This is a genomic window from Sphingomonas limnosediminicola (assembly GCF_039537965.1).
GTDB classification, from domain to species: Bacteria; Pseudomonadota; Alphaproteobacteria; order Sphingomonadales; family Sphingomonadaceae; genus Sphingomicrobium; species Sphingomicrobium limnosediminicola.
Genome location: NZ_BAABBM010000001.1, coordinates 1,113,626 through 1,567,760, shown reverse-complemented (window position 1 = coordinate 1,567,760; position 454,135 = coordinate 1,113,626). Strand labels below are relative to the sequence as shown.

The following is a 454,135-nucleotide window of genomic DNA, read 5'->3' as shown; positions in this document are numbered from 1 at the left end:
AACCTCGGCGTCGATTTCGTCGGAGGACAGGTCGTACGCGTGACGTTCGCACAGCCGGTAAATGTCGAGCAGCTCCGCGGGCAGGTCGACGGCCTCCACCTTGGCGAGGCCAGCATCCAGGAATTCGGCAGCGCGAAGACGGTCCAGATCCGCCTGCCCAAGCCTTCGGGTGGCGACGCCGCCGCGAATGTCGCCGCGACGCAGGTGAAGCAGCTGATCGCCAAGGACTATCCGGGCGCCCGAGTCGACTCGGTCGACACCGTGTCCGGCAAGGTCAGCGAAGAGCTGGCAGAGGACAGCGCCAAGGCGATCGTCTTCGCCATGCTGGGCATCGCCATCTACATCTGGTGGCGGTTCGAATGGCAGTTCGGGGTTGGGGCGCTACTGACGCTCGCCCACGACATCGCGATGACCCTCGGCTTCTTCGCTTTCACGCGGCTTCAGGTCGACTTAAACGTCGTCGCGGCCTTCCTGACCATCGTCGGTTATTCGCTCAACGACACCGTCGTGATCTACGACCGCATCCGCGAGAATCTGCGCAAGTACCGCAAGATGGCGATCCTGCCGCTCCTCAACCTCTCGCTCAACGAGACGCTGGCGCGGACGGTCGTCACGTCGCTCACCGTGCTCATCGCGCTCGGCGTGCTGATGCTGATCGGTCCGGAAGTCATCTTCGGTCTCGCCATCGCCATTTTCCTGGGTGTCCTGATCGGCACCTACTCGTCGATTTACATCTCGGCGCCCGTCCTCGTCTGGCTCGGCGTGCAGCCGGACAGCTTCCTGAAGGGCGACGAGAAGGAAAGCGACGACAAGGAGGCGCAGCCCGCCTGACCCGTTCAGGTGAGGCCAAGCTTTGGCGCTTCATGCCATGCTTGGCCTGCCCCAGCGCCCACGCTAATGAGGATATCATGTTGAAGCCCAACCGTACCGCTTACCTCCTCCTCGCCTGCGCCGCAGCGGTCCCGCTCGCGGGCTGCGCGCACGGCAGCAAGGGCAAGGGCGATACGGCCTACGTCGCCCGCGACGTGAGCTCGCTTTACACCGCCGCGCAGCGGTCGATGAAGAACAAGGACTACGAACAGGCGGCGAAGTTGTTCGACGAGGTCGAGCGCCAGCATCCTTATTCGGTATGGGCGCGCCGCGCTCAGATGATGAGCGCGTTCAATTACTATCTGGCGGAGAAGTACACCGACTCCATTTCGTCGGCACGCCGCTTCCTCACCATCCACCCCGGCAATGCAGAGGCGCCTTACGCGCAATATCTGATCGCCATGAGCTACTATCAGCAGATCGCCGACGTGACCCGTGACCAGTCGACGACGCAGTCGGCCGCCGATGCCTTCGGTGAGCTGATCCGTCGTTACCCGGACACCCGCTATGCGGCCGACGCGCGGCTGAAGCTTGACCTCATCAATGATCACCTCGCCGGCAAGGAAATGGAGGTCGGCCGCTATTATCAGCGCTCGGCGCAGTGGCTTGCCGCGACTTACCGCTTCCGCGAAGTCGTCGAGAAATATCAGACGACCACCCACACGCCCGAGGCCCTCGAGCGCCTGGTCGAATGCTATCTGGCGCTCGGCATTCCTGACGAGGCGCGCAAGTCGGCGGCCGTGCTCGGCGCGAACTACCCGGGATCGACCTGGTACAAGCAGTCGCTGAAGCTGCTGAACATGGAGCAGCGCCAGACGCGGCGGACGGCCTCCAACAAGTGATTCCAGGCGGGCGGGCGCCATGCTGAGGCAGCTCGTCATCAACAATGTCGTATTGGTCGAAAGGCTCGAGCTTGAGTTCGAGCCCGGCCTTGGCGTGCTCACTGGTGAGACCGGCGCGGGCAAGTCGATCCTACTCGATGCGCTGGGCCTGGCGCTAGGTGCGCGTGCGGACACGGGATTGGTTCGAGCGGGCCAGGACATGGCGAGCGTCACGGCCGAGCTTGACCTTGCCGATGACCATCCGGTGCTCGGCCTGCTCCGGGAACAAGGGATAGCGCCGGACCCGGGCGAGCCGCTGATCGTTCGGCGGACCGTCAAAAGCGACGGCGGAAGCCGTGCCTTCGTCGCTGGAAGCGCTGCGCCCGCGAGCCTGCTTCGAGACCTTGGCGCGCTCGCGGTGGAAATTCACGGGCAGCACGACGACCGGGGCCTGCTCAACCCGAAAGGGCATCGAGCATTGTTAGACGCCTTCGGCCGCCTCGATCCGAGTGCGGTTGCGGCGGCCTGGAGCGATGTGACGCGGATCGAAGCTGAGCTCGGCGAAGCGCGCGCTGCCGTCGCCGCAGCCGAGCGCGACCGCGAATATCTGGAGCATGCCAGCGCGGAAATCGAGAAGCTTGCCCCGGAAGAGGGCGAGGAAACGACGCTCGCAGAGGAGCGCGCCACCATGCAGGCCGGCGCGAAAGCGGGAGAGTCGCTGACCGGCCTCGATGAGTTGCTTGGCGGGTCGGATGGCGCCTTGGCGCAGTTGCGGCAGGCGGCGAGGCGGATCGAACGCGGCGCCGCAGATCATCCGTTGCTTGGCGAGGCGCTTGCGTCGCTCGACCGCGCGGTGATCGAAGCAAGCGAGGCCGAAGAACGGATCGCGCGGGCCGCGGACGCGCTCGCGTTCGATCCGGCGCGACTGGATCAGGTCGAAGCCAGGTTGTTCGACATCCGCGCGCTTGCCCGCAAGCACCGGGTCGAACCTGACGCGCTTGCAGCGCTTGGTGCGCAGATGCGGGAGCAACTCGCCGCGATCGAGGCTGGTGGCGATCATATTGCCGAGCTCGATCTTGCGCTGGTCGCCGCGCGCGAGGTCTACTCGGCTGAAGCGGCGGAACTGAGCGCTGCGCGCCGCGAGGCCGCGGCGAAGCTCGACGCCTCCGTCGCCGGCGAGCTGGCGCCCCTCAAACTCGACGCCGCTCGTTTCCGCACCAGCTTCGCGGCCGCCGAGCCAGGCCCGTCGGGCACCGATCGTGTCGACTTTGAAGTTTCGACCAATCCGGGCGCGCCGTTCGGGCCGCTTACCCGAATCGCATCGGGCGGGGAGCTTTCGCGCTTCATACTCGCGCTGAAGGTTGCCTTGGCCGAAGCAGGCACGGCGGGAACGATGATCTTCGACGAAGTCGACCGCGGCGTCGGTGGCGCGGTGGCGAGCGCTATCGGTGATCGGCTCTGGCGCCTCGCACAGAGCTCTCAGGTGCTCGTGGTCACGCACTCGCCGCAGGTCGCCGCGCGGGCCGCGCATCATTACCGGATCGAAAAGAGCCACGGGTCGGACGGCACCCGCACCAGCGTTCGCAAACTGAGCGACGCCGAGCGGCGGGAGGAAATTGCGCGGATGCTTTCGGGAGCATCGATCACCGAGGAAGCGCGGGCGCAGGCCTCCCGGCTCCTCGACGCGGCGTGACGGCCTACGTCGGGCTGCTTCGGGCCGTGAACGTCGGCGGTCGCCAGATCAAGATGGACACGCTCAAGCAAATCGCCGCCGATCTCGGGTTCGAGAAGGTCCAAACCTTCATCGCCAGCGGCAACCTGCTGTTTATCAGCGCCAGGCGCGAGCCCGAAGTGAAGGCAATGATCGAGGATGCGCTGAAGGACATTTTTCGCGCGCCCGTCGAAGTCATGGTGCGAACCGCCAAGGAAATGGCCGAGGTCGAGGCGGCCAACCCCTTCGCCGATGAACCGGGCAACCGCGTCGCCGCCATCTTCTTCGACGCCAAAGCGGACGCTGGGCAAATCGAAGCCGCGAAGAACATAAGCGATGAACGGCTGGCGCTCGGCACGCGCGAAATCTATGTCCATTTTCCGAGCGGGCAGGGCCGATCCAAGCTCAAGCTTGGGGGTAAGGCGCCTGGCACCGCGCGCAACATGAACACCGTGTGCAAGCTGGCTGAGCTTGTGAGGGAGATGGCATGAGTAAGGACCGCGCAGTTCGACACCAGTTCGAGGGTGAGCAGCTAGAAAGCGTCTTTGTCGGCCGGCGCGACGGCGCGGCGCGACCGACCGTCGTTCTCATCCCCACGGTGATGGGCGTTTCCGACCTGGAGATCGGCTTTGGCCGCCAATTGGTCGAACTCGGTTACAATTCATTTGTCGCCGACCTGTTCGGAATGAAATTCCGCGGCGCAGATCGCGACACGATGTTCGGCGAGCTGAACCGCCTGAAGTCGGATCGCGCGGCGCTTCGCCGCCGCCTTCTCGCAATGATCGACCTTGTTCGCGATCTTGCGGAGGTGAAGGACCAGCAGATCGTGGTGGCCGGCTATTGCTTCGGCGGCATGTGTGCGCTCGACATTGCCCGCGCCGGGGCCGAGGTCGCCGCCTGCGCATCCTTCCACGGTCTGTTCGACCCGCCTGGCCTCGCACCGGAGAAGATCAACGCCAAGGTCGTTGCCTTCCACGGTTGGGACGACCCCATGGTGCCGCCCGATCTGGTCGTTGCGCTCGGCAAGGAGCTGACGGAGGCCGGCGCCGACTGGCAGATCCACGCTTACGGCCATGTCGGCCATGGCTTCACAAACCCGAACGCGCACAAGCTGCAGATCGAAGGCGTCGCATACAACGCGCTGGCCGCTGAGCGGTCCTGGACAAGCTTCATCAGCCTGCTCGAGGAACTCTTCGCCGGGCATGACTGACGATGCCGGCGAGCTGACCGAAGCCGAGGCCGCCAACCGCCTGATGCGGCTGGCGAAGGAAATCACACGGCACGACAAGCTCTATCACGACCGTGACGCGCCGGAGATCTCCGACGCAGCCTATGACGCGCTAGTGCGCGAGAACCGCGAGATCGAGGCTCGCTTTCCGCAGCTCGTCCGCGCGGACTCGCCGTCGAAGCGATTGGGAGCGGCACCGACCAGCGCGCTTGCTAAGGTCGCGCACGCGCGGCCGATGCTCAGCCTCGACAACGCCTTCTCCGACGAGGAGGTGCTGGAGTTCGTCCGTCGAGTCCGGCGCTTCCTCAACGTGCCCGAGGAAGAACCTGTCGTCCTGACGGCAGAGCCGAAGATCGACGGGCTTAGCTGTTCCCTGCGCTATGAGCGTGGACGCCTCGTCCTGGCGGCGACCCGCGGCGACGGCACGGTCGGCGAGGACGTGACAGCGAACGTCCGCACCATCGGCGACATTCCGCAGCACATCAGCGCCGCCCCGGACCTGCTGGAGGTGCGCGGCGAGGTTTACATGTCGAAGGCCGACTTTGAGGCGCTCAACGAGCGGCAGGAGGCGAGCGGCGGGAAGATCTTCGCCAACCCGCGCAACGCGGCGGCCGGCTCGCTTCGGCAGAAAGACCCGGGCATTACGGCCGCGCGTCCCTTGCGCTTCCTTGCCCATGGTTGGGGCGAGCTGAGCGAGCCGCTGGCAACGATGCAATTGCTGGCGATGAAGAGGCTCGAGAAGCTCGGCTTCCCGGTCAGCGACCTGCTGAAGCGCTGCGAGACCGTTGGGGAAGCGCTCGAACATTATCGCAAGATCGAACATGAGCGCGCCGAGCTGCCGTACGATATCGACGGCGTCGTTTATAAGGTGGGCCGCCTAGACTGGCAGGAGCGGCTCGGCTTCGTCGGGCGCGCGCCGCGCTGGGGCATCGCGCACAAGTTTCCGGCGGAGAAGGCCGAGACGACGCTCGAGGCGATCGACATCCAGGTCGGCCGCACCGGCAAGCTGACGCCGGTTGGCAGGCTGACCCCCGTGGGCGTGGGCGGCGTCATCGTGCAGAACGTGACCCTCCATAATCGCGACGAAATCCAGCGGCTGGGACTGAGGATCGGCGACCGCGTTCGTATCCAGCGCGCGGGCGATGTCATCCCGCAAGTCGTGGAGAACCTGACGCGAGACGAGCTTCGGCCGGCTTACGAATTCCCGGCACGCTGCCCGATGTGCAATTCGGAAGCCGTAGCCGAGGAAGGCGAGGTCGATGTCCGCTGCACGGGCGGCCTCATCTGCCCGGCCCAGCGGTTCGAACGTCTGCGCCACTTCGTTAGCCGCGGCGCGCTCGACATCGAAGGCCTTGGCGAGAAGTCGATCGCCGAGTTCATCGACCTCGGGTGGCTCAACTCGCCCGCCGACATCTTCCGCCTGCGCGATCACCGCGATGAGCTGGTCGGCCGCGAAGGCTGGAAGGAGAAGTCGGTCGACAACCTCCTTGCCGCGATCGAGGCCAAGCGGCAGCCCGACGGCCCGCGCTTTCTATTCGGGCTCGGCATCCGCCACGTCGGCATCGTGACTGCTCGCGACCTGCTCAAATGTTTCGGGACGGTCGAGGAACTGCGCCGCGCCGCGATGGCGGACGGGGGCGAACTGGAGCTTTCGTCAGTCCAGGGCGTCGGCCCCGTCGTTGCCGAGGCGCTCGTCGATTTTTTCCACGAGGCGCACAACCGCGAGGCGCTCGACGACCTGTTGTCCGAGGTCGTGCCGAAGCCATTCGTCAGCGATGCCCGCGAGACCGAATGGACGGGCAAGACCATCGTCTTCACCGGCAGCCTTGAAACCATGAGCCGCGACGAAGCCAAGGCACAGGCCGAGCGGCTGGGCGCGCGGCCGGCAGGCTCCGTCAGTGCCAAAACCGACCTAGTGGTCGCCGGCCCAGGCGCGGGATCGAAGCTGAAAAAGGCCGAAGAACTCGGCATTCGCGTGATCAATGAAGCCGAATGGGCGCAAATTGTGGCCGGGGCTTAACTAATCACCTCTCGGCTCGAGAGGGGATGTTGCCGGCCTTCCTCTTAAAGTCATTAAAGTCACGGTGAGCGGTGCTTTTCCCATGACCTTATCGAGCCTCTGGCCCAGCTGAGCGATGAACGATGGAAAGAGCCTTGCCGCGATGCGGCGCGCGGAAAAGTGGCAGCCAAATTCCTATTTTGGAAGCTTGCGGCTTATGGCAGCTTTGGGTGAGCGGACGCTAGGCGATGCCGAGCGCCGTCCTGTGGCGGGACCGCCGGATGGCCAAGCCCAGACCGCCAAAGCCAAAGAGCATCAGTGCCCAAGTCGCCGGTTCGGGCACGCTACCGCCAACATCGCCGGTTGTGATGGTCGTCGCGGCAAAATCTGCGATCTGGAAGGAAGGCGAGACGGCGAGCTGGGTGAAGCCCGTGGGCGAACCGATGGTCTGGCTGAACACGTCGTCCAGCGTCGCGAACGACGCCAGATACACCTCGTTGGGAGCCGCCGCATCCACGCGAGACTCCAGCAGAACCTGATAGATCGTGGTCGTCGCGGCCGCGGCCACGCCCGCAAGGCTCAGGAAGATTGCGCCGAACATGGCGCCGATCCCGGAAACACAATTTATCCACGCGACGGCGGCAAACGCATACCCGGACACGCGAAGTGTGAGGGGCAAAGTCGAGGCCGGGGGGTCGCGTTCACGCTAGCGAACGACGCTTCCTACCGCGCCCCGCTCGTCCGTCGGATGAAATCCGCGACGTCGTTGTGCAGCTGCACCAGCGTCGGCGGGTGGACGTAGACCATGTGGCCGGACTCGTAATAATGATACTCGATGTTGCCGCGCAGGTTCGCCGGGACCGGCAGATGGCGAAGCTCCATCTTGCCTTCGAAATAGGGCGTCGACACGTCGAAATAGCCGCCGTTGACCATCACCTTCATGTCCGGGTTCTGCTGCATCGCTGACGCGAGGTCAGGAAGGACGTTGGGTAGCGCAATCATCGGCTGGTCGGCGCCGGGCGGCTGATGCTTGTAGTCCCACTTCGAATAGATCGGGATGCCTGACTTATAGGCGATGTCGGGCGTGTAACGCAGGCTGTTGCGGACGTAGTTCTGCCAGGCGGCAATATAGGCCGCGCCGATCGCCGAGCCTTGCGGATCGTAGCTCGCAACCTTGCTCAGGGGATCGAGCGTCGCGCCGACGAAGCGCGTGTCGAGGGTGCCGGTGGTCAGGCCCTGCTCGCCGAGCAGCTCCTTCTGGAAGGCGCCATATTCGATGCGCAGGTTCGTCTTCAGCAGGTACGGGACGGGTAGGCCGGTGTAGGCGGACAGCCGCTGCGCTACGCGCTGCCGCTCGGCATCGGGCAGGTCGTTGCCCTTGATCAGCGCCTGTTGGTAGTCGGTCGTCGCGAACTGCTCCACCTCGGCGAGGAAGGTGCGGAGGTCGGCCGGGCGGTTGCCCAGTTTCTTGAAGTACCAGGCGGTCGCCGCATAGGTCGGCAGCGCGACGACGTAGGGCATGTCGATGCCCGGGTTCAGCTGCGGATCGTCGGGCATGAAGTCCCAGTTGAGGATGTCCGACAACAGGATGACGCCGCTGAGGTCGACGTCCGCCTTCTGCAGCGCGAGCGTCATGCCGGCAGCGCGCATCGTCCCGTAGCTTTCGCCGAACAGATATTTGGGTGAGCGCCAGCGGTCGTATTTGGTCAGGAACTGGGTAACGAAATCGGTGAAGGCGTGGATGTCCTGGTCGACGCCGTAAAAGGCCTTTTCCTTGTCCTTGCCGGCGATTCGGCTGAAGCCGGCGCCCGGCGCGTCGATGAAGACGAGATCGCTAGAATCGAGCAGGCTCTGATCGTTGGCGACCACGCTGTAGGGCGCGGGCGTGTGCCGTCCGTCGGTGGTGACCACGCGGACGGGGCCGAACGCACCCATGCGGAGCCATACGGTGGAGGATCCGGGACCGCCGTTGAACAGGAAGGTGATCGGCCGCGTCGCGCTCGGCACGCCCTGCTTGAAATAGGCAGTGTAGAACATCGACGCTTCGGGCTTGGGACCGGCCTTGTCCTTGTCCGTGGACTTGACGGCATCGGCCTCGACCGAGTCCGTATCCTGCCATTCCTTGGCGTGGACGACGAGCGTGCCGGCAATCGCGTCATAGGCGATCGGTTGGCCGCCGACCGTGACCGTGCCGGTTGAGCGGGCATCGCCTGGCTTGAACAAGGCCTTGGCCTGGCCGCCGGCGTCCTCCTTCGCGGCGCTCTCGGCGCGGGGCGGCTTGATCGCGTGTGGCCTGGCGCGTGCGGCGCTGGTCGGCGCGGCGAAAGCGGGAGCGGTTGCAAGCAGGGCGACGAGCGCCAGCGTGAGCGAGGTTTTCATCGGCAACCTGTTGCAGCGGCGGTTAGGCGCTGCAAGCGCATTCGCCGGTCAGCCGCCCCGTTGGCAGACGAGCACCGGCCATTCGCCGACGCCGCGATCGGTCACTGTGAGGCCTTCAGCCTCGTAGGCTTTGGCGACCGCATCTGCCTGCGTGTAGAGAAGGCCCGCGAGGATGACCGTGCCTGTCTCGCCGAGCGCCTTGGCGAAGTTCGGCGCAAGCTCGATCAGCGGGCCGGCGAGGATGTTCGCGATGATCAGGTCGAAGGGCGAGCGGGCAGCGAGCAACGGCGAGTCCATGCCGTCCGCAACGCCGAGCAGAAGTTCGCGTGCGCCGTGGCCGAGCTTGACGCGGTTGATCGCCGCATTTTCGCGCGCGACGTCGATGGCGATGGGATCGATGTCGGTCGCGATCGCCTTTGCGGCCGGCCACAGGGCGAGGGCGGCGAAGGCGAGGAGGCCGGTTCCCGTACCGACGTCGGCGACATTGGCGAAGCGCACGCCCTCACGCTCAAGCTTGTCCAGCGCGTTCAGGCAGCCGCTCGTCGTCGCGTGCTGGCCCGTGCCGAAGGCGAGGCTCGCATCGATCTCGAATGGAATGCTGCCGGGCGGAACGCTCGCGTGGACCGGCGTGTGGACGTAAAAGCGCCCCGCGCGGATCGGATGCAGCCCAGCCTGGCTCATCGTCACCCAGTCCGCTTCGCCAAGTTGCTCGATGCGCGGTTCGCCATTGCCGAGCGCAGCAAGCACCGCCAGCTCCTCAGGGCGCGGCTCGTGCTCGAAATAAGCATGGATCAGCCAGTCGTCTGGCTTTGATTCGTCGGGCTCGTCGGCCACTAGGACCGGCGGATCGTCGGCGCCGGGGAACAGGTCCTCGGCTTCGGCGATCGCTTCGCCCTGCGCGCGATTGCACGGGATGGTGATCCGCCAGCTCAATGGGCGGCGGCTTCCTTGGCGAGCCGATCGTCGAGCTTTTTCGTGAGGCCGGCGGCATAGTCGCGGCAGGCGTTGCGGTTCTCCAGCGGCGCGCGGCCGGCGAACCGATCGGGCATGCTGCTCGCCGATGGGTGAGGCGTGATCAGGATGTCGCAGTCGAGACCTGTGACCTTGGCGATGCTGGCGCGATAGGCCTGCAGATAGGCCGCGTGGTCGCTGAAGCGATAATCGTCGCGGCTGACCGGCGACAGGCTGTCGGCATAGACGATCTGGCGGCAAATTCCGCCGTCGCAGCTGCCCCAATGCCAGGTCAGCGCGCCCGGCGTATGGCCCGGCGTCGTAACCGCGATCAAGATCGAATCGCCGACGCGGACCATCTCGCCATCGCGGATGACGCGGTCGACGTGGGAGGGCGGAAACGGCTTGTTGATGCCGAACTGCGGATCGTCGCGACCGGCAACGCCGGTTCTGAGGACAGGCGCCGCGGCTGCCGAAGCCAGCACTTCCGCGCCCGTCAGCTGCTGAAGCCGGGCGATGCCGCCAACATGGTCGAAATGCTCGTGGCTCTGGAGCAGAACCCTAACGTCCCGAAGCCTGAAGCCGAGATCCTGGATGTTGCGGGCGATCAGGTCGGCGTCCGCCTCCGTGCCGCCGTCGATCAATATGTGGCCTTGAGGCGAAGTGATCAGGATCGAACTGATGCCGCAGGTGCCGACGAAGTAGGTGTTGCCGAAAATGCGAACAGGCGGCGCGGGTTTCTCCCAATCGTCCGACCCGCGGCAAGCCTCGTCATAGGCCGGCCCGGCGATCTCGATCGGGGCAATCGGCTGCTCAACCTGCCGCGGAGCCTTGCCCAGCGGCACGACGATGTTGGTCGGGAATTGGGCGGCGACGAGAAGCGCGAGGCTAGCGAACATAGCTGGCGCCGTTGACGTCGATCACGCTGCCGGTCGCCGACGCGGGGGCATCGGTTGCGAGCCAGCGAATTACCTCGGCCACCTCGTTGGTGTTGGCGACGCGTCCGAGGGGAATGTCGGCGATGATCTGCGCGCCGCCGCGGCCCTGAAGATATTCCTCGGTCATTTCCGAGACGGTGAAGCCCGGCGCGACCGCGAAGGCGAGGACATTTTGCGCCGCATATCCGCGCGCGATCGATTTGGTCATCCCAATTATCCCCGCTTTGGAGGCTGCGTAATGCCAATGCTGGGGTGAATCGCCCCTGTACGCGGCGCGGCTGGCGATGTTGACGATGCGGCCGCCTTCTTCCCGTTCGCGAAAATGACCGACCGCGAGGCGGCAGAGGTCGGCCGAAGCCTGCAGGTTGATGGTCATCGTCCGCGCCCACGCGGCGTGCCATTCCTCGTCATCGGCATCGTCGCCGACATTTTCATAGATGCCGGCATTGTTGACGAGGGCGTCGATGCGCCCGCCGAGCCGTGCAAGGGCGGCTTCCCAGATCCGGCGCGGCGCCTCGGGATCGGCAAGATCTCCAGCGATCAGTTCATCGCTGCCGCGCGTGGAATGACCCAGCACATTGTGACCGGTCGACTTGATTAGCGCGTAGGCGGCTGCGCCGATGCCGCGGCTCGCTCCGGTGATCAGGATATTCATGGCTCCCGCCTAGCCGCATGGGCCAGGCGGGGAAAGAAGTCAGGCTGCGATGCCGGAGACGAACGCCTTGGCGCTTGACTTGAAGTTGGCAATCTCTTCGCTGAAGCGCCCGAAGCCCTGCTCGACCTGGTCGATGTCCTTGGCGACATTCTCGGTGTCGCTCCGGATCGCGGCGATGGTGGAACTCATCGAGTCGGCGGCAAGCGCGGTCTCGTCGACGGCGGCGGTGATCATCGTCACCGTCTGCGCCTGAAGCTCCATCGCCTGACGGATGCGGTCGGCGGAGCTTTGCACTTCCTCGACCGTGCCCTGGATCGAGCCGTTGGCTTCCACGGTCTGGCGGGTCGCCTGCTGGATCGCGGTGATCTTGGCGGTGATGTCGTCGGTTGCGCGCGCGGTCTGCGAGGCGAGACTCTTCACTTCCTGCGCGACGACCGCGAAGCCGCGGCCGGCGTCACCGGCGCGTGCTGCTTCGATAGTGGCGTTGAGCGCGAGGAGATTGGTCTGGCCCGCGATGTCGCGGATCAGGCTGAGGATCGATTCGATGGCTTCCACGTGCGCGGACAGCGCCTGGCTGACCTTCACGGCCTGGCTGGCCTGGTCGCCGGCGCGGGTTGCGACGCCCGCCGCCACTTCGACTTCCGAACGGGCGTCCTCGATGGCGCGAATGAGACCGGCGGCGGTTTGCGCGGCTTCGCGCATCGCGACGGCTGATTGTTCGGCAGCGGCGGCGACTTCGCTGGTCTTGCCGAGCATGCCGCGCGCCGAAGAGGCGGTGGCCCGGGTGCGCTCGGTCAGCGTCGTTGACTGCTCGGTGCTGGCGCGGACGAGTTCGGCAACCTTGCGCTCGAACTGGTCGCTCTCACGGCCGCGGATTTCGGCGGCCTCGATCGCTTCGAGAAGGGCGACCTGTGCGAGGATGATGTCGGTCTCGAAGGTGTTCATGCGCTGGAAGGCGGTGAGGCACTGTTCCAGCATCGAACTGTCGTCGGCGTAGCGCTCGATGATGCGGCGGATGACGCGCGAGGCGATCTGCGAGCGCGCGGCGATGTAAACGGCTACCGGCGTGCGGTCGCGATAAATTTCCCGGCCGTAGCCGGCGATGCCCTGAACCCATTCGGCGCCGACCTTGCCGGCATAGATGGTGGCGTACCGCTCGGCGCGTTCCGGACCGAACTGGGCGACGACTTCGGTGGCGATCAGGTCGGCGACATTTTCGCGAAGCAACTGGACGTCGCGGTCGAGGGCGCCACCGGGATTGTAAGCGGCAAGCCTTGCGCTCACCTGCTCGTCGGTCAGCTGTTGCAGCCCGCCAGTTTCGCCACTCATCAGTCCGCTCTCCGTCAAATCCGCTCTTTGCGGTTGTCAGGCTGTTTGGCGCAGAATGGTTAAGGGTGGGTTAGGCGCGGCTGGGAAACTTGCCTCCAAAAGACCGTCGCCCTAAGCGGCTGGCGGCGCATCTGCGCCAAGTCGCATAGTGTCGCACAACAATATCGAGCGCTCGATCATGGCCGCTACCAATCCACGACCCTTATCTCCCCACCTGTCGATCTGGCGGTGGGGGCCGCACATGGTGGTCTCGATCCTCCACCGCGCCACCGGTGTTGCGCTCACCATTGGCGGCCTCGCGGTGCTGACATGGTGGCTCATGGCGTTGGCCAAGGGAGCGGAGACCTACGCCGACTTCACGAAGGTCGCGGGAAGCCCGATTGGCCTCGTGGTGCTGATCGGCCTGACCTGGTCATTCTTCCAGCACCTGCTGTCCGGCATTCGGCATCTCGTCATGGACACGGGCGCGGCGTTCGAGCTGGGCGTCAACAAAACCTTCGCGGTCCTGACGATCATCGGGTCGGTCCTGCTGACCGCGGTGGTCTGGTTCTATATTCTGGGAGTTCGGACATGAGCCTCGGCGACAGCGCATCCCCGATCGGCAAGGTTCGCGGCCTCGGCTCCGCGCGCGAGGGCGGCGAGCATTGGCTGACGGAGCGGGTGACCAGCATAGCCTTGCTCCTCCTCGGAACCTGGCTGGTCGCGTCGTTGCTGTTCCTGCCGAACCTCGACCGGCAGACGGTACTCGAGTGGCTGCATGCGCCGAGCGCGGCCGTGCCAATGGCGCTGCTGGTGATCGTCGGTTTCCGCCATGCGCTCGACGGGATGAAGGTCGTCGTCGACGACTATGTCCATGACGCTGGCAACAACTTCGCCTTGAACACCCTGTTGCTGTTCCTCGCCGTTGCGGGTGGCGCGCTGGCGCTGTTCGCGCTCGGCACCATCGCGTTCGGAGCGATTGCGTGACCGCCTATCCGATCATCGACCATACTTACGACGTCGTCGTCGTCGGCGCCGGCGGCTCCGGCCTTCGCGCCACGATGGGCGCCGCCGGCCAGGGACTGAAGACGGCCTGCGTTACCAAGGTCTTTCCGACGCGCAGCCACACCGTAGCGGCGCAGGGCGGCATCGCTGCAAGCCTTGGCAACATGGGCCCGGACCATTGGACCTGGCACATGTACGATACGGTCAAGGGTTCCGACTGGCTCGGCGACCAGGACGCGATCGAATATCTGACCCGCGAAGCACCGGCCGCAGTTATCGAGCTGGAGCATGCCGGCATGCCGTTCAGCCGCACGGCCGAGGGCAAGATCTACCAGCGCGCGTTCGGCGGCATGACCCAGAACATGGGCGAAGGCCCGGCGGCGCAGCGCACCTGCGCGGCGGCCGACCGTACCGGCCATGCGATGCTTCACACGCTCTATCAACAGAGCCTGAAGTACGACGCCGACTTCTTCATCGAATATTTCGCCATCGACCTGATCATGGAAGATGGGGTTTGCCGCGGCGTTATCGCGCTGTCCCTCGACGACGGCTCGATGCACCGCTTCCGCGCGCAAGCCGTGGTGCTGGCGACCGGCGGCTACGGGCGGGTCTATTTCTCGGCGACCTCGGCGCACACCTGCACCGGCGACGGCAATGCGATGGTGCTACGCGCGGGATTGCCGCTGCAGGACATGGAGTTCGTCCAGTTCCACCCGACCGGCATCTACGGCGCTGGCGTGCTCATCACCGAGGGCGCGCGCGGCGAGGGCGGCTACCTGACGAACAGCGAAGGCGAGCGCTTCATGGAGCGCTACGCGCCGTCAGCGAAGGACCTCGCCAGCCGCGACGTCGTCTCACGCTCGATGGCGATGGAAATCCGCGAAGGCCGCGGCGTGGGTGAGCACAAGGACCATATCTTCCTTCATCTCGACCATATCGCGCCGGAGATCCTGGCCGAGCGCCTGCCGGGCATCACCGAAACGGCAATGACCTTCGCCGGCGTCGACCTGACCCGCCAGCCGATCCCGGTCGTGCCGACCGTCCACTACAATATGGGCGGCATCCCGACGAACTATCACGGCGAGGTCGTCACGCTGAAGGACGGCATGCCGGACACCGTCGTGCCGGGCCTGTTCGCGGTCGGCGAGGCGGCGTGCGTTAGCGTTCACGGCGCCAACCGGCTCGGCTCCAATAGCCTCATCGACCTCGTGGTGTTCGGCCGCGCCGCGGGCATGCGACTTGGCGAAGTGGTCAAGTCGGGTGCGTTGCAGGACGAGTTGCCGAAGAACAGCGCCGACCTTGCGCTCGGGCGTCTCGACAAGTTCCGCCACGCGGAAGGCGCCAGCCCGACTGCCGAAATCCGGCTAGAGATGCAGCGCACGATGCAGGCCGATTGCGGCGTGTTCCGCACGGACCGGACGCTCGGCGAAGGCGTCCAGAAGATCGACGCCGTGTTCTCGAAAATGGCCGACGTGCGTGTCAGCGACCGCAGCCTCATCTGGAACAGCGACCTTGTGGAGACGCTTGAGCTCGACAACCTGCTCGCGCAGGCGGTTGTCACCATGCATTGCGCCGCCAACCGCAAGGAGAGCCGCGGCGCGCACATGCAGGAAGACTATCCCAAGCGCGACGACAAGAACTGGATGAAGCACACGGTCGCCTGGTTCGACGCCTGGGGCGGCCGCTGGCCGAAGGGCGGCGTGCGGATCGACTACCGGCCGGTCCACGAGTTCACGCTCACCAACGACATCCAGTATATCAAGCCGAAGGCGCGGGTTTACTGATTAACCGTTCGTCGGCTCGTCGACCGCAACGGCGGGCCCGGCGAGTTTCGCTCTCCTCCTAGACTAGGGAGCGTTACGTCTCGCCCATTCGGGGGAGATGGCTCATGCGCTTGATGCCTGTCGTTACGATGTCGCTGCTCGCGGCCAGTGCATTAGCGGGAGCGCCGGCGCCCTATCTGCTCATCCCTGGTACCTTCGAGGAGGGGCGCCAGCCCGACGGCAACAGCATCATCCTCGACGCGCCCGGCGGCCTGATTGTCATCGACACCGGCCGCCACAAGGTGCAGCACGACAAGATCCTCGCAGCAGCGAAAGCACGCGGCAAGCCGATCGCGGCGATCATCAACACGCACTGGCATCTCGACCACACCGGCGGGAACCAGGAGATCCGGACAGCCTATCCGAAGGCGCGGGTCATCGCGTCGAACGCGGTCGCGGGTGCGCTGTCGGGATTCCTCAAGGACAGCCGCAAGGACGCGGAGGAATATTTGGCGAGCGGCGAGGTTGCGCAGGCGCAGAAGGCGGAGATTCTGGGCGACTTCGCCGCCATGGACGATCGCGCGGACCTGATGCCGACGGATCCGGTCACGGCTTCGGGCAAGCGCATGATCGCGGGCAGGCCGCTCGAGCTTCACCTGGCGCGCTTTGCTGCAACCGAAGGAGACGTCTGGGTCTACGATCCGAAGACGCGCACGGCCTATTCGGGCGATCTCGTCGTCGCCTTTGCGCCCTTCCTCGACACCGCATGTGTGGATGGGTGGTTCAAGGCGCTCGACCAGATTGAAGCCTCGTCCTTCGTCACGCTCGTTCCCGGGCATGGCGCGGCGATGAGCAGGAGCGACTTCGCGCAATGGAAAAGCGCCTTCCGGCACTTCGTCGATTGCGCGGACAGCGATGCGCCCGAGGAACAATGCATCGCTGGGTGGAAAAAGGACGCGGCGCGGTTCATCGCGCCGCTGGGCAAGCGGAACCTCGACGACCTGCTTGGCTATTATCTCGACAAGCGGCTCCGCGTGCCGCCCGCCGAGCGAAACAAATATTGTCCGGCGGCTAGACCGTCTTGAGCAGCGCGGCGTAGCGCGCGGCCTTTTCCGCGTAATGCGCGGCGGAAACGCGTAGGCCCTGCCGTTCCTCGTCGCTGAGCTGCCGGACGACACGCGCGGGCGAGCCGACAATCAGGCATCCCCGCTCGAATCTCTTGCCCTCGGTAATGAGCGCGCCCGCGCCGACCAGGCATTCCGGCTCCAGCACCGCGCCGTTCAGTATCCGCGCGCCCATGCCGATCAGGCAATCGTCGGCGATCGTGCAGCCGTGAAGGATCGCCTGGTGGCCGACTGTCACGCGCGCACCGATAGTAAGCGGGAAGCCCGGATCGCTGTGGCCGATCGCGCCATCTTGGATATTCGATTCCTCGCCGATGACGATCGGCGTGTTGTCGGCGCGGATGACGGCGCCGAACCAGACGCTTGCGCGCTGGCCGAGGCGAACATCGCCGATGAGATCGGCAGACGGCGCAGCCCAGGCCCCATCCACTAGCTGAGGCGAAAGATCGCCGATCGAATAGAGTGGCATGCGCCCACGCTAGCGCGGGTGACCGCTTCAGAAAAGGAAAGGCCCGGCAGTGCACGAAGCACCGCCGGGCCACCCCCTGTTACGCTACTGAGGGTTAGAAGCCGAGCGTGAGTGTCCCGGTGACCGCACGCGAGGCAACCGGCGTGAAGCGCGGCGCGCTGTTGCCGAAGCCATAGGCATTGATGCTCGTCGACAGGTTCCCGAAATAATGCTCGTTCAGGAGATTGATGACGTTGAGCTGCACATAGGACTTCTTGCCCGGGATGAAGTCGAGCCCGACGCGAGCGTCCATGTCCACGGTCGTATAGCCCTTGACCTTCACGTCGTTCACGTCGGTCGCCCAGCGCGCCCCGACATGTTTCGCCTGGATGCCCACGGTGACCGGCTTGAAGTCGACTTCGACGCGTCCGCCGTACTGCCACTTCGGCGTCTCGACGACGAACTTGCCGTCCGTCTTGCCGCAAACGTTGACCTTCTTGGTCCCGGTCGTCGGGATGGCGCTGCAGTAGAACTCAAACGGGCTTAGCGTCGATGCCGGAGGCGGGCTCGCGCTGTTATAGTTCACCGCGCCGATGAGGATGTCATCCTTCAGCTTGGCGTTGGTGTAGCTGAGCAAGCCGATGAGGTTCAGGTGGTGAACCGGCTTGACGCCAAGGCCGCCATCGAAGCCCCAGCTGCTGACCTTGCCGACGTTGCGGTCGATCGAAGTGTTCGTATCCGGGTCGTAAGACGTCACGATCCGGTTCTTGTAGCTGATCTTCCACAAGGTCGCCTGAGCCTGGAAGCGGCCCGATATGTAGCGGGTGCCCAGGTCGAAGGAGTCGGTCGTCTCCGGCTTCACCGAGATCACCGGCTGGCGATAGAGGTTATCCGTGCGCGGCGCGGACAGTCCCTTCGCATAGCTGGCGAACACGCTGAGACCCTGGTTGATGGCGAACGTCGCACCGATGTTCGGCAGGATCTTGTGATACTTGTACTTCGCCTTGAACGGCGCCCACAGGTCCTTGGAGCCGGCAGTGGTGGGGTCGATATCGGTCGGAACGATATGGTATCCGAGCGCCACCGGGTTCGCGATGCAGAGCGGGAAGCCCGAGCCCGTGACCGGCGTGTAGCAATGCTGATCGAGGTCGCGCACGAACCACGGCGAACGGACGCCGATTTCCAGGCGAAGCCGATCGTCAATGAACTTGCCGATATACTGACCCGACAGCTGGTTGAGCAGCGCGATCGAGGTACGGTCGCGGTTCTGCAGAACATCACCCGTCGCGGAGAGCAGCGGCGTGCCGTTCCGTCCAAAGAACGGATTGGTCAGATTGAAGTTCTCGTTGGTGTACGAATATTCGCCCGTCTGACGGTGATGAGCGCGATCGTAGGTGTAGGCGACGCGGAACGTGTTGTTCGGATCCATCCTCCACACCAGCGAGCTGAGCACCGTGATGCGGTTGGTATTCGTGATCGACGGGCGGCCGACGAGGAGCGTGTCCAGGTAGTCGCCATCGCGGTTGAGGTCGACGCCCTGCGAACCCGCGACACCCTGCTTCAGTAGGTCGTCACTTTCCTTCAGCAGCGCGCCCTGACCGCCGCCGTTGGCAAGCACGTACTGGTAGGTCGGATCGACCGTCAGCACGAGACCGTCGGCGAGGGTGAAGCGCGACTGACCGCGGATGTTGCCGGTGTTCGACGGGTTGATCTGCACGCCCAGCAGGTTGGTGACCGCCTGGCTCGCGAACGGACCGTCCGGCGTGTAGCAGACGTTGGTCGCGCTGGTCGCGCCGGTGCCCGGATCGGATTGCGCCGTTCCGTTGACGCCGACCGGACGGGTGACCGGATTGCCGCTCGCGTCGCGGCAAACGCCGGGATACGCGATGCGATTGATCTGACGCCATTGCGAGCTGCTGTAGTCGCCGACGACGACCGGGAACTCGGTCGGGCTGGACGGGACTTCGGTGGTGCCGAATAGCGTGCGGAGGTCGCTCAGGTTCGGGTTGTTATAGTTGTTGTTGCGGTTCTGGTTGTAGTGACCGGCAAGCGAGATGAAGTCGCCGCCCGAGCCGAGCGCCTGATAGATCTTTGCGTTCACCTGCCACTTGTCGATTTTGCCCGAGCCGCGCCACATGTCGTAAATGTTGCGGCTGCCGGCGATCCAGGCCTTGGTGCCGTACGGTCCGAACGCACCGGTCTGGACCATGCCGAAAACGCGGCGGAAATCGAACGTGCCGTACGAAGCGTCGGCGAGAACGCCGAAATTGTTGCTCGGAATCAGCGAACGGAAATTGACCGTGCCGCCCGCGGCCGAGGCCGTCGGCGAGTCGACGTCGGTCGCACCCAGGTTCACGTTGATCTGCTCGACCAACTCCGGATCAAGCTGCTGGTTGGGGTAGACGGCGTAGTTGCCGCTGTCGTTCAGGGGCACGCCGTCGAACGTCACGCTGACGCGGTTCCCGTCGAAGCCGCGGATGCGCAGGTTGCCGCCCGAGCTGCCGTACGGGTCGTTCTGGGTGAAGTTGACGCCCGGGATGTAGTTGATCGTGTTGAGCAACGTCTGCCCGGGGCTCTGCTTCGCAATATATTCTTGCGTGACCAGGCCCTTCGCCTTGGTCGAGTCCTGGATCACGATACCGTCGGTGCCCTTGCGAGCACGAGTGCCGGTGATGACGATGGAGTCTTTTTCGGTTTCGACCGTTCCGGTCGACTGAGCGTAAGCGGCAGTTGGCATGACGGCCATTGCCGTCGTGCAAAGCAGTACAAATTTCTTCACGGGTCCCCCCAGGACTGGACAAAGTTTTTGGGATGAGCGGGCCGCTATTCGTCGAATGCGACCGCTCGATTGACTTGCAGTGACGGTAAGAATTGAGTTGTGTTTCAGTTGAGTGACAGGCGGCCCGCTAACAGGCTCACGCTGAGTCATGCAACTGTCGCCCAGACCGCCTAGCGGCCTGACAACGCCCGATTCTTCAAGGATTCAGAAGCTTCTCCGATGTGCCGTTACCTGATTGCAACAGCCGCGCTTTTTTTGCTCGGGGCGGGTTCGTTCCCCGCTTCAGCCGCAAGGGCCGCCCGCCCAGCGCCGATCGACGTTCAAATCGTCGCGTTCAACGACTTCCATGGCAACATCGAGTCGCCGCCTGACGTGCCGACGATCGGCCTGGCCGACGGGACCGAGCTGAAGCAGCGGCTCGGCGGCGTCAGCGCGCTTGCCGCGGCGGTCCAGCGACTGCGGGCAGGGCACAAACGTACCATCACGGTGTCCGCCGGCGACCTCATCGGCGCCTCGCCGCTGGTATCGGCCTACTTCCTGGACGAACCGACGATCGACGCGATGAATGCGGTCGGCCTGAGCCTGAACGCGGTTGGCAATCACGAATTCGACAAGGGCCCGAACGAGCTGACCCGCATGCAGCGCGGCGGGTGTCAGAAATATACGACCAGGATCCCGTGCCGGCTCGAGCCGTTCGGAGGGGCGCGCTTCTCTTTCCTGGCCGCCAATGTGTTCGACAGATCGGGAGCGACGATTTTTCCGGGCAGCGCGGTTCGCCGGTTCGGGCCCGTTCGCATCGGTTTCATCGGCATGACGCTCCAAGGGACCGGGACGCTGGTGACTCCTGCGGGCGTAGCCGGCCTGACCTTCGCGGATGAGGCCGCAACGGCGAATGCGCTGGTCCCGAAGCTGAAGGCAGCCGGCGCGGATACGATTGTCCTCCTGATCCACCAGGGCGCGAAGGCGCCGACAACTTTCCAGCAATCTGGCTGCGAGGGAATTGCCGGGCCGATCTTCGACGTCATGGACAAGCTGGATCCGGCGATTTCGGTGATCGTCTCCGGCCACACCCATTATGCCTATGTGTGCAAGTTGAAGCGCGCGGGCGCGGAGCGGCTGCTGACGAGCGGCGGCAAGTACGGCTACCTCGTCACCGACATCCGCCTCAAGTTCGACCCGCGCACGCACGCGCTGCGCGACTCGTCCGCCATGAACGTTCCGGTCAGGCCGGAGCTTGGCGGCGACCCGCAAATTGCCTCGCTTGTGAAGCGCTATGCGGAAGCCGCCGCGCCGGCCGCGGCGCGCGTCGTTGGCCGGCTTCGCAGTCCTGCCCCCAAGTCCGAGACCGATGAGGAATCGCCGGCAGGGGACCTCATCGCCGATGCCCAGCTCGCCGCGACGTGGCCGCAATCGCGGGGAGCCGCCGATCTGTCGTTCACCAATGCGACCGGTGTGCGGACCGGGCTTCAAACCCAAGCCGACGGGACGGTCACCTACGGCCAGATCTTTGCCGTACAGCCGTTTGGAAACAATCTCGTCGTGAAGTCCCTGACCGGCGCGGAGTTGAAGGACCTGCTCGAACAGCAGTTCAAGGTCGAGAATGGCCAGCCCAAGCTTGCGTCGATGCTCCTGCCTTCATCGAACTTCCGTTTCAGCTACGATCTGTCGCGGCCGGAGGGGCAGCGCATCGTGTCGATGACGCTCGACCGCAAGTTGATCGATGCGGCACGTCGCTATCGCGTGACCGTCAACAACTTCCTCGCCTCGGGCGGCGACGGCTTCTCCGTCTTCGCGCGCGAAAAGGACGCGCAGGATTCGGGCCTCGATCTGGATGCGCTGGAAGCTTACCTTGGCGGCAATCCGGCAATCGTCGGCGGCCGCGTCACGAGGATGGAGACAAGCCGATAGTCGCTGAAGAGCGATGGTGCCCAGGAGAGGACTCGAACCTCCACGCCCTTGCGAGCGCCAGCACCTGAAGCTGGTGCGTCTACCAATTCCGCCACCTGGGCACGGTGCTCATCGTTTCTGGCAGGCGGCGGCGCTTAGGGGCCGCTGACCCGCCTTGTCAATCTAGGAACGCAGAGGCTATCGCGCCACCCCATGATCGAACGCGCGGACGAGCTTGTAACGGTATTTGGCGGCGGCGGCTTCATCGGCCGCTACGTCTGCGAAGCGCTGATGAAAAGCAGGGTTCGCGTTCGCGTCGCCCAGCGCAACCCGCGCCAGGCTTACAGCATCCAGCCGTTAAGCCAGGTCGGTCAGCTCGGCTTCGTGCGGGCGGACATCACCGACAGTGAGAGCGTCCGCCACGCGGTCCGCGGCGCAAGTACGGTCATCAACCTGTGCGGGGTTTTCGGCCGGCAGATGCGCGCGGTGCATATCGACGGCGCGCGCAACGTAGCCGAAGAGGCGCGCGACGCGGGCGCAGAGGCGCTCGTGCAGATTTCCGCCATTGGCGCCGACGTCCACTCGCCCTCGCTCTATGGCGAATCAAAGGGCGAAGGCGAGCTTGAGGCCCGCAAGGCCTTCCCGAACGCGACGATCATCCGGCCTTCGCTGGTCTTTGGGCCGGAGGATAATCTCACCAACCGGTTCGCCGGAATGGCGAGCCTGCCGTTTCTCCCGGTGATTGCCGGCAATCGCAAATTCCAGCCCGTCTTCGTCCGCGACCTTGGCAAGGCAATAGCGCTTGCGGCGATCCAGCCGCAGAAGTTCGGCGGCAAGACCTACGAAATTGGCGGCCCGCAGATCATGAGCATGGTCGAGCTTCACGAGGCGATCCTCGATCTGACCGGCCAGCGCCCGGACATCGTTCCGCTGCCCGACCTGTTCGGGCGGTTGCTGTCGAGCTTCGGCTGGCTGCCCGGCGCGCCACTCACCCGCGACCAGTGGCTGATGCTCCAGCGCGACAATGTAGCGTCGGGCGAGCTGCCCGGACTCGAAGCATTCGGCATCGACGCCACCCCGCTAGCGGCCGTCGGCTACGAATGGCTCGGCCGCTTCCACAAGGGCGGCAAGTTCGCCGGGCGGCGAATTCATTTGACCGCCACCAACTGAGCCTTGCAGCCCTAGCCGATGCCAATCCTCCTGATCGCGATCATCCTCGGCATCGTCGAGGGCGTCACCGAATTCCTCCCAGTCTCGTCGACGGGGCACCTCATTCTTGCGACCGAGCTTCTCGGTTTCGACGCCGACAAATGGGCGGCGTTCAACGTCATCATCCAGCTCGGCGCGATCCTTGCGATCGTCGTGCTCTATTGGCGAACCTTCTGGGCGGTGCTGGAAGGGATGTTCAAAGGCCAGGCAATCTCCTGGCGTTTCGTCCGCAACATCCTGATCGGCTTCCTGCCCTCGGCGATCCTCGGCTTCCTCCTGATCAACAAGATCGAATTGCTGCTCGGCAACGCTATGGTCGTGGCGGTTGCCTTCATTGTGGGCGGCATCGCCATCCTCGTCATAGAACGCATGGTGAAGGAGACGCCGATCGTCGGCGTTGCGGAGATGCCGCTTGGCACCGTCATCGGCGTCGGCATCGTCCAATGCCTGGCCATGATCCCGGGTGTCAGCCGCTCAGGCGCAACGATCATGGGCGGGCTCAGCCTTGGCGTCGAGCGGCGCACCGCCGCCGAGTTCAGCTTCTTTCTCGCGATCCCGACGATGGTTGGCGCGACCACGCTGGAACTGGTGAAGCATCGCGACACGCTCATGGCCGGCGCAAGCGGGATTGGCTTCAGCGCCGTCGCCGTCGGATTCGTCGTCAGCTTCGTCGTCGCGGTCGTCGTGGTGAAGGCCTTCGTTCACTACATCTCGCGCCACGGGTTCGGGCCCTTCGCCTGGTACCGCATCATCGTCGGCACCGTCGCGCTGGCATGGCTGGCGATGCGCTGAGTTTATTCTGGACGCAGCCAATGCTAAGCTGCGGCCATGCGTAAGCTCTTGATTCTCCTGCCGGCACTGATGTTTGCGACGCCCGCGATCGCGCAACAAGCTCCTTCAGCCCCGAACACGATCCAATTGCCCCCGCAGCTCACGGACCCTGCGACGATCAACCGGGTGACGCGCGGGATGCAGGCCATGTCGAAGGCGCTTCTCGACATCCGAGTCGGCGAGCTCCAAGCCGCCGTTGAGGGCAGGGAAGCGACGCCGGCTGAAAGACGCATGACGGTTCGCGACGTCGCCCGGCGCGACGATCCCAACTTCGAACGAAATCTGCAGCGGCAGATCGCGCAGGCGCAGCCGATGATGCAGCAGGCGGCCAGGACGCTGAACGAGGCGCTCCCCGCGATGATGGATGGCCTGCAGCAGGCGAGCAGGGCGATCGAACGCGCCGCCGCAAATATGCCTGACCCAACCTATCCGAAGCGCTAGACGCACCGCGCTCACACGCTAAAGCTGCCCCGCCATGTGGCAGCTTTTCCAGTTCCCGCTTTGCCCCTTTTCAAGGAAAGTCCGGCTCGTCCTCGCAGAGAAGGGGGTGGGCCATGAGCTCGTGCGCGAAAACCCGTGGGAGAAGCGCGACGAGTTCATCGACCTGAACCCCGCCGGCGAGACTCCTGTGCTGGTCGAGCCCGATCAGGGCATCACGCTGATCGGCTCGCAGCCTATCGTCGAATATCTCGACGAGACGGTCGATCGAATGCCGATGATCCACGGCAACGCCCAGCTCCGCGCCGAAATCCGTCGCGTCGTCGAATGGTTCGACATCAAACTCTATCGCGAGGCGGTCGAGCCGCTGATGAACGAGCGGATGAGGAAGCGCATCGTCAGCCGGGAGAGCCCCGACACGCGGATATTGCGCGAAGCGATGCGTGTCGCTTCCGAGCATCTCGATTATCTCGACTATTTGCTCGACCACCGCCGCTGGCTTGCCGGGCCGGGCCTGAGCCTCGCCGACTTCACCGCGGCCGCGCATTTGTCGGTGATCGATTACCTCGGCGCGCTCGACTGGCGGGGGCACAAGCAGACCAAGGACTGGTATGCCGTGATGAAATCACGGCCCTGCTTCCGGCCGCTGCTTGGCGAGCGGATGGAAGTGATCGTGCCGCCCGGCCATTACGACAAGGTGGATTTCTAAGCGCTAGCGAAGGCGAGGCGCTTGATCAGCTTCTGCACCTTCAGCGCAGTAAAGGTCGCAGCCAGCAACAAGGCGGTCGAACCTAGGCGGGAGCCGCCGCGACCAGAAAATTCAATCTTACATCGTCGCTGAGGTGGAGACCCTTAGTCGGGCTCCAGGCGATGCCCTCGACGTCGAGGCACTTGAGACCAGCCCCGGACAGAAGAACCTGCAATCGCTCCGGCGAAAGAAACTTGTCGAAGTCGTGGGTACCCTTCGGTATCTGACCGACGCGTTCGCCGATGGTGATCATCATCAGGCGCGACCAGCCGGTGGCGTTGGGTGTCGACATGATCAGCAGACCGTTGGGTGCGAGACGCGTCGCCAGCGCCTTCACGAAGGCGCCTGGGTCCGCGACATGTTCGACCACTTCCATGCAGGTTATAAGGTCGTACTTGCCGTCCAGCGCCTGGACGTCGCCCGAACGATAATCGATCTTCAGGCCGACGGCCGCGGCATGCTGTCGAGCGATTGCGATGACTTCGGGGGATGCATCGATGCCGGTGACCGTCGCGCCCAACCTCGCCAATGGCTCCGCCAGGAGGCCGGCACCGCAGCCGACGTCGAGCGCACTCTTTCCCTCCAGCGGCCGACGGTTGCACTCGTCGCACTGCCAATGCTGGTCGACCATGTCGCGGACATATTTGAGGCGAACCGGATTGAGCTTGTGGAGCATCGCCGACGCGCCGTTCGGGTCCCACCAATCTGCGGCGAGCTTGCCGAAGTGCTCGGCCTCCGCGGGCAGGATGCTTGTCTGGACCATGCGCCACCCCTAACAGGGCGCCGCCTCTCACCCAAGGAGCTTCCTGGCCCGAATGCCGCGCATCGTCATGAAATTCGGCGGCACGTCGATGGCCGGCATCGAACGTATCCGCAGCGTTGCGCAGCGCGTCCAGCGGGAAGCGGCGACAGGCAACCAGGTTCTGGTGGTGGTGTCGGCGATGGCGGGCGAGACCGACCGCCTCGTCCAGCTGTGCCGGGAAGCCGCGCCGCTGCACGATCCAACCGAATATGATGTGGTGGTCGCCAGCGGCGAGCAGGTGACTGCCGGTCTTCTCGCGATGACCTTGCAGGCGGCGGGATTGAAGGCGCGCAGCTTTATGGGCTGGCAGCTAGTCCGTGCCTCCGGCATCCATGGCAACGCCCGCGTCGAAGCCGTTGAGGCAGTCACGCTCGACGAGGCGCTGACCGGCGGCACGGTCGCGGTCATTCCCGGCTTCCAGGGTGTCTCAACCGATGGCCGGCTTGCGACCCTGGGCCGAGGCGGGTCGGATACGTCTGCCGTGGCGATCGCGGCGGGGGTCAAGGCCGACCGCTGTGACATCTACACGGACGTGGATGGCGTCTACACGACCGATCCGCGCATCGTGCCGAGGGCGCGCAAGCTGACGCAGGTGACCTTCGAGGAGATGCTCGAGCTCGCGGGCGTCGGCGCCAAGGTGCTGCAGGTGCGCTCGGTCGGGCTCGCCATGCGGGAGAAGCTGCCGTTGAGGGTGCTATCCGCATTCGAGGACCTGCCGGGCACCGATATCGTTGCCGAGCTTTCGGGAGATAACATGGAACGGAACTCAATCGCCGGCATCGCCGCGGATCGGAACGAGGCGCGGATCACGCTGACGGGCGTGCCGGACAAGCCCGGCACCGTCGCGCAGGTCATCACGCCGCTCGCCGATGCCGGCATCGCCTTCGACATGATCGTCCATGCGGCGACGCCCAACACCGGGTCGTCCGACCTTACCTTCACCGTGCCTCGCGCCAGTCTTGCTCAAGCCATGTCGGTCATCGAAGGTCTGAAGACCAAGATCGGTTATGCGTCGCTCGTCCATGACGATGCGGTGGCGAAGGTTAGTATCGTCGGCGTCGGCATCCGCTCGAACCCGCAATTGGCCGCGAAGATGTTCGAGGTTCTGGCCGAGCGGCAGATCAATTTGCTCGCCGTCTCCACCAGCGAAATCAAGGTCAGCGCGCTGATCGGCGAGCAGGAGCTGGAGCTCGCGGTGCGCGTGCTTCATTCCGCCTTTGGCCTCGACACGGAGCGCGCGGCATGAGCGGCGAGGGGCTGATCGCCGAACCACGCGCCGTCCACGCTTCGATGGGCCATGAGCGTCTCAAGGAGCTGATGCATCGGGGTACCGAGTTCCTCGGCTGCGACGTCGCGATCATGTGCGGCGCGATGAGCTGGGTATCGGAGCGCAACCTCGTTTCCGCCATTTCCAACGCTGGCGGGTTCGGGGTGATCGCGTGCGGCGCAATGACGCCCGAGCTGCTCGACACCGAGATCACCGAGACCAGGGCGCGCACCGACCGGCCCTTCGGCGTGAACCTCATCACCATGCACCCGCAGCTGAGCGAACTGATCGACACTTGCGCGAAGCATCGGGTCGGCCACGTCGTGCTCGCGGGTGGCCTGCCGCCTTCCGGTGCGATCGACCGCATCAAGGCAAGCAGCGCGAAGCTCATGGCGTTCGCGCCGGCGCTCGCGCTGGCGAAGAAGCTGATGCGCTCCAAGGTCGATGCGTTGGTGATCGAGGGAATGGAGGCTGGCGGCCATATCGGGCCGGTGTCGACCTCGGTCCTCGCGCAGGAAATCCTGCCCGTCGTGGCGAAGGACATTCCGGTGTTCATTGCCGGCGGTATCGGCCGCGGGGAGGCGATCGCTGCCTATCTGGAAATGGGCGCGGTGGGCGTTCAGCTCGGCACCCGCTTCGTCTGCGCCACGGAGAGCATTGCCCACGCCAACTTCAAGAAAGCGTTCATCCGGGCGTCGGCGCGCGACGCCATTCCGAGCGTACAGATCGACCCGCGCCTGCCCGTCATTCCAGTCCGCGCACTGAAGAACCGCGAGATGGAGAATTTCGCTGCCAAGCAGCGCGAGGTCGCGCAAAAGCTGGACGAAGGCGCAATCGAGATGGCTGAAGCGCAGCTCCAGATCGAGCATTATTGGGCGGGCGCCCTCCGCCGAGCGGTGATCGACGGCGACGTCGAATCCGGATCGGTCATGGCCGGCCAGTCGGTCGGCATGGTGACTCGCGAGGAGCCCGTCGCGGCAATCATCCGGGAATTAATCGACGAAGCGGCGGCCGCACTCGAAAGTCGGGGCTAGACTTTGCACACAAGCGCCGAAATGGCGAACGGTTGAATCATCCCTCAAGTTCGGTCTCTGCTCAGCAATGAAGACATCGGTTCCCAAGCTTAGCGATTTCCTGCGCTTGGATCAGCTCGAGCTCGAGCTGGTCGAGAGGATGACGATCGAGACCCGCCAATTCCGGCGGCACGATATCATCCGGGCGCAAGGGGAACCGGCACGGGAGATATTCTACCTCGCGGAAGGCTGGGTCGGCGCATGCGTCGATATCGCGGCGGGTTCGCGGCAGATGGTGAAAATCCACCTGCCGAGCGACCTGCTAGGGACGCCGAGCCTGGTCCTCGATGGTGCCGCCGAAACGCTACTCGCTTTAAACGCGGTCACGGTCGAAGTGATCCCGGCGAGCGAGTTCGCCAAGCTGTTCATGAGCGTGCCACGCCTTGCGTCCGCCATGTTCCTCGCCGCCCAAAAGGAGCGCGTGATGCTGATGGACCGGCTGACCTCTGTCGCGAGGACGACCGCCATGCAGCGCCTGGCGGCCTTTCTGGTGCTTCTCCACCAGCGGCTTGCCGTCATCAACGGCAAAGCCGAGCCGGCCTTTGACCTTCCGCTGTCCCAGGAAGAGCTGGCGGATGTGCTTGGCATCACACCGGTTCACGCTAATCGAACCGTCGCGCAGCTTGATGAGACAGGCCTGATCGAACGGAAGGGCCGCCGGATCACGATCCGCGATCTTCCTGGCCTCCGAAGCCTCGGCGCGGTTCCGGAACGCCGGTTCGAATGCGACCCGCAATGGAAGGTCACGGTGCCCGGCACGGGGTGGCGCTCCGCGCGAGCATAGCGACGAACACCTAGTCCGTGGCATCGCGGCGGCGCATCTGATAGCCGATAGAAATGCCGCTTACCGCCGCCGCTTCCGCTCGCGAGATCCTGACGGGTCTTCACGAGGTCATGGCCAAGCGCGGCTCCGCGCAATCAAAGCTCGACCGCGTCGTCGACCTGATCGCCGAAGCGATGACCAGCGACGTCTGTTCGATCTACCTCCTACGCGACAATTCGCTCGAGCTGTTCGCGACCCACGGCCTGCGCAAGGAAGCGGTGCACGTCACCAAGCTCCGCATGGGCGAGGGTCTCGTCGGCACGATCGCGGCATCTGGACGTATTCTCAACCTCGCCGAAGCCGCCGAACATCCCGCCTTCGCGTACAGGCCGGAGACGGGCGAAGAACGATTCCATAGCTTCGCGGGCGTGCCGATCGTGCGGCTTGAGAGCCCGATCGGCGTCCTCGCTGTCCAGCACGCCGAGCCGCGTCGCTACGAGGAAGTCGAGATCGAGGCTCTGCAGACGGTGGCGATGGTGCTGTCGGAGATGATTGCCGGTGCCCGGCTGGTCGACGGTGCCAAGCGCGGCCGCCTGCGCAGCGCCGGTCCCCTACGACTGACTGGCTTGAGATTGGTAGCAGGCATGGCCCGCGGCGAGGCCGTATTCCACGAGCCGCGGGTGGTGGTCGAGCACACCGTCGCCGAGGACACGGAGGCCGAGCGGGCGCGCGTCTATTCAGCATTCCGTCGCATGCGCGAGCAAATCGACACCATGGCCCGCGAGGCCGAGTTCGGCATGACCGGCGAGCATCAGGAAATCCTCGAGACTTACCGGATGTTTGCCTACGACGAAGGTTGGTCGCGGCGAATCAACGAAGCGATCGACAGCGGCCTGACCGCCGAAGCTGCTATCGAGCGGGTTCAGCAACGCACCCGTGCCCGCATGCTCGATATCGACGACCCGCTTCTTCAGGAGCGGATGCACGACCTTGAAGATTTGTCGAACCGCCTGCTTCGTATCGTTTCCGGCCGGCTCGGGACGGCGGCGCAGACCGGGCTGGCGCGCGACACCGTGTTGATCGCCCGGAACCTCGGGCCCGCCGATCTCCTCGAATATGACAAGAGGCGGCTCAAGGCGGTGCTTTTGGAAGAAGGCTCGCTCACCTCGCACATGACGATCGTTGCGCGCGCGATCGGCGTTCCGGTCATCGGCCGATTGTCCGATATTCGCCATAGCGTCGAGGAGGGCGAAGCGATCCTCGTCGATGGCGACGCGGGCAGCGTCATCGTCCGCCCCAACCGCGCGCTGGTATCCGGTTTCGAGCATCGCATGGCGATGAGCCAGAAGCGGCAGGCGCAGTTCGCCGCGATTCGAAGCCTTCCGGCCGAAACGAGCGACGGCGTCCACGTCAGCGTAATGGTCAATGCGGGCCTTGCCGAGGATGCAGCGACCCTGTCGATGTCCGGCGCAGACGGGATCGGCCTGTTCCGCACGGAGTTCCAATTCCTCGTCTCTGCGACCTTGCCGGGACGCGAACGGCAGCAGCGGCTCTACACCAAGGTTCTCGACGCGGCGGGCGACAAGCCGGTCGTTTTTCGCACGGTCGACATCGGCGGCGACAAGGCGCTGCCCTATCTCACCGACATCCAGGACGAAGCCGAGAACCCGGCGATGGGCTGGCGCGCGCTTCGCTTGTCGCTCGACCGCACGGCGTTGATGAAGTCGCAGGCCCGCGCCCTCATTGAGGCGGCGCCGGGCAAGGTCCTGCGAGTCATGTTCCCGATGATCTCGGAGCCGTGGGAGTATGAAGAGGCGCGGGCCCTGTTCGAGGAGCAGATCGCCTGGGCGAGAAAGGCAAAGAGGGCGATGCCCTCACGCATCGAATTCGGCGCCATGCTGGAGGTGCCGAGCCTTGCCGAAATGCTCGACCAGTTGCTTCCGCGCGTCGATTTCCTGTCGATCGGGACGAACGACCTCACGCAATTCCTGTTTGCGGCCGACCGCTCCGATCCGCGTCTTGCCCAGCGCTATGACTGGCTGAGCCCGGCGATCCTTCGCTTCCTCAAGCGCGTGCTCGACCAGGCGCGCGCGGCAAATGTGCCGGTGCGGGTGTGCGGAGAGATGGCGGGGCGGCCGCTCGAAGCCATGGCACTCGTCGGCATCGGCGCCGAGAATTTCTCGATCACGCCGGCGGCCGTCGGCCCCGTCAAGGCGATGGTGCGCTCGCTCGATGCGGCGGCCATCCGCAACAAGCTCGACCGGCTATTGGTCAAGCCACCGCGCGACATGCGCAAGACGCTGACCGACTGGGCGCGCCGCCACAGCGTCACAATCAGTTGACAGCTTCGGCTCAGCGCTCAAACAGGACCTATGCCCAAGCGCGACACTGAAATCGAAGCGATCGACGAGCAACTGACCGAAGCCGAGGTGCCGACAGTCGGTGAACAACTCCGCACGGCTCGCGAAAAGACCAAGCTCTCCCTCGACGACATCGCGGCCCAAACCCGCATCCCGCGCCGGCATCTCGAAAGCATCGAGAATGCCGAGTGGGATGAGCTTCCGGCGCCGACCTACACGATCGGTTTCGCCAAGAGCTATGCGAGCGCCGTTGGCCTCGACCGGGTGGAGATCGGCGACCAGCTCCGGGCTGAAATGGGCGGACAGCGTTTCACCGCCAACACGATGGAGTCGTTCGAGCCGGCCGATCCGCGCCGAACCATGCCCAAGTCGCTCGTGCTTGGCATGATCGCTGCCGTGATCGTCCTCATTGCGCTGATGAGCTGGCTGAACCAGCGCTCGCTTCAGCAGCCCGACGAACCGATGAATACGGCCGCCGAGGGGCCCGCAGCTGAGACGAGCGCGCAGCCGCAAGCCGCCGCGCCGTCTGCACCGGCCCAGGGGCCGGTAGTCCTCACCGCAACGGCGCCGGTCTGGTTCCAGGTCAGCGAGAAGGGCGGCGCGTCGCTCTTCTCCGGCACGCTTCAGCCAGGGCAGACATACGCGGTGCCGGCGACGGCCACGGCTCCGATGCTCAAGACCGGCAAGCCCGAAGCGCTCCGGATCAACGTCGGCAATGCCGTCGCGCCGCCCGTCGGCCCTCCAGCGACGACGGTGAACGTCAGCCTGCTGCCGGCGAGCCTTTTGCATCAGGCAGACGCTGCCCCGGCAGCCGCGCGACCCGCGCCCCAAGCGACGACGCCTGCCCCGCCGCCGAAACCGCGGGTCGGCCGCCCGCGTGTCGAGCAACCCGCACCAGCGCCCGCTGCGCCGCCGCCAGCGGAGACCACGCCGGCAACGAGCAACACGGGCGAATAGATTCATCGCCGCGAAAGCCGCGGCGGCTCACAATCGCGTGACAGGGTAAGCGTCGGGGAATCATCGTGAAGTCATTGGGTTCGATTACCGTTCTGGCGGCTGCCACGTTCGCGCTGCTGCCTGGCTCCGCAGCCTTGGCCCAGCGGCAGCAAGTCACTCCCGAACAGCGTATCGAGCGGCTCGAGCGGCAGGTCGACCAGGTTCAGCGCCAGGTGTTCCCGCGCGGACGGCCCGCAGACACGGCCGGTTTCTCCACCGAACCTGCGGCGACGCAGTCGTCGGTTGCGACTCTCGACCAGCGCCTCGACGCGCTCGAACGACAGATGGCCGACCTCCTCCGCCAGTCGGAGGAGAACGGACACCGACTGCAGTCGCTGGAAGCCGATGTCGCCAAGTCCCGGACCGATCAGGATCAGCGCATTGGTGCGCTGGAGCATCGCGTCAGCGCGGCGGCGACCGTCGCGCCTGTCGTCCAGCCGGTCGTCCAGGAGCCGGCGTCTTCGAAGCCGACAGCCAAGCCGGGCACGACGAAGCCGGCGCCGGGCAAGTCCGGAACCAAGGCAGAGCCGACTCCTGCATCCGTATCGACCACGACGGCCGCAACGCCAGAAGGCGATCCGGGCGAGGTCGCCTACACGCAGGGATTCAAGCTCTGGGAAGCGGGCGATTTCGACGGCGCGATCGCGTCGCTTCGCTCTTTCACCGCGGCTTATCCCAAGCACCGCCGAGTCAGCTACGCCAACAACCTCATCGGCCGTTCGCTGATGAGCAAGGGGAAGATGCAGGACGCTGCCGCAACCTTCCTCGCGAATTACCGTAACAACCCCGCAGGCGAGCGCGCCGGCGACAGCCTCTACTATCTCGGTCAGGCAGCAATGCAGCTCGGTCAGCCGGGACAGGCCTGCAAGGTCTATCAGGAATTCGATGCCATCTACGGATCGAAGGCGCGCGCCGACCTCAAAAAGCAGGTCAGCGACGCCAAGGCACAGGCGCAGTGCAGCTGATGTGCTAATGCGGCCGGGATGGTACCCGACGCCGCACTGGTCGAACGCTTCAAGGCCGACCTCGACAAGTTAATCGATCCGCGCGAGCGCATTGGAGTCGCGGTTTCCGGTGGCCCGGACAGCGTCGCGTTATTGCTTCTTGCTGCAGCGGCCCGACCGGGAAAGGTTGAAGCCGCGACGGTCGATCATGCGCTTCGTCCCGAAAGTGCTAGGGAAGCAGCGCAGGTCGCTGAGCTCTGCGAGAACCTGAACGTTGGCCACCAAATCCTCACCGTGGACTGGCCGCAAAAGCCGGAGACTGGGATCCAGGAGCGGGCCCGCGCGGCGCGCTACAAGCTGCTGGGAGCGTGGGCGCAGGATCGCGGGCTGCGGGCGGTGGCGACCGGGCATCACCTCGACGACCAGGTCGAAACGCTAGTCATGCGGCTCAATCGCGGGTCCGGTGTTCGCGGCCTCGCGGGTATGGGTGCGAAAGGAGCGGTACCAGGCTCGCGCATTCTACTGGTTCGCCCTTTGTTGGGCTGGCGGCATGTGGAGCTCGAGCAGCTATGCCGCGACGCTGGCTCGCTTACGGCTCACGATCCCAGCAACGACGACACCCAATATGAGCGCGTGCGTGTCCGCCAGGCGCTGGACAGAGCAGACTGGCTTGATCGGGAGGGTCTCGCCGCGAGCGCGACCAATTTGCGGCGCGCCCATGCCGCATTGAATTGGGCCAGCGCGCGTGAATGGGATCATTCGGTGTTCGATGCCAACGGCGAGCTGCTCTACCGCGCCGGCGACGCACCATCGGAAATCCGCCGCCGGATCGTCGCGCGGGCCATCGGCCAACTCGCGACCGAAGGGCGTGGCGCAGAGCTTAGGGGCCGCGAGCTGGACCGTCTCCTCGAGGCTCTCGCCGGTGGTGAGACGACGACGATCCGAGGCGTGTTATGCTCGGGCGGGAAAGACTGGCGGTTCTCCAAGGCGCCGCCGCGGCGAGGCGGCTAAGCGACCACCGCAGCCGCAAAGGCCGCCGGTTCATCCTCCTCGGACAGCTCAAGCGTGTCGTCGGCGATCACCGGCTCTATGCGCTGGATCGGGTCGAGCCTGTCGGGCTGGCGGGGCAATGGCGCCCATTTTCCATCCTGCTCGCGTACCAGCAGGATGTGACAGCGCTTGCAGTCGCTGATCCAGAACTGATGCTTTTCGTCGAACGCCGCCCGGCTTGCGGAGCGGACGTGGCCGAAAAGGTGACAGCGTAAGGTCATTGCGAAAAGCGGCTCCTCACCGCACAACCTGCGAGTCTCTGGGAAATGTTCCGTGAGCGGATTTGTTTCGTGAACTGCTGTTCAGCTTGCTGCCATGGGTCATGGTGCGCCAGGCAAAGGGGGAAGCATGCTGACTGCAATCCTGGTTCCGCTCGGCCTGGCGATACTGTTCTTTGCGGTCATTCTCGTTCGTTCGGCCTTGGAGAAGCGCGCGCTGCCTTCCCTGGAGGCTGCAGCGGTGGGAGCGATCGTCAGCTTCTTCGATACTTTGGGTATCGGCTCGTTCGCGCCGACTACGGCCTGGCTGAAGCTTCGAAAGCTCGTTCCTGACCGCCTTATTCCGCCTACTCTGCTGGTAGGCCTGACCCCGCCGGCAATGGCCGAGAGCATCATCTTCCTCATTCTACTCGGCGTGCTGGTTGATCCTGTCCTCCTGTTCGGATCGTCCATCGCGATCCTTCTTGGTGGCTTGCTAGGCGCACCTTTGGTGGTGCGGACGCGGGTGTGGATCGTTCAGATGACGGTTTCGATCGGCCTTGTTCTGGCAGCGGCAGCCTACGCCGGGTTGAATCGGCACTGGTTTCCTGGTGGGGGTACCGCGTCGTCCCTCTCTCCGACGCTCACTATCGTCGCTATTGCGGCTAGCTTCGGCTTCGGGATTCTCCTGAACTTCGGCGTTGGGAATTACGCGCCGACGCTAGTGATCCTCAGCCTGATGGGTATGGACCCGCGCCTCTGCTTCCCCATCATGGCCGCCGGTGCATGCTTGTGCGGTGCGGGCGCCAGTGTCCGGCACATCCGAATTGGGCAGATCGACCTCAGGGTCGTGCTCGGACTTGCGATCGGCGGCATTCCGGCCGTGCTGGTCGCCGCCTTCATCGTAAAGAGCATGGAAGTAGAGACCCTGCGGTGGCTGGTAATCGTGGTCGTCCTCTATGCCGCAGCGATCATGGCGCATTCGGCGATCAAGGGCCGGCGTGAGCACAAGGCCGAATCGGCGACGGCAGCCGTTACGCCGGCATGACGCGACCGCGCGCCTTCAATCGAGATTTCAAGAAATACGACCAGGTTCGCAAGGCGCACACCTATGGCCTGGCCGAGCATGAGAGTGATGAGTTCGACGAAGATTATGAGATTGCGACGCTCGACTTGGAGCCGTTCCTGCGCGGCGACGCCTCCGACCGCGAGCGTTTCGCGGTGGAATTCGGCGCCGCATTACAGGAAATCGGCTTCGCGGTCCTGACCGGACACGGCGTCGATCCCGCGCTCTATCAAGACGCCCACGACGACACGCTCGACCTCTTCGAGTCGACGTCGCCTGAGCAGAAGATGCGGTTCCGGGCCGAACGTCACGGGAGTGTCAGCCAAGGCTATTTCCCGATTGAGCAGACGAGCGAAATCCATCCCGATCTCGTCGAAGGCTGGGTCTGGTGCCGCCGGGCCTTCGATGTTCCGCAGCGGCGGACGAGCGCCTTTCGGGTTGAAGACTATTGGCCCGTTGCCGGCTACGAACAACGCTTTCGTCGGCTGGTGCTGGCGCACGAAGCCCTCTTCAGGCCAATCGCGCAGGCGATGCTTCAGGGGATCGGTTGCGACCCTCATCTGCTCGACGACAGGCTGACCGGCACGAATTTCGGGCTTCGTCTCAACTACTACCCGCGAATGACGGAGGATCAGGTGCGCTCAGGCGCCGGCCGCCTGCTTGGCCACGAGGACGTCGACCTCTTCACGATCCTTCCGGCCACCAGAATCGACGGGTTGCAGGTCTGGAATCACCGCTCGGGGAAATGGGTACGGATGCGCGCGCCGACGGGGTCGGTCGTCATTAACACGGGCGACTACATGCAGCGCCTGACCAACGACCGGCTGCCGTCGACCACCCATCGCGTCGGCAAGCCCAGCGACGGCTCGCATCTTACCACCGCCCGCGTGTCGTTCCCGACCAACGTCTATTTGTGGGAGGACGAGATCCTCGCCGTTTTGCCAGGCCTTGGCCCCCCGAGATATGAGCCGATCCAGGCCATCGCCTTCCACACCTTGAGCACGGCAAAGTTCTACGGCGACGACTATGCGGTGGACGCGACTACCAAGGGGGCGGAATGATCAGGCCGCCTGCTTGCTGCTTTCTCTGTCGTCCACTAAGCGCCCTGCCGGTCTAAGGGGAAAAGAATGTTCGCTTGGTTTCAGCGGCTGCTGCCCAAAACGGGCGACTTCTTCGGTATGTTCGAAGCGCATGCGGCGACGCTGGTCAGCGCCTCCAAGTCGCTCTCGAAGCTCGTCGATGGCGGCACGCCGCACAAGGAGCATATCGGGGACATCAACCGCTTCGAGCATCAGGCCGACGAAATCATTCGTCAGGTGCTCCGCACCGTCCGGCGCACCTTTTTGACGCCGTTCGACCGTGGCGCGATCACTTCGCTCATCGGGGCGATGGACGATGCCGTCGATGAAGTGCAGGCGACGGCGCGGGCCATCGACACCTACGATATCGCCCGCTTTACGCCGGAGATGAAGCAGATGGTGGCGATGATCGCGGAGCAATCCTCGCTCGCCGCTGAGGCAATGCCGCTGCTGCGCGACATCAGCAGCAATGGTGCCCGGCTCCACGCCATCACCGAGAAGATCGTTCGGCTGGAGGGCGATGCGGACGAAGCCCATGCGGCCGGTCTCAAAAAGGCTTTCCAGGAGAATGCCGGAGAGCCGATGCAGTTCATCGTCGCGCGCGAAATCTACAAGCATCTGGAGCGCATCACCGACGCGGTCGAGGACGTCGCTAATGAGATCGACGGCGTCGTCATCGATCATGCCTAAGACGGCCGGCTGATGCACGAGCTCGCGCTGCCGCTGCTGATCGGCCTGATCGTCGTCGCGCTCGCATTCGACTTTCTCAATGGGCTTCACGATGCAGCCAATTCGATCGCGACGGTGGTCGGCACGCGGCTTCTGAGCCCTGCGCTTGCCGTTGCGTTCGCGGCCTTCTTCAACTTCGGCGCCTACTTCCTCGCGCTGCAATGGCCGGAGCTTCACAAGGTTGCCGACACGATCGGCAAAGGCCTCGTCGACAAGGATCTGATCACGCCCGCCGTCGTCTTCGGCGCGCTCGTCGGCGCTATGTTCTGGAACGTGGTCACCTGGCTTAAGGGCATTCCGTCCTCGTCGAGCCATGCCTTGGTCGGCGGAATCGTCGGCGCGGGCGTCGCTCATGCAGGCATAGGCAGCATTCAATGGGCCGGCCTCAATAAGACGCTCATCGCCATCGTCCTTTCGCCGACGCTCGGCCTCATTCTCACCATGGCGATCATGCTGGCGACGAGCTGGATGGGCGTTCGCGCCAGTGTCAGGGGCGCAGAGCGAACGTTTCGCGGTCTCCACCTCGTGTCGGCGGGCGCCTATTCGCTGGGTCACGGCCTGAACGATGCCCAGAAGACGATGGGTATCATCAGCGTGCTTCTCTATTCGACCGGCCATTTGAACGGCGAGTTCCACGTGCCCCATTGGGTGGCGCTTAGCTGCTATGTGGCGATCGGCCTGGGCACCCTCACCGGAGGGTGGCGAATCATCGAAACGATGGGCACGCGCATTACCAAGCTCAACCAGCACCAGGGGTTCTCCGCCTCCGCTGCCGGGTCGGTGATGCTTTTCGCGGCGTCCTACCTCGGCATTCCGGTGTCGACGACGCACACGATCACCGGCTGTGTCATCGGCGCCGGCGCGGCGCGGCGCGCTTCCGCGGTTCGCTGGGGTATTGCCAAGACCGTGATGGTAGCATGGCTCATCACCATTCCCGCCTCCGCGATCGTCGCGGCGCTGTTTTACTGGCTGGCGAGTGGGGATTTCGCCCGGGTCGGGCTCAGCATCGTGGTGTTGGCGCTCATCGGCTTCGCCTATTTCGTCTGGCGGGAGGTAAAGCTGCACCGATCCGGCATGGGCCGGCACGTCGGAATGGCGGCGAGCTTCGCGCTGGTCGCGGTCGCGATTGCGGTGCTTTTCGCCGCCCTTTCCTGAGGCTTAGAGACCGATAATCCGAGCCAATCCGGGACTGCCCCGTTCACCAGCCCCTAAGGCCTGCATTGTTATTGGCCTGATTGCGATTATTTTAGAGGCTTGAGGGCCTTCTGCCCGGAAAGACGCTTTGCAATGAACGACAAGGAAAAGAAGCCCGGCAACCCCTGGACGAAGAGCCTGCTGATCTGGGTCGGCGTCTTGTTCGCGCTGGTCCTGTTCGTGCAGATGATCGACGGCGGCTCAAAGAGCCAGACCGGCCAGGCCATGGCCTATTCCGACTTCGTTCGGCAGGTGAACGAGAATAGCGTTCGCGCCGTCACCATTGCGTCCGGCGCGGGCAGCAATGCCCAGATCACCGGCAAGCTCGCCAGCGGCGAGACCTTCCACACCACCGCGCCTGCCGACGCCAAGGTCACCGACCTCCTGATTTCAAAGGGCGTCGCGGTCCAGGCGAAGGGCGAGGAAGGCTCGAGCATCTGGCTCTACATGCTCTACAATTCGCTGCCGTTCCTGCTCATCCTCGGCATCAGCTTCTTCGTAATGCGCCAGATGCAGAAGAACGCCGGCTCGGGCGCCATGGGCTTCGGCAAGAGCCGCGCGCGCATGCTGACCGAGAAGCAGGGCCGGGTGACCTTCGCCGACGTCGCCGGCATTGATGAGGCTCGCGAAGAGCTTGAGGAAATCGTCGAGTATTTGAAGGACCCGGGCAAGTTTGCGCGCCTCGGCGGCAAGATCCCCAAGGGTGCGCTGCTGGTTGGCCCTCCGGGCACCGGCAAGACGCTGCTCGCCCGCGCCATTGCGGGTGAGGCAGGCGTTCCCTTCTTCACAATCTCCGGCTCGGACTTCGTCGAGATGTTCGTCGGCGTCGGCGCCAGCCGCGTCCGCGACATGTTCGACCAGGCTAAGAAGTCCGCGCCGTGCATCGTCTTCATTGACGAAATCGACGCCGTCGGCCGCCACCGCGGCGCCGGGCTCGGCAACGGCAATGACGAGCGTGAACAGACGCTCAATCAGCTGCTGGTCGAGATGGATGGCTTCGAAGCCAATGAAGGCATCATCATCATCGCCGCGACCAACCGTCCGGACGTGCTCGACCCGGCGCTGCTGCGTCCGGGCCGCTTCGACCGCCAGGTCGTCGTGCCGCGCCCGGACATCGACGGCCGCGAGCAGATCCTCAGCGTTCACATGAAGAAGGTGCCGCTGGCGCCCGACGTCGATGCTCGCGTGATTGCGCGCGGCACGCCCGGCTTCTCCGGCGCCGATCTCGCCAACCTCGTTAATGAGGCAGCGCTCCTCGCTGCCCGCAAGGGCAAGCGGCTGGTCGCGATGCACGAGTTCGAGGAGGCCAAGGACAAGGTGATGATGGGGACCGAGCGCCGGTCCATGGTCATGACCGAGGACGAGAAGCGCATGACCGCCTATCACGAGGCCGGTCACGCCATCGTCGCGCTTCACGAGCCGGCATCCGATCCGATCCACAAGGCGACGATCATCCCGCGCGGCCGTGCACTTGGCATGGTCATGCGCCTGCCGGAGCGCGACAGCTACAGCTACCATCGCGACAAGATGTACGCGAACCTCGCTGTCGCCATGGGCGGCCGCGTCGCCGAAGAAGTGATCTTCGGCTACGACAAGGTGTCTTCGGGCGCGTCGTCGGACATCCAATATGCGACGCAGCTGGCGCGTGACATGGTTACGCGCTGGGGCATGTCGGACGCGCTCGGGCCGCTGCAATATGCGGAGCCGGACGAGGAAGTTTTCCTCGGCTATTCGGTCAACCGCACGCGGCAGATGTCGAACGAAACCGCGCAGGCGATCGACAACGAGATCCGCAAGGTCGTCGAGGACGGCTATGCGCGCGCCAAGCATCTGCTCGACGAGCACCGGGCTCAGCTCGAGACGCTCGCTCAGGCGCTTCTCGAATTCGAGACGCTATCGGGCGACGAGATCAAGAAGCTGATGGCCGGCGAGACGATCGATCGCGGCGGGACCAAGGGTCCGGCGCTCCCCGCTGCTGGCTCTTCGATCCCGAAGGCCAAGCGTCCGAAGGCGGGTACGATCGGCGGGCCAGCGGCCGCCGGCGCCTAGTTCACCTGTCGTTCAAGGCTAAAAGCCACTCTGCGGCGTGGTGCTGTGGAGTGGCTTTTTTATGCGTAAATCGATCCTTGTGGCAGTGGCCGTTTCCATCGCCGTTCCGGTCCTGGCCGCGCCGCCCGGAAGCGCGCAGAACTTCCTCGACCGCGCCAACCGGCTGAAGGGGAAGGGGCCGTTTGCGCTGATGGACAGCGACTACGGACGGCTCAAGGCCGAGGCCACCGCGGTCGGCAAGTCGATCGGCGATGAACGCCGCGCGGCTGAGCGCGCCGGAAAGCCCGTCCTCCACTGCTCGCCAACACCTCGCGCGCAACTGGGCTCGTTCGAGTTCATCGATGGGCTGGAAGCCATTCCGGCCGTCGAACGCGTGCGGATGAGCCTGCGGGACGCGATGCTCCGCATCCTTCAGAAGAAATATCCCTGCCGTCGCTAGCTGCTTGCGCCGATGGCGGCGATTGTCGCCGCGAACAATGCAGCTGCGATGATGGCAAAGGTGACAAGGGCCATCGTCCGCATGATCGCGCTGAACCGGCCTAGCCCGTACGCCTGCTTGAGCTGGCGATACATGTGGAACGGCGGGACGAAAAACAGCAGCCCGGCCAGGCCGGTCAGCCCCGCACTGACCAGCAATCCGCTGGCGATCACGAGCATCATCATGAACGACAGCGAGTAGGTCACGAAAACGGCGTGATCGTAGGTGTTGAAGCTTCGCCGGAACGGGAACAGCAGCCACATGAAGGGCACCGAAAGCGGGATTAACATCCAGCTGTATTTCGACGCCGCATCCTGGACCTTCATCGTCACGACCTCCGGGTTGTCGCGCGCGTTTTCGATGAAGGGCCGAAGCCAGCCGGGCGTGCCGTTGTCGATATCGCCGGTGACTAGGGGCGTTCCGCTCAGCATCTTCGCCGTCTCGGCGATGTCTTCCTTCCGCTTGGCGATCTTCTTGTCGAGTTCCGCGACAGGCTTCCCGGCAGCGAGGTCGGCCTTGCGCTGAGCCTCCAGCTTCACGATTTTCGCCTGCGCGTCGACGATTTCGGTCTTCAGGCCTTCCTTGAAATTCTTGGTCGTACCGGAGCCGAGTGCTCCGGTATAATTCAGCACGGCGAACATCGCGAAGACGGTGAACAGATAGAGAGCGACCGGCGAGATGAAACGTGCCCGCTCTCCGGCAATGTAGCGGCGGGTCATTTCGCCAGGCCGCCACGCCAGCATCGGCAGCGTCCGCCAGATCTTGCCTTCGAAATTGAAGAGGCCCTGGACGAAATCCTGCAGGAAGCCCCTCACCGAGCGGTGGACGTGCGACTTTTGCCCGCAGGCGGAGCAATAGGGCCCGATGAGCTTGGTGCCGCAGTTAAGGCAGTTCTTTTCATGGGTGTGGCCGCCTGTCTCACCGGCCTGAGGCTCGACCGCACGCGCCACCAAACCGCCCGTGATTGCGTCGCCAATCGCTTCGAATTCGCCCATTCTAACCCCCGCGCGGATATTAGGCGGGCACGGGGCCTCATGCTAGCTGCTGTTCGATGGCGCGCATCGGTCTCCTTGGCGGCTCCTTCAACCCTGCGCATCGGGGGCACCGGCGCATCAGCCTCGAGGCGATGCGGACGCTCGGGCTCGACGAGGTCTGGTGGCTGGTGTCGCCGGGAAATCCGCTCAAGGAAGGTGCCCGGGACATGGCGTCTTTCGAAGCGCGCTTCGCTTCCGCCGAGCGGATGGCGCGCCGGGCGCCGATCCGGGTCAGTGATTTCGAACTACGGGAAGGCACGCGCTACACCGTCGAGACGGTGCGAAAGCTCAAGACGCGCTACCCGCAAGACCGCTTCATTTGGTTGCTTGGAAACGACACCCTGCCAAATTTTCACTTATGGCGCGATTGGAGGGGCTTAGCGCGCGAAGTGCCGATTGCGGTGATTCGCCGGCCCGGTTATGATTCAGCTGCCCACGCGGCGCGCGCGATGGGCTGGCTTAGAAGGTTCGTCCGGCCTCCTAGCCAGGCAAATGACTGGACGGAGTGGAGTGCACCGGCGATCCTGTTCCTTCGCCTGCCGCCTGACCCCACGTCCGCAACCGCTATCCGCGCGCACGATCCCAGCTGGTATAACCGAACGCCGAAATCCGCTAAGACGCGCGGGCGTCTGGCTAAACCCCTGTTCGCCAGGAGACCCCTTGACTGACCATCCCAATGAGACTTCCGGCGCGCCGGCAGGCACGCCCGTTGAGGTCGAGGAGCTGCACAAGCTCGTCCTCCAGTCGCTGGACGATGATCAAGCGCAGGAAGTCATCTCCATCCCGCTGACGGGGAAGTCCAATATCGCCGACCATATGGTGATCGCCTCGGGTCGCTCGACACGACAAGTCGCGTCGATGGCGGTTAAGCTTGCTGACAAGATCAAGCAGCAATTTGGCCGCAACGTCCGCATCGAAGGGCTCCCGGCAGCGGACTGGGTGCTAATCGACGCGGATGATGTTATCGTGCACATCTTTCGTCCAGAGGTTAGAAATTTTTACAATTTGGAACGAATGTGGGCGTTTGGCGACGATTCAGGCGTGAGTGCTACGGCACGCGGGTGAGGGCCATGCTACCGAGAAACCGTCTTGTTGCACTGCTGGTGTCAATTTCGGCGTTCGTCGCGCAGCCCGCGGCGGCGGCGTCGTCCGCGAGCCTCGTCAGCCTCGAACAGCAATTGAGCTACCTCGTTGCCGGCAAGTCGGCCGACGTCGGAATCGCCGCGCTCGACCTTAACAGCGGCGAGACGGTCAGCATCAAGGGCAGCACGCCGTTCCCGATGGCCAGCACGGTAAAGGTCGCGGTCGCCGCGCTTTACCTTGCACAAGTCGACCATGGCCGGCGCTCTCTAGACGACACGATCAATGGACAGCCGGTGCGCAGCCTCATGCGCCGGATGCTGATCCATAGCGACAATGTCGCGACCGACATCATCCTCAAGGATCTCGGCGGCCCGACCGTTCTTCACAATTGGCTTACCGATAACGGCGTCACCGGCCTTCGCGTCGACCGCACGATCGCGCAGTTGCTAAGCGCCAAGCGCGACCTTTGGGACCGCCGCGATTCCAGCACGCCGACGGCAATGGTCGACCTGCTTCGCCGCATCTACAAGGCTGAGCTGATCAAACCGTCGAGCCGTAATTACCTGCTTGACCTGATGTCGCAGTGCGAGACAGGCAAGAACCGCATGAAGGCGCTGCTGCCCAGCGGAACACCGGTCGAGCACAAGACCGGGACGCTGACTGGCCTCGCCGACGACGTCGGCTTCATCACCATGCCGGACGGCCGCCGCATCGCCGTTGCGATCTTCACGCGCGGCGGCGCGGATCGCCCGCGGACGATAGCCGAAGCAGCCCGTGCGATCTACGATGGCTTCAAGTCGGCCTTCACATGGCCGTTCCGGCCGGCTCTCACCGCACAGTAAGTGCTTCTTCACATCGTTGCGCGCGGGAAGATCGGCCGCTCTCCGGAGGCCGAGCTGGTCGAGCGTTACGTCAAAAGGATCGCTTGGCCGACCAAGCTGACCGAGCTTCCCGACAAAGGCGGTAGTCTTGCCCCGCTTCCCGGCAATTCGGTCTCCGTTGTCCTCGACGAGCGCGGCTCGACAATGACGTCCATCGAACTGGCGAAGAAGCTTGAGGCATGGCGCGATGCCGGAAAGCGGGAATGCCGGTTCCTGATCGGTGCCGCCGACGGGCACCCCGAAGAGCAGAGGCAGGACGCTGACCTGCTTTTGTCCTTCGGCGCCGCGACCTGGCCGCACCTTTTGGTGCGCGCGATGCTGGCGGAGCAGCTGTTCCGCGCAACGGCGATCCTTGCGAACCATCCCTATCACCGCGAAGGATAGGACATGCGCCGGTTCGCCCTCGTCCTGATTGCCGTGCCGCTGCTGGTTGCGGCAAGCGCGCCGGTGGTCACGCCGGCGAGCACGCCCGATAGCGATCTTCAACGAGCGCAATCGGAGCAGGCTGCGGCCGAAAAGGAAGCCGGACGCCTCAGCCAGCTTGCGGCCAACGCCCGCAACGAAGTCGATCGAGTGCGCGCCGAGCAGGCTGCCGCAGCGCAGGGCATGGAAGCTGCCGAAGCGCGCATCACAGCTGCGGACATCCGGCTCCGGATGGCGTCGGCTTTCGTGGCCGCGCACCAGCGGAAGTTGGCGGAGGAACAGCGACCGGTCGCCTCGCTGCTCGCTGGCCTCGCGGTGATGGCGCAGCGCCCGCCACTATTGGCGATCGCCGACCGCGGAAGCGCCGACGAGCTTGTGAAGGTCCGGCTACTGCTGGACTCCACACTGCCCATCATCCGCGCGCGGACCGCCAGGCTTTCCGTTCAGCTCGACGAGAGCAGGCGTCTGGAGGCGAGCGCCTTGGCCGCGCGGTCGGAACTGGAAGGCAGTCGCAAGGACCTTGGCGCCAAGCGGCAACGCTTTGCCGCGCTGGAGCAGCGCGCACTCCAGCTCGCGGCCAAGTCTGGCTCGGCCGCGCTCGGCGCCGGCGATGTTGCGATCGCGGCATCGGAGAGTGTCGAGCGGCTTCGCGGATCGGAATCGAGTAGCCGGAGCGCTGCCGCGCTTGCCGGACAGCTAGCCGGCGAGGACGCTGCTCCGCCACGGCCGACGGCAGGCGAGGGGCGTTTGACGCCACCTCCGTTCGCCTATCAGCTGCCCGCTGCCGCCGCGGTCACCGAAGGACTTGCTGCGGTAAACGAGAGCGGCGTCCGCGCGCGCGGGCTGACGCTCGCAACCTGGCGCGGCGCGCCGGTCACCGCGCCCGCGGCCGGCACCGTACGCTTTTCGGGCCCCTTCCACGATTATGACGGGGTTTTGATCATCGACCACGGCGGCGGCTGGCTCAGCCTCCTCGTCAACATCTCCTCGGCGCTCAAGCCAGGCGACCGGGTCGCGCTCGGCGAGGATGTCGGTCGGGCGCTTGGACCGCTGCAGGTCGAATTGTCCCAATATGGACGTCGAATCTCGCCTGCTATCATCGCAGGTTCATCTCAAAGCCTGTCAAAGGACCCTAAAGGCAGCTAAATGTCTGGGAAAAGCCCCTCAGGACGCGACGTCATGAAAAACATCCGCAAATATCTCCCGCCGCTCGCCGTGCTCGGCGCTCTCACGCTTGTGCCCGCGGCGACCAGCTCCTTCGCTGCCGCCGACACGACGAATTACCAAGAGCTCGAGAAGTTCATGAGCGTCTATGAGCGAGTGAAGGCGAACTATGTCGACAAGGTCGACGACAAGACGCTGATCAAGGGCGCCATCGATGGCATGCTCTCCTCGCTCGATCCGCACTCGAGCTACGTCGAAGCGAGCGACTTCGATCAGCTGAAGACCACCACCGACGGCAATTACGGCGGTCTCGGCCTCACCGTTTCCATTGAGGACGGCGCGGTAAAGGTCATCGCACCCACCGAAGATACGCCGGCGTGGCGCGCCGGCGTGAAGGCCGGCGACTATATCACCCACATCAACGGCGAGTTGGTTTACGGCCTCAGCCTTGACGAAGCCGTGTCGAAGATGCGCGGCGAGCCGGGTACGCCGATCAAGCTGACCATCGTTCGTCCGGGCCGCGACAAGCCGCTCGACCTGACCATGAATCGCGAGCGGATCGAAGTCCGCGCCGTGAAGTGGGAGATCAGAGACGGTATCGGCTACATCAACATCAACACCTTCTCGGGCAACGTCGCCGACCAGACCAAGGCGGCGCTTGTTGCGATCGACAAGGCTACGGGCGGGCACCCGCTCGGCTATGTCGTCGACCTCCGTTCGAACCCGGGCGGACTGCTCGACCAGGCCGTCGACGTCAGCGACGCTTTCCTTGAAGGCGGCGAGATCGTCTCCCAACGGGGTCGCGAGAAAGACGATATCGAGCGCTACTACGCCCGTCCGGGCGACCTCGCGCACGGCCTTCCGGTCGTCGTCCTCGTAGATGCCGGCACCGCTTCGGCGTCGGAGATCGTCGCCGGCGCACTGCAGGATCACCGCCGCGCGCTGATCATGGGTGAAAAGAGCTTCGGCAAGGGCTCAGTCCAGACCGTCGTGCAGACGGGGCCGGATGCGGCGCTCCGTCTAACCACGGCGCGTTACTATACGCCCTCGGGCCGCTCGGTTCAGGCGGGCGGGATCGATCCCGACATTGCCGTGCCGCAGCTGACCGACCCGGACTATAAGGACCGCCGCGTCGTCCGCGAAGCCGACCTTCGGCGCCACCTGCTCGCGCAGTCCAAGGTCGAGGACAAGCTGCTGGAGGGTGACGACACGCCCGATCCGCGTTTCTCGGCGAAAGCGGACGAGCTGGAGAAGAAGGGCATCAAGGACTTCCAGCTCTATTATGCGCTGAACACGCTGAAGCGGCTGGCCGCGCCTGCGGCGGTCGCCTCCGCCGCGCCGCAAAAGAAGTCGCGATAAGAGCCTGATGAGCGAAGCGATCGCCGTTCGGGGCAGCTCCTCCGCCTGGTCGCCGGCCGCGGTCGCGCGGTTGATTGCCTTGCTTCTGCCGGTCGCGCTTCTGGGCGGCGCATTGGGCTCGCAGTATCTCGGTGGGCTCCACCCTTGCGAGATGTGTTACTGGCAGCGCTGGCCGCATGGCGCGGCGATCCTTCTCGCACTGCTCGCCTTCACGGCGCCGGCCGAGACCAAGCGCTCGCGCTCTCTCACGATGTTGGCCGCGCTTGCGATCGCGGTTTCCGGCGCGATCGGCGTCTACCACGCGGGTGTCGAAGCCAAGGTGTTCGAAGGCTTCACGACCTGCACCGCGACAATCCACGGCACCAACACGGCCGACCTGCTCAAGCAGATCACGCACGCGCCGCTCGTCCGCTGCGACCAGATCCAGTTCACCTTCCTCGGCATTTCGATGGCCGGCTGGAACGCCATCCTTTCCCTGAGTGGCGCAGCGATCATCTTTCTGCTCAGTTTGCGCGGCGCGCGTCGATGATCGGCTGGCGGCCCGGAGATCGGCGGCCAGACCGCGCGTCAATGATCCGTGTCGACCATGCCGGCGAATATGGCGCGACCCGCATTTACGCCGGGCAGCTCGCTGTGCTGCGCCGCAACGGCACGGAAGCCAAGTTGATCGCGCGCATGGCGGCGCAGGAGGAGCGGCATCTGGCGCGCTTCAACGTGCTCGTCGCTCAGAGGCGGGTTCGCCCGACCGCGCTTCAGCCGTTCTGGAACGTCACTGGATTTGCGCTAGGTGCTGCAACCGCACTTATCTCCGAGGAGGCCGCCTTGGCCTGCACCGACGCGGTCGAGACGGAGATCGACAAGCATTACGCCAGCCAGCTCGCCGAACTGGGCGATGACGACCCGGAGCTTTCGGGCGACATCGCGGAATTCCAGGCGGAGGAACTGGAACACCGTGACACGGCCCGCGCCGCCGGCGCGACGAATGCGCCGGCCTATCCTCTGCTGACCGCGGCGATCCGTGCCGGGTGCAGGGTGGCCATCGGACTGTCGAAGCGGATATAAGGAACTTGGGGCGTCTCTCGCCCGCTGGAGCCCTGGAAAGGACGCGTTAGAGCAATGACGAAGCTGATCATCACCCTCGCCGCGGCGGCAAGCGCCACCGGGGGTCTCGTCGCCCTGCCAGCGCCCGCACTTGCCCAGGCATCGTCGAACGTCGCCGAGATTGTCGTTTACGGCAACGATCCCTGCCCGCGCTCGACCGACGATCAGGTGGTCGTCTGCGCACGCCGCCCGGAGGCTGATCGCTTTCGCATCCCGGAGAAACTGCGCCCGAGCGGCACCCGCCAGCAGACCGAGGCCTGGGCCAACAGGTCCAAGGCGCTTGAAACCGTCGGCTCGACCGGAATCAACAGCTGCTCGCCCGTCGGGCCGGGCGGCTATACCGGCTGCCTGACGCGCGTCATTCGCGACGCGCGCGAACAGAACCAGCAGAAGTCGCCAGACACCACTCCGCCCGAGCAGTAAGGCTTCAGGGAACCGGATTGCCACGCAGCGGCGTTGTGCCTGCGTGGCGACCGACCTGACCGAACAGAGCAAGTTTCAGTGGCTGGCGAGGTTCGGCCTCCTCGTTCGCGGCCTTTTGTACATTGTCATCGCGCTGCTGGTGATCGCCACCGGGCGAACCGAGGATCTGACCGGCGCGATGGAATATCTCGACCACGGCTTTGGCCGCTGGCTCACCATCCTGCTGGTCGTCGGAATGACCGGATACGGCTTCTGGCGAGCATGCGACGCTGCGTTCGGGATGGATAGCGGCCGTCATCACCCCAAGGCCTGGCGCCGGCGCATCGCAGCCGCCGGCAGCGGCGCAATCTACCTTTTCCTCGCCTACAAGGCGGCGCGCATCATGGTGCAAGGCCGCGCCAATTCCGGGGACGCGCACGAACATATCGCACAGGCTCTTCACCTGCCAGCGGGCGCCCTAGTTCTCGCTGTCGCCGCGGCCGTCCTATTCGGAACCGGCGCGGTGCAGATCTACAAGGCCTTCAGCTGCTCTTTCCTAAACCATCTCGACGATGCGGCCCGTCGGCCGTCCGCGCGCTGGCTTGGCCGCATCGGCTATGCGGCACGGGGCGTGATCTTCATCACCGTCGGCTACCTGCTCGCCAAGGGCGCTTTCTATCATAGCGCGGCGGAGACGGGCGGGCTCGAGCAAGCGCTCGATACCTTACGCGGCCCGCTGCAAGTCCCGGTTGCCGCAGGGCTTCTGCTGTTCGGCGTCTACTCGATGATCGAGGCGCGCTACCGCTCGATCAACAAGCCCCCCACCGACCACATCAAGCGCAAGGTTCAGAAGGCGATCGCCGCTTAGGCTTTCGCTTTCTCCGCGGCGATCCACGCGTTGATCCGCGTCTCGACCGCATCGAGCGGCAGCGGGCCCTGCCCCAGCAGCTCGTCGTGAAAGCGGCGCACGTCGAACTTTCCGCCCAGCTCCTTTTCCGCCTTCGCCCGAAGCTCGCGATATTTCAGCTCGCCCAGCTTGTAAGCGAGCGCCTGTCCGGGCGTGGAGATGTAGCGGTTGACCTCGGCGTCGATATTCTCGTCGGTCAGCGCGGTATTGTCCTTCATGAAGGCAACCGCCTGCTTCTTGGTCCAGCCCTTGGAGTGGATGCCCGTGTCGACCACCAGCCGGCAGGCGCGCCACATTTCGTAGGACAGGCGGCCCATGTTCTTCTCGGGCGTATCGTAGAGGCCCATCTCGATACCGAGCCGCTCCGAATACAGTCCCCATCCTTCGACAAAGGCCGTGAAGAAGGTCGTGTACCGCCGCCACGGCGGCATCTCTAGCTCCTGCTGTAGCGCGATCTGGTTATGGTGGCCCGGCACGGCTTCATGCGCCGTCAGCGCAGGCAATTCCCACAGCGGCCGCTGGTCGAGGTGGGTGGTATTGACGAAGTAGGTGCCGGCAATCCCAGCGTCCGGACTGCCGGGAATATAGTAAGCGGTTGTGTTGCCCTCGGCGGTCTCGGCCGGAATTTCCTTCACGCCATAAGGAAGGCGCGGAAGACGGCCGAACAGGGTCGGCATCTTGCCGTCGAGGATCTTTGCCTGGAGCGCGGCCGCCTCCATTAGTTCGTGCGGCGTCTTGGCGAAATATTTGGGGTTGGTCCGCATCTCGGCGATCATCGCCTGACGCGAGGCAAAGCCGGCCTTCTTGGCGACATCGTCCATCTCGGCGCGAATGCGCGCAACCTCGCTGAGGCCAAGCTGGTGAATCTCGTCCGGTGTCTTGCCGGTCGTCGTGTGGAACCGGACGAGCCAAGCATAATAATCCTTGCCCTGGGGCAGGGAGGAGGCGCCGATTGTCCTCGAACAGCGCGGGATGACATCCTTGGCGAAGACCGCGCCGAGGTTGGTGTAGGCGGGGTTGATCTGCCCGCCGACGATGTCGCGGGCCTTCGCCTGCATCGCCGCCCAGTCGGCCGGCGCGATCGTCGCTGGGCGAACACCGGTGAACGGTGCGTAGAAGCGCGACTTGGTTGGGTCGGCGGCTACGACACCGGTGATGGTCCCGGCGAGCCGCGTCTCGGTGACACAGGGCTGCACATAACCCTTGCGCGCCGCGTCCGCGCTCATCGCGCCGTAAGCGTCGATGCGCTGCTTCAAGAACGCGAGCCGCGATAGATAGTTGTCGTAATCCGCGCGCGTGCGCAGCGGAAAGGATGTCAGCTGGTCAAGCAGGCTGTTGTGGTAGCTGCCGTTCGACGAATATTGCACCATCCGCTCGCCGAAGCGATTGAACTCGATGCTGTTTTTCAGCTGCCCGCGCAGGATCGCATAATTGGCCTGGTCGGCGGCGGTCAGCGATGCTGGAGGAATGGCTTCGAGCCGTTTGAGGAAGCCCGCCGCCTCGGCCGTCTGCCGGTCCATCGCGACAGTGCCGACCTCGTCGAGCTGCGCGTCATACTCATGGACGCCCGCCTGGCTTGCCAGCAACGGCGACTCCTTGAGCAACGTGGCCCAGTACTGATCCATCAGCGCGTGAAAATCTTCGGTCGGCCCGGCGAACGCCGGCGCCGAAATCGACAATACGGCCGCGGCCGCGAGCAACGTTGTCAACTTGCGCATCTGCCCATCCCCCAAGCAGTGTGGGGCGGAGCCTAAGCGCGTTATGGCTGATTGCAACGCCGGTTCGTCGACTACCGCTAAATGCCTGTATGGACATAAAAAGTCCAAGAACATAAATAGAACACATGGCCCAGTTGGACGTCCAGGCAAAGCTCGCGATCCTTGCTGACGCGGCAAAATATGATGCGTCCTGCGCATCGTCCGGGACATCGAGCCGCAACAGCAAAGGCGGCAAGGGCGTTGGATCGACCGAAGGCATGGGCATTTGCCACGCCTACGCGCCCGACGGACGCTGCATCTCGCTTCTCAAGATCCTGCTGACCAACAGCTGCATCTTCGACTGCGCCTATTGCATCAATCGCAAGAGCTCGAACGTCCGTCGCGCGCGGTTCACGGCGGAAGAAGTCGTCCGGCTCACGCTGGCTTTCTACAAGCGCAACTACATCGAAGGCCTGTTCCTCTCTTCCGGCATTATCCGCTCGTCCAACTACACGATGGAGCAGATCGTCGAGGTTGCCCGCAGTCTGCGTGAGGACCACGACTTTCGCGGGTACATTCACCTGAAGACGATTCCCGACGCCGACCCGGAGCTGGTTCGGCAGGCTGGCATTCATGCCGACCGCATTTCGATCAACGTGGAGCTTCCGACCGAAACCGGCCTCACCAAGCTGGCGCCGGAGAAGGATGCCGCCCGGATCGAGAGCGCAATGCGCGACATGAAAGCGTCGATTGCTGATGCCGGGGACGCGGCGAAGCACTTCAAGTCGGCCCCAAAGTTTGCGCCTGCAGGACAGTCGACGCAGATGATTGTCGGTGCCGACGCCGCAAGCGACGCTGACATCGTCGGCAAGGCAAGTACGCTCTATGTTCGCTTCGGTCTGCGCCGTGTCTATTACTCGGCCTTCTCGCCGATCCCCGACGCCAGCGCGGTCCTACCGCTCCAGCGCCCGCCGCTGATGCGCGAGCACCGACTTTACCAATCCGACTGGCTGATGCGTTTCTATGGCTTCGCGCCGAAGGAGGTGCAGAGCGCGGCCGACGAGCATGGCATGTTGCCCCTCGACATTGATCCCAAGCTCGCCTTGGCGCTCAAGTTCCGCGAAAGCTTTCCGGTCGACGTGAATCGGGCGCCAAAGGAGATGTTACTGCGCGTTCCCGGGCTTGGAACCAAGGCGGTGGAGCGCATCCTTTCGTCACGGCGTTGGCGGAAGCTTGGGCTCGACGACATCGCCCGTCTGACCTTGTCGATCACGAAGGTGCGCCCGTTCATCAGCACGTCGGATTGGCGGCCGACCTTGGTAACTGACCGAGCCGACCTGCGCATGCTGATTGCGCCGAAACAACATCAGCTGGAGCTGTTTGCGGCCTGATCGTGTTACGCGAAGGCCCAATGATCGATGCGAATCGCGTAACGCTCCCCGCGCCCGACGATTTCGACGGTTGGCGCGACGCCGCGCGCGACCTCGCCGAAGCGGGCGTTCCCGCAAGCGCGGTCGTCTGGCAGGTCGAAGGCGGCGAGGCGGACCTGTTCGGTTCGGACGTCGAGCCGCCGCCGGCGCCGAGCTTCCCCGTCCCGCGCGCTTTCGTCGACCTTGCCAAGTCCGTCATCTGCCATTTGGACCCGGAACGGTTCGCGCTGCTCTACGCGATGCTCTTAAGGCTGAAGGCCGACCGTCACGCGCTGGACGACCAGGCCGATCCGCTCGTCCGCCGCCTGCAGGATCTCGCGAAGGCCGTCCGGCGCGATATTCACAAGATGCACGCCTTCGTTCGCTTCCGGGAAATCGACGATCGCTTCGTCGCCTTCTTCGAGCCAGAGCATCACATCGTCCGCCGGGCCGCGAACTTCTTCGTCAATCGCTTCACCAACATGCGCTGGTCGATCCTGACCCCGGAGCTGTCGATCCATTGGGACGGCGAGAGGTTGACCGAGGGCCCCGGCGCCACGCGAGCCGAAGCGCCGGCTGGCGACCCGCTGGAGGAGACGTGGCGCACCTATTACGCCAGCATCTTCAATCCGGCGCGGCTGAAGGTCGGCGCCATGCTCAAGGAAATGCCGAAGAAATATTGGCGCAACATGCCGGAGACCTCGCTCGTTCAGCCCCTGATCGCCGGAGCGCGGCACAGGGAGCTGGAGATGGTCGACCGGTCCGTCGCCAAGGAAGGGTTGCAGCACGCCCTTGAAGCGGAGAGCCGCATCGAGCCCGGCGGCAATCTTCGCGCATCGTGGGAAGCCCTGCTGAAGGGCGCGCGCAAATGCACGCGCTGCGACCTCTACAAGCATGCGACCCAGACCGTGTTCGGCGAGGGCCCGCTTAACGCTTCGATCATGTTCGTCGGCGAGCAGCCGGGTGACCAGGAAGACCTCGCCGGCCGTCCGTTCGTCGGCCCGGCCGGACTGCTCTTCGACGCAGCGTTGGAGAAGGCCGGGATCGACCGCTCGACGACCTACGTCACCAATGCCGTGAAGCATTTCAAATTCGTGCCGCGCGGCAAGAAACGGATCCACAGCAAGCCGGGCGCCGGGGAGATCGAAGCATGCCGCTGGTGGATCGAGCATGAGCGCGAGCTGATCCGCCCGCCGGTAACCGTCGCCCTAGGTGCAACCGCCGCGCACAGCCTGTTCGGCAAGACGATGGCGATCGGCAAGAACCGCGGTGTCCCGCTCCAGCTCGCCGACGGCAGCGAATGCTGGATCACCGTCCACCCCAGCTTCCTTCTTCGGATTCCCGAAGAAGACCGCCGCCGCGAAGAGCGCGCCCTGTTCGTCCGCGACCTCAAGCGCATCAAGGACCGCGCCGCGGAGCTAGCGGGCTAGAAGCTGTAGCCGACGGTGGCCTTGATCGTGCGGGGTGCGCCCGGCGCGATATTGTTATCGGCGTTGGCGGTCGGGAAATAGTGCGCGCCAAGGAGGTTCTCCAAGTTGATCTGCGCCTCGACCCCGCGCGGCAGTGTGTAGAAGAGGGCGCCATCGACGCGGGCGTAGGCAGGCAGCTTCACCGCGTTGCTGATAGTCGCGTAGGTCTTCGATCGAGCGATCAGGCCGACGCCGACGCCGAACTGTTTGGTCAGGTCATAGCGGTTCCAAAGTGAGAGGCTGTGGCGCGGGACGAGCGGCACTTCGCGGCCGGCTGACGCAGCAGTCGTGGTCTTGGATATCTCCGCCTTTTGGAGTGAGTAGCCCGCCGAGACGAGCCAGCGGCTGGTGATGCTACGCTCGAGCCCGAGCTCGATGCCGCGGCTGCGCTGGGCGCCGGTGAGCACGATACGCGTCGGGTCGGTGGGATCGGTCGCGCGGGTGTTGGTGCGATCGAGCTGGTAGAGCGCCGCTGTCGCCAGCAGGCCATCGAAAATCTCCCACTTCGCGCCCGCTTCGTAATTGTCGAAGCGCTCCGGTGTAAGGCCTTTCGTGATGCTGGTGAGGCCGCTGAACTGGTCTCCCGATTGCGGTAAATAGGAACGGCTGTAGCTCGTGTAGATCGACAGATTGTCGGCCGGCTTGAAGACGATTCCGAGGCGCGGAGACCAGAGGCTGTCGCGACGGTTGAACGTGCCGGGGCTCGTCGGCCGCAGGTCGTCGACATGGGTGTTGAAGCTATCGAAGCGAATCCCGGCGACGATCTCGAGCCAACTCGCTGGGCGCAGCTGCTCCTGGATGTAGGCTGCGGCGACACTTGCTTTGACCCGATTGTTGGCATCGCTGGCAATCGGCGCCCACACGGCTTCGACGTCGACGGTGGGATCGCTAAGCGGCACCGCATTGCCATCGATGAGCTTGGATCCGGATAAGATGCCCGTGTTGCGGAGATTGCGTGACTTCTGATGGCCGATTTCGAAGCCGACGAGCAGTGTCTGGTCGATGCCGGCGAGACGGTTCTCCCAGATCAGATCGGTCTGGCTGAAGAGGTTCGTGCGGTCGTTGCGGTTGTTATACGCGCCAAGACGGACGCGTTCGGGCAGCGTCGCTGTCGCCGGCAGGACAGCACTGTTGGCGAAGATGTTTTGGTAGAATTTCGCGAAGTTGCCGAACATCGTGCGGTTTCGCAGCGTCAGGCCCTCGTTGAAGCTGTGTTCGATGCCGAGCGTCGCGACGTTTGCACTGACCCGTGCGTAGCTGTCGTTCGGGTCGCCGAAGAAGGTGCGGGTGAATCCGCGAACCGGCTCGCCGGCCAGCGACGGCACGCCACGATCCGCGGTGCGGCGGTCGTGGAAATATTCGTACGAGAGGTCGATGCGCGTGTCCGGGCCGATCATCAGCGCGGCGGTCGGGTTGATGCCATAGCGCTTCAGGTCGACATGGCGGCGAAAGCTATTGCCGTTCTCGTACATACCGTTGAGTCGGACATCGACGGTGCCACTGAGAGGCTGATCGGCGTCGCCGGCGAGGCGGAACCCGCCGAAGCCGTCGCCCGACGCCGCTAGCGACCGCGCGGTGTTGAACCTCGGCCGCTTGAGCACGCGGTTGATGATGCCGCCACCACCGCCTCGACCGAAGATCATGGCGTTGGGGCCTTTGAGCACCTCGACGCGGTCGACGTTGTAGAAGTCGCGGAAATACTGGACGTCGTCGCGCACGCCATCGACGAAGAAATCGGCGGTGCTGGAATTGCCGCGCAGCACCAGCGTGTCGCGATTGCCTTCACCTGAATTGTAGGAGGCGCCGGGCACGAAATTGAGGAGGTCCGAAACAGACCGCAGTTGCTGATCTCCGATTTGCGCAGCGGTGATGACCGTCAGCGCCTGAGGGATGTCCTTGATGTCAGTGTTCGTCTTAGTTGCAGTGCTCGTCTTTCGAACGCCATACTGCACGCGCTGCCCTGTTACCGTAATCGTCCCTTTGTCCCCGGCATCGGCCGTTCCGGCATCTGCAGCAGCGTCAGCGGCGAAGGCGCGCCCGGCGCTGCAGGCGAGAAGTACGGCAATTGAACCGGCAAGCAGGCGAGTCATTGTTTCCCCTTTGGACGATGCAAAGGGGTTTAGTGTTAATGATAGTCATTCGCAATAGCGGATTGATCACTCTGCTGCGAGCAGCGTTTCCGCACCTCCCAGGTCGACGGATACGAGGCGGCTGACGCCCTTTTCGATCATCGTAACGCCGTAGAGCCGGTCCATCCGGCTCATCGTCACGGCGTTGTGCGTAACGATGAGGTAGCGGGTATCCGTTTCCTGCGTCATGCGGTGGAGCAGTTCGCAGAAGCGCTCCACATTGGCGTCGTCGAGCGGGGCATCGACTTCGTCGAGCACGCAAATCGGCGCCGGGTTGGTCAGGAACAAGGCGAAGATCAGGGCCACCGCCGTCAGTGCTTGCTCTCCGCCGGAAAGGAGGGTCAGCGTCGACAGGCGCTTCCCCGGGGGCTGCGCCATGATCTCGAGGCCGGCCTCCAGCGGATCGTCACTTTCAACGAGCTCCAGATGCGCCTGGCCGCCGTCGAACAGCGTCGTGAACAGGCGACGGAAGTGGGCGTCGACCCTCTCATAGGCTTCGAGCAGCCGAATCCGGCCTTCGCGGTTAAGGTTGCCGATCGATCCGCGCAGGCGATTGATCGCCTGGGTCAATTCTTCGGCCTCCTCGGCGCCCTTGGTCCTCGATTCGTCGAGCTCGGCGAGCTCCTGCTCGGCGACCAGGTTCACGGGCCCGATCCGCTCGCGTTCTGCCGTCAGCCGTTCAAGATCGGCGGACTCGACATTGGCGTCGCGGACGACATCGGCATCGAAGCCCAGCTTTTCAGGCAGCCGCTGCGGGACGCATTCGAAGCGATCGACGCTGGTCGCAGCAAGCTCCGTGGCGCGAGCCTGCTGCGCCTCGGCGCGAGCGGAGGCGGCGGCGCGGCGCTCGCGGGCGTCCGCGACCCGCTCATTCGCAGCAGAGACTTCCGAGCCGGCCGAAACCACCGCTTCCTCGGCGGCGCGCTCGGCAGACGCCGCTTCGCCCACCTTGACCTGGCTTTCGCTGTTGGCGCGTTCAAACGCACCGATCTGCGCGTCGAGTTCGGCTGGCTCCTTTTCGAGCTCCGCCCGCTCGGCGCTTTGCTGCGTCTGCCGTTCCCGCGCGCTGCCCAGACGCTTCTCTGCGTCAGCTTGCCGCTTGCGCCAGTCGCCTTGCTCACGCGATGCGGCGCTCAAGCGTTCGCGATCGGCGGCGGTTTCGCGCGCCTTCATCGCAGCCTCCGCCCTCTTGTCGGCAACCTGAGAAGCGGCCGTGGCGGCCCGGCCTCGCGCACCTTCGACCTTATGCTCGAGCGCCGCGGGATCAGGAAGCGCGCCAAGCGCGCGCTCTGCAGACGCAACTGCCGCGCTTGCGGCCTCCATAACGGGTTCGAGGTCCGCCTGCCGCTGTGAAAGCCCCGCGCGCTGCGCCTCGATGCGCTCCAGGGCAGTGGACGCCGCGTCGCCCGCCCGCGTGGCGTCGCGCGCATCGCGTTCTGCCGACAGCGCCGCGTTGCGCGCTTGCTCGGCCGCAGTGCGGCATTGCTCCATTTGCGCCATGGCCGCGTCGCGCTCGCCGGACGCCGATTCAACTTTGCTCTGCAACGACGGCAGTTCTGCCGCCAGTGATGCGAGGCGGTTCACCCGAAGGAGCCGCTCAGCGGCTGCGGCGCCCGAAACTTCTGCGACGAAGCCATCCCACCGCCGCAGCCGGCCGTCGAGGGTAACGAGCCTCTGGCCAACGGCGAGAGGCTGCCCATTGTCCTGCTCAACGACGGCTACTTGCCGCAAGCGCCGCAATAGCTGGGCCGGAGCCGTCGCGCGATCAGCCAGGCAATCGGTGCCGGCCGGCAAGGCGGGATCGGACGCAAGCGTTTCGCTACCCTGCCAGCGGCGCGGACTGTCGCCTTCGCCGACCGCTGCGTCCGCGTCCTCGCCAAGTGCAGCAGCGAGCGCCCGTTCGTATCCCGGCTCGGCCTTCAGGCTGGCGATCGCCGCCCCGCCGCCTTGGTCGAGCGCGCGTGCCAAGGCATCATGCTCCGACTTCGCTGCAGAGGCTGCCGCGCGCGCGGCGGCAAGCTTGCTCTCGGCGCCATCGCGGGCTTCGGCGGCGGCCGAACGCCCCTGTTCGGCATCGACCCGCTGCTGTTCGGCGATCGCGAGCGCTTGCGCAGCGGCCTTCGCTTTAGCCTCCGCTTCGCTTCGCGCACGCACTTCCTCACTGCCGTCGCCAAGCGAAGCGAGCTGCTCGGCGAGCTTGTTTCGCTCCTGCTCGGTGCGGGCGCGCTGTGCGCGCGCCGCCTCGAGTGCAGCCTCGGCGACGCGCCGTTCGGCACGCATCGCCGCCTGCCGCGCGAGGATTTCGGCGAGGGCCGCTTCTGCTTCCCGCGAAGCGGTCTCCGCCGTGCTCAGCTCGGTCGCGATCCGCGCAGCATGGTTCTCGCTGTCGGCCAGACGCTGCTCGATCGCAGTCCGCTCGTCCTCCAGCTGTGCGATGGTTCGCCCGGCATCGTTCTGAAGCGCTTCCTCGCGCGCGATGTCGCCGGACAGCGAATCATCGAGCCGGTCGATCTCGGCAAGCCTGCGGGCAACGGTGTCGCGGCGTGCGCGAGCGGCGGCGAGCTGGTGCGCCAGTTCGTGACCATGCTCACGAAGGTCCTCCAGAGCTTTGCGCTTCTCGGCCAGCGCGGCGTTCGCTCGGTCCTGCGCGGCATGCGCCTCGACGATTGCAGCCTGGATAGATGTTACCTGCTCGCCAGCGGCCTTCGCTTCGGCATTGGCGGCTGCGGCTGTCCGTTCCGCCTCGGCCCAGCGGGCGTGGAGCAAACGCGCTTCGACCGCGCGGATCTGGTCGGTGAGTTTGCGGTAGCGCTCCGCTGCCCGCGCCTGCCGCCGCAGCTGCGACGCGCGCTGTTCCTGATCGCTGAGGATCTCGCCGAGCCGGGCGAGGTTGGCCTCGGTCGCGCGCAGCTTCTGCTCGGCGTCCTTGCGTCGCGCGTGGAGCCCCGAAATGCCGGCTGCTTCTTCAAGTAGCTGACGCCGCTCCACCGGCTTGGCGGCAATGACTGCGCCGATCTTGCCCTGGCTGACGAGCGCGGGCGAATGCGCACCGGTCGCTGCGTCAGCAAACAGGAGCGAAATGTCCTTGGCGCGGACATCGCGACCGTCGAGCCGGTAGGCCGAGCCTGACCCGCGTTCGATCCGGCGCGTGACCTCGCTTTCGCCGCGCTCTCCGTCCTCGCCAGTCTGGTGCTCCAACAGGATCGTGACTTCGGCGAAGTCGCGCGGTGGTCGCGTTGCGGTGCCGGCAAAAATAACGTCGTCCATGCCGCCGCCGCGGAGCGACTTGGGGCTGGATTCGCCCATGGCCCAACGGATAGCTTCAAGGAGATTGGATTTGCCGCAGCCGTTGGGGCCAACGACGCCGGTCAGCCCCGGCTCGATCCGCAACTCGGCGGGTTCGACAAAGCTCTTGAAGCCGCTGAGCTTCAGTCGCCGGATGCGCAAATTAGCCCCCCTGCGGTCACCCTAGCTTCCGGCCTCCTTCAGGAACGGCTCCAGCGACGCCCAATCGAACGCCGGCACTTTCTTGCCGTTGACGAAGATCGTCGGGGTGCCCTGCACGCCAAGTTCCTCGCCGCCCTTGATCATCTGCATGAGGCCGTCAGCCTGTGCCTGGCTGGTCAAGCACTGCTGCGCCTTTGCGGTCGGGATGCCGTGCGATGCCGCAATCGGCAGAAGCCCGGTCGTCTTCGCGATGCTGACCATCATCTGCGGCTGGGGCAAAGCGTTGAGCTTGTCCTGATCCGCCTGCGATAACTTTTCGACCTTTCCGCTCCACGTCGGCTGCGTCGCGTAAAGCTGGTCAGCCATCGGGAAGAAGTGCGCCGGCCCATTGCAGCGCGCGACCAGCGTTGCGGCAAGGTCGATCCCGTTCAATACGAAGGTGCGGAACTCGTAGCTCGCCTTTCCGGTGCGGACGTAATTTGCGAGCAGCGGCTTCACCGCGGTCGCGGCAAAGTGCCGGCAGTGCGGGCAGGTCAGCGAACCATATTCGATGACCTGGACCTTGGCCTTCGGATTGCCGACGACATAGCCGCCAGCGCTCGTCGTGCCGAAGGTCCGCGTCCAGTCGACCTTAGCGACAGCGCGCTTCGGCGCCGGCTTGGCGACGAGCGCACCCGCCGGCACCGTGATCGCCAATGCCGCCGCGACTAAGCGGCAGACGCGCGTCATTTTACCGCAGCCTCGAGCAACGGATCGAGCTTCTCGAACTCGGTCACGTCCTTGTCGGCCATCTTGCCGTTGATGATGAACGCGGGCGTGCCGGAGAATTCTGGATATTGATTGCTGACGTCGGCGGTGAACTGAACCTCATTGTCGATCATCTTCTGGTCGGCGAGGCACTGGTTGCTCTTGGCCTGCGGCACGCCCCGTGCGGCCGCCCAATCCTGCAGGCCCATCAGGTTCGCCATCTGCACGAACACCTGGTTCGTCGGCAGGTTTTGGGTCTCTGCGAGCTTGTCCTGCGGAACCGCCTGGATCTTGTCCAAAAAGGCCGTCTGATCCTTGTAAAAGGCCATGCTCAGCGGGAAGAATGACTTCGGGCCATTGCAGCGGGCGATGATGTTGGCTGCCATGTCGAGCGGCCCGTGAATGACGTAAGGCCGGAATTCCCAGCTGACCTGGCCATTCTTCACATATTTTTCGATGAGCTTGGGCGCGCCTTCTTCCTCAAACTTCTTGCAGTGCGGGCAGGTCAGAGATCCGATCTCGACCAGCTTCACCTTCGCCTCGGGGTTACCCATCATGAACCCGGCGGTGGTCGCGTTGACCACGTCGCCCCAAGTGCCGCCCGGCGGCGGTGCGGCCTGCGTGATCGTCACCTTGCCGCTTTCGGCGACTGGCGTGCTGCCTTCGCTGCCACTTTGGCTCTTTTTGCAGCCGGCCAATGCCAAGGCGGCCATCGCGCCGGCGAGAAGAATGCGGACCTTCATCGGTTCATTTGCTCCGGTTGATCACGGGTATGGGCTCTTCGCCGTCGCTGGATAGCGCGGGCGGGCCGCTGGTAGCGGCAATTTTTGCGCCAAGCGACTCCAGGCAGGCGCGAAGCTCGGGATCGGCGATCTCACGCAAACCTTCGCCAAGCTCCTTGGGCACCGGGAAAAGCTGAGGGCGCTCCGGGCGGGGCGGGGCGGCGGGCGGCTTGCCCTGCTTGAAGACGATGCGGTTGATCGCGGCATAGCCGAAGAAGCGGTTTACACGGTCGACGATCATCGGCGTCAGATGCTGGATCAGCGGCGCGTGGGCCCCGTCTACGAGCAAGGTCAGGCAGCCCCCTACCTTCTTGCCGGCCGGAAACTTGATCGATTCGGGTGATGAGACCTTGGAATATCGTTCGCCGACGATCTCGGACCAGCGGCTGACGATCGAGCTTTGGACGAAGCCAAAGCGGCGGAAGGAAACGCCGCCGATCGCGCCCAGCAGGTCACCTGCCGCCTGGGCGCGGCAACTGCGCGGCGAATCTTCCTGGGGCTGCTTTCGCTTCGACATGAACGTCGAGCATGCCATAGCGAATATGTGACCGCCAATACCGCAGCGCTGCTGATCCAACATTATGTGGATAACTTCAGGCGCTTGCCGTGGCGCGCGGCGCCCGGCGAGCCGGCGCCCGAACCTTATCGCGTGTGGCTGAGCGAGGTGATGCTTCAGCAGACGACGGTGGCGACCGTGCGGCCGAGATTCGAGCGCTTCGTCGAGCGTTGGCCGACGATCGAGGCGTTGGCGGCTGCGCGCCACGAGGATGTGCTCTCCGAATGGGCGGGGCTTGGCTATTATGCCCGGGCGCGGAACCTGATCGCTTGCGCCCGCGCGGTCGCAGAGCGGGGAGGGTTTCCCAGCACATCTGTCGAGCTCCGCCAGCTCCCCGGGATCGGCGCCTACACAGCCGCCGCGATTGCGGCGATTGCGTTCGGTGAGCGGGCGCCTGCCGTTGACACGAATGTCCAACGCGTCATCGCCCGCCTTCATAGGCTGCGCCACGCGCCGCGCGAAATCATTGAGCCTTTGCTGCTCGACATGTTGCCGGCGGCGCGTCCCGGCGACCTGATCCAGGCGATGATGGATCTCGGCGCGACAATCTGTAGGCCGCGAAGTCCGTCGTGCCAGGAGTGCCCGCTGCGAAGCGAGTGCGCCGCCTTTGCCAGTGGGGCGCCAGCGCAGTTTCCGGCGCCGAAGGTGAAGCGTGTTCGTCCTCACCGGCATGCCGCCGCCTATTGGACGGAGTGGAATGGCCAGGTTTGGCTGGTGCGCCGTCCGGCGAAGGGCCTGCTCGGCGGCATGGCGGCATTGCCGACGAGCGAAATGACCGAGACTCCGCCGCGGAACCTTAATTCCATCGGCGTGGTGCGGCACGTGTTTACGCACTTCTCGCTCGACCTTCATATCATTGTCGCTTCCGAGACGGTTGGCGATGGATGGTGGCAGCCGGTCGCCGGGATCGACGAGGCCGGGCTCCCGACCCTGTTTCGGCGCGCTGCCGAGCTGGTGATGAGCGCAAGCGAGCGCCGTGCCGCCTAAGGCCTTTTTCGCAGGGCCGGGCCTCGACCGCGCCGATGCATTGCGCGCGTCGCCACACGGGCTCGCCGAGCTTGGCGCCCGCCGCGACGGGCGCGAGATGGTCTGGCGCGACGGGCTTCCGGCGATGGACGACAACGGCAAGCTGCAGTGGCGGCCGGTGGCCGACGGGTCATTGTTCCTGGGGCTCGATAGAGCGGGCGCACCGCATTTTTCCGCTATCGCCGAACCTGCCGCGATGGCGTTCAGCGTCCTTCCGCTCATCGCCCAACTCGACGATTCGGACGCACCCTTATTTGCTGCCGCGTTGAGTCTTGCCCGCTGGCACGTACGCCACCGTTTCTGCGCCAACTGCGGCCATTCGAGCGACATCGTCCGCGGCGGCTGGTCGCGTCGCTGCCCGCAATGTTCGGCTGAGCATTTCCCACGCGTCGACCCGGTCGTGATCATGCTTGCCGAGCATGAGGACAACGTCCTGCTCGGCCGCCAGCCGCATTATCCCGCCGGCCGCTACTCCGCGCTGGCGGGCTTCGTCGAGGTCGGCGAATCGATCGAGGACGCCGTGGCGCGCGAGGTGAAGGAGGAGGCGGGCATCGATGTCAGAGACGTCCGCTATGTCGCCAGCCAGCCGTGGCCGTTTCCATCCTCGCTGATGATCGCCTGCCGCGCTCAAGCGCTCGGGACAGACCTGACCATCGATACGATGGAACTTGAAGATGCCCGCTGGTTCTCTCGCGATGAGGTGCAAGCCGCGATTTCCGGCGAAGAAGGCGCGGCGTTTCAGCCACCGCCGCGCACCGCCATCGCAAGGACCTTGCTGGAGGAATGGCTCGGTGCTTGAAGCCTCGCATTCTCGCCCTTAAAGGCGGCGCAAATCCATTCGCTCGCGCTCGCGGGAAAACCAGGGAAACTTCATGGACGACCGCTTCAATACCATTGCCGGCTGGACGCTGTTCGCAGGAATTGTGGCGTTAGGCACGTCGATCGTCGCGGGCGAGATGTTCGCCAGCGAGCGGCCGGAGAAGATGGGTTACCCGATTGCCGGCGTTGAGCAGGAAGGCGAAGGCGGCGCAGCCGAGGCCGAGCAGCCGATCGAGGCATATCTTGCCAAGGCCGACGTCGCCAAGGGCGCGCAGGTCTTTAACAAGTGCATGGCCTGCCACAACGCCGACAAGGGCGGCGCCAACCAGCTTGGCCCGAACCTGTGGGGCGTGCTTGGTGAGCCGATCGGTCAGGGCAAGGGCTTTGCCTTCTCCGACGCGCTGGCGAAGAAGGGCGGCACTTGGAACTGGGACAATCTGGCGCAGTGGCTGAGCAGCCCGAAGGCGTTCGCGCCAGGCACCAAGATGACCTTTGCCGGTCTCGGAAGCCCGCAGGACCGGGCGAACGTGATTGCCTTCCTCAACACCAAGAGTGACAGCCCGCTGCCGCTTCCGGCAGCGCCCGCGGCAAAGACTGACGCATCGGCCGAGAAGCCGGGTACGGGTGCTGGCAATGGTCCACAGAAGGCGGAGAAGGAGCCGACGCTTCCTGCCAGTGCGGCAGGCAAGTCGCCGCAGACCAGTGGCGGCGATGCCGGTGGCGCGGCGGGCACGAAGAAGCCGTAAGGCTTACTCCGACGGCCCGGACTGCTCGCGCGCCGGCACCGGGTCTTCCGCATAGAAATTGTTGACGAAGTCCCAGCCATCTTGGGCGCTTTCCGTCCAGTGGATGAGATCGAGGTCGTGCGGCGCCACGACTCCTTCCTCGACCATTGCCTCGAAATTCACGACGCGGTTCCAGTAATCCTTGCCGTACAGCAGGATCGGCAGCGGACGGACCTTGCCGGTTTGGATGAGCGTCAGCAGCTCGAACATCTCGTCAAAGGTCCCGAATCCGCCCGGGAACACGGCCACCGCCCGAGCCCGGAGCAGGAAGTGCATCTTGCGAAGCGCGAAATAATGGAACTGGAAGCTTAGCCCGGGGGTCACGTAGCGGTTCGGCAGCTGCTCGTGCGGAAGCACGATGTTGAGGCCGATCGATTCCTTGCCGACCTCCGCTGCGCCGCGGTTCGCGGCTTCCATGATCGACGGCCCGCCGCCCGAGCAGACGACGAAGTGGCGCTTGCCCTCCTCGTCGCAGCCGCAGGTGCTGGCGAGCTTCGCAAGCTCACGCGCCACTTCGTAATATTGCGACTTCGCCTTCAGCCGCTCGGCGATCTTCTCCTGCTCCGGATTGGTCGCTGCCGCCAACAGAGCATCGGCCATGTCCGGCGCGGGAATTCGGGCCGAGCCGTAGAACACAAAGGTCGAACCGATCTCCGCTTCGTTGAGCAGAAGTTCGGGCTTCAAAAGCTCGAGCTGGAAGCGGACCGGCCGCAAGTCTTCGCGGAGCAGGAACTCTTCGTCCTGGAAGGCCAGCTTATAGGCGGGGTTCTCTGTCTGCGGTATCGACGGCACATGCTCGGCGGCACGTGCGTCGACCTCGGACGTTGGAAAGATACGCTTGGGCGGTACTGCTTGAGTAGTCATCGGACGCCGCCTAGCGACAAACTTTCGGGGCGTCACGCCGCGGATTTCACCTCCGCTTCCTCACGCCTCGCGCCCCAATCGATGCGGCGCGTGGCATACATCACGCCGGCAAGCGCCGCGAAGAGCAGCAGCGAGCCGATCAGCAGCGAGTAAGCCTCAAGGCTGAGCAGGATGTAGAGCACGGCGTAGAGCCCGACGAGCATGGCGCCGATGAACCCGGCCCGCCGCCAACTATGCAGCACGGCGGCGGAATAAGCGGTGTTCAGTCCCGCGATTGCGGTCGAAGCGAGGACGTAGGCGGGCGTGAAGCCGATCACTTCCGCGAAGGCGAGGAGTAGCACGAAGAAAAGCACCAGCGCCGCGCCCATCAGAAGATATTCGACCGCCGACACCGTCACGCCGCCGATGACGTCGAACATCAGCAGTGCGAGGAAGGTGAAGCCGATGAACAGGAAGCCGTACTTGGTCGCCCGGTTGACCTGCGAATAGAGGTCTATCGGGCGGATCAGGCTGATCTGCGCGCTTTGCGGCGTTCCCCCATTGTTGTTGACATAGGGAGCCATATCGACAGCTGGCGCCTCGACCTTGTCGGCAGGCGTCGGCTCACCGGCGTCCGCCGTGCTGACCAGCGACCGGCCAAGCGCCAGGTTGCCGATATTGTAGGTCGCTTCGAAGCCTTTCTGGTCGATTTTGCGGGTGCCGGGCAGGAAGCCGCCGCCGAAGCTCGGGCTCGACCATGACGAGCGCACCTTCCAGCGCGTGTCGCCCGCGTCAGGCGACAGGCTGAGCGCTTCGTTGCCGCGCAAGTTGAAGGCGAAGTCGATCACCAGCGGCTTCTTGGTCAGTGGCGTGGCGTCGACCCAGGCGAAGAAACCGCGGCCGCCGCCGCTGCCGCCGCCGGGCTGCAACCGCTGCGGCTGACCATTCACCGAGACGGAAGGGTTGGCGCCAAGGCCGCGTGGGTCGGTCAGGCCGAAGCGCAGTTCGGCGCGCGAGAAATCCATTTGCGATGGGTCGACGCCCGTTCTCGCCAGGTCGGGCGGGAAGGCGAAGCGCGCCTTGCCCCCGAACTTGGCGTCGTAAACGACCGCCTCATAGATCGACCGTTTGCGCACCTGCGGATCGATGTCGGTCGACAGTTCGACCGCCTCCGGCGCCAGCGTCAGCTCGCGATTGACCTGCTTCATCGTCGTTACATTCTTGCCATTCTGGACCACGGTCTCCGTGGCCGTCGCGTGGTAGGGTATGACGAGCAGCGGCCCGGTCACGGCCTGCTCCGAACCCCAGCCCGCGGTGATCGAGGAAGTCGCTTCGCGCGACTGCGACTGGCGGTCGTAATTGAGGAGGTAAATCGAAAAGAGCGGGATGGTGAGGAGGAGGCCGATTGCGATTGCCAGCGCCAGCTTGCCGCCGGGCGTTCGTGTCGCTCTAAAACCATCCATCGCGCATCTCCATCATCGACTTAAACTCAACTCGTCTACAGAAATGCACGGTTCATCGTCAATTTGTAGGCACTGCTCGGCGCTCGGCGCTGTCGCCCGCATTCGCTGCAAGTCAGTTCATTTGCCGATGTCGGACCTCTCGATCTTCGCTCAGAATCGCAGAGTCATGATTGCTGGAGGCCATAAGATGAAGATCGTCCAGACTAGGTTCGTCGCATTAGGTCTCGCTCTGGCAAGCACGTCCGGCGGTTTCTGCCAGGTTGCTCACGCCGCAACTGCCGCGCAGCTCAACGCGGACGGCAGAGCCGCACTTCAGCGCCTCTACTCGCAATCCGCTCGAGCCGTCCGGTACGGCAGAGATGCCCGCGCAATTCTCGTGTTTCCCAAAATCGTGAAAGCGGGTTTCATCGTCGGTGGGCAGGGCGGCGAAGGCGTCCTTTTCGTTCGCGGCCGGCCGACTGCCTATTACAAGATTGGCGCGGTCTCTTACGGCCTACAGGCTGGAGGGCAGTCGTTCAGCTACGCGCTGTTCCTGATGAACGACAAATCGCTTCAATATCTGAGCAAGAGCGGTGGATGGGCGATCGGCTCCGGGCCTAGCGTGGTCGTCGTCGACAAGGGCAAGGCGATGAGCACGACATCCACGACACTTGCAAACGACGTTTACGCGTTTCCGTTCGGGCAGAAGGGGTTGATGGCTGGCATAGGCCTCGAAGGTTCGAAGATCACCCGTATAAACAGGTGAATGTCAGCGATGGGTGCGATCAGTCCCGGCAGGTCTGCTCCGAGGTGCGCTGGATCGAATTGACGGTGCCATGGCGCGAACCCACGATGATGCACTGGCGTGGGGAGTGCCTCCACATGGTCGTGTAATGGCCGTTGCCGGTGTTCTTCGTGTCGCGCACCACGAACCCGCGCTGCGCGAGCCTGCTCATGACGTAATCGCGGTCCCGGCCTTGCATTTCCCGGAAGTTGTCCTGCGTATTGTAGGTCCCGTGAGGTTAGTCGCCGAAGTTGCCGTACGGACCATAGTCGCCGTCGTCATTGCCGCGGCGCGCGCGCCGCCCTTCGGCGAACCCATCCTCGTAGGCGCTGGAGTTGTTGTAATTGTTATAGCCGCGGCGGTTGATCCCGTCGTCGTAGCCGCGACGATATTGCGAGCTGCCCTGATGATCGTAACGGTTGTGGTCGTGCATCTGGCTTTGCGCGACGGCGCCGACGACCGCCGCGGTTCTAAGGATGACGGCTGCCGCGGTGGCGGCGCCATTGCCGCTCCTTTGTTTGCAGTCGGCGTGAGAGGCGACCGTCACATCCTCGAAGTGGCCATCATAGGTGGCGACGCGAATGCATTCCTTGGTGTTGCCGTTCCACCAGTAATTGATCTTCCGCCCGTTGAGCGTGGTGCTCGACGCGATAGAAAAGCCGCGCGTTTCGAGCGTGGACTCGCCGCCCGCGGCGCGCGCTCCGGGCAGGTCGCGCACCGAGCCGGGCAGCTCGGCGGCGGCAGCAGCAGACTGAAGCAGCACTACCCCGCACAGCAAGCTTGTAAGCAATTTCCGATTGAACCTCTTCATTGATGACGCCCGCGCTGCCCCCGACATCATCGGCGGGCAGATAGACATGACGCCGACAGTGTCGGCACCGAACGCGACTGGACCACCCGCTACGCAGTGGTCGTGGAAAGGCCTTCAGTCCCCGAGGACGAAGGCATCGGGAATGCGGTACTGCTCGCGGCCGACCGTCACGATCGTCCAGTCGGACTCCCGACGGGCACTGCTCTGGAGCGCTGCGGAGCCGTCCGCCTGTGCGCTGGCATGAGTGATGAACTTACCTTTAGGGTCGAACAGCAAGACGCGCGTCATACCGTCCGGGAGCTTGATTTCGACGGCAATCTGATCGGAGGATCGGATCACCCCCGCGTCACAGGTTGGCGATGATCCTCCGACGTTCTGGCAAGGCACTGCCGCCGTGGCGTTATACTTCGTGGCGGGGACTTTGGCGTCAGCGTCGGCGGGATGAAGCGTGTCGCCGTTCGGCGCCGATATCAGGATGATGCCGCGCACGTTGCCGACCACCTTGCCCCGGATGTGCGCTGCGCTCTGTCTGCTCGGGCAGCCGACGAGCGTTGCGCTATCATCGAGGAAGTCCACCGTGGCCGGGGTCTCGCCGACGCGGCGGCAAGGATCTTCCGAATGAGGGTAACCGTTCTCGACCCGGAGCTCTTTCGGCCAATGCGCATACGGCTTTGCCGTTGCGCTACCGATCATGGAGCAACTCGCGCAAACGGCGAGGATCGCCAAACTTACGCGTGCATCCATCATCTCGGACTCTCTTTTTCGGAATAATGAAATAGCCCACCTGACCTTCTCTGGTCGCTACGGTAATGTAACGATAGACTTTTTGCCGTACCGGGCTGTGACGGGCGCTAGAGCGGCGTCGATGACCAGCGGACCGACGCGAAAGCTCAACCGTCCCCCTCGATGCGAGAGGCAGCTTCGATCCACTGCCGACCCAATCGAGATAAACCCCGCTATCTTTGCCGCTCTCCAAGGTGTAGGGCTGTTACATCGCCGGAATCATACTAGCTGCCGGTGCCTGAGAGACAGTTGCGCTCCCGCTGATGAGGAGACGCAATTCATGTCGACACACAACGAGCCGAACACCGGCACCATCATTTTCAGCTTCATGGATGACGCTGTCTGGGCCACCTGGCCGGGCCAAGACGCGGCGGTGAAGCTGGGACCATATGACTCCGTCACCTATATGATGCGCGACTTCCTAGCCCAATGTGACCTAGCCGAACGCTTAGTCCCGCGTCGCGCGAACGGGTAACACCCGCCCTCTACGCGAACCTGCCACCGGCCGAGCGTCAGGGTTTCAAACGCTGGTGACGCCCACGCAGGCTTACCTTCGTGCGGGTTCGCCACCCATTCTGCTTTAATGACGAACGGAGGATTTATGCGCAGGCTCACAGACGGTCGGTATCGCACTGCGGCAACAGAGCACCGCCCGGCTCGCGCCTATGTGATCGACAGCGGAAAAGCCTACTTCGTCACCGAAGAGGCCTACCGCGCCAAGGATCTTCAGCCTCCTTTCGAAACGCTACCTACCGAGGACCAATATCACGCCTAGGCCGACAGCGGCTTAGTTCGGTTTTCGAACCGTTGCAGCATTAGCCGGATGCCGGATGCGAAGCGCGGTCTTTGGACTTGCCGCCGCCCGTTGCGGAGGTTCGCTACGGATGCGACACTGCGCCAGTGCGTTATGTTACCATCATCGCGGCTCTCACCCTAAATTCTGGAGCGGCTTCCGCGGCGAATTTTTGGCAGGAATGCCAAATTGAATCGGTCACGCTTTGCGCCCCGAACGGGTGCAGGAATGTCGCGCCAACCCTCAAACTATATTTGGGCGATTTCGCGACCTCACAGGGCAAACGCGCCGGATATTATTATCGCTGCAGGCGGGAGGGAGCCTGCGACAAAATCGAAGATCCGTGGATCGGCCGTAACGCCAGATACCGGGTCTTCGTCATTCGCCAAGCAGCGGTCATTTCTCGGGTCGATCCGGACGGCAAGATCACGGACGTAGCCTCACTCGGCGATAATGTACTGATTTCGCGCGGGACTTGCTGGAATACCAGACCCCAGCGGCACAAAGGGCAAGTTCCACCAGCGAAGTGATGTGTCGACGGGCCAGGTATTCAAAGTGTCGGCACTGCTTGGAGTGACTCCAGTGGCCACCGTGCTCTTTCCGGATGCTCCTAGCCGATCCTACGTCGCGACTTGCGTTCGAATGGCGCTAATCAGCTTTCGGCACCTGCGCGCGATTTTTCTCAGAGCTTCTGCTTCAGATTTGGATTCTGACTTGGCTGCGCAGTTTTCAACTTGGTCAGCGAGCGAATGGAGCTTTGCTGCGCGCAGGAGCAGATTGACGGACCCCACGCATGCATCGAGCCCATTGTCATCGCGGACGAGCTTCAGGAATGGGCGATCACGGTTTTGGCGTGACGCGCGTTGCTCATGTGTCTCCGCAGTTCGAGAGCGCAAGATGGCATGAGCGACATGGTTCGTGATCATGGCGATCGCTTCGACTTCATCGGCCGACGGATTGCCGATCGTTCGATGATAGATCGCGAATGTGCCCAGGATCGTGCCCTGCTCGTCCCGGATGGGAGTCGACCAACACGACAACAGCCCGTGCGGCAGCGCGAGATCACGATAGTCGGCCCAGAGCGGATCGGTTGCGATGTCGCTCACGTAGATGGGCCGGCCGAGATATGCGGCGGTGCCACAAGAGCCCGCGCATGGCCCAATCTCGCCCCCATCGATTGCATCGCAATAGGATCGGGGCAGGCGAGGCCCTGCCCCGTGCCACAGCCGTCTTCCGTCTGCGTCGAGCAACAGGATTGACGTAATCGGATCGCCGTCTGAAATGGCCTCCACGGCGAGCAGGTCTCTCGTGAGCACGCTTTCGAGGGCATCTCCGTTCGCGAGTTCGAGCGGAATCCGACGCTCGCGAATGCGAAGTGAAGCCTGCAGCGCCACGGCAAGAGCCATCTTCTATCCCTTCGGGCTTCTTCAAGGCCACGCGACCTATCCGCTCTTAGACCGCACCGAGTGAGCAGATCGTTGCCATTGTTTCCAGATCAGCAGCAATGTCTGTCGGGAAAATCACCGATAAGCGGATGCGGGCTGGCATGTATCAACCTGGAATAGGCCTTAGACGGAATCTCTTGATTTGCTCCCACAGGAGGTCACGTCACAACCCCTTCGGCAAGCTTGCGACGATTGCAGTTCCAGGCTGCAAGTTGCGAACGGTTAGTCGAGCGCCGATCTCGGCCATGCGCGAACGCATGCTTGCCAGGCCAACGCCGCTGCAACCCCCAGCAAGCGCTTCCGGCTTTATTCCGACGCCGTCGTCCGCAATGACGAAATGAGTCGCGGAAGCGCGGCAAAAGATCTGAACTCGGATCCGATTTGCATGCGCGTGACGATGGACATTCGAGAGAGCTTCCTGAGCGAGTCGGTAGATCGCGGCTTTGGCTGTCGCTGAAACGGGATCATATTCACCCAGGATCTCGAACGAGGCTTCGAGGCCGGTGCGGCGAGCAAATCCCTCAGCCAGGAGCTTCATGGCATTTGCCAGGCCCAGCTTGTCGAGCGCGGGGGGGTGAGCGAGGTAGGAGATCGAGCGGATTTCCTGATGGGCCTCACCCAGAAGCTCCTGCAGTTCTTCGACGAGAGCGGACGTTTGCGCGCTGAGTGGCTCTCTTTTCAGGCGACAGATTAGCAGGCCGATCGCGGTGAGAACTTGCGAGGTGCCGTCATGCAGTTCTCGTCCTAATCTTAGCCGCTCACTGGCCTGGCCTTGTTCCAGCGCCCGATTGAATTCGGACTTTAGCCGGCGAAGTTCGTTGATTTCGGTCAGGTCGAAGCGCGTGACCAATGTAAAGTTGTTGTCACCTCGAACGATGCGATGGAAGCAGATCTGGAAATCGCGCCCGTCCCAGCGCTCTCGACCATTGTAGTTCAGTTGCCAGAAGCTGTGCTTGCCTGAACGTAGGCCATCAAGAGCTGCAACCGCTTCAGCAGCGGGCTCATAGCCCGCTGCGGCATGCTGGGCACAAACCGTGTGATAGTTGTAGCCAGGCAAGGCGTTGACGTAACCATGCCGCGTTACGACGTCCCTCCAGGCGCGGTTCACCGCCAGGATGTTGAACCCGTCATCGAGGATCGCGATTTGCTCCGGCAAATCGTCGATCAACTCCTGCATTGTACCTGCAAAGGCAGATCCCAGCAGTTGAGCTGTGCCATCATCCGCTGTCAGCGGAATAGCTGCCGATGGTTCGATCGGTCTCAATTTTAGAAGCGGATCCCGTGTCATTTGCCCCCCGGAAATCATCACCTCCGGGACGCACGAACTGGGAGGTCACCACTATTCTAATGGTGGGATAAACCCTGACTGTATCAGTAAATGCCCGTATCCGAAAATGATGGTTATTCTTGCGCAAAGCCTTGTGCGCTGATCCGGACAACTTCGCAGCGCGTGATCAGGTGACGGACGATGTTTGCCAACTTCCCAGCGAGTAGTGGATAGCCGCGCTGGAAGATGACCGGTGATAGACGCCGCCGTTCACTTGCGGCCACCCGTTGTTCGTGAGAATTCTCGTTCGTGCTGATCGGGGGCTCCACGACTGCAGAAGCGGGCCGAGCGGTGAGGCCCACGCGCTCTCTAAGGCCGGGCCGCCTAGGCGGGGCCGCTGTCGCCTACTTCGTCACGCTTCTGTTCTTGCTTTGGCCGTTCACCGTCAATGGCGGACCTTTCTACATGGAAGACAGCACAAGCTATCTCCGTGGCGGAGCCTTGGGATTCCATACCGGCCTGCTCATTCTCGATAATTGGTGGCAGTCGTTGTTCGGTGCGCCAGCCGTCCACCAAACGGGCGCAGATCCGCGCGCCGTCGTCACCGTGCTGATTTCGCAGTCGGGCGGGGTTAGGTCACTTATCTACAGCGTCGTCACGTACATCCTGCGCGGTCCTTATGACGCGCTTGTCCCGCTCGTTGTCGTCCAGACCGCGGCTGTTGCGCTGGTCATTTCCTTCCTCAAGCGGCTGGTCGATCCCGACGGGGGCGTAATGACCGCCGTGCTCGTCGCGGCGGGCGCCGCCTTTCTCACCTCGGCGCCATGGTATGCAGCTTATGCAGTGCCCGACATTCTTGCCGGGGTGATGATCGCCGGCGCAGTGGCGCTGACCGTTTTGTTTGAGCGCACGACCCTGGCCATTCGGTCGACGCTGGTGTTGCTGGTTGCATTTTGCATGACGACGCATGGCAGCCATTTGCCTCTTGGACTTTGCGTGCTCGTTGCAGGTGCAAGCGCCAATTTTTGGCTGCATCGAAATTCGCCGGAAAGGCGCCTCAAGCGTCTCGTATGGTTTTCCAGCCCCTTCGTTCTGGCTGTCGCGGCACTCCTTGGGACTTCATACTTCGCTTTCGGCCAAGCGAGCCTTTCACCCAAACGCTACCCAATCCTGCTTGCCCGCTCCGTCGCGGATGGACCGGGCGCGTGGTATCTGCGGGAACATTGCGCGACAGAGCGCTACGCCATTTGCGAAGTCTTCGGACCGAATCCGCCGCGTAAAGTGGGTGACTTCCTTTGGTCGAAAGGCGGCGTCCGGTATCGCGCGAGCTCCGAACAGATGGAGCGGATTCGCGCCGAGGAGAGCGTCATCGTGCGGCGTGCCGCCTTTGAATATCCGGTGGAACAGTTTCGCCGGTCGGCCGGAAACGGCCTAAACCAATTGGTCAAATTCGGGCCGCAGGGTCTCATATTCGGCGTGAAGCTGGTTGGCGGGGAAGATCCGACACTCGTTCAGGTACGGGCCGACAGGCCGCTGCTCCGGAACATCGCCGAGGTGGCGATCTACATTGGCTTCGCAGCAAGCATCATGCTTCTCTTGGTTTTTCGCGGACGACTAACGCGGGTCGAAATTGCCGCCGTCGGCGTCGCCACTGTCGGGTTGATCGCGAACGCTGCCATATGCGGTGCACTTTCGGGCGTAACGGATCGATATCAGGGGCGCGTGGCCTGGGTTCTGCCCGTGCTGGCGATGATCATCTTGCTGCGGGCGCTTTGCGAGAGAAGGCCGGTTGCCACCAGCAGGAAAGTGGCGCTCGCATAGATGTGATAACACCAGTGCAGGAAACTTCCTGCGACTGCCAGTCGTGCGCCGCCGTGCTTGTACAGAAAGGCGAGAAAGTTGGCGTTGAGAGCCAAGTAGCCGCCGATCGCTATGGCGGGCGCGGGCCACCAATTCCAATTCCATGCCGCCGCAGCAAGTGCGGGCACGACCAGCTGCGCTGCGACGGCCGAGGCCCGCTCCCGCCGCGAAATATTCAGATCGTCAGCGCGTCCGCGCTTGTCCTTGATAAGCCGCGCCCAAGGGATCGCTCGCTGGAAGATGTCCGTGGTCCACAATTGGAGGACACCCCAATCCTTGTGGTGAGCGCCAAGTGCGTCCTTCACGAGCATGATGCGGCCGCCGCTTTCGATGATGCGGATACCGAGATCGATATCCTCGATGCTTGGCTTGGCGAACGCCGTATCGAAACCCCCGTGCGCACGAAAAACGTCTGCTCTGATTGCGCCCAAGCCGCTCCAGAATGTGAATGCCTCGGTGCGGCCATGCTGGTGCACCCAATGATGGCGCAGATTGGCGTACAGGGCCGCGATCCGGCGCGACTTCGGGCTGTCGTCATAGGAACCGAAAGTGGCGACTGCCCGGCCGGCCGCGATCGGTGCTTCGAGCTTGCCGAGCGCTTCTGGCCCGACCTCTACGTCCGCATCGACGAACACGATGATCGAGCCTGCGGCAGCGGCTGCGCCGAGGTTGCGGCCAGCCGCGGGGCCCTTCGCGGGCCTTTCGCCGCTGATGACCTTGGCGCCGTAGAAGCGCGCGATCTCCGCGGTGTCATCCCCCGAACCATCGTCGAACAGGATGATTTCGTCTGATCGGCGTCGCGACTGCGTCAGTGCGGCGAGGCATGCGGGCAGGGTAGCACCCGCATTATAAGCGGGGATGACGACCGCGAGTTTGCTGTGAGGGATGTCGGCGGAAGTGGTCACTCCGCAGCCAGCGCCGCTTTCGGATGCTTGTGACTGACCTCGAACTCCTCGTGATACGAACGCTCGACATTCACCTCCCACAGATCATGCTGCTCTCCCATGATGTTGCGCACCGCCAACATCGCAGTCAGCATGGAATGATCCTGGTTGTTGTAGCGATGCATGCCGTTGCGGCCGATCACCTGCAGATTCTCGAAACCGCCGATCCAGTCGCGAATAGTCGCCAGAGCCTGCGAATAATCGCGATCATAGACGGGATAAGCTCTGGGCTGACGGATCACCGTTCCATCGACCACCGAGCCTTCGCGCGCTAGTCCGAGTTGCGCCAACTCTTGCCCGGCGAGCGCGATCAGGTCGGCATCCGCCATGTCCCATAGCTCGCTGCCGGCGTTGCAAAAATATTCCATGCCGATGCTCGCCTTGGCCGGATCCGGAACGAGATCCGGTGACCATGCCCTGAAGTTCTGAATGCGGCCGACCCGCTGCTCGGGGCTGTGAACATAGATCCAGTTGTCAGCGAACGGATCGGGATGGTCGAGGATCAGCACAACGATCAGGAAGTCGCGATACTTCAGGTGTTTCGCTGCTTTCCGGACCGCGAGGGGCGGCGGCGGGTCCATCGCGCGCACCAAGTCGCTAATGGGCATCGAGGAGATGAAATGATCAGCTTCGAGCATGTAGGTCGAGAAGCCGGCTTCCGTTTCATGGAGCACCTCGACAGCCTCAACCTTGGCGTCGCCGTGCACGATGCGAACCACCCGATTGTTCATCCGGACTTCGTGGCCAAAAGCCCGCACGCGGTCGCGGAACTTCTCCCACATCATGCCCGGGCCCAGCCTCGGATAATGAAACTCTTCGATCAGGCTGGTGCTATTGCTCTTGCCCGTGAGCGTGCTGAGCGCCGCCTCCTTTAGCGACAAGCTCTTGATGCGTTGCTCCGCCCAATCCGCTCGAATTTCGGCGCACGGAATGCCCCAGACCTTTTCGGTGTAGCTGCGAAAGAAGTGCTGGAAGAGCCGTCCGCCGAACCGATTCATTACCCACTGCTCGAAATTCTCCTCGACCCGATGAGGGCGCACTTGCCATTTCAGATAGCTGAGAATGATCCGCACCGTTTCGTACACACCGACGTTGCGAAGGGCGTTCAAGGCTCGCAGCGGGTAGTCGTAAAACTTCCCCCGGTAGAAAATACGGCTGAGCCGCGGACGAAGGAGAAAATCGTCCTGGCAGACGGTGTGCCAGAGTTCTTCGACCTCCTTCACTTTCGTGAAGAAGCGATGGCCGCCGATGTCGAACCGAAAACCCTTGTACGTCTCGGTTCGGGCAATGCCGCCGACATGGCCGCTTTCTTCAAGCACTATCGCGCTGTGCGATTGGCTTAGCTTGCCAAGTTCGTACGATGCGGTGAGTCCGGCCGGCCCGGCGCCGATGATGACCACGGACTCGCCCGCCGCGGTGGCGCGGCTGTCGCCTGGATGCGGCTCGCTCCGGCCGAACGTTCGGTAGTCGCGATCAGCCAATCGAACACGCCCCAATGTTCCCCTCAGCAAACTACGCATTAACGGTGAGTTTTGGAACTACGGCATTTCAGCGCGTCTCATTGCGAGACCGCCGCTTCCATCAATGGGCACGAACTCACCGTTGGCATTGAGCACCACGGGCAGATGGGCGAAGACTGCAAGCGATGGATTATGCGCGGCTCGGCGGATCGGAACTGGTCTCCAGCGTCATTGGACTTGGCGGAGGAAGCAGCAGTCGCTTCGGCCTGGTGAAAGGCGCGACGAAGTCCGACGCGGTGACCCTTATTCGTACGGCTGTGGACGAGGGAATTACCTTCTTCGACGGTGCAGGCATCTGCGGCGGCGTTGATGAATTGCTTGCCGAGGCTCTCGCCGATTGCCGCGATCGCGTCCTTATTTCAACGAAAGTGCATATCGGCCCGGCCGTGTTTCCGTTTGCCCGGATGAGGCGGGCAAATCAGGTATCATCCTGGATTGCCCGGCGGAGCGGGTGGAGCTGTTCAGCGGGCGTATTGCGGAAGCGCGTGGAACAATCGCTCAGGACATTGCGCACGGACCGGATCGACATCCTCCATCTGCATGCCGTTTCGCCACAGCAGTATTCCTCGGCGGTTGCGCGCGTTGTTCCCGAGCTGCTCAGGATGAAGGATGAGGGAAAACTCCGGATGGTCGGCATCACAGAGGGTTTTCTTAACGACCCAGGTCACTCCATGCTGAGCGCCGCCCTCGATGACTCATGGGCCGACGCCATGATGGTCGGGTTCAGCTTGCAGAACTCGAGCGCGGCCCGCGTCCTCATTCCGCGGGCCAAAGACAAAGGCGTGAGCGTCATTGGAATGTTCGCGCTGCGCGGTCTTTCAAAGACGCAGGACGGCGAGGAAGGAATTGCGCTCGCAGAGCTGCTGGAGGAAGCGGGCGCGGCTGATTTGTCTGAGCTCGCGTACCGCTATTGCCGCCATCAAGATGGGATCGATGTCGTCCTGACAGGGACCGGTAACGCGGCTCATCTCCGGCAGAACATTGCCGCTGCGTTGGCGCCCCCGCTTCCCGACTCAGTGCTGGAACGGTTGGACCAGCTGTGGCGAGATCAGGTGGGCGTATCGACGCGATAATGATGGGTGCTGACCAGCGTCCAGGTCACTCCGCCAGCCAGGCCCACCACCAAGCGCAAGACGCCGAACGCAATCGACAGCGAAAGTGCGGATTCTGCGTCGTTGCCCGCTGCCCCTAGCAGATAAACGAATGTGACTTCGCGAACGCCCCATCCCCCAAAGGAGATTGGCACCATTGCGATGAGCAGTGCTGCAGGGACCAGCGCGAACAGAGTCGCCAGCGGGATGTGCAGGCCCAGGCCTGCGGCGAGGCAGGCCAAAATGCCAACTCGCAACCCATGCTGAGCGAGCGCAGCCAACCACAATATGCCGCTGCGCAAGCTCGGGGCGAGCAGCCTCTGGAAATCGTCTGAGAGCGTGCGAAACTTGCGCACGAGCGACCATCGTTCGGGCCATTGCCTCGGCCGAAAGCAGGCCAAGGCAAGCACAGCTCCCAACGCCGCCGCTAACACCGTTGCGAGGAGCACGACGTCACGATGGTTCTCAAGTCGGCCAATCGCGATTGGAAAGCCTATAAGCATGACTGCAACGAGGCTCGTGAATGAAAGCAGCCTCATCGAGACGATGACGCGGACGGCGGTCGCGATGGTTGTGCCCGCCCGCGATAATTGCACCGCGCGGAATATGTCTCCCCCGACCGTCGAAGGCGCGACATTGCTGAAGAACCAGCCGACGAGGCTGTAGATAAGCGCCGTCCCGAACGGGATCCGGCGCTCGAAATTTCGCAGGATACCTTCAAGAAGCATTGCGTCGGAGACAACGATCAGTGCGGTGAGGGCGAGTGCCGAAGCTGCCGCGACAGGGTCCAGTCCCGAGAGCAGCTTCGAGACGGCGCCGACGTCAACGCTGCGGAACGCAGCCCATAGCAATCCAGCCGTCACGACGCACTTGATCGCGAGCTTCAGCAGGCCGCGGGTGTCCCACTTACGCACTCTCACGCTTCAATCCTTGCGAGAATTTGTTCGCGTAAAGCTGTATCACAGGCGCTGAAACTGCTCGCTTAGCGGTAGGGGCAACGGCCACATATGTCTCATTTGAAAGAGGATAGACAGGCCGCGCCAAGGCTGATGATGATCGGCCTCGACGCCGTGAGCTTGCCGTTCATACTGGACAATATCGGTAAGCTGCCCACCCTCGCCTCGCTGCTGGAACGTGGCGAGCTGCGCAAACTTGAGACGCCGGCCCGCTTTCTTTCGGCGAGCGTGTGGCCGACTTTCTCCAGTGGCACGCCTCCCGGGCGCCACGGCCAGTATTTCCCCTTTCAATGGTCGTCAGCCAACACCTGCTATCGCCGGGTAAGCGATCCGCGCTGGTCGATGCAATTTGATTGCCAGCCCTTTTGGCACCGGGTGGCCGAGGCTGGGATCCCGACGATTGCTTTCGATATAGCCCACGCGCTTCACGACGAGCGCGCGCCCTGTCTGCAAATCACCAATTGGTCCTATCAAAGTTCTGGCGAGGCCAAATCGTCGGACCCGCAGGTACTCAAGGATTTGCGGCGGCGGTTCGGCCGTCGACCGATCGGGCCCGAGGTCCCTGTCGCCAAGACGGCGGCGCAGTGCGCAGCAATTCGCGATCAACTGATCGCCGCCGTCCGTGCGAAAGCTGACGCGACGTTACACTTGATGCAAAGGCCGTGGGGTCTGTTCGTCACCGGTTGGTATGAAGCTCATCGCGCGGGGCACAACCTGTGGCCGGTCGAAGGCGATTTCGCCTCCGCTGCATCACCCGACGCCATACTCGCCGTTTACGAGGAAACCGACCGCCAGTTGGGTCGGGTGCTCGCGGCTTTGGACGACGCGGGCAGTGAGACGTCGCTGATCGTCTTCGCGCTTCACGGCATGGAGCCCAATCGCGCGCAGGATCATTTTCTGACCGAAATCCTGTCCCGGCTGAACAAGCTCTATCTTGGAAAGCCGTTCGCAGAGGACAGCAAGGCTGCCGCTTTGAATGTCATGGCATTCCTGCGCAACGCGCTTCCGCCGACGCTGCAATATCGCGCCGCGAGCATGTTGGGGGAACGCGTTCAGGACGTGGTGGTGAATCGGGCTTTGACCGCAAGGCGAAGGTGGGATTCGACGCCATCTTTTCCAATTCTTAGCGGCGGCGAAGGCCTGATCCGCTTGAACGTCATCGGTCGGGAAGCAATGGGTTTCTTCCAACCCGGCAGCCCGGAACTGGTGAGTTACGTCGAATGGTTGAAGGACCGCTTGCTGGAACTGAAGCTGCCCGCGACAGGCGAACGCCTCATCGAGAAGATCATCGATGTCGATGAGGCATTGCCGGGCTCACGACGGGATTTCCTACCCGACCTCATTCTACAATGGGCACCCGATGCACCTGGCGATCGAGTTTGGTCGCCTGACATCGGCGAAATCGAAGTGACCCTCGCTACCGGCCGGGGAGGCAATCACAACGATGACGCGTTCATGGTGGTTAGAGGGCACGATGCCTTTATCGAAAGCGTTGCTCCCGTTATCGACATTGCCGACCTCGGGCGGGCCGCTGAGCAATATTTGCTCCACGCTTCCTCGGCTCCCTCGCAAGTCGATGCATCATCGAGTGCAACTCAGCCTTGCGGACAGTTACATCGCTGACACTTGAGCGACCAACGCCGCTGTCCCATTTCCCTGCCATGATCGACATCCGAAAATTCGATAGCCTCGGCCACGCCGACCACGGGTGGCTGAACGCCCGCCACCATTTCTCGTTCGCGAGCTATCATGACCCGCGCCGCATGGGCTGGGGCAAGATCCGCGTGTGGAATGACGACCAGATCGCGGCGAAGAGTGGCTTTCCGCCGCATCCCCATCGTGACATGGAAATCGTTACCTACGTCCGCACCGGCGCGATCACGCATCAGGATTCGATGGGCAACAAGGGCCGCACCGGCGCCGGCGACGTTCAGGTGATGAGCGCGGGCACGGGCGTCACCCACGCCGAATATAATCTCGAGGATGAAGAGACGACGCTTTTCCAGATCTGGATCGAAACCGACAAGCCGTCGGCGCAGCCGGGCTGGGGTGCGATGCCCTTTCCGAAAGACTCTCGCGAAGGCGCGTTCCAGCTGCTGGCGAGCGGCCGTCCGGACGACGGCGTGCTCACCATCAACGCCGACGCGCGGATCCTCGGCGCGACGGTCAAAGCCGGCAATTCGATTGCAATCGACGCCCAGCCGGACCGGCACCTCTATCTGGTTCCGAGCGGCCGCGTTCGCGTCAACGGGGTCGAGGCGGGTCCGCGCGACGGAGTCGCGATCACCGGCGAGAGCAACCTCGCGATCGAGGCGCTGGAAGATGCCGAATTGGTGCTGGTCGACGCCCGGTAAACGGGCCGGGTTTCGACGCGGTTCATCCGACATCTGCTTGAAAGAGAAGCGTTCGGCGGGCATGTGCCTGTCGCGCCGCGGCTATTTGGCGCGATTCACGAACAGAGACGGGGAGAGAATGCGGGGCGCCTGGCGCTTGTCGATTGCAATTTGGGCTGCCGGGCTGCTGATCCAGCCCGCGATTGCGGCTGCGCAGGAAACGCCTTCGTCGACCTCCAACACGCCCGCAACCGACGCCGTCGGCCCGCGCGAGCTCCAGAACTTCAGCTTGCCCGGAACGGTCACCCGACCCGCCGATCAGCCCGCCACCGGAACGCCCGCGCGTACGACGCCACCGCCCGCCGCACGTTCGCCGGAAGCAGCAACGGAGACGGCTCGACCCGCTCGCCGCGCGACTCCGGCAGAGGAGCGCGCCGCTCCTTCTACACAGACCGCCCAAGCGACCGTGCCGCGTGCTTCGACGCCGATCGAGCAACCGCTGCCGGCCCCGACGATCTCACCCGGATTGCCGCCCGCCACATCAACGCCCTTGGCGACCGCGCCGTCGACATTTGCACCGGAGCCGGAGGCCAGCAGTTCCCGTAGCGGAGGCCTGAAGTTTCTTCCGTGGCTGCTTGCTGCTCTGGCGCTAGGCGCGGGCGGAGCTTTCCTCTTCTACCGCAGCCGTTCGCGTCCAGCGCTGGCCGGTGGCGCCCCGATCGACCTGTTCGTCGCGCCGGAGCCCAAGGCGCCTTCGATACCACCGGCCCCGCGTCCGGCCCCGGCGGCCGTTCAACCCAAACCTGCGCCGGCGCCGCAACCCCTTCCGCAGCCCAGGCCGACATCGCCGGCCTCGCTGGGAGTCGTTTCGACCCGCCTGCGCCCGTGGCTCGAGCTCAGCATGGTTCCACTGCGTTGCATCGTCACCGACGACACAGTGACGTTCGAGTTCGAGCTCGACGTTTTCAATTCGGGCAATGGGCCTGCACGCTCGATCCTCATCGAAGCGAACGTGTTCAACGCCGGCCCGTCGCAGGACCAGGCCATCGCGCGTTTCTTTGCTGAACCGGTGGGCCAAGGCGAGCGGATCGACAGCATCCTGCCGCTCAAGCACCTGATCTTCCGCACGCAGGTTGTCACCCCGCGCGCCAATATCCAGGCGATCGACGCCGGCGAGCGGCAGGTATTCGTGCCTCTGATCGCCTTCAACGTCCTATATTCGGCCGCGTCGAACGACGCGCAAACGTCGCTCAGCTACCTGGTCGGCCGTGAGGGGAATGGCGAGAAGCTGGCGCCGTTCCGGCTCGATCTTGGTCCGCGCCTGTTCCGCGGTCTCGGCGCTCGGCTTCTGCCCGGCGGCGTCCGCCGCTAGAGCACGTCGCTATTGTAGCTGTGCCAGGCGAGCACCGCGGCGGCCCCGCGATAGGGGCGCCATTGCTCCGCCATCTCGCGCAGCTGCTTCTCGCTCGGCTTCTCGGGCAGGCCCATCAACCGGCCTAGCTCGATCAGCACGGCGAGGTCGCCAGCGGGAAAGACGTCCGCCCGGCCCTCGGCGAAGAGCAGGTAGATTTCCGCCGACCAGCGGCCGATGCCTTTGATCTTGGTCAGCAGCGCGATCGCCTCCTCGTCGTCCTGCGGCAGGTTCTCGAGATCAAGTTCCCCGGAAAGCACCAGCCCCGCGAGGCTGCGGATATAGCCCGACTTCTGGCGCGACATGCCGGCGGCGCGGAGTTCCTCGTCGGTCGCTGCGAGCAGCCGCTCAAGATCCGGCGGCGATCCGAACGCCGCTTCCAGTTTAGCCCACATTGAGCGGGCCGCGGCGACACTGACTTGCTGGCCGACGATAGTGCGGAGCAAGGTCTGTGCGCCGCGGTCGCTTGTCCGAGGTTCGGGAACGCCATGCTTCGCAATCACGCCAGCAAAAGCCGGTTCGCGCTTCGCCAGCGCCTCGACATGTTCACGGATGCTGCCGGCAGTGCGAACCATCAGGACACGCTTGCGGCGTAGAGCGCGATAGCCGCAGCGTTCGAAACATTGAGGCTTTCGATGGCGTTGGTGATCGGCAGGCGGGCCAGAGCATCGCAGTGCTCGCGCGTGTTTTGCCTCAGGCCAGCGCCCTCGGCGCCCAGTACGAGCGCGACGCGGGGCGGCCCCAATGCGTCCTTTAGATCGGTGCTGGCGTCGCCCGCCAGGCCGATCCGCCAGAAACCCGCTTCGCCGATCTCCTCCAGCGCGCGGGCGAGATTGACGACGCGCACCCAGGGCACCCGCTCGAGCGCTCCAGATGCCGCCTTGGCGACGACGCCGCTTTCCGGCGGCGAGTGACGGTCCTGCGTGACGATCCCGACCGCGCCGAATGCTGCCGCCGAGCGAAGGATGGCGCCGACATTATGCGGATCGGTAACCTGGTCGAGGACGAGGAGCACCGCCTTCTCCTCGCCAGGTTGGAGGACTTCGTCGAGCCATGCTTCTTCCAGCGGTTCGACCTCGATGACTACGCCTTGATGCGGCGCGTCATGCGGAACGAGGCGGCCAAGGTCGGCAACGTCCGCCAGCGTGACGGCGACGTCCTTCGGAAATTGCATGACCCCTGCGGCATCGCGCGTCGCCCAGGCGCGAAGGACCTTGCGATCGGGATTGTCGAGCGCGGCTGTGACCGCGTGCTTGCCCCACAGGCGGGGCCGGTTCGGGGTTCCATGGCTCTGGTGCGATTTCTTGCGCCGCGACATTCGTCCCCATTGGGGGCGTCGCGCGCGAGGTGCAACCGGCTTAGACGCTGATCGCCCGCCGATGCTCTTCGTTCAGACGGCGATGCCGACGCCACGTGCCGATCGCCAGGATCAGCACGATGGGATAGGCCCAGAAATTGAGCGCGGCCCCGTAGGCGCGCGGTAGCAACTCGCTGTCGATTGCCTTCAGCACATGGCCCAGCATGGTCGTCAGCTGGAGGCCCGCGACCCACAATGGCCAGAAGCGGTCGGAGCGCAGGGCCACCAGCAGAAATCCGGCGAACACTGCAATATCGACCAACATCACCGGCGTCTCGACGCCTTCGAACCGCTGCGAAAGCGGCGAAATGACGAGATGCGTGGTCAATGCGCCCGCGACGCAGATGAGCGCCACGATACGCTCGTCACGGCTTCCGCGCAGGAACGCGTAAATCGCAACGAGCGCAAGCAGGAGTCGGAAGAGGTTTGGGGCCATTACAAGTCCTCAACCGAACATCGGCGCCCGCGTCCGGTCAATGCCTTGCTTCACGCCACGACGCGCAAATTGGCTCGGGCCGTCTGAGGACAATCCTCATCGCCGAATCCGACCGTACGAAGGCCAGGCACCTTGCCCTTGGCGTCCGCCAGCTCTGCATGGCAGGCCGCAATGGCTCCGCGTGCCGCGACCATGCTGCTAAGTGCCGTCGAAAGCTCGACCAGCGCCGGATTGGCGGTGCCGTAGCCGGCATGGGCAATTGAGCTCGCGCGGATCAGCCGGCTCTGCAGCTCGGCAATTTCGCTCAACGTTGTGTCGATCGAATCTTCCACGGCACGAACTTGCGTGGCGACTTCGTAAGCGGCGTTCTCAATCTGATGCTTGCGCATATGACTGCTCCTTCCCGCGGCGACGACAATCGCGCGGATATGCTTGCCGGAGTGAGAAGGAGTATGGTTTCGCTTAGCTCTTCAGAAGCCTGGCGAGGCTTTCGAGTCCGGCGAGATACATGCCCGCCGAAAATGCTGCACCGGTCGCAATTGCAACGACCCAGAACAGCCTCTGGCCGACACTCATCTCATTCCGCGGGTTGTTCCTCGTAGCGAACGGCGGTTGCAAGGAAGGCCGGAGTGAAACGGGCCTCTGCTCGGTTAGGAAACCAGCTTCCCCGACCTTCCCTGCGCGATCAGCGTGCCGAATCTGATGACTGACCGCGGCTTCTGGGTGGTCGGTTTTTGAGTCTGCGGGAATGTACGGCGATTGATGTATCAACCGTTGATATGGGTCTACGCCGGATGCCGCGTACTGCGCGACGAGGCGCGCGGCCTGTGCACGACGTTCGACGCCCAGGATCGCAAGCGACTGTCGGATACGCTGGTCGACCGTGTGCGGAGATATCTTGAGCTCGGTCGCGATTTCCTTGGATGAGAGGTGCTGGCCGACAAGGCGCAAGCAGTCGAGTTGGCCGGCCGTCAGGCGGCTTACGCGACGCGCCATGTCGTCCTCGCGAGCGGGTTCATCTTGACCCCCGGCGGTGTCACTCACGACCCCCGCCTCCTTTAAAGCTAAGCCCCCGCGAAACATAGCGGTACTCCCCGAGCAACGAGTCCGTCGGGGACATTATGCCAATCCTCACAGGATAGCCAGTTTTCTGCGGATTTTCGGCAATTTCAGTTGCACTCATGTCAGTAACACGCGGCGTCCTAACCAAGGTTAGTCCGCTCGCCGACGCTTCCGGATGACAGAGGGATGGTGGAGAGGGCTGGATTCGAACCAGCGTACGACAACGTCGGGCAGATTTACAGTCTGCTGCCTTTAACCACTCGGCCACCTCTCCACGAGGTTGCCACGCACAAACCATCCGCTGGATGGGCGAGCGTGGCTACGGCAGGCGCGCCACATGGCGGCGCTCAATTGCTGTGTCAACGCGCTCCATGAAACGCGGTGCCAAGTCGCCGCCGGGCAACATGCCCCCGGCATGTCACTTATCCGGCGCGCTCCACTTCAAACCAAATGGTTGAAGTGGAGCGGGTGAAGGGAATCGAACCCTCGTCGTAAGCTTGGAAGGCTTCTGCTCTACCATTGAGCTACACCCGCTCGTGAAGCGGCCATTGCCATCGCATGGCCGAACGCGTCAACCGATTAGCCGGGTTGACCGTGCGCAAGCCACTGCCGTACCAAGCGATTCGCATGACGTACCTGAACGCCATCGCTGCAACCTCGACCGTTCACCTCTGGTGGCGTGGATCGACCTTTGCGGCGCGATGGCGCGACTGATCGATTAGCCAAACGATCATCGACTGCCCGCCCGCCACTGGCGGGCTTTTTTGTTTCAGGTGAAATTTCATGTCCCAAGGTTTGACTCTTCGGAAGGAGGTTGCCCCTCCTCACGGTTCGGCTGTCCCGGTCGACATTCCGGTTCCGAATCCCTTGCCCAAGCTCCTGTCCGGCGAGGACCTGCCGGCGGAAGATGCCGAGCATCTCTTCGAGCGGCTGGTCCTCGGGCGCCTTGAACCCGCCGAAATCGCCGGCATGCTGATCGCGCTTCGGATGAAGGGCGAAACGGCCGACGAAATGATCGGGGCCGCGCATGCCTTGTTCGCGGCTGCCGAGCCGTTCGAGCGGCCGGATTATCTCTACGCCGATTGCTGCGGCACGGGCGGCGACGGATCGGGGCTGATCAATGTGTCGACCGCAACGGCGTTCGTCGCGGCAGCAGCAGGCTTGCCAATAGCCAAGCACGGCAATCGCAGCGTCAGCTCACGCTGCGGCTCGGCGGACGTGCTCGAAGCGCTTGGCGCGCGGATCGACGTTCCGAGCGACAAGGCGCGATCGCTTCTCGATCAGACCGGCTTCTGCTTCCTCTTCGCGCCGGCCTATCATCCGGGCATGAAGCACGCGGCACTGGTTCGCCGCCAGCTTTCGGTGCGAACGGTGATGAACCTCCTCGGTCCGTGCGTAAATCCGGCGCGTCCGCCGGTTCAATTGCTCGGGGTTGCCGATCCGAAGATGCTTCGGCGGATCACGCAGACGCTCGATGCGATCGGGGTCGAGGAGGCACTTGTCGTCCATGGTTCCGGGCTCGATGAGGTCGCACTCCACGGTGAAACGCGGGCGCTCCGATTGTCCAACGGCGCCATTACCGAACTTGAGATCACACCGGAGGACGCCGGGCTTGAACGGGCGCCGCTGAGCGTCGTGACTGGCGGCGATGCGGCAGAGAATGCGGCGCGGCTTCGGGCTTTGCTGGAGGGGCGCGGAACGCAGGCCGACAACGACATCGTCATCCTCAACACCGCTGCGCTTCTTCACACGGCGGGCAAGGCGGCGACGTTGAAGGATGCGGCGGGAGAAGCACGTGAAGCGTTGCAGTCCGGCAAGGCGGGTAAGGTGCTCGACAATTATATCGAGGCGAGCCGTGGCTGAACCGGTTGGAGTTCTAGGCAAGATCGCCGATGCAAAGCGTATTGAGCTGCGCGAGCGGTTCAATGGTGCGTCGATCGACGCGCTACGCTTACGCGCGAAGCCGACCGAGCGTAGCCTCCTGATGGCGCTCGCAAAGCCCGGCGCCCGTTTCATCCTGGAGATCAAGAAAGCCTCTCCGTCCGGCGGCGCAATCCGGCCGCACGCGAACTCCGCTGCAATCGCGCGCGGTTATGCCGGCGTTGCCGACGCGCTCAGCGTACTCACCGACGCGCAACACTTCGGCGGGTCGGTCGACGATCTCGCGGCCGCGCGTCGCGAGTTCGAAGGGCCGATCCTTGCCAAGGACTTTTTCATGGACCCCCGGCAGGTCGTGGAGGCGCGTATCGCGGGGGCCGACGCAGTGCTCGTCATGCTGTCATTGCTCGATGACGAGCATGCGCAGGAGATCATCGCCGAGGCCCGGCGTTTTGGCATGGACGCGCTGGTCGAAGTGCATGAGGAGACCGAGATGCGCCGCGCGCTCGCGCTTCGTGCGCCGCTGATCGGCATCAACAACCGCGACCTACGCGACCTGAGCATCGATCTGCGGACGACGGAGCGGCTGGCGGCAATGGCACCGGATCGCGTGCTGGTGTCCGAATCCGGCATCAACACGCGGGCCGACGTCGATCGCCTCGCGCCGCGCGTGGACGCCTTCCTGGTCGGCTCGTCGCTAATGCGCGCGAGCGATCCCGCGCAGGCGGCGCGCGAACTGATCTTCGGGCGCACCAAATTGTGCGGTTTGAACAGCGGTGCCGACATGCGCGCCGCCCGGCCGGCGGCATTTGCCGGCTTCGTCTTCGTTCCCGGCAGCCCTCGCCACGTGACCGCAGACGAAGCCGCGCCGCTGGCCGGTACTTCAAGACTGAGCGGAATCCTGCCGGTTGGCGTTTTCCGTGATGCTCCCCTTGGCGTGGTCACGGACATTGCGACGCTGCTGAACCTCCATGCCGTTCAACTTCATGGCCATGAGGACGTTGAATATGTCCGCGCACTTCGCCGCGAGTTGCCGAGCGCTTGCGAGATATGGACCGCGCTCAGCGTCGGACGAGAACCGCTCACGAGACGCGGCGGCGACCGGCTGGTGTTCGACAGTGCGGAAGGCGGTAGTGGACGCAGCTTCGACTGGTCGCTGGTGAAGGATCATCCGGAGCTCGATCGCGCTTTGCTCGCAGGGGGGATCGGCGCGCAGAATGCGCGGGCCGCGCAGCAGCTCGGCGCCTACGCAATCGATATCGGTTCGTCGGTCGACCAGCGGCCCGGGTTCAAGTCCGCTGACAAGATCAAGGGCTTGTTCGATTTTCTCCGTGCCGACTGTCGCCAGCGATTACGCGAATGCGCCTAAGCGGTCGCTTCGGCCGGTTCGGCGGCTGCTACGTTCCCGAAATCCTCGTCCCCGCGCTCGAACAGCTCGAGGCGGCCTTTCTTGACGCGCAGGGCGATCCGGCGTTCGTGGCCGAGCTCAATGGCCTGCTCGCCAATTATGCCGGCCGCCCAACACCGCTGACGCGCTGCCGCAATCTGCCCGGCAACATCTATTTGAAGCGAGAGGACCTGCTTCACGGCGGCGCGCACAAAACGAATCAGGTGCTCGGACAGGGGTTGCTCGCAAAGCGCATGGGCAAGACCCGGCTGATTGCCGAAACCGGCGCCGGTCAGCATGGCGTGGCCACCGCCATCGTCGGCGCGCTGTTGGGCTTCGAAACGGTCATTTACATGGGCGCCGAAGACGTGGCCCGGCAGCAGCTCAACGTCTTCCGCATGGAGTTGATGGGCGCGAAGGTCGTGCCTGTCGAAAGCGGCGGGCACACGCTGAAGGACGCCATAAACGAAGCGCTTCGTGATTGGTCGGCAACCTTTGCCGACACGCATTATTTGCTTGGGACCGCCGCGGGCCCGCACCCTTTCCCGACGATGGTCCGCGAATTCCAGCGGATCATCGGCCGCGAGGCGCGTGCGCAAATGATCGAGCAGTTGGGTCGTCTGCCTGACGCCGTAATCGCCTGTGTCGGCGGCGGTTCAAACGCTATCGGCCTGTTCGCCGATTTCATCGACGATGACGTTCGGCTCATCGGCGTGGAAGCGGCAGGGAAAGGTCTCAACGGCGCCGATCACGGTGCCACGCTTCTGCGCGGCACGCCCGGCATCCTCCACGGCGCCGAAACCTACGTTCTGCAAGACGGCGACGGGCAGATCACGGACACCTGGTCTGTTTCCGCGGGCCTCGACTATCCGGCGGTCGGGCCGCAGCATGCGTACCTGAAGGACTGCGGCCGGGCGGACTATGTCGGTGCCACCGATGACGAGGCGCTGGCCGCGTTCACAGCATTGGCCGAGAAAGAGGGCATTCTATGCGCTTTCGAGTCAGCGCACGCGCTCGCTCATGCCCTGGAGCTTGCCGAGGCTGAGCCCGAAAGCGCGATCCTCGTCGGCCTGTCCGGGCGCGGTGACAAGGACGTCGCGCAGGCGCAGCAGCTGCTCGGCCTTTCGGCATGAGCCGATATGCTGCGATGTTCGACCGCCTTGGGGACGAAGGCGCGTTCGGAGCATTCCTCATGCTCGGCGATCCGGGCCTCGAGACCAGCGCCAGCTTGCTCGACGCCGTGGTCGAGGGCGGTGCCGACATGGTTGAGGTCGGCATTCCATTCTCGGATCCGGTCGCGGACGGGCCGGTCATCCAGGCGGCTGCCCAGCGTGCGCTGGCATCAGGCGTTCGAGTCGGCGACTGCTTCGACCTGATCGCGCGATTCCGCAGCCGGCATCCCGACGTGCCGGTCGGTATCCTGACTTACGCCAATCTCGTCGTGGCCCGCGCGGGCTTCATGCGAGACGCCGCGGAAGCGGGCGCCGACAGCCTGCTGATCGCCGACGTTCCCGCGCTGGAAGCTGAACGCTTCGCGTTGGAAATGGAGCAGGCAGGCGTCGAACCTGTCCTGATTGCCGCGGCCAATACGCCGGAGCCGACGTTGAATCAGATCGCGCAGCTTTCGAAAGCCTACACTTACTGCGTTAGCCGCGTCGGCATCACTGGCACGCACGCCGGTGGTGAATTCGACGTTGGCCTCGTCGAGCGGCTGAAACGATCCGGTGCACCGGCGCCCGTTTTCGGCTTCGGCATCTCAAAGCCGGAGCACGTACGTGCAGCCCTCGACGCCGGCGCCAGGGGCGTCATCTGCGGTTCGGCGATCGTCGACCTTGTCTCGCGCGGCGGCGACGTCGCCACCTTTGTGCGCACACTCAAAAACTCGACACGGAACGAGTCGACGGCGCATTGATTGAATCGCCCCACAAGAGGAGGCGAATGTCATGGCTGCGCGACCGATCTGGCGAGGACAAATCCGGCTGGCGCTGGTGTCCATCCCTGTCGAGCTTTACTCGGCCACCAAGAGTGGGGCGGCGATCCAGTTCCATCAGGTGCACGAGCCCAGCGGCAAGCGCATCAAATATGAAAAGGTCGTGCCAGGCATCGGGCCGGTCGATCGCGACGAGATCGTCAAAGGCTATGAGGTGTCGAAGGGCCATTACGTCCTGCTCGACCCCGAGGAGATCGAGAGCGTCAAGCTGGAGAGCCGTAAGACGCTCGACCTCGTCGAGTTCGTCGACACCAACGACATCGACGCCATGTATTACGACAAGCCCTATTTTGTGGTGCCTGCCGACGATCTGGCTGAAGAGGCCTATGTCGTCCTTCGTGACGCGCTGAAGGCGGCGAAGAAGATCGGCGTCGGCCAGCTTGCCATGCGGGGCCAGGAATATGTGGTCGCGATCAAGCCTTGCGGGCGCGGCATGTTGCTGGAGACGCTGCGTTACGCAGACGAGGTCAACAAGTCGCAGTCTTATTTCCGAGAGATCGGCGACCATGAGCCGGATGCCGACCTGCTCGACATGGCGGCGATGCTGATTGAGCGGAAGACCGGCAAGTTCGATCCGAGCGAGTTCCACAATCGCTACGTCGACGCGCTGCACAAGCTGATCGAGGAGAAGCAGTGCAAGAAGGGCGAGAAGGTCATTCAGGATCCCGACGCCGACGAGGGCCCGCCCAAGGGTTCGAACGTCATCGACCTGATGGCGGCGCTGAAGAAAAGCCTCGGCGACGACAAGACGGCCAACGACAAGGGAACGGCCAAGAAAACGACCGCCAGGAAACCCGCACCGCGGCACGCGCCGAAAAAGGCGCCGGCCAAGAAGGCCGCGGTTGGGGGACGGAAACGCTAGGCCATGGCCCGCAAGGTTCCGCTCGATATCGAGACCTACAATCGCAAGCGCGACTTCTCGAAGACCAAGGAGCCGCGTGGGCGGAAGCTGAAGGGCAAGGGCGACAGTTTCGTTGTCCAGAAGCATGACGCGTCGCGGTTGCACTGGGACTTCCGGCTGGAGCTCGACGGCGTCCTCAAGAGCTGGGCAGTGCCCAAGGGCCCGAGCCTCGACCCGGACGAAAAGCGACTTGCCATGCGCACGGAGGACCACCCGCTCGACTACGGTACGTTCGAGGGCACGATCCCCAAGGGCGAGTATGGCGGCGGGACGGTGATGCTCTGGGACCAGGGGCGCTGGATCCCCCAGCTGTCCAAGGACCCGAGCAAGACGATCGAGGAGGGGCATCTCCACTTCACGCTCGAAGGCGATCGCATGAAGGGCGAATGGGTGATGTTCCGGCTCAAGCCGCGGCGCGGCGAGAAGGCAGAGCCGTGGATGCTGAAAAAGGTGACCGATGATTATGCGGACCCCGACGACGGCAACGCACTCGTCGACAATTGCGTGACGAGCGTCACCACGGGGCGGACGATGGCGGAAATTGCGACGGGCGAGGATGTGTGGCGCTCCAACCGCGGCGGTCAGAAGGGCGGCCGTGGCAAGCGAAAGGCGAGTGCGGCGCCGCCTGCGTTCGAACAGCCGCAGCTGGCGACGCTCGTCGACGACGTGCCCACCGGCAACGGCTGGATCCACGAGTATAAGTACGACGGCTACCGCTTGCTGCTGGCGGTCGGCGACGGCGTCGCAACGGCGTGGACCCGCAATGCCAAGGACTGGAGCGACAAGTTCAAGACGCTGGTCAAAGCCGCGGCGAAGCTGCCTGCCGGGTGCCTTATCGATGGTGAGGCGGTCGCGATCGACGACAATGGAAAACCGAGCTTCCAGCTTCTCCAGTCGACGCTGAAGGAAGCCAAGGGCGCCAACCTCGTCTTCTACGCTTTCGACCTGTTGGTCGATCGGGGAGAGGATATCCGCAAGCTGCCGCAGATCGAACGCAAGGCGCGGCTCGCGGCGATGCTCGAGGGCGTGTCGCCGCCGATCCTCTACGGCGACCATGTTGTCGGTCGGGGCGAGGCCCTGTTCAACGAGGTCTGCAAGCAGGGCGGCGAGGGCATTGTCTCGAAGAAGGCGGACGCACCATATCGCGGCACGCGCACGCGCTGCTGGTTGAAGGTCAAATGCATTCAGCGCCAGGAATTCGTGATCGTCGGCTGGTCGGAAAGCGACAAGCGCCTTGGCTTCCGCGCGCTGCTGCTGGCGGCGAAGGAGAAGCGCAAGCTGACATATGTCGGTAAGGTCGGCACCGGTTTCAGCGGCAAGCTCATCGAAGAAATGATGGGCCGAATGAAACCGCTCGAGGTCGACAAGGCGCCTGTCGAAGTGCCGCGCGCAGACCGCAAGGGTGCGCACTTCATCGAGCCGAAGCTGGTTGCCGAGATTGCCTTCACCGAATTCACCAACGAAGGTATTCTTCGCCATCCGAGCTTCATCGGGCTGCGCGAGGACAAGCCCGCCAAGGATGTGGTCGTCGAAACGCCGAAATACCTGAAGAAGGCGGAGAAAAAGTCCGAACGGCCAACGGCCGAAAGTCTGGGCATCAAGATCAGCAGCCCCGAGCGTGTGATCTATCCCGAAGACGGCCTCACCAAGCTCGACCTCGCCAATTACTACGCCGCTGTCGACCCGCTCATCATGATCGACGCCGCACGTCGGCCGATGACTTTGATTCGCTGTCCCCAGGGCCGTGCCAAGAAGTGCTTCTTCCAGAAGCACGACAGCGGCACCTTCGGGCCGGACGTGAAGCACATCCCCATCAAGGAAAAGGATGGGGAGATGCAGGACTATCTCTATTTCGACGACATCAAAGGGCTGCTTGCCTGCGTGCAAATGGGCACGGTGGAATTCCACGGCTGGGGCAGCAAGGTTGACAAGATCGAGTATCCCGACCGGCTGGTATTTGACCTCGATCCCGACGTCGGGCTCGACTTCGCCAAGGTGAAGGAAGCGGCGCTGCGGCTGAAAGCGCTGCTCGGCGACCTGGGGCTCAAGACCTTCCCATTGCTTTCAGGGGGAAAGGGCATCCACGTTGTCGTTCCGCTAGATGCGTCGAAAGATTGGCCGACGGTCAAAAGCTTTGCCGACCGCTTCAGCCGCGCTATCGCCGAGGCCGAGCCGGAGATGTTCACGGCGAACATCCGCAAGGTGCAACGGCAGGGCCGCATCTTCCTCGACTGGTTGCGCAATCAGCGCGGCGCCACGGCGGTCATGCCCTACTCGGCGCGCGCCCGAGAAGGCGCGCCGGTGTCAGCACCCATCGCATGGGAAGAGCTCGACCGGTACGATAGCGGCGGCCACTTCAGCATTCGCGACGCCGACGAGCTGATCGAGCGCGCGGGATCGAAGCTGCTTGCAGGCTGGGGCAAGGCGAGCCAAGCCTTGCCGGATGCGTAAGTCTTTCGCCGCCGCACTCTTCCCGCTCCTCCTCACCCTTACCGCAGCGACGCTGCCGATCCCTCAGCACGGGATGCGCGAGTGGAGGGAGCGGGCGGCGCGCGTAACCATCGTGCGCGACGATTGGGGCATCGCGCACATCCATGGGAAAACCGACGCCGACGCAGTCTTCGGCATGATCTATGCGCAGGCCGAGGACGACTTCCCGCGTATCGAGGCTAATTACCTGACAAGTCTTGGACGCACGGCCGAGGCGGAGGGCGAGGACGCGATCTGGCAGGATTTGCGCGCACTGCTCTACGTCAGCGAGAACGAGCTGAAGGCAGACTACCGGAAAAGCCCGCAATCGATGCGGCGGCTGATGGACGCGTGGGCGGATGGACTGAATTACTTCCTCGCATTGCACCCGCAGACGAAACCGCGCGCCATCAAGCGCTTCGAGCCATGGATGGCGCTGAGCTTCACCGAGGGCAGCATCGGCGGGGATATCGAGCGCATCGACCTCAAGCAGCTCCGCGCCTTTTACTCGGGCAAGCCGATGGTCGCCGCGCTCGCGCCGTGGACCGAGCGTCAAGGCTCCAACGGCATCGCCATCGCGCCGAAAATCACCGCGAACGGTAACGCGCTGCTCCTGATCAACCCGCACACCAGCTTCTACTTCCGGTCGGAACAGCAGGTGACGAGCGGTGAGGGACTCAACGCCTATGGCGCGTCCACCTGGGGCCAATTCTTTATTTACCAGGGCTTCAACGCCCATGCCGGCTGGATGCACACGTCGAGCGGCGTCGATAGCGTCGACGAGTTTGCCGAGAAGGTGGAGCGGCGCGGCAAGGGTTTCTGCTACCGTTACGGAGCCGAGTGCCGGCCGCTGACTGTTCGGCCAATCACTATCAAATTCCGGAGGGCGGACGGCAAGTTCGTCACGCGCAGCTTCACCACTTATCGCACGCACCACGGTCCGATCGTCCGCGCCGCTAATGGCCGCTGGATCGCGTTTGCCATGATGGATCGCCCGGTCGTGGCGCTGCAGCAGAGCTTCCTCCGGACGAAGGCGACCGACCTAGCCTCGTTTCTGCGCATCGCGGACTTCAAGGCGAATAGCTCCAACGACACCCTGTTTGCCGACGACCGCGGGGAGATCGCCTATCTCCACCCGCAGTTCGTTCCGATTCGCAACGACCGTTTCGACTACACTAAGCCTGTTGATGGCAGCGATCCCGCAACGGACTGGCGGGGCAACCATGCGCTCGGCGAGCTGCCGAGCGTGCTAAACCCGGCGAGCGGCTGGGCGCAGAACACCAATGCGTGGCCCTATCGAGCCGCTGGGCCGGACAGCCCGAAGCAGGTGCGGTTCCCCCGCTACATGGACACCGACGGAGAGAATTATCGCGGGCTCCACGCGCACCAGCTTCTGACTGGCGGCAGGGGTTGGACGCTCGAGAGGCTGCAGTCAGCCGCCTACGACAGCTACCAACCGGGCTTCGCAGTGCTCATCCCCTCGTTGCTGCGCGCTTATGACGCGCTTCCGAAAGACGGTCGCAAGCTGACGCTTGCAGGGCCGGTCGCGGTCCTGCGGTCGTGGGACTATCGCTGGAGCGCGGACTCGGTCGCGCAATCGGTCGCCGTGCTCTGGGGAAAATATCTCCGTGAAGTGATCGCTGAGCCCGCCAGCGAGCCCGGAAACAGGAAGATGATGCGTCTTGCGCGCGACACCTCTGACGAAGACAAGCTGCGAGCGCTTGAGCAAGCGATGAACGAGTTGCGCGACATCGGTCACGGCCGCTGGCAAGTCCCGTGGGGCGAGATCAACCGCTTCCAGCGGGCTTCCAACGCGATCGTTCAGCAGTTTAGCGATGCAGCGCCGAGCATCCCCGTCCCATTCGCTCCGGCAGCCTACGGCTCGCTTGCGTCTTTCGAGCAGCGCACGCCTTCCGCGACCAAGCGCACCTACGGCACTTACGGCAACAGTTTCGTCGCGGTCGTGGAGTTCGGAAAGCGGGTTCGCGCGCATGCCATCACCGCCGGGGGCGAGAGCGGCGATCCCGCGTCGAAGCACTTCAACGACGAAGCGCCGCGCTACGCGGCGGGCAATCTACGCGAGGTCTACTTCTATCCGGACCAGCTCAAGGGGCACACGGAGCGGACTTATCACCCGGGCGACTGATCAGCGGGTTCGAGGATCCGTGTGAGCGGCTTCTTAAGCGCGACGATGACCAGGGCGCTGACGAGCGAGATGGCGGCGTCCATCGTCCAGAACGCGCCATTACCCATCTGGTCGTAAAAGCTGCCGACCCAGCCCATGATCGCGGAGCCGAAGAACAGCGCCAGATAGGTTCCACCCATCAGCGTCGCATTCACCTTCGGCGGCGCGGCGCTCGACACGAGCGAGAGCGCGATCGGCCAGTACCACATGAAGCCGACGCCCATGCCGAACCAGCCGAGCAGAGGCCAGACGACCGACACGCGCCCGTCGCTTCCCGCCGTCAGACAGCCGAGGGCCAGGAGCAGCGCGGACAAACCGGTTATAAACGCGCCGAGCGCGATCTTGGTGATGCTTACCGGCTCGGACTTGCGGCGCGCCTGCCATGCCCAGAGCGCAATGAGAACTGGTGCGATGACAATGCTCGCAAAGCTGTCGACCGAGTTGAACCAACTCGCGGGCACGGTTCCGAACGGCGAGGCGAGATCGACATGGCCGTCGACCCAGACCACGCCGATGTTCCAGACCATCGTGTACGTGACGCTGACCGGGATCATCAGCGCGATAACGGCGAGCAGGCACCAAGTGCGGACTGTCTCGTCGTGCGTCAGTGGAGGGTGGACGACCTTCTCCGATCGCACTTCGCGGTGGCTCGGCAGCGTCCGCGACCCGATCAAATAGACGATCAGCGCCAGCAGCATCAGTGCGGCCGCAAGCGCGAAACCCGCGTGCCAGCCATAAACGATCGCCGTCGTTCCCGTCGCGATTGGCCCTGCAACGGCGCCGATGTTGATCGCGGTCGAGAAGATCGTGAACCCGCGCTCGCGCAGCGACTCCGCATCCTTGGGATAAAGCGTGCCGACCTGCGCGGCGATGTTTCCTTTCAGGAATCCCGATCCGACGATCAGCAAAATCAGGGCGATCAAGAAGGTCGCGTCGAGCGACATGGCCAGATGGCCCGCGCTCATCAGCAGCGCGCCGGCGACGACCGTGCGCTTGGTGCCTAGCCAGCGGTCTGCGACCCAACCGCCGATCAGCGGCGTGAAATAGACGAGCCCGCCGTACCAGCCATAAATCAGCGACGCGAATGCCTGATCCGACATCGGCCCGCGGAACTCGAAGAGATGCCGGAGGCCCGCGAGTCCGATCACATGTTCGACGTGGCCGGGGAGAAGCAGCTGCTTGCGCATGTACAGCGCCAGAAGCGCCGTCATGCCGTAGTACGAAAAGCGCTCTGCAAGCTCGGTTCCGGCGAGGACGGCGAGCCCGATTGGATGCTTGCCCCTCACGCTCCCGAGCGCCGGCCTATAGCCCGGCGAACTTGTCGGTAGCTCGCACCAAGCCGTCCAGCACGCCAGGCTCGCTGAACAGATGCCCGCCGTCAGGAATGATGTTCAGTTCGACCTCGGGCCACGCCTTCTTGAGCTTCCACGCGGCGACCGGCGGTGTGCAGGTATCGTGGCGGCCCTGGACGATGACACCGGGGATGCCGCGCAGCTTCTCGGCGCCGCGCAGTAGCTGGCCTTCCTCGAACCAGCCGTTGGTGGCCATGTAATGGTTCTCGATCCGAGCGACCGCGACAGCGACTTCGGGCGAAGTAAAATGCTCGATTGTCGAGGCACTCGGAAGCAGTGTGACTATGTCGCCTTCCCACTTGCTCCACGCTTGCGCGGCACGAAGCTGCTCAGTCTTGTCGTCGCCGGTCAGCCGCTTGCGGTAGGCTTCGACCAGGTCGCCGCGCTCGGCCTCCGGGATCGGCGCCAGGAATTCATCGAATTTGTCCGGATAGATCTGCGACGCGCCGCCATCCTTGTACATCCAGTCGATCTCATACTGATCAAACAGGAAGATGCCGCGAAGGATGATTTCGGTCGCGCGCTCCGGATATTTCTGGGCGTAAGCGAGCGAGAGCGTCGAGCCCCAGCTGCCGCCGAATACCTGCCATTTTTCGACTTTGGAAACCTGCGTGCGCAGCTTCTCGATATCGTCGACCAGGTCCCAGGTCGTGTTGTTCTCGAGGCTCGCGTAAGGCGTCGACTTGCCGCAGCCGCGCTGGTCGAACACCAGGATCTTGTACTTGTCCGGGTTCCACTGCCGCCGATGGTCGGGGCTCGAGCCGCCGCCCGGACCGCCGTGAAGCATCACGGCCGGCTTTCCGTTGGGATTTCCGGTCAGTTCCCAATAGAGCTTATGGCCGTCACCGACGTCGAGAAAGCCCGTCTCATAGGGCTCGATCTCCGGATATAGGCTCCGGCGCGTGGTGGCTGGCATGTCCATCAGAAACTGAATTCCTCATAGATGTGGGACAGCTCGCCGCCCCACTCCTGCTCATACTTCTGCAAAAGGCGGTCGGCGGGGGTCATGCCCATTGCAACGACGTCGCGCAATGGATCAAGGAAACCGCCCTCATTGTCGCCGGCGCTATTGAGGCGCGCGCGGCGCGTGAGGCCGTCCGCGGAAACATTCAGCACGCGACGTGCGAAATCGCGCATGGTCTCACCGTCGGGCGTAACCGCTTCAAGCGCGAGGCGGGGCACGTCATGGCGCAGCTTCTCGCGCCCGTCGATGCTCCAATGTTTCACGAGATCCCACGCTGCATCGAGCGCCTGAGCGTCATAAAGCAAGCCGACCCAGAAAGCGGGAAGGCCGCAGATCCGGCTCCAGCGTCCACCGTCCGCGCCGCGCATTTCGAGGAAGCTCTTCAGCCGCACTTCCGGGAAAGCGGTCGAGAGGTGATCGGTCCAGTCGGTAATGGTCGGCTTTTCGCCCGGAAGCTGCGGCAACTTGCCATCGAGGAAATCGCCGAATCGCTCGCCCGCGACGTCGATGTACTTCCCGTCGCGATAGACGAAGTACATCGGCACGTTCAGCGCATAATCGAGGTAGCGCTCGTATCCGAACCCATCCTCGAACACGAAGGGCAGCATGCCCGTGCGATCAGGGTCCGTGTCTTCCCAGATGTGGCTGCGGAAACTCTTGAAGCCGTTGGGCTTGCCTTCCGTGAAAGGCGAATTGGCGAACAGCGCGGTCGCCACCGGCTGCAGTGCCAGGCCGACGCGGAATTTCTTCACCATGTCGGCTTCGGACGAATAATCGAGGTTCACCTGGATCGTGCAGGTGCGAAGCATCATGTCGAGGCCGAGGCTGCCGACCTTCGGCATGTAATTGAGCATGATCGCGTAGCGGCCCTTAGGCATGATCGGCAGCTCGGCGCGCGTCTTGTCGGGCCACATGCCGAGACCCAGGAAGCCGAGACCGAGCCGCTCGCCGATTGCTTTGCATTGATCGAGGTGGCGCGCCGCTTCCGCACAGGTCTGATGGAGGTTTTCGAGCGCGGCGCCGCTGAGCTCGAACTGGCCGGCAGGCTCCAGGCTGATGTTCCCATCTACCCCGCTAAGCGCGATGACGTTGCCGTTCTCGATGACCGGCTCCCAGCCATATTCGGTGAGGCCGTTGAGCAGGTCCCGGATGCCGCCGGGCTCGTCGTAGCTCGGCGCGCGATGGTCGGCGAGGCGATACACGAACTTCTCGTGCTCGGTACCGATGCGCCAGCGTTCGGCGGGTTTTTCGCCGCGCGCGAAGACCGACAAGAGGTCGTCACGGCTCTCGATGAGCGGGCTGGCACGGTCGTCGGTTCGCGTTGTCATTTGCAACGCGCCCTAGCTTCGCCGCTGCGTCAGCGCCAGTCGCCTGCTGTTGTCATGTAAGCGGCGATGGCCGCGAGGGCAGCTGTCTCGGCCCGTAGGATACGCGGACCGAGCGAGATGGCGACGCTATTCGGCGCGGCGCGGACAAGCGCGCGTTCGCCGTCGGTGAACCCGCCTTCGGGTCCGGTCAGAATCGTGGACGGGCCGGGCTTGAATGACGCAGCGGCAGCCGCGCCGCCGTTTTCGTCGGCGAAATAGAGGGCACGTTCCTCATCCCGATCCGCGAGAAAACGGCTCAAAGACACTGGCTCCGAAACGTTTGGGACGATCGTGCGTCCGCATTGCTCCGACGCTTCGATCGCAATGGCCTGCAATCGTTCGAGCTTCACGCGCTCGGCGACCGTTCGCTGGGTCATCACCGGCAGCAGGCGAGCAACGCCAAGCTCCGTGGCCTTTTCGATGAGCCAGTCGGTTTGTGTGCGCTTCACGGGTGCGAAGGCGAGCCAGACGTCGGGGATCGTTTCCGCCTCCCGCGTCTGGCGCTCGACGCTGAGCGTCATCCTTTTCTTGTCGGCATCGGCGATGCGCGCGAGCCACTCGCCGGACTTTCCGTCGAACACCAGCAGCTCAGCGCCCGCGCCGAGGCGCATCACATTGCCGAGATAGTTCGCCTGGCCCGCATCGAGTTCGACGCTCGCGCCCTCGCTGAGCGGCGATCTTACGAACAGGCGGGGGAGGCTCTTTGGCGGCCAAGCGGGCGTCGCGGGCATATGCGCGGCTTAGCGGCTGCTCGCGCCCGCCGCTACGCCGTCTGTCCCTGCGCGGGACGGTTAACGGGCAACGGCTCCCGCGCCGCAATGGATAATGTAGCTTTCACCATCTTGCAGAATGGGAGCGAAACATGGGCTGGGGTAAAGAAGAGCAAAGGCGCGAGAGGCGCCGGCCGGTCGACCTGGTCGGTCTGGCGTTCCGTCCGGACGGCAGCCGGTCGGTTGTCGAAGTCTCGGACATTTCGTTCGAAGGCTGTCAGTTCACTGGTGACAAGTTCGGGCCGCAAGAGGCGCTTCGCCTCGTCATACCCGACCGCGGCGAAATGGACGCGAAGGTTCGCTGGGCGTCGAACGGTAAGATCGGCGCCTGCTTCGATTCGGCCGAGGGGCTGGAAGGCGCGGTATCGACGCGTGAGCGCAAGGCGCTGAATCAGATCCGCTCGCTGAATTATGGCTCTGGCCGTGTGTTTGGCCGTCGAGGGCTCGCTTAACCGCCACTCCATTCCCTTGGGCTGACGGCCAAGCTGCACTCGGCTAGGCCGTCAGCCCATGGCCGCTAATACCGACATCGTTCCCGACAGCGAGCGGCGCGGATTCATTGGCGCGTTGCCGCCGCGCATTCGGCCGTTCGCGTCGCTGATGCGGCTCGACCGGCCGATCGGAACCTGGCTGCTCTATTGGCCGTGCGCGTGGAGCGTCGCGCTCGCTGGGGTCGACGGCAGATGGTTCTTGTTCCTGTGGCTGGCGCTCGGCGCTTTCGCGATGCGTAGTGCGGGTTGCGTCTACAACGACATCGTCGATCGGGAGCTTGACCGGAATGTCAAGCGAACGCGGCTGAGGCCGTTGGCGAGCGGGCGCGTGTCGCTCGGCGCTGCCTGGCTCCTCATCGGACTCTTGTGCGTCATCGGCGTCATCGTGCTGCTCCAGCTCAACGTCACAGCCGCGATCATTTCGCTCGTGAGCATTCTACCGGTCGCGTCGTACCCGTTCATGAAGCGCATCACCTGGTGGCCGCAGGCCTGGCTCGGCCTGGTCTTTTCCTGGGGAGCGCTGGTCGGATGGCCGGCCGTGACGGGAAAGCTCGAATGGCCGGCGATTCTTCTTTGGCTTGGCAGCGTGGCTTGGGTGGTCGGCTACGACACGCTCTACGCGATTCAGGACATCGAGGATGACTCGCTGGTCGGCGTAAAATCGTCGGCGAGGCGTCTTGGTAACAAAGCTGCGGTTGGTGTTGGTGCCTGTTACGCGGCGGCATTGCTCCTGTGGTGCGCGGCGGTGTGGTCCGTCCGTTCCGACTGGCTGGCCATTGTTACATTGGTACCGGCGGCGCTCCACCTCGCCAACCAGTCCCTACGCGCGGACCCTCAGGATGGCGAGCTGGCGCTGCGGCTGTTCCGGTCTAACCGCACCTGCGGCTTGCTCGTGTTCCTCGCGATGCTGGTCGTCGGGCTCACCTCGCGCTAGGCGCCCCGGCCATGCAAGTACCCGAAGACGCACAACGGATCGCCGAGTCCCTGGTCGAACGCGGCATTGCCGCCGGCGCCTCCGCCGCAGACGCCCTTTACGTCGGCGGCAGCTCGTCGAGCGTCGAAGTACGCCTTGGCGAGCTCGAGGCTGTAAGCCGATCGGAAGGCGAGCAAATCGGACTGCGGCTGTTCGTCGGCCAGCGCTCGGCGACGGTGGCCAGTTCCGATTTGTCCGACGAAGTGCTTGGCACGCTGGTCGAGCGCTGCCTCGCAATGGCTAACGAAGCACCCGAGGATTCCTATTCGGGGCTCGCACCTGAGGTACTTTTGGAGCGTGGCGAACTGCCGTGGCTCGACAGCTACGACCCGTTCGAGCCCGATCCGTCCGAGTTGAAATCGCGCGCGTTGGAAGCGGAACGCGCTGCACTGGCCGTCGAGGGCGTGACCAACTCAAGCGGCGCGAGCGCATCCGCCTCGGGAAATATCATGGCCTTAGCAACTTCGGGCGGCTTCTCGGGCGCCTATCGCAGCAGTGGGCATGGCTGCTCGGCGTCAGTGGTGGCGGGGGAGGGCGCAACGATGCAGCGCGACCACGCCTGGCACAGCGCCCGCTTCCTCGAAGACTTGGACAATGTGGCGGAAATCGGTGCCAAGGCCGGTGCCCGCGCGGTCGCGAGGCTCAATCCGACCCGGCCAAAACCCGGCAAATATCCGGTCATCTTCGACCCGCGAGTGTCGTCGAGCCTTCTCAGCCACTTCTCCGGCGCGATCAGCGGGTCCTCGGTCGCTCGCAAGACGAGCTTCCTGCAGGACAAGATGGGCGAGGCGATCTTTGCCAGGGGTGTGACGATCGTCGACGATCCCTTGCGACTTCGCGGGCTGCGGTCACGCCCCTTCGATGCTGAAGGCGTGCACGTCGCCCGGTGCGAACTTGTGTCGAACGGTGTCCTAAAGAGTTGGATTGCAGAGAGCGCGTCAGCCCGGCAGCTGGGCATCGAGCCGACCGGTCACGCCGCGCGCGGGGCGGGCGGTGCGCCGGGCGCCGCGCCCAGCAATCTCTATATCGAAGCCGGACAGCGGAGCCGCGAGGAATTGCTCTCCGTCTTTCCCGAAGCGGTGCTGATTATCGAGCTGATCGGGCAGGGCGTGAACGCCGTGACCGGCGACTACAGCCGTGGCGCCGTCGGATTCATGGTCCGGGGCGGCGAAATCGCGGAGCCGGTTGCCGAGATCACGATCGCTTCGAACCTGATCGACATGTTCGCGACGCTAGAGCCGGGGGCGGATCTCGAGTTCCGGCGCGGAATCGACGCGCCGACAATCCTCATACCGGAAATGACGGTCGGCGCGGCTTAGGCGTCGGCGGCGATTCGCGGGACTCGCAGCCGCGGAATTTCGATTTTCGGGCAGCGGTCCATCACGACCTTGAGGCCGGCTGCCTCGGCACGGGCAGCAGCTTCCTCGTTGATCACGCCGATCTGCATCCATACCGCCTTGGCGCCGACGAAGATCGCCTGTTCCACCGCCTCGGCCGCCATTTCAGGCCGACGGAAGATGTCAACAATGTCGATCGGCACGCCGATCTGAGCCAGCTCCCGCCAGACGAATTCGCCAAGCACATGCTCGCCGGTGATCTGCGGGTTCACGGGGATGGTCCGATAGCCCCAGTCCTGCAGGAACTTCATCACGCCATATGATGGTCGATTGGGGCGGTCAGATGCGCCGACGACCGCAATCGTTCGCGCATTGGTCAGCAACTCGGCAATGTCTTCGTCGCGGGTCAGGGGCATCGAAACATTCCTCTCGCCGCGCTCAATGCGCCACGGCGGCCAACAGTTTCGCGGCGATGGCGGCAAAGATCTCTTCCTCGGCGGCGAGCGGCTGACCCGCGTCCGACGCCTCGCGGATCGCAAGCGACAGCGGCAGACGTCCGAGGAACGGCACGCCCATCTCCGCAGCAGCATCTTCAGCGCCGCCCGTGCCGAACGGGTGCGACGCCTGGCCGCAATGCGGGCAAACGTAGGTCGCCATATTCTCGATCACGCCGAGTATCGGCACGCTGGTCTTGTTGAACAGGTCAACCGCACGCCGGGCGTCGATCAGCGACAGGTCCTGCGGCGTGGAGACGATCACGGCGCCCGCGGGCCGAGAACGCTGGATCAGCGATAGCTGGACATCGCCGGTGCCAGGAGGAAGGTCGACGAGTAAGACCTCGGTGTCGCCCCAATCCGCGTCAATCAGGTTTGCCAGCGCTCCCGTCGCCATCGGGCCACGCCAGGCCAGCGCGTGCCCTGGAGAAACAAGCTGGCCAAGAGACAGGAACCGAACCCCATGCGCCTCGACGGGAAGCAGCTTGTCATCTCGGCCCTCAGGCTTCGAATGATTGCCCAACAAGGTGGGCTGCGATGGCCCGTAAACGTCGGCGTCGATCACGCCGACCTTCTTGCCAGCGCGCGCAAGCGCCACGGCCAGGTTGGCCGTGACGGTGGACTTACCGACGCCACCCTTGCCGCTGCCGATTGCGATCAGCGTCCGTGCGGTCTGTGTGGCGGTGAGCGCCACACGCGCTTCACTGACGCCAGGCGCGTTCATCGCGGCAGAGCGCAATTCGTCCTCCAGCGCCTTCCGCTCGGCCTCGCTGAGCCCCGTCGCGTCGGCGATGATTGTCGCAACGCCGCCGCTCAGCTTTCGCGAGCGAACGCGGTCCTCGTGGGGCAAATTGTCCAGAGCGTCGGCCATCTCGCGCGACATAGGAGCCGCCGCGCGGCTTGCCACTGTTTTTCGCCGTAACCCTCTCTATATTCGCGCTCGATGAACATCATTTCCGGGTGGGGCAGCCGCGTCCGCGGCCTGTTCGCCGACACAAAGGGGCCTTGGGGCTCAGGCAGTGGCTCTGGCAGCGGTGGCGGTTCCGAACCGCCGCCTGACGATGGCCAGGGCGCAGGTCCGTGGGGCGAGCCGCCGCGCAAGCGCCGGGCGGGCCTCAACCCTGCGGCCAATGTTGCATCGCTCGACGAGTTGCTGCGCAAGCGGCTCCGCTTCGGCGGTGGTGGCGGCGGCGGCGGCGGATTGCCGACACGCCCGAGCGGCGCCTTGATCTTCTGGGCCGTGCTCGGATTCATAGCCCTCTGGCTCGTCTTCACCTCGATCCACTCGATTTCGCCGGGGCAGCGCGGCGTCGTCCTCCGGTTCGGCCGTTACAGTTCGACCCTTGGTCCCGGCGTCGGGATCACGCTTCCCTCGCCGATCGACCGCGTCACCAAGATCGACGTCGAGAACATTCGGAACATCGACCTGGGATCTGACGACGCCAACGACCTGATGCTGACGGGCGACCAGAACTTGATCGACATCGCTTACCAGGTCCGTTGGAACATCCGCACACCGGAGCTCTACCTGTTCCAGCTTGCGCAGCCGGATGAAACGATCCGCGAGGTCGCCGAAAGCGCGATGAGATCGGTCGTTAGCCGCGTCAGCCTGAACGACGCGATGGGCGACCGCCGCGCCGAGATCGAGGCGCAGGTTGCCGAGAGCATGCAGCGCATCCTCGATTCGTATCGTGCCGGCATCCAGGTGCAGGGCATCGCAATCAAGCAGGCCGACCCGCCTGCCGCAGTGAACGACGCCTTCAAGCAGGTGACGGCGTCGCAGCAGAAGGCGCAGTCTTACATCAACGGCGCGAATGCCTACGCCCTTCAGCTTCGCCAGAAGGCACAGGGAGACGCGACGGCGTTCGACAAGGTTTACGAGCAATATAAGCTCGCTCCGGAGGTTACTCGCCGCCGCATGTATTACGAGACGATGGAGCAGGTCCTTTCGAAGGTCGACAAGACGATCATCGAAGCGCCGGGCATCACGCCTTATCTGCCGCTGCCGCAGGTCCAGAAGTCCACCCAGCAGCAGGAGGCGCAGCAGTGATGGATTTCATTCATCGCCGCCCGCTTATGGCGGCGGGCCTTCTGGTCCTCTTGCTTGGACTGTTGCTGTCGGCCTTTCCCATTATCCCTGAAACTAAACAGGCGGTGGTCGTCCGCTTCGGCAAGCCGGTGGCCGTCCTGAACCAATTCGAGGCAGGCAGGCCGATCGGGGCCGCAGGCGCTGGCATATCGTTCCGAATCCCCTTCATCGATCAGATCGTGTGGATCGATAAGCGCGTTCAGGACGTCGACATGCAGCGTCAGCAGGTCATCTCGACCGACCAGCGTCGCCTCGAGGTCGACGCATTCGCGCGCTATCGCATCGTCGACCCGCTGCTGATGTATATCCGCGCCGGCACAGAGGCGCAGCTGACCGAACAGCTTCGCCCGATCTTGGGGTCGGAAGTGCGCAACGAGCTTGGCCGCATCGAGTTCGCCCAGCTGCTGACGCCGGAACGTCAGGGCATCATGGACAGCGTTCGTACGTCGTTAAACAAGATCGCCCGGCAATATGGCGTCGAGGTGCTGGACGTCCGCATCAAGCGTACTGACCTGCCAGACGGTGCTCCGCTCAGTGCGGCGTTCGATCGCATGCGTACGGCGCGTGAGCAGGAGGCGCGCTCGATTCTTGCCGAGGGAGGCAAACAGGCACAGATCATTCGTGCCCAGGCTGACGCTGACGCTGCGAGGGTATATGCCGCAAGCTTCGGCAAGGATCCCGATTTCTACGATTTCTACCGTGCGATGCAGAGTTATCAGATCACGTTCATCGGCGATGGCCAGGAGAAGGCTTCGCCGACGACCATCGTCTTGTCGCCGCAAAATGATTATCTGAAGGAGTTCTCGGGGCGACCACGATAGTTGGGGCGTTCAAACAGCATTAAGCCGCTGCAGCGATTAGCGCCTTGCGCCCACTGCCAACATATGGAGTATCGATGAGACTGAAGGAGTCCGGAAAAGTGCGCTACGCATATGGGGTCGCAATGGCCCTGCTCTTGGGAGGAACGGCCTTCTCCCTCGCAACGGGGCAAGCGGGCGCTCAGGTGGCTCAGAACTCGCCATCGAGCCTTGCTTCCGCGCCGCGCGGGGCGCCAATGTCGTTCGCCGACCTTGCCGCTCGCTTGCAGCCGGCTGTCGTCAACATCTCGACCAAGCAGCGTGTGCCGGTGCGCACGCAGGCCGACCCGTTCGAGGAATTCTTCAAACGCTTCGACCCCAATTCGCAGGGTCAGAGTCAGGGCGGTGGCAGCGGTGCGCAGCCGCGGACCCGCGAGGCCGGTTCGCTCGGCTCCGGCTTCATCATCTCGCCTGACGGCTACATCGTCACCAACAACCACCTGGTTCAGGGCGTCAACGGCTCCGGCACGGTCGACACGGTCACTGTCATCACGACGGACCGGAAGGAGTATCCGGCCCGCATCATCGGCCGCGACGAGACGTCCGACCTTGCTGTCCTCAAGATCGAAGGACGCAACCTGCCCTATGTGAACTGGGGCGATAGCACCAAGGCGCGGGTCGGCGACTGGGTCCTCGCGATCGGCAATCCCTATGGCCTTGGTGGCACCGTCACCGCCGGCATCATCTCCGCGCTCCACCGCGGCATTACCGGCACTGGCGCCTACGACCGGTACATCCAGACCGACGCGGCCATCAACATGGGCAACTCGGGCGGACCGATGTTCGACCTCAACGGCAACGTCATCGGCATCAACTCGGCGCTGATTTCGCCGACCGGTGCGTCGGTCGGAATCGGCCTCGCCATCCCGGCGGAGCTTGCCAAGCCGGTCGTCGATTCGCTGATGAAGGGCCAGCGGCCGTCGCGCGGCTATCTCGGCGTCGGCCTTCAGCCGCTCGACGAGAACCTCGCGCCGAGCCTCGGCCTTCCCAAGGACAGCGGCGAAATCGTGCGCTCGGTCGTTCCGAACGGTCCGGCGGCACGCGGCGGACTGCAGCAGGGCGACGTCATCGTTCGCGTCAATGGCCAGCCTGTTACGCCCGACCAGACGGTTTCCTACCTTGTCGCCAACACCACTGTCGGCTCGCGGGTCCCGCTTGAGATCGTGCGCGGCGGGCGCCGGATGGCCGTAACCATCCAGGTTGGCGAACGGCCCACGGAGGAAGCCCTGGCGAAGCTCAGCGGTGGCGACACCGGCACCGCCGGTGGCGGCACCGGCTCGACAACGGTCGCACCGCAGAAGGCGCTGGGACTGTCGCTAGCGACGCTAACGCCTGAACTCGCCCGTGCAGCGAGCCTGCCCGCGACGGCACGTGGCGTCATCATCACCGCGGTCGATCCTAATAGCGACGCTGGCGACGAAGGCCTGCAGCGCGGCGATCTTATCGTGTCGGTCAACAATCAGCTGGTGACCACCCCGGCCCAGGTGGTCGGCGCGGTCGACGCGGCGCGCAAGTCAGGACGCTCCAGTGTCCTCCTGCTCGTCAAGCGAGGCAACTCGCCTGAAGCATTCGTCGGCGTCGACATCAGCGGAAAGTAAGCATCCGCTCCCTTGGGGCGGATGATATGAGAAAGCCGTCACGGGATTCGCTCCCGTGACGGCTTTTCCTTTTCCTCGACTAAGCTGCGTTCGTCGTGACGGCCTTATCCGTCGCTGCGGCAGCCCCGAAGCCGCACTGCTTCTGCTCCATCGGGATCTGCTTGGTAATGCGGGTCGCATTCTCCGCATAGGCCTCCGTCACGGAGCCCTGGTTGACCGTCTTGCCCTTCAATGGGCTCACGCCTTTGCAGATATGGAAGACGTGCGGCGTCGCGGCTTTCTTCGCGCCATTTTCCGGCGCGATCCAGTAGACGACATCCTGACCGTTCGGGTGCGCGGCGTCCTTCGTCGCGTCGGCGACCGTCTTGGAGTCCGCGGCGATGGCTTTGGCTTGCTCGGCAACCTCGGGCGAACAAGCCGTCGTGGGCTGGTTGGCTTTGATCTGCGCCGCGCAGCTGTTCATGTCTTTGGTATATTGCTCGACCGATGGCGGGTTGAAATCGATGCCGATGAAGGTCGCCGCGGCGGCCAGCACGATGCCGATGCCGCCGGCAATCTTCTTGTTCTTGGTGTCCATGTCCTTGTCCATGAGGATCAGGACAATGAGCGGCAGGAAGGCGATCACCGTGATGATTGCGCCAAGCTGGTTCTGGAAGAAGAACCTCGCCGTGTCGGACTGACGCGCCGGGTCGTGCTTGTTCGCTGCCTTCCACATCAGGCTCCCGCCGATGGCGAAGACCGCGATGACGACTAGCAGACCGATCAGCAGCGGAAGATTGCCGTGGTCGAACCTATGCTGCCGGAGCATGACGATGCCGGCGATTTCGGTACCGATCGCAATGAACCAGGCGATGGCGGCGAATATGCGAAGGCGCGCGGCAGCGGACTTTTGTCCGTGCGTCGCACGCCATTCCTTGGTGACGTCGACCTCTTCGACCGGTTTTTCGTCGGGCATGATCAGATCCCCCATAAAGGCGCGTGCACCTCGAACGCGGAACGGGGACCTAACCCGTCACGGGTCCATGGTACGCTTAACAGGGATTAGGCTACGGTAGCGGACGAGGCTCCGCAATGGCGGAAGCGATAGCTCGGTTTACGGTAGCGCAGGGGCCTTCGATGAGGCAGGTTCCAGAGCGAAGCCATGAAGAAGACGCTTGCCCTTCTTATTGCAGCCGCCGCCCTGCCCTGCAGCGCAGCAACGCCCTTGCCTTCACCAGCCGGCCTGTACGAGACGCACCAAATTGAGGTCGCGGCCGGTCTAGAGCTCAAGCCAGACGGCCATTTCCGATACGGTCTGTCCTATGGCGCGGTCGATGAGGAAGCGGAAGGTACCTGGAGCACCGCGGGCGCGGATGTGACGCTGACCAGCAATCCGATGCCGAAAGCGCCGGCTTTCGAATTAGTCCGCGACGACCCCGCGCCGAAGGGCGAGTTGTACATGACGCTAGAGGATCCAGGCTTTGAATGGGGCCACCCGCTGGAGGCTATCGCGTCCAGTGACTCGAACGCGGGATTCGAGATCTCCGCGGACGATTCGGGCCGCGTCGACGTTTCAGGCCACGCGCCGATCAAGGCGATTGCGCCGGAAATGCCGGTCTACGGTCCCACTGGGCAGGTCTTTCCACTGTCGCCAGATAGGGGCCACCGGCTGTTTTTCCGCTTTCATCGCAATGACTTGGGGAAAGCGCGCTTCGACGGGGAGAAGCTCAAACGCGAAGGCGACGCGCTTCTCATGCAGCGTTACGACACAGTCTTTCGTTTTCAGAAAGTTCGGCCCTAAAGAGGCTTGGGAGAACGTACTGAGTGGGTTGTAAAAGTTGCCAGCTAATCGAAGGGCTTGAGCGCGAGTGGCGCGATGCCCTGTGCAGCAAGGACATGGACCGGCTGCGCGCGTTGGTGCACCCCGATTTCGTGCTGATCGGCACGCGCTCGACCGGCCCCTTCATGATGCATCGCGATGAGTGGTTGGACGCGATCCAGCGCCGTGACGTCGATTCGATCGAAGTCGAGGTGCAGGACGCGACCGCGCTCGACGAGGTCATGGTCGGCACCATCCGCGCCACCTGGCGGGTCAAATATCTCGGGCGGGTGATCGAAGATTGCGTGCTGCTCACCGACGTGTGGGTCAAAGACAAGGGCGAGTGGCGGGCGCTGCGCCGCCATTCGACGCCGGCACCTGGCATTTGACGCCGGCATTTATCCAAGGGGAAATCTGAATGTCGGTAGATCAGGGCCTGCGGGCGGGCGAGAACGTCAAGGAACTGACGATCCGGGGCATCGTCCTCGGCGCGCTCATCACCGTCGTCTTCACCGCCGCCAACGTCTATCTCGGGCTGAAGATCGGCATCACCTTCGCGACATCGATCCCGGCCGCCGTGATCTCCATGGCCGTGCTCAAGGCCTTCCGCGACACGACCATCCAGGAAAACAATATCGTCCAGACGATCGCCTCGGCGGCGGGAACGCTTTCGGCGATCATCTTCGTGCTGCCCGGCCTGATCATGGTCGGTTGGTGGACCGGCTTTCCTTACTGGCTGTCCGTCGCCGTCATCGGTATCGGCGGCATCCTCGGCGTCATGTACTCGGTGCCGCTGCGGCGAGCGCTCGTGACCGGCACCGACTTGCCTTACCCGGAAGGCGTAGCCGCGGCGGAAGTACTGAAGGTGGGTTCTGGCGTCGGTGGCGCCGAGGAGAACAAGCGCGGCCTCGCGCTCATCGGTGGATCGACGATCGTCGCCGCTGTCTACTTCCTCCTCGCCAAGACCCGGATCGTCACGGACACGGCCGCAAAGGTCTTTCGCGTGGGTGCGGGCGCGTCGGGAATGTCGGCTAGCCTGTCGATGGCGCTGATTGGCGTCGGCCATCTCGTCGGCGTCGCGGTCGGCCTTGCGATGGTCGTCGGCCTCATCATCAGCTGGGTCTTCATCGTTCCGCATTGGACGCAGGATCCCGGGCTCATCGCTCAAGCGGCAGGCGACCTCGAGAAGCTCGTGAGCACGGCATTCCGCACCAAGGCCCGCATGGTCGGTGCCGGTACGATCGGCGTCGCCGCTATCTGGACGCTGCTCAAGATCATCGGGCCGATCGTATCGGGCATCCGCTCGGCGCTGCTTGCCGGCCGCGAACGCAAGGCGGGCCGCGCTGACCAGCTGCCGCTTACCGAGCGCGACATGCCGATCGGCATTGTCACGGGCGTCATCCTCATCTCGATGATCCCGATCGGGCTGTTGCTCTACGCCTTCGGCAACACCGCCCCGATTTCGAGCAGTCCTGGCGCCACCGTCGGCATTAGCATCGTCTACATCCTCATTGCCGGCGTGGTGATCGCCGCGGTCTGCGGTTACATGGCCGGGCTGATCGGCGCGTCGAACAGCCCGATTTCGGGCGTCGGAATCCTCTCGGTGCTCGGCATATCGCTAATCCTCGCGGCGATGTTCCGCGGAGCGGGGGGCGACGAGACCAAGTCGCTGGTCGCTTTCGCCTTGTTTGTGACCGCCATCATCTTCGGCGTCGCGACGATTTCGAACAACAATCTTCAGGATCTGAAGACTGGCCAGTTGGTCGACGCCACGCCGTGGCGGCAGCAGGTCGCGCTGGTGCTCGGCGTCGTGTTCGGCGCTCTCGTCATCCCGCCGATCCTCGACCTTATGAATACCGCCTTCACGTTCCAGGGGGCGCCCGGCGCACGGGCCAGCGCATTGCCGGCGCCGCAGGCCGCGATCATCTCGACGATCGCACAGGGCGTGCTCGGCGGTAGCCTCGACTGGGGCCTGATCCGCGAAGGCGCGATCATCGGCGTCGTCGCCGTTATCATCGACGAGGTTCTCAAGGCATCGTCAGGCAAGCGCATGCATCTTCCGCCGTTGGCTATTGGCATGGGCATTTACCTTCCGATGGAAGCCACCTTGTTCATCCCCGTCGGGGCGGTCCTCGGCTGGTTCTACAACCGCTGGGCTGTTGGCTCGCGCAGCCCGGAATTCGCCGAGCGGATGGGCGTGCTGATGGCGACCGGTCTGATCGTCGGCGAAAGCCTCATGGGCGTCGTCTACGCCGCGGCTGTCGCCGGTGCCGAGAAAGCGGGCTCAGCCGACAGTGCCAGCGTGTTCGCGTTGATCGAGCCATATTCGGCGGTAAATTACGTCAGCTTGGTCGTGTTCGCCGTCGCCGTGATCGCGCTCTACTTGTGGACGAAGTCGCGCGCCTCCGACGCTCCGGCGCCGGACGATCATGCTGCGATGCCTGAGCCGGAAGCCTCGTTCCGCTAGCGCTTCAGCACTTCGCGGCGGAGAGCGGTCGGCTCCCACGGCTTGGCCCCGGCTTCGGCCCAACGGATGAGTCCGACGATGGCCTTGTTAACGGGGGCTTCGGTACCCAGCCGGTCGGCCAGGCGCACCAACTCGCCGTTGATATAGTCGATCTCCGTCTTCCTCCCGGAGGCGAGGTCATCGGCCATCGATGAGCGCGCGCGTTCGTCGATCTTCCACGCCTTCAGGAACAGCTTGTTAAACAGCCAGTCGGGTGATCCGATGACGAGCGGCAACAATGATGGAGCAACGGCGCCGACCTTCTTCGGCTTAATCCGGGCGCGCCGCAGTATGCGTAGGCCCTCGCGCTGGGAGGCGGCGACGACGCGGCGATAGTCATGCTCGCTCAACTCCTCGAGCAGCGTGCGACCGGAGAGAGCATTGACCGCATTGTTCAGGTTGATGAGCAGCTTGCCCCAAGCAAGCCCGAGCATGTCGCGAGAGAGCGAAAGCGCCGCCGGTCCATCGCCAATCGCTTGCGCGAGTCGGCGCGTCTCGGGTCGGTCTTCAGCGAAGAGTTTGCCCGCCACGCCTTTGTGGAAGCGGCCGCCGCCGAGATAGGCGACATTGTAGGGGATCATGCCGGGCACGATTTCCAGCCAGTCCCCGAGTTCCTGCCGCAGCATGTCGGCATTTCCGACCCCATTCTGGAAGCTGATGATTGTCGCGCCTTTGCGACTGCGTGCTCCGATCTCGCGTGCCGTTGCCGCGGTGTCAGCGCTCTTCACGGTGAGGACGATGATGTCGCACTCGCCGATCACGGCCATGTCGGTGCGATAGTCGACGTCGGGCAGGTGCGTCTGCCAGCCGGTGTAGTCGCTGAGCGTCAGGCCGTTGGCGCGGATGTCCTCGGCGAGCTTCTCGCGACCGATGAAGCTGACGGGCAGGCCGGCCGCCTGCCAGCAGCCGCCGATGAAGCAGCCGACCGAGCCGGCACCGACGATCGCAACCTTCGGCAGCTCGGCCAATCAGCCGCGCCCTCGATAGGACGCCACGCCCTGGTCCGGCAGCCACAACCCCTCGGGCGGCGGGCCGGACTGCCAGAAGACGTCGATCGGCATGCCACCGCGGGGATACCAGTATCCGCCGATGCGCAGCCATTGCGGCTTCATCTCATCCATCAACCGTTGCCCGATCCCGACCGTGACGTCCTCATGGAAACCGCAATGATTGCGGAAAGAACCGAGGAAAAGCTTAAGGCTCTTGCTCTCGACGATCGTATCGGCTGGCACATAATCGATGACGAGATGCGCAAAGTCGGGCTGGCCGGTCACTGGGCACAGCGATGTGAACTCCGGCGCCGCAAAGCGGACGAGGTAAAGCGTGCCGGGCCTCGGGTTCGGCACATAGTCGAGAACCGCCTCTTCGGGCGAGGCGGGCAGGGCGCTGGGCTGGCCTAGGTGACGCGTTTCCATCGGCGGCTAGCTAGCAGGGGACGCCGGTTAAGCCTATCCTTGCGCCATGGACTCACTGGTCTCAACCGAATGGCTGGCGGAGCATCTGGGCGAGCCTGACCTCGTCGTGGTGGACGCCAGCTGGCATATGCCTTCCACCGGCCGGAGCGGCCGGGCTGAGTTCCTCGATCAACATATACCGGGCGCCCGATTCCTCGACATCGACGAGGTCAGCGACCGGTCCAATCCTGCGCCGCATATGCTTCCGAGCGCCGAGGTGTTCGGCGAGGCGATGGAGCGGATCGGCGTCGGTCGCGAAGACCGGATCGTCGTCTACGATCATTCGGCGACGCGGAACGCGGTGCGGGGCTGGTTCATGTTCCGGCATTTCGGCGCACGGCATGTGGCAATTCTGGATGGTGGATTCGGGAAGTGGCTTGCGGAGGGCCGCCCGACGGAGAACGGGGAGCCCGCTCACCGGCCGGCGATGTTCGATGCCGAAGAGGATCGGTCGGAAGTCGTGACCAAGCAGCAAATTCTCGCCGGCATTCCTGATCTATTCATCGATGCGCGGGGCAAGGCACGGTTCGAGGGGAGCGAGGCCGATCCGAGACCGGCGGTTGGTGCAGGTCATATTCCGGGTGCTCGGAACCTGCCGTTTGCGGCGCTCTACAACGAGGACGGCACGTTCAAGTCGAAGGACGAAATCCAGCGGCTCTTTGCGGAGGCTGGAGCGGACCCTCAGCAGCCGTTCATCGCGACTTGCGGGTCGGGCGTGACGGCCAACAGTCTGATCTTTGCGGCGCACTTGCTCGGCAACGATTCGGTGCGGCTGTACGACGGCAGCTGGAGCGAGTGGGGTGCCGATCCGGCGACCCCGAAGGCGATCGGTCCCGCTTAAGCGAGAATCAGCCGGGAGACTTCGGCGAGCTCGCGCTGGATTTGCGCGACCAGCTCACGGCTCGCTTCGGCGTGAGGCGCACGACCAGCTTGGCGTTCCTCGAGCAGGGCCTCGACGCCGGCAGCGGTGGCACCGACGAGCCGAGCCGAGCTCTTGTCGAACCAGCGGCGCTTTGCCTCGCCTGCCGAACCCCAGTGAGCCGCGACGTCGAGGTCGTTCTCGGCATCCGAGGCTGGGCCACCGGCGAACGGATCGACGAGCCGCAACGCGTGGCGAACGCTCGCCAGCCGCGACACGGCCTCTGAATAGGGCTCCGACGTCGGCTCAAACGCTGGATCTGGAAACAGGTGCAGCATTGCTCCGGGCTAACCGGAGCAGGGCTAACAAATGTTTAAAACCTGACGGTCGAAGCGCTTAGGCGCCGCTCTTTTCGTCGATGTCGCGAAGAATCCAGCCGCGCTGCGGAATCGTCTCGATGAACTCGGCGCCGCCGCTCGCATTGCGGAGCTTCTTGCGGAGCTTGGAGATGAAGACGTCGATGATCTTGGGCTGCGGCTGGTCGTCGGCGCGGCGATAGAGATGCTTCAGGAGCATCGCGCGGGTGACGACATTGTTGCGCGCGAAAGCCAGCAGCTCGAGCACGCGATATTCCATCTCGGTGATCCCGATCGGATGGCCGTCGATGCGGATCAGGCGCTGCACCTGGTCGACCGACAGGCGGCCGCCGCAAAGGCTTTCGGGCATTTCGCCGCCGGTCGCCTTGAGCGACGACAGCAACCGCGACGCCGCTTCCTCGCTGTCCTCCGGCGAGATGCTGCGCGGGCTACCGATCAGCGCCTGCTGCAGGTCGGCGAGAATGCGGTGAGCGTCCTCGACCAGCCGGACGCCTTCTTCGAAGCGCCGGCGCGACCGGTCGAGCATGGATTCCACCTCTGCGAGGCGTGCGGTGAGACTTTCTTCGGCCATCAAAATCCTAAGGTTGTGCCCCGCTGAATGGATGAACGCGTTACTATAGCTGGTTATTGCGCCTGCGCCGAGGCGAGACTGGAATCGGCCTGCGGCGCATTGAGGATCGTCACGGTCATCGGCCCCTTGTCGACGACGCGCGTGTTGGGATCGCGGACGGTCGAGCGGATGCCGAGCTGCGCGCTATCGCGGCCGGCGACGTCAAGCATGCTCATCTCGCCAAGCGGGCGCGGCGCCGGGCCGCCGAACAAGGCGTCGATCGCCTGCTGTTGCGCTTCGCCCGCGCTGATTCCGGCGGTGCCGGCGACCGGCGGCGCGAGGTTGAAGTCCGGTGGCACGATCAAAGGCGCATTGCGCGCGACCGCAAATTCGTCCGGCGTCTGCTTGTGGGCGCATGCGCCAACGGTAGCGGCGGCGGCCAGCACGACAGCGACGGCAAAGACTTTACGCATGTTCGATTGTCTCCTTGGGGCCTTCCTTACGGGTCAGGAACGCGCGCAGCAACAGGATCACCACGGCAATGCTAATCGCGGCATCGCCAACATTGAATATCAAAAACGGCCGCCATTCGCCAAAATGAAGGTCGGCGAAGTCGGTGACATAGCCGTGGCGGACGCGGTCGAGGATGTTACCGAGGGCGCCGCCGAGCACCATTCCGAGCGCAATTTGGTCGACACGGTTCTTCTCGCGCGTGATCCAGACGCCGACGGCGAGCGCGATAGCAGCGGTCACCGCGACGAGCATCCACCGACCAACTTCGGTCGTCGCGTTGAACAGGCCGAGCGAGATGCCGTTGTTTTCGGTGTAGGTAAAGTTGAAGAAGGGCGTGATAGTGAGCTGGTCGCCGATGCGGTCGATACCGAGCGACCCGGTGACGACCCACTTCACGAGCTGGTCGAGCGCAAACACGATCAGCGCAACGAAATATCCGGAGCGGAAATTCATGCCGCTGCCCCGCGGATGTTCCCGATGTTCGCAGTGACGCGCATGTTTCTGACTTCCGGTTCCGAACGCGACGTTGTCCGGCGATTGCTGGCAGCATGCACGGATGCCGCCCTGTAGGACAGCCATAGCTTAAGCATTCAGGACTTCCTCGCAGCGATGGTCGAGCTCGCCGTCGGCCTTCACTTCGGGAAGGAAGCGCCAGCAGCGGCCGCATTTGTGATTTTCGGTCTTGGTCACCCCGAACGCGTCGCCTTGGCGAACGGCCGAGACGATGAACAGCTCGGCCAGTTCTTCGGGCGAGGCCGGAAGGTCAGGCAGCGTGACTTCGGCTTCGAGGCTGGATCCGACGATCTTGTCGCGCCGCATGGGCTCGATCGCTTCGGTCACCGAGGCGCGAAGTTCGCGCAGCCTGGCCCATTTCATGTCGTCGGCGCCGACCTGCGGGATTTCCGGCCACACCAGGAGGTGCACCGAGCCGGCTTCCGGATAGCGCGTGCCCCATACTTCCTCGCTCGTGAACACGAGCACGGGCGCGAGCCAGCGAACGAGGGAATGGAACAGGGTGTCGAGGACGGTGCGGTAGGCGCGGCGCTTGTCGGTTTCGAACCCTGTCTGCGGGTTCGTCTCGCAATAGAGGACATCCTTGCGGATATCGAAATAGAAGGCCGACAGGTCCTCGTTGCAGAAGTCGGTCAGCGCGCGGACATAGGTGTTGAAGTCGAAGTCCGCGACCGCCTGGCGAATCTTGGCGTCGAGCTCGGCGGTGAGGTGGAGCATGTAGCGCTCCAGCTCCGGGAAGGCAGCGACGTCGGTCAGGCGGTCAGCCTCGCCGAACCCGTCGAGCGCGCCGAGCAGATAGCGGAAGGTGTTGCGGAGCTTGCGGTACTGGTCGGCGACGCCGGCGAGGATTTCCTTGCCGATGCGGTGGTCCTCGGTGAAGTCGACCGACAGCGCCCACAGCCGCAGGATGTCGGCGCCATATTCCTTCATCAGGTCGAGCGGGTTGACGGTGTTGCCGAGGCTCTTGGACATTTTCATGCCCTTTGAGTCCATCGTGAAGCCGTGGGTCAGGACCGCGTCGTAAGGTGCTCGGCCGCGGGTGCCGCAGCTTTCCAGAAGCGACGACTGGAACCAGCCGCGATGCTGGTCGGAGCCCTCGAGATAGAGGTCAGCGGGCCAGCGCTCTTCGGGCCAGTGGCCGCTTTCGAGCGTGAAAACATGGGTGCAGCCGCTGTCGAACCAGACATCGAGAATGTCGGTGACCATTTCGTAATCGTCGGGGTTGCGCGCGTCTCCGAGGAAGGCGGCGGCGTTGGTCGGGTCCCAGGCGTCGACGCCGTTGGCGGTGATCGCCTCGACGATGCGCTGGTTGACCTCGCGGTCGACAAGCAGCTCGCCGGTCTTGCGCTCGACGAAGAGCGCGATCGGCACGCCCCAAGCGCGCTGGCGGCTGATTACCCAGTCGGGGCGGCCTTCGACCATCGAGCCGAGGCGATTGCGGCCCTTTTCGGGGACGAAGCGCGTCTGGCCGATGGCGCGCATCGCGAGATCGCGCAGCGTCGGGCTGCTCGACGGTTCGTCCTCGACCGGGTTGACCCCGCCGCCTTCATTCTCCCAGCGCTGCTCGGGCCGAGTGATCGGCGAAAATTGCGCGATGGGCTTGTCCATCGCGATGAACCATTGCGGCGTGCAGCGGTAGATGACCTTGGCCTTCGAGCGCCACGAATGCGGGTAGCTGTGGACGAAGTCCGCGCTGGAGGCGAGCAGAGCGCCTGCCTCGCGCAGGTCCGAACAGATCGGGCCGTCGGGGGCGTTGAACTTGGCGTTGATGACGCTGCCCTGGCCGCCGAGCCACGCCCAGTCGGGCCGGTACATGCCGCCCGCATCGACGGCGAAGACGGGGTCGATCCCGTTCGCCTTGCACAGTTCGAAATCGTCCTCGCCATGGTCGGGCGCCATGTGGACGAGGCCCGTGCCTTGGTCGGTGGTAACGAAGTCGCCGGGCAGGAACGGACGCGGCTTGGCGAAGAAGCCGCCAAGCTTGTGCATTGGGTGGCGGGCGAAGGTACCGGCGAGGTCGGAGCCTTTGAAGGTCGACCCATCTGAGTCCAATATAAGTTCAACGTCGCCAGCTGAGGCGGTCGCCTTTTGCAGGCGCTTTTCGACTTCTGAAACCAAGTCACTGGCGAGCACTAGGCCGGACGCCTCCGCAAGCCAGGGAAATGCCTCGGCCACTATATCGTGAGCTGCCCGAGCCGACGTTTCGGATCCGTCAGTTCCTCCCACGCCCCACGTGTAAATGCCATATTCGACGTCAGGCCCGTAAGCGATTCCTTGGTTGACCGGGATCGTCCACGGCGTTGTCGTCCAGATGACCGCATGCGCGCCGACCAGTTCCGGGATCGGGCTCTCGACGATCTCGAACGCCACGTCGATCTGGGTCGAGGTGATGTCCTCATATTCGATTTCGGCTTCGGCGAGCGCGGTCTTCTCGACCGGCGACCACATCACCGGTTTGGCGCCGCGGTAAAGCTGGCCGCTCTCGGCGAACTTGAACAGTTCGGAGACGATCGTGCCTTCGGCAAAATAGGCCATCGTCAGATAGGGCTTGTCCCACTGCGCGCTGATACCGAGGCGCTTCAGCTGCTCGCGCTGAACATCGACCCAATGCTGGGCGTAGGCGCGGCATTCGGCGCGGAATTCCTTCGCCGGGACCTCGTCCTTGTTGAGCTTCTTCTTTCGGTACTGCTCCTCGACCTTCCACTCGATGGGGAGGCCGTGACAGTCCCAGCCGGGCACGTAGGGGGCGTCCTTGCCGAGCAGGGTCTGGGTGCGGACGACCATGTCCTTGAGCGTGTGATTGAGCGCGTGGCCGATGTGGATGTCGCCGTTGGCGTAGGGCGGGCCGTCGTGGAAGATGAACTTCTCGCGGCCTTCGCGCGCGGCGCGGATCTGCTGGTAGAGGCCTTCCGATTCCCAGCGCGCGGCGATCGCCGGCTCCTTCTGCGGCAGGCCGGCCTTCATCGGGAAGTCGGTCTTGGGCAGGAAGACGGTCGGGCGGTAGTCGGTCTTGGTCTGTTCAGGGGCGTCGGCCATTGGCGCGGGCTCTAGCGGTCACTCATCAGATTGCAAATGTGAGGGATTAGTCGAGCGCGAGCAGGCGCCGCGCCTTGGCCTCGTCGTCCTTCATATGGGCGATCAGCGGCTCGATGCCATCGAACTTCAATTCCTCGCGGATGAAGGCGTGGAGCGCGACCTCGATCTTGCGGCCGTAAAGATCGCCGTCGAAATTGAAGAGGTGGGCCTCGAGCAGCTCCTGCGGCGGAGTGAAGGTGGGGCGGACGCCGAGACTGGCGACGCCTGGGTGCTCGCTGCCGTCGTCGAGGGTCACGCGGACGGCGTAGATGCCGTACTTCGGGCGGAGATAGTCGCCGAGGACGAGGTTGGCAGTCGGATAGCCGAGCTGGCGGCCGCGCTGGTCGCCCTTCTGGACGATGTCCTCGATCGCGAAGTCGCGGCTGAGGAGGTGGGTGGCGTGGCCGATGTCGCCGCCTTTCAGCGAGTCACGAATGCGTCCGGAGGAGACGCGCTCGCCGTCGACGAGGACGGGCGCGACGGCTTCGGCGATGATTCCGGAATGAGCACCGAGCGTGCGCAGCGTCTCGACGTTTCCGGTGCGGCCCTTGCCGAAGCTGAAGTCGTCGCCAGTGACGACGCCGGCGGCGCCGATCTTGCCGGCGAGCAGCCAGGAGACGAACTCCTCGGCGCTCGTCTCGCGCAGCTTCTCGCCGAATTCGAACACCAGCATGGCGTCGGCGCCGGCGTGGGCGAACAGCTCCTCGCGCTGGTCGAGGGTGGTGAGGCGAAAGGGCGGGAGGTCGGGCTTGAAGTAGCGGACGGGGTGCGGCTCGAACGTCGCGACGATGACCTTCCGCCGCTCGTGGAAGCCGCGCTGCACCGCGCGTCCGACCACCGCTTGGTGACCGAGATGAAAGCCGTCGAAGTTGCCGAGGGCGACGATGCTCCCCTTCAGGTCGTCGGGGACGTCGTCGATGGTCGCGCGCTGCATTGGCAGGGGCCTTATCGGCCACGCGCCGACGCTGCAAATCAGCGGAGGCCGACGATCCTTTTGACCAGGCGGTACTCGTGCCAGGCGAGGGCCATGACGATCACGTCGAGCAGGCTCAGGATGATGAGGCCGGGGTCGCGCACGTAGACGTAGCGTTGCACCTGATAGGCGATGAACAGGCTCAGCACCGCGAAGGTGGCGGGATAGGCCCACAGCTTCTCGCGCAGCAGGCCGACGACGATGACCAGGTTCGCCAGGCCGTGGCTGATCAAATAGAATGCGTAATAGCGGTGCTCGTTGGGGGTGAAAAAACGGGCGAAGGCGTCGTGCCGGTCGACGCGATAGAGGAGCCGGAGGATCGCGTCGGTGCTGAACAGCGACAGCGCGATGCCGCCGGCGATCTCGGCGAGCGCGTGAAGCCCCTTCAGCGCGACACTGATCTGATACAGCCGATGGATGTTCCGTTCGTGCATTTTTGCCCTTGAGCCTCAGCACCTTGACTCGCGCAATAGCGAATCCTATTTGCCTTCTATCCCGATCCACCGGTTCCGGCGGCGCATTCGTGCGCGCGTCGGTTTTTTCGTTAGGTTTCGGGACTTTTAAGCGACGAGATGGGGCGACGGGCGCCCTGTGGAGCTTGAAGAAGGATAACGAATGGCTCGTATTGCCGGGGTCAACATCCCCACCAACAAGCGCGTCGAAATCGCGCTGACCTACATCCACGGTATTGGCCGCACGACGGCCAAGAAGATCACCGAGCAGCTCGGAATCACGTCCGAGAAGCGCGTTCAGGACCTGACCGACCAGGAAGTCCTGCACATCCGCGAAGCGATCGACAAGGACTTCACGGTCGAGGGCGATCTTCGCCGTGAGACCGCGATGAACATCAAGCGACTGATGGACCTCGCCTGCTACCGCGGGCTTCGCCATCGCAGGGGCCTCCCGGTTCGCGGCCAGCGCACGCACACCAATGCGCGTACCCGCAAGGGCAAGGCCAAGCCGATCGCGGGCAAGAAGAAGTAAGCCATCCGGCTCACCTCTTCCGACCGACCGTCAGCAGCTCAAGATTGTAGGAAATTAGAATGGCACGCGAACCGCAGCGTCTCCGCAGAAGGGAGCGCAAGAACATTTCGGCCGGCGTGGCTCACGTCAACGCCAGCTTCAACAACACCATGATCACCATCACCGACGCCCAGGGCAATGCTATTGCCTGGTCGAGCGCCGGCATGATGGGCTTCAAGGGCAGCCGCAAGTCGACCCCCTATGCCGCGCAGGTCGCCGCAGAGGACGCGGGCCGCAAGGCTGCCGAGCATGGCGTCCGCACGCTCGAGGTCGAGGTCAAGGGCCCCGGATCGGGCCGTGAAAGCGCGCTTCGTGCGCTGCAGGCCGTCGGCTTCCAGATCACTTCGATCCGCGACGTGACCCCGATCCCGCACAACGGTGTCCGTCCGAGCAAGAGGCGTCGCGTCTAAGCGTCAGGCGCGCCGCTGCCGCGGCCTCGCAATGCCGCGGCGAAACACAATAGTATCGGCGGGAGACGTCCCGCCAAAGGGCAGGAAGACATATGGCCGTCAACGCAAAGAACTGGCAGGAACTCAAGAAGCCCAACGCGCTCGAGAAGAAGCAGTCGGGAGGCGACAGCCGCCGCCGCGCCGCGTTCGTCGCCGAGCCACTGGAGCGTGGCTTCGGAATGACGTTGGGCAACTCGCTTCGCCGCGTGCTGCTGAGCTCGCTCCAGGGCGCCGCCGTCACGTCGATCAAGATCGATGGCGTTCTCCACGAATTTTCGAGCCTGACGGGCGTCCGTGAGGACGTCACCGACATCGTGCTCAACGTGAAGCAGATCGCGCTTCGCATGGAAGGCGAGGGCCCGAAGCGCCTTCATCTTTCGGCCACCGGCCCGGCGGAAGTCACCGCGGGCATGATCGCAACGTCGGGCGACATCGAGGTCACCAACCCCGACCTTGTGATCTGTCACCTGGACGAGGGCGCGACGCTCAACATGGAGCTGACGGTGGACATCGGTAAGGGCTACCAGCCCGCCGCCGCCAATCGTCCGGCCGACGCGCCGATCGGCCTCATCCCGGTTGACGCGCTGTACAGCCCGGTCCGCCAGGTTGCGTACAAGGTTGAGAACACCCGCGTCGGGCAGGAGCTCGATTATGACAAGCTCACGCTGACGATCGAGACCGACGGAACGGTCGCGCCGGAAGACGCGCTCGCTTACGCCGCACGCATCCTGCAGGACCAGCTTCAGCTGTTCGTCCACTTCGACGACAGCCAGGTTCGCATGGCGCCGTCGCCGATGATCGGAGGCGCGACTGCGGCGATGCCGGTCGAAACGCAGACCGACACCAACCAGCTCAACCGTTACCTTCTCAAGAAGGTCGACGAGCTCGAGCTGTCGGTGCGCAGCGCCAACTGCCTCAAGAACGACAACATCATCTACATCGGCGACCTGGTCCAGAAGACCGAAGCCGAGATGCTGCGCACGCCGAATTTCGGCCGCAAGTCGCTCAACGAGATCAAGGAAGTGCTCGCGTCGATGGGCCTTCGCCTCGGCATGGACATCCCCGGATGGCCGCCGGAGAACATCGAAGAGATGGCCAAGAAGCTCGAGCAGGAAATGCTCGGCTAAGCGAGCTTCGGTTTTGAAGAATTAGAGAGGGCCGTCCCGCTGGGGCGGCCCTTTTTCGTTGTGAGTTTGGGGCAGCTTTCGACCCATTCCGAACACTGGACGGTTCGTTCTGTGTCGGACTCGTTGCGGGTACCAATTGCGAAGTCCGATGCGCGCTTGATCTCACTGGGGGTTGCGCTTGACGGGTCGCGCTCGGCATCCTGCGATCGATGGGGGATCGCGCCGACGAACAGGATGAAAGTCTCGTCGCTGCGGCGGCTGCGGGAGATCGCGCGGCGTTCGAGGCTCTACTTCGCCGGCACTACGATCGCATTCACGGCATTGCCTGGCAGCTGACCGGATCGCGTGCGGATGCCGACGACATCGCGCAGGAGGTTTGCTGCGCGCTGGTCGAGAAGATCGGCAGCTTTCGCGGCGAGGCCAAGTTTACGACATGGCTGACTGGGATCACCTTCAATGCCTGCCGCGACTTCCGGCGGCGGCGGCGGTCGCTTGGCGGGTTTCTCGACAAGCTGACGGTGCTTGCCGGGCTGTCGAGGGAAGAGCCGCACCGCGACCCTTATGACGGCGTGTGGTTGAAGAGCGCCATTGCGCGCCTCTCGCCCACGCTGCGCGACACCGTTGTGCTCGTCGCGGGGCAGCAGCTTTCGCATGCAGAGGTCGCAGCAGTACTCGGCATCCCCGAGAAGACCGTGGCCTGGCGCATGCATCAGGCGCGCAAGCTTCTTTCCGCCGACGAAAAATAATCCGCGACCCATCAAAGGTTTTCCCTCGCCGCCGCGTCAGAGTGTGTGGCGGGCAATCAGGCGCGCCATGTGAAAGGGAGAACATCCATGTGGCGCCAACAACGAGCCACCGGCCTGGCTCTGGCCGTCATGTTCCTGGTGTCTTGCGCCAAGTCGGCGGTCGAGGCGCCGGTGGCATCGCCCGTCGACGCAGCGCAGGAAGCAAAGTCGGGAGAGATTGTCCTCACCGGTACGCGGGTCCCTCCCGCATCGGTGAGCCAACGCGCGGATTCCCTGGCGATGATCGCGCCGCCGCCACCTCCTCCGCCGCCGCCCCCAATGGCGCCGGGCATGTACGTCCCCCAGAATTGGTCGCCCCCTTATCATGACGTCGGACGCGACAAGTTCACGCATGTGGACGAGAACCCGTTCAAGATCGCGCAGGAAGCGCCGGTTTCGACCTTCTCGATCGACGTCGACACGGCGTCCTATTCCTGGGTGCGGGCGTCGCTGAACCAGAATGTGCTGCCGCAGCCGGCGTCGGTCCGAACCGAGGAAATGGTGAACTATTTCCCCTACGATTATGCCGCCCCTCGCTCCAAGGAGCAGCCGTTCGCAACAAATGTCACGATCATGCCCAGCCCGTGGTCGGCCGGGCGCAAGCTTATCCGCATCGGCATCAAGGGCTATTCGGTGACGCCGGCAGCGCGGTCGCGCACGAACCTCGTCTTCCTGATCGACACGTCGGGTTCGATGCAGGAGCCGAATAAGCTGCCGCTCGTGAAGCAGTCGCTCGAGATGCTGCTCGACAAGCTGGCGCCAACCGACACGGTCGCGATCGTGACCTATGCCGGTAATGCGGGTACCGCGCTGGAGCCGACGATGGCGCGCGAAAAGCGCAAGATCGAGGCGGTGATCGACTCGCTCGGCGCGGGCGGAAGCACAGCGGGCGCGGAAGGTATCCGCCAAGCTTACGCGCTGGCCGAGGCCAATCTCGATCCGCACGGCGTCAATCGCGTCATCCTGGCGACCGACGGCGACTTCAATGTCGGCATCACCGACCAGGAGGAGTTGAAGGGCTATATCGAGCGTGAGCGCGAGAAGGGCGTTTTCTTGTCCGTGCTCGGTTACGGCATGGGCAATTACAACGACGCGCTGATGCAGGTGCTGGCCCAGAACGGCAACGGTACCGCAGCCTATATCGACACGCTTTCGGAGGCGCGGAAGACGCTGGTCGAGGAAGCGGGATCGACGCTGTTCCCGATCGCCAAGGACGTGAAGATCCAGGTCGAGTTCAACCCGGCGACGGTCGCCGAGTATCGGCTGATCGGGTACGAGACCCGCGCGCTCAATCGCGGCGACTTCGACAATGACAAGGTCGATGCGGGCGACGTCGGGTCGGGCCAGACGGTCACGGCGATGTACGAGATCGTGCCGGTCGGCGGACCGCGGACGATGAGCGACCTTCGCTACTCGGTCCCGGCGAGGTCGATTGCGTGTAGCCGCGGCGAATATGGCTTCGTGAAGATCCGCTACAAATTGCCGAAGTCGAACACGAGCCGGCTGATCTCGACGCCGGTCGGTCGTGGCGTGGAAGTCGCCAGCCTCGCCGCAGCGCCGCAGGACGCACGCTTCGCGGCGGCGGTGACCGGCTTCGCCGAGCTTCTGCGCGGAGGGAAGTATAGCGGAACTCTGACCTATGACGACGTGCTGAAGCTGGCGGCTTCTGCGCGTGGCAAGGACGAGTTCGGATACCGGTCGGAGTTCATGCAACTGGTGCGGGCTGCGAAGAGCGCCCGGACGCTCGCGAAGCTGGAGGAGTGACGGCCGGTGTGGCCGGCGGCAGATGGCCTGCCGCCGGCCATGCCTTTCTTATGGGTTCGACGGAGCGGCGATTGCCGCTATTTGAGTGAGCGATGGACGGGACGCGATAGATGGCGGCGGAAGAGGACCACTCGGACTGGCTGCCACAGCCGCCGCCCCCGCGACCCGCGCGGCGCGACGAAGCGATCAACGCCGCGATGCGCAAGTTCGACGGAGAAGAGCAGCATGCTGCAGCCCACGAGCGACCGAAACGTTCGTGGGCGAGCACGCACCGGCCGCAGGTGGCGGCGCTCGCGTCGGCGGCGCTGCTGGTCTTCGTTGGCGTACCGGCGGCCTATGTAGGGCTGCAGAATGCGCCGCCGGAGCGCGAGTTTCCGCCGGTGCCGGCGCAAGCGCCCAGGGCTGAGGCGCCGACCGCCCCCGCCGCGCAAACGCCAGCCGAGAGGTCGGCGGTGACTGTGCCTTCGGCGCCCCAACCGTCGGCCCCTGCTGCCGCTAAGTCCGGGATCGCGAGCCAGGGTCTTGCCGACGCGAGCGGCGCGGTGAGCCAGAGCGTTCCCGCCCAGGAAGTTCAGGAAGCACCCGCCGCTGCCCCGCCACCGCCACCGCCACCGCCACCGCCGCCCCCTCCGGCGCCGGTGAGCGAGGCCGCGACCAGCAACGACATTATTCTCACCGGCTCGCGCATCCCCAATCGGGCGCTCGCCAAGCCGCGGGGCTTCGAGGCGAAGTCGGCGGAACGGGTGGCGAACCGCAGCGACGCAGCCTCTGCGAAAGTCGATCCCAGATATTCGGCCTTTCTGTCGCGACTGCAGGCGGCCACGCGCCGCAACGATCGGCGGGCGATGGTTGGTCTGGTCGGCTTTCCGCTGCGCGTGAACGAGGGTGGCGGCAGCCGGACCTATCGTGACGCGAAGTCGGTCGAGCGCGACTTCGACCGCATTTTCACCGCCGAAGTCAGGCGGGCGATCGCCGCTCAGCACGCCGACCGGCTTTTCGTTCGCGACCTAGGCGCGATGATTGGAAACGGGGAAGTCTGGTTCGACCAGACTTGCATCGACGCCGCCTGCTCGAAGCCAGGTCAGGTACGCATCACCGCGGTCAATCCGTAGCGGTTCAGCTTTTCGAGGCGGCGAGGAAGACCTGATACTGGGCCTCGAAGGCGCGCTTGAAGGCGGGCCGCGCCTTGGCTCGTGCAACATAAGCGGCGAGGTTCGGGTAATCGTCCAGCAGGTTCGAGCTGCCGAGACGGATCAGCACTTCGATCATCATCAGGTCACCGGCGCTGAAGTCGCCTTCGAGCCAGTCGGCGTCGCCGAGAAAAGCGGACAACTGATCGAGGCGGTCGCGAACGCGCTCGATGACGAGCGGCAGCCGCTCCGAGCTCCAGCTTTTGTCCTTCTCGAAAAATGCGGAGACTTCATACTGGATGACCGGCGGCTCCATCGTGCTGAGCGCGGCGAACATCCACATGATCGCGCGCTCGCGGGCGTTCGGCTCTTCGGGTAGGAGGCCGGCGCGGGTAGTGGCGATGTGCAGCATGATCGCGCCCGTCTCGAACAACGTGAGGTCGCCTTCCTCATAGGTTGGGATCTGGCCGAACGGCGAGCGGGCGAGGTGCGCGGGCTCCTTCATCTCCTTGAAGGTGACGAGGCGCACGTCGTAGGGCTGGCCGACCTCTTCTAGCGCCCAGCGCACGCGCATGTCGCGCGCCAGGCCCCGTCCGCGATCGGGCGAATTGGCGAAAGCGGTGATGATCGGCTTCATTCTCTTCTCCCTCGTGAAGGCTCTAGGCCATTTAATTCCGCTTTGTCGTATTCCTGAGGCCTGCGTTGCCGACAGATCGGCTTGTTTCCTCGGCGAAGCGAACTCGCGCGACTGGGAAAAGCACTGCACCCTCCGGCACTTAGGAACTCGAAGAATCGGGGCGGGGAGGTTCCAGAATGGCTAGCTCGGTCAAGTCGCTGTCAAATCATTACGAGGTGCTCGGGCTGTCGCCGACGGCAAGCCAGGACGAGATCAACCAGGCGTTCGCGAAGAACATGGGCATGTTCGGCGCGCGTCCGTTCGCCGAGGCCGCGAAGGTCAGCTTGGCTTTCGAAGTGCTCCGCGATCCGGCCAAGCGGCGTGAATACGATCGCTCGATCGGCCTGAAGGCTAAGCCCGAGCCATACAAGTGGACCTTCGCCGTGGCGCCGCAGCGTGGGCTGCCGTTCGCCGTCGCGGCCGTGCCGAAGGTCGTCGCCGAGCCGACGGCGCCGAAGCCGCATGTCACCCAGGCGGAGGCAGAGGCGAAGCGCGCGGAAGACAAGCTCGCATCGCTGATTCAATCGCTCCGCGATCTTTCGGAGCCGACTGCACCGCAATCGGCGCCCGAGAAGCTGCCGACGGCGAAAGAAGCCGTCACGCCTCAGCCGGAAGTCAATGACGCGCCGCCCCCGTTGCGTGTGCCGTTGTTCGTGAACCTGGAGATGGCCGATGATTCGTCTGAACGTGAATTCCTTCGGCAGGATTGGCGACGGCCGGTCTATGTGTTGGGCGCGCTGCTCGTCGGCACCGGGATCCTCGGCGCCGTCGCCGGTCTATCGGTGACCGGCAACAATAGCGAAGCTCAGGCCGAGCCCGCGGTCACCGTCGCGGTTCCTACGGCTAAAGTGCGGACACCGGCTGCGAATGAGGCTGTCGATCCGGCCTTGGCGGCCGAAACGTCCGCGGCACCGCAACCGGCACCCTACATCGAACCGCGGCACCGCATTTCACGACCGCAGTTAGCTGCGTCGAAGGTCGAGGTTCCGGAAGTGACGCAAGAAGCCGCACCAGTTGAGGCTGCGGCTGCCGATCCACTCGCGCCGCAGCCGGAGGTAACGACCGCGGTCGCAGCCAAGTTGCCACTGTCCAATGCCGTCATCGCCCGGACGATCAGCCGTATCGGCTATGCTTGCGGCTCTGTTTCGTCGGCGACCGCCGTCGAAGGCTCGCCCGGCTCGTTCAACGTGACCTGCACGTCGGGCCACTCCTATCGCGCCGCGCCCGTGAAGGGCCGGTATCGCTTCAAGCGCCTGGGCTGATCCCCCCTCGGCCCAGGCGCTTGTTGTGCTATTGCGCGGCGGGTGAACGGGAGGACGACATGAGCGAACGGTTCGAGCGGCACCGGCAGCCGTGGCGGCAGGACGAAGTCCAGAAGCTGCACCAGCTTGCGGGCAAGGGCATGGCGTTGAGGGCGATCGCCAAGGCGCTGACGCGCAGCGAAGAGTCGGTAAAGGATCGCGCCAAGCTCGACCGGCTCAAAATCGTGAAGTTGCGCTAGCGGTCCGTCGGCTGCGCTAGAGCGCCCGAGCCATCGCTACTCTTCGGTGCGAACGAGAACGGTTTCGCCGATCAGTAGGAATAACAGGAATGGCGCCCAGGCAGCGATGAAGGGCGAGTATGCGCCGGCATTGCCCATCGCGAGGCTGAAATTGTCCGCAACGAAATAAGCGAAGCCGAGCGCCATGCCGAGGCACGCGCGAAGCAGGACCTGGCCCGAGCGCGCGAGGCCGAAGGCGGCCACCGCCGCGAGCAAGGGCATGAGCAAGGTCGACAGCGGCCCGCTGATCTTGTGGGCGAGGCCGGCCCGGGCTTCGTCGGTCGGCCGGCCCGCGGCTTCGAGTTCCTTGATCCGGCGCTTAAGCGTCCAATAATCGAGCTCGGAAGGGTCGACCTTGGCTAGGGTGAGCTGGTCGGGCGTTACGCCGCCTAGGCCGGCTGAGACCGGCAATCGTCGAACGACATTCATGTCGGCGTCGTAGACGCGAACATTTTCGAACCGCCATTCGCGGGAACCTGGCTGCGGCGTGGCGGTGTCGGCGACTAGTACGCGGCGAAGGACGCCGCCCGACCGGTCGTAGACACGGACCTGCCGAGCAACGAGCCGGTTACCGCGGCCGTTGACGATACCGGCGCGGATGAGGTCGTCGCCGTTCAGCACCCACACGTTCGTCAGGATGCCCCGGTCGGGTGGGAGGGGTTTATAGTCGTTGTCCGACCAGGCGTTAACGATGCGAGCACTGTTGACGACGATCGTTTCGTTGAAGGCGAACAAAGCGGCGGCAATGCCGATGCTGGCGACCACCAGCGGGGCAAGGATCTGGTGCGCGGACAGGCCTGCCGCCTTCATCGCCACGACCTCGCTATTCTGGTTCAGCCCGACGAACGCGATCAAGGTACCGAGCAGGACCGAAAAGGGCAGGAAGCGCTGGATCAGCAGCGGGATGCGCAACGCGACGTAGCGCCACAACTCGGCATCGCCATTGCCGGGCACGGCGAGGATCTTACCGGACTCGCCGAGAAGGTCGAGGGTCATTAGCACCATCACCAGCGCGATGAGCACGCCGAGGCTGCGCGTGATGAACAGCCGGACCATGTAGAACGCGAGCCGGCGCGACGGAAAGAAGCTGAGGTTGATCAAGCCGCGCGCGCCTTTGGCAGCAGGTTACGTATGCGGCGCGCGGTCTTGGACGCGAACCATTCGAGCGCGCCAATCGGCTGGCCGCCCGGCTTGTGCGCGAGGATGTGGTACATCCACAGAATCATCGAGGCGAACAGGACGAGCGGCACCCACAAACCGACGACGGCATTGATCTGCCCGTTGGTCGCCGCCTGCTCCGCATATTGGTTCACCTTGTGATAGGCGACGACGATCAGGATGCCGAGGAAGATGCCGAGGGAGGAGGAGCTTCGCTTGGGCGGAACGGCGAGCGCGATGGCCAGCAACGGCAGCATAAGCATCATCATCACCTCGACAAGGCGGAAGTGGAAGGCGGCCTGCGCTTCCAGCTTCTGATGCTCGTTGGGTGCCTCTCCCCCATAGCCGGCCTGCCATAGCTCGTGGAGGTAAAGCTCGTCGGACACGGTCCCGCCACGGCGCCGGAACTGGTCGATAGCGGGCAGGTTGATCGGCAAGGTGTAGAGGTCGAAGGCGAGGGTACGGGGCACCGGGAACTTGGGCGAATCCTGAACGAGGCGGCCCTTGGTCATTCGGAACAGAATAAGATTGGGGTCGTCGGTAGACAGGAACTTGCCGTTCTCGGCGGTGGCAGCGACCGCCATGCCCTTCGGGTCGTCCATCTGCACGAAGATGCCGTGGAGTTGGGTGCCCTTGTTCTCGCTGCGCTCGATGCGGAGCGTCAGGCGCTTGCCGAGGTGGTTGAACTCGCCGACCTTTATCGCTGCGCCGAGCGCGCCCGAGTTGAGGTCGAAGCGAAGCCCTTCGTAGCGATAGTGAGTGTAGGGCTCGAGGTAGCCGACGATGAACAGGTTGATGGCGGCAAGCGGGATTGCGTAGGCGTAAGGAACCCGCAGCAGGCGGCTGTAGCCGAGACCGACGCCGCGCATTGCATCCAGTTCCGACGTCAAAGCTAGCCGCCGGAAGGCGAGCAGGATGCCGAGCATCAGGCCGATCGGGATGCCGAGTGCCAGATATTCGGGAAGCAAATTCGCAAGCATTCGCCAAACGACGCTGACCGGTCCGCCCGCATCGACGACATATTGGAACAGCCGGAGCATCTTATCGAGCACGAGAAGCATGGCGGCGAGCAGCAGCGATCCGACCAGCGGCACGGCGATGGAGCGGGCAAGATAGTGGTCAAGAAGCGCGGTCTGGCGCAAATAATGTCGTCCCGGCACCATCATTTGGCCGCAAAGGCCGGCCATACCCAATAACGGACGGATGCACTCGGGCTCTGCCGGGCGCTTCCGACCATTGAGAACCCTATAGCAAGCGGTCCCGGGAATTCATGCCGAAAGTGATGGCAAGCGTAGAAGGAGGGGAGGCGTCGTCGGAGGATTACTCCATCGCGTCGCAGCTCGCCGTCCGCGCGCCCCGCGTCCGCATCGCATTGCTGTCCAATCCGCGCTCGACCGGAAACATCGCCCAGTTGCCGCGCATCCGGGCTTATTGCGACGAGCACCCCGACGTCTTCCACTATGAGGTCGAAGAGGCCAGCCAGATCGGCGAAGCGATGAAGGTCATCGCCCGCGTCCGGCCGAAAGTCCTCGCCATCAATGGCGGCGACGGGACGGTGCAGGCGGCGCTGACGGAACTTTACAACGGCGGGCATTTTGGCGACACGCCCCCGCCGGTGGCTGTGCTTCCGAGCGGCAAGACCAACCTGATCGCGCTCGACCTCGGCGCGCGGGGGGACCCGATCGCGACGCTCGAGCAACTGATCGAACTGGCACGCACCGACCACCTTGCGCCCTACACGGTCTCGCGCGAGCTGATCGCGCTGCGCCATCCCGGGAGTCCCGACCGGCCGGTGATCGGCATGTTCCTGGGCGGCGCCGGCCTTGCCGACACGATGCTTTACTGCCGTGAACGCATTTATCCCCTGGGTCTCCCGAACGGTATCGCGCACGGCATCACGGCCTTCGCAATGCTCGCCAAGATGTTCTTCAAGATGAAAAGCAGCTTCCTGCCGCCAGATCCCGAGCCGCTGAACATTTCGATGAGCGACGGCGGGAACCGGCTTTCCGGCAAGTTCTCGCTCCTCGCCGTGACGACGCTGGAAAAGCTTCTGTTGAAAAGCGACCTCGGAACGCGTCGCGCAGGATCGCTCAGGATCCTTGCGGTGGAAGAGCGGCCGATGTCGATCTTGCGCGGGATCGCCGCAAGCATCGCAGGTAAACTCGGGCAGGCTTCGCTGCGGGGCGTGCATTTCGAACAGGCCGATGAAATCACGATAGAGGGCGATCGTTCAAACCTCATCCTGGATGGCGAGACGTTCCGCACCGAGGCCGGTCGCCCGATCAGCCTGCGGCCGGCGCTACCGCTGTCGTTCGTCAAGCTGGCGGCGTAAACTCGCACCATGTCCGAGCTGCGCAAGCTCGTTGCCGAGGAATTGGCGACGCCCGTCGATCCGCGCGTGCGGGCGATGGCACAGGCCATTGCGGCCAAGCACGGCCAGGCGTCGCGCGCGGTGCTTTTCTACGGCTCATGCCTGCGCGAGAAGAAGCTCGAAGGGCTAATGCTCGATTTCTACCTGATCGTGTCGAGCTATCGCGCCGCTTATCCGAAGCGGTGGCTCGCGGTGGCGAACCGGTTGATCCCGCCGAATGTTTTCTACTTCGAAGAACACGAACTCGTGGCCAAATATGCGGTGCTGAGCGAGGCCGACTTCCGTCGCCTGAACGGGCCGGAGACGAGCAGCGTGTCGGTGTGGGCGCGCTTTGCGCAGCCTTCGCGGCTGGTGTGGGCGGCGGATGCCGAGGCTCGCGAAAGGGCTATCGATGCGGTCAGCCGCGCGGCGCCCACGTTGCTGGGGGCGGCCGGTCAGCGAAAGGGCGAGAAGCCGCTCGACTGGTGGCGGCGCGCATTCGTGCTGACCTATTCCGCGGAACTTCGGGCGGAGCGCAAAGGGCGGAGCGTGTCGGTCGTCGATGCCGATCGGCCACGCTACCAGCGGTTCACGGGGCCCGCTGCTGCGGAGATTGAGCGTGGCTCCAGCGGAAGTTGGCGCTGGCGCCGGATCGAGGGAAAGACTCTGTCCGTGGTGCGCCTAGCGAAGGCCAGCGCGACCTTTGCCGGCGGGGCAGACTATATCGCCTGGAAGATCAATCGCCACGCAGGAGTCGAGATACGATTGAAGCCGTGGCAGCAGAAGCATCCGCTGCTCGCGGCGATCAGCCTGCTCCCCCGGCTGCTGAAGTCCGGGGCGGTTCGCTAGCTGTCCGCGCGAGGGCGGCGGAAACGGCGCTCGCCAGGGCACCGACTGTGAAGGGCTTGCGGAGTAGTTCATGCCCACGAAGGTCGTCGCTTTCGCCCTCGCCGACGTAGCCCGTGACGAACAGCACCGCGAAGTCGTGGGGTGAGGTGCGCTTCAAGTAGCGGATTAGCTCGGGCCCCGTCATCTCGGGCATGATCACGTCGGTGATGACGAGGTCGAACACCTGTTCCTGGAAGACGCGGATGGCGTCGGCGCCGCTGCTGCACGCGATCGGGTCGTAATCGAGGTCTTCGAGCGCATCGACGGTCGCCGCGCAGACGCGCGGATCGTCCTCGACGAGGAGGATGCGAGCGCCGGGAACGCGAGCGTCCGTGTCGGCGCGCTGGGCTGACGTCGCCGGATGGATACGTAGAGGCGCCGCCACTTCGGTGCGGGGCAGGTAGATTGCGACCGACGTGCCGCGCCCGACTTGGCTGTCGATTCCGACCTCGCCGCCCGACTGGTGCGCGAAGCCGAAAATCTGGCTGAGGCCGAGGCCAGTGCCCTTGCCGACCGGCTTTGTGGTGAAGAAGGGTTCGAACGCGCGCTCGAGCACGTCCGGCGGCATGCCGCAGCCGGTGTCCGTGACGCTGATCTTCACATAATCGCCCGCACGGATGTCGCCAACGGCGTTGGCCGCAAGCTTCACATTTTCGGTGGCGATGCGCATCGAGCCTTGGCCATCCATCGCGTCGCGCGCGTTGACCGCAAGGTTGAGGATGGCGTTTTCAAGCTGATGCGGGTCGACGTAGGTGGGCCACGTCTCCGGCGCCCTGTCGACTTCGATGCGGATGCGCTCGCCCAGGGTACGATCGAGAAGGTCGGACATGCCGCCGATCAGCTCGTTGCTGTCGACGCGCTCCGGCAGCAGCGGTTCGGAGCGAGCGAAGGACAGCAGGCGCCGGGTCAGCGCAGCGGCGCGCGTGGCGCCTTCCATTGCATTGTTGAGGTGCATCATGACTTCGCGGCGAGGACCGTTCAGGCGGCGCAAGGCGAGGTCGATACCGCCGACGACGACGGCGAGCATGTTGTTGAAGTCGTGCGCGATGCCGCCGGTAAGCTGGCCGACGGCCTCCATCTTCTGGACCTGGCGCAGCTGCGCCTCGGCCGCTTCGCGTTCGGCCGCTTCGGCCTTGAGCGCCTGGTTAGCCTCCCAAAGCTCCTGCGTCCGCTGGCGGACCGCCTGTTCAAGCGCTTCGGAGCGTTCGGCTTCGCTCTCTATCTGGCGGCGCGCGGCGGCGTTCTGGCGCAGCGCCTGGACCGAGACGACCCCAAGGAAGATGGCGCCGAGCCCGACGATGAAGCCAATCCAGCTGAGGTAGTCGCTCCGGCGGCTGGCCTGTTCGGAGAAGAACTGGCTGGCCTCGATCCGCGAGCGGAGCGAGGAGCGCTCGGCGCGGATGATTTCTTCGAGCTTGTCGTCGAGGCGCCTGCCCGAGCCCTGCGTCGCGGCTTGGTAGAAATAGCTGATGCCGGCGTCGCCCTGCTTCTGGAGCGCGGCACGGGCGGCGAGCGACAGCTCCTCGCCGCGCTTGCGGTAGAGCTGGCGAAGCTCGGCAACGCGGCGCAGCTGTTCGGGGCTCGTGCGCATCAGGTTGCTGAGCTGGTCGATCTGGAAGCCGGCGAGCTGCCAGTCGCTGGCATAAATGTTGCCGCTCCCCTTCACGTCTTCGTCGAGGACGAAGCGGGCGAGGGCGGCTTCGGAACGGGAAACGTTGGCGCTGACGTTGCGGACGACGAGCGCGACTTCATACGTGTGGCGTTCAGCCGCCAGTGCGCGTTCTCGGGAGTCGTTGGCGAACTTGACGAGGAAGATCATCGCGAGGAGCGCAAGCGCAGCCAGAAGGCCGGCTACAGCGGCACCGCCGCGGCGCCAGTCAAACCTCACTTCTTCTTCGTCCCCAACCCCAATCATCGGGTCAGTTTAGCCCCGTTAACCTTTGAACGGAACCCAAAGGTTCCACGAAAAATGTTCAGCTTATACAGCCTGTTGCACGTCCCGCCGCAGCAAACATGGTTAATATCTCTCCGACCTGCTCCTCGCTGTGCAAAGCGCATAGCGAGCAGCGTAGCAAGGTCATGCCTGCAGGGGTCGCCGGCGGACGGGCGAGGTTCACGTAGAGGCCCTCCTGCAGAAGGGCCTCCCACATCGCGGCGCCGGTCTCGAGGTCGGGCATGATGACGGCGATGATGGCCGACTGCGCCTCTTCGGTGCCGAGCGTGAAGCCAAGCTGGCGAAGGCCGGCGTGGAGCCGCTTGCTATTCTCCCACAGGTGAGCGCGCTTGTCGGCGCTGTCCATCAACTTGCGGATCGAAGTGGCGGCGGTCGCCACGACGCTCGGCGGGAGAGAGGCGGTGAAAACGTAGGGACGGCAAACCAGTCGCAGAATCTCGAACTTCGGGTGGTTGGAGACGCAGAAGCCGCCGACCGTGCCGACTGACTTCGAAAACGTGCCGATGATGAAGTCGACGTCGTCGATGATGCCCTGCGCCTCGGCGACGCCACGGCCGTGCTCGCCAATGAAGCCCATCGAATGCGCTTCATCGACGAGGACCATCGCGCCGTTGGCCTTGGACACGGCGACCATCTCCTTGAGCGGCGCGATGTCGCCGAGCATCGAATAGACGCCTTCGAGGACGACAAGCTTTCCGGCGTCTTCGGGGATGCGCTTGAGCCGCTTTTCGAGCGCTTCGATGTCGTTGTGGCGGAACGGCACGATCTGCGCGTTGCCGAGCGCGCATCCGTCGTAGATCGACGCGTGGCTGTCGATGTCGAGGACGATGTAGTCGTCCTTCCCAGCGATTGTCGAAATGATTCCGAGGTTCGCCTGGTAGCCGGTCGAGAAAACCATGGCGTGGTCCATGGCGTAGAAGTCGCACAGCGCCTGCTCGACCGCCTTGTGGCCGCCATAGGTGCCGTTGAGGACGCGGCTACCAGTCGTGCCGCTGCCGAATTCGTCAAGCGCCTTCTTGCCCGCCGCAACGACGTCGGGGTCGAAGGTCATCCCCATATAATTGTAAGTGCCGAGAAGGATCGTCCGTCGGCCGTTGCAGATGGCGACGGTCGGACTCTCGACCCGCTCCATCACCAGGTTGAACGGGTCGGTGACGCCAGTCGACAGCAGATCCTCGCGCTGCTGGATCAGCGGGTCGAACTTGGAGAAGAGGTCGGTCACTTGCCTGCGGTGAGCCGCTGCAGCGCGTCGATCAGCTGGCCGACGGTCTCGATCTCCGCCTGCATGTTCATGCTAATGATGACGTCGAATTCGTCTTCGATGTTGGCGACGAAGTCGAGGACGGTGAGGCTGTCCCACTCAAGATCCTGCGCGAAGCGCGTGGCTTCGGTGACGGCGACACCCTTTTTGTTGAAGGGCTCGACGAGTTCGAGGACTTTGGCGGCTATCTGCTGGCGGTCGGACATGGGGTTTTCCGTTAGTGCGGGGAGAGAGGCTTCGCAACGCAATGGGGCGCGAATGGGGCGTTCCCGTGGCGGTTGGCAAGCGCGCGCGATCGAAGAACTCGCTGCCGCTCCAAAACCAGGCGGCCGATTCCGGGTCGCAGCGACTAGAGCCAGTCCTTCTTCCGGTACCAGTCCCCCGTTTGGCGAAGTCCGTCTTCACTCTGAATTTGCGCCTGCCACAGCGACGGGGGCGCGCCGAGCTTCGGGTCGACGACCCAGTTGCGGTGTGAGAAATAAGCGGCGCGGTCCACCGTCAGCTTCGCCTTGGGGCCGCGGAACAGCTGATCGGCGCGGGCGGCTAACTTGAGAAACATGCCGGGCGCCGACACGATCGCCGGATTGGTGCCGACGGCGCGGCCGAGGGCGCGGGCGAACTGGCGGTGAGTCCAGCCGCCGGACTTTCCGTCATCGGGTTCGATCAGCAGGTTCGACGGCGCACTTGCGCCACAGAGCGCGAGAAGAAGCCGGGCGAGATCGTCGACATGAATGAGCGAGACCTTGCCGTGTGGCGGCATGAGCATCAGGCCGAGCTTGGCCATGCGGAACAGCTCCAGCGTCTCGCGGTCGCCGGGGCCGTAGACGGCAGGCGGACGGACGATTGCCCATTCCAGGCCGGACGAGCGCACCAGCTCCTCAGCCTTGGCCTTTGAGGCGCCATAGAGCGACAACTTGGGCTCGCGGGCGGCCAGCGAGGAGACCTGAATGAAGCGGTGAATGCCGCCTGCTGTGGCTGCGGCAAGCATGGCCAGCGTCCCTTGGACGTTGCCCTTGCCGAAAGACTCGGCGTCCTGCGCGTTGATGACTCCGGCGACATGAATGATCGCGTCGGCGTCGGTCACCAGCTGGTGCAGAGCGGTTCGGTCTTCGAGGTCGCCGCCGATCCATTCGACACCATTCCGCGGTGGTTGTTCGCGACGGGTCAGCGCTTTTATCTCATGGCCGGCCGCGAGTGCCTCGTCGATCAGGTGCGATCCTACGAAGCCGGTGCCGCCCGTGATGGCGAGCTTCATAGTGGCGACCAGAATCTTTCGTCGTTGGACACAACGGACTCTTCGCGGGCAGCGTCGCCGAGGCGCTCGATCACTGCGTCGAGCAGCGGCTCCATCCCTTCGTCGATTGGCGCGGAAATGGGAAATACGTGGGCGCCGGTTTCCTTTTCCAGTGTTTTCACAAGCTTGGCGCGCTGGTTTTCGTCGAGAAGGTCAGCCTTGCTGAGCGCGATGATCTCGGACTTTTCGTCAAGGCCGGCGCCATAGCTGTCGAGCTCGCCGCGGACGATCCGCCACGCTTCGATAGGATCGTCGCCGTCAGCGGCAATCAGGTGAATGAGTATTCGCGTGCGCTCGACATGGCCGAGGAAGCGGTCGCCGACCCCGGCGCCTTCGGCTGCGCCCTCGATCAGTCCGGGGATATCGGCAAGGACGAACTCGCGCCCCTTGTGGCGAACCACGCCGAGCTGTGGGCGTAGCGTCGTAAACGGGTAGTCGCCGACCTTGGCCGAGGCGTTTGTGACGGAATTGAGGAAGGTGGACTTGCCAGCGTTGGGAAGGCCGAGAAGGCCGACATCCGCCAGCAACTTGAGGCGCAGCCAGAGCCAGAGCTCTTCGCCCGCCTCGCCGGGCTGGTGCTGGCGCGGTGCGCGGTTGGTCGAAGTCTTGTAGCTGGCATTGCCGCGGCCGCCCAATCCGCCCTTGAGGAAGGTCACTCGCTGGCCCTCCTCCGTCAGGTCGGCGAGCAGGGTGCGCTCCTCGTCGTCAGCAAGAATCTGCGTTCCCACAGGCACCTTGATCACGAGGTCGGCGCCCCCCGCGCCCGTCTGGTTCGAGCCGGCCCCGCCTTTCCCGCGCGGCGCGCGGAAGTGCTGAGTGTAGCGGAAGTCGATTAAGGTATTGAGGCCGGGCACTGCTTCGAAGACGATGTCACCGCCCTTGCCGCCGTCGCCACCGTCCGGCCCGCCATATTCGATGAATTTTTCGCGCCGGAAACTGACGGCTCCGGGGCCGCCCGCGCCGGAGCGAACAAAAATCTTGGCCTGGTCGAGGAAATGCATGTCGGGAGTGCAGTTAGGCGATGTGTGATGGCAGGGGAACCTTCGCGGCAAGGCGAAGGACAAGACAAGCCGATATCTGACCGTAACGATTGCCTTTTTCCGGCGCCAAACTTTACGTTTGTTAAGTTAACGTGCTATTTGTCGGGGGCCGGACAATGCCGGCGAAACAGACAGGGGAATTCACCGTGAGGAAATATCTCCTTGCAGCGGCTGCCGCCGCTGCAATCGCTGCGCCAGCCGCGGCTCGTGACCATAGTGGATATGTCGGCGTCGACGCCGGTGTGATGTGGAGTGATAACCACGCCCACATCAATGCGACCGATAGCTATTACTGCGACTATTTTAGCTACTATTTCAGCAGTTGCAGCGTTGGCATAAGCAACAGGAACAAGCTCGGTTACGATATCGACGCCAGGGGCGGCTACGATTTCGGCATGTTCCGCCTGGAGGGCGAGCTCGCGTACAAGCACGCCAAGCAGAAGGATAAGACCTTCGGTGACCCGGCGATCGCCGCCATCGGCGTCGATGGGAAGACCAGCAACTTTTCCGCCATGGTCAATGGCCTCATCGATTTCGGCAACGACGACTCGTTCAACTTCTCCGTTGGCGGCGGCGTCGGCTGGTCGAAGACGAAATATCACTTCAACTTCAACACCATCACCGCCGGCGGTGATGGGAGCTACTATTTCGACAACTTCGGCGGAAGCTTGAGCAAGAGTAAGTTTGCGTGGCAGCTGCTTGCCGAAGCGCGTTATGCCGTCTCGCCGCAGGTCGATGTCGGCCTCAGGTATCGCTACTTCAACGCGGGGAGCCTCAACCGCTCGTTCGTTGATGGCGACGGCGGTGTCATTCGCGCCAATGCGAAGTTCCAGAGCAGCAGCATCATGGCGAGCCTGATCTACAACTTCGCGCCGCCACCGCCGCCACCGCCGCCGCCTCCGCCACCGCCGCCACCACCGCCTCCGCCGACGCAGACATGCCCGGACGGTTCGGTGATTGACGTGTCGGCGACGTGCCCGGCTCCACCGCCGCCACCGCCGCCACCTCCGGCGCCGAGCGGCGAACGCGGCCAATAGCCTAGTTCGACGATCGAAAGATTTGGGCGAGGCGGGCGACCGTCTCGCCCTTTTCTTCGGAGCGGCTCAGTCCGCCCAGTGGTCCAGAGCGGGTCCGAGCGCCTGCTTCAGTCCGCCCAGCCAAGGCTCGTAATCGCGCCAGACATCCACGCCCGCGCGATTGATCGGGCGCCGCACCTGTTCGGCGCTGGGCGTACGTATCGCACGATCGGTCTTGTGGAATTCGAGACAAGCGGGGTCGAACGGAAGGCCGAGATGGTCGATCATGCGGCGCACTTCGGCTTCGGGTTGCTCGATCAACTGCTCATTGATCATCCGGCAGACGACACCCGGCTGCACCTGCTCGAAATGCTGCATGAAGCGCCAGTAATCGCGGTAGAATGCGCCGATCCACCGAAGATCGTATGAGAAGCCGAGGCCGGTGGCGTAATTCTGCTTAAAGTTTGAAAAGCCGCACGCCATCGGATGGCGGCGGGCGTCGATCACATGCGCGTTGGGCAGCGCGGCGCGGATCAGCGCCAGGTTCATCCAATTGGACGGCATCTTGTCGACGAAATAGGGGCGATCGGTCTGCCGGAACGGGCGCGTGCGGTCGATATATTCCTCGCCGATGGCCCGCATTTCCGATGGGCTGACCGCCGCAATGGCTTCGACCGCGGACAGTCCGGAGGAGCGGCTAAGGCGATCGCGAATGCTCCGCATGACAGGAAGCTCGGTCGTGCCTTCGATGAGAGGGTGGCTGGCGAGAATCTGTTCGATTAAGGTCGAGCCGGACCTATGGAGTCCGACGACGAAGATCGGGCTCCCGTCAGTGTGGCCGCTGCCGGCGTGCCGTTCGAAGAATTCCGGCGTGATCGTCTTGAGCGACTCATCGACGAAGTCCGTGACCTCGACCTGGTCGGGGCTGAAGGTGCGCGCGCGAATGGCATTTCCGGCCGCGTAATGGCGAAAGCTCTGCTCGAATTCGCGGCGATCCTCGAACGCTTTCCCCAGTGCGAAATGAATGTGCAATGCGTGGTCTTCGCCAGGCCTGCTGCGAAGCGCTGCCTGCATCCGTCCGATATCGGCGGGCAAGAACTTGAACGATTTGAAATTGGCGAGCGTCCACCATGCATCGCCGTGCGCCGGGTCCGCGCGGATCGCCTTCTGCAGCGCCTTGATGGCATCGTTCGTGCGGCCGACGGTCTTCAGCGCGTTGCCGAGGCTGACCCAGACGCCCGGGTTGCCGGGCTGATCACGCAGCATCGACTTGTACAATGCGATCTGGCGGTCATGCATGCCGAGCGCGCCGGCAATGCCGCTTTCGACCGCCTGTACCTCAAAGTCGTTCCGCACCGACTGAGGCAGTTGCTCGATCTCCGCCAGAGCATGCGCCGGCGCGCTTTTCTGGAGATGGAAAACGAGCGCCAGGCGGCGGTTTACCGAAGGATCGGCGGCAAGAGCGCGGCGAAGCAGGATCGTGGCTTCCTCGGTCGAGCGTTGGTTTGCCGCAATCTCGGCGAGGATACTCAGGGCGTCCGCATCGTTGGGGGACAGCAGAAGATGGTCCTGAAGCATCTGACGCGCCTGCGCGAAATTCCCGCCGCGCATGGCCGTCGCAGCAAGCGTCAGCAGCGCTCTCGATCCACGCGCTTGATCCGCCAGAGGTGAGCGCAGGACCAAAGCGTCAGGGCCGGGCGTGACGCGGTTCGTAAACGCCCTTGTCCATCCAAGGAACCTCCATGACGTCGCGAAGGAGCACGCGATCGGCGTCCTCATCCTTCCTGAAGATCATCACTTGTGCGCCGCTGAACATGGCCGCTCCCGTTCCCAACCGGCGGTCAGCCGCCGACCGCTTCATTCTGCGGGTGATGGGGCACCAGGATCAAGGTGCTTCCTTCAACGCGCCAGGATTCGAGCTTCGACAGGAAGTTCATGCCAAGAACGTCGAGATCGCCGAGGCCCGGCGCGGTGACGATGCGAAGGTTGCGGGCGACGATATTGCCGGCTCGAAGCTCGTCGACGCTGCCGGTTTCCGCGGGGGTTGAGCCGTTGGCGGTACGGAGAACGACTGGCGCGAGACTCCGACCGGAATCGATTTTTGCCGCACGTGCCGTCCGCTCGGAAATGGCGGTGATGGTCGCGCCGCTGTCGATCAGCATCCGGCGCGGAACGCCGTTGACCGTCGCGTGGACCCAGAAATGGCCGTCCTCACCCATCCTCACGCGAAGTTCCTTGCCCGCAACCTGCTGGTCGTCGAGGCCGAGACCGCCGGTCAGCCGGGCGAGTTCGGGCTGATAAGGTGCCTGCTGCAGCACGATGTAGAACAGGAAGGCGAGCAGCCCGAGCGAGAAGGCAACGCGGATGAGGCGGCCTACCACCGGGATCCGCTGCAACAGCGTGATCAGCAGCGCTGCGCCGAAAGCGTATAGCGCGAGGGTCTGCCATTCGGGGACGGGTGTCGGCATGTTCCGATGACGATATGAGCCGCCACGCGCCGGCTTTCCAGAGCCGCGACGTCGCTTCGATCCGGCACACAAACGATGTGAGAGCGAAACGCTCGGCACTTCAATGAATTGCGGGCGTTTAGATTAACATATGTCGGTTACAGGACAGTTTGTGAATCAAGAACGCATCGTTGCAGTCGGTTTGCTTACGCGGCGCGACCTTGGGCTTCTCGGGCCGACGTTCGATCGCGCTTGGCCGGTTGAGGAGACGCCATCCTTCAGCGAGCTCCTAAGGGCGATCGATGATGCCGATCGGAAGCTCGCAGATCGCCGCCCCGACAAGCCGCACCAGAGCTAGTCGCCGCTCATCCGGTTGAGCAGCCGATCGACGGTATCCTCGGTCGTCTTTTCCTTGCTTGGCTGCTGCTTCGCATATTTCTCGAGCGCCGATCGGACGAGCTCTATCTGCTGATCGGTTAGATGCTCGATCCCGATGAATTGCTCGCGCGCCTTGTCGACCGCGCGGAGAAGCTCGTCGAGCTTGGCCTGCATCGCGGTGGCGTCGCGGTTTTGACTATTCTGGATAAGGAACACCATCAGGAAGGTGACGATGGTGGTCCCGGTATTGATGACCAGCTGCCACGTGTCCGAATAGTGAAACAGCGGGCCCGTCACTGCCCAGATGACGACAATCGACATCGCGATCGCAAACGTCAGCGGCGCGCCGGCAGCGGTTGAGGTCTTCGCGGCACAGACGTTGAAAAACTTTCGCATGCGCCCGTAACGCACGTGAAACGGAGATAGTGCCCGCCGTCAGCGCAGTTTAATCGGCGGTCCCCGCTTGTTCGAGCTCAAATCGTGTCCGCAAGCGGTCCGCCGCGAGTGCCCTGGCCGTGTCCCGGGGAAGGCCTAGCGCTCCGGCGAACAGCGGGCCGAGAAGCGAATCGCCGAGCGCATTGAGGCAAAGGGCGAGGGTGCTTTCCGCCACATGATGCTCTTCATGACCGACGCTGAGCTGAGCGACGAGCGCGCGGATGGAGTCGAGTATCGGATTGAGCGCATCGCGATTGCCGGTGAGGATCATCCAGGCCGCAAGCGCGCCGGCTCCCTCCCGCCCAAAGGCGTCGAAGGTCTGGTCGACGATGTCGCGGGCATCGGTCTCGCCCGCGCGGGCGCGTTCGACCGCTTCGGCAATGCTGGCCGTGACCGCATCGGCGATTGACCGGGCAAGTTCGCCCTGAAGGCCGGCCGCGGATCCGAAATGGTGGAGCAGATTAGCGTGGGTACGGCCGATCCGGGCAGCCACAGCCTTGAGCGTGACAGCCGACGGGCCCTCGGTGAGCAACAGGTCGCGCGCGGCGTCGAGCGCGGCGGAACGGCTCTCTTCCGGGCTCAGGCGCCTTCTTATTGACATTGATGTCAGTTGCGTTACCTTCTCAACATGACTGCGACGACTCTGCCGACTCCCGCCGACCTCAGCATCACGCCGCGCGACCGGCGCTTTGGACGCGATGCAGATCTGACTCGCCTTTGGCACGGCGGGCGCGTCGAGGCGACCGCAATCTATAATGCTCTATCGGCGACTTTCCCGATCGGGGAAGCTTATTTTGTCGAGAGCGTCCGTGCCTTCCGTGAGGGCGCGCCACCCAAGCTCGCCGAAGAGATCAAGGCATTCACGACGCAGGAAGCGATTCATAGCCGCGAGCATGACGCCTTCAACAAGCGCGCGGCGGTTTCGGGCTACGACCTTTCGAAGCTCGAGCAGCGCGTCAGCGACCGGCTGGCGATCACCAAGTCGCGTCCGCCGATCGTCAATGTCGCCGCGACCATGGCGCTGGAGCATTTCACGGCGATCCTGGCGCATCAGTTGCTCGCCAATCCCAAGCATCTCGAGGGCGCGGACCCGGAGACGGCGGACCTGTGGCGCTGGCATGCGTGCGAGGAAATCGAGCACAAAGGCGTGGCTTACGACACTTGGCTCTATGCCACGCGAGACTGGCCGCGCTACAAGCGTTGGAAGGTCAAGGCGAAGGTGATGTTGCTGGTAACGCGCAACTTCCTGGTCGACCGCACTGCCGGTTCGCTCGAGCTCATGCGGCAGGACGGCGTCACCGGGCTGCGCGCATGGACATTGCTCCTGACCTACTTGTGGGTCCGGCCGGGGATGTTCCGGAAGATCGCGGGCGCGTGGTTTAAATATTTCCTGCCGGGCTTCCACCCGTGGAACGAGGACGACCGGATTCTCCTCCGCGCTTACGACGCGACGGCGAAGGTCGAATCGAGCACCAAGCGCAAGGTGAGGCGCGCGGCTTAAGCGGCCAGCGCCTCCTCATCCTGCTCTTCGACAGTCACCGCAGAATCCAACCGTAGCCGCATCAGCCGGGCCGGGACGTCGGTGCCGCGCGCACAACTCAAGCGCGGCGCGATCAGGCCGGTAGGCTCGAAGCCGAGCTTCTCGAGCACCCGCGCGGAAGCGGGATTGTCGAGGAAGTGCGAGCCTTCCAAGGTGGCAAGCCCCAGCATCCGAGCGATCTCGACCAGCGCCGCACAGGCTTCGGTGGCTAACCCACGACCCCAAAAGGGCCGGGCAATCCAATAGCCCATCTCGACCGCGCCGGAGGGCCGACGGCCGAGGCCGCAGGAACCGACGAGTTGGGGCGCGCCATCTGTCCGCTCGAACATGAGCAGCGAGGGGAGAAAGGGATCGCGCGGGCTGGCGAGGAACGCTTCGGCGTCGCGCATGCGATAGGGCCACGGCACCGTCGCCAGATTGCGAACGATGGTCTCGTCCGAAATCGCGGCAGCAAGCGCCGGCGCATCCTCCGGGAAACCCGGCCTCAGCAGCAATCGTGGCGTTCTCGCGAACATCTCGTCTTCTCCTCGATGTCCGGACGCCTAGTCGGCGCCCGTGACAGTTCCGGGAGAAGATAAAGAAAAAGGGGAGACCCCTTCCGAGGCTCCCCTTCTCCCTTTGTTGGTCTTGATCTTTTTAGGATCTCGTCCGGGCCGCCCCTTCTGGGAACGGTCCCTTTATGACCGTTCCTATGCTGTCGCTTCCGTAATCGGCATGACGTGGACGTATTTGCGACCGAGCTTGCCGTCACGAAACGTGACTTGCCCGTCGGTAAGCGCAAAAAGGGTGTGATCCTTGCCCAGGCCGACGTTGTCTCCCGGGTGCCACTTGGTGCCGCGCTGACGCACGATGATGTTACCGGCGCGAGCCGACTGGCCGCCGAACAGCTTCACGCCGAGCCGCTTGCTCTCGCTGTCGCGTCCGTTGCGGGACGAGCCGCCTGCTTTCTTATGTGCCATGACGAAATACTGCCTGGATTAAGTGAATAGTTGCTTACTTGGCCTTGGGGGCCTTCTTGCCGCCCTTAGCAGGTGCAGCATTTTCTGTCGACCCGGTTTCAGGCTTTGCCTTGGCCGGCGCAGCCTTCTTGGCCGCGGGCTTTTCGGCGCCTGCCGCCTTGGCGCTATCGGGTGCCGGGCTTTCGGTCGGGGTGCCGGCGACGTCTGCGCCAACCGTTTCATCGCCCTTGGTGACCTTGCCCTTCGCGGAGGCAGCAGGCTTCGCCGGCGCATCGGACGCCGGTGCGGCAGCGGCCTTCGGCGCTGCATTCTTGCTTTCCTTCTGATCGCCGATCGCGACGATCTTGAGGATCGTGTGCTGCTGGCGATGGCCCTTTTTGCGGCGATAATTGTGACGGCGGCGCTTCTTGAACACCGTCACCTTTTCGCCCTTGGCCTGGGCCAGGATCTCGGCCGCGACGGTCAGTCCGTCGGTCGACTTGAGGTCCGAGCCCTCGCCGGCGAGGAGAACCTCACCCAAGGTGATCTGGTCACCCGCATTGCCGTCAAGCTTTTCGACGACGATCTTGTCTCCGGGGGCGACGCGATATTGCTTCCCGCCCGTGCGCACGACTGCGAACATTGGCTTTTCTCTTCGTTACAGAATTTCGGTTCCCACGCGCGTGTGGGCGCAAAGCCGTGGCCCGCGCGGGAAAGCGAGCCGCCTATGGCAGGGGTGGGCAGGTGTCAACCTTGGGGGCACTAGTGGCGGTGCACGGGCCTCAAACGGTACCGGCCGCCTTCCATGCGATCGAACATGGTGCCGATGGCCGGGTGGTCGACCGGTTCATTGCTCTCGTCGACGATCAGGTTCTGCTGGCTGACATAGGCGACGTAGGTCGTCTCCGCATTCTCGGCGAGGAGGTGATAATACGGCTGCTCCTTGGCCGGGCGGATCGCCTCGGGGATTGCCTCATACCATTCGTCGCTGTTGGCGAAGGCGGGGTCGACGTCGAAGACCACGCCGCGGAAATCGAAGATCCGGTGACGGACGACTTCGCCGATGGCGAAACGGGCCCGGGGCATGTCGATTTTCTGTCCCACGGGGTTCAAACGATCAAACACTGACATGGCTGCCTATCTAGGGTCGCCGAAAGGCTAGGCAACCGCTTGAGCCGCTGCTAGAGGGCGCGCCTTCGACCAAAGGCCGGCATCGTTCGGCAAGCGTCTTGCGAAAGCAGCGGGTCTCCGGAGAGGTGGCTGAGTGGTCGAAAGCACCGCACTCGAAATGCGGCGTACGGGCAACCGTACCGTGGGTTCGAATCCCACCCTCTCCGCCACCTAGTCAGCCTATTGAGAGAACCGCGTTTCCGGCGCCGGAGGTCTCCCCGGAAAGGGCCACTTTTCCCGCCGATTCGAGACCGGAGAGAGGCGAGTTCTCAGGTTGAACCGGCGCGAATCCTGCCTTTTCTCTGAAGCCGAAATTCGAGGTACGGAGCGCGTCGGAATCAACAGCCGGACGATTGCGGTGAGTCAGACGAACTGACGTTCCCAACGAGCAGGCACCGCGTCGGGCGCGGTGAGGCGCTTGACCGTCAAATGCGTGGGGAGCGTGCCTTCGATGACGCTTTTGAGCATTGCTGGGGACAGGAAGGCGAGACGCACAATTCGAACAACGTAGGCTGCCGTCAGCCCTTCGCGCTGCGCGAGGTCTTCGATGGTCAGCGCGGTATCGGCCTGGAGTTCTCGCCACCAGTTGCGGGCCTGAACGATCGCCTTGACAAGCGTCCGGTCGACAGTTGCGGAGGCGGCGCTGCCGTCCCGCTGAATGAGCCGCGTCACATGGCCGCTCCGCTTTAGCCGACCGGCGATGTCGACCTTGATGAGTACGCGGGCAATTTGAATGCCAAGCAGCTTTTCCAACTCAGTCGGATTGAGTTGGATGCTGACCTGCTCCTGGCCTAGTCGCACTTCACTGATAAGGCCGCGCAGCCGATTGGCGGCTTGTGCCCGCGGACCGGTAAGCGCCGATGCTGCTTCCTTGCTTCGCTCAGCGAGGAGATTGAGCTCGGCCGGCGATGGCATGTCGTTGGTCACCTGCGCGAGCAGCTCAACCGGATCTTTCAGGAGGCCGAGAAGTCTTGTCCTGACCAGCGGTTCTATTTCCCGCGCAGGTAAACGCCAACCATCGGGCAGAGCGCGCATCGCCTGAGTGGTGCAAATCGCGGCTCACATAGTAGCGGTATCGAACCGTGCCCTTGCAGGCATGGGTGGCCACCATCGGCGCTGCGATGATCGAAGAGCTTTCGAGCGAGCAGGCTAGACTCGGCGATCCGAGGACTGAATCCCACATTCACAATGACAGGAATCGGTGGAAAGCTGCCATTCAAACGCTATTCTGAAGCCGATGGCGGCCCGCTCAGAACAAATCCCCGTCCACATGCGAATTGTGATTGAGGCGCCTGTTCCGGGCATCCGGCACAGCCTGCAATCGAAAGACGGTCACCCGCTCGACCCCAAGGTTTCTCGGTCCGGGGAACCGCTGGCCTTCGATTTTCCGGTCCGTGTCGCACCGGGGCCAAAGTTCTATGGCGACCAGGTTCGGCGGGAAGGTCCGACCCGTCGCTTCGTCTACATTCGGATCGGACAGTCAGCTGGCGACCCTTCGTCTCCATGGTCCCGCCGGATGAAAGTTGACATTCACGGTTTAGAGCAAACCTTGCTCGATCGCGCGACTGAAACTGGGGGTGTCGTGGAAATAGTGGTCAATGGCACTGGGAACGATGGTTCTCCCGCCTGTGCGACCGTGAGGCTAATCCGCACAGGCTTGGCCTAGGGGCAGCTTTGGGTGGAAAGCGGACATTGAAGTTATGCGGCTCAGCCAATGTCGAGTGGCATTAAGCGCCATGAGGCTATTAATACGGTCTACTTCGGCGAGTGACGCGAGCATTTGGGTCCGGCTGGAACCGTCGAGCCGGCGGTCGAAGCCCAGCGGGGTCAGGCTTGCGGCTGCCTTCGCTTCTTCCTTCTCGAGGGCGTCAAATTCGGCGACTTGTCCATAGAGGGCGGAAAGATCCCGCAGGTGCGCAGCATCGGCGACGCCCTCCACAGTTCGGGGCCTCCCGGAGATGGTTCGAATGATCGCGAATGCGGCCCTGAAGACACGGCTGGATAATCAGTCGCTCGTAAGCGACTCCGCCGGCGTTCAGGAGCTCTTCTTTGAATGCTTGATTTGCCGTGTTGGCCTCTTCGCGCCAGTGCCATTGCTCAATCAGGCTCTGAGCGCCGAGTGCGATCAGGACGCCAATGACGATGATTGCTATTTCACCAGCAAATTCGCGCCAGCCGTGCAGCGGCTTCGGTAAATGGAAATGCATTCGAATGGCCCCCGAGCCGAGCGTAGTTCATCACCGGCGGAAAGCCAGTGTCCGCAATGGGTCGAAAGCTGCCACAGGCGGACGATCCGCTACCGGCCAAACTTTGCCGTTGACGTCGGATGAGTGCGTGAGCACGTTGCTCGTCGGAGAACTGAATGCCGCATTTGGAAGAGCGCCGCACTGAAATGTATCGGCTGGCCGCCAAGGTGCTTGGATCTGCGGAGAATGCCGAGGATTGGATGCGCCACCCGGCTCTAGGACTAAACGGCCAAGTTCCGGCGGAGCTGATCGGAACGGCCGAGGGCGTCGAGCTGGTCGAAACTCTTCTCATGCAGATTGAGTACGGCGTCTACGTCTGAATTGCGTCGCTGGCGTTGATATGCCGACAGTCAGCTTCCGGCCATTTGCAGTCAGAAGGCAGGTCACTCATGCTCCCGAATGAGCGGATGCCGACGAAGGAAAGATATGAAACCTGTTGAACGAGCCCGCGAGTGGGCATTCAAGCTCTTCCACTCACAGGAGGCGGTTGACCGGTTCATGAACAGGCCAAGCCGTCGTTTCGGCGGTAAGGCTCCGATTAAGATCGCTCGGACGCACCAAGGTGCTAACTGGGTCATCGAACAGTTGACCGACGCGGCCTACGGTTCCCCGGTTTTGCCTAGCAAGCCGAACGGCAAAGCCCCCCGACCGCCGGAGCTGTGACTCAATCGGCATTCTTCCACGAGCTCTACGTACTCAAGATTGGCGACGTCCGCTTCTGCGTCTTCGAATGACAAGGCGGACATTCCGCGTTCGGCCAGCTTCGTCCACGCACTAACCGCGCAGTAAGCAGCTACGAGGTAAGGCGGCACCGATGAGGAAGCGCTGGCGCAATAAGGGCAGGGTGATTCAATCGGTGCGACAGCGTCCTTGGACGCAAGCCGAACGCTATGCGCCGATACGCCCGAAGCGGGTCTCATTTGCGACTTCTATTCTGCTTGGAGCCGTGTTCGTTGGCCTGACCGGCGGTTTGGTCTGGACCAATTGGCCCCAAAAAAGTGCGACCTCACCAGCCCCCGCCATCGAATGGAATGTCGTCGCGTCTGTCCCGACAAGGACGCCCGATGCCGAGGACCTCGTTTGGGAGCAACGAGCCGCCACAGCGGACTCTAGCGTAATACCGGCTTCCGCTGCTTCTTTTCAGCAAGCTGCTTTCGGCTTCTGTCACACAGGAGGTGGGACGAACTGCGTCGTCGATGGCGATACCATCTGGATCGGCGGTCAGAAGGTCAGGGTGGCCGACATCGATGCGCCCGAGACCCATGACTATCGTTGTCCCGAGGAAAAGGCGCTCGGCGATCGCGCCACTCAACGGCTAATCCAGCTCGTGAATAGCGGACCGGTTACCTTGCAGCCGATTGATCGGGTCGAGGATGTCTACGGTCGTAAGCTAAGGTTGGTCATGGTCAACGGGACCAGTGTCGGGGAAACTCTCGTTAGCGAGGGTCTGGCACGGTATTACGAAGGCGGTCGAAAGCCCTGGTGCTAATGCCCGCTTTCGACCCATTTGAGCCACTGCGGTGCAGCTGGGGGTCGCCAATAAACGGACGTTCGTTCAGCCCGAAGCTAATAGCAGGTTTCGACCCAAACCTGCCATTAGCGCCGTAGCGGCGACATCCGACCCATACCCGCCACTGGTGGGGGGAAACCGGTGCAATCCCGTACGAACGCCAGGGCTCGTCAGTATGTTAACCACGTTGTAGTTAACAAATTATTAGCGTATGGAAACTGGTCGCCCCACGAGACGACGACAATGGCCGGCGGGACTGCTGGCCTGTTGAAAAGGGGGTTCCAATGAAGAAGTTAGGCGCTCTTTGCGCGACAGTCGCAATGGTCTTGTGCTCCAATGCTGCACAGGCCGTTCCGTTTTCCAGCGGCGACATCTTCGCCGCTATCAGCAACGGAAAGGTGGCCCACTATGATCATGGCGGAACCCTTCTCCAGACCCTGGATAGTGGCCTGGGCGGCTACACAACCGGCATGGCGTTCGACGGGTCGGGCAACCTCTACTCGACCAATTTCAGCGCGGGCAGCATTACGCGATACGACGCCAATGGCGCCATTCTGCCGCCCAACCCATATATTTCCGGGCTCGCAACACCCGAGTCTATCGCGTTCGCAGCGGACGGTTCATTTTACGTCGGCACCCTCGGGAGTTCGACGCAACACTACTCGAGCGCAGGAACGCTCCTCCAAACGTATAGCATGGGGCGTACTGACTGGCTCGATCTCGCGGCCAACCAGACTACTTTGTTCTACAATGACGAAAGCGGCACGATCAGGCGCTGGGATCTCACCACCGACACCGCCTTGCCGGACTTCGCGAATAATAATTTGAACGGGGGCACAGAATCCTTCGCGCTCCGCATTCTCGCCAATGGTGATGTTTTGAGCGCAGCGGACTCACTGATCACGCAATATGACTCGGCGGGTCTCTTTCTTGGCAGTTATGACGTTACCGGCGTTGACGGATTCTTCGCGCTCAATCTCGATCCGGATGGAACCCATTTCTGGAGCGGCAGCTTCGAGAATGGGTCCCTGTACGAGTTCCTGATCGGCGGTTTCGGCGCCGATTCATCCATCACGTCGTTCAACACTGGTGTGGGCAGCAGCGCTCTGTTCGGCGTCGCGCTCGCGGGCGAAATCACCGCTGGCGGGCCGCCGACAGATGGTGCTGTTCCGGAGCCGTCCACGTGGGCGATGTTGCTGTTGGGCTTTGGTACCATCGGGTATCAGATGCGCAAGACGAGAAGCATCAAGGTCAAATATCAATCGGCTTAGTGTGCGAATATCCGAAGCGCCGCTGGCTGCATTGCCGGCGGCGTTTTTGCTGTGCCGCCAAAGGGCAGCTTTCCAACCATTCCGGTCGCGCCACACTTCGACACTAAGCTGATTCAGGACGGGGCATGGAGCTTTGGCAGCCATCGTGTGCATGACTGAAGCAGCCAAAAAGTGTAAGAGTATCTGGTGAATTGGAACTCACCGGGGAGTACCTGCTATGAACGCGATCATCGCTGTTGCCGTAACCGCAAGTCAGCTGGCGGCCCAGCAAGCGAAGAAGAAGCTTGCTCCTCGCGAGACGACGCCTTTCAGTCGTCCGCGTTGAAATTAGCGGGCAGCGCGCCTGTGTTCAGCACATTGCAGACAGTCGACCGACCTTAGGCGTTGCAGGCCTCGCCGAAAGTATCGAAACTTCGACCACTGGCGGCCTGCCACCGCAGGCTTCCGTTTGGCGCCGTTACTCGCCGCGGGAAGCTCCTGCCTCTTAGTGCTTCGTTCCATTTGCTGATTAGCGGCCGGAGGTAGTTCATCGGATACTCCACAGCGATGAGCCCGCCCACAGTCCCACGATAACGAGGTTGACACTGCGGCGTTCCTGAATCGTGAAAATGTGTGCTTTCCAGCCAGAACTGCCGCAGCGAACATAAGGACGATTGCGGATGTACGGCTCAGGCCAACTTTGCTGAGGTTCAATTGCGGCGGAACCTTCATGGGCTACCCATACCTTTACGCCCTGTCCCTTTTACTGGCGCTGATCGCCTCGTCATTTTGGCTCAGCGCATCCCGAGCTTTAAGACAGAACGACATCCACGTACTGCGCCTGTTGGTCCGTCGTTGCGACCATCCGAACGGCTTCTGGGCCGCCTTCCTCTTATGCGCTGCGATGTCCCTGCTGACCGGAATGGTGGCACTGGCTGTTTTCGGCTTCGCTTTCTTTCCGCCCTGAAACACTGAACGCTGGTGGCAGGAATGGGTCGAAGGCTGCTGCGGCCGGAACGGTTGGAAAAGAGACATTGCAAAAAGGCATCGTCACTGGCTTGAGATGCTTAAAGCTAGGTGGCGTGGAGCCACTTCTGTGAGGTGCTTTGATGCTCCCTGTGCCGAAGACCCCAATGGAAGCACTCGCGATCTTCCGCAGGCCGGACGCAGAAGACTGGGAGCGCGACTATGCCGCTTTGATGGTTGGTTCGCTCGATGAAGCGCTTCCTGACCTAGTGGCGATGGCGCGAGACACCACAGCAAGCGAGATGTTGCAGCAGAGAGCGGCAGAGGCTCTTTCGTTCGCCTGGAGGGATCGCGGCATTCTCTGGACAGCCGATATATCTGGCTTCACCCCGACCGCGCGTCAGGAAATACTTTTTCGCCGAGGCGAGGGGCCCGCGTCCGAGGCTGATCCTCAATGTCCGTAATGGGCGGAAAGCGGCCATTCCGCGCCGATGGCAGGTTTGGCTAAAACGCTACTAGTCGGACGCGAAATGTCACAGCTACAGCATCGTTATTGCGATCGCGTTCCGTCGGGCAGCCCCTTCGCCGTGCCCAGGCGGCGTTCGACCTGGGCGCCATAAATCGTGCCGGCCTTCCAACGCTGAAGAACTACAGGTGCGCTCTCGTTGACGAGGACGCGGCCCGTGGCATCGCCCTGCCGGGCTAGGCAGGCGCCCCGCCTATTGACGACCCAGGCGGACCGCCATGCTTGGTCGGGATAGCGTTTCCGTATTATCGGCGCAGCCTGATCGAGCAACGCCATTGCTTCCGGGAAGCGCCGCTTGCCGCAAAGCAGATCGGCGAGATCAGTCTGAATGGGGGCGATCAACCGATTGTCATGAACCTGCGCCGACTTAAGGGCGCGTCGGAATAAGGCCTCGGCGCCCGAACTGTTTCTGCTTTCGCCAATGTCTGCATTGCGTCGAAAGCTGCCACGGCAGTAGCGGCAGGAATGGGTGGAAAGCGGACGCCAGAGATGCTCAGACGCAGGGATGGACATCCTCGGCCATCTCGCACTTGCGGTATCTTTGCAGCTACTCACGCGGCACCTTACCGTCAGCTGGATGGCGGGCGCACTGGTCGCTAGCGCGTGGGCCGTCTCGCGTGAGATTACAAAAGCCGAATACCGCTGGATCGAGTTGTATGGCGGTGGCCTTAGGGCAAATATGCCTTGGTGGGGTGGGCTGGACCCACGCGTTTGGGAGCGGCTCGATCCGTGGCTGGATTGGACCTTGCCGACATTGCTGGTCTGCGCACTGGCGCTAGCCGGTCGAGCAAGAGCGCGGGGAGATGCACAGCTAACTTCTAGATACTGGTTGGGAGGGAAAGCGGACACAAAGTCCCTTTACGGATCGATGGCCCGCTTGCGGCCGGCAGGTCGCCAGTGTTGTTTTACTAGGCCAAGACGGTCTAGCCGGTCGAGAATGCTCGGCAACCACTTCGCGCGGCGGTTCGCCAGCGGTCTCCAGGAGAGGAGGTGCAAGCCGGTCCACGGCAAGAACGGCGTGCGGCGCACGTAAGCCCAGATTTCAGCACGGACCGTGGGCCGGTCGCAGCTGCCGCGGGCGTGGAAGCCGCAGGTGTCGATCACCACTAGCGTATTCGAGGGCACAGCAAGCCGCGTCGGCTCGGGTAAACTCAGCGTTGGCAGCTCGTCGGGCCGAATGCGAAGCGAACCGCGTTGGGAAAGACGGTCGCTGTCTTTGATGGTGATGCTCCGCGCCTTTTCCCAAGCGAGCCGGGCGGGCGTCAACTTGTGCGATCCCGCCACGTAGGTGAGTGGCGCTTGGTCGTCGGTGACGTCGGTAAGGAACAGCCACGCCTTTAGCGATGGGTGGAACGTGTCGGCGTGCAGCTCAAGCTGAGGGTCAGGCGCTCCGGACGCGTGGCCGCTGACGATCGTCTGAACGTAGTAGAGTGGCTCGGCGCGCGTGCTCGCGACATAAGCGAAAAGCGAGCGCAATGAGCGGTCCTCTACCATCTTACGGAGCTCGGGGACGTTGCGTAGCAATCCAGGGCCGACCGGTACTCGGCGGGTAATCGCGTCGCCCTGCTGCTGTTCGCGGCCGTCAAACTCGCGGCTAGTCAGACTCTGTTGCAGACGCTCAAAGATCTCGGTGGGAAGGAAGTCTCGTACCTCGACATAGCCGTCTCGGTCGAAGCGTTCGCGCCAGACCGCGGGCACCGCAGCCGCGAGGCGGCGGCGCCTCCACCAGGCAAGGCGCTGCGCAAGCTTAAACCGCGCCGCGTGGAGGCCACGCCGGTTGAGCGCTTCCGAGCCGAGGATCGGGTTATCAGCGAAGCTTTTAGCACCGGTCGCCAGCGCGACGAGCCAAAAGGGCGCGCGCCACAAGAGAAGAAGGTTTTTCAGTCGAGCCCGGTGACGGTTATCTTGTGCCGGCGACCGCCCAGGGCACCTCGTGCGCTTCTTCGGGGCGGCTGCTCAAAAACATCAGGGAAGTGTAACATGCGCTCGCCGGTTGTGCACTCTTGTTCGCGGACACTACTGCTCAGGCACTTCCGACATTACTAAAAGTCCAGTTAGAACTAATGTTGCTATATGTAGAAAGCTCCCACTCCGCTGGTGGCCGTTTTCTGGTAGAAGGCGGGCATTGCATTCTATCGGACGAGTGCTGTCCAGTTAGTCTCGGCTGTCTCGTGCGACAGCAGTGTAGGCTCCACTGTATAGCCAAGGGTTCGGAAAACATGCTCGTGGCGAGCGTAGATGGCCGCTGCGCTATCGGACGGTATGAGCGTCTGCCATAGGCCGGGTCGACCTTGCCAACCGTGTCGATTTGGCAGTGCCTTAAACATTTCGAGCGAATTTGCAGACAGCGCCTCCGGCAACCGGTCTTTGAGAGCGTTCAGCTGATCAGCAAGCGTGTCAGCCACTGATGTCGTAGCGGTGACGAAATCCTCATAGCGAACTTTTATCGCTGAGGGATCGTGCCACCACTGGTAAGTTATGGAGAGAAGGTTCTCACTGCCAAAGCTCAGTGCATATTCGAGGAATTCTTCCGACGCTGGGGATCGCCCCACTAGCCGGCTCGGAATCACACAATTGCCGTTGAGCCATCTCGCCGTGGCCGGCTCGTATCTGACAAAATGCAAAACGGAGATAAGTACGTCGAGCGGGTGGCGCGCCAGGGTGACAATCCGAAATCGATGCTTCGCGAGGAAATCTTGGAAGTTTGGCTCACGATACCAATGGAGCTGAAACACGCACCGTTCAGGCAGGAGGTCCGCTTCGAGATAGTTGTGGACGGCGACTTCCTGCAATTGGAAGGCGTCTCTAAGAACACACCGGAGCCATGTGTTCCCGCTACGTGGCGAACTAACGATCGCAATGCGCATCGGGGCTGAATGGCGCGCTAAGCTAGTGTCCGCAATGGGTCGAAAAGCGCCAAGGCAGGTTTGGGGGGTAAATTCTCGCACGTTTGGGCTATCGCGCTAGCCCCAGATGTTCTCCGGGACGAAAATCTTTCCGTCGGCGTATTTCAAGAAAAGTTGCGCGTACGACTCATGCCCTCTGGGGGGCTGCCTTAGAACGCTGAGGTCTAAAGGCGATGGAAGCCAGGGGCATAGTCCGGCCCCCAGCGAACGCTGCCACCACACTCCCTGGCGACAAGAATGAGTGGAAGCAGACCCAGTCAGGATATCCAGCTCGCCGATGTGGCGACCAGCCGAGGGCCACACCAAAGCTCCCGGCGCTTCAAGGGATGAAGGGTGCGCGCGGCTTCGATTGCTTTGGTGTCGTCCTCTGCGCCCACAATGACCGCCCAAGGCGCTGGAAGGAGGTCATCGAAAACAAGTAATTTGTAAGTGTGCCATGCTGGCCCGGGCAGGGTAGAAGGGCGCGGTGACGTATCGCGGCGGGTTCGCTGACGCGTACTCATCGCCAAACGATCATCGCATTTTTGGTGACCTACTATCCGGAACAGCCCCGATGTCGGCTCAACGCTTCTCAGGCGTTGGTGTCTGCAATGAGCCGCAAGCTGCCACTCCGCTAGCGGCTGGAATGGGTCGAAACCAGGCGCAGCAAGTTTGGGTGGAAAGCGGACACTAGCTTCCAGCGCGAGATGCGCCCAACTGTAGCCGCCTTCGCGGCCGGAGGTGGGACATGAACGTCTTGCGATGTCATCGGTTTGCGTGGGCGGCTTCGGCAACAATAATCTTTAGCCAGCCGTCACTGGCTGCAATCCCAGCCCCCGCGGATCAGACCGTCGATGAGCGGGCGGTCTTGGCGGCAGACGCGCAGCAGCGGCTGGCTGTGGCATCAAAGGACATCATTGCGATTGGCAGGATCTCAGATCCGCATTTGCGCGTGAACGCACCCAATAATCGCATTCTGACGCGAGAAGACTTGATGAGAATGGTTGCGTCGGGCGAAATCCGAAACGAGGTATTCGAGCGCACGCCCGAGGATGTCGTCATCACAGGCGATGTCGGTGTGGTGATGGGCCACGAGGTAGTCGTCCCAGCCGCGGCGAGCGAGCAGGCCCGCATGTATGGTCGCAAGACCCTGAACCGACGCTACACCAACGTCTACATTCGTACTGGCGAAGGTTGGCGACATCTCGCCCGCCACGCCAACATCATGGTGAGTGTACCTTCACAGTGATGTCCGCTTGGGTGGAAAGCTGCCGTTAGCTAAAGCTTCGAGCGATCCGCCGGATTCCATGCCGCTGGCTCCACATTTCTGCGGAGCAAACGCAGTCCCATTCCGGCGCCGGTGCCGATGGCAATTGCGATCGTCAGATTGCTGAGGACGGTCAAGATCATCGTCATGAAGAAGAGCGCGCGATCGCCCGGTCGCAGGCTCATGCGTTCGCCCCACCGCGTGGGTTCGCTCATCAGCCATGCAGTCACGACAAGCAGGCCAGCAAGCGCTGGCATGGTGAGATAGCCCGCGAGTGGAGCGGCGGCGAGCGAAATGGCGAGGATCGTCGCCGCGTGTACGATGCCGGCGACTGGAGTTCGTCCTCCGGCGCGAACGTTTGTCGCGGTTCTTGCGATCGCGCCTGTTGCCGGCAACCCGCCGAACAAAGGCGAAATGATGTTTGCGGCGCCTTGACCGAGCAATTCGGCATTTGACCGGTGGCTGCTGCCGATCATCCGGTCCGCGACAATGGCAGAGAGAAGCGACTCCACCGCCGCAAGGAAGGCAATCAGGAACGCGGAGGGCAACAGCTCGCCGATCCGTGCAATGCTCAAGTCGGGGATGTGTGGTGGCGGCAGGCCGGCAGGAAGCGGACCAAAGCGCGAGTAGATCGTATCCACGGGCAGAGGGAGCAATGCCACGAGCGCAGATGCGGCGGCGACGACGAGCAAGGAGCCGGGGAACCACGGAATGCGGTGGCGGAGCAGTGCAATGCCCGCGATTGCGAATGTCCCGACGGCGAGTGCGGTTACATTCACCTGGCTGCGTGCGGCCCAGAGAGCGGGCAAGCCGTGGATGAGATCAGCCGGGACACGAGCGGTGGAAAGCCCCAGCAGATCCTTGAGCTGACTGACTGCAATAATCAGCGCGATACCCACCGTGAATCCTTCGATCACGGGCTCCGGCACAAGCGAAATGAAACGTCCCGCTCGAACGAGGCCGCCGACGACGAGGATGAATCCTGCAAGAAGGGTCGCCAGTAGCAGCCCGTCGAGACCAAACTGAGTGATGACAGATGCAACGACGACGATGAAGGCGCCGGTCGGACCGCCTATCTGGACCCTGCTGCCGCCGAGCAATGAAATGAGGAATCCACCAACAATCGCGGTGACTAGACCGGCTTTCGGCGTGGCCCCGGACGCAATGGCTATGGCAATGCTGAGCGGCAGCGCGACGAGTGCGATTGTGACACCGGCGAGCGCATCACCCACGAACAAGCGCCAGGAATAATCATGGAGGGTCGTCAGGAGCTTGGGCTTCATCGGCTTCCGCTAAGGCGAGAAGGCAACTCCTTCAACGGAATGTAGAGAATGTTCGCTTTGGGTTGAATGCGCACGCGTCGCTTGTGGCAGCTGTGGGTCGAAAGCTGCCATTAGCTATGGCCTGGTAGAACGTCCGTTAAGGCTCCGCCCAGCGGCCTGCTACGACCGCGATGGACACGATGAAGCCGTTGAAGTCATCCGGTCTCGGCTCGAATCGGTGCTCCCGAGATCATTTGCTCCTGCGCCTTCCAGCGAAACGGCACCGGTGCTCTCATAAGGTCTTCGAGCCGCAATCTGGCTGGTTGGTGACCGGCAAGAATGTCGCGTTGGATGCGCGGCGACAGAAACGCCAACCGCATCAGCCGGACAGCATATCGGGGCTGCGGAATGCCTTTCACCGTGGGAAGGCGGGCGCGATCCCGTTCGACGAGGCGATGCGCGGTCCTGAGACCCTGGATCAGCACCGGATCGCGATTTGGCGCATGGCCCGCAACCGCCTGAACCTTGGCTCGCCCGCCACGCGGTTGCAGCACGGCCGGAATGCTCCATCGCATCAATTCGGGATTGCCGTCTTCGGCCGACACGCACTCCGCGTCGGCAAGCGCTGCACGGACGCCCGCCCGCATTCGAATCGGAAGCACCAGCTCGGATCCTACGCGGAGAAGTACAATAGGACCATTGCGCAATCGGCCCTTTGCTAACCAAACGCCCCGAACGCCGAACGCTGCAAAGACCACCTGACAGCGGAGACGAGAACTGGAATGGCAATGACGGTTGTTTGTGTCGCTGGGGTGCAGCGCATGTGGCAAGAGTGTCTCGGTTCAGGACAAATGCGTCGTTCGATTTCTGGCGGGAACGGATTCATTATCGTTCGGTTAATGCAGCGACAGTAAAACGCGGTGCGGGGATTACAACTGATGCCAACGATTACCGGAACTGAAGGCACAGACGTCCTGTCCGGCGGCGCTGATGCCGATACGATTTTGGGTTTGGGCGGCAACGATTTTTTGACGGGAAATGAGGGCAACGACGTCATCGACGGCGGTTCGGGCGACGACACAATTACGGGGAGCAGCGGTGCTGACATTCTCACTGGCGGAAGCGGCGTCGATGTCTTCAGAGATAAAGCCGCGGGTCTGAACGGCGACCGGATCACCGATTTCCTTCCTGGTGACCGTATCCAAATCACTGACCTCAACATCCAAACTGCAACGATCGGTCTCAATGGATCGACAATTACCTTCAATGGCAATTCGCTCACCGTCGACAACCTGGGTCCCGGTCGTTTGGTGGTTCGAGGTATGCAAGAAGGCGGAGTTGAAATCCGTCTTCAAGGCGTGGCTCACAACGACTTCGATGGAGACGGCATCAGCGATTTCATGTGGCGTGATGCCAGCGGGACCATGTCCGAGTGGACGGGCACGAAGAGCGGCGGGTTCCAGTGGAACTCCTCGACAAGTTTCGCGGTCGGCAACGACTGGACGATGCTCGGTTTTGGCGATTTTACCGGCGACGGTCACAATGACATCCTGTGGCGGCAAACGAGTACCGGAATGGTCCAGGAGTGGGCGTCCATCGACAACGGCGGCGCTGGAAGCTTTGCTTGGAAGGTCGACTATAATCTCCCGACGACCCAGCAATTCCAGACGATTGGCGACTTCAACGGCGATGGTCGACAAGATGTCATGTGGCGGACCACCGATGGCACCTTGTCGGAATGGCTCGGCCAAGTTGGTGGCGGCTTCCAGTGGAACCCCTATTCAGCATTCAACGTGACCAATGACTGGAAGGTCATCGGCTCGGGCGACTTCAACAATGACGGTCACGACGACCTGCTTTGGCGCCAGGATAATAGCGGCATCGTGATGGAGTGGCTGGGGAACGATCAAGGTAGCTTCGCCTGGAACGTCAATTTCGACCTACCGACAAGCTATCACCTCGTCGGCACCGGTGATTTCAACAGCGACGGCGTCAGCGACATCATGTGGCGCAACAGCGACGGGCGCTTGTCAGAGTGGCTCGGTCAGGGGAATGGCGGCTTCCAGTGGAACCCGAATGCGTCCTTCGCCGTCTCCAACGACTGGCAGGCTGCTGGCATCGGCGACTACAACGGGGACGGCCTCGACGACATCATGTGGCAGACCAGCACTGGCCATGTTTATCAGTGGCTTGGTCAGCTAAACGGCAATGTTTCCACCTTCGCCTGGAACCAGGCCGTGCAGTACGACGTGGGCACCAATTTCCATGCCCAACCACCATCCGATCACTTTCTGTAAGGCGGCTAGGTCAACAACCAGCCATCTGCAGCATGGAGTGCCGTTTTCGGTTCAAAAAGGGATCGGAACCTGGGTGATCAGTAGCCCTTGTTGGACTGCTGGCGGCACGATAAGGGCATGCAACGTAATTTGCGGGATTGGGAGTTTTGATCAGTATCTTAGACCGTGTCCTGGCGCGGATAACGATGGTGTCGAGAGCACGTCGTCTCGGTTCCGTATTTCTTGTGACAGCAAGTTTGACCGGATGCACGGCGGTAGGCCCGACCGCGAAAGAGATTGAGAAAGCGCCACTGTCCGCCGTTCCGGGCGGCCTCAAGGTCATTCCCGTCACGGATCAGATCGCCGAGCGAGTGAACGTGGCAGACGTAGCCGGGGATTTCGCGACCCGGTTGGGCAACGCAACCCCGATCGGCACGCGGGTAGGTATTGGCGACACTCTGGAGGTAACGATTTGGGAAGCCGCCCCGGCAGCCCTGTTCGGGACCGCGATCATAGACAATGGCATCGGCTCGGGCGTTGCGACCAGTCACCCAAGCACGCTGCCGGGCATCCTCGTCGGACCCTCAGGTGCCATCACGATTCCTTTCGCCGGGCAGGTCCCTGCTGCAGGACGGACGCTGCGCGACATCGAACAGGAGATCGTGCGCCGTCTTCACGGACGCGCCCACCTGCCGCAGGCGATGGTTCGAATTGCGCATAACGCAACGGCGAACGTGACCGTTCTCGGTGACGTTAAGAGCCCACAGCGCGTCCCGCTTACGCCCCGCGGCGAACGCGTTTTGGACGCAATCGCCGAAGCAGGTGGCACAAGTCAGGCACTCGACCGGATGACGATCGAGATCACGCGAGGCAGCATCGTGCAGCGGATGGCCGCGCGCGATCTCATCCGTGATCCGCGCCAGAATGTCGTCCTTCGCAGCGATGACGTTATCAACGTCCTTTATCAGCCCTACAGCTTCACTGCGATGGGGGCGACCGGTCGTAATGATGAATTGCGCTTTGAGGGCGTGGGCCTAACCTTGGCGCAGGCACTCGGCCGGGTCGGTGGACTTCAGGACATGCGGGCAGATCCCCGCGGAGTATTTCTATTCAGGTGGGAGAAGCCCGAACTGCTGGGTGCTATTTCGCAGGGCCTGCAGCCCAATGCGAACGGACTAGTGCCAATCGTCTACCAGGCTGATCTTAAGCAGCCCGAGACATATTTCGCCGTCCAGCACTTCCGGATGCGAGACGGAGACGTAATCTACGTTTCGAACTCGCGCACGGCCGAACTGCAGCGGTTCGTGAACATCGTGAGCTCTTCCATCATTCCGGTCGCGACTGCACGCACGATTGTGCCCTGACGAGGCAGTACATCGACGACGCGCCTTTCCTGCTTGATGTCACCCGATTGATCTGGCGCCGCTGGGTCGGCCGGCAACCTACGGGTATTGATCGTGTGTGCCTGGCTTATCTCGAGCACTTCGCGCCCAATGCCCAGGCCGTGGTCCAGCACCGACGCATCAGGCGCATTCTCGATCGATCGGCATCCACGCGATTGTTCGACCTCCTCGCTCAACCTCCGGCGAGATTTCGTCGAGCCTTAATCGGCGGCGCCATCGGTCGCAGCTTTGGAGGCCGCTGTGTTGGGGGCGGCCGGCTTTACCTCAACATTGGTCACACCGGACTCGATCAGCCCGGCTTCAGGCGATGGTTAGACACAACGGACGTGCGGCCGGTCTATTTCGTGCATGACCTGATTCCGATCTCTCACCCGGAGTATTGTCGTGCAGGCGAGCAGGCAAGACATCGGCTCCGCATGCTCACTGTTCTGGACACGGCCGTCGGTGTAGTCGGCAACAGCGCTGCCACGCTCGCTGAGCTTCGCCTCTTCGGGCATGAAGAAGCGCGTACGTATCCACCCGCGATCGCAGCGTTACTGGGAGGTGAAGCGCTTCCAGCCGTTCCTTACAACGCGAACAGGAGTGACTACGATGCTCCGTCCTTCGTCGTGCTCGGGACGATCGAAGCGCGGAAGAACCATTGGATGTTATTGCAGCTTTGGAGCCGGCTGGTTGAGAAATTTGGTGAAGGCGCTCCGCAGCTCATCATAATCGGGCAACGCGGATGGGAATGCGACCAGGTGTTTGACGTTCTGGATCAACCTGGCCGCATTCGAGGAAAAGTCGCGGAACTAGGCCGCTGCTCGGACCAAGATCTTGCGATTCAACTAGCGAAAGCGCGTGCCGTGCTCTTCCCGAGCCTCGCCGAGGGCTACGGACTACCTTTAGCCGAATCGCTCCGGGCCGGCGTTCCGGTGATCGCCAGCGACTTACCCGTATTCCGGGAAATTGCCGGAGAAATTCCAGAGTATCTTGATCCGTCCGACATCCAGGCTTGGGAAGACGCTATCATCGACTATTCGGATAAAAAGCATAGTCGGCGCGTTGCTCATCTGGCGCGCCTAAAGGACTTCAACGCACCGACTTGGCAAAGTCACTTCGCCGCCATTGACGCCTGGATGGCAACGCTCTGAACCAGAGGTTGCGAGCAGAGTCTCTCAGCCAATCCCTCTACGAGGGTAGCAACCGCAGATTCGCTTGCGAGACCACCGCGGACGAGGCAACGGTCCACCAGAACCCGACGAAAGTCCTTGTATAGTCCGGGTTCGGGTGGGGTTGGCCTCAACCAGAATGTATCGAGATGCCCCTGGTGGGTAAGTCCGGGCATATCGTAAATGGCCTCGCCAATCGTGCAGACCGGTGTGTCCTTGGCCAGCGCCAGCGTCGCGGAAGTGCTATTTACGCAAACCAGCCCCCGCGCGCATGCGACCATGTCATCCAAGTCGCCACCGTCGACGAAATGAAGTCGCTGTGTAAGTCCAAGCCGTTCTGCATGAGCTTGAACGAACTTATCCCAGCGGAAGAAGCTGCAATCGAGCGGATGCGCTTTGAGCAGAAGATGCACGTCCTCCGGCGCATGCGCTGCAAAGCTCTCGATCACAAAGCTCGCGGCACCTTGCATGTCCGGAAAAGGTGAGTGCGCGCGGATTTGGAAATCACCGGAGAGTTGCAGCGGAAGAACAAATAGCGACTTGCTCTTCAGCGCGCGCATCACAGCTTGTGCACGTTCCCGCTTCTTCTTCTCGCACGCGAACTTCCAGAGCCATCCCAACCCCTCAATGATTATTGGGGAACTGCGATGCGGCCGATAATGAGGGAAGCGGAGCAGCCCTGTGACGATGGCATGATAATGCCAGTAGGAGTCTCGCGCGCGCCTGCGAAAGCTAGCCGTCACAGGTGCGAGGTTTGGCTCAACAGATAGTCGGCGGGCCTCTTCTCGGAACCACGTCTTGTCCCTGCTCAACGTCGAACGCGCGTTTACGCCTTCCGGCTCGAGCGTCATCCAATGAGGCCGAAGATAGCCTTCCTCGAGCACGTGCGTCCGAACATGCCGCATGCCCGCAACCCCGTGCGCGGACACGTGATAAGGGCGGCAATCACCGAAAAGCACGATATCGGTGATGCGATGCTCCCGGAGGAACTTGTCGAAAAAAACCGGCCATTGCGAAAAGCGTCCGCAAAAGTTTGCCGTCGGATCCCGCCAGTCGCGGAGATCACCCCCGTTCAAGTTGATCCGATAAACCGGATAGCCCTGTTGAGAGATCCGCGCGCCAAGTTTCCTGAATAATGGACCGGGCGGACCCTGGAGAAACAGAAAAGCGCGGTGGGGAACCGGGGCGCCAATGCGGCGTGGAGGGACGAGGGCCTTCAGATGAATCGGATCGCCAGCAGGCACAAGTGCATGCACTGGGCTATTCATTGGACCACACTCCTTAGGCGACGCATCAATCGGCCTTGAAGCTTACGTATCAAGACGATGAGACTTGGATTCCCGGTTGTTCCGCTACTCAGCCGGTCGACCACGATTTCTGCTGGGCATGGGAGGCCCGTGACTGGGTCAAGGTAGCGCGGATAAATGAGCAGCGTGGCTGCGACGAGCTCGTCGATCGATCGACGCGCGGTACGCCTGTCCGGCACGGGACCAAGGTCTTGGGTCAGTCCCCACCCGGCATAGAACGGCACGCCGTAGGTCGTCACAGTCTTGCCGCGAAGCAACGCCTCAAACCCCGCGAGAGACGTGTTCACGTGAACCTCGTCGACCATGTCGATCAGCGAAACGATTGATAAATCCGCGACGATCTCGTCCGCATGCTGCAGGCAGAGCTGAGAAACTAACGCCCCGCGCCGATGGCCCGCCAGCACGTCAGGGTGAGGTTTGTAGACAATGTAGGCATCTGGCGCCTGCGCACGCACGCGAGCCAACAACTCTAGGTTTGATGTGAGTCCACAGCCGCCCGTTTTGACCGCGCGATCATCCTCAACTTGCCCGGGAACAAGGATGTGCTTCCGTGAGCCAGCACGCCGATCAATTTCAGCCCCGTCGCCGCGATGGTACTTGCCGAGCTTTGCCTCCACGATGGCTCGTCGCAGTCGCCGAGCCCGTTCGATCGTCGTTGCGTCGAATTGTTCGGTTTCCAAAAGAAGCTCAAGCTCGCTCGGCTGCGCTGGATCGAAATGCCCGCCGAGCGCATCGACCGTGATAGACAAAGGCGGCACACAGTCGGCGCCGAGCCCATCGGACCGGAGGAAGCCATCCTCGACTTCTATCAAGGGTACGGCCGCGCGAGAGATTTCGGCCAGCTGATCGGCTGGTGCCTTAGTGCGCCAGATAGCCAGCGATGCTGCGGTGCCGACCTCCTGCAAATCGGTAAGGAATGCAAAATCGCCCGCCCCACCCCACAGCAGTGGCGCAATGTGAGCGCGCTTCCAGAAAGCGAATCCCAAACCACCCGCAATCGTCCGATTCTTGTCGATCAGCCGTCGCCAAAATCCCGATAGCTCCACTGCTTGCCGGGTAGTCATCAGTTCCCCGGTGAACGGGTTCTCGTAGGACCCAGCCAAAACGCCAAGGAGCAGTGTCGAGGGATCGCCTTCGAAAGTTACTAAGCCACCCGAGGCTGCATTCAGAAGCTGAATGGGAACACCGAGGAGCGCCGCAATAACCACGACGTCATCCACCTGGTCTGTTACGAAAACCGTCGCACCGGCGAGCATGTGCCAGGGATCACATTGCCCTACGACATTCCGTGTTTGAGCTTGTCCAGTTGGCTCATCAGTCCACAAAACGATTGGCAGGCCATCAGCCGAAACGGCCAGGTCCGGCAGCCGTCGAACGAGGACATATTGCGGCGGCAAGGTCGGTCGTGCCGCCCAATAACTTCCTCCAACCCGCAGCTCGCGGACCAGCCCGACTAATTCGTCGTCTTGAGCAACCTGCTCGCCGACCGATAAAAATGCCCTGACCTTGGCGTGCGGGAAGGGCGGGACGCTCAGAAAGGAGCCGACGACGGCAGCTTCCGGCTGCGCCTGAGATCTCGGCGTTGCGACAAGCCGTGAGCGGTTCGTCACTTCCGAATTCCGCTTCACTATCAATGTGGTATCGACGGCTCGCCCGTCCACAGACACCCCCAATCGAGCCCGCCGATCTCTATAGAAGGAGACCTCACAGTCAAGGTTTCCCGAGATATTCAGAGCTGCTGATTAGGCTAGAGGTGTTAACGCCTTACGATAAACGGCGACTGTGTCCGCGACGCAACTTTCCCACGAATACTTTTTCGCTGTTTCAAAGCCGCGGGCCCTCAAATGGGCACGCAGTTGCTCGTCGGTGAGGCATTCCTCAAGAATTAGCGTGAACGAGGCACGGTCATCGGGATCCACGTAGCGAGCGGCATCTCCGCAGACCTCTGGAAGGCAGGAACGGTTTGACACCACCACAGGCGTGCCGCTGGCCATCGCTTCGACGGGTGGGAGGCCGAAGCCTTCATATATGGAGGGATAAACGAACAGCCGCGCTCCGGCGTAGAGTTGTTGTAGTGTCACGTCATCGACGAAGCCCAAATGCCTGAGCCAGCCTTCGGACGCCGCTTCGGCAATCCTCTGGTGAAGATCTTCGTTCCTCCACCCTATCGAACCTGCGAGCACTAGTGGGTGTCGCGTGCGCAATGGGTGCGGCAATCGGCCCCAGGCGTCGATAAGCTCCTTGATCTTTTTCCGCGGCTCGAAAGCCGCCACGCTTAACCCATAAGCGCCCGGGGTAAGGGCGAGGCGGTTCATCGCGGCCTCCATGGCGGCCTTATCTCGGCCGTAAAAGCTTCGGTCGACTCCCAAAGGCACTGCAGTCACGACCCGTGCGGGGAGAGAAAACATATCGCAGAGTTCCCGCCGTACGGTTTCAGTATCGGTGATCACTGCGACTGCCCGCGAAAGCGACGAAGTGAACAGCCGCTCAAAAGTTTCGACCCGCTCTCGGGGGTGAGCGGCCGGGAAGTTGAAGACAGATAGATCATGGACAGTGATCACGCCTGTCTCTGCCATTTCTGGGAGAAAGTAATTCGGCGCGTGCACCACCGTCGACCGAAGCGTCCGTCTCACCCTGCCCCATTGCGTCCAACGCTTCAGACGTATGTCGTGCGGGAGCCGACGGATCTCGAGGAGCATGCGAGGGTCATCCAGGAAGATGCCCCCACGATAGGCGAGGAGTTCTGAGACGCCTGGCTGGCGTTGCAGCCCCTGCCACAGGTGCCAGGTGTAGCGACCGATTCCGGTCAGCTGCGGCTGAAGCGCATCGACGCACAGTGTGACGCGCATGACCTCAGGCTTCGAGCATCCATCGAAGGGTTTCTTCCATGGGTATCGGCTGGATGGGCCCAATTACCTCCTCGAGTGCAGACTTCGAACCGCGGAGGACCCGCACCTCGTTCGAACGCACGAGTGCCGGGTTGACCCGTACTTCCATGCTGTGTCCCGACAGGCTCCTCACCAGTTCAAGAATCTCCTGAAGCGTGATGGACTCCCCCGAACACACGTTGAGCGTCTTGCCGGGCGCCGTGGGCGCATCAAGAAGTCGAGAATAAACATCAGCAACCATGCGGACATCCGAGAAATCTCGACCGACGTCGAGATTGCCAAGCTCCACCCACGCGGCGCGCTCCCGCGAGTGATTGATGAGCTTTGGTATCAGAAACTGAGAGGACTGGCCCTTCCCTGTATAGTTGAAAGGCCGGACAATCGTCAGCGGCAGTCGATCGCGGTACAAGGATGTAACAAATTCCATCGCCACCTTGCTCGCGGCGTAGTCGTTGACCGGAGCGAAAGGCGTCGTCTCCCGGAGTTCGCCCTCTAGCGAATTTCCGTACACATTCGCACTGCTTGCCAGGAGCACCGACCGGGGTGGCTTTTTGAGCCCTGCGAGGGCCTCGAGCAGTTGGCGGGTGCCAACGACATTTGACCGATAGATCTGCTCAACGTCCGAATGGCCGACGAACGCGATGCCCGCGAGATGAACCACATGATCCGGGTTCACCGCAGCCACAACTTCGGCGATTGCAGCACCGTCCGCCAGGTCCGCCTCAAAGAGGCGAACCGTGCCTTCGATCGCCTGACCGTCATCGACGTGAACGACGCCGTGAACCTCGTGCCCCTGCTCCGCCAACAATCTTGCGACGTAGCGGCCGGTAAATCCCCCGGCGCCCGTGAGAAGGGTCCGCCTCATGCGCGTGGCCTGCAATCAATGATCAGAACGAAACGCCATTTTCACTGCGGCGCAGATCGGCTTCGACCATCATCTGGCACAATTCCTCCAAGCTCGTTCGCGGACTCCAGCCAAGCTTCTCCTGCGCTTTAGCGGCATCGCCAATCAGCAAATCCACCTCCGCGGGACGGTAAAAACGCGGGTCGACTTGCATAACCGTCCTTCCGGAAGCGACGTCGACTGCAGTCTCCAGCTCCGCGTGGCCCGAGAACTCGACCTCGATTCCAGCCGCCTTGAAGGCCATTCGCACGAAATCGCGAACAGTCTCCGTCCGGCCGGTCGCAAGTACGAACGTGTCGGGTTCGTCAGCTTGCAGTATCATCCACATGCCTTCGACATATTCTTTCGCGAAACCCCAGTCGCGTTTTGCATCGAGGTTCCCAAGCGACAAACGGTCGAGCTTGCCGAGTTTGATCCTGGCAACAGCGTCCGTGATTTTCCTAGTGACGAACTCGACTCCCCGTAGCGGGCTCTCGTGATTGAATAGGATCCCGCTGCTCGCGAAGATTCCGTAGCTCTCGCGGTAATTGACGGTCATCCAGTGCGCAAACAGCTTCGCCGCTCCGTATGGACTTCTCGGATAGAATGGTGTCGACTCCGACTGCGGAACTGCCTGCACCTTCCCGAACATCTCCGAGGTGCTCGCCTGGTAGAACCGGATCTTGGGGTCGATGATCCTAATAGCCTCGAGCAGGTTTACCGGACCCACGCCGGTGATATCTGCCGTTGTGATCGGTTGCTCGAAAGACACGCCGACATAGCTTTGAGCGGCGAGATTATAGATTTCCGTCGCACCTGATCGCTGCAGCAACCGAATTGAGGCAGACAAGTCGGTGACGTCATGCTCCACCAGAACGAGGTTCGGGTGACCTGCAACGCCCAGCTCTTCCATCCGCCAGAAGTTGACCGAACTGGTCCGACGATAGGTGCCATAGACCTGGTAGCCCGTTGAGAGAAGCAGGTCGGCGAGATACGCGCCATCCTGACCCGTGATTCCTGTAACTACTGCAGTCTTCATGTGTCCCCTAACCAACATTACACGCTTTTGGGCGGCGGACCGGTCTCGGCTACTGCTCCGCTTACCTGCTCTCAGGGAGGAGAAACAGCCAACGCGCTGCTGTTTCCCGCTGCAAAGTCAAAGGCGATGAGTCACGCGATGCGGGTCGCCACCGCCATCTCTCCATATGCTCCGATTTCGTTAATCGAAGACCATTGCAGATCGAAGCCGAGCCCCTCGAGCAAGTCGATGATGTACGACTTCCTGAAGCCCAATTCCATCCAGCCGAAGTTGCGGATTGCCCATACGGCGTGACCGTCGAGCCGAAGCCCCCACGGAAATGGGAACCAATCATCGTAAAACGGCTCCGCAGCAAAAAGAATCTTGCCACCAAACTTGAGTGAGCCACGAAGCTTGTGGAGCAGCTCCACATGATTGATGCAATGATGGAAGCACTCGAAGAAGACGAATGCATCTATGCTTTCATCAGCGAACTGCGCTTCTGCGAAAGAACCGTGGAAGCTTCCGATTGGCGACGCGCCAGGAAGCGCCAACTGTCCGAGAAGGTCGAGGAACCGCCGCTCGATGTCCACGGCTGTCACGTCATACCCGAAATTCGACAGCATCCGCGTGAGGTGGCCGTATCCGACCCCAAACTCGACAACTGTTGCGCCTGGCGGCAAATCGAGGTGCCGGAAGATGTTCGCAATGGCCAAGAAGTAATTTCCTACTTCAGCCGCATTACCAGAAGTGAATGGGTAGCTCGCTCGGACATTGGGAGCGTCGGGCACATAGTTGTTCTGCTCGCAATCCTCAGGCGTGTAGGAGGCACGTCCCGAAACGATCCTCCAAAGTTCGCTTTGGTAGCCAAGATATTCGTCCGACTTTGGATCAGCTGTAATTCCAGGATCGTATTGGAACACGTACGAATTCACAAACTCGTGCCAATCCGCGTGACTGGTTTTGATAATCTGATCCGACTGCTCGACGAACTGGGTGATTGCCTCTTCGCTGACAGGTACGTGCTTCATGCTTCGCAGTTCTCAGCATCGGAGGGGCCGCGGGCGAACACAACGCGGTACAGAATGATCTGATCGTCGTTGCTTCGTGGGTCTCGGTCACCGGTCGGCTCGATCAAGAGGACGCCGCCTTTCAGGCCTTCCAAGACCACGCGAAAGCAACCTCCAGCGTGAGAGTAGAGGTTGGCGATTTCCTCATCGTCGCCATAGCGAACGCGCGCATGGCCGCTCCACGGATGACCCCACAGGATGACGTTCGCACGAGTCATGCCATCCGGAACGTCAACCCAATATGCGCTCCCCGGCCGAAGCATTCCGCCTTGAGCATTGCCAAGCAGATTCAGCGGCTCTGCGGCATTTCCACTGACCCGCGCCTCGGACCAGTCCACGACCGCAATCGACGACGGTTCCAATTTGAGGGAGCCTGACTTCCGAACGACGCCGATCAGGCTCGTGGCGTCTTGCGGTTTGTTACGGCAGGTCACCGCCCAAGACTCGCCGACATCTTGCGGAACAAGCTTGTCCAGCGCCGGGATAATGGACTGATTGAACCCGAGATATTCCACTGGTTCGAAAAAGCGCTCGAGATAGTCTCGGAACTCCTCGAAGTTCATGAGTGCGACGTGCTCGAAGCCAACACACCAGCGAATCTTAAGTTGACGATAGGTCCAAGGGTCGCCGTTGGGCGTCGTAAAGATGGCCAGCCCACCCGGTTTGAGGACTCGATAGACTTCCGCGAGAAAGGCGCTGCTATCTTCTACATGCTCGATGCACTCGCCGCAGAAGAAGACGTCCACGAAGTCGTCCGGCAACTGCATCGAGTAACCGAGCGATACATAGTAGTCTACGGTCTTACCTGTGAGCGCCGGATCATTCGCTGAAACCTCAGCGCTTTTGGCGAGCGCGGCTTCTGCGATGTCAAACCCTATCGCGTGGCGACATTCTTTCAAGCGCGGGTAAATACAGCCAAACCCCCAAGACCCGACGCCATAGTCTACGACCACGGCATCCGAGAGCTCTGGCAACTTGATCGCGTCGAGCAGTTCCATCCGACGATTGTGTGCGATTAGATCAAGGCCACTCAGCGGCTCATAGAGCTCACCATCATTCTCCGAGAACATCTCGTCGTAATGAGCTTTCAGATTATTGGACATAATATACGCCTTTTCAGGACCTTACGCTTTGAGGGTCGTGGCTGCGGCAAAAGCCCGGCGGTGGACCAGACGTTGGTAAACACTGACCGTATGAACGGCGCTGTTCCTTGCACTCAGATCATTCACCCGCCTCCGAGCGCCGTCCGAGAGGCTGCCACGGAGATCTTCGTCAGCGAGGATACGGCCAACGGCCTTGGCGAGAGCAGCTGAGTCCTCTGGTTCGACCAAAATGCCCGATACGCCATCCTGTACAACCTCGGGAATCGCGCCCGCTCTCGTCGCCACGACCGGGCAACCGTGTACAAAAGCCTCAAGCGGAACCAGACCGAAAGACTCGTAGCGCGACGGAAATAATACGCACTGAGCGTGGGCGAGCAGCTTCTCGCGCGTGCCATCCGAAACCTCGCCAAGAAAAATGATCCTTGCCTGCAGCTGACGCGGCAACGCCTCGCGGAACCTCGATTCCCAATCGTCTGGATCGCGGCCGCCGAAGACCAGGATGGCTTTTGGATTATCAGCGAGTATCTCCGGGGCGGCCTCAAGGATCATATCGATCCCCTTTCGGCGCTCCAGACGGCCGATGAATAAGACGATTTGAGCGCTTTTCAGTTGTGCTGATCCGAGCAACTCTAGCTCCGGAAAGTCGTCATATCCGGCGTTGACGTCGAAGAATGGCCAAGGTGCGATCCCGCAATGGCCCGTCGACCATCTTGCGTCCTGGTTCACGCCATGGGTCTTCATGACGGTCGCGGCGATGGTCCGGCTAATCGGGATCACGGCGTCGGCGCGCTGGACGAGCGTGCGCTCCCCTTCCATGAAGTAGTCCTGTTGTACGGGCGACGGGTTCCAGCCATTGATCGACGCCGACACAGAAAAGGGCGTAACCAACCGAACGACGAGCGGCGGCCTGTCCTCTAGAAGGCTGAACGCAAGGGTCTCGGCATCCCACAACGCGCTGTCAACGATGTCGATCGGCCGCTCGCGATGAATCGCAGAGAGCTTCGCTAGTGCACTCAACGACCAATCGACGTTGCCGCTAAAGCCATTGTCATTGACTGGCAGCGAGAAGGTTCTTTGAGTGGTGAAATAGATGGACAGGCGCCCTTGCCGATGAAGCCGATCCTCCCCACCAGGCACGATGGCCGACACGTGATGGCCCATCAGGAGAAGTTCGCTCGCCAGATGATAATAGAGGGTGCCAACGCCACCCGAGCCAGTGAAAGGGGGCAGTTCTTTTGAAACGATGCAGATATGAAGGGGAGCACAATCGCGTAACACGGCAGGGCGATCGCGCCTCGTGGCATAGCAAAGAAAATCGCTCGGCCGCTCCTTAATCGCTCGGGTCCGAGGCCAATGCGCGGCATCGTTCAAGCCCTTCTTCATGCCGTCCCAAATGGCCTGGACGTGGCGATCTCGATCGGCGGCAGACAGCTCGCCATCGCGAAGAGCCTTGTCGAGCGGAGCAACGCGCTCAACCTCGAAGCGCTTCGTAAGGAAGTCTTCGAGCTTCTTGCCCTTTAGACCTCCATTCGTCGCCACAAAGTATGCCGAGTTCTTGCAGATCGTAAACCAGTTGTAATTGAACTTGCCGGATCGGTTGTGGCTCTTTGCAAATTCGTGCCGAACAATCACTTCGGGAGCGTAGCCGATCAGCCATCCTGACTTTTGCAGGCGCAGGCACAGTTCGGACTCATCCAGAAAGTAATCGTATTGTTCGTCGAAGCCATCGACCTGAACCAGCGCCTCTCGCGCGAATGTGGCGTTTGTACCGGTGTTGTACCGATACCAGCCGTTTCGCCCGATCTCCCTGCTGTCGATGCTAACCTTTACCTGACAATCGTTGCTTATCCCATTGTCTTCTGCCTGAAACCACAAACTGCCTGCGTAATAGGCCGGCCCACCAAGGCCAGCGGTTGTCAGAGTGCGGCCGTTGTATTCCTGCAAAACACGGTCGACCCAATCATCGAAGGGAAGCGCATCGTCATCAATAAAAGCAACAATGTCGCCGGCTGCTGCATCGATTCCCAAGTTCCGTGACTTCGATAGATTGCGCTCCGGGTTCTTCACCACCTTGATGCATCCGCGGTGGCGCGCCAGCACCTCCGCGGTGCCATCATCCGAGGGCCCGTCAACCACGATGACTTCAAAGTTGTCATTCGACTGATAGGTCAGGTAATCGAGGCAGCGCTCAAGATAATCCTTCCTGTTGTACGTGCAGATGACCACGGACACAGAGGTGAAACTGTCTTTCGCCGGAACGACGGGTTGCAGGGCGTCGAAAAGCCGCCGTGAGATCATACTCCTCGAGTACTTCCGAGCATTTTCTTGCTGCGATTTCAACAGATCGGCGCGTTTTGCTCGGTCCCTACTCAGCTCGATAAGCGCCTTCTCCAACTTCTTGAGATCTGGATAAGCGCCAACGCCGCCCATCGTCTCGCCCACGGCCGCCCGGTCGAGCGCCAAGGTGGGAAGCCCGGCAAGCGGCGCCTCGATGAGAGGAACTCCAAAGCCTTCATGCTCGCTCAACGAGACGTAGAAATCCGAGCCCGCGAGGATCCGATCGCGCTCCTCATCGGTAATCTTGCCCAAGATGTGGATGCAATCGCCACAGTCCGTCTGCGAAACAGCCACCTTCAGACGCTCGACATAGCCCTCATTCGGATCCGATCCGCCAACCAACGTCAGCGTCTTCGCCAATTGAGGGTTGCGCTTCCTGACGCGGGCGAACAGCTCAACCAGGTCAATCTGCCCCTTGTTGGGCGCGATGCGCCCGACGAACGCCCAGTGCCCGACTGTATCCTCATCGTGCTGAAGCGCAGTCATCTCCTCGACAACGATCGGCAGCACGGCCGACCGGGCGGCAGGGGCGCCCAGCTTCAGCAGATCGTTGAGGTTGAACCGGCTTACCCCCCACACGAATTGAAAGGACGGCAGGATAGCCTTGAGTTGCGTCAGCCCATTCCGGCAGAAATCGCGAGCTTGTGCATTGTCAGCAAAGAAGCCCTCAGGCGTGATGTTGTGATACAGCAGAACCTTCGTGCAATATTGTTCGCCAAGCCATTGCTCGAGACCGTCGTTGTAGCCGTAATAATGAACAATGAGGACATCGCGCTCGGTGAGTTCGAGGCGTTCCCGCTTGACGATAAGATGATCACGGTCAGGATGCGCGAAGCGCGCACCGATCAACGTTTGGAAGCCCTGCTCCTTCAGGAGGCCATCTAACGCGATGACTTGGTTCGAGACTGCATCGAAACGGTCGAGCGCGTCCGTAAGCTGAACAATTTTGCCTTGGAAATCGGTCGAGAAGTACATTCGAGGGGCTCAGCGGCCATTGCGCAGAGTCTGCGCTTCCATGGATGATTGGACGCTATCGCGAAGCTGCTCTATGAATTCAGCAGCGCCGTTTGTGGGCCGCATCGGTATGCCGCGCTTGATCGAGACTGGCACGCCCTGGACGTAAACGCCGGCGTCGCGGGCGGGCCCCATCCGAAGGCTATTCTCCAGTTTGGCCTGAATCTGCTCCAGAGAAGATTCCATGCGGTCGAGGCGATCTGCCAAGGAATTGTGCGCCTCCCCGATGCTGTACTCAAGCCGATTAAGCCTGCGTTTAATGGGCTTCGCGCCGCCGATGAACGACCATCGCCTCTCGCGATCATGCGCTCTGCTCAGTTCCGAGAAACCGTCAATCGATGCCCCGGCAGCTCGGGCTTCAGGCGAAGTCGCGACTGCTACGAGCACGTCCTCTTTTGAAAATCCGGCCTGAAGGCGGGCAACATAATGGTCCCGACCCGCGCGATCAGGGGATCGCTTTAGGAACACTCGATACAGCGCATCCACGAAGGCTGAGCCATTCAACGCCAGAAGAGTGCTCACATGCCTTTGTTCATTCACCGGAAGATCCATTCCACGTTCCTGAGCGGTTTCGCTCGATGATTGTTCTGAAGGTAAGGGCCGAGCAGCGAGGGAAACCTCGAGCCGTTTCGGCAACGCCCCGCTCTCAGAGACTAATTGGGCCGGGAGCAAACCGAGCCGCCTTGCGAGCCGGCCACGCTTACTCCCGAAGATTGTTGTCAACGAAGCGCGCGCCTCGGCAAGTTGCAGGTCCAGCCGGCATGCCTCCTCTCGGACGGCCGCCAGCGAACTGGCATATTCGTCTATGATCTCCTGGAGTCGGGCGCGCTCCTTCCCGCTCTGGTCCTCTTCCTGCGCCAGTCGGCTCCGCGCGGCTGCAATTTCGTCCTCGAGAGAGGCTATACGACCGCCCAGCTGAGCGCGTTCGCTTCCAAGTTCCGAACTGAGGGAGCGGACACGATGGCGCTCTTCCGCGACCTCGAACTGGAGAGTCGAAAGTCGGTCCGACAGGAAACCGATTTCAATACTTCGCGACTCTTGTCCCGCAACAAACTGATCGATGGCGAACTCGCGTGCAGTCTGAAGCTCTTGCCTCAACGATTCTAGTCGTACGGTGACCGCGGCGTACGCGATACCGGGCTGCAGCCATTGATCGGTGCGAGAGAACTGGACACCAGAGTCCTGCGCGCCGACCAAGGTCGAGATCTTGTTGAGTTCCGCATTGATCTCTGCTCGGGCTTCGCGCTCGGAGCGATGCCCTTCTCTGAGCTTCTGGACCTCGGCAGCGGACTGGCGTTCGCGATCTTCAAGTTGCCCGACCTTAGCGCGTTCGACGGCTAGCTCGGTCTCAGCTTCACGAAGTCGCAGCCGCACCTCGGCTGCGTCGTCCTTCGCGGCCTTCAATTCTTGCGCGTTGCGGGAACGCTCCCCTTCAAGCTCCGACTGGTGCGCTCGAAGAGATTCCCGAAGCTGCAAGATGTCGAGACTGAGCGCCGCTACCCGAGCCTCGGACAGCTTCTTCTGTTCTTCTGCTTCGTCTTGCGTCAGCCGCGCGGCGAAATGTCTCGATGTGATCTGGAAATCATCGAAGATATTTGCTGGCTGTCCGAGACGCTCAGCCAGCTCGCGATGGCTCTCGTGGACGAAATACCGGCTCAACCCGTCGAAGAAAGCCTCTTCGTAGCCGCGCTCCTGGACCTGATCGATCCATTGCTGCTCCGTAGTCTCGCGCGACATTGGAAAGGTCGATTCAATGACGAGGACCCACGGGCGTTTGGGGCTCTCGCCCCAACTGCGAAGCACGTCGGCTTCCATGCCCTCCACGTCGATCTTCATCCAATGAACGTCACCGTCACTAAGATCGAGCAGATGATCCAGGCGAACAGTTGGGACGAGCATCGACCGAGGTTCATGACCGTTCCGGCGATGATGCTCCGCAACATCTTTGCACCCTGAAGAGAGCCCACCCAGTTCGTACAAGGTGATCGGTCCCGGTGCATCCGTCACCGCCGCCTCGATTACCGTTTCGTCCGGGCGTGCACTCCGCAAAAGCGTCGCGTAGGTCGGGGTTGGCTCGACGTGGATCCCACGCCAGCCCAACCGGTAAAACGCCAAACTAACCGAATCGAGCTCAGGCTCCTGAGCGCCGATGTCGAGATACCTACCGCCCTCCACGTCCTGCAGAGCGCGCCACAATATTACATCCTCAAAATTCTGTGCGTAGGAGACGAACGTCACGATGCAATCCGCAACAGCGGCCCCTGCGACACCTCGCTCCGATTTATGAGGCCCAACGTTTCAAGCAAGCCGTCGACGCAGCCGGCCCACGTCTGCAACTCCGCGGCGGGAGCGGCGGTATTGCTGACCTCGACCAAACGCGTGACTTCGCTCGCAAGCGCTTCCGGGCGGTCGTCGCTGAAATACAAGATGTTCGGTAGCCCCTGCTCTCTAAAGACCGGCAAATCGCGCGCCAAGACGAAGCGGCGGTGCATTGCCGCCTCGACGAGTGGCAGGCCCCATCCCTCGCCCCTTGAAGCCATCAACAAGCCGCTGCACGAATCGTAGAGAAGGCAGAGGCCTTCGTCGCTCATCTGGTCGAACCAGTGCAGACGTCTTCCAAATTCTTTGTGCGATCGAATGTCCGCTTGAAGCGCCGGTGTCTTCCATCCCGGCTTGCCGACAATGATGAGATCGGGTGCGTCCGCGCGCTCATGCCACAAGTGATCAAACGCTCGCAGCGCTGCTTCATACCCCTTTCGCGGCTCCACTGTTCCGACCATCAAAACGGCGGGGCGAAAGCGGGTGTAATCAAGGATACGTCTCAGGTCGTCGCACACACCACTGGAGGGGATTGTAGCGGCGATGTCGGCCCCTAACTGAAGCCGCCCCAACGCGGGCATTCTCGCGCCATGAAGCTCAATTCCCTTCCGCACGTCCTCACGGACCTGATTTGAGATGCAGATCGCTTGATCTGCCTCCGTCTTCACAACGTCGAACCATTTGCGGAAGTTTGAGACGGCCGAATCTGTAAACCATGCCGGTCTCTGTAGCGGCAGCAGATCATAGACGATGAGATGGACTGTGGCACCATGGTTACGCCAGGCGCGAAGCTGCTGCCGGTATTTCGGCAGAAGGTGCGCTGACAAGTCGAGCCCCAGGAATTTATCACCCGCGTCGACCCGCACAGGTTCAAGGACGACCGCAGGAGAGAGCTTTCCATCATGATCGGCGACGGCATAGCAATAGCCGTGTTTACTGGTGGCATAGACGGGAATGACGTCGAACCCGGCGCCTCTCCGTCTATATAGCTCGGACCAAACGGCGCGCACGACACGCTGTATCCCCGTCTGAGCATCGTGCCGGATGATGGCCGAAACGTCGACCAGGAGCCGAGGACCCACGACGGCGCCGGTTCCGCCGAAAATGGCGCGGTTCCGCCACAGCCATGCTTGGCGCGCGCCCATGGTTGCCGCTCGTCGAAACATGATCATGCCGCCAGCGCTGTCTGATCATTGTAGAAAGCGTACGCTTCGGCCGGATCGTCGAAGTGGTATAGTTCTCCACCGGATAAAACCGCCGCGCGGTTGCAATGCTCGAGAATGTAATTCGCCTGGTGAGAGACAATGATCATTGCCCGATCACCTCGTTTGACGAACAGTTCATGATTGCACTTCTCGTGGAAGCGCGCATCCCCGACCGCGATGACTTCGTCGATTAGAAAGCAATCGAACTCGATGACCATCGAAATTGCAAAAGCGAGCCTCGCACGCATGCCCGAGGAGTAAGACTTCACCGGTTCCCGAAGGTAGCGGCCAAGCTCTGAGAATTCCTCAACAAAACCAAGCTGGCGTTCTGGATCCACGCCGTAAATCCGGCAGATGAATCGGAGGTTGTCGAGGCCAGTCAGTGAGCCCTGGAATGCCCCGCCGAATGCAAGCGGCCAGGACACGCTCATATGCCGCTCGACGCTGCCACTAGTCGGGAACTCTGCCCCGCTAATCAGTCTGATCAGCGTCGACTTGCCCGCCCCGTTGCGCCCCAGGATTCCGATGCGCTCACCGGGCGCTACCGTCAGGTTCACGTCGCGCAGGATCTGAGCGCCGCCGCTGCGCGTCTGATAGACCTTATTGATGTTGGAAAGGCTTATCACTCCGGCACCACCGTCCGGCTCACCTTGCGGGTCAGTGCCAGCCCCAACATCGTCAGCACGGCATTGACGGTAATCATGTAGGCAACGTCGAAATGCGTCACGATGCTCGAACCGAAATAGCCGTGGCGCAGGAACTCCACGCCGTGGACCATGGGCAGCACGAGGACAACTTTCTGCGCGGCCACCGGTAGCGCGTCCACGAGGAAGGCCGCTCCCGAAAGCGGAAAGAGAAGATAGGCGAGCGGGTGCCACAGCTTCTCGATCGTTTCGGAAATTTCGGAAAGCGATCCGAGGAAGATCGCGAGGGACATGCCGAACCACGCCAGCAAGACCCAAGCGGCGGCGACCTGCAGTACATCCTCAGGCAATTCTAGCCAGCCGAGTGCGTGAAAGAACAAAGTGAGGAAGACGAACGACATTGTCGCTCCTGCGCCTTCGAGTATCAGGCGCGCGAAGTAGATATCGATGGGCCGAACGTTGCGGTGATAAAGCAGCGATAGGTTCGGCTCCAGCGAACCGATGCAGCGGCCTGGCATGTTCCGCCAAAGCAAGACGCTTGAATATCCTGTCACTGCGAACGCGACGATCGGCAGGTTTGAGCCGTGGACCGACTTCGTGGCGGTCCAAAGTGTCGTGATCCCAAGCGTGAACAGCATTGGTTCGACGAACAACCACAGAAACCCGATATTGTGACGCCCGAACCGTGTCATCATCTCGCGCAGGACGAGCGCCCAGATGACGCGCCGCTCGACGCGCCAGGACTGCGCCAGGCTCACGCCTGTGCTGTGACGTTCGACTGCCATCAGCCGTGGTGTTCCCGAACACCTGCAAGGAGCATTGTCAGAATCGCCCACGCCACGAGCCCGAGGACGAACGTCGCGAGTATGCCACGGAACCTGCGTGGTTCCTGAGCCTCATCCGGCAGGCTAGGCTGAGCGATCCGCTCAACATATGCCTGCTTGCGGCGCGATTCAGCGCGTGCGTCCTGCAATGAGGTCATTGCTGCTGCAAGTCGCTTGTCGGCAAACTCACGATCCAGCTGTAGCCGTTGGTAGCGAGCCGCCGTTGCGGAGAGGGAGCGCCTGTTTCCGGCGACAAGTCCAAGCTGGCGATCGATTTCACGCGCCAAACCGGCGACACGAACCTGCAGTATCGGCACCTGCGGGTTCCCCGGCGCCATTGCGCGGAGTTGGAGAAGCTGCATGCGGGATCCAATCAACTCGTCCTGCAGCTTGGAGATCATTTGCAGCTGGACTGCTGCCTGCTTCTCCGGATCGATGATGCCGCTCGCGTTTCGGAATTCGGCAAGCGCGAGGGCGGCACGACGCGCCGCCTCCTCCGCATCCTGAATCTCCTGTTCGGACAGTGCGATGACGTCGGTTCGACCACGACGGTTGAGACGGTTCACCTGGTCTTCTGCAAGCTCAAGCAGTTGCCGGTTAAACTTCTGCGCCTCCTGCGGATTGTAGGCGCGTACAGTCAGCGTCGTGATCGAAGATGTGCTGTCGAACCCGACGCCGACCTTCTTGCGGAAATAGTCGAACAGGCTTTCGAACGATCCATCGAATCCAAAGGCGTTGAATCGGTCGAAGATCGAGACCTGGCTATTGCCGTAAGCGCGGACGACGGAACCGTCGCGGTTCAAAGCGCGGAGAGCATCCCGCGACTGAATGTAATCGTCGGCAGCATAGATCTCGTCGCCGGAGTTGGAGAAACCTGCGCCCTTCAGAAGCACACCAAGACCCGACACTGACGGTTTATCGGGGCTTCTCACAACGAACCGCGACTCCGAAACGTAGACGTTCGAAGCGAGGAATGCGAAATAGATCAGCGCAGCTGCTGTCGGGATCACGATGGTTGAAAGGAACAACCAATTCGCTTTGCGCAGCCGTTTCTTCGCTCCCAAGTTTGAGAACGACCATTTTGAAATCGATTGTTGGTACACGTTAATCGCGCAGTCCTTCGTACCACTAGCTTACAAGGCGGCGCCGCTTGCCGCCCCAATGGTTAAGCAACCTTCAAGTCCATCGCCGCGAGCAACCCTTTGACCTCCTGCGATCGCCCCCGCGGAAGAATCAAGAGCTTCGATCCCGCCGAAACAACGATGAGGTCCCGCAGACCAAGCGCAGCAATCTCGACAGCCTCGCTGCGGATGTAACAATTCTCGCAGTCCACGGCGGTCACTGGGCCCGTTTCGCGCCCGTTACCGATGATTTCCACAAGCGCATCCCAGCTGCCCACGTCAGACCAGCCCGGTGCCATGGGCACGGTAGCAACGCGTGAAGACAATTCCATCACGGCGTAATCAATTGACTCACTTGGGCACGAGGCGAGGCTGTCGGCGTCCGGCATCAGACGAATACCGTCCGTCTGACTTGCCGCGATCGCCATGGAGGCGGCTTCGGCGATCGCCGGACATGTTCTTGCAGCTTCATCCAAGAGGGTGGAGGCGCTGAAGAGAAAGATTCCAGCATTCCACAAATAATCGCCGCCTGCGACCATAGCTTCGGCGACGTCCACCTGAGGTTTCTCGACGAAGCGCGCGACATCCCTGACGCCAGGTGCTCCTGGAACTTCGTTGCCAGTTTGAAGGTAGCCGTAACCGGCATCAGCGGAACTTGGGCGGATCCCGAATGTCACCAATCGGCCCGCGCGCGCCGCGGCCTCACCAGACCTGATCGCGCGATGAAACTCCTCGACGTCGTCGATGACATGGTCACTGGGCATCACGAGTAGCACAGCGTCTTCGCCATGGAGATCTCGGACAACTATCGCAGCCATGATTATCGCTGCGGCCGTGTTCCGCGCGATAGGTTCGAGGATCACACGCGCTTCTTTCCCGTAAGCAGCCAACCCCGCCTCGCAGAATTCGGCGTGATCCATGCTGCCCACAACGACTGGAGCTGTGAACGACCTTGCGTCGCGGACGCGGTCAAGCGCCTGCTCATAAAGAGTGCGGTCGCCAACCAGAGGGAGAAACTGTTTTGGGGTTTGCTTCGTCGAATACGGCCATAAGCGGCTACCACCGCCCCCGCTCAGAACAACCGGAACTACCAGTCCTTGCATCGCCTTCGAGGCCCCATATTCATGACCACCAAAGCGCCCTTCGCGCAGAAGCTCTTCCGCGCCCGCACCCTCCGCGTTGAATTCCATTTCCCACCCCTGAAACACTACCTGCTGCTGCACATCACACGTGCGAGCACCGGAGAATTTTCCGGCAGCCGCACAAATACTGGGGCCACCTGAACAAAGTCCGAAGGGTGTTCCAAGCAACACTCAAACTCTCGGCTAAGCTTCTTCCGTAACCGAAGGATTGGACCGCCATCCGTCGCGTTCGCGGACAGCATGGGCAATCTGTTCGAATTACCAATGTCTTACGTCGCCAACTCGGCGTAATGGGAACGGATGTCAAGGGCTCAACAAGACCTGCTTCGCTTCCTTTGACCGCCAGGCCCACGATGTTGCGTAGCCGCAACAGAAATCCAAATTCCGGCCGTTGCGGGGAACTCATCTTGACTGTCCTGCGTCTCGCTTGCTGCATAGGAGCAACTTCGGATGTCTGGTTTTCGGGCGCAATATCCATCGGCGAAGTAATGAATTGTTCACAAAGGCAGTAGATTTAGCTGGCATTTCATTAGTTCAATGTTCACTTGGTAAGTCCAAACGTTTGTTGAACGAAATGTTAGAGAAACGAATAACAACGTCCCACAGTAGAAAAGGGGAATGCGAATGACGTTTGTACGTAAGAGCGCCTTAACGGCGCTGACACTGGTTTCCGTTTTGGCCGCGCAAGAGGCCAGTGCGCAGGGCCTCCGCGGCTTCCGCGGAGAGCTTCAGGCTGGTTACGACCAGTTCAATTCTGAAGGCGAGCATCATGGAAAGCTCGGCGTTGGCGGTGCCCTCGGCGTCGACTTCGACCTCGGCGGCTTCGTCTTGGGCCCGGAACTGACCTATTGGTGGGCACCGAACGAGAACCGCACCGTTGAGGGTGGTGGTCTCGCAGAGCGCAAGTCGTTTCAGGAATGGGCGCTTGCTCTTCGCGGCGGCTTCATGGTTACGCCGTCCACACTGATCTACGGTAAGGTCGGGTACGTTAAGAATGAGCAGCGCAAGCGCTTCACCCCGATTACTGCGACCGGCGCGCTCGATAGCGCTGCGCCCGGTTATTACTACGACCACTTCAAGACCGATGGTTGGCAGTGGGGTATCGGCGCCAACCAGATGCTGACGAACAACATCTACGCCAGCCTCGAAGGCCGTTACTCGAACTATAAGAACAAGGACGGTCTTGGCGGTACCCATCGCCTCGTCGGCCTCGTCGGCGTTGGCTTCCTGTTCGGTGGCGCTGTTGCAGCTCCGCCGCCGCCGCCGCCGCCGCCGCCGCCGCCGCCTCCGGCAACGCAGACTTGCCCGGACGGCAGCGTGATCCCGGCGACGGACACGTGCCCGACTCCGCCTCCTCCGCCTCCCCCGCCTCCGCCGCCGGCTGAGCGCGGCGAACGCGGCTAAGCTTAGGCAAGACGCAAAACGGAAGGGGCTGGCTTCGGCCAGCCCCTTTTTTTCTTCACTCGTGGCCCTCTGCAATGCGGCTGATCGTTCGCAGTTGGGCTTTGGAGGAAACGAAGATGCTCGGTCATGTCCTCTTGGCTCTGCTGATCCAGCAGTCCGTTCGGGGCGTCTCACGTAGCTGGTGGGCTGGAACGGCGGCAGCTTGTGCATGGGCGATCTCTCGCGAGATTACGCAGGCCGAGTATCGCTGGATCGAACATCTTGGCGCGGGAAAGCGTGCGAACATGCCGTGGTGGGGAGGGATGGACCTCCGAGTTTGGCAGCACCTTGATCCCTGGATCGACTGGATTGCTCCATGTGTCGCGGTCTCCGGCCTCGCACTGATCGCCCATTGGCTCAATCATTTGCGCCGAGGTTCGGGGGATGGTTCGCGAAGCGCGCGAACCTAAGGGGGATTTATTGCGCCGCGTTATCCACGAAGACCAGGTTCTTCAGCACGAAGTAGTTCGCGAGCGACACGAAAAGGATCGAGACAATCCCGGCGACATAAGGCGACGCGATCACCCTCGAGGCTCCAGCAAGACTGGCGAGACCGAGCACGTAGTTGAATGCGTATGAAAGTACGAACCGTCGCTTCGAGGCTTGGGTCTCTGCGAAGGTATGGCGGCTGTAGGTAAAATAATTGAACGCAACGCCGAGGACGTGCGCCATCAGTTGCGCGGCGTACATCCAGACGCCAACGGTGAGCAGCACGGCATAGATGCCATAGCCGAACAGGGTATTGACCATCCCCGCCTGGTAGTATCGCCAGAGCTGCTTCATTCGTCTTCCGTGAAATTTACGCGCTCCCGCTCGATGACCAGCGGCGTGCCCCGGGTCCGGTCGGAGATTGCGCGGATCTGCACTCCGACGAGACCGAAGAACAAGAAGAGCAGGCCGAACTGGAGCTCGAGCAGTCCCGCAAATAGCCACATCAACGGACTGAGGCCGTGCAGCGCTGTCCATATCGCTCCAACGAACGACAGGACTGTGACGCTCAGGGTGACGAAGCCGACGTAGAGTGGGACGCGCAGCAGACCGCGAGACGATCCGGCTAGGCCGGAGAGCGCGAAGTCGAGCAGCGAGAAGAAGTTGTTCTTGGTCTTCCCGCCGGCGCGTTCGGGACGCTTGAACGCAATGGTCTCGATTGGAAAGCCGGTCTCCACCAGCAGCGCGCGGAAGAATGGTTCCGGCTCATTCAGCGCCTCGACCGCGCGAACGACGCTCGCGTCGTAAAGGCCAAAGCCGGTCGCGTTCGGAATGATCGGATAGTCGCCGAACTTGCGCTGCAGCGCGTAAGATGCGTTGCGGCAGGCAGTCAGGACTGACCCGGACTTCTCCGTTTCGCGCACGCCCAAAACGATTTTCGCACCTTCGTGCCAGCGGCGGATGAACTCAGGGATGAGGGCTGGAGGATCCTGGAAATCCGCGCACATGTTGATCACGGCGCGGCCCTTGGCCTGGTATATGCCATGTGTCGGCGACCGCATCTGGCCGAAGTTGCGCGTGTTGGCGATCAGCTTCACGCGATCGTCCCGGTGGCAGATCGAGCGGATGATTGAAACGGTCTGGTCGGACGAGCAATTGTCGATGAAGATCAACTCAAACGAGCAGCCGGTCTTCTCCACCTCCGCAATGACCGCGTCGCAGATGGCCCGCGCATTCTCCTCCTCGTTGAGGCAAGGAATGACGATTGAGATCTCCGGTGCCGACGTTTTCTTAAGCATGTGTCTGGCGCTTTTTGATGTGGGGTTTTGGTTCGAAGGATGCCGCAGTCTCGGCAACCTGCTCCGCAAAGGGGACATGATCGACGCCATATTTGCGAAGCAATTGGCGGTAATGGGCATCGTTGCCGACATACTCATCAAGCGTGCCGGTCTTGAGCGTCGGACGCGAAATCCGAACCGGACCGACGGTTTCCGAGACGACTTGGGCGATCTCCTGCATCTCCAGCCGCTCGCCACCGGTCGAGAAGCGTAGCACGTCGATGGTCTCGTCGAGCATTGTAGCAAAGACGAGCGACATCAGCTCTCGGATTGCGACATATGAACGATAGACGGGAAAATCGGCGCGAATCGTGATCGGCCGTCCGGCGATGGCGTCCCCAATGAATGAAGCCAAAGCGTAGGTCTCAGGCTTGTTGATATGCGGTCCGGAAAGGGCGAAGATCCGCCCGATTGTTACACGTTGGCCGTGCTCCACGGCCCACTTCGCGAACGCGTCCTCGTCAGCTTTCTTGAGCGCACCGTAAAGCCGCATCGCGGCCGATGCTTCAGGAACTGCTGCGAGTTCGGCCGCGCCTGATGAGGCGACGAAGGCCGCGGTCGCGCCGATCATGTCGAGGGCTTCGAGGACGGTGTGCCTCAGCCCCTTGTTCAAGCGCCGGTACTCGGCCTCGTCCATTCCGGCGACCTTGTCCTTGGTGAGAAAGGCAAGATGGGCAACGAGCGTCGGCTGGCAGGGAAGCGCGAGCAAGGCGGGCAGGGGCCGCTGCTGGATCGTGGCGGCCCTGAAATCGATGACTCGCGAAGTCGACCCGAAGGCGAAGACACGCTCGGCGAAAGGCTGCGCGCCCAGCGTGTTGTAAAGCAGTTCGAGCGTGGCCCTGCCGATCCAGCCACTCGCGCCCGTGATGACGATGCGCTCGCTCGCTGTCCGCAACAGGTCGGCAGCCGGTCCGCTGAGTCGGGCGGAGCGGGTCATCGCCTTGCCGTTTCGAGATTCCGGACTGCTTCGAACCATTCCTCGGGCAGGTCCGGTGTCATGCGGTCGATCGGGTTCGACTCCATTGAACCAGTGGCGGTGATCCGGCTGCTGATCTTAGGGAAATAGGTTTGCTCCGGATCGATCGGAACGATGTATGCCTGAGGTCCCTCGCTCTCGAGCCGGGAGAGGAAATCCTCGTTGCTATCGAAGTCTAACGGGAGTTCCATCACTGGAATGTCCCACGCGCCGAATAGGCGCGACCACGTGGGCAGCCCAAGCCCGGTTTGCCGGTCACAGCCGAGATAGTTGCCCTTGAAATAGCTGCGCTGCGTCATGCGGATCGACGCATGGCCCTGGTCGTGGAAGATGAAAATCTTCAGATTGCACTGGTTGACCATTACGGTCCCCAGTTCCTGGAGGTTCTGGGCAAAGCCGCCATCGCCTTCGACCAAGAAGGCGCGCTTGTCCGGACGCGCAACCGACGCGCCGATCGCACCAGACAGACCATAGCCCATCGACGCGAGCGACTTGTTGGTCAGCATGCGCTGGCCGTACTTCTGTTTGTAGAGCTGCATGGAGAGGGTGAAGGCGCTGCCGCTGCTGCACGGGATGATGAGGTCGTCGGCGCGCGTCAGTTGTTCGAGGCGCACGATGAAATCAAAGGGAGAAATGTAGCCTTGGCCGGTGTTGTTGACGTTCTCGACGCGAGGAATTGCGGCCCGGATTTTTTGGGCGTGCTCCAGCCAGCCGTCTTTCGCAGAAAGGTTTTCGCCAACGAACCGAGCGAGGAAATCGTCAGCGTCAGCTGCATAGCCGTGGTCGACGACCGGATGGCCCTTGTTTAGCTCGCCCTCGTCGATTTCAATCTGCACGATCGTCGCTTCACGGCCGAACTCCTGCCAGTTGAAGCCGGTCTGCTGCATGCCGAGACGCGTGCCGACAGCAATGATCAGATCCGATTGCTGAATGATGATGTTCGAGCTGCGCTGACCCCACGTATTCGGCCGGCCCAGGTAGATAGGATCGTCGCCGTCGAGGCGATCCGCTCCATTGTAGGTAGTCATCGTCGGAATGCGCTTGGCGAGCATCGTTTCGCGCAGCCGCTCGGCCGCGGCGTACGACACGCCGCCGCCGACGAGAAGGATTGGGCGCTCGGCTTTGTTATAGAGTTCGACGACGCGCTGAAGCTCGCCTTCCCGGATCGCAGGAAGCGCGGGGGCCATGACTGCTGGGAGAGATTCGCGCTCGACCGTCGCCGCCTGCACGTCGAGCGGGATTTCCAGGAACACCGGGCCTTTGCGCGGAGTCCAGCTCACGGCGACCTTCGACAGGAATTCCGTCGCGGAGATCGGCTTCATGAAACGGTAAGCGAGCTTGGTCGTGGACTCGACCAGTGCCACTCCATCGATCTCCTGGATGCCGCGCGACCTGATCTCTCCGCGGGCGAGATCGGTAGTTTTCACCTGGCCACCGATAACGAGTAGCTCGCGGCTTTCGAGATATGCCCCGGCCATCGCAGTGACGATGTTGCTCAGCCCCGGCCCCGCGGTGACGAGCGCTAAAGCCTTCGCCGGCGCAGCGATCTCGTTGAAATATTCCGCGGCGATGCCGGCAGCTACCTCGTGAACGACCGGAACGCCCTTGAGATAACGGTCAAGGCTCTCGGTCAAATGCATGATATTGCCGCCGCCCACGTAGAAATAGTGGGTGTAGCCGGCGGCCTTCAGCCATTCGCCGATCTGATCACTGTACTTTAGCTGATCCATTGGCCTGCAGCTTCAGCATGGATTGGATGATCGCCAGAACCTGATGCTGGCTGAGGCTCCTGTCGCCATTCGAATCGTAGCCCCAGTCCGCGTGGAGCGGCAGGTGGACTTTACCCTCGAACGGCTCGAGATGGTGGTTCATGTCGTCGACGTAGACGGTGAGATGCTTGCCGTCGTCGAGCCAGCCATGAGCCCGCGCTACGTCGATCTTCGAACCCTCGCGGCGAATGTCTTCCTGTCCGCAAATCGGGATTTCGCCCGCGCCGTAGAAGCTCATCGTCCGAGAGATCGACTTGGTGTCGCGCGTCGACAGCACATGGAATCGGTCCGGGTGCTGCGACATCAGCGGCTTCAGTAAGAAGAAGAAGTCGTACGGCGACATGACCTTGGGCCAGTCGGGATTCTCCATCATCCTTTTGCGCGCCTCGAAGAACCGCTTCGCGAACAGCCAATCGTGCTCGTCCGGGGCGATTTGCGGCAGCTGGTCAAAATGACGATTGAATACCGACTTATCGTAGAGCCGCCGGTACTGCCACGCATCAGTGACATAGGCGCGGAACTCGAGGAACTCCTGGAAGTCGACCTGCTCTCGGAAGTCGCCGTCGCCCTCGACCGTGTGGTTGCAAACCGAATAGGCTTCGAACGCGCTGTTGAAGAGCACGCCGTCGAAATCGAGGACGATCTTGAGGTCCATGGCGCCGCTCAGAGTCTCGACCGGATCGAACTGTGGCGTTTGCTCATTGCTGCAAGTGACGTCTGCATCGGACGCATGCGGATCTCGAGCAGCTCGCACTCGGCCTTGATCGAGTCCTCGAACGTGCCGTCGAGCATGAACTGATCCATGCGCATGACGATCTTACGTGTCTCGACGGCGTCGAGCAGTGTCGCGAGCTCGTGACCTTCGCGCATGATCTTGCGCGTCATTGCGTCGACGCTCCCGCCCATCGTGACTTCGAGCCCGCGGGCCTTGGCGGCGCGCGCAACCTTGAGCGTCTTCTCCAGCGTCTCCGGGCAGTTGGTACCGCTGCCGCCGAACGAGGCGGTGAGGTCCGAACGGCCGATGGTGACGTTGGTGAGCTTGGTGCCCGCGTCGAGGATCTGGTCGATCCGCTCGACCGCATAGAAGGTCTCGATGGTGACGCCGACATGGTCGAACGCACCATCAGGCAGCGTGTCCATGTACTTCGACATGGCGAACGGACTTTCGATCATCGGCGCGACCAGGCTGTGGATGCCCAGCTTCTGCAGATAGTCGACGTCCGACTTGGCTTCGCAGCCGCCGATCTTGACCAAATAATCGAGCCCACGGCGCGCGGCCCAGATGGCTTCTGCCGCCATTTCGACGCGGTTCAGGCCCTCGGCCTCGAACTCGCCCTTCAGCGATGCAAAGCGGCTGAAATCAATGCCTAGAGGCTCGACGTGGCCGAGCGGCTTTGCATTGTCGGTGTTGATTAGCGCGAAAGACATTCGCTGATCCTTTCGACGGTATAGGCGATATGGTCGGTGCCGAGCCCCGGATAGAGTCCAATCCAGAAAGTGCGCTCCGTCACGATATCGGCGTTCGTGAGGTCGCCCACGACGCGGACGTCGCGGCCGCGCATGTACGGCTGGCGGAGAAGGTTGCCGCCGAACAGGAGGCGGGTGCCGACGCGATTAGCGTCGAGATATTTCACGATGTCGTCGCGGGCCACGCCAGCGCCTTCGCGCAGCGTGATCGGATAGCCGAACCAGGACGGGTCGCTGTTTGGCGTGGCTTCCGGGAGGATCAGCCGATCCTCGAACGGCTTCAGCAGTTCGGTCAGCAAATCGAAGTTGCGGCGGCGCGCGTCGATGAAGTCGTCGAGGCGGTCAAGCTGGGCAACGCCCACTGCGGCCTGCATGTCCGTGATCTTCAGATTATAGCCGCAGTGGCTATAGGTATACTTGTGATCGTAGCCCTCGGGCAGGTCGCCGAGCTTGCGGCAGAAGCGCTTGCCGCAAGTATTGTCCATGCCCGGCGCGCACCAGCAGTCACGGCCCCAGTCACGCATTGATTCGATGACGCGCTTGAGGCGCGGCCTGTCGGTGAACACCGCGCCGCCTTCACCCATGGTGATGTGGTGGGCCGGGTAGAAGCTGAGCGTGCCGATGTCGCCGAACGTGCCGACGTTGCGGCCGTCATACTTGGCGCCGAGCGCGTCGCAGCAGTCTTCGACAACGAAGAGGTTGTACTTCTCCGCTACGCGCATGACCTCGCCGAGGTCGAACGGGTTGCCGAGCGTGTGCGCGACCATGATGAGTCGAGTGCGGTCGGTGACCGCGGCTTCGATCATGTCAGGCTTGATGTTGTAGGTCGGGATGTCGGTGTCCACGAACACCGGCACGATGCCGTACTGCAGTGCGGGGTTCACCGTCGTCGGGAAGCCGGTCGCGACGGTGATCATCTCGTCACCGGGCTTCAGCGCCTCGCTGCGGAGATAGTGCGAGGTGAGCGAGGAGAACGCGAGCAGGTTGGCGGACGAACCGGAGTTGGTCGTCAATGCGTTGCGGACGCCGATCCGCTCGGCGAGCTTGAACTCGAACTCTTCGTTGAAGCGGCCCGTCGTCAGCCAGAAGTCGAGCGCGGAATCGACGAGCTTCTGCATGTCAGGCGCGCCGTAGACCTTGCCGGAAACGGGGACCGGGCTTTGGCCGGGGACGAACTCCTTTGGCGCGTGGTGGCGACGTGCATATTCACCGACGAGGTCGAGGATAAGCGCGCGGAACTGCGCCTCGTCCTGCGCTTGGTCGGCCACCGCCTGCAGCGGGGAAGATTGGGTAATCGTATTCATGCTGCACGCGCTTCATTCACCAGGGTCTCCCCCGACTTTTCATATGCGCTGAGCTGGCGCAGGCTGACCATGCGGGCGTCTTCGCCAGCAGCGACGGCGATGTGCCATTCAATGATCTTCTGAAGAGCTTCCTTAAGGCGAAAGCGGGGCCGCCAACCGAGCTCGGTACGCGCCTTACTGGAGTCCAGCTTGAGCAGGACTGCTTCATGCGGCTGGACGCCTTCCGGATACTCCCAGCCAATCCGCTCCGGCCATGCCGCGAGCATCTGGTCGACGATCCAGCTGACAGGCTGAGTATCGTCGTCTGACGGGCCGAAATTCCAAGCGCATGCCGATGCATCGTGACCCGCGAGCAGCCGCTCACCTATCATCAGATAGCCTGACAGGGCTTCGAGCACATGCTGCCACGGTCGGATCGAGTCCGGATTTCGGATTTGCGGGGACTGGCCCGCAAGCAGTGAGCGGATGATGTCCGGTAATAGACGATCGGTCGCCCAATCGCCGCCGCCGATGACATTGCCAGCGCGGACCGATGCAACCCGTGCGCCCGTCCCGAAGTAGCTGCGGCGGTAAGCGGAAATGACGAGCTCGGCAGCGCCTTTGCTGGCGCTGTAGGGATCGTGGCCGCCCATCGGGTCGGCTTCGCGATATGGCCAGAGCCACTCGCGGTTCTCGTAGCACTTGTCACTCGTGACGCAGACGATGCCCTTGACGCTGTCCACCTTGCGGCAAGCCTCGAGGACGTGAACCGTGCCCATGACGTTCGTTCCGAATGTCTCGACGGGCGCGTCGTAGGAGTAGCGGACAAGCGGCTGCGCGGCGAGATGAAAGACCATCTCGGGCCGGGTGTCGCGGATGACGGCGTCGACAGCGGCTTGGTCGCGGACGTCGCCTTCGACATGGCGGACCAGTTCGCCAAGGCGCGCTTGTTCGAAGAGGCTCGGCTCAGTCGGCGCCGGCAACGAGAAGCCGGTCACGTCTGCGCCCAGCTGGTTCAGCCACAGTGACAGCCAGCCGCCCTTGAACCCGGTGTGACCGGTGACGAGGACGCGGCGGCCCTGCCAGGATGCGGGGCTCACCAGCATTTCCACGGAGCTCCCTCAGCCCACAGGCCTTCGAGGTGAATCTTGTCGCGCAGCGTATCCATCGGCTGCCAAAAGCCATCGTGGTGGTAAGCGGAAAGCTCGCCCATCGACGCCAATGCCTCGAGCGGCCCCTGTTCCCAAACGGTATCGGGACCATCGATCAGGTCGATGACCGACGGATCGAGGACGAAGAAACCGCCGTTGATGAGGTCGCCATCGCCGGCTGGCTTCTCGCAGAAGCTCTTCACCTTTTTGGCATCGCCGTTGAATTCGAGCTTGCCGAACCGTCCCGGGGGCGCAACCGCCGTCACGGTTGCCTTGCGGCCCTGTTCCTTGTGAAATTCGATGAGTCGCGAGATGTCGACTGCTGCAACACCGTCGCCGTAGGTGAAACAGAAGGGTTCGTCAGAGCGGAGATATTTGCTGACCGCCTTCAGGCGGCCGCCGGTCATCGTTTCAGCGCCGGTTTCCACCAGCGTGATCCGCCACGGTTCGCTCCAATTTTGGTGGATCTGCGTTGTGTTGTAACGAAGGTCAATCGTGACATCGGCGGTGTGGAGGAAGTAGTTCGCGAAGAACTCCTTCACGATATAGCCCTTATAACCGAGGCAGACGACGAAGTCGTTCACGCCATGGGCCGAAAAGATTTTCATGATGTGCCAGAGGATCGGCATCCCGCCGATCTCGACCATTGGCTTGGGACGGACTGACGTCTCCTCTCCCAATCGGGTGCCCAGACCCCCCGCAAGAATAACCGCCTGCACTAAGCCCTCCCGAGGCACCGGATAACGGCCGGCCTATGAGTAAGGGCTAGGTGGATATGGTTTATTTTGGATTAATGACGCCAGTGAAAAGGACCTCTTAGTCTTTCAGGCGCTGGCGCAATTCCGAGACTTCCCATTCGTCATTGCGGCTGAAGGGCAGAAGACGCCGGAGTTCAACGTAGGTGCTTCGGCCGAGCCCTTGCTTGAGTTCGCGAAGCTCCTTGAAGGCAGCCCTGATCTCGGCCTTGTCGAATTCGGCATCGCCGGCCGCTTCTTCCATCATGGTCTCTTCGGCTTCGGCAACGATATAGGCCTGGAGTTCCCAATAGCGACGAATGCGCTGCGCCTGGTCGGCGTCCGAACGCTGGGCCAGGGACGCAATCTTTCGTCCGGCGGGTCCTTCGGGCCATTTGCCCGACCGAAGCGCCTCCAGCTGCCTCTTGTGCTCGGCGGATTCAACGGTCAGCCATTGATGCGTTTCGGTCGTTCCGAAGTTGAAGATCGCCATTAGCGCGATCGGCGCGAACAGGGCGGCCCCCATCATCGCAAGCATCGGTCGTTCAGGGAATTGGTTGAAGGTGGTGTGGAGCGCGACGGCGATCAGATAGCCCGGCAGGAACCACCACAAACGAAAGTCGAAATCGCCCGACGCCTCGCGCGTCTCGCGCTCGGCAAATTCGTGCGCGGTTGCGGCCAGGATGGCCAACGTGGTTCCGTGCATGACTGCAGTGCCGAGCCCACGGACGAGCCAAGTACCGGGGCCGTAATCGGGGAAGCGGACGAGGTAGAAGATGTTCTCGACGACTGAGAACCCAGCGCCGATCGCGAACCCTGAAATGACCGCGTCGAGCTTGTAGCCGATGCGGTTCAAGCGGAAGAGGATGATGATGATTGCCGCCTTGATCGCTTCCTCGATCCAGGGCGCGACGAACCGGCTGTAGTTCGAGAAGCCGATCGGAAGCGTGTCGAGCATGCGGCCCGCGAGCGGCCACGCGGCGAGGGCGCCGACACCACCGAGCAGCAACAGGAAGACAATCTCTCGGAAGCTCATCAGCTTGAAGGCGTCGAGCCAGACGAACATGCCGAGAAGAACGAGAACGGGGAAAAGCGCGAGGCCCCAGTGTGCCGATTGAGTCCAGAGCTCGGCCATCGTCACATGATCTTCAATGACGCGAGGAATTCGGTCTTGCGGTAATTTCCGTCCTGCCAGCCGCCGGCCGCGCCGATCGAAAAAACCATCGGCAGGCGCAGAGCGACGGTGAAGTTGAGATCGAGCTGCGCGCCGAGATCGTAATAATTGTGGTTGCTGCCATCGGGCGCGTGGGTCGCCATACCGCCGCCGAAGAACGCAGGGCGGACATAACTCAGGTAAAAAGCGGGTGTTCCCACTTCGGCGAAACGGATCGGAGGAAGGTTCACTTCGCCGGTAAGCTTGGCGAACCGGCGCGCTTCGATCTCATCGATCTCAAAGCCTGGGAAGCTCTCCATCTCACGATAGCGTTTCTCTGGCCGGTTATCGACATAGTTGTTGCGGAAGGACCCGAAATAATAGGCTGCAAGCGGGCTCTTGTGCTTGCCACCAGCTACGCCGGCGCTTGCGTACATCCAGACGGAACTGTTGCTCCAGGGCAGCGCCGTGCCGAGGTCGAACCCTCCATACAGCTTGGGATACACATCTCCCTGTGCCTGGTCCGCGGCGACGACGATGCGGCCCGCAAAGCCTTTCTCATGGTCGACCCCGCCCAACGCCTTTGTCGTATTGGTATAGCGAAGCCCGATTTCGGCTGACCGAAGGTTGCTTGGGCTCGCGATGTTCTGCGCGTTGGGCAGCTGGTCCAACCCGAAATATGCCGCCGCCGATCCGAACACGTCGAGCTGCCGCGGCGGATCGTAGATGATGGGGCGTGAATATTCAGCGATGAAAGCGTCCCCCTTGCGACCGCGAAGGACAGGGCCCGCGAAATCGTACACGTCTGCATGATTGTGCCAGTAAGTGAGCTTCCACAACGTCGTCTGGTATTCGAGGTCGAGGTGCAACCGCTCGCCACCGTGGACTTTGTTCAACGGGGAAACCGCAACCGTCGCGCTGAGCTGGCTGAATTGCAGTGGGTCGGCGATGTGGAAGTAGTAGCCGAACGCAGGTGACTGATCGTAGCTCGTCACGATCGGATAGTGGGCATCGAAGCGCATGCGCTTCACGGAATCGTAGGTGCCGCGCTGGGTGATCAGTTGATCCAGCGGGACTTTGGCCGGCGAGCCCACGCCCCACTGCTTGAGCTCGGGACGTGCGTTGACGACCTCGGTGCCGAGGAAGTTGATCGTCGCCAGATCGTCGCGAACCTGCGGCTGGATGATCGACGGATTGAACCCTTCGCCCGTGTAATCATAGACGAGCAGCGATCCGTCGGGCCGAAGCTGCGGACGGAAGAAGCCGGTCGAGGCGTTTGTCAGGGCGTCATAGTTGCCGCTGGCGATATCGAACCGGAAAACGTTTGAGACGCCGGTGTAATAGGAATTGCCAAGCAGCGCCTTGCTGTCGGGTGTGAAGGTGAAGTTCTCCGGCACCGAAGGCGGCAGCGATAGGGTTGCAACGGGATCGTCTGCATTGCCTTGTTCAAGGTCGGCGCGCTTCCAGACTTTCAGCGACTGCTTGCCGTCGACCGTTCCGTAGGACCCCGAAACGAGTTCGCCATCGGGGGAGACGTCGAGGTCGAAGATGATTTCTCCGTAGCGGAACGTCTTGATCTGGTTGAAGCTGGTGTATGGCGCCGGGATCCGAACTAGCGTCACGAATCCATTTTGGTGACGGATGCCCCAGAGGCTCTTGTCAGCCGCGTTGAAGGCAAGATCGCCGATACGAGCATCGGTCAGCAACCGGCGCTTCTTCCCAGTGTCGACGTCGATCGCGTTGAGGTCCCGGTAGGCGTAATTCTGGTTGGTGTAGAAGGCGGTCCGGGAGGAGGGGTCGAAGGCGACGCTCGTGACCTTGTACAGCATCATCCCGTCGAGATCGGTCAGATGCGTCACCTTACCGGTGGCGAGGTCCATCTTGCCGAGAAAGCCGATGCGTCCCGGATAGCGGAAGGCAGCGATCAGGCTGTTGGTCTTCTCGTCGACAAAGCCGCGCGACATCGACCCGAGTCCGCGCGGCGAGAGGTGCTTCACCTCCGTCAGCGGATATTGCGCCAGCTTGGCGAGGTTGGCCTTCTGGAACTTGTGTTCGAAAGCGATCCAGTCGGACCAGACGGAGTCCAGCGAACGGCCGAATACATGTTTGAACTGGCGTGCGTAGAACGCCTTGGAATCCTCCGAGCGGCGGAGCCATTCGACGGTCTTCTCGACGCCGTACGTCAGCGCCAGGTAGGAATAGAAGCGCGTTCCGTAGAGGTAGGAGTTGGCGCCGACCTGAAAGTCGACCTGCGTGCCTTCGCTCTCCAGGCCCAGCGGCGAGAAGAAGCGCAAATTGTCGCGCACCTTCGCCCGGAACACCATTTCGTCATAGCCGCCCTGCGCGCGCCCGAGGCCACCGGCCATCCAGGTTTCGAAGAAGACAGCGCTGCCTTCCATATACCAGCGCGGCGTCAGGTTCCGCGGGCTGGTCAGGAAGTTGTAGAGGATCGATTCCGGATGCTTCTGTAGCGGTACCGGCTTGCCGCCTAGGAAGCGCCTCCAGAACGCGTCTTGCGAATTCCAGACGTCGATCGCGGCGACGTGCGCGAGTTCGTGATTGTTGAGCGTGAAGAAGCGCTCGCCCGGCGAGAATGTCTCCATCGACAGCGACAAGGGCGCGACGTCTAGCAGCACCATGTTGCTCGGCGAGGCCAGCGCGGCCGCATTGCCGTAGTCGGAGAAATCCTTGAGCAAGATCGTCGTCCGGTCCCACGGCGTCCAGTGAAACTCCTTCTTGTGGAAGGCGAGGGCGTTTTCGAAGGCCCGGGCGAGATAGGGCGTCAGGTAGGTCTGGACCGGGTCGATATAGAGAAGTGACAGGTTCTTGGTTTCGAGCGTCGACAGATGGAAGCCTGACGCGTCCTGCGGGACATGATCGCTGTCCTGCTCCGGCGCGTTAGGCTTCGTCGGCGCTGGCGTCACCGGCTCCGCAGGCGGCGTCTCCTGTGGCTGCGGCGGAATGGCGTCGGGCTTTTCCACCACCGTCGTCGTATCGGAAGGCGGGGGTGGGGGTGGTTGCTGCGTCGCCGTCTGCGCGAGTGCGGCAGTAGAGGAAGCAGCAAAAAGAAGCGCCGCCATGCTTGATGCAAGGCGGCGCTTACTAGACCACTCTTCCCCCATTAACGGCCCCCAGACCGGCGGATCAGTCGGCGTGCGACTGAGAGGCGCCAGCCTGATTAAGCGCTGCGGAAAAACTGGGGTTGGCCATCAAGGCCGCCAGGTTCGGTTGCGCAGCAAGTGCCGAGAGCGCTTTCTGGTTCGAGGACAACGTCGCCATCGCGGCCGCCTGTTGGCTGACCGACGCGAACGCTTGCGGATTGGCCGCCATCGCCGCGAACGCCTGCGGGTTTGCAAGCGCTGCCTGCGATGCCGCAGCGTTGAGGTGGCTTGCCGCCGCCGCCGACGCGACCAGCGATTGGGCATTCAGCGCCTGAAGCGCTTGCGACGCTGCGCTCAGCTGCGCCGCGTTGGCCGCCATGCTCGAAAACGCCGATGCGTTCTGGCCCATGGCAGACATCAGTTGCGGGTTCAGCATGTGCGCGCTGCTGGCGATGCCACCGAATGCCAGTGCATTATTGCCGATGGCGGAGAAGACGCGCGGGTCGGCCGACAGCGCCTTCATTGCTGCATTGTCGCTTGCCAATTGCTGGAATGCCGAGGCGTTGCGCGCCATGCGCGCGTCGGCCGCAGCCTTCGAGGCGGCGTCACGGAACGCGTTGGCGTTCGATGCGAAGCTGCTGAACGCCGAACCGTTTGACAGGATCGCCGCAAGTGCCTGCGGGTGGCTGGCCAGCGCCGCAAACGCGTTCGAGTGCGAGGCGATCGCCGCGAGGGCCTTGGGCTGCCCGGCAAGGGCCGCGAAGGCCGCCGGGTTGGCCGCAAGCGCCGACATTGCTGCGTTCGAAATGCCAGCGGAACGAAGCTGGCTCGCCGCTGCGGCAGCGCTGTTGACGGCCGCCGCAAGCGCCTGCGGCTGGCCAGAAAGCGCCTTGAACCCGGCCGCATTGGCCGCAAGAGCACTGAACACTGCCGAATCGGCTTTCAGCGCTGCCATGGCCTTTGTGTCAGAGGCGAGGCTCTGGAAGGCCGCCGCATTGTTCGCGAAGTGATCGGTCGAGCCTTTCCCAGCCGCAGCAGCAGACTGGAAGGTATTTGCATTCGACGCGAAGCTCGCGAACGCCTGTGGATTCGCAGCAATCGCAGCCAAGGCCTGCGGGTGGCTGGCGAGCGCCTGTAGGGCTGCCGTGTGGGCGGCGACCGCACTCAGCACAGCGGCACTTGCCTGTTGAGACTGTGGCGCCAGCGCCGACGCGCTACGGGCCGCATTGGCCACGCCGGCAAAAGCCGACGGGTTAGCCGCGAGCGACGCGAATGCCTTCGGGTTTGCCATGAGAGCCGCCATCACTTGCGGCTGTCCGGCCAGGGCTTTGAAGCCTGGGCTGGCCGCGAGCGCACGGAAGCTCGGATCCTTCACCATGAGTTCAAAAGCGTCGGTCTGCATCAGCTCCGGCACTGCCGTATCGCCGAGCGTGACGTCGCCCTCGCTTACCTGACTCGACACATAGCGCTGCGCCGGAGCGACAGTGCCTGCACTCGGTCCGAGCGGCGGATAAACGCGCCCGAGCCCGTATGCGCCAATCCCCACCACGAGGACGAGCGCCGTCGTTACCAACATACGATTCTGATTAGAAATTGCCGTAGCCATGGTTGCCCCCTTGCTATTCAGCGAGGGGACTTTGCAGCGTCGTTAACCAAGAGTCAATGAATGTCATCTTTCCGACACAGACTCTAACTCGCTGAAAAGTCAGGGAAAAGATTCCATTTCGTAACCCGGCAAAAGCCGGATTCTGTTAACGATATTAACCATTTACGCGGAAGAATTATCAACCATGATGAGGTTATGTCGGTGCGTTCGTAGTGGAGATGGAAATGAAGTGCCGGCTGATCGCCATTGTCACCGCGGCAAACCTGGTTGCGAGCGCAGCATTCGCTGAGCCGCCAAAAGCCGCTGCATCTAACTCCGCACCCGCCCAGCCTGCGTTGAAGCAGGTCGTATTCGCTTCCGCTGATAGCGTCCAATCGACTGCGCCAGACCACGGGCAACAGGCGGCGTCCACGCCGAAGCGGCCTCGGGCGGCGCGCGTAACGACCTGCCGCTGCGGTGACCCGCAGCCCCCCGTCACCGACGAATAGTTATCGCTTTGCGATCTGCTGTTTTGAGCGGATCACCGGAATTTCGCCATCGCCAACCACGGCGAATGCCGACCAGTAGAACGGGTGCGACGTGTTGGGATCGTCCATCAGCTGGCGCTGGGATAGCCGGAGCGCGGTCACCGTCGGCGTTCCCGGCGGCGCCGAAAACAGGCCTGTGATCAGCCGCTGTGTAGCATTGAAGTCGTCCGGTACCGGCCAGTGGCTGGCGATCACCAGTCGGCCGCCCGCCCCGACGAATGCGCGGACAAGCCCGTCCAGCGCAACGTCGCCGCCGGTCGCAAGGCCCGCCGACTGCGTTGCCGCGACGCTTGCCTTGCCGGCGGTGTCGCACGCCGACAGAATAACGAGGTCGGCGTCGAGTTTGAGGTCGAAGATCTCACGGAAGGTCAGCAACCCATCCGACCCGGTTCCGCCGAAGCTGGTCAGCAATGCCGGCTGCGACGGACACTTCGGCGCACGCGAAGTAACCACTCCATGCGTCGCGAAATGGATAATGCGATAGTCGCTCAGATCGGTACGCTGCTCGAGGCCCGTATCGGTGAAAGAGTCACGGGTGATCACCTGGACGCCATTTGGATCGAAACGCGAGACAATGTCGGCGGCTACCTGAAGCTCGTGGGCGGAGATCGGTTTCGCCCATGACGACAATGGCAGCATGCAGTCGCGGTCGGCGGCGGCCGGGACCAGTCCAGCGGCTGCCGTCGATGGCGGCGTGTTTTCGCCGAGGCCAAGATAGTCCTTGGTAGCGAGCGAGGGCGGTGCGCTGCGCATTTGCGCGAACGAACGCGGGCTAACCGCCGTGCTGATGTCGCGATCGCGGCCGAGCCAGTTGATGCCACGGAAATCGAACTCCGCATCGCCGCCAGCTGTAGCGCGCTTCTTGTATGCATCGACCGATGCCTGATCGATGACGAGCACGTTGGCCGGAAGCCGCAGCATCCCGCCATCCGGTTCGAAGATCAGGTGCTTAACATTTGCGATCTCGCCACTGAACGGCCCGAGCAGTTCGGAGTAGAGCTGGTGCGACAGGCCAACATCGAAAGCATAGGTAATGCGCTGACCGTTCTCGACAGTCGAAATCGTGTCGCGCAAAGCCGTAACCTGATCGTCAATCTGCTTGCCGGTCGTCTCCAGCTTCGCGGCGTGAGCGGTGGTCGGGGTGATCAGCATGGCATAGGCGTGGTCGCCGACGATCGTCATGCGGTAATATGCCTCACCCGGCCGAAGCGACTTCTGCAATTCGGCGAGTGAGATAACGCCTTCCGAAACGGCGCGGTAGCGCGGGAAGCTGCCGAGCGCCGATTGGGTCGCCAACTGCTGCTGCTGAAGCTGGGCGAGGGACGCCTTGAGCAGGCGCGCCCGAGTGGCGTCGGTCGGTGTCGGTTTGGATATGTCTTCAACGCGCGCGAGGTCGATCCGCGTGCGCTCGACCTGGCGCGTCAACGTAACCGACTGCCTGAACAGCCGCGACGCCTCGTCAGTGCCGCCGCTCAACTCGCGGGCCAGGACCGCCTGCGTCTGCGCGAGGCCCGGGCGAAGCATCAGCTGTGACGCGGCGAAGATTTCGGCATTGGCCGCAGGGTCGTTACCCTTTTCCAGCAGGACGTCGATGTAGGGCCGAAGCACTTGCGCGAACGATGGCGGCAAATTGGCGGCGTCAGGCTGCGAGTGGACGATATCGCGGAACATTGCTTCGGCGGCGGGCGCCTGGCCATTGCGCGCGAGATAACCGGCCAGCCGTGCCCGGGCGCTCAGCAAAGCTGCCGAACCCGGATAGTTGGTCTCCAGCAGCGCGACGCCTTGCCGATACAGGCGATCGGCTTCGGCAGGCTTTTTCGATTCCTCCGCGATCGCGGCGAGGTCGCCAAGGATCTGCGCACGCATCCAGACGACAGACGTCACCTTGCCGCCACGCATCGCTTCCAGCTTGGCTTCGGCGCTGCGAAGCGCGCCGTTCGCCGCCGCCAGATCGCCGGTCAGTCGAAGCGCGGTGCCGCGAAGCTGCAGTGCCTGCGCGTCGAGAATCTCGACCTTTTCGGCCGGCAGCAATTCGTCACTATCGGTCCCGAGTTGTTGGCCAAGGCGATTGTCGGCGTTCAGCCGCTTCGACGTGACCGCGTCGATGTTGAGGCCGGACTTGTCGTTGCCGGCACCCTGCGCCGCCTTCGGCAGGGGCTTGTCCAGTTCGGCGAGCGCTGCCTTCGGGTCATTTTGGTTCAGCAAGTGCATCGCGCGATAATTGCGCAACCGCCGTGCGACCAGGGGGTCGGTGTCCAGCTGTTCCGCGGCGCGCGCAAAGAGGGAGTCCGCCTCGGCGTAGCGGCCCAGGTTCGATTTCTGGAGCGCCTCATTGGCGAGCCCTTCGGCGCGGCTTAGTGGCGCGTCTGTCGCGTTGCTGACGGTAGCGAAGAACTCCGCGGCCTCAGCGTAGCTTCCCGCATTGTTGCGGCGATAGGCTTCGGCCAACGCCTTGCTCGGGTCGAGCGTGCCGGCCTGGACGCGCGCGAATGCGGCCGGATCGCCGGCACCGGTTGTGGCGATCGAAATTTCACCCTTGACCGGTTCGTCGGCGACGATGCTGCGCAGTCCGAGCTGAAGTGCGCTGTCGTAGCCGGTCAGACCTTCGGCGGCGTAAAGCAGCTTGCCTTTCTGGTACTGGTAGACGCGATAGCCGATGTCGGCGCTCTTGAGCTTGCAGTCGATGACTTCGACGCGGCCGAGGTCCTGAATGTTTCCGGATGTCGGCGCCGAGCAATCGGCAAGTGCAGCACGGGCAGCAGCGAGCCGAGCCGGTGCGTCAGCCGCAGTTCTGAGTTTGTACATCTTGCCGACGGGCGCGGCAGCGTCGCGGCAGGTGACAGAATAAGCGACGTCGAACATGCCCTTCAGCGCCGGGTCCGATGCATTGTTCTGCGCCGAGCAGAAAATCGTGCCAGAGGTTCCGATCCGAAAACTGTCGCGGACACTCAGCGGCGTCGCAGGCGCGGATGCAGCAGCGCCTAGGGACGCGAACGCGACTGCAATGGCAATGGCTGACTTGCCCATCTTAAACCTCCGCTCAGTTCGGTCCGCCTCCGCCGACCACGACGTCGCCGCCGCTCGTCACCGGATCATCAATCTGGTGGTCGAGGTTGACCGGTGCCGTATTGATCAGCTTGAGCGACGGATCCGCTGACGATGCGTCTTCACTGTCCGCATCGCTCTGGTCGTCATCGCTGTCATTGTCGTCGCCGCTGACGCCGCCGACCACTTGCGAATAATCGAAGGAGAAGGCGAGCTTATCGCAGCTGCCCCCGCCAATGGCGCAACCGTTCACCTCGGAATCCGTGGTGAAACCCGCGGTGCCCGACAACTGAACGCCACCTAGGAAGTCTTCGTTGGTGATCACTTGTCCCGTCGATAGCGTTTGACGGCCGTAAGCGATCACCGTTGCCGGAAGCGTTCCGGTGCTGGTCAGCGACAGGCCGCCGTCGCCGGTATCGATTCCCGCGAAGAGATCGGCCGTTCCGCTGTTCTGGATGAAGAACGAGTCAGCGACCGATGCAGTGATCGTGCCGGCGCGCAGATAGCCGTCTGGGTTGTCCGCGCCAGAATGCGTCGCGAGCGCTGTGTCGCGGCCCGAGAAGTTGGGATCTCCGGCAAGCTGGTCGAGCAGCGCGCCATCACCGACCCAGATATCGCCGGCTTGAAGGTCGAGCGTCCCCGACAGATGCCCTGCGGAATCGGTCATCACGATGCTGCCGGTGTCTGTGTCGACAATGATCTTGCCGCCCGCCTGGATGCTGATCTTGTCGGTCGATGCGGCGTCGATGAAACGGACATCGCCGAGGATCGAGACGGAACCGTCGGTCTGAAGCGTGATCGACTTCAACTCGCCGCCGTCGCCGGCGCTGCCTTGAAGGTCCGCGCCATATACGAGGATGTCCGGCGCAGCGCTGTCACCGCGGCCCTTCGCGTGGAGCTCAACCGCTTCCGAGTGGATGTCGCCGTCCTCCGACAGTACGTACTGCCCCTCCGACGGATTGCCGCCCTCGCCAAGGATGATGGGCCGATCACTGACCGCGTTGAGCGTCAGCATCTTAGTGACCCCTGAAACGCCGAGCGACGCGCCGTCAGCAACGTTGATGTCGCCGGAGGTCACAGTGATCGTTGGTGCGGAGACCGTTCCGAAGAATGAGGCGAGGCCGCCTGCGGTGAAGCTGGCGCTATCGGACGCTTCAACATCCTGAACGAAGAGGTCGCCTCCAGCATCCATCTGGACGGTGGTAGGGTCGACATCGCCGACGTGAATGTCGCCCTTAGCATTCAGACGGACAGCGCCTGTCGCGGTGATATCGCCGAGGTTGAGGTCTCCTTGGCTCCACATCGTCACGTCGACGCCGGTGATGCGCGCGATATTGAGTTCGCTGCCGGTAATGCGCATCAATTTCGACGACACGCTGTTCAAGTCGGCAGCTCCTGCAACGTGTACGTCAAGCGAGTTGGTTGCGTCGAGATCGCCGGCCACTAGGTTGATCCCGGAGGTCAGGAACGCCGTGTCGGTCGCCGTGACGTCGCCAAGCGTGGTATAACCGACGGCGGTAATGATCGCGTTGCCGGCATGGACATCGCCAGCGACCAGATCGCCGGTCAGCGCTACCGCGTTCACGCTCTCCGAGCTTAGATCACCCAACTGGACCGCGCCTAGCGCAGCGACGCGAAGGGAATGCATCGCTTTGAGGTCGCGGCCTAAGATATCGCCGCCCGCGTCGAGTGCGATCAGGTCTCCTGCGTTAAGGTCGCCGACGGTGAGGTCCCTTTTTGCAGAGAAGCGCACGATGTCCGCGATAACCGGAGCATCGTCGAGGATCGTCATCGCGTTCAGACCGATCACGTTTGCACGCAATACGCTCGACGACCCGTCAGAGTGCAACCAGGCTGTTTGCGCGGCGTAACCCTGCATCGTGCCGGATATGTCGATATCTGCTCCGCCTGCGACAAATACATCGATGTCCTCGCTGGCGATGAGAAATAGACTGTCCGCCGAGATCCCGCCGCCTTCGCCAAGGCTCGCGGCTTGCAACGAAAACTGCTCTCCCTCGCCGCCGCAGTCACAGCTCCCGGCTGCAAGGAAGATGCTTCCAGTGCCTGATGCACGGAGGTCGGCCTGACCCAGACTGATCGTCGATCCGGAGTCGGTCACGACGGCAATCGTTCCATTTATTCCGTCTGGCCCGTCGCCCTTAATCAGGGTCGAGCCGAATGAGAGGGATCCCGGATTGCCCTCCCAGCCACTCGCAGCCTCTAATAAAACATACCCGTCGAAATCGCTGCCGACCGTGCGAGCGACGAGCGAATCTGCGCTGATCGACCCGCCATCTGCAGCAACGATAATTTCGTTGCCGGCGACGAGCTTAGCTGCACCATTAATCGTGATCGTCTCACCGTCACCGGCAAGCACACGGATCGCGGGGCCCGCGATCAGGTTGAGGTCGCCGCCAAAGCGCAACGTCCAACCGCCGCCGTCGGCGTCGATCCATCCGGTCGCCTTGCCGGTCACCGAGGAACTGAAGTTACCTCCAGAGAAGCTGATTGAACCGAGGCCATTTGGCTCACCTTCTGCCGGTTGCGGCCCAAAGTTTCCGCTCGACAAAATGATTTGTCCGTTCTTGACGGACGCGGTCGTCGCATCGAAGCCGACATCGCCGCTCAGCAACATCGTCATCGCCTGGTTCTTCGGAACCGCGACCATGTAGATGCTGTGATGATCCGCCGGTGTTTCGTTCGCGGGCCCGGTCGTCCTTCCCGTGTGAACCACGCCGTTATAGTCGTCGGTTCCGGCATCGACTGCGATGTCGAACAGACCCTGGTTCATCGTCATCGTGACGGCTTGCGCGCCGACATAAGCGGCCGAGCCATTCACCCGCACCGTTCCGTTTTGCTCGACCCGTGGCGCTACCAAGGCAACGTAGCTGTTCCTTTGGAGCGCATTGATCTGCGCGCCGTCAGCGATAGTCACTGCGCTGCCCGGGTTCGTCGCGCTGAACGACGCCGAGAAGCCACTCGGGTTTGTCGACAGGTTCGTCACGTCGGCGCTGGTCAGCAGCAGACCGCCGACATCGAAAACGGCCGTGGCGCCGACGACGATCCCGCCGGGAGTCGAGAACCAGACTTTGCCGCCGGTGGTGCTCGTGCCCTGCAGCGTCGAAATGACGTGCCCGTTGAGCGAGATCGGCGACCCGCCGGCCGAAATGCGGTTGAGAACCGTATAGTCGGTCACTCCCTCAGCGCTGGTGAAGGTTGCGGTGCTTCCGCTGGGGAGAAAATTGACAGAGCCTCCCGACGGTTGGCCGGTCGCAGTCCAGTTGATGGTTGCGGTGCTGGATCCGACAGTGATCGTCTCGGTCGTGCCTGTTGTCGGCGTACGGACGACACCGCCGGTCGAGGAGCCAATTGTCCCTTGGAAAGCTTGCGCGGAAGCCTTTTGGGGATGTGCCGCGACAACGGCCAGTGCGGCCGATGCGCAGGAGAGCATCAGCTTGCGATAAGGCCGAGTGCGGCGGCTGGTGTCGAAATTGGCTGTCTGGGTCATCAGTAGCTCCATGGCCAGAGCCTGCTTGTCAGCGAGACGAGGAACCTGGGGTCGGGGCGACGGTCGTCGATCCCGATGCGGGTAAGCGGTACGGCGAGCGCAGCGTCGAGCGCGAAGCGGTCGAAATTGATGCGGGCGCCTGCACCGACGGAGTCGAGATGTTGGCGTCCAATCGGATCAATCAGGTGGTCGCGGTTACCAACTGCGGCATGATCCCAGAAAGCGTAACCTTCGATTGCCGCGCTCCGCGCACTCTGCGGCACGTGGCTGCCGTACCGGATCTCGGCCTGCGTTCCGAAACCTTTATCGCCGAGCAGTACGCCCGGATCGTAGCCGCGGCCGACAGTGTAATTGCCCGCGGAGAATTGCTCGAAACTCAACAGCGGCTTCCACGCATATTGGGCCAGCAGGCCAAGCGAGAAAGTCAGCTTAGGCACAGGGCGAAATTCGCCAAAGGTGGTCGAGCGAAACACTGTGGCCGTGGGATGCCCAACCGCGCGGCTGGGTGGGACGTCACAGTTAGACCCGCTCGATCCGCAGTAGGGGCTGGCGCCAAGAATGTCCAAGCCCTGACGGAGAGCGAACAGACCGGTGACGCGCCACCTGGGTTCGGCTTGTGAAAAATTGCCGTCCGAATAATCGGTGCTCATCAAGTCGAAGCCGAGGCGGGCGTAGGCGACGCGGAGGTGGTCCCGGGTCAGTTCGATATGGTCGAGATCGACGCTCTGGTTGACGTAGTCCATGCCGATCGCCCCGCGGATCGTCTGTGACTGACGGCGGACGAACGGATAGCCGACCTCTACCGTTGCGAGCAGCGTTCTGGCGAGGACGTTAGCATCGGGAATTGACGGGCGCTCCCAGGCGTAAATGAAAGAGCCGGAAACGCTGAGGCCGTCAGGGCCGATGTGAAAGTCGTGACCGATCTGCAGCGTCTGCTGCTCGTGAAAGTCCGCTGTGCTGTAAGCGGCGAGGGTGGTGCGGTCGCCAAGGCCGGTGAGGCCGTACAGCTGCGCGCGAACGACACCGCCCCAACGACCGATCTCCCGTGATCCGCTGTTCTGGATATTGGCGTCGACATAGGCCGGCTGGCGCTGGACGGTGACGTCGCCGATGACTTCGCCTGGCGTCGTGCCTGCCGGCCGCAACGTCAACCGCACGGTGTACCCCGGCAAGTCACTGGCCAGCAGGAGATAGCGCTCCGCATCGAAGCGATTGAACACTGGTTCTTTAGTAAGCTTGTTCAGATAGCCGGCAATCGTCCGTTCTGCGCCGACGGCGTCACCGCGCACGTGAATCTGCGCGAGGTGCGCCATCAGGACACGGAAGTGGATGACACCATTGTCGATCTTCTGCTCCGGCACCTGAACGGCTGCGACGTAGCCGGCGTCGCGCAGGATGGTCGCGGCGCGGTCGCGTATTTCGCAGACGACTGAGATAGGCTGTTCACGTCCGACGAACGAAGCGTAGGCGGGCGTGAGGTCTGCTGCGGACAGCCCTTGCAGCCCTTCGAATTCGGCAGCGCGAAGGGTCAGTCGAATGTTCTGATAATCAGGACCGTCGAGCGCGCAGGGGGCGCGCTCGATGCCGCCTTCAACCTCCAGTCGCGACGGCCGACGCTGCTGGACCGGCGCAACGGGATGAGTGATTTGCTCGCGCGTCGTCGGGACGATTTGAGAAACAGCCTGGCCAGAGGCCGGGCTCGTCGCGGAGGCAAGAATCGAGGTCAGGAGCAGCCGCTTCGCGGCACCCCAAGTCGAGCGGCTCGAGCCGCAAATGAGTCTCCAAACCAAGCTCACCGGGGCGCCCCCTTCCCGGTTGAAAGTGCCGAGTCGCCGGCACAAACAATAAGCTTAAGACCATTTTAACCAAAGCGCGGCAACGGAAAACTAACAGCCGTTATACTCCTGAGCCCCTCCATTGTGTTTCGAAACGGGATTTCGCTCGACGCGGAACCGGCTGTCGGCGAGGGCTTTGCAGCAGACTGTAAGAAGCCCTCTAGCCAATCGAGACCGGTGCGTGCCCAACGCGCTTCCGCCATCACCTCCCGCAGCCGAGATTGTCGTGACTGGCGCTGCCTTGCCTGAAGCAAGGGCGGAGAGCGCTTACTCAATCAATCTCATCTCAGGGCGCGAAATCGAGAGTTCGCCGAGTCACGCTCTTGACCAGCTGCTGAAGGACGTCCCCGGCGTTCAACTGTTCCGGCGGTCAGACTCGCATAGCGGACATCCAACGAGCCAGGGCGTCACGCTGCGCGCACTTGGCGGCAATGCGTCGAGCCGCGCCTTGCTCATGCTCGACGGGGTGCCACAGACGGACCCGTTCGGCGGCTGGGTCAATTGGCCGGCATATGATCCGTTGGGCCTTCGCCAGATCCGCATCGTCCGTGGCGGCGGAAGCGTCGCCAACGGCCCGGGCGCTCTGGCGGGGACGATCGAAATGTTCAGCCGGTCCGAGCGCGGGCTTTCAGGCGAGGTCGATGCGGGCAGCCGGACGTCGGCCGAGGGCAGGGCATATGCCGGCATTGCCACGGGCGATGGCGTTCTCAGTTTGTCTGGACGCGCTGAGCGTGGCGGCGGCTTCGTTCCGATAACGGAGGCGACCCGTGGGCCGGCCGACCGACACGCGCCTTATCGAGACTGGAGCGCCCGGGCGCAGTGGAACTATCGCATTGCCGCCGACATCAAATTACAAGTCAGCGCCGACGGCTTACATGATTGGCGCACCCGGGGGACAGACTTCAGCATCAATCGCACCAACGGGGCAGACGGATCGGTCCGGCTGGTCGGGCACGGGCGATGGCAGTGGAGCGCGCTCGCTTATTGGCAGTGGCGCAATCTGATGAGCAGCTTCGCAAGCGTCGGTCCGGGACGGGCGATAGCAACGCGCGTGTCGCTTCAATATTCGGTACCGTCCAACGGTGTCGGGGGCAGCTTCGAGTTACGCCCCCCGATGCCGAAAAATATGGAGCTGCGGATTGGCGCCGACACCCGCCGAACGACCGGGGAATCGCGTGAGCTGTACAATTACGTCGCGGGCGAACCCAAGCGGCGGCGCTTCGCGGGCGGCGTGGCCTGGACGGCCGGAGCTTTCGCCGAAGCGACTGTTGATTTTGACCCGGTGACGCTGACGGGCGGAATGCGCATCGACCACTGGCAGGTAAGCAATGGACATTTGTTCGAGCAGCTAATCGCCACCAGCGCCGTGCTTCGCGACGACCGGGACCCGGAACGAGGCGGCTGGTTGCCGACGGCGCGCGGCGGCGTCATCGCCCGGCTTGGTGGTGGCTTCCGACTTCGCGCGGCCGGGTACCTCGGGTGGCGCATGCCGACGCTGAACGAGTTGTTTCGGCCGTTCCGTGTCGGCCTTGACGCGACGGCCGCAAATGCAGATCTCGCTCCAGAGCGGTTGTTCGGTGCCGAAGCGGGGGTCGAATATGCGCGCGGCAATGTGGAGATCTCGCTGACCGGCTTCGTCAACCGGCTAAGTGATGCGATCGCGAACGTCACGCTCGGCGCGGGGCCTGGCAATTTTCCCGGCGTCGGCTTTGTTCCGGCTGGCGGGACGTATCGCCAACGGCAGAATGTCGATGCTGTCGACGTGCACGGTCTTGAAGCTGCAGCACAATGGTCGCGCGGCGGTTGGCAACTGCAAGGCGGTCTGAGCTGTACGCACGCACGCATGCGCTCGACTGGCGCGGCTGCGTTCCTGGATGGACCTCGACCCGCGCAGACGCCCGATTTCGCGGCAACCATAGGGGCTGGCTACGATGATGCAGGCAAAGGCGCGCAAGTCATCGTGCGACATGTCAGTGCGCAGTTTGAGGACGACCTCAATACGCGCAAACTGAATGCGGCAACCACGGTCGACGCCTTCGCCTCATGGCCTCTCTCGCCGCGCCTGCTAATTGTGGCGCGCGCTGAAAATCTCATGGACAAGCTGGTCATGGCGGGCATTAACGCCGACGGCTCGATCGAGCGCGCGACGCCGCGCACTTTATGGATTGGATTACGCCTGCGTTAAACCGTCATTGATCTGCATTTACGCACTGAATCAATGTCAAAATTTGCGCGTCGAATCGCCCGACTGAAGTTCGTCTTAACCTCAATCAGCATTGTGAACCGTGAGCGCCGAACCGCGTTTTGGCGACCACCAGAAAGGAGGAAGAGGATGCCATTGACCAAAAGCGGATCGAAGCGCGGCTTTGCCGCGATGGATCCCGCGAAGCAGCGCGAGATTGCCAGCAAAGGTGGCAAGGCGAGTCACGGCGGCGGCCGCAAGGCGAGTTCCAGCAGATAGCGTTCAGAGAGCACGCGTGCTGGCGCCGGACGTACTTCCCCCCACGTCCGGCGCCTGTTCCAATGTTGGATACGGCAACGCGCGACTGCTATTGGCGTTGACCGGGGTGAATGTACCGGTCCAATCTCGATACGAAAGACAAGAGCGGCGCGATCGCGGCAGTGATTGCGATCCACGCTGCGCTTTTGTTCGCCTTCCTGCACTTATCGGGCCGTATCGATCTGACGGACCCGCAGGCGGCCCTTCGCGTGTTCGACGTCATCGTGCTGCCGCCACCGACCCCTCCGCAACAACAACCGCAACCGCGACCTGATCAGAAGGCCGGCGGCTCGCCGAAGAACATCAAAAGCGAGGCGACGCCGGTCGTCGCGCCGAAGCCCCGAATCGTCACACCGCCTGTCCCTCAAATCGCGGCGACTGAAACGCCGCGCCAGGGCGCCGCATCAACTCAGGGTGCGTCCGACGTTCGTGGACCAGGCACCGGCGCTGGTGGGACGGGGAATGGAGAAGGCGCCGGGAACGGCAGCGGAGCAGGATCGGGCGGGGGCGCCGCCACGCCTGTCAGCCTGGTCCGGGGTATCTCCGCCCGCGACTACCCCGACGCTGTGATGCGCGGCTGGCCTCGCGGCGGCGCCATTTTCCTTCGCTTGCGGATCGAGCCGAACGGCCGTCCGAGCCGCTGCGACGTCATGCGTTCCTTCGGCAATCCGAATGCCGATCAGTGGACCTGCAGCCTGATTGTCCAGCGCGGGCTGTTCCGCCCGGCGCTCGACGCGCGCGGCAATCCGGTCGCCGCATGGTTCGGCTACAAGCAGGTGGACGTTGGCCGCTGAATCCGACAAGGGGCCAGCCATGATCGAAGCAGAATGGTGGGAATATGACTCGCTCGACGAGCTGAGCGACGCGGTCGCCGGCGACGTCGGATTCATCATCGACAGCGCTGTCGAGGCGCGCAACGCGTCGCTGATCGCGGTGCCAGGCGGCACGACTGGTCCCGCCGTCTTCGCCAAGCTGGCGAAGCAAAAGCTGCCATGGAAGCGCGTTACCGTGATCCCGACCGACGACCGCCTGGTCGCCGTCGACAACGACCTTTCCAACGTTCGGGAAATCGCGCGCGCCTTCCTGCCGACCGGAGCCCGGGTGATCCCGATCGTCAGCGGCGGCGCCGAAGACGTTCGCGCGGCAGGCAATGCCGCCGATGCTCGCCTTCAGGACCTGCCCTGGCCGCCGGATCTCGTCTGGCTCGGAATGGGCGCTGATGGGCACACGGCCTCGATCTTTTCCGGTCCCGACCTTCAGGCGGCGCTGGATGCGCCAAAAGCGCGTCGCGCCATCGGCGTCACGCCCGACCCGCTGCCCCCGGAAGCGCCGGTGGCTCGCGTTACGCTGACGCGCGCGGCGATCCTGTCGGCGCGCACCATCCTGATCACGATCACCGGCGATCAGAAGCGGCAGGTGCTGGAACAGGCGATTGCCGACGGCCAAAGCTCAAAGCTGCCGATCGGCCGCGTCCTTGCCGAGGTCGAACAACCGATCGACATCCACTGGGCGCCATAACGCCTCAGTGATGGTTGAGCGCGCGCCCCGCGGTCTCTTTCAGGAACAGGAGCGAGACGACCACGGAAATCGCCGTAAACACGACTGCGTACCAAAGCCCCTCGAACATGTTTCCCGTGATCGCCACCAGCGCGAAGCTGGTCACCGGCAGGAAGCCGCCAACCCAGCCCGTGCCGACATGGTAGGGGAACGACATGGCCGTGTAGCGCACGCGCGTCGGGAACATCTCCACCAACGCCGAGGCCTGTGGGCCGTAGAGCGCCGTCGCCGCGACCACGAATAGCAGCAGCAGGATGATGAGCAGCGTCATGTTCGCTTGCTTGGGATCCGCGCTCTTGGGGTAGCCGGCGGCTTGCAGCTCGGAGCCGATCGCATCCGTCGTCCTGGTTTTGAGCGCTTTCACGTCCGCGCCGCTCAGGCCTTCGCCGCCGCTTATCGGCACAGCCTCGGTGCCCACGACTACTTGAGTCCGACCATCACGCGAAGCTTGCGTGGAGAAATTGATGCCCTTGGTGACCAAGCTGCTCTTCGCGATGTCGCAGGCGCTAACGAATTTCGCGGTGCCGACGGGGTCGAACTGCACGGCACAGGTGGCGGGATCAGTCTCTACGACGACGGGCGTTGCGCGTTGGGCTTCGATCAGTTGCGGGTTGGCCGCCGCGGCAATCCAGTGCGATGCGGGGAAGTAAAGCGCGAGCGCCAGCAGCATCCCGCCGACCATCACTGGTTTGCGCCCGATGCGGTCGCTGAGCCAGCCGAAGTAGACGTAGAGAGGGGCGCTCACGACGGTCATGACGATAAGCAGCAGGTCTTTGGTCTGGCCGGGTAGCCCGAGCGACTTTTCGAGAAAGACCTGCATGTAGAAAAAGGTGAAGTACCAGACTGCGCCCTGCGCGCACATGATGCCGAAGAAGGCGATCAGCACTTGCTTCAGGCTTTTCCAATTGCCGAACGCCTCGCGCAGCGGCGCCTTACTGATCTCGCCCTCTTCGCGCAGCTTGGCGAAAGCCGGGCTCTCAGCCAGTTTCACGCGCATCCAGACGGAGATCGCGAGCAAGATCGCGGACATCAGGAACGGAATGCGCCAGGCCCAGGCGTTGAATGCATCGTCTCCGACGGCCGTTCGGGTGGCGACGATTACGAGCAGCGCGGCCAGCAAGCCGAACGAAGCGGAAGCCTGGATCCACCCCGTCGAGGCGCCACGCTTTTGGTTCGGCGCATGTTCCGCGACGTAGATCGCCGCGCCGCCATACTCCCCGCCGAGCGCAATGCCCTGCAAGATGCGCAGGATGATCAATAACGTCGGTCCGAGTGCGCCGACCTGCGCGTAAGTCGGCAAAAGCCCGATCAAGAATGTCGCGCCGCCCATCAAGCTCACGGTGACGAGGAAGGCGCCTTTGCGGCCAAGGCGGTCGCCGACCACGCCGAAGATCAGGGCGCCGAGCGGGCGGAAGGCAAATCCGGCAGCGAACAGGCCGAGCGCCGCGAGCAGCGCAGAGGTCGGTTCAAGCCCGGCGAAGAAGACCTTGGAAATGACCGGCGCGAGGCTGCCGAAGATGAAGAAGTCATACCATTCGAACGCCGTGCCGGCGGACGAAGCGATGATAACTCGCGCCATTGGCCACGGCTTTTGTTCGTGACTGTCTGCAACCGTGGCCATTCTTCCCCTCCGCGCGATCACGGATAGCAAAGCGGCTGGTTCAGTCCAGCTTGCGGATAACCTCCTCGAAGCGCGCGACGGTGATCCCGAACCGCCTCACCCGCATGCTGTTCGAAACTTCCCGGGCATTTTTCGGCGTCAGCAACTGGTCGAAGTTCAGGTGATTCTTCCCTTGGTAACGAATGCGCACCTGGTCGCCTTTGACATCGACGCGGACGGGACTGGCGGCATCGGTCAGCGTTCCTTCGAAGCGGTTGGCGCCGGTCTGCCGAAAACGCCAGTAGCGCACGCGCGGCGGCTTCTCCTGCTCGTGAATGGTTTGCTTGAGAAGCAGCGAACCGTCTTTCTCGGCAACGCCTTCGCTGTCGACCGAGATTTTGGTTTGCGACTGGAAAATGACCTTGAGCAGGCCGTCGCCATGCGTCTTGCCGCGAAAGAATTCGACCGGGTTGAACGCGGCTTGCGCCGGAGCCGCCGCAAGCAGCAGCGCAATTGCGATCGCGTTCTTCATTGGCGGCCTGCCAGAAGCGCTTCGACGACGCTCGGATCGGCGAGTGTCGAGGTGTCGCCGAACCCGTCGGTCGCACCCTCGGCGATCTTTCGCAGGATGCGGCGCATGATCTTGCCCGAACGCGTCTTCGGAAGCGCGAGGGTGAAGTGGATCTTCTCGGGCGCCGCGAGAGCGCCGATGTCGTGGCGCACTTCCTGCACCAGCTCTTTGCGCAACTCGTCGCCGCCTTCCTCGCCCGCATTAAGCGTCACATAGGCGTAGATTGCCTGGCCCTTGATATCGTGCGGGAAGCCGACGACCGCCGCTTCAGCGACCTTGGGGTGCGACACGAGCGAGCTTTCGACCTCGGCGGTGCCGATGCGGTGTCCGGAAACGTTGATTACGTCGTCGACGCGGCCAGTGATCCAGTAATAGCCGTCCTCGTCGCGGCGGCAGCCATCGCCGGTGAAATAGAGGCCGGAATAGGTCTTGAAGTAGGTTTCGAAGAAGCGAAAGTGGTCGTTCCACACTGTACGCATTTGTCCGGGCCAGGAGCCACTAAGACAGAGGTTGCCGCTCGCCGGCCCTTCCAGAACCCGATGCGCCGCATCGACCAACAGCGGATGGATGCCCGGCAGCGGCTTGGTCGCTGAACCCGGCTTCATCTCCGTCGCGCCGGGGAAGGGCGAAATGAGGATGCCGCCCGTCTCCGTCTGCCACCAGGTGTCGACGACCGGGCAGCGGCCGTCGCCGACTACGCGCCAATACCATTCCCATGCCTCCGGGTTGATCGGCTCGCCGACCGTGCCGAGCAGGCGGATCGACTTGCGACTATGACGCTTCACGGGCTCATCGCCCTCGCGCATCAGCGCGCGGATCGCGGTGGGCGCGGTGTAAAAGATGGTAACACCAAGCCGGTCCACCGTTTCCCAAAAGCGGCCGAAGTCCGGATAGTTCGGCACGCCGTCGAACATGACGCTCGTCGCTCGGTTCGCGAGCGGGCCGTAAACGACATAGCTGTGCCCGGTAATCCATCCGATGTCCGCCGTGCACCAGAAGATATCGTCCAACCGGTAATCGAAGATCCAGTCGAACGTGGTCGCGGCCCACGTCGCGTAGCCTCCGGTGGTGTGCACCACACCTTTGGGCTTACCGGTCGAACCTGAAGTGTAAAGAATGAAAAGCGGGTCTTCGGCGCGCATGATCTCGGGATTGCACTCCGTCGACAGCCCCTCTCGCACGTCGGCGTAGCGGATATCGCGCCCGTCCTTCATCGCAACCTCGGCACCTGTTCGCGCAACGACGATCACGGTAGGCACATCGCGCGTTTCGAGCGCCGTATCGACGTTCCGCTTGAGGGGGATCTTCTTGCCGCCACGCACGCCTTCGTCGGCGGTAATAACGGCGCAGGCGTCGCAGTCCGCGATACGGCCGGCGAGGCTATCCGGCGAGAACCCGCCGAACACGACCGAATGGATCGCGCCGATCCGCGCGCACGCGAGCATCGCCGCTGCCGCCTCCGGGATCATCGGCATGTAGATCATGACGCGATCGCCTTTTGCGACGCCGCGCGACTTCAGCAGGTTGGCGAAACGGCAAGTCTCCTCATAAAGTTGGCGATAGGTCCAGCGATGCCCCTCACCGGGCTCATCCGCCTCGAAGATCAGCGCGGTGCGATCGCCATGCTCGGCCAGGTGCCGATCAAGGCAATTGACAGACAGGTTTAGCTCACCGTCGGCGAACCACTGGATGTGGAAATCGTCTTCTTTGAACGACCAGTCGCCGGCTTTTGTCGGAAACTTGTTCCACGTCAGCCGGCGGGCCTGGTCGAGCCAGAAACGGTCGGGATCGGCATTCGCGAGATCGTTGAGTTCGTCGAGCTCGCGAGCGCCGATCCGGGCATTGAAATCTTCAGGAACCGGGTGAACCGATTCGCTCACAGGCCCTTGCTCATGTCGATCACGAAACGGTAGCGAACGTCGTTCTTGAGCAGGCGCTCATAGGCTTCGTTGACCTGGTTCATCTCGATGAATTCGCAGTCGGGGTAAATGCCTTTGGCAGCGCAGAAATCGAGCATCTCCTGCGTTTCCGGGATGCCGCCGATCGCGGATCCGCCGACTGCGCGGTTCCACCAGATTATGTTGAAGCCGGTGAAGCCTGGCATCGGCGTCAGCGCGCCGACAATGACCATGCGGCCCGAGCGGCCCAGCAGATTGAGATAGCCGTCGATCTCATGGCTCACCGGGATCGTGTTGAGGATAAAGTCGAAGCGGGTCGCCGCGTCGCGCATCTGCTGCTCGTCGGTCGAGATGATCACGTCGTGGGCGCCAAGTTCCCGCGCGTCCTTGCCCTTGCTCGGTGTCGTCGTGATCATGGTGACGTGCGCGCCCAGCGCAGCGCCGAGCTTCACACCCATGTGGCCAAGGCCCCCAAGCCCGACCACGGCCATCTTGGTGTTCGGCCCGACATTGTATTGCCGCAGCGGCGAATAGGTCGTGATACCGGCGCACAGCAGCGGTGCGATCTTGCTGACGTCCATGCCTTCCGGGACCTTGAGGCAGAAATGGTCGCGGACGACGACATGGTCGGTATAGCCGCCCTTGCTGATGGTATGATCGTGATAGTCTTCGCTGTTGTAGGTCTGGACGCAGCCCTTGCGGCAGAAGACCTCCCAGCCCTCCAGACACTGGTCGCACTCCATGCAGCTGTCGACCATGCAGCCGACGGCGACGGTATCGCCGACGCGATGGCGCGTGACTTCGTTGCCGATCGCCGTGACGGTGCCGACGATCTCGTGGCCCGGTATGACCGGGTAGCGAGTTCCGCCCCAGTCGTTGCGCGCCGTGTGGAGATCGCTGTGGCAGATGCCTGCGTAGGTGATCTGGATCGCGACGTCGTCCGGGCGAAGCGCCCGGCGCTCGAACTCCATCGGGTGAAGCGGCTGATCAGGCGCGTCGGTGCCCCAGCCCTTCGCCTTGGTCGGCCCGCCCGCGGCCTCGGCAGTGGTGGTTGGACTGGGTTCTGCCGTGGTTGCCATGATGAAATCTCCTATCGGGCTCGTTCGAGAATACGCCTTGCCTGCATGAGGTGGGGGCGATCGATCATTTTGCCGTCAACGGACAACACCCCAGCGTCGGGATGTGCCTCGAACGCGGCGACGATTTCTTCGGCGTGCTTCACTTCCTCCTCGGAGGGCGTGAAGGCGAAATTGATGACGGGCACCTGATCTGGGTGGATTGCCAGCTTGCCGGTGAAGCCCTCGCGGCGGGCGGCCTCGGCCTCCGAGCGGAGCCCGTCCTCGTCGCGGAAGTCAGCGAAGACGCCGTCGACAGGCTGGACTCCCGCCGCGACAGCGCCGGCCAGGCAGAGCGAGCGGGCGAGCTTGTAGGTGAAGCTAAGTTCGCCGCTCGCGTCATATTTGGAGGATGCGCCGAGCGCTGCGGAGAGATCTTCCGCGCCCCAACTCATGGCCGCGAGCGTCGTCTTGGGATCCCGGTAAGACAGGAGCCCGAACAGGCTGGCGGCGGTCTCGGTGACGATGGCGTGGATCGGAATGTTTCCGGTGCGGTGAGCAAGCTGAGTCACATCGGCGCCGCTTTCCGCCTTTGGCAGCACGATGCCGTGGACATAGGCACTGCTGATCAGCTTCAAATCTTCCTTGTGGAACTCGCTGCCGAGCGGGTTCACGCGCACCCACCACTGCGGGCCGTTGGATCGTTTCGGCAAGTTCTTGAGGATGTCGCGGGCGGTTGCCTTCTGCACGGGAGCGACGCTGTCTTCGAGATCGAAGATCACGGCGTCCGCATCGCTTTCGAGCGCCTTGGTGATCTTCCGCTCGCTATCGGCCGGAACGAACAACCAGGAACGCGGCTCGGTCATTCGGGCTTCTTCAGGAGAAGCGCCGTGCGGGTGCATTCGCACACTAGTTCACTGCGCTGGTTGAAGCTCCGATGCGCCCAAGTGACGATCCCCGCGTTCGGACGCGACTTGCTCTCGCGCAGTGCGAGGCACTCGCTTTCGCTCCGCAGCGTGTCGCCGGCGAATACGGGGTTCGGGAAAACGAGCTTATCGTAGCCAAGGTTGGCGACAAGTGTGCCGAGCGTCGTGTCGTGGACGCTGACGCCGACCATCAGGCTGAAAGTGAAGCAGCTGTTGACGAGAGGCTTGCCGAATTCGGTCGCGGCCGCCGCTTCATAGTCGAGATGCAGCGGCTGCGGGTTATGAGTCAGCGTGGTGATCAGGACATTGTCCGTCTCGGTCACAGTCCGCGTGATCGCGTGCTGCACGCGGTCGCCAACTTGCCACTCGTCGAAATAACGCCCGGCCATGCTTGGCCTCTAGGCAGGCAATAGCAGCTCCGCAACGGCTTCGGTGATCGCCGAGCCATCGAGGCGGTAAGCGGCGTACAAGTCGGCAAGGCTGCCGGTCTGCCCGAACTTCTCCACGCCGAGCGGCGCGACCCGCTGCCCGAGGACGCCGCCAATCCACGAAAGCGATGCGGGTGCCGCGTCGGCGATCGTCACCAGCCCGGCGTGACGGGAGAGGGCGGAAAGCAATTTCTCGATGTGGCTTGGCGCGTGATCTCCCTTCCAGCGGGCGGCCTGTGCTGCAGTCCAGCCGCGGTGGAGAAGGTCGGGTGAAGTGACGGCCAGCAAACCCAGGCCGGGAATGTCCTCGCGTAGTTCTTCCCACGCTGCGAGCGCTTCAGGCATCACTGCGCCCATTGCGGCAATGGCGGCCTCGGCATTCTCGCCTGGCGCGCGGAGCCAATAAGCGCCTTGCAGCGAACCATCGCGCCAGCGGTCGTCTTCGCGCACAACTTGCTGGATCGAGCGCGTCGAGAGGCGGAGATAGGTGCTTTCACCGTCCGGATCGTCGATCAGGCGAAAGGCCAGCTCCATCATTGCTGCGAGCTCATCGGCGTAGGCCGGCTCATAGTGGCGAAGGCCGGGCTGACCGAGCGCAATTAGCGGCGGGTTGATCGACTGGTGGGCGCCGCCCTCGGGTCCGAGCGTGATGCCGCTCGGCGTCGCCACGAGCAGGAAGCGCGCGTCCTGGTAGCAAGCGTAATTCAGGCTATCGAGGCCTCGGGCAATGAACGGGTCATAAAGGGTGCCGACCGGGAACAGCCGCTCGCCCCACAGGTCGCCTGACAGTCCAGCTGCAGCGAGCATCAGGAACAGATTGCTCTCGGCAATCCCGAGTTCGATATGCTGGCCTTGGTTGTCGGCGCCCCACTTTTGCGCTGAAGCAATTTTTGCTTTCGCGAAGACATCCGGGCTTTCTGCACGGCGGAAGAGTCCGCGCTGATTTACCCATGCGCCGAGATTCGTCGAGACGGTAACGTCAGGCGAAGTGGTCACGATGCGGTCTGCAAGGTCGCCGCCGGTCTTCGACAGATCCAGCATGATCCGGCCGAACGCGGCCTGAGTCGATTGCTCATCACCAGTCGGCGCGGGGAGCGCTGGGACGATGACGCCTCCGAAGTTGCGCGCGCGCTTCTCGCGCATGATGCGGGTGCGTTCGAGCACCGCTTCGACGCCCGGCCTCGCATTGTCGCCAATGCCTTCGAGCTCATCCCACTCATGCCCGTCGCGCACACCCATCGTGTCGCGGAGAGCCGCGAGCTGCGTGGGGTTCATCAGCCCGGCATGATTGTCCTTGTGCCCCGCGAACGGCAGGCCGAAGCCCTTGATCGTCCACGCGATGAACAGGGTCGGGACATCGTCTTGCGCGGCGTCGAAAGCTTCCACCAGCGTCGCCATGCAGTGTCCGCCAAGGTCGGTGAACAGAGCCGCCAGGCTAGCGTCGTCATAGTCTTTGAGGAAAGGCGCAGCCTCCTTTCCAAGCTCCGCCTCAATCCTGCTCCGCCAATCCGCTCCGCCCTGATAGTGAAGTGCCGAAAGGTCGGCGTTCGGAAGTTTCTCGAACCAGTTCTTGAGCTTCGGATATTTGGCGAGCGCGGCCTGCAGCCGCTTTCCATAGCGCACTTCGACAACGCGCCAGCCGCAACTGCGGAAGATCTCGTCGAAGCGCTCGAACATTCGGTCCGTGCTGGTCGCGTCGAGGCTCTGACGGTTGTAATCGATGATCCACCACAAGTTGCGGACATCGTGCTTCGCGCCTTCGATCAGCGCCTCGTAGATGTTGCCTTCGTCGAGTTCGGCATCGCCGATCAGCGCGACGAATCGTCCGCGGTCGCTTTCGTCGAGCCAGCCGTGCGCCGACAGATAATCCTGCACCAGGCTGGCGAAGAGCGTGATCGCCACGCCAAGCCCGACCGAGCCCGTCGAAAAATCGACGGGGATCTTGTCCTTGGTCCTGCTCGGATAGCTCTGCGCGCCACCGAAGCCGCGAAAGTTCTCAAGCGCCTCCCGCGACTGCGAGCCGAGCAAATAATGAATTGCATGGAGCAAGGGCCCAGCATGCGGCTTCACGGCGACGCGATCGTTGGCGCCGAGCGCATGGAAGTAGAGGGCCGCCATGATCGCGCTCATCGATGCGCAGCTCGCCTGGTGACCACCGACCTTCAGCCCATCGTCGCTGGAACGTATGTGGTTGGCGTGGTGGATGGTCCACGCCGACAGCCAGCGCAGCCGCTCGTCCAGAATTTTCAGCGCTTCAATGTCGGTGGTGACGGGCTTCAGCATGCGGCCGCTCTAGCGCTGCCGTCGCGGCTCGGAAACAGCCTCAGGCCTCGGGCAGGTGCGTGAAGGCCGCAATCGTCTCGAAAATCTTTGAAATGCCGGCCTGCTCGTTGGCGTTTAGCTCTGGCCGCCAGATATCGAAAAGCAGCACGATGCGCATCTCACCGCTGTCGTTCTTTGCCTCATGCTCAAAGCTGTCGTCGAAGATCATTAACTCGCCCTCCCGCCACTGCCGTGTTTCGTTTCCGACACGGAGCCAGCAGCCATCAGGCACGATCAGTGGAAGGTGGCAGATAAGGCGGCAATTGAGCATGCCGCGGTGCGGCGGGATGTGCGCGCCGGGCGTCAGGCGCGAGAACAGGACTGAGGGCGTCTGGCCCTGGATCTTCGTCATCGGAACATGCTCGAGCGCCGCCATCGTACGAGGGCAGCGGTCGGCGTTCACTGCGACCGGTTCGCCGTTTCGCCACAAGTAAAGCGCGGTCCAGCTGGCGTCACCGTGGAGACCATGAAACTCGCGGCGCGGACGGTCGGCGTCGTCTTCGACATAGGGCTGGAAGTCGGCGCTTTCACGCAGGAGCGCATGAAGCTCCGCCTGGATAGCCGGCGTTTCCGCCTCAAGTGCCGGAACCCAGTCGAATTCGTCGCGCTCGAAAAACTGACGGTGCGCGAGATAGGGGAAATGCAGCACGCTTGGCGCCTGCATGAACAGTTCTCGCTCTCCAGTCAGGATCTCCACCGCGTGTCGCAGCCTGTCGGTTCGGCCTACCCCGGCAGGACGGTCCAAAACGACTTGGCGAAGCAAAGTCTTGTAGGTCTCAGCCTGTGCGCGGACGTAACCGGCCGCTTTTTCGAGACGCGCGCGGGTCGGCTGGTCGACTTCGAACGCATGCGACGCAGCTTTCAGCGCCGCTTGGTAGAAGCTCACGGATGCCTTTATGTCGGCTTTGGCGGCGTAATCGTCGCCTCGATCGAGCAGCGCCTCGACTTGCGTTCCCCCCGCCGTCGAGTTCACGCAGCTTCGGCCTTGTCCTGCTCGGTATCGAAGCGCGCGTGGGCGCGGTGGATCGCCTCGACATTGTCGAGCGCCCATTGCGACAACGCATTGACGGGCTTCAAGAGCGAGCAGCCGAGGTCAGTGAGCGCGTAATCTACGCGCGGCGGAATCGATGGGGTGACCTTGCGGCTCACGAGCCCATCGCGCTCGAGGTTGCGGAGCGTAAGCGTCAGCATCCTCTGCGACACGCTAGGGATCTCGCGACGCAGTTCGTTGAAGCGCCGCGGACCCTCGCCGAGCGTCGACACGACGAGCACCGTCCATTTGTCGCCGATCCGCTGAAGCAAGGTGCTGATTGTCCGGCAGACGGGGTTTGCTGGATCTCTCATCGGTACCCTTCCTGTTCCCGCGTACACGCATGTTCGCGGCTCACAAATTTGTTCTTCACCCACAAAAAAGTGCGTTCTTGCGGGCGAAACCTTGGTGGTTATCTAGCGTGCCTTCGGTAATAATTCCATACCTAGGAGGCAATAGTGACCATCCTTCATCTCGACGCCAGCATCACTGGCGAAAATAGCGCGAGCCGGGCCATTTCGCGCTCGATCGTCGACCAGTTGAAGTCGGGGACTTATAGCGAGGTCATCTATCGCGATCTCACCGCCAACCCGCTCCCGCACCTGACGCTCGACGCGTTTGCCGACACCAGCGTGCTCGACGAATTCCTGGATGCCGACGCGATCGTGATCGGTGCGCCGATGTACAATTTCACGCTTCCGACGCAGCTTAAGTCCTGGATCGACCGCGTCCTCGTGGCGGGCAAGACCTTTCGTTACGGCGAGAACGGCCCCGAGGGACTTGCCGGCGGCAGGCGGGTCATCATCGCGCTCGCACGTGGGGGCATCTACAACGCTGGCTCCCCGGCGGCTTCGCTCGAGCATCTCGAGACTTACCTGCGCGGTGTCTTCAACTTCATGGGGATCGAGCCCGAATTCGTCGCAGCCGACGGTCTGAACATTGGTCCCGAGCAGCGCGAACAGTCGCTCAAGCAGGCGCTCGGCGAGACGGTCCGCCTCGCGGCGTGAACGATCCCCAAGCGGCCGCACATCGGCCGCTTTCGGGCCCCGGTGCGTGTTCTGCCCCTCCCTCGCGCGCCGGGGCTCGATCATTAAAAATGCGAACGCGATGGCGATTGCGGCGTTGTAGCCCTGAAAGGAGCACCCAATGTCCGAACTCAGCGAAAAGCAGCGCGACAGTCTCGATGAGGACCAGTTCGCTTTCCCGAAAGAGCGCAAGGAACCGCTCAGCAACGCCAGCCACGTCCGCAATGCGATCGCTCGTTTCAACCAGGTCCGCGACGTCTCAGACGACGAACGGGATGCCGCGTGGGGCCGCATCAAGCGCGCAGCGAAGAAGCACGGCGTTGAAGTGAACGAAGATAGCTGGCGAGACCTTCGCGCGAAGAAGTGACGGCGATCGCCGTTCGAATGGGTCCGGCGGAGTTCGTGGGCGCAACCCCAACGCCCAAAGAAATAGGCCTTAGGCGCTAAGCAGCCGCAGCGGGTTCTCGATGTAGCCTTTCAAGGTCTGCATAAAGCTCGCCGCGTCCCAGCCGTCGATGACGCGATGGTCGCACGAGAGCGACAGGTTCATGTGCTTGCGGACTTCGATTTCGCCATTGATGGGGACGAGCTTCTCTTCGAGCTTGTTCACGGCGATGATCGCAACCTGGGGCGGATTGACGACCGGCGTTGAGGTGATGCCGCCCATCGGGCCCAGGCTCGAAACTGTGAAAGTCGCGCCGCTGAGTTCGTCGCGCGTGGCCTTGCCGCTTCGCGCCGCCTCAGAAAGCCGAAGGATCTCTGATGCGAGTTCCCAAATCGACCGCGATTGAGCGTCACGGATGGTTGCCACCATAAGACCGTTGGCGGTCTGCGTTGCCATGCCCATGTGGACGGACCCGTACCGCGTGACGACCATTGCCTCGTCATCGAAGGTCGCGTTCAGCATCGGCCATTCGGCGAGGCCACGCGATAGAGCGGTGATGAGGAATGGAAGCAGTGTAAGCTTGGGGTTGGTGCCCCGGTCGCGGTTCATCATCGCGCGCGCTTCCTCAAGAGCGCTGACGTCGAACTCCTCGACCAAAGTGAAATGCTGAACGCGCCGGTTCGCTTCGGCCATGTTCTCGGCGATCTTGCGGCGAAGGCCGACGACCTTGACGCTCTCGTCCGGGCGCGCGGTCGCTGCACCGCGGGTCGAAACGCTGCCGCCGTTGTAGAGAAGATAGGCGTCCAGGTCTGAGTGACGAATGCGATCCGACGTGGTCTTCACTTGCGCCAGGTCGATGCCGAGGTCGCGAGCGCGAGCGCGAACGGCAGGGGAAGCGAGGACGTGAGCACCGCTCGGCTCCATTTCCGCAACCTCTGGTTCGACGCGCGGGGCTGGAACTGGCTTCGGCGCCTCGGCCTTCGCGTCGACTGAGACGATGGGGATTTCTTCCGCCTGTTCAGGCGTCGCCTGAACCGCGCCGTCCGCGAGCGGCCGTTCATCACGGCTGTCGTCGGCAGGCTCGGCAGCGCGATCCGCGCCTTCTGTCTCGATTACGGCGAGCACGGACCCAATCGGAATCTGATCGCCGACGTCGCCCGCGAGCTCGACCACCTTGCCGGCTACCGGCGATTCCATCTCGACCGTCGCCTTGTCGGTCATCATGTCGGCGATCTGCTGGTCTTCACCGATCATGTCGCCGACCTTGACGTGCCAGGCGACGATCTCAGCCTCGGCAATGCCTTCGCCGATGTCGGGCAGCTTGAATTCGTATCGAGCCATCAGTCAGCCATCACTTTTTCGAGGGCGCGCTTCAAGCGCTTCGGGCCCGGGAAATAGGCCCATTCGTAAGCGTGCGGGTAAGGCGTGTCCCAACCGGTCACGCGCTCCACCGGCGCTTCGAGATGATAGAAGCAGCGCTCCTGCACGAGCGCGGAAAGCTCGGCGGCGAAGCCGGAAGTGCGCGGCGCCTCCTGCGCAATCAGGCAGCGGCCGGTCTTCTCAACCGATTTCTCGATTGTCTTGATATCCAGTGGAACGAGCGTGCGCAGGTCGATGACTTCGGCGTCGAGACCTTGCTCCTCGACCGCGGCGAGCGCGACGTGCACCATGGTGCCGTAAGCGAGGACGGTCACCGCATCACCTTCGCGGACGATCGACGCCTTGCCGAGCGGGACGGTGTAATAACCCTCGGGCACTTCGCTGGCCGGATGCTTGGACCAAGGCTTCACTGGACGGTCGTGATGCCCGTCGAACGGTCCATTATAAATGCGCTTGGGCTCGAAGAAGATCACCGGGTCGGGATCCTCGACCGCCGCGATCAGCAGGCCCTTTGCGTCATAAGGCGTCGACGGGACGACGACCTTCAAGCCCGCGATGTGGGTGAAAAGAGACTCCGGCGACTGGCTGTGCGTCTGGCCCCCGAAGATGCCACCGCCATAGGGGGTGCGGATGACCATCGGCATAGCCCACTCGCCGGCGGTGCGATAACGCATCTTGGCCACTTCGCTGACGATCTGGTCGTAGCCGGGGTAGATGTAATCGGCGAACTGGATCTCGATCAGCGGCTTGATGCCGTAGGCGGCCATGCCGACAGCGGTTGCGACAATGCCACCTTCGCTGATCGGTGCGTCGAACGCGCGCTGCTTGCCGAATTCCTTTTGCAATCCTTCAGTGACGCGAAACACGCCGCCGAAGTAACCGGCGTCCTCGCCGAACACGACAACATCCTCGTCGGCGCGCATGACGACCTTATGAGCGTCGTTGAGCGCCTGGATCATGTTCATCGTCGGCATCAGTCGCGTCCCTCCGACAGCGCCTGCTCGCGCTGCTCGGCGATGTGCCACGGCACCTCGGCATAAACGTCGTCGAACATGGTCTCGACCCCGTTCTTGCCTTGCTCTGGAAGAATGCCGAGCTTTTCAGATTCCTTCTGTGCCGCACGGACCGTGGCGTCGGCCTCGGCGTTTGCTGCCGCATGGCGTTCATCGTCCCATTCGCCAATGGCGATCAGGTGCGCCTTCAATCGCTCGATCGGATCGCCGAGCGGCCAGGACTTGGCCTCGTTGGTTGGGCGATAACCCGAGGGATCATCGGACGTGGAATGGCCTTCTGCGCGGTAGGTAAAGAACTCGATCAGTGTCGGGCCCTGATTCGACCGGGCGCGTTCCGACGCCCACTTCGTCGCCGCGTACACTGCCAGCGCATCATTCCCATCTACGCGCAGCCCGGCGATGCCGTATCCCACCGCTCGCTGCGCGAAGGTCGCGCGCTCCGCGCCAGCGATCCCGGAAAAGCTCGAGATCGCCCACTGGTTGTTCACGACAGCGAGCACGACCGGCACGTTGTAGACGGCAGCAAAGGTCAGCGCCGAATGAAAGTCGCCTTCGGCGGTCGCGCCGTCACCGATCCAGCCCATGGCGATCCGGCTGTCGCCCTTGATAGCCGCACCCATCGCCCAGCCGACGGCTTGCGGGAATTGCGTGCCGAGGTTGCCGGAAATCGAGAAGAAGCCGAACTTCTTGTCCGAATACATAATCGGCAACTGGCGCCCGCGAAGCTTGTCGCCGCGGTTGGAGTAGATCTGATTCATCATTTCCGTCAGCGGATAGCCGCGCGCGACGAGCAGGCCCTGCTGACGATAGGTCGGAAAGTGCATGTCCTCGCGGTCGAGCGCGGTCTGCGCTGCAATAGCGATTGCCTCTTCGCCCGTGCACTTCATGTAGAAGCTGGTCTTCCCCTGCCGCTGTGCGCGGTACATGCGGTCGTCGAATATCCGCACCGTGATCATGTCACGGAGCATCTTACGCAGCGTTTCGGGGTCGAGCTTCGGGTCCCATGCGCCGACCGCCTTGCTGTCGTCGCCGAGCACCCGAACTAGCTGTGTCGTCAGCGGATGCGTTTCCGCTGCAGGCGCCGCAATGTCAGGGCGCGGCGCACTGCCGGCGGCAGGAATCTTCAGCGAAGAAAAGTCCGGCGCATCACCCGGACGGAACGGCGGCTCCGGAACGTGCAGCGCCAGCTTCGGCGCATTACGGCGCAGCGATGGATCCTTGTCACTCATGTCTGGCGCGAGCGCTTAGTCCTGTCTCGGCGAGGCGGCAACTGCCACTGTCAACGTTACTGGACATTATATACTTGACGTACTAACGGTGTGGGAGTAGATCGGTCTCAAGAGGAAAGACCGATGAACCTTACCAACCCCATTTATCAGGATGCGGACAAAGCCCGCGAGCACATTGAGGCCATCCATTGGCCGAATGGGCCGGTCTGCCCGCACTGCGGCTCGGTCGAGAATATCAAGAAGCTCCAGGGCAAATCGACCCGCAAGGGCGTGTATAAATGCAACGCCTGCACAAAGCCGTTCACGGTCACTGTCGGCACCGTCATGGAAGACAGCAAAATCCCGCTGAACAAGTGGCTCATGGCGTTTGCGATGGTCAACGGTTCCAAGAAGGGCGTCTCGGCTCACCAGCTACATCGCCAGCTTGGCATCACGTACAAGTCGGCTTGGTTCATGGAGCATCGCATCCGCGAGGCCATGAAGCAGGATTTCGAGCCGATGGGCGGCCCCGGCATGGTGATCGAGGCCGACGAAACTTTCTTCGGCAAGGATAAGACTGCCCCGAAGAGCCGCATGGCAATCCGCAACATGAATAAGATCGTGAGCCTCGTCGATCGCACGACGGGCCGCGCAGTCTCCTTCCACGTTACGGACAATCTGAACGCCGATACGATCAGCGGCATCCTCTACACGAACGTGCGCCGCGCAAGCCGCCTAATGACTGACGAAGCGCACTACTACATGCGCCCCGGCCTTGAGTTCGCTTCGCATCAGAGCGTCAACCACAGCGCCAAAGAGTACGTGCGTGGCGACGTTACGACGAACACGATTGAAGGCTTCTTCGGCATCTTCAAGCGCGGCATGAAGGGCATCTATCAGCATTGCAGCAGCAAGCACTTGCAGCGCTATCTCAACGAGTTCGACTTCCGGTACACGTTCCGCGCCGCGAACGGCTACGACGACGCAGCCCGCACCGCAGAGGCACTGAAAGGTGCGCGTGGCAAACGCCTCATGTACCGGCAACCTGACTTCGCAGCAGCCTAACCACTACCGAGCGTCGCGCGTTTACGGAGAGCGACGGAAGCGATGGACACGCTAGGCAAGAAAAAGCCCGGAGCGCACTAGGCTCTCCGGGCGGGCCGCTGGGCGCACCATGCGGCGTTGCAAGTAGCCATCTAGGAATCTAGACCCCTCAAGTCAAGGGGGATTCGTCTTGCGAGTATCGGTCTATATAGATGGGTTCAACCTCTACCATGCGGTAGATGATCTTGGCCAACCATACCTAAAATGGCTCAATCTTTGGAAGTTAAGTGAGGGCTTAGCTAGAGGCCACGGAAAGCTTGATCGTGTGATCTATTGCACTGCTTGGCGGGACCGGGAAGTGGGCAAGAAAGCACGGCATCGCTTCTATGTTGAGGCTCTCGAATTAGTCGGCGTCAAAACCATTTTTGGCCATGAAGCCGACGAGACCGTTGAATGCCGCCCATGCGGCAATTCGTGGACCGTGAAGCGCGAAAAAGCCACCGACCTGAACCTCGGTCTAAGCCTCTATCAGGACGCCTTGGACGACCTTTACGACGTGGCATTTGTAGTCAGCGCTGATTCCGATCAGGCGGCCTCATTTGCGTTCGTGAAGACCGGTTTCCAAATAAGGGGCTGTTTACAGTCGCTCCACCGGACAGGCCGTTATCCAAGCACCTTTACGCCATCGCCGATGGCAAGAAGACCCTCAAAGAGAAAGACTTGCACGCTGCAATCTTTGAAAAGGAAGTCACGGACGGAACGAAGATCGTGTTCCGACCGAAGGAATATGACCCCGTCTGGGATCAGTCCTAGCCGCGCTTCCTCGGCTCTTGCTTTGAGCGCCTGATTATCTCTTCGTTGCTTATCGGCGGCGTCGCCAGAGCGCGGCGCAGCAGTTCGTCGCGTTGGCGAGCTTCGTCGGTCGATGCTGCTTTGGTGGCCATTCGCTTCTCCTAAGACAATACAAACGAGCCCATCATCGCATTAAGGCTGCGCTTCGGCTTGAGCAGGCTTTGGGCGTTCTCCAACACGGTTGGGTCAAAGGCTACGGTCGCAAACCAACGATGCGCCGCATTATTCAAGTGAGCGCAGAATTGCTCGACGCTGATATAAAGGGTGTCTCCCATATCAACCATCGGCATCGAGTCCATCGCGCCCCAGAAATGGCAGTGAAAGGCGATCCGTTTGAAATGTCCGCCCGCCAGATCGGATCGCGATTGGTGCACAAATCCACATCGCAAACTGTAGCATTGTTCTGGCGATAGGAGAATGAAATTGCCCCACATGTATTCTCCGTACCAAGCGAGGTACGCCGACCGTGTGGCGCGTCCATCTGAAGCCATGAGTGCGCCGCAAATGTCGGGAACTGCCAGCGCTTGCATCATTGCGAGATAAGGAAGGCCGTTAGTTATCGCCGCCTGAATTTCGTGCAACAAGGGCCGCAACGGGTGCGACGGCACTCCCAGGTCCATTTTTACACCACTCTATTACGTCCAACAGATCCACATCGGTGTACCTGTTTCCGCACTCGCTGAAAGCCCTGAGCACAAGGCGCCCCTCGTGGCGTCGTAGCTCGACGGGGAGACCTTCCGAGTACTCACGGACCCCGTGCATAACTATAACGTCTTCGATGCGCCGGCCTGTCGCCGACTCGGTATCAGTAACTGGACGGTACGTCATGTATATAATGTCCACGTTACTTGACACACCCGTCTGGAGCGCTTCGCGTTGACGGTGAAAGGTGCGCGAGGGTAGGGGCGCGCGCATGGCCGAAAAAGTATCAGACACGCCCCCCGATCGCCTCTCGCTCGACCCGCGCAGCGAGCATTTCGATGAGTCGCTGCTCAGCCGCGGCGTCGGCATCAAGTTCAATGGCGTCGAAAAGACCAACGTCATCGAATATTCGGTGTCGGAAGGCTGGATTCGCGTTGCGGCCGGCCGCAGCAGGGATCGCTACGGCCAGCCGATGACGCTGAAGCTCAACGGCAAGGTCGAGCCCTATTTCGAGCATCCGCCCGAAGGTCAGGAAGCAGCAGCGTCCGACGAATAGTCTGCGCGACCGCGGCGTCGGTCACGCAATTTCCTGAAAGCCCAGCCGCCAAGCGCCACGGCCGCTAGCGCTGGCACGCTGCGTCGGGCGAGCGCGGCTGCGCCATATCCGATGATTGCGCCCTTGGTGCCCCTGTTGGGGCCAGCGACCTTCTCTCCGAGCCACGCGCCTGCAAGCTTGCCAAGCATCTCTCAAACTCCCTCTGAATAACCTTTCCGTAAGGACGCCCGGGGCGGAGCGATGTTCCGATCCGAGCATGGCGAATGTTCCCAACCGACGATTGGTGATTCCCACCAAGTCTTGGTTGGGAAATTGCGCCACCGCGACCCGCATAGCAAAGTTTTTCCCAGTTTTCCGGGATTGGCACGGCCCTTGAATAGTAGTCTGCATCGGCACGGACCAACAAGCCGGCCGGAAAAAGGGAGATACCAATGTCGTCGCAGTCGCAGTTCACTCGCAACCTGGTCGCCATCGCCGCGGCGCTCTTCATGAGCACGGTCGCGATCGGCGCCGCCGTCGGCCCGGCCCAGGCCAATGCCAATCCCGTAAAGGTTTCCATCAATGCCTGAACTCGAAGTTCTTGAAGCCCATGTTCCGATCCGCACGCCGCGGCTGGTGAAAGTGGAAGAGGCGGCCACCGAGCGTCTCGCTCCCGTCGCCGCCTGGTTCAGCGGTCCCGTGTTCAGCCGCGCTCGTGACATCTTCGCGGCGAACATGACGGAGCTCCTCGACCGGTCGGAAGATCCTTCGAAGATGATCCGCATGATCATCCTCGAGATGGAAGAGACGTTGGTCGAGGTTCGGGCTTCGGCGGCGCGGTCGATCGCCGACATCAAGGAGATGCGGCGGGCGCTCGGACGGCTCGACCAGATGCAGGCCGACTGGACTGCGAAGGCTGAGCTGGCACTGAGCAAGGATCGCGAAGACCTCGCCAAGGCGGCGCTGCTCGAAAAGGAGAAGGCCACCGACATGGCAGAAGGCCTCAAGACCGAGGTCGACCAGATCGATCAGGTGCTGCGTGGCTACGAAGCGGACATCGCCAAGCTTCAGGCGAAGCTGCGTGAAGCCCGCGCCCGCCAGAACGCCATTGCGGCACGGTTCGAAAGCGCCGTGACCCGGGCGAAGGCGCGGGAGGTCATGAACGGCAGCAGGACGCTGGATGCGTTCAGCAAGTTCGAGATCCTCGAGCGCCGCGCCGACTTCGCGGAAGGCCGCGCCGAGGCGCTGGGTATCAGCAGTCTCGAAGATGAGATCCACGAGCTCAAGGCGATGGAAAGCGTCGACCGCGAGCTGGAAGCGATGAAAGCCGCGCTTAAAGCGCGGGTTCAGTAAGAAAGGTCAGGGGAATGATGGCCCGCAAGATTTATCCCTACTCGCTCCACAGCAAGGACGCGAAGATCGCCGGCGTCTGCTCGACGCTCGGCGCACGGACCGGGATCGACCCGACTTTCATCAGGATCGCCTGGATCGCGGTTCCGCTGCTGACGCACATTCCGATCAGCCTTGCGCTGATCGCCTATGCAGCGGTGGGCATCTACCTCGCCCTGCAGAAAAGGAAGTCGATGGTCGGTGATGCTCGCATGAGCGATTTCGACCGCATGGGAGACGTCGTGAAGCGCAAGCCGACCGTACAGGCGATGCGCACCGAACTCGACGAAACCGACCGCCGCCTGATGGCGATCGATCACCACATCAACACGCAGAACGATCAGCTGGCGCGTGAGATCGAAGCGCTCCGGCAGGAGGAAAAGTAATGGATCCGCTGACGATCGGAGTGCTCTCGGGCAGCGTCATCGCCGGATTGGGCGGCGCAAGCTTCGCGGGGCTAAAGGCTTGGAACGGCTGGCTCGAGCTCAAGAAGATGGAGCTGACGCAGTTTGCCAGCGACCGCGGACTTCCCCCGGCCACGGGCCGGATCGAGATCGCGGATCTTCGCGAACGCGTCCGTAAGCTCGAAGCGATCGCCGCCGGCATCGATATCTAAATCCCCGCGCCCGTCGTCTTCCCCAGCGACTGGCCAAGTAGAGGCGGTCCGGCACCCTTCCCGGACCGCCTCTTTCTTTGTCTAGAAGCCTACGCGCGCTGTCACGCGAATGTCGCGGCCGGCGAGCGGCGCATAGTCCTTCAGATCGCTAGAGTGGCGGCGTGCCTCAACGTCGAACAGATTGTTGCCCTGGAGCGAAAGCGTCAGGTCCGGATTGGCGGAAAAAGGGTGCCAGTCGAGTGACGCATTCACCATTGTATAGCCGGGGGTCGTCGTCTCGTCGGGCGCAACCTTGTGTTGGCTGGATACGCGTTCGACCTCGACCTTGCCATCGAACTGGCCGCGCGTGCCCGTCAGACCTGCAAGAACCCGGAAAGGCGGGATCTCAGGCGCATTGCCGAAATTTTTGATCTTGGCGCGCACCGCGTCGGTCGTGATCTCGCCGCCCCAATCGATCCCTAGTGCGTTACCGAGCTTCGCGTCGGCCTCGAGCTCGAAGCCGTAATAGTCCGCCTTGCCCTCCCGATATTCATAGACCGGCAGCCCATCCTCGATTTCATCGGTGGGCGCCTGGAAGAGGTAGTTGGAAAAGTGGCTGTAATAGACGCTGCCCTGGAAGTGCACCGGCCCTGTCGTTTTGTGAAGGCTGAGGTCAACGCCGTTGCTCGACTGCTTCTTCAAGTCGGGATTGCCAAGCAGGAATTGCTGACTGCCTCCGTGCGGGCCGAACGAAAATAGCTCGTCGATCGACGGCGAACGCTCGGAGTGCGACAGCGACAAGCCCAGCCGCCAATCGCCAACCAGCTGGTAATTGGCGCCGACCGATGCGGAAACAGAGGTGAAATTGCGCGAGAAGGGCGCAGCCCCGATATCGATCTCTTCGCCGAACTCGTCGCCGATCTCTTCTCCCTGCTCGGCGAGCGTTTCGTCCTGGTCGGCATGAAGGCGCGCGAAGTCGACCCTCAGGCCGCCTTCGAAGCGGATTGGCCCATGCTCCAGGGTCTGGAGCGTGAAGAGTCCGAGGGTCTGCTTGCGGCTGTCGGGAAGATATTTTTCCGCGCCGGTAATCCGCGCGGTCTGGCTCCGGAACTGGACGCCGCTGGTGCCGCCCCAGCCGTCGCGATCCGTCTGCACGACGTCAGCGCGCAGCTCGCCGCCGTTCGAATAGAAGCGAGATCCAACGACGCCATCCTCTTCGATTTCGGCGTGGTGGTATTTTGAGAGCGCACCGCGGAATTCGAATAGCTTGAAGAAACCGCCGATCGGCACATTGGCGCGAACATCTCCGCGGTCCTGGTGTGCGTCGATTGTCGGCACTTCGGGCTGGATCGAGGGATCCAGGGAAAAGCGTATCGGAACGCCGTACTTTGCGTCGTGGTGGTTGTAGGACACGCCGATGTTCAGATCTCCATCGACATACGCAATGCCTCCGGCGGCATCGTCGACGCGACCTGCCGTATTCGGAAGCTTCTCCTTCAGATCCGCGAGCGCCTGAATTTCCGGATCGGGACTTGCAAGCGCCTCGCGCCGCAACGGCGCTGACAGCAGATAGCCGCCGACGTGCAGGTCGTCGTACTCGGAATAAGCGCCGTCAGCATGAGCGACGAAATGCGCGCCCAGCGGCACATTGATGCCCGCATTGCCTGATCGCTCATTCGCTGCCGTCCCATAATTCAGCAGGAGATCGACATTGACGTCGGTAGGCACTGAACGCGGAATTCGATTATCGATCACGTTCACGACGCCGGCAATCGCCGACGAATCGTAAAGCAGCGCACCGGGGCCACGCAGAACCTCGATGCGTTCCGCCGTCAGCGGGTTGATGGTCACGGCGTGATCGGGGTCAGACGCTGAAAGGTCGAGACTGCCAAGACCATCGATGAGAATGGTTGCGTCTTCCCCGGAAAAACCGCGCAAGATCGGGCGTGACGACGATGGACCGAAACTTGATGAGGTGACGCCGGGCATGTCGGCCAGCGTATCGCCGAGGCTCGGCTTCAGGTCGTGAGCCAGTTCTTCCTTGTCGAGTACGGACACGCCGCCGAGGACGTCCCCGGCACGTCGCCTAACGCCTGTCACGACAATGGATTGATCCTCATCGGGATGGGCCTTCGATGCGTCGCCTGGGGTAGGCTCCGGCGCTGACGCGCCGCCCGTGCCGGCATCTGCGCCGATCACTGTGGGCTGGCCCGCGTCGAAATAGCTTTCGGCTGCCACTGGGTAAATCGGAAGAGCCGCGGCGAGCGCCACGTAAGAAATGAGCTTCAAGGAAACGGAATACCTGCAAATTGGGGAATCGAAGCGGGGATAAAGGCGATGATACATTGTCGCAAGGTGGACGCTTGGTGAACAGGCGCCAGCTTTCGACCAACTGCATTTGAGTCCCGACGTACCGTTAGGCTACGGCTCGCGCGATGAGCGGCGGTCATTCTCACCATCACCACCATGACGCGCAGGCGGATTTCTCAAAGGCTTTCGCGATCGGTATCGCACTGAATGTCGGGTTCGTGTTGCTGGAGACGGTCTTCGGGTTCGCCGCCAACTCGATGTCCCTGCTCGCCGACGCCGGCCATAACCTCTCCGACGTTCTCGGCCTGGTGGTCGCCTGGGCCGGCGGGCGGATGGCGCGGACCGGTTCATCGCCGCGGTTCACATATGGGCTCAAGAAGGCGTCGATCCTCGCCGCGCTGGTCAATTCGCTCTTCCTGCTGATCGCCGTTGGCGCGATAGGCACGGAGGCGATCCGGCGTCTGTTTCATCCCACCGCGACAGAGGGCGGCGTGGTCATGGCGGTCGCTGCGGTTGGCATCCTCATCAACGGGCTCACCGCCTTGCTGTTCTCGCGCGGGCACCATGACATCAACATCCGCGGGGCGTTCCTGCATATGGCTGCCGATGCCGCTGTTTCCGGCGCGGTCGTGTTCGCTGGCCTTGTGATCCTGTGGACCGGGCAGAAATGGGTCGACCCGATCATGAGCCTCGCGGTCGCGATCGTGATCCTGTGGGGCAGCATCGGCCTTCTCAAGGAATCGGTGTGGATGTCGCTGGCCGGCGTTCCCGAGGGCATTGACGTCGATCAGGTTGAGATCGCGCTCGGCGAGATCGAGGGTGTCGACGCGGTGCACGACCTCCACATCTGGCCGATCAGCACGACCGAGACCGCGCTTACGGCGCACCTCGTTTCGGAACAGGCGAATTACCCGGACGATCTGCTCGCCGCGGTGCGCCGGATCCTGCACGACCGATTTCACATCGAACATTGCACCATTCAAGTCGAACGCCACCACCCGGCCGATCACAAGGACTGCTAGTGAACGCCACCCATCTCGAATGCTCGCTGACCGGCGAGCGGTATGAAGCCGGTCGCGTCCACAATCTGAGCAAGGCGGGGAAGCCGCTGCTCGTGCGCTATGATATTGCGGCGGCTCGGCGAACACTGACGCGCCAGAGCGTCGCGGACCGCGTGCCGGGCATGTGGAAATGGCGAGAGCTTCTTCCGCACGACGGCGAGCCGGTCAGCCTGGGCGAGCCGGAAACGCCGATAATTGCGTTGACGAATACCGCTGCGCGCGACGGCGCAAGCACTTTGCTCGTCAAGGATGAGGGGCGACTGCCGACCGGGTCGTTCAAGGCTCGCGGGCTGGCGATGGCGGTGACGATGGCCAAGCAGTTCGGAGTCGAGCGGATCGGCATGCCGACCAATGGCAATGCCGGCGCTGCCCTTGCCGCTTACGGCGCACGCGCCGGCATTGAGACCGTCGTGATTTGCCCGTCCGAAACGCCGGAGATCAACGTCACCGAGACTGCCGCCTATGGTGCGAGGGTTTACGTCGCGGACGGCCAGATCGACGAATGCGGCGCGTTGGTCGGGAAGGGCGCGGCCGAGGGCCTGTGGTTCGACTGCTCGACGCTCAAGGAGCCCTACCGCCTCGAAGGAAAGAAGGTGATGGGCTTTGAGCTTGCCGAGCAGCTCGGCTGGGAGGTGCCCGACGCGATCTTCTATCCCACTGGCGGCGGCACTGGCCTGATCGGCATGTGGAAAGCGTTCGACGAGCTGGAGAAGGCCGGCCTCATCCGCTCAAAGCGCCCGCGCATGTATGCCATTCAGGCCGAGGGATGCGCGCCCATGGTCCGGGCATTCGAACGCGGGGACGAGTTCGCTGAACGGTGGGAACACGCAGCAACCGTCGCAACGGGCATTCGCGTTCCAAAGGCGGTGGGAGACTTCCTCATCCTGCGCGCGGTCCGTGAAAGCGGCGGTGCGGCGATCGCCGTACCGGAAGGCGCCATTCTACAGGCAGTCGACGACGCCGCGCGCGACGACGGTTTCCTGTTCTGCCCCGAAGGCGGCGCGGTCCTCGCCGGCTGGCGACAAGCGCTCCAGCGCGGACTTGTCCGCCACGACGAACGCGTGCTGCTGTTCAATTGCGCGAATGGCAACAAATACCCGCTCGTGGATCGATCTCGGAAGCTTGTGCTGGGGGAAGCCGATCCCGCCGCGCTCTAGGGCACTGGCGATCGCAAACGGTCCATAAAAGTAAACCCCGGCAACCGAAGTTGCCGGGGTTCCATGCTTCGTTTCTCTTTCGAGTCCGGAAGCACAAAGACACAATAGCTGATGCCGGCGATTGTTCCAGCCCAAATATGTCAGCGGCCTGACATTTCTGTGGGCGAATCGGTGCAAGACTCGGTGGAAAACAACGCGACTCGGGCAAAACGATGAGCCCCGGCAGGCGCGGGCGCCTGTCGGGGCTCGATGCTCCCGATGCTGCGAATCGCGTCATCACCTCAGAATAGACGGAGCAGATCCACGCGGCCTTGGCTGCAGGTATCGCTCCGGAGACGCGGATTCATTCCATCCGAAGCACGTGCCGAGAACTGTTTCGCGCCCCGAGTGTTCCTACTGCTGATGACGAAGAAGCGCCGGCTGCGGATCGCGAGCTACAATATCAACGGGATCAACTCGCGGCTGGCAGTGCTGACCCGATGGCTTGCAGAGTTCCAGCCGGACGTCGCCTGCCTGCAAGAATTGAAGTGCACCGACGAGGTGTTCCCAAGGGAGGCGATCGAAGCTGCCGGCTATTCCGCGATCTGGCACGGGCAGCGAAGCTGGAACGGCGTTGCGACGCTAAGCCGCGTCGGCGAACCGGTCGAAACCCGCCGGGCGCTGCCTAGCGATCCGAAGCTTGAACAGAGCCGTTATCTCGAGGCCGCGGTTTGCGGGATACTGGTTGGCAACATGTACGCCCCCAATGGCAATCCGCGACCTGGCCCGAAGTTCGACTACAAGCTCGAGTGGATGGACCGGCTGCACGAACATGCGGCCGGGTTGCTTGGCAGCGGCGTTCCGGCTGTGCTCATCGGCGACTTCAACGTCATTCCGAGCGATCGGGACGTCTACAAGCCTGAGCGTTGGCTGAAGGATGCCTTGTTCGCGCCGGAAGCGCGCGAGAGGTATGAGCAACTCGTGGCGCAAGGTTGGACCGATGCGATCCGCCACCTCCATCCAGATGAGCGGATCTACACCTTCTGGCACTATTGGCGGAACTCGTTCCAGCGCGACGCGGGCATCCGCATCGACCACGCGCTCCTCAGCCCCAGCCTAGCCAAGAAGCTGAAAAGTGCCGGTGTCGACCGCACCCCCCGCGGTTGGGAAAAGACGAGCGATCACGCGCCGATCTGGGTCGAGGTGGAAGCCTAGGAAAGAGAGGCTGCTTCTCACACATAAAGGAGAAGTCGAACAAGGCGGTCAGGGCTTAGCCGGTGCGAACTCGAGCGCTTGTATGGCCAGCTCTCTCGTGGGCGCGCGCTGAACGCGGCCTTCGACGCGGCCATGGCTGCACGTCCATTTGAAGCGGCCTTCCATCGCCGATACCGGCGCAATGGGCTCATCCGCGGCGCAGTCGCCGACATCGGCTTTCACGTCACCGATCATCTTCGCCCAGGCCGCGCGGTCGTGGTCCATCAGCACGTTGTTCGCGAGCGGAGCGGCATTGATGTCCTGCGCGCGCCAGACGGCCTTGGCCGCGGCATAAGCGGCCGCCAGCTCTGCCGAGACCGGCGTCGCTAGGTCGGGCAAGGCGCCTGCTTGCTTCAACGCCAGTGCTGCCCGCCAGACGGGAAGCGACGCGCCGCCATAGGTCTTGCTCGAAAACGCGAAGATCCCGATGCGCTTGTCGGGGAGAAGCATCAGATAAGAACCGTAGCCGGGGTAGCCGCCGGAGTGACCGACCACGCGGCCAAGGTCGCAGTCTTCGGTGACCCTCCAAGCCATGGCATAGGCCCGCGCCTGCCGGCACGGTGCACCCCCGATCGCCGGATCCCGCATTCCTGCTTCGATAAGATTGTTGCCCGTGACGATCTCGCGCACGCTGGAGCGGCGAACAGGTCCGGCTTCGGCTTCGTCGCGCGGCGGCCATGCGGAGAGCAGGAATGCGACCCACTTGGCATAGTCGTTGGCGCTGGTCTGCACGCCGCCCATCGCACCGAACGCGCCGTCCTTCATATCGGGCTCGCGCACCCAGCGATTGTCTTGCCACCGATAGCCGATCGCGCGGCGTGAACTCGGCGACGCGAAGATGTCGTAGCCGGTAGAGCTCATGCCGAGCGGCGCCATGATCTGACGCTGGATGTAATCCTGGTAGCCCATGCCCGACAGGTTGCTGACGATGCGGCCGAGAATCGCGTAGCCGAGGTTCGAATATTCCATCGCTACCCCGGGCGCGCGTGCGAACCCGACGCCCGCTTTGAGCAAAGCCGTGAAGTCGGCCTCGGGCATCACCTGCTGGCGGTCGCCCCACGGATTGTCTTCCACGAACCCGGCACTGTGAGTGAGGAGGTTGCGGACGGTTATCCGCGGGCTGTCGGCGGTCGGATAGGTCCAGCCCTTAAGCTCCGGCACATAATTCTCGGCTGGCGCGTCGAGCGACATTTTCCCCTCGTCGCGCAACTTCAGGATCGCGAGCGCCGTGAAGGCTTTCGACATGGACGCGATGCGAAACAGGCTGTCGGCGTTGACCCTCTTATTCGACGCTGTGTCCTGAATGCCGAAACCGCGAACGGTGATCAGGCGGGCGTCGGCGACAATGCCGTAAACCAAGCCGGGCACATGCGAAGCGCGCTGCCAGTCGGCGAAGATCGTATCGACCTGCTTCAGTGTCGCCGCGTCAGGCGCCGCCGAAAGAGGAGTCGCGGTCGCGGCCAGGAAGCACGCAATAGCCATGCGAACCGTCATATGATTTCCCCCGAGTTTCATTGACCAACTCTAGGGTGTCCCGAAGCCTCCGCAAGGCTGGCGGCCGCTGGCGATTACCCCGCAACTGTTCCGAATAATCGGCCGACGCCTGCCGTAACCGCCATCGCCAGTGCGCCCCAGAAGGTCACGCGCATCACCGACGGGCCAAGTGGAGCGCCCCCGGCTCGCGCGCCCAGAGCGCCGAGCGCCGCCAAGCAAGCCAACGAGACGACTGCCACTCCTGCGAAGACCATCGCCAGCGGCAGCAAAAGAACGGCGAGGAGCGGGGCGGCGGCTCCGGCCGAGAAGGTCAGCGCCGAAGCAAGGGCTGCCTGCAAGGGACGCGCCGTCATTGTTTCGGATAGGCCAAGTTCGTCACGGGCATGTGCGGACAGCGCGTCGTGGGCCATCATCTGGTCGGCGACGACTTGCGCGGTTTCTCTCTCCACCCCGCGTGCCACGTAAATCCGGGTAAGTTCCTCACGCTCTCGTTCCGGTTGGTTCAGCAATTCGCCCTTCTCGCGGTCGAGGTCGGCTTTCTCGGTATCCGCCTGGGAGCTTACCGAGACATATTCGCCAGCGGCCATCGACAATGCGCCGGCGACAACCGCTGCCACGCCCGCGACGAGGATGGTCGATTGGGTCGCGTTGGACGCCGCGACACCGACGATCAGGCTCGACGTCGACACGATGCCGTCATTCGCCCCAAGCACCGCCGCGCGAAGCCAGCCAATCCGGGAGGAGGCGTGGCGCTCGTCATGGACATGAAGACGACTCAAACCAGTTTCCCCGCTCTAACCCGCACGGCGCCTCAGCTCGTCGTTGCCAAGAAACCCCAGTCATCGTCTCGTGCCGGGGTCATCTCGGTGCCGCCTGGACCGACGGTTAGCAGGTCGGCGTGGCCGAAGCCCTTCGAATAATCGAGGACGGTCACGATGCTGCAGTAAGCGCGCATGACAGCGGAATGTTTGAGATCCGGGCGAGGGAGCTTGGCGAGGGACGGGCGCCGCGCGAGGACAAGGTCGATTGCACGTTCTCGCTGTTTCGGATCGCGGACTTCCGACGCATTGGCCGCGATCGACAACGCCTTGATCTGGGCCGGGTCGTCGACGTCGGACCCAACGGTTATCGCCACGCGGCTGTCCCGTTCGATGTTCGCGTATTTTTGGCTTGCTCGCGAGATGATGAAATAGAGGAGCAGGCCTTCGTTGGCGTAGCTCACCATCGTGGCCTGCGGCCAGCCGTCGGGCCTTAATGTTGCAATCCCCATCAATCGGTTTCGGTCGAGAATTGTCACGGCTTTTTCTTCCATGCCTCTTCCCTCGGATGACGCGCCAACGCAGCATTCCTTTTTGCAAGCTCCATAACGTCCGTCCTTACGCAATTCTCCTGAGGCCTAAGGACCTTTCCCTAGCGACGAGACACGCGCGCCCTGACAATCTCGCTCGATGCGTTCGATGAAAACCCTGATCCGCCTGACGGCTGCGCTGTCGTTGATCCTCGGCTTTTCGGCACCCGCGCAACAGGTAGACCTGCGAACGGGTTCGGTCGCGCGTACCGTGGCGAAGCTGCGCGCGGGGCAGTTCGTTTGGGCACCCGAAGCGGCCCCGGCAGGGCCGATGATGCTAATCATTAATCTCGCGACGCAACGAGGAATCTTGTTCCGGAACGGCGTTCCAATCGCCGCAACGACGGTTTCGACGGGAAGCGCCGGTCGCGAGACGCCAACAGGCGTGTTCACCATCCTGGAAAAGCAGGTCGAGCATCGCTCTCGAACTTACGACAATGCTCCGATGCCCTACATGCAGCGGCTCACTTGGCGCGGCGTGTCGATTCACGCGGGAAAGTTGCCCGGCTATCCGGCGTCCCATGGATGCATTCGTTTGCCGGCCGCGTTCGCCAAGCTGCTGTTCGCGACCACCAGGCTTGGAATGACGGTGGTCATCACGGATCATCCCGTGACGCCCCGCATTGCACCGACGCCAGAGGTCGTCCTGCGGTCAGCCCCGAGTTCGAAGGCATCGAATGCTCCCGTAGAATGGTTTCCGGAACGGTCCGCAGACGGGCCCGTCTCGATCATCGTCAGCGCCGCCGACAAGCGCGCCACCGTCCTGCGGAACGGCATCGTGATCGGGTCAGGAACTGTCACCATCGATGGCCCCGTGACCGGCAGCTGGGTCTACACGTTGCGGAATGTGGATGAGCAGGGGCAGCACTGGCTTCGCGTTTCGTTATTGTCATCGCGGTCCCCGGCGAGCGAGCATGTCCCACCCCAGGAATGGCAGCGCTATCACGCACCCGAAGCCTTAAAGCGCGCGGTCGCGACAATCGTTAGACCGGGCACGACTATCATCGTGACGCCTGACTCCGTGCAGCCGGGCGGAGATGCGGCGGACATCATCGATGCGGAAACGCCTGCGGAGAAATAGCCGTCTACGATGATGAACGGCAGGTGGTGCCGGATGCAGGATTCGAACCCGCGACCTTCGGTTTACAAAACCGCTGCTCTACCAACTGAGCTAATCCGGCGCGCCACGGCGATCGGGCGCATTTGGGTCAAAGCACGCCGAAGGTCCAGCCTTCGGTTTGCGCAATTTGCATAGTTAGCCCCTGGGGGTCGAAGGCCCGCGGTTCGGTACGTGCAAGCGCGCGCATGCCGGCGGCAGTGACCAGCGCGTCGGTTTGATGGTCGTTCGGCTCGAACCGTAAGCGAGCAGGCGGGCTTCCTAGTCCCGTCAGCGCTAGGTTCAGATCGGCCCGGCTGCGCAGCTTGACGCCACTAAGCCCAGCGCGGCGCAGGTAGATCCGGGTATAGATCTCGACGACCGCGCTGCCGTGATCGGGCAGGGAATCCATTGGCCAGATCGCGACCTTACCATTCAGCGCGTGGAGGAAGCGCATGCCGGAGAAGCTCGCCTTAGCCACCTGTGCGGCGCCGATCGCGTCATAGGCGCTCGCCGTCTTCCGCCCGCCCTGGGCGTTAAGCCGGGCGTCGCACTGGCGGAAGCGCACGAAGTCGGCCTTCGCGCCGTCGGCGATGCCGAAGTAGAAATGCTTTCGATGTGCCATTTCGAGGAAGCTTGCGGCGCCGAGATCCTCGTCGTCGCATTTCGCGTCGACGTAAGCCCAGAACTCGCGCGCAGTGCTTGGAACGCCCGGCTCGCCGATCAAATATTCGCCGCGTTCGATCAGCGGCGGCGCGAAGCTGAAGTCGAAGCCGAACAGGGTTGGCTCTCGCGCCGCTTCGCGTACAAGCCAGTGCAGCACCTCTTCACGCGACCAGACGTGGCCGGCGCGGACCAGCCGCGGTGCGGCATCACCGCGCGCCTCTGCAACAGCGATCCCCTTATGCCGGCGGCCCTTCGCGCCCGACCAATCGATCGCGACATAGCGGCTAAACGGCCTCACTTGCGCTTGCGCGGGCGGGTCTTGGGCAGTGAGGCCGACCAGTCCCGCGAGCTGCGGATCGTGTCACGCACGCGTTCCTCGTCCGTTGCGTCGTAGCGGACGAGCACGCCGGACCAGCCTTCATAATGGGGCGTTTGCCAGTAGGTGTCGGGCTCGGTTTCCTTGAGCATCTCGATCCGGTCGAGGTCCATGGCGATGCCGAAACAAGTGTCGCGCTCCCGCCCGGGGAAGAGGAAGGTGCGGCCGTTCGAGGCAACCTTCACCGCCGGCGACCCGTAACTCGTGCCCAGTTCCGTGTCGGGAAGCGACAGCGCGAACGCGACCGCTTCCTCCCACGTCACTGGGTTAGACCAGGGGAGGCTGGCTGTCGTCGGATCCGCTCGGCGCCGGACTGCCGCGCAGCCGGCGCGAGGCAGGAGGCGGAGCCGGGGTTCCGGTAAAACGGTTCGCCCAATGCTCGGCGACCCGTCCCGCGGCTTCCCGCCCGCCGAGCCCGAACGCGAGCGCGGTGGCGATCGCCGCCGAACCCAGGATCAAGCCGAACGCCAGCATGACGATCTGGTCAGCCAAGCCCATGAAGGTGAGACCGATCGCCGTGAACAAGGCGATAATCGCGTAGCGAACGATGGTCTGCGCAAACCCGCCTTCGCCCGTGCCGCTGCCCACGAGATTGGCAATGATGCGGGCGAGGAAAATGCCGACGACGATGATCAACGTGCCGAAGATCACCTTGCCGCCAAGTTCTGTCACCTGCGCCAGGAAGATTGCGATCGTGCCGCCGCCGAGCTGCGTTGCGGCTTCGATCGACGCGCCGAGAATAACAGCGATCATCGCAATGTTCGCGATGATCCGCGACGGGCTCACGCTCCCGGGAATCACGCCCGTCGAGCGGATTGCATCGTCGAATCCGGTCGGCGGCAGGATCGCCTCGATGATCGTCTTCAGGAACCGGGCGATGATGAAGGCGATGCCGATCCACAGCGCCGCCGCGAGGATGTGCGGCAATGCAGCGTAGATCTGATTGAGCATGTCGATCGCCGGGCCGGAAATGGCCTCGATACCGAGCACCTGCAGGGCCGCGATGGCGATCTGGATGATGATGATGGCAAAGACCAGGACGCCGGCAGCGCGCGCAATGCTGGCCCGAGTTGCGCCTGGAGTGGTGCCCGGCGGCACGGCCTTCGGAGAGCGGCGGACCGTACCTTCGGTCGAGCCGACGCCGATCCGAGCGAGCAATCCGTCGATATTCGCAGCGACCAATACGGTTTCGACCAGCCGCTGAATGATGCGCGCGACGACGAAGCCGATGAAAAGAATCAGGCCAAAGCCGATCAGCCGCGGCAGGAACGCAAAGATCTCGGTCACCAGCTCATTGATGGGCGAGAGGATCTGGCCAATGCCGAGGAACTGGAGCGCGGCCATGATGCCGACCAGCCAAATGATGAGCTTGGCGATCGTACCCAATTGGTGGCCGATCGTTTCGTGCGGCGTGCCAGTGACGTGCTTGCGGAGCGCCGGTGACTTGTCGATCGCCTTTTGCAGCACCCACTGAACCGCGCGGGCGACCGCCCAGGTCGCAACCAGGATGAGAAGCGCTATGAGGACCTTGGGTCCCCAGTTCATCAACTGCGCCTGCCAATAGGCGTTCTGGTCGACCTGATACATTCTGCTGCTCCCCTAGTCTTCGGCGCGCTTAACCCGCGTCCTCATCGGTTTGTTGCAGTTCTTTCCGCCGCTCGTTCCAATAGTCCAGCCGTTCCCGCACGCGCGCTTCAAAACCGCGTTCGGTGGGCTCGTAAAATGCCTGTGGTTCCATTTCCTCGGGCCAATAGTTTTGACCCGAGAAACCTTCCTCGGTGCTGTGGTCGTAGGCATACCCTTTGCCGTAGCCGACGTTCTTCATCAGCTTTGTCGGCGCATTGAGGATATGCATCGGCGGCATCAGGGAACCCGTCTCCTTCGCGCTTCGCCAGGCAGACTTCTGCGCCAAGTAGGTTGCGTTCGATTTGGGCGCTGTCGCCAGATAAAGACACGCCTGCGCGATCCCGATCTCGCCCTCGGGCGAGCCGAGGAAGTCGTACATCTCTTTGGCAGCGAGACACTGAAGCAACGCGTTTGGGTCGGCCATGCCGATATCCTCGACCGCGGCGCGCGTGAGACGTCGGAGGATGTAAAGCGGTTCCTCACCGGCGACGAGCATGCGCGCCAGATAGTAAAGCGCCGCCTGCGGATCAGACCCTCGGATCGCTTTGTGAAGCGCGGAGATGAGATTGTAATGACCTTCGCGGTCCTTGTCGTAGACCGGGACGCGGCGGTGGAGCAGGTCCGACAGTTCGGCGGGCCCGAGCGGCTGCTCGATGCCGATCGAAAATAGCGTCTCGACCTGGTTGAGGAGGAAACGGCCGTCGCCATCGGCGCTGGCGATCAGCGCGTCGCGGGCTTCGTCGGTGACCGGGAGCGTGCGATCCTCGATCGTCTCGGCGCGGCGGATGAGTTCGGCAAGCGCCTCGTGGTCGAGGCGGCGCAGGATCAGCACCTGGCAGCGCGACAGGAGCGCGGCGTTAAGCTCGAAGCTCGGGTTTTCCGTCGTCGCGCCGACAAGGGTCACGGTGCCGTCCTCGACATAGGGCAGAAAACCGTCCTGCTGCGCACGATTGAAGCGGTGGATCTCGTCGACGAATAGAAGGGTCTGTTGGCCGGCACGCGCCGCAGCGCGCGCTTCCGCGAACAGCTTCTTCAAGTCGGCAACGCCCGAAAAGACCGCAGAGATCGCGACGAACCGCAAACCTACGGCATCCGCGAGCAGGCGCGCGATGCTCGTCTTGCCCGTTCCGGGCGGCCCCCACAGGATCATCGAGGCGAGCTTTCCGGCGGCGACCATGCGGCCGATCGCGCCGTCGGGACCGGTCAGATGCTCCTGCCCGACCACCTCGTCGAGCGAGCTTGGACGCAGCTTGTCGGCGAGGGGCGCATTGGCTGCCGGCGCTTCGGCGGGCTTGGTCTGGACGTCGTCGGCAAACAGGTCAGGCATCGCCGAACAAGATAGGTGTTTGCCGGAAAATTTGCACCCGACCTCTTGTGAAAGATGCTACTAAGATATATCTCAGACCCATCGAGAGGAGATGTTATGAGGCATCGACATCATGGCTGCGGACCACGCGGCCGGATTGAAATCAACATTCCCGAGGGCCTGATGGCCATGCGCGGCGGACGCGGCTGGCACGGCAGTTGGGGCCCGGTCCATTTTGACTTCGACGGTCCGGAAGGCTTCGGCGGCGGTGGCCGTGGTCGGCACCGCGGGCGCCGTCGGATGTTCGAAAGCGGCGAGCTTCGGCTAGTGCTGCTCAAGCTGATCGCTGACCAGCCACGTCACGGCTATGACCTTATCCGTGCGATCGAAGAGCTGACCGGCGGCGAATATGCACCGAGCCCGGGCGTCATCTATCCGACGCTGACCCTGCTTCAGGACATGGGGCTGGTCGAGGAAGCGCCAGGCGAGGGTCCGCGCAAGCCATTCCAAATTACCGAGGCGGGCACGGTCCACCTCCAGGAGAATCAGGATGAAGTGGACGATCTGATCGCTCGCCTGAAGGACGCTGCTCCGAACGAGGCGCAGACTGCCGGTCCCGCCATCGGCCGCGCGGTCAAAAACCTGATGACCGCGCTCCGCCATCGTGTGGGCCGTGACGGGCTCGACGATGAACTCTTGCATGAGATTGCAGCGATCCTCGACGAGGCTGCGCAGAAGATCGAGCGGACGAAATAAGCCCTATCGGCCGGTGAGACGCGACAGCCGCTCGCGCTTGATGATGGCGTGGCGATAGGCGCGGATCACCGCCGAATTGATGGTATCCCAATCCATCGTTCTCGCGATCTCGAGTCCCCGCTGGCCATGACGCTGGCGGAGTTCGGGATCGCGCGCATAAGCGGCGAGGGCGCCGGCGAATTCCTCAATGTCTGTCCCGTCGACCAACATGCCGGTAACGCCGTCGTGCACGAGGTTTGTCGCGCCTGTCGACTCCGCCGCGATGACGGGCAGCCCGCAAGCCATGGACTCCAGCGTGACGTTCCCGAATGCCTCGGTGATTGATGGGTTGAGAAAGACGTCGGCGCTGGCAACCGCCCGAGCGAGATCGGCGCCGGTGATTTCTCCAGTGAAGATGGCATCGGGTAGTTGCTCTTCGAACCATGGCCGCGCGGGACCTTCGCCGACGATCAGCGCCTTGTGCTTCAGTCCAAGCTCGGCGAACGCGTGGATCGCATCCGCAAAGACGTCGAGGCCCTTCTCCATCACTACCCGGCCGAGGAACAGGATCGCCATTTCGTCGTCGGCAATGCCGATCGAACGGCGCCATTCCATGTCGCGCCGCTCAGGATTGAACTGATCGCGGTCGATACCGCGGGACCACAGGGTAATGTCACGGTTCATTCGCTGCGCGCGAAGGATCTCGGCCGTCGAAGCCGCCGGCGCGAGCACGACTTCGCAACGATGATAGAAACGGCGCATGATCCCGCGCGCAAGCGGCTCCAATGCCTGAAGGTGGTAATAAGCGAGGTAGGTGTCGAAGCGGGTGTGTACGGAAGCTACCGCTGCGATCTTGTGCCGCCGCGCCCAGGTGACGGCGCGATGGCCAACGATGTCGGGGCTCGACACATGCACGATGTTCGGAGCGAAGGCCTCGAGGTCACGGCGGATCCGACTAGGAAGCGAGATCGGCAGTCGATATTCCGACCGGCCGGGAATCGGGATTGCTGGAACAGACACGAGATCGCCGGTCGCCGGAAAGGCGGGATTCTCGACCGTCGGCGAATAGACGCGCACGTGCACACCCTGGCGCAATAGATAACCGACGAGGCGGTTCAGCGCCTGGTTGGCGCCATCGCGCACATAATTGTAATTGCCCGAGAAGAGGGCGACACGGAGGTCTGAAGGCTGCACGGCGCAGGGCTGTAAGGATGTTTTGGTGAGCGTCAAAGCAGGTTTGCCACCAATCGCCCGCGCTGACGCGCGCCTGTTCGTCCTCGGAAGCCTCCCCGGTGACGCTTCGCTGGCCGCCCGCCGCTATTATGCTCACCCGACGAACCAGTTCTGGCGGCTACTCGGCGCGGCGATTGGGGAGGAGCTTCAATTGCTTGAATATGAGCAACGGCTTGAGCGACTGGCCGAGCGCCGAATAGGCCTGTGGGACGTCATCGCGTCTGCAAATCGGCCGGGCAGTCTCGATCAGGCTATCCGCCTCGCCGAGCACAACCGCATCGAGCATTTGCTCCACGACTTTCCCGATCTGCGCGCCATCGCTTTCAACGGCGGGACTGCCGCGGCCTCGGGCCGGAAGCTGGTCGGTTCGCAATCGGAGATCGCTCTGGTCGATCTTCCATCATCGAGCGCGGCGAACACCCGATCTTTCGCCGAAAAAGCCGCAGCATGGGCCGTGCTCAGCCAATTTCTATAAGCGGGCCGGAGCCTTTCTCTTGCGCAGCGCGTAGAGTGCGGCATGATTGGCATCATGGAAACGGCCGAAGACGCGACCGACGAGGAAAAGCGGCTGTCGATGGTGGATGAGGCGCTGGTCGCCGGCACCATCGCCAACACCAACGGCCTGCTCGTGATCCTCGCGAAGCTGGTCGCCAAGGGGGTGTTCGACCGGTCCGACCTCCAATCATTTTCCGACAGCTACTCCAAGCCGCTCGACCATGTCGGCATGCGCGAGAACGAATTGGTCAGCCAGATGCAGGACCAGATGGAATCGACCCTCGCCGAGTTGATGCGCTACTTGAGCGAGCGCGAACGCGACGATTGACGCGGTTGTGATGCGTCGGGTGCAGGCCTATCTGCCGCAAGTGAGCAGCTTCTGGAAATTGCTGGTTCTCTTCGCGGTTCTGCTGATGCCCTTCGGCAGGGCGCCCGCAGCCGCGCACGGTTCGGACCGTGCTGGCATGACCGCCATGGCCGCAGAGCATTGCCCCGGCACACCGTCGGATCGGAACAAGAAGGCAGGGATCGCACTGTGCACGATGGCGTGCGCCGCCGCGCTACCGGCAGCTGCGCCGGCGGCCGATCCAGCCGTTCAGCACTTTCACGAGACGCCGACCGTCGCGCCGGCAAGCCAACTGACTGGTCTTCACCCCGAAACGGCGACGCCACCTCCAAGGGCGTCCTGAGCTTCGTAACCCCTCGTTGAACTCAGGATTGAGGAGGCGCCGAAGCGCGCCTCCAACTGGAGCGTTTGTGAAGAGTCTAATTACCGCGACGAGCGCGCTTGCGCTCACCTGTCTGTCCACTCCGGTGGCAGCGCAGCACATGCATATGCCCGGTATGCAGATGCCGGCGCCTGCCAAGCCGGCGGCGAAGAAAAAAAAGGCGACGGCCACGAAGGCGGCCCCCGCGGCTGCAAAAAGCAGGAAGTCAGTGCCGCGGTCTGCCGCGCCGACCCAACCTGCCATGGATCATTCAACGATGGATCATTCAACGATGGACCATTCATCGACGGGCGCGCCGACTGCGAACACACCGTCGGAGCCCCATCACATGAATCATGAACAGATGGGCGCCGTGCCCATGGCGGGCATGGAGCATGGCGCACGTCAGGGCGGCCATGAAATGACCGGCGCCCTTGGACCTTATCCCATGGAGCGCGAATCGTCCGGCACCGCTTGGCAGCCGGACGAGTCCGAGCACATGGGCCTGATGACCTCCAGCGGGAACTGGATGCTGATGGCCCATGGCACTCTCAACTTCGTCTACGACCATCAGTCTGGCCGACGCGGCGACGACAAGGCTTTTGCCAGCGGCATGTTGATGGGAATGGCCCAGCGGCCGCTTGGCAACGGCAAGCTTCAACTTCGCGCCAGCCTAAGTCCGGATCCGCTGATGGGCGCGCGCGGCTATCCGTTGCTGCTTGCCAGCGGCGAGACCGCGAACGGGCAAGACCGGCTGATCGACCGCCAGCATCCGCATGACCTCTTCATGGAGCTGTCGGCCTCTGTCTCCCAGAACATCGGGGCGAAAAGCAGCGTCTTCCTGTATGGCGGCCTGCCGGGCGAGCCTGCCTTCGGACCGCCCGCCTTCATGCATCGCGAGGCGATAATGGATTCGCCGGAGGCGCCGATCAGTCACCATTGGCTGGATTCGACTCACATCAGCTTCGGCGTCCTGACGGCTGGGTTAGTGATCGACAACGTGAAGGTGGAAGTCAGCCGCTTCAATGCGCGTGAGCCCGACCAGCATCGCTGGAACATTGAGACTGGGCCGCTGGATTCCACTGCTGTCCGGCTGTCGTGGAACCCGACGCGGGAGCTCTCGCTGCAAGGGAGCTGGGGCAAGTTCATTGATCCCGAGCAGCTTGAGCCAGGCGTCGACCAGAAGCGTCTGTCAGCAAGCCTGCTCTACGCGCGCGAATTGTCACCCGGATGGAAGTTGGCAGGCACGCTGGCCTGGGGCCGCAAGACGGTCGAGCATCACGACGACGACGCTTTCGTTGCCGAGGCGTCGCTGAAGCATTCCGACTGGACTATCTTCGGCCGCGGGGAAGTGACCGAGAACCGCGAGCTTCTCCCGTTGCAGGAGCATGGGCCGGCGTTCCGCGTCGGCAAGGTCTCGATCGGTGCTGTCCGCGATTTTCGCATCTCACCGCACCTGTCAGTTGGCGCTGGCGCGCTGTTCGCGCTCAATTTCGTCCCCGACGGCCTCAAGCCATATTATGGTACCAGCAACCCAACGGGCATGATGGGCTTCTTCCGGCTCAAGCTCGACTGATGGAAGGAAAAGCAATGGTCCGGTATTGGGCCGCTTTCGCTCTTGTCTTAGCATGCAGCACGCCAATCGCGGCGCATGTGGGCGTGAATCCTTCAAGCCAAGCCGGCGCCTTGCAGCCCTCGGCCAGGGATGCGGCGGCAATCGTGGACGCCTTCCATGCGGCGCTGCGGCGGGGCGACTTGAGCGCGGCCTCCGCGTTACTCGCGGCCGACGCGCTTATTTTCGAGTCCGGGAGCGTCGAGCGAACCAAGGCAGAATATGAGGCGAAGCATCTCCCGGCGGATGCGCAGTTCTCCCGTGCCGTTCCTTCCACCCTGATCCGTCGCTCGGGCCAATCGGACGGCAGCACCGCCTGGATCGCCAGCGAAGGTCGCGTCACGGGTACGTTCAAGGGCAAGAAGGTCGACCGCCTCACTACCGAAACCATGGTTCTCCGCCGCGACCGGGCCGCCTGGAAGATCGTCCACATCCACTGGTCTTCAGGCGCAGCGCCCTAATTGACTAGCGGCCGATCAGCCCACATATGGCGCCCTCGCTTGAAGCGCTGGCCCCTTCGTCTAGCGGTCTAGGACGTCGCCCTCTCACGGCGAAAACACGGGTTCGAGTCCCGTAGGGGTCACCAGAGTCGCTATTCCATAGCGTCCCATGCGGTCTCAGAGTTCAGATTTTCCCTCTGTAAATCAGCTGTTTCGAGGCGGGACAGTGTCCCATGCCGTCCCATGCAATCCCAATTGCCATGCAGTAACTGCGTCAGTAGCTACTGCAGAAACGCTGGAGTTACTGCATGCCGCTATCGGACACTGCGATTCGTAAAGCGAGGGGGCGAGAGAAGCCGTATCGGTTGACCGACGAACGAGGACTGTATGTTCTGGTGCAGCCGGACGGCGCGCGGTGGTGGCGCCTAGATTTCACCCTGAATGGCAAGCGCAGGACGATGGGGCTTGGCGTCTATCCCGATGTGGAGCTTGGAGATGCCAGGGAGAAGCGGGATCGGTTCCGCAAGCTAATCGCAGTCGGCATCGATCCCGTAAAGCACCGGCGTACCGGCGCTGGGGAGGCCGATGCCAGCTTCAAAGCAGTGGCGCTGCAGTGGTTCGAAGCCAATCGCCACGAGTGGTCGGATAGAACCTACGCCGTCAAGAAGCGGCGGTTTGAGCAGCACATCTTCCCTGAGATCGGTCACAAGGACATTCGGGCGATCGAGCCGCCGGAGATGCTCAGGATCATCAGGCAGATCGAGGACCGCGGCACGACCGATTTGCCGAGGAGGATGCGGGCCGACTGCGGGAGCGTGTTCCGCTTCGCGATCGCAAGCGGATGGGAGACGCGCGATGCGACTGCCGACATCAAAGGGGCGCTGAAGAAGCGCAAGAAGACGGTCCACCGCGCATTCATCCGACCCGGCGACATGGGCGAGTTCCTCCTGAAGTTGAGCGAAGACCAGAAGGAGGATCAGGACACGAAGGATGCGCTCCTTCTAACGATCCTAACTGCCGTTCGCACCGACGAGTTGAGGTTTGCGCACAAGTCGGAGTTCGAGGACATCAACTGTGAGAAGCCGCTCTGGCGCATTCCAAAGGAGCGCATGAAGATGGACCGTGAGCATTTGAGCCCGCTGTCGAGCCAAGCTGCAGCCATCGTTCGGAGGAGGTTGGAGGAGCTGCCGGAGCGGCAGTCGCTGCTGTTCGGTCGCGGGACCAAGAGCGGCACCATCAGCGAAAATACGATGCTCTACGGTCTTTACCGGTTGGGCTATCACAGCCGAGCCACAGTCCACGGTTTCCGGCGGACATTCTCCACCTTGGCAAACGAAGCCACTAAGGTCGTTGACGGCGAAGAGGTGCCGATGTGGCATCCCGACTGGGTTGAGCGCTGCCTCGCGCATGTCCCTGAAGACCAGGTGCGGGCCGCGTACAACGCCGCCGAATACCTACCGCAGCGCCGCCGTCTGCTCCAGTGGTGGGCTGACTGGCTCGACGCGCAGCGCGAGAACGCGCAAGTTCGCCGGCTCATTGGTTGATGCCAAGGGGGCTAATGTAATCCATGAGAAGGTCGAGCAGGTTGCAAAGCTCCACACGGCGGCGAACGCGAAGCGCTAGGCGCCGACCTCCTCAAAATCGGCTCGTATTCATCTGTGGGATGCCGGGGGCCAAACTCTGCTAGTCGAGTCTTTGCAATTCTTGCAATTTATGAGACAGGCGGCCAAATGCGCGGCCGGAAGCCCAACACCCCTGCGGAAGCAACTATCGCCGGACTCGAAGACCTCATGACGCGCTGCGCCTGGTCGCAGTCGGACTTGGCTAGGAAGCTCTGCATTTCGACTTCTACTGTAAGCCGCGCGCTCTCTGCGCGAACCGCTTCGGCCGCCTTTCTAGCGCGCGCCAACAAAGTAGTGGAGGAGGGGCAATCCATTGGCCGGGGAGGAGGACCGAGTGACGCCCGGGAATTGCATTTATTGCAAGAAATGTATGGACTTCTCAAGAAGGTGAGTGGCAGAATAGAGGAGCTCGCTGCGGAATCGCGTTTCAGTCGCGAGAGAGAGAGGCATCGGTGACCAGCTCGCGTCAAATTCTAGGGATGATCCGCAGCCACGCAGCGGGCGACAACGATCGATTCTTGTCTATTGCTGAAGAGATAGCCGGAGACGCCGAACGGGCCGGCAAGGTAAAGGTTGCTGAGGAGCTGCAAAGGCTTCTCGCGAGCATTCGGTCGGATTCGGCTAAAGGCTCGTCGCGCGTTACGCCTATCGCTAAGGCCCGGGGCGAGCTCGCCGGTCTGATACGAGCCTCATACCCGGACGATGTGCTCGCAGACCTCGTTCTGAGCTCCTCTCTGGAGCGGCAGGTTCGACGTGTCGTGCGCGAACATAGGGAACGCGCCTCGCTCGAAGCGCGCGGCCTGCAGCCTCGCCGCAAGTTCTTGTTCTCGGGACCTCCAGGCACGGGCAAGACGATGACCGCGGCAGCCATTGCGGGGGAACTTGGATTGCCGCTCTTCACGATCCTTCTGGATGGTGTGATCACCAAGTTCATGGGCGAGACGGCGTCCAAACTTAGACTGATCTTCGATGCGATGCAGACAACCAGGGGCGTCTATTTTTTCGACGAGGTCGATGCCCTTGCGACGCGCCGCAGCTCCGACAACGACATCGGCGAGGCTCGCCGGATGCTGAACTCCTTCCTTCAGTTCCTCGAGGAAGAGAATTCAAACGCGATCGTTATTGCCGCGACCAACCACCGCACTCTGCTCGATCCGGCCATCTTCCGGCGCTTTCATGGTTCGTTCCTTTATGGAGAGCCGTCGAAGGACGAAGCCAGGAAAGTGCTGCGAAATCACCTTCTTCAGTTCGACCGGGACTCGATTGACTGGATTGCTGTGGACGAAGCGACGGGGCATCTCAGTCACGCCGATCTCGCCTCCGCAGCGGAAGACGCCGCTCGTGACGCGGTTCTGGAGAACAACGGCGAACTCACGGCGGCGCTGTTGATCCGTGCGCTCGAAGATCGGGCTGCGCTGCACTTGCATTGACCTTAGGCTTCCCCTGCGGAATTAGTGATCCGCTCGGTTGTCTGGGGGAAGAATGCAGGATTACAGGCACATACACCTTCGTGGCGTCGGTGTTGCATCCGAGAAATTCCAGCCGCGCGGAGGCGGTTCTAAAGAACGTCCGCGCCCCGTTGCCGACCGCCAAGAACACGCGAGAAAGCTCAGGGAAGCCCTCAGCAAAGCGGTCTCCGAACTATCCGCGATTCGTACGGAGCAGGCGCGATATGGCGTTCCGGCGTCTGCTCGCGGCATGCCAATGGCCGTTGAAGGCCGGCCAGACGAAGACCTCGAGGTCGGCGATTTAAAGCTGGAAAGCCGCGGTCTCCAACTCCTCAGCGTACAACGCAAGAAGGGGAACGAAGGCGATCTGGCCGTCTTCTTCGTGAAGGCCGGAAGCGCGAGGAGTCTGCTCGCGGCGCTCGATAAATACGAGGAGTGGGATGAAGACGACGAGCGCCGTCCGCAGCGGTTCTGGCTTTTTGAGAGCGCCGATGATTTCCGCGCGGCGACTGTCGAAGATCTCTGGACGGACGCGAGTGACCGACTTCCGGGCCGTGGCGAAGGCAAGGTTCAATGGGAAGTTTGGGTGCGTGGTTCCTCAGTCGACCAGGTCCTCAAGATCGCCAATCGGCTTGAGATTGCCATCAATGGCTCGACTGAGGACTTCGTCGACCTAGCGGTCGTCAATGTCACGGCGGATCACGATCAGGTTGCGGCTCTAGTCAGAGCCAGCGCGTCCGTCGTCGAACTCCGTGGAGCATCGAACTTTGCCGCCGATTATCAGGAGCTCGATCCGGAAGAGCGAATTCTGTCCCTCGAGACGATTGTCGGCCGAGTAGTTGGCGCACCCACCGGCTCCGTTCGGACAACAATCCTCGATACGGGCGTAAATCCCTCTCACCCGCTGCTAGCGCCGGCCCTGCCGGCTCAACGTTGCTACACGATCCGGCCGGACTGGGATGCAAACGACCACGACGGCCACGGCACGAAGATGGCGGGGGTGGTGCTCTATGGAGATCTCGAAGAGATCGTCGATGACCCTAGCCCCTTGCATCTGACCACCGAGATCGAGTCCGTCGTGGTCACCGCTCCGTCGAGCATGGCACCCGTGCCCGCTCACGTCGCATTGCGGGAAGCGGTCGACATCGCTGAGCAGGAGCCTCATGCTCGGGTCTATTGCTTAGCCGCGACGGCGCCAGGTGACTCCGACGACGGGCGGCAGACCAGCACGTCAGCAGCCATCGACAAGCTTGCGTGGAATGATGGCAATGCAACCCGTCTCTTCTGCGTTGCCGCTGGCAATGTGCGGACGAGTGCCTTCGACCCGTACCAAATCAGCTATTACGAGGCCCGCAATGAGGACCATCGCCTAGAATCTCCAGGGCAGGCTCTCAACGCGCTGACCGTCGGCGCAGCTACTCAGAAGTGCCCGGAGGATCAGACGGTGCTCGCGCCAGCCGGCGATCTCTGTCCAACATCCAGGACCGCCCAGCAGTGGGAAATGCGCTACGCCAACAAGCCTGACATCGTCCTCGAAGGGGGCAATCATGTCATCGATGACGACGGCGAGTCTTCCCGACCGGTGCCGGCAACTATGGTGCTGACGACCGGTAAGGATTTCCTCTGGAAGCCGTTGGTATGGGTCGCTGACACCAGCGCAGCAACGGCCCGAGCGGCAGGCATGGCGACACGCTTGGCTGCGGACTATCCAAACTTTCGAGCTGAAACTCTTCGCGGGATGATGGTGCATTCGGCTCGTTGGACCGAAGCCATGGAAGGTCGCTTTCGGACTGGAAAGCGAAAGGGCCTTTCCGACGCTGATGCTTGGCTCAACGTGCTGCACTGCTTTGGCTGGGGCGTACCCACCGAAGAGCGCCTGTTCGCGAGCGCGGGGAACGCGCTCACGCTGATCATGGAAGATGAAATGCATCCGTACACGCTGTCGGACGGGCGCGTTCGCCTTCGCGAGATGAAGTATTTCCGACTGCCGTGGCCGACCGAAGAATTGCGGCGCTTGAACCAGGAGGACGTGGAGCTTCGCTGCACCTTGTCCTACTTCGCCGAACCCGATCCACATGCGGGCAGCCGTCACCGTTTGGACCGCTATGCCTCGCACCGCCTACGGTTCGACCTGAAGTCGCCGGATGACAGCCATGCCGAGGCGCAGCGGCGGGTAAACATGCTCGCGGAGATCGAGGAGGGCGACTCACTAGCCCCCGGCGCCGGCGATCGCGGGTGGTGCATCGGATCCCGTTACCGGGGTCGCGGAACGCTTCATCACGACGTGTGGAAGGGCAAGGCATATGAACTTGCCCAGCGCGACGGCATCGCTGTCTACCCGGTGCGCGGCTGGTGGGCCGATCGCAAGGAGCCCCAATATTATGGAGCGTCGGCGCCTTTTAGCCTGATCGTATCGATCAGCACACGGAGCGAGAACGTCGATCTTGTCGCGGAAGTCACTGCGCAGATCGCAGCTCGCAACTTGACGCTCGTTGAGAATGTCGCGGAGGTCGGTGTCTAGCTGCTAGCCTTGGACGGCGACAGCCTTGCCGTTCGAAACCACAACGACCTTGCGGCCGACATGATCGTCGTCTGATGGCGGCTCCATCACGACAAACTCAGTGTCGGCATCCGCGGCGGAGGCGCTCGCGAAGCCTTCCTTGATCTTGGTTGGCTCGAGACCATAAGCCTTGCGGAGCGCGTTCAGGCTCGGCGTGGACACGTCCGCACGGCCCACGGCCTTGGGGGCCTTCGACGTCTTAACGACCTTCCATCCCGGGAGGACGCGCTTCGCGATCTGCCTTGGAGTTTCCGTCATCGACTAGCTCCCTTCTTACCACCCAAGACCGAGGCATTTGAACTGGCGCCACATCTTGAAGATGATCGCCATTATGCCTGGATCGTGAGTAGATAGTATTACCTTCAAATAGTCTTTCTTGGCGTTGAACAGCGCTTCGGCAGCCCCATGGCCCGAGGCCAGATGATCCCAAAACGCCTTGTGGAGCACATCGGCCCCGTATGGCAACGCGGCTCCTGCTGCCGGCGAATAATGCGCCCCAGTGCAGCCCACGAAGGCGGCAGCCCCTTTCGCCAGAAACTGCAACGCGATCGAGTCACTCGCCGGGACGATCGTCGGATCGTCTCCGGTTGCCAACTCATGCGGTCGTTCCTCCACCGTGAGCGCACCGTAGCAACATCCAGCGAAGACGGTGCCACCGGATTGCTTTCCGACGCACGACGTCTTCATTGCCTCTACGTAGCCCCCGCTACTCGCCTCGCCCCAGTAGCTGCCGAGATTGTCCGAGGACCCGTGCAGCATCACGTAGAGATTCGACGCGTTCAGATCGGTCACCTTGATCGTTCCTACAGCGGTCGGTTCCGAGATTAGCATTGTCTCGCTTCCGGGAACCTTCAGAAAAACTTGGTCGGCGAACGGCCGTTTGAAATTTCGGAGTCCGAAGCGTGTCGCATCAGCGCTCGTCGCCGTTCCAGTCAACGCGGCCACTAGTAGATCGCCCGAGTGACCGTCCGGGATTCGAGACACCGGCAGATCGCCAAAGCTGTCGCGGTTTACGTCGGCATAAGCCTCGTCATTCCAGACCTCCCAATCGTCCGGATCCGCAAGGTTCTGCACGTGAGCCCGTATCGCCTTCGGCAGGCAATCGAGCCTGACAGACGGGACGACGTCGTAACCTCCCACGATGACAACGCCCGCCTTCCCAGACGCCGCTGCTGAAACGGCTTTCCAAGGATCGGCTCCAAGCCCCAGCTCGAAGACGTCCTTGCCAGCGTCCTTGATCAGCTTCACCGCCGTCTCGGCGGCGTCGCCAACCGCTGACTTCAGCCGATCCGGCTCCGTTACGAAAAGGAGATCCGGCAACGTGCGACCGCCAGCCAATTGGCTCTTGGACTCGGCGGCAATCTTCTTGTCGCCGGCGACTTCCTCGTCGCCGGAGTTCTCCTCCGGTGTCTGCATTCCGTTCCGGCTCTTCCACAATCTTCGGGGGCAGGCAGGTAACTACCGCAACGACGATGCTCAAGAGCCGAACAGCACCTCCATTTTCTACGCCGCGTTGCGGAGCTGTTTTCGAACCTGCCGACGTCATGACACGACCCCCAACTCGGCGCAGTTTGGACAACCCGCGCGCGGATTGATTGGCGAGTGCGCGTAGTCCCAAGACTCAGGGCGAAGCGCCGGCAGGAAGACCTGCTGCTCGTTATCTGAGGGCAGCGTTCCAGCGGTCTTCCGGATGAGGTCGGCCGCCAGCAGCAAACCCGCCCAGAAGGAGACGAATGCAACCGTTGGAATGGGTCCATCGATCGGGGCGTCCTCGGGGTGAAGGCACTGAGCGCAGGCCTGTCCTGGGCGATGGTGCGAAACCTGCACCGAGAAGCCCTCCGTTGCCCCAACGCCGAGCCAGGTTGGTCGTGAACGCTGAGCTGACCAGCGCGAGGGGATGTGGTCGACGCCCACGATCACGGTGTCGGCGAGATCCGGATCCTCTTCACCGCCGTAGCGATGCACCAATGGCTTGATTGCGATCCTGTCGACGGCGAAGCTGGCCAAGTCTTCGACCTTCGGGATGTCGATCCGCGAACGTCGCAGCAGTGCGTTCCGGTTGAGGTTGCTTAGCGCGCTTTCATCGTCGTCCATTACACGGATTTCGGCGGAACAACGTGGCAGCCGAAGCAACGTGTAGAGGAACGAGTTGCCGATTGCGCCGCCACTGATCAGGTCAATCGCATCAAGGCTCGTGGCGTGCGGCGTTTCAGCGGGCGCGAGGCGGACACACGCTGACCGAGCTGGTGCGTACAGGTCCTCGAACAATGGAGCGTTCTTCGCGTGATCGCGCAGGCGACGCATGCTGACTTTGAAGACCTCGCCGGCGATCAGAGCAGCCGCGGCGAATGCGCCCAGGGGCCATTCCCCCCCGTTCCACGCAAGCTCTTCCCCGCCGCTGATTTGTGCCGACCAATCATCGGCAGTCACAAAGATTCGATCGGCCGCTTCGGCTTTGCTTGAATGTTGGCCAATACAGACGACGAGGTCGGCCGACCGATCCGACATTCCGGTCGTGAAGGAGCAGCCGGGCAGGAGATCCGCGCCAACTTCCAGCAGGCCATCAATCAGCCGGTCGCGACGAAGGGGGGGCTGATTTCCGATGATGTCGACGTTTGGAGCGTCCAGGCGAACACAATGCCCGGACCGGGCCAGCAACAGCGCGGCCGTCACGAAGGCCGTCTGGCCCGAATGGCTCAACAAAACATCTTCGCTCGCCGACAGAACGACGGAGGTTTCGGTTAAGGCGCAAAGCAGTTCCTCTGCTGAGACCTCATCCAGCAGGTCCGTTCGCATCAAAAGCAGAGTACGATCGAGAGCAGCTTGCATCACACAATCTCCAGGAATTCGGCGATCGCCACTTCGTCCCAGTGACCTGCCTCATCGATCTGAGCCAGGAATGCCCGCTCGAATCCAACCGGACCCAAGCCAAAACGCGGGATCACCAGGCTAAGGAAGCCGGGCGTGGTGATGACCGGAAACGCATCATCGACAGCGCTGTGATACGCGGCACCGGGATGGGTGTGGCACTGCACCCGGATCCCGACCTCTTCCTTCGCGAGCCGGGTCCAGAAATCGCTCAGCCAGGCATCATCGAGCTGGAAGCCAGCCGCCGATGCACTATGCCGCGGGTGGACTACCTCGGTGATCAGATGTGGGTGAGCCCATGGGCCCACCCACAGTGCCTGACATTCCCGCACCCCAGCACCGCAGCGACGGAAGTGCGTGAACGTCTCCTCGAGCAGCGACGCTGCGAGCTGGTACCGCATTAGCCGCCCCGGACCTGGCGCGGCCGGAGGATGAGGACAGCACCTGGCGTGATGCCCGAGTCTTCGACGCTGTTGTGCGGCTGCAGCTCTGTGCCGCCCAGAAACAGGCCGACAGTATCTCCGCTCTGATGGAAGAGCTCCAAGGCGCGGGGTATGACCGACTGAACCGCTTGGTTCTTGTTGACCTCGAGCGGCTTGTTGATGCCGTTGAACGAGACGGTGACCTCGAACTTATTGTCCTGGCCGCCGTGTCCGTTGTCCGAATTGCTCATGATATTGAACTCCGTCGCTTGATGCGGAGAGGCATCGGCGATCCCGATTTCCCTCCAACAATCAGCTAATCGGAGCTGAGGTGGTCGACCGGAAAAGGCTCGAGAAAAAATCTTTCGGGACTAATCCGGCAAGCCGATAAGCACGCTAGTCCGCCGCCGAGCCTGACAGAAATCCTTCCATCCTGGCGCGTTGATCGTCGCTGAGCGCAGACGTCGCCAGTGCGTCCTTGAATGATTGCGGGGTATCGCCCGACGCTCCATCGAGACGGAAGTGTGGCGAAACGCCAGCGGGTGCGGGCTGTCGTAGGCTGAACGCAAGGTCCGCCTCGGCGACGTTCATGCACTCAGCCAGCCAGGCAACAAACCCGCTGGGAATCGTCGTTACGTCGATCAGCCGTTGCTTGAGCTTTTCAAGCAGCTGCACAGGCAGATCGATCTTCTTCGCCAGCTTTCTGAGTTCCGGAGCGCTGACGGCGGCAAGGACATCAGTGCCGGCTTCCGCGCGAACTCGACTGAACGAAGCGGCCAGGAGCTCCCCATGGGTCGCGGCCATGACAGCTTCTTCGGGCTGCAGCCTTGCTGGCATCGGTGTCCGTTCAAGTTGCGAGACTTCAGAGGCGAGTGCCCGGATTTCATGCTCGTAGGACGGAAACAACGTCACGAAGCGATCGAGCCTTGCCGGAAGCGGATCCTCCGACGTGGCGAAATCTAGAAGGACATCTTCCAGAGGAGGAGCCTCGATGCTCCGCTGGGTCATGGCCGCTCTGCCTGCGTGAGTTCAATCAAGCGCTTCACGCCGCTTCTAATGCGGTTCCGCACGGTTCTCTCGTCTACGCCGCAGTGCTTGGCGATCGAGTTCATATCAGCCTCCTCGGATGAAATCTGCCAGCCTTGAAGGCGAAGGGAGATCGCCTCCTGCTCAGCGGCGGGCAGTCGGTTAATCGCAGCGAGAACCGATTTCCGGAAAATTTCATACTCCGCGCCGTAAAGCCCGACGACGTCGGATCCGTCGTCGGATGCCAGCGCCAGTATCCACCGGTCCGGATCGTCGTCTGCATCCGTCGGCTGTGGATTGAAGGTCGATTGCCTTCGTTGGCGCAAGGCCTCCGATCGTATTCGATCCGTTCGCAGTGCTGCGAACGCAAGATCGAAGGCCACTTCGAAGACGTCCAGCTGCTCGGGATCTTCATGAAGTGCCTCGCTGATCTTGAGCGTGAACTCGCTGAGAATGTCCTCGCGAACCCCTTCTGAGTCCCGCAGGACTCCAGCATTCACCGCCCATCGCAGATTGAGTGCGCAACGCGCCATCAGTGCCGAGCAGATAGCATTGAACCAGCGAAGGTCGTCATCGCCGACTGCCGCCCGCAAGAGATAGACGAGGCACTCCGATGGCAAGTAGTCGGAATGATTTCGATCGTGCTTGGACAGCCTGGCGAGAGTGTCAGTCCTGCTTACGCTCGCCAGCTGGATCAACTTGGCATCGGTGGCAATCCGGCGCGTGTACAGGCTTCCGTCGGCCCTACGACGGGTGAGCATCCTCAACGGAAGTGAGACAGCAGAAGCTTCCCTATCACCCACGCCATGAAGCCTACCGGAAAGCCCGATGGGCACAACGGCTATGCGCGCTCCGTTATGACAAATGCGACCGGAACCATGCGGTAGCTAAAACCGTCGCCGCGGTTCAGCGCGGCGGTTCAGCGCGGCCAAAAGATAAATGCCAATTCAAGAAAGAGGATGCTGGCAAACAGTGGATTCCAGCGGGCCATCTTTGCGCGCGCTTCAGCGCGGCTTTCCGGCGTCGTTGAAAGGCAGGACACTGCGCTTAATACGACTAGCAGAATGATAACTGTTACCATTTTCACTACTCCCGAAGTAAGTCAACACGATTGATTTATTCAGAAGCAGAGTCAAGAAGTCTCGCGTCTGAAAACACAAATCAAAATATAAAAATGAAAGCAACCATTCAATGAAAACGGGTCCTTTCTCCGGCTTTTACTTCAAGCGGGAGGCGCTGAGCCCTTGGAATCGAGCGTTTTCAAAAAGTCTATTAGGACATAGTGCGCTGGGACGGCATGGGACGCCTATGGACGGTCGCATTTTGCCGATCGCGGCACCGTCACAGGCTCCATACCTGTGACGCACCTGTGACGGTGACCTGTGACGGTCATTTTCCCCAGAAATCTGCCGCAAAAAGGGCAATCGTCACAGGATCACAGGTGTTTCCCTAGAGAACTATATAAATTCAGGAGCAGAGCCTGACGGCGATGCAATGGTTGAGCGCCACTGCGCGAGAAACGTGCGGAATCACCCCTGCTACGGAAAGTTATACAAGGAAACACCTGTGATCCTGTGACGATCATATATAAGCCACTGAAAAGACGCGGAAATAGGCGTCACAGGCGGCCTGTGACGACCGTCACAGGTAAAGGGGCCTGTGACGATTTACCGGCTGGTCGGCATCGAGCGTCATTCAATCGTCTGCTTGGAAAGCACTCAGGAACGGTCTTGCACAGCTCTCACAGGCACAAAGAATGCATTTTGCGGTCGTCAGAATCCCATGCCGTTCCATGCAGTCCCATGCCGTCTCACGCAGGTTAGACAGCTACAGGAGAGGTTGCAGTTGGCCCTAAGCCTCCCCGTTATGAATTTCGTTCCGATCGAATGTCTTGGGAGGTGCTGTGTGAGTCCTGTAGGAGTAGCAATCCAGAGCCTATAAGCCGGGCTCGGACGACGGACGCACTTATATTATGAAACGCGGCGCTCCGCATATTGCCGCAAGTAAGCGGCTCTCCTGTCGGCTTTCGCACTTGGGGCTTTAAAGCTTTCCAAAAATGATCGACGCGCGCGCTTCATGCGCTCAATCTGGCTCACGACTTTCTCGATTTCGCGCGTGAGTGATGACTGCTTTATGTAGCTTTCACGCCCCCGTGATGCGCGAGCAACAAACTCAGTCAGTCGCTCAGACTGACGTTCCAAGTCCTCCACCTGTTCGCGCAGCACATTGGGAAACTGCCGCGTCTCACGGAGCTCCCGTAACTCTTGTGCGTGGCCTTTGATTTCATCGAGCACTCTCTGCCAAGACCGTTTGTCTAACTGCAGTCTCGCAAGCGCAGACTTCAGCTGCCCGATTTCGTGACCCGCCTTGTCTCGACGATATTTCGCGCGCTCGAACTTCGCTTGGCTCATGCCAAGTAGCCAGTGCGATGGGACCGGCCGGCCAGCTTTACCGTATATGGGAATGCGAGATCTTGAACGCGCAAGCCAGTGTCGAATGTATGCCACGGCGTCCGCGTGCCTCTCATAAGCTTCCGCCAGCTCAGCTTTTGTCTCCTTAATCTCGCGGACGATCGGTCGGAGGCGTTCAAGCGCCTGGTTTCTCTCCCCCCAGAAATCCCTGGAGAACAACTCAATCCTGCGATGAAGCTCCAGGCCGTCACGCCATAATTCCTGGAAGCGTTCTTCGGCTTGTTTTATCGGATCGTCGAAGAGCCGCTCGACTTCGGCGTCCAGACGAGTGCGCAGCGACTCAACTTCCCGTTCCAGCTCCGTCGTATCAAACTGCTCTCGCGCTGCTGCTTTCTGCGCCCGCCAAGCTTCGCGTTCCTCTTTCCAGCAGCAGAAAGCGACACGGCCTGATTCGACGCGATTTCCAATCCATCCAATCAGCTTGGCCGGGTGACGCAACACGCAGCTTTGATTAGCCACTCATGACATTTTGTCACTTTTGTAACGACAAGCGGGCCAAGCTTGCGCCCTTGGGTTTCGCCCGCCACACACCTGAAACAGCGTGCCGAAGAACAGGGGGAGTGTGCGAACTCGGCGCACGCCACCATTGGAAATGGATTTACTGTATGCGTGATCCAAAGGCGCACATTCCCATCACTGCGGCGGTCTTGATGGCTACGGCAGTCCTGCCAGTCGGCTGGGCGGCGATTTTGCTTTGGGCCGCCACTCGGGGCTGGAAGCCGGCCGCTGCATGAAGAGTTGGACGGTGTTTGCTTCCGTGTGGGGCGGCGCAGCACTGCTCGGCGCTGCCTATGGGCTGGGTTGGGTTGCACTTCCCTCAGGCGGGGCAGAGGCCAGGGGCACCGGTGGTGTTCGCACACATTTCTCCATGTGTTTCATTGGCGGTGGCTATAATTGCGTGGTCGATGGCGACACGGTCTGGGTCGAGGGGGTGAAGATCCGCATCGCCGACATCGATGCCCCGGAGACGCACGACCCGCGCTGCTCGAGCGAGAAGGAGCTTGGTGACCGAGCGACGCTCCGGCTGCAGCAATTGCTGAACAGTGGGGCCGTCACCTTGGAAGCGGTCGATCGGGATACTGACCGTTACGGCCGCAAACTCAGGATCGTCGATGTGAACGGGGAGAGCGTCGGCAGCACCCTCGTCGCGGAAGGCCTGGCCAGGGCTTGGGACGGCTCGCGCCATCCGTGGTGCTAGCTGGGAGGGATTGAAGGTCCGGTCGACAAATCAACTGCCGCACCGTGCATTGGCCCGATCTATGATGAGCTGGGGTGCCCGGCGAGGCTCCGCTGAGCAAGTCCGCCCTGAGGATCGCCTCTAGCTGGGGTAATACCAGTACGTGCCGGAGAGTTGTCCAGAACCCCGACAACTTTCTATGACGGACGCAAAGGTCGCAGCGAGGACTGACTTGGAAGGGCGTGACGAAGATGTTGGCGTGATCGACCTGAATAGCTCAGACGCTCTGCTCGTGGTCAGCGTGAACCAGACATTCCCCCGCTCGAGCGCTTACGACGCAGCCAGGTACGCATGGCGACTTGCACCCGCTCGCGCGGCAAAGGTTGAATACGTGCTCGCAACGAAAAACCGGCGCGTGATCGGCGTTTTTGAGCCAACCGAATGGAAGCGGGCCACCCACGATAATTTTCCGGACTACGATAGGCCGATGCCTGGCCGGCTAGGCTTCACCGGCCGGCCGGCTGCGAGCGACGTGACCGCCCGTTACCTCGGTCGCGACCTCCCCGCTGATTTCAAGTTCTCAGGCAACGGTTATCGCTACGCCGGTTCGCTCGCTTAACGGCGTCAGGTCCACACTCCGAATTCGTGGTCGATCCCGCTTCGGTTGCAGAGGTCGCGGGCCCGCGTAAGCGCTTGGCCATCGCCCGAAAAGCCTTGCTTTAACAACGCGAAGCAAAGGGCCGGCACGGATGCAGCCGAGACCGTGAGCCATGCCTCGTAATCGCTATCCCCGAACATCTCGAGGGCAGCAGGTCCGACGTCGTGGTAAAAAAGCTGGACAGAGCCGTCCGGATTCAGCTCGAGCGAGATCGTCGTATGGCCGCCCTCGTTGGCTTGGTCGTACAGTTCAGCTTTCACAGCCTCTATCTCCGTTCGATTGTGGCAACCAGCGTGGCCAGTGGCACTCCACTCGATTTGGCCCGCTGGAAGAATGCGCAATACGCGTTCACCGGACAGGCCTCGCAGACCGGCCGGCGCGCCTTGCAGACGAGTGCCGCGAAGTCGAGAACTGCCCAGTTCACCTCGACCGACGTAGCCCCCCTGGCGAACCACTTTGCAGCGGCCTGCAGCCAGGGGTCGTGCCTGATGTCCGCTAGGCGCCTCGGCCGCACAGCGCGTTCGATTACGCGAGCCATGTTCACGTCTAGGAGCGGGGCAGCTCGCCCGTGATGAAACAAAAGGATCGCGTTGGAGACGTACTGCCCGACGGCCGGGATGGCGATGTGATCGTTGGCGTCAGACGGGAATGCCCCGCCGGTACCCGCCGCGTAGCGCGCGAGCCCAATCAGCGCCGCAGCGCGCCTACGCCAGAGCCCCAGAGGCCTCAGGAACTCTTCCAATTCGACGGGCGACGCTCCGGCGAGCGCATCCCAGTCGGGGAAGCGCGAGAAAAAGTCGTCGTAGATGCCAGCCACCGCCGTCGCCGTGGTCCGCTGAAGCAACACCTCGACGGTGATTTTTTGGTAGGTGGTCGCGGCGTTGGAGCGCCAGGGAAACAGGCGACCGTTGTTTGCCGCCCAGGCAACCAAGTCGCGCGATAGGCGCGTGAGCTTCGCTTTGTCGCTGCGGGTGAGCGCGTCAGGCGAGGGCATAAACTCGCGAGGGCGGGAACAACGCGCCGAGATTGGCGGGGTGGATCTTGAACAGGTATCCGTGGTCACGGGCGCGTGTTTCCGAGATCTTGGACAGGGTGTAGTCCATAGAGATGACACCGGCCTCGATCAGCGCCTCCAGGTTGCGCACCTTCGGCTCGCGCGTGTGCTCGACCTCCACGTAACAGAATTCTTCGTCGGGCCCACGGCCCCGGCACTTAGCGCGCACCCAGAAGGTCTCGGCATGCTTGGTCGCGAGACGTTTCCGCAGGGCCTCCATGCGCCAAGTCACGTCGTGCGTCACCGCTCCGGTGGTCACATCGACGTGGACTTGGCGCAGCCAGTCGTTCTCCTCGTCGAGGTCTAGCTTCAAGCCGAGCGAGTTGGTCTTACTGGCGTCGAGCTCGTGATAGAGCTGGCGCCGTCCGTCGCGTACGTAACCCCGGCGATTGAGAAGACCCAGGGCGGATCCGGCCGGGCTCAGCTTCCAGTCCGGCACCTGCGAGAACAAGCTAGACCGGTTTAAGGTCCGCCCCAGTCGCTTTGCCTTCAACTCGACACCCTTGAAGTCCGGCGCCCGGTTGGAGTTCGCGGCGATACCCAGCAGCGTTTCCAGTGTCATCCCGACACCCGTATCGCCGGGGCGCAGTGTCTTCACGAAACCCTTCTTGGCGACCTCCCGGAGGCGGCCGAGGAGCTCGTTGACGACGGGTAAATCCGGGGTGCGCGAGCGCGCCAGTATTCGGCGGAACGTCGACGCGGGGTCCTCGAGAGACGCGCGCACGGAGGCATCACTGAGGTTTGCGATATACAGCACACCATCGAGGACGACGAGCGCGAGCAGGTTGAAGGCCTCTGCGTTTCGGCGGGTTGCCTGTCCCGGCCAGATGCGGGGGTCGCCGTTCTTCGTCACCGGGCGATACAGTGAGACCCTCGTCTTCTCGAGGCCGTTCGGCCGCACGAAGAACGCATCCCGCACGACCTTTTCGTCCTGACCTTGGCCCTGCGCCGCGTAGTCGTGGAATCCCTGGTCTCGGAAGTACGCCCGGAGATCGTCGGTGGCGTCGAGTATGGACTTCTTCAAGCCGGTCGGGGTCGGGACCAGCAGGGCCGCGTCGATGTCGTTACGAGTCAGCAGCTCGAGCGCTTCCTCGACTGGAAAATCACTACTGGCCAGCATCTCCTAGCGCTTCCTCGAGGATGCGCCTGAAGTGCTTGCCCACGCGCTCGGCGAGGCCGACCGGAACGGCGTTACCGATCTGGGTGTACTTGGGGACTTCGCGGTCAAAGATGCCTTCCCGGGGATTGCCCGCCCGGCGCAGACCGCCGGTCGTTCTCTTCCCCTCAAACCTGTACCAGTCGGGGAAGAGTTGCAATCTCGCCCACTCGCGGACTGTCAACGTGCGGGGCTGAGAGAAGTGGACGTAGTCATCGGGCATCGAGGTCGCCGTGATGCTCGGACCGCGGTTACCCCATCGTTTCGGCAGGACCTTTTGCGCGAACTTCTTGGTGCGGGCGTGTTCCGGGATTTGCCCGCCGTTGGCAATCATGTGCTTGAACTTGGCGACGATGTTCGGAGCGTGCTTCGAGTACTCGTGATCTGTGAGTTCGCCGCGGGAGCGGTGTTCCGCGGCCGGGGCCGGTGCGCGCAATTGCTTTTGAATCCACGTCGTCGGGGGCGAGGGATAGGACGTGGTTGCGAACTTTCCCGACGGGTAATCGCCGTTCGCGAGCACATTCGCGATCGCCGGATCGACGAGGTCGCCGAGCAGGTCGACGAGGTCCGGGCAGTCTGAAGGTTCCCCCGGGGGCAAGAACCCGCACTTCACCGCGTCTTCTGGGTCGGCAGTCACGTCGACCAGGTCGGTCGCGGCAACGATGTCGGCGCGGATACCAACTAGTAGCACCCTCGGGCGGTTCTGCGGAACCCCATAGTCGCCGGCCCTCACGAGAGACCAGCGGACCTCATAGCCGCTGATCGACCGGAACTCGGCGAGAACGTCGTCCCAGATCCGGTGCTCGCCGTCGCGGGTCCACTTCGAGGTCAACAACCCCCGCACGTTCTCGAAAAGGAATACGCGCGGGCGCAGCCGGCGGATGATCGCGGCCATCCGCTGGTAGAGCTGGTTCGACGGCAGGTCCTTCTTGTCCACCGAGTAGGATCGCCGGTGACCGATGCCTGAGTAGCCCTGGCAGGGTGGCCCGCCGGCGAGCAGGTCCAGAGTGCTCGCGCCCTTGCCCTTTCCCGAGAGGTGCTCCGGCGGGAATGACAGGCCGATGGCCTCCAGGTCGGCCACCATCCCTTGTAGCCGATCACCTTGCAACTCGTGGGCGTCGTTGCAGCGCAGGTGTGTCTGCTCGGCGAACGGCTTGCCACCGACGAGGTGGTGACGGTTCGCAAGGTAAGTGGCCATCGCATGCTCGTTCAGCTCGTTGACGAACACCGGCGTGAACCCGGCGTTTTCCATACCGAGTGATAGCCCCCCGCAGCCGGCGAAGAGGTCGACCATCGTCATCTGTGGCTTCATTGGAACTGAGACTCTGCTTCCGGACACCTGAATGCGCACCAATGGCGAGGTCGTCAGGGGAAGTCCAGGGGGAAATTGCCGAGCCCCGTTCTCAGCGCCGGCGGGGTATTCTGTCGATCAGTATCCCTGGGGCACGTCCTATAAATGAGTTTGACGTCGCGCCGGAACACACCCACTAGACAACTTGTGCCGAACTCTTAACCTGCGATCGCGGGGGGTTAGCGTGCGGCGTACAAGTATGAAGGTAAGGGCGCAGGGGCGTCAGTCCTGTGCCTTGGCCGCGCGGGCCGCCCAATGAGGCTGCTCCCTCCGGAACTGATCAACTGCAAGAGCGACGCGGAGCGGAAGGTCTTCGGCTTTCTGAAGCAAATCTCGTTCAGCAGCGCGGACACAGCCTTACATTCTCTCAACATTGGACGCCACGAGTACAAGCGGTGGTCGGAGGCCGACTTCGTCGTCGTCACGCGCCGGGGAATCCTGCTGCTCGAGGTCAAAGGTGGCCGCGTAGCCTGTAAGAATGGCTACTGGGAATTCACGAACCGCTTCGGCGAAACTAACACCAAGCAGGAAAGCCCGGCGGCACAGGCCAGCTCGGCCTTTTTCTCGCTGGAAAAGAAATACCTGAACCCAAGTTTCGCGCGCGAACTTGGTGGAGTGCCGATGGGATTCGCAGTCGTTTTTCCCGACATCCCACGGCTCATCAGCCCCGGCGCTTCTCCTTTACCGGAACACCCGGACCAAATCACGGCATACGACGTCGATTGCCGCGGTCACAACACCTTCCGTGATTTCCTGGAACGCGCCCTTGACCACTGGGCGTCAACCAAGAAAAACGTGCGTGAGCTGTCTCCGTCAGTGATCACAAAAATTGTCACGGCGCTTCGCCCGAATTTCGAGCGAGTGCCGCCGCTCAACAGCCAATTGCGGCATGCGGAACGGGACTTCTGCCAGTTCACAGAAGAGCAATACGAGAGAATGGACGAGATCAGCGATAATGATCGTATCATCGTTGCTGGAGGTGCAGGCACGGGCAAGACATTCGTTGCCGCTGCTTGTGCTCGTTACGAAGCATCAGCGGGCCGTAGCGTTCTTTTCGTAACGCGTAGCCCGTTCCTGGCTTCATTCCTAAGGTCTCATGACTTCCCTGAAAACGTCACCGTCGCGACGCTAGATGATGTTGCCAAGCTGGAGGCGCAGCGTGGCCCCTGGGACACCCTCGTGGTCGACGAGGGGCAAGACCTCTGCGATGTAAACTCGATAGAGACACTCGAAAATGCCTTGAAAGGCGGGTGGCAAAAAGGTCGCTGGCGCTGGTTTGGAGATCCGAACCATCAAGTCTCGCCGAGTCACCCGGTCGACGAGGATTGCCACGAGTACCTTCTCTCCCTCGGCTTTCGGTGCAAGCTAAAGCAGAACGTGCGGAACGCAGGACAGGTCGTGCAGGCGATCTCGACCTTCTCGGGCGCGGACGCGGGGCATCCGCGGGGAGAGCCGAGCATGGGCAGAGTAGTCATCGAGCGAGCCGACTCTCCCCAAGAACTCGAGACGGCGATCGTGCGAACGTTGCGGGGCTGGTTGAGTGGCGAGGGAGCAGCAGCGCGTTCGGACGTAGTCGTACTGGTTGACGAGCAGTCGAGCCCTGAGGAAGTCGCCCAACTCATTGCTGGCAAGGGCTTCCGCGCTGAGCCACTTACCGAGCGGGCGCTCGCTGGCGACCGAGATTGCGTACTCGTCGCCCGTATCGAGGATTTCAAGGGGCTTGAACGTCCGCTCGTCTGTATCGCGGGCCTAGACGGGAACGCGGCTTCCATCAGCTCCCGGGCGTACAAGGCGATCTCCCGAGCCAACCACGAGTTGGTCCTCATTGCCCCGACCCAGGCTGCCGAAGCACTGGCAGAAAAGGCTGCGGCAATTGCAGCAAGGGGAGTGGTGACCTGATGTCATGCAGGGACGAGATAGTCCGTGATTTGAGGCGGCGGCTCGTCGGGCCGGGGCTTGGCGCGGCAGGGGAGGACGGGACGTTCGAGCAAGAGGTCATCGATGGTCGCCTGAGTCTTGCGTACATGATGGGGATGCTCTTTCCGCGTAACGAGCCCGAAGACGTCGCGCGCGCCGGCGACGAAGCGGAGAGCGTTGACGAAGACCCGGATGACCCGCTGAGCATGGCAACGGCGATGCTGCCGTCGTCCATGGGCCTCTCGGTTTGTGTCAGCGCGGGGAGCCTAGTAGAGGTCACTATTCAGGCGGCGCGGTATGAGCCGCTAGGCGGTGCCGCGAGCGAGACCACCGGCGCTACGACTGAGCACACCGGCAAAAGGCGAAAAGCCAAGCAAGAAGCGCGCTGGCGGCGCGTGCCCCTTGCCGATGCGAAGGTTGAAGTCGATCCGCGCGGGTTGCCACCCACGCCCGTGCTGGAGGGCCGCGCGGCCCTTGAGGTGCTCGCCAGGAGCCTCGCGGATGGGAGCATCCTGCTCACCGCAAGCGTAAGTAACACCTCGAATGCGAGCAATCGCAGTGCAGAGGAAACCCTGTTTCAAGTTGAGATATCGATCACTCCTCGAACGGGCGAGATACTCCAGTATCCCTCTGCTACCTTCCTTCCCCCCACAGACGACGAGCGCGAACTCCGCGTGATTTATGGTGAGCAGCGGCCGTACGCGGCCGGTCACGGTGTCGCGACCACGTGGGAGCTCGAAGGCGGGACCTGCTCCAGCGTGCGAACCGAGGCGATCCCGACCGCTCACGTTTGGCGACCAGTGTTTGACAACTTGTCAGTTGGAACGGGGACGTCACAGGTGAAGTTTCCTGATGACGGCATCTTCTTGATCGCGCCGCTCGCTCGTGGCGACGATCCGCCTGAAGTTCTTTCGAGCAGGCTCGAGAAGCTCGTTGAATTCTACGAGCAGTGGATAGAGACCCAGGGCGCGATAGCCGTCGACGCGTACCTCCAACCGGACGCTGATCGAATGATCGACCGCTGCCGGCAAAGTGCACGAAGGATGCGCGAGGGAATTCGTTTGCTCGCATCCAATCGGGACGTCGCCCGGTGTTTCATGCTCGCCAACAGGGCGATGCTCATGTCGATGGGGCATGCAGCGCGTGCAGCAGGCCGAGGGCGCGCCGACTACAAGCAGGGTCCATTCGAACTCGGCACCGCCGAGACTGCAACAATAGACTATTACGCCAGCACGGCCGCATGGCGCCCTTTCCAGCTCGCGTTCTTCTTGCAGGTCCTGCCGTCCCTCGCCGGCAAAGACTTGCCAGACCGGGACATCGTAGACGTGATTTGGTTTGCGACCGGCGGCGGCAAGACAGAGGCCTACCTGCTCGTTTCCGCGTTTGAACTACTGCGTCGCCGCCTGATGGGAGCCGAGGGCGGCGGGACGGGCGTGATAAACCGTTACACGTATCGCTTCCTGACGGCCGACCAGTTTCAGAGAACAGCAGGTGTAATTTGTGCCTTGGAGCTCGTCCGACGGCAACTTGCCAGCGACGGCGACCAATCACTTGGCACCGAGGAGTTCTCGATCGGATTATTCGTCGGCGGCGAGGTCAGTCCAAATGACCTCGCGGAAGGGAATGAAAAGCTGCTTGAGCTCCTTGATGCAAAGGACCCGAGATCGGCCAATCCCTTCCCGATAGAGAGTTGTCCTTCGTGCGGGACGCTTCTGGTGCCAAGTAGCCAAAGGCGATTGCCTGACGGTTCTCCAGACCGGTCATACTACGGGTTCGCTGCGGCCTCCAACGCGTTCCGAGTGTTCTGCCCAGAGGAGGACTGTCCATTTCACGACAGCCTGCCGGTCTACTTTGTGGATGAACTGCTTTACCAGCATCCACCCTCGTTCCTGCTAGGCACGGTCGACAAGTTCGCGATGGTGCCTTGGAAGCACAAGGGAGGCCGGCTCTTCGGAGTCGGCACCGGGAAACTTGCGCCGTCACTGGTCATCCAAGATGAGCTTCACTTGATCTCGGGCCCGCTGGGAACGCTGGCCGGCATCTACGAAGCCGCTTTCGAGACGTTGATCGAATCGACCGGTTCGCCGCCCCCAAAAGTCATCGCGTCGACCGCGACGATCCGAAACGCAGGGGTCCAGTGTAGGCGCATTTACGGCCGTCCATCGGCGGTGTTCCCAGCGCCCGGCATACGGGCGGAGGACTCCTTTTTCTCCAAGTTGGACGTGGGCAACGTGGATCGATCACGTCTCTACGCCGGCGTCATGGCACAAGGCCTCCGCGCGACAATAGCCGCGTCCTGGACCATCGCGGCATTGCTGCAGGGCGTGCACGAACGAGAGGAGCTCGGAGCTTCTCCGGACGAGCTCGACGCTTACTGGACGCTCGTTGCGTACCACAACAGCAAGCGCGAACTTGGCCGCATCGCTAATGCGACCCGAGACGAGATCCCAACTCGCATGAAGGTATACGCGGCTTGCGAGGCCAAGGAACGTGCGTCCAATTTCCGCGTGTTGGAGCTGAAAGCGCACTCGGAAACGCCGGTGCCCCAGGCGCGACAGATGCTGGCAAGGCGCCACACCGCCGCCGAGCCAGCGATCGATATTGTGCCCTGTACGAACATCATCTCGGTCGGGGTAGATATCGACCGGTTGGGATTGATGCTCGTGAACGGCCAACCGAAGCTGTCAGCGGAGTACATACAGGCCACGAGCCGCGTCGGTCGCGGCCAAGTCCCGGGCCTAGTCGTGGCCTGCTACTCGCCAAGCAAGCCCAGAGACCGATCGCACTACGAGTCCTTCCGCGACTATCACGAGCGGTTCTACAGCTTCGTGGAGCCCACGAGTGTGACACCCGGGGCCCTTCCAGCCATCGACAGGGCACTTCACGCAGCCCTCGTCATTGCCGTTCGCCACGGGACTGCGCTCACGAGCAACAGCGCGGCCAAGAATTTTGATCCAGCGATCGAGTCGATCGCTGCTGTCATCGAGCGGCTCCGTGGCCGACTCCAGGCTAGCTACGTCAACGACGACGAGGAGGAAGAGCGCGAGCGACTCTCCAACAAGCTCACGGAAAAAGTGGAGCAGTGGCGCGACTGGGCCAAGAACCTGGACGGGTTACAATATTGCTTCGCCAGGGGCCAAAAGAAGCCGTGCCTGCTGGTTCGCTTCGGCGATCGGAAAACCGATAACGCTGGTTGGCAGACGCTCCAGTCGATGCGGCACGTGGACAAGGAAATCATCCTGGAGGATTCTGCGAGTGGCTAAGCCAACCGTGCGTAGCGCCCAGCTGATCAGCCCGTTCGGCGTCGGGTCTCTTTGCGAGGTGGACGGACAGTCGCTGTTCGTGCGGGGCACGGGCTCGTGGGAAAGAGGATTTAACCTCGAGGACATCAACGTCACGTCTCTCGCGCAACGCCTGCGGCCTAAGAAGCTAAAGCGCCCGCGCATCTCTATCGCGGTGACGCGTTTTCCAAGATGGCACTTCTGTCCAGAGTGCCGCCAGATGACGTTCTGGTCCTATCAGCGAGACAAGGACGAACGTCGGGACGACGGGTCTCTTCCCCGTCCGACTTGCGGCACGGGCGATTGCAATCATGCGCGGCTCGTCCCGATGCGGTTTGTTGCAGTCTGCGACAATGGCCATCTGGACGAGATAGATTGGTACTGGTGGGCTCACCGCGAGCACCAGCAGGCGGCGCAAGGCCCCTGCGACCGGAAGAGCGCACGATTGAGGTTCGAAGTAAGCGGCAAGAGCGGCGGCGACTTCTCAAGCATGAGGATTAGCTGCTCTTGCAAGGCCTCTGGTTCTCTCGAAGGCATTGCAGACGGTCCGCTGCCTCAGAAGTGCAAGGGGAAGCAGCCTGGCGAGGAGATGGTGGACTGCAAGGCCAAGGACGGTGCTGGCCCCGCCAAGCTGTACATGGAACCCCGGGGCTCAAGTGCGCTCCATTATGCGTCCGTCTTGTCTGCCCTCGATATCGCGGGCGACTCAGATCGCCCCTCGTGGGCGACCCTCAAGTCTGACGAGGTCTACTTAGGCCTAGTTAAGGCAGCCGAGCACCTGGCGCGATTGAAGCAAGAAGAGCTGCTCGAGGGGGCGTTCAAGGCTCCCGTTACATCGCGCGCGCAATCACTCGGAGTGGACCCAGAAGACGCCTGGGAATGCTTCTTGGAAGAAGTAATGTCTGCCGAGGACGAAAGTAGTCCGGCGCCGACCGGTGATTTCTCGCAAGAGACCATTCTTGGAGAGGAGTTCCCCGTCCTTGCTGACCCGGCGGGACAACAGACAAAGTGGCTAATTACGCGCCCGGCAAAGCTTGGCGCTACCCACGGCCTCAACCGCTTGCTCGACCGGGTCGTCCGCGTCGAACGTTTGCGAGAAGTTCGCGCTTTCCGCGGGTTTCAACGACGTAACGTCACTGAGAACCAAGCCGTGGTTTCACCCTCTTTGGGCCGGAGCCAGCCAGATTGGCTGCCAAGTATACAGGTGCTCGGCGAGGGCGTTTTCGTGGAGTTCTCAAGGCAGGCCTTGAAGGACTGGCTTACTGCCAACGAGCCGGAAATCACGGAATTCACAAGGGCTCACTTGGCTTCCGCCGAGCGCCTCGGGCTCCCGTCGAGAATGGGATTCAATGCCACGCCGGCCTTCATCATGGTCCATACATTCAGCCACTTGATGATCAACCAGTTGTCCTTCGACTGCGGGTACTCGTCCACGTCGCTACGCGAGCGCGTCTACTGCGGACCCAACAACAATCCCTACGCGGGGATCCTGATCTACACGGCCGACTCGGACGCGGAGGGGTCAATGGGCGGCTTGAGCGAGATGGGTGCGCCCGAGCGGATCGAGGATGTTGTCTACCGCGCCGTTGCACGCAGCCAGTGGTGTTCTGGCGACCCTGTTTGCCGCGAGCTGGATGCACAGGGCGTCGACGGATTGAACCGCGCCTCGTGTCATGCTTGCTCGCTCGTCGCGGAGACGAGCTGCACTTTCTCCAACGTGCTGCTCGACAGGGTGCTCGTGGCAGGTGACGGCCGTGAAAACGGCCGCGGAGTTCGGGAGCCTGTAGGCTTTTTCCGCGAAGTGGCAGGCGTCTGAAATGCGTTTTCCGGCGCTTAGCGACCTCGATCGAGAGCAACGTCGTATCTACGGCCAGGCTCCGGGCGACGGCGCTATCCTGATCGTCGGCCCCCCCGGCACGGGCAAAACGGTGATGGCCTTTCACAGGGCCCAGAAACTCAAGGCACTCGGCCAAGAGCCGCTCGTCATCATGTATAATCGGGTCCTGCGTCGCTATACCTCGACGCGAGGCGGCGTCGCTGAGAACGTGCCCGTCAGTACGATGAATAAGTGGGTCGAAGGCTGGTGGCGTGCAGCGACCAGGCGATGGACTCCGAAGGGCAACGGTTCCCGCTACGATGTTGACTGGACATCGTTGTGCTCTGAAGGGCTGGCAACCCTCGCCAATTCGGCTGACAAGGAGCGCTTCGGCTGGGGGCATCTGCTGGTAGACGAAGGCCAGGACTTTCCACCGTCCATGTACATGACGCTGGGCCTATTCCAGAAACAGCTCGCGAATGCTGGAATCGCGACACAGCTGACCGTCTTCGCGGATGATAATCAACGGCTGCAGGTCGACCGGAACTGCCGGGTCATCGACATAAGGAAGAACCTTTTCATCGAGGGAGCGGAAGATCGTAACTTTGTCTTGAAGAAAAACTTCAGGAACACGCGGCAAATCGCCCGCTTTAGCTCCTACTATCAAGTCGGCAACGAGAGCGGTGTAGCCGAGCTGCCGGATGCTGAAGGAGAGGTTCCGCAGGTCGTTTTCGCATCAAATGACAGGGATGTCGCTGACTTTGTCTTGAGGAAGACAAAGCTAAATCCGGGCAAGCAAGTGGGCGTTATCGTCCACGGCGGAAAGCACCTCGTGAAGCGAGCTTATAACCAGATCAAGGCACGCCTCGGTGACGCGAAGGGGGCGATCAAGCTCCAGATGTACCTTAGCGGAGATGAAACGCACTCGGATGAGAAGCTGGACTTCGACAAGCCAAACACGATCACGGTTCTCCATGCACAATCCGCGAAGGGCCTAGAGTTCGACGTCGTTTTCTTCGTCGGGATGGAACGGATGAGCCTCGATAGTTCAGGCTTCTACAACGAACGAATGGCCTTGTACGTGATGTGCTCGCGCGCTCGCTCGGAGCTGTACGTTGTCTACACTGAGATTGATCCAACAGGCGGGCTACCGGCTTCTACGGCGCTATTGCCGAAGCCGAGCTACAAGCTCTGCAGGTACGTGGGCCTAGGGATCATACAATCAATCATGCCCTATCTCGAGCGTTCCCTTGAGCATAACTCGTCGCTGAACGAGCTGGAGGACGCGTGATGGCCAAAGAGGGAGAACTTGACCTCGAGCCGGCGACCCCGACGACACAAGTCAATTCAGGGCACGTGTTAGTGCCAATGCACGCCGATAATTGGTCGCTTGCTCTGGCCTCGGGCTACCTAGGCGGTGGCGCTCTAAAGGCAGACCATGCTGCCGATTTCCAATCGCACGCCGGCGCCGATGTTTGGGGATTCGCCGGGGCGGTCCCCGACTGGGCGCTGGTGGAGGGGGAAGATGGCCCCCGTGTTGTGCTGCGGTTTGCAAGCGAAGGCTTCGTTGAACGTCAAGACAGCTCCGCCCAGTCCCGTCCTGGGCCGGTCCGCGTGACGAGGGTGGAGGAAGCATGTTTCGAGAGCCGTGAAGCGCTCGACAACTTCATGGCTTCGTACACCTTGTTCCCCGACGTTCCTACTGACGTCGTGCCAGCCGCTGCTGCGGGCTATCCGAGAGTACCAGTTGGGCGGCCCGAGACGCTGGGACCCCCTGCGTCCCCAATAGTCGCGGAGCGGCGTCGGGAGCTCGATTTTTATGCCGGGTGGGCAGCTGCCTTGCTGGAGTTGCTAGAGGCTGGCGAGTTTCACCAGGAAGTTGTTCGGTCGCTGGAGCAGGGCGCTACCACGCCCAGCGAACTCGCGGAGCACAGCCTGAGAGCGTTCGAACCGGCAGCGTCAGCGCTCGACGTCGCGGTTTGGAAAGCCACCATCGAAGGAATTAGACGCCGATATGGAACAAGGGGCTTCGATCGAGAGGAGTTTCTGGACGAAATCGGAGACGCCGTCGTAAGCCTCGGCGGGGACGCAGCGGCGTGGGTCAACGGTTGTCGTCAGGTATTCAGCGGGGAACGCGACGTGCCGAACCTCGACGATACCGCACACGTTGGCCGGAGGGCGGCCTTGGCTCTCATGCTAGCCCATGAGCCAGCAGCACTGTCCCAACTAGAAGATGCCCTTGGAGCGGGGCCAAGGGTGCGGGCGCTGGTCGTCCAAGCGGCTTACGCCTTCGGGGGCTTCAGCCGGCTCGACGCGATTCACAAGCGGCCCTCCGCGCGGCTTGACGCAGTGCTCTCGGTTGCCGAAGCACTCGCCGGCGGCCGCCCAGTCTCCGTTTCTACGCAGTCCCTTGCGACCAATGCTGACTTGTCGCGCAGAGAAGCAATCGTCGTAGACGGCACGGCGGCGTTCAGCAGGACGGTGGAGGCCGCGGCGCACCTGCTCATGTTGAAGGCGCGTGCGCAAGAAGCCGGGTTCAACGTTCGGGTGGACGAAGAACTCGGGCGGCTGTGTATCTTGGGTCGCCGGCCGAAGGGACCCGTCATCTTCGTTGAGCACAATGACTGCTCGACACCGGATCAGCCCGTAGTGAACCTAGTACTCGACCTGGCCAAGGTGGGAGTGCGCCCGACTACTACCGGGCTTAAGTCGTATCTTGAGCTGGCATGGAAGCACTCTGTCGCAGTTGGACTGCGCTCCAGTGGAGGTGTTGAGACGGTCTGCGCCTTCGCAAGCATCTCCCTTGCGACACTCGATCGCGACGAGTTTCGGTTCTACGTCGAAAGGCTACTGGCGATTTCCGAGGTCGTAGAGGGGAACAAGAAACCTCGGCGCACAGCAAAAAAACCTGCTGGAGCTTGAATGGGCTCTGCGCGTGATGGCGAACCACCCGGGGCTGAAAAGGAGTTGCTTGAGCTGCGCCTCCGGGAAGCGGGAGACGACGTCGGGAAGCTAGCTGCATTGAGCACCGCACTGGCGGAGCGCTCGGAACTCTGGGTACGCGCTTACCGCATACGCGCAATCGCCCGCATGCAAGCCGCGCGTTCGCGCAAAGAGCACGGCGGGTCACCCAAGATGGCGCTAGCCGTCAGCAAGTACGGCATCTCGTCCCCGGACGGCAGGTGGCTTTACCAGTACAAGGTCTCAGATGAGAGTTTTCGGCAGCTGGCGAAAGACGTTCGCGCTCTCGCGGGAAAGCAGCCGCTGCAGGACAGCAGCGTTGCGGCAGGCTTGTTTGTCCTGTGGGCCTCCGAGTGGTTTAGGCGATGCCACGAAGGAGGCGTGTTACGATGGCAAGAGTTGGAACACGCCATCGGGCTGTCGCGACCGCAGCAAGCTTGGCGCGACACCGCTAAGCGGGGCCTCGACGCCTGGGGGCGCCCGGTCATTTCTGGCGCAAGCGCGCGCTATTTCTTGGGTACACTTGCGCGTGAGGGCGGGTTCCCCGCCGCCGCGATAAAGCAGGAACACAGGGGTTGGGCATGCGAGGTGTTACAGTCGCTCGTCGCTGCCCTCGTTCTCGAACGGGCGCCAGATGAGGAAGTGGCGCTAGAGCTTGCAAGGAGCCTTGCGCAGAAGCTGCCTCTGGCGTTTTCGGACGAGGATTTTCTTGTTCTGTGCGCTGACCTCGCGCTAGCGATTACCCGGCTGCGCATGGACGCGCAGGAGCCTGCTTCCGCTGCAGGCATCCCCGTTTCCGCTTGGCTTGATGTGCACCGGCCTGACTGGCGCGACGGGCTGCCCATGAGGACTGACGCACCCGCGGCCGCTGCGCTCCTGGACCAGCTCATGCTCGTCAAGGCGCGACCGATGGCTCGGGGCGAATTGGCGGCTTCACGGATATTGCGCCTCACCGCAAAAGGCTGGGAGGAGGCACTGCGCCTTCATCTCGACGGCGCACTAGGCGCGAGCGCAGCACGTGCGTTGGCCTCCTCTGAGGGACGGTTGCAGCTGTACGCTGCACGCGAATTGGCCCGGTACGTTCCGTGGCAGCTGGCTTCGATAAGCTCACAAGCGGATTCCTGGGAAGCGACGGGTTACCAGGAAGCGGCGGGAACCTATCAAGTGCCCTTCTCGGTGCCGATAGGAGTGGTCGCACGTTCCGAGCGACGGGCCGAAGGCAGCTTCGAGCTGACGGGTGGGGCCGCGATCCGGAGCCCATTCCTCGTTTTCGCTATCACATCGCGTGACCAGGAAGGGCCGTTGGAGTTGTTGGTGCGCGGCAGCGGCAGCGGCTGCTACAGGGAAGAGGAACTCGCGCTACGCACCCCGGATGACTGGCAGGTTGTCGCAACGGCCGGCGACGAGGACGTTCGCTGTCTTGGAGAAGGGGGCGCGGGGTACCGCCTGTGGCTCGTGCGGGGCGGTGCCGCTGTCCTGACGCCGGACGGTGACCGGTACCGGGTGGTGGGACGCCAGGCGTTCGAACGTAAAGACCGAATTGAGCTTATCGGGAACGCGTTGCCAGGTGTCGAGCCATGTGATCCAGAGCTCGTCATCTATCGAGGCCCTCCTCTGGTGAGCCTTTGCCGCGGAGGCCAGCGCGTAGCCAACGCTGGCCAGCTATACGTGAGAAGAGCAGGAAAGTGGCAGCCGGCGCCCGCGCCGCTTCCGGAAGGTAATCACGAGATCGGCTGGCTGGATTGCGGCATCTTGCGAGATCGTCTCCGGTTGGCTGTGGTGCCCAGCACAGCGACCTTGAAGACAGGCCGTACTGGCAAGCAGGCGCGGTTCGAGTTGACTGGCTGGAGCGGCTGTCGGTTGGCGCCTCTAGAGGGCGCGCCGGTACTACATTTGGCTGCTGACACCCTATGGGTCGGGAGAGAAACCGGAGAAGTCGTCCGGAGGTTCACGGCCGAGATAACCTGGCCGGAGCCTAACGAGCGTGCCGCGCTCGTAACCGTGCGGTACCCGGCGGGTGCGGGAATCTCCGATGACACTGGGCGGGTGTTAAGGCCTCGCGAGATGGTCACCCCCAGGGACCTGCCGCGGCTCGCTGCATTTGCGGACGGGGCGATGGTGATGTTCGCGCGGCTTAGGGATGATCGAGGGCTCCGCGTTCCCGAGACTGACCTCAGCTGGTCTTTCGAAGACGAGATGCCCCTCACGATGATAGCGGCTGACGTTGGCAGCGTGCTCGCCTCGGCCCAGATCGGATCCCGCGTAGAGCTAGGACTACACGATGGAATCGAGGACTACTGGTACGTGGCTCAATTCGACAAGGAGTTGCTACTCGACGGCAACGGGCTCGTTTCCTCGCGCGGCGTAGTCGAGGCGGGAACCGTCCTGTGTGGACGTGCAATTGAGCGGCCAACAGAAGAACGAGAAATTGCCAGCTACTCGCTGGTGGACGAGCAAAATCATCGGCCTATTCGCTTGCCGCCGGATCTAACAGGTCGCTGGCTTGTCTACCTGCGAGCAGAAGACCAGGTAATCTCACGTCCACTTGTCTATTGCGGGCAAGCTCAATCGGCAGCCGCGCGAAATTCGTTCGAGCACGCGATGGCGCTTCCACAAATCGTTGGCGAAGAAGCCCTGCGGGAGGCACTCGAAAAGGCCAGCGCAGACGGGCCTGATGCAGCTTCACTCGTTCATTACCTAAACGAGTTAGTGGCATCTTTGCGAGGTTTACCTCCTGTGTCGGTACCGGTCCTGCAGTACGTCGCCGAGTATCCAGGCGCGCTGGCCCGAATGGTGCTATTCGGATCGGAAAAGCAGCGTGAAGCAGTGCTGCGGCTCGAGGGAGCACTGCCATTCGCCTGGTACTTGATCCCGGCAGACACTTGGAAGCGAGCCGAAGGAGCAATGTTCGAGGATGCGCGCTCCAAGCTCGAGAAGGAGGGAGTGCCAGGATCAGATGTGACCCGGTACGCCCTGCAGATGGCCATGGGCGCCAAACTCGACCTTCTTACTCGTCAGCCCATACTCAATGCCGTCCTCGGGGGCGCGGCCGAGCGCCATAGCATCCGAGACGTGGTACAGAGATTTCTCAACCGCAATATCGACCGGATCTCACGCGCGGAGGGTAGTGTTTTCAGGGAAAAAGCCGGTCTCGACCTTCCGACTTATTTCCTCGAGCTTCCGCCGCGCAGTCTCGAAGTGCTTGATGCACCATGCGCCGCCGCTCTTGCCGCCTGCGGGCGGTGGTTGCCCTCCATTCGCCACCTTAGGCGCATCAAGTCTGTAGCGCGCACGTTCCCAGCCTTCTTCGAAGAAGCATTCACGGCGACATTCTTGCATGAAGTGGAAACGGGCAATCCACACCGCGAGCTCTCTAGCCATGGCTGCTAGGGGAAGCTTTGCCATCAGCTCAGGAAACGCCGAAACTAGTTTCCGCCAGAGCCCGCCATTTGGCCGCGGGCACCTCCGCTTAAGCGCCAGCTCGATGCGAGCAGTAGATTATGCAGTAAGTGATGGGTCAAAAACGCTGAAATGAGAGAGCGAACGTGAGTCCCGTAGGGGTCACCAGCTTTAGCCTTGGAATGCTGCACTTACGCGCTTCTCGACAATCCAATCTTCGATGATCGCCGCGATGCGCGGGCCGGCTTTGCCGTCGCCGAACGGGTAGGCGCGGCGGGACATGGCGGCGAACGCGGCGGGATCGTCGAGAAGGCGCTTGGCTTCGGTGACGATCCGTTCGGTCGAGGTGCCGACTAGGATGGCGTTGCCGCTGGCCAGGCATTCCGGCCGCTCCGTTTTCTCGCGAAGGACCAACAGCGGCGTGCCGAGCGCCGGTGCTTCTTCCTGGATGCCGCCGGAGTCGCTGAGGATCAGCTCGCTGTCGCGCATTTTCTGGACGAGCTTGCGATGCGACATCGGTTCGATCAGCGAGACGTGTGCCAATCCGTCCAGCTGTCGCCGCATCGTCTCCGCCACATAGGGGTTTGGGTGGAGGACTATCGTGACATGCGCCGTGCCGTCCAGCGCAAGCTCGCGAAGGGCGGCCGGGATCGCTTCGAGGTCATGCTCCCAGCTCTCTCGGCGGTGGCAGGTGACAAGGATCCGCTTACGGCTGCTGTCGTGCAGCATGTCGGGCCGCAGCGTCGCTTCCAGCGCCAGAAGGCTGTCGATGCCGGTGTTGCCGGTGATGTGGATGTCGCCGGGCACCTTTTCCGCCTCGAGGTTTGCGGCGGCGAGTTCGGTCGGAGCGAAGAGCAACTCGGCATGTGCGTCGATGGCGACGCGATACTCCTCTTCGGGCCAGGGCAAGTGCGGATCGTGGGTCCGCAGGCCAGCCTCGACGTGAGCCACCGGCACGCCGACGCTGAATCCGGCGAGCGCGCCGCCCAGCGCACTCGACGTGTCGCCCTGTACGACAAGCAAGTCGGGCCGAACCCCGAGCAGCGGCAGCAGGGCCGATGTGACCTTGCCGACATGGGCGTGGGGGTCGTCTTCGCCGGGCACGTGGAGACGCACGGCATCGAGCCGGCTGAGACCAAACTCGGCAGGGTCAAGGCGTGGGTGTTGTCCGGTAAGCACGAGCGTCGGCCGGCCGCCGCGGGCGGCTATCGCATGTGCTACCGGTGCCATCTTGATTGCTTCAGGTCTGGTACCGATCACCAGCCTGACATCGGTTGAACGCAGTACTCCCCCTAGCTCGGCTAGGTAGATGTGCCTGTGTTGTTACGCAATCTCAACGGAAATTGTCAGCGTAGGCCTGGAGTTTGAGCCGAACCGGCGTGGCCGGGACAATGTGGTGCTCCAACCCGTGCTTCTCGCAATAAGCGATTGCGGCTTCCTTGGTCGGGAATTTCAGGCGTACCTGCGTGTTGGTGTCGCCCGATCCGTTCCAGCCGGTGAGCGGGTCGGGACGAAGCGCCTCCTGCCGTTCGAACTCCAGCAGCCAGCGTCCGGCGTTGGCCTTTCCCGACTGGGTGGTCTTGCGTTCAAGCTCGGAAATGCGGGCAGTCGTCATGGAACCGCGACTAGGCGCAGCGGCGCTCTCCATCAAGTCCGCCGGTGCTGCGGAACGGCTGTCGTTGTGGTATTGCACGAGTCCTTCCTCGGACACTGAAGGAGGGCCTCAATGACAAAATCGACAGTGCGTATGTTGCTGGCTGCGGCCGCAGCAATTGTAATCGCGCCGAGCGCGGTAACGGCGCAGGGCGGCGATGCCGCGTTGATCGCGAGCGCCCAGTCGGCCGCGCCGGCCTCCGTCTCCGCCAAGGCGACGATCATGACCGCCGATGCCAAGGGCGCGATGCAGGTCGTCCGCAAGGGGACGAACGGCTGGACCTGCATGCCCGACAGCCCAGCAACGCCGGGGCCGGATCCAATGTGCTTCGACGCCAACGCCGGCAAATGGGCCGAGGCGTGGATTGGTCACAAGACGCCGCCCGCCGGCGCGGTCGGGGTGATGTACATGCTCGAAGGCGGAACGGACGCCAGCAACGTCGACCCTTATGCGACCAAGCCAACAGCCGAGAACGCGTGGGTGAAGACGGGTCCGCATGTGATGATTGTCGGGTCGAAAGAGGTGCTGAGCGGTTATCCGTCCGGCGCGATGCCGGACACGGCAGCGCCTTATGTGATGTGGGCGGGGACGCCTTACGCGCATCTGATGGTGCCGGTCGGCAGCAAGCCTTAACCGGCGCGCTTCGTCCGCAGCGTTGGCGCGGCAGAGGCGGGGTCGTCGGGCCACGGATGCTTCGGATAGCGTCCGCGCATGTCCTTCGCGACGTCGCGCCAGCTGCCGGCCCAGAAGCCGGGCAAGTCCTTCGTAGTCTGGATGGGCCGGCCGGCAGGCGAGGTGATGGCGAGGGTCAGCGGCACTTGGCCGTTTGCCACGTGCGGATGCTGCGACAGTCCGAAGAGCGCTTGTGCGCGCACCTCCACGGTCGGGCCAGCGGGCGCTGCATAGTCGATGGCATGACGGCTGCCGGCGGGGCTGACGAATTCGGCAGGAGCCAGCATGTCGAGCACTCGCGCGAGTTCGTAGCCAATCAGCCCTTCGAGAGCACCGACGAGCGCGTTGGAGCCGATGTCGCCGAGCCGCCGCTTGCCAGACAGCAGCGGTGCCAGCCATTCGTCCGCCCGCTCGAGAAGCGTTTCGTCGTCTAGCAACGGGGTCGACGTATCGTGGCGGTGCGCGAACGCCGCTCGGGCGCGCAACTGCAGAGATCGATCGTCCCAGAGAAGGTGGTCGAGGCCGTGCTCACGGACACCTTTGACCAGGGCGCGCTCGATCCCTTCTCGATCAGGCGACGGGTCAGGGCCGCTGGAAAGCCGGATTGCGCCGAGCCTGCGGCTGCGGGTGGGCGTGACGGCGCCCGTCGCTGGGTCGAAGTCGCGGTCGTGCCGTGTCTCGATGCGGTTGGCGAACAGCGCCAGCACGTCCTGTTCGTCGATGGCAGCGGCGGACAGGATGCGCGCGCCGGAAGCGCGACCGGCGACCTCACCGACGGCGAGCCATTGGCTCGATGCGAGCGACGATGCTGGATCGAGCCGAAAGCCGCGGCCGCCGATCGATTGCCAGCTTCCGCTCGACGCATCGCGTCGCCTCGACACGCGGTCGGGGAAAGCAAGCGCGAGAGCTTTGCCGAGATCGTGCACGTCGGCGTCACGCTCATTGATGTCCAGCCGCCGTCGCCACCCCGAGACGAGATTGCGCGCGGATTGAGCACGCGGCGATCTGTCGCCGCGCCAGCGCCTCCATCGCAGCTCGAGATCGGGATCGTTACCACCCAGTCCGCGCTCGGTAAGCAGGACGGCAACTTCTGTGGCGGCAGAGCCAAGGCCGCGGACGCGCGCGTCGAGCAACATATGCGCCAATCGCGGCTCCAGAGGCACGCTTGATATGGCTCGACCATGGTCAGTCACGCGGCCGTTGTGGTCAATGGCGCCCAGCGCAGAAAGGCGAGCGCGTGCTTCGTCGAGCGCGGCAATCGGCGGAGCGTCGAGGAAGGACAGGCGCGCCGGATCGGCCTCTCCCCAGAGCAGGCAGGTCAGCAGCAGGCTCGAAAGGTCGGCTTCGAGGATTTCCGGCGGATCGTGCGCTGGCAACGACGCTGTTGCGGCTTCCTCCCACAAGCGGATGGCGACTCCCGGCGCCTGGCGCGCGGCGCGGCCTGCGCGTTGAGTGACGGCGGCGCGGCTGGCGCGTTCGGTGACCAATCGGGTGAGACCAGCGCCGCGATCGTAGCGGGGACGGCGAGCGAGGCCGCTGTCGACGACGATGCGCACGTCCTCCAGCGTGACGCTGGTTTCGGCGATGCTTGTGGCGAGGACGAGCTTGCGCATACCAGCCGGCGGCTTTGCGAGCGCGCGGCGCTGGGAAGCAGGCTCGATGCCACCATGCAGCTTGTGAAGCTCGACGTCGGCAGGCAGCGTGCCGAGCGCATCCGCAGTCCGCTCAATCTCGGCAACGCCCGGCAGAAAGGCGAGCAGCGATCCTGCATGCACTGCCAGCGCCGAGCGAATCGTAGACGCCATCTGGGGCTCGGTCCGCGCGGTGGCGTCGCGTCCGGCATGGATCACGTCGAGCGGGAAGCTCTTGCCCTCGCTGACGATCGTCGGCGGGTCGTTGAGCAGGCGCTTGAACCGCTCGATGTCGAGCGTCGCGGACATGGCGACGATGCGAAGGTCCTCGCGCAGTCCGGCGGCCGCATCCAGCGCGAGCGCAAGAGCCAAGTCGTTGTCGAGGCTGCGTTCGTGGACTTCATCGAACAGCACGGCGGAAACGCCAGCAAGCTCGGGATCCGACTGGATGCGAGCGAGGAAGACGCCATGCGTCATTACGACGACGCGCGTGTTCTTGCCGGCCTTGCTGTCGAGCCGTGTCGCGTAGCCGATCGTATCGCCGGGCTTTTCGCTCAGCGCCGAGGCCATGAATTCGGCGGCGGCACGTGCAGCGAGGCGGCGCGGAACGAGGAGGAGCACTTGTCCGTCGCACCAGGTTTGATCGAGTAAGGCCGGGGCGACACGCGTCGTCTTGCCTGCACCCGGAGGCGCCACAAGCAGCGCACGCGCACCGGCTTTGAGCGCATCGAGCAGGTCGGGCAGGACGGCATCAATGGGGAGGCTCATGCGCGAATGTTCTCAATGTTCGCAGTGACGCGCATGTTTTTAAACCGTCTGCCGGGCCGATCGGTTCGACGCGATGAGCTGTGGCACAATGAGGTCCTTGTAGGACAGCCCGCTAGTAAGCGCGTGCGACGGCGAATTCGGCGGCTTCGACAAGGGCGGACTTCGCCTTGCTGGCCGGAAACTTGCCGAGAGAATCGATGGCGCGGCGACCATATTGGCGGGCGCGCTCGATCGTGTCCTGAAGTGCGTCTGAAGAGCGCAGTAGGTCGATGGCTTGGGCAAGGTCGGCGTCGGTGGCGCGCTCGCCCGACATCGCAGCTCGCCAGAAGGCGCGGTCGCTGTCGCTGCCGCGCGCGTAGGCGAGGATTACCGGAAGCGTCATCTTGCCGTCGCGGAAGTCGTCGCCGACACCCTTGCCCATGGTCGCGGCGTCGGATGCATAGTCGATGACGTCGTCGGTTAGCTGGAAAGCGATGCCGAGGTTCTTGCCGTAGCTTTCGAGCGCATGCTCGCTGTCCTCGTCGGCTTCCGAGACGACCGGTGCAACGCGGCAGGCCGCGGCGAAGAGAGCTGCCGTCTTCGAGCTGATGATGGTGAGATACTGCTCCTCGTCGGTCTCGACGCGTCGCTGGGCGGTGAGCTGTTCCACCTCGCCTTCGGCGATGACGGCGGAGGCGTGGCTGAGGATGCGCAGCACCTTCAAGCTGCCGTCTTCGACCATCAGCTCGAACGCGCGGCTGAACAGGAAATCACCGACGAGCACGCTCGCGGGATTGCCCCAGATGAGATTGGCGGTGCGCTTGCCGCGGCGCATGCCCGAGCCGTCGACGACATCGTCGTGGAGCAGCGTCGCGGTGTGGATAAACTCGACCGCGGCGGCGAGCTTGTGATGGCGCGTTCCCGGATAGCCGAGCAGGCTTGCGCAGGCGAGCGTCAGCATCGGCCGCATGCGCTTTCCGCCGCCGGCGATCAGGTGGCCGGCCAGCTCGGGAATGAGCGCGACCTTGCTCTGCATCCGGTCGAGGATGACGGCATTCACGCCGTTCATGTCGGCGGCGACGAGCCCGATCATTGCATCGAGCGACGGCGCTCGCGGCGGGCTCAACGTATGAACTGTAGCGGTCACGGCGCCGCCCTAGCCGGGCAGCGCCGCTTTTCCTAGCCGCTTACCAGATGTGAACGCGCTGTTCCGGCGGGAGGTAGAGCTTGTCGCCCGGCTGAATGTTGAAGGCCTTGTACCAGGCGTCGATGTTCCGGACGATGCCGTTGACGCGATACTTGCCGGGGCTGTGCGGGTCGGTGAGCAGCTGCTGCCGTTCCGCATCCTCACGGTCCTTTTCCTGCCATGCCTGGGCGTAGGCGATGAAGAAGCGCTGGTCGCCGGTCATGCCGTCGATCACCGGCGGCTCGCCGTGCTTGGCGGTGTACTTCTTGTACGCCGCATAGGCCGCTTCGACGCCCGACAGGTCGCCGAGGTTTTCGCCCAGCGTCAGCTTCCCGTTGACGCTGGCGCCGGGGAAGGGGGTGAACGCATTATACTGCGCGACCAGTTTGTCCGTGCGCGTGGCGTAGGACTTGGCGGCGTCCGCCGACCACCAGTCGCGGAGCGCCCCCTTCGGGTCGAACTTGCGGCCTTCGTCGTCGAAGCCATGGCCCATTTCGTGACCGATGACCGCGCCGATCGCGCCGTAATTGGCGGCGGCATCGGCGTTCGGATCGAAGAAGGGCGGCTGCAGGATGGCGGCCGGGAAGGTGATCTGGTTCGCCAGCGGGTTGTAGTAGGCGTTGATCGTCTGCGGTGTCATTCCCCACAGGGTGCGGTCGACCGGATGCGGAAAGCGGCTGAGCCGTAGCTTCCACTGGAAGTCGTCACCGCGCAGTGCGTTGCCGAGCGGATCGCCCTTCACGACCTTCATCGACGAATAGTCGATATATTTGACCGGGTGGCCGATGCGCGGTTCGAAGGCAGCAAGCTTTTCGAGCGCCGCCTTCTTCGTCGCGTCGTCCATCCAGCTGTTGCCCGAAATGCGCTCCTGATAGGCGTCACGCAGATTGGCGATCAGCTCCGTCATCTGGCGCTCGGATTCGGCCGGATAATGGCTCTTCACATAGATTTCGCCGACGCCCTCGCCGAGCGCACCGTTGACGGCGGCAACGCCGCGCTTCCAACGTTCGCGCTGCTGCTGAACGCCCGAGAGCTCCTTCGAATAGAAGCCGAAGCGGGCGTCGTCGAAAGCCTTGGGCAGGACCGACGCGTGGTCGGAGACGAAGCGGAATGCGAGCCATTCCTTCCAGGTCGATAGCGGCGTCGAGGCGAGGACCTTGCCCGCGCCGGCAACTGCCGAGGGCTCGGTCACGATGACCTGCTGCGCGTTGGCGAGGCCGGCCTTCGCGAGCGTAGCATTCCAGTCGAATTCCGGCGCGAGCTTTGCAAGCTGGGCGCGCGTCATCGGGTTGTAGATCTTGTCGATGTCGCGGCGGTCGGCGGGCGCCCACTGCGCCTTGGACAGCGCGGTTTCGAGCGCAATGATGCGGCCGGCCGCGGCAGCGCCGCCGGGCAGGCCGGCGAGCTTTTCGATGTTGATGATGTAGTCGCGATAAGCGGCGCGGTGCGCCTTCATCTTGGCGCTGTCGTCGAGATAATATTCGCGGCTCGGCAGGCCCAGGCGCGCCTGGCTGGCGAACGCCGAATAGCGGTCCGGATTCTTGAAGTCGGCGTCGATGTCGAGATCGACCGGGCTCGCAAAGCCGGGCTTGGTGAAGAGCGTCAGAATCTGCGCGCGGGTCTTCGCGGCGTTGATTTCGGCAAGATAGGGCTTCAGCGGCGCGGTGCCGGCCGCGTCGATGGCCGTGGTGTCCATGAAGCTGCCGTAGAAGTCGCCGACCTGCTGGCCGAGGTGGTCGCGGTTCGGGTCGTTGGCGAGCTGCTCGACGATTGCATGCACGTCCTTTTCGGACGCGTCGGAAAGCGTGACGAACGGGCCGGCGGAGGCGCGGTCGGCGGCGATCTGGGTGCGCTTGTCCCAGCTGCCATTCACATAGGCCCAGAAGTCGTCGCCCGGCTTGACCGAGCGATCCATCGCGGAGACGTCATAGCCCCAGTCGCCATACTGCGGCTTGGCGGCCTGAAGCGGCGCGAAAGTGCCTGCGAGGCTCGCGGTCGCGAGCGCCAACATCTTGAATTTCATGGATTTACCCTTGCGAAGAAGATGTGTGCGCCTGTGCCGCACGCGCGCGACGAGCGGCAAGGAATTTCGACGAAAGGGGGGTCAGAGGCGACGGACTTCCGCCGCCCCGCGACTTATGTCGGCTACCAGACGCGGACGCGCTTTTCGGGCGGCAGGTACATCTTGTCACCCGGCTGCACGTTGAACGCCTTGTACCAGGCGTCGATGTTCCGGACGACGCCGTTGACGCGATACTTGGCGGGGCTGTGCTCGTTGGTGAGAAGCTGGGCGCGAAGGGCGCCTTCGCGTTGCTTGGTTTCCCAGCTGTAGCCGTAGGCGATGAAAAAGCGCTGGTCGCCGGTCAGGCCGTCGATCACCGGCGGTTCGCCGTGCTGCGCGACATATTTGCGGTAGGCGGCGTAGGCCACCTCGAGTCCGCCGAGGTCGCCGAGATTTTCGCCGAGCGTAAGCTGGCCCTTGATGTGCACGCCGGGAATCGGTTCGTAGCTGTCGTATTGGCTGACGAGCGTATCGGCGTGTGCGGTGTAGAGCTTGGCCGTCGCCGGGGTCCACCAGTCAGCGAGCCGGCCCTTGGCGTCGAACTTGCGGCCCTGATCGTCGAAGCCGTGGCCGATCTCGTGCCCGATCGTCGCGCCGATGCTGCCGTAGTTCGATGCGGCATCGGCCCTTGGATCGAAGTACGGGGGCTGCAGGATCGCCGCAGGGAAGGTGATCTGGTTCTGTGTCGGGTCGTAGTAGGCGTTGTTGGTCTGCGGCAGCATGCCCCACAGCGCGCGGTCGACCGGCTTGGGATAGCGCGACACGTCGAGCTTCCAATTGAAATCGCTCGAGCGGATTGCGTTCCCGAGGAGGTCGCCGCGCTTCACCTCCAGCGTCGAATAATCGATGTACTTCACCGGATGGCCGATGCGCGGATCGAAACTGGCGAGCTTCTCCAGCGCGCGCGCCTTGGTCGGCGCGTCCATCCAGCTGTTCGTCTCGATCTTCTCCTTGAGCGCGGCGAGGATGTTGCCGATGAGCTCCTTCATCTGCCGGTCGCTTTCCGGTGGGTAATGGCGCTGGACGTAGATCTGGCCGACGCCTTCGCCGAGAGCATTGTCGACCATATCGACGCCGCGCTTCCAGCGGGCGCGCTGCTCCGGCACGTCGCGCAGCGTCTTCGAGTAGAAGTTGAACTTCGCATCGTCGAACGCCTTGGGCAGATATTGCGCGTTCCCGCTGATGAAATGGACGGCGGTCCAGTCCTTCCAAGTCTGTAGCGGCGTCGATGCGAACAACTTGGCTTCCGCCTGCACGGCGCTCTTTTCCCCGACGACGACCTTGTTGACCTTGCCGATCCCGAGCCGGTTGAGCGCGCGATCCCAATCGATCTGCGGCGCGAACGTGCGCAGCTGCGCGCGGGTCATCGGGTTGTAGACCTTCTCGACGTCGCGCTGCTGCTCGGGCGTCCAGTGGATCTTCGCGATTGCGGTTTCGAGCGCGATGATGCGGTCAGCGCGCGCTTCCGGCTGACTGATGCCGGCCAGCGTCTGGAGCTCGATCAGGTAATTGCGGTAGGCCTTGCGGTAGGCATCGTATTTCTCGCCCTTGAGCAGGTAATAGTCGCGGTTCGGCATACCAAGGCCGTCTTGGCCGGCATAGACCGAGTAGCGTGTCGGGTCCTTGAGGTCGGCGAAGATGGCAATGCCGATCGGCGAATCGTAGCCAGGCGAAGCGAACAGTTCGACGAGGTCGCCGCGCGTCTTCGCGGCGTCGATCTTCGCGAGATAGGGCTTGAGCGGCGCGGTGCCGAGCTGCTCGACCCGCGCCTCGTCCATCCAGCTGTTGTAGAGGTCGCCGATCTGCTGTCCGAGCCTGCCGTTGGCGGACGGATCTTTGGCCATGTCCTCGACGATCGCGCGGACGTCCTTTTCGATCTGATCGTTGAGGACGGAATCGATGCCGGCGAACGTGCGGTCGGCGGCGATCTCCGTGCGCTTGAACCAGCTGCCGTTCACATAATCGAAGAAGTCGTCGCCGGGCTTCACGCCCGCGTCCATCGCGGTCGCGTCGTACCCCCAGGTGCCATAGACCGGCTTGGCGGCGCCGGCGCCGGACGGCGCAATGGCGAGGATGCTGGCGGCGGCGAGCGCCAAGACCTTGAACTTCATGCGATAATCCCTCCGGGAAAGCGGCGCTTCCATGCACCGCTTCGATTTTGCGAGTCAAAACGGCATTCGACGAAGCGGCGGCCGGACTAGCCGGAGGGCAGGGTGAGCCTGGCGAGAAGGCCGCCCAGGTCCTCGCTTTCCTCGAGCTGGATGCCGCCGCCGTAGATGCGCGCGACGTCGCGGACGATGGCGAGACCAAGGCCCGTGCCGGGCTTGCCGGTGTCGAGCCGCGCGCCGCGCGCGAACAGAGCTTCGCGTTCGCTGTCGGGGATGCCCTTCCCGTCGTCCTCGACGAGAACATCGACCATCTCGCCCTTCGGCTCGACGGTGACGAACACACGTCCGCCGCCATATTTGGCGGCATTCTCGACGAGGTTGCCGAGCATTTCGTCGAGATCCTGCCGCTCGACGCGAACCATCGCGTCTTGGCTGCCAGCGATGTCGACAGTGACATTCTCATAGAGACGATCGAGTGCGCGCTGAACGGCCTGAAGGCTGTCCCAGACGCGGGCGCGCGCTTGCGCGGAAGTGCGGCGGCCGATGGCGCGGGCGCGGGCGAGGTGGTGGTCGACCTGGCGGCGCATGACGAGCGCTTCACGGCAGACAGTGTCGGATAGATCGGGTGCGCGCGCGGTCGCGGCGTTGGTGATGACGGTGAGCGGCGTCTTCAGCGCATGGGCGAGGTTGCCGGCGTGGCGGCGCGCTTCCTCGGCCTGCTCCTCACTGTGCGCGAGGAGCTGGTTAATCTCTTCGGTGAGTGGACGAATTTCCGATGGGAAATCGAGGCCGAGGCGCGTCATCTTGCCCGAGCGAATCGATGACACCTCGCGCCGCACGCGGCGGAGCGGCCACAAGCCGTAGATGGTTTGAAGCGCGGCGAGCACGAGCAACCCGACGCCCAGCGCCAGGAAGCTCCAGAAGAGCGTCAGCCGGAGCTTGCGGATCTGTTCGTTGATGGTCTGGCGCGACTGCGCAACCTGGTAGCGCCAGCGGATCTTCGAGCCGGGAAGCGTCGCGTCACGCTCGGCAATCCGAAGCGGTTCGTCGTTACCGAACTCACCGCTGTCGTAGAGATGCGGCCTAAGGTCGGCATGCGCATCGACCACGCGAAGGCGCCGGTCCCACAGCGAGCGCGATGGGAAGGTGTCGGCACCCGCCCCGCTGATCTGGAAGTAGAGGCCGGAATAAGGTTCGACGAAGCGCTGGTCGGCCGGTGCGCGGCTGAACCGCACCTCGCCGTCGGGCCCGATTTCCGACGAGGCGATCATCGAGTTGAGGACGAATGTAAGCTGGTTGTCGAAGCTGTCGACGATGGAGCGCGTAAGAACGCGGTCCGCGCCGAAACCACCGATCAACAGAAGCGCCGCGATCCAAAAGGCCGCGACGCCGATCATGCGCCGCGTCAGCGAGCCGATGCGGGTCGGCGTTTTCACACTCGCCGAATTGGCATGCTCGTCCGCCGCCGCGGCGGGAGCCGCGGGGGCATCAACGTTCAACTAACCGGTTCCTCCAGCGAATAGCCGAGTCCGCGGATCGTGGTGATGACGTCGGGGCCGAGCTTCTTGCGGATACGGGTGACGAACACTTCGATCGTGTTCGAATCGCGGTCGAAATCCTGGTCGTAGATATGCTCGATCAGCTCGGTGCGGCTGACCACCTTGCCCTTGTGGTGCATGAGATAGCTCAGCAACTTGTATTCTTGCGCGGTGAGCTTCACCGGCTCGCCGTCCTTGGTGACCTTGCCGGAGCGGGTGTCGAGGCGAATGTCGCCGGCAACGAGCTCGCTCGATGCATTGCCCGACGAACGGCGGATCAGTGCGCGCAGGCGGGCGATCAGCTCTTCGGTCTGGAACGGCTTGGCGAGATAGTCGTCGGCGCCGGCATCGAGGCCGGCGACCTTGTCCGACCAGCTGTCGCGCGCGGTCAGCACGAGAACCGGCATCTTGCGCGCTTCCTTGCGCCAGCGGTCGAGCACCGTGAGACCGTCCACCTCGGGCAGGCCGAGGTCGAGAATCACAGCGTCGTAATTTTCCGTGGAGCCAAGGTAATGGCCGTCTTCGCCGTCCGTCGCGAGGTCAACGGCGTATCCGGCGCCCTCCAGCGTCGAGCGGAGCTGCCGCCCGAGATTGGGTTCGTCTTCAACGATTAGAACGCGCATTCCGTCTCCCCGGACTTGTTCATCTTCGCCGTCAACCCGTGTTGCGGCGAGAAGTTGCTTATCCGGAACAACTGGGAGCCGACGAGCAAAAGTCAATCGAAAGCGGCTAGCGTTACCGGTCGCGCGAGCGGCGGATGATGCGGCCCTGGCCGTCGACATCGACCCAGATGACGCGGCCGTTCTGCATGAACTTGAAGCGGTAAGCATCGCCATTCAGTTCAGGGCCGAGATAGTCGGCGCCGCCCATGAAGGGGATTACGCGGCGTTCAAGCTGCGGCAGCGGCATCGAGCGGCCCTGGCGAATCGCCTGGAACGCCCGGTCCGCATCGCGCGGCGGGTCGGCCAGCGCGGGGGCGCCGAAGAGGCCAACGGCGAAAGCCGCGGCGAGAAGGGTTCGGTACATGGTCATAAACGCGACTCTGTGAGGCGCCTCTTTTAACGGCTTGCATTGAATAGCCTATGAATAGCCGTGCACAGTGCCGTTCAGGGTCACAGTCCGTGGCCGCAAAGCCACAGCATCCCTCTTGGGCAAAGCGCTCTCCTCCCCTAGGTGGCTCGCCGTGGCGGCGCCGATTTTATCCTATGAAGACCTAGGCCTTATCCAGGGCGAAGGCTGGCTGTTCCGGAACCTCGACCTTTATGTCGGGGAGCGGGACCGGCTAGCGCTGATCGGCCGCAACGGGGCGGGCAAGACGACCTTGCTCAAGTGCCTCGCGGACATGATCGACACCGACGAGGGCAAAAGGACGGTCGTGCCGGGCACGCACGTCGTGCTGCTCGAGCAGGACCCGCCGATGGGGGCGCATGCGACCTTGCTCGATTGGGTCTTGCATGGGCCGAACGCGCCGGAAGCGCATGAGGCGGCAGCGATCGCGGACCAATTGGGCATCGATCTGTCGCGTCCGACCGCGACGGCGAGCGGCGGCGAGCGGCGCCGCGCAGCGATTGCCGGGGCCTTGGCGCAAAACCCCGACGTGCTGCTTCTCGATGAGCCGACCAACCATCTCGACCTTGGAGCTATCGAATGGCTGGAGGAATGGCTGAAGCGCTTCAATGGCGCTTTCATCGTCATCAGCCACGACCGGACGTTTCTGACTCGATTGACCCGAAGTTGCATCTGGCTCGACCGCGGCGAACTCCGCCGTGCCGAAATCGGGTTCGGCGGCTTCGATGCGTGGACCGAACGCGTCTACGAGGAAGAAGCGCGTGCGGCGGAAAAGCTGGACGCGAAGCTGAAGTTGGAATTGCACTGGCTGCAGCGCGGAGTCACGGCGCGCCGGCGACGCAACCAGGGAAGGCTGGCAAAGCTTCACGAAATGCGCGCCCAACGTGCCGCAATGCTTGGGACGGCAGGTACCGCAAAGCTAGCGCTGGCGAAGGACGACGTCCGCTCGAAGACGGTTATCGACGCCGAGCATGTCGGCAAGGCCTTCGGTGACCGGCAGATCATCCGCGACTTCACGCTGCGCGTGCAGCGCGGTGACCGCATTGGCGTCGTCGGCCCCAACGGGGCAGGCAAGACGACCTTGCTCAAGCTCCTGACCGGCGAGCTTCAGCCCGACACCGGCAGCGTCAGGCTGGCGAAGACGCTCAGCGGCATCGTCATCGACCAGCAGCGCAAGCTGATGGAGCCGCAGCGGCGCGTGAAGGACGTGCTCGCCAACGGCGGCGACTGGATCGAGGTTCGCGGGTTGAAGAAGCACATCAAGGGGTATCTGAAGGAGTTTTTGTTCGATCCGGCGATCGCCGACGCGCCGATCGGGTCATTGTCGGGCGGCGAGCGGTCGCGCCTGCTGCTGGCGCGGGAATTCGCGCGTCACGCCAACCTTCTCGTCCTCGACGAGCCGACCAACGACCTCGACCTCGAAACGCTCGACCTGCTTCAGGAAGTGATCGCGGATTATGACGGGACGGTCCTGATCGTCAGCCACGACCGCGACTTCCTCGACCGGACGGTGACGATCACGCTCGGCCTCGACGGGTCGGGCAAGGTCGATGTTGTCGCCGGCGGCTACGAGGATTGGATAAAGAAGAAGTACGAGGTAGCTCGCGCACCGGGGAGGGCAAGCGGACAGGGCAGAGCGAAGGCGGCGCCGGCCTCGCGTACCGCGTCGAACAGCAAGAAGCTGTCATACAAGGATCAGCGCGACCTCGATCGCCTGCCCGGTGAGATCGAGCGCCTGCAATCGGAAGTGGCCGCCGACGAAGCGTCGTTGTCGGACCCGGATCTCTACAAGCGCGACCCGATGCGCTTTGCCGAGTTGACCGAACGCATCGCGCGAAACCGCGCGGAGATCGAGGCCGCGGAGTATCGCTGGCTGGAAGTTGCAGAGCTGGCGGAAGCGCTGGCGAGCTAGCGTCTTGCCTCGATCAAGTCGCCGTCGCCCTCGTCGTTGTCCGGAGTCTCTGGCGCTTCGGCCTGCGTGAGCAAGGTCCGATAATTGTCGATCACCGACCGGCAAGTTTCCAGACCGCCGCGGAGTTGCGAGCTGACTTCTTCGATGTTGGTTTCAGGCTTAGGTTCAGTAGTCACGATATTCTCAAGCAGTTGCGAGTAAAGAACGGCGTTTAAACCCATCGATCGGGATCAGGTTTCTCGGCTCACCTATTTCGAGGCACGGATCGCTCATTGCGCGGAACTGTGGTTAACCGGCGACACCTGCGGACGCGCACAGGCGTGAAAGGCTCGTTTCAAGCATGCTGGGGGTGAATGGCTTGAGCAGGATTTCGACGCCGTCCGGCTTGCCGGTCATGGTGTCGGTTTCGGCATAACCGGTAATGATCATTGCGGCGACGTCTGGGCAGATGTGACGCGCTTCGCGCAGGAACTCGGTGCCCGACAAATGCGGCATCGCATAGTCGCTGATGATGAGGTCGTATTCGCAGTCGCCGCCCTTCAGCATCTTCAGCGCATCGGCGCCATTCGCCGCTTCGACCACTTCGTGCCCAAAGTCGGCGAGCACCGCCGCCGTCGTGCTGCGTACTTCCGCGTGATCGTCGATCAGGAGGATACGAAGCTTGGGAACCGGCTTGCGTGTCAGTTCTTGGGCCGGCGCAATGTCTAAGCCCGCCTCGGCCTCTGGCGCGCGGGGCAACCAGAGCTCGGCGTTGGTACCGCGGCCCATCTCGCTGGACAGGCGGAAAGCGCCGTTGGACTGCTTGGCGAAACCGTAGACCATGCTGAGGCCGAGGCCGCTGCCCTTGCCGACTTCCTTGGTCGTGAAGAAGGGCTCCAGCACCTTGTCGAGATGGTCCGGTGAAATGCCCGTGCCGGTATCGGCGATCGAGATCAGCACATAATCGCCCGCTGGTATTTCGGCCCAGTTCGTCGACGGAAGCTGCTTGTTCTCTACCGTGACGGTGATCGTGCCGCCGCTCGGCATCGCGTCGCGGGCGTTGATGATGAGATTGACCAAGGCGAGTTCCAGCTGCGCTTGGTCGGCGAAGGCATGCCAGACATCGCCTTCGGCACGCCATTCGATCTGGACTAGTCCGCCCAGCGTGTGCGTCAGCAGGTCGAGGACCGCCTCCTGAAGAGCCGCGAGGTCGATCGGCTGCGGCTCAAGCTGCTGCCGGCGCGCAAAGGCCAGGAGGCGGCGGACCAGTTCGCTGCCCTGCTCGGCGGCGCGCTTGGTCATGCCTAGGATTTTGCGATGCTCGTCACTAAGCGGCGCGCGTTTGTCGAGCAGCCCAAGCCCGCCGATCACCGCAGCCAGCAAGTTGTTGAAGTCGTGCGCGATGCCGCCGGTGAGCTTGCCGATCGCGTCCATCTTCTGCGCGTGGGCGAGCTGGTTTTCGAGCGAGCGCTGCTCTGAAATGTCGGTGAGCGTCCCAGCGAACTCGACCGGCCGGCCATCGGCGTCGCGAAGCAGTACTGCCTGATCGAGGAAATGCTTGTAGGTGCCGTCAGCCGTCTGCCAGCGATATTCGATTGAGGAGCGGCCGGTGTTGCGGCGCGCCGCCATCGCCGCAAGGACCCGTTCGCGGTCATCGGGATGCAAGCGATCGCTCCACATCGTGGAGTCTTCGGCAATATCCTCGAGCCGGAAGCCGGTGATCGCTTCGAAGTCGCCGCTGACGTACGTCGGCCGCCGCTGGCTCGCGCCGTAAGGATCGAGATAGAGCACCATCGGCAGCGACTGAATGATGGCCGCCTGGCGCTGCTCGGCGCGGCGAAGCTCCTGTTCCGCGCGGAGGAGCTCGGCGTTGGCGCGGAGGTTGGCGTCGAGAAGGGCCTGCTCCTGCCGGGCCTTTCGCTCGATTTCCTTGGTCTTGGCGAAGAGGTCGACGAAGACCGAGACCTTCGAGCGAAGGACGATCGGGTCGACCGGCTTGAACACATAGTCGACGGCACCCATCGCATAGCCGCGCAGAAGGTGCTCGGCTTCCTTGTTCACCGCCGACAGGAACACGATGGGGATGCCCTTGGTCTGGTCGCGACTGCGGATGATCTGGGCGGTTTCATAGCCGTCCATGCCGGGCATGTAGACGTCGAGCAGGATGACCGCGAACTCGCCCTTCAGGAGGTGCCGAAGGGCCTCCTCGCCGGATCGCGCCGTGACGACATCGCCGAGGTCTTCAAGGATGCTCTGGACCGCGAGCAGGTTACGCTCGTCGTCGTCGACAAGAAGCACGCAAGGCCGCTGCGCGGGAGCGCCGTCGGACCTCTCAGGCTCGCTAAAAGCCTGCACCGGCAAGTCTTCGATGGACTTCGCCACTCTTACTCTGCGGCCTCCAGCGGTATGGACGGCGTGGCAGCTTCACGCGAGCGCGCGACCCATACGCGGAGCAGCGCCAGGAGGAGCTCGATGTCGACCGGCTTGGCGATATAGTCCGAAGCGCCTGCGTCGAGGCACTTCTGGCGATCACCCTTCATGGCCTTGGCGGTCACGGCGATCAGCGGCAAATCGGCAAGCCCGGGCCGCTTGCGGATCTCCTGCATCGTCTCATAGCCGTCCATTTCCGGCATCATGATGTCGATCAGGGCGACATCGACGCCCGGCGTCTGTTCCAGAATCAGGATCCCGTCCTTTCCCCGCTCCGCATGGAGAACTTCCACGTCGTGGCTCTCCAAAACGCTTGTGAGCGAGAAGATGTTGCGGATGTCGTCGTCCACGATGAGCACTTTGGCGCCCGCGAGCTCCGGAATCTGTCGTACAGACTGGCTTCCCGCGGCCTTGGCCTTGCGCTTCGGCTTCTGCGATTCCGCATGTTCCCGGAGTTCGGTGAAGACGCGGACAAGGTCCGCGCGCTCGGCGGGTTTGTCGGTCACGCCGAACGCACCCATGCCGATAACCGACTTGCTGCGGTCGGCACCGGATATGACGTGGATTGGCACGTGGTCTGTCTGTGCGTCGTGCTTCAACAGGTCGAGCAGCACGAAGCCGTCGATATCGGCGAGACCTAGGTCGAGCGTAATCGCGGTCGGCTGAAGTTTGCGCGCCATGTTGAGCGTGCCTGCGCCGGCGGTAGAGACGACGCCCTTCATGCCCGCCTCGTGTGCGGCATCGAGGAGGATCGACGCGAAGGTCGGGTCGTCCTCGACGATCAGCACGAACGGCTCCTTCCCCAGATCGTCGCGGTCGTCCGTGACCTCGAAGCTTGTGGGCAAAGCGGTCGGAACCAGCGCGCCGCTATTGTCGTAGCGAGCAGGGGCTCCGATCGCGGCGGTTGCGGCGCTCGCTTCGGCCTGAAGCGGGACATAGAGCGTGAAGGTCGAGCCTTCGCCCGGCTTCGACCGGACCTGCAGCTCACCGCCCAGCAGGCGCGCGATTTCGCGGCTGATCGAGAGGCCGAGGCCAGTGCCGCCATATTTGCGGCTGGTCGTGCCATCGGCCTGCTGGAACGCTTCGAAGATCAGCTTCTGCTTGTCTTCGGGGATGCCGATGCCTGTGTCGGTCACGGCGATCTCGATCGCGCGGTCACCCTTCCGGAGCACGGGGTGCGTCGGGCTCCAGCCGCTTGTCGCACAGCGGACGTTGAGAGTGACTCCCCCCTTCGAGGTGAACTTGAACGCGTTCGAAAGGAGGTTGAGCACGATCTGCTGAAGCCTCTTTTCGTCGGTGCGGATCGTCTGCGGCAGCTTGGCATCGAACTTGACGTTGAAGTCGAGTTCCTTATCGGCCGCGAGCTGGCGGAAGGTCCGCTCCATGTGCTGCTTCAGGTGCTGCATCGGCATCTCGCCGACCTCGATCGTCACCGTACCGGATTCGATTTTCGACAGGTCGAGGATGTCGTTGATGAGATTGAGAAGGTCGGAACCGGCCGAGTTGATCGTGCGCGAGAATTCGACCTGCTTCTCGTTAAGGTTGCCCTGCGCATTGTCGGCGAGGAGCTTCGACAGGATGAGGAGCGAGTTGAGCGGGGTCCGGAGCTCGTGCGACATGTTCGCGAGGAACTCGGACTTGTACTTGGACGTGAGCGCGAGCTGCTCGGCCTTTTCCTCGACTGCGCGACGCGCCATTTCGATTTCGATATTCTTCGCTTCGACCTGCTTCTTCTCATTCTCGAGAAGCTGCGCTTTCTCCTGAAGCTCCTCGTTGGTAGCGTGAAGCTCCTGCTGCTTGCGGGTCAGTTCGGTCTGGCGCGCCTGAAGTTCCTGGGTGAGGAGCTGCGATTGCGTAAGCAGGCCCTCCGTGCGCATGGTCGCAGCGATCGTGTTGAGCACGATGCCGACCGATTCCATCAGCTGATCGAGGAAGCTCTGGTGGGTCTCGTTGAACTCGCTGAACGATGCGAGCTCGATGACCGCCTTCACTTCGTCTTCGAAGAGGGCCGGCAGAATGTTGACGTTGGCCGGCTTGGCGTGGCCGAGGCCCGAGCCAATGCGGATGAAGTCGGGCGGCACGTCCTTCAGAAGGATCGGCCGGCGATCCGCCGCCGCTTGCCCGATCAAGCCTTCGCGAAGGTGGAATTCCTGCTTCAGCTGCTCCGGCGTTTCGGCGCCATAGCTGGCGACGAGCTCGAGCTTGGTTTCATCTTCCTCGCGCTTGGTGACGTAGAAGACGCCATATTGCGCGTTCACCAGCGGCGCGAGCTCCGACATGATGAGGTTGGAAACGGTCGCGAGATCGCGCTCGCCCTGAAGCATGCGGCTGAAGCGGGCGAGGTTGGTCTTGAGCCAATCCTGCTCCGCATTCTTCAGCGTCTGGTCCTTCAGGTTGCCGATCATCTCGTTGATCGTGTCCTTGAGGGCGGCCATTTCGCCCGCTGCCTGCACGGCGATGGAGCGGGTAAGGTCGCCCTTGGTCACGGCTGTCGCCACCTCGGCGATCGAGCGAACCTGGTTGGTGAGGTTTGCGGCAAGCTGGTTCACGTTATCGGTGAGATCGCGCCACAGGCCTGCGGCGCCCGGAACGCGGGCCTGGCCGCCGAGCTTGCCTTCGATGCCGACTTCTCGGGCCATGTTCGTGACCTGGTCGCCGAAGGTCGAAAGCGTATCGATCATGAAGTTGATCGTGTCGGCGAGAGCGGCGATTTCGCCTTTCGCGTCCACGGTCAGCTTCCGCTTGAGGTTACCCTGCGCCACCGCGGTCACGACTTCGGCGATACCGCGGACCTGGTTGGTCAGGTTGGTGGCCATAACGTTGACGTTGTCGGTAAGGTCCTTCCACGTACCACCGACGCCCGGGACGGCCGCCTGGCCACCGAGCTTGCCGTCGGTACCGACTTCGCGCGCAACGCGCGTCACCTCGCCGGCGAAAGCGTTGAGCTGGTCGACCATGGTGTTGATCGTGTTTTTGAGGGCGAGGATTTCGCCCTTCACGTCCACCGTGATCTTCTTCGAAAGGTCGCCTCGCGCCACGGCGGTGGTCACGTCGGCGATGTTGCGGACCTGGCCGGTGAGGTTCGCGGCCATTAGGTTCACGTTGTCGGTGAGGTCCTTCCAGGTGCCGGCGACGCCACGCACCTGCGCCTGGCCGCCGAGCTTTCCTTCCGTACCCACTTCGCGGGCCACGCGGGTGACCTCGCCGGCGAAGGCGTTGAGCTGATCGACCATGGTATTGATGGTGTTCTTCAGCTCGAGGATTTCGCCCTTTACGTCGACGGTGATCTTCTTGGACAAGTCGCCCGAAGCCACCGCGGTCGTCACCTCGGCGATGTTGCGCACCTGACCCGTCAGGTTCGCCGCCATGGCGTTCACGTTGTCGGTAAGGTCCTTCCACGTACCGCCGACGCCCGGCACCTGCGCCTGCCCGCCGAGCTTGCCTTCGGTGCCGACCTCGCGCGCAACGCGCGTCACTTCGGACGCAAAGCCGTTGAGCTGGTCCACCATGACGTTGATGGTGTTCTTGAGCTCGAGGATCTCGCCCTTCACGTCGACGGTGATCTTCTTCGACAAGTCGCCGCGGGCAACGGCGGTCGTCACCTCGGCGATGTTGCGAACCTGGCCCGTCAAATTGCCGGCCATCAGGTTCACATTGTCGGTCAGGTCGGCCCATGTGCCGGCGACGCCTTCGACTTGCGCCTGTCCGCCCAGCTTTCCTTCGGTGCCGACTTCGCGCGCCACGCGGGTAACTTCGCCCGCGAATGCGTTGAGCTGGTCCACCATGGTATTGATGGTGTTCTTGAGCTCGAGGATTTCGCCCTTCACGTCGACGGTGATCTTCTTGGACAAGTCGCCCTTGGCGACGGCGGTCGTCACTTCCGCGATGTTGCGCACCTGGCCGGTAAGGTTGTCGGCCATCAGGTTCACGTTGTCGGTCAAGTCGGCCCAGGTTCCGCCCACGCCCGGGACCTGCGCCTGACCGCCGAGCTTGCCTTCCGAGCCCACTTCGCGGGCGACGCGCGTCACTTCGGAAGCGAAGGAGTTCAGCTGATCGACCATCGTGTTGATGGTGTCCTTCAGCTCCAGGATTTCGCCGCGCACGTCGACGGTAATTTTCTTCGACAAGTCGCCGCGGGCGACGGCCGTGGTCACTTCGGCGATGTTACGCACCTGGCCGGTAAGATTTTCGGCCATGAGGTTCACGTTGTCGGTGAGGTCCTTCCACGTGCCGGCGACACCTTCCACGCGCGCCTGTCCGCCGAGCTTGCCTTCGGTACCCACTTCGCGCGCAACGCGCGTCACTTCCGATGCGAAGCCGTTGAGCTGGTCCACCATGGTATTGATGGTGTTCTTGAGCTCGAGAATCTCGCCCTTCACGTCGACGGTGATCTTCTTCGACAAGTCGCCGCGGGCGACGGCCGTGGTCACTTCGGCGATGTTGCGCACCTGGCCGGTAAGATTTTCGGCCATGAGGTTCACGTTGTCGGTAAGGTCCTTCCACGTACCGGCGACGCCGAGCACCTGCGCCTGTCCGCCGAGCTTACCCTCGGTGCCGACTTCGCGGGCGACGCGCGTCACTTCGGACGCGAAGCCGTTGAGCTGATCGACCATGACGTTGATAGTGTTCTTGAGCTCGAGGATTTCGCCCTTAACCTCGACGGTGATCTTCTTCGAAAGGTCGCCACGCGCCACGGCGGTGGTCACCTCGGCGATGTTGCGCACTTGGCTGGTCAAGTTCGTCGCCATGGCGTTCACATTGTCGGTGAGGTCCTTCCAGGTGCCGGCAACGCCCTTCACCTTCGCCTGACCGCCGAGCTTGCCTTCGGTGCCGACCTCACGGGCGACGCGCGTCACTTCCGACGCGAAGCCGTTGAGCTGGTCGACCATGGTGTTCACCACCTTGCCGATGCGCAGGAACTCGCCGCGGAGCGCGCGCCCGTCGATTTCGACGGCCATTGATTGGGAAAGGTCGCCCTTGGCGACGGCGCCGATGACGCGGGAGACTTCCGCGGTCGGCTGGACCATGTCGTCGATCAGTTCGTTGACGGCGCGAAGCTTGCTGTCCCATCCGCCGCTGGCGCCACGGACGCGAGCGCGCTGCGTGATCTTGCCTTCCTTGCCGACAACCTTGGAGAGACGTTCGAATTCCTGCGTGATGGCTTCGTTCATGCCAACGACTTCGTTGAACAAAGTCGCAATTTCGCCGTCGATCCCGTCGACTTCTTCGGGAAGGCGCACACTGAAGTCGCCACGGCGCAACGCACGGAGTGCGGTGACGAGCTGGCGGCGATCGATAAAGTCCCGCTGGGCCTGGATGTTCACGCTTACGTCTCCGTGTGGATTTTCTCCCCCCACCCAGGTTGGACCAACGCAGCCCCCCGGCTGCGAAGCCTGCATATTAACAGACCAATTGCTTTATGCTTCCTGAAATTTGAAGCCGCCAACATAGGTTAGGACCGCCCCGGCGTTTAACCGGTGCGAGAGTGCCATGCAGCACTGCGCGGCTTAAGCGGTAAGCGTGCGCTCGCGGATGCGGCGTTCGAGGATGCTGAGCGGCATCGCTCCTTCGCGCAGGATTTCATGAAACTGCTTGATGTCGAACTTGGCGCCGAGCTTCTGCTGCGCTTCGGCGCGGGCGCGGGTCCAGGCAGTGTGGCCGACCTTGTAGCTACAGGCCTGGCCGATCATTGTGCAGTAACGCTCCACCTCGCGCTGCGAGCGGGGGCGCGCGTAGCCGGTCGTTTTGACCATGTAATCGGTCGCCTGCTCGCGGCTCCAGCGCTTGGTGTGGAGGCCGGTGTCGACGACCAGACGCGCTGCGCGGAACAGGAAAGACTGGAGATACCCTGCGCGGCCAAGCGGGTCGTTAGCATAGACGCCAAGCTCATCGGCAACCTGCTCCGCGTATAGCGCCCAGCCTTCGGAATAAGCGGAAAACTGGCCCAGCTTCCGGAGTGTCGGGATGTCCTTCGATTCCTGCGCGATGCTGATCTGCAGGTGATGGCCAGGGACGCCCTCGTGATAGCAGAGCGTCGGCAGCGAATATTTCGGCCAGTCGCCGACGTCCTTGAGATTGATGAAATAGATCGCAGGACGCGAGCCATCGAGCGCCGCGCGATTGTAGTAGCCGTTGGACGCACCGTCCTGGATTTCCGGCGGCACGCGGCGGATCTCGAGCGGTTGGTTGGGAAGGGTCGCAAAGGCTTTCGGCAAGCGGCCGTACATGTCCTTTACGACCGTGTTCAGATAAGCGAGCAGCTCGCCGCGCCCGGCATCGCTGTCGGCGTAGAGCTGGGCCGGCGTCTTGTTTAGCGCGTTGAGGCGCTCGCCGACGGTGCCCTGAGAATAGCCCTGGGTCTTGAGGATCTTGTCGAGTTCGGCGCTGATTTCCGCGACCTGGCTAAGGCCCATCTGATGAACTTCAGCCGGCGAGAAAGTCGTCGTGGTGGCTTGGCGGAGCGCCTCGGCATAGATTGCATCGCCGTTGGTCAGGCGCCAGGCGCCGTCCCCCGGACGGCTGGTGGGCTTCAATTGCTCCATCGCCGTGATCTGGCGATCGAGCGCGGGATAGACGCTTTTCTCGACGATCCCCGCTGCGCGTGCCTGCCAGTCGCCGGCAACGCCCTTGTCCGCAGTGCGCTTAACGAGCGACTTCACCATCGTGTTATCGCCGGCGGGCACGTTTCGCAGCTTGCGCATCTGGCCGAGCGCGAGGTCGATCGACCAGGCTGGTGCGAGAAAGCCGCGGGCTGCCTGCGCGCGCTGCGAAGCGGTGTCGTTGTCCAGCACGGTCGCGAACTGGTCGAGGCGCGAGAGATAAGCCTCCGCGTCCGCAGCGTTGGCGATCGTGTGCGCCGTGTTCAGGAAGTCCGGGATCTGGAAGTAGGCGCCGCCCTGCTGCGTGATCGGATAGGGCCGCTGTGCCGAATCGATGTCCCAGCGCGACGCCGCCTGCGTGGCCGTTTCGAGCGAGTAAAGGACGACCTCGCGGTTAAGCTTGGACGCGTCGGACAGCGTGGTGGGCGAGATCGCCTCCACTTCGGCGATCGCGCGGCGGTTGCGAGCCAGGTCCTGGGCGCGCGCGACTGGGGCAGGGCGAGTATCGAGCTTCGACTTCAGCGCCGAGCTCGGGCCTTTGTCGAGGCCGAGTGACGAGGCAAGGCCCGGGTTGTTGCGGACGCGCTCCTGGAAAATGTTCTCGAAGATCGCGTTGATCTTCGCGTCTCCGCTGCCCGTCGCGGCGGCGAGCGCCGGCGCTTCAGTCAGTGGAAGAAGGGCAACGGTCGCGCTGGTGGCGAGGAAGGAGCGGCGGTCCATCGACGAATCCCATGATGTGCGGAAAAGAGGCGGCAAGTTAGCGCCGCATCGTCAGGCCGCAAACACGTTCGTCGAAGCGAGACCGCCGTTCGTCGGCAGCGCTGTTATCAGGCGAGCTGGGCGCGGGCGCGTTCCTCCACGCGGCGCTCGAGGATGGTGAGCGGCATGGAGCCATCCTTGAGCACTTCGTGGAACTGCTTGATGTCGAACTTGGGACCGAGGATCGACTTCGCCTTCTCACGGGCGCGAAGCCAGGCGAGGTGGCCGACCTTGTAGCTGCAGGCCTGGCCGATCGAGACGCAGTAACGCTCGACCTCGCGCTGCACACGCGGGCGCGGGAAGCCAGTGGTCTTGGTCATGTAGTCGATCGCCTGTTCGCGGGTCCAACCCTTGGAATTGAGGCCAGTGTCGACAACCAGGCGCGCCGAGCGGAACAGGAAGGATTGCAGGTAGCCGCCCTTTTCGATCCCACTGTAGCCCCCAATCTCGTCCGCGAGCTGCTCCGAATAAAGCGCCCAGCCCTCGATGTAGGACGAATAGAAGCTGATCTTGCGCAGCATTGGGATGTCCTTGGATTCCTGCGCCAGGCTGATCTGCAAATGGTGGCCAGGAACGCCCTCGTGATAGGTGAGCGAGGGGAGCGAATATTTCGGCCAGTCGGACGTCGACTTGAGGTTGATGAAGTAGATCGCCGGGCGCGAGCCATCGAGCGTCGCGCTGCGGTAATAGCCGTTGGGCGCGCCGTCCTGGATCTCCTTCGGCACCGCGCGGATTTCGAGCGGCTGGCCAGGAAGCGTCGCGAACGCCTGCGGCAGCCTTGCCGTCATTTCCTTCACATTGGCGTTGAGGCTGGCGAGCAGCTCGGCGCGGCCGGCGTCGGTGTTCGCGTAAAGCTGCGCCGGGGAAGCATTGAGCGCGGACAGACGCTCGCCGACCGTGCCCTGCGCGAAGCCGGCCTGCTTGAGGATGCCGTCGAGCGCGGCGGTATATTCCGCGACTTGCGAGAGCCCGAGCTTGTGCACCTCATCCGGCGTCATGCTGCTGGTCGTCGCCTGGGCAAGTGCGGCGGCGTAGATCGCTGCGCCGTTCGGAAGGCGGGTCGCGCCGTCGCCGGGCTTGGTCGTCGGGCGAAGCGCGCGGATCGCGGCTATCTGGCGGTCGAGCGCCGGATAGACGCTGGTGTCGACGATCTTGGTCGCGCGTGCCGCCCAGTCGCCGGGGATGTTCTTTGCCTTGGTGCGGTCAGCGATCGACTTGACCATCGTGCTTTCGGCGGCAGCCGGCTTACGCAGCGCTTCCATCTGGCCGAGCGCGAGGTCGAGCGACCAGCCCGGTGCGAGGAAACCGCGTGCGGCCATTTCCTTCTGGTCCTGCGTCTCCATGTCGAGCAGCGGCCCGAACTGCGACAAGCGCGAGATATAGGCTTCGGCGTCGCTCGCATTGTCGATCGGGTGGGTGCTGTTCAGGAAGTCGGGGATCGAGAAGTATGAGCCGCTCTGCTGCGAGATAATGTACGGCCCCTGGACGCTGTCGATCTTGAACTTCTCCCAGGATTCCAGCGAAGTTTCGAGGTCGTAGATCACGATCTCGCGGTTCAGCGCAGCGGTCCGCGACAGCGTCTTCGGGTCAATCGCCTTCACCGCCGCAAGGAAGCCGCGGTCGCGCTTGGCGTTCGCTTCACGCTGCACATTTGGCGGCCGCATGTCGAAAGTCGCGCGAAGCTTGGCATTGGGGCCGGTGTCGAGCCCGAGCGCTGTTGCGAAGGGCGGGGAGTCGGTGACCTGCCGCTTGAAGATTTCATCGAAGAGGGCATTGAGCTTGGCGTCCCCGGGCCCGGCCGGCGCAGCGACAGTAGCGAACAAAGGCGACTGCGCAAACGGCAGCAGCGCGATGGTGGCGCTGGTGGCAAGGAATGTGCGGCGATCCATGATTTCCCCCCGGGTTCAAAAGACCCGGGAGGTTAGCGCCGCGCCGCGCAGGCGCAAATCCGTTCGTCGAAAGTCGCGCTTATGCCTGCAGACTATATTGCTTGAGCAGGTCGTAGAGCGTCGGCCGGCTGACGCCGAGCAGCTTGGCAGCGCCGGAGATATTGTTGTCGGTGCGGCTCATTGCCTGGCGGATCGCCTTGCGGTCGGCGACCTCGCGCGCGGCGCGAAGGTTGATCGGCAGCGGTTCGTGCTCGGCGCGTCCGGACAGGTCGAGGTCGGCGGCGGTGATGCTCTTGCCGTCCGCCATGATGACCGCGCGCTTGAGGCGGTTCTCCAGCTCGCGGACATTGCCCGGCCATGGATAGACGTCGATCGCTGCCAGGCCGTCGGGCGAAAGCGAGTGCACGCTGGGGTTTAGCTCGCGGCTGAAGCGATTCACGAAGTGACGGGCAAGCAGGACCGCGTCTCCTGACCGCTCGGCAAGCGAGGGGATTTTCACGACGATCTCGGCGAGACGGTAATAGAGGTCCTCGCGGAAACGGCCGTCGGCCGTCATCGCGTCGAGGTTCTGGTGCGTCGCGCAGACGATGCGCGTGTCGACCGCGATCTGCTGGCGTCCGCCGATGCGTTCGATGACGCGTTCCTGAAGGAAGCGTAGGAGCTTGACCTGTAGCGGGAGAGGGATGTCGCCGACCTCGTCGAGGAAAAGCGTGCCGCCCTCGGCCATCTCGATCTTGCCGATGTTCGACTTGACCGCGCCGGTGAAGGCACCGCGCTCGTAGCCGAACAGCTCGGCTTCGAGCAGGTTCTCGGGGATGGCGGCGCAGTTGATGGCGATGAATTCGCCCTTGCGACCGCTCTTCTCGTGCACGGCGCGAGCGAGCAGCTCCTTGCCGGTGCCGCTGGCGCCGAGCAGCATGACGGAGACGTCCGCCGTGGCGACGCGCTCGATGGTCTTTGCGACTTTCATCATCTCCGGCGCCGCGGTGACGATGGAACCCAGCACGGTGCCCGTCGATCCGTTGTCGAGCCGCCGGTTCTCTTCCTCAATCTCGTGCAGGTGAAACGCGCGCGCGACGATCATCCCGAGATCGTCGATGTCGACGGGTTTCTTGTAGAAGTCGTAGGCGCCCATGCCGATCGCCTTCAGAGCGCTTTCGCGGGCGCCGTGGCCAGTGGCGACGATGACCTTTGTGTCGGGTTTCAGGCGGAGAATCTCCTCCAGCGTTGCGAAGCCTTCGGTGGTGCCGTCCGGGTCGGGCGGGAGGCCGAGGTCAAGCGTGACGACGGCGGGCTCGTACGCGCGCAGGGCTTCGATCGCGCTCTGGCGGTCTCTAGCACAGACGACCTGATAGCCTTCGTAAGCCCATTTGAGCTGGCGCTGCAGGCCCTCGTCATCTTCGACGACGAGCAGGACTTTGGGTTCGGACTGGTCGGTCATGCGCTTTTCCGTAAGGGTTCGCTGGCCTGATCGGCGGCAGGCAAGCTGATGGTGAAGGTGGTTCCGTGACCCGGGCGGCTGTCGACGCTGATGCGTCCGCCCATCGCCGCGATGAGCGAGCGGGCTTCGAACGCGCCGATGCCGAAGCCGCCGGCCTTGGTCGACACGAACGGCTGGAACAGGCGATTGCGGATGAAGTCGCCGTCCATGCCCACGCCCTTGTCGGTAATGGCGATATGGATGGTGCTTTCATTGCCGCTGACACGAACGATGACCGCTGTGCCGCTGCTGGCATCCAGAGCATTCTGAATAAGGTGCCCCACGGCCTGCTCGAGCGCCATCGCATCGACCAGCGCGCGACGGCCCGCGTCGCCGAGCAGCTGCACTTCGCGCTCGCCGCGCTTGGTGGCGATGGCCGCGGCAAGGATCGGCCGGAGCGGCTCAACACTCACTCGCTGAACGCGGGATGGCGAGTGCGGCGCGAGCCGCATCAGCAGGTCATTCATCTTGCCGACGGAGCTCTTGAGCGTCGCCACCATGTCGGCGCGGAATTCCGGATTGTCGGCGTGGCGTTCGGCGTTGCGCGCGACGAGCGAGAGCTGGCTGACCAAATTTTTGATGTCATGGAGGATGAACGCGAAGCGGCGGTTGAACTCGTCGAACCGCTGCGCATCGGCGAGTGCATCCTGGCTTTGCGCTTCGGCGAGTGAGCTGGCGGCCTGGTTGCCGGCGGTGCGGAGAAGGTCGAAATCTTCCCAATCGAGCGGGCGGCGATATTCCGGTCCGGCAAGGACGACAGCGCCGATCAGGCGGTCGAGGTGGACCAGCGGGACGATGACCCACGCCTGCGGCTCGTCGAGCAGGCAGGCCGGGACGTCGACGCTGTCCCGGGGGCTGGCCCAGCCGTCGCGCAACGCCTGCAGCTCTATAATGCGGCCGCGTGCTTCGACAGCGTTCCAGAAGTCGGCGCTGTTGCGAAGCTGGTCGGCGGGCGGATTGGCGGCGGGCCAGTTCCAGGTCGCCGCAATTGCCGTGCCGCGAGCTCCCTCGGCGACGAGCAACAGGCCCCCCGGTGAGTCGGCGATATCAGCGAACGCCTTGACGATGCGCTCGCCAAGCGGGGCGGCGTCCTGCCCGGATCGGCCGAGCGTCTCGGTGAAGCGGAGCCACTCGGTACGGTAATCATAACGATGTTCGAACAGATGCTTGGCGAGCTTGACCTTGACCCAGCCGCGCGCCCTCGCGCTGGGCAGCAGGACCATGGCGCTGACGGTCATGATGGCGAGCACCGCGATCATCAGCGTTGCCGACCAGTCGACGCCCGACCCGCGCAGGGCGGTCGCAACGATCGCCATCAGCGCGAAATAGGCGCAGATCGCGAGCAGCGAGAGCGACTGGAACGTCGCCGCTCGCGACAGATGGAAACGCCAGCCCTCTTCGTTGCGCGTGCCGAGCAGGAACAGGGGCGCGGTCAGCGCGACGGCGACGCCGCGGAACTTTGCCAGCAGGCTGCTGGTGGACGCGCCGAGATATTGAACCGTGTAGAGATTGAGGTCGTAGATCCAGATCAGCGCTAGCGCGAGCATCGCCGAACGTAGTGCAAAGCGGCTCGATGGCGCAGCTTGGCCGTAGAGGTTGTGGACGAGGACAAGGGCGCCAGCCGCGGTCGTGATGCGGAGGATGAGGCTCGTTTCAGCGACGACCGCCCTCGTTACGGCAAGGCCAACGACGTCCGCGATGACTTGCATCCCGATCGCCGCCGCGACCGCCGCGTAGACGAGGTGGACGCCCTTCTGGCGTTCGTCGCTGGCGTTCGAAAGGCTGTAGAGAAGGCCAACCCAGATGAAATTGCGGGCGCTTTCCGCGAAGCCGACCAGCGGGTCGTCCGGGATGACGGCCGCAAGCCACGCCCAGCATGCGGTCATCGCCAAAGCGGCGAGCAGCAGGCGCTGACCTGGTTGGCGCGACGCCTCGCCGAGACGCCAGATGAGCAGTGCCGCGAACAGGATCGCTGCGAGCGCGTGGCTCCAGAAGACGATCAACGCGTCCATGCGCCCGACACTGTCAAATTCGCCGACATGTTCTGGGTGTCGCTAAATTTTACAAAGAAGTGGTGAACGGTCGCTTCATTCATGCGTAGGAACGCGAACGGCAGGAGAGTTTCGAATGGCGGAAAAGCGGCGCATCGGCGACAGCACGATCGAGGTGACGCCGCTCGCGCTCGGCGGGAACGTTTTCGACTGGACCGCCGACGAGAAGACCAGCTTCGCCGTGCTCGATGCCTTCGTCGATGCGGGCGGATGTATGATCGACACCGCCGACGTTTATTCGGCCTGGGTGCCTGGCCATAAAGGCGGCGAGAGCGAAGCCTTAATTGGTCGCTGGCTCAAGCGCGACCCCAAGAAGCGCGACAAGGTGATCATCGCGACGAAAGTCGGAATGCTTCACGGCAAGATCGTCGACGGCGAATATGAGACGGCGCTCGATCCGGCGACAATCATGAAGGCCTGCGATGACTCGCTGGCGCGCCTCGGAATCGAGCGGATCGACGTCTACTACCAGCATCGCGACGACCCGAAGACGCCGCTCGAACAATCGCTCGAAGCCTTTCAGCGGTTACGCGAGGATGCGAAGATCCGAACCGTCGGCCTGTCCAATTTCACCGCCGATCGCATCAACGAAGCTTTCAAGGTCGTCGATCGGATGGGGATCACGGCGCCCGTCGCGCTCCAGCCCTGGTACAATTTGGTCGAGCGGGCGCGCTTCGAGAATGAGTTGCGGCCGGCGGCGGAGCGCCATGGCCTTGGGGTCTTCCCATTTTACAGCGTCGCGAACGGGTTCCTCACCGGAAAATATCGAAGCAAGGAGGACCTCGGCAAAAGCGTTCGCGGAACGCGCAGCGAAGCCTATCTCGAAGGCAGAGGCATGCGCGTGCTCGCGGCGCTAGACGAGATTGCGAAAGATACAGGCGCGGCGTTGGCGACGATCTCGCTGGCCTGGCTAATGGCGCAACCGACGGTGGTGGCGCCGATCGCCAGCGCGACGAGCGTCGAGCAACTGCTCGAGCTCACCGCCGCAATGGATTTTAAACTGACGCCGGAACAGCTTTCCCGCCTCGACGAAGCAAGCGCCGAAACGGAGCCGGCGGCCGCTTAGCTTTTCTTGAGGATGTCGAGCGCGGCGACGGTCAGTGCTTCCGTCGCGGTTGATATCACGGCTTCGGCGTCGGGTGCCCAGAACGGACTGTGAAGCGCGGGGAGCTTGGTGGTGTCGCCCTTCACGGCGTCCCACTTCTCCTCGGGAACGCCGCCGACCCAGAAGATCACGCTCTGCTTCGATTTGTCGGCCAGCCAGAAGCGGCTGAAGTCTTCGGCAGCCATCACCGGCTTGGGCTCGGTCACCCGGGCGTCGCCAAAATGCGACTGGAACAGCTTGGTGAGATGCTGGGACATTTCGGCGGTGTTGAAAGTCGCATCGGCAGACGGCTGCTCGATCTCGACGGTGGGCATCTTGTCCTTCGGCATGCCGGCGGCAATCGCCTCGCCTTCGACGATGCGGCGGATGCCGTCGAGGAGAAGCTTGCGCGTTTCCGGAGTGTAGCTGCGGACGGTCAGCGCGAGCTTGGCTTCGTCGGGGATGATGTTGCTCTTTGTGCCCGAATGGAAGCTTCCGACAGTGACGACGGCCGGTTCAAGTGGGCTGTTCTCGCGGCTGACGAGGGTCTGCAGCGACGTGACGATCCGCGACGCGAGGACGATCGGGTCCTTGGTATTCTGCGGATAGGCACCGTGCCCGCCGACACCTTTCACCAGGATGTTCACCGTGTCGACGTTCGCAAGGACGTAGCCGTTGGTGACACCGATCACGCCGGCGGGAAGCGTCGCGCTGTCGTGGAAGGCCAGCAGGTAATCGGGCTTCGGAAAGCGCGTGTAGAGTCCGTCGTCGAGCATCGCCTGCGCGCCCATCACCCGCTCCTCGCCGGGCTGAAGCACCATGACGACAGTGCCAGACCACTGGTCCTTCATCGCCGCTAGCCGGCGCGCGGTCGCGAGCCACGACGTGATGTGCGTGTCATGGCCGCAGGCGTGCATGACGGGCGTGTCAGTCCCGTCCGGAAGCTTGCCGATCGCCTTGGACGCGAAAGCGAGGCCGGTTTGCTCCTTCACAGGGAGGCCGTCCATGTCGGCCCGAATGAGGAGAACCGGACCGGGGCCGTTCTTCATCACGGCGACGATGCCCGACTTGCCGACCTTTTCGGTGACCGTGAAGCCGAGCTTGCGAATCTCGGGCGCGATCTTGGCTGGAGTGCGGACCTCCTGCATCGACAGTTCGGGATTGGCGTGGAGGTCGCGGTAGAGCGTCATCAACTGCGGCATGTCGGCGCGGATGGCGTCCGACAAAGTCGCAGCACTGACGGGTGTGGTGACGGCCATCGCAGCGGCAAGAAATAACAGCTTCTTCATCAACGCGCTCCTGCGGAAGTCGGGACCAGCTCCATAACGTCGAGCTGGGATTCATAGTGAGGCTTGGGCATCAGGAGTCGCCAGCGATTGGGTCCCAGGCGTTCCACATAACCGGCGAGGTCGCGCGCCTCGTCCTGACCGTACTGAAGCGCCCGCGTCTCGTCGCCGAGCACCAAGGTGCCGAGAAAGATGCTGCGAATTGCGTCGTTCTTGAAGATCACGCCATTGTAGCGTTGCGAACCACTGAGCTTGGCAAGGCGCTGCAACATCTGTCCTGATCGCACTTCGCAGGTGAAGGCCGGATAAGAGACGAAAGCGAGATTGCCTTCGTCCTTTGGGCCAAGCTTGACGACGCGGCAGCGGTACACACCGTCGGGGATTGCCGGGTTGGCGAGCGCTGCATCCGGGTCGAGCAGCTTGCCCTCGCGATCAATCTCCGCCCCATGGCCGGCCTTGCGAGCCGCAGCGACCGCAGCGACGAATGTCGCGCGCCAGTCGCGCAGTCGCGTGCGATCATCTTCGGTGGCGACGCGGCGCCAGTCATTGGTCTTTTCGGCGATCATGCCGGACGGCTGTAATGCGGTGTCACAACCGACGCATGACAAAGCGAGAGCGAGGAGGAAGGGCGTTCTCATCGGACCAGCTTAGGCGGCGGTCCAGCCCCCGTCGACGCTTAGGTTCGCGCCGGTGATCGATCGCGCCTCGTCTCGGCAAAGGAAGACGGCGAGGGCGGCGACTTCCTCTGGCGTGACGAAGCGCTTGGTCGGCTGCGCGGCGAGAAGCACGTCGTTCATCACCTGCTCGCGCGTCAGGTTGCGAGCGGCCATCGTGTCCGGGATCTGCTTTTCGACCAGCGGCGTCCAGACATAGCCTGGCGAGATGCAGTTGACGGTGATTCCATCCTGCGCCGTTTCCAAGGCGACTGTCTTGGTAAAACCGGCGACGCCATGCTTGGCGGCGACATAGGCGGACTTGTCGGGCGAGGCGATCAAGCTGTGAGCGCTTGCCGTGTTGATGATCCGGCCCCAATTTTTCGCCTTCATGCCCGGCACCGCGAGGCGCGTGGTGTGGAAGACGGCCGAGAGGTTGATCGCCATGATTGCGTCCCACTTCTCAGGCGGAAAGTCCTGCACCGGGGAGACGTGCTGAATACCGGCATTGTTGATGAGGATGTCGGGTCCGCCGAGTTCGTCGGCGAAGCGGCGCATCATGCGTTCGATCTCGTCGGCTTTGGACATGTCGGCGCCGTCATGAAGCGCGCCCAGGTCAGCGCATTCGCGCTCGATCTCGGCCGGGTCGCCAAAGCCGTTGATCATCAGCTTGGCACCCTCCGCGGCCAGCGCCTTGGCAATGGCAAGGCCGATGCCAGAAGTTGAACCGGTAACCAGCGCGACTTTGCCTTCGAGAAGCATCCGAATCTCCTTTAAGGGCGCGCTAGGCGGGACGGCCCCCTGTTTGCAACCGTAACGAAGCTGGCGCATTTGGCTGGGAGGACAGGAGAGCGGCATGCGCTTTGGCGACGACCCCGAGAGCGGCAATTTCATCGACGATACTGGCCGCGGCGGCGGCGGCATGGGCCTGGGCGGAATGGGCGGCGGCAACGCGCTCGGCTGCCTGCTGCCGATGATCATGAGCCGCTTCGGGATTGGCGGCGTTATCGTCCTCATCATCGGCTATTTCCTGCTGAGCTCGCTGGGCGGACTTGGCGGGGGCGGCAGCAGCATCACGCCGTCGTCGCAGACGGGACAGGTCGCGCCGAAGTCCACCCTCGATCCTAACACCAAGCGCTTCACGCTGCAGGTGCTGGGATCGACCGAGAAGACGTGGAACGAATTGCTCGGCGGCAAGTACCAGCCGACGACCTTGGTGTTCTACTCGGAGGCGGATCAGTCGGGCTGTGGCGCCGCGCAGTCGGCGATGGGCCCGTTCTACTGCCCGAACGACAAGCGCATCTATCTCGACACCAGCTTCTTCAATGAGCTGTCGCGGCGTTTCCAGGCGCCGGGCGACTTCGCCATGGCCTATGTCGTCGCGCATGAAGTCGGTCACCACGTGCAGGACCTGATGGGCACGCTCGACCAAGCACATAATGCGCAGGCGCGTTCGAGCGAGACGCAGGGCAATGCCATTCAGGTCGGGGTTGAGCTTCAGGCCGACTGCTATGCCGGTGTCTGGGCGAAGAACGCAAAGAACTCGCGCGGCGAATCCGTGATGGAACAGGGCGATCTCGAAGAGGGCATTCGCGCCGCGGAAGCAATCGGCGACGACACGCTACAGCGCCAGACGCAGGGCACCGTGGTTCCCGACAGCTTCACGCACGGCAGCTCGGCGCAGCGAGTCGAAGCGCTCCAGCGCGGCTACACCAGCGGCGATCCGAGCGTCTGTAAGTTCTAAAGTCGGACGAGCATCTTCCCGGTGTTCGCGCCGGAGAAGAGGCCGAGGAAGGCGTCGAGCGTGTTGTCGAGCCCGTCGACCACGGTTTCACGTGACTTGACCGTACCGTTGGCGAGCCACGGGCCCATCTCGGCATAGAATTCGCCGAAGCGCGGCATGTAGTCGAACACGAGGAAGCCCTTGAGGCGGATCCGCGCCGCAATGATGCGCGCGATGAAACGGAAGGACGCAGGCGTCGCGTCGTTATAGTTTGCGATCATGCCGCAGATGGCGAAGCGCGCATTGTTCCGGGCGACCGCGAAAGCTGCGTCGAGGTGATCGGCGCCGACATTGTCGAAATAGACATCGATGCCGTCTGGCGCAGCGGCTGCGAGCCCCTTGAGGATCGAGCCTTCACGATAATCGACGACCCGATCGGCGCCGAGCGAACGGACGAAATCGCATTTTCCCGCGCCGCCGGCAGAGCCAATCACCGTCATGCCTTTGGCCTTGGCGATCTGGACGACCGCCGATCCAACCGCGCCGGCCGCCGCCGACACGAAGACGATGTCGCCTTCCTTGGCGCTCGCCGCGTCGAGCAGTCCGAAATAAGCAGTCGCGCCCGTGACGCCGAGCATTCCGAGGAACTGCTCGGGCGGAGCGCCGAGGTTCGGCAGCTTGTTGGCAGTCCGCGCGTCAACGACGGCTTCGTCGCGCCAGCCGCCCATGTGCTGCACCAAATCGCCGGGCGCGAAGCCCTCGGCCTTGCTCTCGAGAACCTCACCCACGGCGCCACCTTCGAGCGGCGCACCGATCTGGAACGGCGGGACGTAGCTCTTCACGTCGTTCATTCGGCCGCGCATGTAGGGGTCGACCGACAGCCAGCTGTTGCGAACGCGGATCTGGCCATCGCCGACCGGCGGTAGCGCGACTTCCTTGAACTCGAAATTCTCCGGGGTCGGCATCCCTTGCGGGCGGCTTTTCAAATGCCAGGCGCGGGCCATGTTCGTTCTCCTGCTCCACAGGCGAATAGAGCGTGCAGCGGGCACAAGAAAGGCCCGGCGGCGAAGGGGACGGCGCCGCCGGGCCTGGGTTGCCTCCGTCAAGCGGAGGCTGATCAGCTACCGCAGCTTAGCGGTAGGTGCCTGAGAAGCTCCGATCGAGAACGCGGGGGCCCATTTCGCCTTGGTCCTCCCGTTCGAACAAAGCGCGACTGCGGCTTTCGTCGCGCCAATGCTTGCGCGCATCGTCGGCCTTGCAGTCGAGGATGACGCGTTCGCCTTCGATCCGGTCAATGTTCGAACAGCTGAGCGAATGGTGCGAGCCGCCGCTTTCCGGATCCGACTTGGTCAGGATGATGCGGTCGCCGGCGATCTTGTCCACGGTGCCGAGATGCTCGTCGTCGCTGCCGACGACTTCCATATGCTCGCGGATCAGACCGAGCAGGCCACGCTTCTGCTGCCGTTTTTCACGCCAGCTGGCGAACTCATCCTCGAAGCGCGACTGGTTCTCGCGACGGAAGTCGTCGTAGTCGCGATCGAGCTCGCTCATATGGCGGCTCCGCCATGAATGATAATGCGGATCTTCCTGCTGCGAGCGGTCGGAACGGTCCCACGTGCCGGCGCGGCTGATGCTGCGGTACTGGTCGCGATCCCAATTGCTGTCGGGACGGTGACCTCGGTCGAAATCGCCGGTGAACGACTGTTCCGCGCGCCCATAGTCGCCTGCCATCGGACGATATGATCGTTCCTGGCCGCGGCTCCAATCGCGCTCACGATCGGAATCGGGGCCTCGGAAGTTGCTGTCCTCCTCGCGGCCCAAGAAAGACCGGCTGCGGCCGAAATCGCGGTTGTCGCGGTCGCTCATCCGCTCGCGCTCACGGTCCCGCAAGTCCTGGCCGCGGTCACGAAGGCTCCAGGAACGGTCGGGCCCGCGGGGGTCGTCGCGATCGCGACGGCGTTCGGCATCATCGTCGCCGAACCAAGAGGCGATTTCGTCGCCGGCGCGCTCGAAAAAGCCGCGCTCGTCGCGTCCGCCGCGGCCCCAGCCGCGTTCGTCCGAAGGGTTATCGTCGCGCCATCGCGCACGCTCGTCGCGCCGCGTATCGCGCGGATCATAGCGGTCATATGCCATCTTCAGATTCTCCCGACGTCAAAGGGCCGGCAACGTGCCGGCGGAAACTGGGAGAAAAACGAACGTGCCCGAACTGCCGTTCCTATCGTAACGGCTACAAAGCGGCGCAAAACGGCAGGCCGAAGGTCTGATGGGACAGGCGATTGCAAGGGCCGAAACAAGCGGCTAGGGGAGCCGCTCCCCGGCGCCCGAACCCATCGGGCGCACCGGCCTGGCTGGAGGCGCGGGGCTGTAGCTCAGATGGGAGAGCGCTGCAATCGCACTGCAGAGGTCAGGGGTTCGATTCCCCTCAGCTCCACCAGCCATCTCATAGGAAAATTAACGGCTTAGCCTAGCAGCGCTCTGTTGCCGAGCGCCTGATTCGCCCAATTTGGTATCGCACTGGTATCGCAATCTTGGGGCAGTGGTGACGGCTAGTTGCAGGGGCATCAAAATAGGGTGGCCAGGCGCCGCGGCGCGGACGCATGTGCGTTAGGAGTGAACAGGGTGGAGTTGCGTTCATCACAGCGCAAGAGGCGCTCGCGTAGCTGGAGCAAGAATGGCCCAGCCGAGCTCTAAGCTTGGTTGGCGATGACCTCCAATTTTCGCTGAAGAGCTTCGGGCCACACCACCTCGTTCTGCGCTTCATGAAGTGGAGGCGGACGTCGAAGGGTTCGTGGCGCCCACAGAAGAGCAACTGCGCGAGGCTCTTGCGCATATGCGTGATCTGCGCCCGCACGAGCGGCTTCTCGTCCATTGCCATGCTGGTAAGAGTCGGTCGCCGGCCATGGCATCGGGAGTTGGTGCAAGCCGGTATGTCCGCGACAGCCGCGTTCGAGCATGTGCGTGCCGTTCGGCTTTAACTGATCCCCAATCGGTTGATGATCCAGCAATTGGATGAACTGCCCAACTTCAAGAGAGAGCTGATCGCGGTTGTGGAAAGCACACTACCGGTCGCTGGGCGACGATGCCTTGCTTCCCGACCGTGGGGGTCTCAACCTTTGATTGCGTTCAGCAGGCTTGCATCACTGTTCACTATATGTTCTCTCATTCGCATGGATCGCGCAAGACTCTCCTCGATTCTGCTGAACGCGCCTGCCTGGGTTCGGCTGGGGCTGGCTGTGCCTGACGCTCGTCTTCGGGAGCGGGCGGCTGACGTTCTTGCTGCTACGATTGTCGACAAGCTGGACGAGCCGGCCGTGATCAAGGATCGCAACCAGCTTCCATTGCCGCTTTGAACAGAAGGGCGCCTTGCAGAGGTGACCGGCGGCGAGCGATCAGCTAGCTGACGCCGTGCTAACGCCGAGATCCGGGATGCCGATCGATTTCCTGCCACCGAAGTCCGTCCGAACGACGATCAACCCCATCTTTTCCAGATGGTCGATGAGGCGGCGGATTCGTCCGGGAGAAGTCGTTCCGTAGACGCGCGCCAGGCTCTCGTCGTCAGGGCAGGGGGCGCCGTCCTGGGCCGCGGTCGCAAGGAGCAGGAATGGACCGAGTAGATCATCGCTTATTCCTGCAGCGACGCGTAGCACCTCTTTGCGGCGTTCATCATTAGGATTGAAGATGCCCGCGAGGGCCATGGCGAATCGCCGGCGGAAGGCCGGAAGATCGATGTGCTTGGACGAAAGGCGCCGCATTCGGCAACGGACGGAGAAATCCTGGTAAAGCGCGGCAGCTGGTTGGAAGCTGCTCCCATCTTCCGCTGCCATCTCGGCGAAGATTTCGCTCAGGGCTGGTTCGATCTCATCCTCTGGCGAGGGGTGAGGCGCCCCGGCCGGTGGCTGATCGACGACGACGTCGGTGCCGTGTGAAGTGATCTGGTCCAGCAGGGCGTCTGCATCGACAGGTATCGGGTCGGGCGCGGTTCGTTTTGTATCTTCCCGGACCCAGTCAGCGTGGAGCAGTGCCTGCACATCTCCGGCGGATGTAGCGGGTAGAGGAGTGAGTGCGTGTGAGGCCGCGCTGGAGCCTGTTTTAACGGAGCCAATCTTCACTGCGACCGGGCGGCGGCTGATCGCCGGGCCAAGGCCGAGGAAGTGGCCGCGCTCGAGGTCGCGGATCTGCTCCGCCTGGCGGCGCTCCATGCCGAGCAGGTCTGCCGCACGCGCCATGTCGATGTCGAGGAAGGTCCTGCCCATCAGGAAATTGGAAGCCTCGGCGGCAACATTCTTGGCGAGCTTCGCGAGGCGCTGGGTCGCGATGACACCGGCAAGGCCGCGCTTTCGTCCGCGGCACATGAGATTGGTCATGGCGGCCAGCGACAGACGACGCGTTTCGTCGCTGACCTCGCCCGCTGCGGCCGGAGCAAAGACCTGCGCTTCGTCGACCACGACCAGCGCCGGATACCACTGATCGCGTGGAGCATCGAACATCGCGCCGAGGAATTGTGCAGCGCAGCGCATCTGCGCTTCAACCTCCAGGCCATCGAGCGCGAGTACAACCGACGCGCGATGTTCACGGACACGCGCCGCAAGCTTCGCGATCTCGGGGCCGGCGTAGGCCGACCCATCGATGACGACGTGGCTGAACGGCTCCGCCAGCGTGACGAAATCGCGCTCTGGATCGATCACCACCTGCTGGACCAGGCCGGCGCTCTCCTCGAGCAGGCGCCGAAGCAAATGCGACTTGCCAGAGCCGCTGTTCCCCTGGACGAGAAGACGGCTGGCCAACAATTCTTCGATGTCGATCTGGACTTCGGCTCCGCCAGGAGCGGAGCCGATAATGATGGGGACGCTCACCCGCCGGTCATGAAAGAAGGTGCTTCAGGCCGCAAGCGTTCAAAAAGGGTGGCACGAGCCAATGGTCGCAAAGCTCCTGTCAGCGATGGGTCTCAGCTTGCCCGACGAAAGGCGTTGCGGACGTTTGGTGCGATCGGCACAGAGTAGGGATGCTGGATTGCCCAAGCGCATACGTCGTCGATGGTGACACACTTCGTTGCGGTCCCGAGCGCCTGCGCTTGCTCGGTATTGATGCACCCGAAATCCATGGGTGCCCGCGAACGAGAGTTTGCGCTCCCGGTGATGGTCAAGCCTCAAAGGGAAGCTTGGTCACGGCGCTGCGCTTCGGGCCGGTACGATACGAGCCCATCACGATGGATCGGTACGGCAGGCAAGTCGTCGTGGCGTGGGCGGGTCGAGTGAACCTGTCGTGCTGGCAGCTTCAACGTGGGCAAGCGATCTACAAGCCGCACTGGGACAATGGCCGGCGGATTGCTCGTTTGTGCGCCTAGGTTTCGTGCATGGAGCATGGGCGATGCTCCTGTTGACCACCATCGTTGTGCTTCTCGCATGCGGCCGCTGAGCCTGCGGCCGGACGCGACGCATTTCCCTCAGAGGCGCTTGTCGAAAAGGGCGATGGCCTCTGCAAGGCGGTAAAGCTGGGCGGGGCGCCGCACGGTCGCTGAGCGACGGGTCTCGCCGGGCAAGGACTCTAGTGCGCCGAGTTCGGCAATTTTCCGGCGGAAGGAACTCTGGTCGAGCCGTTCGCCGATGACCGCCTCATAAACTTGCTGCATCTCAGGAAGGGTGAACGTCGGCGCTGAGCGGCCAGCCGTGATGGAAGACGATGACCGGGGCATCCTTGGACCCCCAGTCCTTGTAGAAGAGCTCGGTGCCGTCCCGCATGGTGATCGTGGTCATGGAAAATCTCCGTCTGGCGGCGGATGAGGAGCTGCCCCGGCTGCGGCGCGCGTCAGCGGGTGCTGAAGGTGCGAAGTCCGCGGCGATCTCTCACGCCGTTGCGAGGGGCTCGATCCCGTTGGTCGGGCGGGCGGTCCTGAGGCCGAAGAACTCGCCGACCATCTCCTCGCTCTTGGCCCAGAGGGCCCGCGCGAGGTCCGGATCAAGCGCGTAAGGCCGGACGCCCGGGCTTCCGAAACCAATGATCTCGTCGGTGATGACCGGGGAGACCTGGCAGTCCTCGCAATATCGTCCGCCAACTTGATCGGCGTCGGCGACAAGTCCGGCCCAAAGCGTCGTGGCAGCGCCCTCCCGGGGCGTTTTCCACTCGTACGCAGGCTTTCCCTCCCGGGCGAGATCCGCATTGATGCCGTCGATGAGCTGCTGAAGGCGATCACTGCCCATGTGGCGCGAAAGCTCGGTCCGGATTCCGCCTGGGTGAACCGCCGTCGCGCGCAGGCCGAGCGAGCGGTACCGGCGATCGAACTCGACCGCGAAGAGGATGTTGGCGGTCTTCGAGCGGCCATAGGCGAGGAACGGCTCATAGGCGCTGCGTTCGAAGTTCGGATCGTCGAGGCTGACGGTGGAAAAGCGATGGCCTGAGGACGCGAGCACCACTAGGCGCGAACCGCGACGCATGAGAGGTGCGATGCCGTTCACGAAGGCGAAGTGACCAAGGTGATTGGTCCCGAACTGCGTCTCGAAGCCGTCGGCGGTGAGACCGAAGGGCGTCGCCATGACCCCAGCGTTGGCAATGACCAGGTCGAGCGGCTCGCCATCGCTGCGCAGCGCCTCGGCGGCCCGCCGCACATCCGCCAAGTCGGCAAGATCGAGCTCGACAAGCTCGAGCGCGGAGTCGCTCATGCCGATCCGGGTGAGAGCGTTGCGCGCCTTGGTCAGGTCTCGCGCTGTGCCGACGACCTCGGCTCCATGGGCGACGAGGGCGCGAGCGGTCTCGAGGCCGAGGCCGGCCGACACGCCCGTCACCAGGACCCGCTTACCGGCAAGGTCCATGCCGGCGAGGACATCGTCAGTCGTGGAGGTTGCTCCGAACTTCTTGTTCATAATGTTTGTTTCTCCTGTGGCCGCCGGACAGGTGCCGGCAAGCGGATGGGAACCCGGCTATTCTCACGCGTCACTCGACGAAGGCCGCGCCTGATCGACCGGCGTCGACCTTCACGAAATCGTGATGGCAATCTTTCCCCGCTGCCGGGGGGCGCCGTTGGTGCCGAGCACGGCGTCATAGGCGGGCCCGAGGTCTTCGAGCGCGAAGGCTCGGGGATCGAGGCGAGGCGAAAGCTTGCCCGTCTCAACGAGCTTTCGCGCTTCGTCGAGGATGTCGCCGAAATGCGCCCGGCCCTCGTCCGCGATGAGCGGTTGCAGGGTGAAGACGCCCGAGTAGGTGGCCTGCTTGAACGACAGGGGGGCGAGCTTGTGCGTCCCCCAGCCGAGGCAGCTCACGACATGCCCGAAGCGGCGGACGGCCTCGAACGAGGCATCCAGCACGGGACCGCCGACCGTGTCATAGACGAGGTCGAAGCCCTGTCCGTCGGTGTGCTCTGCGACATAGCTCGCGACGTCCCTCTTCGCGTCGATGGCGACCGCGCCCATTGCGCGGACGTAATCGAGGTCGTCGCCGAAGTCGGTCGCGAAGACCTTCGCTCCGCGAGCGAGGGCGATCTGCACGGCGACCTGCCCGACGCCCCCCGCGCCGCCCTGGATAAGCACGGTCTGCCCCGCCTTCACCTGCGCGCGGTCGACCAAGCCCTCCCACGCAGTGATCACCACCAGCGGAAGCACCGAGGCTGCCTGCATCGACAGCGACGCGGGCTTCCTGGCGAGCAGCCGCTCATCGAAGGCGCCATATTGCGCGTGCGATCCCTGCCGCCCGCCGACGCCTCCTGCGAAGCCGTAGACAGTGTCGCCGACCTGGAAGCGGTCGATGCCCGCCCCAAGGGCGACGACGGTTCCGGACAGGTCCATGCCGAGGGTCGCCGGCAGGGGTTGCCGCGCGTGAGGAGCCTGTCCTGACCTGATCTTCGTGTCCAAGGGGTTCGTCCCGCTCGCCTCGATCCGGACGAGGACCTGACCCGGCGCAGGCTCGGGGCGGGCCCGCTCGCGCAGCACGAAGGGGCCATTCTCCTCCTCGACTACGGCGGCGATCATCGATGATGTCGGCATGGCTTGAACTCCTGATGGGACAGGAGATGGGCCCATTCTGGTTTGACATGAACTCGCGAAAGTCGCACCAAGTCCATTCACTTTTGAATGGATCGATGGTGTCTGACCCACCGATCGAATGGAGTGATCTGAGGGTTTTTCTCGCGATCGCGCGGGAGGGAACCCTCGGCGGTGCCGGCCGTCGGCTGAAACAGTCGCAGCCGACGATGGGGCGGCGCTTGCGGGCGCTGGAGGACGCAGTCGGCGCGACGCTGTTCCAGCGCTCCGCGGCAGGACATGTTCTGACCGACGAAGGGGAGATCCTGCTCCGCCATGCCGAGGGCATGGAGGCGGAAGCGCTGGCCTTGGCGCGCGAACTCACGGGCCGGAGCGGCGCGCTCGAAGGTATGCTGCGCCTGACCTGCTCGGACTGGTTCGGACGGATCATGGTGGCGCCGATCCTGGCGGAATTCGCGCATCTTCACCCCGCCGTGATCGTGGAGACGCTCACCGACGCCCGGATCTACAGCCTCGCCCGCCGCGAGGCCGACCTCGTCATCCGCATCGCCGCCTTCGACGAGCCGGAGGTGATCGCGCGAAGGCTGATCACCGTGCCCTATGCGGTCTACGCGAAGCCCGGGCAGTGGGCGCCAGTCCCGGGCGATGGCCAAGGCTGCCCGTTGATCGTGATGGACACCGCCTTTGGAGGAATGCCGGACATCTCCTGGCTGAGGCGGATCCTGCCGAACGCGCATATTGCCATGCGCAGCAACAGTCGCGACATGCAGGCGAAGCTATGTGCGCTTGGCGCGGGGCTCGCTGTCCTCCCCAAAGCGCTTTGCGAAGCGACGGCCGGGATCGAAGTGGTGGATCTCGGCTCGGATCCTCCGAGCCGCGACAATTGGCTTGGCTTCCACAGGGATCTCAAGCGGCTGCCCCGACTCCGGGCCTTGGTCGACCTGTTGGTCGAGCGCCTTCAAGATCAGCGGCCTAGACCGAGCGGAACGATTCGAGAACAGTACAATAATGCCAGTGGCAGGTTTCGACCCAAAGATGCCATTAACAAAACCAACTGCTAGGTCGCCTCGAAAGGCCATGTTTGGCGCGAGATGGGAGAAAGGGCGACCCGGGGTTAGCCGGGCCGCGGTAGCTAGAAACGAGCTACGATTCTAGGCGAGTTGCATTAGGTTGCGAGGCAGTTTCCGGTTGCGGCGCATTACCATGCCAACGAGACCGAAGCCCAGCAACATCATCGCCCAGGTTGCAGATTCCGGAACCGACGGGCTGCCGGTGTCGAAGAAGTCGATATGTGACCATCCCGGATTATCAAAATATGTGCTCAAGGCGAAGGACCCGGCCGTGATCGGACTTGAATCATAAAAGAGGCGGTACGTGTTCTTAAAGTCGTTCCCGGGGCCGGAGCCGCCTTGGAAAAGACCAATATAATGAATAGTCGGATCCCCCGCTCCCGGCGTGTAGGTGAATGAGAGCGTATTCGTGCCCGCGACATAGCTCGTGGTGAATTCCGAGCCATCAATCGTTCCAAAGCTACCGAAATCGCCAGGCCCGTCACTGTCAATCCTCCTGATCGACGGTGACCCACCCGGGGTCTTGAGAACCGCGCCGGTCCCGGCGGTGGTTCCGCTTGCCCAACAGGCAGCGAACCCTCCCGCGCCGCCGCACTGGTTCCCCTCAAAGGTTCCAACCAGCGTTAAAGCTGCTTGCGCAGATGCCACGGGCGTTAAAGTGAAGCCCGCACCGATAAGGCTTATCAAGACAATGCGTCGCATATGATTCCCTTCCATTGCCCCTTGGAGGGTGTGCCAAACGAACGGCCGTCGAGCTCCTGCTGCGCAGTCGCGAGGATTGCTAACCGACTCAGCGGTTCTTAATTAATGATATCTTAACCGTAATGCAACAGCGGAACAGCGATTTCCATCATTGTGACGGTGGACGAAACCGGCCACTTGAAGCGAATAGGTGGTTAGGGCTTCAATCCCATCGCAACTAAACGACGAATGGCCTCGGGCCTGGAAGGCAAGTCGGGAGATTCCTGCGCCACTCATCGATTAAGTCGACATCATTGGATGCAAACCATACGCCGACAAGTTTGCCTTTGGCGGTACCCTGTCTTAAATTCATCAGAAGACGTTCGACTTTTGCGGATGCTATCATGATTTCGTGGCGTGGATGAACCCTTAGCCTTGCTTCGGATGAAGCCCGAGCGACTCAGACTGTACCTGAGCTTTAGTGCGAATGAAGCCAGCCAAGTACTGTAGACCATACTTGCTAGAGACCGCGCCATTAGTGGAATGGCGGCTTTCGACCCAAAGCTGCCGGTAGCTTAGTGTCAGCTTCGGTGCGGAGCAGGCGGAGACTAGGTGTTCTAGAACTCGTTGCGGACGAGGCAGCTTCTGATAGGCCTTGGAAGACCGCAACGGAGACACCGGCAGATGTCTTGGGACCTGATCCTGCAAGCCTTGGAAACCTTGGCAGTTATCATCGGAGTGGTCTTCGGCCTGGTTCAGCTACGGCAGCTTCGCCTCCAGCGCGAAGTCCAAGCGGGCATCGAGTTACTGCGACCGCTGCAGGCACCTCAGGCCGCCGAAGCATTGATGTTGATCCATGGCCTCCCGGACGGGCTAACTGAGGCGCAACTCACACGCAGTCTCGGGAAAAATTTCGGTGCGGTGATGGGTGTGCTTGCGCTCTTCGAAAGTCTGGGCCCCTTAGTTGCGCGAGGTCACGTCCCAATTGAAATGTATGCCGATTCCTATCGTGGGGTGACAGTGCTGTGCTGGCAAAAGCTGCGGCCGTATATCGACGAGCGAAGGCAGAACGGCTGGCCAAACTTGTTCGAGTGGCTGCAATGGCTCGCCGAAAGGATGGAGCAGCGTACGCCGCGATCGGGGGATGTTCCTGCATTCGAGCGGTTCAGGACATGGGTAAAGGGAAGCGACTACGACCGGCTGTCTGCTTGATAGTTTCCGCCGCAATGGCAGAAGAAGACAGTTATTCTCGATTGACGCAGTCCGAGCCGCCGTTAGAAGTAGATTCAAGGTCGCTGTACCCACTACAGTGACCTCGCGAAGGTGCTTAAGCCGTGTCCGAGTCGGAGCGCCTGGCGAACAAAAGCGCGGTCAAAACAAGGGAGGCGACGACGTCGCAAACCCCCAAAACGCAGGCCACCAAGGGCGGCAGCCGCCCAAGTTATGGGTGGCGCGTCAACAAAAAGGGCGGCCCGTTGCCGGACCGCCCCTCCGTGCGTCGCTAATCAGCTTACGCGATCTGGCGGATCACAGTGGCCGCACGCTTACGACGCATGCTAAACCCAACTGCGCCAAAGCCGAAAAGCATCATCGCCCAAGTTGCGGGTTCGGGGACAGCGGCCACCGGCGTAAATTCCGCGGTGCCCGCATAGTGGCCCTGGCCACGCGAAATCCCGTTGATCGTGATGTTATTGGCAATCCCAAAGAAGATCGGAACATTAGTGACTGACCACTGGTCGGTCAGCCCATTGTTGACCGTGTGGGTAGCCAGAACGCCATTCACAAACACTGATAGGAGATCCGTGTCCGTGGGGCCGCCGATACCTGCGAACGAAACCTCCGTCGTAACGGATCCGCTTCCAACGCCGTTGTCGTTGATGATGAAGTTGAACATGTCCGTGAACGCAGTTCCTGCGGCGCTGGTCACGCCAGGTATGCCCTGGTGGCCAAAGGTGGCATCAATCGGCCCTGAAATGCCGCCGCTGGTGAAGAAATAGGCAAACTCGCCCGGAGGCGAACCGAAGGTAGTATTCGGCGTGAGCACAACATTCGTTGCGTTGGCCGTTGTCGGCGAAAGAGCAATAACTGCCGCCGTCGCAAGTGCAGTGATCATCCGATGCATTTGGAATTTCCCTGGGCTTTATCGTGGAGTTAACCAAACGCCGGTTAGTGAAATCGTTTCCCCAGCTTTTTTGTGAACAGACGTCCTGAATCGGGACACGGCATCATGCATCGGTTACGCTTTCCGTGAACGGGTAGATCGCGCAGATGCAACTGTCATCTGCGAGTTCCGTCGTGCTCCTGAGCATGAGGTTTTGCCGCCATGCTTCTTTGAGCACAGCACCTGAGGGCCTAGTGCTCTACCGACCAAGACTGACGGCCCGTGCCCCACCGGCGAATTAGTCCATGCGCTGGATGTGCGCATCTACGACTACGAAGGAACCGCCGAGAGAAGGATACGAGAGACTTACATCATCGGCATCGATTTGGACGCCCTCGACAGCTACATTGCGCAATAAGCTAACGGCGTTCCGTACTCACTGCTGATACTCCTTGCACGTGCGGAGTGGGAGCTCTCGACCCGAACCTGCCGCTATCGCGCAATTAGCATTCAGTATAATTGACTGTTCTAACCGCCTGCGAAACAGTCGGCACAACAATCACTTGGCAGCGTTCCTGAATTATCAAACGGGGGCAGCCATGATTGACGACCGCGACGTAAGCGTGGGCTTATTGATGCACGAAGAGCTTCGAAGTGTCGGGCAATCAATTGCCTGCGCATGGCCGGTCGATCTAAGTGCAACGTTCGATGGCTTGCTCAGAGCAATTGATGATGCAGGAGTTTGGTCACAATCTCTCGCATTCTCCGACAACGATCGATGCAGCCTTCGACGCTCACTTCCGGCTGGTTGGAATCCATCCGTTCGCCGACGGCAATGGTAGAACAGCACGCCTCTTGATGAACCTCTTACTGGTTCGCGACGGCTATAGGCCGGTCGCAGTGCGGCCCGAGGATCGATCCGAATACCTGGATGCCTTGGAAACCGCCTCAAATCAGGGAGATTTGCGTCCGTTCCAACTGCTGATGCACCGCCGACTGGCCGAGACATTGGCTCAGTATGTTCAAGTTCTTCGTGAAACTCACGAAAACCAGCAAGGCCTCGAGCAAGGACAATAGAAGCACGAGCCTGATCAAGCCGACGACGGGGTGACACAAACTCACGCAGCGGCTCTTCAGCAGAGAAAGGACCGCGGACGTTGAGAGTTCTGTGTCCGCTTTCGACCCAAAGCTGCCGCTAGCGACCAGTTACGGACATGTGACGAAAGACGTGATCAATCGTCAGTCCAGCTGCCGCCTCCACTTCCCCAGTCATTATTCGCAATGTGGTACCCTCTTACGAAGTAAGCTGCGTCGCGAGTTCTCGCTGTAGATGTGAACACCTCGCGCCTGAGAAGTGCGACCCACTTTAGCTGATCCTCTATCTGCTCGTCAGGCGGAACGGTTATGATGCCCCTTCCTTCTTTGACTAAAGGAGCGGCCTGCTCCCCCAGAAAGCGGATCCAAATCTCGACCGGCATCGGCACTTCGAGGTCGTCGGGCACTTCACGCAACGTAATCAAGGCCGCCACATCGCGCATTCGTTCTCGATCGAACACGAACTTCAGTTCGATCTTGGTCGCACTCACCACAGCGACGTCCTCGTTGATCTCTTTGATCCGATATTGTCCTGCACCGAACATCGCGTCGAGCTGCGGCGCTCGCTCACTCAGTCATCCGCCGATGCTTTTTGGTGAGAGGTGTCTCATCACGTCGAGCACTATGTCAGCGACTGTCCGCTTTCCACCCGTTCCTGCCGATAGCGCAGTGACAACTTTTGATCCGAAGCTGACCTCAGCGTCTCAGGGATGAGGGTGTGGCTGTCGACCAATCGCGAAGGGGCTTTGCTTGCGATTGTGACGTACCGCGGCGCCTAGGACCACAAACCCAAACATCATCATCGCCCAAGTATTCGCTTCAGGCACGGCCTGGGGAGCCAGCGCGCCGCGGATCTCCCCGCCAGGGTACTGCACCGTGTGGAAATTTACGTACGAAAGCCCGGCTAATAAGTTCGCAATTTGAGCCGCTAACGTAGTGTTGTTTCCCTCGGGAGAATCCCATTTGCCACTTATCGTGCCACCGACGCCCGAGCCGAATGGCGAGATGACTACGTCGTTCGGGTTGTTGTCGTTGAACGGTGATCCTAAGAAACCGAACACGACTGGCGCATTTGAGCCGGGCATTGCGGTCGGCCCGACATGTACATGCGCTGCGACTAGATTGTCGTTGATGTCCGCTGTCTGAGTGCCTGTGAAGTCAATGTTGAAGACCGTCAGGCTATAAACAAGCGCGGTCTCGGCATCGTTGAGAGTAAACGTTCCATTGCCGAATGCTTGCGGGCGTGGAGATCCATCCGTTTGCGACGGGGTAATCGGCGCCGTTTCCTGACCAGTCGTCAAGCTCGCGATGAAGTTGGTCGCTCCGGCGGCGGGAGTCGCGAAAAGGGCAAGTCCTGCCGCGACGAGCATAAGTAACTTTGCCATAACGATCTCCGTTAATTCTCTTCAGCATAGATTACTGACAGGCAAACAGATCCAGGCTTTGCCTTTCTTCTCAGATCAACGTTCCACCCCGAATTGCGCCTCCGGAGGCAAATTTCGGCCCATTCCGGTCGCTACGGCGATGGGAAAAGATTAGGCTTGGCGCCGCTTAGCAACTCTCTGCCCTGAATTGTCGCACGTTCCGTTTTCGTCTGAGGCCCAGGCCGAGCAGGCCGAAGCCAGCCAGCATCAGGGTCCAACTCGAAGGCTCCGGCACGCTGTAACCGTCTAAGCTGAATGCGGCGTTGAAGGGACCCTGATGAGTAATGTCAGTCCCTATCCGCAGCCAGTCTGGCGCGAGATTACCATTGCGTATCCAGGTCTGAAGGTCGGGAGTTGCCCCGATGCCATGAGGCGCCGACAGCCACAGGAAATCCCCACCCGCAAGTTGAACTTGCGGCACGAAGAAATAATGCCCGGCCTGCAAATCAACAGGCGTCAGAAAGTCGAATGTGAACAGAACTTCAGAGCCCCTGACAGGCCCTTCGCCGCCCGTGAAGCTGTTAGGAGACGGATTGATGCCGGCAATGACACTGTTGGCAGCGGTGAACGTCGAGCTTATCGTAGATCCGCTGAACGACAAGGCGCCAGAAATCACATCTCTAGATAGGAATGCCACGTTCGAAGGCGAGTTGATGCGCGAGGGAACATCGCCCGACGGTGGGTCAGAGGAATCTAGCGGAAATATGCGATAAATTTCGACCACGACGTTCTGCACATCCGATAAGCTCGAATCAATAGGGATCAGTCCTGTGAAGGTCCCGCTGGTGAGCACGGTCTCCTGGGGGAGCAGGAAGTCGTCTGCGGTTTCGATTTCGATCGTAGGCCCAGACGCGGGCCGGGAGGCGGTTGCCATCAAGCTATCCGGGCTACCCGTGCTAAAGTGGAAATCGGCGGCCGACGCGGAGGTGCTCGCCAGCAGAACTATGAAACTGAATAGTACCCGGTTGAACGAGGGAGCCGTCATGCCATGTCTCCTCGCAACTTGCGTTAACGTTTTGTTAACCGTCTGTCGAGGCGTGATGACGACCTGCCGTCAGGATTGTCTTGTTCGGGCTGGCCGCCGCGAGCTTTGATGGCGTAACGTATGATTTCGACCCCAAACTGACGCGAGCTCTCCCCAGTGGCTAGGATGTTCATCCGAAGCCGAGTTTGGAGGTCGAGTTCTACTTCGGAGTTCCCGATTAACGGGTATATCCCGCCAGATCGGAAGGCTCCTGGTTTACGACCCGCTGAACGCGCTCGAAATCCCAGCGCTGGACGTCGCGCTTCTCCTTCCACTCGGCGACGGTCAGGCAGACTTTGTCGATTGCTAGTCGACTGCCGGTCCGCACCACGCGCTCGCAGACGACTTGCTCGAGATTGTTTTCTGGAAGCGGCGGCGGCTTCACGGAAGCGTTAGAGTTTTCGATGCTGATGGTTTGCGCTGGGGCCGCAGCAGCGGCGCAGAGTGCAATTGCGGCGACGATGATACGCGACATAGCCGACTCCCAATTCCATTAGGGGACCTCGTCAGTATCACGAAATGCCAAGCAATGCTTCAGTTTGTCTAGCGCGTCGCTTCAAACAGCGGATTCTGGACGACGTTTGTGGCGCTGAAAGCGCGGCATCCGCGTGAACTTTTCGCCGAAACTTGTCGCGGCCACTTTCGACCCATTTCTGCCATAAGAGAGCTCGTTCGAGAGTCCGCTCGCTGCCACCACAAGTGCGGTAAAAATTGTGCATGGAAGCTATTGTGGTTAATAAAAAGTTAATGCATTAATTCGCCCGACCGAGTCGGGTGTTTGACGGTCTTAGGGATGCCGAGCGCCCGCGTAATCAGGGGAGGTCATCAGATGAATAAGTTTTTGCTACTATCTGCATCGGTTTTTGCCGCTTGCGCCAGCCCGGCGCTGGCCGTTGACACAGTCGCATCAAGTGACGCGACTGCAATGGGGAATGCACTCGCGGGTTCGGGCTTCCACCTCACCGGCGCGACGCTGAATAGCGATACCCAGAACGGCTTCTTCACCAATGGTTCTGCAATTGGCATTAGCCAGGGTGTGGTTCTGACGACGGGTTCGCTTGGTTGTGTCGGGAACGCGAATACCAGCGGGAGCTGCACGGGCGGCGGCGCGAACAGTTCTTTGGTGCTGACCTTCACGCTGGACTCAGATAGTCTCTTCTTCAATTACGTATTTGGTTCTGAAGAATACAATGAGTACGTCGGAAGTCAGTTCAATGATTCCTTCCAGCTCCTTCTGAACGGGCCTGGCTTCTCCAACGTCAATCTTGCTCAGGTGCCGGGCGGCGGCGGTGACGTTACGATCAATAACGTGAACTTGGGCTCTAACTCGGCCTATTATAACAACAACTCACCCGCGGTTTATCCGTTTGAGCTCGACGGCTTCACTGACGTGCTTACGGCTTCAGCGGCCGGGCTAACGCCGGGCGCGACGTATACGTTAAGCTTCAACATCGCCGATGTCGGGGATGCGAACTATGATTCCGCCGTATTCGTCCAAGGTGGCACTATTGGAACCACGCCAACGCCGCCAGGAGCGGTGCCGGAACCTAGCACTTGGGCCATGATGCTCGCGGGCTTCGGCGCGATTGGCTTCGCGGCGCGTCGGGGGCGGAAGGCGCAGTTCGGAACGCGATTGGCCTAAGTACCATTTGAGGGTGGAGAGTGCCGTCGCCTAGTTGTGGCGGCATTCTCTTATCTCCGCTTGCTCGCGATCCGGCGCTAACCCTGTGACAGAAGCCGATTGGACCAATGGGCAACGGCCCTGCTCCGAGAACCGTATGTCGTTCCGCGACGGTCAAGTGCGTATTATCCCAAAGGCAAACAGCGGCTGGTGATGTTCCGCATCGTCAGCATGAACCAAGACAACGAGGACCCAACCCTGACGGCAGTTGTCGTTAAGCCAACTCAGCCCATTATCGAGAGCAAGGAGCGGGAAGGCGTGGCCGTTCCAGTCGATTATGCCGGGATGTTGGTGTTCCGAGTAGTCAACGACCGGTTGTCACTAATTGAGACCGCGATCGGAGAAGGCAGTAATAGGCATCTAGCCTCACCCGCAGTCAGTGGGTTTTATGACCTTCTTCGATGCCGCGATTAAGCTAGCGGCAGCTTTCCACCCAAACTTGCCGCTAGGGCCCGACAAGATCGTACAGGCTAGCCTGGCACAATGATGGAAGAGGCCCATCTATTGGGATGTCGACCACCCGGAGCGGATCACCGCTCTTGTGCACGCTGGGCTCCGTGTCGACGATCCACTTTCTCTTCGAGGCAATGAAGCTTGCTCGCCATTGCAAACCCGGGACGGTCTCTCGGCGGCAAACGTACTTCGCGATACTAATCGCGCGGGCCTCATTCCTAACCGGGAAACCTGCCGCGAGCTCGGGAGGGGCGGTGTTACATCCAACAATCATGAGGATCGCGAGCGCGGAAGGGGCGACATAGCGCATTCCGAATACTACCACGCTCGCGGCACCTTTCGACCTATTGCGGACGTTGAAGAGCGGGCGCAGGCTAGGAGCATGCCCGCTGCACTAATCATCGTCGTCATCCTAGTGGCTGGGCTGGTGCTCTACTCAACCTGGAACGACCGGCGACTCCTTCATCGCTCGGACGAGCGTGCTCGAAACGACGACGTAAACTCGCCCAACCAAGAGATCGCTTTCCACCCAAATGCCATTAGCTAGTGGCCGGAATGGGTTGAAAACAGACGTTTAGGTCGTCCGACGTTAGCCGCTAAGCGAATTTCGCCAAGAGTTCGATCGCACAGAGCAAGAACACCAACCATATGAGTGTGCGCTCGAATGGCAGCCGAACGTCAGACCTGTCTCCAGATGCGCCAAATGTGTCGACGCCATTGCCTCTCAGCATCTCTTCCCGATGAATCCGTGCGATTATGATGCCCGGGTCCCCCGGCCCATCTCTTGGGTCGTGAAAGCCTACCTCGCCAGGCGACCCGTAGAGTAGCGGCACGTCGTGCAGCAGATCTTGCTCAAGTCGATCTTGTGCTTGACGTCGTCGATCCAGGCTTTCGATGAACTCCGCCGCATTCGCGGGACGCGAGCCTGCTGCAATGCGTCCCTCGTCCTTACGATCACTTTCCATCCCTGAGGTCTTACTGCGCAGGACCTAACGAGGGCCTAATCTCTGCATTGACCGAACCTACGCTTGGCTGCTGGCAGCTTCGGGTCGAAAGCTGCCGCTAAGCGGACGATCCGCTAACTGCCAAAGCTGGACGTAGGGCAGGGATGTCCGCCACGCGCTCATTCAGGCCGCTGCAACTCTCGACCCAATCCGGCCGCGGCAGCTTTGACTATCGCTGACATGCTGCCAGCGCAGATCTTAGCGCTCCATCCGATAGAGCAAATTGAGCGAGACGCTCGTTTCCAACTGCCCTGGAGCCACGATACCACTATCGCGCTCCGGTGCAGGCGGCGGCGGAGGAGGAGGCGCCGCAACGGGAGCAATGCGCGAGCCGGTGACGATGACGTCTGCGCCCCTGTACGAAGTTCCTTCCTCGACCGACAGAAGCCGTACGGAAGTGAAGCCGTTGTTTCGCGCGTATTCGGACGCTTCGGCCTTTCCCCTCGCCATCGCGCGAATGCGTGCCTCCCGCCGCAGAGGAGAGGGATCGGAGATCCCGAAGTTCGGACCATAGACGGAGTCCGCTCCTGCCGTCGTCAGGGCGTCGAGGAGGGAAGTCAGCTTCTCGATGTCGCGCGTCTTAATCTGCACTGAGTTGCTGGCAATGTAGCCAATCAGCGTTTGCCGCCCTGGGCCGCCGGGCACATTGTCCCAACGATAATCAGGTTGCAGCTGGATGCCCTGCGTCTGGATGTCCCGCTCGCGAATGCCGGCAGCGCGGATGCTCGCAAGCAGATTCTCCGTCTTAGCTTTATTGGCGGCCACTGCCGCAGTTGCCGTGGGCGCCTTGGCCTGCGTCCCAACCGTCATGCTCGCCTCATCAGGAGGGGTTCGCAACGCTTCGGTGATATTGACGCGTACCAGCGGAGTACTGGCCATCTCTGCGATGCTGGCCGTAGGTGCCTGCTGCGCGATCGCAACCTCTGGCAACATGACCAGACCCGACAAAGCTAAAACATTCCACGACTTCGCAAACGCCACGAAACTCTCCCTCGAAGTCTCTCCCGCGGAGATGCATAGCGCTCAATGTTTTAGGAGCATCTGAACGCGGGGGTCAGTGGCGGTTCAAGTTCGCTGCATGCTACCCAACGTCAGCATTCGACCCATTCCTCCTCCAGCATAATGGCAGTTTTGGGTGGGAAGCTGCCGCTCAGCCTATCTCGACCTTATTTCCGAAGTGCGTAAGAAATAATGGTCTGACGATTGCCCTGGTCGTCCTGCTCTCTTCGAGTCTTGCGGGCCAGCGGCGACGCTGACGCTCGCCTCCGGCACCCTAGGCCGCGGGTCGCAGTTAGACCGCTTGACGGCACCCGGTTCTCCTGCCGCGGTTTTGGAATGTCCATCTGTCGGCCGTTTTCCCGAGGATGACGCTGACCGTCATTATGAGCCACCCGGCAGGTCAGCTTCCTCAACACTTGCAGGAAGACATGGCGATGCTCCACCACAGCGTGCGAATGTTGCCCGTCATTTCGGGCGGCATGAATTATTCGCTAAGCATATCTGTTGGCCTGCGCTTCAATTCTCTGCGGTAAACGACGGTTGTGGAAAAGCTCACCTATCAAGAAGAGGCGGAGACTTGCCGTCGCAAGGCGCTTGCCTACGTGGGCCGGCCGGAAGCTCCATTCCTGTTAAGGGTGGCTACGGAGTTTGACCGCTTGGCGGAACACCCGGACCGAGCCTTTCGAAATCACGATTAGAGCGTCGCTACGACTTCTGCGTCAAGCGGCGTAGCGATCGCGTATCCATTGCGAAAAGACCCACTTCACGCCCCGCGTTGGCGGCTTGCCCGCATGCTGTGTGCGCGGGTCGGGCGCGCGGAAGTGATCGAGATTGCCGAACACCAAGCCGTCCCCCGTGTTTCCGCGGTGGTCGATGCCAAGGACTGGAAAGCTTGTCTCTCCTCCGTCGAAGTCCTGGTTGAGGTAGATCAGGAACGTCGCTGACCGCTGGCCGGCGCGATCAATTTCATCTTGTAGGAGCTTGGGATCGAGGAAGTCGCAGTGCAGAACGAACTCCTCTCCGACAGCGTATCGGAGCACTTGAGGCACCTCCAGGCACGGAAGGGGAGCGCCCAGCTCATTGGCGATACGGGTGCGGATCATCTGAGCCACGAGATCGGTGTCCGACAGACTCAAAACTGCGGACTGATTTGTGCGCCCACGATCCACACCCGCACCGAAGACCTCCGCACGCTCGAGGCGTGGCGTCGCAGCGGCGATGAGCCACTGGCACTCGGCACTGCTGCACAAAGTATCGATTGCTCGAACGAAGGGGTCCCGAGAGAGCGTTAGACCATTCGGCTCGGGCGGTCGTAGGCGTTCGGAGATCGATATCCGCGAGCGCATCTCACGCCAGGTGCCTGCATGTGTGCAGGCAGAGAGAGTGGCCTTGAACCTGTTCTCGGCGAGCAAGATCAGCTGCTGCGCGGCGGATGACGACCCAAGTTCCGCTGCATCAGCAAGAGAATTGAGTGCTTTGTTCCAGTCCGGGGCCTGCACCACCCCTACGGCCTCCAGCACTGCTCGCCGCTCTGTTGCCTCAGCATGCCCAGCCGCGGCGGCGTCCCCGATAAGGTCGACCGCTTCCAACAGTTGGGATCTATCGCCGTCGGCCAGCAAGGACATGGCGGTGCGAAACTGGCGATCGGGAACTTCGCCAATCACTGACAGGCAATCATCCATGCCGGTGCTCGGTAGCTGACGCGTGCTCATGGGCGGAATCCATCTTCCGCGGATGCGACGTATCTGAAGGAGGCGCAAGCGGCGGGTCAGCCGAGACTCACTCAGCCGCCATGGTGCGTTGCGGATGGTCAGTTTTGATTCTCGTCGATGGCGTGGCGGAAGATCCCAGCTGCCAAGAGCAGGCTAGTGTCTGTTTTGGGTCGAAAGCCGCCATTAGCAACGGCCTGAACAGATGTCCTCTTGCGGGCTCCGCAAAGCAGGCCTGGCAATGGCTGTCACGGGGCCATTACGGACCGGCCGCAGTCGGCCGTAAGAGATTGTCCGGCACAATTTCGTCCAATCTCATACGGACACTCGGCGGAACGTTGCTGGCCCGCTCCGAGGGATTCGAACCCCCAACCTTCGGGTTCGAAGCCCGACGCTCTTTCCGGTTGAGCTAGGAGCGGCCTTTACGCTGCTTGATCGCGCCGTGTCAGCAAGGGTTCGGATGCGCTCCAGCGGCCTCCTTCTGAGCGCTCGATCGGCAAGCTGCAGTCGTCGCAAAGTGCAGCGAAGCGATCTTCACGACGGATGATCGACATGAGCATCGGGCGGTGGAGGCGAAAGAGACATCGAACGCTCATGTCCGAGAAATAGTGACGGAGCGGCCTGATGAGGAGGGCGGTCTCCGGGCCGGATCGAAATTGGCGGAGATTGTTGCGGGGACGCCGCACCTAGTGGCAGGTTTCGACCCATTCCTGCCATTAGGAATGGACGTCCTTTCGAGCGATTGCGTACGTTGGCATTGACAGGATTGGCACCTACGCTCGCAACGTTAGCGAGCGGGGGGTTCCATTGCCGGAGTTCATGGGCGTCAAAATTACGAGGGCGCAGGAATCAGCTCGCCACGCTTATCGCCGAGCTTTGGAGAAGGCAGTTCGGGGGGCTAGTAAGGGGAGTGGTTGGCGGGCGATTGAAGGTTGCTTGTTCCGTGAGGATTCCGGTTGGTTCGTAAGCGTCTGCCCTTCCGTCTACATTTATGAGCAGTCCACCAAGGTCTCGATTTCGGCAAAACCCATGACAATCGACCCGATTTTTTGGGACATGGTAGGCCTCCTTGAGAACAAGAATGCTCCGCTTTCATTCCGCTTGAACGGAGCATGGACTTGCCGGCCGCCGCACATCGACGAAGTGTCGATTGAGGAACATGAGGACGTTGCGGTAGTGGCAGGCCGCTTGTTGGCAGCAGCGAACGAGCACCTGGCTAATGTCGTCCGGCGCTGGTCCGTCGAGGAGTTTCTTGAGCTCTGTCGAGCCAGTGGGGGGACGAATGACAGTTACCTGCCTTGTGTCGTTTCAACGCTCGTGGCGTTGGGCCGCGAACATGAAGCTCTGGAAACCTGCAAGTCTGCCAAGGAGCGCGACATCAGCGGCGGTTTTCACGCGCCAGAGGGTACCTTCATGGAAATGGCGACGCGATGGATAAGCGCATCGATGGCGAACGCCACGCGGCACTGACAATGGCAGCTTTCCACCCATTCTGGCCACTAGCTAATGGCAGCTTTGGGTGGAAAGCTGCCATTAGCCAGCAGCGCCTTTGCCCGTCAGCGTACGTCCGCCCAGTAGGTGTCTCGAACCAAAGTGGTCTTTAGGAGCGGGATGAAATCGCACCCGGCAGTCGTTCTGCAACCGAAAGGGTGCACGTATGTCCGATCGCGAATATCTCAGCCGTCGAGCAGCCCAGGAAGAAGAACGAGCGTCAATTGCGACGCACAAAACAGCGGCAGTCATTCATTCCGCCATGGCTGCAGAGTATCGCAGGCGCCTGCTCGAAATCGAAACAGAAAAGCAATCCAAGGCAATTTGGCCGCACCGGAGCTAGTATCGCATTGGTCGGAACCTCCCCTTGAACCCCACGAATGGAGCGAAAGCAGACATTTCGACGCAAAAAGTGCGGATCTCTTTACAACACCCGTTCGATTTTCGTGTCGCTTACCCGACAAAGTCGGAACTGACGCTTTGGGTGCAGGTTTGTCGCCCAGAGGTGGGGAATGACGAAGTCGGCCGACAAAGACATTCAGAAAATCGAGGAAACACAGGCGGCCCTACGTGACAGCATAGAGCAAGCGAAAGAGCTTGCCGACGAAGCTCAGAAACTGCTCAAAAAGCACAAGAAGGCGCTAAAGGATCGGTCCAACTGAGCGGGGATGGTCCCCGCCGCGCCTGGTGCGTTCGTTGACTACTCTGGGTCGAAGTCAGACGTTAGGGCGAGCTTCGGAACGCCGCGTAGCTCCCGTAACTCGAGACCAGGAATGTACGATGTAAGTGAGCGCGAGCTTCCAAATCACCGGCCACTTGCCGGAGAGCATTTCCGATCCTTGATTAATGACATTGAGCGCAGTTCCGACAACGAGCGCCACGACTATCGAGCGCCTGAGAGCCTTATCGGTGAGCGTGCGCCTTGCAGCTTCGCTAGGTTTCATACGGCACGTGATCGCACTTCTACCGATAATTCCAGCTAAAAAGCTAATATCGAACGTAGGTTAGAGGCTTTTGTAAATTGCCTTCCTATGATCGCCGTGAGGCCCAAACCCGTCGCCACAATGATTGGGCATTGGTCTTCGGCCCGGCGTTCGGTTTGCCCCGCGTCGGGCCGTTAGCGCCCGAACGCTCTTAAAATGGTGCGGTCCCGCCGGTCACACGCTGGGCAAAGTCACATGGGACCTGAAAAGGCGTCTGACTGCTAATGGCCGGAATGGGTGGAAAGCTGCCGGTCCGGCGGTAGCGCCAGCACTGGGTGGAAAGCGGACGTCGATAGTCTCGAGCCCGGCTGACATTCAGTTCAGCTTCAGCCGCCGGCCTGACTAACGGCTCGCGTGAAACAATTGCTTTTGATGGCGCCGCTTTTGCTCGGCGCCTGCGCCACTCCCGTACGACAGCCGATGATGAGCACCGGCGCGGCTAACTCGCCTGGCTCGGCTGCAACGCCCCCGCTTGTGCGCTGTTGCAGCTCGCCAGAAGAGGTCGCGGCAGCCCAAGCGCAGTTTCCGCCTCCGCCTCCGCCCCCGCCGCCGCGACCGGTCATAGTTCCAGACCCTCCGGAGCCTCCTCCGCCGCCACCTGCCGCAGGTGCCGAGCGCACGATTGCGAAGGGCAATCGCGAGTTCGCTCTTGCCCTTTATCGTCAGCTCGCGGCCAGCCGCGGAAACGTCTTCATCTCGCCGATCAGCCTGGCCGGCGCTTTCGGCCCCGTCGCTGTGGGCGCACGCGGCAAGACTCGCACCGAGATTGGCAAGGTGCTGGGGTTCCCGGCCGACGACAAGGTGCTGAATGCGGACCTCGGAAGCATCCTACACAGATTGGAAAGCGACGGCGATGGGCACCAGGTAAGCATCACAAATGCCCTCTGGCTGGGGAAAGGCTGGTCGATCGAGCCGGACTTCGTCGAAATTGCGAAGCGCAGCTATGATTCCGAAGTAGAAACGCTCAACTTTGGCGATCAAGCAGCAGCCACGGCCCGGATCAATGATTGGGTCGATCGCAAGACCAACAGCCGTATACCAAAGCTCTTCAAACCGGGTGACCTCGATGCAGGTACGTCCCTAGTGGTCACTAACGCAGTCCATTTCGTTGGCCAGTGGAGAGAGGCGTTCGACCCTCGCCAGACCCGGGTCCAGCCTTTCTATCTGTCGGACGGCACGACCCGCGACGTGCCGATGATGTCATCTGAACATATGCGTTCGATTTATCTGGGAGGCGGAGAGGTTCACCCGGCCGCGGACTCGGTCGAACTGCTTGAGCTTCCATACAAGGGCAATCGACTCAGCATGGTCGTAATCCTGCCCAGCGCGAGAAACGGACTCCCCGCCGTCGAAGCGGGGCTTAGCCCTGAGAAGCTCGACAAATGGCTTGAACGATTAGATTCGGCGAAGCTCTTCGGCGAGGAGGTTCAACTGCCGGAGATGCAGTTCGAGAGCAGCTATGAACTCGTGAAGCCATTGAAGGCGCTCGGGATGAGGGTCCCCTTCACGAATGCCGCCAACTTCACCGGTATTTCTACCGATCGGGGGAATCCATTGTACATCGACACTGTCGTGCACAAGACCTTCCTCAAGGTCGATGAGAAGGGAACCGAAGCGGCCGCAGCAACAGGTATCGCATTTAGGGGCGAACGCGATCATTGGTCGTTCCGCGCCGACCACCCGTTCCTATTCCTAATCCGCGATAAGCCGACCGGTGCGATCCTGTTCATGGGCCGTTTCAGCGAACCGCCCGGCCCATCGTAACTGTCCAGAGCCTTGCTTCAGTCTCGCGCCAATGTCGCCTTGGGGTGGAAAGCGAACATTAGGCGAGTCGCGGGGGCGACTGCTCGACATGGCCGAGGCCCTTACCGCTTATCGAGGTTGCGACTGCTGCTACCCTCGGCGTCGCATCGGCTGGGACTGGGCTGCACTGACCGGCGAGATGGAACCGGCTGGCTGGTCCGTAATTCATACGATCATGTCTAAATTTGCTACTGCACTTGCTCTGCCCTGCCTACTAGCCGCTTGCACCGCTGCAGGCAGCCAGAGGTCGCAAGCCGTTGCTTCACCCCAAACGGTGCCGCCACCCACCGTTCCGCCGCCCGCGCCATGTCCGATCACGAGCTCGAGTGACTGGCGGGCCTGGGTAGATGCAAAGGGCTGGCCTGATCGACCAGCAACGCTCCACGTGGCGGGCCGTGCGACTCTCCCATGGGCCGGATGGCAGATTTACTGGAAGAACATGCAGGTTCTCCAAAGCACCCCTCCGCATGTTTACGTGGAACTCGATGCGAAGCCGCCGAGCGTGGGAGGACAACGGCCGGACGCGCAGAGCGTGACCGGGAGCTGGCCCAGCGAGGCCGTGATCGGCTCGGTCACGATCGTTTGCCGCAATACACAGCTGGCTCGGGTTTCGACGGTGGAAACTGTCCGGTAGCCACTCACGGTGCCGTCACGCGTGGAGCGAATTCCAATGTCCGAGCGACCCAGCGGCGCCCGCAGGCAGATAAGTCGGGATATTCATTGCAACGAACAAGGCCCGCCCGTTCGCCGTTTCCGGGCAGGTCTTATCCCTAAATTGCGAACGCCACTTGGAAACATGCACCCCGCCCGTTTGGGTTAGGCATGACCTGGACGCCGCCGCCAAGTTGCTTTGCCAGGACTCGAACCACCTTCATCCCCAGGCCTTCAGATTTAGCCAGATCGAAGTCGGCGGGAACACCTGGACCCTGGTCGCAGACGCTCAATTCGTGGCGGTCTCCCTTGACCCGGTAGATTACGTTTATCTTGCCGGCGCCGTGCTTCGCCGCGTTTGTGACCAGCTCGTTGGTCAGAAGACCGATAGGCTGGATCAATGTGGTGGGAACCATCCCTTCGTCCCCGCTGACCTCGACTGCTACGCCGCATATGTCCGAAAGGTCGCCACAGAGGCGGGTCAGGAACGTCAGGCAGGAGGCCTTTTCCGTGTCGCTGGAATAGAAGTTCCTGTGGACTCGAGCGACGGCGGCAACGCGCGTTGCGGCTTCTTTCAAACGCGTTGAGGCGTCACCCTTGCTGGCTGGCCCTCCGCTTTGCATGGTCAGCAGCCCCGACACGAATTGCAGGCTGTTCATCACTCGATGATCGATCTCGCGCGCCATCAGCTCCGCGTGAGCAATGGCGGTGCGGGCGGCCAGGCGCAGTTCGAGCTGATCGACGACCAAGGATGCCAGATCCTTAAGATCATCGATCTGGTCCTGCTCAATTGGACGGGGTACCTTATCAATGACGCATAATGTCCCAAGGTTGAAACCGTCCGAGGTTTGCAACGGAACACCGGCATAGAAACGCAGCCCGAAGTCTCCCGCCACCAACGGATTGGCCAACGAGCGCGGGTCGATACTCGCATCGACCAGGACATGCGCCTCGTTCGAAAGGATTGCGGAAGCGCATAGACCGGGGTCCCGGCCGATCTCTTCGACGCCAACGCCGTGGTGCGATTTGAACCAGATACGGTCATGATCAACGATGCTAATAATCGAGATCGGCACATCGAAGCGGCGGGCGGCCATCGCCGTCACTCGATCAAAGCTTCCGTCCGGCGGGGTGTCGAGGATCTCATGTCGGCGCACAGCGGCCAAGCGCTGAGATTCATTCTCGGGGATGATCTCCCGATCCAGCGCATTCATGATGTGTTCCTCAGACGCCGTTAGCTGACGGAAATGTCAGTCCGAAACGTAGCTTGGACAACCGGTTAGCTGCTTTCCAACTAAGATAGAAGGGGGATCGGTTCCGCTCCTCGCAGGCGTGCTAAAGTCCGGTCTAGGTCGAAAGCTGCCGCGGCAGGATTGGGTGGAAAGCTGCCATTCGGGCTACTGGGTCCTTGTATCGAAACGACGAAGGATACGCATGCTGGCAGAGCCGCATCGCGATGCGCTGCTCAAGCAGTTAATTCGGCCAAATGATCGCTTCCACTGGATCTAGCAGGTCAATTAGTACGTCCACTGCCAGACAGGCGGTGGCGACGTTCCGCCGCTTGGTCACCACGGCTACGATCGCTGCCCCCGTCAGCAGCACGAGAGAGGCATAGTCGAACCATTGCATATAGGCCCATGACGCCCGACCCATGACGAGGGGCCGAAGCAAATAGGCAAGGGTGTTCGCCGCGAGCAGCGCGCCGACCACCTTCTTGTACTCGCGGTCGAAGTAGGGGTTCAGCGAGGTAACGCCCTCGAGTTGGTGCGGGAACACCAGCGCTCCCGCGAAATAGTAAAGGGCGCTGATAATGAAGCCGGCGAAAAGCGAAGGCGAGGTGCTCGGCAACGCATCGCGAGCGCGCCAGATCACGCGCCAGAACAGGATCGTCTCCGTGATTGTCCACGTCGCGAGAAGGCCAGTCGCCCACCCGATACTCGGCCGCGGGCGCTGCCGCATGATCCGAGCCAATCCCCCGAGCACCTCTGCCAGCCCGAGGCCAAGCAAGATCACGACCAGCGAAAGAATGAACTCGAAATTGCTCATAGGAGTCCCCTCCCTCTTATGACTTATCGCTCGGCGTATCATGCCGCGGCACTGCGCGCCGAATGAAGTAGTGATCTATTGATCTGACGCCTCGTTGAGCGGCGCTAAGGGCAGGAATGGGTGGAAAGCTGCCGCTACGAGCGAAGCAGCTCAGAAAGCTGCGCCGGGGTCGCAAAGACATCGAGAGTGCTGTTCGGAGATGCTACTGTTTCTCCTCGTGCACGCTTTGCTAAACATACGAGGCCTTCATCAGCATCTTTCGTTTGGTCTTCGGCTTAATCGCCTTCATCCTGTCTGCCCCAACCTCTGCCGACGTCGCAGGGATTATCCCGCTTGCTGATTTGAACGGAGGCGCTGCTCGTGAACTCTCGCACTTCGTAATTATCGACCGGGATGCCTCCTACGCCCATTTGAAGCTGCGCGGCTGGACGGTCGTTGTGAGCCGACGCCTTCTTATGAATGACAGGCCTACTGCCGACCGCGCTTTGCTGCTGCTTGATCGTAAGCTTGCTGACATCGAACAGGCGCTCAATGCCCGCCCATTGCGGCAGCTGAAGCTCGTGCCGATCTGGATCGAGGCTACTGGGTGTGCGGGCCAGCAAGGACTTTCGTATCACTGGTCCAGCCGATGGCTCCGTCTTCACGGCTGCAACCCCGACAAGGCCAGATCTGTCGAGATCCACAGCGTCTATGACTTCCTTGCGTGGGAGCCCACCCAGCCTTGGCTCGTGCTGCATGAGTTAGCCCACGCCTACCATCAGCGTGTCATGGGTAAGAACAACGCGAGCCTGGTCTCAGCTTTCGTGAGAGCGAAGCGGTCCGGGTCGTACGAACATGTCAGCTATCGCGCTCAATCCTCAGGTCGAGCCTACGCTATGATGAACAGCAGCGAGTATTTCGCCGAGCTGACCGAAGCGTACTTCGGTGTGAATGATTACTTCCCTTTCAACCGGAGCGAACTGCGACGCTACGATCCGAATGGATTTGCGCTCGTTCGAACTGCGTGGTGTGACAGCGGAAATGTACGATCCAGAGCCCACCGGGGACGCAAATCAGACTCAGCAAAGCGCAAGGCTCTCGCCGACGTGTCGGCAGTTCCCTGCAAGCGCTAACGGCGGACTTGGGTCGAAAGCTGCCGCGGCCGGAATGGGTCGAAAGCTGCCGTTAGGGGGACTGCAAAGATGGGCGAGATCTCCGCGTTAGCTCTCCCTTAACCACGCTCGTAAGGTCAGCGTTTAATTTAGTCCGGTTAATGTCTTTTCATCGAAAGGACATCAAAGTGGACAAACGTATTTCCTTGCGGGCTGCCGCCGTGGCTTGCGGACTGGCGTTCGCTGCTCCAGGCCACGCCCTCGGCGTCCCGGCGACTACCGGGACGAAGGCCGCTGCTGGCACCTATCATTTCACCTGGTCGGTTGGGTCCGTTTTTGCAGACGGAACCATCGTCACGAACGCGAGCGGGCACGCGACATCGATCTCCGGCCTGGTGAACGGCACGAATGTCATCACCGGGCTGTCGTCCTACGCGGGTGCCGATAACGACCTATACGGCACCGGCGCCTGGGTTACCTTTGCGGGAATGTCGTTCTCGACCCAGTCACTTGGCAACTTCAATTTCTACAACTCCGGGCTGGGCTATTATGGAATGCTGAGCAGCGTGACGAACCCTAGCGGCTATCCGGATAATTTCGTGGCAACGGCGCAGATCACGCCGGTTCCAGAACCCGCGTCATGGGCCATGCTGTTGAGCGGGTTCATCGCGGCAGGTTTTGGCCTACGCCGTCAGCGGCGGAAGCAGGCTTATCTCGCACAAGCGGCGTGAACGCTTCGACCCGGCAAGTTTGGGTCGAAACCTGACATTAGCGGACCGCCAGCTCACGTTAAAAAGAGCCGGTGGCCCACGACGAACCGTCACGTGCCTCTCGCTCCCCTGGCCCTGCTGTGGAGTCTAGGATTAGACGTGCTGAGGCGGCAGGCTCGTCCCACATCGGATAGTGGCCGCTGTGCGCGAACCAGTGCAGGTGAGCGCTGGGAAAAGCGGCCACCGCGCGGCGGGCTTGGCGGGCCAGACACAGCCGGTCACGCCGCCCCCAACCGATCGTCACCGGTCCGGCGCCAGCGGCAGCAGGACCGCGCTGCGCGGGCCCGCGCGCCAAATCGTCGATCAGCGCCGCCGCCGTGGGCGTCCTCGCCAGCGCGTCCAATTCTCGAGCCACGATCGCCCCGTCCAGGTGCCAGGGATGCGCCGATAGCTGCGCGAGCAGGAGGGTGCGCCCCGGATAACTCCTCGCCAGCGGCTTGAGCATGTGCGCGCGAGCGAGGCCCTGCAGTAGGGCCAGCGATGCACGCAGGGTCGCTCGGAACATTGCCCGCTCCGCTCCGCGCCAGAAACCGCCGGGGTCGAGGGCCACGACTGGTCCGGAATGTCCACGTCGCGCTAATTCCAGCACCATGCGCGCGCCTAGCGAGCTGCCAACCATAGCGGCCTGTTCCAGCTGCTGTTTCGCCACGAAATCGGCGACGCTGCGTGTCAGCCCGACAAAAGTGCCGCTGTCGCGCTCGACTGGCTCGCCGTCATGGCCCGGCAGCGTGACAATGATCAGCTCGCGCCGCGCGGCCAGCGCCGGAATGATCGGATCCCATGCACGCGGTGTGTTACCGAGGCCGTGGACGAGGATCAGCGGCGGTCCTGAGCCAGTTCGAGTGTAGCGCATGGAGAGGAGAACGCGCCAGGTCGGAGGTCGGGCGCTAGTATTAAAACGACGGTCGCTAGCAGCGGATTAGATCGCCGTGCGGCGCTTGTCCCCGCGCCTCGCCCACGTGCTTTTCCTATCGGTTTTGCTTCAGTTGGCTCCCCTGCCGGCGAGAGAGGAGCGCGATTGCCTCATTCTGCGTCACCGAGCCGGCCCGTGCCTCTCATCGGCCCTCAAGCTTGAGATCGGCCTAATCTGCCAAACGGTCGCGCAAAGCTAGAGTCCGGTTTGGGTCGAAAGCTGCCACTAGCTACGGCCTGAACGAACGTCCGCTTACGGCCGACGACCGGCTGCACGGCAATGGCTCGAATGGGCGCTTACCAGTCACGATCAGATGGCCCGTTTGCCGATCAGTCCAACCAGGACAGACCAGCGGTGCGTACGCAGTGCATAAGCCAGTCAGAGAAGGCCACTCTGACACTCTGCGATATCCTCGATTGGACATCAGCGAGTCCCAGCTTCGTCCTCCGCATCGAATAGCCCCGCCTTTTCTAACCTCTGCTCCAGCGCACTCCCACCCAAGCTTTGCTCTAATCCCTCCAGACGTCCCTCTGTCCATTCCAACAGACGCCCAACTCGGCCACCTGATTCCGTGCGCCGGAGCGCCACTAACAGCGCGCGCAACCGATCAGCGCGGGATTGGAGCTCCATCAGCTCATCGAGTAGCGCCGCCGCGCTCTGCTCATGCTTTCGCCGCCGCTCCGCGTCGGCGCGCCGCTTGGCCTCCTCGGCCGCAGCAATTCGCTCGCGCTCATCAAACGCTGCGTTGCTGGTCTTGGCGGCGGCCATGGCGGCGATAGTCGCCAGGATCCTGGGAATTGCCGGCTCGAGCTTTCGCACGCGGCTCTCGGCAAATGAGCGCTGCATCGTTTCACCCCAGCGGTAGCGCTCGGTTTTCAACCGCACGTCTTCGAGCCGCACCATCAACCGGCCTTGATAGAGCCGCTCCCACTTGGGAATTTTGGGGTCGCCCCAGTCAGCCCAGTAGCCATAACGGCGGTGTCGCTCGTCGCGCTCGCGGCGCCATTTCGCGACTGCCGCCAATTCCTTTTCGGTCGCGACATGCTCAACCTGGTCCTCGTGGCTCGAGAGCAGCCCAATCGGTTTACTCTCTATATTATCGCGGATCATGCGCGATAGCGTGACTGCTGTTTTTCGGCTATGGATGTCAGCTTGCTCGGAACGAGTCGCGGGAGCGGCGGCATGCGAGCATCATCCTCATTCTCATCCGCAACTATCGCTGAGACGACACGCAAAGCTGCGTTCCCGGCCGATGGGACATGCCCGTCCCGGCCCCGACTTTCGCTGATATGCCCAAGGAGACGGCAATGGGAATCCGAACGCATGTGAGAGTTGGAGTTGAATGGATCAACGACTTCCATTCGGATGCCTGTGAGCAGGCAGATCTCAGCTATTGCGACGACCAAGTCGAGGGCTTCTTCAATGAGATGGGAGACCACGGCCACACCAAAGTCTTCGATTGGGGAAACGACAATGCTTGGGAGACGGATTTCCGCTCCCCGGATGTCGGCGGGGATTCACTGAATTGGAGCGATGATGTGCACTTCTGCCTAGTCAATGATCACGGCGGAAATTGGGACGACACAGTCCATCTCGCTTTCTCTCACGCGCATGACCACTGCCAAGTTGCCGGCACCGACATGCGGCTTGGACGCAAGAATCTGAAATGGTTTGGCGCGTTGGGCTGCGACGCGGTGCTGAACACGAACGCCGATCACATTGGCGCCGTTTGGTTCCCACCCATGCAAGGCGTCCATATTGTCTGCGGCTTCATTGGCACGGCTGCCGATAGCTGGTGGACCGACGACCTCGGTGAAGACTACGCCGAAGACATTTGTGATGGTGATACGATCGCCGGGGCGTGGGTTTCTGACGCTTATTCTTTCTGGACTGGCGATGACTCCATCGCGATCGCAGCCGGTGAGACGCGCGACGATGCGATCAATCGGCGAGAGCACGAGACACTCGATTGGCGCGACAGCAATATCGCGGCCACCAACTGGCTCGCGTGGAAATATCGGACTTAGAATAGTCGACAAAATTGCAGGAGCAGTACGATGGCCGACATTGAAGTCACGGCGCAGTTCAAGGCTCCCCGCGCGCGGAGCGTTAAAATCTATAGATTGGCGTCGCCGAGGGTCAGCGAGAAGAGTTTAAAATCGGTCGCTGCTCATTTTGGGCTCGATCCTGCCTCGAAGCGCGCGACGACGTGCAGCGATCGCAACAAGCTAGTTTACAGCGAGGGTCCGCTCGAAGTGACGATGTTCCGTGCGTCGGGCGGCGTTCGCTTCCGTCATATGGCTCGTTGGCAAATGGATGACGGCGGGCCCGACTTCGCGATTTCCGACGAAGCGGGCCAGAAACGTGCCCAAGAGATCGTCAACCGCTTCAAATGGGATGGCGGCGAACAGCGCTTCCTCAAGGCCGCGCGACTTCGCGTTGGCGAGGCGAACGTTGATAAGAAGCACGTCGGAGATCGAACGATTGACGTCGCAGTGGCTTTCCAGCGCCTGGTCGACGGCCTCCCCGTTGACGGTCCCGGGGGGAAGTTAATCATCTATCTAGATCGACACGGCGAAGCGACGGCTGTCGAACGACTATGGCGTGAACTCGATCGCCCTAGCGGCGAGGCCCATCTCCTGCCGCCCGAAGCCGCAATTGAAAATCTTGCGCGCCACCTAAAGTCCAAGCGAGGCATGATCGAGGTTAGCGAGATCCGACTTGGCTATTTCGAATATGGGTGGAAAGACCGTCAGCAAGTGCTTCAGCCGGCCTACGTACTTATTGGCCATACAGGGGCTCGCGATTCACGCGCGCGGCGCAAGATCGTGCACGTCGCTCCCGCAATCGATAACCCGCCAGTGCGGCTGACGCCGCCACTGCGCCGCAAAGCACCGCAGCCCAAACGGAATGCGCGAAATGCCGCATGACACTTTCTGATCAAGAAATTGATCGGGTCGAACGGAGAATGCGGCCAGGCGCATTGTCGGGTGCGGGGTTCTTGGGTGCTGACGAGCGGCTCATGGACGTGCTCGACAGCGATCAGCGCACTCTCAACACACTGGGGGTCACGGCCGCGCAAATCGCAAACACCTTGGCCCAAGTGCTTGAGCCCATTCTATTAAGTCAGCGTGTCTCGGGCCGAGTGGGACATCATGATGTGCGACTGCGACGCTACAAGGGAAGCCAACGCTGCCCGTTTCTGGATGATAGCAAAGCCATTCGCTGCGAAGCTGCTGGCGGCGCGCGACTGGCGTCAGTTGATTGGTGGGTGCGCAACCACATAACCGGCGAACGAATCGAAGGCCCTGGGCTGATTGTGCATCTCGCCGCGGGGCACGGCTTTTTTGAGGGGCAGCGCTCGCCATATCGCGTGGAGCCGGAAAAGCTTGCCCGAGTGTTAGAGCTTGGGCCTTTCGCCCGCACGTAAGTTTGGCGCTGATCCGCTGTGGCTAAGCGTCACTCAGTACAAAAGTGACAAAATGTCATGACTTGCGCCGACGTTTTTGAACAGTCGGGACCGAAACTCGATCAGATGGACTCCTCCAAAGGCGAGCATACCAAGAGGGCCGCGCCGCGAACCGCTACGCGGACTCTCGGGCCTGATGTCGTCTTCCGGAGACAGGCCGGCCAGCGATGACCGCACCTACGAAGGCCATCAGCCCAGCGGTAAAGCTGATCCACGCCGCAACGAGAGCAAGCTGAACCCGCATGATCGACGTGCTGGTCCAAAGGCGCTGCGCTTTCCATTCCGCCGACGGGAGCGCTTCGAGCGGCAAATGCGGGCAGTCGAGTGGGTAGACGAGTTTGGCGGAGGCAGTGCACTCTGTCCCGATGACTACGCGATCCTTGGTGTCGGGAACGTCGACCACATAAAGAGAGTAAAGCGGCAGATACGCTCCGATCCCGATGGTGCACAGCGCCATTCCGAGGATCATTAGGCCACGGCGCGAAGCTCGCTTGGCGGCTCTGCCCCATTCCCACATGGCCAATGCTGCCATGAGGATGAAAACGGCGCTGACATATTCAACGGCAGGAGGCCATGGCGGCTGAAGGCCAGCAAAAGCAACAATCAACGGGATAGTCGCAATTGTCGCGCCAAAGGCGAGGATCTTGAGCAAGTCTTTTAGATATTGGTCCAACGTGCGCCCCCTCAAATTCACTGCGCGCTAGGAGGTCCCTAGAACCTCAAGGTGCCACGACATTGATGGTTTCGACGTCAGGTCCGTCAGCACCAAAATCCATGACGTCGCGAGTTACCCGGCCATCGGGCCATTCTGCGGAATAGGCATAGCGCCCAAATAGCTTGGCGCGTTGGCCGGACCCCACTTCCACCCAATTGTCGCAGACGGTGCGATCGTAAGGTTTAACCTTTCGCGCCTGGCAAACCTGAAACGAGAAGCGCGGGATTAAGAACAGCCGCCCGTTGTTCGGAGCGAGTGCAAAGCGGTAGGGGGTCCGGATGGTCAAGGACATTGTGTAATAGCATTGCTCGGGCCGCTTGAACGGCAGGGCCCGTGGTAAGCCCAATGCGTTCAACGACGCGATCAGCTTCTCCTCCGGCGTCCTCGGTATCAACACGGAGTGGGATAATTGAGCTCCCGCAATCGCCCCGACCGGTGCATGCACCGCCGGGGCGCCGTGATATGCCGTCAGGCCTCCGACCGGTGCATGGGGGGCGTGGACCGCCGCTCCCACCTCACCGCCAATTGCCGCTTGCGGCACTTGCGCAAACTTGATCGCGATGGGTCGTCCCTGCTGAATCCGATCGCTTCGATATGCTTTTATCAGCCGGTCAATGGCATCGCTCTGTACGCCTGCAACCTGCAAATTGTCGCGAATGTAAATGCTGTCCACCAATATGCCGATCTTGGAGTCTGTGCCGGCCGCAGAGGGAGTTGGCGTGTCGTCAACTTCCATCGAAGTGTCGGGATATTTCATGTCGCACGGTTGCAGGACATCGCCGTTGATTGCCGCGAGTTTGCGAGCAGACGTCATCGGGTACTTCTCGGCGACGAATTCAGCTGCGGCGATTTCGAGGGATTCATCGAGAGTCGGCAGCACTTCCGGGGCGGCAGGTGCTTGAGCGGCGGTGGGTTCGACCGCCTCTGGCGCAGGCTTGGCTGTTGCTTCGTCCGGTGCTGGCTGCGCAGTAACGGAAGCCACGCCTGTTGACGAAACCCTCACTCGCGCTTTCAACGACTGCATATTGAAATATTTGTGGCCATCGATCGTCACAACATCCGGTTCGATGCCTATTTCATACGTAATTGGAGCAACCACGACCGTCGCCGTCGCCCCGGGCGCCCAGGTCTCTGCAGCAAACCTTGCCGCCGGAAATGTCGATGGGTCAGCGCCATTGCTAACCAGGATGCTTACGGTCGACGCGACCGAATGGCTGGGGTCGAGGATCCGGCCACCGCTAAAGTCATAGAAATAAATGTAGCCGGCTGGCTTTCCCTCGGTGTCGTGAATGATGGCCGTCTCACCGGTGCAGCAAAATGGTCCGATGACCCCATTGTTGTTTTTCGTGCCTCCGCCTGGAAATTCGACCGTTCGGTTTTGCACGACCTGCGCCAAAGACGGCGCGGCAAGAGCCAAGTGGATAATGCCAGCGGCGGGCAGATAGCGTTTCCAGATTGCACCCGCGACCATAGCAGCTCCAGTGCTTGAAGGGGCAAGTCATTCGCGATCCGGCGCTACCAATAATATACCGTTGGTCGCCGTCGTGAAAGCAGCACCATTAGAGGATGCAAACGTAAGCTTGTTCCTCCACGCTAACTTCGAAGCAGCGTCACGTGGAGCCGGGTGGTAGGCAGTAGTGCGATGTCGCTGCCAGACACTCATGGCAAGAGCATGCGCTTGTCATGAGAGGCATTTCAGACAAAATGGCACGTTGCTTTACGCCCTCCCCACCCTCGGGTAACTAATCAGTCGCTCGGCTTACTGTGGGAGGGAAGGCGCCATGCAATCGCAATGGCCGCTGGGCATAATCATTTCACGCACGTTGCGCGCCCTAGCCGCAGTGGTCGCGCTGTGTCTCTCGGTGGACGTCGCCCTCGCCGCAGCACCTTCCCCGATGGTCGATCAAGCTCATCGAGCCGAATGGGTATTCGCTTTCAAATTCAACGCCGGCACATTCCCTACGAGCGGTGCATTGTCGTCGTGTCTGTTTGGGGGTGGGCCGCAATCCTATCCAAGCAGCCAGCGGTACGTATTCGCGTCGAAAGTTACGCCAGCGCTTGCGGATGGCCCAGGCCTGATCGGTACATCGACCGCGGACCCCTTGGGGGCGACATTTGCCAAGATCTACGCGTCGGGCCTCAACTTCGTCGTGTGGAACGATCAGTTTTACCGCCATCCGCCGATCTCCGGCTGCAGCGAAAGTTGTGGTGGGCCGTGGGGGCACTCGAAGGGCGTTGTGGCCTGGGACGATCAGGGCCGTGGCATCATCATTCAGGTGACGACGCCGTCTTGGCCCGGTTCTGGGACTGCTGCCGCGCCACGCGCTGACGACGGGAATACGCTAGGCTGCGTTGACGACGACAACGTCAAAGCCAGTCAGCATTTCTTCGAGCTGCGCTTAACTCCCACAGACACTGCCGCGGTACTGGATGCGCTTGCTAATGCTTCAGTGGTGACTGACGTCACCAACCCGCAATTAGCCAGGCTTGGTGGGCCACCGGAACTTCGAACGCGCGCGCAGCAGCTGGGTCACAAGTCGAACAGCACGCAATTGTTGGACGTGGTGTTATCGTCGGGCGTTCGCCTCATCGCCAAGCCATCACAGCTGCATGCCCCGCCATGGCAAATGCTCTCGGCCCGGCTCGGGGGCGTATCGCTGCGAGCCGCGACATGGTGGGCGTCGCCCCGCCTCCCCACTACCGTCGCCGGACAAACGATCGTCTGCTGGCGCAGCGACTTAGGAACGCCAGGGGCAGTTGATATTGCAACATCGGGCAGCTGGAGCGGCCATGCCATCGGGCTGCAAGGCGGTCCTCAGCCAAACGCCAATCATGCCAAAGTGGGCGTGTCGACGGACGGCACGCACCACTACGCCATTTTCGCCGACCTCAATCAGCAGGGTCGACTGACTGGCAAGTGTGATAGCAGTCAGAACGGGCGCGGCGGGCTTTTCTTCATTGTTGATGATCCCGCACTGCACGCGAGCTTAGCGGCACTCATCAACGGCGAAACTGCTAGCACTGCCGTGCCGAAGACGGGCGTGACGGAACTGGGTCCAAGCCACTGATGCCGCGCAATTTGGTCATTTGCTGCGACGGAACGGCCAATGAATTCGCGGCTGACCGAACTAACGTGCTTAAACTGGCCTTCGCGGCGGAAAAGCACGATGGACGTCAGCTCGTCTATTACCATCCCGGCGTTGGGACCATGGCGCCGCCGGGGCTATTTACGGCGATTGGAAAATGGACTGCGCGCCTCGCGGGAATGGCGTTCGGTTACGGCCTTAAGGCTGACATTCGTGACATTTACACGTTCATCATCAATCACTTTGAACCCGGCGACCGGCTTTACATCTTCGGATTTAGCCGCGGGGCTTACACGGCGCGAGCGGTAGCGGCTTTGATTCATGGCTACGGTTTACTCGGTCCCGGAAACGACGCGCTCGTTCCCTACGCAATCCGGCTGCTCTGGAGCGCCAACAGGGCTCGGACCGACGAGGCGCGCAATCATTATTTCAAGCTTGCAGGCGAGTTTAGAAGCACGCTGTCGGTGGCGGACTGTAGGCCGAGCTTCTTGGGCTTGTGGGACACGGTGAGCTCGGTCGGCTGGATCGCAAACCCGCTCGCCCTTCCCTACACTCACACGCTACCCAACGTCGAAACCATCCGTCACGCAGTGGCGATTGACGAGCGGCGCGCGTTCTTCCGCACAAACCTCGTCGCCAACGACCCAAGTCGCGACATCCAGGAAGTGTGGTTTCCAGGTGTTCATTGCGATGTCGGTGGTGGCTACCCAGAAGCGCAAAGCGGCTTATCGAAGCTGTCGCTCAAATGGATGACGGCTGAAGCGCGAAAGGCAGGAATGCTGTTCGATGATAGTCGCGTCGACCTCGTGCTAGGCCGGAGTGGCCATGGCTATGCGCCCGGCGACCCTAACGCCGTCATGCACAAGTCGCTGACTTGGCCATGGTGGCCCGCCGAGTTCTTGCTGAAAAAGCATTGGGACAAGACGACGAGGCAGACGCATTGGCGCCCGAACTTGTTCAGGCCCAGGCACTTCTCGCCAAGTCCGATTGTAGATGACAGCGCATGGGCGCGCGACGGTGGCTACGCGGACCGGTTACCGCCGGATGCGATGAAGCACAGCATGGCGAACAAACCGAGAGCGGCCACGGGTAATTGAGAGGCCTTGCGGAGGAGTCGCGCATGTGTGGACTGAGGGTGGCGCCGCGTCTGGGTCAAGAAGTTCGACAGTACTCAGGACAGGGGTGACAAAATGGCCGCTTGTGGCGGTTAGCGCGCGCATCTCTTGCATTTCGACACCTGACGTCGACCAGCTGCCAAAGCTAATTCGCCGCAACAATCGTGGTTAGTAGTCTCCTAGAACATGTGGTAGCTTTACTCGGCTTCGCGATCGAGTCGAAGGTCGTCAGCGGAGCTCGGCGGCGACTGTTCTTCCACTCCTTCACGTAAGTATCGGCACGGTTTTCTATGAGGCATGGCCGATCGTGCGCAGCACGCGTCACGGTTCGATGCCATTGTCTGGCGCACCGGCCGAAAGACGCTCGGTACAGCCGCGGCAGAGGAGCAGCCGATGCGCAATGTTACCAAAGTTCGGCTAGCGGATCGCTCATGGTTCTTGGGTGAAGCGGAGCTAGACCCTCGAGCACTGCCGCTCGGGATTGGCGTCTTAGAGCCGAGGCCTGTGGAACTGCTTCTAAGGCGTGCCGACGACCTCTTAGTTTTGCGGCTGCGGCTCCACAATCTGGTCCTCAGTGGACCTCCGGACGGGCGGCGAATCGCGCCAAATGATGCAACCAAAGCCGCATTCCTGGCTGTTTATCATAGCCCACAATCGACCGCCGAAGAGGTGTTCGGAGATTCTTCGCTCACCGATTTGCCCTCGCCGCTACCGGCGGGCTCACTGCCAGGGCAACTTCGCCTGTCGGGCGGGAGTCGCGTCGTCTATCGCTTCCCTCCAAGTTCAGCTGACTGGGACGGGTCCGCTAGCGGACTACTTGCCGCGATGGCTGCCTGGCCGATGGAGCATGTGCCGCTTAGTCTTCCAAGCTTTGGTGGGCTAGTTTCGCCATTTGACAAGGTCCGGGAGCTTGGGCGCATCGTCACGAGCAGCGCAGGAAATCCCGGCGTTGCAGAGCAGGTCGATCGCGCCGTCCGGCGGACTGCCCAGTCAATCGGCGAGCTTTCTCATGATAGCGCTCGAGGAGCACTGGACGATCTCACGAATGCCGTTGCGAGCATTGCCGAGCGCGAACGAATTTCGGCCAAGAAGCTCAATGAACTGCATCACGGCGCCGAACTCCAGCTCGCGGGAAGCCTGGGTAGAAGGTTCGCGGAGAAGATCGGGGTCGACGCGGTAATCACCGCAATCCCGGGGTTTCGCCTATTATTCAAGCCGCGGCCGCCGACCATTACCGAAACTGCGATTGAGTTGCCTTACCGAGTCGCGATTTCTCCGCTTGGGGACGCCTGCACCTTCAGTCATGCGCTTAAGCCCGTAACCCGAGGTCCCGCCAAGCGAACTGAATTGTGGCACTCGCGCCTCGGCACTGTAGTTGGAGGCGAGCGCATCGACGCGACCGAGGATTCGGTTCCGATTGCTGCGATCTGGTCGCCCGACTTTATTGACCCGAGCCAGGATCCTCCCTTCCGCACTTCGCTGACCAAGCAGGATCGGATCGATCTCGTCCATCTGACAGCTGACGAGACACTGAAGATCAATAAAGGCGGGCGAGCTTACCGGCCGACGCCCGCGTTCGCTGATCGGCTGATGCTAACCGCACTCGGCGGCTGGCTCGATGCTGATGGCAAATGGCCTGTTCCCCCACTCGATCCGGCGAACCCGCCGTTGCCGGTCGGCCTCTCAGCGTGGTCTCACCATGCCGCGATGGGGCGCGACTATCGCGTCGAAACGGTCCACATCGGTCACCTGCTTCCGTTCGGGCATCGGTCGGCGGCGATCGTTACAACTGAACGCCGGTTCGAGCCCCACCCGAACGGAGGCCGGGTTGCGTCTTTAAGGCAGTACCTCAAGGTGTTGGTTCTGGAGCCGCTGCTGAGCTTCCCGGCAGCGCGACAACCCTTCGAAGGACGCGCGTTTCCGTTCGGTGCCGTCGAGATCCTGACTAAGACGACACCCAAGCTCACCTGGCCCAGCGACCCTTCGAGTTTTTGGGTTCAATTGCAGAGCGCCGTAGGTCCGCTCGACTTCCGCTTCCCGGTGCGGGCTACCGACTTGAGCGGCGCGACGCTTCGTTTCGACGTCCCGATGCGCTTCGTGGCGGACTCCACCTCCATGGGAGCGGCCCTGCTCGCCTATAATGGAGCGGACCAGAGCGTTCCTGGCCGAACGACGGCCTTACTCCACCAGCAAGTTGTGGAACTGGTTCCAGGACCTGGCCCCGTCGCGTTCCCGATCCGAGAGCTTCGATTTGCAGCCAGCGAAACGGATGCGTGGAGCTCCACGTCGACTATTCGCCGCGTCTTTCCTTCGTTCAGCGCGGTAACCTTAATTTCGACCGAAGTGGGGCAAATTACCGGCGGCGAAAGCGCGGCTGAATTCGCTTTTGCGTCCACTTGGTTGAACCATGGGTTTGGTGCCGGCAATGAAGGCGAAGTCTTCCTCGCCTCTACTAGCGCAGCGCTGCAGGCCGACCTCGGTGGTGGAGGCAAGTCCGACACTACTGGCGGCTTTGTTACCCCGAGTTTCGGCGTGGTGGGCATGTCGCGCCTCGTCGGGCATATCGGCGGCAAGTCTCCGACCGACGCGATTGATTTTGCCACTGCGGGCTTCAATCCAGACTCTTGGTTCCCCTCGGCAAAGTTGTTCGGGGGAGTGGATCTCAAGGACATCCTCGCGCCGATCGCGGTCGGGCTCGCAGGCAAGATCCCGCAGCTCAAAACAGTCCGAAGTCCTGACAAAATCACAACCAGTTTCGAGCACAAGGTCGAGAAGCTGCCGAACAAGGTCGCGCTGCTCCGACTGAACACGCCGACGCCCTCAACTTTTGAGATCAAGGTTTCGGCGACAGCGTTTCTCAAGGTTGCTGATGATCCTGCAGCGTTGAGCAAGGTCGGCTCTGGGCCCGGAGATTACGCGCGCGACAGCGGCTTGAAGGATCCGGAAGCCGAAGCGTTTGCCAAGCTAACTGCATTCAAATTCGACTTCTTTGGTTCGATCATTGTCAGCTTCGATTCCTTCGCGTTCACCGCGAAAACCGGCAAGGGCTTCGACCCTGACCCAAAGCTCGCTGGCACCGACCCGGTCGTCTTCGGCGGTCCGCTCACCTTCCTCGAAACGCTACGAAAATCGGTGTTTGGTGGCGGCAAGTCGTCAGGCGCGCCTTCGGGCGGGGGTTCAGGCGGAGGTAGCGGCGGCGGGACTGGCGGCAGCAGCGCGCCCGCATTCGGATTTAAGCCGATCATTAAGCTTGAAGACGGAGGCCTAACAGCTGGCGGCAAGTTCGGTGTGCCGTCCGTCCAAGTTGGCGTTTTCACGCTCAAAAACGTGATGGCCTCGGCTGCGATTAAAATCCCGTTCGACGGTCGGTCGGTTGGGTTTGTTTTTGGTTTCGCGGAGCGCTCCAATCCATTCCAGCTGACCGTTTCATTATTTGGCGGCGGTGGCTTCGTGCTCCTCGGACTTAACGCCGAGGGAGTTCAGGAAATCGAGGCCGCGCTCGAGTTCGGCGCATTTGCGGCGGTTGATCTCGGCATCGCCTCGGGCGGGATCTACGTGAAGGGCGGCTTCTATTTCCACTGGAAGAACGCTGATCGAACGACTGTATTCGTCGGTTACGTGGAGATGGGCGGCGAAGTGCAGGCGCTCGGCATCATCTCGGTATCGATTGTGCTGAACATTTCGCTTGGTTTTTACAAGCAAGGCTCGACCTCGCTGGTGAAGGGCCAAGCCCAACTTACGATTGAAGTCGAAGTATTGTTCTTCTCGGTGAGTGCGAGTGTCACCGTCGAGCGCAGTTTCGCTGGGTCACAAAATGATCCGCGCTTCATCGACTTCGTGCCCAACCAAAGCGTCTGGGCGACCTACGCTGCAGCCTTTGCCTGAGGAGTAGACGCATGACGCGCACGCAGCAGGTAATCTGGACGCCGCTCCCCAATGGCCTGAGTTCGGATGGCAAGAAACTGCGCATATCAGTCCTGGTGTCACCGCGGTTGGTTACCGACAATGGCGCAGACGAACCGCTCAAGGCGTTTCCTGATTTCCTCAACTGGGCGGACCGGATTTCCCGCGCTCGGTTTGCCATTGAGTTCGCCGGACTTACCGTCCGCGCTGAATTGGAGACCGCACCTGAACCGGACGTCTATGCACGCTTATTCGGTCCTGCGACCGTGGTCCGCAGCCATCGATTCGAGGACAAACGCTCGACCTCGGTTCTAACGTCACCATCCCTTGCTCTCGCAAGTGATCTTGCTGAACTCTACGGGGACGTGTCCGCTGCCGCGTCGGATGAGCTTCCGTCACGCCTATTTTGGCATCAGAAAATCGGCAATGTCGGGAAAACTGGTGACGCCTCGCCAGAGATTCTTTTGCGCATGCTGCGTGCGCGCCGATCTGGGGAGCGCGGCCTAGCTCCGTTGGACGCGACCGTAACCGGCCGTTTTGCGCTACACGATGTGTACAATAGTCCACTCTCGGCAAGAACGACTGCGCGGCGGGCAAAATCGTACGATCCAACCGAAGATGTGGTGTGGGAAACGAACGAGCTCGCGCCGCTTCCCGACCCGGCCCAGTACCGCGACATCATCGATTTCCACAGGATGGTTGGAATGCTTTCGCAGCATCCACCCATCCTCCTTGCCACAGGTTTCCGCGTCGATCTCACCGTCGATCGAAACGCACTACCAGCAACTGCCACCGACCGTCTGGTGCTTAACGTCCGTTGGCCTCATGGAGACGAGGTCCAGACACTCCCTGACTCCACGCCTGGCGTTCAAACTGTTCTGGACCGCAATCGCTTCATGCCGGCACCACGAGCCGCCAATGATCCGCTGGTGGTGGATGGGTTTGCCCGCCTCGGCGCTCGCGCCGGGCCCATCGAAGTCGACGTTAATGGCTCCGTCCTTAAGGTGCGGCAGTTCGCAATCAACATCGCCAACACGCCGGGCCGCGAACTCGAACGAGGTAACGGATCGATCGCCGATCTCGATCCGGCTGGACCTGAACCCGATCGCGCCGGCGCCCCGGCGCTACGCTCGGGCGGTCTGACTCTTGCTGATGATCTTCGTGGTGAAGCTTTGGAAACAGCGTTTGACGCAGCCGCCAGCCTCCAGTCGCAACACGCGTCCAGCGCTCCCATCACCCTGTATCAAGAAGACCTTCTGCGCGGCCTTCGCGCCGAGGTGGCGGATGGTGATGGTCCGTGGCAGTCGTTGTGCCGCCGCACCAGCCTCTACCATTTCGTCTCCGACGGAAGCACTCGGCAGATCGCCGACAATGAAGGAGTCATTCGAGTCGGCGCCGGCGGCTCCGCCGACGGCAGCATACCGGACGTTCTTAAGGTCGATGCAGCGATCTTCAGTTGGAGCGGATGGAGCCTCGTCGCGCCCCGGCCCGGCCGGGCGATCGACACCTCAGATCGCGTGGCCGACGCTGAAAGCCTCTCGCCGCCCGGGCTTCCGCTCGAGGTAGAACATCAGGCGCAGCCCGGATCGCTGCCGTCGCTACGCTTTGGTCGCCGCTATCGCGTTCGACTGCGGGCAGTGGATCTCGCCGGGAACGGACGCGCGTGGGACAAGAACGCAAAGTCGCCGGCGGGGGTCGAGACTGCGCCCACGATCTATCGCCGGTTCGAACCCATCGAGGCACCGATTGTAGCGATGGTGGGACCACCGACCATGCCACCGCCGAGCCTTGGCGAAGGGCTGAGCGTCCTCGCCATTCGCTCGCTAAATTCGACCGAACCAGACAATGAGGTGCCGACGACCGAACAGAGCGAACGACACCTGGTGCCGCCGGCGGGATCGCAGCGCCTCGCCGAGTTGCACGGCATGCTCGATGTCGACGGGAAGCTGGACCCGGCGAGCTTCACCTTGCTGGCAACGCGCGACAGGGAACTCGGCAGCATCTCTACTGACAAGAGCGAAGATCAGCTGCCCGTCGGGCCAGTGACTTTCGAGCTTCCTTACCTTCCTGATCCGCTCGCGCACAGCTGCGTGGTCCGCGTCGCAGGATTCGGCAAGACACCTCCGATCGAGACGCGGGTGCCCCTCTACCGATCCGGCAAGACGTGGCCGGACGCAAGTGCGTTCCGCGTGCAGCTAGTTGAGGGAGCAAATGAGGTTACGTTCAATGCCACGACGCGTGTCCTCACGGTCGCTCTTCGTAAAGGGGAGCATGTGCGTGCGCGCGTCAGCCATGCCCTGAACGACGATGACCTGCCTTTGATGGGTGTTCTGCAATGGGGGTTCGAGCGCTGTGCGCCGGCCGCTCGCGGAGCGCTTCAGAAGCGCGCGCTCGGCGGCCACGACTGGATGCTCACTCCTTGGCGTGACCTTGACCTCGTTCACGCCGTGCAGCGGCCATTGGTGCGCCCCGCCATCGAACAGCTCCAGATCAGCCGCCCGCTAGCGTCGACGAAGGCAGACCTCGCATTCTCGACGCCCATAGACACGCTTAGCACCGAGCGACTGGACGTTTCAGCCACTTGGCTCGACCCGCGCGATGACCCAGAAGAGCCCGCACCGCAGTGGATCGCCGGGAGCGGCCATGCGGCGCGACTTAAGCTTGCGCGGCTATCGGCTCCGGGGTTCGCCCCGCCGGGTCACAAGAGCTTCGGCAAGGGCGATGACGCCCAGCAAGTGTTCGCCGATACTCGTTACCGCCGTGTGGGCTATCTGCTTACGGCAACGACGCGCTTTACAAGCTTCCTGCCCGACCCGTTGCGAGATCCCGACCACTGGAGCGATCTCACCGTCACATCTGAGGAAACGGTTGGGTTCGTGCCAAACTCGGCACCACCGCCCGCGCCGGATATTGTCTATGTCATCCCGACATTCGGCTGGACGCGGCGCTCGGTCAGCGGAGAGCAGCGCAGCTATCGAGACGGCGGGGGCTTACGCGTCTATCTTCGCCGACCGTGGCTTGTTACCGGCGCAATGGAGATGCTGGCCGTGGTTCTGCCGCCCGGCGGACTTGCTGAAGCCGACGTCGATGAGCGGCTCAACAAACTCGTCACGCGGTGGGGAAGTGATCCGACCGTGCCTGGCGCCGGGTTGCTTCACGGCTCGCCGACAAGAGGTCAATTTGGCCTGGCCGTTACCAGTGGACCGATTGCGCGGGAGCGCCTTGACACCGTTTTCCCGCCTGCTGAAGGCGAACTCCCGCCCGGGCCCTTCCACGTCACGGACTTGCCTCTACCCGGAGCTCCTGCCGGTACCCGCGTCGACGTTGCTCCACATTTGGTCGCTTATGATCCGGACCGTGAACTGTGGTTCGCCGATATCGTAGTTGATGCTGGTGCGCAGGCCATGCCGCTAATCCAGCTCGCCCTTGCCCGTTATCAGCCGATCTCGTCAGAAGGTGCGCACCTTTCTTCAGCGGTCCGCTGCGAGGTCCTGCAACTCACCAACGACCGGCTAGCAATCGTTACTCGTAAGGGAGCTCGCACCTATCGTGTGACGCTATATGGAGAGGCCTTAGCCACGGGCCTCTCTCGCGCGCGCTTCTCGCCGGTGGAGCTGATCGTTGAGCAGCTCGGCGCTGGTGATGACGAGGATTTCGGCTGGCACGCGCTCACCGGCATCAAGCTGCGCGACGCCGCACCTCCACCGCGTCGGCCATCTGGTTCAACGCGAGCAGCGGCTGCTGCCAGACCCAGTGCTGCCGCCGTAGCGGCCACTCGTTCGATGTTACTGAACCGTGATTATGCAGGTCTGCTCAAAGATCGCTCCGCAATCTCTGCGCTGATGATGCCGGAAATCATCGACAAGGAGCTCGTACTTCCGCGTTCACCTGGACTTGGTGAGCGCTTTCGGCTCGTCATTAGCGAGCATGAGCCACGCAGTCAGTCATCGGGGCATAAGATTCTCGAGGAGGAGACCGGCTTGCCTCGGACAACGTACCTCGAAATGTTCCCGTTGGATGAATAGCCCAGCACGCTATGGCCGCGCCCGGGTCGAGTAATCCAGAGCATTCACTTAGGGTTCGATAGAGGCCTGGGTGCAAACAACTCGCCAGCGGCCGGCGCGCTTGGCGCAGAGCTCGGTGAACTCAGGCGTACTTTGTACGCCCGCCTGAGTCGGTGCGCTTCAGTGTCGCGACCCCGCCCGTGATTGCTGAATGCGGCCGAGCTTGAAAATCGGATCTTCAACCTTGAAGGGTCCGAGCGTGAAACTCCATCATCGAGATCAGCTCGCTCGAACGTTCAGCCTAGTAGCCACGGAAAACCCAAAACAGCCCCTCGCGCGCGGCTAAACCAACGTCAGCTTGCGATCTGGCCCGAGCTGCCTGGCAATGGCGGAGATGGGCGCAAACCCGACCTTAGGGAGTCAGCTGGACGGAAATTTCCCAGTGATTTGAGTGCCCACCATATTCGTGGCCGGTGCGCCATAAAATCAAGTACTTATGATGCCGCGACCTGCTCCGTATGGAACGAGCATGGAAAACAGTGGCGAGACGAGCCGTCAATTTGGCGACAACATTATTGCCCTAAACGGTGCAAATTTGCGCTCAGCCTTCTTGATTAATTGAAGGGCAGTAAGCCCCCGCCGCACTGCCCCTGCTTGAACTGGTTAAAGTGCACCTTCGCGTGCGGCCCCTTCTCGTCGAATACTATCGTGTATGAAGCCTTGAAGGTCAGGCTCTTGGTCAACTTGTCCTTCGTTCTGCCATAGCAGAAGTGGTAGTCGATATTCCCGCCGTTGATCTGATGGGAGTACATCGGATTAGTAAAACGAATCGGCGAATCCGGGATACTGAACGCAAGCTTCTTGTACGCCCTGCCAGTGCGCTTTTCCTGATCCGAATTGCTGATCTGCTGCCCGTTCGGCCCCGTGACGGTCGTAAGGTGCCGATCCGCCTCATACCAAAGATCGAAGTTGTTCTCGTTCCCGAACATCGGCGTGACAGTCAGGCCCACAGCTAACATGCCGTCCGGGTCGAGAGGTATTAGCCCCACCTCAACATCCTGATAGCTCACGCTGTACTGGTCGTACTGATGGACGGCCCAAGCAGTAGAACCGAGCAAAGCCAGCGCGATGACCCAGTATCCAGCCTTCCGAGACGGACTGAAGCGAATGATCGCAAATGAAAACGCGGCAACGCCGAGAGCAATCAGCAGGCCTATAGCTGCCGGTAGGCCTGCTATGCGCGATATCTCGTAGCCAATAGCGGCGCCCGCGCTCACCGGGATGAGCCCGTAAACAGTAGTGGAGTGACTGATTAGAGCCCAAACCTGCTTGGTCGAAGTGGACATGTCGTGGCATTCCTGTGGAACTTATCCGCAGCTAGCGGCCAATCGTGGGTGTGTAAAAGGGCACAATCCCCCAAATTCGTAACTCGTGCCGCCTAAGCGATCGGCGCATTGCGTCGCCGCGTTCAGTTATAAAGGATACAAATCGGCAGCTGTTCAAAGCATGCGGCCATGAGCACGAAGCGCAGCCCGACTTTCAGGCTCAAATTCAGTGTTTGCAGGTCAACCTGAAGTCAGGTGGCGTCGACCACCGGCCATGGCTGATGCTCTCCGAGCGCCACCGCGATATCGGTTTGTCGAGAGAGAGCGGTGCCATATCCGGCAGCGACCGGCAGAAGTCCTGCGCCCGACGGGCGGATCGTCCGGCGACCCAGAACCTCATATCCGGCAGCCGCAAGCCGACGACTGATCCCCGCGCCCAAACCACCATAACCGCCGAGTACGAGAACACGGCTCAACATGGCCCGAGCGTCTGAAGTTTGGCTTCGGTTAGCCCGCAGCGGCGTAACGGGTCCCCGATTAGCCCGCCGACCATCGCCGCCTGGATCCAAGTCGCCGGCCATAGTTTGGATAGCGGACCGACCAGCGTGTCGCGGAGCATTGGCAGGACGCGGCTGTCAGATTGATAGACAGGCGTGAATAATGCCGTCAGCCACTGGTAGAGCCGCACATGGTTGCGCCGCATTTCCACGGCCTGCTGAAGCCCATCGTCCACCGACGCGGCACGGCCCAGCGATACCATGAGGGCCCACGCATCAAGCAAAGCCATGTTGGCTCCTTGGCCGAGCTGCGGGCTCGCCGAATGCCAGGCATCCCCTATGTGGATCAGTGCCGGTTCAACCGGCGCAGGGAGTGTGCGGTGGGCGTAACGCGCGAAGGTCAGCTGCTCGGGGCTTGTGATCTGATCGAGGAGCGGGGCGCATGCGGGCCACAAGGCTCGCACTTCCGTTTTCCACCGATCGAGCCCCGCTGCCCGCCAACCCTCTAAAGCGTCGCGGCGGAGCGACCAGAAGAATGCTGCCTTGAGCTTCTTCTCACCGCCATTCCCGATTGGCAGGACGCCGGCCATGACGCTGGAGCGGCGATACCGCTGCTGCAGCGCGTCCTGCGCGAAGTGGGTTTCATCCGGCCAGTCAAGGGTGGTCCACAGTGCGCCGTAAGCGAGATCCTTGCCGCATGGTGGCGCCAACGGCCAGCGGGTGCCGAGCGCGTCGACGACTAAGTCGAACGGCTCGGACCGCTTGCCGCCTGCGAAGACCAGACGCCGGCCGCTCGCGTCCGCGTCGCTCGTGACAATCTCGACGCCTGTCGCGATCTCGACGCCCCCACTCCGCACCTGATCGTATAGCGCATTGAACAGGCCAGACCTGTGCACACCGATGCCGAAGCGCGGAGTTCCGCCCAGTGAACGATAATGAACATCAAGCACGATGCGCTCGCTGGCGCAGCCGAACAGCCGATCGATGCGCGAGCCTTCTGCCAGAACTCGGGCAAGCAGCCCGAGCTCAGCGAGAACAGCTTGGCCGGTGGGCTGTATCATCAGGCCGGAACCGATCGGCCGCGGCTCGACGAACCGCTCGAAGAGCGTCACGTGATGCCCATGACGTGAAAGGAGAAGCGCGGCTGCAAGACCGCACGGGCCGCAACCTGCCACCGCAACGCTCAACCCCCGCATGACCGAGGTCAGTAGGGCACGCAGGGAAAGAGGAATAGTCCGTAGCTATTTGGCCCCGGACCGAATTTGATGACCCGTCGAGAAGGGCAGAACGCGAACATTTCTGACGTGATTCTTCGCTTAGAAATCACTCTTTCCAAAGCGCGCCACGCCTTGGTTTCTTACTGAGCCATCGGTGAGGCCCGACGCCCATGTCCATCATCCTCTCGACGAAGAGGATAGAGGCCTCGGTCGCATTTCCGGCCCGACTAATGAATTGGTCTCGTAAGGCGGCCGCGGCGGGACGTTCTTCAGCGGAATAATATTCATATCCTACAATGAGTTCGGCGACCCCAGCATCATTAAAGCCCTACCAAACAAGGCTTTGAAGTTTTCGCCGCAACCCATTTTTTGCAAGCGGTCGTAGGCCGCCCGGCAATGTCTGCTTTCCACCCATTCGTGCCGCGGCAGCTTTCGGCCCGTTGCAGACGATACAGTTAGCTGCGACGAGAGCGTATGCTCAAAGTTGCATCGCTTCTTACTGTGCTAAGCCTCTTGTGGGCGCAGTCACCCGCTTCGGCACAGCAGACCGTTGGTCCCCACAACCGAGCCGAGGCGGTGAAGATCATCGCGGACCTTCGCCAAATCGTGAATCCGCAGGGTCTTCAGGCGATCGAGACGGTTCCGATCGGCGGGATCAAGCAGGTCGTGTCGATCCGCAGCGAAGATCTTCGAAACCCGGTTCTGATCTATTTCCATGGGGGGCCCGGCTATGTCGAGATGCCTCTCGACTGGTGGTATGATCGCGGGTGGGACGAGTATTTCACGGTCGTTCAATGGGATCAGCGCAATGCGGGCAAGACCTACGTTGCCAGCGGTCCGAACGACCAATCGTTGCTAACCCCGGAACGCTTTCAACAAGATGCCGAAGAACTCGTTCAGTGGGCGTTGAAGCGCTTCGGCAAACGCAAGGTCTTCGTACTGGGCCATAGCTGGGGCAGCATGCTCGGGCTAAAACTTGCGTCAGCGCATCCTGAATGGCTGCACGCCTATATCGGCATGGGACAGATCACGAATGGTCCGGAAAGCGAGCGCGAGGGCTGGGCCTGGACGCTTTCGAGGGCGAAAGCCGATCATAATGCGAAGGCGGTGCAGGAACTCGAGGCACTGGCGCCTTATGCCGTCGGCGAGGCCCCCATCTCGGTCGCGTCGATTCTTACACAGCGCAAATGGCTCGGCCATTATGGCGGGGCCGCGTGGCGGCGAACGGGCGGCGACTTCGAGGCGGCAGCCTTCCCTCTCTCGCCCGAATATAGCGATGAAGATGTGCGCAAAGCATTCGAAGGTCAGCTCGCCGTCACGAACGCACTTCTGCCGAAAATCCTGATGACTGACCTATCCACGATCAGAAGGCTTAAGGTGCCGCTGATCCTGCTCCTCGGCCGGCATGACCAGAACGTGTCCAGCGACGTCGCAGCGCGCTGGTTTGCAAAGGTCAGAGCGCCATCGAAAACGCTCGTGTGGTTCGAAAGCTCAGGCCATCACATCACGAGCGAGGAACCCGGAAAGCTGCTCATTTCGCTAGTGACAAAAGTGAGGCCGATCGCACTGAACGTTGGAGACGGCGTTCGGTAGCGTCCGCTTCCGACTCATTGCGGGCATAGCGCGCAAGCTTACGCTAGCGACTCGTTGCCTGCCGAGCTGTTCGGCTCAGCGGGCTCCGAGGAAATGGACCGGTGAGCAATTCGAGTTCGTTTTCTCCCTGTTCGGCCTGCTCCTTACTCTTGCGCGAGCGGAGCTGCTGGGAGGGCTCCGCAACACCTTTCAAGAACGAAGGACGATCCGGGTTAGCTGGCTAACGCCCTTGTTGGGGCGTTCAGCTGCATTAGACCTTACTTCATTCTGGTCCTTCTCATGGTCAGTGCGCGACACCATACCTTGCTGGTTATCTGACGTTGCTCGGCGGACTGCTCATTATCGGTACTTACTACCTTGTTGCCCGCTTAGTTTTTCCGCGTGATCATACGCAGTGGCCAGACTTTGACGATTACTATTTCCAGCACAAAAACTGGGTGCTGGGAGGAGTGGTGGCCTGCAACTTCGCTGCAAATGCGGCCACGATGGCACTTGGCGCACCGTTCTTTGCCAACGGCGTAGCGGCAGTGAGCATTCCCTTGTTCTATTTGCTTTGCCTTGGAGCGATGCTCACGCAGCGTAGCTCTAGATTTCGACCCCGTGGCGGAGATCGCCGACCGGCTGCGGCATGTGACCAGCACGCCCACTTGCTCGTCCTCCAGCACTAGATGCTTTGCCCCGATCCAAGTGGCGGCATCATGTGGAAATCCCCTATGGCACCCGCCGACGCTCACAGGGAGAAGTCCTTTGAAGGAGACTGATCCATGGGCGTTGCCCTCGCCGAAAAGCGGCGCCTTGAGGCTGACATTCATCTCGTCGACGCCAAAGAGCAGGTCGAACGCACGTTGCGCGGTGAAATCCGCTCACCCGTCGTAGCAAGCTTCTTTGACGAGCCGACCTTCACCGCAACGCACGTCGCGCATGATCCCGTCACGAAGAAAGCGGCGATCGTCGACAGCGTCATGGATTTCGATCAGGCGGCTGGGCGGACCTCGTTCGAGGGCGCAGAGCGGATCATCGACTATGTGAGGGCTGAAGGACTCACAGTCGAATGGCTGCTCGAGACCCATGCCCATGCCGACCACCTGTCGGCAGCCCCCTTTCTCCAGGAGAAGCTCGGCGGCCGGATCGCGATCGGTGAGAAGATCCGAACCGTTCAGGAGTTCTTCGGCAAGATATTCAACGAAGGCACCAACTTCGCCTGCGACGGCTCGCAATTCGATCGCCTGTTCCTCGACGGCGACAGGTTCGAGCTCGGTGCACTTTCGGCGATTGCCCTGCATGTACCCGGCCATACGCCAGCCGACATGGCATATGTCATTGGCGACGCCGCGTTCGTCGGAGACACGATGTTCATGTCGGACTATGGTACGGCGCGCGCCGACTTCCCTGGCGGAGATGCGCATCAGCTCTACAAGTCAATTCGTCGGTTGATGGCGCTTCCCGAGCAGACGCGCGTGTTCCTGTGTCATGACTACAAGGCGCCAAACCGCGACCATTATGTCTGGGAGACAACGGTCGGGGCGGAGCGGACCGGCAATGTCCACGTCCATGAGGGGGTCGATGAGGCGGCGTTCGTCGCGATGCGGACCGCTCGTGACCAAACGCTTGGAATGCCGAGGCTGATCCTGCCGTCCATCCAGGTCAACATGCGCGCGGGACATCTGCCGGAGCCGGAAGCGAACGGCACACGTTACCTTAAGCTTCCGCTCAACCTGCTGTGAGCACGCCCATGACATTTACCGCCGTGCTGTCGGCCCTCGCAGGCGGCCTGCTGATCGGAAGCGCTGCTGGACTGCTGCTGATCCTCTCAGGGCGCATTGCGGGTGTGAGTGGCATGGTCGCACGGGCGGTCGGCATTGCGGACAACGGGCCGCCATGGCTGCAGGCGGTTAGCTTCGTGATCGGTCTGCAGGGCGGCGCGCTGATGGTGGCCGTGGCTACTGGAGCGCCCGCTGTAACGATTACGTCCTCCGTTCCCTTGCTCGCCGGCGCAGGGCTGCTCGTCGGTTTCGGGACGCGGCTCGGCAACGGCTGCACGAGCGGGCACGGCGTTTGCGGGCTCGCTCGGTTGTCACCGCGGTCAATCGCCGCGACCGTCGCCTTCATGTCCGCGGGCATCGTGACCGTGTACCTTGCTCGGCATCTGATTGGAGTCGACTGATGCGGCACATCCTTCCGGGGCTCCTCGTCGGACTGCTCTTCGGCGCGGGCCTTGCGCTGTCGGGAATGATCGATCCAGCACGCGTGCTTGGTTTCCTTGACGTGGGCGGAGCTTGGGATCCAACACTGGCGCTGGTGCTTGGCGGCGCACTGCTGCCTTCCGCGCTTTCTTACGCGTTCGTTCGCCGCATGAAGCGGCCGGTCATGGCAGATGAGTTCTGCATTCCGCAAAACAGGATTGTCGAGAGTCGCTTGCTCGTCGGGTCCTCCTTGTTTGGCGTGGGCTGGGGCCTCGTTGGTCTCTGCCCAGGGCCGGCCATCGCCGGACTCGTGCTTGGCAAGTGGCAGAGCTGGCTGTTCGTCGCGGCGATGATCGGCGGGATGTGGCTGCAGCGGTTCTTTGCCGACCGGGGTCACCGCCGCACCCCTCAATTTGCTGGATGAAAGCCGATGCCTGACGTGAAGCCCCTAGCAGATGATCTTTGCGTCTGCGCCTTTGTACCGCCTGACAAACTCGCGGAGCTTGCGCCCCGATTCCGAACGATCATCAACAACCGTCCCGACGCCGAAGAGCCGGGGCATCCAAGCTCCGCGGAAATCGAGGCGGAGGCACGTCGGCTGGGCCTCGACTATGTCCACATCCCGGTCGTTCCGGGGAAGATCAGCGACGACCAGGCTGCCGCGTTCGGCGAAGCCATCGCACGCCGTAAGGGGCCATTCCTCGCCTTCTGCCGTACAGGCACGCGGTCGACCATGCTTTGGGCGCTTTCTCAATCCGGCAAGCGAAGTCCCGACGAAATCATGGAGGCAGCCGCTGCTGCTGGCTACGACCTCAATGCGCTCAGGCCGAAACTTGCGGAAAAAGCCGCGACCTGATGATCCTCGAGCCAATCCAGTACTTGCTCGGAGCATTTTCGGGTGCCCTTGTCGGGTTCGTCCTCGGACTCGTGGGCGGCGGAGGATCGATCCTCGCCGTGCCGCTGATGGTTTATCTCGTCGGCGTCCGAAGCCCGCATCTTGCGATCGGCACTAGCGCACTCGCCGTCGCGGCCAACGCCGCCCTCGGCCTCTCGACACACGCGCGCCACGGCAACGTCAAATGGCGCTGCTCTCTCGTGTTCGCTGCGTGCGGGATCGGGGGCGCGCTGATCGGTTCGACGCTGGGCAAGGCATTCGACGGACAGAAGCTTCTGTTCCTATTCGCGCTCGTGATGATCGCCGTCGGCATCCTCATGCTGCGACGGCGTGGACATACCGGCGATCCGGACGTGCGGCTGGGCCGCGAAAATGCGAGGAAGCTTGTTGTCTACGGTCTCGGCACCGGGCTCTTCTCCGGTTTTTTCGGTATTGGCGGAGGGTTCCTGATCGTTCCCGGCCTCATCGCCGCCACAGGAATGCCGATGCTCTATGCGGTCGGTTCGTCACTTGTCGCGGTAACAGCATTCGGGCTTACGACAGCTGCGAACTACGCTCTCTCCGGTCTTGTCGACTGGATCCTCGCGTTCGTGTTCATCGCCGGAGGCTTTCTTGGCAGCTACTTCGGAAGCCGCGCAGCTAGGCGTCTGTCCGGTGCCGGCCATCTTACAACTGTCTTCGCAGCCCTCATCTTCGTCGTTGCCGCCTACATGCTCTGGAAAAGTGGAAGCAGCATCGGTCTATAAGTCGCCCCGACCGGCCTAGCACCTCCAAGTCTGAGTGTCTTTGTAACAGGCCGCAGAATTGAACTGCTCATTCGGCGTTCGACGTGGTTCTGCCGTACGCGTAACGGCAGCTTTCGACCCAAAGCTGCCACTAGAACTGGTTAGTCGACCGGCTGAGCCTCAGGAAATTTCCAAGTCCCGTCGAGTACCACCGCCTGCGGCCGGTAAAGGCGAACAAGATAGTTCCAGCCCGGCATGATCGGCAGGCAATTGCTCACGCCCTCGTCGCAGCCGCCGAACTGGATCGTGTAACCGCCACCCGCGTCCTTCTTTGCCGTGATATTGTTGAGTGAGTAGGCGTTTTGCGGGTTGGGCACCATGAAGCCCGCATCATTGTAAACCGTGAGCGACCAGAACCCATCCACGGGCACATCCTTGACCGTCAGCCGGTGGACCGTCTTTCCGTCGTTCGCTTTCGGTGAGCCCGCAACGTAGAGCGCATCCCGAGCAGGATTGCCGCCCCAGCCCGCCGCGGTTGCAATCAGATGCTGCTGCGGATCGACCTCCCCAGGCTTTCCGAATGCCTTGCTCAAATCAACGATACCGCGCGCTCTGCTCTTTAATTCGTTGCGGACCGCAGTGAGCGAAGTTTGGTCCCACGTCGGGATTTCGAACTTGCCGGGGCCACCGGGCTGCTGGGCCTTGATCGCATCTTGTGCCGCGTGAGCCTTTTGAAGATCTGCAGGATCGTTCGGATCGACGAAGGTGCGAAAGGCCAGGGTGACGTAACGAGTTCCAACCTGCTCGCGCGTGATCGTGTGCGGTCCGGCATCATAATAGGTTGCAGGGTTGTAGTGATCCTCATTGATCAAGAGCAGAGACATGAAGCGGCCCTTGGTATCCGGCAGATCGACGGTGACTGGTCCCGCATCCAGATCGAAAACTCCGAATGAATAGAGGGTGTCGCGGTTCAACCGGACCACCTTCTGATCCTTGACGTCGGCCAAGTCGCGGTCGTGTTGGATCTTCCCGAGTTCCCCCTCCTTCACAAATGTCGCGAAATAGTTGTCGCTTTCGGCGCGGGTGAAGTTGTCCATCGTCACTGTCTGTCCTGCCGTCGGCTGTGCGGCGGGCGTTTGAGCTAACGTTGCGGTGTCGGTCATCGAGGGCGCTCCTGCTGGTTCGCCCTGGCCTTTCGCCAACCGAACTAGCGATTGGAATTAGGGAGAATCCCGATGCGCCGACGGATGGCAGCTTTCCACCCATTCCGGACACTAGGCCGCCGTTGCCAGCCCTATCACGCGCATCGTCAGCGAGCGCCGGCTATATCCTGAAACTTCCCGTCTGATTCGAGATAGCTTCCTCGTCGAAAGCTGAGGCCAATCAGGCCAAATCCGAGGAGCATCATAAGCCATGTCGAAGGTTCTGGCACGGGTAGAAGCTCGGCGAAGAGGCCATGTTCCTCGTCTCCGATTCCGGCAGTGAAGTAGAGGGCATTGGTGTCAACGCCGGGGCCGCCCGTGCGGAACCCCAGAGCCCATAAGTACGGCATGTTAAACGCGCCAGAATCGGTCGTCAGCATTCCCAGATAGGAGCCATCGTTCGCGAAGGCGTTGATGAAACCATCTTCATCCGAAAAATTGCCGACAAGTATCGCGTTCGAGAATGCTCCCCATGTGTCTGGCGCTTTGGCGACGCCCCAAGGTGAAAGCAGGTTGCCGCCTGTCGCAAAGCGACTGACGAATGTGCCGTCAGTGTTGAAGATATCTACAGCGCCTGTGCCAAGGGCAGCTTCGTCAGCGCCAGGGCCCGGTGTCGCATAAGTCACAAAAAGAAGACCGCCCACGTTGACGACGTTGAAGGGGGTAAGTCCCGATGGAAGGCTCGGATCTTGGAAAGTGCCCGGCAACGACGTCAGTTGGAAGTTTTGATCGAAAACGTCGACCCGGCCCGCCGCATTGTTGGCAGCGTATAGGTAATTGCTTCCACCGCTACTGCCGGTTGCTAGACCAGTGTAGACAGCGTCTGGAACGTCCCGTTGGACATTGGCAGTGGTGCCGAGCGCGGCATTCCACGCAGAGATACTGCCGTCCAGATTGGCAAACGCAAAGACAGCGGTGCCGCCGCCAGGCAAGTTGAATCCGCTACCGCCGACAAAGGCTTGACCAGTCGGTCCAGCCGGCGGTGGGCTGGCGTTTGGAATGGTCACAACCAACGGCTGTGGCGCGCCTGCCCCAGTGTACAATGTCGTGTTTCCTGCGGCCTCGTTCGATATCCAAAATGGGCTGGTTGGTCCAAAGCTCATGCCCCACGGATTGCGAAGGTTCGGATCAACGAACGCGGCCGGCGACAAGCCTTGGCTAGCCAAAAACGCGGCGTCATCGGTCGTCAGGTTGATCTCATGGACCATTTGGGCCCGAACTTGGGTCGGGAATGACATTGAGAATACGCACGCGGCGGCGCACAACGTTGCTCGTAGGGGAGTGCCCTGGGTGCTCAGACGCATGAGATCCTCCTGTGAAGATCGCCCCCCGGCGCCTCGCGATTTGGCCTTGCCGACTCGTATCGGCCGCAACTTCTTTACCACTTCACTGACGTCAGATGAATTATCAGGGTGTGACCGCAGCCCGATTGCCTATTCGGCGCCCTGCCAGAATCGTCTCTATCCATTGGGCCGTTTGCCGCGGCCATTTTGAAAGATCCCAGCCGTTGGCGAGCTAGCGTCAGCTAACGACCCATTCCTGCCCTTAGGTCGGTCTTTGCGCTTTGTCGGGCGAATAGACCCGGCGACGACGCCGTACAGTCAGGCCCATTAGACAAAAGCCCAGCAGCATCGTCATCCAGCTATCCGGTTCTGGAACTCCGACAGCCGCTAGCGGATCAATGAAGTGATCATCGACCAGATAGTCGCCCGCGCTAACCGTCACTCCATCGGGAAGTAAGAACGGTGTCGACGCGAACGCAAAACTGCTGCCGAAGTGGGAGAACGCACTTGCATCGCCGCCAGTGCTCGAGCCGCTCTGAAGCCGCAGGGTCAGTTGCGTCGGTCCGTCGAAGTCGACGTGGAACACTGGGCTCGTCAGCACGGCGTCGATCGTCGATCCGAGGGTGCCGGCTACCGCGAACGGATTCTGCTCGACCGAGAAGCTCCCGGACGAATCGTCGAAGAAGCGGAAGAAAAAGAACGATGGAGCGGTCCCGCTCACGGACAGCGACCCTTCGATGCTGCTCCCAGCACCACCTGCGCTGACGTCAAAGCCCATGATTCCTTGAAGCAGCAGGCTCATCTGGATGTCCGCGCCGGTCAGTGCGGGATTGGTCGAACTGAAGAACAGAACGTCTCGGAACAGCGCTTCCGAGCTGATCCCGTTGCCCAGGCTGCTGCCGGACGCTGACGAAGCGTCGGACGAAACGCCGATGTGACCAAAGGTGGAAAAGGAGCTGCCGTTCACGGTGCCGCCCACCGCACCACAGGAAGTGGAGTCCGTGACCGGAGCGCTGTCGCTCTTAGTACTGGAGCATTGCGCGGCACTAAAGCTTGGCGTGCTGTCAGATGCGACGAACAATGGATCGGCGTTCGCTGGCGCGGCGAGCAGGAAACCCAGCGTCAGAAGGGATGTTAAGCGCATCAGAAACCTCCAACACGACTCGACGGACGCACATTACCATTTGGTTTACAAAAAGTAACCGTGGCCCCCGTCGCTTTGGGCCGACTCCGAAACCGGGTTCTTCTTGCACTCTGCGTGAGCACTGAGCGCTTGTTCAGCGAACCCGAAGCTCCGGAAAGACTAGCCGCTTGCTAAAGGCGGTTTTCGACCCAAAGCTGCCACTAGCAGGAGCGCCGTTTCTCCCGTGGGGGTTCAGCGGAATGGAGAGAGAGCGCCGACTGTACCACCTGCGGGACTTTGCCTTCCGCAAGTTATTAGTTTACAAATTGTTAACCAGCTGATTCGCTGGTCAGTTCCATGGGGGCAAAGTATGACTAAGTATCTTCTCGCGGCCAGCGCACTTTCGCTGTGCTCGACACCAGTGTGGGCAGCTGAATCGATCGTCAATGGTGGTTTCGAAGCGCCCGTGGTGAACAGCACTTGCTGCAATACGGTTCCGCCGGATTTGCTGGTAGGCTGGACCGCCACTCCGAACGTGAACGTCGTGGTGGGCACCTATGCCAGCACTAACGGCAACCTCGCCGCCGAGGGCAATCAGTATCTGGATCTCGTCGGCCAGGGCGGAACGGGTTCCATTTCGCAGACCTTCGGGACTCTCGCTGGGACTGTTTACAATCTGAGCTTCGTCTACTCGCACAATCTGTTCAATCCGGCGGTGACTTCAGCGTCGGCGTCATTCTCGGTTGACGGATTGATAGGCGGCATCAGCCACAGCACTGGCACCAACGCGAACCTCGATTGGCAGAGCTACTTCGGTAGTTTTACGGCTACCGGGTCGTCGGCGACGCTGAACTTCACCAACCTGACGGGCGGCGTTAACGAAGGTATTTTGCTCGACGCGGTGTCGGTCCAGGCCGTCCCGGAACCAGCAACATGGGCCATGATGCTGTTCGGGTTCGGCGCAATCGGATTCCAAATGCGTCGCCGAAAATCAGCGACGCTAGCGCAGCTCGCGTAAAAGCGACCGCGCCCATTGCCATCAAGCGCTCCAGGTAAGGCTACCTGGGGCGCATTTTGCAATGAAACTCTCATTTTCTCTCCAGCAACGAAGCAAATGGCTGGCACGGGAGCGTTGCCTGATTTGACCGACGCACTTCCGGAGTGACCATCGGTTTCGCGCGCGGTGTATTGTCGTAGGTTACGCCCCCTTCCGTCCAAAGCTGACTCTGGCGCCTCTGGCAAGAAGGACCTAGCGGACTGCCGGCCTCTAGCCTGTGCTGAAAGGATCGAAAGACGTGAGCTTCTCGAGGACACTCATTGCCGCAGCGAGCTTGACGGTCGCTGTTGCCAGTCCTGCCCTGTCTGTTGAAATGCAGGCGTCACAGGTCGCGCCACGCCCACCCGCTACGACCACTATCAATTGTCTGCTTGTAAGTAATGCCTATGCCCGGAGTGAGACTAATCCCAAGGCCAAAGTTGTGGCCCAGCAAACGTTCTACTTTTACCTCGGAAGGCTAGATCCGCGCATCAGTTCGCAACAGCTGAAAATCGAACTTCAACGAACAGCTGGGGTCGTCAAAGCGGCGAGTGCCGTGCCGTTGATGAATGCGTGCGCGCAGGAGGTCCAAGCTAAGGGACGGATGCTTCAGTCGGTGGGCGAGCAGCTGCGACAGGGGAAGTAGATGCTGCAGCCGAGTCCAGGCGCCAAGTGTCTGCTTCCCACCCAAACCTGCCGCGGCGACTTTCGACCCAAATCTGCCACTGGTGGAGTGGCAGCATTCTACCAAAGCTGCCATTAGCGAGGGCCCATTCTCAAGCCATTGGTAACGTTAGTACTCCGGCAATTGCTTCCGGCTGTTGGCTGCACGCTATGAATGTACGCGAAGCAATCAAGTCCGTCCGCGACGACTATGCCGAGCAGTTTGACGCAATGGTTGCGCACCAGCGCGCCAAACGGTCGGACGTCCATCTCGAACGACGAATGCAACGGCCTGAAAGTAATTTGTTCGGCAAGATTTACGTTCCGGACATCAGCTTCGGCGATCCGATGACAGAATGGCTTGATTTGGTTCCCCGCGAACGTGCAGGCGCGCTACCCAGTTTTTTTCTCAACACTCCCAATCTTGTCGTTGAGTTCGAAGACCTGTGGTGGGACGACGTGCGGCTCGATCACGACGGGGAGTTCACCGGCCAACTAGTCAGTTGGTGGTTTAATCGCTGGATGTCTCCGGCGGACCCTTCAACGCCAACGCCGCGAGCAGAAGGACTGAGTGGCTTCATCCACAGTGTGACGGTCGATGAGAAGTGGATCTGCATCGACTTGGGCACCGCGACCGTCGACGCTCTCTTCAATATTCTGTCTGTCGCCCAGAACTGCGGCGCAAAGACCGGACGTGTCACGAGCAGTCGCAGCCGAGCCTAGATCGTCACGCGACAGGCTTCATGAAGGCCTTCCATTCCGGCCGCGACAGCTTTCGACCCAAAGCAGACATTAGCGGTTGCGCTGGGGAGCTGTCCTCACCCAGCACGAATTAAGTGTCGCCAAGGCCCGATTCACCCAGGCGGCAAGCGGCGTTCCCAAGTTTGTTTCTGCCGTGAGCGTCCCCTGGTCTGAATACGTTCGCAGCCTATAGCTGATCCCGTCGACAATAACCGGCGGCCCTTCCGAGGTGCTAATCGGTGCAAACTTGGGAACGGGAATGTCGCGCATGCTGGCAAGGAGCGTCCGCGCCGCAGCGCATGTGCGGGTGTCGGCCCAGGCTATTTCTTCATCGTGCTCACCACTTACGACCGGGCGGCGGAGCCAGAAGTCCAGCCGCTTGCGGCCTTGGTCATAGCCGAGTGTTCCAACCTCGACTCTTGTGCGGATGAGGTGACGCGCCGGCGCGCGAGAAAAGTCAGCCCAAGCGGGTCCAAGCTCAAAGGGGATCGGAGCCATGACCACGAACACAGCGAGTAACAACGGCATGAGCAGCTTAACGTCTTAGCGTCCCCTTTCGACCCATTCCTGCCACTAGCGCCCGCGGCTGCTTCGACTGATTGCTTACACTAGCGGAGCTCGCCCTCCCCGATGCGTACTACCAGATACGCGCTGCGCGAGCGCGACCGAGAGCTGAGGTAGCGCCAGCCTTAAGAATTTAGCAGCCACTCAGGCTTAAGCTGGCGCTAACCATCTATTGGGGTACGTCGTGAGAGCTTTGCAACGTCTCCTGCTAATGCCCGCGTTGCTGCCGCTCGCCAGCGCAGGAGCGCCCGCTCAAAGCGCAACTCTCACAGTGGTTATTAGTGCGAGCTCGATCAAGCCGATCACGCTAAGCGCCACTCAGAACCTGGATCTGGGTACCATCGTCCTTGGCACCGGTCAGTGGTCCGGAACAGTTGTCGGAATATCTCAAGCAGGGGTTGTTAGCTGCGGTAGTTCGAACGTGGTCTGTGTTGGCTCTTCTCAAGTGGCAAAGTACCGCATTACCGGTTCAGGCAGGGAAACGATTACCATCAACGCACCTGACGTCATATTGGTAAATCAAGCGGACCCTTCCAAGACACTTACGTTGGTTCTCGACAGTCCGGGCACTGTCGTACTCGGTAACTCCGGTAACAAGGGTGAAGAGTTTGCGCTTGGTGGGTCGATTCAGGTGAGTTCCACAACGACAGGTGGGCTCTACATTGGCACCTTCAACGTTACCGCCGATTATTAGCGCCGTTACGGCTCCCAGATTTGATCGCTGCTCAGCCTTCACCGCCGATCCACGCAGTGCATAAGACAGATCTTAACTCGGCAAGCACTACTTAAGACCCATGAGCACCCGCATCAAGCCGGACTATCATTGGGGACCGACCGCTGGCCCAGAGCCAACGGGAGCATGGCGGTTCGTCGTGCTCATCGCAGTCTGCTTCATAACTGCATTTTTCGCGGTGCTGCTCTTCGTTTGACGTTCTGCTCGGGGTTTCGGCCACGAATGCTTGGCATCGCATCATTCAGTGCGTCAGTAGGCATCCGCCGTAGTGGGAGCTTCCAACTCAAAACGGACTCGCTCCGAGGTCTGCAAGCGTTCTAAGCTGACATGCCAGCGCAGCAATTTATCAGAGCTGATGATCTGAATTGGATGGCGTGCTTGCCGCCGTTGGCGACCGCCGCTCGTCATCGCAAGAGTTTGTTAACCTAATGAGCCGAAGCTCGCTGACTGACCAGTGGACTTCGAGCTTGGGCTCGCCGTGATACGTTTATGTCGCAAGGCAGGTTCACATGGCTTCCAAAAAGCGCCCGCGCCTCGGGTCAGAGACTTCGATCTTAGCGACCAAGTTCGAAATCCTATCGGGGCCGATCGTCGTCGGTTACGCCTTGCTCGAGAGAATTGATCGTGCAGGTGCAACTCTCATCTGCGAGTTCTGTCCTAGCGCCGAGTACGATGTTCGCCGCCATGCCGGTCTGAGCCCATCGGGCGGGGAGGTGGCACTTTGCCGACCGAGCCTGACCGCGCGGGGTCCTAGCGGCGAAACGGTCGACGCGCTGGATGTGCGTATCTACGACTACGAGGCAACCGCCGAGAGCAGGATCCGAGAGACCTACATCATTGGCATCGAGCTGGAGGCCTTAGAAGCTTACATTGCCCAATGCTGACCGACGCTTCGTAACCCACTCAAAGCGGACGCTAGGCTGGTAAAGGCCGCTTTCGACCCAAAGCGGACACCAGCGGAAGTTCGATAATCGGCCGAAGCAGACACGCGCCGCAATGTCGCCGCGCTACCGCGCCTCGCTCACTGAGATCTCGGCGCCATCGGGATCGCGGAAGCGCGCAATCCGAGTGCCGTGCATTTCCGTAGGTGGGCTGGTGAAGACGAGGCCCTGCGCCTGGCCAGCGGCGTGGAAGCTATCGAGGTCGTAACTGGCTAGGCCGAGCTGCACCGTTCCTGCAGGATTCTCGTCGGAAGCTGGATGAAGCGCGAGCTTGGTCTCACCAGTGTCGAACTCGGTCCAGAACGGTGACTGGAACTTCAATTGAAGCCCGAGCACATCGCGGTAGAATGCTACAGCCGCGTCCATGTCGCTGACGAACTTTATTGCATAATTGAGGCGCATGCTGCCCTCCATGTTCTGCGCTGGCCCTACTTTACGCCGACGACGGCAAAATGTCCGCTTTCCACCCAAACCTGCCGCGGCAACTATCGACCCATTGCCGACATCGAGCGCTTCGTCGGTAGACGACAATCATTGATTAATTTTGTGTTTACTGCGAACGTCGCGACTCGCAAGTCGGCAGCAGGGGGCGAGTATGCGCATTGTCCGGGCGATCTTTGCAGCCATCATTGTCGCAACTGCTGCCGGAGTGGCAGAGGGCAGAGGTATTGTCATCGACTTCTTCCCCGACGGTGGCGCAATGATTGGACAATTGGGCGACTTGGACTCCGGTGACACTCAGCCCCTGTCCTTGATTGCGAACTACGGCACGGGACCGCAAGACAGCATTACTGCTGATTACAACGATCAGATTCTCTTCGGACCTGCCATCATCCCGGTTACTCTCGCGCTTTCGAACTCGCCGGGGGACTTCCTGTATGCGCATGTAAGTAATACGTTTGCCTTTCCAGTCACGCCAGTCGTGTTCACTGGGAATGCGAGTGGGATGTCGTCGCATTGCAATAGCGTAGGTGCCGCTTCGATATTCGATATTGGGTTGTCACCCCCCGGAGCCGAGCCGGCCGACCTTCAGGGGGGATGCGGTTATTTCGATTTCATCGGTTCCGCTCGGTTCGAGTTCACAGATCTGTCGGGATCGGGAACAGATGGCGACTTCGGACTCTCCCTATTTTGCGGTGGCGTGTGCGCGGACATCGGGTTCCATTTGGGAAGCCTGTCGTTTTCGTCCGCTGCGTTCGACGCCAATTCAACACCCTCGCAGCTAACGTCGTTTGAACTTGGCGGCGAACAATCCTCTTTCAGCTTCATCTTCCGCAACGCTGAAGCAGTTCCCGAACCCGCGACCTGGGCCTCCATCCTGTTGGGGTTTAGTTTCGTTGGCATGGCTCTGCGTCAGCAGCGCAGGACCGCGCTTCGATAAGTCTGCGGCCAGTGTCCGTTTTCCACCCATTCCGGCCACTAGCTAATGGCAGCTTTGGGTGGAAAGCAGACATTGCGACACAAGGCCGCATAGCTATCCTGCGATGATGAAAAGTCCGACCAGCGTAGGCCTTGGCGGTGATGGCGACGAGGTTGCTGCAGTTCGCGAGGTTGAGCGGGCTTTGGTGTGAATCTTGATTATGACGAAGCGTGTAAGTGGGTCACAGCCGGTGACGTGTCTTCGTCATTGCTAAGGTCTCTTCCACCCCACGAACGCGAAAGGCCGGAGACTTGGGACAACTTCGCAAAGGCAATCGCCAGTGAGACGGGCGCCGACCCAGCGAAGATAGCGCCTAACAGTCCCTTGCTCTCGACAGCGAGAGTTTCGTGGTGGGTCCTAGCCGTGATCGTCGGTGCACTATGGGCACTCGCCGGATGACTGCGTTTCAGGACCATCACGGACGTTAGTAATGTAAGTGGGTGAGTCGCGAAGCAAGCTTCGGGATATGGCTGCCGAGCGCGGCAGTCTTTCACCCGACCGGTACCAGGAGGCTAAGCGACGCGCAGTCTGCTCGGCTACGCGATGAGGTCATCGTTCAGCTGACCGGTCTAAGTGGCGCAATCGCAACCACTTTGGACAATGTCTTAAGGGACTTGCCACCGAGCGAGCCCCAAATTGCAAGCTGGCGAGGAGTCAGCAGCTATGCGTACATCAAGTTCCAAGAAAACTGAGGGTTGGCGGTCGACAGAGCGTCGGAAAGAGCAGCGCTTCACGCTCATTCTGCGCGCCGGCATCCTAGAGCAGGGGGGTAAGTCGTCGCTGTGCATCGTCCGGAACGTTTCGTCCGCCGGTGTTCAAGTGAAACTGTACTCCACGCCGGTCCTTGACGCGAAAGCGACGATCCGTGTGGCCGACGAGCTACCCGTCTCAGGTCGGATTGCTTGGATCAATGACGATGTGGCCGGGATCACTTTTGACGAGGAACTCGATGCGCCGACTCTGTTACGGGTCCAGCAAAGGATCCGTCCGAAAAGGCGCCGTGCTCTCCCGCGGATGCTCGTGGACAGTACGGCGACGGTTCAGTGCGGTGGCCGCACATGTCGCGCCAAGGTGCGGGATATATCCAGCCTGGGCACGCGCGTAGCGACACTTCGGCCCCTCGCAGTCGGTAATGCCGCCATGGTTACATTCCCCGAATTGCCAGCGATCAAAGCCTATGTGCGCTGGTGCGACGAGGATGAAGCCGGACTGGTTTTCGAAACTCCCATTCCCATGCAGATCATCGCGCGGTGGCTCGACAGTCAGGTGCGCGTCATCGGCTGATCGCTCGTTGGCATTTCAGCGGCTGATTATTGTCATCGCGGGCGGTCTTCCATTAGCGAGGTCGCCTCGGGTCTACCTCGACGGCCCGCCTGCCATTCAATTGACTGAGCCGGCAGCCATGACGAAAAATATCAACAGTACACACGTGCGTTGCTAATTCGGCAAGAGTCGCTGAGATTGCACCCTCGGCGCGGGCGGGGCCATTCGGTGGCGATCTGAATTCGGCTCGCCAGCGAGAATTTAGCGCTCTCTCACTGCCGTTCTTTCCAGACCAAAAAAGAGACCCGCCGACACGCGGCGGGCCTCCCTTTCGATCCGGCATGCTCCCCAGTGGGGCGGGGGAGCCGCTGACAACCGACCTAATACGCCGAAGCCATTAACTGGCGCCTGCCCAATGATCCGTTCTGGTTGGATATTGCTCCGCGGACGAGCGCTGTCCAAATGTCGTCAGGCGGCGGCCCGACCCGCGATCCATGTCGTGATCGAGTCTGAACTGATTGCTGGGCCGATGAGAAATCCCTGCGCCAGTCCGCACCCAGCAGCCAGTAGAAGATCTGCTTGGTCCTTCGTTTCTACGCCTTCGGCCACCGACTCGATCTGAAGGCTCTTGGCCAAGTTGATAACGGCTGTGACGATCGCGACGATCTGTGGATCGAGGGTCATCTGCTTCACAAAACTTTTGTCGATCTTAACAACGTCGACGGGGAAATCGCGCAGGTGCGACAAGGAGGAATGGCCAGTGCCGAAATCGTCGAGTGCGATCGTGATCCCCGCATTCTTTAGGGCAGCCAGGGCGCGGGAGACATATTTCGATCCCTGCGCCATCAGGACATGTTCGGTGATCTCGATCTCCAAGCACGTTGGTGGCAGCCCGCGGGTTGCCAACGTCTCAAGCAGGCGCTCCGCATAATCGTCGCGCAGGAACTCGGCAGGCGAGGCGTTAATTGAAATGCGACCGAAATTCACGTCGCATCGACGCCACGAATGGAGGTCCGACATCACTTTCGCGTGCATCAGCGAGCCGATCTTCGAGGCAAGCTCATAGTCTTTGAACGCCTCCTCGATCGTCTCCGGAAGCTGCAATCCCTGTGTTGGATGCTCCCAGCGGAGCAGCGCTTCGAAACCAGCAATCTCGCCGGTGCTGAGCCGGATTTTCGGCTGATAATGTGGTCGGACGCTCGCGTCGGTTACTGCTAATCGGGCCAGGTTCAACTGCGATGCCGCCCGCTGCGCCTCTTCCCGCATATATGAGTGGAAAAGCTTCGTGCCGCCGCGGCCTTCGGCTTTCAAGGCATAAAGTGCAGTGTCGGCGAGCTTGAATAAGTCGTTGGCGCAGTCTGCATCATCCGGGAAGATGGCGCCGCCGCTGCTGGCGCCAGCGCACAAGGCGCGGCCCTGCAACCGTAGCGGAGCTCGAAACGCCATCGAGGCCGTTTCGCCCACCATGAGGAGATCGCTGCTGGACCCTATCTCCTCTGCGATTATCGCAAACTCATCACCCCCAATGCGGCAGATAAAGTCCGTTGATCGGAGGCTGTGCTTCAATCTTCTCGAGAATTCCTTGAGCAGCGTGTCGCCCGCGGCGTGCCCAAGCGTATCGTTCACATGCTTGAAATGATCGATATCGATAAGCAGGAGGCCAACCTTGGTACCGTTTTGCATCGAGCGCAGGACGGCAGCCCTCAGTCGATTGTGAAACGCGCGCCGATTGGGCAGAGCCGTCAGCGCATCGTGCTCACTTGCCCATCTCAATTCATCTGATTTTTCCCGGTCCGCGGTGCTGTCACGGGAAATCGACAAAACACCGGTAATCGCACCGTCCTCGTCACGGATGGACGTGACCACGACATCCCACCATTTGGGCTTTGCGCTAGCGGTCGGGCAATAACCACTGAAGCGTACGGTTTCGCCGGCGCTTGCGTCGCGGAATGCGGCCTTGACCGTGGCTCGCATCGCGGTCGGCCACATGTCCCACCAAAAGCTTCCTGAGAGCACCGAGAAATCGGGCACTTCCATCAGCTGAAGGCCGGGGCGATTCATCAATTGCAGGCGCCCGTCCAATGAAAGGATCTTGATGCAGTCGGCGCTTGCTTCCAGCACACTACGATGCAATCGCTCCTTTTCAGCGAGAGCGCGTTGCGCGGCAATGCGATCATGGACGTCCGTGCAGGTACCGAGCCAATGCTGCACTTGTCCGTCACGCCCCAACTCGGGCTTTGCCTTGATCAACACCCAGCGATACTCACCGGATGGCATCTTCAGCCTGAACTCGTTTTGATAGAGCGACTTTTTCTCTAACGCCATCATCCAGCTGGCAACGGCATCATCTCTGTCTTCCGGATGAACCGCGTTGATCCATCCGTCCCCAATCATCTCCGTGGGGTCGCCCCCGAAGCTGGTAGTCCATTGATTACTCACGAAGTCCAGCTGGCCGTTGGGACCCGAGCTCCAGATCACGTGCGGGATCGAATTAAGGATATGTTCGAGCTTATCCGGGCTCACCCGTTTGTTGCGCGCTCGATGCTGCTTCGATGTGGCCGTGTTGAAAATTCGGTCCATTTACGCTTACTCGCCGTAGGAGCCCGGCTGACGCAAAGCTCGGTGCCATGCGGCGTGCTGCCGAATGCAGGCCGCTAGAAGATCAGTTCCTTTGCAAGAAGGACATTAAACTTCAGTTCTAATCGAGTCCGTTCCGCGCGGGAAAGCGATAGGAAGGTTCTGTCCCACCCCGCTATTCAACGAGACCTTCGAGGGCCAACTCCTCAAACAAGGCGGCACAATCGAACGACGAGGTTCAAGGCGTTTTTCACCTGCATTTCGGCGATGCGCAGATACTCAACAGAGATTTTCAGGGTCGCCGCCCAGGACTTCAACGAAGTAACGACGCAGTGCAAAGCTGGTCTCGGGTGAAAGCTCGACGAAATGCCGGCGTCCATCTAGCGGGTCCGCTTTACGAGCAAAGGCTTTCTGTTCGACCAAGGTGGTGATCCAGCGGAGAGCCGTGGTTGGCGGGACCTGCGCGGCACCGCAGAGTCGCGATACGGTAATCCGCCTCTGCACCAGCTCGGCGTGGAAAAGCACCAGCATCATATCCCAGGCCGGGTCGGCAAATGCTCCGCACGGCACGTAACGGGCACGGAGACGCCTTGCCCGGATTTCGCGCATCACCGTTTTCGGCGAGACGTCGGTCAGCGATGGCCCACCCATGAGCGCAGCTTCGTCGGCAGCTGTAGAGCCTGGTTTGATTGAAAGACGCTCTAGCTTGGCGGCAATCTCGGTTACTTCGTCGCGCAGCTGGATCAACTCTGGGTCGCCGTGCTGCATTAGTTGCGCGTTCATTGACCAATCCTCGTTTCCACATTCGTTTACCACCGAGCTGGAGCCAACTTACTCGAATCCCGGGTAAATGTTAGGTGAAACTGTCTCCGTTCTGGAGTAAACCGGTTAATCGCCAAATTGGATGCCGTACCTTTGCGCGCGATCCGTTGTGATCACTTGAAGGGGGCGCGAACACTGAGACTTTGTAGTTCTCGGGTCTCGACCGGCGTTGCTGGTCGTCGACACCGGACTAATGTGGGGATCAAAATGGCAGCGTGGAACTTTGCATAGTGGCTCGGAAAGCGACCCGAGGTGGAAAACTTGAGGCAGCTTTCGGACCGCTACCTACGCGAGCTGGCTGAGATGGTGGCTCATGGGGAAATTTCAGCGGCTATCGCGAAGCGCGTTCGCGGTGACTTGTACGAACCCGATTCAACACTTGGCCATCCGCCGCTCCTCCTACGCGCTGTCTGGGAGGAATACATAACCGAGTTAAACCGGACACCGTCGAACACGCGGAGACTGTTTGGCTTCATTCCCTTCTTCCGGACGGCTGAGCATCGCCCACCTCCTGCGAGGACAGGGAAAGCAATGCAGATGTGGCGCCTGACTGGGGGGGGGGGGCTCCGGCGCCCGCTTGGTTTCCTCCGCCAGAGAAGCGTAGCTGCGGTTGAAGAGTTGAACGCTTCCTTAGCCTAATAGCGGCACTAGTACTTCGCCATCGCGGCAATGCGGCTGGCCCTAAGCGCCGATAAGCGCTCGCCGCGGTTACCGTCCATCTCATTTCTACCGGTCAACACGCCGGCTACGGCGCCGATGGATTGAGCTGCGATGTCAAGGTTCTGAAGCGGGCCTTCAAAGCGTCGCAACAGGTCCGCGTCCGCCGCAAGAGTGGCTCCAATCGCGTCAATGAAGCGACACACTTCCGCCAACTCAGCCGCAAGCTCTGATGCCTCGAAGGGAATCGGCTCCTGTGTTCGAGTAGCGGTTTGCCTGGCTTGCGAGCTTACCGCCGCTGCACCAGACCTTACGAGAGCGACGGCCTTGTCCACACGGTCCTGTTGAGCGTTCTTGGCTGGAGCGATCCAGTCAGAGACAATAACCTCGCGAAGAAAGTGCGCGCCAAAGCGGCCGTTGGTGGCCCATACGACTTTGCCGTCCACCGCTAGCGATCCGCGCAGCAGCCGGATTGATGAGCCCGCTGTGGGCGTGATTGGAGTCTCGATCAACGCTCCAGTGCTCGAAAGATTGCGGATTTTTGCTGCGCTGGAGATACCGGCGCAGGACATGCTCGCGGCTATGTAGACGCTGCTGCGCGTATCCCCTCGATCTTCGCTTTGCCGTTGCCGATCCTGCACACTTGATCTCTTCGTGATCCGAAGCGGGCAGAATGGATGGAAACCGTTAATTATGCCGCAAACTTCCACCGATCCGGACCGAATTCGCGATGACAACTCGGCGAGTCTAGGAGGTCAGCGGCGGCTGACATGATTGTCGTTTCGGGTTCTGGCATGTCTGCTTGCGCGACAGTTCCGAATCTGCTTACGCGGGCAGGTCAGCGTGCCGAGCTGATTTCTCAAAGACTGCGAGATTTTTGCCGGTGCGCTGCGCGTTGTGCGGTGGCGCTACGCTGCGCGAGGGATGCCGTTTGGACAACACAGCATGGGCGAACATCGAGCATCAGGTAGAGGTGATCCTGCGCTTACACCGCATGCGCCAACAGATCCTCGGCGCGGAGATCTTCGGGGATCCAGCTTGGGAGATATTACTTCAACTGTACCTTTCGACATCAAAGGGTGAACAGTTGGCGACGAAAGACTTCGATTGGATCGCCCCTCCTACCACATTGGCGCGCTGGATTACCGTGCTCGAAGAGCGCGGCTGGGTTGAGTGCATTTTAATAGGAGTGAAGCAAACCGACCTTCGAATGCGGCTCAGTGCGGAGGGGAAGGCTAAGATGTGCAGACTTTTCCGAGATCTTCGCCACCCGATTCTGGTTTCCTAGAACTATGGCCAAGTGCCAAGATTGCCTGCTCAAGTTCATGAGCGGCCAGGTCGACATGAGCGGCGATGTGCCCAGGAGCCGCCTCGCGATCCAGCACTTCGATTGCCAATCGAAGAAGCTGCAGGGCCTCGCCTAACGCGATATGCCTGGGAGTGACGCTGTCGTTCATTGATACTCCCGCCGATGTTAAATTTCCGTTAAAAATAGCGATAGGCGCCCGGCTTTTCAATCTGTACTTTGGTCCCTCTGCAGACTGAAACCGCCAAGATTACGCGTTGATATATCCAGATCGGATAAAGTTCGCTCCGAGTAGGTTCCGATCGCAAACATTGCTTCATCTCATCTCGGCAAAACTTGAACGAGTTACTTCACGTTCGAGGCGCGGATGAGAAATTTCAAGCTGCGCTCTGCTGCATGGTTATCGGCCGCTCTCCTACCCAGCGTCGCAAGCTCGCAGCAAATTCGCGGCAAGCTAGATAGCCGTTCTCAAGCAACTATCCGTGTCAGCGTGAGCGTGATGCCGACCTTTACCGTTAATGAAGACGCGGAGGGGGTGGCAGGCCAAATGACGGCCCTTCTCAATTATAAGATTGCGAGTAACGTTTCGTCATCGCTGCGCTACTCTGTAACGGAAGCTGAGTTGACGGAGCCTAACGAAGCGCCAGGAGCTGGGATCCCACGCTCGTTCGATCATTTGGGAGATGACGCGTCCCGTGTCACGCGGTTGATCATGATCGTCCCCGAATAAAGACGGCACCAGGCAAAAGCGCCGCCAGCGACTTCTGCCGACCTTAGGTACTCACATGCTAACCGTTTCGGCTTACTGAGCGTTTAACACAATCTTTACGCGACTGCTGTTATCTCCAAAACGGATCGAACTTGAGTTCGGTCGACGTGGGGATGGACAATGATAAAGGCTCGGTCTCGCCGGCTCGCAGTAGCCAGCGTTTTTGCACTGCTATCCGGAGGAGCTCAGGCGGCATCTCAGGGCAGCCTTGGCACAACTTCGACGGGATCGATCTCGATTGGAGCGTCAGTTCCGAACCGTGTGCAGCTGACCGGTCTGACGGATGTTTCTTTCTTGAACCAGGATCCAGCGACGCCGGCGGCGAAAGCGCAGAACGTCTGCGTGTGGAGCAACACCAGCACGCGCGGATACAACGTAACGGCGACCGGTAGCGGCACCGGGACAGCTTTCACACTCGCCAACGGCGCGCTTACAGTTCCGTATAGCGTTGAATGGGCGGGAAGCACCGGGCAGACGTCGGGCACTGCACTAAGCGCTGGGTCGGCACTCACCGGGCTCACATCCACGGCAACGAGCGCAACGTGTTCGTCGGGAGCCACAGCAACTGCGAGCCTGGTCGTAAAAATGTCGACGGCCAGTCTGCAGACCATGCAAGCTGCCACGACCTACACCGGCACATTGACGCTGGTCGTTGCGCCCGAGTGATGGCGCTGTTGTGGTGGCGCCCCGTTTCCTAGCCACCGCAGCTTCAGCGATAGCCGGTCAGGATGGCATCGTGCGCAGGCGCGAACGCAGCGTATGCGCACGTCTTGCGGCTTTCGCAGCCGCGGCCATGCTCGCTCACGCCTTCGGCGTGCCCGGAATGCTGGGCTGCACTCCGGCGCTTGCTGCGAGCAACAAGGTCCGCATCACTCAGCTCAGCGACGTTGCTTTCGGCTCCATCACCAACTTGAGCGTCGATGCAATTCGCAGCGAGAGCGTCTGCCTGTTCGCCGACACCAGCACCAATGGCTACAACATCACAGCGAGCGGTAATGGCTCGGCGGGTGCTTTCGAACTGTCATCTGGGTTGCAGTCCCTTCCATACGAAGTGCAATGGAGCGGTTCATCCGGGCAGAGCTCGGGCGTGCAACTTGCGCCAAACACTCCGCTGACGGGCCAGTTCAGCTCCGCGACACAGCAGACTTGCGCTAGCGGGCCAGCGACATCTGCCAGCCTCGTACTCGTCCTTCGTTCCTTGGCGCTCTCGAGCGCGACTGCAGGCACGTACAATGGAACGCTGACGCTCGTCGTCGGCCCGGAATGATTGCTGGCCGAGATGCGCAAATCACTGGGCCATCTCGCGCCACTTTTGGCGTTAACCATATTAGTCCCGAGAGCATGCGAAGCTACCGGCGCGAACATAGCCATGGAGGGTTCTCCCCCTGGTTTCGACAACCTCTCGAGCGACCGAGTCACGCTTGTTGACGTGTATTTCGGCGATCGGAAGGTCGCCGAAGCGCTAGCCGTAATAGGCCCGGGCCGCCTAACGTTTAAGTCTCCCAGCGAAGTCATTGCGAAGGTTCCTGACCTCATTGCGGCGCCAGAGCTTCAGTCAGCGCTTGCGTCGACATTGCCGACACACAGCGATCTAGCGTGTTCGATGTCGAACGCTGGTGATTGCGGCGTGATTAGTCCGGATGTCGCCGAAATCATCTACGACGAAGATCGGTTTCGAGTCGACCTGTTCGTAAATCCGCGATTTTTGCGCGTTTCAACTACCCTTGAGAAGGGGTATCTGCCGACGCCGGATGCGTCGCTTTCACTAACCAACGCGATCGGAATCAACGCGTCAGGCACAATCGGCGGATCCTCAGCTTACAACTTCCAGAACCGCACGATCATCGCGCTTCGCAACGCTCGTATCCGGGCAAATACGTCAGTCGCCTCCCATTTGGGCTTTGTCGTTGATGATCTTGTCGGCGAGTTTGATAGTAAGAGCTTGCGCTATTCCGCGGGACTGTTTTGGGCCCCGGGCAATGAGTTCATAGGTCAGCGACGAATTATCGGTGCTGGGGTCGGGACCCAGTTCGACACCTGGGCAGATCAAGAGGCATTGCGCGGAACGCCTTTGATCGTGTTCCTCGCCCAGCCATCGCGGGTTGAGCTCCTTGTCGACGGGCGCCTCGTCAGCTCGCGTTCCTATCCAGCAGGCAACATTGACCTCGACACGTCTGCCCTGACGAGCGGCTCCTACACAGTCGTCCTTAGAATTCATGAGCCGAATGGCAGTGTGCGCGAGGAACGCCGCTTCTTTGTGAAGAACGAGCAAGTGGCGCCGGCAGGCCATCCGATCTTCTATGCATTTGGAGGGTTCCTTGCGAATACGCGTCCCCACCAGCCGGTCAGTGCGTCGAACACCTTCTACTATCAGGCGGGATCAGCCTGGCGGCTGTCCAACAACTTTGCGCTAGATGTGTCGGCGCTCGGAACACAACACAAGTTGATCGTTGAGGGTGGGGCCTGGTTCATCAAAGGTCCAGTCCGGCTCCGTGCGGCCGGTCTCGTGTCGAGCACAGGCGATGCCGGGGGACTTTTGCAGTTCGGTACCTCCGGACAGGGGCCCTTTACTGCCAATCTCGATATACGGCACATTTGGTCGAAGGACGGTCCGCTCATTCCGTTTTCGTCATATGCGAATACGTTTGATTTCACTCCACCAACCGGCATCCAGCTTGCAAATGGGTCGTATACACAAGCAACGGGAAGCGTCGGTATTCGCCTCGGCAGCGGCTACCTCTCAATTGTTGCCTCCTACCGGAAGGACCACGATTACGCCGCTGACTACACCGTTGGACCAAATATCACTTGGCCGCTTGTGTCGCGTAATCGAATTCAATTGGTGTTCGAGGCTTCGGCACAGAAAACGCGGACCGCGACGGCCGCCTTCGCCGGATTCAGAGCACTGCTTACGTCCGGCAGAATGTCGATTTCGAGTACCACCGGCGGAGCCTATCAGAATGAAAGCGGCGGAGGTGGAGTGTCCCGGGTCGTGTCCAATTTGACCGCACAATTCTCGCATGAAACCCAGGCCCAAACGCTCTTCAATGTAGAGGCCGGAGTAGATCGGAACATCAGCAGCTCCTTTCTCCATGCTGGCGGGACATTCTACGGCAATTTCGGGAATGGCCGGGCCGATATTCTGCACGATCTTGAGGGCAAGGGCGGCGCACAATATGACATTGGTTTCCAGTCCGGCTTCGCTCTTGGCTCTTCGGTGGAGGCTCTTGGCGCACGCTCGCCGGAGCAGAGCGCCTTCGTTGTCACAGTGAACGGTGATGCGCGTGACGCAACGTTCGACGTGTTGGTCGACGATGTTTCCAAAGGGCGGGTACGCGTCGGCGAGCGGCTGTCTTTGTTCGTTCCTGGCTACCGCACGTACAGGGTGCGGCTTGTTCCTGTCGAAGCTGTCAATGTGAGTTATGATACGGCCGCACGCGAAGTTACCCTTTATCCCGGAAACGTGAGGGCCCTCGCATGGGATGCGGAATCGTATTTCACCCTGTTCGGGCAGGCAGTCTCACCCGCCGGGAGGCCGATGGCTAACGCCTTGGTCCAGACTGCCAAGAACATTGCCCAGACCAACGAAAACGGGTTCTTCCAAATAGACGTGAGGCGCGGTGATGCTGTGATGATCGGCGGCGCAGGCGAAGCTAGCTGCCGTCTACCGATTGGCAACGCGGCAGTGAGCAACGATTATGCCTCGGTGGGAAAGGTTGTCTGCCAGTGAAAACAGCGAAATCCATGGTGCTGATTGGCGTGTCGACGTTGGCATGGATAATCGTTCCGGGCCCTGCTCACGCGGAACTCGTGCTCAGCGAGCTAATCGTCGACTTACAACCAGGTAAGCAGTCGCGTGAGGACGTCGAGGTCTGGAACAATTCGCCGGAGCGCAGCTTCGTTTCCATTGATCCACGGGAAATCGTTGACGCGGGGATGCCGTCTCAGAGAGACCGCCGTGACCCGGACCCAGAGAATTTAGGTCTCTTGGTCGCTCCTGCGCGTATGATCCTTGAAGCCGGTCAGCGACGGCTCGTCAGGTTCGCTAACTTGTCAGCGAGCCCTGACCGCGAGCACGTCTATCGCGTCACAATCAAGCCCACCGTCGGCGCACTGAAGTCGGCAGAGTCTGGGCTTAAGGTCGTCGTGGGGTATGACGTACTTGTGCTGATCCGGCCCGTCCGACCGACGGTCAACGTCATTGGCGCGAGAAATGGCAGGAAACTTACCTTCAAGAACTCCGGCAACGTCAGCGTTGAGGTTGTGGAGGGTCAGCAATGCAGCAACGGCCATGCATGCACCTCGTTGCCGGGAAAAAGACTTTATCCGAACGCAGCTTGGACGCTTGATCTTCCCGCAGATTTGCCGGTCAGTTATACACTTCGATCGGCGGGACAGTCACAGCGGCGAACCTATTGAGATAGTTGTTGAACAGCTTCTATCTAGCTCGCTAGCGGCCGACTTACCGAGGCTGTCACTTCGCTCAGTCCCTCGGTGACGATAAGTTCGCGAAGTCGGCAGATTGCTAAGTCGAGCTGCGCTCCGATCTCGCCGGTGCGGCTGCATTGATCAAGCAATTCGAGTGCCTGCTCCATATGCCCAAGCGCCGCCGTTCCTTCGCTTCGTAGCGTTCCCGAATGCATATCGTTCACAGTTTCCCCCACCGCGTTTGCCTGAGTGCCGTCAAGGCACCTCGATCACGATTGGCGTCTACTAACAGACATCCGGACTTCCGCTAATCAGTGATAATCTGGGTTTGTTATTAGACGCGACGCAACAGAGGCAAAATCGCGTTGTAGGCGCCGACGACTACGTAGTTGACGGATCTAGACAGCGTTTGCGAGCCGTTATGCTGGCCGTCCACCCGCTCACCGCGCCACTCGCATTAGCCGTTCCTGTGCAACTGCTCGCCTATCACGTCGCCGTGCTCAAAGGCATCAGCGTCGACCAACTCGCAACCTCGCGGAGAGCGTTGCAGTCGAACAGAAAGACGGACATTTGAGAGCATAAACTCTGCTGACGACGTCTCGGTTATGCGTCCGTCGGCCGCTGCGACTAGGTTGCCATCGGGCAAGCGTGAAAGTGCGTGAATGTGAGCCAAAAGGCTTAGGATGTGTCGGTCACTCATACTCGATGACCCTGACCAATATTAGTTCGCCACCTGCATCGCGGATAACGATCTCTCTCTTCGAGGGGTCTCTTGATTGCTCCCACTCTTTCGCACTCGCCGTCGCGGCTCGTTCGATGCGCACGCGCGCCATGGCGCGAACTTCGGCGCGAGCGGGAAGAGCGGAAGCGGCGCTGGCGTAGGCGGCGAACAGCAACATCGCACAGGCTTGACGAACTACAGCCTAATTGGCGTTTACACCTTGCGCCAAACTGGAGATGGTTGGAGCCGCGACCATCCAAAACGGTCCTATTGATTACCCAATTGGCGCCACCCCGCTATGGAGCGATCCGCAGCTCTCGACTGCGAATAGCCCGACATGCGATCCACTGCTCATGCCATCGCGTCCGCTGAATGACCGCTGGTAATCAGTCCCAGTCTAAGCGCTCGCTGCGATCCCCCGCTCCGTGAAGAAAGCAACGGACTACCGAGAAAGCAGTGCGCCGATGGAGCTAGATGGGCGCAAATGGATATACAGCTCCCCTTCGTTCCGCTGCCCCAAACGGGTTTTGGCCGGAGCTACTGGAAAGTTACTCTGCGGTCTGCACCACTGCTCGAATGCATCGTATTGGAGAAGTGGCACGAAGAAATCCGAGTGTTCCGCTGGAAATGGCAGGCGAACGCAGCGGTCCGTCGGCATCGACGCATGGCCTCGAACAATTTGGTCGCCACTGCCATGATCGAGAGCTACCTGCCTGGCAGCAATATTGTCTGATACGAAGGTTTCCGGCGCTGATGACACCAATAGGATTAGACTACGCTCTGCCTATTGCGCACAGCCTGGCGAACGTTTGAGCAGCCAGCCGATGCAGGCTTGGGAGCGCCGCGTCTGGCTCTAAACGGAGCGCACCAGATGGGCTACTCTGGGCGATCTTGAGCAAATCCCTGCTCACCTATGATTTACTGGCGCCAATTGGCCGCCCCTCTTGAAGCACAGTGCGCAAGTGACACGCGCCTAAATCTACATATGCGCCGATTTGGCTTGGCGCATCAGTTTCATCGAGCAACTTGAGCGCATGCTCGAGAAGCGAAAGCGCTTCGTGAAGTTTGTCGTGATTGTCCCCAGACGCGTTGATGCTCATACGCTTTTACTTCCCCGGACAAACGGCTGCGGGCTTATGCACGTTAACACTGGTCAAACATGTTTCAAATGGCCGTTTGACTGGCAAGTAAGCGCAAGCAATGACTTCGCCATCGTTGCACGATCGGCGGCCACTTTGTCGTGCTGCCGCCGGCGTGGCAGCAGTGGGCGGGTTTTCGTCTGGATGCTCAAGTGTGATGGAATGTCTCGCCGGCACTTTACCAGCGTAGCAAACAAGACTCGTTACTGCTCAGATCCCGTCGATACAGACATTACCAATCTTAGGCCGCGCTCAAAATCGCGCGAAGCGATCGTTCCAAAATGTTGCGACCTTCGTCGGTTATCGAAACAAGATCGGGGCCGGGGGTGCCTGGACTCTCGAGGCGACTGACAAGGCGGCGGCTCTCGAGCACTGCCACCCATCTAGTTCCTGTGGACTCCGGCAGCCTCGTGACATTGCTTAACGTGCTGACCGTAAGTGGGATTTCCCTGCTATAGAGGGCCAGAAGCATATCCCAACCAGGCTCGCCAAATAGTTCGTCAGAAGTGGCATTGCCGCGAGCCCGACGGATTGAAAGCAACTCGCCGGCGAAGTGTGAGAGACGATGGGTGTCGGCCGAGCGCGTCTGGCTATTTGAGCACAATTGGTTTGGTCCCTTTAAGGAAGATGGAGGTAGGTGCGCCTAGTCAAGGCCTGCCGTACCGGCGGGCTAATGGACGCCAATTTCTTGCGAGGAGGGTAGTGCGCATCGCGGGGAGGCAGCGAGCTGCAAACAGCGACAGCACCATCGGCCACGCCCAAACCTTCAGAAGGAAAGCATAGCTGAACGGGATCGTGTGGATCGCAAGCAGCTTTACGAGGTGGCCAAGCGTCCCGTTGATCTGAAATGCAGCGACGCAAATCGCGACCCAGCTGGGAAACCTGACAGCGATCAAGCAGAGGGTCGCGGCGAGAAGCGCATCCAGCGCCAGGTAGCCGAACGAGACCGACGCGTAGATTTCCCCCAAAATCCGCTCGACCAGAAGCGTGAGTACATTGCCCGCAAGGATCGTCGCTCCAAGCCAGCGCTCGCCACGTGTTCCAAAGATGATCGCGGATCCGGTCGCCACACTGAGCAACAGGAGATAGACTTCGACTCTCATCACCGTCTCGCTCTGCGTTGTTGACCGGATCCCGACAACTGATCAGGCGGCCGACCGCGACATTTCCACCAGGCCGAGGGCGCCAGTCGACGGGCAATCGCTGACGTCACCCATGCCATATGCGCGAAGCCCTGCGTCGATGCGATCCTGGGCGAGTGCCTGATGAGCGGTCGCGATTTTGCCGCGCGCTTCGATGAGCGCGGCCATGGTCGCGCTCAAGGCGGCGAGGCTATCTTGACCCATGGCGACGGGGAGGTTGGTTTCAGCCCGACCTTCCGCGATCGCTGCGATGAGACGCGACGTGCTGGCAATGGCAGTCTCGATGTCGGCTTCGCTTGGGATCAACGCGTCGGCGATCTTGCGCGCTGCATTCAGTCTCACGTTCAGCATGTCCGAGTTCCTCTTGATCAGAAGCCCGGTCAGTTCGTCACCAGCCTCCGGATCCCCTCGGCGCAGGCGACCAGGAGCAGCAGCCCCACGATCGACACGAAGGACACTGCAGCGATGGCCAGAAGCGTTTGGAGGGGCGTGAGCGGGTGGTCGTCTGAAAGGGCTCCATATGTCTCCTCGAGCGCAGCCAAGTTCGGTGTCGCTGGCTGCTCGAGGACGGGCCCACCATCCCTCGTGTGGCTCCCCGATACGAGGTCCGAGATGTCGTAGTGCGGGAACTCGTTACCTCTCGACTGACGTGCAAAGTAACGGGCGGCTTCAGCACTGGTGGCGACTCCGAACTTCTCGCGGCAAATCCGCAGGTGCTTCTCGACGGCATGAGGACTGATCCCGAGGTCGCGGGCGATCTCCTTGGCAGACTTCAGCTCAAGTACGCCGCGCAGGCATTGCGCCTGCCGCGCCGTGAGGATCGTGGTTGCCGAACCTTCGTCGTCGAGCGAGATCACTGGTCGACCTACTTTTCTGAGGTGAGTTGGCATTTTCTGAATGTAGAACACCGGCTGCGCCGTCGAAGGCAAGCCCTCAATGCTAGAGCCGAGGAAATGACGCGCACCGTGGACGTGCGGGCACGCTTTTGGATGTATCGCGTCATCGCGCGGCTATGACCTGCTCCCTTTTTACAGCACCGTTATGGTGTTGGACTTTGAGCAGCGCTCACGAAGGACTTAGCGGCGATGTCTCGCTCTGCTAGGGCCCCGGCGGTGGCGCTATTAAGGCGCAGGTCGCCCAGCGGGTTCGACCGCGATGTCGGCTCTGACGCTTCATATCATGGGTCCTCGGGACGCTACCCGTCGAAGCGCGTTGCGCGAGGCCCTGAAAATTGTTCTGCTTCAGAATGTCAGGATCAGCGCTTGATCGCGCTCGCAATCCATCCAGCCTCTTTGTCGAGTTCCTCAGCTATACTCTCGAGGTGGAGCCGCCAAGGGCCATGGGGCGTGCGTTCCGCGGCCTGACGGCACTCGAGCGCGCGTCTCCGAAACAACTCCACCTCATTCGTGAGGTACGCCCACTTGGGCGAGGACGAAGGCGGTTGCGCCGGACGCTCATTTGGCGGGTTATTGTTCGTAAATGGCAGCTGCATCAGTCTCTAAGCATCCCTCGAATTACTTCAGTTCCTCAAGGGCAAAGGAAAGGCGGCCCGGCGCTGCTGCCGAAGCCGCCCCTCCCTCGGTGCCGCTTAGCCGCGAAGCAGGTTCATCACCCCCTGCTGGCTCTGGTTGGCCTGCGCCAGCATGGCGGTCGACGCCTGCGACAGGATTTGCGCAGTCGCGAGCTTTGTCGATTCCTCGGAGAAATCGGCGTCCTGGATGCGCGACTTGGCTTCCGTCAAATTGGTGGCAGTCGACGTCAAATTGTTGACGGTTGCCTCCAGGCGACTCTGTGACGCGCCGGCATTGGCGCGCTGCGTCGCGACCGTGTCGATCGCCGTGCTGATAAGCGCCATTGCGGAAGAAGCGCCAGCGGCCGTCGACATGTCGACCGAGTTCACCCCGAGGCCGGTCGAGTTCATCGCGACGAAGTCGATATCGACCGTTTCGCCCGAGTTGACGCCGGTCTGAATGCTGAACGTCCCAGCGGCATTGAATAGGTTGGTGCCGTTGAAGTCCGTGCGCCCGGCAATGTCGTCGATCTGACCGATGAGCTGCGTGACCTCGGTCTGGATCGCGGTGCGGTCAGTGGCCGCCGCCGTGCCGTTGGCGGCTTCAACCGACAGCTCGCGCATGCGCACCAGAATGTTCGACACTTCGCCCATCGCGCCCTCGGCAGTCTGGGCCAGCGAAATGCCGTCGTTGGCATTGCGTACGGCCTGCGTGAGACCGCGGACCTTGGCGTCCATGCGGGTCGCAATCGCGAGGCCGGCTGCGTCGTCCTTGGCACTGTTGATGCGCTTGCCGCTCGATAGGCGGTCCATGGCTTCCCCCAGCGACTTGCTGGCGAGGCGCGAGCTGTTCTGGGCGCGAAGCGCCGAAACGTTGGTGTTGATGACGGTCATGGCTCTTAGATTCCTTTCTGGCAGTGTTGCCCCTGCAGCAGCCCAACCAGTCGGGCCGCCCAGCCAAGGAAACGGCACTTCGTCGAAAACCTTTAATCACCCACCTGTCGGAATGCCGACTGCCCACTCGCGACCGGCCTCGTGCCTCAGGCCACCAGGCAGCTGAAAAATCACCCGAATGTCTGTCTGGCACAGCATTTGCTTTAATGCTTGGCGAGCCCGCGTGGGGCAACGCTTTGGGGGACGACCGGGACATGATCACGGGGATTGAATCGGGGAAGCTGCTGCAGTTACGTTCGGCCATCCTCAACCAGAACCAGGCGCTCCAACGCGCCGCCGGAAACCCGTCGAGCGACGGCGTCGATGCAGCGGGCGAGACCTCGTTCGGCAAGACGCTGGTCGACGCGGTGCGCGCGGTCAACGACCAGCAGGTCAAGGCGAGCGCGATCTCCGAATCATATGAGCGCGGCGACACCAGTGACATCGTCCAAGTGATGGTCGAGCGCCAAAAAGCCTCACTCAGTTTCGAAGCCACGCTGCAGGTACGCAACAAGCTTCTGTCCGCCTACCGCGACATCATGAACATGCCGGTCTGACGCGATGGCCGGAGAAATCATCGCTGAATCGGCCGCCGTTGCGGTGCCTGCTGCCCGACAGGTGCGCGTTCCGTCATTTACTCTCCCGGCGCGCCTCGAACCATTGCGCGCGTTCATGGATCAGCCCGCCGTCCGCCGCAGCCTGCCGATGGTCGGGGCGCTCAGCGCCATGGCCATTGCCGCACTCGCCTGGTGGTCGTTCCAGACCCCGCCGCAGCGCAGCCTGTTTGAGGGTCTGACCGACGCTGATAAGTCGGCCGTCGTCAGCGCACTCTCCGCCTCCGGCATCAATTATTCGATCGACAGCTCAACTGGCGCCGTCGAAGTGGGCGAGGGCGATCTCCAGCGCGCGCGAATCCTTCTCGCCGGGCAAGGCCTGCCCAAGGCTGCCCCCGCGGGGGACGCTTTGGTCGCGAATCTCCCACTGGGTTCAAGCCGGGCAGTCGAAGGCGAGACGCTGCGCGCGGCGCACGAGGCCGATCTTGCCCGGACGATCGAGGCGATAGACAGCATCAAGATCGCGCGGGTCCATCTTGCAACGCCCGACCCGAGCCCCTTCGTGCGCGACGAGCGCCCGCCCGCGGCCTCGGTCATGCTGACAATGCAGACCGGGCGCACCTTGTCCGAAGCCCAGGTGCGGGCCGTTCAGCAGCTCGTCTCCTCGTCGGTCAGCGGACTGTCGCCGGGCGACGTTTCCGTGGTCGACCAGTCGGGTGCGCTGATGTCGCGCGACGCCTCGGTTGCCAATGACCAAAACTTCGAGCTCCAGCTCCAGGCCGAGGGCCGCTACCGACAGGCGCTGGCGACCCTCCTGACGCCAATGCTTGGCGCCGGCAATTATACCGCCGAAGTCCATGCCGACATCGATGCATCGGAAAGCCAATCGACGCGGGAAAGTTATCCGCAGAACGATCGCGCGCTGCGCAGCGAGCAGGGCAACAAGACCTCTGCTGCCAATGCCAATGTCCCGGCCGCCGGCATCCCGGGAGCGCTCTCTAACCAGCCGCCGCCAGCATCGCAGCTCTCAAACCAGCCGCCGCCGCAGCAGGCCGCGCAATCTTCGAACGACAACCAGTCGACCGAGACCTATTCGCGCAGCTTCGACGTTGGCCGCGAGATTTCGGTCACCCATCAGCCCGAAGGCCGGCTCCACCGGCTGAGCGTCGCCGTCGCCCTCAACGAAGCCGACAAGAAGCGCACCCCAGCCGAGCTCGCAGCGATCGAGAATTTGGTGAAGGGCGCCGTCGGTTTCGACGCGACGCGCGGTGACCAGGTAGTCGTAACCTCGCGTCCGTTCGCCCCAGTCGAGGAAAGTTCGGTACGCTTCTGGGAAAGCGGCTGGTTCCTGCCGCTGGTTCGCCAGGTGGGTGCGCTCGTTGCCGCTCTGTTTGCCTTCCTGTTTGTTGGCCGGCCGCTGATGAAGTCGCTCCGCAGTAGGGCGCTCGGCGAAGAGTTCGCTAGTGACGGTGGTGAGGGAGCACCCGGCTCGCAGGCGCGGCTTCCGACCGTCACCCTCGACATGATCGAAACGGCGCCGAGCTACGAGGCGCGCGCCGACCTCGTCCGCAACTTCGTGCGTCAGGACCGCGAGAAAGCGGCGATGGTTGTCCGCCAGCTCGTCGAGGCGCGCAAATGAGCGAGGACGTCGAGGACGAGCTCGAAGGCGTCGAGAGCGCCTCGCCCAAAGTCGACGGCGCGACCGCGGCGGCGATTCTCCTCATGCTGCTCGGTGACGAGGATGCTGGCGAGATCGTCAAAGCGCTCGATCCCTCGACCGTTCGCCGGCTCGGCGAGAGCATGTTCAAAGTCGCAAATGCCGACGAGACAACGGTTGAGGCCGCGCTCGACCTGTTCGTTGCCCGGTGCCGCGCGACATCCGCCCTCTCGGTCGGAGTCGAGCCTCATGTTCGCTCGGTCCTTACCCACGCGCTCGGCAACGTCCGCGCCGACAATATCCTGACCCAGATTGCGCCGAGGAGCAGCGCTGTCGCGCTCGATCTGCTGCGGTGGATGGAGGTCGACACGATCGCCGACATCCTCAAGGCCGAGCATGCACAGGTCGGCGCGCTGATCCTTGCAGTGCTCACTCCTGAAACCGCGGCCAACGCCCTTTGCGACTTCGACGAGGCGACCCAGGCAGATCTGCTCGCCCGCGCCGCTCGACTCACCAAGGTCCGCCGCGAAGCGATCGAGGATCTTGAACAGCTCCTCTCCGACTACTCCTCGCGCGGTGCTTCGGCACCGCCTCTTAAGGTCGGCGGCGCCGCCGAAGCTGCGCAGATCGTCAACCGCATGCGCAAAGCCGACGGCCAAAGGCTGATCGCCTCCATCAAGCAGAGCGACGAGGCGCTTGCCGCCGCGATCGAACGCGAGATGCTCGTGTTCGAGGACCTCGCGGCGCTCGATTCCAAGAGCCTCGGCGCGGTCCTCCGGGCCGTCGAGGGGTCGGTGCTCAGCCTTGCGCTGCGCGGCGCCGAAGCCAAGTTGCTCGAACAGATGCTCGGCTGCATGTCGAGCCGAGCCGCTGACACGATCCGCGACGAGATGGCAGAAAGTGCACCCGCCAAGCGGGCCGAGGTCGAGGAAGCGCAGCGGACGATCCTCGCGACCGCTCGCAAGCTTGCCGACGCGGGCGAGATCCAGCTTGGCGGTGAGGACGATTATGTCTGAGTTCCAGGCCGTACGGCTTGCAGAGGCGCGCCCACTTGCGGGCTTCCGGCCGCTGTTGCGGCACACCGCTGCCAGCGCGGCCGTTGCCGCATTGCCGGCCGCATCGGCGGATGACTCTTTCGCGCTCGGTTACCAGCAAGGACTCGCCGATGCCGAGCAGTTGTTTGCCGGGGAGCGCGAGCAATTTGCCACCCTGGTCGCCGCATGCGAAGCGCTTCAGCCCGGGCCAAGCGAAGAGCTCGCATTGCTCATCGCCGAGACCGTCGAGCGCCTGGTTCGGCTAACGGCAGGCGAGCTCGCCGTCGACACCAACCTTCTGCTGATGCGCGCGCGCCGCGCAGCAGGCCTCATCGCCGAGGCCGAGCGCGCCGCCACTCTTCGCCTCCATCCCGAGGACCTCGCGCTCCTCGATCCTTCGGTCCTTCCACTCCCGGTGGTCGCTGATCCGAACCTGTCGCGCGGCTCGCTGCGCATCGAGGATTCGACCGGCTGGGTTGAGGACGGCGTCGCGACTCACCTCGAAGCGCTGCGCGAGCAGCTCGGTCTTGAAGGTTTAGCGCAATGAACAGTCGCCTTGTCAGCTCGGGGGCAGCAGTCACGGCGGCGATCGCCCTTGAGTCCGTGGGCCCGCGTCGCATCGGCCGGCTCGTCGCACACGAAGGCGCGATGCTTGAGGCCGAAGGCTTCACCCATCCGCTCGGAACCGCAGTTCGCATTGCCGCAGCAGGCGAGACCCTGCTGCGCGGCGAGGTGGTCGGATTCCATGGAAACCGCAGCCTCATCCTCCCGTTCGACAACGACGCACCGGTCGCGGCCGGAAGCCGGGTCGAGCCCGACGGGCATGGAGGGCTTGCCCAGTGCGGCAATGCGCTCCTTGGACGAGTAATCGACGCCCACGGGCAGCCACTCGACGGGCGCGGACCAATTTCGAGCCGGCTCGCATGGCCACTGGCGGGTCAGCGCGTAAATCCGCTGCGCCGCAGCCGCGTCACCAGTCCGCTCGACGTCGGCGTGCGCGCGGTCAATGCACTTCTGACCGTCGGCGTTGGCCAGCGAGTCGCGATCATTGCGGGTTCCGGCGTCGGCAAGTCGGTTCTGATGGGCCAGATGCTCGCGGGCGTCGACGCCGACGTGATCGTTGCCGGGTTGATCGGCGAGCGTAGCCGCGAGGTTAGCGATTTTGTCGAGACCAAGATCACCCGCAGCCTCAAGCCGCGGTCGGTGGTGGTCGCCGTTCCAGCCGACCATGCGCCGCTGCTTCGTCTTCGGGCCGCCATGCGCGCGACCGCGATCGCCGAATATTTCCGCGAGCAGGGAAAGAAGGTGTTCCTCCTGATCGACAGCCTGACGCGGGTTGCACACGCGCAGCGCGAAATTGGCCTCGGCCTTGGTGAACCGCCGACCATGAAGGGATATCCTCCTTCGGCACTCGGCCTCATCCCGCGCCTGGTCGAGCGTGCCGGAGCAGACTCCCGTAGCGGCGGTTCGATCACTGCAATCTATACCGTCCTCGCTGACGGCGGCGATACCGACGATCCAATTGTCGATGCCGCTCGCGCCATCGTCGATGGACACATCCTCTTGTCGCGGCCGCTTGCTGAGCAGGGCGTGTTCCCGGCGATCGATGTGGCGCGCTCGCTCTCACGCACCATGCCCGACGTCACCGACACCGCTCACCTTGCGGCAGCAGCGCACTTCCGTCGCTTGTGGTCCGCCTTTGAGGAAAACCGGGATCTCCTGCTGATGGGCGCCTACGCTGCTGGCAACGATCCCGCGCTCGACGAGGCAATTGCCCGGCGCGAGGATATGCTGGCATTCCTCCGTCAGGAGCCCGGCGAGCGCTTTGCGCTTGACGACTCCCGCGTCGCGCTAATCGAAGGATTTGGCGCGTGAGCCGGCTGTCCCAGCGCTGCAACAGGATCCTACGCGTGCGGGTGGTTGAGCATCGCGTCGCCGCGGCACGCGAGGCTGCGGCGGAACGGCGCATTGCCGAACTGCTAGGCGTCGCGCGCCGCATCGGTGATCTGCGCGCAAGCCTTCGCCCGGCGCTCGGCTCGAGCCACGGACAGTCGCTCCACGCGATGTCCGAGATGCACGAGCGCCTGGGTCGGGCGGAGGGTGACCTTTCTCATCCGATCAGCGCCGCCGAGGCGCGTCACGAGCAGGCATGGGCGGCGCGCCTTGCCGCCGGCACGCGCAAGGATGGCACGGAACGGCTCCGCGACCGGGCTGCCGCAGGCGAGGAGAGGGGCCAGTCCCTGCGCGACGACGCCAACCGTCCGACACGAATCAGGAGGAAGCGCGGATGAGCGCTGTTTCGTTGCCTTTGTCTGCCGAGCTTTCGGCCTGTGTCACCGATGCTGCGAACGCTTCGCCGGCTACCGGCTTCACCGAGTTGCTGTCGACTGCGGCGGCATGCTTCGGTGTCGCAGCGCAGCCGGAAGCCGTTGAAGATCGCGGACCCACCGCTCCGCCACCGGCTGTCGCGCAGACCGGAACAATGGCTGATATGGCACAGGCGGCCGACGCGGTTGTCGCCGACGACGCGACACCTGCCACTTGTCCGCCGCAGGAGTACGTCGATGCAGCCATTGCTCGACGGCCCTTTCAGAGCACGATGCCCGCAACAACGGCGGAAACCGACCCTGCCGGCGAGCCCGCAATAGCCCTTGCGGCGGCGATGGTGCTCGCAACTCTGCAATCAGGGTCCGCGCGGGGAGGTCCCGCACGCACCCTCCGCCTGCGCGAGGCGGACAAGGAGCCGGCCGCAGCCCGTCGCGAAAAGCAACCAACCGGCGAGCCTTCGTCCTGGACCATCCAGCAGGCACTTGCCGCCGTCGCAGCGATCGCTGTCCCGCCGCCGCCGGCCGCACGCGCCGCAATTTTGCCTGGCGGCAACGTGCCGTCGGAAAGAGCTCTGCCAATGGCAGCCATGCCTGCCGGAGACCAACCAGCATCTTCGCTGTTGCCGAGCGGACGTGACGGCTCGGACGATCGCCTGAACTCGCCCGCGCCCGCGCTGCACGCCGCAGCGAGCCTGGCGACATCGGTCGACACCCAAGTCCTCGGGGCAGCGCTAATGCACGCAAAGCCACTGGGCTCTGTGCCGCACCTGTCGCCGGCAAGTGCCAACGCTGTCGCGACAAACGTGGATCCCGAGCTCCAGCAACTCGACGCTCTGATGCGCGACATTGCCTCGCTCTCCGGGACAAGCGGCCGTGCCGCGTTCCGGCTGACCGCCGACCAGCTCGGCCCGCTCGACGTGCGTCTCCATTCATCCGATGCCGGCGTCGCCGTCACGATCCGCACCCACGACGATCAGAGCCGGGCGACCGTCGCGCAGGCGCAGCATCAGCTGAACGACGATATGCGCGCCAATGGTCTCAAGGTCGCCGCGACGAATGTGACGCTGGGCGGCGGCAGCGCCGACCGCGAGCGCCACGACCGGCCGAACGCGCCCTTAGCGCTCCCTATCGAGGCCGCACCGCTGGCCGCTGAACAATCTCAATCCACCAACGAACTGCGCCCTGACGGACGCTACGCCTGAGCTCAGGAAGGAAACATTTCATGTCGACCAAGAAGCCCGCCGCGGCGATGCCCGCCGAACCCAGGAAGCGGGGCAAGTTCAAGATCATGCTGCTTACGCTCACCGGCGCGACGCTGTTGATCGGTGGCGGCGTCGGCGTTGGCGTCTATGCCTCGCACGGCTTGCTCGCGGCGGGCGCAACCGAAGATCCAAGCCGGCCCAAGCTCGTCGAGCGCAGCGATAATGGAGACGTCTCCGCTAGCCCCGAAGGTGGGGAAAGCAAGGAATCTGCACCCAAGTTCGGGACCGTCTCGGTGACCAGCGATCGCGTCGCGGTCGATCCGCGCAAGTTCGAGGTCACCTACGTTCCGCTCGATCAGCCGTTCACCGCCAACCTTGCCAACGGCGGCATCATCCAGGTCGGCCTGAGCTTCGCGACCTATTACGACCATCGCGTCGTCGAGAACATCAAACGCCAGACCGTGCCGATCCGCTCGGCCGCATTGATGGTCCTTGCCGAGCAGGACCCGGCCGTTCTCTCCACCAATCGCGGCAAGCAGGCGCTTCAGCAGCAGCTGACCGCAGCCACCAACAAGGTGCTCCGCGACAAGGAAGGCTTTGGCGGCGTCGACAATATCTACTTCACTAGCCTGGTCATCCAATGAGCCCGGTTGCTTCCGGTAGCAGGGTGACAAAGGCGAACCTTGTAAGGCGCGCTGAGGAATGCGCTTCCTATCCCGGGCTCGAGCGAGCCGGGCATAAACTTGCGCGGGGCATCGCTGAACTCCTTGAGGGCCTCATGGCGGCTCGCGCGCATGTCGCCTTAACTCCAGTCCGTCTCGAGAAGACGCCGACAAGCGAAGGTCTTGCGGTCCAACGCATTCGCCTCGAGCCGCTCAAGGGAACGGCTGAGCTGATGATCAGCCGGGTTAGCGTGATGCGCCTCGTTGACCTTTATTATGGCGGCGCCGGCACCGAGGTGCTCGAGCGCGAACGGCTGTCACCGACCGAGGCGCGCTTCTTCCAGCGCATCGCCTCGGCTTTCTGCGCGCTTCTTGGCGCGGCTTGGCAGCCTTTCGCGCAAATCCGCGCGGCGCTCGATGACGACGCCGGGCCGACCGATGGCCCAGTGGCGATCCAGGTTTTTAGCGTGACCCTCGACGGCCACGCGCCATTCGAGATCGAATGCCGCTTTCCCATCGCCATGCTTGAGGCCCTTCCTGGTCTTCAGTCGGCTACGCCAGCCACAGGAGAGGAGCTTGCCGATGAGAGTTGGCAGGCGCGCCTGATGGATTGCGCGCTCGATGTTTCTTTCCCGGTCCGCGCCGTCTTCGCTCAGCCCGAATTGCCGCTGGCTCGGCTCATGAATCTTCGCGCGGGCGACGTCATCCCGGTCTGCCTGCCGGCCCAAATCGACCTCTTAATCGCAGGGCTCCGTTTTGCACGCGGGAGTGCTGGCGAGTCAGGCGGCCGCGCCGCCGTTTGCATCGAACATCTCTAAAGAAGGATCCGTTTTTCCATGACCGACATGGCAAGCGCCCCGAGCGCGAGCGACATCGAACAGGCAACTGACCTGCTCGACCAGAATTTTGACCTTCTCTCCGGTGTTGCGCTGCGCATCTCGGTCGAGGTCGGCTCAGCTTCGCTCAAGCTCTGCGACCTTCTCGGCCTCGCTAAGGGCAGCGTAGTGGAGCTCGACCGCGAAGCTGATGCCTTGCTCGACGTGTTCGCCAACGGCACACTGATCGCTCGCGGCGAAGTGGTCACCATCGAGGGCCGTTATGGCATTCGCGTCACCGAGATCGTCGACCGCCGCGCCGGCGCCGACCGCCGAAGCACCGATCGCCGAACGCAGGATCGGCGGGCCGCCTGATGGGCGAATATATCCTTCGACTTGTGATCCTGGTTCCGCTGGTCGGCGGGCTTGCCTGGGCGAGCCTATGGCTCTGGAAAAGGCTTCAGCTCGGCCTTCCTGCAATGCGTGTCCAGGATCGCTCGGTGCGACTGGTCGACGCGATTCCGCTCGGCCCCGGCAGCAAGCTTGCCGTCGTGAGCTTCGATGAACGCAGGTTGCTGATCGCGGTCAGCCGGGGGCAGGTCACGCTGCTAACTGAAGCCGGGCCTGAGCTCATCGATGGATAGCCTCTTGCACGCCGCGGGAAACGGTCAGCAGATGTCCCTCCCACTCCAGCTGTTGATCCTGATGGGAGCGCTGACCGTACTCCCGTCCATGGTCCTGATGATGACCAGCTTCACCCGGATCATCATCGTACTCTCGATCCTGCGTCAGGCGCTCGGGCTCCAGCAGACGCCGCCCAACCAGGTCCTGGTGGGACTCAGCCTGTTCCTCACCCTGTTCATCATGCAGCCGGTCACGTCGACCATCAACCGCGTCGCCATCGAACCCTACAGTCGCAAGGAGATTAGCGTCGACGAGGCGCTCGCGCGCTCGGGCAAGCCGCTGCACGCCTTCATGATCGCCCAGACGCGCAAGACAGACCTCGCAATGTTCGCGGGCATCGCCAAGGCGCCCAAATTTGCTTCGCCCGAGGCGGTCCCTTTCTCGATCCTCCTCCCGGCTTACGCGACCAGCGAGCTAAAGACGGCGTTCGAGATCGGGTTCCTCATTTTCCTGCCCTTTCTGATCATCGACCTCATAGTCGCCTCGGCGCTGATGTCGCTCGGCATGATGATGCTATCGCCCACCATCGTCTCGATGCCCTTCAAGTTGCTGCTGTTCGTCTTGGTCGACGGCTGGGCTTTGACCATGGGATCTCTCGCCTCCTCGTTCGTGAGGAGCTGAGATGGGCGCCGACGAATATATCGGCATTGCCCAGCATGGGCTCTGGGTGCTTGCTCTGGCCTCCGCGCCACTGTTGATTCCGGCGTTGGTGGCCGGCGTCCTCTTCGGCATGATCCAGGCGGCAACCTCGATCAACGAGCAGACCTTGAGTTTCGTCCCCAAGCTCATCGTCGTGGGGATCTGCCTTGCGATCTTCGGCGGCAGCATCATGATGCTGCTCGCGGACTTCACGCGCGAGATGTTCGCACGGATTCCCGAGGTCGCGCGCTAGTGCCGCAAGGCTTCGCCGGGATCGAGCAGCAGCTGCTTGTCTGGATGGTGGCAATACTCCGGCCAGGCGCCGCATTGTTCGCGGCCCCGCTCACTGGCTCGACGCAAGTACCTCTCCAGCTTCGCCTCGTGATCGCGCTCGCCATCGGCATTCCCGCGGTACAGCTCTCGGGTGTTCATTTGCCAGCCGACGGCATGATTTCTGCCGCGGGCTTGTTTCTCGCCCTAGGAGAGATCGTGATCGGTCTCGCGCTCGGCTTTGCCGTTCAGGTGGGCTTTGCAGCCGCGCTCGTTGGGGGAGAGACCATCAGTAACGCCATGGGGCTTGGCTTTGCATCGATGGTCAATCCGGTGAGCGGCCAGTCGAGCTCGGCCGTCGGCCAGCTTCTGATGATGATGGCGACTTTCCTGTTTCTCGCGAGCGATGGCCATCTGCTGTTCGCCCGCATACTCATTGAAAGCTACGGCGCGTTTCCGGCCGGCGGCGCCGTTCCCCTCCAGCTGTTCGCCGAACTTTCAACGCTCGGCGGCCTGATCTTCGCTGCAGGGCTCGCAATCGCGCTGCCGGTCGCCGCAGCGCTGGTGCTCGTCCAGCTGATCCTCGGCGTCCTCAGCCGCTCGGCCCCGTCGCTCAACCTGTTCAGTGTCGGAATGCCGGCGGCGATGGTGACCGGCATCATTCTCCTTGCGATGACCGCGCCACTTCTGGCCGACGCAATCCTTGCGGCAATCCGCCAGGGCCTCGACCAGGCCGCCGGGCTCGCGCATGGCGGCTGAGGCCGACCAGAAAACCGAAGCGCCAACGCCGCGCCGGCGGCAGGAGGCCGAGCGCGAGGGCGACCTGCTTCAGTCACGCGAGCTCGGAACTGCGCTGGTGCTGAGCGCGGGCGCGCTCTGGGCATGGCTCGTCGGCCCATTGTTCGTCGGTACTTGCCAGCATCTAGTTGCTGGCGGCCTCACGATCAGCCGGTCGGAACTCACCGACTTCGATCCCTGGCGGTCATTAGCGCGGCTTCTGATCCCGCTCGCGGTCCCAGTGGGAGCCTTGTTCGGTCTTGCCTTAGTCGCTTCGGCTATGGGGCCCGCCATTTTGGGGTCGCTTGGATTCAGGACCGGCGCCTTCGCCTTCAAGGCAAACCGGATCAATCCCGTCTCGGGGATCAAGCGCATCTTCAGCCTGAATGGGCTGGTCGAGCTTGGCAAATCGCTTGCAAAGACCCTTGTGGTCGGCGCGGCGGGCTACTGGCTTTTAACCAGGCATGTCGGCGGACTGTTCTCCCTTGCCGCAATGGATGCGCGCTCATCGGCTGCCGCCATCGGTTCACTGTTTCGCCTCGCTCTTTCGGTCCTCGCCGCGTCCCTGCTGCTGATCGCGCTGATCGACGTGCCCGTGCAGATCTTCCAGCGCAATCGGCGCCTGCGCATGAGCAAGGAAGAAGTGCGTGAGGACATGAAGCAGACCGAAGGCTCGCCCGAGGTCAAACGGGCGATCCGCCAGCGCCAGCACGAAGTGCTCAGCGGTTCAGCGCGCAAGGCGGTCAAGGAAGCAACCGTGGTCCTCACCAATCCGACCCATTTCGCAATCGCGCTGCGCTACGATCCGATGAAAGACGGCGCCCCAATAGTCGTCGCGCGCGGGCGCGGCGAGACCGCCAAGGCAATCAAGGCGCTGGCCCGCGAGGGCGCCGTTCCGACGCTTGAGTACCCGCAGCTTGCCCGCGCAATCTATTTCACTTCGCGCGCAGGCCAGGTGATTGCCGAAGACCTGTTCATTGCAGTCGCAACGGTCCTGGCCTTCGTCTTCCGCCTGGAGGAGTCGCTCGCTGAAGGGGTCGAGCAGCCCTCCGTTCTGGTTCCGGAGGGCAAGAGGTTCGACGAGAACGGGCACCCCATTGGGGCGACCGCTTCAAGGCCTGCGCATTAGCGCAAAAACTTTGAACGATGCCCTTCAAAAGAACCAGTTGCCGCCGTTTAGATCAGGGAAGGAGCAGCTATGGTCACGTCAATCGTCAGTAGCCTCGGCGGCGGCTCAGGCCTTGATACGGCCAAGCTGGTCGACGATCTCGCCAATGCATCGCGCGCACCCAAGGCCAACATGCTCGCCAAGAGGTTGCAGACCGTGCAATCAAAGATCAGCGCGGTCGCGCAGGCGCGCTCGGACTTAGAGAGCTTCGCTAAGTCGCTGACCGAACTCGTTGCCGGCGGCACAATGCAATCGCAGCCGAGCCCCTCCGACACGAGCGCGCTGTCGGCAGTGGCGAACGCCGGAGCACGAATCGGAAATCTCGCAAGCGAAATTGTTATCGACCAGCTCGCTCGGTCCCAGACGGTCTATTCAGATTATGTCGCCGACCCGGCGGCGTCTATCGGCCAAGGCAACATGACACTGTCGGTCGGCGGTCAGGATTTCGCGATCAGCATCGACGCCGCGCACGACAGCTTGAATGGCCTTGCCTCGGCAATCAACATCAGCGGCAGCGGCGTCAGCGCGAGTGTAGTCTCGGACGGTAACGGATCGCGGCTGGTGCTGCGCGGGCAAACGGGAAGCGCAAAGGCTTTCACTCTGACGTCGACCGATGCTGCGCTACAGGGCTTCGCTTATGGAAGCGGCGGCACCATGACGCTGGGGCAGGCGGCGCAAGACGCTAAGTTCACCCTCGATAGCGTCGCTTATGTCCGCGACAGCAACTCCGTCGCGGACGTCATTTCGGGCGTCACGCTCACGATCAAAAAGGCGTCGCCCGGGACATCGGTTTCCATCGGCGTCACGCGTCCCACCGAGCCGCTACGCCAGACGATCCAGGACTTCGTCAGTGTCTATAATACGCTCAAGAAGGACATGGAGGCCGCACGCACCGCAACCGGCGGTGACGGCGCGCTTCGCACACTTGACCGTCAGTTGAGCAGTTTCCTGTCGACCCCGCTCAGCAGCGATCCAACGATTAGCCGGCTGTCGGACATTGGCATCGCCACCAATCGCGACGGCACAATCAGCCTTGACGCGGCAAAGCTCGATACCGCGCTGAAGAATAATCCGGACGCCGTCGAGGCGCTGTTTTCGCCGACGCGGGACTCCACTCATACCGCCACCAGCGATCCGGGGATCGCGGTCGCGCTCCAGAAGCTCAGCGATGGAGCGACCGGCACCAATGGAATGCTCGCGAGCCTCGGCAAAAGGCTCGACAGCGAGTCCGCCGGTATCGTCAAGGACCAGTCGAGAATGGATGAGCGCGAGGCGGCCTACCGCAGCCGGCTCGAAAAACAGTTCGGCACGCTGGATTCGCGCATCTCCGCCCTGAAGGCGACCCAGAGCTACCTTGAGCAGCAGGTCAAGGTCTGGACAAGCAGCAACAACTGACATGTACGCAGCCCAACAAAAGTATCGCGCATTGTCGATCGCGAGCCGCATCGAGGTGGCCAGTCCGCACGAGCTTGTGACCATCCTTTACGAGGAGCTCGTCGGGGCGCTCGACATTACGGCGACCGCGGTCGCGCAAGGAAAACTCGAGGCCTACCGGGCCTCACGCGAGCGCGCATCCTCGATCCTCCTGGCGCTCGAGGCGAGCCTTGATTTCGAGCGCGGTGGCAGTGTCGCCCGAACCCTCTCCGAAATCTATCGGGCGATGCAGAAGGAGCTGTCGCTTTGCGTGCAGACGGGCGATGCTGGCAAGCTCAAGGCGATCCGCGGCTCGGTTGCAGAGCTGCTCGCCGCCTGGGCAAAAATCCGAGCTCGCGAGCCAGCCTGAGCGAAGAGGCTGCCTCTGTGGCGCCGACTGGTCAAGTTCGATGCCGCGCGATGCGTCGGCACCCGGCGCCTATTCGAAGCGAGCCTCGAGGCACGCCTTGAGTTTGGCAAGCGCGGCTTTCTTGATCTGGCAGATCCGCGTCGCGCCGATGCCCAGAATCTCCCCGATCTCTTCAAGGTTCAGCTCCTCGACGAAGTAGAGCTGGAGCACCATCGCCTCCCGCTCGGGAAGCTCGGCGATTGCGGCTGCCATTCCTGCAAATAGCTGCTCGCGCTCAATAATCGTGTCGGCCCGATCACCAAGATCCATGAACCAGGGCTGGTCGTCGGCATAGACCTCGTCGATTGATTCCCGTTCGAGCGGCTGGGCAGAGGCGACCATAGAATGATATTCCTCGGGCGATTGGCCAAGCTCCTCGGCCATTTCACGATCGCTCGCCCGGCGGCTCAGCCTGGATTCGAGACCGGCGCGAGTCGTGGCGAGCATGCGGCGATTGGCCATCCCGCTGCGCGACATCATCGCTTCGCGACGCAAATGGTCGATCATCGCACCACGCACCCGCATTGCTGCATAAGGCGCAAAGGCAGCACCGCGATCCTCGAAGGTTCGGGCGGCCTCGACCAATGCGACGAGACCGATCTGCACCAAGTCCTCAAGTTCGATCCGGGTTGAGACCCCCGAATGGACGTGCCAGGCGACCTTGCGAACGAGCTCGCGATGTTTTCTGACAAGCGCGTCGGGGCCATTCGGATTGGGGTTACGCCGATAGGTGAACTCATCGTGCTGAACGGGTGCATGAAGCATTATAGGTCTCCGCTAAGGGCGGGCAGGGCCTCGAGCGCGGGTTCCGCCCCGCCGACGACCGCGATCACTTCGACCGCCTTTGTTTCGGGAATTTCGAGGAATGAGAGGACTGGAACGTCCGGCAGGTGAGCGCGCAAGAGCCGCGACAGAGCTGGACGGCAGGCCGGCGAGGTCACGACTGCAAAGCTGCGCGCGGCCATGAGATAAGGCTGCACGGCATTGCTCACCGACGAGACGATGCGCCGCGCGAGATCAGGCTCGAACGGCCACGCTGCTCCAGGACCCGCTGCGACCGACTGGGAAAGCAATCGTTCGAGTTCGGCATCGAAGGTGATGACTGGAAGCGCGAGCTTCACCGGTACGATCGTCTGCAGGATGAGCGCACCGATCTCCTGGCGCACCGCCTCGACGAGCGTCGGCGTATCGAGCTGACGCGGAGCAAGCGTGACCATCGCTTCGGCGATGCGACGGAAGTCCTTCAAGGGGACCCGTTCGGCAAGCAGCGCGCGACAGACCGTGGTAATCGTCGCCAGCGAATAAGGCTGCGGACTGAGGCCCTGCGCAAGCTGGGGATAATGGTCCTTGAGATGGTCGATCAGCGCCTGTCCCTCGTCGAGCCCAAACAGGGTCGAGGAGTGCGCGGTGACGAGATTATTGAGATGGGTTGCAACCACCGTCGGCGCGTCGACCACCGTATAGCCCGCAACTACGGCGTCGGCCTGACGCCCCTCATCGATCCAGGTCGCGTCGAGCCCAAAGCTCGGGTCCTTCACTGCTCGCCCGTCGATCGGATCGGGATCGTCCCCCGCGGCGAGCGCAAGGAGCTCGCCTGGAAAGACTTCGTCCTCGCCCAGAGCGACACCGGCGATGATAATCCGGTAGCGATTGCCTTGGAGCGCAAGATTATCCTTCACCCTTACCAGTGGAAGGACAAAGCCGAGCTCGCGCGACAATTGTCTGCGGATGCCAGTGATGCGGCTCATCAGCGGCGCGCCCTTGCGCTCGTCGACCAGCGCGACCAGTCGATAGCCAAGCTCAAGCGTGATCGGCACGGCATCGCTGACCTCGGCCCAGCTGATCGCCTGCGGAGATTCGGCGGCCTCCTCGATCGGGGTCGCGGCCCTCGCTGCCGCGGCAGCCCTGCAAAGGCGCCAGCTTGCGAAACCCGCAACGGCCGCAGCGGGCAACAGGATGATGTGCGGCATTCCGGGCAGGAGCCCGAGAATGCCGAGAATCGCGGCGACCGGTGCCCAGGCTCCGGGCTTCGCGAACTGGCTCGAAATCTGCCGCGACAGATTGAGCGGCGAGCTGACGCGCGTCACAATCGCGGCGGCCGCGATCGACAGCAGCAAGGCAGGTACCTGTGCGACAAGCGCATCGCCGATCGCCAGTTGCACGTAGGTTCGCGCCGCCTCACCGACCCCGAGCTTGTGGCTGACGACGCCGAGGAGGAGTCCGCCAAAGATATTGACCACGAGGATTAGTACGCCGGCGACCGCGTCGCCCTTCACGAACTTCGATGCACCGTCCATCGAACCGTAAAAATCGGCTTCGGTCGCGACATCGGCGCGGCGCGCTTTTGCTTCCTCTGGAACAATGAGACCGGCGTTAAGGTCGGCGTCGATCGCCATCTGCTTGCCCGGTAGCGCATCGAGCGTGAAGCGGGCCGAGACCTCGGACACGCGCCCGGCGCCCTTGGTGATGACCACCAGGTTGATGATCATCAGCACGGCGAACACGAACAGGCCGACAATATAGTTGCCGCCGATGATGAAGCTGCCGAACGCTTCGATGACGTGCCCGGCAGCTGCGGGACCGTGGTGACCGTCGACTAGGACGACCCTGGTGGAGGCAACGTTGAGCGCCAACCGGAAGAGGGTCGCGAACAGCAGCACCGTCGGAAAGGCAGAGAAGTCGAGCGGGCGCGCGGCATTGAGCGCCACCATCAGAACTGCAAGCGACACCATGATGTTGCCAACAAAGCCGATGTCGAGGACCAGCGACGGTACCGGAACGATCATCAGCACGACGAGCATCAGGATGGCGATAGGGAGCACCCCTTCGCTGGCAGCCTGAAGCCATTGTCCTTTGGCGCCGGTCATTGGCCGCTGCCCATGGCCTGGAGCCGACGATAGGCAGCTTGCGCGAACGAGAGCGAAAGATGCTTTGGCATGGGCTCAAAATTGGGAGTGGCGCCACTCCAGCCAGATGAGCGGGTTTCGCTGCTCACCTCCTGGTGAAAGGTCGCGGGCCTTGGCTGAGCAGGAGCTTCACCGCCCGCCATGGCCGCAAAGCGTGTGTGGATTGCAGCGAGGCTCCTTGGCGCGCCGCCCTGATCATAAAAGACCGCACGATTGGCTGCGGCCGCCTCCGGAAACAGCGGCGCCGCTGACGCGTCGGGGTTGGCGGCAAAGGCTGTCAGGAATTTGGCAGCCCCTTCTGCCCCGAGAAAATGGGCAAGGGCGAGATCGGTCGCGGTGGCATCGCGCCCAAGCTCACGGGAAAGGAAATTGCCATTGTCCGAGGCAAGCTCGGCCGCCATTGCCGCCGATGCGGTGGGATCGCTCCGCAGGTCGAGGATCGCCTGCCGCGTATCCGCATCGCCTACTGCGAATCTGCCGCCGGGCAGGCGTTGGATTGCATCAACGGTCCAGCCGAGCCCGTGCTCGGCGCCATGCGCGTCAAGCGTGGCAAGCCACGTCTGGCGGGTGAACTGGTAAAGCCCCGATGCACTCGAGGTCGGCGCCCGCGCAGCTGGGTTGAACCCGCTTTCGCTCCTTGCCTGGTTGAAGAGATAGTCAAACGAAACGCCGGTCTTCTGGGAGGCATCCGCGATCGAGCGGAGCACGTGCGCGCTTGGGCCCGGTTTCGCGGCTCCTGTGACTGACATTCCAGTTCCTCCGTGCTGAACTCGGAGAAACCATGAGCAAGCTTCGTGCCAATCAGGCGACTGGCGTAGTTATGCCCTTGTTCGAATAGGTTGCGGTGGAGCCACAACGGATTTCGGCGAGTCGGTCAATTCTTTGACGGGTCCAGTCCGACAGGACATTGACACGAATCCGCGCGGCCTGGGCCTGGCGCATCGCGTGATCGACGCGGCCCGCCTCAACTCCATAGAGCGCACCCTCGGCGCCAAGCGCGCCGAGCGCATCGGCAAGTTGGGCCGTTGCCACCTCGATCGCCGCCGCGCGGCGCGAATCGAGCGCCTCGATCAGCTGGCCCTGGCAGGCAATCACATGCTCGAGATATCCGCTCATCGACCCTTCCCGGTGAGCGCTTGCGCAATCCTTTCGGGATCGATGCGATAGGTGCCGGTGCTGATCGCGGCCCTGATCTGGGCAATGCGGGCATAATCGAGCGGGGGCGGCCCGCTCGCCAGTTCGTTGGCAAGCTCGACAAGCTGCGGCAGGCTCTTGCCCGCGACATCGCTCGCGACCTTCGGCGTGCTGCTGATCGCGGGCTTGGCTTGCGCCCGCGGCGATGCCGCAGTCCCACGCAGCGGCACTGGCCCAGGAAGGTCAACCATCGTTTCGCTCCTTCGTCGCTGGGCGGCATTGCGCCCGTTGACGAATAAAACGGCACATCACAGGTTTTCTTTAATTCGAAATGGAAGCCACGCCAGCGCGGGCGACGACCGCCGCCACGGGCGAAGGAGATGTCGGGATCTTGACTCGAATCGCTCCGCCGACCGGTCCCTCCTCCAGCGCTACTCCGACCGAGGACACAGAATAGCCGTCGCCGTGGGCTACCAGCTCAACTGCATCGCCGCGATGCACCAGCACCGATGAAGCCGGCCCGGCAGTTCCGCTCGTGCCGGTCACCGCAACCCTTATCCTCCAGCCGAGCGCCGGACAGCGGACCGTAAGAGCACCGCCTGCCGGCCCTGAGATTTCCGGTTCCTCGGGGCAGGGGACAAGCTTGATCCTCCTGTCGATCGGAACGGCAGTCGCTGAACCCGCCAGCGACGCGATGCGCGCGTCGAGCGCGTCGAAATCCTGGTAGGCGGGCGCCGCCGACGTCGCCGTCGCGATGGTCATCGTCAGGCTCGTCAGCAGATGGATCTTCATCGGATCGTCCTCATCGAGAAAAGCGTCCCCGGGCAATCTGCAAGTTCAGTGCCAAACGGCGCCAGCTCGAAGGACGCGCAGGCAAACCAACGGCGAACGGCGTCGGCAATTTGACACTCTAGTCAGCCTGTCGTCAGGCGCAGGTAGGTCTTTTGTATCAACTTACTGAAAAATATAAGCAAAACCCAATTGGCATACGTGTTGCTTTGATCGCTGCGTCCCGATCCCGGGGGAGGAGTTTGATCATGGCGGGCAGCGATGGCCTCTTTGGAATTCACGCAACCGCGCTCGAATTGCGCAACCAGCGTATGGCTATGCTTGCGTCCAACATCGCGAACGCGGCGACCCCCAATTACAAGGCGCGCGATCTCGATTTCGGCGCCGCGCTTAAGGCTGCCGAGGAAGGTTCGGATCCCGAGAGTGCAATTCGTTATCGGGTTCCGGTTCAGTCATCGATAGATGGCAATACGGTCGAACTCTCGACCGAGCAGACCGCATTCGCTGAGAATGCACTCGGCTACCGGGCGAGCTTGTCGTTCCTCCAGGCGCGGGTCGCGACGATCAGCCGCGCGCTCAAGGGAGAGTGACATGAGCGCTCCGCTGTCGATCTTCGATATTTCGGGACGCGCGATGTCGGCGCAACTTGTGCGCCTCAACACGACGGCTTCCAACCTCGCCAACGCAGCCTCGGTGAGCGGCAGTGAGGCGACCGCCTTCCGCTCGATGAAGCCAGTCTTCCGCACGGTCATGGACGGCGCCGGCCGCGCAACCGTCGAGGTCGAGCGCATCGCCACCGCCGGGACCAACCCCATCAAGAAGCACGATCCGACCCATCCGCTCGCCGACAAGAATGGCGACGTGTGGGAAGCGTCAGTCGATAGCGCTGCCGAGCTCGTCGAGATGATCGAAGCCGCCCGCCAGTATCAAAACAATGTCCAGGTCCTGCAAACCGCCAAGGGCCTGATCAGCGAAACCTTGAGGATGGGACAATGAGCATTCCACCAATCAATGGGTCTGACATCGTCGTTCAGCCCAAGAGCAACGGCCAGTCGCTCGGCGAGTCCGATTTCCTCGCCCTGATGACCACCCAGCTTCAGCAGCAGGATCCGTTCGAGCCGGTCGATAACAAAGAGATGATTGCGCAGATGGCGCAATTCTCCAGCCTCGCTGGGATCAGCCAGATGAACGACACGCTGAGTTCCATCGCCGACCAGATCCGGTCGCAGACCGCACTGCTCGCCGAGATCAAAGCGTCGTCGGCAACACCCTCCAGCACAACTTCGATCTGAAGAAAGGAACCACCATGTCCTTCTATACTTCGCTCTCCGGGCTCAAGGCGGCACAGACCGACCTCGGCGCCATTTCCAACAACCTCGCTAATGTCGGCTCGACCGGCTTCAAGCGCAGCCGCGCCCAGTTCGGCGATCTGTTCGCAAGCTCGCCGACACAATCGACTAAAATGACGGCCGGCCAGGGCGTGCGCCTCAACGGCGTGGTCCAGCAGTTCACTCAAGGCACGCTCGAGGCGAGCGACAAGACGCTCGATCTCGGCATTGCCGGCGAGGGCTTTTTCGTCGTTCGCGGCGCCCCGCCGCGCGCAGAAGTCACTTACACTCGCAACGGCGCCTTCGGCGTCGATGCCAACCGCAACGTTGTCGACACAATCGGTTCCAAGCTCCAGGTCCTCCCCGTCGACGCCAATGGCAATGCGACGTCCACTGCATTGTCCGATGCGCAGGACCTGGTGCTTCCGGCGAATTCGCCGACCGATCCGACGGCAACCCTGGCCAACGTCTCCATCGGCATCGATGGCCTGGTGACGGCAACCTACGCCGATGGCTCGACGCAAATGCTCGGAAAGGTCGCGATGGCGAGCTTCACAGCGGTCGAGGGGCTTCGCCCGGTTGGCGATGCCCACTGGCAATCGACCGGCGAAAGCGGCGCGGCGCTCATTAACACCGCAACCAACGGGCCCCTGGGGAGCATTCGGTCGGGAGCACTCGAGCGTGCCAACGTCGATGTCACCGAAGAGCTCGTCGCGCTCATCTCTGCGCAGAGGAACTTCCAGGCCAACGCGAAGGCGATCGAGACCGCCAAGAACATGACCCAGGCGGTCATCAACATCAACTGATCCAGACCGTGGACCGCCTCATCTATACGAGCCTTTCGGCGATGCGCGGCGCGATGGCCCGGCAGCAGGCGACGGCAAACAATCTTGCCAACGCCTCGACACCGGGCTTCCGCGGCGAAATCGCCGAGGCGCAGGCCCTGTGGCTCGACGGGCCGAGCCTGACCGACCGGGCGATGGCCAGCGAAGAAGTGGTCAATGCCGACATGAAAGCCGGATCGATCACGGCCACCGGGCGCGACCTCGATATCGCGCTCGGTGGCGATTCCCTTCTGGCCGTGCAGGCCGACGACGGAGACGAGGCGTACACCCGCCGCGGCGACCTTCAGTTGAGTTCAAGTGGCCTCCTCACCACCGGTGACGGCCGCCCCGTCTTGGGCCAGGGCGGGCCCATCACGCTTCCGCCCGCCGACAAGATTTCCATCGCCGAAGACGGCCGGATCCTCGTCGTTCCAGCGGGAGGCGATCCATCGCAGTCCCAGGAAGTCGATCGCCTGAAGATCGCAAGCCCGGCCGGAAGCGCCATCGCCAAGGGCCTCGATGGTCTGTTCCGGGTCAAGGGCGGCGGCGTTCTGCCCGTCGATCCGGATGCCCACGTCACAAGCGGGCAGCTGGAGGAATCCAATGTCTCGGCCACCAAGGCGCTGGTCGACATGATCGACGCGAGCCGCGCTTGGGACACCCAATTGAAGCTCATCACCTCGGCCCGCGACCTTGATGGTGCGTCGGCCGAGCTGATGCGGCTTCCTCAATAAGGAACCTCGCTCATGAGCAACCAAGCCTTGCAGGTCGCCCGTTCGGGCCTCGATGCGCAGAACCGGCGGATGCAGGTCATCGCCAATAATCTCGCCAACGTGAACACCACCGGTTTCAAGCGGGATCGGGCAAGCTTCGAGAGTCTTGCCTACCAGCAGATCATTGCCGCCGGCACTTCGTCCTCGGCCGAGAACAAATATGCGACGGGCCTCAACCTCGGGACCGGCGTGCAAATGACCGGAACAGAGCGGATGAACACCCAGGGATCGATTTCCACCACCGGGAACGCGCTCGACCTGGCAATCGAGGGTAGCGGCTTCTTCCAGGTGCAGATGCCCGACGGGCGCACCGCCTATACTCGCGCCGGTAACTTCAGCCTCTCGCCTGAGGGAACCGTCGTGACGGGCGACGGGATGCCGCTTCAGCCGCAGATCCAGGTGCCGCAGGGTGCGACCTCGATCAGCGTCGGCGCTGACGGCACCGTCTCTGCAATCGTCGCAGGTGAAACCGCTCCGACCGAGCTCGGAAAGGTGGAGACTGCGCGCTTCGTCAACGATGCCGGCCTTCAGCCGATCGGCGATAATCTGCTGCTCGAAACAGCAGCCTCGGGGACGCCGCAGACTGGCGCTGCTGGGCTCGAAGGCCGCGGCTCGATCCGCTCTGGCGCGCTCGAATCCTCCAACGTCAACGTGGTCGAAGAGCTGGTCGACATGATCGAGACGCAGCGCGCCTACGAGGTCAATTCGAAAATGATCCAGGCTGCCGATGAAATGATGAAAAATGCGAACCAGCAATTGTAGCCGGCGCATTGCCTGGGTCCTGGCCCGGTACCTTGTCACCGCGTGCGTCGCGACGCCCGTCGCGGCGCGCGAGCGACCGGATTTCACGCCGACCTACGCGCTACCGGCACCGCCGTCGGCGGCCAATGGCGCGATTTTCCAGGGAAGCTTCACGCCGCTGACCTCAGGCAATCGCGCTGGGCGGCCCGGCGATCTCATCACCATCGATCTCATAGAGCGGACCATCGCCCAGAAGACGACCTCTGCCAAAACGGGGCGCGACGGAAGCATCGGTTTGACGCCGCCCGTGACCGGTCCGCTCAGCTTCTTTTCGCCCTCGGATGTAAACATGGGCGGCACGCAGTCGTTTAAAGGTGAAGGCAGTGCTGCCCAGTCCAATCAACTGTCGGGGCAATTGAGTGTGACCATCGCCGAAGTATATCCAAACGGAACCATGCTGGTGCGCGGCGAGAAGCTGCTCACCTTGAACCGCGGCGACGAGCATGTGCAATTTTCGGGGATCGTGCGCGCCGCCGATATAAGTGCCGACAACCGTGTGCTCTCGACGCGTGTTGCCGATGCCAAAATTCTTTATATCGGAAAGGGCGAGATCGCCCGGGCGTCGCGCCAGGGCTGGCTGCAGCGCTTCTTCTCCGTGATCAGCCCCTTCTGACGATGCTAGCGCTCCATCGCCCCGCCATCCGGCTACTGCTCGTAATTGCGCTCTTCGTCGCGTGGTTCCCGGGTCGTGCCAATGCCGAACGGATCAAGGATCTCGGTCAGTTCGACGGCCTCAGGAGTAACCAGCTGACGGGCTACGGCATCGTGGTTGGTCTCGCCGGCACCGGCGACGACAGCCTCGATTATTCTACATTGGGCGTCAAAGGCGCGGTGTCGCGCTTCGGGCTTAACCTCCCCGCGGGCATCAATCCGGCCCTCAAAAATGCCGCGGCTGTGATGATCACCGCGGAGCTTCCACCGTTCGCTAAGCCTGGCCAACGGCTCGATGTAACGGTTTCGGCAATCGGCAAGGCCAAGTCGCTGCGCGGCGGTACGCTGGTGCTTGCCCCGCTGCTGGGTGCTGACGGACAGATCTATGCAATGGCGCAGGGCAATCTCGTCATCGGCGGACTGGGAGTAGATGCCGCCGACGGGTCGAAGACCGTCGTCAACGATCCCGCCGCCGGCCGGATCGAGGGCGGAGCAAGCATCGAGCGAGCGGTCGAGACCGGCTTCGCGACCCGATTCGAACTCAGTTTCAACCTCTCTGATTTCGATCTCACCAACGCAAAGCGCGTCGCTGATGCAATCAATCGCGCGATGGGCGACGGTGCCGCGCGCGCTATGGACGGGACGTCCATCCGAATCGCCGCACCAGTCGGCGCGGAGGCGCGTGTCGCTTTGATGAGCCGCATCGAGAATCTCGAAATCACCCCCGCCGACGCGCCGGCACGGGTCATTGTCAATGCACGTACCGGAACGGTCGTCATGAATGGCGCGGTTCGGGTCGGTCCGGCGGCCGTCAGTCACGGCAAGCTCACCGTTCGCATCGACGAAGAGCCGCAGGTCTCGCAGCCGGCGCCGTTCAGCCGCGGACAGACCGTCGTCACGCCATCGAGCGCGATCAATGTCGAGGAGCAGGGCAGTCCCATGTTCCTGATGCCGCGTGGCGCGAAGCTCTCGGACATTGTCGACAGCATCAATCGCCTGGGCGCCTCGCCGGGCGATCTCGTCGCCATTCTCGGGGCACTCAAGCAGGCCGGCGCACTCAAGGCCGAGCTGGTGATCCAATGAGCAATCTCTCGACCGCCGGCGCTATACGGCCGACCGCCGCGGCGGGCTCGCCGTCGCCGACGATTGATCCCGCACTTAAGAAGGTTGCCGAGCAGTTCGAAGCGGTGTTCCTGCGGCAGATGATCGCCAGCATGCGCCAGGCGAAGCTGACCGACGATCCGTTCGATTCCAGCGCCACCGATAATTTCCGCGAGATGGCCGACACGCGCACTGCAGACAGTATCGCAGCGCTCGGACGGTTTGGGATTGCGGAGATGATCGAGCGCCAGCTCGGGCCACGGGGAGGGAGCAAATGACCGATCTGATGTCGATCGGCGCATCAGGCCTCAGAGCCTATCGCGACGCGCTTGGGACGACCAGCGACAATATCGCCAATGCCCAGACCGCGGGCTATGTCCGCCGGACGACCCGCCTCGCCGAAGCCGCAGGGTCAGGCGACATGCCTCTCTATAGGGCGCAGACGTCGCCCGGCGGCGTGTTGGTAAACGGGGTTCAGCGCTCGGTCGACGACTGGCTGGTTGAAGATTCACGCACTTCGATCGGCGGTGCCGAGCGGGCGACGGTACGCTTGCAATGGCTTCAGGCCGGGGAGCGCGCGCTCGATGACGGCGAGAATGGCGTCGGTCAGTCGTTGACTGCGATGTTCAATGCGGCCGACACGCTTGCGGCCGATCCCACCAACAATGCCTGGCGGCTCTCCTTTCTTCAGTCCGTCGGCAATACCGTAGACGCGTTCCGCACCACCGCAGCGCAACTTCAATCCGTATCCGACGGGATCGCGACGGCCGCTAGTACAGGCGTCGACCAGGTCAATTCCGACGTCGCCGCGCTGCAGCGTGTCAACGAAGCCTTGCTCCGTTCGCGCGAGGGCTCGACCAACCAGGCTTCGCTGATGGACGAGCGCGACCGGCTCCTCGACTCTCTATCCGGCGCTTTGCCAATCTCGGTGACGTTGGATGCACATGGCGCGGCGACTGTCCAAGTCATCGGAAGCAGCGGTCCCGCGCTGCTCGCCGGGCCTTTGATCTCACCGCTTGGAGTGACTGGTGCGCCCGACGGCACTTTGTCCCTGACCCTTGCCGGCGCGGCCATTGCTCCGGCTTCTGGAAGCCTGTCCGGGTTGACCGCAGCCGCGTCGACGATCTCCGGCGAGCGCTCGGAGCTCGACCAGCTGGCGGGCCAGTTTGCGACCCAGCTCAATGCTGCCCACCAGGCGGGCAAGGACCTCAATGGGAATCCTGGTGGCCCTTTAGTGAGTTTCGGCGGGACCGCTGCCTCGCTTGCCGCCTTGCCGCTCGCTCCGAATGATGTCGCCGCTGCCGATGCGTTCAGTGACAACGGCAATCTTCTGTCGTTCGCGAACCTGCGAGGACAAGGTGGTACGGAGCAGGGCTGGGCCCAGATGATCGCGGCCCACGCGCAGATGGTTTCGGCCGCTAAGGCGCAGGACTCCGCCGCCTCAACACGCCGCGATGGAGCGCTTGCGGCTCGCGCTGAACTGTCCGGCGTCGATCTCGACCACGAGGCCGCCGAGCTGCTTCGTTTTCAGCAGGCTTACGAGGGCTCAGCGCGGGTGATCCAAGTCGCCCGCGAGACCTTCCAGTCCATCCTGCAAGCGATTTGAGGAGCGTGACATGATCAACGCAACCGGCAATCGGATGACCTTCGAGATCGCCCGCCAGTCACGCCTGGCAAAGGCGATCGAGACGACGCAGATCCAGATCTCGACCGGGAACCGGCTTCAGCAGCCATCCGATGATCCCGGGGCATCGGTGCGCATTGCCGGCATCCGCCAGGCCCAAGCGGATTCCGATGTGTGGAAGCGCAATATCGAACTGGGCTCGTCGCTCGCTAACCAGGCCGATGGGGTTTTGAAGACGCTCAACGAGCGGCTCGCGCGAGTGCAGGAATTGACGATCCAAGGCTCGTCCGGATCGCTGCCGCAAAGCGCGCGGGACACGATCGCTGCCGAAATCCGGGCGATTGCCCACGAGCTCGGCGCCCTCAGCCAGACCGAGTCATCCCTCGGGCAGCCCCTGTTCAGCAGCGGCCCGGCACGGTCGATGCGCTTTGGCGAAGGAATTGTGTTTGCTCCCGTCCCGACGAGCGCGAACGTGTTTCAATATTCGGGTGTTGCGATCACGCAGCAACTCGAAACCATGGCATTGGCGGTCGGGAGCGGGAACAGGGCCCAGCTCGATAGTGCGCTGTCGATCGCTGACGGATTGATCCAGCACGGCGCTTCGGTCGCAGCGACGATCGGTAATGGCGCATCGCGGCTCGATCGCCTCGCCGACAGCAACGAGACCCGCAATGTCGATCTCGCAGCCGAACGCACGGGTCTCGAAAAGACCGACCTCACGACGGCAATTGCAACGTTGAATGCGCAGCAGTTGACGCTCGAAGCAGCCCAGTCGGCGTTCGCGAGGATCAATCGCCGCTCGCTCATCGACCTCTTATCCTGACCTAAATCCAACCTCTTCGCGGCCGTATCTTCTTGTGAGGCCTCGCCTGCTGGAGTTACTGTCGCCATGTTTCAGATAATCGGGATCGTCGTGCTCATTGCGATGGTCTTCGGCGGATTCGCATTTACCGGCGGCAATCTCACTCCGGTCCTTCATGCGCTCCCACACGAGATGCTGATCATCGGCGGCGCGGGCGTCGGCTCGCTCATTATCGGCAACTCGACTAGGGAACTGAAAGCGCTCGCCGCTGGACTGGCCAAAGTCTTCAAGGGCCCCAAGTTCAAGCGGCAAGATTTCCTCGACTGCATCTTCCTTGTGATCCGACTCATGAAAATGCTCCGGACTGAAGGGCCTGTCGCGCTCGAACCGCACATTGAGGCGCCGGAATCCTCGGAGATCTTCCAAGAATATCCCCGCCTGATGAAAGACCCGGTGCTCATCCACTTGATCACCGACACGTTGCGACTGGTGGTCGTTTCTTCCGGTACGCTTCACCCCCACGCGGTCGAAGAGGTGATGGACAACAGCATCAAGAACCGGAGCCATCATTCGTTGCAACCCGCCGAGAGCCTGCAGAACCTGGCCGATGCGCTCCCGGCGCTTGGCATCGTCGCGGCCGTGCTCGGCGTCGTGAAGACCATGGGGTCGATCGACAAGCCGCCGGAGATTCTCGGCGCGATGATTGGCTCCGCGCTTGTGGGAACCTTCCTCGGCGTGCTGCTCGCTTACGGCCTGGTGGGGCCGTTCGCACACCGCGCTAAGCAGGTGATCGAGGCCGATCTTGCGATGTACCATACGGTCAAGCAGATCATCGTCGCCTCGCTTTACAATCATCCAATCCCGCTGGTGATCGAAGCCGCCCGCTCGGGCATTGAGCACAGCAATCAGCCTAGCTTTGCCGAGGTGTTCGACGGCATGCGGACCCGCTGATATGGCCGACGAAACAGCGCGTCCGATCATCATTAAAAAGCCGATCGTCATGAGTCATGGCGGTCACCACGGCGGCGCGTGGAAGGTTGCCTACGCCGACTTCGTCACGGCCATGATGGCCTTCTTCCTATTGATGTGGCTGCTCGGTGCAACGACCGAGAAGCAGCGCAAGGCACTCGCCGATTACTTTGCGCCAACCATCGTCGAGAAGAAAGACGACGCCGCCGGTTCCGATGGCTTGCTCGGCGGCGATGCCATCATCGCCAAGGACAAGTACCCAAGCCGAGCGGGCATGACGGGCGAGCGGACCATCGCAATTCCCAAAGCGAATACCGGCGGTGACAAGGATAGCGCGGAAAAGACTGCCGACCGGGCGCGCTTTGCGCAGCTTCAGCAGCTGCTGCGCAACCGTTTGTCGCGCGACCAGGCCCTCAACCGGTTCGCCAAAAGTCTGAGGTTCACCGAAACAACCGATGGCCTTCGCGTTGACCTGGTCGACGATGCGAACTTCTCGATGTTCCTTGTCGGAACCAACGTGCTGACCCCTGAAGCATCGCGACTGCTGCCCTTGGTCGCGAACGCGATCGCGGGGCTGCCCAATGACATTCGTGTCCGCGGGCACACCGACGCGTCACAATTTTCGGCCGGCGGCCGCAACAACTGGACCCTGTCAAGCGCAAGGGCTGACGCGACCCGCCAGAGCCTGATGATGGATGGGATTCCCTCGAGCCGCTTTCTGCGCATCGAAGGTGTCGCTGACCGCGAGCCGTATAATCCCTCCGACCCCTATGATCCCGTCAACCGCCGGATCTCGATCACTCTGGGGTGGATGTCGCCCAGCAATAGCGGCCGCGCCTGAAAGGCGGCGATTGGGGCTACGCGAGTGGGTTGGGGCGTTTGCCGCGCGTCAGAGAGCGCCAATCGAATATTTGCGCATCTTTTCTATGAGCGTGGTCCGCTTGAGCGTTAGGAGTCGTGCGGCCTCGCTCACCACGCCTTGCGCCATGTCGAGCGCAATCTGGATGCGTTCAAGCTCCATCGTCTCGAGCAGCTCCTTGAGGTTGATCGGGCTCTCTCCCGACCACACTCGAGCTTGGGCCTCATCATTGGCGGGGAAGGGCACCACCGTGCCGCCCCGCGCGGCCGATGCGGCCGCGTCGGCGAGCTCAATCCGTCCTAGGCAGCCAAGCAGCTCTTCGACTTCGTTGCGACCGATCATCATTCCGCCAAAAAGGACGTTGGCCCGCTCGACGAAATTACGCAGCTCGCGGACATTGCCCGGCCATTCGTGCTGCTCGAGCCGATCAAGCGCCGCCTTCGAAAGGTGTGCACGGCCATTCCCGGCGAGGTAGTTCTGAAAATGCTCGACTAGGAGCGGCACGTCTTCCGTGCGCTCGGCGAGCGAAGGGACGCGGATCGGCAGGACACCCAGCCGGAAGTGAAGGTCCTGGCGGAACCGGCTCTGGGCAACCGCATCCGCGATATTCTGGTGGGTTGCTGAAATAATGCGGATATCGACATTGACCGCCGATGACGCACCGATGCGCGTGACGAGGCGATCCTCCAGCACACGCAGCAGCTTGACCTGCATGTCGAAGCGCATGTCGCCGATCTCGTCGAGGAACAGCGTGCCGCCATTGGCTTCCTCAAACCGGCCGATGCGCCTGGCGTGCGCACCCGTGAAGGAACCGCGCTCATGGCCAAACAATTCGGATTCGATCAAGTCGGCCGGAATCGCTCCACAGTTGATCGCGACGAACGGCTTGCTGGCTCGGCGGCTCTCCTCGTGGATGGCGCGGGCGAGCACTTCTTTGCCGGCGCCCGAAGGCCCCGTGATCATGATGCTCGCGTCCGCTTGCGCAACCCGGCGCGCCAGCTGACGGAGATGTTCGACGGCGCGGCTTTTGCCCACAATCATTCGGTCGGCGGGGCTGACTGCCCCGACGTACATTGAAGCAGCACTCACGAAAGACTTACCCCTGACCACCGAGGGCTCCCCCGAGCCCGTTAGGCTCAGGTATGCGGAGCGGATGTAAATCCGATCTTAGCGATATATCCAGTCCGGTTGAATCTTTGAGTTCGTCCATCCGAGCTTGGAAGGCGGCGGCAAGTGGCGAAACGACTAGTCTTTTTGGCGTTAATTGCCAGGCTGCTCTTACTGGCGATAACTGCGTCCACTTCAGGGATGACCTACATGGCTATGTCCAGCCGTTGCAGCGCACTTCCATGTCGTCAGATGCTGGCAAGATTTATGTTTGCGTAATAGTCTGAAAACCATCTGCCACGCGAGTTGAGTCAAGACCGCCGGAAGCCCAACGCTTTACCCTACGGGAACCTGACCACAGTTCCATCTGCTCTCCGGATCGCCACTCGGTCGATTGGTATATGGCCGCAAAGTCATGGGGAGCCTCGAACTCTCGAGCCTCTCGAATCCGACCAGTTTCCGAGCGAAAGAAATACAATCGATAATGAGCCATACGCTTCCCCGTTCTTGAGAAGCTCACGACCGGCAGGCGTCATTTATTCCGGTAGCCGCTCTACTGCGAGGCTTGGGTTAGAGAGCGAAGTGTTCTTCAGTGCCAACCCTTATCCCGCGAAGCTTTCTCTTGGGCGGCATCGAACGGCTCGCCTGCAATGGTCGAGTCCACCAGGGCGGCGAGGTTCGGGTCCATACCCGCAGCCATTCGGTAATTCCCGTTTTGGCCTTCAGGCGCGCCGAATAGTCCGCGCACGCGCCATCCCTTGCCTTCACGGCAAGCGAGGCCGCTCGAGGATTGGTCGGTGAAACTGCGGCAAATGACGCCAGATTGATCACGGAAGGTGACGCCGATGCGCACGTCGCCGCGTGGCGTACTCGCCAGCTCATTGCTTAGCACATCGTTGAGTGCGGACGCGGCGTATATCTTGCCGCCATGTACTTGGACTGGCGAGACATCACGCGTCTGGTGGGCGAGCGTGCCGATGAGCACCCCGGCAGCAAGCGTTGCTGCCATCGATCCCCAACGCGTAATTGATCGCCAGGACCGGGGCTCGCGCCGCTTTCTCGCCTCGGCCAAGTCGATCACCCGAGCTTGCGGCGGCATTCGCACAGCCGCGACCAGACGCTCGGGTAAGGGAGCATCGATCACTTGATCGAAAGCGGCCTTCAGCTTCGCCTGCATCGCGCGATGCTCGGCAGCCATCGCCGAGAGGCGCGGATCGGCGGTAACGTCCGCCTCGACGCGGGCCGCCTCTTCGGCATCAAGCTCGCCGTCGAGCCAAGCAAAGAATGTTTCGTCAGTCACCATGCGGAGTGCCCATCATCTGCAACAAGGCCGTGCGACCACGCACCAATCGGCTCGAGACCGTCCCGATCGGGAGCCGCAGAATTTCCGAGCATTCGCGATAACCGAAGCCCTCGATCAGGATGAGTCCGACAACTTCGCGTTGCTCGTCGGGTAGGCGCTCCATGGCGGCGATCGCCTTCTGGAGGTCGATAGACGCTTCGATCGCGGGTCTCGGATCCTCGCCGATCTGCTCCGCCTGCTCGACCGGCGCGTGGAGATCTTCTTTTCGTCCACGCGAGCGCACCGTGTCGATCCACAGGTTGCGCATAATCCGATAGAGCCAGCTGTCGAGCCGCGTCCCGGGCTCCCACTGTGCTTGCGAGCGCAATCCCCGTTCGATCGTGGCCTGCGTCAAATCGTCTGCGTCCGCGGGATTTCTGGAGAGCGTATGCGCGAAGCGCCGGAGCCGCGGAAGCAGCGCCGTTAGCCCATCCTCGAACGATTCCGATTGATCCATCGACACCCATGCGGATGAAACGACGCCTGGTGCTCGTTTCATCCATGGGACGGATGATAAAGAGGATCACGGATGTCCAGATTTGTACGCCATCTTCTTTGCACGGCGCTGGCGATCAGCGCTTGTGCGGGCGGGGCCGGGGCGCAGCTATTGGGACAACTTGCGCTGCCGCCGGTCGGCGTCCCCGGCCCGGTCAGCAATCTGCCGGTTACCGGGCCGGTGCTGCAGGACGTGCTGGGCTCCCCTGAAGTGCGGCAGCAGGTCGTTCGTCCCACCCTCGACCGGGTCCAGGGATTGCCTCAGACGGTTGCCGATGCCGGGCCGTCGGTGCTTGCCGACCTTCGCAAGATGCGGCTGGTCGAGCTCATCCGCGAGAACCAAGATGCGCTTGAAGCGGACGACCGCGGTCAGCCCGCGCGACGCGGAGTCCTGATCACCATCGATCCGGATCTTGCTTCGCTGCAGCTTGCCTCACGCGCAGGCTTTGCAGTCATCGCACAAGATGTCGAGCCGGCGCTCGGCATCCGGCTCGTCAAGCTCGCGGTTCCATCTCGCATGAGCCTTCGCGAAGCTATGCGGAAACTGAGATCTGCTGTGCCACAGATGCAAGTTGATTATGATCATGTATTCGAACCTGCGGGCGGATCCTTGATGCCGCTCACCGCTGGGCTGGCGTCCCTCGCCGGAGCCGGTAGCGGGCGCGTCATCGGGATGATTGACGGCGGTGTCGCGTCGCACCCGTCACTTGCCGGCGCAGCGATCGAGCAAAACGGTTTCGCGGGCGCACCAAAGCCGACCGGGCATGGCACCGCCGTCGCTTCTCTGCTCGTTGGGAGCCAAGGTCCCTTTCGCGGCGCGGCCACTAAAGCAAAGCTCTACGTCGCCGACGTCTACGGCGGCAGCCGGGCGGCAGGATCCGCCTCCGCCATTGTGCCGGCGCTCGGCTGGCTGGCTTCGCACGGAGTACAAGTAATCAACATCAGCCTCGTCGGCCCTCAGAATGGAGTAGTCGCCCGGGCAATCGACGCCGTTCAGCGCCGCGGCATCCGAGTGGTGGCGGCGGTTGGCAATGACGGCCCAGCTGCACCTCCCCAATTTCCAGCTTCCTATCCCGGCGTCATCGCAGTGACGGCTGTCGATGCCCGAGGGCACGCCCTTCCTGAGGCTGGAAAGGCAATACATCTCGACTTTGCGGCACCGGGCGCGGACATGGCGGCAGCTCTACCCGGACAAGGGTACGCCAGGGTTCGGGGGACGAGCTTTGCGGCGCCGCTCGCGGCCGCGCGGCTACTCGTTGCCGGTTCGCCTGAACGGCTTGCTTCCGAAGCGCGTCGCGGATCCGGCCGGATCGGACGCGGGATCGTCTGCTTCGAGTGCCGCATCGATCCGAAAATGGTCGGAGTGAAATGAACCAGCGGATGAAAGGCTGAACTGCTGTCGTTGTCCAGATGATGGGGGCCGAGAAAGCCCCCGTTGGACAAAAGGAGACTGGCATGAACAAGTTCATTCTTTCGGGTGCTGCAGCACTGGCATTTGTAGCGGTGCCGGCTTCGGCCCAGCTGCTGGGCGGTGTCACTGGAGCGGTGACTGGCACGGTGAACGGGACGCTTGGAGGTACCGTTGGAGGTGGCCTCAATGGTCTTGGCAATGTTGGCGGAACGCTAAATGGCGTCGGCAATGCTGCCGGCAACCTAACGGGCAGCCTGAGCGGTCCTGCATCGATCACCAATAGCGTTAGCGGCCTCGCTACGGGCTCGGCGAGTGCTTCCGGAAATCATTCCGTCGATACGCGGAACGGTTCGGCAAACGGCAATGTCGGGCTTGCCGGTACGGTGACGGGCACAGCCAATTCGGTCACGAACACGACGGCGATCGGGAACACGCTTGGAACGAACGGTTCGGCCTCAGGCAGCGCGTCCGCCAATAAGAGTGTCGGCTTAGGCCTCCAAGGCGTCGGCACCAACCAGGTCGACGCGGCTGCCGGACAGGTGGCCGGAACTGCGAGCGCCGCCGTGAACTCCGCTTATGCCTCCGCAAGCGGCCTCACTAACTCTGCATCGATGAGCGCCAGCGGGAACGGGTCAGCAAGCGGTTCGGCATCCGGTCAGGGCCACGCGCGGGCCCGGTCGGACCGCGAGAATCGTCGTTAGGTTCGGCAGACCCGCACGCGGTGTACAAAATGGCCCGCCGCCTTACCTCCATGGCGGCGGGCCTTGTTGTGAGCCCCTTCTATCCCACAGATGATTTCTCGCGATGTTTGAAAGTCGGTGAGTTGGCGGGCTAGTGTTGGCAGGCTCAAAATTGACCCTCCGCTAATGGCAACAATGGGTCGAAAGCAGACGTCCGGCCGAGGCGCACCGGGTGACGCTGTGTCCTGCGAAACCCCGCAATCGCCGGGTACCGAGGGTGCGAAGCTTGTGATATCGAGCTGACAAGTCATTCGGGCGAGGGGGACACGCCATGGCAACGATTGCGGGAAAGCTGAACAACGAGCGGCGGCCGGATGCTTTGTCTGGGACGACGAGAGCGCATGCGATTGACCGCTGGATCTATGTTCTCATGGCGGCGTGGTTCATCGTCATCGTGCTGGTCGGGTTCATCCCCGATGCTATGATGAAGGTGGCTATGGTGAAAGCCGGGGCGCGGCCGCCTTTCCCGGCTATTCTCCACATCCATGCGGTGCTGATGGGATCATTCCTGTTGCTGCTCTTGGCGCAGACGTGGTTGATGGCAACGGGACGCAAAGCGCTGCACATGCAGCTTGGCGTGCTCGGTATTACGCTTGCCGCGGCCTTGGTCGTCGCTGGGTTCATGCTGGCGCCGACAATGTATTACCAGGTGTGGGGCGGAGCGACCTTCGGACCGCCGCAGGTCCGCGCGGCACTGGCGCCGGTGCTGCCGCTCGTCGAGAATATCCTGTTGCTGCAAATGGCGGCGGGAATCATGTTTGCGGTGTTCATCACCGTCGCGCTTACCGCGAGGGAGCGGGATTGCGGCTTGCACAAGAGAATGGTGATCCTGGCGATCGCAGTGCCGCTGGGCGCGGCGATCGACAGGATGACCTGGCTGCCCACGACGATGCCGGCGAGCCCGATCACGACCGACCTATACGTGCTGCTAGCGATTGCGCCGATGTTCGTGTGGGACGTGATCCGCAACCGCCGCGTGCATGAAGCTTACAAGATCTGGTTCCCGGCTTTCATCGTAGTCACCGCTGCCGTGAACCTGTTGTGGGACAAGCCATGGTGGCATGCGACTGCGAAGGCGATCATGCGGGTGTGATGGCCTGATCCGAGCGTTTCTCAAACCTCGCGGCAGGAATGGGTCGAAAGCTGCCATTAGGTTGCGCGGTTTAGTCACCCATGAAAGGCTGTTGCCCGATTGAGGTGAGCCACCATGGATTCCTCACCGAGGCGCGGTCAGGGAATGCGGCGAGTTCCTCGAGCCGATCGATGTCGAGCAGCCTGATAACCTTGCCCTCGGTGCATATCAGGTCGGCTCGCTTGAGTTCTCCAAGCGTTCGATTGACATGCACCGATGTGAGTCCTGCGGCATCCGCAATCTGCTGCTGGGACATCGGCAAGTCGAGCACGTCCGAACATTCGCCGAATAGCTTGAGCCGCCGATGGACGTACATGAGGAGGGCCGCGACCCGCTGCTGGGCGCTCGTGTGGCTTACTGCGGCCAAGTGATCCATCAGCATGAGCCGCTCCTGCTGAGTGCTCAGGAAGAGTGTGAATGCGAGCCTCGGCGCGCGCTCGAACATGGACGCCAATCGCTCAATCGGGATCACATCGACCTTGGTCGGCGTGGCCGCGATTAGCGTCTCTGCTGTTTTAGTCAGGGCGATGCTTGGCAGGCCCAGAACATCGCCCGGAAAATGAAGTTTGACCAACTGATTCCGCTTGCCGGAATCAACGGCGAAACTGCTCGTCACCCAGCCAGACCTCAGGAGAAAGACGTTTGCTACTTTCTCCCCCTCGCGAGTGATGACCTCTTTGCGGCGATATTCGCGTTGGTCACTCTTCAATTCGTCGAGAAACTGAAGCTCGATCGTACTCGGCGTCATAAACTCGCAGAAGCGCTGTACTGGAACGTGCTCCACGTAATTCGTCCTCCCGGCTCAAACAGCAAAGCTGTTCAGTGGGAAGGGAAGCCTAATTCGAGCTGAATGAACACTGATCTAAATCAGCATCATTCGCTTGATGGGTTTGAACGAAGTCATTTCCCCAAAATCAGATTCGTGGGAATCTCGCCCAGCGGTGATCTTCAAGGCCTGCTCGCAATAGAGCGTGCGGACTAACCCATGTCACTTCCAGTTGTTGATCCAGCAACTTACGCTTGGTGGGAGACTCGTCGCGTCCCTGCTCCCTGAGCAAAGAGTGCAGAGAAGGGTCGAGTTTCCGGCCCGACGCAGCATTGCCCCGCGTCGGGCCGTCACGACCTTTTTGACAAATCTCGTTGCGGGTCTTGCTAATGTCAGAGTCACTGCAAAGGTGTTCGGCCGCTAGCTGCTCCAAGGCCGCGGCCATTGTCGTGACCGGGCAACTCTATTGTGTAGAGCATGCCCTGGAGCGCGAACGGAGACTCCTGCCGAAGCCTGCCAATGGAAACTGAGTGATTCCGCCGACCCCTTTGCGATCGACGAGAGTGCCTGCTTTGGGTCGAAAACGGACATTAGGCGCCCGCCAAATCGGGGGCGGGCGAAAGCCCGCCCCCTGGCGTTTCAGCCCCCCTGCTGTTCAAGACCCTCGACGGCCTTGCTGACCATGATATTCACCGCGACGCGACGGTTCTGCGCCTTGCCTTCGGCGGTTGTGTTATCTGCCGCCGGATCCGCCTCGGCCATCCCGGTTGGGGTCAGCATGCGATAGGGCGCCCAGCCGCATTTCTGCTGCAGATGGTTGACGACCTTGGCAGCGCGCCGTTCGCTCAAGACCTGGTTATAGTCCTCGCTTCCGACCGCATCGGTATAGCCGACGACGAGCAGCAGCGCGTTCTCCATTCCCTTGGCTTGATTGGCAGCCGCGCACAGCTGGGCCTCCTCGTCACGCCATAGCGCCGACTTGCCAGTGTCGAAGTAGATGTTCGTCGTGCCCTTGATATCGTACTTGTCGATATCGCCCACGCGTCCGCGGAGCGCCTCGGTCGCCGCCGCATTCCGGGCAATGGCCACATCGTGCTCACCGAAGCGCTGCGCGGTGCCGTTGCGGATCATCGAAGCGGTCGCGAGATTCTTGTTCGTGAGCCTCACAAGGGTCGCCACCAGGCCGCCGCCCCATTGCACCGTCCTGACCGTGACCGGCAGCCCGTTGAGCAGCGAGTCCGCGGCAAGCTTGTCGCGATTGAGGCCGAGAAGGCCTCCGCTCGACCTGATATCGGTGGCTTGGGAAACAAGGATTGCCGTGCTCTTGCCGTCTGCGCCGGTGACCTGCATCTGCCCGCCCTTGCGCGCGGAAATGATTCCCCTCACCTCAGGTCCTTTCGGCAACCTGGTCAGATCGGCCGGCATCTGGCCAGTCACCATAATCGCATTCGCGCCCTCGACCTGTTCCTGCACCTGTGCAGAAAGGCCGCTCCAGGCTGGCACCGCAGCCGCGGCGGCCAGCAGCAAGGGAACCATCGATCGCTTGAGAATACTCACTAATTCTGCTCCTTTAGATTGACCAGCTCGACGCGTTCGCGATCATTCGTCCGGCCGCCTTGGTCATGGCGTGTCGGGCGGTCAGAGCTTCATCTATTTCGCAGGACGGATTGCGTCATCCAGCCTGCGCGCGAACGCCTCGGGGCGGGCGACTGTTCAGCCCAACCTTGCTCGCAGATGAATGAGTCACGGCGCCGTTTAAGCCCCGTTAAGTTAAGGGATGTTCCGGACGCATCGAGCGGCGGGCTGTTGCAGCGGCTACCGGAATAGGTCTGGCGCGCCTCGCACAAAACTGTGGATTCGTTGAACTTTTAGCCTTGGAACCGCGCGAATCTCCTTGATTCTCGCTGCATGGCCCTGATCGTAAGACACTTGCGCGCACCTCCGAACACCGAAAGCCAATGGACGCTCAAGCGCCCATGGACGATGCCGCACAGAAATTCCGGTCGCTGGCTCGGCAGAGCCCTGCGCTTTCCGCGGCCGCTGCAAACCGGCAGCGGAAATCGAACTACAAAGTTCCTTTAGAGCGCACATTTGAAGCTTGGCGCAGTCATCCGGTTGCTATCGACCGGCAATCATGCGGGGGCTCCCGTCCCATTTATATCACGAGTTTCAGCCCATGCAGGGCGATAGCGCGGTCTCCGTTGCAGACTGGAACGGCAATCAGCCGCATCCAGCGATTCTGGTTTGCCGCAGTGGAAATCTGTACGTCCAACGTAAAGCCGCGCTGATGCTTAATCGAGTGAGCACGGAGACTTTCCATTTTCGCACGTGAATCCTCGCAATAATAACTTGCCGCTTGTTCGCGGCTGACATCCGCGTCTCTTGGGAGACCGAACAGGTCGTAGACTCCGCCGGACCACGTAAGAGCGTTGTCAGAAAGGTCACATTCCCAGCATCCGACATGGTGCAGATTGAGTGCGCCCACCGATGCAGGCGGAATAATTTCTGTAACGGCACAATTTAGGACATGCCCGAGTTCAAAATGTCTCGGCTGCTCCCAAAGCGGCCACGTGTGTTTGAGTGCAAGAGGGGTCATGTAAGTCAAAGGCGTTGCTACTTCGATTTCTAGAATTGAACTACATGGTGAAAATAGCGATTCAAAGCTGAACGACCTTTGGGTGAAAGCTCTGCAAACTCGTCCTCTCCACACTGCAGGTCAGTTCGCCGAATTACATAGCCATAACGCTCTAAGCATTTGATCCATCTATGCGCTGTGCTGGCGGGAACGGCAGAGACGTTGCAAAGCCTCATTAGCGACACCCGCCGACCTTGAAGTTCCCCTAGCAGGAGTTCCAACAGCATAAGCCATGCGGGGTCAGAGCATAGATCATCAGGAAAGTAGTCGGAGCGCGCTCGCCACAGATCGAAGACTCTAGCCACAGCTTGCTCGGAAATGTCCAAGACATTTTGCGGATTATTTCCGGGCTCGGTTTCGGCCTCAACTGCATCACCCTGCGATCCGGCCAAGGATTGGATGATCCGGCTAGTCTCCCCACTCAGCGATAGCGGCTTTCCTGACTTTTCACCTGGTGTTTGGTCACTCACGTTGGGAGGCTCCTTGGAAAGCGTACGGGAAAGACTGGCTGCATCAATTTGAAAACTTCGGCGGACAATCGCCCCTAGTTTGAAAGCGCAGTAGGGCTGAACGAGAAGACTATCTTGGAAGCGCTTCCATTCAAACCCCAATTAATGTCCTCAATGGGTGGAATGCGGCCAGCTTGTTCCTATCTGCGCATCGGGGCGGTTAAACGATGGAGACGCGCCGATGAAAATCCTGATGGTTCTCACCAGTCATGATCAGCTGGGTGACACGGGCAAGAAGACCGGTTTCTGGCTCGAAGAGTTTGCGGCCCCCTATTACGTGCTGAAGGACGCAGGGCAGGAGATTACTCTTGCTAGTCCAAAGGGCGGCCAACCTCCGCTCGACCCGAAGAGCGATGAACCTGAATCGCAGACAGATGCCACGCGCCGCTTCAAGAGCGATGCGGAAGCGCAGGCGCTGCTGGCGTCCACGGCGCGGCTGGACTCAGTTCGATCATCCAACTTCGACGCAGTCTTCTATCCCGGCGGCCACGGGCCCCTCTGGGACCTCGCGGAAGATGCGCAATCAAAAGCGCTAATTGAACAGACGATCGCCGACGGAAAGCCGGTCGCGCTCGTATGTCATGCTCCAGCGGTGCTGAAAAACGTCAAGGCGCAAAATGGAGCGCCGCTTGTTGATGGGAAGTCCGTCACAGGATTTACGGATGAAGAAGAGGACGCCGTTGGTCTGACTAACGTTGTTCCATTCCTGCTCGAAGACACGCTGAAGCAGCTTGGCGCGAAGTTCAGCAAGGCGGAACCCTTCAAGCCTCATGTCGTGCGCGACGGATTGCTCATCACGGGTCAAAATCCATCGTCGAGCGAGCCAGCGGCCAATGCTTTGCTTGAGGCACTCACTTGGGTGCCTGCCAGTGCCGACGCCTAATTAGCAATAGCCCTTCGGGTGTCTGCTTTGCGTCGAAAGCGGACACGAGGGCTACTCTTCAATATCAACGAGTATCAAAGACTCGCGCGTACTAGCGATCACGAAAGTGTTGGCGTCCAGGCGCTGCACTTCCTCGCCAGTATCCAGCGCGAACTTGGTCACGCGAAACAGGAGACGGCGCTTTCGATATTGGTGAATGTCGAAGCGACAACCACTGACATCCTCAACAAGGATGCGACCTACATACTCCACTGGCCCGCTCCCATGCGGACGATCCGGCGATGGCAATCTGTCCAAATTGCAAATTAATTCAAGGTAAAGACTACAATCGCTAGAGAGCGACGCGATGGGGCGCACCTTTCAGGCACGCCAGCGTCCGTAATGGGTGGAAAGCTGTCATTTGGCCCACACTGTGACAGATCGCCGCATCATCTTAGATACAATCACCCTTTCGCGTTGGCGCGGGGGGCAACTTGGCCTGATCGGGCAATCGATGACCAACCCACACGCGGCCCACGAAGTGCCTGCACACCGGCTTTGATAACCACGTAGTACATGATCTGTCGGTATCCGAAGCGCTGGGGGAGCAGCCAAGCAATCAAACGCCAGTTCTCGCGCCGCTCGAGCGTGAAGGCGATTAGGCCCGCAGTTAGGTCGATGGCCGCGAAGATAATCCAGAACAAAGCGACCTCGTACAAGTCGCCTTTAACGGCCGTGTAGCCGTGCTCGTGGATCGAGCTGACCGTCCAGAAGACGTTAATGACCAACGCCAGATCGATGATCGGCGAGATCAGCGCGAACAGCAGTTGGAATAGGATCGTTTGCGGAAGGCCGACAAAGGCTAGCCCGCGAGGCTGGCGATTTGCCATGATGCCCTTGTGTTTCCAGACGCACTGGATGGTGCCGAAAGCCCAACGGAACCGCTGACGTGCTAGCTGCCGAAAAGACTGCGGAGCCTCCGTCCAGGCGATCGCGGTCTGGTCGTACGCAACGTTCCAGCCAGCGCGCTGAACCGCGATTGTCAGGTCTTGGTCTTCGGCGAGCGTCTCCGGCGGATAGCCGCCGACCCCGGCGATCGCTGTCTTGCGCCAGGCTCCGACGGCGCCCGGCACGACGGTCATCGCCCCCATCCGCGCGAGCGCCCGCCGTTCGAGGTTCTGCGCCGTCACATATTCGAGCGCCTGCCATTTCGTGACGAGGTTGATGCGGTTGCCGACCTTGGCGTTACCGGCGACAGCGGCAAGCCTTTCATCGGCAGCGAACCATCGGGCGAGGCGGGCGATGGTGTCGGATTCGAATTGCGTGTCGGCATCGAGCGCGATGACCAGGTCGCTCCTTGCAAGCGCCAAGCCTTGATTGAGTGCTCGCGCTTTGCCTCCGTTCTCGAGCATCAGCAGCTGCACGCGTTGATCATCGCGGAAAGCGCGTTCGACAATTTCCGACGTACGGTCAGTCGAGCCATCATCGATCACGATGACCTCGAGCCGCACGTCTGTGCTTGCCAAGACCTCCAACACGCAGCGCTCGATGACGCGTTCTTCGTTGAACGCCGGGATGAGGACACTGACGAACGTGTTTCCGACGATCGGAGGAGGCTGCCGACGCATCTCCTTCCAAGCGGAGACGAGGGCCAGCGCCGAAAGGACCAGAGCGCGGGCGATGCCCAACGTAATGGCCGCGGCGAACAAGAACCCGAGCGCCCGGACGCTGAACCCGACAAGCTCGAACAGGCCGAGATCGATCCGAGCGGCGAGATGATCTGACTTGGAAAGCGGCGGCATGGCCTGATTTGGCGACAGACCGGCAAGCTCCGATACGGGGACAAAACGATATCCATGCGCACGCAGCGCATCAATGAGAATGGGCAGCGCCGCGACAGTCTGGCTGCGATCTCCGCCAGAGTCGTGAAGCAATACGATGTTGCGACTGCATTGGGCGTCAGATTCGTCATTGCAGGTGGATGGCGCGCTAAGCACGCGCGACAGGACATTGTTGACAATCGCTGGGACGCCCGGCCGCTGCCAGTCCTCGCTATCGACGTGAAGACCGACCGACACATAGCCGCGGTTCTGCGCTTCCCACACCGGCAGGATCTCGTCAGCTGTCGTCGGCTCAGCATCGCCAAAGAAGGGCGCTCGGAAGAGCTTCAGCGTTCGTCCCGTGAAAGCCTGGAAAAGGCGCTGTGTCGCATTGAGCTCGAATAAGGTGCGGGTGTGGTCGGCTGTCGCGAGATTCGGATGCGTATAGGTGTGACTCCCGACTTCGTGTCCTTCTCGGACCTCGCGCTGGAGGAGACCGCGCTCGGTTAGCGCATTCTCGCCAACGACGAAGAACGTCGCAGGTACGTGCTTCGATTTCAGAATATCGAGGATCCGCGAGGTCCAGTGCGGATCGGGCCCGTCGTCGAACGTCAGAGCCACGAGGCCGCGCTGATATCCCGTGCGCGTGATCGTATAAGGCCGGGGTAAGCGCACGAAATCCACCCCGGAAATAAGGCCGGTGGGGCTGAGCAGGAACTTGCGCTCGCCTGCGGTTGGCAGAGCCGTGATGCGCAGGATTTCACCCTGACCCTCGATGTCAACATTGGTGCCCTGCGCGAGGTGCTCGAGACCAGTGACGTTTCGCGGAATTACGACCGATTTGCCAAGGATGGACCAGAGATCGGGATCCTCCGATCCGAGCCTCCACAAGGCAACTTCGCGCAGGCCCGCGCGGTCGAGCACGGTCAGCTGATTGAACGCGCTCGCTGCGTCCAGCATCCACACAATGTGGGAGTGTCCGTTTTCGTCATCATAGGCGAAAGTGCTGTTGCCGCTCGCCCGGTCGAACGCCGGCCGTGTTTCGCTGTCGCCCGCATCGACCCAAGCTTCTTCGACGCTTTCCGGATCGCCAGTGCCGTCATGCCAGTCATAGGCGTAATTCCCGATGGCGACGATGACCTTGCTTCTAGGGATGTCGCGCACTGCGGCAGCGACGGAGTTCGCCCACCATTCCTGGGATGCAACGGGCCCCGCCGGCCCGTCGTTCGAGTGCTCGTCGTAGGCCATCACAAACAGCTTATCGGCGAATGCTGAAAAGCGACGGAGGTCCCATTGCTGGTCGACCGGCACTGCAACGGTGATCAGCCAGCCGTGCCGCGCGAACCGCTGACGCGCTTCTCGCAGCAGCTGAAGATAGCTCAACTGATCGGAACGACCGAGCTGCTCGAAATCGAAGACGGTTCCTGAAGCATGATTTGCGAGGAGGAAGGGCTCGAGCCGATCGAGGAAGCGGTGGCGTTGCCGAGGGTCGGCAAGCAGTGTCTTGATGCCCGCGCTATCGACCTGGCCGTTCTGAAAATTCTGAATGACCGGGAGGATCAGCGGTCGGTGCGGCGTCGTGTTGAGCAAAGCCCGCCCGTCCCGGTCCGCGAGCACGGAGAATTGGTGGTTGGGGCCAGTGACCGTAACCCAAACCGGGGCAAGCCAATCGATGTCGTTGATGTGCCGTTGCAACGACGCGACCGAGCTAGGATCCCACGGAGTGTAAAACGCGACATACAACCGCTTGCTCATTGACGCCGCGACCTGGGTCGCTCGTTGAGCGCCGACCCTGCGGGGACTGGGAGGTTGCGCGCCGAGCAGGCGAAGGATCGCGAGGTTCACTTGTCTGCCGGTGCGGGCGAGCAGGGTCGATTTGGGCGGGGCTTGCGGAATCCCGTGCTCGAGCGCCACGGGGAGCGGACGCTCGGCGGGGACTACGCGGATGGTCGCGAACAAGGCCGCGACGGTCAGTAGGTTGAGCAGGATGAACAGGATGACCGCCACCTTGAAGCGCTTTCGCCGGCGCCCGGAAGGATCGTAAAAGATTTGGCGGTTGGCCATCTTCAGAAGGTCAATCGGGCGACTGCCGCCAAGGCAGCCGGCACCAAAACGATTGCCGCGGGCAAGATGGCGCTGCCCCTGTCAAGCGGCGATCGGCGGCGCGAAAGTTCGCTGGCCGCTAGGACCGCGGCGAGGGCCGCCCCAATCATCGTCCAGATGTAATAGCGCACTCCCGCCGCGACCCCGAAGACCAGATAGCCCATTCCATAGAGGAGAGCTGAGGCGGAAATCGCAGTGACGTTGCGATCGAGCTTGGCGGATCGGCAAGTGATCAGCACCGCGAGCGCCAGCGCGATCCAGCAAATCGGCCAGCCGAGCGGAGATTTCGCGGCTTCATTCGCGGCGCTGTCGACGGCTTCAAGAACGGGATTTGGGCTTACGCGGAAATTCCACGGATTGGAGACCGATTGCGTCCAGGCGGTAGGCTCCGGATTGTCGGGGACGAGGAACCAGGTCGAGATATTGAAATGAGCAAGACGATGCTGCGCATAAGCGATCGGGTGGGTGACCACGGCATGCACCCAAACCCTGCGGGGATCCGTGTCGCCCTCGTCGACGAGCGACTGAAAGCGTTCGTAGCCAAGCGGGCACGGCCTCCGCGCCCACGTCGAGTAGCTGTCCCATTCAAACGGATCGTAGCAACGGTGATTGACTGCGACCGGGTTCGCAACTCGAAGATCCGGAAATTGGTTCAGGCCGGTGTGCTCGGTGATTCCGCCGAGGTCGAAAATGATTAGGGAAAGCTGGGTGTCCATATCCTCTGCGTGAAGCGCAGCGGCGACGGCTCCGGGCGCCATGGCGAGGATCGCGGTCGATACCAGCGCTGACAGGGCAAGGCGGGGGCCGCTCGACAGGAAAGACCGGGGCAAGGCAGCGAGCGCTAGTGGGGCGCAAGCCAAGAAGGCGTTTGCGCGGAGCGTGGCTGCCAGCAGAATGGCGATGAGCGCCGCGATACCAAGCGCACGGCGATGCGAAATGTTTAGGGCCGTTGTGCTCCACAGCATGAAGCCCACAGCGGAGCTCAGCGTTCCAGCCATTAGGGAATCCTTGACCACGATCCCCATCAAGGCGAGTGGCGCCGGCAACCAGCCCGCACAAGCCGCGAGCACTCCAAGCCGCGGGCTTCCCTGTCGATGCACCCAAAGCGCGATCATCGCGATGCCGGCCCAGTATAGCGAGAGCTGCAGCAACAGCATCGGCCCAGGTCCCGGCTCGAGAAGCATAAGGTGATGCCAGACCCATGCCATGGCTGGCGGATGCCAGTCTTCATACGCGTTATCGACCGACTGCTGATACTGCCAGCGCGCGTCGTCGATCATGATTCCCGGCCAATAGGCGAAGGCGATCGTTGCCATGCCAAGCACGACGAGCGCGCAAATCGCGGCGATGCCGGAAGGCACTCCGCCGTCGCCCTCCGCGCGATCACCCAATTCCTGGTGCCCAGTGGGGTGCGCGGACTTCATAGGACCTTCATCGCCGCGCCCGTGTCTTGAATGGGACTCGGCTCCTCCCGGATTTTAAGGAGGAAAAACCCGGGAGAAGCCATGCTTGCCCGCGTGCTTCTTCCGAGCTCAGCAATTGCCCAATTAAAGTCTCCGTGTTTTCTCCTGCTTTCCGGCGGATGAATCTCTGTTCACGTTACGCTGCCAGGCAGGACGTACGTGATCAGGAGGAGCTCAGCGGCAAGCATCGCTGTAGTGAGATCCCTTGTTCCACATCTAATGGCAGGAATGGGTCGATAGTTGCCATAATGCAAACGGTCCGCTGACGGTCGAATTCGGTGCCAGACTTCCTTTGCAATTTTCGAATTGCGGCATTTTCGGCTGGTATCTCAATGGTATCGCGAACCGCTAGATTTGCTGCTTTGAGCTGGTTTTGTTCCAAACATAAACCCCAGTTTTCTGGGGTTTTCCAGGTACAACGGAGCAATCGCACTGCAGAGGTCAGGGGTTCGATTCCCCTAAGCTCCACCAGCCTCAGCCAACTACCAGCGCCTCGGCGGTCACCCGCGAGCTCAATCGAGGCGTCTTTGCATCGATCATGCCGATGCGGGTCACGCATTGGGGCCGATGCGCCGGTGACGTCTCGATGCTCGTGCCGTAAATTTGCTCCGATAGCTCTGAGGCGGAGGAGAAGCGTCCATCTGCGTCAGCCGCCGTCGTCGATTGTTCGCGCACTGAACGTCGGAGCGTACGCGTATATACCTATTTCGCAGGGGTCATACCGCGCGCAATTCTTCACGATGCGAAGTGGAGTAATTGCCATGTCAAACCAAGAGCAGTCCGGGCCAGTCTCTCGCAGGGACTTTCTTAACATCGCGGCGGTGGGCGCCGGCTCCCTAGTCGCGGTAACCGTGAGCGGCAGAGCATCCGCAGCGTCCAAGAAGTTCTCGCAAAAGCAGGCGCATTATCAGCCGATCCCGAAGTCTGGGCAGCGGTGCCAAACATGCGCGCTCTGGCAGGCTCCGAACCAGTGCCAACAAGTCGAAGGCCCGGTCAGCCCGGCCGGATGGTGCATTCTGTATGCTCCAAAGAGCTGACATCACGACTTGGGGGTGTGCCATGAAAGCGATGAAGTTCAGCTGGAAATCGGCTTTTTTACCGGGGGCGGCGCTCTTCGGGATCGCTCTCGCATTCCACCGTCCGGCAGAGGCCGTTCCCGCATTTGCAGAGCAGACGGGCCGCAATTGCGCGGCTTGCCACGTGGGCGGTTTCGGACCCGAACTCACGCAGTTCGGACGAGAGTTCAAGCTGGGCGGCTACACGTTGCGGATGCACAAGTCGGTACCGCTTTCCGCGATGGCAATTGCATCATGGACGCATACCCAAAAGGATCAGGTTCCGCCCCCGGAGCACCTAAACCGCAATGACAATCTCGTGCTCGATCAGGCGAGCCTGTTCGTTGCCGGAGGAATCGGCGAGCATTTCGGCGGCTTTGCCCAACTCGTCACCTATGACGGTGTGGGACGCGCATGGTCCTGGGATAATATCGACCTTCGCGCCGTCACTAACGCGAAGGTCTTCGGACAAGACGCGATCATTGGCCTGACACTGAACAACAATCCGACCGCCCAGGACCCCTGGAATACACTTCCGGCATGGGGTTTCCCGTTCACAGACACTGCGGTTTCGGAAACGCCTGGTGCCGGGGAGCTGATCGACGATCCGCTCGGCGGCAACACCTTAGGGCTCTCGGCCTACGGCTGGTTCGACCATAAAGTCTATGTTGAGGCCGGAGCCTATTCTAGCCCCTCGCGCGGGTTCCTAAATTTCGTCGGCATGGATCCCAAAGACCCCGGGTCCCTGCATGGCATCGCACCCTACGGTCGTATTGCTTACCAGGCGGACCTTGCCGGTGGCACATTCGAAATCGGGGCGAACGTGCTCCACGCGGCGATCTTCCCCGAACGCGACCGTTCGAGCGGCTTCACCGATCACTACACGGATTGGGGACTCGACAGCTCCTGGTTGAGATCGGTGGGCAAGTCCGACTCGCTCAGCGCCAATGTTCGCTTCGAGCATGAAAACGGCGATCTCCGTGCAAGCTGCGCGTTAGCGCTCGTCGGCGATGGCACCGATCCTGCCTGCGCGCGCTATCATCTGAACGAATGGCGCGCCGCCGTCCGTTACACCTGGCACGGCAAGGTCGGTTTGACGGTTTCCCCCTTCAGCATCAGCGGCTCGAGAAATTTCAATCTGTACGAGGGCAATGGCCGGCCCGATAGCAACGGCGTGCTAGGCCAGATCGACTTCACCCCGTGGGGAGGAGGCAACTCGCCGCTAGGCCCAAGGTTCAATGCGAGGTTCGGTGTCCAGTATACGCTCTACGGCAAGTTCAACGGCAGCCGGCACGATTATGACTTCGCGGGCGCGAATGCGCATGACAACAACGCCCTGAGACTCTTCACGTGGATTGCATTCTAGGCCGCGTCGGAAGCGAAGCGCGCAACTAGCGGCAAGAATCTGTGGAAGTGGCCGCGGGCGCAAAGCGGGATCAGGCTGCTGCCTTGAGCAGGCCGGCATAGTAGTCGGCAAGGCGGTTGAGTGCTTCTGCGCCGTCGCCAAAGAAGGTCGGGCCGTGCATCAGCGCGAGACCGGTCGGCTTAAGTTCGGCCAGACGACGAAGCGTCGGCGCCGTAGCTGGATTAACGCTGGAGGAGTGGAATGCATCCTCCGCGGCGATAGCCGCAGGAACAATGTCATCGCGCGTGCTCGCTTCACCCCCGAACTGCGTGAAGAGGTCACCGCAGAAAAGAATGCCGCTTGTCTCCTCGAACACCACACCGGATTCCCAGGCGTGGGGCACGTGCGGCGTATCAAAGTAGCGAATGCGCCGTTTGCCTGATGTGATGAGCTCGCCGTCTGCAACGCAACGGGGAGGCCGATCGGCGAGATCGTTGAGCGAAACCATGCAGGCAGTGGCTCCGTGCACCACTTCTGCATGGGGGGCCGCCTCAAGCCACAGGTTCATGGCTCCGCACTCATCGGCTTCCACGTGGCCGAAGCTGATCCACCGGAGGCTCTCCACCGGCATCACCGACGCCACGGCATCACGAAACAAAGGGAACATGCCGCGCTGACCGGCGTGGAAGAGCAGGGGCTCGTCGTCGACAATGAGGAAGCTGTTGAACACAAAACCGTTTGGCGGACCCATTTCGGGTACAAGTACCGACAAGCGAAAGATGCCGTCGGTGAGTTCGGTAACCTTGGCAGCCACGGGACTTCTCCACGACTCAATTTGACTGCACACAATAGTGTAACTAATCTCTGCCTATGTCAAATTCGAATGCACGCGAAGGTGTACCGAAAGCGCGCCGCTACACGTTGGGCAAGCGCGCGGAGAAGCAGGAATTGACCAGGCGACGGATTGTCGAAGCTGCGGTCGATCTCCACACGAGCGTCGGTCCCGCGCGAACCACCATCGCTCAGATCGCCGAACGGGCGGGCGTGCAACGGCATACCTTCTACGCGCACTTCCCGAGCGACCGGAGCTTGATGGTGGCCTGTTCAGCGTTGGCGTTGGAGCGCGATCCTCTTCCAGATGTGGACGACTGGGCTGAGCATCCCGCGGGGTTGGAGCGCCTTCGCCGGGGCCTGGAGGACCTTTATGCTTGGTACGCGCGCAATGAGCAGCTTACCTCGGCGGTGCTTCGCGATGCGGAGGTTCACGATCTGACCCGTGAGATCGTGCAGCTGAGAATGGGCCCGACTTTCGACCGCGCTGCCGCGACCCTCGGGAACGGGTTGGGAGAAAGTCCCCGCGCATTATTAGCAGTGGCGCTGAACTTCGCTTGTTGGAGGGTGTTGAGCGGTTCCTTTGACGTTGGCGAAGCCGCGGCTTTGATGGCCCGTGCGGTGGTGGCAGCTTAGTCGAACTTCGGCTTCGTCGGTTTCAAGAAGCCGGCACTCCCAGGCTTCGAAGTCGGAGTGGCTGGCCATTCGCTTAAACTTTAAGATTAGGCCTCATGCTCGTCCGCAGTTGGCGGTTTGGTTGGTCGCTCGGTGACGGATTCCTTCGCTGCATCCGCGTTCATTGAGGCGATCAATTCCTCAAGGGGCCGCTGCGAAACCCGGATCAGTCCTTCTCGTGGCCGATCGAGATCCAAAATCAGGTTGATGGAAGCCACGAACATGAGGATCAGCAGCGTGGATTCATGCCGGCGCGTCGTCCCTTCCTTGGCCATCAGATAGCCAAGCATGATCGCCGCGACGAGCAGGTAGACGAGCAAGATGGCGACGATCTGAGTTGGGACGTGAGCTCGGCCGGCAAGGGCTCGCCTGGTTCCGATGTCCAGCGCATTGTTCATCGCCTCAACGAAATAGGACGCGAGGTCGGACCTTCGATCGGGGTAAATTGCGGTTCTAGTCTCATCCCACAGTTGGTTGCGAATGCGTTCTGTCTGCAAAATTCCCGTCTCAATTTCGGCGGATGTGATGTTGTCCGGGGCCAAACGAGATCTTGCATAGTCACGGAGCAGGGAGCGGAGGCGTGAACGATATGGCTCGTCCAAAAGCTCCGCGCGAAGGTACACTGTTGAGATCGCCGTCGCTTCTTGCGCGATCCATGATCGCCGGTCGTCGTAGCGGCTGAGCGACATCGAGAATGTGAAGCCGACGAGAAATGCCAGCAGCCCGAAGATCGAGCTGATGATGTAGCCCTCGACATTAGATTTGGCCGGGGATTCAGCGGCCCCTGCCGCATGCCTGCGCGCTTGCCTGCGTCCGAGAATTACGCCCGCTTCGACCGCTGCAAGGGACCCTGCTACCAGCAAAAGCGCAACGGCCCAAAGTGATAATGCCTGCACCAAAGACCGGAAGCTATTGCGGGGCCCAAGACGAGACGGCACGCATCTAGAACTTCCCTTCGTACTAGTTCTTTGCAGACTAAGGCAGTTTGAGGGTGCCCTATCGGCGCCCAATGCTAGCCGCTTATCGACCGTCGATTACGAACCTCGCGGGGCACTCGTGTATCGGGTCTAATACGGAGGCGTTGATGATCGTCCGAGGCTTCGAGCCGGATTTTTCCGGCAAAGCTTGAAATAAGGTCAGGCGCTCGCTGCGCCTTAGGCCCTAGCTTGCGTCAGCGAAGGGCGCGCTTGGCGAGGCGGTCTCCTAAGGCGCTTTGATCAAGGAAGTCTTGCATCATGGCTTTAACGCCGTCGTACGGTCCCAACACCACTCTCGTTGCCGTGCCCGGCCAGCTCGCCGAGACTAAGCCATCAGCCAAACTGAAAATGATTTCCGGTTTGTGAGGGAATCCCGGCTCGTCACTGAGGAGCTCGTCCGAGCCCGTCTCTGGTTCACGCAGCATGGATTGGTCCTTCGATAGCGAAATGGTCTACGCGCAGCACTGAAACTAGTTCATTTTGGGCGCGCGATCCGTCGGTGGGGATTTGTAGCCAAGCCCCGGGGCCGGATTGCTTCAGCCCACGGGACGCTCACGCGATCGGAGGGAAGGCGTCCCAGTTCCTGATCATCCGTTCTGCGTTCCAGAGTTCCATCGGAGCCAATCCACGAGCGCCTTCGGCGTAAGTAATGGCAGCTTCGTCAGTCGGTGCCTCGAATGCGCGAGCACGCAAGATCTTGCCACTGAAGCAATCAACGAACTGCAATCGGTAAATCGGCATGCGTCGCCCTAAGCGACTTGGCTGCGTAGCGGTTCGCCTAAGGCGTCATGATCTGTGGAATTTGCGTCACCAAGGGGAAAAAGCGACCCAAAGTTACAGACCTGACAGCGTCCTGGCCCGTCGCAAAGGGCACTTCCAGCAGCCCCTAATTCCAGCGCTATTGTTTGATGTCGTCGCCGGCATCCATGACAGTTTGTTGCACGCCCGTTGATGCCGCGTTCACGCTGGCCTGCGTGACGAGCACCGTGGTTCCAGGTTGGATCACTGATCGCATATTCGTGACGAATTCCTGCGGAAGGTGCATCTGCTCGACGCGTTCGGTGCTGATGATTTCGGCGGGTTCGCCGGTCAGGCTGCCGACGCCGACTTGGATCCACTCCGGTTTCGCGCCGCCGGTCAGCGTCATCACCTGCGGCTGATCGGTCTGCGATGCGACGACCGCGTGCGCGCGGCCGATCTCGACGCCGTTGCGCAGTACCACAACCTGCTGATCCTTCGTCGAAATGATAATCGACACCGGTCCCGTCGGCGCGGCAGCGGGGTTCCAGGTGAACTTGCCGTCGGGCGAGAGCGGCATTGCCGGCACCTTGGTCACGCCGGCCATGACTGGTGCGAGAACGCCTGCGGCGGGGCGCTTCACCGGGTCCTCATTGCCGCCGGCGATCACGACCGTGCCGCCCATCGGCGTGACGTCGAACAGTTTCTTGGCGAACTCCATCGGCAGGCGGACGCAGCCGTGGCTCGCCGGATAGCCCGGCAAGTTGCCCGCATGCATCGCGACACCCATCCAAGTCAGCCGCTGCTGAAAGGGCATCGGCGCATCGTCGTAGGTGCGCGAGCGGTGGTCCTTGTCCTTTTCGAGGATGGTGAACACGCCGGTCGGCGTTTCGTGACCGTCCTTGCCTGACGAAATGGTGCTGACGCCGATGCGAACGCCGTTGCGGTAGACTGTAGCCCGTTGCCGGGTGAGGTCGACGTAGACGAGCACCGGGCCGTCGCGCGCAATGTCGGGCCGCCACACCCATTCGCCGGGTTTTAGCTTGTCCGCCTGCCGCGCGAGCTCGAGCTGCGCCGAAGTCTTGGCGCCTTGCGCCACGAGCGGCGCCGCGGCCAGCGCCGTCAGCAGTGCCGCTGCAGTGAACCGGAACGCTCTTCTGGCCATTCCTTGCCCCCTTGTCCGGGCGTCTATCGCGGATTCGCACTTGTGTCGTAAAGTCTCGCCGACCGGAAAACAGCTCAGGGCCGCCGACAGCGACATGAAGGTGACGGGAATGCCGACCTGATGATCACGGTCATCCGCATGGTCGACTTCCTGAGCACCGACTCCACGCTTTAGCGCCGGTCTCCTCGAGCAGATCGTTTAGCCGTCGCGAGAGCGACGCCAGCGTATATGGCTTCTGCAGTACCGGCCGCGCCTTGTGGTGATCGGGCAGCTGGCTCTGCTCGCCATATCCGGTCGCGAACATGAAGGGCACGCCGAGCTCGCCAAGGCGATTGGCGATCGGCACGCTGTCATGGTCGCCGAGGTTGATGTCAAGAATGGCGATGTCAGGGCGCTTGGTCTCGACCGCTGCAATGGCGCCGACAGCGCTCGACTCCGTCATCACTGAGCTCGCTCCCAGGCGATCGAGCAGATCTTCCGCATCGAGCGCGATGATCAGGCTGTCTTCGACCAGCAGCACTTCTTTGCCGCGAAGCAGGTCCGTCACATGCGGCGAATCGACCTGCGAGTCTTGCGGCAGGTGAATCTTGTTACCGGCGAGAGCTGTTGTCTGAACGACATGCTTGGCTGGAATGACGAAGTCGGCGCGAACGCCGTCGCGCGCATATTCGACCTTCGCCGTGCCGCCGAGATCGTAAGGAACGCTATGCTCGATGATCGTCGTTCCGAAGCCCTTGCGGTTGGGCGGGAAGACCTCGGGCCCGCCCCGCTCGCGCCAGCAGAAATTCAGGTCGCCGCTATCCCGTACAGACCATTCCGCGATGGCTTCCCCGGTCCCGACCGATAGGCTGCCATATTTTACCGAGTTGGTGACCAGCTCGTGCACAACGAGCGCCAGCGTCGAATAGGCCTGCGGATTGAGCAGGACTGGCGGCCCTTTCAGGATCAGCCTGTCCTTTTGCGTTGTCAGGAACGCTGCCGCCTCGGCATCAAGCAGGTTCTTGACCGGCGCCGGGCCCCAATGGTCGTCGGTAATCTGGTTGTGCGCGCGGGCGAGCGCGTGAACGCGGCCGTCGATGACCGCGACGAAATCCTCGATCGACGTCCCGTCTGCCGGTTTCGATTGGCGGATGAGGCCGCGGATGAGCGACAGAATGTTGCGGACACGGTGATTGAGTTCGGCAATCAGAAGCTCTTGCCGGCTGGTGGCTTCCTGTCGCTCCGCGCTTGCCTCGTCGGACAGGCGCAACACCACTTCGATGAGCGTTGCGCGGAGCGTTTCGGCAACGCGCAATTCGGACGGCGTGAAGGGCAGCGATCGGCCGACGACCGTCTCCTTCCACTCCTCAAAGCTCTCGCGCGGCGTCAGGCGCGGACCGTTCGGCCCATATTGCACCGGCTTGTGCGGATCGCCCGCCCAGCGCACCGACCGGATGATCTCCGATCGGAACAGCACGACATAGTCGCGTGGCGTGCGCGAAATGGGGATCGCGAGAAGCCCGGCAACATTCGCCTTGCCGCCGCCGAAGCCGGGAACGAGCGTGCTGATCTGGTCGGTGGCGTAAGCGCGCCCGGCGGCGGTCGTGCTTAGCGCCTGAATGATGCGCGCAAACTCACCGGTGTTGGGCGTCAGGCCGCTGAACGCGTAATTCCCGTTGATCCATACCCCGACGCCGTCCGCAGGGATGGCGCTGGTCAGGATGGTCGACAGCCAGTTAGGGTCGTTGAGTAGCGTCTCGTCCGACGCGACGGCGCCGAGCAACTGATCCGAGATGTCGCGCGCCCGGCGCTCATATTCGACGACTTCCTTACGCTCACGCGCTTCGATCCGCATGGCGAACATCTGTGCGAACAGTTCGGCGACAGAACGACGTTCGAAGCTCGGGCAGCGCGGCGAGTAATGGTGGCAGGCGATCAGGCCCCAGAGCCGGCCCTCGACGACGATTGAAATCGACATCGATGCGCGCACGCCCATGTTTCGCAGATATTCGATGTGAATGCGCGAAACCGAGCGAAGCACGGACAGCGAGAGGTCGACGGGAACGCCATATTCATCGACCGCAGGCTCGACGGGCACCGGCACCGCATCGATATCGGAAATGACTCGCAACAAGCTGCGCAGGTAGAGCTCGCGCGCCTGTTTCGGAATGTCGGTCGCGGGGTAGTGAAGCCCGAAGAAGCTTCCGATTCCGCTCTTCGCGCTTTCAGCGACCACTTCGCCGGAACCCTCGGGGGAGAAGCGGTAGACCATCACCCGGTCGAAGCCGGTGAGCGCCCTGACCTGGCGCGCGCCCTCGTTGAAGAAACTCTGCATGTCGGGCGCCTGCTCGAGCCGGTTGACCATGCCGCGAACCGTCCCGGTCGCGTCGCCATAGTCGTGCTCCGTGCTCGGTTCGGCCTCGATCATGACGCGCAGCCCGGACATGTGCAGCGCGACGTCGAAGTACTTGTTGTTGTTCTGCAACTGCATCCGGAACACGCGCTCAAGCGCATCCTTCCCGCGCAGCAATGCCAGCCGGTTCCTCAGCGTATGAATTGCCTGCTTGGTAAGAATTTCGGACGCCGGCCGGCCGATCAGCTTTTCCCTGTCGACCTCAAGATACTCGCCGACGTTCGCTGAGACATTGGAAATGATCCAGTCGGCGGTCAGGACGAGGAGGAAGCCAATGGGCTGAATCGCGCCGAGCTGGTGGATTGGCTCCCGGTCGCAATTCGTCAGATCAACTTCGTCGGACGGCAAGCCGGAATCACTCATCAAACACCGGCCTCTTTCGCCACGTTCAGAAACAGGGCGAAACAACGACGGGCTCCGTCCTTGGCTTCACCGAGCAGCGAATCCGAATAGAGAAGCCGGTCCAGCGCCGCAACAACTGTCAGCCAGGGATCGCTTTCTTCCGAACGACTTAGGAAGCTTACGGGGAGGCCGTCAGCGACTTTCTGCCGCAATACGCGGCCGCCGAGACGGGAGCCTTCGAGGACGTAGGCAGTGCCAAGAAGATCCCCGACCCCGGAAATCTCTGGCGC

The 454,135-nt window shown here is 62.2% G+C and carries 416 protein-coding genes, 9 tRNA genes and 5 pseudogenes (2 of these 430 cut by a window edge); 210 read left to right on the top strand and 220 right to left on the bottom strand.

Going from position 1 to position 454,135, the window contains the following annotated elements:
• The 6 genes from secF to ligA form a co-directional block, all read left to right on the top strand.
• A protein-coding gene (gene secF / locus ABD704_RS07820; protein ID WP_344699120.1) for a protein translocase subunit SecF crosses the window boundary here: on the top strand, positions 1–831 show its 3' portion. Its footprint begins 126 nt before the window's first position; only the last 831 of its 957 coding nucleotides appear in the window; its start codon lies off the left edge, out of view; it ends in the stop codon at positions 829–831.
• Positions 832–908: 77 nt separating this feature from the next.
• Positions 909–1,712: an outer membrane protein assembly factor BamD gene (locus tag ABD704_RS07815; protein ID WP_344699119.1), complete on the top strand. Its 804-nt coding sequence runs from the start codon at positions 909–911 to the stop codon at positions 1,710–1,712.
• 19 nt (positions 1,713–1,731) lie between these two features.
• Positions 1,732–3,384 carry a DNA repair protein RecN gene (recN, locus tag ABD704_RS07810; protein ID WP_344699118.1) on the top strand — a complete coding sequence of 551 codons (1,653 nt, stop codon included), beginning with the start codon at positions 1,732–1,734 and terminating at the stop codon, positions 3,382–3,384.
• On the top strand, positions 3,381–3,893 hold the full coding sequence (locus ABD704_RS07805) for a DUF1697 domain-containing protein (RefSeq protein ID WP_344699117.1): 513 nt from the start codon (positions 3,381–3,383) through the stop codon (positions 3,891–3,893). Before recN ends, ABD704_RS07805 begins: the two co-directional genes overlap by 4 nt.
• Complete coding sequence (locus ABD704_RS07800) at positions 3,890–4,612, top strand: dienelactone hydrolase family protein (protein ID WP_344699116.1); 723 nt, start codon at positions 3,890–3,892, stop codon at positions 4,610–4,612. The genes ABD704_RS07805 and ABD704_RS07800 overlap by 4 nt, the downstream gene beginning before the upstream one ends.
• Positions 4,605–6,650: an NAD-dependent DNA ligase LigA gene (gene ligA / locus ABD704_RS07795; protein ID WP_344699115.1), complete on the top strand. Its 2,046-nt coding sequence runs from the start codon at positions 4,605–4,607 to the stop codon at positions 6,648–6,650. Before ABD704_RS07800 ends, ligA begins: the two co-directional genes overlap by 8 nt.
• 220 nt (positions 6,651–6,870) lie before the next feature.
• On the opposite strand, the gene ABD704_RS07790 is transcribed toward ligA, so the two are convergent.
• The 6 genes from ABD704_RS07790 to ABD704_RS07765 form a co-directional block, all read right to left on the bottom strand.
• On the bottom strand, positions 6,871–7,230 hold the full coding sequence (locus ABD704_RS07790; protein ID WP_344699114.1) for a PEPxxWA-CTERM sorting domain-containing protein: 360 nt from the start codon (positions 7,228–7,230) through the stop codon (positions 6,871–6,873).
• A 122-nt stretch (positions 7,231–7,352) separates the two neighbouring features.
• Positions 7,353–9,008, bottom strand: a complete 1,656-nt coding sequence (locus ABD704_RS07785) for a S10 family peptidase (RefSeq protein ID WP_344699113.1) — start codon at positions 9,006–9,008, stop codon at positions 7,353–7,355.
• Between the two features lie 48 nt (positions 9,009–9,056).
• Positions 9,057–9,941, bottom strand: coding sequence for a 50S ribosomal protein L11 methyltransferase (locus ABD704_RS07780; RefSeq protein ID WP_344699112.1), 885 nt, complete (start codon positions 9,939–9,941; stop codon positions 9,057–9,059).
• The gene (gene bla / locus ABD704_RS07775; RefSeq protein ID WP_344699111.1) at positions 9,938–10,858 is read right to left on the bottom strand and encodes a subclass B3 metallo-beta-lactamase; all 921 of its coding nucleotides are present in this window, start codon (positions 10,856–10,858) and stop codon (positions 9,938–9,940) included. Before bla ends, ABD704_RS07780 begins: the two co-directional genes overlap by 4 nt.
• Positions 10,848–11,552, bottom strand: coding sequence for an SDR family NAD(P)-dependent oxidoreductase (locus ABD704_RS07770; protein WP_344699110.1), 705 nt, complete (start codon positions 11,550–11,552; stop codon positions 10,848–10,850). Before ABD704_RS07770 ends, bla begins: the two co-directional genes overlap by 11 nt.
• A 39-nt stretch (positions 11,553–11,591) precedes the next feature.
• The gene (locus ABD704_RS07765) at positions 11,592–12,881 is read right to left on the bottom strand and encodes a methyl-accepting chemotaxis protein (protein WP_344699109.1); all 1,290 of its coding nucleotides are present in this window, start codon (positions 12,879–12,881) and stop codon (positions 11,592–11,594) included.
• Positions 12,882–13,059: 178 nt separating this feature from the next.
• Between ABD704_RS07765 and sdhC the strand changes: the two genes are divergently transcribed.
• The 4 genes from sdhC (at position 13,060) to ABD704_RS07745 (ending at position 16,713) form a co-directional block, all read left to right on the top strand.
• Entirely contained in the window at positions 13,060–13,455 is a 396-nt protein-coding gene (gene sdhC, locus ABD704_RS07760; protein WP_344700511.1) for a succinate dehydrogenase, cytochrome b556 subunit, read from the top strand.
• A complete protein-coding gene (sdhD, locus tag ABD704_RS07755; protein ID WP_344699108.1) occupies positions 13,452–13,847 on the top strand; it encodes a succinate dehydrogenase, hydrophobic membrane anchor protein in 396 nt (131 codons plus the stop codon). Before sdhC ends, sdhD begins: the two co-directional genes overlap by 4 nt.
• Entirely contained in the window at positions 13,844–15,649 is a 1,806-nt protein-coding gene (sdhA, locus tag ABD704_RS07750; protein ID WP_344699107.1) for a succinate dehydrogenase flavoprotein subunit, read from the top strand. The genes sdhD and sdhA overlap by 4 nt, the downstream gene beginning before the upstream one ends.
• A gap of 104 nt (positions 15,650–15,753) precedes the next feature.
• Positions 15,754–16,713, top strand: coding sequence for an MBL fold metallo-hydrolase (locus tag ABD704_RS07745; protein WP_344699106.1), 960 nt, complete (start codon positions 15,754–15,756; stop codon positions 16,711–16,713).
• Here ABD704_RS07745 and ABD704_RS07740 read toward each other — a convergent pair.
• Entirely contained in the window at positions 16,700–17,221 is a 522-nt protein-coding gene (locus tag ABD704_RS07740; protein ID WP_344699105.1) for a gamma carbonic anhydrase family protein, read from the bottom strand. The genes ABD704_RS07745 and ABD704_RS07740 overlap by 14 nt on opposite strands.
• A 94-nt stretch (positions 17,222–17,315) precedes the next feature.
• Complete coding sequence (locus ABD704_RS07735) at positions 17,316–19,979, bottom strand: TonB-dependent receptor (protein ID WP_344699104.1); 2,664 nt, start codon at positions 19,977–19,979, stop codon at positions 17,316–17,318.
• Positions 19,980–20,234: 255 nt separating this feature from the next.
• On the opposite strand from ABD704_RS07735, the gene ABD704_RS07730 reads away from it, so the two are divergent.
• Entirely contained in the window at positions 20,235–21,887 is a 1,653-nt protein-coding gene (locus ABD704_RS07730; RefSeq protein ID WP_344699103.1) for a bifunctional metallophosphatase/5'-nucleotidase, read from the top strand.
• Positions 21,888–21,901: 14 nt separating this feature from the next.
• Here ABD704_RS07730 and ABD704_RS07725 read toward each other — a convergent pair.
• A tRNA-Leu gene (locus ABD704_RS07725) sits at positions 21,902–21,988 on the bottom strand.
• A 91-nt stretch (positions 21,989–22,079) separates the two neighbouring features.
• Here ABD704_RS07725 and ABD704_RS07720 point away from each other — a divergent pair.
• From ABD704_RS07720 to ABD704_RS07705, 4 genes are read left to right on the top strand one after another with little or no spacing between them, the layout of a single operon-like run.
• On the top strand, positions 22,080–23,036 hold the full coding sequence (locus ABD704_RS07720; protein WP_344699102.1) for a complex I NDUFA9 subunit family protein: 957 nt from the start codon (positions 22,080–22,082) through the stop codon (positions 23,034–23,036).
• Positions 23,037–23,054: 18 nt separating this feature from the next.
• Positions 23,055–23,867, top strand: a complete 813-nt coding sequence (locus ABD704_RS07715) for an undecaprenyl-diphosphate phosphatase (protein WP_344699101.1) — start codon at positions 23,055–23,057, stop codon at positions 23,865–23,867.
• A gap of 36 nt (positions 23,868–23,903) precedes the next feature.
• The gene (locus ABD704_RS07710; protein WP_344699100.1) at positions 23,904–24,347 is read left to right on the top strand and encodes a hypothetical protein; all 444 of its coding nucleotides are present in this window, start codon (positions 23,904–23,906) and stop codon (positions 24,345–24,347) included.
• A gap of 34 nt (positions 24,348–24,381) precedes the next feature.
• The gene (locus ABD704_RS07705; RefSeq protein WP_344699099.1) at positions 24,382–25,053 is read left to right on the top strand and encodes a glutathione S-transferase family protein; all 672 of its coding nucleotides are present in this window, start codon (positions 24,382–24,384) and stop codon (positions 25,051–25,053) included.
• An 82-nt stretch (positions 25,054–25,135) separates the two neighbouring features.
• Here ABD704_RS07705 and ubiG read toward each other — a convergent pair whose 3' ends face one another.
• Positions 25,136–25,855: a bifunctional 2-polyprenyl-6-hydroxyphenol methylase/3-demethylubiquinol 3-O-methyltransferase UbiG gene (gene ubiG, locus ABD704_RS07700; protein WP_344699098.1), complete on the bottom strand. Its 720-nt coding sequence runs from the start codon at positions 25,853–25,855 to the stop codon at positions 25,136–25,138.
• A gap of 52 nt (positions 25,856–25,907) precedes the next feature.
• Here ubiG and ABD704_RS07695 point away from each other — a divergent pair, with 52 nt between their 5' ends.
• The 7 genes from ABD704_RS07695 (at position 25,908) to tilS (ending at position 34,308) form a co-directional block, all read left to right on the top strand.
• Positions 25,908–27,140: an aspartate kinase gene (locus tag ABD704_RS07695; RefSeq protein WP_344699097.1), complete on the top strand. Its 1,233-nt coding sequence runs from the start codon at positions 25,908–25,910 to the stop codon at positions 27,138–27,140.
• A gap of 44 nt (positions 27,141–27,184) precedes the next feature.
• Positions 27,185–28,195, top strand: a complete 1,011-nt coding sequence (locus tag ABD704_RS07690) for an NAD(P)H-dependent flavin oxidoreductase (protein WP_344700510.1) — start codon at positions 27,185–27,187, stop codon at positions 28,193–28,195.
• A 67-nt stretch (positions 28,196–28,262) separates the two neighbouring features.
• A complete protein-coding gene (locus tag ABD704_RS07685; protein ID WP_344699096.1) occupies positions 28,263–29,018 on the top strand; it encodes a Crp/Fnr family transcriptional regulator in 756 nt (251 codons plus the stop codon).
• 53 nt (positions 29,019–29,071) lie between these two features.
• Positions 29,072–31,339 carry a phosphoenolpyruvate--protein phosphotransferase gene (gene ptsP, locus ABD704_RS07680; protein ID WP_344699095.1) on the top strand — a complete coding sequence of 756 codons (2,268 nt, stop codon included), beginning with the start codon at positions 29,072–29,074 and terminating at the stop codon, positions 31,337–31,339.
• Positions 31,340–31,369: 30 nt separating this feature from the next.
• Complete coding sequence (locus tag ABD704_RS07675; protein WP_344699094.1) at positions 31,370–32,314, top strand: helix-turn-helix domain-containing protein; 945 nt, start codon at positions 31,370–31,372, stop codon at positions 32,312–32,314.
• Between the two features lie 65 nt (positions 32,315–32,379).
• Positions 32,380–33,318 carry a tetratricopeptide repeat protein gene (locus ABD704_RS07670; RefSeq protein WP_344699093.1) on the top strand — a complete coding sequence of 313 codons (939 nt, stop codon included), beginning with the start codon at positions 32,380–32,382 and terminating at the stop codon, positions 33,316–33,318.
• Positions 33,319–33,336: 18 nt separating this feature from the next.
• Positions 33,337–34,308, top strand: coding sequence for a tRNA lysidine(34) synthetase TilS (gene tilS, locus ABD704_RS07665; protein WP_344699092.1), 972 nt, complete (start codon positions 33,337–33,339; stop codon positions 34,306–34,308).
• On the opposite strand, the gene ABD704_RS07660 is transcribed toward tilS, so the two are convergent.
• Entirely contained in the window at positions 34,305–34,568 is a 264-nt protein-coding gene (locus ABD704_RS07660) for a hypothetical protein (protein ID WP_344699091.1), read from the bottom strand. The genes tilS and ABD704_RS07660 overlap by 4 nt on opposite strands.
• 127 nt (positions 34,569–34,695) lie before the next feature.
• Here ABD704_RS07660 and ABD704_RS07655 point away from each other — a divergent pair, with 127 nt between their 5' ends.
• The 6 genes and pseudogenes from ABD704_RS07655 to ABD704_RS07630 all read left to right on the top strand — a co-directional run bounded on the left by ABD704_RS07655 (position 34,696) and on the right by ABD704_RS07630 (position 41,100).
• A complete protein-coding gene (locus tag ABD704_RS07655; protein ID WP_344699090.1) occupies positions 34,696–35,592 on the top strand; it encodes a TSUP family transporter in 897 nt (298 codons plus the stop codon).
• The gene (locus ABD704_RS07650) at positions 35,589–36,671 is read left to right on the top strand and encodes a 2OG-Fe(II) oxygenase family protein (protein WP_344699089.1); all 1,083 of its coding nucleotides are present in this window, start codon (positions 35,589–35,591) and stop codon (positions 36,669–36,671) included. Before ABD704_RS07655 ends, ABD704_RS07650 begins: the two co-directional genes overlap by 4 nt.
• A gap of 66 nt (positions 36,672–36,737) precedes the next feature.
• Positions 36,738–37,379, top strand: coding sequence for a DUF47 domain-containing protein (locus tag ABD704_RS07645; protein ID WP_344699088.1), 642 nt, complete (start codon positions 36,738–36,740; stop codon positions 37,377–37,379).
• Positions 37,380–37,391: 12 nt separating this feature from the next.
• Positions 37,392–38,390: pseudogene (locus ABD704_RS07640) on the top strand (anion permease); the annotation flags it as partial.
• A gap of 315 nt (positions 38,391–38,705) precedes the next feature.
• Complete coding sequence (gene ftsH, locus ABD704_RS07635; RefSeq protein WP_344699087.1) at positions 38,706–40,661, top strand: ATP-dependent zinc metalloprotease FtsH; 1,956 nt, start codon at positions 38,706–38,708, stop codon at positions 40,659–40,661.
• Between the two features lie 61 nt (positions 40,662–40,722).
• Positions 40,723–41,100 carry a hypothetical protein gene (locus tag ABD704_RS07630; protein ID WP_344699086.1) on the top strand — a complete coding sequence of 126 codons (378 nt, stop codon included), beginning with the start codon at positions 40,723–40,725 and terminating at the stop codon, positions 41,098–41,100.
• Here the strand turns inward: ABD704_RS07630 and ABD704_RS07625 are convergent.
• On the bottom strand, positions 41,097–42,134 hold the full coding sequence (locus ABD704_RS07625; protein ID WP_344699085.1) for a DUF3667 domain-containing protein: 1,038 nt from the start codon (positions 42,132–42,134) through the stop codon (positions 41,097–41,099). The two genes, ABD704_RS07630 and ABD704_RS07625, sit on opposite strands and share 4 nt — an antisense overlap.
• A gap of 56 nt (positions 42,135–42,190) precedes the next feature.
• On the opposite strand from ABD704_RS07625, the gene ABD704_RS07620 reads away from it, so the two are divergent.
• The 10 genes from ABD704_RS07620 to ABD704_RS07575 are packed head-to-tail and all read left to right on the top strand — an operon-like array spanning position 42,191 to position 49,454.
• Entirely contained in the window at positions 42,191–42,841 is a 651-nt protein-coding gene (locus ABD704_RS07620) for a nicotinate-nucleotide adenylyltransferase (protein ID WP_344699084.1), read from the top strand.
• Positions 42,834–43,238: a ribosome silencing factor gene (gene rsfS / locus ABD704_RS07615; RefSeq protein ID WP_344699083.1), complete on the top strand. Its 405-nt coding sequence runs from the start codon at positions 42,834–42,836 to the stop codon at positions 43,236–43,238. The genes ABD704_RS07620 and rsfS overlap by 8 nt, the downstream gene beginning before the upstream one ends.
• 5 nt (positions 43,239–43,243) lie before the next feature.
• Entirely contained in the window at positions 43,244–44,098 is an 855-nt protein-coding gene (locus ABD704_RS07610) for a serine hydrolase (protein WP_344699082.1), read from the top strand.
• Positions 44,099–44,521 (top strand): 23S rRNA (pseudouridine(1915)-N(3))-methyltransferase RlmH, encoded by a 423-nt coding sequence (locus tag ABD704_RS07605; protein ID WP_344699081.1) that lies wholly within the window; start codon positions 44,099–44,101, stop codon positions 44,519–44,521.
• Between the two features lie 3 nt (positions 44,522–44,524).
• Positions 44,525–45,706, top strand: coding sequence for a murein hydrolase activator EnvC family protein (locus tag ABD704_RS07600; protein ID WP_344699080.1), 1,182 nt, complete (start codon positions 44,525–44,527; stop codon positions 45,704–45,706).
• A 33-nt stretch (positions 45,707–45,739) separates the two neighbouring features.
• A complete protein-coding gene (locus ABD704_RS07595; protein ID WP_344699079.1) occupies positions 45,740–47,083 on the top strand; it encodes a S41 family peptidase in 1,344 nt (447 codons plus the stop codon).
• A 7-nt stretch (positions 47,084–47,090) separates the two neighbouring features.
• The gene (locus ABD704_RS07590; protein WP_344699078.1) at positions 47,091–47,612 is read left to right on the top strand and encodes a disulfide bond formation protein B; all 522 of its coding nucleotides are present in this window, start codon (positions 47,091–47,093) and stop codon (positions 47,610–47,612) included.
• 41 nt (positions 47,613–47,653) lie between these two features.
• A complete protein-coding gene (locus ABD704_RS07585; RefSeq protein ID WP_344699077.1) occupies positions 47,654–48,145 on the top strand; it encodes a demethoxyubiquinone hydroxylase family protein in 492 nt (163 codons plus the stop codon).
• Between the two features lie 54 nt (positions 48,146–48,199).
• Entirely contained in the window at positions 48,200–48,607 is a 408-nt protein-coding gene (locus tag ABD704_RS07580) for a hypothetical protein (protein ID WP_344699076.1), read from the top strand.
• A 43-nt stretch (positions 48,608–48,650) separates the two neighbouring features.
• Positions 48,651–49,454: a DUF1206 domain-containing protein gene (locus tag ABD704_RS07575; RefSeq protein ID WP_344699075.1), complete on the top strand. Its 804-nt coding sequence runs from the start codon at positions 48,651–48,653 to the stop codon at positions 49,452–49,454.
• Here ABD704_RS07575 and ABD704_RS07570 read toward each other — a convergent pair.
• Positions 49,451–51,211, bottom strand: a complete 1,761-nt coding sequence (locus tag ABD704_RS07570) for a DUF885 domain-containing protein (protein ID WP_344699074.1) — start codon at positions 51,209–51,211, stop codon at positions 49,451–49,453. The genes ABD704_RS07575 and ABD704_RS07570 overlap by 4 nt on opposite strands.
• 125 nt (positions 51,212–51,336) lie before the next feature.
• Here ABD704_RS07570 and ABD704_RS07565 point away from each other — a divergent pair, with 125 nt between their 5' ends.
• On the top strand, positions 51,337–52,581 hold the full coding sequence (locus ABD704_RS07565) for a putative DNA modification/repair radical SAM protein (protein WP_344699073.1): 1,245 nt from the start codon (positions 51,337–51,339) through the stop codon (positions 52,579–52,581).
• Positions 52,582–52,601: 20 nt separating this feature from the next.
• A complete protein-coding gene (locus ABD704_RS07560; RefSeq protein WP_344699072.1) occupies positions 52,602–54,029 on the top strand; it encodes a UdgX family uracil-DNA binding protein in 1,428 nt (475 codons plus the stop codon).
• Here the strand turns inward: ABD704_RS07560 and ABD704_RS07555 are convergent.
• The 5 genes from ABD704_RS07555 to ABD704_RS07535 all read right to left on the bottom strand — a co-directional run bounded on the left by ABD704_RS07555 (position 54,026) and on the right by ABD704_RS07535 (position 61,690).
• Positions 54,026–56,158 (bottom strand): TonB-dependent receptor, encoded by a 2,133-nt coding sequence (locus ABD704_RS07555; protein WP_344699071.1) that lies wholly within the window; start codon positions 56,156–56,158, stop codon positions 54,026–54,028. The two genes, ABD704_RS07560 and ABD704_RS07555, sit on opposite strands and share 4 nt — an antisense overlap.
• A gap of 66 nt (positions 56,159–56,224) precedes the next feature.
• Positions 56,225–59,644 (bottom strand): chromosome segregation protein SMC, encoded by a 3,420-nt coding sequence (smc, locus tag ABD704_RS07550; RefSeq protein ID WP_344699070.1) that lies wholly within the window; start codon positions 59,642–59,644, stop codon positions 56,225–56,227.
• Between the two features lie 21 nt (positions 59,645–59,665).
• A complete protein-coding gene (locus ABD704_RS07545) occupies positions 59,666–60,373 on the bottom strand; it encodes a DsbA family protein (protein WP_344699069.1) in 708 nt (235 codons plus the stop codon).
• Positions 60,370–61,134, bottom strand: coding sequence for a DsbA family protein (locus ABD704_RS07540; RefSeq protein WP_344699068.1), 765 nt, complete (start codon positions 61,132–61,134; stop codon positions 60,370–60,372). Before ABD704_RS07540 ends, ABD704_RS07545 begins: the two co-directional genes overlap by 4 nt.
• A 4-nt stretch (positions 61,135–61,138) precedes the next feature.
• Positions 61,139–61,690 carry a DUF721 domain-containing protein gene (locus ABD704_RS07535; protein ID WP_344699067.1) on the bottom strand — a complete coding sequence of 184 codons (552 nt, stop codon included), beginning with the start codon at positions 61,688–61,690 and terminating at the stop codon, positions 61,139–61,141.
• Between the two features lie 27 nt (positions 61,691–61,717).
• Between ABD704_RS07535 and ABD704_RS07530 the strand changes: the two genes are divergently transcribed.
• The 3 genes from ABD704_RS07530 to ABD704_RS07520 all read left to right on the top strand — a co-directional run bounded on the left by ABD704_RS07530 (position 61,718) and on the right by ABD704_RS07520 (position 64,320).
• Entirely contained in the window at positions 61,718–62,716 is a 999-nt protein-coding gene (locus ABD704_RS07530) for an A/G-specific adenine glycosylase (RefSeq protein WP_344699066.1), read from the top strand.
• Positions 62,706–63,554, top strand: a complete 849-nt coding sequence (nudC, locus tag ABD704_RS07525) for an NAD(+) diphosphatase (RefSeq protein WP_344699065.1) — start codon at positions 62,706–62,708, stop codon at positions 63,552–63,554. Before ABD704_RS07530 ends, nudC begins: the two co-directional genes overlap by 11 nt.
• 73 nt (positions 63,555–63,627) lie before the next feature.
• A complete protein-coding gene (locus ABD704_RS07520) occupies positions 63,628–64,320 on the top strand; it encodes a c-type cytochrome (protein ID WP_344699064.1) in 693 nt (230 codons plus the stop codon).
• A 3-nt stretch (positions 64,321–64,323) separates the two neighbouring features.
• Here ABD704_RS07520 and ABD704_RS07515 read toward each other — a convergent pair whose 3' ends face one another.
• Together ABD704_RS07515 and creD are read right to left on the bottom strand one after the other, a co-directional pair.
• Positions 64,324–65,223 carry an LOG family protein gene (locus ABD704_RS07515; protein ID WP_344699063.1) on the bottom strand — a complete coding sequence of 300 codons (900 nt, stop codon included), beginning with the start codon at positions 65,221–65,223 and terminating at the stop codon, positions 64,324–64,326.
• 32 nt (positions 65,224–65,255) lie between these two features.
• Positions 65,256–66,665, bottom strand: a complete 1,410-nt coding sequence (gene creD, locus ABD704_RS07510; RefSeq protein WP_344699062.1) for a cell envelope integrity protein CreD — start codon at positions 66,663–66,665, stop codon at positions 65,256–65,258.
• Between the two features lie 187 nt (positions 66,666–66,852).
• Between creD and ABD704_RS07505 the strand changes: the two genes are divergently transcribed.
• Positions 66,853–67,410, top strand: coding sequence for a lipid-binding SYLF domain-containing protein (locus ABD704_RS07505; RefSeq protein ID WP_344699061.1), 558 nt, complete (start codon positions 66,853–66,855; stop codon positions 67,408–67,410).
• 19 nt (positions 67,411–67,429) lie between these two features.
• On the opposite strand, the gene ABD704_RS07500 is transcribed toward ABD704_RS07505, so the two are convergent.
• The 3 genes from ABD704_RS07500 to ABD704_RS07490 all read right to left on the bottom strand — a co-directional run bounded on the left by ABD704_RS07500 (position 67,430) and on the right by ABD704_RS07490 (position 68,932).
• Positions 67,430–67,627, bottom strand: a complete 198-nt coding sequence (locus tag ABD704_RS07500) for a hypothetical protein (protein ID WP_344699060.1) — start codon at positions 67,625–67,627, stop codon at positions 67,430–67,432.
• A 39-nt stretch (positions 67,628–67,666) separates the two neighbouring features.
• Positions 67,667–68,239: a hypothetical protein gene (locus ABD704_RS07495; protein ID WP_344699059.1), complete on the bottom strand. Its 573-nt coding sequence runs from the start codon at positions 68,237–68,239 to the stop codon at positions 67,667–67,669.
• Between the two features lie 114 nt (positions 68,240–68,353).
• Positions 68,354–68,932, bottom strand: a complete 579-nt coding sequence (locus tag ABD704_RS07490) for a hypothetical protein (RefSeq protein ID WP_344699058.1) — start codon at positions 68,930–68,932, stop codon at positions 68,354–68,356.
• A 370-nt stretch (positions 68,933–69,302) separates the two neighbouring features.
• Here ABD704_RS07490 and ABD704_RS07485 point away from each other — a divergent pair, with 370 nt between their 5' ends.
• Together ABD704_RS07485 and ABD704_RS07480 are read left to right on the top strand one after the other, a co-directional pair.
• Positions 69,303–69,497, top strand: coding sequence for a hypothetical protein (locus tag ABD704_RS07485; protein WP_344699057.1), 195 nt, complete (start codon positions 69,303–69,305; stop codon positions 69,495–69,497).
• Positions 69,498–69,623: 126 nt separating this feature from the next.
• Complete coding sequence (locus ABD704_RS07480; protein ID WP_344699056.1) at positions 69,624–69,797, top strand: hypothetical protein; 174 nt, start codon at positions 69,624–69,626, stop codon at positions 69,795–69,797.
• A 638-nt stretch (positions 69,798–70,435) separates the two neighbouring features.
• On the opposite strand, the gene ABD704_RS07475 is transcribed toward ABD704_RS07480, so the two are convergent.
• Both ABD704_RS07475 and ABD704_RS07470 read right to left on the bottom strand, forming a co-directional pair.
• Complete coding sequence (locus ABD704_RS07475) at positions 70,436–71,221, bottom strand: GAF domain-containing protein (RefSeq protein ID WP_344699055.1); 786 nt, start codon at positions 71,219–71,221, stop codon at positions 70,436–70,438.
• Positions 71,222–71,423: 202 nt separating this feature from the next.
• Positions 71,424–72,437, bottom strand: coding sequence for a sensor histidine kinase (locus tag ABD704_RS07470; protein ID WP_344699054.1), 1,014 nt, complete (start codon positions 72,435–72,437; stop codon positions 71,424–71,426).
• A 399-nt stretch (positions 72,438–72,836) separates the two neighbouring features.
• On the opposite strand from ABD704_RS07470, the gene ABD704_RS07465 reads away from it, so the two are divergent.
• The gene (locus ABD704_RS07465; protein ID WP_344699053.1) at positions 72,837–74,348 is read left to right on the top strand and encodes a hypothetical protein; all 1,512 of its coding nucleotides are present in this window, start codon (positions 72,837–72,839) and stop codon (positions 74,346–74,348) included.
• On the opposite strand, the gene ABD704_RS07460 is transcribed toward ABD704_RS07465, so the two are convergent.
• Together ABD704_RS07460 and ABD704_RS07455 are read right to left on the bottom strand one after the other, a co-directional pair.
• The gene (locus ABD704_RS07460; protein WP_344699052.1) at positions 74,240–75,292 is read right to left on the bottom strand and encodes a glycosyltransferase family 2 protein; all 1,053 of its coding nucleotides are present in this window, start codon (positions 75,290–75,292) and stop codon (positions 74,240–74,242) included. The genes ABD704_RS07465 and ABD704_RS07460 overlap by 109 nt on opposite strands.
• Positions 75,289–76,812: an NAD(P)/FAD-dependent oxidoreductase gene (locus ABD704_RS07455; protein ID WP_344699051.1), complete on the bottom strand. Its 1,524-nt coding sequence runs from the start codon at positions 76,810–76,812 to the stop codon at positions 75,289–75,291. The genes ABD704_RS07460 and ABD704_RS07455 overlap by 4 nt, the downstream gene beginning before the upstream one ends.
• A gap of 164 nt (positions 76,813–76,976) precedes the next feature.
• Here ABD704_RS07455 and ABD704_RS07450 point away from each other — a divergent pair, with 164 nt between their 5' ends.
• Positions 76,977–77,924, top strand: a complete 948-nt coding sequence (locus tag ABD704_RS07450; RefSeq protein ID WP_344699050.1) for an aldo/keto reductase — start codon at positions 76,977–76,979, stop codon at positions 77,922–77,924.
• Here ABD704_RS07450 and ABD704_RS07445 read toward each other — a convergent pair.
• Entirely contained in the window at positions 77,900–78,856 is a 957-nt protein-coding gene (locus tag ABD704_RS07445) for a lysylphosphatidylglycerol synthase transmembrane domain-containing protein (protein WP_344699049.1), read from the bottom strand. The genes ABD704_RS07450 and ABD704_RS07445 overlap by 25 nt on opposite strands.
• A 138-nt stretch (positions 78,857–78,994) precedes the next feature.
• Between ABD704_RS07445 and ABD704_RS07440 the strand changes: the two genes are divergently transcribed.
• The 3 genes from ABD704_RS07440 (at position 78,995) to ABD704_RS07430 (ending at position 82,603) form a co-directional block, all read left to right on the top strand.
• Positions 78,995–80,521 (top strand): alkaline phosphatase family protein, encoded by a 1,527-nt coding sequence (locus ABD704_RS07440; protein ID WP_344699048.1) that lies wholly within the window; start codon positions 78,995–78,997, stop codon positions 80,519–80,521.
• Between the two features lie 38 nt (positions 80,522–80,559).
• Positions 80,560–81,252, top strand: coding sequence for a pirin family protein (locus tag ABD704_RS07435; protein WP_344699047.1), 693 nt, complete (start codon positions 80,560–80,562; stop codon positions 81,250–81,252).
• A 136-nt stretch (positions 81,253–81,388) separates the two neighbouring features.
• Positions 81,389–82,603 carry a hypothetical protein gene (locus tag ABD704_RS07430; RefSeq protein ID WP_344699046.1) on the top strand — a complete coding sequence of 405 codons (1,215 nt, stop codon included), beginning with the start codon at positions 81,389–81,391 and terminating at the stop codon, positions 82,601–82,603.
• On the opposite strand, the gene ABD704_RS07425 is transcribed toward ABD704_RS07430, so the two are convergent.
• From ABD704_RS07425 to ABD704_RS07395, 7 genes are all read right to left on the bottom strand, one after another.
• Entirely contained in the window at positions 82,600–83,217 is a 618-nt protein-coding gene (locus ABD704_RS07425; RefSeq protein ID WP_344699045.1) for a DNA-3-methyladenine glycosylase family protein, read from the bottom strand. The two genes, ABD704_RS07430 and ABD704_RS07425, sit on opposite strands and share 4 nt — an antisense overlap.
• On the bottom strand, positions 83,217–83,960 hold the full coding sequence (gene rlmB / locus ABD704_RS07420) for a 23S rRNA (guanosine(2251)-2'-O)-methyltransferase RlmB (RefSeq protein ID WP_344699044.1): 744 nt from the start codon (positions 83,958–83,960) through the stop codon (positions 83,217–83,219). Before rlmB ends, ABD704_RS07425 begins: the two co-directional genes overlap by 1 nt.
• Positions 83,961–84,000: 40 nt before the next feature.
• Positions 84,001–84,435, bottom strand: coding sequence for a hypothetical protein (locus ABD704_RS07415; RefSeq protein ID WP_344699043.1), 435 nt, complete (start codon positions 84,433–84,435; stop codon positions 84,001–84,003).
• 50 nt (positions 84,436–84,485) lie between these two features.
• Positions 84,486–84,824, bottom strand: coding sequence for a hypothetical protein (locus tag ABD704_RS07410; RefSeq protein WP_344699042.1), 339 nt, complete (start codon positions 84,822–84,824; stop codon positions 84,486–84,488).
• 73 nt (positions 84,825–84,897) lie between these two features.
• Positions 84,898–85,479 (bottom strand): response regulator transcription factor, encoded by a 582-nt coding sequence (locus tag ABD704_RS07405; RefSeq protein WP_344699041.1) that lies wholly within the window; start codon positions 85,477–85,479, stop codon positions 84,898–84,900.
• A gap of 205 nt (positions 85,480–85,684) precedes the next feature.
• Positions 85,685–85,771 (bottom strand) — tRNA-Tyr (locus ABD704_RS07400).
• A 186-nt stretch (positions 85,772–85,957) separates the two neighbouring features.
• A tRNA-Gly gene (locus tag ABD704_RS07395) sits at positions 85,958–86,031 on the bottom strand.
• A gap of 24 nt (positions 86,032–86,055) precedes the next feature.
• Between ABD704_RS07395 and ABD704_RS07390 the strand changes: the two genes are divergently transcribed.
• The 8 genes from ABD704_RS07390 to ABD704_RS07355 all read left to right on the top strand — a co-directional run bounded on the left by ABD704_RS07390 (position 86,056) and on the right by ABD704_RS07355 (position 96,268).
• Positions 86,056–86,211 (top strand): hypothetical protein, encoded by a 156-nt coding sequence (locus ABD704_RS07390; RefSeq protein WP_344699040.1) that lies wholly within the window; start codon positions 86,056–86,058, stop codon positions 86,209–86,211.
• A gap of 153 nt (positions 86,212–86,364) precedes the next feature.
• The gene (gene trpD, locus ABD704_RS07385; RefSeq protein ID WP_344699039.1) at positions 86,365–87,360 is read left to right on the top strand and encodes an anthranilate phosphoribosyltransferase; all 996 of its coding nucleotides are present in this window, start codon (positions 86,365–86,367) and stop codon (positions 87,358–87,360) included.
• Positions 87,353–88,744 carry a bifunctional indole-3-glycerol-phosphate synthase TrpC/phosphoribosylanthranilate isomerase TrpF gene (trpCF, locus tag ABD704_RS07380; protein WP_344699038.1) on the top strand — a complete coding sequence of 464 codons (1,392 nt, stop codon included), beginning with the start codon at positions 87,353–87,355 and terminating at the stop codon, positions 88,742–88,744. Before trpD ends, trpCF begins: the two co-directional genes overlap by 8 nt.
• Complete coding sequence (gene trpB, locus ABD704_RS07375; protein WP_344699036.1) at positions 88,735–89,895, top strand: tryptophan synthase subunit beta; 1,161 nt, start codon at positions 88,735–88,737, stop codon at positions 89,893–89,895. The genes trpCF and trpB overlap by 10 nt, the downstream gene beginning before the upstream one ends.
• Entirely contained in the window at positions 89,892–90,674 is a 783-nt protein-coding gene (gene trpA, locus ABD704_RS07370; protein WP_344699034.1) for a tryptophan synthase subunit alpha, read from the top strand. Before trpB ends, trpA begins: the two co-directional genes overlap by 4 nt.
• Before the next feature lie 31 nt (positions 90,675–90,705).
• On the top strand, positions 90,706–91,614 hold the full coding sequence (gene ku, locus ABD704_RS07365; protein ID WP_344699033.1) for a non-homologous end joining protein Ku: 909 nt from the start codon (positions 90,706–90,708) through the stop codon (positions 91,612–91,614).
• 3 nt (positions 91,615–91,617) lie between these two features.
• Entirely contained in the window at positions 91,618–94,104 is a 2,487-nt protein-coding gene (gene ligD / locus ABD704_RS07360) for a DNA ligase D (RefSeq protein ID WP_344699032.1), read from the top strand.
• A complete protein-coding gene (locus ABD704_RS07355; RefSeq protein WP_425565414.1) occupies positions 94,097–96,268 on the top strand; it encodes a penicillin acylase family protein in 2,172 nt (723 codons plus the stop codon). The genes ligD and ABD704_RS07355 overlap by 8 nt, the downstream gene beginning before the upstream one ends.
• On the opposite strand, the gene ABD704_RS07350 is transcribed toward ABD704_RS07355, so the two are convergent.
• From ABD704_RS07350 to ABD704_RS07335, 4 genes are read right to left on the bottom strand one after another with little or no spacing between them, the layout of a single operon-like run.
• Complete coding sequence (locus ABD704_RS07350) at positions 96,253–97,593, bottom strand: peptide MFS transporter (RefSeq protein ID WP_344699031.1); 1,341 nt, start codon at positions 97,591–97,593, stop codon at positions 96,253–96,255. The genes ABD704_RS07355 and ABD704_RS07350 overlap by 16 nt on opposite strands.
• A gap of 16 nt (positions 97,594–97,609) precedes the next feature.
• Positions 97,610–98,581 carry a prolyl aminopeptidase gene (gene pip, locus ABD704_RS07345; protein WP_344699030.1) on the bottom strand — a complete coding sequence of 324 codons (972 nt, stop codon included), beginning with the start codon at positions 98,579–98,581 and terminating at the stop codon, positions 97,610–97,612.
• Positions 98,581–99,951 carry a glutamate--cysteine ligase gene (locus tag ABD704_RS07340; RefSeq protein ID WP_344699029.1) on the bottom strand — a complete coding sequence of 457 codons (1,371 nt, stop codon included), beginning with the start codon at positions 99,949–99,951 and terminating at the stop codon, positions 98,581–98,583. The genes pip and ABD704_RS07340 overlap by 1 nt, the downstream gene beginning before the upstream one ends.
• 29 nt (positions 99,952–99,980) lie before the next feature.
• A complete protein-coding gene (locus ABD704_RS07335; RefSeq protein WP_344699028.1) occupies positions 99,981–100,721 on the bottom strand; it encodes a 16S rRNA (uracil(1498)-N(3))-methyltransferase in 741 nt (246 codons plus the stop codon).
• Between the two features lie 131 nt (positions 100,722–100,852).
• Here ABD704_RS07335 and ABD704_RS07330 point away from each other — a divergent pair, with 131 nt between their 5' ends.
• From ABD704_RS07330 to ABD704_RS07320, 3 genes are read left to right on the top strand one after another with little or no spacing between them, the layout of a single operon-like run.
• The gene (locus ABD704_RS07330) at positions 100,853–101,212 is read left to right on the top strand and encodes a PilZ domain-containing protein (protein WP_344699027.1); all 360 of its coding nucleotides are present in this window, start codon (positions 100,853–100,855) and stop codon (positions 101,210–101,212) included.
• A 58-nt stretch (positions 101,213–101,270) separates the two neighbouring features.
• The gene (gene ubiA, locus ABD704_RS07325; RefSeq protein WP_344699026.1) at positions 101,271–102,185 is read left to right on the top strand and encodes a 4-hydroxybenzoate octaprenyltransferase; all 915 of its coding nucleotides are present in this window, start codon (positions 101,271–101,273) and stop codon (positions 102,183–102,185) included.
• Between the two features lie 11 nt (positions 102,186–102,196).
• Positions 102,197–103,543 (top strand): TldD/PmbA family protein, encoded by a 1,347-nt coding sequence (locus tag ABD704_RS07320; protein WP_344699025.1) that lies wholly within the window; start codon positions 102,197–102,199, stop codon positions 103,541–103,543.
• Here ABD704_RS07320 and ABD704_RS07315 read toward each other — a convergent pair.
• Entirely contained in the window at positions 103,540–103,977 is a 438-nt protein-coding gene (locus ABD704_RS07315) for a CoA-binding protein (protein ID WP_344699023.1), read from the bottom strand. The genes ABD704_RS07320 and ABD704_RS07315 overlap by 4 nt on opposite strands.
• A 22-nt stretch (positions 103,978–103,999) precedes the next feature.
• Positions 104,000–104,926, bottom strand: a complete 927-nt coding sequence (locus ABD704_RS07310) for an Mrp/NBP35 family ATP-binding protein (protein ID WP_344699022.1) — start codon at positions 104,924–104,926, stop codon at positions 104,000–104,002.
• A gap of 72 nt (positions 104,927–104,998) precedes the next feature.
• Here ABD704_RS07310 and hflK point away from each other — a divergent pair, with 72 nt between their 5' ends.
• The 3 genes from hflK to ABD704_RS07295 all read left to right on the top strand — a co-directional run bounded on the left by hflK (position 104,999) and on the right by ABD704_RS07295 (position 108,599).
• Positions 104,999–106,105 (top strand): FtsH protease activity modulator HflK, encoded by a 1,107-nt coding sequence (gene hflK / locus ABD704_RS07305; protein WP_344699021.1) that lies wholly within the window; start codon positions 104,999–105,001, stop codon positions 106,103–106,105.
• Positions 106,105–106,965: a protease modulator HflC gene (hflC, locus tag ABD704_RS07300; RefSeq protein ID WP_344699020.1), complete on the top strand. Its 861-nt coding sequence runs from the start codon at positions 106,105–106,107 to the stop codon at positions 106,963–106,965. The genes hflK and hflC overlap by 1 nt, the downstream gene beginning before the upstream one ends.
• Positions 106,966–107,063: 98 nt before the next feature.
• Entirely contained in the window at positions 107,064–108,599 is a 1,536-nt protein-coding gene (locus ABD704_RS07295) for a Do family serine endopeptidase (RefSeq protein WP_344699019.1), read from the top strand.
• 79 nt (positions 108,600–108,678) lie between these two features.
• On the opposite strand, the gene ABD704_RS07290 is transcribed toward ABD704_RS07295, so the two are convergent.
• The gene (locus tag ABD704_RS07290) at positions 108,679–109,554 is read right to left on the bottom strand and encodes a hypothetical protein (RefSeq protein ID WP_344699018.1); all 876 of its coding nucleotides are present in this window, start codon (positions 109,552–109,554) and stop codon (positions 108,679–108,681) included.
• Between the two features lie 249 nt (positions 109,555–109,803).
• Between ABD704_RS07290 and ABD704_RS07285 the strand changes: the two genes are divergently transcribed.
• From ABD704_RS07285 to ABD704_RS07275, 3 genes are read left to right on the top strand one after another with little or no spacing between them, the layout of a single operon-like run.
• A complete protein-coding gene (locus ABD704_RS07285; RefSeq protein ID WP_344699017.1) occupies positions 109,804–110,379 on the top strand; it encodes a hypothetical protein in 576 nt (191 codons plus the stop codon).
• Between the two features lie 23 nt (positions 110,380–110,402).
• Complete coding sequence (locus tag ABD704_RS07280; RefSeq protein ID WP_344699016.1) at positions 110,403–110,786, top strand: nuclear transport factor 2 family protein; 384 nt, start codon at positions 110,403–110,405, stop codon at positions 110,784–110,786.
• Positions 110,787–110,815: 29 nt separating this feature from the next.
• Positions 110,816–112,864 (top strand): OPT family oligopeptide transporter, encoded by a 2,049-nt coding sequence (locus ABD704_RS07275; protein ID WP_344699015.1) that lies wholly within the window; start codon positions 110,816–110,818, stop codon positions 112,862–112,864.
• Here the strand turns inward: ABD704_RS07275 and ABD704_RS07270 are convergent.
• Both ABD704_RS07270 and queF read right to left on the bottom strand, forming a co-directional pair.
• On the bottom strand, positions 112,861–113,871 hold the full coding sequence (locus ABD704_RS07270; protein WP_344699014.1) for a 2-dehydropantoate 2-reductase: 1,011 nt from the start codon (positions 113,869–113,871) through the stop codon (positions 112,861–112,863). The two genes, ABD704_RS07275 and ABD704_RS07270, sit on opposite strands and share 4 nt — an antisense overlap.
• A complete protein-coding gene (queF, locus tag ABD704_RS07265) occupies positions 113,872–114,318 on the bottom strand; it encodes a preQ(1) synthase (protein ID WP_344699013.1) in 447 nt (148 codons plus the stop codon).
• Between the two features lie 46 nt (positions 114,319–114,364).
• On the opposite strand from queF, the gene ABD704_RS07260 reads away from it, so the two are divergent.
• Positions 114,365–115,198 (top strand): sulfurtransferase, encoded by an 834-nt coding sequence (locus ABD704_RS07260; RefSeq protein ID WP_344699012.1) that lies wholly within the window; start codon positions 114,365–114,367, stop codon positions 115,196–115,198.
• Here the strand turns inward: ABD704_RS07260 and ABD704_RS07255 are convergent.
• From ABD704_RS07255 to ABD704_RS07225, 7 genes are all read right to left on the bottom strand, one after another.
• Entirely contained in the window at positions 115,195–115,554 is a 360-nt protein-coding gene (locus ABD704_RS07255; protein WP_344699011.1) for a hypothetical protein, read from the bottom strand. The genes ABD704_RS07260 and ABD704_RS07255 overlap by 4 nt on opposite strands.
• 58 nt (positions 115,555–115,612) lie before the next feature.
• Positions 115,613–116,164, bottom strand: a complete 552-nt coding sequence (locus ABD704_RS07250; protein WP_344699010.1) for a winged helix-turn-helix domain-containing protein — start codon at positions 116,162–116,164, stop codon at positions 115,613–115,615.
• Between the two features lie 53 nt (positions 116,165–116,217).
• Positions 116,218–116,616: a DUF3035 domain-containing protein gene (locus tag ABD704_RS07245; RefSeq protein ID WP_344699009.1), complete on the bottom strand. Its 399-nt coding sequence runs from the start codon at positions 116,614–116,616 to the stop codon at positions 116,218–116,220.
• Positions 116,609–117,109: a signal peptidase II gene (gene lspA, locus ABD704_RS07240; protein WP_344699008.1), complete on the bottom strand. Its 501-nt coding sequence runs from the start codon at positions 117,107–117,109 to the stop codon at positions 116,609–116,611. Before lspA ends, ABD704_RS07245 begins: the two co-directional genes overlap by 8 nt.
• Before the next feature lie 129 nt (positions 117,110–117,238).
• Positions 117,239–120,205: an isoleucine--tRNA ligase gene (gene ileS, locus ABD704_RS07235; protein ID WP_344699007.1), complete on the bottom strand. Its 2,967-nt coding sequence runs from the start codon at positions 120,203–120,205 to the stop codon at positions 117,239–117,241.
• A gap of 46 nt (positions 120,206–120,251) precedes the next feature.
• The gene (locus ABD704_RS07230; RefSeq protein WP_344699005.1) at positions 120,252–121,178 is read right to left on the bottom strand and encodes a bifunctional riboflavin kinase/FAD synthetase; all 927 of its coding nucleotides are present in this window, start codon (positions 121,176–121,178) and stop codon (positions 120,252–120,254) included.
• A gap of 38 nt (positions 121,179–121,216) precedes the next feature.
• Positions 121,217–121,651: a DUF2127 domain-containing protein gene (locus ABD704_RS07225; protein ID WP_344699004.1), complete on the bottom strand. Its 435-nt coding sequence runs from the start codon at positions 121,649–121,651 to the stop codon at positions 121,217–121,219.
• A 181-nt stretch (positions 121,652–121,832) separates the two neighbouring features.
• Here ABD704_RS07225 and rpsM point away from each other — a divergent pair, with 181 nt between their 5' ends.
• The 6 genes from rpsM (at position 121,833) to ABD704_RS07195 (ending at position 127,477) form a co-directional block, all read left to right on the top strand.
• Positions 121,833–122,201 carry a 30S ribosomal protein S13 gene (gene rpsM / locus ABD704_RS07220; protein ID WP_344699003.1) on the top strand — a complete coding sequence of 123 codons (369 nt, stop codon included), beginning with the start codon at positions 121,833–121,835 and terminating at the stop codon, positions 122,199–122,201.
• A 59-nt stretch (positions 122,202–122,260) separates the two neighbouring features.
• The gene (rpsK, locus tag ABD704_RS07215) at positions 122,261–122,650 is read left to right on the top strand and encodes a 30S ribosomal protein S11 (protein ID WP_344699002.1); all 390 of its coding nucleotides are present in this window, start codon (positions 122,261–122,263) and stop codon (positions 122,648–122,650) included.
• A gap of 92 nt (positions 122,651–122,742) precedes the next feature.
• Positions 122,743–123,816: a DNA-directed RNA polymerase subunit alpha gene (locus ABD704_RS07210; protein ID WP_344699001.1), complete on the top strand. Its 1,074-nt coding sequence runs from the start codon at positions 122,743–122,745 to the stop codon at positions 123,814–123,816.
• 209 nt (positions 123,817–124,025) lie between these two features.
• Positions 124,026–124,562, top strand: coding sequence for an RNA polymerase sigma factor (locus tag ABD704_RS07205; RefSeq protein ID WP_344699000.1), 537 nt, complete (start codon positions 124,026–124,028; stop codon positions 124,560–124,562).
• A gap of 87 nt (positions 124,563–124,649) precedes the next feature.
• Positions 124,650–126,365, top strand: a complete 1,716-nt coding sequence (locus ABD704_RS07200; RefSeq protein ID WP_344698999.1) for a vWA domain-containing protein — start codon at positions 124,650–124,652, stop codon at positions 126,363–126,365.
• Between the two features lie 110 nt (positions 126,366–126,475).
• On the top strand, positions 126,476–127,477 hold the full coding sequence (locus ABD704_RS07195) for a hypothetical protein (protein WP_344698998.1): 1,002 nt from the start codon (positions 126,476–126,478) through the stop codon (positions 127,475–127,477).
• A gap of 4 nt (positions 127,478–127,481) precedes the next feature.
• Here the strand turns inward: ABD704_RS07195 and ABD704_RS07190 are convergent, their stop codons facing one another.
• On the bottom strand, positions 127,482–128,132 hold the full coding sequence (locus tag ABD704_RS07190; RefSeq protein WP_344698997.1) for a glutathione S-transferase family protein: 651 nt from the start codon (positions 128,130–128,132) through the stop codon (positions 127,482–127,484).
• Between the two features lie 176 nt (positions 128,133–128,308).
• On the opposite strand from ABD704_RS07190, the gene ABD704_RS07185 reads away from it, so the two are divergent.
• Together ABD704_RS07185 and ABD704_RS07180 are read left to right on the top strand one after the other, a co-directional pair.
• Positions 128,309–129,433, top strand: coding sequence for a J domain-containing protein (locus ABD704_RS07185; protein ID WP_344698996.1), 1,125 nt, complete (start codon positions 128,309–128,311; stop codon positions 129,431–129,433).
• 59 nt (positions 129,434–129,492) lie between these two features.
• Entirely contained in the window at positions 129,493–129,672 is a 180-nt protein-coding gene (locus tag ABD704_RS07180; RefSeq protein ID WP_344698995.1) for a hypothetical protein, read from the top strand.
• A 36-nt stretch (positions 129,673–129,708) separates the two neighbouring features.
• On the opposite strand, the gene lptG is transcribed toward ABD704_RS07180, so the two are convergent.
• Both lptG and lptF read right to left on the bottom strand, forming a co-directional pair.
• A complete protein-coding gene (lptG, locus tag ABD704_RS07175; protein ID WP_344700508.1) occupies positions 129,709–130,809 on the bottom strand; it encodes an LPS export ABC transporter permease LptG in 1,101 nt (366 codons plus the stop codon).
• On the bottom strand, positions 130,809–132,011 hold the full coding sequence (gene lptF, locus ABD704_RS07170; protein ID WP_344698994.1) for an LPS export ABC transporter permease LptF: 1,203 nt from the start codon (positions 132,009–132,011) through the stop codon (positions 130,809–130,811). The genes lptG and lptF overlap by 1 nt, the downstream gene beginning before the upstream one ends.
• Positions 132,012–132,151: 140 nt before the next feature.
• Between lptF and ABD704_RS07165 the strand changes: the two genes are divergently transcribed.
• Together ABD704_RS07165 and ABD704_RS07160 are read left to right on the top strand one after the other, a co-directional pair.
• Positions 132,152–133,201, top strand: a complete 1,050-nt coding sequence (locus ABD704_RS07165; RefSeq protein ID WP_344698993.1) for a diacylglycerol/lipid kinase family protein — start codon at positions 132,152–132,154, stop codon at positions 133,199–133,201.
• A 9-nt stretch (positions 133,202–133,210) separates the two neighbouring features.
• Positions 133,211–134,068, top strand: coding sequence for a hypothetical protein (locus ABD704_RS07160; RefSeq protein WP_344698991.1), 858 nt, complete (start codon positions 133,211–133,213; stop codon positions 134,066–134,068).
• Here ABD704_RS07160 and ABD704_RS07155 read toward each other — a convergent pair.
• From ABD704_RS07155 to obgE, 5 genes are all read right to left on the bottom strand, one after another.
• A complete protein-coding gene (locus ABD704_RS07155; protein WP_344698989.1) occupies positions 134,025–135,995 on the bottom strand; it encodes an ATP-binding protein in 1,971 nt (656 codons plus the stop codon). The genes ABD704_RS07160 and ABD704_RS07155 overlap by 44 nt on opposite strands.
• A gap of 85 nt (positions 135,996–136,080) precedes the next feature.
• On the bottom strand, positions 136,081–137,283 hold the full coding sequence (gene spt / locus ABD704_RS07150) for a serine palmitoyltransferase (RefSeq protein ID WP_344698988.1): 1,203 nt from the start codon (positions 137,281–137,283) through the stop codon (positions 136,081–136,083).
• Complete coding sequence (locus ABD704_RS07145; RefSeq protein ID WP_344698987.1) at positions 137,280–137,528, bottom strand: acyl carrier protein; 249 nt, start codon at positions 137,526–137,528, stop codon at positions 137,280–137,282. Before ABD704_RS07145 ends, spt begins: the two co-directional genes overlap by 4 nt.
• A 143-nt stretch (positions 137,529–137,671) precedes the next feature.
• Positions 137,672–138,577, bottom strand: a complete 906-nt coding sequence (locus ABD704_RS07140; protein WP_344698986.1) for an NAD-dependent epimerase/dehydratase family protein — start codon at positions 138,575–138,577, stop codon at positions 137,672–137,674.
• Positions 138,574–139,617, bottom strand: a complete 1,044-nt coding sequence (gene obgE, locus ABD704_RS07135; RefSeq protein WP_344698985.1) for a GTPase ObgE — start codon at positions 139,615–139,617, stop codon at positions 138,574–138,576. Before obgE ends, ABD704_RS07140 begins: the two co-directional genes overlap by 4 nt.
• Positions 139,618–139,802: 185 nt before the next feature.
• On the opposite strand from obgE, the gene ABD704_RS07130 reads away from it, so the two are divergent.
• The gene (locus ABD704_RS07130) at positions 139,803–140,693 is read left to right on the top strand and encodes an outer membrane protein (RefSeq protein ID WP_344698984.1); all 891 of its coding nucleotides are present in this window, start codon (positions 139,803–139,805) and stop codon (positions 140,691–140,693) included.
• A gap of 66 nt (positions 140,694–140,759) precedes the next feature.
• Here the strand turns inward: ABD704_RS07130 and ABD704_RS07125 are convergent, their stop codons facing one another.
• The 3 genes from ABD704_RS07125 to ABD704_RS07115 are packed head-to-tail and all read right to left on the bottom strand — an operon-like array spanning position 140,760 to position 143,140.
• Positions 140,760–142,355 (bottom strand): sulfotransferase, encoded by a 1,596-nt coding sequence (locus tag ABD704_RS07125; protein WP_344698983.1) that lies wholly within the window; start codon positions 142,353–142,355, stop codon positions 140,760–140,762.
• Positions 142,356–142,359: 4 nt separating this feature from the next.
• The gene (locus ABD704_RS07120; RefSeq protein ID WP_344698982.1) at positions 142,360–142,488 is read right to left on the bottom strand and encodes a hypothetical protein; all 129 of its coding nucleotides are present in this window, start codon (positions 142,486–142,488) and stop codon (positions 142,360–142,362) included.
• Between the two features lie 25 nt (positions 142,489–142,513).
• Positions 142,514–143,140, bottom strand: a complete 627-nt coding sequence (locus ABD704_RS07115) for a retropepsin-like aspartic protease family protein (protein ID WP_344698981.1) — start codon at positions 143,138–143,140, stop codon at positions 142,514–142,516.
• 151 nt (positions 143,141–143,291) lie between these two features.
• On the opposite strand from ABD704_RS07115, the gene ABD704_RS07110 reads away from it, so the two are divergent.
• Complete coding sequence (locus ABD704_RS07110) at positions 143,292–143,477, top strand: hypothetical protein (protein WP_344698980.1); 186 nt, start codon at positions 143,292–143,294, stop codon at positions 143,475–143,477.
• Here ABD704_RS07110 and ABD704_RS07105 read toward each other — a convergent pair.
• Both ABD704_RS07105 and ABD704_RS07100 read right to left on the bottom strand, forming a co-directional pair.
• The gene (locus ABD704_RS07105) at positions 143,474–143,893 is read right to left on the bottom strand and encodes a low affinity iron permease family protein (RefSeq protein ID WP_344698979.1); all 420 of its coding nucleotides are present in this window, start codon (positions 143,891–143,893) and stop codon (positions 143,474–143,476) included. The two genes, ABD704_RS07110 and ABD704_RS07105, sit on opposite strands and share 4 nt — an antisense overlap.
• A gap of 49 nt (positions 143,894–143,942) precedes the next feature.
• Entirely contained in the window at positions 143,943–144,533 is a 591-nt protein-coding gene (locus ABD704_RS07100; protein WP_344698978.1) for a TetR family transcriptional regulator, read from the bottom strand.
• A 27-nt stretch (positions 144,534–144,560) separates the two neighbouring features.
• Here ABD704_RS07100 and ABD704_RS07095 point away from each other — a divergent pair, with 27 nt between their 5' ends.
• On the top strand, positions 144,561–145,433 hold the full coding sequence (locus ABD704_RS07095; RefSeq protein ID WP_344698976.1) for a metal-dependent hydrolase: 873 nt from the start codon (positions 144,561–144,563) through the stop codon (positions 145,431–145,433).
• Here ABD704_RS07095 and ABD704_RS07090 read toward each other — a convergent pair.
• From ABD704_RS07090 to hspQ, 4 genes are all read right to left on the bottom strand, one after another.
• A complete protein-coding gene (locus tag ABD704_RS07090) occupies positions 145,430–145,987 on the bottom strand; it encodes a GNAT family N-acetyltransferase (RefSeq protein WP_344698975.1) in 558 nt (185 codons plus the stop codon). The two genes, ABD704_RS07095 and ABD704_RS07090, sit on opposite strands and share 4 nt — an antisense overlap.
• A gap of 174 nt (positions 145,988–146,161) precedes the next feature.
• The gene (gene rpmA, locus ABD704_RS07085; protein ID WP_344698974.1) at positions 146,162–146,431 is read right to left on the bottom strand and encodes a 50S ribosomal protein L27; all 270 of its coding nucleotides are present in this window, start codon (positions 146,429–146,431) and stop codon (positions 146,162–146,164) included.
• Between the two features lie 34 nt (positions 146,432–146,465).
• On the bottom strand, positions 146,466–147,053 hold the full coding sequence (rplU, locus tag ABD704_RS07080; protein ID WP_344698973.1) for a 50S ribosomal protein L21: 588 nt from the start codon (positions 147,051–147,053) through the stop codon (positions 146,466–146,468).
• 119 nt (positions 147,054–147,172) lie between these two features.
• Positions 147,173–147,496, bottom strand: coding sequence for a heat shock protein HspQ (gene hspQ / locus ABD704_RS07075; protein ID WP_344698972.1), 324 nt, complete (start codon positions 147,494–147,496; stop codon positions 147,173–147,175).
• 164 nt (positions 147,497–147,660) lie between these two features.
• Here hspQ and ABD704_RS07070 point away from each other — a divergent pair.
• Positions 147,661–147,750: transfer RNA gene (locus ABD704_RS07070), tRNA-Ser, on the top strand.
• A 193-nt stretch (positions 147,751–147,943) separates the two neighbouring features.
• On the opposite strand, the gene ABD704_RS07065 is transcribed toward ABD704_RS07070, so the two are convergent.
• A complete protein-coding gene (locus tag ABD704_RS07065; protein ID WP_344698971.1) occupies positions 147,944–148,615 on the bottom strand; it encodes a hypothetical protein in 672 nt (223 codons plus the stop codon).
• A gap of 202 nt (positions 148,616–148,817) precedes the next feature.
• Between ABD704_RS07065 and ABD704_RS07060 the strand changes: the two genes are divergently transcribed.
• From ABD704_RS07060 to ABD704_RS07040, 6 genes are all read left to right on the top strand, one after another.
• Positions 148,818–149,246, top strand: coding sequence for a DUF5990 family protein (locus ABD704_RS07060; RefSeq protein ID WP_344698970.1), 429 nt, complete (start codon positions 148,818–148,820; stop codon positions 149,244–149,246).
• Positions 149,247–149,942: 696 nt separating this feature from the next.
• Complete coding sequence (locus ABD704_RS07055; RefSeq protein WP_344698969.1) at positions 149,943–150,146, top strand: antitoxin Xre/MbcA/ParS toxin-binding domain-containing protein; 204 nt, start codon at positions 149,943–149,945, stop codon at positions 150,144–150,146.
• A gap of 79 nt (positions 150,147–150,225) precedes the next feature.
• Positions 150,226–150,489: an antitoxin Xre/MbcA/ParS toxin-binding domain-containing protein gene (locus ABD704_RS14685; protein WP_425565411.1), complete on the top strand. Its 264-nt coding sequence runs from the start codon at positions 150,226–150,228 to the stop codon at positions 150,487–150,489.
• Positions 150,490–150,772: 283 nt separating this feature from the next.
• Positions 150,773–151,315 (top strand): thermonuclease family protein, encoded by a 543-nt coding sequence (locus ABD704_RS07050; protein WP_344698968.1) that lies wholly within the window; start codon positions 150,773–150,775, stop codon positions 151,313–151,315.
• A 305-nt stretch (positions 151,316–151,620) separates the two neighbouring features.
• A complete protein-coding gene (locus ABD704_RS07045; protein WP_344698967.1) occupies positions 151,621–152,607 on the top strand; it encodes a PEPxxWA-CTERM sorting domain-containing protein in 987 nt (328 codons plus the stop codon).
• Between the two features lie 709 nt (positions 152,608–153,316).
• Positions 153,317–153,553 (top strand): hypothetical protein, encoded by a 237-nt coding sequence (locus ABD704_RS07040; RefSeq protein WP_344698966.1) that lies wholly within the window; start codon positions 153,317–153,319, stop codon positions 153,551–153,553.
• A 549-nt stretch (positions 153,554–154,102) separates the two neighbouring features.
• On the opposite strand, the gene ABD704_RS07035 is transcribed toward ABD704_RS07040, so the two are convergent.
• The 3 genes from ABD704_RS07035 to ABD704_RS07025 all read right to left on the bottom strand — a co-directional run bounded on the left by ABD704_RS07035 (position 154,103) and on the right by ABD704_RS07025 (position 156,945).
• Positions 154,103–154,420 (bottom strand): hypothetical protein, encoded by a 318-nt coding sequence (locus tag ABD704_RS07035; protein WP_344698965.1) that lies wholly within the window; start codon positions 154,418–154,420, stop codon positions 154,103–154,105.
• 516 nt (positions 154,421–154,936) lie between these two features.
• Positions 154,937–155,944, bottom strand: coding sequence for a phytanoyl-CoA dioxygenase family protein (locus ABD704_RS07030; protein WP_344698964.1), 1,008 nt, complete (start codon positions 155,942–155,944; stop codon positions 154,937–154,939).
• Between the two features lie 266 nt (positions 155,945–156,210).
• Complete coding sequence (locus ABD704_RS07025) at positions 156,211–156,945, bottom strand: sulfotransferase family protein (RefSeq protein ID WP_344698963.1); 735 nt, start codon at positions 156,943–156,945, stop codon at positions 156,211–156,213.
• Between the two features lie 766 nt (positions 156,946–157,711).
• Between ABD704_RS07025 and ABD704_RS07020 the strand changes: the two genes are divergently transcribed.
• The gene (locus tag ABD704_RS07020) at positions 157,712–158,212 is read left to right on the top strand and encodes a nuclear transport factor 2 family protein (RefSeq protein ID WP_344698962.1); all 501 of its coding nucleotides are present in this window, start codon (positions 157,712–157,714) and stop codon (positions 158,210–158,212) included.
• A 29-nt stretch (positions 158,213–158,241) separates the two neighbouring features.
• Here ABD704_RS07020 and ABD704_RS07015 read toward each other — a convergent pair whose 3' ends face one another.
• Both ABD704_RS07015 and ABD704_RS07010 read right to left on the bottom strand, forming a co-directional pair.
• Positions 158,242–159,513: a SulP family inorganic anion transporter gene (locus ABD704_RS07015; RefSeq protein ID WP_344698961.1), complete on the bottom strand. Its 1,272-nt coding sequence runs from the start codon at positions 159,511–159,513 to the stop codon at positions 158,242–158,244.
• Between the two features lie 194 nt (positions 159,514–159,707).
• Complete coding sequence (locus tag ABD704_RS07010; protein ID WP_344698960.1) at positions 159,708–160,154, bottom strand: hypothetical protein; 447 nt, start codon at positions 160,152–160,154, stop codon at positions 159,708–159,710.
• Positions 160,155–160,430: 276 nt separating this feature from the next.
• Between ABD704_RS07010 and ABD704_RS14680 the strand changes: the two are divergent.
• From ABD704_RS14680 to ABD704_RS06990, 4 genes and pseudogenes are all read left to right on the top strand, one after another.
• Positions 160,431–160,580: pseudogene (locus ABD704_RS14680) on the top strand (calcium-binding protein); the annotation flags it as partial.
• 270 nt (positions 160,581–160,850) lie between these two features.
• Positions 160,851–161,789, top strand: coding sequence for an FG-GAP repeat domain-containing protein (locus ABD704_RS07000; RefSeq protein WP_344698958.1), 939 nt, complete (start codon positions 160,851–160,853; stop codon positions 161,787–161,789).
• 224 nt (positions 161,790–162,013) lie between these two features.
• Entirely contained in the window at positions 162,014–163,132 is a 1,119-nt protein-coding gene (locus ABD704_RS06995) for a polysaccharide biosynthesis/export family protein (protein WP_344698957.1), read from the top strand.
• A 47-nt stretch (positions 163,133–163,179) separates the two neighbouring features.
• Positions 163,180–164,304, top strand: a complete 1,125-nt coding sequence (locus ABD704_RS06990) for a glycosyltransferase family 4 protein (RefSeq protein WP_344698956.1) — start codon at positions 163,180–163,182, stop codon at positions 164,302–164,304.
• On the opposite strand, the gene ABD704_RS06985 is transcribed toward ABD704_RS06990, so the two are convergent.
• From ABD704_RS06985 to ABD704_RS06920, 14 genes are all read right to left on the bottom strand, one after another.
• The gene (locus tag ABD704_RS06985; protein ID WP_344698955.1) at positions 164,265–165,590 is read right to left on the bottom strand and encodes a capsule biosynthesis protein; all 1,326 of its coding nucleotides are present in this window, start codon (positions 165,588–165,590) and stop codon (positions 164,265–164,267) included. The two genes, ABD704_RS06990 and ABD704_RS06985, sit on opposite strands and share 40 nt — an antisense overlap.
• Positions 165,587–167,257, bottom strand: coding sequence for a capsular polysaccharide export protein, LipB/KpsS family (locus ABD704_RS06980; protein ID WP_344698954.1), 1,671 nt, complete (start codon positions 167,255–167,257; stop codon positions 165,587–165,589). The genes ABD704_RS06985 and ABD704_RS06980 overlap by 4 nt, the downstream gene beginning before the upstream one ends.
• Positions 167,258–167,371: 114 nt before the next feature.
• Positions 167,372–168,478: a glycosyltransferase family 4 protein gene (locus ABD704_RS06975; RefSeq protein WP_344698953.1), complete on the bottom strand. Its 1,107-nt coding sequence runs from the start codon at positions 168,476–168,478 to the stop codon at positions 167,372–167,374.
• 4 nt (positions 168,479–168,482) lie between these two features.
• Complete coding sequence (locus ABD704_RS06970; protein ID WP_344698952.1) at positions 168,483–169,382, bottom strand: GDP-mannose 4,6-dehydratase; 900 nt, start codon at positions 169,380–169,382, stop codon at positions 168,483–168,485.
• 22 nt (positions 169,383–169,404) lie between these two features.
• Positions 169,405–170,439 carry a GDP-mannose 4,6-dehydratase gene (gene gmd, locus ABD704_RS06965; protein ID WP_344698951.1) on the bottom strand — a complete coding sequence of 345 codons (1,035 nt, stop codon included), beginning with the start codon at positions 170,437–170,439 and terminating at the stop codon, positions 169,405–169,407.
• Between the two features lie 131 nt (positions 170,440–170,570).
• Complete coding sequence (locus ABD704_RS06960) at positions 170,571–171,449, bottom strand: class I SAM-dependent methyltransferase (protein ID WP_344698950.1); 879 nt, start codon at positions 171,447–171,449, stop codon at positions 170,571–170,573.
• On the bottom strand, positions 171,446–172,591 hold the full coding sequence (locus ABD704_RS06955) for a class I SAM-dependent methyltransferase (RefSeq protein ID WP_344698949.1): 1,146 nt from the start codon (positions 172,589–172,591) through the stop codon (positions 171,446–171,448). The genes ABD704_RS06960 and ABD704_RS06955 overlap by 4 nt, the downstream gene beginning before the upstream one ends.
• 21 nt (positions 172,592–172,612) lie before the next feature.
• Positions 172,613–175,903 (bottom strand): glycosyltransferase, encoded by a 3,291-nt coding sequence (locus tag ABD704_RS06950; RefSeq protein ID WP_344698948.1) that lies wholly within the window; start codon positions 175,901–175,903, stop codon positions 172,613–172,615.
• 9 nt (positions 175,904–175,912) lie between these two features.
• Positions 175,913–178,180, bottom strand: a complete 2,268-nt coding sequence (locus ABD704_RS06945) for an FkbM family methyltransferase (RefSeq protein ID WP_344698947.1) — start codon at positions 178,178–178,180, stop codon at positions 175,913–175,915.
• Positions 178,177–179,406, bottom strand: a complete 1,230-nt coding sequence (locus tag ABD704_RS06940) for a glycosyltransferase family 4 protein (protein ID WP_344698946.1) — start codon at positions 179,404–179,406, stop codon at positions 178,177–178,179. Before ABD704_RS06940 ends, ABD704_RS06945 begins: the two co-directional genes overlap by 4 nt.
• Before the next feature lie 23 nt (positions 179,407–179,429).
• Positions 179,430–180,092, bottom strand: a complete 663-nt coding sequence (locus ABD704_RS06935; protein WP_344698945.1) for an ABC transporter ATP-binding protein — start codon at positions 180,090–180,092, stop codon at positions 179,430–179,432.
• The gene (locus ABD704_RS06930; RefSeq protein WP_344698944.1) at positions 180,089–180,895 is read right to left on the bottom strand and encodes an ABC transporter permease; all 807 of its coding nucleotides are present in this window, start codon (positions 180,893–180,895) and stop codon (positions 180,089–180,091) included. The genes ABD704_RS06935 and ABD704_RS06930 overlap by 4 nt, the downstream gene beginning before the upstream one ends.
• The gene (locus ABD704_RS06925; protein ID WP_344698943.1) at positions 180,895–181,944 is read right to left on the bottom strand and encodes a KpsE/RkpR family capsule polysaccharide export protein; all 1,050 of its coding nucleotides are present in this window, start codon (positions 181,942–181,944) and stop codon (positions 180,895–180,897) included. The genes ABD704_RS06930 and ABD704_RS06925 overlap by 1 nt, the downstream gene beginning before the upstream one ends.
• A 155-nt stretch (positions 181,945–182,099) precedes the next feature.
• Complete coding sequence (locus ABD704_RS06920; RefSeq protein WP_344698942.1) at positions 182,100–183,368, bottom strand: mannose-1-phosphate guanylyltransferase; 1,269 nt, start codon at positions 183,366–183,368, stop codon at positions 182,100–182,102.
• 453 nt (positions 183,369–183,821) lie between these two features.
• On the opposite strand from ABD704_RS06920, the gene ABD704_RS06915 reads away from it, so the two are divergent.
• The gene (locus tag ABD704_RS06915) at positions 183,822–184,601 is read left to right on the top strand and encodes an outer membrane protein (protein WP_344698941.1); all 780 of its coding nucleotides are present in this window, start codon (positions 183,822–183,824) and stop codon (positions 184,599–184,601) included.
• Positions 184,602–184,717: 116 nt separating this feature from the next.
• Positions 184,718–185,050: a hypothetical protein gene (locus tag ABD704_RS06910; protein WP_344698940.1), complete on the top strand. Its 333-nt coding sequence runs from the start codon at positions 184,718–184,720 to the stop codon at positions 185,048–185,050.
• A gap of 7 nt (positions 185,051–185,057) precedes the next feature.
• On the opposite strand, the gene ABD704_RS06905 is transcribed toward ABD704_RS06910, so the two are convergent.
• The 15 genes from ABD704_RS06905 to ABD704_RS06835 form a co-directional block, all read right to left on the bottom strand.
• A complete protein-coding gene (locus ABD704_RS06905; RefSeq protein WP_344698939.1) occupies positions 185,058–185,423 on the bottom strand; it encodes a GtrA family protein in 366 nt (121 codons plus the stop codon).
• A complete protein-coding gene (locus tag ABD704_RS06900) occupies positions 185,420–186,367 on the bottom strand; it encodes a glycosyltransferase family 2 protein (RefSeq protein WP_344698938.1) in 948 nt (315 codons plus the stop codon). The genes ABD704_RS06905 and ABD704_RS06900 overlap by 4 nt, the downstream gene beginning before the upstream one ends.
• On the bottom strand, positions 186,360–187,343 hold the full coding sequence (locus ABD704_RS06895) for an NAD-dependent epimerase/dehydratase family protein (protein WP_344698937.1): 984 nt from the start codon (positions 187,341–187,343) through the stop codon (positions 186,360–186,362). The genes ABD704_RS06900 and ABD704_RS06895 overlap by 8 nt, the downstream gene beginning before the upstream one ends.
• On the bottom strand, positions 187,340–189,112 hold the full coding sequence (locus ABD704_RS06890) for a thiamine pyrophosphate-binding protein (RefSeq protein ID WP_344698936.1): 1,773 nt from the start codon (positions 189,110–189,112) through the stop codon (positions 187,340–187,342). Before ABD704_RS06890 ends, ABD704_RS06895 begins: the two co-directional genes overlap by 4 nt.
• The gene (locus ABD704_RS06885) at positions 189,090–189,806 is read right to left on the bottom strand and encodes a hypothetical protein (RefSeq protein ID WP_344698935.1); all 717 of its coding nucleotides are present in this window, start codon (positions 189,804–189,806) and stop codon (positions 189,090–189,092) included. The genes ABD704_RS06890 and ABD704_RS06885 overlap by 23 nt, the downstream gene beginning before the upstream one ends.
• An 8-nt stretch (positions 189,807–189,814) precedes the next feature.
• Positions 189,815–190,579, bottom strand: a complete 765-nt coding sequence (locus ABD704_RS06880) for an HpcH/HpaI aldolase family protein (RefSeq protein ID WP_344698934.1) — start codon at positions 190,577–190,579, stop codon at positions 189,815–189,817.
• Positions 190,564–191,922 carry a lipopolysaccharide biosynthesis protein RfbH gene (gene rfbH / locus ABD704_RS06875; protein WP_344698933.1) on the bottom strand — a complete coding sequence of 453 codons (1,359 nt, stop codon included), beginning with the start codon at positions 191,920–191,922 and terminating at the stop codon, positions 190,564–190,566. Before rfbH ends, ABD704_RS06880 begins: the two co-directional genes overlap by 16 nt.
• Entirely contained in the window at positions 191,919–193,001 is a 1,083-nt protein-coding gene (gene rfbG / locus ABD704_RS06870) for a CDP-glucose 4,6-dehydratase (RefSeq protein ID WP_344698932.1), read from the bottom strand. Before rfbG ends, rfbH begins: the two co-directional genes overlap by 4 nt.
• Positions 192,998–193,771, bottom strand: coding sequence for a glucose-1-phosphate cytidylyltransferase (rfbF, locus tag ABD704_RS06865; protein ID WP_344698931.1), 774 nt, complete (start codon positions 193,769–193,771; stop codon positions 192,998–193,000). Before rfbF ends, rfbG begins: the two co-directional genes overlap by 4 nt.
• A 97-nt stretch (positions 193,772–193,868) precedes the next feature.
• On the bottom strand, positions 193,869–194,921 hold the full coding sequence (locus ABD704_RS06860; RefSeq protein WP_344698930.1) for a PrsW family glutamic-type intramembrane protease: 1,053 nt from the start codon (positions 194,919–194,921) through the stop codon (positions 193,869–193,871).
• 2 nt (positions 194,922–194,923) lie between these two features.
• Complete coding sequence (locus ABD704_RS06855) at positions 194,924–198,019, bottom strand: hypothetical protein (RefSeq protein ID WP_344698929.1); 3,096 nt, start codon at positions 198,017–198,019, stop codon at positions 194,924–194,926.
• A 64-nt stretch (positions 198,020–198,083) separates the two neighbouring features.
• The gene (locus ABD704_RS06850; RefSeq protein ID WP_344698928.1) at positions 198,084–199,646 is read right to left on the bottom strand and encodes a hypothetical protein; all 1,563 of its coding nucleotides are present in this window, start codon (positions 199,644–199,646) and stop codon (positions 198,084–198,086) included.
• A gap of 488 nt (positions 199,647–200,134) precedes the next feature.
• The gene (locus tag ABD704_RS06845; RefSeq protein WP_344698927.1) at positions 200,135–203,200 is read right to left on the bottom strand and encodes a CHAT domain-containing protein; all 3,066 of its coding nucleotides are present in this window, start codon (positions 203,198–203,200) and stop codon (positions 200,135–200,137) included.
• Positions 203,201–203,213: 13 nt separating this feature from the next.
• Positions 203,214–206,726, bottom strand: coding sequence for a beta strand repeat-containing protein (locus tag ABD704_RS06840; protein WP_344698926.1), 3,513 nt, complete (start codon positions 206,724–206,726; stop codon positions 203,214–203,216).
• The gene (locus ABD704_RS06835) at positions 206,726–208,522 is read right to left on the bottom strand and encodes a ShlB/FhaC/HecB family hemolysin secretion/activation protein (RefSeq protein ID WP_344698925.1); all 1,797 of its coding nucleotides are present in this window, start codon (positions 208,520–208,522) and stop codon (positions 206,726–206,728) included. The genes ABD704_RS06840 and ABD704_RS06835 overlap by 1 nt, the downstream gene beginning before the upstream one ends.
• Positions 208,523–208,742: 220 nt before the next feature.
• Between ABD704_RS06835 and ABD704_RS06830 the strand changes: the two genes are divergently transcribed.
• From ABD704_RS06830 to pgl, 4 genes are all read left to right on the top strand, one after another.
• Positions 208,743–210,746, top strand: a complete 2,004-nt coding sequence (locus tag ABD704_RS06830) for a TonB-dependent receptor (protein ID WP_344698924.1) — start codon at positions 208,743–208,745, stop codon at positions 210,744–210,746.
• 147 nt (positions 210,747–210,893) lie between these two features.
• Positions 210,894–211,022, top strand: coding sequence for a KGG domain-containing protein (locus tag ABD704_RS06825; RefSeq protein WP_344698923.1), 129 nt, complete (start codon positions 210,894–210,896; stop codon positions 211,020–211,022).
• A 110-nt stretch (positions 211,023–211,132) separates the two neighbouring features.
• Positions 211,133–211,855, top strand: a complete 723-nt coding sequence (locus ABD704_RS06820) for an energy transducer TonB (protein ID WP_344698922.1) — start codon at positions 211,133–211,135, stop codon at positions 211,853–211,855.
• A gap of 19 nt (positions 211,856–211,874) precedes the next feature.
• Positions 211,875–212,579, top strand: coding sequence for a 6-phosphogluconolactonase (gene pgl, locus ABD704_RS06815; RefSeq protein WP_344698921.1), 705 nt, complete (start codon positions 211,875–211,877; stop codon positions 212,577–212,579).
• A gap of 4 nt (positions 212,580–212,583) precedes the next feature.
• Here the strand turns inward: pgl and ABD704_RS06810 are convergent, their stop codons facing one another.
• From ABD704_RS06810 to ABD704_RS06770, 9 genes are all read right to left on the bottom strand, one after another.
• Positions 212,584–214,197, bottom strand: a complete 1,614-nt coding sequence (locus ABD704_RS06810; protein WP_344698920.1) for an MFS transporter — start codon at positions 214,195–214,197, stop codon at positions 212,584–212,586.
• Between the two features lie 82 nt (positions 214,198–214,279).
• Positions 214,280–214,750 carry a DUF3833 family protein gene (locus tag ABD704_RS06805; protein ID WP_344698919.1) on the bottom strand — a complete coding sequence of 157 codons (471 nt, stop codon included), beginning with the start codon at positions 214,748–214,750 and terminating at the stop codon, positions 214,280–214,282.
• Positions 214,747–216,669, bottom strand: a complete 1,923-nt coding sequence (gene acs / locus ABD704_RS06800; protein ID WP_344698918.1) for an acetate--CoA ligase — start codon at positions 216,667–216,669, stop codon at positions 214,747–214,749. Before acs ends, ABD704_RS06805 begins: the two co-directional genes overlap by 4 nt.
• Positions 216,666–217,766 (bottom strand): NAD(P)-dependent alcohol dehydrogenase, encoded by a 1,101-nt coding sequence (locus ABD704_RS06795; protein ID WP_344698917.1) that lies wholly within the window; start codon positions 217,764–217,766, stop codon positions 216,666–216,668. The genes acs and ABD704_RS06795 overlap by 4 nt, the downstream gene beginning before the upstream one ends.
• Before the next feature lie 11 nt (positions 217,767–217,777).
• Positions 217,778–218,608, bottom strand: coding sequence for an HpcH/HpaI aldolase/citrate lyase family protein (locus tag ABD704_RS06790; RefSeq protein ID WP_344698916.1), 831 nt, complete (start codon positions 218,606–218,608; stop codon positions 217,778–217,780).
• A complete protein-coding gene (locus ABD704_RS06785) occupies positions 218,605–219,057 on the bottom strand; it encodes a MaoC family dehydratase (protein ID WP_344698915.1) in 453 nt (150 codons plus the stop codon). Before ABD704_RS06785 ends, ABD704_RS06790 begins: the two co-directional genes overlap by 4 nt.
• A gap of 9 nt (positions 219,058–219,066) precedes the next feature.
• On the bottom strand, positions 219,067–221,379 hold the full coding sequence (locus ABD704_RS06780) for a transketolase (protein WP_344698914.1): 2,313 nt from the start codon (positions 221,377–221,379) through the stop codon (positions 219,067–219,069).
• Between the two features lie 40 nt (positions 221,380–221,419).
• Positions 221,420–222,391, bottom strand: coding sequence for an aspartyl/asparaginyl beta-hydroxylase domain-containing protein (locus tag ABD704_RS06775; RefSeq protein WP_344698913.1), 972 nt, complete (start codon positions 222,389–222,391; stop codon positions 221,420–221,422).
• The gene (locus tag ABD704_RS06770) at positions 222,388–222,762 is read right to left on the bottom strand and encodes a winged helix-turn-helix transcriptional regulator (protein ID WP_344698912.1); all 375 of its coding nucleotides are present in this window, start codon (positions 222,760–222,762) and stop codon (positions 222,388–222,390) included. The genes ABD704_RS06775 and ABD704_RS06770 overlap by 4 nt, the downstream gene beginning before the upstream one ends.
• Before the next feature lie 144 nt (positions 222,763–222,906).
• Here ABD704_RS06770 and ABD704_RS06765 point away from each other — a divergent pair, with 144 nt between their 5' ends.
• On the top strand, positions 222,907–223,455 hold the full coding sequence (locus tag ABD704_RS06765) for an FMN-dependent NADH-azoreductase (protein WP_344698911.1): 549 nt from the start codon (positions 222,907–222,909) through the stop codon (positions 223,453–223,455).
• A 139-nt stretch (positions 223,456–223,594) separates the two neighbouring features.
• On the top strand, positions 223,595–223,840 hold the full coding sequence (locus ABD704_RS06760) for a DUF6582 domain-containing protein (RefSeq protein ID WP_344698910.1): 246 nt from the start codon (positions 223,595–223,597) through the stop codon (positions 223,838–223,840).
• 69 nt (positions 223,841–223,909) lie between these two features.
• On the opposite strand, the gene ABD704_RS06755 is transcribed toward ABD704_RS06760, so the two are convergent.
• From ABD704_RS06755 to ABD704_RS06745, 3 genes are read right to left on the bottom strand one after another with little or no spacing between them, the layout of a single operon-like run.
• Complete coding sequence (locus ABD704_RS06755; protein WP_344698909.1) at positions 223,910–225,199, bottom strand: dihydrolipoamide acetyltransferase family protein; 1,290 nt, start codon at positions 225,197–225,199, stop codon at positions 223,910–223,912.
• Positions 225,199–226,203, bottom strand: coding sequence for an alpha-ketoacid dehydrogenase subunit beta (locus ABD704_RS06750; RefSeq protein ID WP_344700507.1), 1,005 nt, complete (start codon positions 226,201–226,203; stop codon positions 225,199–225,201). Before ABD704_RS06750 ends, ABD704_RS06755 begins: the two co-directional genes overlap by 1 nt.
• Before the next feature lie 8 nt (positions 226,204–226,211).
• The gene (locus tag ABD704_RS06745; RefSeq protein ID WP_344698908.1) at positions 226,212–227,480 is read right to left on the bottom strand and encodes a 3-methyl-2-oxobutanoate dehydrogenase (2-methylpropanoyl-transferring) subunit alpha; all 1,269 of its coding nucleotides are present in this window, start codon (positions 227,478–227,480) and stop codon (positions 226,212–226,214) included.
• Positions 227,481–227,603: 123 nt separating this feature from the next.
• Between ABD704_RS06745 and ABD704_RS06740 the strand changes: the two genes are divergently transcribed.
• Together ABD704_RS06740 and ABD704_RS14675 are read left to right on the top strand one after the other, a co-directional pair.
• Complete coding sequence (locus ABD704_RS06740) at positions 227,604–228,524, top strand: IS1595 family transposase (RefSeq protein ID WP_344698907.1); 921 nt, start codon at positions 227,604–227,606, stop codon at positions 228,522–228,524.
• A 169-nt stretch (positions 228,525–228,693) separates the two neighbouring features.
• Positions 228,694–229,077, top strand: a pseudogene (locus ABD704_RS14675) (PIN domain-containing protein); the annotation flags it as partial.
• A gap of 235 nt (positions 229,078–229,312) precedes the next feature.
• Here the strand turns inward: ABD704_RS14675 and ABD704_RS06735 are convergent.
• Together ABD704_RS06735 and ABD704_RS06730 are read right to left on the bottom strand one after the other, a co-directional pair.
• A complete protein-coding gene (locus ABD704_RS06735; RefSeq protein WP_344698906.1) occupies positions 229,313–229,447 on the bottom strand; it encodes a hypothetical protein in 135 nt (44 codons plus the stop codon).
• 9 nt (positions 229,448–229,456) lie between these two features.
• Entirely contained in the window at positions 229,457–229,939 is a 483-nt protein-coding gene (locus ABD704_RS06730) for a hypothetical protein (protein ID WP_344698905.1), read from the bottom strand.
• Positions 229,940–230,268: 329 nt separating this feature from the next.
• On the opposite strand from ABD704_RS06730, the gene ABD704_RS06725 reads away from it, so the two are divergent.
• Positions 230,269–230,553, top strand: coding sequence for a DUF3297 family protein (locus tag ABD704_RS06725; protein WP_344698904.1), 285 nt, complete (start codon positions 230,269–230,271; stop codon positions 230,551–230,553).
• Here the strand turns inward: ABD704_RS06725 and ABD704_RS06720 are convergent.
• Positions 230,526–230,741, bottom strand: coding sequence for a hypothetical protein (locus ABD704_RS06720; protein ID WP_344698903.1), 216 nt, complete (start codon positions 230,739–230,741; stop codon positions 230,526–230,528). The genes ABD704_RS06725 and ABD704_RS06720 overlap by 28 nt on opposite strands.
• Before the next feature lie 243 nt (positions 230,742–230,984).
• On the opposite strand from ABD704_RS06720, the gene ABD704_RS06715 reads away from it, so the two are divergent.
• The 4 genes from ABD704_RS06715 to ABD704_RS06700 are packed head-to-tail and all read left to right on the top strand — an operon-like array spanning position 230,985 to position 232,537.
• Positions 230,985–231,122 (top strand): hypothetical protein, encoded by a 138-nt coding sequence (locus ABD704_RS06715; protein ID WP_344698902.1) that lies wholly within the window; start codon positions 230,985–230,987, stop codon positions 231,120–231,122.
• Entirely contained in the window at positions 231,115–231,885 is a 771-nt protein-coding gene (locus ABD704_RS06710; protein ID WP_344698901.1) for a PspA/IM30 family protein, read from the top strand. The genes ABD704_RS06715 and ABD704_RS06710 overlap by 8 nt, the downstream gene beginning before the upstream one ends.
• Before the next feature lie 17 nt (positions 231,886–231,902).
• Positions 231,903–232,307, top strand: a complete 405-nt coding sequence (locus ABD704_RS06705) for a PspC domain-containing protein (protein ID WP_344698900.1) — start codon at positions 231,903–231,905, stop codon at positions 232,305–232,307.
• Positions 232,307–232,537: a hypothetical protein gene (locus ABD704_RS06700; RefSeq protein ID WP_344698899.1), complete on the top strand. Its 231-nt coding sequence runs from the start codon at positions 232,307–232,309 to the stop codon at positions 232,535–232,537. The genes ABD704_RS06705 and ABD704_RS06700 overlap by 1 nt, the downstream gene beginning before the upstream one ends.
• Before the next feature lie 81 nt (positions 232,538–232,618).
• Here the strand turns inward: ABD704_RS06700 and ABD704_RS06695 are convergent, their stop codons facing one another.
• Entirely contained in the window at positions 232,619–234,805 is a 2,187-nt protein-coding gene (locus ABD704_RS06695; RefSeq protein WP_344698898.1) for a TonB-dependent receptor, read from the bottom strand.
• A gap of 146 nt (positions 234,806–234,951) precedes the next feature.
• Between ABD704_RS06695 and ABD704_RS06690 the strand changes: the two genes are divergently transcribed.
• The 3 genes from ABD704_RS06690 to xth all read left to right on the top strand — a co-directional run bounded on the left by ABD704_RS06690 (position 234,952) and on the right by xth (position 238,238).
• Positions 234,952–235,848 carry a cation diffusion facilitator family transporter gene (locus tag ABD704_RS06690; RefSeq protein ID WP_344698897.1) on the top strand — a complete coding sequence of 299 codons (897 nt, stop codon included), beginning with the start codon at positions 234,952–234,954 and terminating at the stop codon, positions 235,846–235,848.
• Positions 235,848–237,044 carry a threonine synthase gene (locus ABD704_RS06685; protein ID WP_344698896.1) on the top strand — a complete coding sequence of 399 codons (1,197 nt, stop codon included), beginning with the start codon at positions 235,848–235,850 and terminating at the stop codon, positions 237,042–237,044. Before ABD704_RS06690 ends, ABD704_RS06685 begins: the two co-directional genes overlap by 1 nt.
• Before the next feature lie 420 nt (positions 237,045–237,464).
• The gene (gene xth / locus ABD704_RS06680; protein WP_344700506.1) at positions 237,465–238,238 is read left to right on the top strand and encodes an exodeoxyribonuclease III; all 774 of its coding nucleotides are present in this window, start codon (positions 237,465–237,467) and stop codon (positions 238,236–238,238) included.
• A 48-nt stretch (positions 238,239–238,286) separates the two neighbouring features.
• Here xth and ABD704_RS06675 read toward each other — a convergent pair whose 3' ends face one another.
• The 3 genes from ABD704_RS06675 to ABD704_RS06665 all read right to left on the bottom strand — a co-directional run bounded on the left by ABD704_RS06675 (position 238,287) and on the right by ABD704_RS06665 (position 241,083).
• Positions 238,287–239,771: a serine hydrolase domain-containing protein gene (locus ABD704_RS06675; protein WP_344698895.1), complete on the bottom strand. Its 1,485-nt coding sequence runs from the start codon at positions 239,769–239,771 to the stop codon at positions 238,287–238,289.
• A gap of 74 nt (positions 239,772–239,845) precedes the next feature.
• Entirely contained in the window at positions 239,846–240,550 is a 705-nt protein-coding gene (locus ABD704_RS06670) for a VIT1/CCC1 transporter family protein (protein WP_344698894.1), read from the bottom strand.
• A gap of 32 nt (positions 240,551–240,582) precedes the next feature.
• A complete protein-coding gene (locus ABD704_RS06665; protein WP_344698893.1) occupies positions 240,583–241,083 on the bottom strand; it encodes a pyridoxamine 5'-phosphate oxidase family protein in 501 nt (166 codons plus the stop codon).
• Between the two features lie 145 nt (positions 241,084–241,228).
• On the opposite strand from ABD704_RS06665, the gene ABD704_RS06660 reads away from it, so the two are divergent.
• Entirely contained in the window at positions 241,229–242,200 is a 972-nt protein-coding gene (locus ABD704_RS06660) for a L,D-transpeptidase family protein (RefSeq protein ID WP_344698892.1), read from the top strand.
• A 24-nt stretch (positions 242,201–242,224) separates the two neighbouring features.
• Here the strand turns inward: ABD704_RS06660 and ABD704_RS06655 are convergent.
• The 5 genes from ABD704_RS06655 to ABD704_RS06635 all read right to left on the bottom strand — a co-directional run bounded on the left by ABD704_RS06655 (position 242,225) and on the right by ABD704_RS06635 (position 246,210).
• Positions 242,225–242,300 (bottom strand) — tRNA-Thr (locus ABD704_RS06655).
• 27 nt (positions 242,301–242,327) lie between these two features.
• The gene (locus ABD704_RS06650) at positions 242,328–243,179 is read right to left on the bottom strand and encodes a hypothetical protein (protein ID WP_344698891.1); all 852 of its coding nucleotides are present in this window, start codon (positions 243,177–243,179) and stop codon (positions 242,328–242,330) included.
• Positions 243,176–243,520, bottom strand: a complete 345-nt coding sequence (locus tag ABD704_RS06645; RefSeq protein WP_344698890.1) for an MmcQ/YjbR family DNA-binding protein — start codon at positions 243,518–243,520, stop codon at positions 243,176–243,178. Before ABD704_RS06645 ends, ABD704_RS06650 begins: the two co-directional genes overlap by 4 nt.
• Positions 243,521–243,524: 4 nt before the next feature.
• Positions 243,525–244,844, bottom strand: coding sequence for a mechanosensitive ion channel (locus ABD704_RS06640; RefSeq protein WP_344698889.1), 1,320 nt, complete (start codon positions 244,842–244,844; stop codon positions 243,525–243,527).
• A gap of 28 nt (positions 244,845–244,872) precedes the next feature.
• A complete protein-coding gene (locus ABD704_RS06635) occupies positions 244,873–246,210 on the bottom strand; it encodes a replication-associated recombination protein A (RefSeq protein ID WP_344698888.1) in 1,338 nt (445 codons plus the stop codon).
• A 96-nt stretch (positions 246,211–246,306) separates the two neighbouring features.
• On the opposite strand from ABD704_RS06635, the gene ABD704_RS06630 reads away from it, so the two are divergent.
• A complete protein-coding gene (locus tag ABD704_RS06630; protein WP_344698887.1) occupies positions 246,307–246,945 on the top strand; it encodes a PadR family transcriptional regulator in 639 nt (212 codons plus the stop codon).
• Between the two features lie 3 nt (positions 246,946–246,948).
• Here ABD704_RS06630 and ABD704_RS06625 read toward each other — a convergent pair whose 3' ends face one another.
• The gene (locus tag ABD704_RS06625) at positions 246,949–248,118 is read right to left on the bottom strand and encodes a glycosyltransferase family 4 protein (RefSeq protein ID WP_344698886.1); all 1,170 of its coding nucleotides are present in this window, start codon (positions 248,116–248,118) and stop codon (positions 246,949–246,951) included.
• A gap of 25 nt (positions 248,119–248,143) precedes the next feature.
• On the opposite strand from ABD704_RS06625, the gene ABD704_RS06620 reads away from it, so the two are divergent.
• From ABD704_RS06620 to ABD704_RS06580, 9 genes are all read left to right on the top strand, one after another.
• Positions 248,144–248,632 (top strand): DNA-deoxyinosine glycosylase, encoded by a 489-nt coding sequence (locus ABD704_RS06620; RefSeq protein WP_344698885.1) that lies wholly within the window; start codon positions 248,144–248,146, stop codon positions 248,630–248,632.
• A gap of 54 nt (positions 248,633–248,686) precedes the next feature.
• Positions 248,687–248,980: a hypothetical protein gene (locus ABD704_RS06615; RefSeq protein ID WP_344698884.1), complete on the top strand. Its 294-nt coding sequence runs from the start codon at positions 248,687–248,689 to the stop codon at positions 248,978–248,980.
• A gap of 10 nt (positions 248,981–248,990) precedes the next feature.
• The gene (locus ABD704_RS06610) at positions 248,991–249,341 is read left to right on the top strand and encodes a hypothetical protein (RefSeq protein ID WP_344698883.1); all 351 of its coding nucleotides are present in this window, start codon (positions 248,991–248,993) and stop codon (positions 249,339–249,341) included.
• A gap of 367 nt (positions 249,342–249,708) precedes the next feature.
• The gene (locus tag ABD704_RS06605) at positions 249,709–250,935 is read left to right on the top strand and encodes a hypothetical protein (RefSeq protein WP_344698882.1); all 1,227 of its coding nucleotides are present in this window, start codon (positions 249,709–249,711) and stop codon (positions 250,933–250,935) included.
• Positions 250,936–251,018: 83 nt separating this feature from the next.
• A complete protein-coding gene (locus ABD704_RS06600; protein ID WP_344698881.1) occupies positions 251,019–251,432 on the top strand; it encodes a nuclear transport factor 2 family protein in 414 nt (137 codons plus the stop codon).
• A 49-nt stretch (positions 251,433–251,481) separates the two neighbouring features.
• Positions 251,482–251,557: transfer RNA gene (locus tag ABD704_RS06595), tRNA-Glu, on the top strand.
• A gap of 162 nt (positions 251,558–251,719) precedes the next feature.
• The gene (locus ABD704_RS06590) at positions 251,720–252,955 is read left to right on the top strand and encodes a tyrosine-type recombinase/integrase (protein WP_344698880.1); all 1,236 of its coding nucleotides are present in this window, start codon (positions 251,720–251,722) and stop codon (positions 252,953–252,955) included.
• A gap of 782 nt (positions 252,956–253,737) precedes the next feature.
• Positions 253,738–254,463, top strand: coding sequence for an AAA family ATPase (locus ABD704_RS06585; RefSeq protein ID WP_344698879.1), 726 nt, complete (start codon positions 253,738–253,740; stop codon positions 254,461–254,463).
• A gap of 274 nt (positions 254,464–254,737) precedes the next feature.
• The gene (locus ABD704_RS06580; RefSeq protein ID WP_344698878.1) at positions 254,738–257,002 is read left to right on the top strand and encodes a S8 family peptidase; all 2,265 of its coding nucleotides are present in this window, start codon (positions 254,738–254,740) and stop codon (positions 257,000–257,002) included.
• A gap of 3 nt (positions 257,003–257,005) precedes the next feature.
• On the opposite strand, the gene ABD704_RS06575 is transcribed toward ABD704_RS06580, so the two are convergent.
• The 8 genes from ABD704_RS06575 to ABD704_RS06540 all read right to left on the bottom strand — a co-directional run bounded on the left by ABD704_RS06575 (position 257,006) and on the right by ABD704_RS06540 (position 264,287).
• The gene (locus tag ABD704_RS06575) at positions 257,006–257,299 is read right to left on the bottom strand and encodes a hypothetical protein (RefSeq protein WP_344698877.1); all 294 of its coding nucleotides are present in this window, start codon (positions 257,297–257,299) and stop codon (positions 257,006–257,008) included.
• Between the two features lie 15 nt (positions 257,300–257,314).
• Positions 257,315–258,457 (bottom strand): hypothetical protein, encoded by a 1,143-nt coding sequence (locus ABD704_RS06570; protein ID WP_344698876.1) that lies wholly within the window; start codon positions 258,455–258,457, stop codon positions 257,315–257,317.
• A gap of 126 nt (positions 258,458–258,583) precedes the next feature.
• On the bottom strand, positions 258,584–259,870 hold the full coding sequence (locus ABD704_RS06565; RefSeq protein WP_344698875.1) for a ThiF family adenylyltransferase: 1,287 nt from the start codon (positions 259,868–259,870) through the stop codon (positions 258,584–258,586).
• A complete protein-coding gene (locus ABD704_RS06560; protein ID WP_344698874.1) occupies positions 259,870–260,310 on the bottom strand; it encodes a hypothetical protein in 441 nt (146 codons plus the stop codon). Before ABD704_RS06560 ends, ABD704_RS06565 begins: the two co-directional genes overlap by 1 nt.
• On the bottom strand, positions 260,310–260,582 hold the full coding sequence (locus tag ABD704_RS06555) for a DUF2604 domain-containing protein (protein ID WP_344698873.1): 273 nt from the start codon (positions 260,580–260,582) through the stop codon (positions 260,310–260,312). Before ABD704_RS06555 ends, ABD704_RS06560 begins: the two co-directional genes overlap by 1 nt.
• 145 nt (positions 260,583–260,727) lie before the next feature.
• Positions 260,728–261,339, bottom strand: coding sequence for a hypothetical protein (locus ABD704_RS06550; RefSeq protein WP_344698872.1), 612 nt, complete (start codon positions 261,337–261,339; stop codon positions 260,728–260,730).
• Positions 261,336–262,118 (bottom strand): RNA polymerase sigma factor, encoded by a 783-nt coding sequence (locus ABD704_RS06545; RefSeq protein WP_344698871.1) that lies wholly within the window; start codon positions 262,116–262,118, stop codon positions 261,336–261,338. The genes ABD704_RS06550 and ABD704_RS06545 overlap by 4 nt, the downstream gene beginning before the upstream one ends.
• A 1,209-nt stretch (positions 262,119–263,327) precedes the next feature.
• A complete protein-coding gene (locus ABD704_RS06540) occupies positions 263,328–264,287 on the bottom strand; it encodes a coiled-coil domain-containing protein (protein ID WP_344698870.1) in 960 nt (319 codons plus the stop codon).
• A 271-nt stretch (positions 264,288–264,558) separates the two neighbouring features.
• Between ABD704_RS06540 and ABD704_RS06535 the strand changes: the two genes are divergently transcribed.
• On the top strand, positions 264,559–265,026 hold the full coding sequence (locus ABD704_RS06535) for a thermonuclease family protein (RefSeq protein WP_344698869.1): 468 nt from the start codon (positions 264,559–264,561) through the stop codon (positions 265,024–265,026).
• Positions 265,027–265,204: 178 nt separating this feature from the next.
• Entirely contained in the window at positions 265,205–265,624 is a 420-nt protein-coding gene (locus tag ABD704_RS06530; RefSeq protein WP_344698868.1) for a hypothetical protein, read from the top strand.
• A 5-nt stretch (positions 265,625–265,629) separates the two neighbouring features.
• Here ABD704_RS06530 and ABD704_RS06525 read toward each other — a convergent pair whose 3' ends face one another.
• The 4 genes from ABD704_RS06525 to ABD704_RS06510 are packed head-to-tail and all read right to left on the bottom strand — an operon-like array spanning position 265,630 to position 269,185.
• The gene (locus tag ABD704_RS06525) at positions 265,630–265,923 is read right to left on the bottom strand and encodes a hypothetical protein (RefSeq protein ID WP_344698867.1); all 294 of its coding nucleotides are present in this window, start codon (positions 265,921–265,923) and stop codon (positions 265,630–265,632) included.
• A gap of 5 nt (positions 265,924–265,928) precedes the next feature.
• Positions 265,929–266,657 (bottom strand): HhH-GPD family protein, encoded by a 729-nt coding sequence (locus ABD704_RS06520; protein ID WP_344698866.1) that lies wholly within the window; start codon positions 266,655–266,657, stop codon positions 265,929–265,931.
• A complete protein-coding gene (locus ABD704_RS06515; RefSeq protein ID WP_344698865.1) occupies positions 266,644–267,837 on the bottom strand; it encodes an MvaI/BcnI family restriction endonuclease in 1,194 nt (397 codons plus the stop codon). The genes ABD704_RS06520 and ABD704_RS06515 overlap by 14 nt, the downstream gene beginning before the upstream one ends.
• Positions 267,824–269,185, bottom strand: coding sequence for a DNA cytosine methyltransferase (locus ABD704_RS06510; protein ID WP_344698864.1), 1,362 nt, complete (start codon positions 269,183–269,185; stop codon positions 267,824–267,826). Before ABD704_RS06510 ends, ABD704_RS06515 begins: the two co-directional genes overlap by 14 nt.
• Positions 269,186–269,479: 294 nt before the next feature.
• Between ABD704_RS06510 and ABD704_RS06505 the strand changes: the two genes are divergently transcribed.
• Genes ABD704_RS06505 through ABD704_RS06480 form a run of 6 tightly spaced genes read left to right on the top strand, consistent with a single transcriptional unit; the run spans position 269,480 to position 282,589 of the window.
• Positions 269,480–271,123 (top strand): nuclease-related domain-containing DEAD/DEAH box helicase, encoded by a 1,644-nt coding sequence (locus ABD704_RS06505; RefSeq protein ID WP_344698863.1) that lies wholly within the window; start codon positions 269,480–269,482, stop codon positions 271,121–271,123.
• Positions 271,123–274,404 carry a hypothetical protein gene (locus ABD704_RS06500; RefSeq protein ID WP_344698862.1) on the top strand — a complete coding sequence of 1,094 codons (3,282 nt, stop codon included), beginning with the start codon at positions 271,123–271,125 and terminating at the stop codon, positions 274,402–274,404. Before ABD704_RS06505 ends, ABD704_RS06500 begins: the two co-directional genes overlap by 1 nt.
• Entirely contained in the window at positions 274,397–276,238 is a 1,842-nt protein-coding gene (gene drmB, locus ABD704_RS06495; RefSeq protein WP_344698861.1) for a DrmB family protein, read from the top strand. Before ABD704_RS06500 ends, drmB begins: the two co-directional genes overlap by 8 nt.
• Before the next feature lies 1 nt (position 276,239).
• Complete coding sequence (locus tag ABD704_RS06490) at positions 276,240–277,529, top strand: 3'-5' exonuclease (protein WP_344698860.1); 1,290 nt, start codon at positions 276,240–276,242, stop codon at positions 277,527–277,529.
• Complete coding sequence (locus tag ABD704_RS06485; protein WP_344698859.1) at positions 277,529–279,160, top strand: hypothetical protein; 1,632 nt, start codon at positions 277,529–277,531, stop codon at positions 279,158–279,160. Before ABD704_RS06490 ends, ABD704_RS06485 begins: the two co-directional genes overlap by 1 nt.
• The gene (locus ABD704_RS06480; RefSeq protein ID WP_344698858.1) at positions 279,161–282,589 is read left to right on the top strand and encodes an STY4851/ECs_5259 family protein; all 3,429 of its coding nucleotides are present in this window, start codon (positions 279,161–279,163) and stop codon (positions 282,587–282,589) included. It begins immediately after the preceding gene.
• Between the two features lie 180 nt (positions 282,590–282,769).
• Here ABD704_RS06480 and wecB read toward each other — a convergent pair whose 3' ends face one another.
• Together wecB and ABD704_RS06470 are read right to left on the bottom strand one after the other, a co-directional pair.
• The gene (wecB, locus tag ABD704_RS06475; RefSeq protein ID WP_344698857.1) at positions 282,770–283,858 is read right to left on the bottom strand and encodes a non-hydrolyzing UDP-N-acetylglucosamine 2-epimerase; all 1,089 of its coding nucleotides are present in this window, start codon (positions 283,856–283,858) and stop codon (positions 282,770–282,772) included.
• Between the two features lie 73 nt (positions 283,859–283,931).
• The gene (locus tag ABD704_RS06470; protein ID WP_344698856.1) at positions 283,932–284,213 is read right to left on the bottom strand and encodes an ETC complex I subunit; all 282 of its coding nucleotides are present in this window, start codon (positions 284,211–284,213) and stop codon (positions 283,932–283,934) included.
• Positions 284,214–284,324: 111 nt separating this feature from the next.
• On the opposite strand from ABD704_RS06470, the gene ABD704_RS06465 reads away from it, so the two are divergent.
• Positions 284,325–284,885 carry a hypothetical protein gene (locus tag ABD704_RS06465; protein ID WP_344698855.1) on the top strand — a complete coding sequence of 187 codons (561 nt, stop codon included), beginning with the start codon at positions 284,325–284,327 and terminating at the stop codon, positions 284,883–284,885.
• On the opposite strand, the gene hrpB is transcribed toward ABD704_RS06465, so the two are convergent.
• From hrpB to ABD704_RS06430, 7 genes are all read right to left on the bottom strand, one after another.
• Positions 284,882–287,323, bottom strand: coding sequence for an ATP-dependent helicase HrpB (gene hrpB / locus ABD704_RS06460; RefSeq protein WP_344698854.1), 2,442 nt, complete (start codon positions 287,321–287,323; stop codon positions 284,882–284,884). The genes ABD704_RS06465 and hrpB overlap by 4 nt on opposite strands.
• 112 nt (positions 287,324–287,435) lie before the next feature.
• Positions 287,436–288,449: a polyprenyl synthetase family protein gene (locus tag ABD704_RS06455; RefSeq protein ID WP_344698853.1), complete on the bottom strand. Its 1,014-nt coding sequence runs from the start codon at positions 288,447–288,449 to the stop codon at positions 287,436–287,438.
• A 40-nt stretch (positions 288,450–288,489) separates the two neighbouring features.
• Positions 288,490–290,511 (bottom strand): M13 family metallopeptidase, encoded by a 2,022-nt coding sequence (locus tag ABD704_RS06450; RefSeq protein WP_344698852.1) that lies wholly within the window; start codon positions 290,509–290,511, stop codon positions 288,490–288,492.
• 122 nt (positions 290,512–290,633) lie between these two features.
• Complete coding sequence (locus ABD704_RS06445) at positions 290,634–292,661, bottom strand: M13 family metallopeptidase (RefSeq protein ID WP_344698851.1); 2,028 nt, start codon at positions 292,659–292,661, stop codon at positions 290,634–290,636.
• 86 nt (positions 292,662–292,747) lie between these two features.
• A complete protein-coding gene (locus tag ABD704_RS06440) occupies positions 292,748–294,055 on the bottom strand; it encodes a sensor histidine kinase (protein WP_344700505.1) in 1,308 nt (435 codons plus the stop codon).
• A 98-nt stretch (positions 294,056–294,153) separates the two neighbouring features.
• A complete protein-coding gene (locus tag ABD704_RS06435) occupies positions 294,154–294,819 on the bottom strand; it encodes a response regulator transcription factor (RefSeq protein ID WP_344698850.1) in 666 nt (221 codons plus the stop codon).
• A 112-nt stretch (positions 294,820–294,931) separates the two neighbouring features.
• Complete coding sequence (locus ABD704_RS06430) at positions 294,932–295,222, bottom strand: hypothetical protein (RefSeq protein WP_344698849.1); 291 nt, start codon at positions 295,220–295,222, stop codon at positions 294,932–294,934.
• 157 nt (positions 295,223–295,379) lie between these two features.
• Between ABD704_RS06430 and ABD704_RS06425 the strand changes: the two genes are divergently transcribed.
• The gene (locus ABD704_RS06425) at positions 295,380–297,176 is read left to right on the top strand and encodes an ABC-F family ATP-binding cassette domain-containing protein (protein WP_344698848.1); all 1,797 of its coding nucleotides are present in this window, start codon (positions 295,380–295,382) and stop codon (positions 297,174–297,176) included.
• Here the strand turns inward: ABD704_RS06425 and ABD704_RS06420 are convergent.
• From ABD704_RS06420 to prsK, 7 genes are all read right to left on the bottom strand, one after another.
• Positions 297,173–297,397, bottom strand: a complete 225-nt coding sequence (locus ABD704_RS06420; protein ID WP_344698847.1) for a hypothetical protein — start codon at positions 297,395–297,397, stop codon at positions 297,173–297,175. The genes ABD704_RS06425 and ABD704_RS06420 overlap by 4 nt on opposite strands.
• A gap of 67 nt (positions 297,398–297,464) precedes the next feature.
• Positions 297,465–299,537, bottom strand: a complete 2,073-nt coding sequence (locus ABD704_RS06415; RefSeq protein WP_344698846.1) for a response regulator — start codon at positions 299,535–299,537, stop codon at positions 297,465–297,467.
• Positions 299,538–299,539: 2 nt separating this feature from the next.
• Complete coding sequence (locus ABD704_RS06410) at positions 299,540–304,909, bottom strand: HAMP domain-containing protein (RefSeq protein WP_344698845.1); 5,370 nt, start codon at positions 304,907–304,909, stop codon at positions 299,540–299,542.
• Between the two features lie 183 nt (positions 304,910–305,092).
• Positions 305,093–306,904, bottom strand: a complete 1,812-nt coding sequence (locus ABD704_RS06405; RefSeq protein WP_344698844.1) for a DUF885 domain-containing protein — start codon at positions 306,902–306,904, stop codon at positions 305,093–305,095.
• A 107-nt stretch (positions 306,905–307,011) separates the two neighbouring features.
• The gene (locus tag ABD704_RS06400) at positions 307,012–308,832 is read right to left on the bottom strand and encodes a DUF885 domain-containing protein (protein ID WP_344698843.1); all 1,821 of its coding nucleotides are present in this window, start codon (positions 308,830–308,832) and stop codon (positions 307,012–307,014) included.
• 79 nt (positions 308,833–308,911) lie between these two features.
• Entirely contained in the window at positions 308,912–310,273 is a 1,362-nt protein-coding gene (gene prsR / locus ABD704_RS06395; RefSeq protein WP_344698842.1) for a PEP-CTERM-box response regulator transcription factor, read from the bottom strand.
• The gene (gene prsK / locus ABD704_RS06390; protein ID WP_344698841.1) at positions 310,270–312,324 is read right to left on the bottom strand and encodes an XrtA/PEP-CTERM system histidine kinase PrsK; all 2,055 of its coding nucleotides are present in this window, start codon (positions 312,322–312,324) and stop codon (positions 310,270–310,272) included. The genes prsR and prsK overlap by 4 nt, the downstream gene beginning before the upstream one ends.
• A gap of 115 nt (positions 312,325–312,439) precedes the next feature.
• Here prsK and ABD704_RS06385 point away from each other — a divergent pair, with 115 nt between their 5' ends.
• Positions 312,440–313,429: an aldo/keto reductase gene (locus ABD704_RS06385; RefSeq protein ID WP_344698840.1), complete on the top strand. Its 990-nt coding sequence runs from the start codon at positions 312,440–312,442 to the stop codon at positions 313,427–313,429.
• Here the strand turns inward: ABD704_RS06385 and ABD704_RS06380 are convergent.
• The 3 genes from ABD704_RS06380 to ABD704_RS06370 form a co-directional block, all read right to left on the bottom strand.
• Positions 313,426–314,736, bottom strand: coding sequence for an amidohydrolase (locus ABD704_RS06380; RefSeq protein ID WP_344698839.1), 1,311 nt, complete (start codon positions 314,734–314,736; stop codon positions 313,426–313,428). The genes ABD704_RS06385 and ABD704_RS06380 overlap by 4 nt on opposite strands.
• Complete coding sequence (locus ABD704_RS06375; RefSeq protein WP_344698838.1) at positions 314,736–315,299, bottom strand: DUF4893 domain-containing protein; 564 nt, start codon at positions 315,297–315,299, stop codon at positions 314,736–314,738. The genes ABD704_RS06380 and ABD704_RS06375 overlap by 1 nt, the downstream gene beginning before the upstream one ends.
• Positions 315,300–315,380: 81 nt before the next feature.
• A complete protein-coding gene (locus ABD704_RS06370) occupies positions 315,381–316,148 on the bottom strand; it encodes a 3-hydroxybutyrate dehydrogenase (protein ID WP_344698837.1) in 768 nt (255 codons plus the stop codon).
• A gap of 94 nt (positions 316,149–316,242) precedes the next feature.
• Here ABD704_RS06370 and ypfJ point away from each other — a divergent pair, with 94 nt between their 5' ends.
• Positions 316,243–317,130 (top strand): KPN_02809 family neutral zinc metallopeptidase, encoded by an 888-nt coding sequence (gene ypfJ, locus ABD704_RS06365; protein WP_344698836.1) that lies wholly within the window; start codon positions 316,243–316,245, stop codon positions 317,128–317,130.
• Here the strand turns inward: ypfJ and ABD704_RS06360 are convergent.
• A complete protein-coding gene (locus ABD704_RS06360; RefSeq protein WP_344698835.1) occupies positions 317,127–318,113 on the bottom strand; it encodes an NADP-dependent oxidoreductase in 987 nt (328 codons plus the stop codon). The genes ypfJ and ABD704_RS06360 overlap by 4 nt on opposite strands.
• Before the next feature lie 127 nt (positions 318,114–318,240).
• Positions 318,241–319,242: a DUF2171 domain-containing protein gene (locus tag ABD704_RS06355; RefSeq protein WP_344698834.1), complete on the bottom strand. Its 1,002-nt coding sequence runs from the start codon at positions 319,240–319,242 to the stop codon at positions 318,241–318,243.
• Positions 319,243–319,467: 225 nt separating this feature from the next.
• Here ABD704_RS06355 and ABD704_RS06350 point away from each other — a divergent pair.
• Together ABD704_RS06350 and ABD704_RS06345 are read left to right on the top strand one after the other, a co-directional pair.
• Positions 319,468–319,543: transfer RNA gene (locus tag ABD704_RS06350), tRNA-Ala, on the top strand.
• A gap of 733 nt (positions 319,544–320,276) precedes the next feature.
• Positions 320,277–320,459, top strand: a complete 183-nt coding sequence (locus ABD704_RS06345) for a DUF6771 family protein (RefSeq protein WP_344698833.1) — start codon at positions 320,277–320,279, stop codon at positions 320,457–320,459.
• A gap of 39 nt (positions 320,460–320,498) precedes the next feature.
• Here ABD704_RS06345 and ABD704_RS06340 read toward each other — a convergent pair whose 3' ends face one another.
• The 5 genes and pseudogenes from ABD704_RS06340 to ABD704_RS06320 form a co-directional block, all read right to left on the bottom strand.
• Positions 320,499–321,962 (bottom strand): helicase HerA domain-containing protein, encoded by a 1,464-nt coding sequence (locus ABD704_RS06340; protein WP_344698832.1) that lies wholly within the window; start codon positions 321,960–321,962, stop codon positions 320,499–320,501.
• A gap of 590 nt (positions 321,963–322,552) precedes the next feature.
• Positions 322,553–322,738 (bottom strand): NrtR DNA-binding winged helix domain-containing protein, encoded by a 186-nt coding sequence (locus ABD704_RS06335; RefSeq protein WP_344698831.1) that lies wholly within the window; start codon positions 322,736–322,738, stop codon positions 322,553–322,555.
• A 16-nt stretch (positions 322,739–322,754) separates the two neighbouring features.
• Positions 322,755–322,862, bottom strand: a pseudogene (locus ABD704_RS06330) (alpha/beta fold hydrolase); the annotation flags it as partial.
• A gap of 90 nt (positions 322,863–322,952) precedes the next feature.
• Positions 322,953–323,966, bottom strand: coding sequence for an SDR family NAD(P)-dependent oxidoreductase (locus tag ABD704_RS06325; RefSeq protein WP_344698830.1), 1,014 nt, complete (start codon positions 323,964–323,966; stop codon positions 322,953–322,955).
• A 111-nt stretch (positions 323,967–324,077) separates the two neighbouring features.
• On the bottom strand, positions 324,078–325,082 hold the full coding sequence (locus tag ABD704_RS06320) for a zinc-dependent alcohol dehydrogenase family protein (protein ID WP_344698829.1): 1,005 nt from the start codon (positions 325,080–325,082) through the stop codon (positions 324,078–324,080).
• A gap of 95 nt (positions 325,083–325,177) precedes the next feature.
• On the opposite strand from ABD704_RS06320, the gene ABD704_RS06315 reads away from it, so the two are divergent.
• A complete protein-coding gene (locus tag ABD704_RS06315; RefSeq protein WP_344698828.1) occupies positions 325,178–326,140 on the top strand; it encodes a LysR family transcriptional regulator in 963 nt (320 codons plus the stop codon).
• Between the two features lie 90 nt (positions 326,141–326,230).
• Here the strand turns inward: ABD704_RS06315 and ABD704_RS06310 are convergent, their stop codons facing one another.
• Positions 326,231–326,851, bottom strand: a complete 621-nt coding sequence (locus ABD704_RS06310) for a PEPxxWA-CTERM sorting domain-containing protein (RefSeq protein WP_344698827.1) — start codon at positions 326,849–326,851, stop codon at positions 326,231–326,233.
• A 663-nt stretch (positions 326,852–327,514) separates the two neighbouring features.
• Between ABD704_RS06310 and ABD704_RS06305 the strand changes: the two genes are divergently transcribed.
• On the top strand, positions 327,515–328,042 hold the full coding sequence (locus ABD704_RS06305) for a DUF4760 domain-containing protein (RefSeq protein ID WP_344698826.1): 528 nt from the start codon (positions 327,515–327,517) through the stop codon (positions 328,040–328,042).
• 298 nt (positions 328,043–328,340) lie between these two features.
• On the opposite strand, the gene ABD704_RS06300 is transcribed toward ABD704_RS06305, so the two are convergent.
• Positions 328,341–328,952 (bottom strand): FxDxF family PEP-CTERM protein, encoded by a 612-nt coding sequence (locus tag ABD704_RS06300; RefSeq protein WP_344698825.1) that lies wholly within the window; start codon positions 328,950–328,952, stop codon positions 328,341–328,343.
• 711 nt (positions 328,953–329,663) lie between these two features.
• On the opposite strand from ABD704_RS06300, the gene ABD704_RS06295 reads away from it, so the two are divergent.
• Positions 329,664–330,008, top strand: a complete 345-nt coding sequence (locus ABD704_RS06295; protein ID WP_344698824.1) for a Fic family protein — start codon at positions 329,664–329,666, stop codon at positions 330,006–330,008.
• A 155-nt stretch (positions 330,009–330,163) separates the two neighbouring features.
• On the opposite strand, the gene ABD704_RS06290 is transcribed toward ABD704_RS06295, so the two are convergent.
• From ABD704_RS06290 to ABD704_RS06275, 4 genes are all read right to left on the bottom strand, one after another.
• Entirely contained in the window at positions 330,164–330,571 is a 408-nt protein-coding gene (locus tag ABD704_RS06290) for a hypothetical protein (RefSeq protein ID WP_344698823.1), read from the bottom strand.
• Positions 330,572–330,730: 159 nt separating this feature from the next.
• Entirely contained in the window at positions 330,731–331,411 is a 681-nt protein-coding gene (locus tag ABD704_RS06285) for a CHRD domain-containing protein (protein ID WP_344698822.1), read from the bottom strand.
• Between the two features lie 166 nt (positions 331,412–331,577).
• Positions 331,578–332,435, bottom strand: coding sequence for a PEPxxWA-CTERM sorting domain-containing protein (locus tag ABD704_RS06280; RefSeq protein ID WP_344698821.1), 858 nt, complete (start codon positions 332,433–332,435; stop codon positions 331,578–331,580).
• Between the two features lie 217 nt (positions 332,436–332,652).
• Positions 332,653–332,949: a hypothetical protein gene (locus ABD704_RS06275; RefSeq protein ID WP_344698820.1), complete on the bottom strand. Its 297-nt coding sequence runs from the start codon at positions 332,947–332,949 to the stop codon at positions 332,653–332,655.
• 354 nt (positions 332,950–333,303) lie between these two features.
• On the opposite strand from ABD704_RS06275, the gene ABD704_RS06270 reads away from it, so the two are divergent.
• Together ABD704_RS06270 and ABD704_RS06265 are read left to right on the top strand one after the other, a co-directional pair.
• Positions 333,304–334,116, top strand: a complete 813-nt coding sequence (locus ABD704_RS06270) for a choice-of-anchor L family PEP-CTERM protein (protein ID WP_344698819.1) — start codon at positions 333,304–333,306, stop codon at positions 334,114–334,116.
• An 874-nt stretch (positions 334,117–334,990) separates the two neighbouring features.
• Positions 334,991–335,155: a hypothetical protein gene (locus ABD704_RS06265; protein WP_344698818.1), complete on the top strand. Its 165-nt coding sequence runs from the start codon at positions 334,991–334,993 to the stop codon at positions 335,153–335,155.
• A 655-nt stretch (positions 335,156–335,810) separates the two neighbouring features.
• Here the strand turns inward: ABD704_RS06265 and ABD704_RS06260 are convergent.
• Positions 335,811–336,491 (bottom strand): SIMPL domain-containing protein, encoded by a 681-nt coding sequence (locus ABD704_RS06260; protein ID WP_344698817.1) that lies wholly within the window; start codon positions 336,489–336,491, stop codon positions 335,811–335,813.
• Positions 336,492–336,976: 485 nt separating this feature from the next.
• Between ABD704_RS06260 and ABD704_RS06255 the strand changes: the two genes are divergently transcribed.
• Entirely contained in the window at positions 336,977–337,144 is a 168-nt protein-coding gene (locus ABD704_RS06255; protein ID WP_344698816.1) for a hypothetical protein, read from the top strand.
• A 186-nt stretch (positions 337,145–337,330) separates the two neighbouring features.
• Here the strand turns inward: ABD704_RS06255 and ABD704_RS06250 are convergent, their stop codons facing one another.
• Both ABD704_RS06250 and ABD704_RS06245 read right to left on the bottom strand, forming a co-directional pair.
• A complete protein-coding gene (locus ABD704_RS06250) occupies positions 337,331–338,323 on the bottom strand; it encodes a prolyl hydroxylase family protein (protein WP_344698815.1) in 993 nt (330 codons plus the stop codon).
• 339 nt (positions 338,324–338,662) lie between these two features.
• Positions 338,663–338,739 (bottom strand) — tRNA-Arg (locus ABD704_RS06245).
• Positions 338,740–339,139: 400 nt separating this feature from the next.
• Here ABD704_RS06245 and ABD704_RS06240 point away from each other — a divergent pair.
• The 4 genes from ABD704_RS06240 to ABD704_RS06225 all read left to right on the top strand — a co-directional run bounded on the left by ABD704_RS06240 (position 339,140) and on the right by ABD704_RS06225 (position 342,558).
• Positions 339,140–339,790, top strand: coding sequence for a hypothetical protein (locus ABD704_RS06240; RefSeq protein WP_344698814.1), 651 nt, complete (start codon positions 339,140–339,142; stop codon positions 339,788–339,790).
• A 187-nt stretch (positions 339,791–339,977) separates the two neighbouring features.
• The gene (locus ABD704_RS06235) at positions 339,978–340,154 is read left to right on the top strand and encodes a hypothetical protein (protein ID WP_344698813.1); all 177 of its coding nucleotides are present in this window, start codon (positions 339,978–339,980) and stop codon (positions 340,152–340,154) included.
• A 169-nt stretch (positions 340,155–340,323) separates the two neighbouring features.
• On the top strand, positions 340,324–340,473 hold the full coding sequence (locus ABD704_RS06230; RefSeq protein WP_344698812.1) for a hypothetical protein: 150 nt from the start codon (positions 340,324–340,326) through the stop codon (positions 340,471–340,473).
• A gap of 675 nt (positions 340,474–341,148) precedes the next feature.
• Positions 341,149–342,558 carry a serpin family protein gene (locus tag ABD704_RS06225; protein WP_344698811.1) on the top strand — a complete coding sequence of 470 codons (1,410 nt, stop codon included), beginning with the start codon at positions 341,149–341,151 and terminating at the stop codon, positions 342,556–342,558.
• 809 nt (positions 342,559–343,367) lie between these two features.
• On the opposite strand, the gene ABD704_RS06220 is transcribed toward ABD704_RS06225, so the two are convergent.
• Together ABD704_RS06220 and ABD704_RS06215 are read right to left on the bottom strand one after the other, a co-directional pair.
• Entirely contained in the window at positions 343,368–344,354 is a 987-nt protein-coding gene (locus ABD704_RS06220) for a sensor histidine kinase (RefSeq protein ID WP_344698810.1), read from the bottom strand.
• 367 nt (positions 344,355–344,721) lie between these two features.
• The gene (locus tag ABD704_RS06215) at positions 344,722–345,294 is read right to left on the bottom strand and encodes a hypothetical protein (RefSeq protein ID WP_344698809.1); all 573 of its coding nucleotides are present in this window, start codon (positions 345,292–345,294) and stop codon (positions 344,722–344,724) included.
• Positions 345,295–345,557: 263 nt separating this feature from the next.
• Here ABD704_RS06215 and ABD704_RS06210 point away from each other — a divergent pair, with 263 nt between their 5' ends.
• Together ABD704_RS06210 and ABD704_RS06205 are read left to right on the top strand one after the other, a co-directional pair.
• Complete coding sequence (locus ABD704_RS06210) at positions 345,558–346,406, top strand: M90 metallopeptidase family protein (protein ID WP_344698808.1); 849 nt, start codon at positions 345,558–345,560, stop codon at positions 346,404–346,406.
• A 167-nt stretch (positions 346,407–346,573) separates the two neighbouring features.
• Entirely contained in the window at positions 346,574–347,116 is a 543-nt protein-coding gene (locus ABD704_RS06205) for a PEPxxWA-CTERM sorting domain-containing protein (RefSeq protein ID WP_344698807.1), read from the top strand.
• Positions 347,117–347,174: 58 nt separating this feature from the next.
• Here the strand turns inward: ABD704_RS06205 and ABD704_RS06200 are convergent, their stop codons facing one another.
• Complete coding sequence (locus tag ABD704_RS06200) at positions 347,175–348,008, bottom strand: alpha/beta fold hydrolase (RefSeq protein ID WP_344698806.1); 834 nt, start codon at positions 348,006–348,008, stop codon at positions 347,175–347,177.
• Positions 348,009–348,491: 483 nt separating this feature from the next.
• Positions 348,492–349,178, bottom strand: a complete 687-nt coding sequence (locus tag ABD704_RS06195) for a hypothetical protein (RefSeq protein WP_344698805.1) — start codon at positions 349,176–349,178, stop codon at positions 348,492–348,494.
• 197 nt (positions 349,179–349,375) lie between these two features.
• On the opposite strand from ABD704_RS06195, the gene ABD704_RS06190 reads away from it, so the two are divergent.
• The 3 genes from ABD704_RS06190 (at position 349,376) to ABD704_RS06180 (ending at position 351,498) form a co-directional block, all read left to right on the top strand.
• Complete coding sequence (locus tag ABD704_RS06190; protein ID WP_344698804.1) at positions 349,376–350,095, top strand: DUF6345 domain-containing protein; 720 nt, start codon at positions 349,376–349,378, stop codon at positions 350,093–350,095.
• Between the two features lie 30 nt (positions 350,096–350,125).
• Positions 350,126–350,998, top strand: coding sequence for a hypothetical protein (locus ABD704_RS06185; protein ID WP_344698803.1), 873 nt, complete (start codon positions 350,126–350,128; stop codon positions 350,996–350,998).
• Positions 350,999–351,090: 92 nt separating this feature from the next.
• Entirely contained in the window at positions 351,091–351,498 is a 408-nt protein-coding gene (locus ABD704_RS06180; protein ID WP_344698802.1) for a hypothetical protein, read from the top strand.
• Between the two features lie 154 nt (positions 351,499–351,652).
• Here ABD704_RS06180 and ABD704_RS06175 read toward each other — a convergent pair whose 3' ends face one another.
• On the bottom strand, positions 351,653–352,210 hold the full coding sequence (locus tag ABD704_RS06175; protein WP_344698801.1) for a hypothetical protein: 558 nt from the start codon (positions 352,208–352,210) through the stop codon (positions 351,653–351,655).
• 46 nt (positions 352,211–352,256) lie between these two features.
• On the bottom strand, positions 352,257–353,723 hold the full coding sequence (locus tag ABD704_RS06170; RefSeq protein ID WP_344698800.1) for a hypothetical protein: 1,467 nt from the start codon (positions 353,721–353,723) through the stop codon (positions 352,257–352,259).
• A 310-nt stretch (positions 353,724–354,033) separates the two neighbouring features.
• Between ABD704_RS06170 and ABD704_RS06165 the strand changes: the two genes are divergently transcribed.
• The 4 genes from ABD704_RS06165 (at position 354,034) to ABD704_RS06150 (ending at position 364,381) form a co-directional block, all read left to right on the top strand.
• Positions 354,034–355,320, top strand: coding sequence for a deoxyribonuclease II family protein (locus ABD704_RS06165; protein ID WP_344698799.1), 1,287 nt, complete (start codon positions 354,034–354,036; stop codon positions 355,318–355,320).
• Complete coding sequence (locus ABD704_RS06160) at positions 355,320–356,435, top strand: DUF2235 domain-containing protein (protein WP_344698798.1); 1,116 nt, start codon at positions 355,320–355,322, stop codon at positions 356,433–356,435. The genes ABD704_RS06165 and ABD704_RS06160 overlap by 1 nt, the downstream gene beginning before the upstream one ends.
• Before the next feature lie 315 nt (positions 356,436–356,750).
• Positions 356,751–360,338: a hypothetical protein gene (locus tag ABD704_RS06155; protein ID WP_344698797.1), complete on the top strand. Its 3,588-nt coding sequence runs from the start codon at positions 356,751–356,753 to the stop codon at positions 360,336–360,338.
• Positions 360,339–360,349: 11 nt separating this feature from the next.
• Complete coding sequence (locus ABD704_RS06150; protein WP_344698796.1) at positions 360,350–364,381, top strand: hypothetical protein; 4,032 nt, start codon at positions 360,350–360,352, stop codon at positions 364,379–364,381.
• Positions 364,382–364,974: 593 nt separating this feature from the next.
• Here ABD704_RS06150 and ABD704_RS06145 read toward each other — a convergent pair.
• The 3 genes from ABD704_RS06145 to ABD704_RS06135 all read right to left on the bottom strand — a co-directional run bounded on the left by ABD704_RS06145 (position 364,975) and on the right by ABD704_RS06135 (position 367,378).
• Entirely contained in the window at positions 364,975–365,706 is a 732-nt protein-coding gene (locus tag ABD704_RS06145) for a hypothetical protein (protein ID WP_344698795.1), read from the bottom strand.
• A gap of 230 nt (positions 365,707–365,936) precedes the next feature.
• Entirely contained in the window at positions 365,937–366,164 is a 228-nt protein-coding gene (locus ABD704_RS06140; RefSeq protein ID WP_344698794.1) for a hypothetical protein, read from the bottom strand.
• Positions 366,158–367,378 carry an FAD-dependent oxidoreductase gene (locus ABD704_RS06135; protein WP_344698793.1) on the bottom strand — a complete coding sequence of 407 codons (1,221 nt, stop codon included), beginning with the start codon at positions 367,376–367,378 and terminating at the stop codon, positions 366,158–366,160. The genes ABD704_RS06140 and ABD704_RS06135 overlap by 7 nt, the downstream gene beginning before the upstream one ends.
• Before the next feature lie 495 nt (positions 367,379–367,873).
• Here ABD704_RS06135 and ABD704_RS06130 point away from each other — a divergent pair, with 495 nt between their 5' ends.
• The 6 genes from ABD704_RS06130 to ABD704_RS06105 all read left to right on the top strand — a co-directional run bounded on the left by ABD704_RS06130 (position 367,874) and on the right by ABD704_RS06105 (position 372,816).
• Positions 367,874–368,992 carry an alpha/beta fold hydrolase gene (locus ABD704_RS06130; RefSeq protein ID WP_344698792.1) on the top strand — a complete coding sequence of 373 codons (1,119 nt, stop codon included), beginning with the start codon at positions 367,874–367,876 and terminating at the stop codon, positions 368,990–368,992.
• A 764-nt stretch (positions 368,993–369,756) separates the two neighbouring features.
• On the top strand, positions 369,757–370,716 hold the full coding sequence (locus tag ABD704_RS06125; protein ID WP_344698791.1) for an MBL fold metallo-hydrolase: 960 nt from the start codon (positions 369,757–369,759) through the stop codon (positions 370,714–370,716).
• A gap of 8 nt (positions 370,717–370,724) precedes the next feature.
• Positions 370,725–371,156: a YeeE/YedE family protein gene (locus ABD704_RS06120; RefSeq protein ID WP_344698790.1), complete on the top strand. Its 432-nt coding sequence runs from the start codon at positions 370,725–370,727 to the stop codon at positions 371,154–371,156.
• Positions 371,156–371,599, top strand: coding sequence for a DUF6691 family protein (locus tag ABD704_RS06115; RefSeq protein WP_344698789.1), 444 nt, complete (start codon positions 371,156–371,158; stop codon positions 371,597–371,599). Before ABD704_RS06120 ends, ABD704_RS06115 begins: the two co-directional genes overlap by 1 nt.
• Before the next feature lie 6 nt (positions 371,600–371,605).
• Entirely contained in the window at positions 371,606–372,031 is a 426-nt protein-coding gene (locus tag ABD704_RS06110; protein ID WP_344698788.1) for a protein tyrosine phosphatase family protein, read from the top strand.
• The gene (locus tag ABD704_RS06105; RefSeq protein ID WP_344698787.1) at positions 372,031–372,816 is read left to right on the top strand and encodes a sulfite exporter TauE/SafE family protein; all 786 of its coding nucleotides are present in this window, start codon (positions 372,031–372,033) and stop codon (positions 372,814–372,816) included. Before ABD704_RS06110 ends, ABD704_RS06105 begins: the two co-directional genes overlap by 1 nt.
• Positions 372,817–372,956: 140 nt before the next feature.
• Here the strand turns inward: ABD704_RS06105 and ABD704_RS06100 are convergent, their stop codons facing one another.
• From ABD704_RS06100 to ABD704_RS06090, 3 genes are all read right to left on the bottom strand, one after another.
• Positions 372,957–373,958, bottom strand: a complete 1,002-nt coding sequence (locus tag ABD704_RS06100; RefSeq protein ID WP_344698786.1) for a DUF1254 domain-containing protein — start codon at positions 373,956–373,958, stop codon at positions 372,957–372,959.
• Between the two features lie 146 nt (positions 373,959–374,104).
• Complete coding sequence (locus ABD704_RS06095; protein WP_344698785.1) at positions 374,105–375,205, bottom strand: TIGR03118 family protein; 1,101 nt, start codon at positions 375,203–375,205, stop codon at positions 374,105–374,107.
• A 337-nt stretch (positions 375,206–375,542) separates the two neighbouring features.
• Positions 375,543–376,424 (bottom strand): PEP-CTERM sorting domain-containing protein, encoded by an 882-nt coding sequence (locus ABD704_RS06090; protein WP_344698784.1) that lies wholly within the window; start codon positions 376,422–376,424, stop codon positions 375,543–375,545.
• Between the two features lie 349 nt (positions 376,425–376,773).
• Here ABD704_RS06090 and ABD704_RS06085 point away from each other — a divergent pair, with 349 nt between their 5' ends.
• From ABD704_RS06085 to ABD704_RS06070, 4 genes are all read left to right on the top strand, one after another.
• The gene (locus ABD704_RS06085) at positions 376,774–377,421 is read left to right on the top strand and encodes a PEPxxWA-CTERM sorting domain-containing protein (RefSeq protein WP_344698783.1); all 648 of its coding nucleotides are present in this window, start codon (positions 376,774–376,776) and stop codon (positions 377,419–377,421) included.
• A gap of 690 nt (positions 377,422–378,111) precedes the next feature.
• Positions 378,112–378,825: a hypothetical protein gene (locus tag ABD704_RS06080; RefSeq protein ID WP_344698782.1), complete on the top strand. Its 714-nt coding sequence runs from the start codon at positions 378,112–378,114 to the stop codon at positions 378,823–378,825.
• Positions 378,826–379,618: 793 nt separating this feature from the next.
• Complete coding sequence (locus ABD704_RS06075) at positions 379,619–380,101, top strand: DUF4402 domain-containing protein (protein WP_344698781.1); 483 nt, start codon at positions 379,619–379,621, stop codon at positions 380,099–380,101.
• A 548-nt stretch (positions 380,102–380,649) separates the two neighbouring features.
• Positions 380,650–381,024 carry a hypothetical protein gene (locus tag ABD704_RS06070; RefSeq protein WP_344698780.1) on the top strand — a complete coding sequence of 125 codons (375 nt, stop codon included), beginning with the start codon at positions 380,650–380,652 and terminating at the stop codon, positions 381,022–381,024.
• A gap of 123 nt (positions 381,025–381,147) precedes the next feature.
• Here ABD704_RS06070 and ABD704_RS06065 read toward each other — a convergent pair whose 3' ends face one another.
• Complete coding sequence (locus ABD704_RS06065) at positions 381,148–381,483, bottom strand: VOC family protein (RefSeq protein WP_344698779.1); 336 nt, start codon at positions 381,481–381,483, stop codon at positions 381,148–381,150.
• A gap of 193 nt (positions 381,484–381,676) precedes the next feature.
• Between ABD704_RS06065 and ABD704_RS06060 the strand changes: the two genes are divergently transcribed.
• Together ABD704_RS06060 and ABD704_RS06055 are read left to right on the top strand one after the other, a co-directional pair.
• Positions 381,677–382,462 (top strand): PEPxxWA-CTERM sorting domain-containing protein, encoded by a 786-nt coding sequence (locus ABD704_RS06060; protein WP_344698778.1) that lies wholly within the window; start codon positions 381,677–381,679, stop codon positions 382,460–382,462.
• A 702-nt stretch (positions 382,463–383,164) separates the two neighbouring features.
• Positions 383,165–383,785 carry a PilZ domain-containing protein gene (locus tag ABD704_RS06055; protein ID WP_344698777.1) on the top strand — a complete coding sequence of 207 codons (621 nt, stop codon included), beginning with the start codon at positions 383,165–383,167 and terminating at the stop codon, positions 383,783–383,785.
• Between the two features lie 447 nt (positions 383,786–384,232).
• Here the strand turns inward: ABD704_RS06055 and ABD704_RS06050 are convergent, their stop codons facing one another.
• From ABD704_RS06050 to ABD704_RS06040, 3 genes are all read right to left on the bottom strand, one after another.
• The gene (locus ABD704_RS06050) at positions 384,233–386,344 is read right to left on the bottom strand and encodes a sensor domain-containing protein (protein ID WP_344698776.1); all 2,112 of its coding nucleotides are present in this window, start codon (positions 386,342–386,344) and stop codon (positions 384,233–384,235) included.
• 276 nt (positions 386,345–386,620) lie between these two features.
• Positions 386,621–387,124 (bottom strand): hypothetical protein, encoded by a 504-nt coding sequence (locus ABD704_RS06045; RefSeq protein ID WP_344698775.1) that lies wholly within the window; start codon positions 387,122–387,124, stop codon positions 386,621–386,623.
• Between the two features lie 686 nt (positions 387,125–387,810).
• Positions 387,811–388,461 (bottom strand): PilZ domain-containing protein, encoded by a 651-nt coding sequence (locus tag ABD704_RS06040; protein WP_344700504.1) that lies wholly within the window; start codon positions 388,459–388,461, stop codon positions 387,811–387,813.
• 290 nt (positions 388,462–388,751) lie between these two features.
• On the opposite strand from ABD704_RS06040, the gene ABD704_RS06035 reads away from it, so the two are divergent.
• Positions 388,752–389,108, top strand: a complete 357-nt coding sequence (locus ABD704_RS06035; RefSeq protein ID WP_344698774.1) for a hypothetical protein — start codon at positions 388,752–388,754, stop codon at positions 389,106–389,108.
• A gap of 984 nt (positions 389,109–390,092) precedes the next feature.
• Here ABD704_RS06035 and ABD704_RS06030 read toward each other — a convergent pair.
• A complete protein-coding gene (locus ABD704_RS06030; protein ID WP_344698773.1) occupies positions 390,093–390,455 on the bottom strand; it encodes a hypothetical protein in 363 nt (120 codons plus the stop codon).
• Positions 390,456–390,631: 176 nt separating this feature from the next.
• Between ABD704_RS06030 and ABD704_RS06025 the strand changes: the two genes are divergently transcribed.
• The 3 genes from ABD704_RS06025 to ABD704_RS06015 all read left to right on the top strand — a co-directional run bounded on the left by ABD704_RS06025 (position 390,632) and on the right by ABD704_RS06015 (position 394,314).
• A complete protein-coding gene (locus ABD704_RS06025; protein ID WP_344698772.1) occupies positions 390,632–391,162 on the top strand; it encodes a hypothetical protein in 531 nt (176 codons plus the stop codon).
• A 336-nt stretch (positions 391,163–391,498) separates the two neighbouring features.
• Positions 391,499–393,625 (top strand): TcfC E-set like domain-containing protein, encoded by a 2,127-nt coding sequence (locus tag ABD704_RS06020; protein ID WP_344698771.1) that lies wholly within the window; start codon positions 391,499–391,501, stop codon positions 393,623–393,625.
• On the top strand, positions 393,622–394,314 hold the full coding sequence (locus ABD704_RS06015; protein ID WP_344698770.1) for a fimbrial biogenesis chaperone: 693 nt from the start codon (positions 393,622–393,624) through the stop codon (positions 394,312–394,314). The genes ABD704_RS06020 and ABD704_RS06015 overlap by 4 nt, the downstream gene beginning before the upstream one ends.
• A gap of 23 nt (positions 394,315–394,337) precedes the next feature.
• Here ABD704_RS06015 and ABD704_RS06010 read toward each other — a convergent pair whose 3' ends face one another.
• Positions 394,338–394,547 (bottom strand): hypothetical protein, encoded by a 210-nt coding sequence (locus ABD704_RS06010; RefSeq protein WP_344698769.1) that lies wholly within the window; start codon positions 394,545–394,547, stop codon positions 394,338–394,340.
• Between the two features lie 468 nt (positions 394,548–395,015).
• Positions 395,016–395,222 (bottom strand): hypothetical protein, encoded by a 207-nt coding sequence (locus ABD704_RS06005; protein WP_344698768.1) that lies wholly within the window; start codon positions 395,220–395,222, stop codon positions 395,016–395,018.
• Positions 395,223–395,528: 306 nt separating this feature from the next.
• Here ABD704_RS06005 and ABD704_RS06000 point away from each other — a divergent pair, with 306 nt between their 5' ends.
• A complete protein-coding gene (locus ABD704_RS06000; protein WP_344698767.1) occupies positions 395,529–395,777 on the top strand; it encodes a hypothetical protein in 249 nt (82 codons plus the stop codon).
• A gap of 1,053 nt (positions 395,778–396,830) precedes the next feature.
• Here the strand turns inward: ABD704_RS06000 and ABD704_RS05995 are convergent.
• From ABD704_RS05995 to ABD704_RS05980, 4 genes are all read right to left on the bottom strand, one after another.
• Positions 396,831–397,289: a hypothetical protein gene (locus ABD704_RS05995; protein ID WP_344698766.1), complete on the bottom strand. Its 459-nt coding sequence runs from the start codon at positions 397,287–397,289 to the stop codon at positions 396,831–396,833.
• A 39-nt stretch (positions 397,290–397,328) separates the two neighbouring features.
• Entirely contained in the window at positions 397,329–397,676 is a 348-nt protein-coding gene (locus ABD704_RS05990; RefSeq protein WP_344698765.1) for a hypothetical protein, read from the bottom strand.
• 29 nt (positions 397,677–397,705) lie between these two features.
• Positions 397,706–398,182, bottom strand: a complete 477-nt coding sequence (locus ABD704_RS05985; RefSeq protein ID WP_344698764.1) for a response regulator transcription factor — start codon at positions 398,180–398,182, stop codon at positions 397,706–397,708.
• 731 nt (positions 398,183–398,913) lie between these two features.
• Positions 398,914–399,729, bottom strand: coding sequence for a flagellin N-terminal helical domain-containing protein (locus ABD704_RS05980; protein ID WP_344698763.1), 816 nt, complete (start codon positions 399,727–399,729; stop codon positions 398,914–398,916).
• A 257-nt stretch (positions 399,730–399,986) separates the two neighbouring features.
• Here ABD704_RS05980 and fliE point away from each other — a divergent pair, with 257 nt between their 5' ends.
• From fliE to ABD704_RS05895, 17 genes and pseudogenes are all read left to right on the top strand, one after another.
• Positions 399,987–400,325, top strand: a complete 339-nt coding sequence (gene fliE / locus ABD704_RS05975; RefSeq protein WP_344700503.1) for a flagellar hook-basal body complex protein FliE — start codon at positions 399,987–399,989, stop codon at positions 400,323–400,325.
• A gap of 115 nt (positions 400,326–400,440) precedes the next feature.
• Complete coding sequence (fliF, locus tag ABD704_RS05970; RefSeq protein WP_344698762.1) at positions 400,441–401,961, top strand: flagellar basal-body MS-ring/collar protein FliF; 1,521 nt, start codon at positions 400,441–400,443, stop codon at positions 401,959–401,961.
• On the top strand, positions 401,958–402,995 hold the full coding sequence (gene fliG / locus ABD704_RS05965) for a flagellar motor switch protein FliG (protein WP_344698761.1): 1,038 nt from the start codon (positions 401,958–401,960) through the stop codon (positions 402,993–402,995). The genes fliF and fliG overlap by 4 nt, the downstream gene beginning before the upstream one ends.
• Entirely contained in the window at positions 402,988–403,560 is a 573-nt protein-coding gene (locus ABD704_RS05960) for a FliH/SctL family protein (protein ID WP_344698760.1), read from the top strand. The genes fliG and ABD704_RS05960 overlap by 8 nt, the downstream gene beginning before the upstream one ends.
• Positions 403,557–404,888, top strand: coding sequence for a FliI/YscN family ATPase (locus ABD704_RS05955; protein ID WP_344698759.1), 1,332 nt, complete (start codon positions 403,557–403,559; stop codon positions 404,886–404,888). The genes ABD704_RS05960 and ABD704_RS05955 overlap by 4 nt, the downstream gene beginning before the upstream one ends.
• Positions 404,885–405,304, top strand: coding sequence for a hypothetical protein (locus ABD704_RS05950; protein ID WP_344698758.1), 420 nt, complete (start codon positions 404,885–404,887; stop codon positions 405,302–405,304). Before ABD704_RS05955 ends, ABD704_RS05950 begins: the two co-directional genes overlap by 4 nt.
• A complete protein-coding gene (fliK, locus tag ABD704_RS05945; protein WP_344698757.1) occupies positions 405,301–406,542 on the top strand; it encodes a flagellar hook-length control protein FliK in 1,242 nt (413 codons plus the stop codon). The genes ABD704_RS05950 and fliK overlap by 4 nt, the downstream gene beginning before the upstream one ends.
• A gap of 20 nt (positions 406,543–406,562) precedes the next feature.
• Positions 406,563–407,186: a flagellar basal body-associated FliL family protein gene (locus tag ABD704_RS05940; protein ID WP_344698756.1), complete on the top strand. Its 624-nt coding sequence runs from the start codon at positions 406,563–406,565 to the stop codon at positions 407,184–407,186.
• 134 nt (positions 407,187–407,320) lie between these two features.
• Positions 407,321–408,022: a FliM/FliN family flagellar motor switch protein gene (locus ABD704_RS05935; protein ID WP_344698755.1), complete on the top strand. Its 702-nt coding sequence runs from the start codon at positions 407,321–407,323 to the stop codon at positions 408,020–408,022.
• Positions 408,023–408,040: 18 nt separating this feature from the next.
• The gene (gene fliN / locus ABD704_RS05930) at positions 408,041–408,394 is read left to right on the top strand and encodes a flagellar motor switch protein FliN (protein ID WP_344698754.1); all 354 of its coding nucleotides are present in this window, start codon (positions 408,041–408,043) and stop codon (positions 408,392–408,394) included.
• Positions 408,394–408,663 carry a flagellar biosynthetic protein FliO gene (locus ABD704_RS05925; RefSeq protein WP_344698753.1) on the top strand — a complete coding sequence of 90 codons (270 nt, stop codon included), beginning with the start codon at positions 408,394–408,396 and terminating at the stop codon, positions 408,661–408,663. Before fliN ends, ABD704_RS05925 begins: the two co-directional genes overlap by 1 nt.
• A 16-nt stretch (positions 408,664–408,679) precedes the next feature.
• Positions 408,680–409,324: pseudogene (gene fliP, locus ABD704_RS05920) on the top strand (flagellar type III secretion system pore protein FliP); the annotation flags it as partial.
• 1 nt (position 409,325) lies between these two features.
• Entirely contained in the window at positions 409,326–409,595 is a 270-nt protein-coding gene (gene fliQ / locus ABD704_RS05915; RefSeq protein ID WP_344698752.1) for a flagellar biosynthesis protein FliQ, read from the top strand.
• 44 nt (positions 409,596–409,639) lie between these two features.
• A complete protein-coding gene (gene fliR, locus ABD704_RS05910; RefSeq protein WP_344700502.1) occupies positions 409,640–410,371 on the top strand; it encodes a flagellar biosynthetic protein FliR in 732 nt (243 codons plus the stop codon).
• On the top strand, positions 410,361–411,518 hold the full coding sequence (flhB, locus tag ABD704_RS05905; protein ID WP_344698751.1) for a flagellar type III secretion system protein FlhB: 1,158 nt from the start codon (positions 410,361–410,363) through the stop codon (positions 411,516–411,518). The genes fliR and flhB overlap by 11 nt, the downstream gene beginning before the upstream one ends.
• 69 nt (positions 411,519–411,587) lie before the next feature.
• On the top strand, positions 411,588–412,952 hold the full coding sequence (gene fliD / locus ABD704_RS05900; RefSeq protein WP_344698750.1) for a flagellar filament capping protein FliD: 1,365 nt from the start codon (positions 411,588–411,590) through the stop codon (positions 412,950–412,952).
• Between the two features lies 1 nt (position 412,953).
• Entirely contained in the window at positions 412,954–413,340 is a 387-nt protein-coding gene (locus ABD704_RS05895; RefSeq protein ID WP_344698749.1) for a flagellar export chaperone FliS, read from the top strand.
• A gap of 69 nt (positions 413,341–413,409) precedes the next feature.
• Here ABD704_RS05895 and ABD704_RS05890 read toward each other — a convergent pair whose 3' ends face one another.
• The 6 genes from ABD704_RS05890 to ABD704_RS05865 form a co-directional block, all read right to left on the bottom strand.
• The gene (locus tag ABD704_RS05890) at positions 413,410–414,144 is read right to left on the bottom strand and encodes a FliA/WhiG family RNA polymerase sigma factor (RefSeq protein ID WP_344698748.1); all 735 of its coding nucleotides are present in this window, start codon (positions 414,142–414,144) and stop codon (positions 413,410–413,412) included.
• On the bottom strand, positions 414,144–416,246 hold the full coding sequence (gene flhA, locus ABD704_RS05885; RefSeq protein ID WP_344698747.1) for a flagellar biosynthesis protein FlhA: 2,103 nt from the start codon (positions 416,244–416,246) through the stop codon (positions 414,144–414,146). Before flhA ends, ABD704_RS05890 begins: the two co-directional genes overlap by 1 nt.
• Positions 416,243–417,034 (bottom strand): transglycosylase SLT domain-containing protein, encoded by a 792-nt coding sequence (locus ABD704_RS05880; protein WP_344698746.1) that lies wholly within the window; start codon positions 417,032–417,034, stop codon positions 416,243–416,245. The genes flhA and ABD704_RS05880 overlap by 4 nt, the downstream gene beginning before the upstream one ends.
• A gap of 52 nt (positions 417,035–417,086) precedes the next feature.
• Positions 417,087–417,401 (bottom strand): hypothetical protein, encoded by a 315-nt coding sequence (locus ABD704_RS05875; RefSeq protein WP_344698745.1) that lies wholly within the window; start codon positions 417,399–417,401, stop codon positions 417,087–417,089.
• Positions 417,398–417,670, bottom strand: coding sequence for a flagellar biosynthesis anti-sigma factor FlgM (gene flgM, locus ABD704_RS05870; protein ID WP_344698744.1), 273 nt, complete (start codon positions 417,668–417,670; stop codon positions 417,398–417,400). The genes ABD704_RS05875 and flgM overlap by 4 nt, the downstream gene beginning before the upstream one ends.
• Positions 417,671–417,740: 70 nt before the next feature.
• Positions 417,741–418,211 (bottom strand): flagella basal body P-ring formation protein FlgA, encoded by a 471-nt coding sequence (locus ABD704_RS05865; RefSeq protein WP_344698743.1) that lies wholly within the window; start codon positions 418,209–418,211, stop codon positions 417,741–417,743.
• Positions 418,212–418,456: 245 nt separating this feature from the next.
• On the opposite strand from ABD704_RS05865, the gene ABD704_RS05860 reads away from it, so the two are divergent.
• From ABD704_RS05860 to ABD704_RS05800, 13 genes are all read left to right on the top strand, one after another.
• On the top strand, positions 418,457–418,798 hold the full coding sequence (locus tag ABD704_RS05860) for a flagellar basal body rod protein FlgB (RefSeq protein ID WP_344698742.1): 342 nt from the start codon (positions 418,457–418,459) through the stop codon (positions 418,796–418,798).
• A 1-nt stretch (position 418,799) separates the two neighbouring features.
• Positions 418,800–419,204: a flagellar basal body rod protein FlgC gene (gene flgC, locus ABD704_RS05855; RefSeq protein WP_344698741.1), complete on the top strand. Its 405-nt coding sequence runs from the start codon at positions 418,800–418,802 to the stop codon at positions 419,202–419,204.
• On the top strand, positions 419,201–419,500 hold the full coding sequence (locus ABD704_RS05850) for a flagellar hook assembly protein FlgD (protein WP_344698740.1): 300 nt from the start codon (positions 419,201–419,203) through the stop codon (positions 419,498–419,500). The genes flgC and ABD704_RS05850 overlap by 4 nt, the downstream gene beginning before the upstream one ends.
• Positions 419,501–419,514: 14 nt before the next feature.
• Positions 419,515–420,342, top strand: coding sequence for a flagellar hook-basal body complex protein (locus ABD704_RS05845; protein ID WP_344698739.1), 828 nt, complete (start codon positions 419,515–419,517; stop codon positions 420,340–420,342).
• A gap of 8 nt (positions 420,343–420,350) precedes the next feature.
• Complete coding sequence (gene flgF / locus ABD704_RS05840) at positions 420,351–421,094, top strand: flagellar basal-body rod protein FlgF (protein ID WP_344698738.1); 744 nt, start codon at positions 420,351–420,353, stop codon at positions 421,092–421,094.
• Positions 421,095–421,106: 12 nt separating this feature from the next.
• A complete protein-coding gene (flgG, locus tag ABD704_RS05835) occupies positions 421,107–421,895 on the top strand; it encodes a flagellar basal-body rod protein FlgG (RefSeq protein ID WP_344698737.1) in 789 nt (262 codons plus the stop codon).
• The gene (locus ABD704_RS05830; RefSeq protein ID WP_344698736.1) at positions 421,876–422,547 is read left to right on the top strand and encodes a flagellar basal body L-ring protein FlgH; all 672 of its coding nucleotides are present in this window, start codon (positions 421,876–421,878) and stop codon (positions 422,545–422,547) included. The genes flgG and ABD704_RS05830 overlap by 20 nt, the downstream gene beginning before the upstream one ends.
• Before the next feature lie 2 nt (positions 422,548–422,549).
• Positions 422,550–423,668 carry a flagellar basal body P-ring protein FlgI gene (locus ABD704_RS05825; protein WP_344698735.1) on the top strand — a complete coding sequence of 373 codons (1,119 nt, stop codon included), beginning with the start codon at positions 422,550–422,552 and terminating at the stop codon, positions 423,666–423,668.
• Entirely contained in the window at positions 423,665–423,964 is a 300-nt protein-coding gene (locus tag ABD704_RS05820) for a rod-binding protein (RefSeq protein ID WP_344698734.1), read from the top strand. Before ABD704_RS05825 ends, ABD704_RS05820 begins: the two co-directional genes overlap by 4 nt.
• Entirely contained in the window at positions 423,961–425,292 is a 1,332-nt protein-coding gene (flgK, locus tag ABD704_RS05815) for a flagellar hook-associated protein FlgK (protein ID WP_344698733.1), read from the top strand. Before ABD704_RS05820 ends, flgK begins: the two co-directional genes overlap by 4 nt.
• Positions 425,293–425,302: 10 nt before the next feature.
• Positions 425,303–426,133 carry a flagellin gene (locus ABD704_RS05810; RefSeq protein WP_344698732.1) on the top strand — a complete coding sequence of 277 codons (831 nt, stop codon included), beginning with the start codon at positions 425,303–425,305 and terminating at the stop codon, positions 426,131–426,133.
• Positions 426,134–426,199: 66 nt separating this feature from the next.
• Positions 426,200–427,063, top strand: a complete 864-nt coding sequence (gene motA, locus ABD704_RS05805) for a flagellar motor stator protein MotA (RefSeq protein ID WP_344698731.1) — start codon at positions 426,200–426,202, stop codon at positions 427,061–427,063.
• A 1-nt stretch (position 427,064) separates the two neighbouring features.
• Complete coding sequence (locus ABD704_RS05800; RefSeq protein WP_344698730.1) at positions 427,065–427,922, top strand: flagellar motor protein MotB; 858 nt, start codon at positions 427,065–427,067, stop codon at positions 427,920–427,922.
• A gap of 48 nt (positions 427,923–427,970) precedes the next feature.
• Here ABD704_RS05800 and ABD704_RS05795 read toward each other — a convergent pair whose 3' ends face one another.
• From ABD704_RS05795 to ABD704_RS05785, 3 genes are all read right to left on the bottom strand, one after another.
• On the bottom strand, positions 427,971–429,029 hold the full coding sequence (locus ABD704_RS05795; RefSeq protein ID WP_344698729.1) for a sigma-54 interaction domain-containing protein: 1,059 nt from the start codon (positions 429,027–429,029) through the stop codon (positions 427,971–427,973).
• A 607-nt stretch (positions 429,030–429,636) separates the two neighbouring features.
• Entirely contained in the window at positions 429,637–430,347 is a 711-nt protein-coding gene (locus tag ABD704_RS05790) for an anti-sigma factor family protein (protein ID WP_344698728.1), read from the bottom strand.
• Positions 430,340–430,888, bottom strand: coding sequence for an RNA polymerase sigma factor (locus ABD704_RS05785; RefSeq protein WP_344698727.1), 549 nt, complete (start codon positions 430,886–430,888; stop codon positions 430,340–430,342). Before ABD704_RS05785 ends, ABD704_RS05790 begins: the two co-directional genes overlap by 8 nt.
• A gap of 30 nt (positions 430,889–430,918) precedes the next feature.
• Between ABD704_RS05785 and ABD704_RS05780 the strand changes: the two genes are divergently transcribed.
• The 3 genes from ABD704_RS05780 (at position 430,919) to ABD704_RS05770 (ending at position 434,128) form a co-directional block, all read left to right on the top strand.
• The gene (locus ABD704_RS05780) at positions 430,919–432,256 is read left to right on the top strand and encodes a S8 family serine peptidase (RefSeq protein WP_344698726.1); all 1,338 of its coding nucleotides are present in this window, start codon (positions 430,919–430,921) and stop codon (positions 432,254–432,256) included.
• Positions 432,257–432,339: 83 nt separating this feature from the next.
• A complete protein-coding gene (locus ABD704_RS05775) occupies positions 432,340–432,996 on the top strand; it encodes a hypothetical protein (RefSeq protein ID WP_344698725.1) in 657 nt (218 codons plus the stop codon).
• A gap of 310 nt (positions 432,997–433,306) precedes the next feature.
• Entirely contained in the window at positions 433,307–434,128 is an 822-nt protein-coding gene (locus tag ABD704_RS05770; protein WP_344698724.1) for a hypothetical protein, read from the top strand.
• A 70-nt stretch (positions 434,129–434,198) separates the two neighbouring features.
• On the opposite strand, the gene ABD704_RS05765 is transcribed toward ABD704_RS05770, so the two are convergent.
• The 3 genes from ABD704_RS05765 to ABD704_RS14670 form a co-directional block, all read right to left on the bottom strand.
• A complete protein-coding gene (locus ABD704_RS05765; RefSeq protein ID WP_344698723.1) occupies positions 434,199–434,915 on the bottom strand; it encodes a Crp/Fnr family transcriptional regulator in 717 nt (238 codons plus the stop codon).
• 657 nt (positions 434,916–435,572) lie between these two features.
• A complete protein-coding gene (locus ABD704_RS05760) occupies positions 435,573–436,490 on the bottom strand; it encodes an OmpA family protein (RefSeq protein WP_344698722.1) in 918 nt (305 codons plus the stop codon).
• Between the two features lie 1,068 nt (positions 436,491–437,558).
• On the bottom strand, positions 437,559–437,795 hold the full coding sequence (locus tag ABD704_RS14670; RefSeq protein WP_425565454.1) for a helix-turn-helix domain-containing protein: 237 nt from the start codon (positions 437,793–437,795) through the stop codon (positions 437,559–437,561).
• A gap of 463 nt (positions 437,796–438,258) precedes the next feature.
• Between ABD704_RS14670 and ABD704_RS05755 the strand changes: the two genes are divergently transcribed.
• A complete protein-coding gene (locus tag ABD704_RS05755; RefSeq protein ID WP_344698721.1) occupies positions 438,259–438,960 on the top strand; it encodes a type 1 glutamine amidotransferase domain-containing protein in 702 nt (233 codons plus the stop codon).
• Positions 438,961–439,011: 51 nt separating this feature from the next.
• Here ABD704_RS05755 and ABD704_RS05750 read toward each other — a convergent pair whose 3' ends face one another.
• The 3 genes from ABD704_RS05750 to ABD704_RS05740 all read right to left on the bottom strand — a co-directional run bounded on the left by ABD704_RS05750 (position 439,012) and on the right by ABD704_RS05740 (position 444,286).
• Complete coding sequence (locus ABD704_RS05750) at positions 439,012–439,212, bottom strand: hypothetical protein (RefSeq protein ID WP_344698720.1); 201 nt, start codon at positions 439,210–439,212, stop codon at positions 439,012–439,014.
• Between the two features lie 191 nt (positions 439,213–439,403).
• Positions 439,404–442,823 carry a trifunctional glycoside hydrolase family 18/polysaccharide deacetylase/glycosyltransferase family 2 protein gene (locus ABD704_RS05745; RefSeq protein ID WP_344698719.1) on the bottom strand — a complete coding sequence of 1,140 codons (3,420 nt, stop codon included), beginning with the start codon at positions 442,821–442,823 and terminating at the stop codon, positions 439,404–439,406.
• Between the two features lie 2 nt (positions 442,824–442,825).
• Positions 442,826–444,286 carry a hypothetical protein gene (locus ABD704_RS05740; RefSeq protein WP_344698718.1) on the bottom strand — a complete coding sequence of 487 codons (1,461 nt, stop codon included), beginning with the start codon at positions 444,284–444,286 and terminating at the stop codon, positions 442,826–442,828.
• 440 nt (positions 444,287–444,726) lie between these two features.
• Between ABD704_RS05740 and ABD704_RS05735 the strand changes: the two genes are divergently transcribed.
• A tRNA-OTHER gene (locus tag ABD704_RS05735) sits at positions 444,727–444,796 on the top strand.
• A 3-nt stretch (positions 444,797–444,799) separates the two neighbouring features.
• Here the strand turns inward: ABD704_RS05735 and ABD704_RS05730 are convergent.
• The gene (locus ABD704_RS05730; protein WP_344698717.1) at positions 444,800–445,000 is read right to left on the bottom strand and encodes a hypothetical protein; all 201 of its coding nucleotides are present in this window, start codon (positions 444,998–445,000) and stop codon (positions 444,800–444,802) included.
• Between the two features lie 384 nt (positions 445,001–445,384).
• Between ABD704_RS05730 and ABD704_RS05725 the strand changes: the two genes are divergently transcribed.
• Positions 445,385–446,746 carry a hypothetical protein gene (locus ABD704_RS05725; protein WP_344698716.1) on the top strand — a complete coding sequence of 454 codons (1,362 nt, stop codon included), beginning with the start codon at positions 445,385–445,387 and terminating at the stop codon, positions 446,744–446,746.
• A 70-nt stretch (positions 446,747–446,816) separates the two neighbouring features.
• On the opposite strand, the gene ABD704_RS05720 is transcribed toward ABD704_RS05725, so the two are convergent.
• Positions 446,817–447,539 (bottom strand): oxygen-binding di-iron domain-containing protein, encoded by a 723-nt coding sequence (locus tag ABD704_RS05720; RefSeq protein ID WP_344698715.1) that lies wholly within the window; start codon positions 447,537–447,539, stop codon positions 446,817–446,819.
• Between the two features lie 56 nt (positions 447,540–447,595).
• Between ABD704_RS05720 and ABD704_RS05715 the strand changes: the two genes are divergently transcribed.
• Positions 447,596–448,192, top strand: coding sequence for a TetR/AcrR family transcriptional regulator (locus ABD704_RS05715; protein WP_344698714.1), 597 nt, complete (start codon positions 447,596–447,598; stop codon positions 448,190–448,192).
• Between the two features lie 86 nt (positions 448,193–448,278).
• On the opposite strand, the gene ABD704_RS05710 is transcribed toward ABD704_RS05715, so the two are convergent.
• The 5 genes from ABD704_RS05710 to ABD704_RS05690 all read right to left on the bottom strand — a co-directional run.
• Positions 448,279–449,127 carry a bestrophin-like domain gene (locus ABD704_RS05710; protein WP_344698713.1) on the bottom strand — a complete coding sequence of 283 codons (849 nt, stop codon included), beginning with the start codon at positions 449,125–449,127 and terminating at the stop codon, positions 448,279–448,281.
• A gap of 275 nt (positions 449,128–449,402) precedes the next feature.
• A complete protein-coding gene (locus ABD704_RS05705) occupies positions 449,403–449,633 on the bottom strand; it encodes a hypothetical protein (RefSeq protein ID WP_344698712.1) in 231 nt (76 codons plus the stop codon).
• A gap of 473 nt (positions 449,634–450,106) precedes the next feature.
• Entirely contained in the window at positions 450,107–451,111 is a 1,005-nt protein-coding gene (locus tag ABD704_RS05700; RefSeq protein WP_344698711.1) for a L,D-transpeptidase family protein, read from the bottom strand.
• A gap of 130 nt (positions 451,112–451,241) precedes the next feature.
• Positions 451,242–453,866 (bottom strand): HWE histidine kinase domain-containing protein, encoded by a 2,625-nt coding sequence (locus ABD704_RS05695; RefSeq protein WP_344698710.1) that lies wholly within the window; start codon positions 453,864–453,866, stop codon positions 451,242–451,244.
• Positions 453,866–454,135, bottom strand: partial view of a biliverdin-producing heme oxygenase gene (locus tag ABD704_RS05690; RefSeq protein WP_344698709.1) — the 3' portion only. 264 nt of this gene lie beyond the right edge of the window; only the last 270 of its 534 coding nucleotides appear in the window; the start codon falls outside the window, past its right edge — the gene reads right to left on this strand; the stop codon is at positions 453,866–453,868. Before ABD704_RS05690 ends, ABD704_RS05695 begins: the two co-directional genes overlap by 1 nt.

Excerpts from the sequence above, each read along its gene's own strand:
- ABD704_RS07815 (WP_344699119.1), top strand. The coding sequence starts at position 909 with ATGTTGAAGCCCAACCGTACCGCTTACCTCCTCCTCGCCTGCGCCGCA.
- recN (WP_344699118.1), top strand. The coding sequence starts at position 1,732 with ATGCTGAGGCAGCTCGTCATCAACAATGTCGTATTGGTCGAAAGGCTC.
- ABD704_RS07800 (WP_344699116.1), top strand. The coding sequence starts at position 3,890 with ATGAGTAAGGACCGCGCAGTTCGACACCAGTTCGAGGGTGAGCAGCTA.
- ligA (WP_344699115.1), top strand. The coding sequence starts at position 4,605 with ATGACTGACGATGCCGGCGAGCTGACCGAAGCCGAGGCCGCCAACCGC.
- ABD704_RS07790 (WP_344699114.1), bottom strand. The coding sequence starts at position 7,230 with ATGTTCGGCGCAATCTTCCTGAGCCTTGCGGGCGTGGCCGCGGCCGCG.
- ABD704_RS07785 (WP_344699113.1), bottom strand. The coding sequence starts at position 9,008 with ATGAAAACCTCGCTCACGCTGGCGCTCGTCGCCCTGCTTGCAACCGCT.
- bla (WP_344699111.1), bottom strand. The coding sequence starts at position 10,858 with ATGTTCGCTAGCCTCGCGCTTCTCGTCGCCGCCCAATTCCCGACCAAC.
- ABD704_RS07770 (WP_344699110.1), bottom strand. The coding sequence starts at position 11,552 with ATGAATATCCTGATCACCGGAGCGAGCCGCGGCATCGGCGCAGCCGCC.
- ABD704_RS07765 (WP_344699109.1), bottom strand. The coding sequence starts at position 12,881 with ATGAGTGGCGAAACTGGCGGGCTGCAACAGCTGACCGACGAGCAGGTG.
- sdhC (WP_344700511.1), top strand. The coding sequence starts at position 13,060 with ATGGCCGCTACCAATCCACGACCCTTATCTCCCCACCTGTCGATCTGG.
- sdhD (WP_344699108.1), top strand. The coding sequence starts at position 13,452 with ATGAGCCTCGGCGACAGCGCATCCCCGATCGGCAAGGTTCGCGGCCTC.
- ABD704_RS07745 (WP_344699106.1), top strand. The coding sequence starts at position 15,754 with ATGCGCTTGATGCCTGTCGTTACGATGTCGCTGCTCGCGGCCAGTGCA.
- ABD704_RS07740 (WP_344699105.1), bottom strand. The coding sequence starts at position 17,221 with ATGCCACTCTATTCGATCGGCGATCTTTCGCCTCAGCTAGTGGATGGG.
- ABD704_RS07720 (WP_344699102.1), top strand. The coding sequence starts at position 22,080 with ATGATCGAACGCGCGGACGAGCTTGTAACGGTATTTGGCGGCGGCGGC.
- ABD704_RS07715 (WP_344699101.1), top strand. The coding sequence starts at position 23,055 with ATGCCAATCCTCCTGATCGCGATCATCCTCGGCATCGTCGAGGGCGTC.
- ABD704_RS07710 (WP_344699100.1), top strand. The coding sequence starts at position 23,904 with ATGCGTAAGCTCTTGATTCTCCTGCCGGCACTGATGTTTGCGACGCCC.
- ABD704_RS07705 (WP_344699099.1), top strand. The coding sequence starts at position 24,382 with ATGTGGCAGCTTTTCCAGTTCCCGCTTTGCCCCTTTTCAAGGAAAGTC.
- ubiG (WP_344699098.1), bottom strand. The coding sequence starts at position 25,855 with ATGGTCCAGACAAGCATCCTGCCCGCGGAGGCCGAGCACTTCGGCAAG.
- ABD704_RS07695 (WP_344699097.1), top strand. The coding sequence starts at position 25,908 with ATGCCGCGCATCGTCATGAAATTCGGCGGCACGTCGATGGCCGGCATC.
- ABD704_RS07690 (WP_344700510.1), top strand. The coding sequence starts at position 27,185 with ATGGGCCATGAGCGTCTCAAGGAGCTGATGCATCGGGGTACCGAGTTC.
- ABD704_RS07685 (WP_344699096.1), top strand. The coding sequence starts at position 28,263 with ATGAAGACATCGGTTCCCAAGCTTAGCGATTTCCTGCGCTTGGATCAG.
- ptsP (WP_344699095.1), top strand. The coding sequence starts at position 29,072 with ATGCCGCTTACCGCCGCCGCTTCCGCTCGCGAGATCCTGACGGGTCTT.
- ABD704_RS07675 (WP_344699094.1), top strand. The coding sequence starts at position 31,370 with ATGCCCAAGCGCGACACTGAAATCGAAGCGATCGACGAGCAACTGACC.
- tilS (WP_344699092.1), top strand. The coding sequence starts at position 33,337 with ATGGTACCCGACGCCGCACTGGTCGAACGCTTCAAGGCCGACCTCGAC.
- ABD704_RS07660 (WP_344699091.1), bottom strand. The coding sequence starts at position 34,568 with ATGACCTTACGCTGTCACCTTTTCGGCCACGTCCGCTCCGCAAGCCGG.
- ABD704_RS07655 (WP_344699090.1), top strand. The coding sequence starts at position 34,696 with ATGCTGACTGCAATCCTGGTTCCGCTCGGCCTGGCGATACTGTTCTTT.
- ABD704_RS07650 (WP_344699089.1), top strand. The coding sequence starts at position 35,589 with ATGACGCGACCGCGCGCCTTCAATCGAGATTTCAAGAAATACGACCAG.
- ABD704_RS07645 (WP_344699088.1), top strand. The coding sequence starts at position 36,738 with ATGTTCGCTTGGTTTCAGCGGCTGCTGCCCAAAACGGGCGACTTCTTC.
- ftsH (WP_344699087.1), top strand. The coding sequence starts at position 38,706 with ATGAACGACAAGGAAAAGAAGCCCGGCAACCCCTGGACGAAGAGCCTG.
- ABD704_RS07630 (WP_344699086.1), top strand. The coding sequence starts at position 40,723 with ATGCGTAAATCGATCCTTGTGGCAGTGGCCGTTTCCATCGCCGTTCCG.
- ABD704_RS07625 (WP_344699085.1), bottom strand. The coding sequence starts at position 42,134 with ATGGGCGAATTCGAAGCGATTGGCGACGCAATCACGGGCGGTTTGGTG.
- ABD704_RS07620 (WP_344699084.1), top strand. The coding sequence starts at position 42,191 with ATGGCGCGCATCGGTCTCCTTGGCGGCTCCTTCAACCCTGCGCATCGG.
- ABD704_RS07610 (WP_344699082.1), top strand. The coding sequence starts at position 43,244 with ATGCTACCGAGAAACCGTCTTGTTGCACTGCTGGTGTCAATTTCGGCG.
- ABD704_RS07600 (WP_344699080.1), top strand. The coding sequence starts at position 44,525 with ATGCGCCGGTTCGCCCTCGTCCTGATTGCCGTGCCGCTGCTGGTTGCG.
- ABD704_RS07595 (WP_344699079.1), top strand. The coding sequence starts at position 45,740 with ATGAAAAACATCCGCAAATATCTCCCGCCGCTCGCCGTGCTCGGCGCT.
- ABD704_RS07590 (WP_344699078.1), top strand. The coding sequence starts at position 47,091 with ATGAGCGAAGCGATCGCCGTTCGGGGCAGCTCCTCCGCCTGGTCGCCG.
- ABD704_RS07585 (WP_344699077.1), top strand. The coding sequence starts at position 47,654 with ATGATCCGTGTCGACCATGCCGGCGAATATGGCGCGACCCGCATTTAC.
- ABD704_RS07580 (WP_344699076.1), top strand. The coding sequence starts at position 48,200 with ATGACGAAGCTGATCATCACCCTCGCCGCGGCGGCAAGCGCCACCGGG.
- ABD704_RS07570 (WP_344699074.1), bottom strand. The coding sequence starts at position 51,211 with ATGCGCAAGTTGACAACGTTGCTCGCGGCCGCGGCCGTATTGTCGATT.
- ABD704_RS07565 (WP_344699073.1), top strand. The coding sequence starts at position 51,337 with ATGGCCCAGTTGGACGTCCAGGCAAAGCTCGCGATCCTTGCTGACGCG.
- ABD704_RS07560 (WP_344699072.1), top strand. The coding sequence starts at position 52,602 with ATGATCGATGCGAATCGCGTAACGCTCCCCGCGCCCGACGATTTCGAC.
- ABD704_RS07555 (WP_344699071.1), bottom strand. The coding sequence starts at position 56,158 with ATGACTCGCCTGCTTGCCGGTTCAATTGCCGTACTTCTCGCCTGCAGC.
- ABD704_RS07545 (WP_344699069.1), bottom strand. The coding sequence starts at position 60,373 with ATGACGCGCGTCTGCCGCTTAGTCGCGGCGGCATTGGCGATCACGGTG.
- ABD704_RS07540 (WP_344699068.1), bottom strand. The coding sequence starts at position 61,134 with ATGAAGGTCCGCATTCTTCTCGCCGGCGCGATGGCCGCCTTGGCATTG.
- ABD704_RS07535 (WP_344699067.1), bottom strand. The coding sequence starts at position 61,690 with ATGTCGAAGCGAAAGCAGCCCCAGGAAGATTCGCCGCGCAGTTGCCGC.
- ABD704_RS07520 (WP_344699064.1), top strand. The coding sequence starts at position 63,628 with ATGGACGACCGCTTCAATACCATTGCCGGCTGGACGCTGTTCGCAGGA.
- ABD704_RS07515 (WP_344699063.1), bottom strand. The coding sequence starts at position 65,223 with ATGACTACTCAAGCAGTACCGCCCAAGCGTATCTTTCCAACGTCCGAG.
- creD (WP_344699062.1), bottom strand. The coding sequence starts at position 66,665 with ATGGATGGTTTTAGAGCGACACGAACGCCCGGCGGCAAGCTGGCGCTG.
- ABD704_RS07505 (WP_344699061.1), top strand. The coding sequence starts at position 66,853 with ATGAAGATCGTCCAGACTAGGTTCGTCGCATTAGGTCTCGCTCTGGCA.
- ABD704_RS07500 (WP_344699060.1), bottom strand. The coding sequence starts at position 67,627 with ATGCAAGGCCGGGACCGCGATTACGTCATGAGCAGGCTCGCGCAGCGC.
- ABD704_RS07495 (WP_344699059.1), bottom strand. The coding sequence starts at position 68,239 with ATGAAGAGGTTCAATCGGAAATTGCTTACAAGCTTGCTGTGCGGGGTA.
- ABD704_RS07490 (WP_344699058.1), bottom strand. The coding sequence starts at position 68,932 with ATGATCGGTAGCGCAACGGCAAAGCCGTATGCGCATTGGCCGAAAGAG.
- ABD704_RS07485 (WP_344699057.1), top strand. The coding sequence starts at position 69,303 with ATGTCGACACACAACGAGCCGAACACCGGCACCATCATTTTCAGCTTC.
- ABD704_RS07480 (WP_344699056.1), top strand. The coding sequence starts at position 69,624 with ATGCGCAGGCTCACAGACGGTCGGTATCGCACTGCGGCAACAGAGCAC.
- ABD704_RS07475 (WP_344699055.1), bottom strand. The coding sequence starts at position 71,221 with ATGGCTCTTGCCGTGGCGCTGCAGGCTTCACTTCGCATTCGCGAGCGT.
- ABD704_RS07470 (WP_344699054.1), bottom strand. The coding sequence starts at position 72,437 with ATGCAGGAGTTGATCGACGATTTGCCGGAGCAAATCGCGATCCTCGAT.
- ABD704_RS07450 (WP_344699050.1), top strand. The coding sequence starts at position 76,977 with ATGGATTATGCGCGGCTCGGCGGATCGGAACTGGTCTCCAGCGTCATT.
- ABD704_RS07440 (WP_344699048.1), top strand. The coding sequence starts at position 78,995 with ATGATCGGCCTCGACGCCGTGAGCTTGCCGTTCATACTGGACAATATC.
- ABD704_RS07435 (WP_344699047.1), top strand. The coding sequence starts at position 80,560 with ATGATCGACATCCGAAAATTCGATAGCCTCGGCCACGCCGACCACGGG.
- ABD704_RS07425 (WP_344699045.1), bottom strand. The coding sequence starts at position 83,217 with ATGGTTCGCACTGCCGGCAGCATCCGTGAACATGTCGAGGCGCTGGCG.
- rlmB (WP_344699044.1), bottom strand. The coding sequence starts at position 83,960 with ATGTCGCGGCGCAAGAAATCGCACCAGAGCCATGGAACCCCGAACCGG.
- ABD704_RS07415 (WP_344699043.1), bottom strand. The coding sequence starts at position 84,435 with ATGGCCCCAAACCTCTTCCGACTCCTGCTTGCGCTCGTTGCGATTTAC.
- ABD704_RS07410 (WP_344699042.1), bottom strand. The coding sequence starts at position 84,824 with ATGCGCAAGCATCAGATTGAGAACGCCGCTTACGAAGTCGCCACGCAA.
- ABD704_RS07390 (WP_344699040.1), top strand. The coding sequence starts at position 86,056 with ATGGCCGAACGCGTCAACCGATTAGCCGGGTTGACCGTGCGCAAGCCA.
- trpB (WP_344699036.1), top strand. The coding sequence starts at position 88,735 with ATGCGCCTAAGCGGTCGCTTCGGCCGGTTCGGCGGCTGCTACGTTCCC.
- trpA (WP_344699034.1), top strand. The coding sequence starts at position 89,892 with ATGAGCCGATATGCTGCGATGTTCGACCGCCTTGGGGACGAAGGCGCG.
- ku (WP_344699033.1), top strand. The coding sequence starts at position 90,706 with ATGGCTGCGCGACCGATCTGGCGAGGACAAATCCGGCTGGCGCTGGTG.
- ligD (WP_344699032.1), top strand. The coding sequence starts at position 91,618 with ATGGCCCGCAAGGTTCCGCTCGATATCGAGACCTACAATCGCAAGCGC.
- ABD704_RS07355 (WP_425565414.1), top strand. The coding sequence starts at position 94,097 with ATGCGTAAGTCTTTCGCCGCCGCACTCTTCCCGCTCCTCCTCACCCTT.
- pip (WP_344699030.1), bottom strand. The coding sequence starts at position 98,581 with ATGGACATGCCAGCCACCACGCGCCGGAGCCTATATCCGGAGATCGAG.
- ABD704_RS07340 (WP_344699029.1), bottom strand. The coding sequence starts at position 99,951 with ATGACAACGCGAACCGACGACCGTGCCAGCCCGCTCATCGAGAGCCGT.
- ABD704_RS07335 (WP_344699028.1), bottom strand. The coding sequence starts at position 100,721 with ATGCCCGCGACGCCCGCTTGGCCGCCAAAGAGCCTCCCCCGCCTGTTC.
- ABD704_RS07330 (WP_344699027.1), top strand. The coding sequence starts at position 100,853 with ATGGGCTGGGGTAAAGAAGAGCAAAGGCGCGAGAGGCGCCGGCCGGTC.
- ubiA (WP_344699026.1), top strand. The coding sequence starts at position 101,271 with ATGGCCGCTAATACCGACATCGTTCCCGACAGCGAGCGGCGCGGATTC.
- ABD704_RS07320 (WP_344699025.1), top strand. The coding sequence starts at position 102,197 with ATGCAAGTACCCGAAGACGCACAACGGATCGCCGAGTCCCTGGTCGAA.
- ABD704_RS07315 (WP_344699023.1), bottom strand. The coding sequence starts at position 103,977 with ATGCCCCTGACCCGCGACGAAGACATTGCCGAGTTGCTGACCAATGCG.
- ABD704_RS07310 (WP_344699022.1), bottom strand. The coding sequence starts at position 104,926 with ATGGCCGACGCTCTGGACAATTTGCCCCACGAGGACCGCGTTCGCTCG.
- hflK (WP_344699021.1), top strand. The coding sequence starts at position 104,999 with ATGAACATCATTTCCGGGTGGGGCAGCCGCGTCCGCGGCCTGTTCGCC.
- hflC (WP_344699020.1), top strand. The coding sequence starts at position 106,105 with ATGGATTTCATTCATCGCCGCCCGCTTATGGCGGCGGGCCTTCTGGTC.
- ABD704_RS07290 (WP_344699018.1), bottom strand. The coding sequence starts at position 109,554 with ATGCCCGACGAAAAACCGGTCGAAGAGGTCGACGTCACCAAGGAATGG.
- ABD704_RS07275 (WP_344699015.1), top strand. The coding sequence starts at position 110,816 with ATGTCGGTAGATCAGGGCCTGCGGGCGGGCGAGAACGTCAAGGAACTG.
- queF (WP_344699013.1), bottom strand. The coding sequence starts at position 114,318 with ATGGAAACGCGTCACCTAGGCCAGCCCAGCGCCCTGCCCGCCTCGCCC.
- ABD704_RS07260 (WP_344699012.1), top strand. The coding sequence starts at position 114,365 with ATGGACTCACTGGTCTCAACCGAATGGCTGGCGGAGCATCTGGGCGAG.
- ABD704_RS07255 (WP_344699011.1), bottom strand. The coding sequence starts at position 115,554 with ATGCTGCACCTGTTTCCAGATCCAGCGTTTGAGCCGACGTCGGAGCCC.
- ABD704_RS07250 (WP_344699010.1), bottom strand. The coding sequence starts at position 116,164 with ATGGCCGAAGAAAGTCTCACCGCACGCCTCGCAGAGGTGGAATCCATG.
- ABD704_RS07245 (WP_344699009.1), bottom strand. The coding sequence starts at position 116,616 with ATGCGTAAAGTCTTTGCCGTCGCTGTCGTGCTGGCCGCCGCCGCTACC.
- lspA (WP_344699008.1), bottom strand. The coding sequence starts at position 117,109 with ATGAATTTCCGCTCCGGATATTTCGTTGCGCTGATCGTGTTTGCGCTC.
- ileS (WP_344699007.1), bottom strand. The coding sequence starts at position 120,205 with ATGGCCGACGCCCCTGAACAGACCAAGACCGACTACCGCCCGACCGTC.
- ABD704_RS07230 (WP_344699005.1), bottom strand. The coding sequence starts at position 121,178 with ATGCAGCGCGCGACCATCGACGACGTCCCCGACGACCTGAAGGGGAGC.
- ABD704_RS07225 (WP_344699004.1), bottom strand. The coding sequence starts at position 121,651 with ATGCACGAACGGAACATCCATCGGCTGTATCAGATCAGTGTCGCGCTG.
- rpsM (WP_344699003.1), top strand. The coding sequence starts at position 121,833 with ATGGCTCGTATTGCCGGGGTCAACATCCCCACCAACAAGCGCGTCGAA.
- rpsK (WP_344699002.1), top strand. The coding sequence starts at position 122,261 with ATGGCACGCGAACCGCAGCGTCTCCGCAGAAGGGAGCGCAAGAACATT.
- ABD704_RS07210 (WP_344699001.1), top strand. The coding sequence starts at position 122,743 with ATGGCCGTCAACGCAAAGAACTGGCAGGAACTCAAGAAGCCCAACGCG.
- ABD704_RS07205 (WP_344699000.1), top strand. The coding sequence starts at position 124,026 with ATGGGGGATCGCGCCGACGAACAGGATGAAAGTCTCGTCGCTGCGGCG.
- ABD704_RS07200 (WP_344698999.1), top strand. The coding sequence starts at position 124,650 with ATGTGGCGCCAACAACGAGCCACCGGCCTGGCTCTGGCCGTCATGTTC.
- ABD704_RS07195 (WP_344698998.1), top strand. The coding sequence starts at position 126,476 with ATGGCGGCGGAAGAGGACCACTCGGACTGGCTGCCACAGCCGCCGCCC.
- ABD704_RS07190 (WP_344698997.1), bottom strand. The coding sequence starts at position 128,132 with ATGAAGCCGATCATCACCGCTTTCGCCAATTCGCCCGATCGCGGACGG.
- ABD704_RS07185 (WP_344698996.1), top strand. The coding sequence starts at position 128,309 with ATGGCTAGCTCGGTCAAGTCGCTGTCAAATCATTACGAGGTGCTCGGG.
- ABD704_RS07180 (WP_344698995.1), top strand. The coding sequence starts at position 129,493 with ATGAGCGAACGGTTCGAGCGGCACCGGCAGCCGTGGCGGCAGGACGAA.
- ABD704_RS07165 (WP_344698993.1), top strand. The coding sequence starts at position 132,152 with ATGGCAAGCGTAGAAGGAGGGGAGGCGTCGTCGGAGGATTACTCCATC.
- ABD704_RS07160 (WP_344698991.1), top strand. The coding sequence starts at position 133,211 with ATGTCCGAGCTGCGCAAGCTCGTTGCCGAGGAATTGGCGACGCCCGTC.
- ABD704_RS07145 (WP_344698987.1), bottom strand. The coding sequence starts at position 137,528 with ATGTCCGACCGCCAGCAGATAGCCGCCAAAGTCCTCGAACTCGTCGAG.
- ABD704_RS07140 (WP_344698986.1), bottom strand. The coding sequence starts at position 138,577 with ATGAAGCTCGCCATCACGGGCGGCACCGGCTTCGTAGGATCGCACCTG.
- obgE (WP_344698985.1), bottom strand. The coding sequence starts at position 139,617 with ATGCATTTCCTCGACCAGGCCAAGATTTTTGTTCGCTCCGGCGCGGGC.
- ABD704_RS07120 (WP_344698982.1), bottom strand. The coding sequence starts at position 142,488 with ATGTTCAGCGGCGCACAAGTGATGATCTTCAGGAAGGATGAGGACGCC.
- ABD704_RS07115 (WP_344698981.1), bottom strand. The coding sequence starts at position 143,140 with ATGCCGACACCCGTCCCCGAATGGCAGACCCTCGCGCTATACGCTTTC.
- ABD704_RS07105 (WP_344698979.1), bottom strand. The coding sequence starts at position 143,893 with ATGCGAAAGTTTTTCAACGTCTGTGCCGCGAAGACCTCAACCGCTGCC.
- ABD704_RS07100 (WP_344698978.1), bottom strand. The coding sequence starts at position 144,533 with ATGTCAATAAGAAGGCGCCTGAGCCCGGAAGAGAGCCGTTCCGCCGCG.
- ABD704_RS07095 (WP_344698976.1), top strand. The coding sequence starts at position 144,561 with ATGACTGCGACGACTCTGCCGACTCCCGCCGACCTCAGCATCACGCCG.
- ABD704_RS07090 (WP_344698975.1), bottom strand. The coding sequence starts at position 145,987 with ATGTTCGCGAGAACGCCACGATTGCTGCTGAGGCCGGGTTTCCCGGAG.
- rpmA (WP_344698974.1), bottom strand. The coding sequence starts at position 146,431 with ATGGCACATAAGAAAGCAGGCGGCTCGTCCCGCAACGGACGCGACAGC.
- rplU (WP_344698973.1), bottom strand. The coding sequence starts at position 147,053 with ATGTTCGCAGTCGTGCGCACGGGCGGGAAGCAATATCGCGTCGCCCCC.
- hspQ (WP_344698972.1), bottom strand. The coding sequence starts at position 147,496 with ATGCCCCGGGCCCGTTTCGCCATCGGCGAAGTCGTCCGTCACCGGATC.
- ABD704_RS07065 (WP_344698971.1), bottom strand. The coding sequence starts at position 148,615 with ATGCGCGCTCTGCCCGATGGTTGGCGTTTACCTGCGCGGGAAATAGAA.
- ABD704_RS07060 (WP_344698970.1), top strand. The coding sequence starts at position 148,818 with ATGGCGGCCCGCTCAGAACAAATCCCCGTCCACATGCGAATTGTGATT.
- ABD704_RS07055 (WP_344698969.1), top strand. The coding sequence starts at position 149,943 with ATGCCGCATTTGGAAGAGCGCCGCACTGAAATGTATCGGCTGGCCGCC.
- ABD704_RS14685 (WP_425565411.1), top strand. The coding sequence starts at position 150,226 with ATGAGCGGATGCCGACGAAGGAAAGATATGAAACCTGTTGAACGAGCC.
- ABD704_RS07045 (WP_344698967.1), top strand. The coding sequence starts at position 151,621 with ATGAAGAAGTTAGGCGCTCTTTGCGCGACAGTCGCAATGGTCTTGTGC.
- ABD704_RS07040 (WP_344698966.1), top strand. The coding sequence starts at position 153,317 with ATGGGCTACCCATACCTTTACGCCCTGTCCCTTTTACTGGCGCTGATC.
- ABD704_RS07025 (WP_344698963.1), bottom strand. The coding sequence starts at position 156,945 with ATGCGCATTGCGATCGTTAGTTCGCCACGTAGCGGGAACACATGGCTC.
- ABD704_RS07020 (WP_344698962.1), top strand. The coding sequence starts at position 157,712 with ATGAACGTCTTGCGATGTCATCGGTTTGCGTGGGCGGCTTCGGCAACA.
- ABD704_RS07015 (WP_344698961.1), bottom strand. The coding sequence starts at position 159,513 with ATGAAGCCCAAGCTCCTGACGACCCTCCATGATTATTCCTGGCGCTTG.
- ABD704_RS06985 (WP_344698955.1), bottom strand. The coding sequence starts at position 165,590 with ATGAATAGCCCAGTGCATGCACTTGTGCCTGCTGGCGATCCGATTCAT.
- ABD704_RS06975 (WP_344698953.1), bottom strand. The coding sequence starts at position 168,478 with ATGCGCGTCACACTGTGCGTCGATGCGCTTCAGCCGCAGCTGACCGGA.
- ABD704_RS06970 (WP_344698952.1), bottom strand. The coding sequence starts at position 169,382 with ATGAGGCGGACCCTTCTCACGGGCGCCGGGGGATTTACCGGCCGCTAC.
- gmd (WP_344698951.1), bottom strand. The coding sequence starts at position 170,439 with ATGAAGACTGCAGTAGTTACAGGAATCACGGGTCAGGATGGCGCGTAT.
- ABD704_RS06960 (WP_344698950.1), bottom strand. The coding sequence starts at position 171,449 with ATGAAGCACGTACCTGTCAGCGAAGAGGCAATCACCCAGTTCGTCGAG.
- ABD704_RS06955 (WP_344698949.1), bottom strand. The coding sequence starts at position 172,591 with ATGTCCAATAATCTGAAAGCTCATTACGACGAGATGTTCTCGGAGAAT.
- ABD704_RS06950 (WP_344698948.1), bottom strand. The coding sequence starts at position 175,903 with ATGTACTTCTCGACCGATTTCCAAGGCAAAATTGTTCAGCTTACGGAC.
- ABD704_RS06940 (WP_344698946.1), bottom strand. The coding sequence starts at position 179,406 with ATGGGCGCGCGCCAAGCATGGCTGTGGCGGAACCGCGCCATTTTCGGC.
- ABD704_RS06930 (WP_344698944.1), bottom strand. The coding sequence starts at position 180,895 with ATGGCAGTCGAACGTCACAGCACAGGCGTGAGCCTGGCGCAGTCCTGG.
- ABD704_RS06915 (WP_344698941.1), top strand. The coding sequence starts at position 183,822 with ATGACGTTTGTACGTAAGAGCGCCTTAACGGCGCTGACACTGGTTTCC.
- ABD704_RS06910 (WP_344698940.1), top strand. The coding sequence starts at position 184,718 with ATGCTCGGTCATGTCCTCTTGGCTCTGCTGATCCAGCAGTCCGTTCGG.
- ABD704_RS06905 (WP_344698939.1), bottom strand. The coding sequence starts at position 185,423 with ATGAAGCAGCTCTGGCGATACTACCAGGCGGGGATGGTCAATACCCTG.
- ABD704_RS06900 (WP_344698938.1), bottom strand. The coding sequence starts at position 186,367 with ATGCTTAAGAAAACGTCGGCACCGGAGATCTCAATCGTCATTCCTTGC.
- ABD704_RS06895 (WP_344698937.1), bottom strand. The coding sequence starts at position 187,343 with ATGACCCGCTCCGCCCGACTCAGCGGACCGGCTGCCGACCTGTTGCGG.
- ABD704_RS06890 (WP_344698936.1), bottom strand. The coding sequence starts at position 189,112 with ATGGATCAGCTAAAGTACAGTGATCAGATCGGCGAATGGCTGAAGGCC.
- ABD704_RS06885 (WP_344698935.1), bottom strand. The coding sequence starts at position 189,806 with ATGGACCTCAAGATCGTCCTCGATTTCGACGGCGTGCTCTTCAACAGC.
- ABD704_RS06880 (WP_344698934.1), bottom strand. The coding sequence starts at position 190,579 with ATGTCTTTCGCGCTAATCAACACCGACAATGCAAAGCCGCTCGGCCAC.
- rfbH (WP_344698933.1), bottom strand. The coding sequence starts at position 191,922 with ATGAATACGATTACCCAATCTTCCCCGCTGCAGGCGGTGGCCGACCAA.
- ABD704_RS06860 (WP_344698930.1), bottom strand. The coding sequence starts at position 194,921 with ATGGCCGAGCTCTGGACTCAATCGGCACACTGGGGCCTCGCGCTTTTC.
- ABD704_RS06855 (WP_344698929.1), bottom strand. The coding sequence starts at position 198,019 with ATGGCGGCGCTTCTTTTTGCTGCTTCCTCTACTGCCGCACTCGCGCAG.
- ABD704_RS06850 (WP_344698928.1), bottom strand. The coding sequence starts at position 199,646 with ATGGCTACGGCAATTTCTAATCAGAATCGTATGTTGGTAACGACGGCG.
- ABD704_RS06845 (WP_344698927.1), bottom strand. The coding sequence starts at position 203,200 with ATGGGCAAGTCAGCCATTGCCATTGCAGTCGCGTTCGCGTCCCTAGGC.
- ABD704_RS06840 (WP_344698926.1), bottom strand. The coding sequence starts at position 206,726 with ATGACCCAGACAGCCAATTTCGACACCAGCCGCCGCACTCGGCCTTAT.
- ABD704_RS06825 (WP_344698923.1), top strand. The coding sequence starts at position 210,894 with ATGCCATTGACCAAAAGCGGATCGAAGCGCGGCTTTGCCGCGATGGAT.
- ABD704_RS06820 (WP_344698922.1), top strand. The coding sequence starts at position 211,133 with ATGTACCGGTCCAATCTCGATACGAAAGACAAGAGCGGCGCGATCGCG.
- pgl (WP_344698921.1), top strand. The coding sequence starts at position 211,875 with ATGATCGAAGCAGAATGGTGGGAATATGACTCGCTCGACGAGCTGAGC.
- ABD704_RS06810 (WP_344698920.1), bottom strand. The coding sequence starts at position 214,197 with ATGGCGCGAGTTATCATCGCTTCGTCCGCCGGCACGGCGTTCGAATGG.
- ABD704_RS06805 (WP_344698919.1), bottom strand. The coding sequence starts at position 214,750 with ATGAAGAACGCGATCGCAATTGCGCTGCTGCTTGCGGCGGCTCCGGCG.
- ABD704_RS06795 (WP_344698917.1), bottom strand. The coding sequence starts at position 217,766 with ATGGCAACCACGGCAGAACCCAGTCCAACCACCACTGCCGAGGCCGCG.
- ABD704_RS06790 (WP_344698916.1), bottom strand. The coding sequence starts at position 218,608 with ATGACCGAGCCGCGTTCCTGGTTGTTCGTTCCGGCCGATAGCGAGCGG.
- ABD704_RS06785 (WP_344698915.1), bottom strand. The coding sequence starts at position 219,057 with ATGGCCGGGCGTTATTTCGACGAGTGGCAAGTTGGCGACCGCGTGCAG.
- ABD704_RS06780 (WP_344698914.1), bottom strand. The coding sequence starts at position 221,379 with ATGCTGAAGCCCGTCACCACCGACATTGAAGCGCTGAAAATTCTGGAC.
- ABD704_RS06770 (WP_344698912.1), bottom strand. The coding sequence starts at position 222,762 with ATGAGAGATCCAGCAAACCCCGTCTGCCGGACAATCAGCACCTTGCTT.
- ABD704_RS06760 (WP_344698910.1), top strand. The coding sequence starts at position 223,595 with ATGTCCGAACTCAGCGAAAAGCAGCGCGACAGTCTCGATGAGGACCAG.
- ABD704_RS06755 (WP_344698909.1), bottom strand. The coding sequence starts at position 225,199 with ATGGCTCGATACGAATTCAAGCTGCCCGACATCGGCGAAGGCATTGCC.
- ABD704_RS06750 (WP_344700507.1), bottom strand. The coding sequence starts at position 226,203 with ATGAACATGATCCAGGCGCTCAACGACGCTCATAAGGTCGTCATGCGC.
- ABD704_RS06745 (WP_344698908.1), bottom strand. The coding sequence starts at position 227,480 with ATGAGTGACAAGGATCCATCGCTGCGCCGTAATGCGCCGAAGCTGGCG.
- ABD704_RS06740 (WP_344698907.1), top strand. The coding sequence starts at position 227,604 with ATGAACCTTACCAACCCCATTTATCAGGATGCGGACAAAGCCCGCGAG.
- ABD704_RS06735 (WP_344698906.1), bottom strand. The coding sequence starts at position 229,447 with ATGGCCACCAAAGCAGCATCGACCGACGAAGCTCGCCAACGCGACGAA.
- ABD704_RS06725 (WP_344698904.1), top strand. The coding sequence starts at position 230,269 with ATGGCCGAAAAAGTATCAGACACGCCCCCCGATCGCCTCTCGCTCGAC.
- ABD704_RS06720 (WP_344698903.1), bottom strand. The coding sequence starts at position 230,741 with ATGCTTGGCAAGCTTGCAGGCGCGTGGCTCGGAGAGAAGGTCGCTGGC.
- ABD704_RS06715 (WP_344698902.1), top strand. The coding sequence starts at position 230,985 with ATGTCGTCGCAGTCGCAGTTCACTCGCAACCTGGTCGCCATCGCCGCG.
- ABD704_RS06710 (WP_344698901.1), top strand. The coding sequence starts at position 231,115 with ATGCCTGAACTCGAAGTTCTTGAAGCCCATGTTCCGATCCGCACGCCG.
- ABD704_RS06705 (WP_344698900.1), top strand. The coding sequence starts at position 231,903 with ATGGCCCGCAAGATTTATCCCTACTCGCTCCACAGCAAGGACGCGAAG.
- ABD704_RS06700 (WP_344698899.1), top strand. The coding sequence starts at position 232,307 with ATGGATCCGCTGACGATCGGAGTGCTCTCGGGCAGCGTCATCGCCGGA.
- ABD704_RS06690 (WP_344698897.1), top strand. The coding sequence starts at position 234,952 with ATGAGCGGCGGTCATTCTCACCATCACCACCATGACGCGCAGGCGGAT.
- ABD704_RS06675 (WP_344698895.1), bottom strand. The coding sequence starts at position 239,771 with ATGACGGTTCGCATGGCTATTGCGTGCTTCCTGGCCGCGACCGCGACT.
- ABD704_RS06665 (WP_344698893.1), bottom strand. The coding sequence starts at position 241,083 with ATGGAAGAAAAAGCCGTGACAATTCTCGACCGAAACCGATTGATGGGG.
- ABD704_RS06660 (WP_344698892.1), top strand. The coding sequence starts at position 241,229 with ATGAAAACCCTGATCCGCCTGACGGCTGCGCTGTCGTTGATCCTCGGC.
- ABD704_RS06640 (WP_344698889.1), bottom strand. The coding sequence starts at position 244,844 with ATGTATCAGGTCGACCAGAACGCCTATTGGCAGGCGCAGTTGATGAAC.
- ABD704_RS06635 (WP_344698888.1), bottom strand. The coding sequence starts at position 246,210 with ATGCCTGACCTGTTTGCCGACGACGTCCAGACCAAGCCCGCCGAAGCG.
- ABD704_RS06630 (WP_344698887.1), top strand. The coding sequence starts at position 246,307 with ATGAGGCATCGACATCATGGCTGCGGACCACGCGGCCGGATTGAAATC.
- ABD704_RS06615 (WP_344698884.1), top strand. The coding sequence starts at position 248,687 with ATGGAAACGGCCGAAGACGCGACCGACGAGGAAAAGCGGCTGTCGATG.
- ABD704_RS06610 (WP_344698883.1), top strand. The coding sequence starts at position 248,991 with ATGCGTCGGGTGCAGGCCTATCTGCCGCAAGTGAGCAGCTTCTGGAAA.
- ABD704_RS06605 (WP_344698882.1), top strand. The coding sequence starts at position 249,709 with ATGAATCATGAACAGATGGGCGCCGTGCCCATGGCGGGCATGGAGCAT.
- ABD704_RS06590 (WP_344698880.1), top strand. The coding sequence starts at position 251,720 with ATGCCGCTATCGGACACTGCGATTCGTAAAGCGAGGGGGCGAGAGAAG.
- ABD704_RS06580 (WP_344698878.1), top strand. The coding sequence starts at position 254,738 with ATGGCCGTTGAAGGCCGGCCAGACGAAGACCTCGAGGTCGGCGATTTA.
- ABD704_RS06575 (WP_344698877.1), bottom strand. The coding sequence starts at position 257,299 with ATGACGGAAACTCCAAGGCAGATCGCGAAGCGCGTCCTCCCGGGATGG.
- ABD704_RS06570 (WP_344698876.1), bottom strand. The coding sequence starts at position 258,457 with ATGCAGACACCGGAGGAGAACTCCGGCGACGAGGAAGTCGCCGGCGAC.
- ABD704_RS06565 (WP_344698875.1), bottom strand. The coding sequence starts at position 259,870 with ATGCAAGCTGCTCTCGATCGTACTCTGCTTTTGATGCGAACGGACCTG.
- ABD704_RS06560 (WP_344698874.1), bottom strand. The coding sequence starts at position 260,310 with ATGCGGTACCAGCTCGCAGCGTCGCTGCTCGAGGAGACGTTCACGCAC.
- ABD704_RS06555 (WP_344698873.1), bottom strand. The coding sequence starts at position 260,582 with ATGAGCAATTCGGACAACGGACACGGCGGCCAGGACAATAAGTTCGAG.
- ABD704_RS06550 (WP_344698872.1), bottom strand. The coding sequence starts at position 261,339 with ATGACCCAGCGGAGCATCGAGGCTCCTCCTCTGGAAGATGTCCTTCTA.
- ABD704_RS06545 (WP_344698871.1), bottom strand. The coding sequence starts at position 262,118 with ATGCTCACCCGTCGTAGGGCCGACGGAAGCCTGTACACGCGCCGGATT.
- ABD704_RS06535 (WP_344698869.1), top strand. The coding sequence starts at position 264,559 with ATGAAGAGTTGGACGGTGTTTGCTTCCGTGTGGGGCGGCGCAGCACTG.
- ABD704_RS06530 (WP_344698868.1), top strand. The coding sequence starts at position 265,205 with ATGACGGACGCAAAGGTCGCAGCGAGGACTGACTTGGAAGGGCGTGAC.
- ABD704_RS06520 (WP_344698866.1), bottom strand. The coding sequence starts at position 266,657 with ATGCCCTCGCCTGACGCGCTCACCCGCAGCGACAAAGCGAAGCTCACG.
- ABD704_RS06515 (WP_344698865.1), bottom strand. The coding sequence starts at position 267,837 with ATGCTGGCCAGTAGTGATTTTCCAGTCGAGGAAGCGCTCGAGCTGCTG.
- ABD704_RS06510 (WP_344698864.1), bottom strand. The coding sequence starts at position 269,185 with ATGAAGCCACAGATGACGATGGTCGACCTCTTCGCCGGCTGCGGGGGG.
- ABD704_RS06505 (WP_344698863.1), top strand. The coding sequence starts at position 269,480 with ATGAGGCTGCTCCCTCCGGAACTGATCAACTGCAAGAGCGACGCGGAG.
- ABD704_RS06500 (WP_344698862.1), top strand. The coding sequence starts at position 271,123 with ATGTCATGCAGGGACGAGATAGTCCGTGATTTGAGGCGGCGGCTCGTC.
- ABD704_RS06490 (WP_344698860.1), top strand. The coding sequence starts at position 276,240 with ATGCGTTTTCCGGCGCTTAGCGACCTCGATCGAGAGCAACGTCGTATC.
- ABD704_RS06485 (WP_344698859.1), top strand. The coding sequence starts at position 277,529 with ATGGCCAAAGAGGGAGAACTTGACCTCGAGCCGGCGACCCCGACGACA.
- ABD704_RS06480 (WP_344698858.1), top strand. The coding sequence starts at position 279,161 with ATGGGCTCTGCGCGTGATGGCGAACCACCCGGGGCTGAAAAGGAGTTG.
- ABD704_RS06470 (WP_344698856.1), bottom strand. The coding sequence starts at position 284,213 with ATGACGACTGCCCGCATTTCCGAGCTTGAACGCAAGACCACCCAGTCG.
- ABD704_RS06465 (WP_344698855.1), top strand. The coding sequence starts at position 284,325 with ATGACAAAATCGACAGTGCGTATGTTGCTGGCTGCGGCCGCAGCAATT.
- hrpB (WP_344698854.1), bottom strand. The coding sequence starts at position 287,323 with ATGAGCCTCCCCATTGATGCCGTCCTGCCCGACCTGCTCGATGCGCTC.
- ABD704_RS06450 (WP_344698852.1), bottom strand. The coding sequence starts at position 290,511 with ATGAAATTCAAGATGTTGGCGCTCGCGACCGCGAGCCTCGCAGGCACT.
- ABD704_RS06445 (WP_344698851.1), bottom strand. The coding sequence starts at position 292,661 with ATGAAGTTCAAGGTCTTGGCGCTCGCCGCCGCCAGCATCCTCGCCATT.
- ABD704_RS06440 (WP_344700505.1), bottom strand. The coding sequence starts at position 294,055 with ATGATCGGCGTCGCGGCCTTTTGGATCGCGGCGCTTCTGTTGATCGGT.
- ABD704_RS06435 (WP_344698850.1), bottom strand. The coding sequence starts at position 294,819 with ATGCGCGTTCTAATCGTTGAAGACGAACCCAATCTCGGGCGGCAGCTC.
- ABD704_RS06430 (WP_344698849.1), bottom strand. The coding sequence starts at position 295,222 with ATGTACCGAACCCTTCTCGCCGCGGCTTTCGCCGTTGGCCTCTTCGGC.
- ABD704_RS06420 (WP_344698847.1), bottom strand. The coding sequence starts at position 297,397 with ATGGGTTTAAACGCCGTTCTTTACTCGCAACTGCTTGAGAATATCGTG.
- ABD704_RS06405 (WP_344698844.1), bottom strand. The coding sequence starts at position 306,904 with ATGGACCGCCGCTCCTTCCTCGCCACCAGCGCGACCGTTGCCCTTCTT.
- ABD704_RS06400 (WP_344698843.1), bottom strand. The coding sequence starts at position 308,832 with ATGGATCGCCGCACATTCCTTGCCACCAGCGCCACCATCGCGCTGCTG.
- prsR (WP_344698842.1), bottom strand. The coding sequence starts at position 310,273 with ATGACCGACCAGTCCGAACCCAAAGTCCTGCTCGTCGTCGAAGATGAC.
- prsK (WP_344698841.1), bottom strand. The coding sequence starts at position 312,324 with ATGGACGCGTTGATCGTCTTCTGGAGCCACGCGCTCGCAGCGATCCTG.
- ABD704_RS06385 (WP_344698840.1), top strand. The coding sequence starts at position 312,440 with ATGGCGGAAAAGCGGCGCATCGGCGACAGCACGATCGAGGTGACGCCG.
- ABD704_RS06380 (WP_344698839.1), bottom strand. The coding sequence starts at position 314,736 with ATGAAGAAGCTGTTATTTCTTGCCGCTGCGATGGCCGTCACCACACCC.
- ABD704_RS06375 (WP_344698838.1), bottom strand. The coding sequence starts at position 315,299 with ATGATCGCCGAAAAGACCAATGACTGGCGCCGCGTCGCCACCGAAGAT.
- ABD704_RS06370 (WP_344698837.1), bottom strand. The coding sequence starts at position 316,148 with ATGCTTCTCGAAGGCAAAGTCGCGCTGGTTACCGGTTCAACTTCTGGC.
- ypfJ (WP_344698836.1), top strand. The coding sequence starts at position 316,243 with ATGCGCTTTGGCGACGACCCCGAGAGCGGCAATTTCATCGACGATACT.
- ABD704_RS06360 (WP_344698835.1), bottom strand. The coding sequence starts at position 318,113 with ATGGCCCGCGCCTGGCATTTGAAAAGCCGCCCGCAAGGGATGCCGACC.
- ABD704_RS06355 (WP_344698834.1), bottom strand. The coding sequence starts at position 319,242 with ATGGCATATGACCGCTATGATCCGCGCGATACGCGGCGCGACGAGCGT.
- ABD704_RS06345 (WP_344698833.1), top strand. The coding sequence starts at position 320,277 with ATGGATCGCGCAAGACTCTCCTCGATTCTGCTGAACGCGCCTGCCTGG.
- ABD704_RS06335 (WP_344698831.1), bottom strand. The coding sequence starts at position 322,738 with ATGCAGCAAGTTTATGAGGCGGTCATCGGCGAACGGCTCGACCAGAGT.
- ABD704_RS06325 (WP_344698830.1), bottom strand. The coding sequence starts at position 323,966 with ATGAACAAGAAGTTCGGAGCAACCTCCACGACTGACGATGTCCTCGCC.
- ABD704_RS06320 (WP_344698829.1), bottom strand. The coding sequence starts at position 325,082 with ATGCCGACATCATCGATGATCGCCGCCGTAGTCGAGGAGGAGAATGGC.
- ABD704_RS06315 (WP_344698828.1), top strand. The coding sequence starts at position 325,178 with ATGGTGTCTGACCCACCGATCGAATGGAGTGATCTGAGGGTTTTTCTC.
- ABD704_RS06310 (WP_344698827.1), bottom strand. The coding sequence starts at position 326,851 with ATGCGACGCATTGTCTTGATAAGCCTTATCGGTGCGGGCTTCACTTTA.
- ABD704_RS06305 (WP_344698826.1), top strand. The coding sequence starts at position 327,515 with ATGTCTTGGGACCTGATCCTGCAAGCCTTGGAAACCTTGGCAGTTATC.
- ABD704_RS06300 (WP_344698825.1), bottom strand. The coding sequence starts at position 328,952 with ATGCATCGGATGATCACTGCACTTGCGACGGCGGCAGTTATTGCTCTT.
- ABD704_RS06295 (WP_344698824.1), top strand. The coding sequence starts at position 329,664 with ATGCAGGAGTTTGGTCACAATCTCTCGCATTCTCCGACAACGATCGAT.
- ABD704_RS06290 (WP_344698823.1), bottom strand. The coding sequence starts at position 330,571 with ATGTTCGGTGCAGGACAATATCGGATCAAAGAGATCAACGAGGACGTC.
- ABD704_RS06285 (WP_344698822.1), bottom strand. The coding sequence starts at position 331,411 with ATGGCAAAGTTACTTATGCTCGTCGCGGCAGGACTTGCCCTTTTCGCG.
- ABD704_RS06280 (WP_344698821.1), bottom strand. The coding sequence starts at position 332,435 with ATGACGGCTCCCTCGTTCAACCGGGTACTATTCAGTTTCATAGTTCTG.
- ABD704_RS06275 (WP_344698820.1), bottom strand. The coding sequence starts at position 332,949 with ATGTCGCGTATCATCGTCGCCGCAATTGCACTCTGCGCCGCTGCTGCG.
- ABD704_RS06270 (WP_344698819.1), top strand. The coding sequence starts at position 333,304 with ATGAATAAGTTTTTGCTACTATCTGCATCGGTTTTTGCCGCTTGCGCC.
- ABD704_RS06265 (WP_344698818.1), top strand. The coding sequence starts at position 334,991 with ATGCCCGCTGCACTAATCATCGTCGTCATCCTAGTGGCTGGGCTGGTG.
- ABD704_RS06260 (WP_344698817.1), bottom strand. The coding sequence starts at position 336,491 with ATGGCCAGTACTCCGCTGGTACGCGTCAATATCACCGAAGCGTTGCGA.
- ABD704_RS06255 (WP_344698816.1), top strand. The coding sequence starts at position 336,977 with ATGACGCTGACCGTCATTATGAGCCACCCGGCAGGTCAGCTTCCTCAA.
- ABD704_RS06250 (WP_344698815.1), bottom strand. The coding sequence starts at position 338,323 with ATGAGCACGCGTCAGCTACCGAGCACCGGCATGGATGATTGCCTGTCA.
- ABD704_RS06240 (WP_344698814.1), top strand. The coding sequence starts at position 339,140 with ATGGGCGTCAAAATTACGAGGGCGCAGGAATCAGCTCGCCACGCTTAT.
- ABD704_RS06235 (WP_344698813.1), top strand. The coding sequence starts at position 339,978 with ATGTCCGATCGCGAATATCTCAGCCGTCGAGCAGCCCAGGAAGAAGAA.
- ABD704_RS06230 (WP_344698812.1), top strand. The coding sequence starts at position 340,324 with ATGACGAAGTCGGCCGACAAAGACATTCAGAAAATCGAGGAAACACAG.
- ABD704_RS06215 (WP_344698809.1), bottom strand. The coding sequence starts at position 345,294 with ATGAGCAATTTCGAGTTCATTCTTTCGCTGGTCGTGATCTTGCTTGGC.
- ABD704_RS06200 (WP_344698806.1), bottom strand. The coding sequence starts at position 348,008 with ATGCGCTACACTCGAACTGGCTCAGGACCGCCGCTGATCCTCGTCCAC.
- ABD704_RS06195 (WP_344698805.1), bottom strand. The coding sequence starts at position 349,178 with ATGATCCGCGATAATATAGAGAGTAAACCGATTGGGCTGCTCTCGAGC.
- ABD704_RS06190 (WP_344698804.1), top strand. The coding sequence starts at position 349,376 with ATGGGAATCCGAACGCATGTGAGAGTTGGAGTTGAATGGATCAACGAC.
- ABD704_RS06185 (WP_344698803.1), top strand. The coding sequence starts at position 350,126 with ATGGCCGACATTGAAGTCACGGCGCAGTTCAAGGCTCCCCGCGCGCGG.
- ABD704_RS06180 (WP_344698802.1), top strand. The coding sequence starts at position 351,091 with ATGGACGTGCTCGACAGCGATCAGCGCACTCTCAACACACTGGGGGTC.
- ABD704_RS06170 (WP_344698800.1), bottom strand. The coding sequence starts at position 353,723 with ATGGTCGCGGGTGCAATCTGGAAACGCTATCTGCCCGCCGCTGGCATT.
- ABD704_RS06165 (WP_344698799.1), top strand. The coding sequence starts at position 354,034 with ATGCAATCGCAATGGCCGCTGGGCATAATCATTTCACGCACGTTGCGC.
- ABD704_RS06160 (WP_344698798.1), top strand. The coding sequence starts at position 355,320 with ATGCCGCGCAATTTGGTCATTTGCTGCGACGGAACGGCCAATGAATTC.
- ABD704_RS06155 (WP_344698797.1), top strand. The coding sequence starts at position 356,751 with ATGGCCGATCGTGCGCAGCACGCGTCACGGTTCGATGCCATTGTCTGG.
- ABD704_RS06150 (WP_344698796.1), top strand. The coding sequence starts at position 360,350 with ATGACGCGCACGCAGCAGGTAATCTGGACGCCGCTCCCCAATGGCCTG.
- ABD704_RS06145 (WP_344698795.1), bottom strand. The coding sequence starts at position 365,706 with ATGTCCACTTCGACCAAGCAGGTTTGGGCTCTAATCAGTCACTCCACT.
- ABD704_RS06140 (WP_344698794.1), bottom strand. The coding sequence starts at position 366,164 with ATGTTGAGCCGTGTTCTCGTACTCGGCGGTTATGGTGGTTTGGGCGCG.
- ABD704_RS06135 (WP_344698793.1), bottom strand. The coding sequence starts at position 367,378 with ATGCGGGGGTTGAGCGTTGCGGTGGCAGGTTGCGGCCCGTGCGGTCTT.
- ABD704_RS06130 (WP_344698792.1), top strand. The coding sequence starts at position 367,874 with ATGCTCAAAGTTGCATCGCTTCTTACTGTGCTAAGCCTCTTGTGGGCG.
- ABD704_RS06125 (WP_344698791.1), top strand. The coding sequence starts at position 369,757 with ATGGGCGTTGCCCTCGCCGAAAAGCGGCGCCTTGAGGCTGACATTCAT.
- ABD704_RS06120 (WP_344698790.1), top strand. The coding sequence starts at position 370,725 with ATGACATTTACCGCCGTGCTGTCGGCCCTCGCAGGCGGCCTGCTGATC.
- ABD704_RS06115 (WP_344698789.1), top strand. The coding sequence starts at position 371,156 with ATGCGGCACATCCTTCCGGGGCTCCTCGTCGGACTGCTCTTCGGCGCG.
- ABD704_RS06110 (WP_344698788.1), top strand. The coding sequence starts at position 371,606 with ATGCCTGACGTGAAGCCCCTAGCAGATGATCTTTGCGTCTGCGCCTTT.
- ABD704_RS06105 (WP_344698787.1), top strand. The coding sequence starts at position 372,031 with ATGATCCTCGAGCCAATCCAGTACTTGCTCGGAGCATTTTCGGGTGCC.
- ABD704_RS06100 (WP_344698786.1), bottom strand. The coding sequence starts at position 373,958 with ATGACCGACACCGCAACGTTAGCTCAAACGCCCGCCGCACAGCCGACG.
- ABD704_RS06095 (WP_344698785.1), bottom strand. The coding sequence starts at position 375,205 with ATGGTCCATGAGATCAACCTGACGACCGATGACGCCGCGTTTTTGGCT.
- ABD704_RS06090 (WP_344698784.1), bottom strand. The coding sequence starts at position 376,424 with ATGCGCTTAACATCCCTTCTGACGCTGGGTTTCCTGCTCGCCGCGCCA.
- ABD704_RS06085 (WP_344698783.1), top strand. The coding sequence starts at position 376,774 with ATGACTAAGTATCTTCTCGCGGCCAGCGCACTTTCGCTGTGCTCGACA.
- ABD704_RS06075 (WP_344698781.1), top strand. The coding sequence starts at position 379,619 with ATGCCCGCGTTGCTGCCGCTCGCCAGCGCAGGAGCGCCCGCTCAAAGC.
- ABD704_RS06070 (WP_344698780.1), top strand. The coding sequence starts at position 380,650 with ATGGCTTCCAAAAAGCGCCCGCGCCTCGGGTCAGAGACTTCGATCTTA.
- ABD704_RS06065 (WP_344698779.1), bottom strand. The coding sequence starts at position 381,483 with ATGCGCCTCAATTATGCAATAAAGTTCGTCAGCGACATGGACGCGGCT.
- ABD704_RS06060 (WP_344698778.1), top strand. The coding sequence starts at position 381,677 with ATGCGCATTGTCCGGGCGATCTTTGCAGCCATCATTGTCGCAACTGCT.
- ABD704_RS06055 (WP_344698777.1), top strand. The coding sequence starts at position 383,165 with ATGCGTACATCAAGTTCCAAGAAAACTGAGGGTTGGCGGTCGACAGAG.
- ABD704_RS06050 (WP_344698776.1), bottom strand. The coding sequence starts at position 386,344 with ATGGACCGAATTTTCAACACGGCCACATCGAAGCAGCATCGAGCGCGC.
- ABD704_RS06045 (WP_344698775.1), bottom strand. The coding sequence starts at position 387,124 with ATGAACGCGCAACTAATGCAGCACGGCGACCCAGAGTTGATCCAGCTG.
- ABD704_RS06020 (WP_344698771.1), top strand. The coding sequence starts at position 391,499 with ATGTCGAACGCTGGTGATTGCGGCGTGATTAGTCCGGATGTCGCCGAA.
- ABD704_RS06005 (WP_344698768.1), bottom strand. The coding sequence starts at position 395,222 with ATGTTGCTGTTCGCCGCCTACGCCAGCGCCGCTTCCGCTCTTCCCGCT.
- ABD704_RS06000 (WP_344698767.1), top strand. The coding sequence starts at position 395,529 with ATGGATATACAGCTCCCCTTCGTTCCGCTGCCCCAAACGGGTTTTGGC.
- ABD704_RS05990 (WP_344698765.1), bottom strand. The coding sequence starts at position 397,676 with ATGCTGAACGTGAGACTGAATGCAGCGCGCAAGATCGCCGACGCGTTG.
- ABD704_RS05980 (WP_344698763.1), bottom strand. The coding sequence starts at position 399,729 with ATGACCGTCATCAACACCAACGTTTCGGCGCTTCGCGCCCAGAACAGC.
- fliF (WP_344698762.1), top strand. The coding sequence starts at position 400,441 with ATGGATCAGCCCGCCGTCCGCCGCAGCCTGCCGATGGTCGGGGCGCTC.
- fliG (WP_344698761.1), top strand. The coding sequence starts at position 401,958 with ATGAGCGAGGACGTCGAGGACGAGCTCGAAGGCGTCGAGAGCGCCTCG.
- ABD704_RS05960 (WP_344698760.1), top strand. The coding sequence starts at position 402,988 with ATGTCTGAGTTCCAGGCCGTACGGCTTGCAGAGGCGCGCCCACTTGCG.
- ABD704_RS05955 (WP_344698759.1), top strand. The coding sequence starts at position 403,557 with ATGAACAGTCGCCTTGTCAGCTCGGGGGCAGCAGTCACGGCGGCGATC.
- fliK (WP_344698757.1), top strand. The coding sequence starts at position 405,301 with ATGAGCGCTGTTTCGTTGCCTTTGTCTGCCGAGCTTTCGGCCTGTGTC.
- ABD704_RS05940 (WP_344698756.1), top strand. The coding sequence starts at position 406,563 with ATGTCGACCAAGAAGCCCGCCGCGGCGATGCCCGCCGAACCCAGGAAG.
- ABD704_RS05935 (WP_344698755.1), top strand. The coding sequence starts at position 407,321 with ATGGCGGCTCGCGCGCATGTCGCCTTAACTCCAGTCCGTCTCGAGAAG.
- fliN (WP_344698754.1), top strand. The coding sequence starts at position 408,041 with ATGACCGACATGGCAAGCGCCCCGAGCGCGAGCGACATCGAACAGGCA.
- ABD704_RS05925 (WP_344698753.1), top strand. The coding sequence starts at position 408,394 with ATGGGCGAATATATCCTTCGACTTGTGATCCTGGTTCCGCTGGTCGGC.
- fliQ (WP_344698752.1), top strand. The coding sequence starts at position 409,326 with ATGGGCGCCGACGAATATATCGGCATTGCCCAGCATGGGCTCTGGGTG.
- fliR (WP_344700502.1), top strand. The coding sequence starts at position 409,640 with ATGGTGGCAATACTCCGGCCAGGCGCCGCATTGTTCGCGGCCCCGCTC.
- flhB (WP_344698751.1), top strand. The coding sequence starts at position 410,361 with ATGGCGGCTGAGGCCGACCAGAAAACCGAAGCGCCAACGCCGCGCCGG.
- fliD (WP_344698750.1), top strand. The coding sequence starts at position 411,588 with ATGGTCACGTCAATCGTCAGTAGCCTCGGCGGCGGCTCAGGCCTTGAT.
- ABD704_RS05895 (WP_344698749.1), top strand. The coding sequence starts at position 412,954 with ATGTACGCAGCCCAACAAAAGTATCGCGCATTGTCGATCGCGAGCCGC.
- ABD704_RS05890 (WP_344698748.1), bottom strand. The coding sequence starts at position 414,144 with ATGCTTCATGCACCCGTTCAGCACGATGAGTTCACCTATCGGCGTAAC.
- flhA (WP_344698747.1), bottom strand. The coding sequence starts at position 416,246 with ATGACCGGCGCCAAAGGACAATGGCTTCAGGCTGCCAGCGAAGGGGTG.
- ABD704_RS05880 (WP_344698746.1), bottom strand. The coding sequence starts at position 417,034 with ATGTCAGTCACAGGAGCCGCGAAACCGGGCCCAAGCGCGCACGTGCTC.
- ABD704_RS05875 (WP_344698745.1), bottom strand. The coding sequence starts at position 417,401 with ATGAGCGGATATCTCGAGCATGTGATTGCCTGCCAGGGCCAGCTGATC.
- flgM (WP_344698744.1), bottom strand. The coding sequence starts at position 417,670 with ATGGTTGACCTTCCTGGGCCAGTGCCGCTGCGTGGGACTGCGGCATCG.
- ABD704_RS05865 (WP_344698743.1), bottom strand. The coding sequence starts at position 418,211 with ATGAAGATCCATCTGCTGACGAGCCTGACGATGACCATCGCGACGGCG.
- ABD704_RS05860 (WP_344698742.1), top strand. The coding sequence starts at position 418,457 with ATGGCGGGCAGCGATGGCCTCTTTGGAATTCACGCAACCGCGCTCGAA.
- flgC (WP_344698741.1), top strand. The coding sequence starts at position 418,800 with ATGAGCGCTCCGCTGTCGATCTTCGATATTTCGGGACGCGCGATGTCG.
- ABD704_RS05850 (WP_344698740.1), top strand. The coding sequence starts at position 419,201 with ATGAGCATTCCACCAATCAATGGGTCTGACATCGTCGTTCAGCCCAAG.
- ABD704_RS05845 (WP_344698739.1), top strand. The coding sequence starts at position 419,515 with ATGTCCTTCTATACTTCGCTCTCCGGGCTCAAGGCGGCACAGACCGAC.
- flgG (WP_344698737.1), top strand. The coding sequence starts at position 421,107 with ATGAGCAACCAAGCCTTGCAGGTCGCCCGTTCGGGCCTCGATGCGCAG.
- ABD704_RS05830 (WP_344698736.1), top strand. The coding sequence starts at position 421,876 with ATGCGAACCAGCAATTGTAGCCGGCGCATTGCCTGGGTCCTGGCCCGG.
- ABD704_RS05825 (WP_344698735.1), top strand. The coding sequence starts at position 422,550 with ATGCTAGCGCTCCATCGCCCCGCCATCCGGCTACTGCTCGTAATTGCG.
- ABD704_RS05820 (WP_344698734.1), top strand. The coding sequence starts at position 423,665 with ATGAGCAATCTCTCGACCGCCGGCGCTATACGGCCGACCGCCGCGGCG.
- flgK (WP_344698733.1), top strand. The coding sequence starts at position 423,961 with ATGACCGATCTGATGTCGATCGGCGCATCAGGCCTCAGAGCCTATCGC.
- ABD704_RS05810 (WP_344698732.1), top strand. The coding sequence starts at position 425,303 with ATGATCAACGCAACCGGCAATCGGATGACCTTCGAGATCGCCCGCCAG.
- motA (WP_344698731.1), top strand. The coding sequence starts at position 426,200 with ATGTTTCAGATAATCGGGATCGTCGTGCTCATTGCGATGGTCTTCGGC.
- ABD704_RS05800 (WP_344698730.1), top strand. The coding sequence starts at position 427,065 with ATGGCCGACGAAACAGCGCGTCCGATCATCATTAAAAAGCCGATCGTC.
- ABD704_RS05785 (WP_344698727.1), bottom strand. The coding sequence starts at position 430,888 with ATGAAACGAGCACCAGGCGTCGTTTCATCCGCATGGGTGTCGATGGAT.
- ABD704_RS05780 (WP_344698726.1), top strand. The coding sequence starts at position 430,919 with ATGTCCAGATTTGTACGCCATCTTCTTTGCACGGCGCTGGCGATCAGC.
- ABD704_RS05775 (WP_344698725.1), top strand. The coding sequence starts at position 432,340 with ATGAACAAGTTCATTCTTTCGGGTGCTGCAGCACTGGCATTTGTAGCG.
- ABD704_RS05770 (WP_344698724.1), top strand. The coding sequence starts at position 433,307 with ATGGCAACGATTGCGGGAAAGCTGAACAACGAGCGGCGGCCGGATGCT.
- ABD704_RS05765 (WP_344698723.1), bottom strand. The coding sequence starts at position 434,915 with ATGACGCCGAGTACGATCGAGCTTCAGTTTCTCGACGAATTGAAGAGT.
- ABD704_RS14670 (WP_425565454.1), bottom strand. The coding sequence starts at position 437,795 with ATGCTGTTGGAACTCCTGCTAGGGGAACTTCAAGGTCGGCGGGTGTCG.
- ABD704_RS05755 (WP_344698721.1), top strand. The coding sequence starts at position 438,259 with ATGAAAATCCTGATGGTTCTCACCAGTCATGATCAGCTGGGTGACACG.
- ABD704_RS05745 (WP_344698719.1), bottom strand. The coding sequence starts at position 442,823 with ATGGCCAACCGCCAAATCTTTTACGATCCTTCCGGGCGCCGGCGAAAG.
- ABD704_RS05740 (WP_344698718.1), bottom strand. The coding sequence starts at position 444,286 with ATGAAGTCCGCGCACCCCACTGGGCACCAGGAATTGGGTGATCGCGCG.
- ABD704_RS05725 (WP_344698716.1), top strand. The coding sequence starts at position 445,385 with ATGAAAGCGATGAAGTTCAGCTGGAAATCGGCTTTTTTACCGGGGGCG.
- ABD704_RS05715 (WP_344698714.1), top strand. The coding sequence starts at position 447,596 with ATGTCAAATTCGAATGCACGCGAAGGTGTACCGAAAGCGCGCCGCTAC.
- ABD704_RS05705 (WP_344698712.1), bottom strand. The coding sequence starts at position 449,633 with ATGCTGCGTGAACCAGAGACGGGCTCGGACGAGCTCCTCAGTGACGAG.
- ABD704_RS05700 (WP_344698711.1), bottom strand. The coding sequence starts at position 451,111 with ATGGCCAGAAGAGCGTTCCGGTTCACTGCAGCGGCACTGCTGACGGCG.
- ABD704_RS05695 (WP_344698710.1), bottom strand. The coding sequence starts at position 453,866 with ATGAGTGATTCCGGCTTGCCGTCCGACGAAGTTGATCTGACGAATTGC.